Source organism: Methylobacterium amylolyticum (genome assembly GCF_030700245.1).
Classification (GTDB): Bacteria; Pseudomonadota; Alphaproteobacteria; order Rhizobiales; family Beijerinckiaceae; genus Methylobacterium.
The window spans coordinates 1-331548 of record NZ_JAUYZI010000001.1 but is presented as its reverse complement, the minus strand read 5'-3'; the positions used below and the strand labels follow the sequence as shown (position 1 = coordinate 331548).

The 331548-nt window shown below is 71.9% G+C and carries 335 protein-coding genes, 3 tRNA genes, 1 other RNA gene and 6 pseudogenes; 181 read left to right on the top strand and 164 right to left on the bottom strand.

From position 1 onward, the window contains the following. A partial coding sequence (locus tag Q8W71_RS01725) for an OPT family oligopeptide transporter (RefSeq protein ID WP_305523577.1) occupies positions 1-1874 on the top strand: 1874 nt, incomplete at its 5' end. 13 nt (positions 1875-1887) lie between these two features. On the opposite strand, the gene Q8W71_RS01720 is transcribed toward Q8W71_RS01725, so the two are convergent. Beyond that, positions 1888-3030, bottom strand: coding sequence for a ceramide glucosyltransferase (locus Q8W71_RS01720; protein ID WP_305523576.1), 1143 nt, complete (start codon positions 3028-3030; stop codon positions 1888-1890). A 127-nt stretch (positions 3031-3157) separates the two neighbouring features. Here Q8W71_RS01720 and Q8W71_RS01715 point away from each other — a divergent pair, with 127 nt between their 5' ends. The 4 genes from Q8W71_RS01715 (at position 3158) to Q8W71_RS01700 (ending at position 5752) form a co-directional block, all read left to right on the top strand. After that, positions 3158-4105: an NAD(P)/FAD-dependent oxidoreductase gene (locus tag Q8W71_RS01715; RefSeq protein ID WP_305523575.1), complete on the top strand. Its 948-nt coding sequence runs from the start codon at positions 3158-3160 to the stop codon at positions 4103-4105. Beyond that, positions 4102-5010: a histone deacetylase family protein gene (locus Q8W71_RS01710; protein ID WP_305523574.1), complete on the top strand. Its 909-nt coding sequence runs from the start codon at positions 4102-4104 to the stop codon at positions 5008-5010. Before Q8W71_RS01715 ends, Q8W71_RS01710 begins: the two co-directional genes overlap by 4 nt. Positions 5011-5160: 150 nt before the next feature. Next, positions 5161-5346: a hypothetical protein gene (locus tag Q8W71_RS01705; RefSeq protein WP_305523573.1), complete on the top strand. Its 186-nt coding sequence runs from the start codon at positions 5161-5163 to the stop codon at positions 5344-5346. A 166-nt stretch (positions 5347-5512) separates the two neighbouring features. Continuing rightward, positions 5513-5752, top strand: coding sequence for a hypothetical protein (locus Q8W71_RS01700; RefSeq protein WP_305523572.1), 240 nt, complete (start codon positions 5513-5515; stop codon positions 5750-5752). Between the two features lie 9 nt (positions 5753-5761). On the opposite strand, the gene Q8W71_RS01695 is transcribed toward Q8W71_RS01700, so the two are convergent. After that, positions 5762-6907, bottom strand: coding sequence for a DSD1 family PLP-dependent enzyme (locus tag Q8W71_RS01695; protein WP_305523571.1), 1146 nt, complete (start codon positions 6905-6907; stop codon positions 5762-5764). Positions 6908-7106: 199 nt separating this feature from the next. Between Q8W71_RS01695 and Q8W71_RS01690 the strand changes: the two genes are divergently transcribed. The 7 genes from Q8W71_RS01690 (at position 7107) to Q8W71_RS01660 (ending at position 13236) form a co-directional block, all read left to right on the top strand. Then, positions 7107-7865 (top strand): ABC transporter ATP-binding protein, encoded by a 759-nt coding sequence (locus Q8W71_RS01690; RefSeq protein WP_305523570.1) that lies wholly within the window; start codon positions 7107-7109, stop codon positions 7863-7865. Next, positions 7858-8592 carry an ABC transporter ATP-binding protein gene (locus tag Q8W71_RS01685; protein ID WP_305523569.1) on the top strand — a complete coding sequence of 245 codons (735 nt, stop codon included), beginning with the start codon at positions 7858-7860 and terminating at the stop codon, positions 8590-8592. The genes Q8W71_RS01690 and Q8W71_RS01685 overlap by 8 nt, the downstream gene beginning before the upstream one ends. A gap of 103 nt (positions 8593-8695) precedes the next feature. Then, the gene (locus Q8W71_RS01680) at positions 8696-9913 is read left to right on the top strand and encodes an ABC transporter substrate-binding protein (protein WP_370875311.1); all 1218 of its coding nucleotides are present in this window, start codon (positions 8696-8698) and stop codon (positions 9911-9913) included. A gap of 23 nt (positions 9914-9936) precedes the next feature. Then, positions 9937-10824, top strand: a complete 888-nt coding sequence (locus tag Q8W71_RS01675; RefSeq protein ID WP_305523568.1) for a branched-chain amino acid ABC transporter permease — start codon at positions 9937-9939, stop codon at positions 10822-10824. A 23-nt stretch (positions 10825-10847) separates the two neighbouring features. After that, the gene (locus Q8W71_RS01670) at positions 10848-11834 is read left to right on the top strand and encodes a branched-chain amino acid ABC transporter permease (protein WP_305523567.1); all 987 of its coding nucleotides are present in this window, start codon (positions 10848-10850) and stop codon (positions 11832-11834) included. Between the two features lie 74 nt (positions 11835-11908). Then, positions 11909-12613, top strand: a complete 705-nt coding sequence (locus Q8W71_RS01665) for a hypothetical protein (RefSeq protein ID WP_305523566.1) — start codon at positions 11909-11911, stop codon at positions 12611-12613. A 266-nt stretch (positions 12614-12879) separates the two neighbouring features. Continuing rightward, entirely contained in the window at positions 12880-13236 is a 357-nt protein-coding gene (locus Q8W71_RS01660; protein WP_305523565.1) for a hypothetical protein, read from the top strand. A gap of 54 nt (positions 13237-13290) precedes the next feature. Here the strand turns inward: Q8W71_RS01660 and Q8W71_RS01655 are convergent, their stop codons facing one another. The 8 genes from Q8W71_RS01655 to Q8W71_RS01620 form a co-directional block, all read right to left on the bottom strand. Beyond that, the gene (locus Q8W71_RS01655; protein ID WP_305523564.1) at positions 13291-14469 is read right to left on the bottom strand and encodes an ABC transporter permease; all 1179 of its coding nucleotides are present in this window, start codon (positions 14467-14469) and stop codon (positions 13291-13293) included. Continuing rightward, complete coding sequence (locus Q8W71_RS01650; protein WP_305523563.1) at positions 14466-15482, bottom strand: ABC transporter permease; 1017 nt, start codon at positions 15480-15482, stop codon at positions 14466-14468. The genes Q8W71_RS01655 and Q8W71_RS01650 overlap by 4 nt, the downstream gene beginning before the upstream one ends. Further along, entirely contained in the window at positions 15479-17425 is a 1947-nt protein-coding gene (locus Q8W71_RS01645; protein WP_370875313.1) for an ABC transporter substrate-binding protein, read from the bottom strand. Before Q8W71_RS01645 ends, Q8W71_RS01650 begins: the two co-directional genes overlap by 4 nt. Positions 17426-17580: 155 nt before the next feature. Beyond that, complete coding sequence (locus Q8W71_RS01640; protein WP_305523561.1) at positions 17581-18462, bottom strand: hypothetical protein; 882 nt, start codon at positions 18460-18462, stop codon at positions 17581-17583. After that, positions 18462-20303: an ABC transporter ATP-binding protein gene (locus tag Q8W71_RS01635; protein ID WP_305523560.1), complete on the bottom strand. Its 1842-nt coding sequence runs from the start codon at positions 20301-20303 to the stop codon at positions 18462-18464. The genes Q8W71_RS01640 and Q8W71_RS01635 overlap by 1 nt, the downstream gene beginning before the upstream one ends. Next, complete coding sequence (locus Q8W71_RS01630; protein WP_305523559.1) at positions 20300-22345, bottom strand: glycosyltransferase; 2046 nt, start codon at positions 22343-22345, stop codon at positions 20300-20302. Before Q8W71_RS01630 ends, Q8W71_RS01635 begins: the two co-directional genes overlap by 4 nt. After that, on the bottom strand, positions 22333-23604 hold the full coding sequence (locus tag Q8W71_RS01625) for a glycosyltransferase (protein WP_305523558.1): 1272 nt from the start codon (positions 23602-23604) through the stop codon (positions 22333-22335). The genes Q8W71_RS01630 and Q8W71_RS01625 overlap by 13 nt, the downstream gene beginning before the upstream one ends. Continuing rightward, positions 23601-24824, bottom strand: coding sequence for a glycosyltransferase family protein (locus Q8W71_RS01620; protein WP_305523557.1), 1224 nt, complete (start codon positions 24822-24824; stop codon positions 23601-23603). The genes Q8W71_RS01625 and Q8W71_RS01620 overlap by 4 nt, the downstream gene beginning before the upstream one ends. Positions 24825-25143: 319 nt before the next feature. On the opposite strand from Q8W71_RS01620, the gene Q8W71_RS01615 reads away from it, so the two are divergent. Continuing rightward, positions 25144-26106 (top strand): phosphatase PAP2 family protein, encoded by a 963-nt coding sequence (locus Q8W71_RS01615; RefSeq protein WP_305523556.1) that lies wholly within the window; start codon positions 25144-25146, stop codon positions 26104-26106. Between the two features lie 16 nt (positions 26107-26122). On the opposite strand, the gene Q8W71_RS01610 is transcribed toward Q8W71_RS01615, so the two are convergent. Together Q8W71_RS01610 and crtD are read right to left on the bottom strand one after the other, a co-directional pair. Further along, a complete protein-coding gene (locus tag Q8W71_RS01610; RefSeq protein ID WP_305523555.1) occupies positions 26123-26986 on the bottom strand; it encodes a carotenoid 1,2-hydratase in 864 nt (287 codons plus the stop codon). Further along, on the bottom strand, positions 26983-28515 hold the full coding sequence (gene crtD, locus Q8W71_RS01605) for a 1-hydroxycarotenoid 3,4-desaturase CrtD (RefSeq protein WP_305523554.1): 1533 nt from the start codon (positions 28513-28515) through the stop codon (positions 26983-26985). The genes Q8W71_RS01610 and crtD overlap by 4 nt, the downstream gene beginning before the upstream one ends. A gap of 98 nt (positions 28516-28613) precedes the next feature. Here crtD and Q8W71_RS01600 point away from each other — a divergent pair, with 98 nt between their 5' ends. The 15 genes from Q8W71_RS01600 to Q8W71_RS01530 all read left to right on the top strand — a co-directional run bounded on the left by Q8W71_RS01600 (position 28614) and on the right by Q8W71_RS01530 (position 43230). Further along, positions 28614-29483, top strand: coding sequence for a polyprenyl synthetase family protein (locus Q8W71_RS01600; RefSeq protein WP_305523553.1), 870 nt, complete (start codon positions 28614-28616; stop codon positions 29481-29483). An 80-nt stretch (positions 29484-29563) separates the two neighbouring features. Further along, entirely contained in the window at positions 29564-30622 is a 1059-nt protein-coding gene (locus tag Q8W71_RS01595; RefSeq protein ID WP_305523552.1) for a methyltransferase, read from the top strand. 107 nt (positions 30623-30729) lie between these two features. Beyond that, positions 30730-31668, top strand: a complete 939-nt coding sequence (gene bchC, locus Q8W71_RS01590) for a chlorophyll synthesis pathway protein BchC (RefSeq protein ID WP_305523551.1) — start codon at positions 30730-30732, stop codon at positions 31666-31668. Next, the gene (locus Q8W71_RS01585) at positions 31665-32669 is read left to right on the top strand and encodes a chlorophyllide a reductase iron protein subunit X (RefSeq protein WP_305523550.1); all 1005 of its coding nucleotides are present in this window, start codon (positions 31665-31667) and stop codon (positions 32667-32669) included. Before bchC ends, Q8W71_RS01585 begins: the two co-directional genes overlap by 4 nt. A 3-nt stretch (positions 32670-32672) precedes the next feature. Then, on the top strand, positions 32673-34202 hold the full coding sequence (bchY, locus tag Q8W71_RS01580) for a chlorophyllide a reductase subunit Y (RefSeq protein WP_305523549.1): 1530 nt from the start codon (positions 32673-32675) through the stop codon (positions 34200-34202). Beyond that, a complete protein-coding gene (bchZ, locus tag Q8W71_RS01575) occupies positions 34202-35668 on the top strand; it encodes a chlorophyllide a reductase subunit Z (RefSeq protein WP_305523548.1) in 1467 nt (488 codons plus the stop codon). The genes bchY and bchZ overlap by 1 nt, the downstream gene beginning before the upstream one ends. A gap of 32 nt (positions 35669-35700) precedes the next feature. Further along, positions 35701-35922 carry a hypothetical protein gene (locus Q8W71_RS01570; RefSeq protein ID WP_305523547.1) on the top strand — a complete coding sequence of 74 codons (222 nt, stop codon included), beginning with the start codon at positions 35701-35703 and terminating at the stop codon, positions 35920-35922. A gap of 133 nt (positions 35923-36055) precedes the next feature. Further along, positions 36056-36292: a light-harvesting antenna LH1, beta subunit gene (gene pufB / locus Q8W71_RS01565; protein ID WP_305523546.1), complete on the top strand. Its 237-nt coding sequence runs from the start codon at positions 36056-36058 to the stop codon at positions 36290-36292. A 10-nt stretch (positions 36293-36302) separates the two neighbouring features. Further along, positions 36303-36482 (top strand): light-harvesting antenna LH1, alpha subunit, encoded by a 180-nt coding sequence (gene pufA / locus Q8W71_RS01560; protein ID WP_305523545.1) that lies wholly within the window; start codon positions 36303-36305, stop codon positions 36480-36482. Between the two features lie 178 nt (positions 36483-36660). Next, positions 36661-37485: a photosynthetic reaction center subunit L gene (gene pufL / locus Q8W71_RS01555; protein ID WP_305523544.1), complete on the top strand. Its 825-nt coding sequence runs from the start codon at positions 36661-36663 to the stop codon at positions 37483-37485. Between the two features lie 83 nt (positions 37486-37568). Next, the gene (gene pufM / locus Q8W71_RS01550) at positions 37569-38546 is read left to right on the top strand and encodes a photosynthetic reaction center subunit M (protein ID WP_305523542.1); all 978 of its coding nucleotides are present in this window, start codon (positions 37569-37571) and stop codon (positions 38544-38546) included. Between the two features lie 10 nt (positions 38547-38556). Continuing rightward, complete coding sequence (pufC, locus tag Q8W71_RS01545; RefSeq protein ID WP_305523541.1) at positions 38557-39672, top strand: photosynthetic reaction center cytochrome PufC; 1116 nt, start codon at positions 38557-38559, stop codon at positions 39670-39672. A gap of 108 nt (positions 39673-39780) precedes the next feature. After that, positions 39781-39930: a DUF3096 domain-containing protein gene (locus tag Q8W71_RS01540; protein ID WP_305523540.1), complete on the top strand. Its 150-nt coding sequence runs from the start codon at positions 39781-39783 to the stop codon at positions 39928-39930. A 168-nt stretch (positions 39931-40098) separates the two neighbouring features. Beyond that, positions 40099-42795 (top strand): pyruvate, phosphate dikinase, encoded by a 2697-nt coding sequence (gene ppdK, locus Q8W71_RS01535; protein WP_305523539.1) that lies wholly within the window; start codon positions 40099-40101, stop codon positions 42793-42795. Between the two features lie 180 nt (positions 42796-42975). Further along, positions 42976-43230: a hypothetical protein gene (locus Q8W71_RS01530; protein ID WP_305523538.1), complete on the top strand. Its 255-nt coding sequence runs from the start codon at positions 42976-42978 to the stop codon at positions 43228-43230. Between the two features lie 93 nt (positions 43231-43323). Here Q8W71_RS01530 and Q8W71_RS01525 read toward each other — a convergent pair whose 3' ends face one another. From Q8W71_RS01525 to Q8W71_RS01515, 3 genes are all read right to left on the bottom strand, one after another. Then, positions 43324-44844 carry a DUF882 domain-containing protein gene (locus Q8W71_RS01525; protein WP_305523537.1) on the bottom strand — a complete coding sequence of 507 codons (1521 nt, stop codon included), beginning with the start codon at positions 44842-44844 and terminating at the stop codon, positions 43324-43326. 191 nt (positions 44845-45035) lie between these two features. Beyond that, the gene (locus Q8W71_RS01520) at positions 45036-47048 is read right to left on the bottom strand and encodes a L,D-transpeptidase family protein (RefSeq protein WP_305523536.1); all 2013 of its coding nucleotides are present in this window, start codon (positions 47046-47048) and stop codon (positions 45036-45038) included. Between the two features lie 309 nt (positions 47049-47357). Continuing rightward, positions 47358-48842: a sigma-54-dependent transcriptional regulator gene (locus tag Q8W71_RS01515; protein WP_305523535.1), complete on the bottom strand. Its 1485-nt coding sequence runs from the start codon at positions 48840-48842 to the stop codon at positions 47358-47360. A 250-nt stretch (positions 48843-49092) separates the two neighbouring features. Here Q8W71_RS01515 and Q8W71_RS01510 point away from each other — a divergent pair, with 250 nt between their 5' ends. The 12 genes and pseudogenes from Q8W71_RS01510 (at position 49093) to Q8W71_RS01455 (ending at position 61946) form a co-directional block, all read left to right on the top strand. After that, positions 49093-50976: a M3 family oligoendopeptidase gene (locus Q8W71_RS01510; protein ID WP_305523534.1), complete on the top strand. Its 1884-nt coding sequence runs from the start codon at positions 49093-49095 to the stop codon at positions 50974-50976. 27 nt (positions 50977-51003) lie between these two features. Continuing rightward, complete coding sequence (locus tag Q8W71_RS01505) at positions 51004-51228, top strand: AbrB/MazE/SpoVT family DNA-binding domain-containing protein (protein WP_305523533.1); 225 nt, start codon at positions 51004-51006, stop codon at positions 51226-51228. Beyond that, positions 51225-51627: pseudogene (locus tag Q8W71_RS01500) on the top strand (type II toxin-antitoxin system death-on-curing family toxin). Before Q8W71_RS01505 ends, Q8W71_RS01500 begins: the two are co-directional and overlap by 4 nt. An 82-nt stretch (positions 51628-51709) precedes the next feature. Beyond that, a complete protein-coding gene (locus tag Q8W71_RS01495) occupies positions 51710-53071 on the top strand; it encodes an ABC1 kinase family protein (RefSeq protein ID WP_305523532.1) in 1362 nt (453 codons plus the stop codon). Between the two features lie 136 nt (positions 53072-53207). Next, on the top strand, positions 53208-53501 hold the full coding sequence (locus tag Q8W71_RS01490; protein ID WP_305523531.1) for an aa3-type cytochrome c oxidase subunit IV: 294 nt from the start codon (positions 53208-53210) through the stop codon (positions 53499-53501). A 202-nt stretch (positions 53502-53703) separates the two neighbouring features. Further along, positions 53704-54936, top strand: coding sequence for a Re/Si-specific NAD(P)(+) transhydrogenase subunit alpha (locus Q8W71_RS01485; protein WP_305523530.1), 1233 nt, complete (start codon positions 53704-53706; stop codon positions 54934-54936). Positions 54937-54959: 23 nt separating this feature from the next. Further along, positions 54960-55412 (top strand): proton-translocating transhydrogenase family protein, encoded by a 453-nt coding sequence (locus Q8W71_RS01480; RefSeq protein WP_305523529.1) that lies wholly within the window; start codon positions 54960-54962, stop codon positions 55410-55412. Between the two features lie 4 nt (positions 55413-55416). Continuing rightward, positions 55417-56817 carry an NAD(P)(+) transhydrogenase (Re/Si-specific) subunit beta gene (locus Q8W71_RS01475; protein WP_305523528.1) on the top strand — a complete coding sequence of 467 codons (1401 nt, stop codon included), beginning with the start codon at positions 55417-55419 and terminating at the stop codon, positions 56815-56817. A 427-nt stretch (positions 56818-57244) separates the two neighbouring features. Next, on the top strand, positions 57245-58939 hold the full coding sequence (gene recJ / locus Q8W71_RS01470; protein ID WP_305523587.1) for a single-stranded-DNA-specific exonuclease RecJ: 1695 nt from the start codon (positions 57245-57247) through the stop codon (positions 58937-58939). 101 nt (positions 58940-59040) lie between these two features. Next, positions 59041-60012, top strand: a complete 972-nt coding sequence (locus Q8W71_RS01465) for a right-handed parallel beta-helix repeat-containing protein (protein ID WP_305523527.1) — start codon at positions 59041-59043, stop codon at positions 60010-60012. 203 nt (positions 60013-60215) lie between these two features. After that, positions 60216-61031: a DUF805 domain-containing protein gene (locus Q8W71_RS01460; protein WP_305523526.1), complete on the top strand. Its 816-nt coding sequence runs from the start codon at positions 60216-60218 to the stop codon at positions 61029-61031. 24 nt (positions 61032-61055) lie between these two features. After that, positions 61056-61946: an alpha/beta fold hydrolase gene (locus tag Q8W71_RS01455; RefSeq protein ID WP_305523525.1), complete on the top strand. Its 891-nt coding sequence runs from the start codon at positions 61056-61058 to the stop codon at positions 61944-61946. 7 nt (positions 61947-61953) lie between these two features. On the opposite strand, the gene Q8W71_RS01450 is transcribed toward Q8W71_RS01455, so the two are convergent. Together Q8W71_RS01450 and Q8W71_RS01445 are read right to left on the bottom strand one after the other, a co-directional pair. Continuing rightward, positions 61954-62406: a CAP domain-containing protein gene (locus Q8W71_RS01450; protein ID WP_305523586.1), complete on the bottom strand. Its 453-nt coding sequence runs from the start codon at positions 62404-62406 to the stop codon at positions 61954-61956. A 178-nt stretch (positions 62407-62584) separates the two neighbouring features. Beyond that, entirely contained in the window at positions 62585-63658 is a 1074-nt protein-coding gene (locus tag Q8W71_RS01445) for an HD-GYP domain-containing protein (protein WP_370875310.1), read from the bottom strand. Between the two features lie 236 nt (positions 63659-63894). On the opposite strand from Q8W71_RS01445, the gene Q8W71_RS01440 reads away from it, so the two are divergent. After that, positions 63895-64548, top strand: coding sequence for a class II aldolase/adducin family protein (locus Q8W71_RS01440; RefSeq protein WP_305523524.1), 654 nt, complete (start codon positions 63895-63897; stop codon positions 64546-64548). Between the two features lies 1 nt (position 64549). Here the strand turns inward: Q8W71_RS01440 and Q8W71_RS01435 are convergent, their stop codons facing one another. Continuing rightward, positions 64550-65479 (bottom strand): methionyl-tRNA formyltransferase, encoded by a 930-nt coding sequence (locus Q8W71_RS01435; protein WP_305523523.1) that lies wholly within the window; start codon positions 65477-65479, stop codon positions 64550-64552. Positions 65480-65792: 313 nt separating this feature from the next. On the opposite strand from Q8W71_RS01435, the gene Q8W71_RS01430 reads away from it, so the two are divergent. Continuing rightward, positions 65793-66077, top strand: coding sequence for a hypothetical protein (locus Q8W71_RS01430; protein WP_305523522.1), 285 nt, complete (start codon positions 65793-65795; stop codon positions 66075-66077). Between the two features lie 33 nt (positions 66078-66110). Here the strand turns inward: Q8W71_RS01430 and Q8W71_RS01425 are convergent, their stop codons facing one another. From Q8W71_RS01425 to paoA, 3 genes are read right to left on the bottom strand one after another with little or no spacing between them, the layout of a single operon-like run. Further along, complete coding sequence (locus Q8W71_RS01425; protein ID WP_305523521.1) at positions 66111-68336, bottom strand: xanthine dehydrogenase family protein molybdopterin-binding subunit; 2226 nt, start codon at positions 68334-68336, stop codon at positions 66111-66113. 52 nt (positions 68337-68388) lie between these two features. Next, the gene (locus tag Q8W71_RS01420; protein ID WP_305523520.1) at positions 68389-69363 is read right to left on the bottom strand and encodes an FAD binding domain-containing protein; all 975 of its coding nucleotides are present in this window, start codon (positions 69361-69363) and stop codon (positions 68389-68391) included. A gap of 10 nt (positions 69364-69373) precedes the next feature. Continuing rightward, positions 69374-70060 (bottom strand): aldehyde dehydrogenase iron-sulfur subunit PaoA, encoded by a 687-nt coding sequence (gene paoA, locus Q8W71_RS01415; protein ID WP_305523519.1) that lies wholly within the window; start codon positions 70058-70060, stop codon positions 69374-69376. A 199-nt stretch (positions 70061-70259) separates the two neighbouring features. On the opposite strand from paoA, the gene Q8W71_RS01410 reads away from it, so the two are divergent. Then, positions 70260-71087, top strand: coding sequence for an aldo/keto reductase (locus tag Q8W71_RS01410; RefSeq protein ID WP_305523518.1), 828 nt, complete (start codon positions 70260-70262; stop codon positions 71085-71087). Between the two features lie 332 nt (positions 71088-71419). Here the strand turns inward: Q8W71_RS01410 and Q8W71_RS01405 are convergent, their stop codons facing one another. Continuing rightward, the gene (locus Q8W71_RS01405) at positions 71420-72319 is read right to left on the bottom strand and encodes a LysR family transcriptional regulator (protein WP_305523517.1); all 900 of its coding nucleotides are present in this window, start codon (positions 72317-72319) and stop codon (positions 71420-71422) included. Positions 72320-72537: 218 nt separating this feature from the next. On the opposite strand from Q8W71_RS01405, the gene Q8W71_RS01400 reads away from it, so the two are divergent. The 5 genes from Q8W71_RS01400 (at position 72538) to nadC (ending at position 77546) form a co-directional block, all read left to right on the top strand. Continuing rightward, positions 72538-73467 carry an AEC family transporter gene (locus Q8W71_RS01400; RefSeq protein WP_305523516.1) on the top strand — a complete coding sequence of 310 codons (930 nt, stop codon included), beginning with the start codon at positions 72538-72540 and terminating at the stop codon, positions 73465-73467. A gap of 23 nt (positions 73468-73490) precedes the next feature. Then, complete coding sequence (locus Q8W71_RS01395) at positions 73491-73946, top strand: PaaI family thioesterase (RefSeq protein WP_305523515.1); 456 nt, start codon at positions 73491-73493, stop codon at positions 73944-73946. Between the two features lie 164 nt (positions 73947-74110). Next, entirely contained in the window at positions 74111-75136 is a 1026-nt protein-coding gene (gene nadA, locus Q8W71_RS01390; RefSeq protein WP_305523514.1) for a quinolinate synthase NadA, read from the top strand. Then, a complete protein-coding gene (locus Q8W71_RS01385; protein ID WP_305523513.1) occupies positions 75133-76695 on the top strand; it encodes an L-aspartate oxidase in 1563 nt (520 codons plus the stop codon). Before nadA ends, Q8W71_RS01385 begins: the two co-directional genes overlap by 4 nt. Next, positions 76692-77546 carry a carboxylating nicotinate-nucleotide diphosphorylase gene (gene nadC, locus Q8W71_RS01380; RefSeq protein WP_305523512.1) on the top strand — a complete coding sequence of 285 codons (855 nt, stop codon included), beginning with the start codon at positions 76692-76694 and terminating at the stop codon, positions 77544-77546. Before Q8W71_RS01385 ends, nadC begins: the two co-directional genes overlap by 4 nt. Before the next feature lie 302 nt (positions 77547-77848). Here the strand turns inward: nadC and Q8W71_RS01375 are convergent, their stop codons facing one another. Next, the gene (locus Q8W71_RS01375) at positions 77849-78337 is read right to left on the bottom strand and encodes a hypothetical protein (protein ID WP_305523511.1); all 489 of its coding nucleotides are present in this window, start codon (positions 78335-78337) and stop codon (positions 77849-77851) included. 324 nt (positions 78338-78661) lie between these two features. Between Q8W71_RS01375 and htpG the strand changes: the two genes are divergently transcribed. The 4 genes from htpG to lptB all read left to right on the top strand — a co-directional run bounded on the left by htpG (position 78662) and on the right by lptB (position 82897). Then, positions 78662-80494, top strand: coding sequence for a molecular chaperone HtpG (gene htpG / locus Q8W71_RS01370; protein ID WP_305523510.1), 1833 nt, complete (start codon positions 78662-78664; stop codon positions 80492-80494). 164 nt (positions 80495-80658) lie between these two features. Beyond that, complete coding sequence (gene lptC / locus Q8W71_RS01365; protein ID WP_305523509.1) at positions 80659-81360, top strand: LPS export ABC transporter periplasmic protein LptC; 702 nt, start codon at positions 80659-80661, stop codon at positions 81358-81360. Positions 81361-81368: 8 nt separating this feature from the next. Beyond that, complete coding sequence (locus Q8W71_RS01360; protein ID WP_305523584.1) at positions 81369-82043, top strand: LptA/OstA family protein; 675 nt, start codon at positions 81369-81371, stop codon at positions 82041-82043. Further along, the gene (gene lptB, locus Q8W71_RS01355) at positions 82040-82897 is read left to right on the top strand and encodes an LPS export ABC transporter ATP-binding protein (protein ID WP_370875308.1); all 858 of its coding nucleotides are present in this window, start codon (positions 82040-82042) and stop codon (positions 82895-82897) included. The genes Q8W71_RS01360 and lptB overlap by 4 nt, the downstream gene beginning before the upstream one ends. 41 nt (positions 82898-82938) lie before the next feature. Here the strand turns inward: lptB and Q8W71_RS01350 are convergent, their stop codons facing one another. After that, entirely contained in the window at positions 82939-84057 is a 1119-nt protein-coding gene (locus tag Q8W71_RS01350) for a nucleotidyltransferase family protein (RefSeq protein WP_305523507.1), read from the bottom strand. 91 nt (positions 84058-84148) lie between these two features. Beyond that, on the bottom strand, positions 84149-85300 hold the full coding sequence (locus Q8W71_RS01345) for a dimethylmenaquinone methyltransferase (RefSeq protein WP_305523506.1): 1152 nt from the start codon (positions 85298-85300) through the stop codon (positions 84149-84151). Positions 85301-85488: 188 nt separating this feature from the next. Here Q8W71_RS01345 and Q8W71_RS01340 point away from each other — a divergent pair, with 188 nt between their 5' ends. Then, on the top strand, positions 85489-86145 hold the full coding sequence (locus Q8W71_RS01340) for a response regulator (RefSeq protein ID WP_305523505.1): 657 nt from the start codon (positions 85489-85491) through the stop codon (positions 86143-86145). 163 nt (positions 86146-86308) lie between these two features. Next, positions 86309-86968, top strand: coding sequence for a transglutaminase-like cysteine peptidase (locus tag Q8W71_RS01335; RefSeq protein WP_305523504.1), 660 nt, complete (start codon positions 86309-86311; stop codon positions 86966-86968). 173 nt (positions 86969-87141) lie between these two features. Here the strand turns inward: Q8W71_RS01335 and Q8W71_RS01330 are convergent, their stop codons facing one another. Together Q8W71_RS01330 and Q8W71_RS01325 are read right to left on the bottom strand one after the other, a co-directional pair. Then, entirely contained in the window at positions 87142-88014 is an 873-nt protein-coding gene (locus Q8W71_RS01330) for a 4-(cytidine 5'-diphospho)-2-C-methyl-D-erythritol kinase (RefSeq protein ID WP_305523503.1), read from the bottom strand. Between the two features lie 73 nt (positions 88015-88087). After that, entirely contained in the window at positions 88088-89317 is a 1230-nt protein-coding gene (locus Q8W71_RS01325) for a molybdopterin molybdotransferase MoeA (protein WP_305523502.1), read from the bottom strand. Between the two features lie 511 nt (positions 89318-89828). Between Q8W71_RS01325 and Q8W71_RS01320 the strand changes: the two genes are divergently transcribed. The 8 genes and pseudogenes from Q8W71_RS01320 to Q8W71_RS01285 all read left to right on the top strand — a co-directional run bounded on the left by Q8W71_RS01320 (position 89829) and on the right by Q8W71_RS01285 (position 95472). Continuing rightward, positions 89829-90035: a type II toxin-antitoxin system RelE family toxin gene (locus Q8W71_RS01320; RefSeq protein WP_305523501.1), complete on the top strand. Its 207-nt coding sequence runs from the start codon at positions 89829-89831 to the stop codon at positions 90033-90035. Beyond that, on the top strand, positions 90028-90441 hold the full coding sequence (locus Q8W71_RS01315) for a helix-turn-helix domain-containing protein (RefSeq protein ID WP_305523500.1): 414 nt from the start codon (positions 90028-90030) through the stop codon (positions 90439-90441). Before Q8W71_RS01320 ends, Q8W71_RS01315 begins: the two co-directional genes overlap by 8 nt. Positions 90442-90499: 58 nt before the next feature. Further along, positions 90500-91174: pseudogene (locus Q8W71_RS01310) on the top strand (aminotransferase class V-fold PLP-dependent enzyme); the annotation flags it as partial. Between the two features lie 591 nt (positions 91175-91765). Next, positions 91766-91922: non-coding RNA, 6S RNA (ssrS, locus tag Q8W71_RS01305), on the top strand. Continuing rightward, positions 91912-92517 carry a 5-formyltetrahydrofolate cyclo-ligase gene (locus tag Q8W71_RS01300; RefSeq protein ID WP_305523499.1) on the top strand — a complete coding sequence of 202 codons (606 nt, stop codon included), beginning with the start codon at positions 91912-91914 and terminating at the stop codon, positions 92515-92517. Before ssrS ends, Q8W71_RS01300 begins: the two co-directional genes overlap by 11 nt. A gap of 4 nt (positions 92518-92521) precedes the next feature. Next, entirely contained in the window at positions 92522-93340 is an 819-nt protein-coding gene (locus tag Q8W71_RS01295) for a TIGR00282 family metallophosphoesterase (RefSeq protein ID WP_305523498.1), read from the top strand. A 138-nt stretch (positions 93341-93478) separates the two neighbouring features. Beyond that, on the top strand, positions 93479-94459 hold the full coding sequence (locus Q8W71_RS01290) for a MotA/TolQ/ExbB proton channel family protein (RefSeq protein WP_305523496.1): 981 nt from the start codon (positions 93479-93481) through the stop codon (positions 94457-94459). Next, positions 94459-95472 (top strand): peptidoglycan -binding protein, encoded by a 1014-nt coding sequence (locus Q8W71_RS01285; RefSeq protein ID WP_305523495.1) that lies wholly within the window; start codon positions 94459-94461, stop codon positions 95470-95472. The genes Q8W71_RS01290 and Q8W71_RS01285 overlap by 1 nt, the downstream gene beginning before the upstream one ends. Before the next feature lie 180 nt (positions 95473-95652). Here Q8W71_RS01285 and Q8W71_RS01280 read toward each other — a convergent pair whose 3' ends face one another. Then, positions 95653-96669, bottom strand: coding sequence for a D-cysteine desulfhydrase family protein (locus Q8W71_RS01280; RefSeq protein ID WP_305523494.1), 1017 nt, complete (start codon positions 96667-96669; stop codon positions 95653-95655). A gap of 59 nt (positions 96670-96728) precedes the next feature. Next, complete coding sequence (locus tag Q8W71_RS01275; RefSeq protein ID WP_305523583.1) at positions 96729-98573, bottom strand: ABC transporter transmembrane domain-containing protein; 1845 nt, start codon at positions 98571-98573, stop codon at positions 96729-96731. 236 nt (positions 98574-98809) lie between these two features. On the opposite strand from Q8W71_RS01275, the gene rpmE reads away from it, so the two are divergent. Next, the gene (gene rpmE / locus Q8W71_RS01270; RefSeq protein WP_305523493.1) at positions 98810-99058 is read left to right on the top strand and encodes a 50S ribosomal protein L31; all 249 of its coding nucleotides are present in this window, start codon (positions 98810-98812) and stop codon (positions 99056-99058) included. Between the two features lie 119 nt (positions 99059-99177). Here the strand turns inward: rpmE and rcdA are convergent, their stop codons facing one another. Continuing rightward, positions 99178-99708: a protease adaptor protein RcdA gene (rcdA, locus tag Q8W71_RS01265; protein WP_305523492.1), complete on the bottom strand. Its 531-nt coding sequence runs from the start codon at positions 99706-99708 to the stop codon at positions 99178-99180. Between the two features lie 389 nt (positions 99709-100097). Between rcdA and Q8W71_RS01260 the strand changes: the two genes are divergently transcribed. From Q8W71_RS01260 to Q8W71_RS01250, 3 genes are all read left to right on the top strand, one after another. After that, positions 100098-101402: a L,D-transpeptidase family protein gene (locus Q8W71_RS01260; RefSeq protein ID WP_305523490.1), complete on the top strand. Its 1305-nt coding sequence runs from the start codon at positions 100098-100100 to the stop codon at positions 101400-101402. A 161-nt stretch (positions 101403-101563) separates the two neighbouring features. After that, positions 101564-103195, top strand: a complete 1632-nt coding sequence (locus Q8W71_RS01255; protein ID WP_305523489.1) for a calcineurin-like phosphoesterase family protein — start codon at positions 101564-101566, stop codon at positions 103193-103195. Between the two features lie 312 nt (positions 103196-103507). Continuing rightward, positions 103508-103711, top strand: coding sequence for a hypothetical protein (locus Q8W71_RS01250; protein ID WP_305523488.1), 204 nt, complete (start codon positions 103508-103510; stop codon positions 103709-103711). A gap of 7 nt (positions 103712-103718) precedes the next feature. Here Q8W71_RS01250 and Q8W71_RS01245 read toward each other — a convergent pair whose 3' ends face one another. Then, complete coding sequence (locus Q8W71_RS01245; protein ID WP_305523487.1) at positions 103719-104108, bottom strand: hypothetical protein; 390 nt, start codon at positions 104106-104108, stop codon at positions 103719-103721. Positions 104109-104495: 387 nt separating this feature from the next. Between Q8W71_RS01245 and Q8W71_RS01240 the strand changes: the two genes are divergently transcribed. Both Q8W71_RS01240 and Q8W71_RS01235 read left to right on the top strand, forming a co-directional pair. Beyond that, the gene (locus Q8W71_RS01240) at positions 104496-104705 is read left to right on the top strand and encodes a cold-shock protein (protein ID WP_147725959.1); all 210 of its coding nucleotides are present in this window, start codon (positions 104496-104498) and stop codon (positions 104703-104705) included. 210 nt (positions 104706-104915) lie between these two features. Then, entirely contained in the window at positions 104916-105152 is a 237-nt protein-coding gene (locus Q8W71_RS01235; protein ID WP_305523486.1) for an AsnC family transcriptional regulator, read from the top strand. A 63-nt stretch (positions 105153-105215) separates the two neighbouring features. On the opposite strand, the gene Q8W71_RS01230 is transcribed toward Q8W71_RS01235, so the two are convergent. After that, the gene (locus Q8W71_RS01230) at positions 105216-106046 is read right to left on the bottom strand and encodes an inositol monophosphatase family protein (protein WP_305523485.1); all 831 of its coding nucleotides are present in this window, start codon (positions 106044-106046) and stop codon (positions 105216-105218) included. 401 nt (positions 106047-106447) lie between these two features. Between Q8W71_RS01230 and Q8W71_RS01225 the strand changes: the two genes are divergently transcribed. Then, positions 106448-106948, top strand: coding sequence for a DUF6101 family protein (locus Q8W71_RS01225; RefSeq protein WP_305523484.1), 501 nt, complete (start codon positions 106448-106450; stop codon positions 106946-106948). Between the two features lie 39 nt (positions 106949-106987). Here the strand turns inward: Q8W71_RS01225 and ubiA are convergent, their stop codons facing one another. Both ubiA and Q8W71_RS01215 read right to left on the bottom strand, forming a co-directional pair. Further along, positions 106988-107935: a 4-hydroxybenzoate octaprenyltransferase gene (gene ubiA / locus Q8W71_RS01220; protein ID WP_305523483.1), complete on the bottom strand. Its 948-nt coding sequence runs from the start codon at positions 107933-107935 to the stop codon at positions 106988-106990. A 13-nt stretch (positions 107936-107948) separates the two neighbouring features. Next, positions 107949-108416 carry a hypothetical protein gene (locus Q8W71_RS01215; RefSeq protein WP_305523482.1) on the bottom strand — a complete coding sequence of 156 codons (468 nt, stop codon included), beginning with the start codon at positions 108414-108416 and terminating at the stop codon, positions 107949-107951. A gap of 222 nt (positions 108417-108638) precedes the next feature. On the opposite strand from Q8W71_RS01215, the gene Q8W71_RS01210 reads away from it, so the two are divergent. From Q8W71_RS01210 to Q8W71_RS01190, 5 genes are all read left to right on the top strand, one after another. Next, a complete protein-coding gene (locus Q8W71_RS01210) occupies positions 108639-109391 on the top strand; it encodes a 16S rRNA (uracil(1498)-N(3))-methyltransferase (RefSeq protein ID WP_305523481.1) in 753 nt (250 codons plus the stop codon). Positions 109392-109673: 282 nt separating this feature from the next. After that, positions 109674-111041: a glutamate--cysteine ligase gene (locus Q8W71_RS01205; protein ID WP_305523480.1), complete on the top strand. Its 1368-nt coding sequence runs from the start codon at positions 109674-109676 to the stop codon at positions 111039-111041. Positions 111042-111124: 83 nt separating this feature from the next. Continuing rightward, entirely contained in the window at positions 111125-111532 is a 408-nt protein-coding gene (locus tag Q8W71_RS01200; RefSeq protein WP_305523479.1) for a hypothetical protein, read from the top strand. 79 nt (positions 111533-111611) lie between these two features. Further along, on the top strand, positions 111612-111869 hold the full coding sequence (locus tag Q8W71_RS01195) for a sulfurtransferase TusA family protein (protein ID WP_305523478.1): 258 nt from the start codon (positions 111612-111614) through the stop codon (positions 111867-111869). 41 nt (positions 111870-111910) lie between these two features. Then, entirely contained in the window at positions 111911-112483 is a 573-nt protein-coding gene (locus Q8W71_RS01190; protein WP_305523477.1) for an NUDIX domain-containing protein, read from the top strand. Positions 112484-112531: 48 nt separating this feature from the next. On the opposite strand, the gene Q8W71_RS01185 is transcribed toward Q8W71_RS01190, so the two are convergent. From Q8W71_RS01185 to Q8W71_RS01160, 6 genes are all read right to left on the bottom strand, one after another. Further along, complete coding sequence (locus Q8W71_RS01185) at positions 112532-113386, bottom strand: WecB/TagA/CpsF family glycosyltransferase (protein WP_305523476.1); 855 nt, start codon at positions 113384-113386, stop codon at positions 112532-112534. Between the two features lie 22 nt (positions 113387-113408). Further along, entirely contained in the window at positions 113409-114839 is a 1431-nt protein-coding gene (locus Q8W71_RS01180; RefSeq protein ID WP_305523475.1) for a GumC family protein, read from the bottom strand. A gap of 286 nt (positions 114840-115125) precedes the next feature. Beyond that, positions 115126-116211 carry a glycosyltransferase gene (locus tag Q8W71_RS01175; RefSeq protein WP_305523474.1) on the bottom strand — a complete coding sequence of 362 codons (1086 nt, stop codon included), beginning with the start codon at positions 116209-116211 and terminating at the stop codon, positions 115126-115128. Next, positions 116208-118229 carry a glycosyltransferase gene (locus Q8W71_RS01170; protein WP_305523473.1) on the bottom strand — a complete coding sequence of 674 codons (2022 nt, stop codon included), beginning with the start codon at positions 118227-118229 and terminating at the stop codon, positions 116208-116210. The genes Q8W71_RS01175 and Q8W71_RS01170 overlap by 4 nt, the downstream gene beginning before the upstream one ends. Before the next feature lie 82 nt (positions 118230-118311). Beyond that, entirely contained in the window at positions 118312-119358 is a 1047-nt protein-coding gene (gene selD / locus Q8W71_RS01165; protein ID WP_305523472.1) for a selenide, water dikinase SelD, read from the bottom strand. Positions 119359-119483: 125 nt separating this feature from the next. After that, entirely contained in the window at positions 119484-120203 is a 720-nt protein-coding gene (locus Q8W71_RS01160; protein WP_305523582.1) for a cytochrome c biogenesis CcdA family protein, read from the bottom strand. 167 nt (positions 120204-120370) lie between these two features. On the opposite strand from Q8W71_RS01160, the gene Q8W71_RS01155 reads away from it, so the two are divergent. From Q8W71_RS01155 to Q8W71_RS01145, 3 genes are all read left to right on the top strand, one after another. Next, positions 120371-120880, top strand: coding sequence for a metallophosphoesterase (locus Q8W71_RS01155; RefSeq protein ID WP_305523471.1), 510 nt, complete (start codon positions 120371-120373; stop codon positions 120878-120880). A gap of 146 nt (positions 120881-121026) precedes the next feature. Then, positions 121027-121341: a hypothetical protein gene (locus tag Q8W71_RS01150; RefSeq protein WP_305523470.1), complete on the top strand. Its 315-nt coding sequence runs from the start codon at positions 121027-121029 to the stop codon at positions 121339-121341. 88 nt (positions 121342-121429) lie between these two features. Beyond that, positions 121430-121570: a hypothetical protein gene (locus tag Q8W71_RS01145; RefSeq protein WP_305523469.1), complete on the top strand. Its 141-nt coding sequence runs from the start codon at positions 121430-121432 to the stop codon at positions 121568-121570. 120 nt (positions 121571-121690) lie between these two features. On the opposite strand, the gene Q8W71_RS01140 is transcribed toward Q8W71_RS01145, so the two are convergent. Next, entirely contained in the window at positions 121691-121930 is a 240-nt protein-coding gene (locus tag Q8W71_RS01140) for a hypothetical protein (RefSeq protein WP_305523468.1), read from the bottom strand. Between the two features lie 240 nt (positions 121931-122170). Between Q8W71_RS01140 and flaF the strand changes: the two genes are divergently transcribed. The 3 genes from flaF (at position 122171) to Q8W71_RS01125 (ending at position 125780) form a co-directional block, all read left to right on the top strand. Beyond that, on the top strand, positions 122171-122533 hold the full coding sequence (gene flaF, locus Q8W71_RS01135) for a flagellar biosynthesis regulator FlaF (RefSeq protein WP_305523467.1): 363 nt from the start codon (positions 122171-122173) through the stop codon (positions 122531-122533). Between the two features lie 150 nt (positions 122534-122683). After that, positions 122684-123964, top strand: a complete 1281-nt coding sequence (locus Q8W71_RS01130) for an O-acetylhomoserine aminocarboxypropyltransferase (RefSeq protein ID WP_305523466.1) — start codon at positions 122684-122686, stop codon at positions 123962-123964. A 124-nt stretch (positions 123965-124088) separates the two neighbouring features. Beyond that, entirely contained in the window at positions 124089-125780 is a 1692-nt protein-coding gene (locus Q8W71_RS01125) for a methyl-accepting chemotaxis protein (protein ID WP_305523465.1), read from the top strand. A gap of 51 nt (positions 125781-125831) precedes the next feature. Here Q8W71_RS01125 and Q8W71_RS01120 read toward each other — a convergent pair whose 3' ends face one another. After that, the gene (locus Q8W71_RS01120) at positions 125832-127622 is read right to left on the bottom strand and encodes an acyl-CoA dehydrogenase C-terminal domain-containing protein (RefSeq protein WP_305523464.1); all 1791 of its coding nucleotides are present in this window, start codon (positions 127620-127622) and stop codon (positions 125832-125834) included. A gap of 276 nt (positions 127623-127898) precedes the next feature. On the opposite strand from Q8W71_RS01120, the gene Q8W71_RS01115 reads away from it, so the two are divergent. Together Q8W71_RS01115 and Q8W71_RS01110 are read left to right on the top strand one after the other, a co-directional pair. After that, complete coding sequence (locus Q8W71_RS01115) at positions 127899-131237, top strand: hypothetical protein (RefSeq protein ID WP_305523463.1); 3339 nt, start codon at positions 127899-127901, stop codon at positions 131235-131237. A 119-nt stretch (positions 131238-131356) separates the two neighbouring features. Beyond that, positions 131357-131794 carry a DUF3429 domain-containing protein gene (locus Q8W71_RS01110; protein ID WP_305523462.1) on the top strand — a complete coding sequence of 146 codons (438 nt, stop codon included), beginning with the start codon at positions 131357-131359 and terminating at the stop codon, positions 131792-131794. A gap of 55 nt (positions 131795-131849) precedes the next feature. On the opposite strand, the gene Q8W71_RS01105 is transcribed toward Q8W71_RS01110, so the two are convergent. The 3 genes from Q8W71_RS01105 to Q8W71_RS01095 form a co-directional block, all read right to left on the bottom strand. After that, positions 131850-132128 (bottom strand): hypothetical protein, encoded by a 279-nt coding sequence (locus tag Q8W71_RS01105; RefSeq protein WP_305523461.1) that lies wholly within the window; start codon positions 132126-132128, stop codon positions 131850-131852. A 166-nt stretch (positions 132129-132294) separates the two neighbouring features. Further along, positions 132295-134592, bottom strand: coding sequence for a caspase family protein (locus Q8W71_RS01100; protein ID WP_305523460.1), 2298 nt, complete (start codon positions 134590-134592; stop codon positions 132295-132297). Between the two features lie 241 nt (positions 134593-134833). Beyond that, the gene (locus Q8W71_RS01095) at positions 134834-136315 is read right to left on the bottom strand and encodes an HlyD family efflux transporter periplasmic adaptor subunit (protein WP_305523459.1); all 1482 of its coding nucleotides are present in this window, start codon (positions 136313-136315) and stop codon (positions 134834-134836) included. A 306-nt stretch (positions 136316-136621) separates the two neighbouring features. Between Q8W71_RS01095 and Q8W71_RS01090 the strand changes: the two genes are divergently transcribed. The 3 genes from Q8W71_RS01090 to Q8W71_RS01080 all read left to right on the top strand — a co-directional run bounded on the left by Q8W71_RS01090 (position 136622) and on the right by Q8W71_RS01080 (position 138313). Further along, positions 136622-137350: an autoinducer binding domain-containing protein gene (locus Q8W71_RS01090; protein ID WP_305523458.1), complete on the top strand. Its 729-nt coding sequence runs from the start codon at positions 136622-136624 to the stop codon at positions 137348-137350. A 130-nt stretch (positions 137351-137480) separates the two neighbouring features. Continuing rightward, positions 137481-138104, top strand: a complete 624-nt coding sequence (locus Q8W71_RS01085) for an acyl-homoserine-lactone synthase (protein ID WP_305523457.1) — start codon at positions 137481-137483, stop codon at positions 138102-138104. Continuing rightward, a complete protein-coding gene (locus Q8W71_RS01080; protein WP_305523456.1) occupies positions 138104-138313 on the top strand; it encodes a hypothetical protein in 210 nt (69 codons plus the stop codon). Before Q8W71_RS01085 ends, Q8W71_RS01080 begins: the two co-directional genes overlap by 1 nt. Positions 138314-138377: 64 nt before the next feature. On the opposite strand, the gene Q8W71_RS01075 is transcribed toward Q8W71_RS01080, so the two are convergent. The 3 genes from Q8W71_RS01075 to Q8W71_RS01065 all read right to left on the bottom strand — a co-directional run bounded on the left by Q8W71_RS01075 (position 138378) and on the right by Q8W71_RS01065 (position 142048). Then, entirely contained in the window at positions 138378-139307 is a 930-nt protein-coding gene (locus tag Q8W71_RS01075; protein WP_305523455.1) for an ABC transporter substrate-binding protein, read from the bottom strand. A 68-nt stretch (positions 139308-139375) separates the two neighbouring features. Continuing rightward, complete coding sequence (locus Q8W71_RS01070) at positions 139376-140434, bottom strand: ABC transporter permease subunit (protein WP_305523454.1); 1059 nt, start codon at positions 140432-140434, stop codon at positions 139376-139378. Positions 140435-140485: 51 nt separating this feature from the next. After that, the gene (locus Q8W71_RS01065) at positions 140486-142048 is read right to left on the bottom strand and encodes a sugar ABC transporter ATP-binding protein (protein WP_305523453.1); all 1563 of its coding nucleotides are present in this window, start codon (positions 142046-142048) and stop codon (positions 140486-140488) included. A 310-nt stretch (positions 142049-142358) separates the two neighbouring features. On the opposite strand from Q8W71_RS01065, the gene Q8W71_RS01060 reads away from it, so the two are divergent. Beyond that, on the top strand, positions 142359-143834 hold the full coding sequence (locus Q8W71_RS01060; RefSeq protein ID WP_305523452.1) for a carbohydrate porin: 1476 nt from the start codon (positions 142359-142361) through the stop codon (positions 143832-143834). Between the two features lie 16 nt (positions 143835-143850). On the opposite strand, the gene Q8W71_RS01055 is transcribed toward Q8W71_RS01060, so the two are convergent. Together Q8W71_RS01055 and Q8W71_RS01050 are read right to left on the bottom strand one after the other, a co-directional pair. After that, the gene (locus Q8W71_RS01055) at positions 143851-144810 is read right to left on the bottom strand and encodes a carbohydrate kinase family protein (RefSeq protein WP_305523451.1); all 960 of its coding nucleotides are present in this window, start codon (positions 144808-144810) and stop codon (positions 143851-143853) included. A 209-nt stretch (positions 144811-145019) separates the two neighbouring features. Next, positions 145020-146234, bottom strand: coding sequence for an NADP-dependent isocitrate dehydrogenase (locus Q8W71_RS01050; RefSeq protein WP_305523450.1), 1215 nt, complete (start codon positions 146232-146234; stop codon positions 145020-145022). 171 nt (positions 146235-146405) lie between these two features. Here Q8W71_RS01050 and Q8W71_RS01045 point away from each other — a divergent pair, with 171 nt between their 5' ends. Then, positions 146406-147185 carry an RNA methyltransferase gene (locus Q8W71_RS01045; RefSeq protein WP_305523449.1) on the top strand — a complete coding sequence of 260 codons (780 nt, stop codon included), beginning with the start codon at positions 146406-146408 and terminating at the stop codon, positions 147183-147185. Position 147186: 1 nt separating this feature from the next. Here Q8W71_RS01045 and Q8W71_RS01040 read toward each other — a convergent pair whose 3' ends face one another. After that, positions 147187-147348, bottom strand: coding sequence for a hypothetical protein (locus tag Q8W71_RS01040; protein ID WP_305523448.1), 162 nt, complete (start codon positions 147346-147348; stop codon positions 147187-147189). 255 nt (positions 147349-147603) lie between these two features. Between Q8W71_RS01040 and ccmA the strand changes: the two genes are divergently transcribed. The 5 genes from ccmA (at position 147604) to Q8W71_RS01015 (ending at position 153209) form a co-directional block, all read left to right on the top strand. Next, positions 147604-148251: a heme ABC exporter ATP-binding protein CcmA gene (ccmA, locus tag Q8W71_RS01035; protein WP_305523447.1), complete on the top strand. Its 648-nt coding sequence runs from the start codon at positions 147604-147606 to the stop codon at positions 148249-148251. Then, positions 148248-148916, top strand: a complete 669-nt coding sequence (gene ccmB, locus Q8W71_RS01030; RefSeq protein WP_305523446.1) for a heme exporter protein CcmB — start codon at positions 148248-148250, stop codon at positions 148914-148916. The genes ccmA and ccmB overlap by 4 nt, the downstream gene beginning before the upstream one ends. Before the next feature lie 601 nt (positions 148917-149517). Next, a complete protein-coding gene (gene rpsT / locus Q8W71_RS01025; protein WP_305523445.1) occupies positions 149518-149784 on the top strand; it encodes a 30S ribosomal protein S20 in 267 nt (88 codons plus the stop codon). 567 nt (positions 149785-150351) lie between these two features. After that, complete coding sequence (dnaA, locus tag Q8W71_RS01020) at positions 150352-151842, top strand: chromosomal replication initiator protein DnaA (RefSeq protein ID WP_305523581.1); 1491 nt, start codon at positions 150352-150354, stop codon at positions 151840-151842. A 158-nt stretch (positions 151843-152000) separates the two neighbouring features. After that, on the top strand, positions 152001-153209 hold the full coding sequence (locus tag Q8W71_RS01015) for an acetyl-CoA C-acetyltransferase (protein ID WP_305523444.1): 1209 nt from the start codon (positions 152001-152003) through the stop codon (positions 153207-153209). Here Q8W71_RS01015 and Q8W71_RS01010 read toward each other — a convergent pair. Beyond that, positions 153193-153726 (bottom strand): DUF3016 domain-containing protein, encoded by a 534-nt coding sequence (locus Q8W71_RS01010; RefSeq protein ID WP_305523443.1) that lies wholly within the window; start codon positions 153724-153726, stop codon positions 153193-153195. The two genes, Q8W71_RS01015 and Q8W71_RS01010, sit on opposite strands and share 17 nt — an antisense overlap. 241 nt (positions 153727-153967) lie before the next feature. On the opposite strand from Q8W71_RS01010, the gene Q8W71_RS01005 reads away from it, so the two are divergent. After that, on the top strand, positions 153968-154468 hold the full coding sequence (locus tag Q8W71_RS01005; protein ID WP_305523442.1) for a DUF2059 domain-containing protein: 501 nt from the start codon (positions 153968-153970) through the stop codon (positions 154466-154468). 55 nt (positions 154469-154523) lie between these two features. Further along, a complete protein-coding gene (locus tag Q8W71_RS01000; protein WP_305523441.1) occupies positions 154524-156731 on the top strand; it encodes an FAD-dependent oxidoreductase in 2208 nt (735 codons plus the stop codon). A gap of 48 nt (positions 156732-156779) precedes the next feature. On the opposite strand, the gene Q8W71_RS00995 is transcribed toward Q8W71_RS01000, so the two are convergent. After that, a complete protein-coding gene (locus Q8W71_RS00995) occupies positions 156780-157637 on the bottom strand; it encodes a 3'-5' exonuclease (protein WP_305523440.1) in 858 nt (285 codons plus the stop codon). Between the two features lie 148 nt (positions 157638-157785). Between Q8W71_RS00995 and Q8W71_RS00990 the strand changes: the two genes are divergently transcribed. Then, positions 157786-158583: a phytanoyl-CoA dioxygenase family protein gene (locus tag Q8W71_RS00990; RefSeq protein ID WP_305523439.1), complete on the top strand. Its 798-nt coding sequence runs from the start codon at positions 157786-157788 to the stop codon at positions 158581-158583. Positions 158584-158604: 21 nt separating this feature from the next. On the opposite strand, the gene ligA is transcribed toward Q8W71_RS00990, so the two are convergent. Beyond that, on the bottom strand, positions 158605-161034 hold the full coding sequence (ligA, locus tag Q8W71_RS00985) for an NAD-dependent DNA ligase LigA (protein ID WP_305523438.1): 2430 nt from the start codon (positions 161032-161034) through the stop codon (positions 158605-158607). Between the two features lie 66 nt (positions 161035-161100). Continuing rightward, entirely contained in the window at positions 161101-162354 is a 1254-nt protein-coding gene (locus Q8W71_RS00980) for an MFS transporter (protein ID WP_305523437.1), read from the bottom strand. A gap of 182 nt (positions 162355-162536) precedes the next feature. Between Q8W71_RS00980 and Q8W71_RS00975 the strand changes: the two genes are divergently transcribed. Together Q8W71_RS00975 and Q8W71_RS00970 are read left to right on the top strand one after the other, a co-directional pair. Continuing rightward, positions 162537-163295 carry a 4'-phosphopantetheinyl transferase family protein gene (locus Q8W71_RS00975; protein WP_305523436.1) on the top strand — a complete coding sequence of 253 codons (759 nt, stop codon included), beginning with the start codon at positions 162537-162539 and terminating at the stop codon, positions 163293-163295. Positions 163296-163336: 41 nt separating this feature from the next. Next, positions 163337-163413, top strand: a tRNA-Pro gene (locus tag Q8W71_RS00970). Positions 163414-163503: 90 nt separating this feature from the next. Here the strand turns inward: Q8W71_RS00970 and Q8W71_RS00965 are convergent. From Q8W71_RS00965 to Q8W71_RS00940, 6 genes are all read right to left on the bottom strand, one after another. Continuing rightward, on the bottom strand, positions 163504-164967 hold the full coding sequence (locus Q8W71_RS00965) for a site-specific integrase (RefSeq protein WP_305523435.1): 1464 nt from the start codon (positions 164965-164967) through the stop codon (positions 163504-163506). Positions 164968-165331: 364 nt separating this feature from the next. Further along, a complete protein-coding gene (locus tag Q8W71_RS00960) occupies positions 165332-166180 on the bottom strand; it encodes an HIRAN domain-containing protein (RefSeq protein WP_305523434.1) in 849 nt (282 codons plus the stop codon). Between the two features lie 3 nt (positions 166181-166183). After that, positions 166184-166450: a hypothetical protein gene (locus Q8W71_RS00955; protein ID WP_305523433.1), complete on the bottom strand. Its 267-nt coding sequence runs from the start codon at positions 166448-166450 to the stop codon at positions 166184-166186. Continuing rightward, positions 166447-166728 carry a hypothetical protein gene (locus Q8W71_RS00950; protein ID WP_305523432.1) on the bottom strand — a complete coding sequence of 94 codons (282 nt, stop codon included), beginning with the start codon at positions 166726-166728 and terminating at the stop codon, positions 166447-166449. Before Q8W71_RS00950 ends, Q8W71_RS00955 begins: the two co-directional genes overlap by 4 nt. Continuing rightward, positions 166721-167869 carry a hypothetical protein gene (locus Q8W71_RS00945; protein ID WP_305523431.1) on the bottom strand — a complete coding sequence of 383 codons (1149 nt, stop codon included), beginning with the start codon at positions 167867-167869 and terminating at the stop codon, positions 166721-166723. Before Q8W71_RS00945 ends, Q8W71_RS00950 begins: the two co-directional genes overlap by 8 nt. Before the next feature lie 273 nt (positions 167870-168142). Continuing rightward, positions 168143-168361, bottom strand: coding sequence for a hypothetical protein (locus Q8W71_RS00940; protein WP_305523430.1), 219 nt, complete (start codon positions 168359-168361; stop codon positions 168143-168145). A gap of 741 nt (positions 168362-169102) precedes the next feature. On the opposite strand from Q8W71_RS00940, the gene Q8W71_RS00935 reads away from it, so the two are divergent. From Q8W71_RS00935 to Q8W71_RS00905, 7 genes are all read left to right on the top strand, one after another. Beyond that, positions 169103-169552: a hypothetical protein gene (locus Q8W71_RS00935; protein ID WP_305523429.1), complete on the top strand. Its 450-nt coding sequence runs from the start codon at positions 169103-169105 to the stop codon at positions 169550-169552. Further along, a complete protein-coding gene (locus Q8W71_RS00930) occupies positions 169552-170400 on the top strand; it encodes a DNA adenine methylase (protein ID WP_305523428.1) in 849 nt (282 codons plus the stop codon). Before Q8W71_RS00935 ends, Q8W71_RS00930 begins: the two co-directional genes overlap by 1 nt. 13 nt (positions 170401-170413) lie before the next feature. Next, positions 170414-171481, top strand: coding sequence for a hypothetical protein (locus Q8W71_RS00925; protein ID WP_305523427.1), 1068 nt, complete (start codon positions 170414-170416; stop codon positions 171479-171481). 2 nt (positions 171482-171483) lie between these two features. Continuing rightward, a complete protein-coding gene (locus Q8W71_RS00920; RefSeq protein WP_305523426.1) occupies positions 171484-171909 on the top strand; it encodes a hypothetical protein in 426 nt (141 codons plus the stop codon). A 185-nt stretch (positions 171910-172094) separates the two neighbouring features. Continuing rightward, positions 172095-172466, top strand: coding sequence for a hypothetical protein (locus Q8W71_RS00915; protein ID WP_305523425.1), 372 nt, complete (start codon positions 172095-172097; stop codon positions 172464-172466). Between the two features lie 128 nt (positions 172467-172594). Then, on the top strand, positions 172595-173965 hold the full coding sequence (locus tag Q8W71_RS00910) for an efflux RND transporter periplasmic adaptor subunit (RefSeq protein WP_305523424.1): 1371 nt from the start codon (positions 172595-172597) through the stop codon (positions 173963-173965). Positions 173966-173979: 14 nt separating this feature from the next. Next, positions 173980-177234: an efflux RND transporter permease subunit gene (locus tag Q8W71_RS00905; RefSeq protein ID WP_305523423.1), complete on the top strand. Its 3255-nt coding sequence runs from the start codon at positions 173980-173982 to the stop codon at positions 177232-177234. Positions 177235-177288: 54 nt separating this feature from the next. On the opposite strand, the gene Q8W71_RS00900 is transcribed toward Q8W71_RS00905, so the two are convergent. From Q8W71_RS00900 to Q8W71_RS00885, 4 genes are all read right to left on the bottom strand, one after another. Further along, complete coding sequence (locus tag Q8W71_RS00900) at positions 177289-178011, bottom strand: cytochrome c biogenesis CcdA family protein (RefSeq protein WP_305523422.1); 723 nt, start codon at positions 178009-178011, stop codon at positions 177289-177291. Positions 178012-178047: 36 nt separating this feature from the next. Then, a complete protein-coding gene (locus Q8W71_RS00895) occupies positions 178048-179115 on the bottom strand; it encodes a L,D-transpeptidase family protein (RefSeq protein WP_305523421.1) in 1068 nt (355 codons plus the stop codon). Between the two features lie 88 nt (positions 179116-179203). Continuing rightward, entirely contained in the window at positions 179204-179716 is a 513-nt protein-coding gene (gene lspA / locus Q8W71_RS00890; RefSeq protein ID WP_305523420.1) for a signal peptidase II, read from the bottom strand. Next, positions 179716-181911, bottom strand: a complete 2196-nt coding sequence (locus Q8W71_RS00885) for a heavy metal translocating P-type ATPase (RefSeq protein WP_305523419.1) — start codon at positions 181909-181911, stop codon at positions 179716-179718. The genes lspA and Q8W71_RS00885 overlap by 1 nt, the downstream gene beginning before the upstream one ends. A gap of 100 nt (positions 181912-182011) precedes the next feature. On the opposite strand from Q8W71_RS00885, the gene Q8W71_RS00880 reads away from it, so the two are divergent. Beyond that, complete coding sequence (locus Q8W71_RS00880; RefSeq protein ID WP_305523418.1) at positions 182012-182413, top strand: MerR family transcriptional regulator; 402 nt, start codon at positions 182012-182014, stop codon at positions 182411-182413. A gap of 346 nt (positions 182414-182759) precedes the next feature. Here Q8W71_RS00880 and Q8W71_RS00875 read toward each other — a convergent pair whose 3' ends face one another. The 4 genes from Q8W71_RS00875 to Q8W71_RS00860 all read right to left on the bottom strand — a co-directional run bounded on the left by Q8W71_RS00875 (position 182760) and on the right by Q8W71_RS00860 (position 185679). Next, positions 182760-183485, bottom strand: coding sequence for a hypothetical protein (locus Q8W71_RS00875; RefSeq protein WP_305523417.1), 726 nt, complete (start codon positions 183483-183485; stop codon positions 182760-182762). Next, entirely contained in the window at positions 183449-184102 is a 654-nt protein-coding gene (locus Q8W71_RS00870) for a hypothetical protein (protein ID WP_305523416.1), read from the bottom strand. Before Q8W71_RS00870 ends, Q8W71_RS00875 begins: the two co-directional genes overlap by 37 nt. 81 nt (positions 184103-184183) lie before the next feature. Then, positions 184184-184933 (bottom strand): DUF4396 domain-containing protein, encoded by a 750-nt coding sequence (locus Q8W71_RS00865; protein ID WP_305523415.1) that lies wholly within the window; start codon positions 184931-184933, stop codon positions 184184-184186. Further along, positions 184930-185679, bottom strand: coding sequence for a glutaredoxin (locus Q8W71_RS00860; protein ID WP_305523414.1), 750 nt, complete (start codon positions 185677-185679; stop codon positions 184930-184932). The genes Q8W71_RS00865 and Q8W71_RS00860 overlap by 4 nt, the downstream gene beginning before the upstream one ends. A 140-nt stretch (positions 185680-185819) precedes the next feature. Between Q8W71_RS00860 and cueR the strand changes: the two genes are divergently transcribed. Beyond that, positions 185820-186284: a Cu(I)-responsive transcriptional regulator gene (gene cueR / locus Q8W71_RS00855; RefSeq protein WP_305523413.1), complete on the top strand. Its 465-nt coding sequence runs from the start codon at positions 185820-185822 to the stop codon at positions 186282-186284. Between the two features lie 36 nt (positions 186285-186320). Here cueR and Q8W71_RS00850 read toward each other — a convergent pair whose 3' ends face one another. From Q8W71_RS00850 to Q8W71_RS00795, 12 genes and pseudogenes are all read right to left on the bottom strand, one after another. Next, positions 186321-186503, bottom strand: a complete 183-nt coding sequence (locus Q8W71_RS00850; protein ID WP_305523412.1) for a hypothetical protein — start codon at positions 186501-186503, stop codon at positions 186321-186323. Positions 186504-186562: 59 nt separating this feature from the next. Beyond that, a complete protein-coding gene (copM, locus tag Q8W71_RS00845) occupies positions 186563-186955 on the bottom strand; it encodes a CopM family metallochaperone (RefSeq protein WP_305523411.1) in 393 nt (130 codons plus the stop codon). 87 nt (positions 186956-187042) lie between these two features. Continuing rightward, positions 187043-187291 (bottom strand): hypothetical protein, encoded by a 249-nt coding sequence (locus tag Q8W71_RS00840; RefSeq protein ID WP_305523410.1) that lies wholly within the window; start codon positions 187289-187291, stop codon positions 187043-187045. 151 nt (positions 187292-187442) lie between these two features. After that, positions 187443-187808 (bottom strand): hypothetical protein, encoded by a 366-nt coding sequence (locus Q8W71_RS00835; protein WP_305523409.1) that lies wholly within the window; start codon positions 187806-187808, stop codon positions 187443-187445. Positions 187809-187831: 23 nt separating this feature from the next. After that, positions 187832-190981 (bottom strand): efflux RND transporter permease subunit, encoded by a 3150-nt coding sequence (locus tag Q8W71_RS00830; RefSeq protein WP_305523408.1) that lies wholly within the window; start codon positions 190979-190981, stop codon positions 187832-187834. 11 nt (positions 190982-190992) lie between these two features. After that, positions 190993-192732: an efflux RND transporter periplasmic adaptor subunit gene (locus Q8W71_RS00825; RefSeq protein ID WP_305523407.1), complete on the bottom strand. Its 1740-nt coding sequence runs from the start codon at positions 192730-192732 to the stop codon at positions 190993-190995. Between the two features lie 85 nt (positions 192733-192817). Further along, a complete protein-coding gene (locus Q8W71_RS00820; RefSeq protein ID WP_305523406.1) occupies positions 192818-193282 on the bottom strand; it encodes a hypothetical protein in 465 nt (154 codons plus the stop codon). Between the two features lie 92 nt (positions 193283-193374). After that, positions 193375-193587 carry a heavy-metal-associated domain-containing protein gene (locus Q8W71_RS00815; RefSeq protein WP_305523405.1) on the bottom strand — a complete coding sequence of 71 codons (213 nt, stop codon included), beginning with the start codon at positions 193585-193587 and terminating at the stop codon, positions 193375-193377. Positions 193588-193838: 251 nt separating this feature from the next. After that, positions 193839-195473 (bottom strand): Fic family protein, encoded by a 1635-nt coding sequence (locus Q8W71_RS00810; RefSeq protein ID WP_305523404.1) that lies wholly within the window; start codon positions 195471-195473, stop codon positions 193839-193841. Between the two features lie 431 nt (positions 195474-195904). Further along, positions 195905-196381: a DUF411 domain-containing protein gene (locus Q8W71_RS00805; protein WP_305523403.1), complete on the bottom strand. Its 477-nt coding sequence runs from the start codon at positions 196379-196381 to the stop codon at positions 195905-195907. Between the two features lie 19 nt (positions 196382-196400). Next, a pseudogene (locus Q8W71_RS00800) lies at positions 196401-196658 on the bottom strand (efflux RND transporter permease subunit); the annotation flags it as partial. Between the two features lie 541 nt (positions 196659-197199). After that, positions 197200-197922 (bottom strand): annotated as a pseudogene (locus tag Q8W71_RS00795) (N-6 DNA methylase); the annotation flags it as partial. Between the two features lie 1101 nt (positions 197923-199023). On the opposite strand from Q8W71_RS00795, the gene Q8W71_RS00790 reads away from it, so the two are divergent. From Q8W71_RS00790 to Q8W71_RS00760, 7 genes are all read left to right on the top strand, one after another. Next, on the top strand, positions 199024-199194 hold the full coding sequence (locus Q8W71_RS00790) for a hypothetical protein (RefSeq protein WP_305523402.1): 171 nt from the start codon (positions 199024-199026) through the stop codon (positions 199192-199194). Positions 199195-199513: 319 nt separating this feature from the next. After that, complete coding sequence (locus Q8W71_RS00785) at positions 199514-200152, top strand: 2,3-bisphosphoglycerate-dependent phosphoglycerate mutase (protein ID WP_305523401.1); 639 nt, start codon at positions 199514-199516, stop codon at positions 200150-200152. A 183-nt stretch (positions 200153-200335) separates the two neighbouring features. Continuing rightward, positions 200336-201397, top strand: a complete 1062-nt coding sequence (locus Q8W71_RS00780) for a YeiH family protein (RefSeq protein WP_305523400.1) — start codon at positions 200336-200338, stop codon at positions 201395-201397. Between the two features lie 244 nt (positions 201398-201641). Beyond that, positions 201642-202865 (top strand): molybdopterin-dependent oxidoreductase, encoded by a 1224-nt coding sequence (locus tag Q8W71_RS00775; RefSeq protein WP_305523399.1) that lies wholly within the window; start codon positions 201642-201644, stop codon positions 202863-202865. Between the two features lie 11 nt (positions 202866-202876). Then, entirely contained in the window at positions 202877-203215 is a 339-nt protein-coding gene (locus tag Q8W71_RS00770; RefSeq protein ID WP_012752399.1) for a c-type cytochrome, read from the top strand. A gap of 80 nt (positions 203216-203295) precedes the next feature. Beyond that, entirely contained in the window at positions 203296-204384 is a 1089-nt protein-coding gene (locus Q8W71_RS00765; protein WP_305523398.1) for a beta-propeller fold lactonase family protein, read from the top strand. 78 nt (positions 204385-204462) lie between these two features. Next, positions 204463-205548 carry a molybdopterin-dependent oxidoreductase gene (locus Q8W71_RS00760; RefSeq protein ID WP_305523397.1) on the top strand — a complete coding sequence of 362 codons (1086 nt, stop codon included), beginning with the start codon at positions 204463-204465 and terminating at the stop codon, positions 205546-205548. A 3-nt stretch (positions 205549-205551) separates the two neighbouring features. On the opposite strand, the gene Q8W71_RS00755 is transcribed toward Q8W71_RS00760, so the two are convergent. Genes Q8W71_RS00755 through Q8W71_RS00735 form a run of 5 tightly spaced genes read right to left on the bottom strand, consistent with a single transcriptional unit; the run spans position 205552 to position 208519 of the window. Further along, positions 205552-205923, bottom strand: coding sequence for a YidH family protein (locus Q8W71_RS00755; protein WP_238227849.1), 372 nt, complete (start codon positions 205921-205923; stop codon positions 205552-205554). Then, positions 205920-206810 carry a LysR family transcriptional regulator gene (locus Q8W71_RS00750; protein WP_305523396.1) on the bottom strand — a complete coding sequence of 297 codons (891 nt, stop codon included), beginning with the start codon at positions 206808-206810 and terminating at the stop codon, positions 205920-205922. The genes Q8W71_RS00755 and Q8W71_RS00750 overlap by 4 nt, the downstream gene beginning before the upstream one ends. Continuing rightward, the gene (locus Q8W71_RS00745; protein WP_305523395.1) at positions 206807-207616 is read right to left on the bottom strand and encodes an anti-sigma factor family protein; all 810 of its coding nucleotides are present in this window, start codon (positions 207614-207616) and stop codon (positions 206807-206809) included. The genes Q8W71_RS00750 and Q8W71_RS00745 overlap by 4 nt, the downstream gene beginning before the upstream one ends. Continuing rightward, the gene (locus Q8W71_RS00740) at positions 207613-208122 is read right to left on the bottom strand and encodes an RNA polymerase sigma factor (protein WP_305523394.1); all 510 of its coding nucleotides are present in this window, start codon (positions 208120-208122) and stop codon (positions 207613-207615) included. The genes Q8W71_RS00745 and Q8W71_RS00740 overlap by 4 nt, the downstream gene beginning before the upstream one ends. A 13-nt stretch (positions 208123-208135) precedes the next feature. Next, on the bottom strand, positions 208136-208519 hold the full coding sequence (locus Q8W71_RS00735) for a COG4315 family predicted lipoprotein (RefSeq protein WP_055958920.1): 384 nt from the start codon (positions 208517-208519) through the stop codon (positions 208136-208138). 182 nt (positions 208520-208701) lie between these two features. Between Q8W71_RS00735 and copM (Q8W71_RS00730) the strand changes: the two genes are divergently transcribed. From copM (Q8W71_RS00730) to Q8W71_RS00720, 3 genes are all read left to right on the top strand, one after another. Continuing rightward, a complete protein-coding gene (gene copM / locus Q8W71_RS00730; protein WP_305523393.1) occupies positions 208702-209157 on the top strand; it encodes a CopM family metallochaperone in 456 nt (151 codons plus the stop codon). Then, positions 209154-210590, top strand: a complete 1437-nt coding sequence (locus Q8W71_RS00725) for a YncE family protein (protein WP_055958914.1) — start codon at positions 209154-209156, stop codon at positions 210588-210590. Before copM (Q8W71_RS00730) ends, Q8W71_RS00725 begins: the two co-directional genes overlap by 4 nt. A gap of 344 nt (positions 210591-210934) precedes the next feature. Next, positions 210935-212425, top strand: a complete 1491-nt coding sequence (locus Q8W71_RS00720) for a PAS domain S-box protein (RefSeq protein WP_305523392.1) — start codon at positions 210935-210937, stop codon at positions 212423-212425. 10 nt (positions 212426-212435) lie between these two features. Here Q8W71_RS00720 and Q8W71_RS00715 read toward each other — a convergent pair whose 3' ends face one another. The 5 genes and pseudogenes from Q8W71_RS00715 to Q8W71_RS00695 all read right to left on the bottom strand — a co-directional run bounded on the left by Q8W71_RS00715 (position 212436) and on the right by Q8W71_RS00695 (position 217872). Further along, positions 212436-213236: a hypothetical protein gene (locus tag Q8W71_RS00715; RefSeq protein WP_305523391.1), complete on the bottom strand. Its 801-nt coding sequence runs from the start codon at positions 213234-213236 to the stop codon at positions 212436-212438. A gap of 219 nt (positions 213237-213455) precedes the next feature. Then, positions 213456-215468, bottom strand: a pseudogene (locus Q8W71_RS00710) (efflux RND transporter permease subunit); the annotation flags it as partial. Continuing rightward, positions 215465-216982, bottom strand: coding sequence for an efflux RND transporter periplasmic adaptor subunit (locus tag Q8W71_RS00705; RefSeq protein ID WP_305523390.1), 1518 nt, complete (start codon positions 216980-216982; stop codon positions 215465-215467). The gene Q8W71_RS00705 and the pseudogene Q8W71_RS00710, both read right to left, overlap by 4 nt. Continuing rightward, positions 216979-217389, bottom strand: a complete 411-nt coding sequence (locus tag Q8W71_RS00700) for a FixH family protein (RefSeq protein ID WP_305523389.1) — start codon at positions 217387-217389, stop codon at positions 216979-216981. Before Q8W71_RS00700 ends, Q8W71_RS00705 begins: the two co-directional genes overlap by 4 nt. A gap of 81 nt (positions 217390-217470) precedes the next feature. Then, positions 217471-217872: a hypothetical protein gene (locus Q8W71_RS00695; RefSeq protein ID WP_305523388.1), complete on the bottom strand. Its 402-nt coding sequence runs from the start codon at positions 217870-217872 to the stop codon at positions 217471-217473. A gap of 146 nt (positions 217873-218018) precedes the next feature. Here Q8W71_RS00695 and Q8W71_RS00690 point away from each other — a divergent pair, with 146 nt between their 5' ends. Next, positions 218019-218258 carry a hypothetical protein gene (locus Q8W71_RS00690; protein WP_305523387.1) on the top strand — a complete coding sequence of 80 codons (240 nt, stop codon included), beginning with the start codon at positions 218019-218021 and terminating at the stop codon, positions 218256-218258. 61 nt (positions 218259-218319) lie between these two features. Here Q8W71_RS00690 and Q8W71_RS00685 read toward each other — a convergent pair whose 3' ends face one another. From Q8W71_RS00685 to Q8W71_RS00665, 5 genes are read right to left on the bottom strand one after another with little or no spacing between them, the layout of a single operon-like run. After that, on the bottom strand, positions 218320-219522 hold the full coding sequence (locus Q8W71_RS00685; RefSeq protein WP_305523386.1) for an MFS transporter: 1203 nt from the start codon (positions 219520-219522) through the stop codon (positions 218320-218322). Further along, the gene (gene arsB / locus Q8W71_RS00680; protein ID WP_305523385.1) at positions 219512-220579 is read right to left on the bottom strand and encodes an ACR3 family arsenite efflux transporter; all 1068 of its coding nucleotides are present in this window, start codon (positions 220577-220579) and stop codon (positions 219512-219514) included. Before arsB ends, Q8W71_RS00685 begins: the two co-directional genes overlap by 11 nt. Positions 220580-220586: 7 nt before the next feature. Then, positions 220587-221012 (bottom strand): arsenate reductase (glutaredoxin), encoded by a 426-nt coding sequence (gene arsC / locus Q8W71_RS00675; protein WP_305523384.1) that lies wholly within the window; start codon positions 221010-221012, stop codon positions 220587-220589. After that, positions 221012-221539: an arsenate reductase ArsC gene (locus tag Q8W71_RS00670; RefSeq protein WP_305523383.1), complete on the bottom strand. Its 528-nt coding sequence runs from the start codon at positions 221537-221539 to the stop codon at positions 221012-221014. Before Q8W71_RS00670 ends, arsC begins: the two co-directional genes overlap by 1 nt. After that, positions 221532-221891 carry an ArsR/SmtB family transcription factor gene (locus tag Q8W71_RS00665; protein WP_305523382.1) on the bottom strand — a complete coding sequence of 120 codons (360 nt, stop codon included), beginning with the start codon at positions 221889-221891 and terminating at the stop codon, positions 221532-221534. Before Q8W71_RS00665 ends, Q8W71_RS00670 begins: the two co-directional genes overlap by 8 nt. A gap of 50 nt (positions 221892-221941) precedes the next feature. Here Q8W71_RS00665 and arsH point away from each other — a divergent pair, with 50 nt between their 5' ends. The 4 genes from arsH to Q8W71_RS00645 all read left to right on the top strand — a co-directional run bounded on the left by arsH (position 221942) and on the right by Q8W71_RS00645 (position 225966). Next, entirely contained in the window at positions 221942-222688 is a 747-nt protein-coding gene (gene arsH / locus Q8W71_RS00660; RefSeq protein ID WP_305523381.1) for an arsenical resistance protein ArsH, read from the top strand. 307 nt (positions 222689-222995) lie between these two features. Then, positions 222996-223940: an ABC-three component system protein gene (locus tag Q8W71_RS00655; protein ID WP_305523380.1), complete on the top strand. Its 945-nt coding sequence runs from the start codon at positions 222996-222998 to the stop codon at positions 223938-223940. Further along, entirely contained in the window at positions 223937-224191 is a 255-nt protein-coding gene (locus Q8W71_RS00650; RefSeq protein WP_305523379.1) for an ABC-three component system middle component 6, read from the top strand. The genes Q8W71_RS00655 and Q8W71_RS00650 overlap by 4 nt, the downstream gene beginning before the upstream one ends. Next, a complete protein-coding gene (locus Q8W71_RS00645; protein ID WP_305523378.1) occupies positions 224188-225966 on the top strand; it encodes an ABC-three component system protein in 1779 nt (592 codons plus the stop codon). The genes Q8W71_RS00650 and Q8W71_RS00645 overlap by 4 nt, the downstream gene beginning before the upstream one ends. 463 nt (positions 225967-226429) lie before the next feature. On the opposite strand, the gene Q8W71_RS00640 is transcribed toward Q8W71_RS00645, so the two are convergent. Further along, a complete protein-coding gene (locus tag Q8W71_RS00640; RefSeq protein ID WP_305523377.1) occupies positions 226430-228199 on the bottom strand; it encodes a hypothetical protein in 1770 nt (589 codons plus the stop codon). Between the two features lie 514 nt (positions 228200-228713). Here Q8W71_RS00640 and Q8W71_RS00635 point away from each other — a divergent pair. From Q8W71_RS00635 to Q8W71_RS00580, 12 genes are all read left to right on the top strand, one after another. Continuing rightward, positions 228714-228941 carry a hypothetical protein gene (locus tag Q8W71_RS00635; RefSeq protein WP_305523376.1) on the top strand — a complete coding sequence of 76 codons (228 nt, stop codon included), beginning with the start codon at positions 228714-228716 and terminating at the stop codon, positions 228939-228941. 476 nt (positions 228942-229417) lie between these two features. Further along, positions 229418-229882, top strand: coding sequence for a lysozyme (locus Q8W71_RS00630; RefSeq protein WP_370875312.1), 465 nt, complete (start codon positions 229418-229420; stop codon positions 229880-229882). 2 nt (positions 229883-229884) lie between these two features. Beyond that, complete coding sequence (locus tag Q8W71_RS00625; protein ID WP_305523374.1) at positions 229885-230163, top strand: hypothetical protein; 279 nt, start codon at positions 229885-229887, stop codon at positions 230161-230163. After that, positions 230163-230402: a hypothetical protein gene (locus Q8W71_RS00620; protein WP_305523373.1), complete on the top strand. Its 240-nt coding sequence runs from the start codon at positions 230163-230165 to the stop codon at positions 230400-230402. The genes Q8W71_RS00625 and Q8W71_RS00620 overlap by 1 nt, the downstream gene beginning before the upstream one ends. 2 nt (positions 230403-230404) lie before the next feature. Further along, complete coding sequence (locus Q8W71_RS00615; RefSeq protein ID WP_305523372.1) at positions 230405-230899, top strand: hypothetical protein; 495 nt, start codon at positions 230405-230407, stop codon at positions 230897-230899. Position 230900: 1 nt separating this feature from the next. Then, positions 230901-231281, top strand: a complete 381-nt coding sequence (locus tag Q8W71_RS00610; RefSeq protein ID WP_305523371.1) for a hypothetical protein — start codon at positions 230901-230903, stop codon at positions 231279-231281. Then, positions 231278-231514, top strand: coding sequence for a hypothetical protein (locus Q8W71_RS00605; RefSeq protein WP_305523370.1), 237 nt, complete (start codon positions 231278-231280; stop codon positions 231512-231514). The genes Q8W71_RS00610 and Q8W71_RS00605 overlap by 4 nt, the downstream gene beginning before the upstream one ends. Further along, positions 231511-231684 carry a hypothetical protein gene (locus tag Q8W71_RS00600; RefSeq protein ID WP_305523369.1) on the top strand — a complete coding sequence of 58 codons (174 nt, stop codon included), beginning with the start codon at positions 231511-231513 and terminating at the stop codon, positions 231682-231684. The genes Q8W71_RS00605 and Q8W71_RS00600 overlap by 4 nt, the downstream gene beginning before the upstream one ends. A gap of 107 nt (positions 231685-231791) precedes the next feature. Next, entirely contained in the window at positions 231792-232142 is a 351-nt protein-coding gene (locus tag Q8W71_RS00595) for a hypothetical protein (RefSeq protein WP_305523368.1), read from the top strand. Further along, positions 232139-232333, top strand: a complete 195-nt coding sequence (locus tag Q8W71_RS00590) for a hypothetical protein (RefSeq protein WP_305523367.1) — start codon at positions 232139-232141, stop codon at positions 232331-232333. Before Q8W71_RS00595 ends, Q8W71_RS00590 begins: the two co-directional genes overlap by 4 nt. Then, positions 232320-232544 (top strand): hypothetical protein, encoded by a 225-nt coding sequence (locus Q8W71_RS00585; protein WP_305523366.1) that lies wholly within the window; start codon positions 232320-232322, stop codon positions 232542-232544. The genes Q8W71_RS00590 and Q8W71_RS00585 overlap by 14 nt, the downstream gene beginning before the upstream one ends. A gap of 148 nt (positions 232545-232692) precedes the next feature. Further along, positions 232693-233574, top strand: a complete 882-nt coding sequence (locus Q8W71_RS00580) for a phage antirepressor (protein ID WP_305523365.1) — start codon at positions 232693-232695, stop codon at positions 233572-233574. Between the two features lie 208 nt (positions 233575-233782). Here Q8W71_RS00580 and Q8W71_RS00575 read toward each other — a convergent pair whose 3' ends face one another. From Q8W71_RS00575 to Q8W71_RS00550, 6 genes are all read right to left on the bottom strand, one after another. Next, positions 233783-234127 (bottom strand): hypothetical protein, encoded by a 345-nt coding sequence (locus Q8W71_RS00575; RefSeq protein ID WP_305523364.1) that lies wholly within the window; start codon positions 234125-234127, stop codon positions 233783-233785. 40 nt (positions 234128-234167) lie between these two features. Further along, positions 234168-234623, bottom strand: a complete 456-nt coding sequence (locus tag Q8W71_RS00570) for a hypothetical protein (protein ID WP_305523363.1) — start codon at positions 234621-234623, stop codon at positions 234168-234170. A 2-nt stretch (positions 234624-234625) separates the two neighbouring features. Further along, positions 234626-234961: a hypothetical protein gene (locus tag Q8W71_RS00565; RefSeq protein ID WP_305523362.1), complete on the bottom strand. Its 336-nt coding sequence runs from the start codon at positions 234959-234961 to the stop codon at positions 234626-234628. Then, positions 234948-235199: a hypothetical protein gene (locus tag Q8W71_RS00560; RefSeq protein ID WP_305523361.1), complete on the bottom strand. Its 252-nt coding sequence runs from the start codon at positions 235197-235199 to the stop codon at positions 234948-234950. The genes Q8W71_RS00565 and Q8W71_RS00560 overlap by 14 nt, the downstream gene beginning before the upstream one ends. An 8-nt stretch (positions 235200-235207) precedes the next feature. Beyond that, positions 235208-236848, bottom strand: coding sequence for an AAA family ATPase (locus Q8W71_RS00555; RefSeq protein ID WP_305523360.1), 1641 nt, complete (start codon positions 236846-236848; stop codon positions 235208-235210). 102 nt (positions 236849-236950) lie between these two features. Continuing rightward, positions 236951-237475: a hypothetical protein gene (locus tag Q8W71_RS00550; protein WP_305523359.1), complete on the bottom strand. Its 525-nt coding sequence runs from the start codon at positions 237473-237475 to the stop codon at positions 236951-236953. Between the two features lie 139 nt (positions 237476-237614). Here Q8W71_RS00550 and Q8W71_RS00545 point away from each other — a divergent pair, with 139 nt between their 5' ends. The 4 genes from Q8W71_RS00545 to Q8W71_RS00530 all read left to right on the top strand — a co-directional run bounded on the left by Q8W71_RS00545 (position 237615) and on the right by Q8W71_RS00530 (position 240366). Beyond that, a complete protein-coding gene (locus Q8W71_RS00545) occupies positions 237615-237920 on the top strand; it encodes a helix-turn-helix transcriptional regulator (protein ID WP_305523358.1) in 306 nt (101 codons plus the stop codon). Positions 237921-238010: 90 nt separating this feature from the next. Next, positions 238011-239270 (top strand): hypothetical protein, encoded by a 1260-nt coding sequence (locus tag Q8W71_RS00540; RefSeq protein ID WP_305523357.1) that lies wholly within the window; start codon positions 238011-238013, stop codon positions 239268-239270. Continuing rightward, positions 239267-239560 carry a hypothetical protein gene (locus Q8W71_RS00535; RefSeq protein WP_305523356.1) on the top strand — a complete coding sequence of 98 codons (294 nt, stop codon included), beginning with the start codon at positions 239267-239269 and terminating at the stop codon, positions 239558-239560. Before Q8W71_RS00540 ends, Q8W71_RS00535 begins: the two co-directional genes overlap by 4 nt. Positions 239561-239760: 200 nt before the next feature. Then, positions 239761-240366, top strand: a complete 606-nt coding sequence (locus Q8W71_RS00530; RefSeq protein ID WP_305523355.1) for a metallophosphoesterase — start codon at positions 239761-239763, stop codon at positions 240364-240366. Between the two features lie 38 nt (positions 240367-240404). Here Q8W71_RS00530 and Q8W71_RS00525 read toward each other — a convergent pair whose 3' ends face one another. Genes Q8W71_RS00525 through Q8W71_RS00515 form a run of 3 tightly spaced genes read right to left on the bottom strand, consistent with a single transcriptional unit; the run spans position 240405 to position 241388 of the window. Then, the gene (locus Q8W71_RS00525; RefSeq protein WP_305523354.1) at positions 240405-240647 is read right to left on the bottom strand and encodes a helix-turn-helix domain-containing protein; all 243 of its coding nucleotides are present in this window, start codon (positions 240645-240647) and stop codon (positions 240405-240407) included. Then, a complete protein-coding gene (locus tag Q8W71_RS00520; protein WP_305523353.1) occupies positions 240644-240958 on the bottom strand; it encodes a hypothetical protein in 315 nt (104 codons plus the stop codon). Before Q8W71_RS00520 ends, Q8W71_RS00525 begins: the two co-directional genes overlap by 4 nt. Before the next feature lie 13 nt (positions 240959-240971). Then, entirely contained in the window at positions 240972-241388 is a 417-nt protein-coding gene (locus Q8W71_RS00515; RefSeq protein WP_305523352.1) for a hypothetical protein, read from the bottom strand. Between the two features lie 161 nt (positions 241389-241549). On the opposite strand from Q8W71_RS00515, the gene Q8W71_RS00510 reads away from it, so the two are divergent. Beyond that, the gene (locus Q8W71_RS00510) at positions 241550-242131 is read left to right on the top strand and encodes a hypothetical protein (protein ID WP_305523351.1); all 582 of its coding nucleotides are present in this window, start codon (positions 241550-241552) and stop codon (positions 242129-242131) included. 147 nt (positions 242132-242278) lie between these two features. Here Q8W71_RS00510 and Q8W71_RS00505 read toward each other — a convergent pair whose 3' ends face one another. Then, a complete protein-coding gene (locus Q8W71_RS00505) occupies positions 242279-242578 on the bottom strand; it encodes a hypothetical protein (protein WP_305523350.1) in 300 nt (99 codons plus the stop codon). Between the two features lie 167 nt (positions 242579-242745). On the opposite strand from Q8W71_RS00505, the gene Q8W71_RS00500 reads away from it, so the two are divergent. After that, positions 242746-243210: a hypothetical protein gene (locus Q8W71_RS00500; protein ID WP_305523349.1), complete on the top strand. Its 465-nt coding sequence runs from the start codon at positions 242746-242748 to the stop codon at positions 243208-243210. 67 nt (positions 243211-243277) lie between these two features. Here the strand turns inward: Q8W71_RS00500 and Q8W71_RS00495 are convergent, their stop codons facing one another. Both Q8W71_RS00495 and Q8W71_RS00490 read right to left on the bottom strand, forming a co-directional pair. Then, a complete protein-coding gene (locus Q8W71_RS00495) occupies positions 243278-243592 on the bottom strand; it encodes a hypothetical protein (RefSeq protein ID WP_305523348.1) in 315 nt (104 codons plus the stop codon). 9 nt (positions 243593-243601) lie between these two features. Next, entirely contained in the window at positions 243602-244135 is a 534-nt protein-coding gene (locus Q8W71_RS00490; protein WP_305523347.1) for a hypothetical protein, read from the bottom strand. 104 nt (positions 244136-244239) lie between these two features. Here Q8W71_RS00490 and Q8W71_RS00485 point away from each other — a divergent pair, with 104 nt between their 5' ends. Continuing rightward, positions 244240-245004 (top strand): abortive infection family protein, encoded by a 765-nt coding sequence (locus Q8W71_RS00485; RefSeq protein ID WP_305523346.1) that lies wholly within the window; start codon positions 244240-244242, stop codon positions 245002-245004. A gap of 420 nt (positions 245005-245424) precedes the next feature. Next, a complete protein-coding gene (locus tag Q8W71_RS00480; protein ID WP_305523345.1) occupies positions 245425-246060 on the top strand; it encodes a cysteine hydrolase family protein in 636 nt (211 codons plus the stop codon). A gap of 14 nt (positions 246061-246074) precedes the next feature. Here the strand turns inward: Q8W71_RS00480 and Q8W71_RS00475 are convergent, their stop codons facing one another. Further along, the gene (locus tag Q8W71_RS00475; RefSeq protein WP_305523344.1) at positions 246075-246269 is read right to left on the bottom strand and encodes a hypothetical protein; all 195 of its coding nucleotides are present in this window, start codon (positions 246267-246269) and stop codon (positions 246075-246077) included. Positions 246270-246314: 45 nt separating this feature from the next. Then, positions 246315-246500 carry a hypothetical protein gene (locus Q8W71_RS00470; RefSeq protein WP_305523343.1) on the bottom strand — a complete coding sequence of 62 codons (186 nt, stop codon included), beginning with the start codon at positions 246498-246500 and terminating at the stop codon, positions 246315-246317. A gap of 111 nt (positions 246501-246611) precedes the next feature. On the opposite strand from Q8W71_RS00470, the gene Q8W71_RS00465 reads away from it, so the two are divergent. After that, on the top strand, positions 246612-247058 hold the full coding sequence (locus Q8W71_RS00465; RefSeq protein ID WP_305523342.1) for a hypothetical protein: 447 nt from the start codon (positions 246612-246614) through the stop codon (positions 247056-247058). A 6-nt stretch (positions 247059-247064) separates the two neighbouring features. Here the strand turns inward: Q8W71_RS00465 and Q8W71_RS00460 are convergent, their stop codons facing one another. The 3 genes from Q8W71_RS00460 to Q8W71_RS00450 all read right to left on the bottom strand — a co-directional run bounded on the left by Q8W71_RS00460 (position 247065) and on the right by Q8W71_RS00450 (position 251130). After that, positions 247065-247226, bottom strand: coding sequence for a hypothetical protein (locus Q8W71_RS00460; RefSeq protein ID WP_305523341.1), 162 nt, complete (start codon positions 247224-247226; stop codon positions 247065-247067). 80 nt (positions 247227-247306) lie between these two features. Beyond that, positions 247307-249445 (bottom strand): glucans biosynthesis glucosyltransferase MdoH, encoded by a 2139-nt coding sequence (mdoH, locus tag Q8W71_RS00455; RefSeq protein WP_305523579.1) that lies wholly within the window; start codon positions 249443-249445, stop codon positions 247307-247309. A 125-nt stretch (positions 249446-249570) separates the two neighbouring features. Then, the gene (locus Q8W71_RS00450) at positions 249571-251130 is read right to left on the bottom strand and encodes a glucan biosynthesis protein (RefSeq protein ID WP_305523340.1); all 1560 of its coding nucleotides are present in this window, start codon (positions 251128-251130) and stop codon (positions 249571-249573) included. Between the two features lie 176 nt (positions 251131-251306). On the opposite strand from Q8W71_RS00450, the gene hpf reads away from it, so the two are divergent. The 3 genes from hpf to Q8W71_RS00435 all read left to right on the top strand — a co-directional run bounded on the left by hpf (position 251307) and on the right by Q8W71_RS00435 (position 252838). After that, positions 251307-251900: a ribosome hibernation-promoting factor, HPF/YfiA family gene (gene hpf / locus Q8W71_RS00445; protein ID WP_305523339.1), complete on the top strand. Its 594-nt coding sequence runs from the start codon at positions 251307-251309 to the stop codon at positions 251898-251900. 147 nt (positions 251901-252047) lie between these two features. After that, on the top strand, positions 252048-252515 hold the full coding sequence (gene ptsN / locus Q8W71_RS00440) for a PTS IIA-like nitrogen regulatory protein PtsN (RefSeq protein WP_305523338.1): 468 nt from the start codon (positions 252048-252050) through the stop codon (positions 252513-252515). Then, positions 252515-252838 (top strand): hypothetical protein, encoded by a 324-nt coding sequence (locus Q8W71_RS00435; RefSeq protein WP_305523337.1) that lies wholly within the window; start codon positions 252515-252517, stop codon positions 252836-252838. The genes ptsN and Q8W71_RS00435 overlap by 1 nt, the downstream gene beginning before the upstream one ends. A gap of 37 nt (positions 252839-252875) precedes the next feature. Here the strand turns inward: Q8W71_RS00435 and Q8W71_RS00430 are convergent, their stop codons facing one another. From Q8W71_RS00430 to ftsE, 3 genes are all read right to left on the bottom strand, one after another. After that, on the bottom strand, positions 252876-253652 hold the full coding sequence (locus Q8W71_RS00430) for a YdcF family protein (RefSeq protein WP_305523336.1): 777 nt from the start codon (positions 253650-253652) through the stop codon (positions 252876-252878). Positions 253653-253800: 148 nt separating this feature from the next. Continuing rightward, the gene (locus Q8W71_RS00425) at positions 253801-254766 is read right to left on the bottom strand and encodes a cell division protein FtsX (RefSeq protein WP_305523335.1); all 966 of its coding nucleotides are present in this window, start codon (positions 254764-254766) and stop codon (positions 253801-253803) included. Continuing rightward, the gene (ftsE, locus tag Q8W71_RS00420) at positions 254763-255455 is read right to left on the bottom strand and encodes a cell division ATP-binding protein FtsE (RefSeq protein WP_305523578.1); all 693 of its coding nucleotides are present in this window, start codon (positions 255453-255455) and stop codon (positions 254763-254765) included. Before ftsE ends, Q8W71_RS00425 begins: the two co-directional genes overlap by 4 nt. A 192-nt stretch (positions 255456-255647) precedes the next feature. Between ftsE and Q8W71_RS00415 the strand changes: the two genes are divergently transcribed. From Q8W71_RS00415 to Q8W71_RS00385, 7 genes are all read left to right on the top strand, one after another. Continuing rightward, positions 255648-256421: a zinc-ribbon domain-containing protein gene (locus Q8W71_RS00415; protein WP_305523334.1), complete on the top strand. Its 774-nt coding sequence runs from the start codon at positions 255648-255650 to the stop codon at positions 256419-256421. Positions 256422-256573: 152 nt separating this feature from the next. Next, the gene (locus Q8W71_RS00410; protein ID WP_305523333.1) at positions 256574-256759 is read left to right on the top strand and encodes a twin transmembrane helix small protein; all 186 of its coding nucleotides are present in this window, start codon (positions 256574-256576) and stop codon (positions 256757-256759) included. Between the two features lie 177 nt (positions 256760-256936). Next, the gene (locus Q8W71_RS00405; RefSeq protein ID WP_305523332.1) at positions 256937-257617 is read left to right on the top strand and encodes an acyloxyacyl hydrolase; all 681 of its coding nucleotides are present in this window, start codon (positions 256937-256939) and stop codon (positions 257615-257617) included. A 25-nt stretch (positions 257618-257642) separates the two neighbouring features. Beyond that, complete coding sequence (locus tag Q8W71_RS00400; protein ID WP_305523331.1) at positions 257643-258215, top strand: cob(I)yrinic acid a,c-diamide adenosyltransferase; 573 nt, start codon at positions 257643-257645, stop codon at positions 258213-258215. A 207-nt stretch (positions 258216-258422) separates the two neighbouring features. Then, complete coding sequence (locus tag Q8W71_RS00395; protein ID WP_305523330.1) at positions 258423-259172, top strand: electron transfer flavoprotein subunit beta/FixA family protein; 750 nt, start codon at positions 258423-258425, stop codon at positions 259170-259172. Between the two features lie 90 nt (positions 259173-259262). Beyond that, positions 259263-260216 (top strand): electron transfer flavoprotein subunit alpha/FixB family protein, encoded by a 954-nt coding sequence (locus Q8W71_RS00390; protein WP_305523329.1) that lies wholly within the window; start codon positions 259263-259265, stop codon positions 260214-260216. 217 nt (positions 260217-260433) lie between these two features. Further along, positions 260434-261315 (top strand): 3-hydroxybutyryl-CoA dehydrogenase, encoded by an 882-nt coding sequence (locus Q8W71_RS00385; RefSeq protein ID WP_305523328.1) that lies wholly within the window; start codon positions 260434-260436, stop codon positions 261313-261315. 56 nt (positions 261316-261371) lie between these two features. Here Q8W71_RS00385 and Q8W71_RS00380 read toward each other — a convergent pair whose 3' ends face one another. Beyond that, positions 261372-261671 carry a hypothetical protein gene (locus tag Q8W71_RS00380; protein WP_305523327.1) on the bottom strand — a complete coding sequence of 100 codons (300 nt, stop codon included), beginning with the start codon at positions 261669-261671 and terminating at the stop codon, positions 261372-261374. Between the two features lie 173 nt (positions 261672-261844). Next, the gene (locus Q8W71_RS00375; protein ID WP_305523326.1) at positions 261845-262858 is read right to left on the bottom strand and encodes an NAD(P)H-quinone oxidoreductase; all 1014 of its coding nucleotides are present in this window, start codon (positions 262856-262858) and stop codon (positions 261845-261847) included. 259 nt (positions 262859-263117) lie between these two features. On the opposite strand from Q8W71_RS00375, the gene hemB reads away from it, so the two are divergent. From hemB to ldtR, 4 genes are all read left to right on the top strand, one after another. After that, positions 263118-264173: a porphobilinogen synthase gene (gene hemB / locus Q8W71_RS00370; protein ID WP_305523325.1), complete on the top strand. Its 1056-nt coding sequence runs from the start codon at positions 263118-263120 to the stop codon at positions 264171-264173. An 88-nt stretch (positions 264174-264261) separates the two neighbouring features. After that, positions 264262-264630: a hypothetical protein gene (locus Q8W71_RS00365; protein WP_305523324.1), complete on the top strand. Its 369-nt coding sequence runs from the start codon at positions 264262-264264 to the stop codon at positions 264628-264630. 137 nt (positions 264631-264767) lie between these two features. Then, complete coding sequence (locus Q8W71_RS00360; RefSeq protein ID WP_305523323.1) at positions 264768-265223, top strand: DUF6163 family protein; 456 nt, start codon at positions 264768-264770, stop codon at positions 265221-265223. 256 nt (positions 265224-265479) lie between these two features. After that, entirely contained in the window at positions 265480-265992 is a 513-nt protein-coding gene (gene ldtR / locus Q8W71_RS00355; RefSeq protein WP_305523322.1) for a transcriptional regulator LdtR, read from the top strand. A 27-nt stretch (positions 265993-266019) separates the two neighbouring features. Here the strand turns inward: ldtR and Q8W71_RS00350 are convergent, their stop codons facing one another. Further along, the gene (locus tag Q8W71_RS00350) at positions 266020-266622 is read right to left on the bottom strand and encodes an exopolysaccharide biosynthesis protein (protein ID WP_305523320.1); all 603 of its coding nucleotides are present in this window, start codon (positions 266620-266622) and stop codon (positions 266020-266022) included. A gap of 297 nt (positions 266623-266919) precedes the next feature. On the opposite strand from Q8W71_RS00350, the gene bcsS reads away from it, so the two are divergent. Beyond that, positions 266920-267672, top strand: a complete 753-nt coding sequence (gene bcsS / locus Q8W71_RS00345) for a cellulose biosynthesis protein BcsS (RefSeq protein WP_305523319.1) — start codon at positions 266920-266922, stop codon at positions 267670-267672. On the opposite strand, the gene Q8W71_RS00340 is transcribed toward bcsS, so the two are convergent. Next, positions 267639-269252 (bottom strand): cryptochrome/photolyase family protein, encoded by a 1614-nt coding sequence (locus Q8W71_RS00340; RefSeq protein WP_305523318.1) that lies wholly within the window; start codon positions 269250-269252, stop codon positions 267639-267641. The genes bcsS and Q8W71_RS00340 overlap by 34 nt on opposite strands. Positions 269253-269374: 122 nt before the next feature. Here Q8W71_RS00340 and Q8W71_RS00335 point away from each other — a divergent pair, with 122 nt between their 5' ends. Together Q8W71_RS00335 and Q8W71_RS00330 are read left to right on the top strand one after the other, a co-directional pair. Further along, positions 269375-270241 carry a formyltransferase family protein gene (locus Q8W71_RS00335; RefSeq protein WP_305523317.1) on the top strand — a complete coding sequence of 289 codons (867 nt, stop codon included), beginning with the start codon at positions 269375-269377 and terminating at the stop codon, positions 270239-270241. 96 nt (positions 270242-270337) lie between these two features. Beyond that, positions 270338-270679, top strand: coding sequence for a hypothetical protein (locus Q8W71_RS00330; RefSeq protein ID WP_305523316.1), 342 nt, complete (start codon positions 270338-270340; stop codon positions 270677-270679). 394 nt (positions 270680-271073) lie between these two features. On the opposite strand, the gene Q8W71_RS00325 is transcribed toward Q8W71_RS00330, so the two are convergent. The 12 genes from Q8W71_RS00325 to Q8W71_RS00270 all read right to left on the bottom strand — a co-directional run bounded on the left by Q8W71_RS00325 (position 271074) and on the right by Q8W71_RS00270 (position 281878). Continuing rightward, on the bottom strand, positions 271074-271532 hold the full coding sequence (locus tag Q8W71_RS00325) for a helix-turn-helix transcriptional regulator (protein WP_305523315.1): 459 nt from the start codon (positions 271530-271532) through the stop codon (positions 271074-271076). Between the two features lie 52 nt (positions 271533-271584). Continuing rightward, a complete protein-coding gene (locus tag Q8W71_RS00320; protein WP_305523314.1) occupies positions 271585-271818 on the bottom strand; it encodes a hypothetical protein in 234 nt (77 codons plus the stop codon). A gap of 62 nt (positions 271819-271880) precedes the next feature. After that, on the bottom strand, positions 271881-272300 hold the full coding sequence (locus Q8W71_RS00315; protein ID WP_305523313.1) for a hypothetical protein: 420 nt from the start codon (positions 272298-272300) through the stop codon (positions 271881-271883). Positions 272301-272310: 10 nt separating this feature from the next. Next, complete coding sequence (locus Q8W71_RS00310) at positions 272311-275079, bottom strand: phage tail tape measure protein (protein WP_305523312.1); 2769 nt, start codon at positions 275077-275079, stop codon at positions 272311-272313. After that, positions 275076-275330, bottom strand: a complete 255-nt coding sequence (locus Q8W71_RS00305; protein ID WP_305523311.1) for a phage tail assembly protein — start codon at positions 275328-275330, stop codon at positions 275076-275078. The genes Q8W71_RS00310 and Q8W71_RS00305 overlap by 4 nt, the downstream gene beginning before the upstream one ends. Then, a complete protein-coding gene (locus Q8W71_RS00300; protein ID WP_305523310.1) occupies positions 275330-275938 on the bottom strand; it encodes a hypothetical protein in 609 nt (202 codons plus the stop codon). The genes Q8W71_RS00305 and Q8W71_RS00300 overlap by 1 nt, the downstream gene beginning before the upstream one ends. Then, positions 275935-276135 (bottom strand): helix-turn-helix domain-containing protein, encoded by a 201-nt coding sequence (locus Q8W71_RS00295; protein ID WP_305523309.1) that lies wholly within the window; start codon positions 276133-276135, stop codon positions 275935-275937. The genes Q8W71_RS00300 and Q8W71_RS00295 overlap by 4 nt, the downstream gene beginning before the upstream one ends. A 136-nt stretch (positions 276136-276271) precedes the next feature. Beyond that, entirely contained in the window at positions 276272-278329 is a 2058-nt protein-coding gene (locus Q8W71_RS00290) for an AAA family ATPase (protein ID WP_305523308.1), read from the bottom strand. A gap of 224 nt (positions 278330-278553) precedes the next feature. Further along, a complete protein-coding gene (locus Q8W71_RS00285; protein ID WP_305523307.1) occupies positions 278554-280317 on the bottom strand; it encodes an AAA family ATPase in 1764 nt (587 codons plus the stop codon). Between the two features lie 158 nt (positions 280318-280475). Next, on the bottom strand, positions 280476-280655 hold the full coding sequence (locus Q8W71_RS00280; protein WP_305523306.1) for a DNA-binding protein: 180 nt from the start codon (positions 280653-280655) through the stop codon (positions 280476-280478). A gap of 457 nt (positions 280656-281112) precedes the next feature. Beyond that, positions 281113-281334: a helix-turn-helix domain-containing protein gene (locus tag Q8W71_RS00275; RefSeq protein WP_305523305.1), complete on the bottom strand. Its 222-nt coding sequence runs from the start codon at positions 281332-281334 to the stop codon at positions 281113-281115. Between the two features lies 1 nt (position 281335). Continuing rightward, positions 281336-281878: a hypothetical protein gene (locus tag Q8W71_RS00270; RefSeq protein WP_305523304.1), complete on the bottom strand. Its 543-nt coding sequence runs from the start codon at positions 281876-281878 to the stop codon at positions 281336-281338. A gap of 129 nt (positions 281879-282007) precedes the next feature. On the opposite strand from Q8W71_RS00270, the gene Q8W71_RS00265 reads away from it, so the two are divergent. Together Q8W71_RS00265 and Q8W71_RS00260 are read left to right on the top strand one after the other, a co-directional pair. After that, a complete protein-coding gene (locus Q8W71_RS00265) occupies positions 282008-283189 on the top strand; it encodes a tyrosine-type recombinase/integrase (protein WP_305523303.1) in 1182 nt (393 codons plus the stop codon). 22 nt (positions 283190-283211) lie between these two features. Then, positions 283212-283286, top strand: a tRNA-Gly gene (locus Q8W71_RS00260). 67 nt (positions 283287-283353) lie between these two features. Here the strand turns inward: Q8W71_RS00260 and Q8W71_RS00255 are convergent. The 3 genes from Q8W71_RS00255 to Q8W71_RS00245 form a co-directional block, all read right to left on the bottom strand. Continuing rightward, complete coding sequence (locus Q8W71_RS00255) at positions 283354-283767, bottom strand: site-specific integrase (protein WP_305523302.1); 414 nt, start codon at positions 283765-283767, stop codon at positions 283354-283356. A gap of 21 nt (positions 283768-283788) precedes the next feature. Next, positions 283789-284073, bottom strand: coding sequence for a hypothetical protein (locus Q8W71_RS00250; protein WP_305523301.1), 285 nt, complete (start codon positions 284071-284073; stop codon positions 283789-283791). Between the two features lie 296 nt (positions 284074-284369). After that, the gene (locus tag Q8W71_RS00245) at positions 284370-284945 is read right to left on the bottom strand and encodes a hypothetical protein (protein ID WP_305523300.1); all 576 of its coding nucleotides are present in this window, start codon (positions 284943-284945) and stop codon (positions 284370-284372) included. Positions 284946-285873: 928 nt separating this feature from the next. Here Q8W71_RS00245 and Q8W71_RS00240 point away from each other — a divergent pair. The 5 genes from Q8W71_RS00240 to Q8W71_RS00220 are packed head-to-tail and all read left to right on the top strand — an operon-like array spanning position 285874 to position 292016. Continuing rightward, positions 285874-287058: an isovaleryl-CoA dehydrogenase gene (locus Q8W71_RS00240; protein ID WP_305523299.1), complete on the top strand. Its 1185-nt coding sequence runs from the start codon at positions 285874-285876 to the stop codon at positions 287056-287058. A 32-nt stretch (positions 287059-287090) separates the two neighbouring features. Then, positions 287091-288698: a carboxyl transferase domain-containing protein gene (locus Q8W71_RS00235; protein ID WP_305523298.1), complete on the top strand. Its 1608-nt coding sequence runs from the start codon at positions 287091-287093 to the stop codon at positions 288696-288698. Then, positions 288655-290646, top strand: coding sequence for an acetyl/propionyl/methylcrotonyl-CoA carboxylase subunit alpha (locus Q8W71_RS00230; protein WP_305523297.1), 1992 nt, complete (start codon positions 288655-288657; stop codon positions 290644-290646). The genes Q8W71_RS00235 and Q8W71_RS00230 overlap by 44 nt, the downstream gene beginning before the upstream one ends. Then, a complete protein-coding gene (locus tag Q8W71_RS00225; protein WP_305523296.1) occupies positions 290639-291136 on the top strand; it encodes a MaoC family dehydratase in 498 nt (165 codons plus the stop codon). Before Q8W71_RS00230 ends, Q8W71_RS00225 begins: the two co-directional genes overlap by 8 nt. Position 291137: 1 nt before the next feature. After that, entirely contained in the window at positions 291138-292016 is an 879-nt protein-coding gene (locus Q8W71_RS00220) for an HpcH/HpaI aldolase/citrate lyase family protein (RefSeq protein ID WP_305523295.1), read from the top strand. A gap of 315 nt (positions 292017-292331) precedes the next feature. Here Q8W71_RS00220 and Q8W71_RS00215 read toward each other — a convergent pair whose 3' ends face one another. From Q8W71_RS00215 to Q8W71_RS00205, 3 genes are all read right to left on the bottom strand, one after another. Further along, entirely contained in the window at positions 292332-293093 is a 762-nt protein-coding gene (locus Q8W71_RS00215; protein WP_305523294.1) for a helix-turn-helix domain-containing protein, read from the bottom strand. Positions 293094-293183: 90 nt separating this feature from the next. Beyond that, entirely contained in the window at positions 293184-293756 is a 573-nt protein-coding gene (locus tag Q8W71_RS00210; protein WP_305523293.1) for a class GN sortase, read from the bottom strand. Then, complete coding sequence (locus Q8W71_RS00205; RefSeq protein WP_305523292.1) at positions 293753-295924, bottom strand: marine proteobacterial sortase target protein; 2172 nt, start codon at positions 295922-295924, stop codon at positions 293753-293755. Before Q8W71_RS00205 ends, Q8W71_RS00210 begins: the two co-directional genes overlap by 4 nt. Positions 295925-296172: 248 nt before the next feature. Between Q8W71_RS00205 and Q8W71_RS00200 the strand changes: the two genes are divergently transcribed. The 3 genes from Q8W71_RS00200 to Q8W71_RS00190 are packed head-to-tail and all read left to right on the top strand — an operon-like array spanning position 296173 to position 298803. After that, the gene (locus Q8W71_RS00200; protein ID WP_305523291.1) at positions 296173-296895 is read left to right on the top strand and encodes an NUDIX hydrolase; all 723 of its coding nucleotides are present in this window, start codon (positions 296173-296175) and stop codon (positions 296893-296895) included. Between the two features lie 16 nt (positions 296896-296911). Continuing rightward, positions 296912-297898, top strand: a complete 987-nt coding sequence (locus Q8W71_RS00195; protein WP_305523290.1) for an SPFH domain-containing protein — start codon at positions 296912-296914, stop codon at positions 297896-297898. Positions 297899-297909: 11 nt separating this feature from the next. Continuing rightward, complete coding sequence (locus Q8W71_RS00190; protein WP_305523289.1) at positions 297910-298803, top strand: NAD(+)/NADH kinase; 894 nt, start codon at positions 297910-297912, stop codon at positions 298801-298803. 22 nt (positions 298804-298825) lie between these two features. On the opposite strand, the gene Q8W71_RS00185 is transcribed toward Q8W71_RS00190, so the two are convergent. The 5 genes from Q8W71_RS00185 to Q8W71_RS00165 form a co-directional block, all read right to left on the bottom strand. After that, positions 298826-301051, bottom strand: coding sequence for a TonB-dependent hemoglobin/transferrin/lactoferrin family receptor (locus Q8W71_RS00185; protein WP_305523288.1), 2226 nt, complete (start codon positions 301049-301051; stop codon positions 298826-298828). A gap of 128 nt (positions 301052-301179) precedes the next feature. Beyond that, positions 301180-302058, bottom strand: a complete 879-nt coding sequence (locus tag Q8W71_RS00180; protein WP_305523287.1) for a heme ABC transporter ATP-binding protein — start codon at positions 302056-302058, stop codon at positions 301180-301182. Then, positions 302051-303133, bottom strand: a complete 1083-nt coding sequence (locus tag Q8W71_RS00175) for a FecCD family ABC transporter permease (protein WP_305523286.1) — start codon at positions 303131-303133, stop codon at positions 302051-302053. The genes Q8W71_RS00180 and Q8W71_RS00175 overlap by 8 nt, the downstream gene beginning before the upstream one ends. Further along, positions 303126-304016: a heme/hemin ABC transporter substrate-binding protein gene (locus Q8W71_RS00170; RefSeq protein ID WP_305523285.1), complete on the bottom strand. Its 891-nt coding sequence runs from the start codon at positions 304014-304016 to the stop codon at positions 303126-303128. Before Q8W71_RS00170 ends, Q8W71_RS00175 begins: the two co-directional genes overlap by 8 nt. Further along, the gene (locus Q8W71_RS00165; RefSeq protein WP_305523284.1) at positions 304013-304210 is read right to left on the bottom strand and encodes a hemin uptake protein HemP; all 198 of its coding nucleotides are present in this window, start codon (positions 304208-304210) and stop codon (positions 304013-304015) included. The genes Q8W71_RS00170 and Q8W71_RS00165 overlap by 4 nt, the downstream gene beginning before the upstream one ends. Before the next feature lie 196 nt (positions 304211-304406). Here Q8W71_RS00165 and Q8W71_RS00160 point away from each other — a divergent pair, with 196 nt between their 5' ends. Continuing rightward, a complete protein-coding gene (locus Q8W71_RS00160; RefSeq protein WP_305523283.1) occupies positions 304407-305453 on the top strand; it encodes a saccharopine dehydrogenase family protein in 1047 nt (348 codons plus the stop codon). A gap of 121 nt (positions 305454-305574) precedes the next feature. Here the strand turns inward: Q8W71_RS00160 and Q8W71_RS00155 are convergent, their stop codons facing one another. From Q8W71_RS00155 to Q8W71_RS00135, 5 genes are all read right to left on the bottom strand, one after another. Next, a complete protein-coding gene (locus Q8W71_RS00155) occupies positions 305575-305772 on the bottom strand; it encodes a hypothetical protein (protein WP_305523282.1) in 198 nt (65 codons plus the stop codon). 98 nt (positions 305773-305870) lie between these two features. Then, on the bottom strand, positions 305871-306158 hold the full coding sequence (locus Q8W71_RS00150; protein ID WP_305523281.1) for a hypothetical protein: 288 nt from the start codon (positions 306156-306158) through the stop codon (positions 305871-305873). A gap of 323 nt (positions 306159-306481) precedes the next feature. Next, the gene (locus Q8W71_RS00145) at positions 306482-306748 is read right to left on the bottom strand and encodes a hypothetical protein (protein WP_305523280.1); all 267 of its coding nucleotides are present in this window, start codon (positions 306746-306748) and stop codon (positions 306482-306484) included. Positions 306749-306915: 167 nt separating this feature from the next. Continuing rightward, positions 306916-307704 carry a GNAT family N-acetyltransferase gene (locus Q8W71_RS00140; protein WP_305523279.1) on the bottom strand — a complete coding sequence of 263 codons (789 nt, stop codon included), beginning with the start codon at positions 307702-307704 and terminating at the stop codon, positions 306916-306918. A 2-nt stretch (positions 307705-307706) separates the two neighbouring features. Then, complete coding sequence (locus tag Q8W71_RS00135; protein WP_305523278.1) at positions 307707-310520, bottom strand: amino acid adenylation domain-containing protein; 2814 nt, start codon at positions 310518-310520, stop codon at positions 307707-307709. Between the two features lie 183 nt (positions 310521-310703). On the opposite strand from Q8W71_RS00135, the gene Q8W71_RS00130 reads away from it, so the two are divergent. From Q8W71_RS00130 to Q8W71_RS00120, 3 genes are read left to right on the top strand one after another with little or no spacing between them, the layout of a single operon-like run. Next, positions 310704-311693 (top strand): GNAT family N-acetyltransferase, encoded by a 990-nt coding sequence (locus tag Q8W71_RS00130; RefSeq protein WP_305523277.1) that lies wholly within the window; start codon positions 310704-310706, stop codon positions 311691-311693. 58 nt (positions 311694-311751) lie between these two features. Beyond that, complete coding sequence (locus Q8W71_RS00125) at positions 311752-313080, top strand: lysine N(6)-hydroxylase/L-ornithine N(5)-oxygenase family protein (RefSeq protein WP_305523276.1); 1329 nt, start codon at positions 311752-311754, stop codon at positions 313078-313080. Between the two features lie 53 nt (positions 313081-313133). Then, positions 313134-314522, top strand: coding sequence for an MATE family efflux transporter (locus Q8W71_RS00120; protein WP_305523275.1), 1389 nt, complete (start codon positions 313134-313136; stop codon positions 314520-314522). A gap of 27 nt (positions 314523-314549) precedes the next feature. Here the strand turns inward: Q8W71_RS00120 and Q8W71_RS00115 are convergent. After that, positions 314550-315059, bottom strand: a pseudogene (locus Q8W71_RS00115) (sigma-70 family RNA polymerase sigma factor); the annotation flags it as partial. Positions 315060-315319: 260 nt separating this feature from the next. Between Q8W71_RS00115 and Q8W71_RS00110 the strand changes: the two are divergent. Next, the gene (locus Q8W71_RS00110) at positions 315320-315655 is read left to right on the top strand and encodes a hypothetical protein (protein WP_305523274.1); all 336 of its coding nucleotides are present in this window, start codon (positions 315320-315322) and stop codon (positions 315653-315655) included. Positions 315656-315661: 6 nt separating this feature from the next. Beyond that, positions 315662-316723: a hypothetical protein gene (locus Q8W71_RS00105; protein ID WP_305523273.1), complete on the top strand. Its 1062-nt coding sequence runs from the start codon at positions 315662-315664 to the stop codon at positions 316721-316723. Between the two features lie 76 nt (positions 316724-316799). On the opposite strand, the gene Q8W71_RS00100 is transcribed toward Q8W71_RS00105, so the two are convergent. The 3 genes from Q8W71_RS00100 to Q8W71_RS00090 all read right to left on the bottom strand — a co-directional run bounded on the left by Q8W71_RS00100 (position 316800) and on the right by Q8W71_RS00090 (position 318695). Continuing rightward, positions 316800-316874, bottom strand: a tRNA-Thr gene (locus tag Q8W71_RS00100). 103 nt (positions 316875-316977) lie between these two features. Beyond that, positions 316978-318096, bottom strand: coding sequence for a 3-dehydroquinate synthase (aroB, locus tag Q8W71_RS00095; protein WP_305523272.1), 1119 nt, complete (start codon positions 318094-318096; stop codon positions 316978-316980). Positions 318097-318104: 8 nt separating this feature from the next. Continuing rightward, a complete protein-coding gene (locus tag Q8W71_RS00090; RefSeq protein ID WP_305523271.1) occupies positions 318105-318695 on the bottom strand; it encodes a shikimate kinase in 591 nt (196 codons plus the stop codon). Between the two features lie 233 nt (positions 318696-318928). Between Q8W71_RS00090 and Q8W71_RS00085 the strand changes: the two genes are divergently transcribed. The 3 genes from Q8W71_RS00085 to Q8W71_RS00075 all read left to right on the top strand — a co-directional run bounded on the left by Q8W71_RS00085 (position 318929) and on the right by Q8W71_RS00075 (position 320690). Then, a complete protein-coding gene (locus Q8W71_RS00085; RefSeq protein ID WP_305523270.1) occupies positions 318929-319081 on the top strand; it encodes a histidine kinase in 153 nt (50 codons plus the stop codon). Beyond that, positions 319078-320016, top strand: coding sequence for a tyrosine recombinase (locus Q8W71_RS00080; protein WP_305523269.1), 939 nt, complete (start codon positions 319078-319080; stop codon positions 320014-320016). The genes Q8W71_RS00085 and Q8W71_RS00080 overlap by 4 nt, the downstream gene beginning before the upstream one ends. A gap of 152 nt (positions 320017-320168) precedes the next feature. Beyond that, entirely contained in the window at positions 320169-320690 is a 522-nt protein-coding gene (locus Q8W71_RS00075) for a MarR family winged helix-turn-helix transcriptional regulator (protein WP_305523268.1), read from the top strand. A 109-nt stretch (positions 320691-320799) separates the two neighbouring features. Here Q8W71_RS00075 and Q8W71_RS00070 read toward each other — a convergent pair whose 3' ends face one another. Continuing rightward, positions 320800-321165 (bottom strand): c-type cytochrome, encoded by a 366-nt coding sequence (locus tag Q8W71_RS00070; protein WP_305523267.1) that lies wholly within the window; start codon positions 321163-321165, stop codon positions 320800-320802. 293 nt (positions 321166-321458) lie between these two features. Between Q8W71_RS00070 and Q8W71_RS00065 the strand changes: the two genes are divergently transcribed. Further along, entirely contained in the window at positions 321459-321584 is a 126-nt protein-coding gene (locus tag Q8W71_RS00065) for a hypothetical protein (protein WP_305523266.1), read from the top strand. Next, positions 321581-321796 carry a hypothetical protein gene (locus tag Q8W71_RS00060; protein WP_305523265.1) on the top strand — a complete coding sequence of 72 codons (216 nt, stop codon included), beginning with the start codon at positions 321581-321583 and terminating at the stop codon, positions 321794-321796. The genes Q8W71_RS00065 and Q8W71_RS00060 overlap by 4 nt, the downstream gene beginning before the upstream one ends. Before the next feature lie 151 nt (positions 321797-321947). On the opposite strand, the gene Q8W71_RS00055 is transcribed toward Q8W71_RS00060, so the two are convergent. The 4 genes from Q8W71_RS00055 to Q8W71_RS00040 all read right to left on the bottom strand — a co-directional run bounded on the left by Q8W71_RS00055 (position 321948) and on the right by Q8W71_RS00040 (position 324071). Continuing rightward, complete coding sequence (locus Q8W71_RS00055; RefSeq protein WP_305523264.1) at positions 321948-322217, bottom strand: hypothetical protein; 270 nt, start codon at positions 322215-322217, stop codon at positions 321948-321950. Between the two features lie 196 nt (positions 322218-322413). Beyond that, positions 322414-322575: a hypothetical protein gene (locus Q8W71_RS00050; protein ID WP_305523263.1), complete on the bottom strand. Its 162-nt coding sequence runs from the start codon at positions 322573-322575 to the stop codon at positions 322414-322416. 168 nt (positions 322576-322743) lie between these two features. Then, positions 322744-323058 carry a hypothetical protein gene (locus tag Q8W71_RS00045; RefSeq protein WP_305523262.1) on the bottom strand — a complete coding sequence of 105 codons (315 nt, stop codon included), beginning with the start codon at positions 323056-323058 and terminating at the stop codon, positions 322744-322746. A gap of 131 nt (positions 323059-323189) precedes the next feature. After that, positions 323190-324071 carry an aldo/keto reductase family oxidoreductase gene (locus Q8W71_RS00040; protein WP_305523261.1) on the bottom strand — a complete coding sequence of 294 codons (882 nt, stop codon included), beginning with the start codon at positions 324069-324071 and terminating at the stop codon, positions 323190-323192. 111 nt (positions 324072-324182) lie between these two features. On the opposite strand from Q8W71_RS00040, the gene Q8W71_RS00035 reads away from it, so the two are divergent. Beyond that, positions 324183-325088, top strand: a complete 906-nt coding sequence (locus tag Q8W71_RS00035; protein WP_305523260.1) for a LysR family transcriptional regulator — start codon at positions 324183-324185, stop codon at positions 325086-325088. A gap of 36 nt (positions 325089-325124) precedes the next feature. On the opposite strand, the gene ssuD is transcribed toward Q8W71_RS00035, so the two are convergent. The 6 genes from ssuD to msuE form a co-directional block, all read right to left on the bottom strand. After that, complete coding sequence (gene ssuD, locus Q8W71_RS00030; RefSeq protein ID WP_305523259.1) at positions 325125-326300, bottom strand: FMNH2-dependent alkanesulfonate monooxygenase; 1176 nt, start codon at positions 326298-326300, stop codon at positions 325125-325127. A gap of 74 nt (positions 326301-326374) precedes the next feature. Next, positions 326375-327226, bottom strand: coding sequence for an ABC transporter ATP-binding protein (locus tag Q8W71_RS00025; protein ID WP_305523258.1), 852 nt, complete (start codon positions 327224-327226; stop codon positions 326375-326377). Further along, positions 327226-328044 (bottom strand): aliphatic sulfonate ABC transporter permease SsuC, encoded by an 819-nt coding sequence (gene ssuC / locus Q8W71_RS00020; RefSeq protein WP_305523257.1) that lies wholly within the window; start codon positions 328042-328044, stop codon positions 327226-327228. Before ssuC ends, Q8W71_RS00025 begins: the two co-directional genes overlap by 1 nt. A 6-nt stretch (positions 328045-328050) precedes the next feature. Further along, positions 328051-329070 (bottom strand): sulfonate ABC transporter substrate-binding protein, encoded by a 1020-nt coding sequence (locus Q8W71_RS00015; protein ID WP_305523256.1) that lies wholly within the window; start codon positions 329068-329070, stop codon positions 328051-328053. Positions 329071-329086: 16 nt separating this feature from the next. Next, entirely contained in the window at positions 329087-330037 is a 951-nt protein-coding gene (locus tag Q8W71_RS00010; protein ID WP_305523255.1) for an aliphatic sulfonate ABC transporter substrate-binding protein, read from the bottom strand. A gap of 3 nt (positions 330038-330040) precedes the next feature. Continuing rightward, positions 330041-330619, bottom strand: coding sequence for an FMN reductase (gene msuE / locus Q8W71_RS00005; protein ID WP_305523254.1), 579 nt, complete (start codon positions 330617-330619; stop codon positions 330041-330043). Positions 330620-331548: the final 929 nt, after the last annotated feature.

Below are 331548 nucleotides of genomic sequence, written 5' to 3'. Positions count from 1 at the left end.
TCACCGTCGTGTTCATGGCGGCCAACGTCTACATGGGTCTGAAGACGGGGATGACGTTCTCGTCCTCGATCCCGGCGGCTCTGATCGCGATGGGGGCGCTGCGGGCGGTGGGCGGGGCGGGGGTCCTGGAGACCAACATCGTCCAGACCCAGGCCTCGGCGGCGGGCACGCTGTGCAACGTCATCCTGGTGCTGCCCGGCCTCGTGCTGATCGGCCACTGGCACGGTTTCCCGTTCTGGGAGACGAGCCTCGTCTGCCTGATCGGCGGCTGGCTGGGGGTGGCGTTCTCGATCCCCCTGCGCCGCGCGCTGGTCGTCGAGGCCGACCTGCCCTACCCCGAGGGCGTCGCCGCCGCCGAGGTGCTGAAGGCCGGCGAGGGGCAGGGCGGCCTGCGCGCCCTGCTCTCCGCCACCCTGGTCTCGGGGATCCTCGGCTTCGCCACCACCGGGCTGCGGGTGCTGGCCGACGGCATCCAGGGCTCGCTGCACGCCGGCGCGGCGGTGTTCCGGCTAGGCACCGGCTTCTCCCTCGCGCTGGTCGGGGTCGGCTACCTCGTCGGCATCGGCGCCTGCCTCGCGCTGCTGCTCGGCGTGGCGCTGGCCTGGGGGATCGCGGTCCCGGTGCTGACCGGCCTCGGCCACGGCGCGGCGGACGCGGTCTGGTCGGACGAGGTCCGCCTGATCGGGGCGGGCATCATCGCGGTCGGCGGGATCTGGACGGTGGCGAGCCTCGCCGGGCCGATCCTCGGCAGCGTCCGCGCGGCGGTCGCCTCTGCCCGCGGCGGGGGGCGGCTCGCCGACCAGCCGCGCCAGGAGCGGGACCTGCCGATCGGCTGGGTCGCCGGGACCGCGCTCGGGCTGGTGCTGCCGCTCTCCGCCCTGATGGGCTGGTTCGTGTTCCAGGCGGGGGCGGGCTTCCTGCCGCTCCTCGTCGGGACGGCGAGCGTGTTCGCGATCCTCATCGGCTTCCTGATGGCCGCGGCCTGCGGTTACCTCGCGGGGTTGCTCGGCTCGTCGTCGAGCCCGATCTCCGGCATCGGCATCCTCACGACGATGCTCGCCGCCCTGCTGCTGCCGCTGCTGATCGGCCCGGATGCGGGGCCCGAGGGCAGCCGCCTCGTCGTCGGCCTCGCGTTGCTGGTCGCCTCGGTGATCGTCACCACCGCCTCGATCGCCAACGACAACCTCCAGGACCTCAAGACCGGGCGGATCGTCGACGCAACGCCTTGGCGCCAGCAGGTGGCGCTGGGGATCGGCGTCGCGGTGGGCGCCCTGGTGATCGCGCCGCTGCTGGCCCTGCTCTACGAGGCCTACGGCTTCGACGGTGCCCTGCCGCGCGACGGCATGGACGCCGCCAACGCCCTCCCGGCCCCGCAGGCCTCTCTAATGACGCAGATCGCCCGCGGTATCGTCGGGGGCGAATTGCCGTGGCGGATGGTGCTGATCGGCGCGGGGCTCGGGGCCGCCCTCGTCGCCCTCGAAGCGCGCCTGCGCCGCAGTGGCCGCTCGTTCCCGGCGCTGACCGTCGGCATCGGCATGTACCTACCGCTCTCCGTGGTCACCACGATCGCCGCTGGAGGCGTCATTGCGTGGCTCGGGACGCGCGCCCTGCACGGGCGGAGCGCGGAGACGGTCGCGGCGACGCGCCGCCGCGGCGTGCTGCTCGCCTCGGGATTCCTGGTGGGGGAGAGCCTCGTCGGCGTCCTGCTCGCGGGCGCGGACGCCGTCGCCGGCCGCAGCGGCGCCCTGGTGCTCGTCGGGCCGGGCTTCGAGCCGGTCGCGGAAGGCCTCGGCCTGCTGATCTTCGCGGTCGCGCTAGCCGCGACCTACCGCCTCGTATCCGTCCCGCCGGCCGGGGCCGGCCGCGCGCCCTGAGCCGGCACGCCGCTCACGCCGCCCGCACGCGGCCGGGCTTGCCCTCGATCGCCATCGGGTTGCCGCGCCACACCACCATGCCGCGCGTCCAGGCGCGGGCCCAGATCAGCGGGATCAGCGCGTCGCGGGCGAGCATCGCCGCGAGCAGCCGGGGCGATCGGTGCCAGCCGGCCCGGCGGGCGAGTCCGAACTCGGCCGCGTAGGTCAGGGCGAGCAGCCCAGCCATCCCGGCCGCGGCCTCGCCGGTGCCCGCGCAGAGGCCGGCGGCGAGGCAGGGCAGCAGCGCGCCGCTGCCGATCTCGGGGGCGAAGAACAGCGGGAAGGTCACCCGGCGCAGGCGCGCCCAGCGCATCTGCCGTGCCCAGACCTCGCCGAGCGTGCGGGGCCCCAGCGGCTGGGCGAAGGGCAGGGCGACGAGGTTCACGCGCCGCCCCGCCGCCCGCACCAGCTTCGTCGCCGCCGCGTCCTCGGCGATCTCGGCGGCGAGCGCCCGGATGCCGCCGTGCGCTTCGAGGAACGGCCGGTGCCACAGCATGCTTTTGCCCTGCGCGAAGCCGAGGCCCACCGCCTCGCCCGCGTACTGCCAGCGCGCCTGGAGGGTGTTGAGGAAGGCGCATTCCACCTCGGCCCAGAACCCGTGCGGCCGGGTGCCGATCGGCGTCGCGCAGACGAGGCCGGTGTCGGGCCGCCACGCCGCCTGGAGGCGCTGGAGGTAGTCCGGCGGCATCAGGACGTTCGAATCGGCCAGCACGATCCAGTCGTGGTGCGCCGCCTCCCAGCCGCGCACGCAGTTGTTGAGCTTCGGGTTGGCGCTCACCCGCTCCTCGCCGATCACGATCCGCGCCGGGACGCCGGGATGGGCGGCGATCAGCCGGCGCACCAGCGGCAGGACGGGATCGGCAGCATCGGCGACGCAGACGATCAGCTCGTAGCGCGGGTGGGCGAGGCGGAATCCGCTCGCCAGCGTCTCCTCGCTGAACCGCTCCAGCCCGCAGACCGGGCGGACGAGGGAGATCGCGGCCTCCGCCGGGAAGGCGCTCTCCGGCATGCGGCGGCCGATGCGGCGGGCGGCGAGCGCGAGGCTCGCGAGCTGCACGAGGACGAGAATCGCGCCGGCGGCGAGCGCCAGGGCGGGGCCGTCGGGGGCGATCGTCATGCGGGCGAAAAACCCTTGGGCGCCGTCCCGGGCGCGGCGTGGGGGCGCACGGGGCGCCCGTGGCCGGCGCCTAGCAGGCGCGACATATCAGGCGTGTGACGGGTGCCGGTGCGGGGGAAGCGGACGGATGGGCGGCGCGCCGGAGGTGGCGATCCTCGGGGCCGGGATGGCCGGTGCGACGGCCGCCCGCCGTCTCGCCGAGGCCGGGTTCCCGGTTCGGGTCTTCGACAAGGGCCGCGGCGTCGGCGGGCGCATGGCGACCCGGCGGGTGGCCGAGCGCGGGCTGGCGTTCGACCACGGTGCGCAGTTCTTCCGCGCCCGCGGACCAGCCTTCGCCGGGCGCGTCGCCGCCTGGGAGCGGCGGGGCGTCTCAGCCCCGTGGGCGGGGGCGGGGCGTCACGTCGGCGTGCCGGGGATGACCGCGCCGGTGCACGACCTCCTCGCCGGCCTGCCCGTCGCCACGGCGACGACGATCGTGCGGATCGGAGGCGCGGCGGGACGCTGGCACCTCACCGACGCGGCAGGCGCGGAGCATGGGCCCTTCACGGCGCTGGCCGTGACCTGTCCGGCCCCGCAGACCGCCGCGCTCCTCGCGGCGAGCGGCCTCGCCCTGCCGGGCGTCGAGCGGGCGACCTACGCGCCCTGCTGGTCGCTGATGGCCGCGGTCCCTGGCGGTCCGGACACCCTCCTGGAAGGAGGCTCCTCCGGCCCGATCGGGCTGATCGTCCGCGACGCGTCGAAGCCTGGCCGGCCGCCGGGCGGGCGGCTTGTCGTCCACGCGACGCCGGACTGGTCGCGGGACCATCTGGAGGCGGAGCGCGAGACCGTCGCGGCGGAGCTGCTGCGCGCGCTCGCCGGCACGCTGGGGGCGGCGCTTCGCCCGACCTGGGCCGCCGCGCACCGCTGGCGCTACGCGCAGGTCGAGACGGCGCTCGACGAGCCCTGCCTCTACGATCCGCGGCTGCGGCTCGGGGCGGCCGGCGACTGGTGCCTCGGGCCGCGGATCGAGGCCGCGCACGACAGCGGACTGGCGCTCGCCGACAGGTTGATCGACGATCTCGGAGCTGCCCGGTGATCCCGCCGATCTGCTTCCACCCGGCCTACGAGGCGAGCCTCCCGGCCGGGCACCGCTTCCCGATGCGCAAGTACGGGCTGCTGGCCGAGACCCTGCTGGCCCACGGCCTCGCGCCGGCGGGCTTCGTGACCCCCGAGCCGGCCGACGCGGCGATGCTGGCCCGAGCACACGACCCGGCCTACGTGGCGGCGGTGCTCGGTGCCGCGGTGCCGCGGGAGGTCGAGCGGGCGATCGGCCTTCCGGTGGACGCGTCGGTGGTGCGCCGCTCCCGCGCCTCGGTCGGTGGCACCCTGCTCGCCGCGCGCCTCGCCCTGGCGGAGGGGCTCGCCGGCAGCGCCGCGGGCGGCAGCCACCACGCGCGGCGGGCGCAGGGGGCGGGCTTCTGCGTCCTCAACGACGTGGCAGTGGCCGCCCTGACCCTGCGGGACGAGGGGGCGATCCGGCGGGCGCTGGTGGTCGATCTCGACGTCCACCAGGGCGACGGCACCGCCGACTGCCTGGACCGGAGCCCCGACCTGTTCACCCTGTCGATCCACTGCGAGCGCAACTACCCGACCCAGAAGATCCCGGGCGACCTCGACATCGGCCTGCCCGACGGGCTGGAGGACGCGGCCTATCTCGACGTTCTGCGCGCCCGCCTGCCGCCGCTGCTCGACGCGCTGGTCCCGGACCTCGTGTTCTACAACGCCGGCGTCGATCCCCACCGCGACGACCGCCTGGGCCGGCTCTGCCTCAGCGACGACGGGCTGTTCGCCCGCGACCGCTTCGTGGTGGCGCAGGCCCGCGCCCGGGGCATCCCGCTCGTGGTGGTGATCGGCGGGGGCTACGCCCACGATGTCGCGGCGCTGGCCGGCCGGCACGCCCTGGTGTTCGAGGCGCTGGCGGCGGAGGCGTCGGCCGGGTGAGGCCTCGGCGCCACGCCGGCCCGCGCCGTGCGGGGACGGACGATCCGTTAAGGTTTTGGATGGGGTGAAGTCCCGAACATGCGGGGCCGACGGGTCCCCGGGTGGGGATGCCTGCGGCGGGTTCCGGGTCGACGCCGTCTGGGGGCAGGGATGTTCGCGCGGGTCTGGGAGGCTGTGAAGGCGACGGCCGCGGTGGCAGCCCTGATCGCGGCGGCGCTGGTCTCTGCGGACAAGCTCGATCGGCAGAAGGCTGCGCCGTCCTTCGCCGCCCCGCCCGTTGCCGCAACGCTCGCCGAGCCCGCGGCGACAGGCGCGATCACCCCGCGGCCGCGCTGAGCCGGGCACCGTGGGCGTGCAACCACGGGTTCAGCAAAACTTGAACATGAATCTGGAAGCTGGGTCCTCCGCCGGGATCGAAACCGCGGATACAACGGCGACCGGCGACGTTCTCAACTCTCGATCGTGCTGGACCGACCGGCCCAGGCCACCCCGGAAACGTATCATGAAGACCGCCGCCCTGCTCGCGCTCGCCCTCCTCGCGACCCCGGCCCTGGCCGAGACGTCCACGCAGCGCGAGGCCTGCACGCCGGACGTGTGGCGACTCTGCGCCTCCGACATCCCGAACGTCGGCGCGATCACCCAGTGCCTGCGCCGCGAGCGGGCGCGCCTCAGCGACGCCTGCCGTACCGCGATGGGCGGCGATCCGGGGACGGCGCGGCCCGTCGCTGCCAAGGGGCGCTGACGGGCCTCCTCACCAGCCGTTGATGCGCGGCCAGACCGCGCCGGCCCGCCCGTCCGCCCCCACCACGTGGTAGCGTCCGTGCTGAGCGCCGGTGGCACAGGCGTGGTTCGGCAGGATCCGCACGCGCGCCCCTACCGGCAGATCCGGGAGTGCCGCCGCCGAGCCCTTCCGCAGGGCGAGGATGCCGTGCTCCTGGTTGGCGTCGGCGACGATCAGGTCGGGATAGGGACGGCCGGCCCGGTCGCAGACCACGCCGTAGCCCTGGTCCACCGCCTGCCGCGCCGTGCCGCGGTCCCGCGACATCGCCATCCAGCCGGCGTCGGTGATGATCCAGCCGGTGTCCCGGCGGTGGCCGATCACCGTGGCCAGCACGGTGAGTGCGATGTCGTCCACCGCCACCGCGCCGACGCCCGCCTGGAACAGGTCGCCGAACATGAACACCCCGGCCCGCACCTCGGTGACCCCGGTGAGGTCCCTGGCAAAGCGCGCGGTCGGCGTCGAGCCGACGCTGACCACCGGGCAGGGCAGGCCGGCCGCGCGCAGGGTCGTCGCGGCCTCGACCGCCGCCGCCCGCTCGGCCTCGGCCGCCGCGGCGAGCGCTTCCGGATCGCTGAGCGCGTAGCTGTCGCCCGCGTGCAGGAGCACGCCGCGCAGGGCGGCGCCGTCGAGCGCCCGCCCGATCGCGACCAGCGCCTCCGCATCCCCCGGCTTCACCCCCGAGCGGTGCCCATCGGCGTCGACCTCGATCAGCGCCGGAAGGGGATCCCCGTGCCGCCGGCTCCATGCGGACACCGCCTCGGCCTGCTCGACCGAATCGAGGGTCACCGCGAGGTCGGCCCCCCGGCGCCGCACCGCGCCCACCCGGTCGAGCTTGCCCGGCGCGATTCCCACCGCGTAGATCATGTCGCGCACGCCGCCCTCGGCGAAGTATTCCGCCTCGCGCAGGGTGGAGACCGTCGCCGGGCCCTCCGGGCCGGCCATGGCGAGGCGGGCCACGTCGAGGGACTTGGCCGTCTTGAGATGCGGCCGGAAGGCGACGCCGAGCCGGTCGAGATGCGCCCGCATCCGCGCGAGGTTCGCTCGCACCCGGCCCTCGTCGAGGATCAGGCAGGGGGTCTCCAGGGCATCGAGCCCGTCATCCGGTGCGCCCGTCATCGCCGATCTCCGCCGTTCCACCCGTCGCCCCGCTTCTAGGATCTGACGGCGGGACGGGCCAGGGGCGGGGCCGCCGGATGGTCGCGGTAGAGCGAAAACCATATACCAACCGGGGATTGTTGCACCGCGCAACGCGTTTACGGTGGACGCGCGCCGTGCCGATCGGCCATAGAGCAGAAAACGCTGCGGGAGGGTGCCTTTGGCTCGGGACGTGATCCTGGCGACCGAAGGGTTGACCAAGGAGTTCAAGGGCTTCCGGGCCGTCAGCGAGGTCGCGCTCCAGGTCGAGCGCGGCACGATCCACGCGTTGATCGGCCCGAACGGAGCCGGCAAGACCACCTGCTTCAACCTGCTGACCAAGTTCCTCCAGCCGACCGCCGGCTCGATCCGCTACAAGGAGCGGGACATCACCGGCATGAAGCCCGCCGACGTGGCCCGGCTCGGCCTCGTGCGCTCCTTCCAGATCTCGGCGGTGTTCCCGCACTTCTCGGTGATGGAGAACGTCCGCATCGCGCTGCAACGCCGCCACCACGGCGATTCGTTCGATTTCTGGCGGCCCGAGAAGGTGCTGCGGCGCCTGAACGACGAGGCGCTGGCCCTGGTCGAGGCGGTGGGGCTGACCGAGTTCCGCGACACGCTCGCGGTCGAGCTGTCCTACGGGCGCAAGCGGGCGCTGGAGATCGCCACCACGCTCGCGCTCGATCCCGAGATGCTGCTGCTCGACGAGCCGATGGCCGGCATGGGCCACGAGGACGTGGAGCGCACCGCCCAGCTCATCCGCCGGGTCTCGAAGGACCGCACCATCCTGATGGTGGAGCACAACCTGTCGGTGGTCGCCTCGCTGTCCGATCGGATCACCGTGCTGGCCCGGGGGCAGGTGCTCGCCGAGGGCGACTACGCCACCGTCTCGAAGGACCCGCGGGTGGTCGAAGCGTATATCGGAGCCGGGCATGCCTGAGGCGGCGCTGAAGACCCAAGCGGCGACCGACGCGCTGCTGACCGTGCGCGGCCTGGAGGGCTGGTACGGCGAGAGCCACGTGCTGCACGGCATCGACATCGACGTGCGCCGGGGCGAGGTGATCACGCTGCTCGGCCGCAACGGCGCGGGCAAGACCACGACGCTGCGGGCGATCATCGGCATCCTCGGGCGGCGCACCGGCTCGATCGTCTACGACGGCGTCGAGACGGTGCGGATGGCCTCGCGCAACATCGCCCGCCTCGGCATCGGCTACGTGCCCGAGGAGCGCGGCATCTTCGCGAGCCTCACGGTGCACGAGAACCTGATGCTGCCGCCGCGGGTGAAGCCCGGCGGCATGTCGGTGGCCGAGATCCACACCCTGTTCCCGAACCTGAAGGAGCGCTCCGGCAGCCAGGGCACCAAGCTGTCGGGCGGCGAGCAGCAGATGCTAGCCATCGGCCGCATCCTGCGCACCGGCGCCAAGCTGGTCCTGCTCGACGAGCCGACGGAAGGTTTGGCCCCGGTGATCATCCAGCAGATCGGCCGGACGATCCAGCAACTCAAGAGCCAGGGCTACACCATCATCCTGGTGGAGCAGAACTTCCGCTTCGCCCAGACCTTGGCCGACCGGCACTTCGTCATCGAGCAGGGCCGGGTCGTCGACCGGATCCTGAACAGCGAGCTTGACGCCAATATCGACAAGCTTCACGCCTATCTCGGCGTCTGAGCGGCCCGGAAGAGGCCGGGCGGACGCCCCACGCGACTGAAGGCCGGAAACGGCGCGGATCGGCCGGCCCTTCGAGGGTGCGGTTTCGGAGGAGATGGACCTGATGATCGGACGATTCCCGCTGGCCAAGCTCGCCGGCGCCCTGCTGGTGAGCGCGGCGATGATCGGCGGCGCGGCGGCGCAGACGGCCGTCAAGATCGGCGTCCTCGGCGACCGTTCGGGCGCCTATTCCGACATCAGCGGCGAGGGCTCGGTGGTCGCCGCCCGCCTCGCGCTGGAGGACTTCAAGCCCGCCGACAAGGGCCTGAAGGTCGAGCTCATCTCCGCCGACCACCAGAACAAGCCCGACGTCGGCGCGGCGCTTGCGCGCCAGTGGTTCGACCGCGACGGCGTCGACATGATCACCGACGTGGTCACCTCCTCGGTGGCGCTCGCCGTCAACCAGGTGGCCAAGGAGAAGAACAAGGTCTTCGTCGACACCGGCGCCGGCACCGCCGACCTCACCGGCCCGCAATGCACGCCCAACACCATCCACTGGGTCTACGACACGGTGGCGCTGGCCAACGGCACCGGCGGCGCGATGGTCAAGCGCGGCGGCAACACGTGGTACTTCATCACCGCCGACTACGCCTTCGGGCAGGCGCTCCAGCGCGACACGACGAACGTGATCAACAAGAGCGGCGGCAAGGTGATCGGCGCAGTCAAGACGCCGTTCCCGAACTCGGACTTCTCCTCGTCGCTCCTCCAGGCGCAGAGCTCCGGCGCCAAGGTGATCGGGCTCGCCAATGCCGGCACCGACACGATCAACGCCGTCAAGCAGGCGGGCGAGTTCGGCATCACCGAGGGCGGCCAGGCGCTCGCCGGCCTGCTGATCTTCGTCTCCGACGTGCACTCGCTCGGCACCAAGGTCGCGCAGGGCCTCGTGCTGACCGAACCGTTCTACTGGGACCTCAACGACGCGACCCGGGCCTTCTCGGACCGGTTCTCGAAGCAGATGAACGGCAAGAAGCCGACCGCCAACCACGCCGGCGTCTACTCGGCGGTGCTGCACTACCTGAAGGCGGTCGCCGAGAAGAAGTCGGCCACCGACGGCGCCGCGATCGTCGCCCAGATGAAGGCGATGCCGACCGACGACCCGCTGTTCGGCAAGGGCACCGTCCGGATCGACGGCCGCAAGATGCACGACATGTACCTGTTCGAGGTCAAGAAGCCGGCCGAGTCGACCGGCCCGTGGGACCTCTACAAGAAGCTCGAGACGATCCCGGCGAACGAGGTCTTCCGGGCGCTCAACGAGGGCGGCTGCCCGCTCGTGAAGGGCTGAGGCGGTCGTAGGGAGGCACGCTTATGACCACGATCTTCGGCGTGCCGACCCAGGCGCTGTTCGGGCAGCTCCTGCTCGGCCTGATCAACGGCTCGTTCTACGCGATCCTGTCGCTCGGGCTGGCGATCATCTTCGGGCTCCTGAACATCATCAACTTCGCCCACGGCGCGCTCTACATGATGGGCGCGTTCGTGGCCTGGATGCTGCTCACCTATGTCGGGCTGGGCTACTGGTGGGCGTTGGGGCTCGCGCCCCTCGTCGTCGGCGTGTTCGGGGTGGTGCTCGAGCGGGTGCTGATCGCGAGGCTGTACAAGCTCGACCACCTCTACGGCCTGCTCCTGACCTTCGGCATCGCGCTGATCATCCAGGGCCTGTTCCGCAACCAGTACGGCGTGTCGGGCCTGCCCTACGCGATCCCGGCGGAATTGTCGGGCGGCCAGCGGCTGCCGTTCATGTTCCTCCCGAACTACCGGGGCTGGGTGGTCGTCGCCTCGCTGACCGTGTGCCTCGCCACGTGGCTCGTCATCGAGAAGACCAAGCTCGGCGCCTATCTCCGCGCCGCCACCGAGAACCCGACGCTGGTACAGGCCTTCGGCGTCAACGTGCCCCTGTTCCTGACGCTCACCTACGGGTTCGGCGTCGCGCTCGCGGGCTTCGCCGGGGTACTCGCCGCGCCGATCTACTCGGTCAACCCGAACATGGGCGCCGACATCATCATCGTGGTGTTCGCGGTGGTGGTGATCGGCGGCATGGGCTCGATCATCGGCTCGGTGATCACCGGCTTCGCGCTGGGCCTCGTCGAGGGCCTGACCAAGGTGTTCTATCCGGAAGCGTCGGCGACCGTGATCTTCGTGATCATGGTGCTGGTGCTGCTCGTCAAACCCGCCGGCCTGTTCGGCCGCACGGCCTGACGTCAAGCGAAGGTCCGACCGCCATGGCCGACTCCGCCACCCTCGACGCCGCCCCGATCGCCGCCGCCCGGCCGGAGAGCCGGGACGACCGGGCGCTGCATCGCAAGGTCTTCATCGGCATCGCGGTGCTGCTCGTGCTGGCACCGCTGGTGCTCTACCCCGTCTACCTGATGAAGGTGCTGTGCTTCGGGCTGTTCGCGCTCGCGTTCAACCTGCTGCTCGGCTACGGCGGCCTGCTCTCGTTCGGCCACGCCGCCTATTTCGGGATGGCGAGCTACATCTCGGCCTACGGCGCCAAGACGCTGGGCTTCACGCCCGAGGTCGCGATCCTGGCGGGCACCGTGACGGCGGCGATCCTCGGGCTGATCTTCGGCGCGCTGGCGATCCGGCGCCAGGGCATCTACTTCTCGATGATCACGCTGGCCCTCGCCCAGATGGCGTTCTTCTTCTCGTTGCAGGCGAAGTTCACCGGCGGCGAGGACGGCATTCAGGCGGTGCCGCGCGGCGACCTGTTCGGGGTGATCAGCCTTGCCGACGACCGGGTGATGTACGCCCTGGTGGCGGTGGTGTTCTTCGGCGGCCTGCTGCTGATCTACCGCATCATCCACTCGCCGTTCGGGCAGGTGTTGAAGGCGATCCGCGACAACGAGAACCGCGCCGTGTCGCTCGGCTACCGGGTGAACCAGTACAAGCTCGCGGTCTTCGTGCTCTCGGCGACCCTCGCCGGGCTCGCGGGCGCCACCAAGGCGATCGTGTTCCAGCTCGCCTCGCTCACCGACGTGCACTGGTCGATGTCGGGCGAGGTGGTGCTGATGACGCTGGTCGGCGGCATGGGCACGGTGTTCGGCCCGATCGTCGGCGCGCTGGTAATCGTGACGATGGAGACCTACCTCGCCCAGTTCGGCGCCTGGGTGACGATCATCCAGGGCTGCGTGTTCGTGCTCTGCGTCCTGCTGTTCCGCGAGGGCATCGTCGGGCTGGTCGCGCGCCTGATTCGCAAGCCGCTCTGAGGCGGCATCCCGGCCATCGGCCGGGCGATCGGCATCTCCGACAGCGCCGCCGTCGTGCGCCGCGGGGCGCACGCGTGCCTGTCGGAGCGCTCTCCGCTGAAGCGGTCGGAAATTCCGTCCACCTGCTGGACGGGCGCCACATCGTGCTTCCGGCTCGAAGACAGGGCTTCTATAAAGCCTTCGTCTCTGGAGACTTGATCGACATGCCGGACGCTCTCCTGCCCATCAGAAGTTGGATCGACACGAAGCAGAGGCGGCACAACTTCTATTGTACATCAACCAACGACTATGTCCAGGAGACGGCGATATTCTACCTCTGCGTCTCGCAGTTCAAGGTCGACCGGAGGAAGAAGCAGGCCAGCTTCCTGAAGTTGTGGTTTATCGACGGGCAGATTCCGGCGTCGCTGACCGGCAACGGCTATCTGTCCGAAGTGAATGTCGGCTCTTCCACCCGGGAGGCGGGGGCCGCGCGCGTCGACACCGCGATCGGCGCCGTCGGTCGGACGTTCGCGGACAAGGTCGCCAATCACGGAGGCGGCCTGCGCGGCTTCGGAAGCGCCCTGGCGCAGAAGGTCGGCACGTCCACCGCGCTCGACCCGGAGATGTTCGACCCGCTCATCGAGGACACGATGGTCGGCTTCAAGGGGAGCACGGGTTTCAAGGCCTACAATCCCGATCAGGCCAAGCAGCCGAACGGCGCGTTCTCCGCACAGGTCCAGATCCTCGCCAAGAACCTGAAGGAGAACGGTTTCGATCCCGCCAACCTGGGCCTGTACTGAAGCCCGCCTCCCGGTCCGCGGGCCCGGCCCGGCACCCGCTGGGCGCTTCCGGCGTCGGACCGCGCGGCGCGAGACCGGTTTTCGTGTCGACATCCGCGCAAGAAAGCTCCGTCGGCCGTGCTCTCGTACTGCGTAGACTCCCGCAGGTACCGGGGCGGGCGAGCGAGGACAGTCGTCGGACCGTCGTCGGCGGCGGGGCCCGGCCGCGGAGACGGACCGTTAACCATTCCGTCGATACGGTCCGCGGATCCGCCGAAGGTGCCGCCATGTCCCAGGTCCGCTCGCTCAGCGTCGACGACCCGATCCGCGACTGCCCGGTGCCGGCCGAGACCGTCGGCCTGCTGGCCCGGGCGCGGCCCGAGGCGGTGCCCGGCCTCGTCGACGGCATCCCCGAGGCGACGCGGGCGCGGCTCGCGGTCTGGCTGTACGGGCGCAGCCACACCCACGAGATCGGCGTGCGGGTCGCGGCGACCTGCGAGGGCGCCGCCTTGCGCCGGGCCGCGGGCCTCGTCGGCAACGTCCTCTACGACCTCTCCCGCCGGCCCTATGCGGCGCCGAGCCACGGCACCCGCACGGGCAGCGCGGGGCGGATCAGCCTCGGCGGCTCCCGCCGCGCGGTCTGATATCGTCTCCGTCTGAAGCGTTCGGCGATCCGGGCCCGCCACCCGGAACCGGCATCAATGGTACGGGTCGGCGGCGTCGCGCAGCCCGTCGCCCATGAAGTTGAACGCGAGCACGGTGATCAGCACCGGCACCACCGGCAGCAGCAACCACGGATAGAGCTGCACGGCGGCCAGATTCTGCGCCTCGTTGAGCAGCACGCCCCAGCTCGTCACCGGCGGGCGCAGGCCGAGGCCGAGGAAGGACAGGGCGGTCTCGCCGAGGATCATCGTCGGGATCGACAGGGTCGCCGAGGCGATCAGGTGGCTCATGAAGTTGGGGATCAGGTGGCGGCCGATGACCCGGCTGGGCGTGGCCCCCATCAGCTCGGCAGCCTGGACGAAATCCTCCTCGCGCAGGGCGAGAAGCTTGCCGCGCACGGCGCGGGCGAGCCCCGGCCAGTCGAGCAGGCCGAGGATCACGGTGATGCCGAAGAAGACGAGCAGCGGGCTCCAGTTCGGCGGCAGTGCCGCCGACAGGGCGAGCCAGAGGGGCAATTCGGGCAGGGAGCGGACCACCTCGATCAGCCGCTGCACGCCCGCATCGACGAGGCCCCCGAAATAGCCGGCGATGCCGCCGAACAGCAGGCCGAGCGCGAAGGAGATCGCGACCCCGACGAGGCCGATCGTCAGGGAGATCCGCGCCCCGTAGACCATGCGCGAGTGCAGGTCGCGCCCGAGCCGGTCGGTGCCGACGAGGAAGAACGTGCCCCCTTCGGGCGGGCAGACGAGGTGCAGGTCGCTGCGGATCAGCCCGAGCCAGTCGTAGCCGTCGCCGCGGCAGAGGAAGCGCAGGGGTTGCGGCCGGCTCGTGTCCGACACGTAGTCCCGCCGGAAGGTGTCGAGGTCGAGCTTCGCGCTGTAGGGGTAGACGAACGGGCCGAGGAACCGGCCCTCGTGGAACAGGTGCACCCCCTGCGGCGGCGCGTAGAGGAAGTCGCCGTTGCGCCGGGCCTGCCCGTAGGGCGCCAGGAACTCGACGAAGGGCGCCGCCGCGTACAGGGCGAGGAGGATCAGCGCCGAGGCCACCGCCATCCGGTGGCGCAGGAACTTCCGCAGGATGAGCCGCCACGCCGAGGCGTAGGCGATCGGGCTCTCGCCGCCGGCCTCCGGCTCGAACGGCGCCGGATCGACGAAGTGGCGCCGGTCGCGGGGGGGACCGTCCGCGGGGGCCACGGGCGTCGCGGTGCCGGTCATCGCAGGCCCAGCCGGATGCGCGGGTCGAGCCAGACCAGCACGAGGTCGGAGATCAGCATGCCGACGAGCGTCAGCGCCGCCACGAACATCAGGATGAATCCGGCCATGAACTGGTCCTGGCTGCGCAGCGCGTCGAGGAGCAGCGGCCCGACGGTGGGCAGGCTCAGCACCAGCGAGACCAGCACCGAACCGGAGACGACGTGCGGCAGCAGGTTGCCGATATCGGCCACGAACGGGTTCAGCGACATCCGGAACGGGTACTTGAGCAGCGCCCGCAGGGGCGGCAGCCCCTTGGCGCGCGCGGTGACCGTGTAGGGCTTGGCCAGCTCGTCGAGGAGGTTGGCGCGCATCCGCCGGATCATCGCCGCCGTGCCCCCGAGCCCGATCACCAGGGTCGGCACGACGAGATGGGCCAGGAGCGAGCGGACTTTCTCCCCGTCCCAGGGGCGGTTGGTCAGCGCCGCGTCGTAGAGGCCGCCGATAGACAGGCCGAACCAGCGGTTGGCGTAGAACAGCAGGATCAGCGCCAGCAGGAAGCCCGGCACCGCGAGCCCGACATAGCCCAATACCGTCACCACCGCGTCGCCGAAGGTGTGGCGGTGGGTGGCCGAGTAGATCGCTGCCGGGATCGCCACGAGGTGGACGAACACCACCGCCGTGAGGTTCACGAGCAGCGTCAGCCAAAGCGCGTCGCCGACCACGTCGGCCACCGGCTTGTCGTACTCGAACGACCAGCCCCAGTCGCCCTGGAGCAGTCCGGACCAGCCCCCGGGCCCCGGCATCAGCCCGACCCACATCAGGTATTGCTGCCAGACCGGCCGGTCGAGGCCGTACTGCTTGATCAGCAGCTCGGCCTTGGCGATCGAGCCGGCTTCCCCGGTGGCGCGCAGCTCCATGATCCGGTTGGTCAGGTAGTCGCCCGGCGGCAGCTTGATCACCAGGAAGACCAGCGCCGAGATCACGAGCAGCGTCAGCGCCATGGTGACGAGGCGGCGGAGAACCTGGGCGATCACTTGGACTTCGCCCCCTCGACCGCCGCCCGCTTGTCGCCGGCGACGTCCCAGAACACCTCGTCGAGCCGCTGCACACCGATCAGGGCGGTCGGCTCCCACGAGTAGAGGGCGCGGGCCGGGAGGTTGACGAGGCGGTCGGCGGTGACCACCGGCTGGAGCGCGCCGGCCACCGTGCCGATCACCCAGGTGTTGCGGGCGTGGTTCATCAGCATCTCGCGCCAGATCGCGGCCTGCCTGGCCGCATCGTCGGTGTCGCGCCACTGCTGGTCGAGCTCGATCAGCGCCTGCACCTCGGGCACGTCGCAGGGATCGCCGCTCTTGCCGCGGGTCTCCAGGTTGAGGCTCCAGCGCGGCCAGGAATAGTGATCGGGCTGACGCGGGCTGAGCTCGGTCGGCGGCATGATCGCCGTCGGCACCGCGAGGTCGAGGCCTTGCGCGGCGACCATCACCGTGAGCCCGGCGATGGAGCGGCGGCGCAGGTTGGTCCGCTCCTGCGGCTTGGTGACGAGGCGGATGCCGACCTCTCGCCAGAACTCGGTGATCAGGGTCAGCCCGTCGAGGATCTCGCCGGCCTCGCCGTCGCTCTCGACCACGATCTCGATCGGCCGGCCGTCCGGCATCAGCCGGATGCCGGAGCCGTCGCGGCGGTCGAGGCCGGCGTCGTCGAGGAGGCGGGTGGCTTGGGCCGCGTCGTAGCCGGCGTTGAGCGTGCGCATCTCCGGCGCGAACAGCGCGCTCTCCGGCACGATCGTGTCGTTGCCCTCGGTGCCGAGCCCGAACAGCAGAGTGTTGTTGAGGGTGCGGCGGTCGATCGCGAGCGACAGGGCGTGGCGGAACCGAACGTCGCGATTCAGCGCCCGCCAGCCGGGATCGAGGGTGGTGAGGTTCGGATACAGAGCGATCTCGGAGCCGCGGGCGACCGGCCAGAGGTTGGTGCGGTAGCGGTGGGCGCGCTCGCCTTCCTTGAGGCTCGGGATGTCGGGCATGGTCAGGCCGCGGAACATCAGGTCGGCCTCGCCCGCGTTGGTCTTGGCCACCAGCAGGCCGGTGGAGGCCACGTCCATCACGATCCGGTCGATGTAGGGGAGCTGCGTGCCGGCGGTATCGACCCGGTGGTAGCTGCGGTTGCGCTCGAAGCTGAAGCGGGTGGCCGGCGCCCGGGTGCGCGGCACCCAGCCCTGAAGCGTCGGGCAATCCGGGTTGGTCAACTCGTAATTGTCGTCGAGCCGGGTGTGGAGCGCGGCCCAGCTCCGCAGCTTGGCGGCCTTGGCCTTCGCATCGGCGGCCTCTTTGCCGACGTAGCGGGGATTGTAGGCCTTGAGATAATGGGCCGGGCGGTAGATCAGCGGATCGCGCGGGGCGGCGAGCGCCGGCAGGAACATCGGGTTCGGCCGGTCCCAGGTGTAGCGGACGGTCTGGAGATCCAGGAACTCCACCTGAGGCGGCCGGCCGTTGACGAGGAAGAAGGCGGGCGGGCCGTCCGGGTTCAACTCCTTCTGGTTGGCCACATCCTCCCAGTAGTAGCGGAAGTCGTCGGTGGTGAAGGGATGGCCGTCGGACCAGCGGTGACCCTTGCGCAGCGTGAACGTGAAGCGCCCGCCCTCCACGTCGACCCGCTCCAGCACGTCGGGCCGCAGGGTCAGATCGGCGTCGTAGCCGACGAGGCGGGTGTAGCCGTAGACCGAGAGGTAGCGCACGTCCCGCGCCTTGGCGATCAGGGTGCGCACCGTGCCGCCGGCGGCACCGGTCTTCCGGCCGCGGGCGGGCAGATCGACGATGAAGGGGGTCTCGGGGGGGGCGGGGGCGTCGTCGGCGAGAGCGACTTTTGGTCGTAGGACTGCCACGGCACCGAGACCGGCCAGCAGGGCGCGACGGGAGACGCCGCCCTCCCTCCCCCATCCGCGGTGGAGGGTACCCCGCGCAGCGAGAGGGGAGAGGGGCAGAGCGACGGCGGAGGATGCGGCGCGGAGCGCGCCCTCGCCCGGACCCGCGCTCCCCTCTCCCGACCCCTGCCGACGCGGGGGCCATCCTCCCCCGCGGAGGGACGAGGGCGTCGCGTCCGGGAGGCCGGCGTCATGCCGAAAGAAATCGCGCCCGCTCATCGTCCGCCCTCCGCGCCACCGGGATGCAGCGCCACGTAGGTCAGCCGCGCCGGCGAGTAGCCCGTCGCCCGGTGCAGGTCGTCGAAGGCGTGGGACCGGGCGATCAGGCCGGCGGCGCGGGCGACCAGCGCATCGTCGGTGGCCTGCTCGAAGGACCGGCCGGCCCGGGTCCAGCGGATCGGTTCGGGGGTGCGCCCGGGATCGGTGATCATCGCGATGGTCGGGTGCGCGGGGCCGCCGTGGGCGTGGATGCGGTGGCCGGCCGCGTCGTCGTCGAACAGGAGGCGCGTCAGGCCGCGGGCGTGGGCCTCCACCACCCGGCGGCCCTGCGCCACGTGATCGTCGAAGAAGGCGACCGTGTCGGCGGGCTCGACGCCCGACCAGTCCGCCCGCGACCAGTCGGCTCGGCTGTAGACGGCGTCGCGGTCGCGGTACTGCAACCCCGAGAGATCGGGATCGTGGCAGTAGATCCGTGCGTCCGGGCAGGCCTGCCGGATGACCCAGGTGGTCAGGCCGCGGAAGACCCCCGATTCGATGACGTAGCGCGGCCTCAGGGCCCGCATCGCCACGTAGAGCTGGAGCGCGCCGTTGAAGCCGCTGCCGCCCCGCCGCTGCCGCACCGGCGCCTCGGGGATCAGGGTCCAGAACGTCTCCACGAGGGCGCGGACATCCCGGTCCGGCGCGAGGCCGGCGGCCGTGAGATCCCGGTCCAGGATGGCGGCCGCATCGTCCAACAGGACCGAAACCTCGCGCGGCGAGGTGGGGCGGTGCGTCCAGTCGGGGGCGGCCGGGACGAGGTCGTAGCCGAGCCGGTCGAACAGCGGCCCCAGCACCCGGCGGCGCAGGCGTTCCAGCATCACGGGCGGGCGGGCGGGCATCACGCGGCCTCCCGCGCCCGGCCGGCGCCGTGGCGGACCCGGTGGCCGGGCTCCACGTCGTGCATCAGGCCGGCCTCGTCCGGGGCGAGCCGGAACGGCTCCGGCCAGCGGGCGGGCTCCGAATGGTCACCGGTGATCGCCGCGAAGTCGAGGGGGTGGTCGAGGCTCGGGTCCGGCACGGCGGCGAGCAGCGCCCGGGTGTAGGGGTGGACCGGCCGCCGGAACAGGGCGGCGCGGGGCGCCTCCTCCACGATGCGACCGCGGCACATGACGCTGATCGTGTCGGCCATGTAGTCGATCACCGCGAGGTTGTGCGACACGATGAGGTAGGAGAGCCCGAGCGCCGCCTGGAGATCCTTCAGCAGGTTGAGGATCTGCGCCTGGACCGAGACGTCGAGCGCCGAGACCGGCTCGTCGAGCACCAGGAGGCGCGGGTTCGGGGCGAGCGCCCGGGCGATGCCGATGCGCTGGCGCTGGCCGCCGGAGAAGGCGTGCGGGTAGCGCCCGAGGCCGTTCGCGTCGAGGCCGACCATCGCCATCAGCTCGCGGCAGCGCGCGTGCCGCTGCGCCCGCGGCACCCCGTGGATCTCCATCGGCTCGGACAGGATCTGGCGCACGGTCATGCGCGGGTCGAGGGAAGCGTAGGGGTCCTGGAACACGAACTGCACGGTGCGCCGGTAGGCGAACAGGGCTTCGCCCGTGAGCCCGTGCACGTCCCGCGGCCCGTCGCCCGCGTCGAACAGCACCCGGCCGGAATCCGGATCGAGGGCGCGCATCACCATCTTCGACACGGTGGTCTTGCCCGAGCCCGATTCGCCGACGAGCCCGAGGGTGCGCCCCGCCTCCAGGCTCAGCGACACGTCGGAGACGGCGTGGACGGTCCGCGGCTTCTGCCAGAAGCGGCCGGCGCGCAGGGTGAAGGTCTTGCTCACGCCCTCGACCCGAAGCACCGGCCCGGCCGGCCGCTCGACCGCCCGCGCCGCCGGGATCTCGGCCTGGGCCGGGCGGATCGGGGTCAGGCGCTCGCCCGGCGCCATGTCGAAGCGCGGCACGGCGTGGAGCAGGGCGTTGAGGTAGGCATGCCCGGGCGCGCGCATCACCACGTCCCTCGGCCCGGCCTCGACGAGGCGCCCACGGTAGAGCACCGCCACGTCGTGGGCGATGTTGGCCACCACCCCGAGATCGTGGGTGATGAGCAGGATCGCCATGCCGGTCTCCTCCTGGAGCCGGGCGAGCAGGGCGAGGATCTGGGCCTGGGTGGTCACGTCGAGGGCGGTGGTCGGCTCATCGGCGACCAGCAGGGCGGGCTTCAGGATCAGCGCCATGGCGATCATCGCCCGCTGGCGCAGTCCCCCCGACAGCTCGAACGGGTAGGTCTTCAGCGCCCGCTTCGGGTCGGGGAAACCGACCCGGGCCAGCGCCTCCTGCGTGCGGGCATCCGCCTCCTTCCGGTCGGCGCCGGTGTGGACGCGCAGGGCCTCGCCGATCTGGTCGCCCACCGTGTGCAGCGGCGACAGGCAGGTCATCGGCTCCTGGAAGATCATGGCGATGCGCTGACCGCGGATCGCCTGCATCGCCGGCCCATCCGCGGGGAGGCGGGCGATGTCGGTCTCGCGGTCCCCGTCGGCAAACAGGATCCGTCCCCGCGTGATCGCGGCGGAGCGCGGCAGGATCCGGAGGATCGCCTGCGCGGTCACCGATTTGCCCGACCCCGACTCGCCGACCAGCGCCAGGGTGCGGCCCCGGGCCACGTCGAGGGAAAGCCCGTGCAACGCCTCGAACGGGCCGGACTCGGTGCGGAACGCGACCGCGAGGTCGCGGATGGACAGGAGCGGAGTCAACCGGCCCTCGCGCGATCGGGAACGGGAATACTAGGCGGTGCGGCGGCCGCGTCCACGCGGGGTGCGAACAGGTCGCGCGGATCGCACACCGTGACGGCGGGATGGCGCAGCAGCACCGGCAGCAGCGCCTCGACGAAGGCCCAGATTGCCGGATCATGGGCGAGATGGTGCGTCAGCAGGCCGATCGGGCTGCCGGCGTCCCCCGCGATCTGGATCGCGAGGTCGTCGAGGAGCGCCCCGGGGTCGCGCAAGGACCGCGTGCCGCGCCAGTCGATCGGGTCGAAGGTCGCGTCGGCGCGGACGAGGCCGTCGACCGGCGGTCCTCCTGCGGTGGAGAGGCCGCGATAGCCGAGGCTGGGCAGGACGGCGGCGAGATCGCGCGCGAGGCGGTTCCACGGCGGCACGAAGACCGGCAGCAGCCGGTCGGCGGGCAGCCGTGCCCGGGCGAACCGCAGACCGGCGGCCGCGTCGGCCCGGAGCGCGGCCAGCGGCCGGTGCGGGCCGAACTCCGCCGACTTCGCGCCGGGCGGGGCGTGATCCGCGTGGGCGAGGCCGTGGATGGCCGCGCTCACGCCATCCGCGTCCGCGAGGCGCCGGCTCAGAGAGGGCTCGATCCGAGCCGGGATCGCCGCGACCAGCAGCGGCGCGGCATGGGCCGCCGCGAGCGCCAGCAGCCGGTCGAGGGCGGGCGTGGCGGCGACCGCGTCGTCGTCGCGCCACCAGACGGGCACGCGGCGCCCCTCCTCCGCGGCGTGGTCGAGGGCGATGCGCAGGCGGGTGAGATCGAAGGGTTCCGGAGCTGTACGGCGGCGGCGGAGCGCGAGCAGACCTTCGACGATCGCGACGGACCGGGCGGCTCCATTGAGGTCGATCCGGCCGCTCGGGCCAGGATGCGCATCAAGATCAAACGTCATGTCCCGCCCGCTCGGGGGGAGGGGCAGGGATGGTGCCGGATCGAGCGCACCGGTGCCTCCCGGGTCGCCCCCACCTCCTTCCCGCAAGGTGGAGGTGAGCGCAGCCACCGTCGCCAAGAGGGTGTCCTCGCACAACGCAGCCTCGGGCAGCACGTGCGCCAGCCCGCGGGCGGCGAGTCTTTCCGCCCGCAGGCGCTGCTCGGTCTCGCGGCCGGCCTCGAACGGGACGAGCACGGCGGGCGTACCGGTGGCCAGCAAATCGACCGCAGTGTTGTAGCCGCACTGGCTGACCGAGACGGCGCTGGCGGCGAGCAGGGCGCGATAATCGGGCCGGGCGCGCTCGACGGTGCCTTCGGGCAGCCCGTGCGCGATCTCGGACATCTCCGGATCCGGCACCCCGTGCCCGACGAGGATCCGCCAACCGAGATCCGGCCGGCGGCGGGCGGCCCCGGCCGCGGCGCGGAGCAGGGAAAGACCCGCCGCGCTCGATCCCGCCGCGACGAGGATGCCGGACCGGTCACCCGGAGCGATCGCGGCGTCCTCGTCGACGTAGCCGGTGTCGTGGACCTTCTCGCGGGTCTGCGGGTCGAGCGGCCACGAGGCGTCGAGCGGAACCAGGGCGGGATCGCCGTGGACGAGGACGGCGTCGTAGAGGTCCGCGATCAGCGCATGGGCCCGCGCCACCTTCTCGGGCCGATCCGGGGCGACGAGGACGTCGCGCACCGACGCCAGGATCAGCGGGCGCGGGCGCCGGGTGCGGGCGGCCTCGACCAGGGCCAGGAACTCGTCGGCCAGGGCCCGCCGCCCGAAAGGGAACAGCTCCGTCACCACGACGTCGGGGGCGGCCTCGCACAGGGCGTCGAGAAGCACGGCGCGGCGCCGGCCGAGGAGGTCCGCGTCGGCCGACTGGCCGTCCGGCCCGACGAGCCGGGTGAAATCGAATCCGGCCGCGCGCAGCGGCGGGAGCTGCACGAGGCGCACGCCGTCGAGCCGGACCAGCGGCGCGGGTGCCCCGCCCGAGACGAGGGTGACGGCGTGGCCGGCCCCGGCGAAGGCGCGGGCCAGGGCCGCGGCGCGGGTCAGGTGTCCGGCGCCGAGGAGGTGGGTGACGGCGATCAGGACGCGCACGCGGTGCGCTCCCGTTCGGGCATCGGCAGCCCCGCCGAGGCGGCGAGCCGGCCGGCGATGAGATCGATACCGGCCGCCTCGGAGAAGTCCCGCACCAAACAGGCACGGGCGGCGGCGGCGAGGCGCCGGCGCAGGGCGGGTTCGGCCGCGAGCCGGGTCAGCGCCGTGGCGAGGGCGGCGGACTCGCCGGGTGGGACCAGCACGCCGTGCGCGCCGTCGACCAGGAATTCCGGCGTGCCGGCGAAGGCGGTGGCGAGGATCGGAAGCTCCTGGCTCGCGGCCTCCATCAGCACGTTGGGCAGGCCGTCCCGGTCGCCCCCCGGCGCGGGCTTCGTCGGCAGCACGAACAGGTCGGCCTCGCGCATCGCCGCCACCACCGCCGGCTGCGCCAGCGCCCCGCGGAACGTGACCCTGCCGGCGAGCCCCGACGCCCCCGCCCGCGCCTCGAGTTCGGCGCGCAGCTCGCCGCCGCCGATCAGGTCGAGGCGCCAGTGCAGGTCTGGCGGCAGGGCCGCGAGGGCGTCGAGCAGGTCGTCGTGGCCCTTCTTGGCGACGAGGCGTCCGACGCAGAGGAGCCGCAGCGGCGCCCCCGGGTCGCGCCCGTCCCGCGGCGGTCGCGGCGGGGGCGGGGCCGGGAAGCGGGACAGATCGAGGCCGTGATAGGCGAGCGCCGTGCGCCCGGGACCCAGCGCGTCCAGGCGCGCGAGCCCGTCGCGGGTGCAGGTCACCCCCCAGGCGGCCGCGGCGAGCTTCTCCCGCAGCTCCCAGTCCGGCGTCGTCCAGATGTCCTTGGCGTGCGCGGAGAAGCTCCAGCCCCGGCCGGTGAGGAGGCCGGCGTAGCGGGCGACGCTGCCCGGCGTGTGCAGGAAATGCACGTGCAGGTGGGTCACCGTGTCCGGCAGCTCGCGGGCCAGCACCAGGGCCTGCCCCAACCGGCGCAGGCGCGAGGCGGACGGGTCGCGGGCGAGATCGCGGGCGAACTGTCCCAGCAGCGCGGGCAGGCGCGGCCGCCGCAGGGCGGCGGCGAGGCCGCGCAGCACCCGCAGCGGTTCCTGGTAGAGGTATTCCGGCAGGTAGACGGGCCGCGCGCGGATGGCGGCGTGCATCGGGTGGCGGGCCGCGTCGGTGGGGCGGCGCAGCGACCAGATCTCCAGCGCCAGACCGCGCCGCTCCAGCGCCAGCAGTTCCTGGGCGATGAAGGTCTCGGACAGGCGCGGATAGCCCTTCAGCACCACCGCGATCCGGGGCGACGCGCTCATGAATAGGCCCGGCGCGGGACGGGGGCGGTGAGGGCGCGCACCCGGGCGGCCACGACGCCGAGCCCATCGAGCAGGCCCGGCACCACCACCCGCGACGGCTCGGGCTGGTCCGGCAGCGCGCGCAGGGCCGCGGCCATGCGCTCGGGCGCGCGCCCGTCCGCCTCCATCAGCACCCGCGCGAGGCCGAGCCGCTCGGCGGCGCGCGCGCGGATCGCCTGCTCGCGGCGGGGCTCCGTGCGCGGCACCAGCACCGCCGGGCGATCGAAGGACAGGATCTCGCAGAAGGTGTTATAGCCGCCCATCGCCACGACGCCCGCCGCCTTGCGCATCAGGAACTCGATCTCGCTGTCGAAGGTGATCGCCGCGATTTTTTCCGGACGTCTGGCGATGCGGGCGTCGAAGCCGGACCGTGTGGCCTCGTCGAGGAACGGGCCGAAGGCGATCAGGCAGGGCAGGGGGATGCCGGGATCGGCCTCGTAGGCGGCGATCACCCAGTCGATCAGCGCTGCGCCGTCGCCGCCGCCGCCCGGCGTGACCAGCAGGAACGGCCCGGCGGCGATCCCGGGCTCCCGGCGCCCGGGCCGCGCCGCGGGCAGGTCCCGCCGGAGGTAGCCGGTGTAAATCAGCCGGGCCGCGAGCCGGGCCGCCGCGTCGGGGGCGAGCGGCAGCGCGGCGAGCGGCGCGTGGATGCGGCCGAGCCCGTAGACCCAGATCTCGTCGTAGAACCGGTCCATCGTCTCGGCCGCGCCCTTGCGCGCCCACTCGGGCACCAGGAGTTCGGCGTCGTCGAGAACGTCGCGCAGGCCGAGCACGAGGCGGGTGCCGCGGGCGCTCTCCGCCTCCAGCGTCGGCAGCAGCTCGCCGTGGAAGCCCGCCGGCTCCTTGTCGACGAGGAACAGGTGCGGCCGGAACGCCGCCGCGGTCCGCGCGACGGCGGCGGCGCGCCGGGCGACCGTCTCGGCCAGCGGCACGGCCGGGTCGCCGCTCGCGTAGGCGCCGTCCGGCAGCTTCGTCACCGGCGGCAGGCGGACGGTGCGCACGCCCGCGGCGAAGGCGTAGCGGTCCACCACCGGCGAGCCCGAGACGATCGTCACCCGCGCGCCCGGATGCGCCGCGACCACGGCGTGGGCGATCGCCCGCGAGCGGCGCAGGTGGCCGAGCCCGAAGGTGTCGTGGCTGTAGATCAGGACGCGCAGGCCCGCGGCCTCGTCCGCTCGCATCGTCGCTCACGCCTCCGAAGCCCGGACCATCGCAGCCGCAAAGCGGTCGCACAAGCTGGGCCGCCGGACAATTCCCGACCCCGTTCCCGTCGTTGGAACGGCAGACCGTTACAGTCCTGCGACGCACATCCCGGTTCCAGACGCCGACCCTGCCGGCGTCGTCCGCTGCGTCGCCGCTCGGGCTTGCCCGGCCGATCCGCGCCGTCCGCGTCGATGCCGGCCGACGCGGATCGGCTCATGAACCGGTCGTTGACGCGTCCGGCCTAATCTCGACCCGTGCCGCGTGCGTCCGGAGGCGTCGCGATCCCCTGAGCCGTCCATGCTTCGAGACGAATCCGTAGCGCCCCCGCCCTGGGCATGGCCGACGATCGCGGCGACCGCGCTGCTGACTGCCGGCTGCCTGATGGCGGCCGGTTTGCGGTTCGACTGGGCCAGCGCGGTCCCCCTCTGCGCCGCCTGCGTCGCGCTCGGAGGCTTGGCCCGCTTCTACCGGACCCGGCGGTACGAGCCCAATATCGCCGTGACGCTCTCCAGCCTGTCGCAGTTGCTCGCCTTCAGCGCGCTGGCGGCCGTCCTCTCCTACGCCTTGGCGGCACAGGGCGGTCCCCTCTGGGATGCGCGCCTCTACGCCCTCGACCGGCGCCTCGGCCTCGACTGGCGGGCGTATCTTGCCTTCGTCGACGCCCATCCCCGGCTGGGCTTCGTCCTGACGCTGGCCTATCGAAGCCTGATCGTTCAGATGTTCCTGCTGACGGTCGTCCTGGGCTTCAGCGGCCGCTGGCGGGCGCTGCGTGCGTTCGTCACCGCGTTCGGCCTCGCATCGCTGGCGGCCGCCGCGCTCTCCGCGCTCATGCCCGCGATGGCGATGTACGTTCACCTCGGCCTGACGGCCCGGGATTTCGCGCATCTCGATCCGGCCGCCGCCTTCGTCCACGTGGCGCACCTGTCGGAATTGCGGAACGGGACGCTGAAGGCCGTCTCGCTCGACAGCATCGAGGGCATCGTGACCTTCCCGAGCATGCACGCCTCGCTGGGCGTGCTGTTCGGCTACTACGTCTGGACGGTGCGGCTGGTGCGCATTCCGCTCCTGCTGGTGAACGGCCTGCTGATCGCCGCGACGCCGATCGACGGCGGCCACTACTTCGTCGATGTGCTGGCGGGGATCGCCATCGCCGCCGCGGCCATCGCCCTCGCCGCCGCGATCCATCGGCGCGCGCCCTCCGCGGTGGAGACGCATCCTCGCCGCCCCGGCGATCCGGTCCCGGCCGGCGGGCGTCTCTGAGGCAGCGCCCGGGTCTTCAGGCGCCTGCCAGCGGGCGCGGCATCCGGAACGGCAGCATCAGCCGCACCAGCGGGTTGCGGAACCGGTCGAGCGACAGGCTCTCGTGCACCGCCCGGACCGGCTCGCCGGCGAGCGTCGCGGCGAGCAGCGAGCGGCTGTAGAACGGCGTGTCCTCGTAGGTCTTCAGAACTCGCGCGCGGCCGTCGTCGCTGCGGGTCTCGCGCGGCATCCGCCACAGGCCGGTCGATGGCAGCGGCGCGGCGACGGGCGGGCGCAGGTCGCCGCGGGCCCCGTCGAAGCCGAAGCGCAGGGACAGGTTGCGGCCGCCGCCGTCGCGGTGACGCACGTCGTAGAGGATCGCGGCGCCGTCGGGGAGATCCGCCCGGCACCACGTCCAGCGGGAGAAGGCGGCCTCCAGCGGCTCGTCGCCGTCGTTGGTGTCGAAGTAGCCGCTCCCGCTCCAGCGCAGGGCCGGCTCGTCGAGGGCCACCTCCACGCGGGAGGCCGGCGCCATCGGCCACCAGCGGTGCCGCCCGGCCTCGTCGAGGTGGAACGGCCCGGCGGTGATCCCCGACGGGCGCAATCGCACCGTGCCGCGGACCGGGCGGGGGAGCGGAGCCCCGCGCTCGTCGATCCGCACGGTCAGCTCGGTCCCGTCCCAGGTCATCGCGCTCGGCCCGATCGCGATGTGGTCGTGTCCCCGCGCCAAGTCGGCCGCGCGCCGCTCGGTCATCGCGAAGCGGCCGGGACGCCCGTAAAGCACCACGTTCATCGCGCAGTGCGCGAACGGGTCCTGGTCCCGGTCCCAGGCGTAGTAGGGCGAGAACACGCTGCCGATGAAGGCGATGATCGTCAGGCCGTGGGCCCCGTCGTCGCTCACCGCGTCGACGTACCACCACGCGTAGCCGCCGCGCCCGACCGGCCCGTCGAACCGAGGTCGGCGCGGATCGCCGCCGCCGCCAGCCGTCCCGACTGGGCCGCCATCGGCACGCCCGGCCCCGGATGGACCGAGCCCCCCGCGAGGTAGAGCCCCGGCAGCCGGGTCCGCGCCCCCGGACGCTTGAAGGTCGCCTGCCAGCCCTGCGCCGCCCGGCCGTAGAGCGCTCCCGCCGAGCCCGGGAACAGCCCTGCGAAGTCCGCCGGTGTGGTCGTCACCGTCGGCGAGGCCCCCTCCAGGGACAAGCCGCAGGCCGCGAGCCGCGTCCGCATGGTCCTCTCGCATCGGGCGATCTCCGTTGGGGACGAGGTTTGCGCGCCGCCGTCGGCGGGGGCGTTGACGAGGAGGAGCAGGCGTTCGGGGCCGTCCGGAGTCCCGCCTTCGGCGGCGCGATCCTGCGCGCAGACGTAGACCGTGGGATCTTCGGGCAGGCGGCCGCGCCGCAGCGCGTCGAACTCGGCCCGGTAGTCGCGCGAGAAGAAAACCGTGTGGTGCGCCAGCGGAAAATTCCTCGGGCGTGCCGCCGTGCAGAAGGTGATGGCCGACAGCGAACGCTCACCCGGCGCGATGCGGTCGCCGGCCGGGGCCGCGTCGGGTCCGAGGAGCCCGGCGCCCAAGGCGGCGACGTCGGCGTTGCAGACCACGGCATCGGCCGGCACCCGCTCGCCGCCGGCCAGCGCCACGCCCGACACGCGTCCGCTGGAGACCAGGATCCGCTCGGCGTGGGCATCGTAGCGGAATATGGCGCCGCGCTCGGCGGCGAGATCGGCCACTGCCCGGGCGAGCGCGCTGAGGCCGCCCTTCACCGTCCACACCCCCGCCTGCTCGACATGGGCGACGAGCATCAGCGTCGCGGGCGCGGTGAACGGCGAGGCGCCGCAATAGGTAGCGTAGCGCCCGAAGAGCTGGTGCAGCCGCGGATCCCGGAAGAAGTCGCCGAGCGCCGACCACAGGGTGGCGAAGGGCTGGATCCGCCACAGGTCGCCGAGCCCGGACAGGCCGACCCGCTGCGCCAGCCCCGCCGGCCCGGTCCGGTCGGCGCGGATGAACGGTCCTTCCAGCGTCCGGTAGACTTCGGCCGAACGGGCGCAGAACCGGCGGTAGCCCTCCGCCTCCCGCGCGCCGGCGAAGGCCTGGATCGCCTCGGCCGAGGCGTCGATGTCGGCGAACAGGTCGAGGCGCTCGGTCCCGCTCCAGGCGTGGCGGGCGAGGAAGTGTGCCGGCGTCAGCGCCGCGCGCTCGTCGAGCCGGGCACCGCACTCGGCGAACAGCTCCTCCAGCACCCAGCGCATCGTGAAGACGGTCGGCCCCGCCTCCACCGCCCGGCCGTCGACGGCGACGCTGCGCATCTTGCCGCCCGGGACGGAGGCGCGCTCCAGCACGGTCACCGCGTGGCCGTCCTGGGCGAGCCGCAGGGCGGCGGCGAGTCCCGCGATCCCCGCACCGATCACCGCGATCCGCGCCACGACCACTCCGTTCCGCCTGCTCCGGGATTGATCTCGGTCCGCCGAAGTGTCAATAAGAAATGACACCTGACGCTGACTAACCCATGAGACACGGGAGGGGCGCGATGGAGTCCGGTTTGCGGATCGAGGCGGTCCTGGATCGCGCCGTCGCCCACGCCGAGGCACCCGGCGCGCCCCCCGGCCTCGCGGAGGCGATCCGCTACGCGGTCTTCCCCGGCGGCCACCGCATCCGCCCGCGCCTGTGCCTGTCGGTGGCGCGCGCCTGCGGCGACGACGACCCCGCCGGGTCCGATGCCGCCGCGGCGGCGATCGAGCTTCTGCACTGCGCTTCCCTGGTCCACGACGATCTGCCCTGCTTCGACGACTCGCCGATGCGCCGCGGCAAGCCGGCCGTCCACGCCGCCTTCGGCGAGCCGATCGCGGTGCTCACCGGCGACGCGCTGATCGTGCTCGCCTTCGAGACGCTGGCCCGCGGTGCCCGGCGCCGGCCCTCCCGCCTCGCCCGCCTCGTGGCCCTGGTCGGCCGCGCCGCCGGGTCGCCCGCCGGCATCACCGCCGGGCAGGCCTGGGAATCCGAGCCTTATGTCGACCTCGCCGCCTACCAGCAGGCCAAGACCGGCGCGCTGTTCGCCGCCGCCACCGTGGCCGGGGCCGCTTCCGCCGGCGCCGAGCCGGAGCCGTGGCGCCAGCTCGGCGCCTGCCTCGGCGAGGCCTATCAGGTAGCGGACGACCTGCGCGACGTGGCCTGCCGCCAGGAGGAGATCGGCAAGCCCGCGGGCCGCGACGCCACCCTGGGGCGGCCGAACGCGGCGGCGCTGCTCGGAACCGGCGGCGCCCTCGACCGGCTGCACCGGCTGACCCGCGAGGCGGTGGCGGCCATCCCGCCCTGTCCCGGCGCAGCGGCCCTGCGGGCGGAGATCGAGGCGCAGGCGCGGCTGTTCCTGCCGGCGAGCCTGCGGGCGGTCTCGGCCTGAGCACCGGCTCCGCCCTGTCCGCGCCCGGATCGCCGCCGGCGTCCCTCGTCGAGCGCTGGCTGGCATGGCGCAACCGCGTGGTGGCGAGCCCGCGCTTCCAGCGCTGGGCCGCCGGCTTCCCGCCGACCCGGCGCATCGCCCGGCGCAACACCCGTGCCCTGTTCGATCTCTGCGCCGGCTTCGTCTACGCGCAGGTGCTCGCGGCCTGCGTGCGGCTCGACCTGTTCGCGATCCTCGCCGAGGGGCCGGCCGGGCTCGACGCGCTGGCGCGCAGGCTCGGTCTGCCGCCCGAGAACGCGCAGCGCCTCTGCCTCGCCGCGGCCTCGCTGGAGCTGGTGCGCGCCCTGCCGGACGGACGCTTCGCCCTCGCCGATCTCGGCGCGGCGCTGCACGGCAATCCCGGCGTCCAGGCGATGATCGACCACCATGCCCTGCTCTACGCCGACCTCGCAGACCCGGTGGCGCTGCTGCGCGGCGAGGCCGGTCCGACCCGGCTCGCCGGCTACTGGCCCTACGCCGCGGGAACGCCGGTCGGCGGCGAGGCGGCCGCGCCCTACAGCGGCCTGATGGGCGCCTCGCAGGCGATGCTCGCCGACGACATCCTCGACGCCTGCGATCTCCGGTCCGTCCGGCATCTCATGGATGTCGGCGGCGGCGAAGGCGCCTTCCTTCAGGCCGTGGCGGCCCGGCACCCGGGCCTCGCCCTGACCCTGTTCGATCTGCCCGCGGTGGCCGGGCGGGCGGCCGACCGCCTCGTGCGGGCCGGGCTCGATCCGGCGAGGATCGCCTGCCGTGGCGGCAGCTTCCACGACGGGCTGCCCGACGGCGCCGACGCGATCTCCCTGGTCCGGGTCGTCCACGATCACGACGACGAGCCCGCCCTGGCGCTGCTGCGCGCCGCCCACGCCGCCCTGCCGGCGGGCGGGCGGCTGATCCTCGCCGAGCCGATGGCCGGCACGCCGGGCGCCGAGCCGGTCGGGGATGCGTATTTCGGTTTCTACCTGCTGGCGATGGGCTCTGGTCGGCCGCGTCGGTCGGCCGAGCTGCACGCGATGCTGGAGCAGGCCGGCTTTGCAACTTCTGACGAGCGGCGGACCCGCCGCCCTCTGCTGACACGCCTGCTGATCGCCTACAAATAGACCGGATCGCCGACATGCGGTGTTGACGCAGGATAGTGTCTATCTAGAATGACACTCAACGACCACCGGGCATCGGAACGGTCCTGAGTCGGGGCGGAAACCAAGCCATGGACGCTCTCGCCGTCACCCTCGAACGACCCGAGCAACTCGCCCTGCGGCGGCTGTCGCTGACGGAGCCGGCCGAGGCCGACGCCGTGGTCGAGGTGGCTTGGAGCGGCATCAGCACGGGTACGGAGCGGCTGCTGTGGTCGGGCCGGATGCCGCCGTTCCCCGGCATGGGATACCCGCTCGTCCCCGGCTACGAGTCCGTCGGCACCGTCGTCGAGGCGGGGCCGGCCGCGGCGATCCGCGTCGGCCAGCGGGTGTTCGTGCCGGGTGCGCGCTGCTTCGGGCCGGTGCGCGGCCTGTTCGGCGGCGCCGCCTCGCACCTCGTCTCGCCCGCCGCACGACTCGTGCCGGTGGATGCTGCCCTCGACGCGCAGGCCTGCCTGATCGCGCTCGCCGCCACCGCCTACCGGGCGCTCGGCCGCGTCGAGCCGGGCGCGCGGCCGCTCGTCGTCGGCCACGGCGTGCTCGGTCGCCTCATCGCCCGACTTGCGGTGGCGGGCGGCGCCGAGCCGACCGTGTGGGAGACCCAGTCCGCCCGGGTGACGGGGGCGCAGGGCTATCCCGTTCTCGCCCCCGAGGGCGACCCGCGCCGCGACTACGCCGCGATCATCGACGCGAGCGGCGATTCCGCTGGTCTCGACCGTCTGATCGCTCGGCTCGCCCCCGGCGGCGAGATCACGCTCGCCGGCTTCTACGAGGCGCCGCTCGCCTTCCAGTTCCCGCCGGCCTTCCTGCGCGAGGCTCGCATCCGGATCTCGGCCGAATTCCGGCCGGACGACCTCGCCGCCACGGTCGCCCTGATCGAGGCCGGCCGGCTCTCCCTCGACGGCCTGATCACCCACCGCGCCAAGGCCGCGGAGGCGCCCGCCGCCTACCGCACCGCCTTCGCCGATCCGGCCTGCCTGAAGATGGTCCTCGATTGGAGGGACGCCGCGTGAACGTCCAGCTCGACAAGACCGCCCTCGCCCAGGCGGCCCGGCTCCGCGCCGAGGCCGCCCAGGAGCCCGACGCGGTGTCCACCGCGCCGGCGAAGAAAGAAACGCAGATCATCGCGATCTACGGCAAGGGCGGCATCGGCAAATCGTTCACGCTCGCCAACCTCAGCTACATGATGGCCCAGCAGGGCCGGAAGGTGCTGCTGATCGGCTGCGACCCGAAGAGCGACACCACCTCGCTGCTGTTCGGCGGCCGCGCCTGCCCGACGATCATCGAGACCTCGACGAAGAAGAAGCTCGCGGGCGAGCAGGTCGCGATCGGCGACGTGTGCTTCAAGCGCGACGGCGTCTACGCGATGGAGCTCGGCGGGCCGGAGGTCGGCCGCGGCTGCGGCGGCCGCGGCATCATCCACGGCTTCGAGCTGCTGGAGAAGCTCGGCTTCCACGAGTGGGGTTTCGACTTCGTCCTGCTCGACTTCCTCGGCGACGTGGTCTGCGGCGGCTTCGGCCTGCCGATCGCCCGGGACATGTGCCAGAAGGTCATCGTCGTCGGCTCGAACGACCTGCAATCGCTCTACGTTGCCAACAACGTCTGCTCGGCGGTGGAGTATTTCCGCAAGCTCGGCGGCAACGTCGGCGTCGGCGGCCTCGTCATCAACAAGGACGACGGCACCGGCGAGGCGCAGGCCTTCGCGGAGGCCGCCGGCATCCCGGTGCTCGCCTCGATCCCGGCCGACGACGACATCCGGAAGAAGAGCGCGAATTACGAGATCATCGGCCGGCCCGACGGGCGCTGGGGGCCGCTGTTCTCGGATCTCGCCGCCAACGTCGCCGCGGCCGCGCCGCACCGCCCGACGCCCCTCACCCAGGACGGGCTGCTCGGCCTGTTCTCGGGCGAGACGGTGGGCCGCGACGTGGTGCTGGTGCCGGCCACGCACGAGGACATGTGCGGCGCCGCCGCCGTCCAGAAGCCGTCCCTCGAAGTCGTCTACGACGAGGTCTGAGGCATGGGCGTCTCCCTCGACATCGCCGACCTGCGCGCCCGGACGAAGAGCCCGGCCGCCGACATCGCCGCGACGCAGGGCGACGGGCTCGGCTGCCACGCGGGCCGGGACGCGATGCGGGCGGCCGCCGAGGCGGCGGGCATGTCCGAGACGCTGGAACAGTTGCGCGCCGACTATCCGCAGGGCCCGCACGACCAGCCGCAGAGCATGTGCCCGGCCTTCGGGTCGCTGCGGGTCGGCCTGCGCATGCGACGCACGGCGACGATCCTGTCGGGCTCGGCCTGCTGCGTCTACGGGCTGACCTTCACCTCGCACTTCTACGGGGCCAAGCGCAGCGTCGGCTACGTGCCGTTCAACTCAGAGACCCTGGTGACGGGGAAGCTGTTCGAGGACATCCGCGAGGCCGTCCGCGCCACGGCCAAACCCGAAGATTACGACGCGGTCGTCGTGATCAACCTGTGCGTGCCCACCGCCTCCGGCGTGCCGCTGCGCCTCCTGCCGAAGGAGATCGACGGGGTGCGGGTGATCGGCATCGACGTGCCGGGCTTCGGCGTGCCGACGCACGCCGAGGCCAAGGACGTGCTGGCCGGCGCGATGCTGAAGGTCGCCCACGCCGAGGCCGAGCAGGGCCCGGTCCAGGCCCCGCGCGGTGGCCGCTCCGAGCGCCCCGCCGTGGCGCTGCTCGGCGAGATGTTTCCCGCGGACCCGGTTGTCATCGGCGCGCTCCTGGAGCCGCTCGGCCTCGCCGCCGGTCCCGTGGTGCCGACCCGGGAGTGGCGCGAACTCTACGGCGCGCTGGACTGCGCGGCGGTCGCGGCGATCCACCCGTTCTACACGGCCAGCATCCGCGAGTTCGAGGCGGCCGGACGCCCGGTCGTGGGCTCCGCGCCGGTCGGCGTCGACGGCACCGCCGCGTGGCTGGAGCGGATCGGCGAGGCCTGCGGGGTTTCCGCCGCGACGATTGAGGCGGCGAAACAAAAAATTCTGCCCGGGATCCGCGGGGCGCTCGCGGCGCAGCCGATCCGCGGCCGGATCACCCTGTCCGGCTACGAGGGCTCGGAGCTGCTGGTGGCGCGCCTCCTCGTCGAGAGCGGCGCCGAGGTCCCCTATGTCGGCACCGCCTGCCCGCGCACGCCGTGGTCGGAGGTCGATCGCGACTGGCTGGAGGCCCGCGGCACGCAGGTGCGCTACCGGGCCTCGCTGGAGGACGACCTGTTCGCCCTCGACCAGCTCAAGCCGGATCTGGCCATCGGCACCACGCCGGTGGTGCAGCGGGCGAAAGAGGCCGGCACGCCGGCGCTGTACTTCACCAACCTGATCTCGGCGCGGCCCTTGATGGGCGCGGCGGGGGCCGGCTCGCTCGCCACCGTCGTCAACGCGGCCCTGCGCAACAAGCCGCGTTTCGACGCCATGCGCGACTTCTTCGAGGGGGTCGGGGTCGGGCACGCCGCAGGCGTCTGGCAGGAGGTGCCGCGCGTGAAGGTAGCGCCGAAGGCCGAAGTCCCGAAGAAGCCGATCGGGGAGATGGCCTGATGCTGATCCTCGATCACGACAGGGCCGGCGGCTACTGGGGCGCGGTCTACGTCTTCACCGCGATCAAGGGGCTGCAGGTCGTCATCGACGGGCCCGTGGGCTGCGAGAACCTGCCGGTCACCTCGGTCCTGCACTACACCGACGCGCTGCCGCCGCACGAGTTGCCGATCGTCGTCACCGGGCTCGCCGAGGAGGAACTCGGCCGCCACGGGACCGAGGGCGCGATGAAGCGCGCCCACGCGACCCTCGATCCCGGCCAGCCGAGCGTGGTGGTGACCGGCTCGATCGCCGAGATGATCGGCGGCGGGGTGACGCCGGAGGGCACCGGACTCCAGCGCTTCCTGCCGCGCACCATCGACGAGGACCAGTGGCAGGCGGCCGACCGGGCGATGACCTGGCTCTGGCAGGAATACGGGGCCAAGCGATTCGCCAAGAAGGGCATCCCGGCCCGGCCGGAGCGGAAATCCGGCGAACGGCCGCGGGTCAACATCGTCGGTCCGGCCTACGGCACCTTCAACATGGCGAGCGATCTCGCCGAGATCCGCCGTCTCGTCGAGGGGATCGGCGCCGAGGTGAACCTGACCTTCCCGCTCGGCTCGCACCTCGCCGACGTGCCCAAACTCGTCAACGCCGACGCCAACGTCTGTCTCTACCGGGAATTCGGCCGCGGCCTCTGCGAGAGCCTGGAGCGCCCCTACCTCCAGGCCCCGATCGGCGTGCTCTCCACCGTGAAGTTCCTGCGGGCGCTCGGCGCCGTCCTCGGGCTCGACCCCGAGCCGTTCATCGAGCGCGAGCGCCACACCACGATCAAGCCGGTCTGGGATCTCTGGCGCTCGGTCACGCAGGACTTCTTCGGCACGGCGAGCTTCGGGATCGTCGCCACCGAGACCTACGCGCGGGGCGTGCGCCACTTCCTCGAGGAGGAGATGGGCCTGCCCTGCCACTTCGCCTTCGGGCGCTCGGCCGGGTGCAAGCCGGACAACGTGGCGGTCCGCGCGGCGATCCACGAGACGCCGCCGCTGGTGCTGTTTGGCTCGTTCAACGAGCGGATGTACCTCGCCGAGGCGGGCGGTCGGGCGGCCTACGTGCCGGCCTCGTTCCCCGGGGCGATCATCCGGCGGCACACCGGCACGCCGTTCATGGGCTTCTCGGGCGCGACCTACCTCGTGCAGGAGGTCTGCAACGCCCTGTTCGACACGCTCTTCCACATCCTGCCGCTCGCCCGCGACATGGACCGCGTCGAGGCGACGCCGGCCCGGACCCATCGCGAACTGCCCTGGGACGAGCGCGCGCGGGCCGAGTTCGAACGCCTCGTCGAGGCGCAGCCGGTGCTCGCGCGCATCTCCGCCGCCAAGCGCCTGCGCGACGCGGCAGAGCGGGCCGCCCGCGCCGCCGAATCCCCCTCCGTCGCCCAAGCCCACGTGGCGAGGGCACGCGCCGACCTCACCGCCGGAGCGCCGGCATGAGCCTCACCTCGTCCTTCCCAGGAGATCCAGCGATGCGAACGACGGTCCCGAGCGCCCGGCTGCATCAGGATGCACTCCAGTTCCGGCTGATCCTGGCCGCGACCTACCCGTTCTTCCTCGCCGCCGCCGCCCTGGGTCGCGTTCGGCCGGTCCGCGCCGCCGGGCGCCCGGGCCTGCCGGCCGCGCGCCGCTCGGTGTTCGGCGAGGCCCGCGCCATGGCCGTGCAGGCGATTCCCTTCGCGTTCATGGGCTGAACGCGCCTGCCGGATCTCCGGCGGGCGAACGAGACACTTCCGTCCGGTGACGCGGGGGAAGTCGGGCCGCGGGAAACGCGGCAGCACCCGTCGCGCCGGGCCACGGCGCGGCTGACACACGGAGGTTATGACGATGGCCGGTGGACCCGTAACCACAGAAAGACCGAGCAGCCTGTCCGGGCTGACGGAAGCGGAAGCCAAGGAATTCCACGCGATCTTCCTGACGAGCTTCCTGATCTTCACGGCGATCGCCGTGGTGGCGCACATCCTGGTCTGGCTGTGGCGGCCGTGGCTGCCCGGACCGCAGGGCTACGCCTCGCTCGACGGCCTGGGCGATGCCGCCCGCGCCCTCACCACTCTGATCGGCTGAGGAGGATCGGATGCACAAGGTCTGGCTTCTGTTCGATCCGCGTCGGACGCTGGTGGCGCTGTTCACCTTTCTGTTCATCCTGGCGCTGCTGATCCACTTCATCCTGCTCTCGACCGACCGGTTCAACTGGCTGGAAGGCCCGAAGACCACCAAGGCCGCGAGCAACATCACTCTCGTCCTGCCGACCTGACGGGGCGGTGCCGGGGATCGCGGCGCGCGACCGCCGCGATCACCCGGTCCGACGACGGCCCGTCTCGCCGGCGCGGATGCCGGTCCGGCGAGACGCATGTTCGAACGAGAAATCCCGGACGACGCCGCCCGATCGGATCGGGTGCGGTTCCGTGCGCGTGAAGGGGAGGGCCGACGCCGTGGCGATGCTGAGCTTCGAGCGCAAGTACAGGGTCCGCGGCGGCACGCTGCTCGGCGGCGACCTGTTCGATTTCTGGGTGGGTCCGTTCTTCGTCGGCTTCTTCGGCGTCGTCGGCATGTTCTTCGCCGTGCTCGGCACGGCGCTGGTGATCTACGGCGCGGCGATCGGGCCGACGTGGAACATCTGGCAGATCAACATCGCGCCGCCAGACGTCAGCTACGGCCTCAAGCTCGCACCGCTCAAGGAGGGTGGGCTGTGGCAGATCATCACCATGTGCGCGCTCGGAGCCTTCGTCTCTTGGGCGCTGCGCGAGGTCGAGATCTGCCGCAAGCTCGGCATCGGCTACCACGTGCCGGCCGCCTTCGGGATGGCGATCTTCGCCTACTTCACGCTCGTGGTGATCCGCCCGCTGCTGATGGGCGCCTGGGGCTACGGCTTCCCCTACGGCATCCTCAGCCATCTCGATTGGGTGTCCAACACCGGATACCAGTATCTCCACTTCCACTATAACCCGGCTCACATGCTCGCCGTGACGTTCTTCTTCACGACGACGCTGGCGCTGGCCATGCACGGCGGCCTGATCCTGTCCTCGACCAATCCGAAGAAGGGCGAGATCGTCAAGACGCCGGAGCACGAGGACACCTTCTTCCGCGACACGATCGGCTACTCGATCGGCACGCTCGGCGTTCACCGGCTGGGTCTGTTCCTGGCCCTGTCGGCCGGCTTCTGGAGCGCGGTCTGCATCGTGATCAGCGGCCCGTTCTGGACCCAGGGCTGGCCGGAATGGTGGGGCTGGTGGCTCAACCTGCCGGTCTGGCGCTGAGCGACGGGCCCGCGGGAGCGGGCGGGAGACAGGTCTGAGGCATCGAGCCCGGCGACGACGGCCGCGGCTCACGGAGACGGGCGATGGCCTACTACCAGAACCTCTTCACGCAAGTGCAGGTGAGACCGCTGGAGCCGGAGCACGGTATCCCGGTGGCTGTCGACGCCCGCGTCGGCAAGCCGTTCAACAGCTACCTGTTCGGCATCATCGGCAACAGCCAGGTCGGGCCGATCTACATCAACTACATCGCGGCCCTGTCGATCGTCTGCGGGCTGATCGCCTTCGAGATCATCGGGCTCAACATGTGGGCCTCGGTGAACTGGGACCCGGTCCAGTTCGTGCGTCAGCTCCCGTGGCTCGCCCTCGAACCGCCCCTGCCGAAGTACGGGCTGAGGGTCCTGCCGCCGCTCGCCGAGGGCGGCTGGTGGCTGATCGCCGGCTTCTTCCTGACCACCTCGATCCTCCTGTGGTGGGTCCACCTCTACAAGCGGGCGCGGGCGCTCGGTCTCGGCACCCACGTGCCGTGGGCCTTCGCCTCGGCGATCTGGCTCTATCTCGTGCTCGGCTTCATCCGGCCGATCCTGATGGGCTCGTGGTCGGAGGCGGTGCCCTTCGGCATCTTCCCGCACCTCGACTGGACCGCGGCGTTCTCGCTGCGCTACGGCAACCTGTTCTACAACCCGTTCCACATGCTCTCGATCACGTTCCTGTACGGGTCGACGCTGCTGTTCGCGATGCACGGGGGCACGATCCTGGCCTGCTCGCGCTACGGCGCCGAGCGCGAGATCGACCAGATCGTCGACCGCGGCACCGCCACCGAGCGCGCCGCCCTGTTCTGGCGCTGGACGATGGGCTTCAACGCCACGATGGAGTCGATCCACCGCTGGGCGTGGTGGTTCGCGGTCCTCACCACGCTCACCGGCGGCATCGGCATCCTGCTCACCGGCACGGTGGTGGACAACTGGTATCTCTGGGCGGTCAAGCATGGGGTCGCTCCCGCCTATCCGCAGGTCTTCGGCCCGATCACGGACCCCGCCCATCTCGCGCCGATGAAGCCGTGAGGAGACCGTCATGAGAACCGTTCTGGCGGTCGGGGGCGCCGTCATCGCCCTGTTCCTCACCATCGCGATGTTCGGCGGGGCCGGCTGGACCCACCCGCCGATGGCCAACGAGCAGACCGGCTTCCGCGGCACGGGCATGGACCTGATCCGCACCCGCGCCGGCAATGCGGAACTGTCCGCGGCCAACGTCGCCCCGGCCCCTGCCGACCCGGCCGAGGACGGCGGCCAGAAGGCCTCGGAGGTCTACGAGAACGTCCAGGTGCTGGGCGATCTCTCGGCCGAGCAGTTCAACCGGCTGATGGTCTCGATCACCGAGTGGGTCTCGCCGCAGCAGGGCTGCACCTACTGCCACAGCACCGAGAACATGGCCTCGGACGAACTCTACCAGAAGCGCGTCGCCCGGCGCATGCTCCAGATGACCCAGCACATCAACAGCACCTGGAAGGACAAGCACGTCCACGAGGCCGGCGTGACCTGCTACACCTGCCACCGCGGCAACCCGGTGCCGGCCAACATCTGGTTCGATACGCCTCCGCCCGAGGCCGGCCGGTTCATCCCGCGCAACAACGGCCAGAACCTCGCCTCGGCCAATGTCGGGCTGACCTCGCTGCCCTACGGTGTGTTCGACGATTACTACGCGCGCAAGGACACGCCGGAATCGGTGGTGCGGGTGAACGCCACCACGGCGCTGCCGGAGTCGAAGGGCAAGCCGATCCAGGACGCCGAGAAGACCTTCGCGATCATGATCACCATGTCTCAGGCGCTCGGCGTGAACTGCACCTTCTGCCACAACACCCGCTCGATCGCGCAGTGGGACACGAGCACCCCGAACCGCGTGCACGCGTGGTACGGCGTCCAGATGGTCCGCGACGTGAACCAGGACTACATGACGCCGCTGACCTCGGTCTTCCCGCAGGTCCGGCTCGGACCGACGGGCGACGCGCCGAAGGTCAGTTGCGCGACCTGCCACAACGGCGCGAACAAGCCGCTCAACGGCGCCAACGTGATCGGGCCCTACCCGTCGCTCGCCAAGCCGACGGTGGCGATCAACCTTCCGACCGGGGAAGCGAAGAGCCCGATCCCCGGAACCGACAAGCCGAACCCGCAGCCGACGCCCGTCCGGTGAGGGATCGGACCGGCCGCCGGGCGACCGGCGGCCGGTGGCGGCGAACGCGGAACCGGCCGGCGCCTCCCGCGTCATCGCGGTGCGGCCCAGCTCGGCCGGGAGGCGACCATGACGATCACCATCGCGCACCTTCAGCCCATCATCGCGATCCTCGCCGGCGTCCTGATCCTGATCATGCCGCGGCTGCTGAACTACATCGTCGCGATCTACCTGATCGTCGTCGGCGTGCTGGGGCTCGGGCTGTTCCGCGGACTCTGATGCCGCCCGGTCCGATGCCGGCGCCGCGGCTGAGATCAATGCGCGCGCCGGCCTGAGCGCGCGGGCGTCCGCGCTCCCCGGCCACGTTCGGCTTGCGTTGCGCTGCGGGATGGTTCAACCCGCCGCGATTGGCCCGGGATGCCGGGACCTCAGATCGGACGGATCGACATGGCTGGCGACACGGCGGGCGCGAAGTGGGTCTACGCCTTCGGCGACGGCAAGGCGGAGGGCAAGTCGCAGATGCGCGACCTGCTCGGCGGCAAGGGCGCCAACCTCGCCGAGATGTCGAACCTCGGCCTGCCGGTGCCGCCCGGCTTCACCATCACCACCGGGGTCTGCACGTATTACTACGATCACGGCAAGTCCTACCCGCCGGAATTGAAGGATCAGGTCGCCGCGGCGCTCGCCCAGGTCGGCGCGCTCACCGGCCGGCGATTCGGCGATGCCGCGGCACCGCTGCTCGTCTCGGTCCGCTCGGGCGCGCGCGCGTCGATGCCCGGGATGATGGACACGGTGCTCAACCTCGGCCTCAACGACGAGACGGTGGCGGCGCTGGCCCGCGAGGCCGGCGACGAGCGCTTCGCCTACGATTCCTACCGCCGCTTCATCACCATGTACTCAAACGTCGTGCTCGGCGTTGAGCACCACGCCTTCGAGGAGGCGCTGGAGCAGTACAAGGAGAGCAAGGGCTTCGACCTCGACACGGAGCTCGGCGCCGGCGACTGGCAGCACCTGATCCAGCGCTACAAGGGTATCGTGAAGGACGAGCACGGCTCCGACTTCCCGCAGGGCGCCGAGGACCAGCTCTGGGGCGCGATCGGCGCGGTGTTCGATTCTTGGATGATCCCGCGGGCGAAGAAGTACCGCGAGCTGAACAGCATCCCCGAGAGCTGGGGCACGGCGGTGAACGTGCAGGCGATGGTGTTCGGCAACATGGGCGACACTTCGGCCACCGGCGTCGCCTTCACCCGCAACCCCTCCACCGGCGAGAAGGCGCTCTACGGCGAGTTCCTGATCAACGCCCAGGGCGAGGACGTGGTCGCGGGCATCCGCACGCCCCAGAACATCACCGAGGCCGCGCGGGAAGAGGCCGGGAGCGACAAGCCTTCGATGGAGAAGGCCATGCCCGAGAGCTTCGCGGAGCTGACCCGGATCTACGGGATCCTGGAGGGTCACTACCGCGACATGCAGGACATGGAGTTCACCATCGAGAAGGGTAAGCTCTGGATGCTCCAGACCCGCAACGGCAAGCGCACCGCCAAGGCGGCCCTGCGCATCGCCGTGGAGCTGGCCGGCGAGGGGCTGATCTCCCGGGAGGAGGCGATCGGCCGCGTCGAGCCGCAATCGCTCGACCAGCTCCTGCACCCGACCATCGACCCGAACGCCGAGCGCAAGGTGATCGCCACCGGCCTGCCCGCCTCTCCGGGTGCGGCCACGGGCGAGATCGTGTTCAACTCCGAGGACGCGGAGGCCCATCGCAAGGCCGAGCGCAAGTGCATCCTCGTGCGCGTCGAGACGAGCCCGGAGGACATCCACGGCATGCACGCCGCCGAGGGCATCCTCACCACCCGCGGCGGCATGACGAGCCACGCGGCGGTGGTGGCCCGCGGCATGGGCAAGCCCTGCGTGTCGGGCGTCGGCGCGATCCGCATCGACTACAAGGCGCAGACGCTGACCGTCGGCGGCGCGACGCTGAAGGCCGGCGACAAGATCACCGTCGACGGCTCGACGGGTCAGGTGATCCGCGGCGAGGTGCCGATGCTGGAGCCGGAGCTGTCGGGCGACTTCGCCACCCTGATGGAGTGGGCCGACGGACTGCGCACGATGAAGGTGCGCACCAACGCCGACACGCCCACCGACGCCCGCACCGCGCGCAACTTCGGCGCCGAGGGCATCGGCCTGTGTCGCACCGAGCACATGTTCTTCGAGGGCGACCGGATCGTCGCGGTGCGCGAGATGATCCTCGCCGATGACGCCGAGGGCCGCCGCGCCGCGCTCGCCAAGATCCTGCCCTACCAGCGCCAGGACTTCCTCGAGCTGTTCAAGATCATGTCCGGCCTGCCGGTGACGATCCGGCTGCTCGACCCACCGCTGCACGAGTTCCTGCCGCACACCGACGAGGAGGTGCGGGACGTGGTGAAGGCCACCGGCGTCGCCGAGGAGAAGATCCGGCACCGGATGCGCGAGCTGTCCGAGCACAACCCGATGCTCGGCTTCCGCGGCTGCCGGCTGGCCATCGCCTTCCCCGAGATCGCCGAGATGCAGGCCCGGGCGATCTTCGAGGCGGCGGCCCAGGCCGCGCAGGAGACCGGCAGCCCCGTCACCCCGGAGGTGATGGTGCCGCTCGTGTTCACCCGCGCCGAGTTCGACCTCGTGAAGGCCCGCATCGACGCCATGGCCAAGGCGGTGTCGGAGGAGAAGGCGGTCGAGATCGGCTATCAGGTCGGCACGATGATCGAGCTGCCGCGCGCCGCCCTGAAGGCCGGCGAGATCGCCCAGACGGCGGAGTTCTTCTCCTTCGGCACCAACGACCTGACGCAGACCGCGCTCGGCATCTCCCGCGACGACGCGGCGACCTTCCTCGGGCCCTACACCCAGAAGGGCATCCTGCCGGCCGACCCGTTCATCACCATCGACCAGGAGGGCGTGGGCGAGCTGGTGCGGATCGGGTGCGAGCGTGGCCGCAAGACCCGGCCGGAGATCAAGCTCGGCATCTGCGGCGAGCACGGGGGCGACCCGGCCTCGGTCGGGTTCTGCCAGGAGGTCGGCCTCGACTACGTGTCGTGCTCGCCCTACCGCGTGCCGATCGCCCGCCTCGCGGCGGCTCAGGCGGCGCTCGGCCGGGCCCAGGTCGGCGAGGGCTGAGGCACGGCGCGGTTCAGGACGCGTCCCGCGTCAACCGCGCCCGCAGAATCCTCTTGAAAAATCGCTCCGGCCAGGATGAACCTCGGCCTTATGGGCACGTTGAATGCTAGAGGCGGAGGGCAGGCGTGGACGCCTGCCCGGACCGGCCGGGCCTGACGTCTCCCGCGAGAACCGCCCGCCATGATCGACCCCAGCTCCTCACCGCTGTATCTCGGCGAGACCTCGGCCGCCGTGCCGTTCCCGCGCGCCGCCGTGCGCGCGTATCTCGCCCTGGTGGGAGCGGCCGGCGCCGCGGTGACGGCGATCCTGCTGATGATGTCGGTCGCGGCCAACAGCGGCACCGAGGCGGAGCGGATCTCCGACACCCGGAACGAGGGCTACGTCCCGACCTTGGTGGGTGCCCTCGCGGTGAACCTGTCGAAGCCGCTGCGCTGATCCGCAGACGTCGGATCCATCCCCGTCCCGCGACGCGCGGCGACCGCGATTCCCGCGGCGGCCGGCCCGTCCGAGGCCGCGGGGGAATGCCGCCTACCGCGCTCCCGGAACCGGCCGGGTCGCCGAGCCGGTGAACCGGGAGGCGGCGAGGTCGTCGCCCGGGCTGCGGGTCTTGAAGCGCGTCGCGAGCGGGCCGGGCGCGGCGGCCACCACGGCGTCGGGCGCCCCGTCGCGCACCTGCGTCGCGGTGACTCGGACCGGCGCGGCGCGACTCGCGGGAGCGGCATTCGGTCCGGCGCCGACGGACGCGAACAGGGCGCGCAACTGCGCCCTGTCGTCGGCATCGGGGGCGATCAGGGATCCGCGCAGAACGGGCGGGATCGCCGGCGCGGCGGCCGGGGCGAGGTTGGCCATGCCGGGGTCGAGCAGGGCGAGCCGGACCGGGCGCGGCGGCGGCAGCGGCGCCGCCATCGGCGCGGTGACCGGCGCGGAGGCCGCGGCGAGCGCGAGCGCGGCGAACTCGGTCGGCCGGCGCGGCGGCAGCGGTGCCTCGACCGCGGGCTGCGCTGCCGCTTCGGCAGGCGGTGCGGCCTCGCCGGTGAGCAGGGCGCGGGCGTCGGGGCGGGGCGCGGCGACCGGGGCCTTCTCCGCCTGCCGCAGCAGGGCGTTCTCACCGGACGGTGCCGCGTAGGCCAGGGCGGCCCGGGCGCCGGTCATGTCCTGCGGATCGGCGCTCGCCACCGCGACCGCGGCGGGGCGGCCGCGCTTGGCCACGGCGACCGGCGCGGGTGCCGGGGTCGGGGTGGAGCGGCTGCTGAACAGGTTGGCCAGGAACGAGAACAGGCCCGGCCCGTCCTCGTCCTCGCCGCTCGCGACCTGGGTGGTGATGCCGGCGACCGTCCCGCCGCGGGCCAGGATCTCGGCCTTGGCCTCCTCGTAGCGGGCCATCGGGCCGGCGGTCGACAGGTGGACGGTCCGGCCGTCCGGGAACACGCGGGCGAGCTGGTCGGGGCTCATCCGCGGCCAGGAGCGGACCGAGCCGACATCGAGGTGGATGAACGGGTTGCCGGCGTGCGGATACCAGCCGACGCCGCCGCGGGACATCCGGAACCCGACCTCGCGGATCCGGTCGATCGACACGTCCGGCAGGTAGAAATCCATCGCCTTGCCGAGCATGTGCTGGCTGTGCTCGGCCACCGCCTTGGAGCGGCGGCGCAGCATCGCGTTGGTGCCCGGCGAGCGGTAGGCGGAGACGACGTGGATCGGCTGGCTGGCCCCGACCTGCCGGTAGGCCTCCCACACCGTGTCGAACAGGCGGGGATCCATTTTGGTCGGCTCGTCGAGGCGCCAGTCGCGCAGCAGCCAGTTGAGCTGGTCCAGCGCGGCGCGGTCGTAGCGCCCGTCGCGCTTGAAGGTGACCGTCGCGCTTTCCTGGGTGTGCGTGTGGTAGATGCTGAGCGAGCGGGTGTCGCCGTTGGCGACCGCGTTCTCGGTCTCGGCGGTGCCGGCGACCATCGCCACCGCCACGCCGACGAGGGCCAGGGTCAGGCGCCGCAGGCTACGGATGGCGGGAGGGGCGTCGGAGCGCGGGGCGGGCAGACGACTCGACACCACGTTCCGTCTCTCCCACGCGCCGCCCTGACGACAGCGCCTCGATTCGAACGGCTAAGGCTGGACCGTGGCGAAATCGTGCCGTGTGTGCGGGAGCGCACGCGCAACCCCGGGGGCAATCACGTTCGCGTGCGATCCGGGGCCCGCGATGGGGCCCCGGTGCGGCCGGGATCCGGCGGCGCTCGCGTCCGATCCTACCAGTACGAGCGGCTGACCGGTGCCGGCGCGGGCGTCCACAGGCCGGGCTCGCCGAACTCGGCGGGCGCCGCCTCGACGCGCGCGGCGCGGCGCAGCGGGCGCGGCGCGGTGGCCTCGCGCTGGACGGCGGATTCGCGCTGGGTGACCGGGCGCTCGCGCCGGACCTCGCGCGCCGCCCGGTGCGGCCGGGCCGCCTCCGGGCCGGTCGGCCCGGTTCCGGCGACCCGCCGCGGCGGCTCCTTCGGCAGGCGGGCGATGGCCGGGCCGCCGCCGCCCGGCAGGCCCAAGGCCGCGCGGATCGGCGCGTCGTAGCCGTAGAGGTCCGGTGCGGTGCGGAGCGCGCCGCCGTCGTCCACGTAGGCGGTGAAGTAGGCGATGTGGACCGGCAGCTTCTCGGGCAGGCGGATGGTGCGCTCGCCCTTGCCGATCAGCTTCTTCAGCCGCTCCTCGGTCCAGTTGGGCAGCACCGCGTCGGCGAAGCGGAACGGGTCGTCGACGCGCACGCAGCCGTGGCTGAAGGCGCGGGTCCCGGCGGAGAACAGCGAGCGGTTCGGCGTATCGTGCAGGTAGACCGCGTGCTGGTTGGGGAACATGAACTTGATGAAGCCCAGCGCGTTGCGCTCCCCCGGCGGCTGGCGCAGCGAGACGTGGCCGCCCCGACGCACGACCTCGTAGCCGCCCCAGGTCTTGCCGCCGTAGCCGGCGAGCCGCGGCGCCATCGTCTTCAGGATCGAGGGCGGCACGTACCAGGACGGATTGACGACCGCGTACTCCATCATCCCGGAGAAGATCGGCGTCGGCGACTCGGTCTTGCCGACGATCACCCGGGCCTCGTCGCGGGGGGCGCCGCCGCGGAACACCCGCAGGCGGAACTCCGGCACGTTGACGAGCACGTAGTCGGGCCCGAGGTCGCCCGGCAGCCAGCGCCAGCGCTCCATGTTGACGATCAGCTCGGCCTCGTTGCCGGTCGTGCCCCGGGGCCGGCCGGCATCGGCCAGCGCCAGCACGGTCTGGACGTTCAGGGTGCCGTTGCCGGGCAGGCCGCGCTCCCGCTGGAACTTGGCCACCGCCGCGGCGACCGTCGCGTCGTATTCGTCCGGCTCGCCGGGGCCGCGGTCGAGCGTTCCGGGCGCGCGGGCCTCCAGGCCGAAATGGGCGCGCAGCAGCGGCACGCGCGGGTCGCGCATGCCGGTCTTCAGGGCCGGTCCCGGCGGCAGCCGCAGCGGCTTGGTCGCGCCGGGCACCGGGCCGCGCAGGGCGGCGAGCCGGGCCTTCAAGGCGCGGTAGCCGGCGGTGCCGGGATTGTAGGCCTGGAGCGCGTCGCCGGCGCCCGCACCCGCCTCGGCGAGCTTGCCCAGCACCGCGTCGGCGGCGGGCAGGTCGAGGGTCGGGGTGATCAGCCGCGAGATCGCGGCGAGGTTGACCCGGCCGCCGCGGGCGTCGCGGGCGTAGAGCAGGGCGGCGGCCGACAGACGCAGGTCGGCATCCGCCGCCGCCTTGTCGTCGGCCCCGGCGGGCAGGGTCGGCACCGGGTAGGCGCGGGCGTCGAGCCCGTCCTCCGCGGCCGCGCCGAGCCGGGTCGAGACCGACCGGGCCGCCTCGGTCCAGGCGCCGTTGGCGAGCCAGACGGGCCGGTAGCCGCGCGCCTCGTAGACCGCGCGGATCGCCTCGCGCTCCTTCGCGGGCAGCCGCGTCAGCAGGGGCGCCGTGTCGGCGAGCCGCGCGAACACGGCCGCGGGCAGCGGCTCGCTCGGTGCGACCGGGGCGGCGACGACCGGCGCCGGAGCCGGCGTCTCGGCGGGGGCACTCGGGGGCTTGTAGTCCGGCACTGCCGCCGACAGGGGATCGCCCGATGCGGCCGGCGGCGAGACGGCCGGGGCCGCGTCGGCGGGCAGCGGCGGCGCGATGTCGGGGACGGCGGCGGCGCGCGCGGCGCCTGGGGCGCCCAGCGCCAGTGCGCCCGACATCAGGGCGGCCAGCGCGATCTGGCTGGGGCGCGGGACGCGCATCGACATCTCCAACGGCGCGGTGTGGTGGTCGCGCGGGAACCTTAGGATTATCCCGTTAAGCGTGGCTTTAAGCAACCGTACTCCTCGGCATCCCCGGCGTTACTGAACCCTCGGTGGTCCGCCCGGTCGACGCAGTATCCGAAGGGTCACATCCTCCGACTTCATCCCGCAGGGACCGGTCCGAACCCGTCGCTCCAACCGCGAAGACTGGCCGCGGCCGCGCCTCGATCATCGAACCGGGCGGTGCGCTGGCGCACGTCGCGCGCAGCGCGCCGTCCGCGCGATCGGCGCCCCTTGGCCGGAAGCGGCCTATGCCGCGTCCTCGGCCTTGTCGTCGCCTTCGAGGCCGAGGTCCTTGAGCTTGCGGTAGAGGGTGGATCGGCCGATTCCGAGGCGGCGCGACACCTCCGACATCCGGCCGCGATAGAATTGCAGCGCGAAGCGGATGATCTCCGCCTCCAGCCCGTCCATCGTCTTCATCTCCCCGGTCTCCTCGACCACGAGCGAGAGCGCGTGCGGGTCGCGCACCTCGACGCGGACGATCTCGCGCACCGGCTCCGGGACGTAGGCCGGCACCGTGGCCTGGGAGGGCGCGGCGGGGATGCGCACGTCGAAGCCCTCGACCTGCGCCGCGATCTGCGGGAACTCGGACACGGTCAGCTCGTCGCCGTCGGCGAGCACCACGGCCCGGAACAGGGCGTTCTCGAGTTGGCGGACGTTGCCGGGCCAGGGATAGCGGGTGAGCAGCGCCATCGCCTCCGGGCTGATCGCCCGCACCCGCTTGCCCTCCTCCGCCGAGAACCGGGCACAGAACGAGCGCACGAGGTCCGGGATGTCCTCGCGCCGGGCCCGCAGCGGCGGCAGGGTCATCGGGAAGACGTTGAGGCGGTAGTACAGGTCCTCGCGGAACTTGCCCTGCTTCACGAGGTCGAGCAGCGAGCGGTTCGTCGCCGAGACGAGGCGGATGTCGACGCGCACGCTGCGCTTGGCGCCGACCGGATCGACCTCGCCCTCTTGGAGCGCGCGCAGCAGCTTCACCTGCGCGTCGAGGGGCAATTCGCCGATCTCGTCGAGGAACAGGGTCCCGCCCGAGGCCTCGACGAACTTGCCCGCGTGCTTCTCGGTGGCGCCGGTGAACGCCCCCTTCTCGTGGCCGAACAGGGTCGATTCCACGAGGTTCTCGGGGATCGCCCCGCAATTGACGGTGACGAACGGCTTGCCGCGACGCTCGCCCGAGCCCTGGATCGCGCGGGCCAGCACCTCCTTGCCGACGCCGGACTCGCCCTCGATCAGCACCGGGATGTTCGATTTCGCCGCCCGCTCGGCCAAGCGGATCACGCGCTCCATGTCCGGGCTCTTCGAGCCGAGATCCTTGAACGAGAGCGACCCGGAGGCGCGGCGGCGCATGCGGCGCACCTCTTCCTCCAAGTGATCGACGCGCAGGGCGTTCTTGATCGACACCTGGAGGCGCTCGGCGCCCGCCGGCTTGACCACGAAATCGACGGCGCCCGCCCGCATCGCGGCCACCACCGCGTCGATCGAGCCGTTGGAGGTCTGGACGATGACCGGCGTGTCGAGGCCGGAGCGGCGCATCTCGCCCAGCACGCCGAGCCCGTCGAGGCCCGGCATCACGAGGTCGAGGAGCATCACGTCGGCGCCCTCGCCGCGCAGCAGGGCGAGGCCGTCCGCGCCGTTCTCCGCCGTCCGCGCCTCGAAGCCGAACCGGCGCACCGCCGCCTCGGTGAGGCGCCGCTGCACGGGATCGTCGTCGACGATCAGGACGGTGGTCGACATGGCGGCTCCCGGTGCGGCGCGCGTGGCCGTCCGCGGCGCGGGCGCTGCCCGGCGCGTGCGATTCGGCGGCTGTTTCGTTTCGAACCGCAGGGTGGCCGAGAGACGTAAAGTGCCGCTTAACGACGTTTGCCACGGATCGTGACCGGGACCGGGCCGTTGTGACGGGCCGGTCCGTTGAACGCGGGGCCGAGCCGATCGATATCAGACCGACGGCGCCGCCGCGGCGCCGCACGCAGGAAGTTCCCAGACCATGACGCCGAGCCCCGCCGCCCCGCCGACGCCCTCCCGCATGGTCGAGGGCGCGAGCGCCGCGCGCGCCGCCGCCCGGGCCGCCGAACTCGGCCACCAGCTCGGCCACCTGCCGGAATGGGACCTCTCGGACCTCTATTCCGGCCTCGACGCCCCGGAATTCTCCGCCGACCTGACCCGGGCCGAGGAGGAGTGCCGCCGCTTCTCCGAATCCTACGCCGGCCGGATCGCGGCGATCGCGGCGGGGCCCGACGCGGCCGAACGCCTTTCGAACGCCGTGAGCGCCTATGAGGGCATCGAGGACCTGCTCGGCAAGCTGATGTCGTTCGCCGGGCTCGTCTACTCGGGCGACACCACCGACGAGGCGCGGGCCAAGTTCTACGGCGACACCCGCGAGCGCCTGACCAGCGCCTCAGCCGACCTGCTGTTCTTCGCCCTGGAGCTGAACCGGGTCGACGACGCGGTGATGGACGCGATCAAGACCCGCGAGCCGCTCGCCCGCTACGCGCCCTGGATCGACGACCTGCGCCGGGAGAAGCCCCACCAGCTCGACGACCGGATCGAGAAGCTGTTCCTGGAGAAGTCGGTCACCGCCAACGCCGCCTGGGACCGGCTGTTTAACGAGACGATCGCCAGCCTGCGCTTCACCGTCCAGGGCGAGCGCATGCCGCTGGAGCCGACTCTCAACAAGCTCCAGGACCCCGACGGGGCGGTGCGCCGGGAGGCGGCCGGGGCGATCAGCGAGGTGCTGCGGGCCAACCTCCGGGTGTTCACCCTCATCACCAACACCCTGGCCAAGGACAAGGAGATCTCCGACCGCTGGCGCGGATTCAAGGACGTGGCCGATGCCCGCCACCTCGCCAACCGTGTCGAGCCGGAGGTGGTCGGCGCCCTGGTCGATGCGGTCCGCGCCGCCTACCCGCGGCTGTCGCACCGCTACTACCGGCTGAAGGCGAAGTGGTTCGGGGCCGACAGCCTGCCCTACTGGGACCGCAACGCGCCGCTGCCGCGGGTGGAGCAGCGCACCATCCCCTGGGCCGAGGCGCGCGACACGGTGCTCTCGGCCTACGACGCCTTCTCGCCGGAGATGGCGGGGATCGCCCGGAAGTTCTTCGACCGGGGCTGGATCGACGCGCCGACCCGCCCCGGCAAGGCGCCCGGCGCCTTCGCGCACCCGACCGTGCCCTCGGTCCACCCCTACGTGCTGGTGAACTACCAGGGCAAGCCGCGGGACGTGATGACGCTCGCGCACGAACTCGGCCACGGTGTCCACCAGGTGCTCGCCGGCCCGAACGGCGCGCTGATGGCGCCGACGCCGCTGACGCTCGCCGAGACCGCCAGCGTGTTCGGCGAGATGCTGACCTTCCGCAAGCTCCTGGCCGCCACCACCGACACGACCCAGCGCCGGGCGATGCTCGCCGCCAAGGTCGAGGACATGATCAACACGGTGGTGCGCCAGATCGCGTTCTACTCGTTCGAGCGGAAGGTCCACCTCGCCCGCGCCAAGGGCGAGCTGACCACCGAGCAGATCAACGCCCTGTGGCTGTCGGTGCAGGCGGAGTCCCTCGGGCCGGCCATCGCCCTCGACGACGGCTACGAGCCGTACTGGGCCTACATCCCGCACTTCATCCACTCTCCGTTCTACGTCTACGCCTACGCCTTCGGCGACTGCCTCGTGAACTCGCTCTACGGGGTCTACGCGAAGGCCGAGGGCGGCTTCGTGGAGCGCTACTTCGCCCTGCTCGCGGCCGGCGGCTCGAAGCCCTACGGCGAGCTGCTGGCGCCCTTCGGCCTCGACGCCCGCGACCCGGGCTTCTGGCAGATCGGCCTCGGGATGATCGAGGGGATGATCGCCGAGCTGGAGGGGATGGAAGGTCCTGCCTGAATCGGGCCGTCGTCGCGGGATGTGATCATGAAGCTCGAAGTGAAGAAGATCGGCAACTCGACGGGCCTGATCCTCCCCGAGGAGTTCGTCGGGAAGCTCAATCTGGCGCAGGGCGACTGGCTCTACGTCACCGAGCAGGCGGACGGTTCGGTGCGGCTGTCGCCGTACGACCCGACGTTCGAGAAGGGCATGAAGATCGCCGAGAAGGCGATGAGAACCTATCGCAACGCGCTGGCCGAACTCGCAAAATGAGCGAGATCGTCTGGCTCACGAGCGAGCTGGTCCAAGCCATCCATGCACAGCAGCTCCGGCAGTTCGGCAGTTCGGCAGTTCGGCAGTTCGGCGGTCCGACGGGCATCCGGGACGAGGGCGCGCTCGAAGTCGGCCCTCGGCCGCCCGGTCAACCATGCCGCCTACGGCGAGCCGGACTTGGCGGAGCTGGCCGCGGCCTACGCGTTCGGCATCGCCAAGAACAACCCGTTCATCGACGGCAACAAGCGGGCGGCCCTTCTCGCCCTCGTGACGTTCCTCGGGTTGAACGACATCGACTTCGTCGCCGAGGAGGCGGTGGTGATGATCCGCGGCCTCGCAGCCGGCGAGATCGACGAATCCGGGCTCACGCGCTGGATCCGCGACACCTGGCCGGCCTGATCCGCGACGCGGCGATCCGGCGCCCTGGCGCTGCGGCGCGGGCGGCATATCTCGGCTTGAGATGTCGAGAGATCGCAGAGAGATGGCCGGAGCAGACCGCGAAGCCAACCGCTTCACCGCCCGCGCGGGGCGTTACGCCAGCGTCGGCGCCAATGTCGGGGGCGTCGCCGCGCGGATGGCGGTGGCCCGCCTTTTCGGCGGGGAGGGCACCACCAACGCCGCCGCGCTCGCCCAGGCGCTCGGCGGGCTGAAGGGCCCGATCATGAAGGTGGCGCAGCTCCTCGCCACCGTCCCCGACCTGCTGCCGCCGGAATACGCGGCGGAGTTGCAGAAGCTCCAGGCCGACGCGCCGCCGATGGGCGCGGCCTTCGTCAAGCGGCGGATGCAGTCGGAACTCGGCCCCGACTGGCAGTCGTGCTTCGGCAGCTTCGACCTCAAGCCCGCCGCCGCCGCCTCGCTCGGACAGGTGCACCGGGCGACGACGAAGGGCGGCGAGCGCCTCGCCTGCAAGCTCCAGTACCCGGACATGCAGTCGGCGGTCGAGGCCGACCTGAAGCAGCTCGAAGTCGCCTTCGCCCTGCACCGGCGGATGAACACGTGGCTCGACACCCGCGAGATCGCCAAGGAGATCGGCGCGCGCGTCCGCGAGGAGCTGGACTACGCCCGCGAGGCCCGGCACGCGAACCTCTACGGCTCGGTGCTCAAGGACATCGATGCCGTGCGGGTGCCGCGGGTGCACCCCGATCTCTCGACCCGGCGCCTGCTGACGCTGGGCTGGCTCGACGGCGACCGGATCCTCGGCTTCACCGAGGGCCCGGTGGAGGTGCGCAACCGCATCGCCGGCGCGATGTTCAAGGCGTGGTGGCACCCGTTCAGCCGGGCGGCGGTGATCCACGGCGACCCGCATCTCGGCAATTACACGGTGTTCTCGCAAGGAGGCGAGGCAGCGGGCATCAACCTGCTCGACTACGGCTGCGTGCGCATCTTCCACCCGCGCTTCGTCGGCGGCGTGGTCGACCTCTATCGCGGGCTGCTCGAGAACGACACCGCGCGCGTCGTCCACGCCTACGAGTCCTGGGGCTTCAAGGACCTCGACAAGGAGAAGGTCGAGATCCTCAACATCTGGGCGCGGTTCATTTACGGGCCGCTGCTGGAGGACCGGGTCCGCACCGTCGCCGACGGCGTCAAGCCCGGCGAGTACGGGCGGCGGCAGGCCTTCCAGGTCCATCAGGCTCTGAAGGAGCGCGGGCCCGTCACCGTGCCCCAGGAATTCGTGTTCATGGACCGCGCCGCCGTCGGCCTCGGCGCGGTGTTCCTGCACCTGCGTTCCGAGCTGAACTACCACCGCCTGTTCGAGGCCGAGATCGAGCATTTCTCCCTCGACGCCCTGGCGGAACGGCAGGCGGCGGCGCTGGAGACGGCCGGGCTGCCCAAGCCGACCTGACGCGGGCCCTCCGCGGCCGGGGCAGCGTCCACCGTGCCCCGCGCGTCTCCGCCGTAGGTCCGATTGCGGCGGAAAAATGCATGGGCTACACGCGCAAGGAGCCAAAAAAATCGCGCCCAAGGGAAACGAGCATCCGATGGCCCACAGTGAGAGCGTGTCCGGGCACAGCTACAGCCCGGCGATGGACGCCAAGACTCACGAGCAGACCTATCGCGGCTTCGTCCGCTTCGTCGAGATCGCCACCGGCGTGGTGATCTGCTGGGTGCTGGCGCTCGCCGTGGGCGGCCTCCGCGAGGCGTGGCTGCTGGCGATCTTCGGCGTGGTCGTCTCGGGTGCGGCCGGCACCCTCGGCGCCCTGGCCCCGGCCATCGGCTGGCGCGCGCCCTTCGTCGTGGCCGTCCTGCTCGCGCTCTATCTCGCCTTCGGCTGACCGCCACATCCGCCGGATCACCGTTCAATCGGCACGGGGCGTGCATCGGCCGCTCCGTGCCGAAAATCGTTGCGGCGGACGTCCGTCCGCGGTCGGTTACATTCGGCTTCGATCCCTCACCGCAATCCCGCCGACCGTCTCGAAAAGCCGCGACGCTTCGCGCATTCGAGGACCGAGATTGGAAACATAGGGAAGACGCAGAATGCGCATCGCTGTGCTGTCCGAGACGGACTCCGCGGAACCGCGGGTCGCGGCGGTGCCGGAAACGGTGAAGAAGTTCAAGGCACTCGGTGCCGATGTCGTGGTCCAGTCCGGCGCCGGCCTGAAGGCCGGCGTGCCGGACGGCGAGTTCGAGGCCGCGGGCGCCACCGTCGCGGGCAGCGCCGAGGACGCGGCGCGCGACGCCGACCTCGTCCTCAAGGTCCGCCGCCCGGGCGCCGAGGAGCTGAAGCTGCTCAAGCGCGGCACGGTCGTCGTCGCGATCATGGATCCCTACGGCAACGAGCAGGCTCTCCAGGCCATGGCCGAGGCGGGGGTCGACGGCTTCGCCATGGAGCTGATGCCGCGCATCACCCGCGCGCAGGTGATGGACGTGCTCTCCAGCCAGGCGAACCTCGCGGGCTACCGCGCGGTGGTGGACGGGGCCGCCGAGTACGGCCGCGCCATGCCGATGATGATGACCGCCGCGGGCACCGTGCCCGCCGCCCGCGTGTTCGTGATGGGCGTCGGCGTCGCCGGCCTCCAGGCCATCGCCACCGCCCGCCGCCTCGGTGCGGTCGTGACGGCGACGGACGTGCGCCCGGCCACCAAGGAGCAGGTCGAGTCGCTCGGCGCCAAGTTCGTCGCGGTCGAGGACGACGAGTTCAAGCAGGCCGAGACCGCGGGCGGCTACGCCAAGGAGATGTCGGCGGACTACCAGCGCAAGCAGTCCGAGCTGGTGAAGGGCCACATCGCCAAGCAGGACATCGTCATCACCACGGCGCTGATCCCGGGCCGGCCCGCGCCCAAGCTCGTCTCCGAGGAGATGGTCGCCTCGATGAAGCCCGGCTCGGTGCTGATCGACCTCGCGGTGGAGCGCGGCGGCAACGTGGCCGGCGCCAAGGCCGGCGAGATCGTCACCACCGACAAGGGCGTGAAGATCGTCGGGCACCTCAACGTCCCGGGTCGCCTCGCGGCCACCGCGTCGAGCCTCTACGCGCGCAACCTCTACGCCTTCCTGGAGACCCTGATCGACAAGGAATCGAAGGCGCTCGCGATCAAGTGGGACGACGAGTTGGTGAAGGCCACGAACCTCACCCGCGACGGTTCGGTCGTCCACGCCTCGTTCCAGCCCAAGACCGACGGGGCCGCCTCGGAGGCCGCCGCCGTCGGGCTCGCCAGATCGGACGGAGACAAGTCCGAGACGAGCAAGGCCAGCACGGCCGGCGCCGCCTGAACCCGGTCGACAGGAGCATCCGAATGGCGAACGTTATTCCCCCCGATCAGGCGGCCGACCAGACGCGCGTGCTGGCCGACGCCGCCCGCGCGGCGGCGCAGGTGGCGCGCAACGCCGCCGACCAGGCCCAGGCCATCGCCGACGGCATGGGCCACGGCGTGGCCGCGGCCACCCACGGCGCCGTCGATCCCACCGTGTTCCGGCTCGCGATCTTCGTGCTGGCGATCTTCGTCGGCTACTACGTGGTCTGGTCGGTGACCCCGGCGCTGCACACGCCGCTGATGTCGGTCACCAACGCGATCTCCTCTGTGATCATCGTCGGCGCGCTGCTCGCGGTCGGAGTGCCGCTCGTCGAGAAGGGCACGGGCGTCGCCCGGTTCTTCGGCTTCATCGGCATCGTGCTCGCCAGCGTGAACATCTTCGGCGGCTTCCTCGTCACGCAGCGCATGCTCGGCATGTACAAGAAGAAGGGCTGAGCGGATGTCCGAGAACGTCTCCTCCCTTCTCTACATCGTCGCCGGCGTCCTGTTCATCATGGCGCTGCGGGGGCTGTCGCACCCCACCACGTCCCGCCAGGGCAACATGTACGGCATGGTGGGCATGGGGCTCGCCGTGCTCACCACCCTGGTCGGCCACCCGCCGGCGGGGGCCGGGGCGTGGATCCTCGTCCTGCTCGGGCTCGGCATCGGCGGCGGTGCCGGCGCGGTGATCGCCAAGCGCGTGCCGATGACGGCGATGCCGCAGCTCGTGGCGGCTTTCCACTCGCTGGTCGGCCTCGCGGCGGTGGCGGTGGCGGCGGGCGCCCTCTACGCCCCGCAGGCCTTCGGCATCATCGAGAACGGCCACTTCCACAAGCAGTCGCTGTTCGAGATGGGCCTCGGTGTGGCGATCGGCGCCATCACCTTCACCGGCTCGGTCATCGCCTTCGCCAAGCTCGACGGCCGCATGTCCGGCAAGCCGATCATGCTGCCGCAGCGCCACCTGATCAACGCGGCGCTCGCCGCCGGCCTCGTGCTGCTGCTCGCGCTGTTCATCGGCACCGAGTCGAAGGGCCTGTTCTGGCTCATCGTCATCGTCTCGCTGGTGCTCGGCGGCCTGATCATCATCCCGATCGGCGGCGCCGACATGCCCGTCGTCGTGTCGATGCTGAACTCCTACTCGGGCTGGGCCGCGGCCGGCATCGGCTTCACGCTCGGCAACCTCGCGCTGATCATCACCGGCGCGCTGGTCGGCTCGTCGGGCGCGATCCTGTCCTACATCATGTGCCACGCGATGAACCGCTCGTTCATCTCGGTCATCCTCGGCGGCTTCGGCGGCGATTCCGCCGCGGCGGCCGGCGGGGGCCAGGTCGAGACGCGGCCCGTGAAGCAGGGCTCGGCCGACGACGCCGCCTACATCATGAAGAACGCCGAGCGCGTGATCATCGTCCCCGGCTACGGCATGGCGGTCGCCCAGGCGCAGCACAGCCTGCGCGAGATGGCCGACATGCTGAAGAAGGAGGGCGTCGACGTGAAGTACGCCATCCACCCGGTGGCGGGCCGCATGCCGGGCCACATGAACGTGCTCCTGGCCGAGGCCAACGTCCCCTACGACGAGGTGTTCGAGCTGGAGGACATCAACGGCGAGTTCCCGCAGGCGGACGTGGCCTTCGTGATCGGCGCCAACGACGTCACCAACCCGGCCGCCAAGACCGACAAGACCTCGCCGATCTACGGCATGCCGATCCTCGACGTCGAGAAGGCCAAGACCGTGCTGTTCATCAAGCGCGGCATGGGCTCGGGCTACGCCGGCGTCGAGAACGAGGTGTTCTTCCGCGACAACACCATGATGCTGTTCGGCGACGCCAAGAAGGTGGTCGACAGCATCCTCAAGTCCGTCTGATTTTTTTCGGACGTCTGTGGATCCGGGTGGGGCGGGCAGCGATGCCCGCCCCACTTCGTTTGAACTCCGACATCGAGGAAGCTCGCCGTGCTCCCTCCCCCCTCTGCGGGGGAGGGTGGCCCCTGCGTGATCAGGGGTCGGGAGAGGGGAGCCCCGTTTCAGGCGTGGTCGCGTGCGTCGATGCCGCGCGCGCCGTCCCGCACCGTCGCTCCCCTCATCCGACCCGCTGCGCGGGCCACCTTCTCCCGCAGAGGTGAGAAGGAAGGTCGTGGTCGCTCACGCTTCCCACGGACACGCGCTATAGGATGCCCCCGTGTCCGCCGCCTCAGCCCCGACAGCCCCCTTCCTCGGCGTGGCCCGGTCCGTCAGCGGCCGCCGCTGGGCCGAGCGCTGCGGCGGGGCCGAGGTCCAGAACCGCATCGCCCACATGGTCCAGGCCCACGGCCTGCCCGAGCTGCTCGCCCGGGTGCTCGCGGGGCGCGGGGTCGTGCCGGAGGCGGCGGCGGCCCATCTCGCCCCGCGCCTGCGCGACCTGATGCCCGATCCGAGCACGCTGCTCGACATGGACGCCGCCGTGCGCCGGCTGGTGCGCGCCGTGCGGCGGGGCGAGACGGTGGCGATCTTCGGCGACTACGACGTGGACGGGGCGGCGAGCGCGGCGATGCTCGCCGAGTACCTGCGCGGCCTCGGCCTCACCGCGCCGGTCCACATCCCCGACCGGATCACCGAGGGCTACGGCCCGAACGTCGCGGCGATCACCGCGCTCGCCGCCGAGGGGGCGAGCCTGCTGGTCTGCGTCGATTGCGGCACCAGCGGCCACGGCCCCCTGGAGGAGGCGGAGAAATCCGGCCTCGACGTGATCGTCCTCGATCACCACGCCGCCTCGGAGGCGCTGCCGCCGGCGCGCGCCGTGGTGAACCCCAACCGCCTGGACGACCTGTCCGGCCTCGGCCATCTCTGCGCCGCCGGGATCGTCTTCCTGACGCTCGCCGCCCTGAACCGCGCCCTGCGCGCGGAGGGCTGGTTCGGACCTGGGCGGCCCGAACCGCGACTGACCGACGCCCTCGACCTCGTGGCGCTCGCCACCGTCGCCGACGTGGTGCCGCTGGTGGGCCTCAACCGCGCCTTCGTCACGCAGGGGCTGACGGTGATGCGCGGCCGCGGACGCACCGGGCTCGCCGCGCTGCTCGACGCCGCCTCGCTCGCCGAGCCTCCCGAGGCGTGGCACCTCGGCTTCGTGCTCGGGCCCCGCATCAACGCGGGCGGGCGGATCGGCGATTCGAGCCTCGGCGCCCGGCTGCTCACCACGGTCGACGGGATCGAGGCCGCGCGCATCGCCGCCGATCTCGACCGGCTGAACCGCGAGCGTCAGGCGATCGAGGCGCAGGCGGTGGCCGAGGCCGAGGCCGAGATGGACCGGGCGCTCACCGAGGATCCGTCCCGCCCCGTGCTCGTCACCGGCAGCGCCGCGTGGCACCCGGGCGTGGTCGGGCTGGTCGCGGCGCGGCTCAAGGAGCGGTTCGGCCGCCCGAGCTTCGCCTTCGCCCTGCGGCCGGACGGCACCGCCACGGGTTCCGGGCGCTCGATCCCCGGCGCCGATCTCGGGCTGGCGGTGCGGGCCTGCGTCGAGGCCGGGCTCGCCGCCAAGGGCGGCGGCCACGCCATGGCGGCGGGCGTCACCCTGCGGTCCGAGGCGCTGTCCGCGTTCGCCACGCACCTGTCGGAAACGCTCGCGGCGGCGGTGGTGCGGGCGCGGGAGGCGGACGCGCTGCTGATCGACGGCGGCCTCAGCGCCGGCGGCGCCACCGCCGAGACGGTGCGCCTCATCCAGCGGGCCGGCCCGTTCGGGCAGGGGGCGCCGGAGCCGGTCTTCGCCCTGGCCCGGCACCGGATCGTCGACGCGGGCGTCGTCGGCTCGGGACACGTCCGGGCGCGCCTGCGCAGCCGCGACGGGCAGGCGGTCGGCGCGATCTGCTTCCGCGCCGCCGAGCGCCCGCTCGGCCGGGCGATCCTCGGCAATATCGGCCGCGAGATGCACGTGGCCGGCACCCTGTCCTGCGACCGCTGGCGCGGCGCCGAGCGGGCACAGGTGCGGATCGTGGATCTCGCGCCCGCGGATTAGAGCGCCCTGCGCCGACGTGGATGGCGGTTCGGCGAAAGAGAGCCCGTCGGAACACGGCTCCCAGCCTCCAAATCGCCGCGGCGCCCGCGCAGGGCAGGGCGATGCCCGTCCTCGCCCCGCCGCCCGCGCCCCCCGCCCTCGTCCGCACCGTCGCCGCCCCGCCCTGCGACCCGGCGATCCGGGCCCGGGCGCTGGCCCCCGCCCGGCCCGGCGACGACGCGGTGAGCCTGACGTGCAGCCTGCGCCTCGGACCGGGGGACCGCGTCACCCGGCGGATCCTCCTGGAGGGATCGCGGGCCTCGGGCGTCACGCTCGACTGCGACGGGGCGACGATCGGGCCGGGGCCGGGGGCGGGCCTCCTCGCCTTCGCCGTCGAGGTCCGCTCGCGCCCGCCCGCGGGCCGGTCCGGCCGCTGGGACCGTCCCGAGGACGTGACCATCCAGAATTGCACGATCCTGGGCCACGTCCGGGTCTGGGGCATGGGTCTCAACGGCCAGGGCGAGGCGGTGCGCCTGTCCTCCCACGGCCCCGGCCACACCGAGCGCGCCCAAGACGCCGCGCCCGCGCGGGTGACCCTCCGCGATTCGACGATCACCGCCTTCGGCCACATCCCGGTCTATCTCGGCCCCGGCGTCACCGGGTTCACGCTTCGGGACTCGCGGCTCGACGGGCGCTCCGAATCGACCGCGATCTACCTCGACGCCGAGAGCGCCGACAACGCGATCCTCGACAACGACATCGCGACCGCCACGGGCCGGGAGATCGTCGCGGTCGACGGCTCGGCCCGCAACCGCATCACCGGCAACCGCGTCGCGCTGGGCGGCCGGGACGGCGTGCACCTCTACCGCAATTGCGGCGAGGGCGGCACGGTGCGCCACCAGACGCCCTCCGACAACACGGTCACCGGCAACACCTTCCGGGGCGGCGGCTTCCTCGGCCGCCCGGTGGTCGTCAACGCCCGTGGCGGCTGGCGGCTGTATTGCGGGCAGGATGCGGGCTACCCGTTCGGCAGCAGCATCGACGACGCGGACAACGCCACCGGCAACACCGTCGAGCCCAACCGCACCGAGTAGGGCGGCATTCGGGCGGTCCGGAGCCGCGCCCTCTGTCGCCGAACCGCCATTTACTTCGGCGGAGAGCGCTCCGGCCGGACGCCGCAGGCGGTACGCGCCGTCCGATCGTGCTACGCTTCGGCGCGGCGCCGGACGACGATACGGCGCGAGGCGGGGGGCTCTGAGATGCGGGTCGGCTGGCGATCCGGGCGTGGCCGCAGGTCGTGATCTCCGACACTGCCGCGTGGCTGCGGGACGGCTACATCCGGACCATGCGTCGCTACGCCGTGTTTGGCGGCCGCAGCCCGCGCGAGCAGCTCTCGGCCTTCTTCTACGCCTGCCTCCTCCTGTACCTGATCGCCCTCGGCGCCGACCGCCTCGGCGGCCTCGTGTGGCCCGGTTTCAGGGGCGTTCGGCTCACTGTGGGACTGGTCCACGTCCTGCCCTTCCTCGCCCTGGTGGTCCGGCGGCTCCACGACCTCGATCGTTCGGGGTGGACCATCCTCTGGCCGCCCAATTGGGGGCTGGTCTTCCGCGTGCGCGGCGGCACGGAGCCCAACCGCTTCGGACCTGCCGCCCCCGGATCGGCAGGTCTTGGAGCGCTCTCCGCCGAAGTGGATGCCGGTTCGGCGAAAGAGAGCGCGTCAAAACAAGGACTTAGAGCCGTGCACGATTGCAACGCGATCGGGAACGGCTCTAGCCAGGGCGCGACGGCACCGTCCTCCGGTGGCGCCGGATCGCCCCGATCCGCGGACGGCGAGAGCCGGGAAAGGACCGTCGACAAGGTCCAGGTCTGGATCGAAGCGCTTCGGACCCCGACCTGGTTCCTGCTGTTCTGGTTCGGGCTGGTTCTGAGCGGCTTCGGACTGCTCCTGCTGGGCGTCTTCGTGATGACCCTCTCGTCATACGGGAGCGGTGTCGTCGACCGAACGTGGTCGATCGCCGTCGCAGGGGGCATCCTGTCGTTGGCGGTCGGCGCGTTCCTGTTGCGGTGCGCGCGCGCTGCGTACAGGAGACGGCGAGCCGTCACGGCGCGTTGAGCGCACCTTTCATCCGAGGCGACGATGGCGTCTTCTCCATCCCCGGATCCCGCGCGGCGCACGACCTACGGTCGCGTCGCGGTCGCGGGCCTGTCGGTGCTCTACCGAGAGGCCGGTCCGCCGGAGGCGCCGGTCCTGCTGTGCCTGCACGGCTTCCCGTCGTCCTCGCGGATGTGGGAGCCGCTGTTCGCCCGCCTGTCCGACCGCTGGCGGCTGGTCGCCCCGGACTATCCCGGCTTCGGCCACAGCGACTGGCCGGATCCGGCCGCCTTCGCCTACACGTTCGACGGCCTCGCCGAGATCGTCGACGGCTTCACCCGGGCGCTCGGGCTGACGCGCTACGTCCTCGTGATGCAGGATTACGGCGGCCCGGTCGGCTTCCGGCTGGCGCTGGCCCACCCGGAGCGCGTCGCCGCCCTCGTGGTCCAGAACGCGGTGGCGCACGCCGACGGGCTCGGGCCGCTCTGGGACGCGCGCCGGGCGTTCTGGGCCGACCGGGCGGCGCACGAGGCGGCGCTGCGGGCGAACTTCCTGTCGCCGGAGGCGACCCGCCAGCGGCACGTCGGCACCAGCCCGCATCCCGAGCGCTACGATCCCGACCTGTGGACCGACGAGATCCGCTTCCTCGCCCAGCCGGGGCAGGCGGAGATCCAGACCGAGCTGTTCTACGATTACCGCACCAACGTCGCGGCCTACCCGGCGTGGCAGGCGTGGCTGCGGGCGCACCGGCCGCCGACCCAGGTGCTGTGGGGCCGCTACGACCCGTCCTTCCTGGAAGCCGCGGCGGCGGCCTATCTCCGCGACATGCCCGAGGCCGAGGTGCACCGGCTCGATGCCGGGCACTTCCCGCTCGACGAGGCGGCGGACGCGATCGCGGCGCGGATGCGCGCGTTCCTGACGCGGGTCGCGCTCTGAGCGCCGCTCAGGCGCCGGCCATCACCAGGGCCCAGAACCGCTTGTAGCGGGTGCCCGGCGCGTCGACCCGGGCGACGCCGATCCGGCGGATCTGCGGGAGCAGCATGTTGCGGTTGTGCTCGGGCGAGGCCTTCCAGCGGGCGAGCACCTGCTCGAAGCTCTCGGAGCCGGCGCTGAGGTTCTCCGCCGCCCAGGACCTGGCGAGCCCTGCCGCGGCCATGCGCGACGTGAAGCTGCCGCCGACCTCGTGGCTGAGCTGCCCGTGCCGGGCGTTGTTGCCCGCCTGGAAGGCGGCGGCCTTCACCAGCGCCGGATCGACGATCACCGGGCTCAGCCCGTGCTGGACGCGGTACGCCGAGATCGCGGCCGCGGCGGCGACCTCGTCGAGGATCGCGGTGTGGGTCGTCGTCTCCGGCGTCCGCTCGGCGGTGAAGGGCAGGCTGCCGCATCCGGCGAGCATCACAAGGAGGAGGGCGGCGAGGGGCGCGAACGGCTTCGGCACGGGGCAGGAGTTCCGCTGTCCGGGAAGAGAGGGCGCTCCCTCCGGGGCGGTTGCGGCGAAACCGCGGCGGGACGACGGGCGCCGACGCGACGCCCGCGGGCCGTGGCACCCCGGCCACGGCTAAAACCGAAAACAATCAGGCGGCGAGGGCGGCGATGCCCAGGACCGCCGGGGCGAAGGCCCGCAGCAGGTCCGGGTCGAGATGGCCCCGCGCATCGGTCATGATCGCCAGCGCCTCGGCGGCGGTCGCCGGCTGCCGGTAGGCGCGCCGCTCGGTGAGCGCCGAGAACACGTCGCAGATCGCGACGATCCGCACGGCGTCGGACACCGCGGCGCCCGCGAGCCCGTCCGGGTAGCCGGTGCCGTCGAGGCGCTCGTGGTGGTGGCGGACCACGTCGATCACCGCCGGCTCGAAACCGCCCTGCGCCGCGAGGAGTGCGGCGCCGATCTCCGGGTGGCGGCGCATGAGCCGCTGCTCGGCCGGATCGAGGCGGCCGGGCTTGTTCAGGATCTCGGTCGGAATGCGGGCCTTGCCGATATCGTGCAGCAGCGCCGAGCGGGCGAGGCGCGCGAGGTCGGCGCGGGCGAGGCCGATCCGCGCCCCGAAGGCGGAGGCGTAGCCCGCCACGCTGAGCGTGTGCTGGTAGACGCCGGCATCGTGCCGCCAGACCTCCGCGAGCCAGGCGGAGATGCCGACCTCGGACACGGCGGCGAGCACGATGCCGGTGCCGCGGTCGAGGTCGGTCTGCTGGAGGCCGGCGCCGAGCGCGGCGCTGTCGAACAGTTCGGCGACGATCGCCGTGGCGGCGGCGTTGCTCGCGCGCAGGCGCCGGTCCCGCGCCTCGACCGAGCGCGTCTCCGCCTCGATCATCGCGAAGACGTTGGCGAGCACGATCTGGCGCGGGGCCGCGACCGGGAGGACGCGGATGTGCGAGGCCGACGCCCCCGGCGCGCTGCGGGCGAGGACGAGGCGCGGAACGGGCGGGCCGGGCCAGTCCAGCGCCGGTTCGAGCGCTGCGCGCTGCGCATCCGGCAGATCGAGCACGACGAGGTGCGGCCGCTCCGCCGGAAGCCCGGCGCCGGGCGACGGCGCCCGGCACGCCATCACCAGGGCGACGGCCCGCTCCAGGGCCGACCGCTCGGCCGGCCGGTCGGAGAGCATCAGGACGAACGGGCCGTCCGTGTCTCGGGGTTTCTCGCCCGGCGCCAACGCGGACGCTCCCGTTCTCGCAGGATCAACGTTCCGTCAACCATGCCAGGAACGTTTGAGCGAACCGTTAACCCTGCGGCGCGCGATCGGTGACCGACAGGCTCGAACGAACCCGCTTCGACGGACGCCCGAACGGTGCTCCCACGGACGCGTCCGTGCGGGCGGGCCGGGGGGCGGCGTCTTTACGGCGGCGGCCCATCGCGCGTACCGGGACGGGACTGACCGGGAGGCGGGCTATGGACGGGGACGACAGGGTCGCGCGGGAGAGCGTGGTCGCGGCGGCGCGGGCGCTGGACGCGGCGGGGCTCAACCGCGGGACCTCGGGCAACGTCTCGCTGCGGGTGCCCGGCGGCCTGCTGGTCACGCCCTCGGGCGTCCCGACCGAGCGGCTGAGCCCGGAGGGGATCGTCAGGATGGGGCTCGACGGAAGTTACCCGGCCGGCCAGAAGCCGTCCTCGGAATGGCGCTTCCACCGCGACATCCTCGCGGCCCGGCCGGAATTCGGCGCGGTCGTGCACGCGCACCCGGTCCACTGCACCGCCTTCGCCATGTGCGGGCGGGAGATCCCGGCGGTGCACTACATGATCGCGGCGTTCGGCGGCCCGAGCGTGCGCTGCGCGCCCTACGCCCCCTACGGCACCGAGGCCTTGTCGCGGCTGGCGCTGGCGGCGCTCGCCGACCGCTCCGCCTGCCTGCTCGCCAACCACGGGATGATCGCGGCGGGGGCGAGCCTGGAGAAGGCGCTGTGGCTCGCGGTGGAGCTGGAGACGCTCTGCCGGCAATACGCGGTGGCGCTCCAGGTCGGGACGCCGCGCGTGCTCCCCGACGCGGAGATCCGGGCGACGGTGGAGCGCTTCCGGGGCTACGGGCTCAACGCGTCCGGGACCTGACTCAGGTCCCCAGGACGCTGCCGACGGCGATGCCGCCGCCGCGCGCGAACGCGACGGCCGACACGGTCTCGCCGCCCTCCGGCCGGACCGTCTGCACCTCGATGCGTCCGCCCTGCGCGCAGACGCAGAAGCCGTCCCCGTCGATCCCGACCACCTCGCCCGGGCGCCCGCGGACGTGGCCCTGCCGGTGGACGGCATGCAGGCGCACGTCGAGGATCCGCAGCATCCGGCCGTTCAGCGTCGTCCACGCCCCCGGATGCGGGTTGGCGGCGCGGATCAGGTTGTAGATCAGCTCGGCGTGGGACGCCCAGCGGATCTCGGCCTGCTCCCCCCGGAACCAGCCCTCGTAGGTCGCGGCGTCCTCGTCCTGGTCGATCTCCACGTGCTCGTCGGCCAGGATGAGGTCGGCTGCCTCCAGCAGGGCCTCGACCCCGAGCGGCAACAGGGCCCGCTCCAGGTCGCCGCGGGTGTCGTGGGGGCCGATCGGGTAGGTCCGCTGGAGGATCACCGGGCCCTCGTTGTAGCCCTCGGCCGGGCGGCAGACCGTCAGCCCGGTCTCGGCCTCGCCCTTCAGGATCGGCCAGCTCAGCGCCGAGGGGCCGCGGTAGCGCGGCAGCAGCGCCGGGTGGAACTGGATCGTGCCCAGCGTCGGCGCGGCGACGAAGGCCTGCGAGGCGTATTGCAGCGCGTCGGCCATCACCCCGAGGTCGACGTCGAGCGTCCGGATGGCGGCCTCGGCCGCGGCGCTCGCGAGGCTCGGGAACTGGTTGACCGGGACGCCCCGCTCCCGCGCCGCCGCGTGCAGGGCGTCGGCGGGGGCCCCCGGCCGCTCCGGCGCGCAGAACACGCCGGCCACCGTATCCCCCCGCTCCAGGAAGGCCTCCAGCACCGCCCTGCCGAGATCGCGCTGACCGATGAGGGCGATACGCATGAGGAACCTCGCTGCTCCCCCGCCGGGGACGGGCGAGAGCCTACTCAGCCGCGACCGTCTGTACAGCGCCGAACGCCCCGGACGCTGAAAACGCGTCGCGCTCGTCATCGAACCGGCCGGGGATCCCAGGCACCCGAAACCGGTTCTCCGGACAGGGGCTTCGGACCGGCCCGGGACACGATCCGGAGGATACGGCGCCGGATGCCCGGGGCGATGCCCTTGGCTTACGTTTCAGGGCGGTACATCATCCCGATCACGGTCCGGCCTCCGAGCCGGTCACGCAAGAACACGTCTCGCCGAACGGGGAACGCCCATGCTCGCAAGCACAAGCCTGATCAAGTCCTCCTGGATCGCCGTCGACGTCGGTCGCGAGCGCGCCGAGCGCGTGCTCGTGGTCGAGACCTACATCGCGGTGAGCCCGCTCGAACCGAACTTCGACGCCGCCCAGTACGACAAGGTGCTGACCTGCGTGCGCAAGGTGCTGGCGGCGCACCCGGAGATCGACCGAGCCTCGATCCTGAGCATGCACCGCGGATCGGGCTGCACGGCCCTGTTCCGCGAGCCGCCCGCCGATGTGCCGCAGCCCGCCGCGGCGTAAGCGCGCGCCGGGACGACGACGCGCCGCCGCGGGTCAGGTCCGGCGCTGGGCCTGACCCTCCCGCTCCTCGAACCCCTTCAGCACCTTGTCGAGGGTCAGGGGATAGTCGCGGATGCGGATCCCGGTGGCGTTGTAGACGGCGTTGGCCAGCGCCGCGCCGGCCCCGCAGATGCCGAGCTCGCCGAGCCCCTTGCTCTTGAGCGGGTTCGCCTTGTCGTCGAGCTCGGGCAGGAAGACCGCGTCGATCGCCGGCACGTCGGCGTGGACGGGCACGTGGTACTCGGCCAGATCGTGGTTGACGTAGTAGCTGTGGCGCGGGTCGGTCACCGCCTCCTCCATCAGCGCCGCGCCGACGCCGAAGGTCATGCCGCCGATCGCCTGGCTGCGGGCGGTCTTGGCGTTGAGGATGCGCCCGCCGGTGAACACGCCGAGCATCCGGCGCAGGCGGATCTCGCCCGTCTCGGCATCGACGCCGACCTCGGCGAAATGCGCCCCGTAGGAGTATTGCGAGAACTTCGCCTTCATTTCGCCGGGCTTGATCTCGCCCGCCTCCTCCATCCCGGTCCTGCCGGCGAGATTGGCGAGCGATTCCGTGCGGTTGCCCGAGGTGACCGCCCCGTCGCGGAACACCGCGCCGTCCGGGTTGAGGTCGCCGGCCCGGATCAGCGCCTTCCGGAGGTTGTCGCAGGCGACGTAGAGCGCCGAGCCGGCCGAGCCGGCGCCGAACGAGCCGCCGGACCCGGACGCGTAGGGGAGGTCGGTGTCGCCGAGTTCCACCCGCACGCGGTTCGGGGGCAGGCCCAGCATCTCGGCGGCGATCTGGGTGAGGATCGTGTAGGTGCCGGTGCCGATGTCGGTCATCGCCATCCGCACCGTCAGCACGCCGTCCGGCCCCAGCCGCACCTTGGCGGAGGAGGCCATCAGCGGGTTGAGGCGGGCGGCCGCCGACATGCCCATGCCCACGAGCCAGTCGCCCTCGCGCCGGGTGCCCGGCGCCGCGCGCCCGTCCCAGCCGAACAGCCGCGCGCCCTCGCGCATGCACGGCACGAGCTGCCGGACCGAGAACGGCACCTTCTTCTCGGGATCCTCGGCGGGCTCGTTGCGCACGCGCAGCTCGATCGGGTCGAGCTTGAGGCGCTCGGCCAGCTCGTCCATGGCGCACTCGAAGGCGAGCTGGCCCACGGCCTCGCCCGGCGCGCGCATCGCCGAGGCGAGCGGCACGTTGAGGTTGACGAGCCGGTGGCGCGTCACCCGGTTGGCGGCGGCGTAGAGCGAGCGCGTGACGTTGGCCGAGGTCTCGAAGAACCCGTCGCCCTCGGCCGTGTCCGACCACGATTCGTGGGCGATGGCCTGGAGGCGCCCGTCGCGGTCCGCGCCCAGCCGGATCCGCTGGATCGTGTCGGTCCGGTGGGTGCCGACCGAGAATTCCTGCTGGCGGGTCAGCGCCACCTTCACCGGGCGGCGGACCACCCGGGCGGCGAGCGCGGCCAGCGTCGCCTCGGGCAGGGGCTGGAGCTTGGAGCCGAAACCGCCGCCGATGTAGCGGCTCACCAGCCGGACGTTCTCGGGCGGCAGCTTGAGCACCGCGGCCAGGGATTTCTGGCCGCGGTTGAGCATCTGGTTGGCGGTGTGGAGGGTCACCCGGTCGCCGTCCCAGGCGGCGATGGTCGCGTGCGGCTCCATCTGCGCGTGGATCTGGACCGGGGTCGTATACTCGGCATCGATCCGCACGGGCGCGGCGGCGAAGGCCGCGTCGAAATCGCCGAGCGCCGAGTCGGGGGGCGAATTCACGGGCTTCGGCTCGTAGGCCGCCGCCAGATTCTCGCGCAGCAGACCCTTGGGCTTCGACCGGTCGTAGGTGACCGCGACCAGCATCGCCGCGGCGCGCGCCTGCTCGAAGGTCTCGGCCACGACGAAGGCCACCGGCTGGCCGCGGAACCGCACCTGCGTGCCCGCGAGCTGGGGCCAGACCTGCTCCTTCTTCTCGCCCTGCTCCGGCACGTTCTCGTGGGTCATCACGAGGATGACGCCGGGGGCGCGGCGGGCGGCGTCGGCGTCGATCGCGCGGATCGTGCCGGCGCTGACTGTCGCCGGCACGATGAAGCCGTAGGCGGGGTCGGCCAGCTCACGGACCTCGTAGGCGTAGGGCGCGCGGCCCGTCACCTTCAGCGGGCCGTCGACCCGGTCGAGGGGGCGGCCGACGAGCCCGTCCGGCCGGTCGTCGAGCGGCGTGCGGCCGATCGGCTGGTTCATCTCCATGACGACGGTCCTTGTCGTAGGGATCGGGTTCGCGGGATCGAGGTCGCGCGGGTCAGGCCCGGGTCGCCTGCGCCATCACGGCGCGCAGGGTCCGGCGGGTCAGCGGGATCTTGAAGTCGTTGGACCCGTAGCCGCGCGCGCCAGCCAGCACCGCGTCGGCGGCGGCGTCGGCCGAGCCGGTCCGGACGAGGGCCGCCTCCGCCTCGGCCACCCGCCACGGCTTGTGCGCGAGACCGCCGAAGGCGAGGCGCGCGGCCTCGACCCTGCCGCCCTTGTCGGCGCCGATCACGGCGGCCACCGAGACGGTGGCGAAGGCGTAGGAGGCGCGGTCGCGCACCTTCCGGTAGATGTGCGTACCGGGCACCGGCTTCGGCAGCGTCACCGCGGTGATCATCTCGCCGGGCTTCAGGTCCGTCTCGACCTGCGGCGTGTCGCCGGGCAGGCGGTGGAAATCCGCGATCGGGATCGTTCGGGATCCGCCCCGCGCGTCGACGGTCTCCACCGTCGCGTCGAGCGCCCGCAGCGCGACGTTCATGTCGGAGGGGTTGGTGGCGATGCACGCCTCGGAGGTGCCGAGCACTGCCATGATCCGGTTGAACCCGCCGATCGCCGAGCAGCCGGAGCCGGGCTCGCGCTTATTGCAGGGCATGGACGTGTCGTAGAAATAGTAGCAGCGGGTCCGCTGGAGCAGGTTGCCGGCGGTCGTCGCCCGGTTGCGGAGCTGCCCCGAGGCGCCGGCGAGCAGGGCCTTGGCCAGCACCGCGTAGTCCTTGCGCACCCGCGGATGGGCGGCGAGGTCGGCATTGCGCACCAGCGCGCCGACCCGCAGGCCGCCCTCGGACGTGTCCTCGACCCGGTCGAGCGGCAGCCGGTTGACGTCGATCAGGGTGGCGGGGGTCTCGACCTGCAATTTCATCAGGTCGAGGAGGTTGGTGCCGCCGGCGATGAACTTGGCGTTCGGCCGCTCGGCCGCGAGCCGGGCCGCGTCGGCGATGCTGGCGGGGCGCTCGTAGGTGAAAGCCTTCATGTCCGCCCCCTCACAGGTTCGACCCGGCGGTGTCGCGGATCGCCGCGACGATGTTCGGGTAGGCCGAGCAGCGGCAGAGGTTGCCGCTCATCCGCTCGCGGATCTCGTCGTCGCTCAGGGCGGGCGCGGCCGCCACGTCCTCGGTCACGTGGCTCGGCCAGCCGGCCTTGGCCTCGCCCAGCATCCCCACCGCCGAGCAGATCTGGCCGGGCGTGCAGTAGCCGCACTGGAAGCCGTCATGCGCGATGAAGGCGGCCTGCATCGGGTGGAGCGCGTCGCCGTCCGCGAGGCCCTCGATCGTGGTGATCGCGTCGCCCTCGTGCATCGCCGCGAGCGTCAGGCAGGCGTTGATCCGCCGGCCCTCGACCAGCACCGTGCAGGCGCCGCACTGGCCGTGGTCGCAGCCCTTCTTCGTGCCGGTGAGGGCGAGGTGCTCGCGCAGGGCGTCGAGGAGCGTCGTGCGGGTGTCGAGCACGAGGTCGCGCGGAGCCCCGTTCACGGTGAGCCGGACCGGCATCGTCTGCGGGGCGGGATCGCCGGGGGCGGCGGGGATGGCCGGAGCGGCCGGCGCGGCCGCCGCCGGGACGGCCCGGAAGCCGAGACCGGCCATGCCGGCGGCCGCGCCGGCCAGCGCGCAGCCCTCCACCACGGCGCGCCGCGTCGGCGCGAGCGGCCTCTTCGGAGTCTGGTCTGTCATGCTGTCGTCCCGTGAGGGCGAGGCGCGGGGCGCGACGGAGCGCGGGGCCGCTGGAATTCCGCTGGGGAACGCTGCACGCCCAGGTTGGATCCGCTCCAGACTGCGCCCGAGGGACGCGGGGACAGTCGCGCAGCACTGGATCGCGCGGCCCGCCTGCCACAGGTGAGGGGCAGTCCCGACGCCGCGCGAGGAGAGCCGCATGGCCCCCGTCCCGACCCTGACGCTCAACGACGGCCGCGCGATCCCGCAGATCGGCTTCGGCTGCTGGCAGCTCTCGGACGCCCAGGCCCCGGACATCGTCGGCCGGGCGCTCAAGGCCGGCTACCGGCTGATCGACACCGCGGCGATCTACGGCAACGAGGCCGGCGTCGGCCGCGCGGTGCGCGAGGCCGGCGTGCCGCGCGAGGAGATCGTCCTGACCACCAAGCTCTGGAACGACCGCCAGGGCCGGGACGAGACGCGCAAGGCCTTCGACGAGAGCCTGAAGCGGCTCGGGGTCGATTACGTCGATCTCTACCTGATCCACTGGCCGTGCCCGCGCCAGCGCCTGTTCGTCGAGACGTGGAAGGCGATGATCGCGCTGCGCGAATCGGGCCGGGTCAAGTCGATCGGCGTGTCGAACTTCACGCCCGAGAACCTCGCGGTGCTGATCGGCGAGACCGGCGTGACCCCTGCGGTCAACCAGATCGAGCTGCACCCGCACTTCCAGCGCAAGGCGCCGCGGGCGGACGATTCCCGCCTCGGGATCGTCACCGAATCGTGGAGCCCGCTGGGACAGGGCAAGGAGCTGAACGACCCGGCGATCGTCGCCATCGCGCAGGCGCACGGCAGGACGCCGGCCCAGGTGGTGCTGCGCTGGCACGTCCAGCTCGGCTGCGTCGCCATCCCGAAGACCGCCCGCCCCGAGCGCATCGTCGAGAACATTTCGGTGTTCGACTTCAGCCTGAGCGAGGCCGAGATGGCGCGGATCGCCGGGCTCGACCGGCCGGACGGGCGGATCGGGCCGGACCCGGCGACCTTCTGCTGAGCGTCCGGGCCGCGAGAGCCGTTCCCGATCGCGTTGCAACACGGTCCATGACGGTGCGTGCCGGGCGGCGCATCCGACCCTGTTCCTCATCCTGAGGTGCCGCGGAGCGGCCTCGAAGGAGGGCTCCAGGGATCACGGCGCCCTCTGGAGGGCTCCTTCGAGGCCCCTTGCCACGGCAAGGGGCGCCTCAGGATGAGGGGGTCTGATGGGATCCGCGGGGCTGCACTCCGGACTGCCGTGTGCTCTGCGCGTTGCCGTCGGGCACGGCTTCGAGCCTTCGTTTCGACGCGCGCTCTCGCGCCGAGCCGGTGTCCGCCTCGGCGGCGAGCGCTCTAGCGCCCCGGATCGGGCGGCGCGACCCGGCCGGCCTTGATCGTCGTCACGGCCTCGGCGAGGGCGGCGGCGAGCCGGCCGCCGCTCCGGTCCGACCGCTCCAGCAGCACGATGCGCCGGAACAGGTGCGGGTCTCCGAACGGCCGGGCGGTCAGGCGCAGGCCCGCGAGGCTGTCGTCGGACAGCGGGACGATCGCGACCCCGAGACCGCGCTCGACCATCCGCACGATCGCCTCCAGGCTGTCCAGCACCATCTCCTCCCGGACCTCCAGCCGCATCCGCCGCAGCTCCCGGTCGATCACGCGGCCGGCCCAGGTCTGGCTGTCGAAGCGGATGAACGGCAGCTCGGTCAGCAGCGCGCGCGGCTGCTCCCCGCCGTGGCCGGGCGGCGCGAGCAGCCAGAAGCGGTCCTCGTAGAGGGGCGTCCAGGTCAGGTCCGGCGGGTGGGGCCGGACCGGCTCGGTCGTCACGGCGGCGTCGAGCTCCCCGGCGGCGAGCCGCAGGGCGAGCTGCACCGACAGTCCCGCCGAGACGTGGACCCGCACGCGCGGGTGCGAGCGGCTGAGGGCGGCCAGCGCCTCCGGCAGCACGCCGGACAGGGCGGTCTGTACCGCGCCGAGCCGCAGGCGCCCGGCGAGCGCCTGCTCGTCGCCGAGCGCCGCCGCGATCCCGTCGTAGAGGGCCAGCACGTCGCGTGAGCGCTCGACCACGATCGTGCCCGCCGCGGTGAGCCGCGGCAGCCGGCGGGACCGGTCGAACAGGGCCGCGCCGAACTCGTCCTCCAGACCCTTCACCTGAAGGCTGACCGCCGATTGCGTGAGCCCGACGGCCTCGCCCGCCCGGGCGAAGGAGCCGTGCCGGACGATGGCGTGCAGGGTCCGCAGGGCGCGCAGCGACATGACCCGATCCTCTCCCCGACCCGGCGCCGGGTCGACGGCGCGGCGTCATCGATGAGATGATATCATTGGACGGTCGAGAATTCAGAATTTTTCCTCGTGGTTTCTGGGTGGTAGGTCAGCGGCATGACGACAGCCGCCCGAACCACGTCGACCGCCACCGACCGATCGCCCGGCATCGGGGGAGGGCCCGGCATCGGGGCGATCCCGGTCGCCCGGCCGTGACCGGCGCCGTCCTCCTGGCCCTGTTGCCGATCGTGGTGCTGATCGGGCTCGGCGCCCTGCTGCGGCACCGCCGCTTCCTCGACGACCGGTTCTGGCCGCAGGCCGAGCGACTCTGCTACTACGTCCTCGTTCCGTGCCTGTTCTTCCACGGCCTCGCCACCGCGCGGCTGGAGGCACTGCCGGTGGGCGAGCTCGCCCTGACGCTGGTGCTCTCGACGGTCGCCGTGGCCGTGCTCGTCGTCGCCCTGCGGCCGCTCCTGGGGGTAGAGGGCCCGGCCTTCACCTCGGTGTTCCAGGGGAGCGTGCGCTTCAACAACTACGTCGGCGTCACGCTCGCGACCGGACTGTTCGGCGCGAAGGGCCTGGCGCTCGCGGCGATCTGCAACGCCGCGATCGTGCCGACCGTCAACATCCTCTGCGTGCTGGTCTTCGCCCGGCACGGATCGGCGCGGCTGACCGGGCGCGGCATCCTCAGGCAGGTCGCCACCAACCCGCTGGTGCTGGGATCGTTCGGCGGCATCGCCTTCCAGGCGCTCGGGCTCGGCATCCCGGCGGGGCTGGAGCCGGCCCTGCGGGCGCTCGGCGCGGCGGCGCTGCCGCTCGGCCTCCTGTGCATCGGCGCGGCGCTCGAATTCCGGGCGGCGCGGCACTGGGTGCGCCCGGTCGTCTCGTCCTCGGCGATGAAGTTCCTGGCGATGCCCGCCGTCACCGTGCTGGTCGCCGCGCCGCTCGGGCTGGACGGGCCGGCTCTGACCACGGCGCTGCTGTTCCAGGCGCTGCCGACCGCCTCGTCCGCCTACGTCATGGCGCGCCAGCTCGGCGGCGACGCGCCGCTGATGGCCGGCATCACCGCGACGCAGACGGTCCTGGCGATCGCCGTCCTGCCGCTGGTGCTGGTCGGCCTCGACGCGATCGTCCGGCTCTGACGAAGCCCCGCGGAGGAGACCCCATGCGAGCGATCCAGGACCATTACCCGCCGACCTTCGCCCACTGCTACGGCTGCGGGCCGGCCAACCCCGCCGGACTGCACCTCAAGAGCTACCTGCTGGAGGACCGGACCGAGGCCCGGTTCACGCCGGACCGGCGCCACAGCGGCGGCGTGCCGGACAACGTCTACGGCGGCCTGATCGCCTCGCTGCTCGACTGCCACGGCACGGCCTCCGCCGCGGCCTTCGCCAACCGGGCCCGCGGCCGGGCGCTCGGCGACGACGGGCCGCCGATCCGGTTCGTGACCGCCTCGCTGCGCGTCGACTTCCGGCGGCCGACGCCGCTCGGCGCGGAACTGCTCGTCACCGGCCGGCTGGTGTCGCTGGAGGGCCGCAAGGCCGTCGTCGCGCTGGCGCTCGCGGCCGGCGGCGAGACCTGCGCGGAGGGCGAGATGCTCGCCGTCGAGCTTCGCACCTGACCCCTCGCGCGCCGGACGCCTCCCGGAGCCCCGTTCTCGCCGCAGCGCAGCGAAACATCGCACCGCAAAAGATTTATGCTCAGGGCTAGCATATCTGGACAGGCGCCCGCCGGCCCCATAAGTTAGGCGGCACAATGCTCAAAGTGAGCATAAAGGAGGACGCCATGGCGGCGACCGTCGCGCCTGTCTCCCGCCCCCGCGGTTTCGATGCCGGGGCCCTGCCGCTTCCCGACCTGTACGCCCGCGTCAGCCGGCACGTTCCGGCGATCGAGTGGCCGGCGCTCGCCCCCGACATCGAGGCGATCCTGCGGCTCAAGCGCGAGCGGAACGCCGTGATCCTCGCGCACAACTACCAAGCGCCGGAGATCTTCCACACGGTGTCGGACATCGTCGGCGACAGCCTCGCGCTCGCCCGCGAGGCGGTGAACGTCGACGCCGACGTGATCGTGCTGGCCGGCGTCCACTTCATGGCGGAGACGGCCAAGCTCCTCAATCCGGCCAAGACCGTGCTGATCCCGGACATGGGCGCCGGCTGCTCGCTCGCGGACTCGATCACCGCGGAAGACGTGCGCGGGCTTCGGCGGAAATACCCGGGCGTGCCGGTGGTGACCTACGTCAACACCTCCGCGGCGGTGAAGGCCGAATCGGACCTGTGCTGCACCAGCGGCAACGCGGTGGCGGTGGTGCGCTCGCTGAACGCGCCCCGGGTGCTGATGATCCCCGACGAGTTCCTGGCCCAGAACGTCCAGGCCGAGGTGCCGGAGGTCGAGATCCTGACCTGGGCCGGGCACTGCGAGGTGCACGAGCGCTTCACCCCCGCCGACATCCGCGACGTGCGCGACAGCTACCCCGGCGTCACCGTCATCGCCCACCCGGAATGCCCGCCGGACGTGGTCGCCGAATCGGATTTCTCCGGCTCGACCGCGATGATGATGGACTTCGTCGTCCAGAAGCGGCCGTCGCAGGTGGTGCTCGTCACCGAGTGCTCGATGGCCGACAACATCGCCGCCCAGAACCCGGACATCGAGTTCATCAAGCCCTGCAACATGTGCCCGCACATGAAGCGGATGAGCTTGGCCAACATCCGCCGCGCCCTGGAGACGATGACCCACGAGGTCACCGTCGACCCCGCGCTCGCCGACCGCGCCCGCGCCGCGGTGGAGCGCATGCTCGCCGTGAGGACGCGATGAACGCGCCGATCCGGGCACTTCTGCGCGACCCGGCCGACCGCGTCGTGGTGGTCGGCGGCGGCGTCGCCGGCCTCAGCGTCGCGCTGCGGTTGGCGCCCCGCCCGGTGACCCTGGTCACCGCCGCGCCCATCGGGCTCGGCACCGCCACGGGCTGGGCGCAGGGCGGCATCGCCGCCGCGGTCGGCGCCGACGACGCCGCCGACCTCCACGCCGCCGACACCGGGGCGGCGGGTGCCGGGCTGACCGAGCCCGACGTGGCGCTCCGGGTCGCGGCCGAGGGGCCGCGGCTGATCGACTGGCTGGTGCGGATCGGCGTGCCGTTCGATCGGCGCGACGACGGCGCCCTGGCGCTTGGCCTGGAGGCCGCGCACGGCCGTCGGCGCATCGTCCGCTCGGGCGGCGACGCCACCGGGGCGCGGGTGCTCGAAGGGCTGGTGCGCGCGGTGCTCGCCGCCCCCTCCGTCGAGGTCGTGACGGCGGACGTGCGCGACCTGCTGCGCGACGCCTCCGGGGCGGTGGCCGGCGTGGTCGCCGAGCGCGACGGCGCCCGGTTCCGCATCCCGGCTCGGGCCGTGGTGCTCGCCACCGGCGGCGTCGGCGCGCTCTACGCGGCGACCACCAACCCGCCGGGCGCCACCGGCCGCGGCCTCGCGCTGGCCGCCCGGGCCGGCGCCGTGCTGCGCGACATGGAGTTCGTGCAGTTCCACCCCACCGCCATCGCGGCGGGCGCCGACCCGATGCCGCTCGCCACCGAGGCCCTGCGCGGCGAGGGCGCGCGGCTGATCGACGAGCGCGGCGAGGCGGTGATGGCCGGCATCAGCGGCGGCGACCTCGCCCCCCGCGACGTGGTCGCCCGCGGCATCTTCGGGGCGCTCCAGCGCGGCCGGACCGTCTATCTCGACGCCCGCGGAGCGCTCGGCGCGGCGATGCCGACCCGTTTCCCCACGGTGGCCGGCCTCTGCCGCGCGGCCGGCATCGACCCGGCGACGCAGCCGATCCCGGTGCGGCCGGCGGCCCACTACCACATGGGCGGGATTCGCGTGGACGGGGGTGGCGCCACCAGCGTGCCCGGCCTCTACGCCTGCGGCGAGGTCTCCTCCACCGGACTGCACGGGGCGAACCGGCTCGCCAGCAACTCCCTGCTCGAAGGGCTCGCCTACGCGGGCTTCATCGCCGACGCCCTCGACGCGCCGGTCCCCGGCCGGCTGCTACCGGAGACGGACGCCGTCCGCGGGACCCCGGACCTGCCGGCCCTGCGCGCGCTGATGGAGTCCAATGTCGGCGTGGTGCGCGACGCCGCCGGCCTCGCCGCCGCGGCGGAGACCTTCGCTCGCGACGCGCGGACCTGCGACGCCGCCCTCGTCGCCCTGCTGATCGCCCGCGGGGCGCTCACGCGCACCGAGAGCCGCGGCGCCCACTGGCGCAGCGACTTCCCGCACGCCGCGCCGCCGCGCCACACCGAGACGACGCTGGCGCAGGCGCTTGCCGGGGCGCCGGCCGCCGATGCGGTCGTCGGAGAGTCTGTCGAACAGAGCGTCGAAGAGATTTTGGCCCGATGACCGACATCCTTCCCCTGCCGCGGCTCCTCGTGGAGCCGATCGTGCGCGCCGCGCTCGTCGAGGATCTCGGCCGGGCCGGCGACATCACCACCGACGCGATCGTCCCGCCGGGCGCGCGGATGGCGGGCGTCATCGCCGCCCGCCAGGACGGCGTCATCTCCGGCACCGACGCCGCGGCGATCGCCTTCGCCCTGGTCGATCCCGAGGTGCGGGTCGGCGTCGCGCTTGGCGACGGCGCCCGGGTGCGCCCCGGCGACGTGGTCTTGCGGCTGGAGGGCCCGGCGCGGGCGATCCTCACCGCCGAGCGCGTCGCCCTCAACCTGCTGTGCCGGATGTCGGGGGTCGCCACGGCGACCAACGGCCTCGTCGAGGCGGCCCGGCCGCACGGCAAGGCGTCGATCGTCTGCACCCGCAAGACCACGCCGGGCCTGCGCGCCCTGGAGAAGCACGCGGTGCGGGCCGGTGGCGGCTCGAATCACCGCTTCGGCCTCGACGACGCGGTCCTGATCAAGGACAACCACGTGGCGGTGGCCGGCGGCATCGTGCCGGCGATCGAGCGGGCCCGCGCCCGGGCCGGGCACCTCGTGAAGATCGAGTGCGAGGTCGACGACCTCGACCAGCTCGCCGAAGCCCTCTCGGTCGGCGTCGACGCGGTGCTCCTCGACAACATGAACCCGGAGCAGCTCGCCCGCGCGGTCGGGATGATCGACGGCCGCGCCCTCTCGGAAGCCTCCGGCCGCATCACGGCCGCCACGGTCGGCGCGGTCGCGGCGTCCGGGGTCGACCTGATCTCCTGCGGCTGGATCACCCACAGCGCCGCGATCATCGATCTCGGGCTCGACGCCGCCTGAAGCGAGTGCTCTGGTCCTTCGGGAGGCTCAGGGAGCCTGTTTGAACAAGCGAACCGATCGCAGGTCCGCGCTGAACCTTCGATCCTACCCTCTCACCTCATCCTGAGGTGCCGGAGCGCAGCGGAGGCCTCGAAGGAGCCCTCCAGCCGGCCGCGCGATCCCTGGAACCCTCCTTCGAGGCCGCTTCGCGGCACCTCAGGATGAGGGAGGAGCTGGGAGAAGCTCCCCGAACAGGCTCGAGGTTCTGTCGGCGACCGAGAGGGCCGGTTCGCCGATCGGTCTCTTCCCCATCGCGTCCCGCCTCAGCAGGACCGGTCGAGCCGGTAGCCGTTCGGACCGGCGGAGCCGCGGAAGTGGCAGCCGCCGAAGCTGCCGGCGAAGCCGTGGCTGTCCCGGCCCGTCCTCCAGGTCGCGCCGCTGCCGCCCTGGTAGCGCGCCGAGCGGACCTCGCGGCGCCGCTCGGCGCGGGGGCGGGCCTCGGCCCGGGGGCGCGCCGCCGGCGTCGTCTCCCGCGCGGCCGGAGCCTGCGCGTCCCGAGAGGCTGGCGCCCGCACCTCGGCCGGCGCCCGCGCCTCGGCCGGCGACGGGTCGCGCGGCGGCAGGGCCTGGGCCTCCCGGGTCCGGGCCGGCGCGGCGGTCTCGGCCCGTGGAGCGGTCTCGACGGCCTGCGCGGGTTGGCCGCCCGCCGGGCGCCGCTCGGGCTCCTGCCACGTGCTGCGCGCCTGGGCCTGGGCGAGGCCGGTCAGGCCGAGCACGAGGGCGGTCGCGAGGGCGAAGCTGCGCGGGGTCATGTCGGTCTCCGGTGGCTCGGGGGTGCGGATCTTGGGGCGGATACTGTCTTGCCGGCCGTCTGCCTGCCGGATCGACACTATCACGCTTGGCCGGTGCCGTGGTGCGCCCGCGCACGGAGTGGGCCGACAGTATTCGCGCGGCGGAACGCGGGACTGGGGCCCGATCGGGCGGGCGTCGCCGCCGGGCGGCCGCGGCGGGCGCGTTCGGCGGGGCATCTCGCCGGTGCACCTCTGCGGGGCACACCGGCAGGGCATCTCGGATTGAAAACCGCCGGAGCCGGGGGCATATCGCCCGCGCATTTCCAGGCAACGGAGACATCACCCGTGAGCGAGACGATCGAGCGGCACGCGTTCGGGGCGGAGGTGGGTCGGCTCCTCGACCTCGTCGTGCACGCGCTCTATTCCGACCGCGAGATCTTCCTGCGCGAGCTGGTCGCCAACGCCGCCGACGCGATGGACCGGCGCCGCTTCGAGGCGCTGACCTCGGCGGCGAGCGCCCTGCCGGCGGACGCCAAGGTCCGCATCGCCCCCGACAAGGCGGCGCGCACGCTGACCGTGTCGGACGCGGGCATCGGCATGGCCAAGGAGGATCTGGCGCAGAACCTCGGCACCATCGCCCGCTCGGGCACCCGCGCCTTCTCGCAGACGCTCGAATCGGCCAACGCCGAGGATCGCCCGAGCCTGATCGGCCAGTTCGGCGTCGGCTTCTACTCGGCCTTCATGGTGGCCGACCGGGTGACCGTCACCTCGCGGCGGGCCGGCTCGGACGAGGCGTGGACCTGGGCCTCCGAGGGCCAGGGCAGCTACACGCTGGAGAAGGCCGAGCGCGCCGAGCCCGGCACCGACATCGTCCTCCACCTCAAGGAGGACGCCGACGAGTACCTGGAGCCCTACCGGCTCGACCACCTCGTGCGGAAATGGGCCGACTTCATCACCGTGCCGGTGGCGATCGTCCGCGAGGGCAAGGACGAGGCGGCCAACCAGGGCTCCGCCCTTTGGCGCAAGCCCAAGTCCGAGGTCACCGAGGAGCAGTACGCGGAGTTCTACCGCTCGGTCGGCATGAACTTCGACAAGCCGTGGGCGACCCTGCACTGGCGGGCGGAGGGGCAGCTCGAATTCTCGGCGCTGCTGTTCGTGCCGGGCATGAAGCCGTTCCAGGCGCTCGACAACGACCGGCAGAGCAAGGTGCGGCTGCACGTGCGCCGGATGTTCATCACCGACGAGGCCGAGCTGCTGCCCGCGTGGCTGCGCTTCGTCCAGGGCGTGGTCGACACCGAGGACCTGCCGCTCAACGTCTCTCGGGAGATGCTGCAATCGACGCCCGCGCTCGCGCGGATCCGCCGGGCGGTCACCGGCCGCGTCGTCTCCGAGCTGACGAGCCGCGCCAAGAAGGGCGAGGATTACGAGACGTTCTGGGAGAATTTCGGCCCCGTCCTCAAGGAGGGCATCTACGAGGACCACGAGCGCCGGGGCGAGATCGCGCCGCTCCTGCGCTTCCGCTCCTCGGCGGTCGAGGGCTGGACCTCGCTGCCGGACTACGTCTCGCGGATGAAGGACGGGCAGGAGGCGATCTACTACCTCGTCGCCGACGATGCCGAGGCGCTGAAATCCTCCGCCCAGCTCGAAGGCTTCCGCGCCCGCGGGCTGGAGGTGCTGCTGCTCTCCGACCACGTCGACGCCTTCTGGCCCGAGCAGCTCGGCACATTCGAGGAGAAGCCGCTGCGCTCGATCACGCAGGGCGGCCTCGACCTGTCGAAGTTCGCCCCCGAGGGCGGCGAGGCCGAGGCGGTCGAGGGCATCGATGCCTTCGTGGCCGCGGTGAAGGCCGCGCTCGGCGCCGAGGTCTCGGACGTGCGCGTCACCGACCGCCTCGTCGACAGCGCCGTGGTGCTCTCGGCCGGCACAGGCGGGCCGGATCTCCAGATGCAGCGGCTGATGCGCCGGGCCGGCCGCGGCGGCGCCGCCCAGCCGGTGCTGGAGATCAACCCGCGGCACCCGCTGATTCGGGCGCTCGCCGGGGCTCCCGAATCGGACCTGCCCGCATCGGCCGGCACGCTGCTCGATCTCGCCCGGATCCAGGACGGCGACAGCCCGCGCGACCCCGCCGCCTTCGCGCGGACCGTCGCCGCGGCGCTCGCCGCCGCCCGCGGCGCCTGACCACCGCGGAGATTGCGGGTTCGGTTGATCATTCGGAAACGGCCGAGCCATAACTTCGCCACCGGTCGGGGGCATTCCCCGGCCGGAGGCGCGGGCGCGGTGGGGGCCGCGCGCGCCTGATTCCCCCCTGGCGCGGCGTTCGGGCCGCGCCGTTCGGACACCGCATGAACCCGGTCGAGGACGCCAGCAACGGAGGGGCCGCGGCCCGCACGCGGGCGCATGCCCGCGCCACCCGCCACAGCGACCGGGTGCGGCGCCTGCGCCGGCTGATCCCGCTCGCGGCCGGCGGGTCGGTCGCCGCGCTGCTCGCCTACCTGTTCAACCCCTTCGCGGCGAGCCTGCCCGGCGTCACGGTCGGCCCCGTCACGCTGGCCGGCAGCAAGGTGCGGATGGAGAGCCCCAAACTCTCGGGCTTCCGCAAGGGCTCGCGCGGTTACGAGGTCACCGCCGACGCCGCGTTGCAGGACGTGCGCAAGCCCAGCCTGATCGAGCTGGAGCGGATGCGCGGCCACATCGCCACGGACGACAACGGCGGGCAGGCGCGGCTCTCGGCGGCCTCGGGCCTGTTCGACACCGGCCGCGAGACGCTGGACCTGAAGACCGACATCCGCATCGACACCGACCGCGGCGAGGCGGCGCGGCTGCGCTCGGCCGCCGTGGCGTTCAAGACCGGCTCGATCACCTCGCGCGAGCCGGTCTCGGTCTCGACGCCGCGGGGGATGGTGGAGGCCGACGGTCTCGACGTGGTCGAGAACGGCCGGGTGATCTCCTTCGTCGGCAACGTCCGCGTCGTGATCGGCCCCGAGCCCGCGGCCGCACCGCGGATCCTGACCTCGGACGCCGCGCCCGCGGGAGACCGGCCGTGACCGCGCCGCTGTCCCGCATCCTCGGCGCCGCGCTCGCCGTTTCCCTCGCCTGCGCCGTCCCGGCGGCGGCGCAGACGGCCGCGCCGAAGAAAGACGCCGCCTCGCCCTTCGGCAATCTCGGCGGCGGCGGCAAGGAGCCGATCAAGATCGACGCGGACCGGCTCGACGTGTTCGACCGCGAGAACCGGGCGGTGTTCGCGGGCAACGTGGTGGCCGTCCAGGGCGAGAGCACGATCCGCTGCTCGACGATGACCGTGCACTACAAGCGCGGCAAGGATTCTTCCGCCGGCAAGGGGAAGGCGGACGCCGACGCTTCGGATGCCCAGGCCGCCCCGTCCCAAAGAAACCCGGCGGAGAACGGGATCCAGAAGGTCGAGTGCGCCGGACCGGTCACCGTGGTGCAGAAGGATCAGGTCGCCACCGGCGACCACGCGGTGTTCGACCAGGATGCCAAGCGCATCGTGCTCACCGGCAACGTCGTGCTGAGCCAGTGCCAGAACGTCACCCGCGGGCAGCGCCTCGTCTACGACATGAACAGCGGCCGGGCGAACATGGACCCGGTGGCGGGCGGGCGCGTCTCGGCCCTGTTCGTGCCGGGCGAGAAGGCCGAGGCCCGGGACGGCAAGGCGAAGGGCTGCGCGCAAGGGCCCGCACCGGGCAGGCCGCGCGTCCAGGCGCAGTGAGCGGCGCCGTGGCGCTCCGCGACCGGGCCCCGGCGCGGGCCGGACGGCCCTCCCTGCTCGGCCGCCTCCTCGGGCGCGGCGCCGCGCGCCCGGCGGAGGCCGAGATGCCCGTGGCGGCCGAGGCGGGCGGGCCCGGCATCCTCGCCGTGCACGGCCTGCGCAAGAGCTACGGCGCCCGCACGGTGGTCCACGAGGCCGGGCTCACGGTGCGCACCGGCGAGGCGGTGGGGCTGCTCGGGCCGAACGGCGCCGGCAAGACCACGATCTTCTACATGATCACCGGGCTGGTGGCGGCCGACCGCGGCCATATCAGCCTCGACGGCCTGACGATCACCCACCTGCCGATGTACCAGCGGGCGCGGCTGGGCATCGGCTACCTGCCGCAGGAGGCCTCGATCTTCCGCGGCCTGTCGGTCGAGGACAACATCCGCGCCGTGCTGGAGGTGGCCGAGCCCGACCGCAAGGCGCGCGCGAAGAAGCTCGACGCGCTGCTGGAGGAGTTCGACATCGCCCGCCTGCGCAAGGCGCCCTCGATCGCCCTGTCGGGCGGCGAGCGCCGCCGCTGCGAGATCGCCCGGGCGCTCGCCTCCTCGCCGACCTTCATGCTGCTCGACGAGCCGTTCGCGGGCATCGATCCGATCGCGGTGGGCGACATCCAGGATCTGGTGAAGCACCTCAAGCAGCGCGGCATCGGCGTGCTGATCACCGACCACAACGTGCGCGAGACGCTGGGCCTGATCGACCGCGCCTACATCGCCCATTCCGGCCGGATCCTCACCGAGGGCACGCCGGAGGAGATCGTGGCCAACCCCGAGGCGCGGCGGCTGTATCTGGGCGAGGATTTCCGGCTCTGACGCACCGGCGGTCCGTCGACGCGCGCCGCGCGGCAGGCAAGTCACGCGATGTCTGACGAAGCAGGATACCCATCCAACCGGTAGGCAGCGGGATCTTCTCCGACGCGCTGCAAGCCTTCCGCCAACCCGCTCACCACGGCGGTTCGCATCCGGGTCGGCAGACCGGCCAAGCCGCCGCGCAGGGCGTGCCGCCACGCCGGTCCCCGGTCCCATGCCTCCGCGAAGGCGCCGGCGAGTTCGTCCGCTCGTCGGGTCTCGATCAGGGCCGTGCTCAGCACGGCTGCCTGGAGGGCGTCCTTGTCACGCTTGAGCCGCCCAGCCGCGTCGTCTCGGCGGCGGTGCGCGACGATGAGCTTGTGCACGGCGTACCGCTCCGGGGCGGGCACGACCACGCCGACGCCGTTCCGGTGGAGCAGGACCGACCGCACCGGCTGGTAGATCAGGAAGTCGAAGAACCGCAGAGGCTCGGCGGAGGCCCCGCCGAGGGCCGGCATGTCCGCCGGCCTGCCGGCGTAATCCGCGCTGCCGCGATTGGGGGTGAGGAACTCGACTTCGTATCGGCGCGCGTTACGGAACTTCGTCGTCCGCCGGCCATCGGCCGTATGCGGGATCTCGCGAAACGTCGCGTCGACGCGTCTCAGGGTCTCCAACACCGGCGGCATCGCGTCGCCGACAGCGGCGGAGATCGAATGGAACTGCGCGAAGTCCGCGTCGCCGGTCTGCAAGGCGGATCCTGGAAAGCGCATGCCCAGGACGCCCGGGTAGCATTGAAAGGCGACGGTCCCGACCAGAACCCCGCGCAGACGGAACAGTCCGGCCTCGGCGAGGGACTGCACGACATCGCCGGTAAACCGTTCCGCGGCCGGAAGGCCGGCCTCGCGGGTGAGGGTGGCGACCAGCTTCCGGCGGGCCCGCAGGTCGTCCTTGATCTCCCGGAACGTGGCGACGCGCCGGGCGATCTCCGGATCGTCCTGCGGTCCGACGTAGCTTCGTCGAACGCGCCCCCCGGTCGGACGGTCGAAGTACCAGTAGGCCCGCCCCTTGACGGGCACCGTCACGAAGCGGCCGTCGAGCGGACAGTCGGTCTCGAAAGCTCCGTCCAGGCATCGCTGAGCCAGCTCGGCGAACAGCGTGCGATAGGCGAGATCGATCTCCCTCACGGGACCTCGGTTATAATCTTTTCGCGAAAAGATTATAACCACCGCCGCCGCACCGCAATCCGGCCGAGGTCCGCGCGGAGAGCCGCCCGCCTCACCCCTTCCAGTTCTTCAGCGCCGCGAACGGGCTGTCCGAGCCGGCCGGCTTGTCCGGATTGAGGATCGGCTCGACCTGCGCCACCGCGTCGGCCTGCGAGAAGGCCGAGCCGCCCGGCAGCCGGCCGCCCGCCGCATCGCGGTGGCCGCCGCCGCGGAACAGGCGGGCGCCGTCCAGCGCCGTGCCGTCGATCGAGCGGAACGACAGGGTGCCCATCCGCTGCACGTTGACGACGCGCTTGGCCCGGCCCGCCTCCATGATCCGGTCCGAGACCCGCTGGAAGGTGCCGGAATCGAGCCCGAAGGACAGGAGCGTGCCGTCCTTGAGCGGGCGGAACAGGGTCTCGGAGCGCGCGAGCGCCCGGGCGATCCGGCTGCGGGTGGTCAGCGCCGGATCGTCCTCGGGCTCGTCGCGCAGCAGGGCGTCGGTCAACGCCGCGCGGATCGTCACCGCCGCCCGCTCCAGCTCGGCCGGGCTCGCCCCCGCGGCGAGCCGCGCCGCGGCCGCGAGCAGCAGGTCCGAGACGAAGCGGTCGTGCCAGGGATGGCCGACCGGCACGAGGTTCGACACGTTGTCCCAGAAGATCTCGTCCAGCGCCGTGCCGCCGGGGAAGGCCGGGCTGTCCTTGCGCCACAGGTCGAGGGCGTCGACCGCCGCGATCAGCGCGGACAGGTCGCCGTCGCCTTCGCGCGTCGCGTAGAGGGCGCGGTGGTCGTGCGCCATCCGCGAGGCGCAGACCCGCTCGTCGATCAGCACCGTCGCGTCCGGGTCGCCGAGGTCGGCCCGGGCGAGGCCGGGCGCGTCGGGGTCGGGCTGCGGCTCGAAGCCCTGGCGCCGGAGCTGGTCGAGGGAGGAGGCGTGGTGGTCGAGCACCACGAGCCGGTGCTTCGCGCCGGCCTCGCGGCGGCGGTTCATGGCCACGAACTTCCGGAAGCCCGCGATGGTCTGCTCCTCCAGGCCGAGATCGGTCATCAGCAGCATCTCGGGTTCGGCCGCGCGGCCGAGGCGCTTCACCTCCTCCTCGAAGACCGGGCCGACATCGCTGTAGCGCGGCACGTGCACCACGCGCGCCACGTCGGCGAAGCGGGCGGCGACGGTGGAGGCGCCGTAGCCGTCGAGGTCGTGATGGGTGATCTGGGTCAGGCGCACGCGCTGGGGTCTCGCTGGTGGCAGTGGGGCCGGTCTACGCCAGCGCGGCGGCGCAGGCGAGGGCGCCGCCTCCGCCCAATGTCCGGTTGCGCCCCCCGGGCGCATCGATCAATCCTCATCGCGGCGACAGGCCTTTCCGCGCACGCGTGCCCCCGGGAAGGCGCGCCGAGCACTCCGGAGGCGCGGCCGTGCACCTGCTGATCGTCGACGACCACCCGCTGTTCCGCGACGCGCTGGCGGCCACGATCCGCCTCGCCCACCCGGACGCGACCCTGCACGAGGCCGACGGCATCGAGCCGGCCTGCACCCTGCTCGCCGCCCATCGCGGCATCGACCTCACCCTCCTCGACCTGTCGATGCGGGGCGTCACCGGCTTCGACGGGCTGGTCACGATCCGGGCCCGTTTCCCGCGGACGCCGATCCTGGTGGTGTCCGGCCACGAGGACCCGCGGATCGCCCGGGAGGCGCTCCAGCACGGGGCGGCGGGCTTCGTCCCGAAGGCGATGGACAAGGCGACGCTGACCCGGGCGATCAGCGAGGTGCTGAGCGGCGCCCTGTTCGTCCCGCCGGGCCTCGACGCACCCGCCCCGGCGGCGCGCGCCAAGAAGGCGCCGCTGCCCGAGCGCGTGGCCCGGCTGACGCCGCAGCAGCTCCGGGTGCTGACGATGATCCGCCAGGGCAAGCTCAACAAGCAGATCGCGCACGAACTCCAGGTCGGCGACTCCACCGTCAAGGCGCACGTCTCCGAGATCCTGCGCAAGCTCGAAGTCATCAGCCGCACGCAGATCGTGATCGACACGGCGGCGCTCGATTTCGAGCAGATCCACAACGCGCAGCCGGCGTGATCGACGGTCGCGCGGTCGACGTGCCCGCCCCGGCCCGGCATTCCGTGTGGAGGGGACTCGGGCCGCCGCCCACAGCATTAACCTTTCGTTAAGGACCCGATTGCCGCCGAGCCCCCGGCGTGAGACGTTCCGTTAACGAGAGCTTAACGGTCGGGTCACGGCGATGCGGTTCGCGGCTTCCACGGAGCGGGGTGCGGTGTCGTCCGCGGTGCGGTGCGCGCTGGCCGTGCTGGGCTTCGGCGCGATGATGGCGGTGCTGCCCGCGGCGGGGCAGACGCTGGCCTCCCTGCCGGCCGGCGGCAGCGGCCCGCAGGTCCAGGGCGACGCGCGGCCGATCGCGGCGTGGGTGACGTTCTGCCAGGGCTACGCCGCCGAGTGCGCCGTGAACCGCTCGGAGCCGGCGCGGATCACCCTGACGCCCACGGTCTGGAACACGATCGTGGCGGTCAACCGCCGGGTCAACAAGACCGTCCGGGCGATGACCGACATGGACCACCTGCACGTGGCCGACCGCTGGGACCTGGCCGAGGACGGCATCGGCGATTGCGAGGACTTCCAGCTCCTCAAGCGCCGCCTGCTCGCCGAGGCCGGCCTGCCGCGCCGGGCCATGCGCATGACCGTGGTCATCGACGAGAAGGGCGAGGGCCACGCCGTGCTCACCCTGATCACCGACCGCGGCGACCTCGTGCTCGACAACAAGACCGGCGCCATCCTGCCCTGGCACCGCACCGGCTACGTGTTCGTCAAGCGCGAGAGCCAGGACGCCGTCGCCTGGGTGTCGCTGGGCGGCGTCACCTCGCCGGTCACCACCGCCAACCGCTGACACCGCTCCCGGCCGTCGGGGCCGTCATGGCCGCCGTCCGTCTTCGCGAGCGGAGCGAAGCGATCCAGCGGCGCCACGCTTGCCGATCGCGCGCAGCCCTGGGTGGCTTCGCTCGCGATGGCGATGCAGGCGCGCCGAGACGATCAGCCCCAGAAGGCCCAATTCAAAAGAAATCAGCGCAGGTAGGTCGGCGCCACCCACCAGCCGGGCTGGGCGGCGCGCACCGCCCGCGCCGCGTCCACGGCGGCGCGCCGACCGGGGAAGAGCGCGAACACCGTCGCCCCCGAGCCGGACATGCGCGCGAGCCGGCAGCCGTTGGACCGCAGGGCGGCGAGCGCCGCGCCGATCACCGGGGCCACCGTGAGGGCGGGCCCCTCCAGGTCGTTGCGGGCCGGCGCCAGCAGGGCCAGCAGCGCCTCCCGGTCGAGCCCGGCCGGGACCGCCGGGTGGGCGGCGCCCGGCAGGGTCTGGCCGACCCTCAGCCCGAGCGCCCGGAACACCGGGGCGGTCGGCACCGGCACGCCGGGGTTGATGAGCACCGCGGGCAGCGGCGCCAGGCCCAGCGCCGGCCCGATCTCCTCGCCGGCCCCGCGCATCATCCGCGCCCGCGGCTCCAGGCAGACCGGCACGTCCGCCCCGGTCTCCCGGGCGGCGGCGACCACCCCCGGATGGTCGAGGGACAGGCCGTTGAGGCGCGCGAGCAGACGCAGCGCCGCGGCCGCGTCCGACGAGCCGCCGCCGATCCCCGCCGCCACCGGCAGGCGCTTGACGAGGTGGAAGGTTCCGAGCCGCAGGCCCGGCACCCGCGCGGCCAGCGACCGGGCGGCGCGCAGGACGAGGTTGTCGGCGTTCGGTCCCGCCGGGCCGGCGGTGGGGCCGCTCACCGTCAGGTCGAGGGCGCCGCCGGGATCGAGGGTCAGCCGGTCGCCGGTGCCGGCGAAGGCGACGAGGCTCTCCAGCACGTGGTAGCCGTCGCCGTCGCGGCGACCGAGGACGTGCAGGGTGAGGTTGACCTTGGCGGGCGCGCGGTCGGTGAGTGGGGGCACGGGACGTCCGCGGGCTGGAAGGGGATCGGCCCGGGCCTACAGGCCCGGTCTCGCACCGGCAAGGCGCCGGCCCTCAGAACGGATGGGGGCGGTAGGGCAGGGGCTCGCCGGGCCGGAGCTCGGTCAGATCCTCGGCGAGTTCGACCAGCCCGTCGCTGGCGGCGAGGCCGGAGAGCGCGCCGCCCGGCGCCGGCACCGCCTCCGCCGCACCGTCCGGGCCGGCGCGCAGGCAGACCCGCAGATACTCCCGGCGGCCGGCCCGCTTGGTCCGCGCGAAGCCGCTGCGGACGCTGAGCGGGGCCGGCGCGTCCGCCGCGCCGGAGAGGTGCAGGATCAAGGGCGCCAGGACGATCTGCGCCGTCACGTAGGCCGCGCCGGGATTGCCCGGCAGGCCGACGAAGGGCGTCCCGGCGACGATGCCGAGCGCGACCGGCCGGCCGGGCTTGATCGCCAGCCGCCAGATTGTCAGGGCGCCCGCGGCCTCGACCGCGGCGCGGACGTGGTCCTCCTCGCCGACCGAGACGCCGCCCGAGGTGAGGATCACGTCGTGGTCGGCGGCCGCGGCCGCGAGGCGGGCGCGCAGGGCCCCGGGCTCGTCGCGCAGGATCCCGAGATCGGTCGGGACGGCGCCGAGCCGGGCCAGGATCGCCGCCAGCATCGGGCGGTTGGCGTCGTGGATGCCGGCGGGGCCGGGGGCGTCGCCCGCCCCGGTCAACTCGTCGCCGGTGGAGAACAGCGCCACCCGCAGGCGCGCGCGCACCGGCAGCGCGGGGATCCCGAGCGCGGCGGCCAGCGCGAGGTCCCGGGGCGCGAGCCGCCGGCCCGCGGGGAGGGCGCGCGCGCCGCGGGCGACATCCTCCCCCGCCCGGCGCCGGTTGGCGCCCGGGGCGAGGCCGGGGGGCAGGGCGACCCCGTCGCCCGCCACCCGCACGTCCTCCTGCATGGCCACCGTGTCGGTGCCGGGCGGCATCGGCGCGCCGGTGAAGATCCGCACCGCCGCGCCGGGATCGGTCGCCGCCGGCGCGGTGCCGGCCGGGACGCGGCCGCGCACCGGCAGCACGGTCTCGCCGGGTCCCAGGGCGCTCGCGGCCACGGCGTAGCCGTCGACGGCGGCGTTGTCGAAGGGCGGCAGGTCGATCGGCGCGGCGAGGTCCGCCGCGAGGATCCGGCCGTCCGCCGCGGCGACCGGCACCGTCTCGATCCCCGCCAGGACCGGGAGGCGCGCGCGGATCAGCGCCAGCGCCTCGGCCACGCGCATCGGGACCGGCGCGGCGTCGAAGCAGTCGCGGCCTAGACGGCCCATCGCGGCCGCTGCGGGGTGTCGGGATCGCGGGAGGTCCAGGGCACCATCGGTCCGTGGGCTGTCTCGATGGAATCCGGCTTGGGGCAAGGCGGGCGGCGGATCAAGGGCCGCCCGTTGGATCGTCAGGGCTCCGAACTCGGGTCAACGCAGGCTTGGCAGCGGTGTTTGCGAGAGGCCCCGTCATTCCGGGACTGCGCAGCAGGGCCCGGAATCCAGAACCGCCCCGGCATGCCGGGCATGGCGCAAGACTCGGCGCGCAAGACTCGGCACTGTCAGCGGTTCTGGATTCCGGGCTCGCCTGCGGCGCCCCGGAATGACGGACTGCGTGTGAGAGAGGCGGCTGCATCTCTCACAGGTTGCTGGTCGTTACCCGAGTTCGGAGCCCTGGTTGGATCGTGCCGGTGGCGGCACCCGGGACAGCGATCCGTCTTGCCATGTCTTAGCGTTATGCTATTTCAGGCGCGTGAAGCGCATCGCTTTCAGCAAAGGCGCGCTCCGGACGCTGAGCCGGATGCCGACCAACGTCTCGCGGCCCATCCTGGACAAGCTTGCGCTCTACGCCGCCGATCCCGCCTCGCTCGCCCGGAACGTCAAGGCGCTGACGGGTGAACCCGGCGTGCTACGCCTGCGGGTCGGGGATTGGCGGGTCCTGTTCACGGAGGACGGCACCGTGATCGCCGTCATCCGCATCGCACCGCGCGGGCACGCCTATGATTGACGACGGAACGCCGCATCGCGCGGGCGACGAGACGCTGCTCCAGACGATCACGACGCGGGCCGGCGAGCGCCTCGTCGTCCTGCCCGAGCCCGATTTCAAGGCTCTCGTCGAGGCCGCCGAGGACGGGGCCGATCGCGCCGCGCTCGCCGAGTTCCGGCGGCGCTTCGCGGCGGGCGATGAGGAGCTGATCCCCGCCGCGATCGTCGAGCGCCTCCTCGCGGGCGAGAATCGCGTCCGGGTCTGGCGGGAGCATCGCGGCCTCACCGCCTCCCTGCTCGCCGAGCGGGCCGGGATCGCGCAGGCCTACCTGTCGCAGATCGAGACCGGCCGCCGGGACGGCACGGTCGAGACCTGTCGCAGGCTTGCCGACGCCCTGGGGATCGGCCTCGACGACCTGCTCGGGTGATGCGGTCCGCCGCCCGCCCGTTTGCGCAGGTTCATCCCGTGGGCGAGTGTGCCCGGCGATGACCGCGACCCCGCTCCCCTGCCAGCGCAGCCTGTTCGAGCTGCCCGCCCGCGTGAGCTACCTCGACGCGGCGGCGTGGTCGCCGCTGCCGCGAGCGGTGCGGGCCGCGGGCGAGGCCGGGATCCTGGTCAAGGCCCGCCCCTGGGAGCACCCGCGCGAAGCGATCCCCGCCGGGACCGAGCGGGCGCGCCGCGCCGCCGCCGGGCTGATCGGCGCGGAGCCGGACGACGTGGCGGTGGTGGGCTCGGTCGCCCACGCGGTCGCGATCGCCGCCCGCACCCTGGCGCTCCCGCCGTGCGGGCGCGTGCTGCGGGTGGCCGACGAGTTCCCCTCCCTGTGCCGCCCGTTCGACCGGCTGGCGGCGGAGGCCGGTCTCGTCGTCGAGGCCGTGCCGCGGCCCGCGGACGGCGACTGGACCGCGGCCCTGCTCGCGGCGATCGACCGGCCCGGCGCGCCGCCGCTGTCCGTCGCCACCCTCACGCCGCTGCACTGGAGCGACGGCACGGGGATCGACCTCGACCGGCTGGCGCCCGCGATCCGGGCGGCCGGCGCGGCGCTGGTCGTCGACGCCACCCAGGCGGCGGGCGCCGTCCCGGTGGACGTGGCGCGCTGGCGGCCCGACTTCCTCGCGTTCCCGACCTACAAGTGGGCGCTCGGCCCCTACGGCGTCGCCTTCCTCTACGCGGCGCCGGACCGGCAGGGCGGCCGTCCCCTGGAGGAGCGCGGCGGCGAGGCGGCGGCCCCCGGCGCCCGGCGCTACGACCGGGGCGAGGTGCACGATCCGGTCGCCCTGCCGATGGCCGCCGCGGGGCTGGAGCTGATCGCCGGCTGGGGTGTGCCCGCGGTGACGGCCCGGCTCGCGGCCCTGGTCGACCGCCTCGCCGAGGGCGCGGCCGGACTCGGGCTCCCGGTGACGCCGCGGACCCTGCGCGCGCCGCACATCCTCGGGCTGCGGCCCCCGGGCGGCGCGTCGCGGACCTCGTCGCCCGGCTCCGGGCCGAAGACGTCTTCGTCAGCGAGCGCCTCGGGGCGCTGCGCCTCAGCCCGCATGTCTGGGCCGACGAGGACGACATCGACCGCTGCCTCGCGGTTCTGGGCCGGGCGCTGCGGGGCTGACCGAGGGAATCCCGGCGCTCGCCCGCGTTCACCGCGCTCGTCCGCGTTCGGCCGGCCGGCGCTCACGGGGCGCTCACGGCGCCGATCGCCGCAGATTTCGTGCCCCGCCGCCCTGGCGGGCGGGCCCCGGCACGGTTACATAGGGCGGGCGGGGCTGCAGGGTTCGTCAGGAGCACTATCCCCGGGGCCTTATCGACTCCCTCGGGAGCTGTCCCTGGCCTCGTCCCTGGACTTGGCCAACACGGCGCCCACCTACGCTGTAGGTTTCCCGGGATCGATCCTCCAACGGCTCACGTGGCTCCGCACCCCATCTCTTCCGAACCCGGCGCGGCGACGGCCCGCAAGGCCGAGCTGCGCCGCGCCGCCCTGGCGGCCCGCGACGCCCTCGATCCGGAGGCGCGCCGCGCCGCCTCGGCCGCGATCACCCGCATCCTGATCGACCTGCCGGAGTTGAAGGCCGCCCGGCTGGTCTCCGCCTACTGGCCGATCCGCAGCGAGGTCGATCCGCGCGCGGCGGTGGAGGCGATGCTGGCCCGCGGCCAGCGCGCCGCCCTGCCGCAGGTGACGCCGGACGGGCTCGTGTTCCGCGCATGGCAGGCGGGCGACGCGCTGGTGGCCGGCCGGTTCGGCCTGAGCGAGCCCGATCCCGGCCTGCCCGAGGTCGAGCCCGACGCGATGATCGTCCCGCTCGCCGCCTTCGACCGCCTGGGCCAGCGCATCGGCTACGGCGCCGGCTACTACGACGGCGCCATCGCCCGGCTGTCGCGGGACCGCCCGGTCGTCACCGTCGGGGTCGGCTTCGCCGCACAGGAGGTCGAGCGGGTGCCGGCCGAGGCGCACGACCGCGCGCTCCGGCACGTCGTCACCGAGGCCGGCCCCGTGGTCCTGAGGACCGCGTAGGGCCATGCGGCTGCTGTTCCTCGGCGACGTCATCGGCCGCCCGGGCCGCGCGGTGGTCGGCGCGCACCTGCCGAAGCTGCGCGAGCGCTGGCGGCTCGACTGCGTGGTGGTCAACGGCGAGAACGCCGCGGGCGGCTTCGGCATCACCGAGGCGATCTGCGAGGAGCTGATCCTGGCCGGCGCCGACGCCGTGACGCTCGGCAACCACAGCTTCGACCAGCGCGAGGCGCTGGTGTTCATCGGCCGGCAGCCGCGCCTCGTGCGCCCGGCGAACTACCCGCCCGGCACCCCGGGCCGCGGCGCCACCGTGGTCGAGACGCAGGCCGGCGCCCGGGTGCTCGTCGTCAACGTGATGGGCCGCGTGTTCCTCGACCCGATGGACGATCCCTTCGCCGCGGTGGACCGGGAGCTGGACGCCTGCCCGCTCGGCGCCGCCGCCGACGCGGTGATCGTCGACGTGCACGCGGAGGCCACCAGCGAGAAGCAGGCGTTCGGCCACTTCCTCGACGGGCGGGCGAGCCTCGTGGTGGGCACCCACACCCACGTGCCGACCGCCGACCACCGGATCCTGCCCGGCGGCACCGCCTACCTGACCGATTCCGGCATGTGCGGCGATTACGACTCGGTGATCGGCATGCAGAAGGACGAGCCCCTGCGCCGGATGATCCAGAAGACCCCGGGCTCGCGCTGGGAGGTGGCCGGCGGCGAGGCGACCCTGTGCGGGCTGGCCGTCGAGACCGACGCGAACGGGCTCGCGACCCGCGTCGCCGCCCTGCGGCTCGGGCCGCACCTGGAGGAGAGCTGGCCGCGCTTCTGGGATTGAGGCCGGCCGGTCGCCGGTCCCGATCCGGGTGTGGCGCGGCGCGACTTGATCGCGCTGGGCCCTGCCGCCACAGTGCCGCCCGCCCAAGAACCCCCCGGCAGCCGGCTTCGCCTGCCCGATCCGAGGTGAGCGACCCCGATGGCCGCCCGCGCCGACACCGCCCGAACCCCGGAGAAGCCGCTGGCCAAGCCCGGCATCTACCTCGCGCGGATGGTCGTGTTCCTGATCCTCGTCGGGTTCCTCGCCTTCATCCTGTTCCGGCAGATCACTCCGGCCTTCCTGGCCAATCCCGGCCTCAACGGGCTGATCCTCGGCGTCCTGCTCATCGCGGTGCTCATCGCCTTCGGGCAGGTGATCCGGCTGTTCCGCGAGGCCGCCTACGTCAACGCGGTCGCCACCGGCGCCGCCGCCAAGCGCCCGCCGCGCCTGCTGCGGCCGATGACCGACGTGATCGCCGCGCGTGCCGAGGGCGCGATCCTGCCGGGCACGGCGGGGTTCCTCGACACCATCGCCGCCCGGCTCGACGAGGGCCGCGAGATCCTGCGCTACATCGCCGGCATCCTGATCCTGCTCGGCCTGCTCGGCACCTTCTGGGGCCTGATCGACACGCTCTCGGCGGTGGGCGGGGTGATCCGGGGCATGCGCGGCGGCGGCGACGCGGCGGTGATGTTCGACGAGCTGAAATCCGGCCTCGCGGTGCCGCTCTCCGGCATCGGCCTCGCCTTCTCGGCCTCGCTGTTCGGGCTCGCCTCCTCGCTGATCACCGGCTTCCTGGAGTTGCAGGCGGGGCAGGCCCATGCCCGCTTCCACAACGAGTTGCAGGACTGGCTGATGTCCGGCGCGGCGGTCGAGGCGCCGGCCGGGGCGGCCGCGATCCGCCCGGCCGCCGGGGCGCAGGAGCTGCGGGAGGCGATCGACCGCCTGAGCGCGCTGGTCGCCGAGGGCGGCGGCGGGCGGGCCGCGACGCTCGCCATGACCAACCTCGCCGAGGGCATCCAGGGCCTCGTCCAGCACATGCGCGCCGAGCAGCAGATGATCCGCGACTGGGTCGAGGCCCAGGCGAGCCGCGAGCGCGAGCTGAAGCAGGCCCTCGACCGTCTCGGGCGGGAGCGGGTCTGATGGCCTCGCTGGCGGGCCGGTCCCGGCGCGGCCTGAACGTCTGGCCGGGCTACGTCGACGCGCTGGCGACGCTGCTCCTCGCCGTGGTGTTCCTGATGACCGTGTTCGTCGTCGGTCAGTTCTTCCTGTCGCAGGAGCTGACCGGGCGCGACGCCACCCTGGCCAAGCTCAACCGCCAGATCGCCGACCTCACCGACCTGCTGGCGCTGGAGCGCTCGACCCGCCGCAGCCGCGACGACGAGGTGCAGGCGCTGCGCACCACGCTGGCCGGGGTCGAGGCGGACCGCGACCGGGCGAAGATGCAGGCGGAGGCCGCCACCGTCAGCCAGGGGGCTGCGGGCACCCTCGACAGGCAGCTCGAGACCGAGCGCAACGCCACGAAGCGCGCCCAGTCGCAGGTCGACCTGCTGAACGAGCAGATCGCCGCCATGCGCCGCCAGCTCGCGGCCCTGGAGGACGCGCTCGCGGCATCCGAGACCCGCGATCGGGAGAGCCAGGCGCGGATCGCCGAGCTCGGCAGCCGCCTCAACGTCGCGCTCGCCCAGAAGGTGCAGGAACTCGCGCGCTACCGCTCCGACTTCTTCGGCCGGCTGCGGCAGATCCTCGGCAACCGCCCCGACATCCGCGTGGTCGGCGACCGGTTCGTGCTGCAATCCGAGGTGCTGTTCCCGGCGGGCTCGGCCGCCCTCAAGCCTGAGGCCGGGCCGGAACTCGACCGGATCGCCGGGGCGATCCAGGAGCTGGCCAAGCAGATCCCGGCCGACCTGCCCTGGGTGCTGCGGGTGGACGGCCACACCGACGCGCGGCCGATCAGCACCGGGCAGTTCCCCTCGAACTGGGCGCTCTCGGCCGCCCGCGCCATCGCCGTGGTCCAGTACCTCGCGGGCAAGGGCATCCCGCCGCAGCACCTGCTGGCCGGCGCTTTCGGCGAGTTCCAGCCGCTCGACGGCGGCACCACGGAGGAGGCCTACGCGCGCAACCGCCGGATCGAGATGAAGCTGACGGAGCGGTAGGCCGCCTCGTAGCGTTTTCGGGTGAAGGGTTCGGGTCGACGCCCTCCGTCTTTGCGAGCGGAGCGAAGCAACCCAGCGGCGCCAACCTCCGAGAGCGCGCGCTGCCCTGGATCGCTTCGCTGGCGCTCACGATGACGGCGTGGGCCCGGATCCCGAAAAGCCCGTCAGCCGGACGCCGCATCACTCCGCCAGCGCCTCCTTGTAGGCGAACAGGCCGGGCGTGCCGCCGGTCATCACGAACAGCACGGCCGAGCCCGCCGGGTAGCGCCCCGCCCGCACGTCGTGCAGCAGCCCTGAGAACGCCTTGCCGCTGTAGACGGGGTCGAGGAGCTTGCCCTCGGTCCGCGCCATCAGCCGCACGGCCTCCAGCATGCCCGCGGTGGGGATGCCGTAGCCGGGGCCGCGGTGGGCGCCGTCGAGGTTCACGTCCGCCTCCGTCAGCCGGGCCTCGGCGCCGATCAGGGCGAGCGTGGCGTTGGCCTTCTCCAGCACCTCGGCTCGGGCGCGCGGCTCCTCGGCGAGCACGGCGTAGGACTTGGCGAGGCGGGGGTCGCGGCCCATCGCGGCGAGGCCGGCCGCCAGCCCGGCATGCGTGCCGGCGCTGCCGTTGGCGGTGACGATCTGCGCGAACGCGACGTCCATGTCCGCCGATTGCGAAAAAATCTCGGCGGCGCAGGCCGCGTAGCCGAGGCAGCCGGTCGGGCTCGACCCGCCGGAGGGGAACACGTAGACGCCGCGGCCCGCCCCCCGCAGGTCGGCGGCCCGGGCCTCGGCATGGGCCAGCGAGTCGGCATCCCCCGGCAACTCGTGCACGGTGGCGCCGAACAGGTCGTCGAGCAGGCGGTTGCCGCTGCCGGTGTAGTCCGGGTCCTGGCGCGGCACGCTGCGTGTCAGGAACAGCTCGCAGGCGAGGCCCGCCCGCGCCGCCGCGGCGGCGGTGAGCCGGGCGTGGTTCGATTGCAGAGCGCCCACCGTCACCACGGTGTCGGCGCCCTCGGCGCGGGCGGCGCCGAGCAGGAATTCGAGCTTGCGCAGCTTGTTGCCGCCGAGCCCGATCCCGGCCACGTCGTCGCGCTTCGCGTAGAGGCGCACGCCGTTCAGCGCGTCGCCCAGCGCCCGGCCGAGGCCGTCGAGCGGCTCGATCGGGGTCGGCAGGGTCAGGAGCGGCAGGCGCGGGAAGCGGGCGAGGTCGAGCATGCCCCCCGCTTACGCCTTCGCCCGGCCGGGATGAACCCGCGCCGAGCGGCGGCAAAGAACTATTCCGCGGCGGTGATCGGGGCGGGCCGCGCCTTGGCGCCCTTGCCGCGGGCGGTCTCGTCCAGGGCGTCGGTGAATTGCAGGTTCGCGAGCTGCGCGTAGAGCGCGCCCTGCGCCAGCAGGCTCTCGTGGGTGCCGGTCTCGACGATGCGGCCGTCGTCGAGCACCAGGATGCGGTCGGCGGCGCGGATGGTGGCGAGGCGGTGGGCGATCACCAGCGTGGTCCGCCCGCGCATCAGCGTGTCGAGGGCCGCCTGCACCGCCCGCTCCGATTCGGCGTCGAGCGCCGAGGTCGCCTCGTCCAGCAGCAGGATCGGCGCGTCCTTGAGGATGGCGCGGGCGATGGCGATGCGCTGGCGCTGGCCGCCGGAGAGCGTCACGCCGCGCTCGCCCACCTGCGTGGCGTAGCCCTGGGGCAGGGCCGAGACGAAGCCGTGGGCGTTGGCGAGCTCGGCCGCGCGGCGCACGTCGGCCTCGCTGGCGTCGGGGCGGCCGTAGCGGATGTTGTCGAGGACGGAGCCGGAGAAGACCGTCGGGTCCTGCGGCACCAGGGCGATGCGGGCCCGAAGCGCCTCCGGATCGACCGTCGCGACGTCGACCCCGTCGACCAGCACCCGGCCGCCCTGCGGATCGTAGAAGCGCAGCAGCAGTTGCAGCACGGTCGACTTGCCGGCCCCCGAGGGCCCGACCACGGCGATGCGCTCGCCGGGCGCCGCCGCGAAGCTCAGGCCGTCGAGGGCCATGTAGCCGGGCCGGGTCGGGTAGGCGAAGCGCACGTCCTCGAAGGCCACCGCGCCGCGGGCGGGCTCCGGCAGCGGCAGGGCCGGGCTCGGCGCGCGGATGGCGGGCTCGGCCGCGAGGATCTCGGTCAGCCGCTCGGCCGCGCCCGCCGACATGGCGAGGTCGCCGTAGACCTCGGAGAGCTGGCCGAGCGCGCCCGCGCCGAACACCGCGTAGAGCACGAACTGCGAGAGCTGGCCCCCGGTCATCGCGTGGGAGAGCACGCCTTGCGCCCCGTACCACATCACCCCGACCACCGAGGCCGAGATCAGGAGGATGGCGACGCCGGTGAGCAGCGCCCGCGCCCGCGTCGAATCGCGCGAGGCGGCGTAGGCCTCCTCGGAGGCGGCCCGGAACCGCTCGGCGGTGGCCGCCGAGCGGCCGAAGGCCTGCATGGTGCGCACCGCGCCCACCGCCTCGGCGGCGTAGGCGGAGGCGTCGGCGAGCCGGTCCTGCGCGGCGCGGGAGCGGCGGCGCACGCCGCGGCCGGAGACGATCAGCGGGAAGACGATGAGGGGGATCGCCGCGAGCACCAGCACCGACAGCCTGGGGCTCGTGACCACCATCATCGCGGTGGCGCCGATGAACAGGAACAGGTTGCGCAGCAGAATCGAGACCGAGACCCCGAAGGCGGCCTTGATCTGGGTGGCGTCGGCGGTGAGGCGCGACACGATCTCGCCGGCCTGCGCCCGATCGAAGAAGGCGGGATCGAGGGTGGTCAGCCGCGCGAACACGGCGGAGCGGAGATCGGCCACCACCCGCTCGCCGAGGGTGACCACCGTGTAGACCCGCGCCGCGCTCGACAGGGCGAAGGCCACCACGACCCCGAGCAGCGCCAGGAAGTAGGCGTCGATGACCTCCGACCCGTCGGCGGTGAAGCCGTGGTCGATCACCCGGCGCAGGGCGATCGGCACCACGAGGGTCGAGGCGGAGGCGCAGGCGAGCGCCACGAGGCCGGCCAGGATCCGGCCGCGGTAGCGGAGGGCGAACGGGATCAGCGGCTTCAGCGCGCCGAGCGGTGCCTTCGGCCTGCCCCCCGCGGCGGCGTTCTTCCGTCTGGCCATCATGCCTCTTCGTGCACGTTCGTCGCGGCGCTTGTTCCGGCCGGGCGCCTGCGATATACGCCGGCCCTCATCCGATTGCGCGTGTTCAATGGCCGCGGGCCGCCACCACGGTCGGCTTGCCCGTGCCGTTGACACGAACCCACCGTTCGGCGCAACCGCGCGACATCTTCCGCATTCCGGGCCGGGCGGCGCCTCCTGCGCCTCCCGCCGGCGTGCCAGCTCAGGGACGACAGGTCATGGCGAAGGACGCGGCCGCGAAGGCCAAGGGGACCGAGCACCCCGACTACCACTTCATCAAGGTCGTGATGACCGACGGTACCGAGTACCGGACCCGCTCGACCTACGGCAAGGAGGGCGACACCCTCAACCTCGACATCGACCCGCTCACCCACCCGGCCTGGACCGGCGGCGAGCAGAAGATGCTCGACCGCGCCGGCCGCGTCTCGCGCTTCACCTCGCGCTTCGGCAACCTCGGCCGCCGCTGATTCTGTCTCGGGACGTTCGGCGCGGTCCCTCGGGGGCCGCGCCGGGATGGCGGGCGGTCGGGATGGCGGGCGGTCCTGCGGGGCCGCCCGTTCGCGTTCGCGCGGCCGGATCGTCCGCCTCAGGCCTGCCGCGCCAGGAAGGCCGAGCGCAGCAGCCCCTGCTGGGCGGCGACGGGGCTCTCCACCGGCCGGGGCGTCGGCCGGTCGTCGGCGATCAGCGCGTCGAGGTGGAGGATGCGGGCGTGCAGCCGGCGGGCCCGCAGCACGAGCTGCTGGAGGCGGACCGGCAGCAGGGTGAAGGCGTCGGCCTTCGGCGGCTCGGTGGCGCCGAGCTTCACCCGGTGCTTCTCCAGGAGCGCCTGGGCCGGCGTCATCTCGCCCTCGGCCACCGCGCGCTGGACCAGCAGCCACGAGGCGATCTGCATCAGGAGGGTGGTGAGCCGCATGCTCTCGGCGGCGTAGCTCAGCGTCGCGTCGCGGGAGACGAGCCGCGACTCGTCGCGGCCGTCGCCGTCGAGATAGGCCGCCGTCTCCTCGACCAGCGTCATCCCGTCCCGGAACAGCGTCCGGAACGCGTCGGACGCCACGTAGGTCCGGCCGAAATCGACCCAGTCGCGCTCGTCCCGGAACGTGACGTCGAACCCGTTCATCGTGCCTCCTGTGCCGCTTCGCGGCCCTGACCGTCCCGAACCGGAACAGGCCGGCCGGGCTTCGCGGACGACGGCGCAATCCTAGCGCCGAACGCCGGGTCGCGCAGGGTTCATCGGTCCTTAACCTTAACGTGCCGGGATCGCGACAGGTCCGGCGCGACCGCGTCGCCGGTGCCCGCCGCGCGGGCGGCGCGCCTCTCCGGGCCGCTTGGACGTTGCCGCCGAGCCACAGTGCCGCGCCCGCTGCGCGCCGGGTGCGCCGGCGCACGCCCGCGCCACATTCCGGCCCCTTCATTAGAGAACCTTAACGGCAACCCGACAGGGTGCGGCCACCCGTTCTTCCCGACGCCGCACGTCCCCCCGAACACCCGGAACAGAGCCAGCGACCGATGCGCAGACAGGCACCCGCCCGGTACACCACGCTCCTCGGCCTCGCCGCCCTGGGCACGCTCGGCCTCGCGCCGGCGGAGGCCCGCGAGCCGGCCGGCTACGCCCAGGCCGAATGGGCCCAGGACTACGCCGTCCCGGCCACGATGCAGGTGCAGCGCGCGACGGTGCCGATCCTCTCGGCGCAGACGGTGGCGGCCACCGAGCAGATGGCCGAGCGCTACAAGGGCATCGTCGCCCGCGGCGGCTGGCGCCCGGTCTCCGGCGCCGAGAGCCTGCGCATCGGCGCCCGGGGCCCGGCGGTGGCGGCGGTGCGCCAGCGCCTGATCGTGACCGGCGACCTCGACCCGGCGGCCGGCGGCTCCGGCGTCTACGATTCCTACGTCGCCGCCGGCGTGAAGCGCTTCCAGGCGCGCCACGGCCTCAGCCAGACCGGCGCGATGAGCGCGGCCACCCAGCAGGCGATGAACGTGCCCGCCGACGTGCGCCTGCGCCAGCTCGAGATCAACGTGGTGCGCCTGCGCTCCTACTCGGGCGATCTCGGCCGGCGCTTCGTGATCACCAACATCCCCGCCGCGCTGGTCGAGACGGTCGAGAACGGCCAGGTCGTGACGCTGCACGCCGCCGGCGTCGGCAAGATCGACCGCCAGTCGCCGATCATGAACACCAAGGCGACCCAGATCAACTTCAACCCGACCTGGACGGTCCCGGCTTCCATCGTGAAGAAGGACCTCATCCCGAAGATGCAGAAGGATCCGAACTACCTCTCGGACAACAAGATCCGCATCCTGTCGGGCGGCGGCGAGATCTCGCCGAAGTCGGTCAACTGGTTCTCGGACGAGGGCACCCGCTACACCTACCGGCAGGATTCGGGCGCCGACTTCAACTCGATGGGGATCGTGCGCATCAACATCCCGAACCCGTACGGCGTGTTCATGCACGACACCAACACGAAGGGCGTGTTCGGCGACGACTTCCGGTTCATCTCCTCGGGCTGCGTGCGCGTGCAGAACGTGCGCGAGTACATCACGTGGCTCCTGAAGGACACGCCCGGCTGGGGCCGCCAGCAGGTCGAGGAGGCGATCGAGAGCGGCAAGCGCATCGACGCGACGCTGACGCAGCCGGTGCCGGTCTACTGGACCTACATCACCGCGTGGTCGACCCCGGACGGCCTCGTCCAGTTCCGCGACGACATCTACAAGCGCGACGGCGTGAACGTGCCCTCGACGATCAGCGCCCCGACTCCGGTCGCCAGCGCCGAGTCGACCATGCCGCAGACCTTCGATCCGGACGATCAGGACAACTGATTTTTTCGAGACTTGGCGTCGTCGCCCCGGCGGCGGCGCGCGCTCCGCACAATCGACCCTACACAGGCCCGCCCCCGCCGAGGCGGGCCTTTTTCATGCCAGCGTCACGCGGCGGTCGCCTGAGCCTGCTTCACCGTCCAGACCGACCCGAGGAGCCGCCGATGCCGCCCGCCAGCCTCACCCGCCGCGAGACCGTCGCGGGCGCCGCCGCCCTCGCCCTGGTCGCGGGCCGGGCCGCGGCGCAGACGCCGCCCGAGGCCACCGGCACCGTCTCCGTCGCCGACCCGTCCGGCGCCCGCGCGCCGTTGCCCGGCGCGCTGGTCTCCAACGGCCGCGAGGTGGTGCGCACCGACGCCGGGGGCCGCTACCGGCTGCCGATGCCCGGCGACGGCGCGGTGTTCGTGATCAAGCCGCGCGGCTACGCCCTGCCGCGGGACGCCGACAACCTGCCGCGCTACGGCTACATCCACCAGCCGGAGGGCACGCCGGCCGCCCTCGGCCTGCGCTACCGCGGCCTCGCCCCGACCGGGCCGCTGCCCGCCGCCATCGACTTCACCCTGACGCGCTCGGAGGAGCCGGACGATTTCGACGTCCTGCTGTTCACCGATCCGCAGCCCGAGAGCCGGCACGAGCTCGGCCACGTCCGCGACACCGCAGTCGCCCGGGCGATGGCGATCCCCGCCGCGTTCGGCATCACCACCGGCGACGTGCTGTTCGACGACCTGTCGCTCTACGGGCGCTCGAACCGGATCGTCGGGCGGATCGGCGTGCCGTGGTACAACCTGCCCGGCAATCACGACCTCAACATGCAGGCGCCGGACGCCCGCTACAGCCGCGAGACCTGGAAGCGGGTGTTCGGGCCGCCGAGCTACGCCTTCCACCACGGCCGCGCGCTGTTCATCCTGCTCGACAATGTCGAGTGGTTTGGGCCGCCGGTGCCGGTGGGTTCGAACAGCTATCGCGGCCGGATCGGCGAGGCGAACCTCGCCTTCGTGCGCAACCTGCTGGCGGAGACGCCGCCCGAGACGCTGATCGTGCTCGCCACCCACATCCCGCTCTGGACCGACGCGGATCCGGACGCGCGCAACACCACCGCCGACCGCGACGCGCTGCTCGACCTGCTGCGCGGACGCCGGGTGCTGAGTCTGGCCGGCCACACCCACACCACCGAGCATCATTATCCGGCCGAGGATCACCACCACCACGTGCTCACCGCGGTCTCCGGCTCGTGGTGGAGCGGCCCGGACACGCGCACCGGCATCCCCTGCGCCGACAGCCGCGACGGGACGCCGAACGGCTTCCACGTGCTGTCGGTTCGCGGCACCGCCTTCACGACCCGCTACGTCAGCGCGCAGGGCGAGCCGGATCCGGCGATGCGGATCCTGTTCGAGAGCGAGCCGCGGGCGGGGGCGCCCGAGATGGTGCGGGCCAGCCTGCCCCTGCACGCCCTGCGCCCGCCGGTGCCCCAGGACGCGCTCGCGGACACCGAGATGGTCGTCAACGTGTTCGACGGCGGCCCGCGCACCCGCCTGACCTGCCGGATCGGCGACGGCCCGCCCCTGGCGCTGACCCGCACGCGCCGGCCCGATCCGTTCGTCACCGAACTCTACGCCCGCTATCCGGACGCGAAGAAGAGCTGGGTGAAGGCGCTCCCGTCGAGCCACATCTGGACCGCACGGCTCCCCGCCGACCTCGCCCCGGGGGCGCACCGGGTGATCGTGGAGGGCTCCGACGAGTACGGCCGGCCGCTGCGGTCGGCGGTGGTGCTGGAGGTGACGGGCGCGCGCGGCTAGAGCGCTCTCCGCCGAGGGGGACACCGGCTCGGCGCGAGAGAGCGCGTCAGAACGAAGGCTTGGAGCCGTGCACGTTGGCAACGCGCACGGTCCACGACGCGGCGAGCCGAGGGGCGTTTCCGACCCTCCACCTCAGGATGAGGGGGCTGGTGGGATCGGCCGATCCAAACGCCGAACTGTCGTGGACCGTGGGCAACGCGATCGGGAACGGCTCCAGCGCCGCGGTCCCTTCGGCCGCGGAACCGCCCGTGCGGCGACCCGTTGGTCACCGAACCCCACAACCTCAGGCACCAGCATCCCAGGAGCAGCCTCATGGCCAATCCCGGCATTCCCGATCCCGTCCCGGGCGACCTGCCGCCGCCGCCGGCACCGCCCGACGAGGAGCCGGACATCGGTCCGACCGGGCCGCGCACCCCCTATCCTGTGAACGATCCCGGCGTCGGCGAGCCCGGCGGTCCCGGCTCCGAGCCCGACGTGTTCCCGGGCAACCCGACCGACCCCGGCACGCGGATGTAGGCGGGGTTCAGTGCCCCCCGTGCGAGGCGCGCACGTCGCGGGGCGCGTTGAGGATCTCGGAGAGGCTCGTCGCGACGTGGCGGGCCTCCTCGTCCGTCAGGCGCAACTGGAACGGCGGCAGGGCCCCGGCCTGGAGCGCGACCACCGCCTGCCCCTGCTCGTCGGTGCCGACCTCGATCGCCGAGGAGGTCACGTCGAGCATGGCCATGTCCTCCTCGGTCAGCGGTTCGGCCATGTCCGGATCGTCGGTGTCGTCGATGGCCGTGAGGAGCTGGCCCACGGCCCGCACCAGGGCGCGGGCGGCGCGGGCGTCCATCACCACCGCCGTGGCCTGATCGTCCTTCTGGAACGAGAGCTGGATGTTCGCGCCATCCAGCGAGACCGAGATGCCTGCCATGTACCGTCCGAAGCCGCGTGCCCTGCGAGTTATTTGCGGGACGTCGCCCGGCGGCGTCTGCCCGCCCGGCGCTGGCTCCCGCGGAGGCTCTAACTGCCTGTCCGTGCTCCGTATATGCATCGGTCGGCCCCGGAATCACAGGGGCGCGCGCGCGTCCGGCCGTCCCATCCCGCCCCGATGCGACGGAGTCGGCGGGCCGGGCCGCCTTGTTGCGGCCGCAGGGAACGCCTAAATAGGGGCTCGGGGGGCGTACCCACGAAAGACCGACGCGGGCTCAAGGTCCTGCGTCTCACGCCCCACCGCTCTGGCCAACACCCAGAAAGTCGGTCGTGCTCACCGCGGCGATTTCGCTGCGCGCTCGACCTATGGACGAACGAGGTACACTACGTGAATACCGGTACTGTTAAGTGGTTCAACGAGACCAAGGGCTACGGCTTCATTCAGCCCGACGATGGCGGCAAGGACGTGTTCGTCCACATCTCGGCCGTCGAGCGCGCCGGCATGCGCAACCTGATCGAGGGCCAGAAGGTCTCCTACGAGATCCTGACGGACAAGCGCAGCGGCAAGGACGCTGCGGGCAACCTTCAGGCGGCCTGACCGCCTAGGTTCCCAGCCGGACCGCTCGCAGCGGTCCGCACCGCGCTCTGCCGTCCCGGACGCGCGTCGCCCGGGACAGCCCAGGAATTGCCGAGACCTTCATCGCGGGGATCGTCAAGCGGACCGCCAATCCCGACGCATCGCCGACCCAACAACCAGAAACGACGCCGCGCGCTCCGATGCGCCGGTCCAGACAAGAAAAGACACACCATGTTGTTCGAGTACACGCGGCGCCGCGGCGCCCGCTCCCCCGTCACCGACGCGCCGACCTTCCGGGTCGGCCGGCTGGCCAAGGCCGCGACCGCCGACCGGGCGGGCACGGACCTGAGCCACCTCATCGATCGGTCCTACAACTACCATTCGCCCCGCGAGCTGCACTGGCATCTCGCCGACCGCCTCGGCCTCGCGCCGGGCGCCGTGACGCTGCGCGAGACCGCCGCGGCCTGACCGGGCACGGCGGCCGGGCGCCTTGGGCGGCCCGCGCGGCGCGCTTGCAGGCCGGAGCGCCGCTCAGACGGTCCGGCCGCGGCCGCCCCAGGCGGCGAGCACCGGATCGCGCAGGGACGACGGTGCGGCGAGCAGTTCGCCGTGGACCGGCACCGCCTTGTTGTAGATCGTGGGCTGCCCGGCGAGGTCGCAGACCGTGCCGCCGGCCTCCCGCAGCACGAGATCGGCCGCCGCGAGATCCCAGTCGCGGGCGTCCGAGGACACCAGACCGACATCGACCGAGCCGTCCGCCACGCGCACCAAGCGCAGGGCGAGCGACGGGATCCGCTCGATCCGGGTGAAGTCCGGGTCCGGCCCGGCCCCCCGGGTGAGCCGGTCGAGCATCGGCTTCGGCCCGGTGATCCGGGCCCCCCGGAGCGCCGAAGGCTCGGACGCGGCGATCGGCGCCCCGTCCCGGGTCGCGCCGCGGCCCCGCACCGCCTCGTAGGCGGTGCCCAGCGCCGGCGCGTGGACGAAGCCGATCAGCGGCTCGCCTTGCGACAGCAGCGCCACGGCGATCGACCAGTCCGGGTGGCCCGACAGGAAGGCGCGGGTGCCGTCGATCGGGTCGACGATCCACACCAGATCGCGGCCGATCCGGGCCGGATCGTCGGCCGTCTCCTCGGAGAGCCACGCCGCCCGCGGCACGAGTTCGCTCAGCCGGATCTTCAGGAAGGTGTCGACCGCCACGTCCGCCTCGGTCACCGGCGAGCCGCCGGCCTTCGACCAGATCCGGGCCGTGGTCTGGCCGCCCTCGCGGAAGTACGGGCGCGCGATGTCGGCGGCCTCGCGCATCACCGCGCGGAGTTCCGGCATCAGGGCGGAGATCGCCGCCTCGTCGATGGGTTCGGGCATCGCGCTCCGGTCGGGCTCGTCGGGCGGCACGGCTCCGTCCGCGCCGCGCGGACGACCGGGACGGCGGACTCGCGAGCGGGTGGCGGGGGCTGGGGCCGCGCCCCGGGGAAGGCCCCGTTCTAGGCCGCGGACCGGGGCGCCACAAGGACGATGGCCGCCCGCGACCACTCGGGATTGTCGCGCCTCCGACGCGCGGTCGCGCCTCGACCCCACGACTTTGCGCGGTCCGGGCAAGGAAATGTTGAGCATTCAAGGAAGCATTGAGCATTCCCCAAATGACGGCCCTGTCCAGAATCGCTTAACGACGGCTCTTAAGCCGCGCGGAGGGGTTCGGATGCGATCTTGCTCGGCATAACGGACGGTCCGTCAGAGACCGCCACTTGCGACAGGGATGCGGACAGATGAAAACGTCGATCTTCTCGGAGCAACTGTCGGGCGCCCAGCCGGTGCAGAATGCGCAGACGTCGTTCAGCTTCACGCCCTCCGCCCTGCCGGTGATCGGCCGGTGCCCGGGCGCGCGCTGCGCGGCGGGCGTCGCGCTGGCCTACGCCACCGACGAGGCGGAGAGCTGCGGCGAGGACCGGTTCAGCCTGCTCCTCGTCGACGGCGAGGGCGACGTGCTGCAGCGTCTCGGGGTGTTCCACGAGGACGAGGTGGTGGCGGTGTGGCGCGACCTCGCGGCCCAGGCCGGGCTCGTGCGGATGATCGTGCGCGAGGACGGGATGCTGACCCCGGTGTCGCAGCAGATCGGCCGGCTGGTCCTCGGGCGCACGCGGACCCGCCGCCGCCACGCCGGCCTCGGGCAGCGCCGCCCGCGCTTCCTCGCCCGCCGCAAGACCGGCCGCCTCCCGGCCCGCCCTCTGATCTTCCGCGGCGAGCACGAGATCATCGCCCGCTCGTGAGCCGCCCGCCGGCCCGGGGCCGGATGCGGGGCCCGCGCCTCAGGACAGATTGCGGACCAGCGCGTCGGCGGCGAGGCCCGCGAACAGGATCAGCCCGGCGTCCCGGTTCGAGCGGAACAGCCGCAGCGCCCCGCGCCCGTCGCGCTCGCGCAGCCGCAGGATCTGCCAGCCGAGATGCGCGGCGAAGGCCGCCACCCCGAGATACCCGATCCAGCCCGCCCCGGCGCCCCGCGCGGCCAGCGCGACGAGGAGCGCGGCGAGGCCGTAGCACAGGCCGATCGCGGGCTTGAGCCGCCGCCCGAACAGCCGGGCCGAGGAGCGGATCCCGACGACCTCGTCGTCCTCGATGTCCTGCACCGCGTAGATCGTGTCGTAGCCGATCGTCCAGGCGATGGTCGCGGCGTAGAGCAGCAGCGCCGGCGGGTCGAGCCGGGCGAAGACCGCGGCCCAGCCCATCAGCGCGCCCCAGGCGAAGGCCAGCCCGAGCACGAGCTGCGGCAGCGGCATCACCCGCTTCATGAACGGGTAGATCGCCACCGGCACCAGCGAGCACAGCCCGATGCCGATCGCCGCCTCGTTGAACTGGAGCAGCACGGCGAGGCCGACCAGCGCCTGCGCCACGAGGAACAGCGCCGCGTGGCGCGGCCGGACCTGGCCGGAGGGGAGGGGGCGTCCGCGGGTGCGCTCGACCTGCGCGTCGAGATCCCGGTCGGCGATGTCGTTGTAGGTCGAGCCCGCCCCGCGCATCGCCACTGCGCCGACTAGGAACAGCAGGCAGTGCCAGGGATCGGGGAAGGGCTGGTCCGCCCGGATCGCGGCGAGCGCCGCCGACCACCAGCAGGGCAGGAGCAGCAGCCACCAGCCGATCGGCCGGTCGATCCGGGCGAGCCGCAGGTAGGGCCGCCACGCCCGCGGGGCGCGCCGGTCGACCCAGTGCCCGGCCACCGCGTCGGCGGGGCGTCCGTCCACGGCGGCCCCGCCGCTCACGGGACGGCCGGGCTCAGAGGGCGCCCTGGGGAAGCTTGAAGCTGCCGGTGAGGCCGGGGCCGCCGAGCAGGCCGCCGCCGCCGCCGTTCTGGGCCTGGGCGCGGGCCTGCGCCTCCATCTTGGTCGCCTGGGCCGCGACGCCGCAGATCTTGGTGCGGATGCCAGCGACCTTCTGGTGGTCGGCCTTGAACCCCTCGGCGAACGAATCCGGGATCGAGCACCACTCCTTGTTGGCGGCGATCCACTTCATGCCCTCGGTGCCGTTGGTGACGAGCCGGCCGAACAGCGAGCAGGCCTCCTGCGGCGTCATCTTCTTCTTCGACTGCGAGGCGGTGTTGGCCTTGGAGATGAGCTCCTTGCGCTCCGCCAGGGTCTTCTGGATGCCGCCGCACTCCGCCGCCGCCTGCGCGAGGGCGTGGCCCGAGACCAGCATCCCGCCCGCGAGGGCCGCCGCCCCCAGCACCAAGCTCCTGTTCACCATGCCCTCGACTCCCCCGACGCCGCGCTCGAGGCCGCACGCGGCGGTCTCCGAATCCGTCCCCCGGGTTCTCCATAGGAATGTGGCGTCAATCGAGCGGTAGTCCCCCTGGCCGGCGGCCCTGTGCGCGGCCGGCCGAAATGCCGCGCGCGTAACCCTTTCGCAACACATTCCGGGGCAGCGCCCCGCGTTGACAGGCAAGGGGCGAGGCGCGACCACCCCGCCATGCCGGCCTACGACTTCAAAGCCCCGCGCCTCCACGTCGCCGCCGACCTCGGAGCGGGCACGGTGCTGCCCCTCGACCGGGCGCAGGCCAATTACCTGCTCAACGTCCTGCGCCGCGGGCCGGACGACCCGGTGCTGGTGTTCAACGGCCGCGACGGCGAGTGGCGCGCCGGCCTCGTGCAGACCGGTCGCAAGGCCGCGGCGCTCCGCGTCGTCGGGCAGACCCGTCCCCAGACCCGGGCGCCCGACCTGCACTACCTGTTCGCGCCGCTGAAGACGGCCCGGCTCGACTACCTCGCGCAGAAGGCGGTGGAGATGGGGGCCGGGGTGATCCGCCCGGTGATCACCCGCTACACGCAAGGGGAGCGGATCAACGTGGAGCGCCTGCGCGCCAACGCCCTGGAGGCGGCCGAGCAGTGCGGCGTGCTGGCGCTGCCGGCCATCTCGGAGCCGGTGCGGCTGGCCGCCGCGCTGGCCGACCTCGCGAGCGACCGCCTGCTGGTGTTCTGCGACGAGGACGCGCCGGTCGCCGATCCGGTCCGCGCCCTGCGTGCGGCCGCCGATCCCGCCGCGGCACCGCCGCTCGCGGTGCTGGTCGGTCCCGAGGGCGGCTTCTCCGAGGAGGAGCGCGGGCTGATCCGGGCGCGGGCCAACACCGTCGCCCTGTCGCTCGGCCCGCGGATCCTGCGGGCGGACACCGCCGCCGTGGCGGTGCTCGCCCTCGTCCAGGCCGTCCTCGGCGACGGACGCTGAGGCCGGGGCGATGTGCGCCCGCGCACATCGGGCGCCGGACGCGGGACGCTAGGGCCCGGTTCGGCCGTGCAGGGGGGCGGCCGGCCCCGGGGTTCGCGTTGTCGGTTCCCGACGGCTCGATTATGTCCGGTGCTCGGACGCCCTCGGCGCCGCGTTCGCGCGGCCCGGTGGCCTCCCGTCCGGACCCCGGTTCGCGGGACGGGGTTGAACCGGACGGAACCGTCGGATCTTCCGGCGCGCCTCCATCCGAGCACGGTTTCGAACGCACGGGCAGGCAAGCGCATGGCGCGCGACTCCGACGACACCACGCCGCTGACCTCGCGGACGGAACTGATCGACTGGTTCGCGGCCGGCGAGAAGCCGCGCGCGCGCTTCGCGATCGGCACCGAGCACGAGAAGATCCCGTTCTACCGCGAAACCCGCAAGCCGGTGCCCTACGCGGGCGAGGCCGGCATCCGGGCGCTCCTCGAAGGGCTCGCGCGCGAGACCGGCTGGGAGCCGATCACCGATCTCGGCAACATCATCGGTCTCCACGGCGCCGAGGGCGGCGCGATCTCGATCGAGCCCGGCGGGCAGTTCGAGCTGTCGGGGGCGGCGCTGCCCGACGTGCACGCCACCGCGCGCGAGTTGGACGCGCACCTCGCCGCCACGAAGCGCGCCGCCGCCCCCCTCGGTATCGGCTTCCTGACGCTGGGCATGAGCCCGAAATGGCGGCGCGACGAGACGCCGGTGATGCCCAAGAGCCGCTACCGGATCATGGCCGGCTACATGCCGAAGGTCGGGACGCTGGGCCTCGACATGATGCTGCGCACCGCCACGGTGCAGGTGAACCTCGATTTCGCCTCGGAAGCCGACATGGTGCGCAAGACCCGCGCCTCGCTCGCGCTGCAACCGGTGGCGACCGCGCTGTTCGCGAACTCGCCTTTCACCGACGGGCGGCCGAACGGCTTCCTGTCCCGCCGCTCGGAGATCTGGCGCGACACCGACGGCGACCGCACCGGCATGCTGCCCTTCGCGTTCGAATCGGGCTTCGGCTACGAGGCCTACGTCGACTGGCTGCTCGACGTGCCGATGTACTTCGTCAAGCGCGGCGACACCTACCACGACGTGTCGGGGGCCTCGTTCCGCGACCTGATGGACGGCCGGCTGGCGCAGCTCCCGGGCGAGCGCGCCACGGTCTCGGACTGGGCCAACCACGCCTCGACTGCTTTCCCCGAGGTGCGCCTCAAGCGCTTCCTTGAGATGCGCGGCGCCGATGTCGGCGGTCCCGGGATGATCGCCGCGCAGGCCGCGTTCTGGACCGGGCTGCTCTACGACGAGGGGTCCCTGGACGCCGCCCTCGACCTCGTGAAGGGCTGGACGCCGGCCAACCGCGAGGCCGCCCGCGCCACCGCGCCCCGGCTCGGGCTGGCGGCCCCGGTGGCCAACACGACCCTCGGCACGGTGGCCGCCGAGGCCCTGGCGATCGCCCGTTCGGGCCTGCGCGCCCGCGCCCGTCGCGACGGCGAGGGCCGCGACGAGACCGTCTACCTCCAGCCGCTGGAGGCGATCGTCGCCGCCGGCCGCACGCTCGCCCAGGACCGGCTCGCCGATTACGAGGGCCGCTGGGGCTCGTGCGTGAACCCGGCTTTCGCCGAGTGCGTCTTCTGACGCGGTGAACCGGGCGCCGCGGGAACGGAATGGCGAGCGCAGCCGTTCTTAACGCTCATCCGATCCCGTGAGGAGAGCGAACGATGTCCCGCATCAAGACCCTCGCCGTCGGCGGCCTCGCGGCCGCGGCCATGACTGCCGGGTCCTTCACCACCGCCGAGGCGGCGCCGCTGCCGGCGCAGAGTGCGGTCCAGGTGGCCGGTCAGAACGCGACGGTCGATTCGGTCGGCTGGCGTCGCGGCTATTACGGCGGCTACGGCTATCGCCGCGGCTACGGCGGCCGCGCCGCGGGCGCCCTGGCGGCCGGCGCGGCCCTCGGCCTGATCGGCGGCGCCATCGCCGCCAGCGCCGCGCCGCGCTACGGTTACGGCGGCTACGGCTACGGCGGCGGCTACGGGTACGGCTATCCCGCCTACGGCTACGGCTACGCCCCGGTTCGCAGCTACGGCTACGGATACCCGGCCTACGGCTACTACGATTACGGCTGGTAGGCCGGAGCGGCTGGCGCCGAAGCCGGCCTCCACCTATGAGGCTCCCGGCCCGGGTCTTCCCGGCCGGGAGTCTTTTCGCGTGGACGACGGCGAGCCGGGCTACCAGAGCCTCGACCTCAGCGGCCTCAAATGCCCGCTGCCGGTGCTGCGCACCCGCAAGGCCCTGCGCGCCCTGCCCGCGGGACGCGGGCTCCTGGTGACCTGCACCGATCCGATGGCGGTGATCGACATCCCCAACCTCCTGCGCGAGGAGGGCGCGCGGCTCGACGCGGTCGAGCGCCGCGGCGACCGCACCCGGTTCCGGATCACCGCCTCCGCGAAGCCGCCGCATTCCTGAACGATCCCGGGACCTCCCCGCGGAATCGAGACGGAGACGGCATGGCACCGCAGATCGGGGGCCTGCGCCTCGTGCACGAGGGCTGGGCCCGCTTCCTCGTCGCCGAGGTGCTGCAAGCGGACGGCACCCGGCTCACCCGCGAGATCGAGGATCACGGGCGCGCGGTGGCGGTGCTGCCCTACGACCCCGAACGGCGCGTCGCGATCCTGGTCTCGCAGTTCCGCGCGCCCGTGCTCTACGCGGGTGGCCCGCCCTCCCACATGGAAGTGCCGGCTGGGCTCCTCGACGAGGGCGCGCCGGAGGACGAGGCGCGCCGCGAGGTCCGCGAGGAGACCGGCCTCCGGCTCGGGCGCCTGGACGCGGTGGCGAGCGCGTGGACGATGCCCGGCCTCTCGACCGAGCGGATGGATCTCTTCCTCGCCGCCTACGGCGCGAGCGACCGGGTGGAGACCGGCGGCGGGCTGGCAACCGAGGGCGAGGTGCTGGCGGTGCACGAGATCCCGCTGGCCGAACTCGCGGCGATGGCCGAGCGGGGCGCGCTCGTCGACATGAAGACGCTGCTGCTGTTCTTCGCCCTCCAGCTCCGCCGGCCCGACCTGTTCGCCGGGCCGTGAACAGCCCCGTCGCGCGACCGATCTCGCTTCGCGGAGACGGCGGGCGGCTCAGGGCCGCCGCGCGCCGCCCGCGGCGCGGTCCCGGGCGGCGAGCCCGAGGAACCGCCACGACTTGACGAAGTAGCGCCGGAACAGCCGACGGGGGGCCAGCAGGAACCGGAACGCCCATTCCAGCCCGAGCCGCTGCATGAGACGGGGCGCCCGCGGCATGCAGCCCGCGGCGACTGCCAGGGCGTCGCCGACGCAGAACACCATCGGCGCGCCGAGCGCCGCGCCCTGGCGATCCACCCACACCTCCGATTTCGGCGCCCCCACGCCCATCACCAGCAAGCCGGTGCCGTGGGAGCGGATCCGGGCGGCCAGCGCGAAGCTGTAGACCGGGTCCTCCTCGAAACCGAACGGAGGAACCGCGGAGGCGATGGCCTCCCCGGGCAGGCCCGCGGCCCGCAGCCGCGCGCCGATCGCCTCCGCCACCTCCTGGCCCGAGCAGACGAGGAAGATCCGCGCGGCGAAGGCCGGCGGCTCGGCGAGCACGCAGGCGAGGAGGTCGTGCCCGGTGACGCGCGTCACGGTCCCGCCGCGGCGCGCCCGGGCCATCCACACCAGCGGCATCCCGTCGAGGGTCCGCGCCGCGGCGCGGTCGTAGGCCCCGCGGAACGGGGCGTTCTCGGCGAGCTGGACGATGTGGTCGACGTTGGCGGTGACGATCATCCGCGGCCGGTCGGCCGGACGCGCGGCAACGGCGGCGATGATCTCACCCGCGCTGCCCGTGCAGAAGTCGCGGCCGAACAGGCGGATCGTGGCGGGCTGGACCTCGGCCGGGCCGCGCGCGGCCGCAGCGTAGGGCACCCGGCGTTCGCGGTCTTCGAGGAGGTCGATGCTCTCCCAGGTCAGGTCGGTCATGGACGCGCCCTCTGCGCCGGCATCACGCATCGGCGGCCCGGTAGCTCGAACCGAGCCCGGCGGCGGCGCGCCGGTCGCGGCGGCGGTCGGAATCGGCGCCGAGCATCAGGGCGATGGCGCCGCCGAGGATCATGCCGAGCACCAGGGCGACCGGCAGGACGATCTTGGGCGAGGGCGGGAAGCTGCGCTGGCGGGCGGGCGTCGCCACCGAGATCACCCGGACGTTGGTGGTGTTGAGCCGCTCCTGCTCGTTCGCCTCGCGGGCGCGGCGCAGGAACGCCTCGTAGACGCCCTTGCGCGCCTCCAGCGTCCGCTCCAGCTCGCGCAGGCCCACATAGGCCCGGTCGCTCGTGGTGGTCTCGGTCTTCACCCGGTCGAGGTTGCTCCGGATCGCCCCCTCGCTCGCGGCGGCGCGGTCGTAATCCTTCTGGGTGGTCTCGATGATGCGCTCCTTCTCGCGCTGGATCAGGCGCTGGAGGTCGCGCTGCTGGGCGTACTGCTCGGCCATCGCCGGGTGGCGCTCGCCGAGCCGGGTCGCGAGCTCGGCGGTGTTGCGCGAGAGCGTGGCGTATTGCTGCCGCAGCGCCTGCATCTCCAGCGACTGGAGCATCTCCGGCAGCGCCGTACTGGCATCGCCCGCCTTCATCCGGCGGGCCTGCTCCAGCCGGGACTTCGCCTCCGCGGTCTTGATCGAGGCGGTGACGAGCTGCTGGTTCAGGTCGCCGAGCTGCTGGTCGGTCAGCAGGCGCCCGTCCGACGAGATCAGCTTGTGGTCCTCGCGGTAGCGGACCACCTGGCCCTCGGCCTGCTCCACGTCGCGCTTGAGGTTGTTGAGGCGCCCGGCGAGCGCGTCGGAGGCGCGCTTGGCGGATTCGGTGCGGGCGTTGGCCTCCTCGGAGAAGTAGGCCTCGCCGATCGCGTTGGCGATGCGCGCCGCCTTCTCGGGGTCGCGGGACTTCACCGCCACGTCGATCACGAAGGTGCGCTCCGCCCGCCGCACGGTCAGGTTCTGCTGGAGGGTGTCGAGGGCGATGTTGACCGGGTCGCGGCTCGCGGGGGGCGGCAGCATGCCGAGCGCGCCCTTGATCCAGGCGAGCGTCGGGTTCGCCGCCTCGGGCTTCACGAATTCCTCGTCCTGTTCGAGATGCAGCTTCAGGACCACGCGCCGGAGCACGTTGTCCGACTGGATCACCCGGACCTGGCTCTCGGCGATCGACACGCCGCTGTCGGCCTGCGGGGCGCGGGCGTTCACGTCGTTCTCGACGACGCGCAGGTCGGTCGGATCGACGAGCACCTGGATGCTCGACGTGTAGCTCGGCGGGATCAGCCCGAGCAGTGCCACCGCCGCCGCCACCATGAACAGGCCGCCGAGCACGATGAAGCCGGCGCCCCGCCACAGCCGGCGCAGGACCACCCGTGCCCCCGTGCGCGGCTGGACCTCGGGCAGCACCATGCGAACGGGCTCTCCGCTGATCCGTGTCGAGAAGTCGAACATACGCCTCGCTCCCTGACCTCCCGCTCCCGGTCCCATCGTCTCGCCCTGCGCCGGCTCCGTGCCGGTTCGGGACAGTCGAAAGGCCGCGGCGGCCATCTCGACGACACCCGAGCAATCAACATACCGCCGCGGGATGTTGTTACACCGGGTACACCGGGAAAGATTCCATCGTTAATTGTCGCATGAACGATTCGCCGCCTCTGTCACCTTTGTGTGGCACCGGCGGCGCTCTACTCGATGAGAACTACGCACATCGCCCGGCGAGCGGCACCGTCGCGCCCGGCTCGGCGTAGGCCCCGGGATCGTCGGCGAGGAAGCGGCGCAGGCGCTCGGCGTCGCCCGCCGCCAGCGCGTTCCAGCGCGCCACGTTCCGGGGGCCGGCGTCGGCCGCCCGTTCGAGCCCGCCCGCGGCGATCCAGCCGGACACGGCGGCGGCGGCCGCATTCGGATCCTCGGGGCGGACGAGCAGCCCCGAGCCGGCGAGCACCTCGTCGAACACCGGCCCCTCGGGCGCGATCACCGGCAGGCCGCCGTGCTGCACTTCGAGCAGCGGCAGGCCGAGCCCCTCCGCCTTGGAGGTCGAGAGCAGGGCGTGGCAGCGGCCGGCCAGGGCGCGCAGGTCGCCGTCGGAGACGTAGCCGTGCAGGTGCAGGAAGGGCGGCGGATCGTCGAGGAAGGCGTGGCGGCCCCAGCCGACCCGCCCGACGATGTGCAGCTCCGTCGGCACGCCGGCGCGGTTGAGCGCCGCCGTCAGGGCGATCGCGGCCGGGTAGTCCTTGCGCGGCTCGACCGTGCCGATCGCCAGGAGGCGCAGGGCCACGCCGGGCGCCAGGGGCGCCGGACGGGCGCGGCCCGCGAGCCCGAACACGTCGCGCACCGGCGGCCGGAGCAGGGCGACCCGGGCCTCGGGCGCGCAGTGCCCCCGCACCGCCTCGCCCGTGGTGCGGCTGTTGACGAACAGGTTGCGGCACCAGCGCAGGGCGAGGGCGAAGCCCGGGCTCATGTAGAGCCGGCTGCGCAGGCTCAGATCCTCCGGCCGGCTCAGGAGGAAGGTGTCGTGGACGTAGAGCAGGCAGCGCGACGCCGCGAGCGCGCACAGGGGCCCGGGCGGGAAGCCGGGAAACAGGGCCAGGGCCCCGGGATCGGCGAGCAGGCGCAGCGGCAGGCCGACCTGCTGCCGGGCGATCATCCCGGCAAGGCCGCGGCTCGTGACGGGACGGGTCTCGTGGGGCGCGAGACGGTCCGGCGCGAACAGGTCGAGGGTGACTCGTTCCAGGCCGGTGACGTGGCCGCGCAGGTGCGTCCGGTCGAGGTAGATCCGCCGGCTCACCGGGCGCTCCGGAGCCGGTCGGCGAGGTAGAGGCACCGGCGCAGGACGAGCGGCAGGGTCCGCCCCAGCACCATCTGCTTGGCCCGCCGCAACCGCCGCACGATCCGCGGCGAGGCGGCCGCGACCGTCCCGCGCAGGCCCGGCAGGCGCTCCGCCGCGAACGGGAAGTGCCCGAGCATGGCCGGCGCGAAGGACGGCCGCCCGGCGCCGTCCGGGATCAGGCCGCGGGCCCGGAGCAGGTCGTCGAGCCGGAGCGCGGCGGCGGCCGGGCTGAAGCGGCTCTCCAGTACGATCCGGGCGAAGGCGCCGAGCCGGGCGCGCGCCTCGGCATCGGCGACGAGCGCGGCGAGCGCCTCGGCGAGCGCCCCGGGCACCGGCGGCACGAGCCGGCCCGACACCCCGTCGATCACCGCGGAGGTCAGGCCGGCGGTCCGGTAGGCCAGGGTCGGCACGCCGCACAGGCCGGCCTCGATCGGCGTCTGGCCCAGGGTCTCGTGGCGGCTCGCCGTGACGTGCAGGTCGCAGGCGCCGTACCACGCGGCCAGCTCCGCCTCGTCGCCGACGAGGCCCGGGGCGAACAGCGTCTCGACCCCGAGTTTGGCCGGGTCGTCGAGCCGGCCGACGGCGACGACGCCGACCCCCGGCCGGTCGACGGCCCGCAGCGCCGCGCGCAGATCCGGAAACCCCTTGTCGGGGCCGTCGACGATCACCGAGGACACGAGGATCAGCACGTCGTCCGCGGGCAGGCCGAGCCGGCGGCGCAGGGCGGCCCGGTCGTCCGGCGGCCGGAACACGCCGGTCGGGAAGGCGAGCCCGATCCGGTCGGGGCTCGCGGCGCCGGGAGGCGCCAGCGCCCGCGCGCGGGCGAGCGTCCAGTCGGAATTGGCGAGCAGCCAGGGCGGCCGCGGGCCGGCCAGAACCGCGCGCTTGCGCGCGTGCATCCCGGCGATCCGCCGGGGGGCGAGCTGCGGGTACTCGTCGGGGCCGGGGCAGGCGGCGTCGCATCCGGTCTCGGCGCGGTCGCAGCCCCGCGGATGGCAGCAGCGGCCGGTCAGCGGGAACAGGTCGTGCAGGACGAGGGCGACCGGGCATATCCCGGCGAGGCGGCCCACCGCGTCGAGGCTGCGCGTCGCCCCGTGCAGGTTGCCCGCCAGGACGAGGTCCGGCTCCAGCGCGGCGATCGCGGTCTCGGCCGGCGGGAAGGCGTCGGTCCACTCGGCGGCGGCCGGCCGCCGGCCGAGGGAGACCTGCGCGACCCGGTGCCCGGACAGCGCCAGGGCGTCGGCGAGGCGGCCCTGCGCCACCCCCGCGCCGCCGACCGTCCCGAGGCCGGTGAGCGAGACGATCGACAGGCCGGCGGGCGGCTCCGGGACGGCGTCGGGCGCGCGCTGGAGCAGGGTCGGCCGGCCGATCCGCCCGCGGGTTCCGGGCGGCAGGGTCGCCCAGGCCGCGGCGGCGTCGAGGCGGCCGTCGGCGTCCAGGGTGGCGGCACCGGCGAGGGCGGCGCGGGACCACAGCACCTCGCCGCCGGTGAAGGGCAGGGGGCCGACCTCGGCGCCGGTGCGCGAGGGAACGTCGAGGAACAAGGGAGCTTCGAGGAGCGAGGGGGCGTCGAGGCGCAGCACCCTGTCCCGGAACAGGACGCGCAGGCCGCCGACCGCGGCGAGCCCGGTCAGCGCGCGTTCGAGGGCGAGGGCCGCGAGCGCCCCGGGCGCCAGCAGGTCGCCCGCGCGCAGCCACAGGACGGCGTCTGTGTCCGCGTCGTCCAGGAGCCGCGCCGCGATCCCGCCGCCGCCCCGGGGCAGCAGGTCGTGGCGAAGGTCCGGGTAGCCCTGGCGGAGGACGGAGGCGACGGTCTGCGCCGCCGCGGCCTCGGGCCCGGCCGGGGTGACGATCCGGATGCGTGGCCAGGGGCGCCCGTCCGGCAGCCTGTCGGGTCGCCCCGGACCCGCCGGGACCGGGCCGTGCGGCCAACCGGCGATGCCGTGTGCCGGGGACTGGGCGGATACGTCGGTCAAGCGGGGCTCGGCGGCGGGAACGGGCGGCGATCCTGACCGGGAAGGGTGAAGATTGCCTCCCCGGCGGGCCGCGCCCGAATACTCAGCCCGCGACCCGGATCCGCCCCGGCCCCGATTCCATCCGCCCGACGATCGCGGCGGCCGGGTAGCCGGCCTCGCGGATGCGGGCGAGGATCGCCTCGGCCCGGTCTCCGGCGCAAGTCACGAGCAGGCCGCCCGAGGTCTGCGGGTCGGTGAGCAGGTGGCGGCGCCAGTCGGGGAAGCCTGCGGGCAGGTCGACCTCGGCGCCGAACGCGCCCCAGTTGCGGTGCGACGCGCCGGTGACGAAGCCCTCCCGGGCCAGCGCCACGGCCCGCGGCAGCAGCGGCAGGGCGCCCGCGTCGAGGGCGAAGGTCAGGCCGGCGCCGCGGGCGAGTTCCAGCCCGTGCCCGAGCACGCCGAACCCGGTCACGTCGGTGAGCGCGTGCACGGCCGGCTCGGCGGCCAGTTCCGTGCCGATCCGGTTGAGCAGCGTCGTGGTGGCGACGAAGTCGCGGTAGCCCGCCTCGTCCAGCGCCTCCCGCTTGATCGCGGCGGAGTAGACCCCGACGCCCACGGGCTTCGTCAGGATCACCGCGTCGCCCGCCAGCGCGTCGGCGTTGCGGCGGACCGCCTCGCGGCGGCAGGTGCCGATGACGGCGAGGCCGTAGATCGGCTCGGGCGTGTCGATCGAGTGGCCGCCGGCCACCGGGATCCCGGCCTCGGCGCATGTCTCGGCGCCGCCGCGCAGGATCCTGGCGACGGTCTCCGGCGCGATCTTGCCCACCGGCATGCCGAGGATGGCGAGGGCCAGGAGCGGCCGGCCGCCCATCGCGTAGACGTCGGAGATCGCGTTGGTCGCGGCGATGCGCCCGAAATCGGTCGGGTCGTCGACCATCGGCGTGAAGAAGTCCGTGGTGGCGATCAGGCAGGTGCCGTCCTCCAACTCCCACACCGCGGCGTCGTCGGCGGTCTCGTTGCCGACCAGCAGGCGCTCGAACGGCCCGACCGCCGGCTGCTCGGCGAGCAGTTGCCGCAGCACCGCCGGGTCGAGCTTGCAGCCGCAGCCGCCGCCGTGGGCGAGGCTCGTCAGGCGTGGGGCTTCGGTCATCGCGCATCTCCCTCCGATGGGGATCCAGCGCATCGTCCTGGATATCGGATCCAGGACGATGCGCTAGTCCTCTGTTTTTGCATCGTCTTTTCCGAAAGCCGGTGACCACCTTTCGGGACGATGCTCTAGTACCGCGTCGTCAGCGCGTTGAGCCAGTCCGGCGTCGCGGCGACCGCGGCGGCCTCGACCCGCTTGTCGAGGCCGGTGAGGACCAGGAGGCCGAGCGCCACCAGCAGCGCCCCCATCGCCGCCTTCAGTCCGCGGCCCGCCGCGCCGAGCCCGCCGCGCCAGCGCAGCAGCGCCTCGCGGGAGGCGAGCCCGAGGAGCGCCAGCGGCGCGGCCGCGCCGAGCCCGAAGGCGAGCATGGTCAGGGCCACCGCCGTCAGGTGCTCGCCCCGCGCGGCCATCAGCGCGGCGGCGCCGAGCGTCGGCCCCACGCACGGGCTCCAGGCGGCGCCGAGCAGCAGGCCGACCGCGAACTGCCCGGACAGGCCGCCGGTGCCGATCCCGCCGAACCGCTCCTCCGCCCAGGCGCCGACCGGCCCGGCCGCGGTGGCCACCCGCGCCTGGAGCCGCGGCACCATCAGCACCACGCCCAGGATCACCAGCAGGATCGCCCCCGCGCTGCGGAACACGTCGCCGTCGAGGCCGACGGCGAAACCGATGGTCGCCACGAAGAGGCCGATGGCGGTGAAGGCGAGGGCGAGGCCCGCGGCGAGGGCGACCGGCCCCAGCCGGTGCTCGGAGGCCGCGGTGCCGAGGACGATCGGCACCAGCGGCAGCACGCAGGGCGAGAGCACCGACAGGATTCCGGCCAGGAAAGCGAACCCGACCGTCCCGATCATGGCCTTGGGCCTGTCATGGACCTTCCCGACATCCTCGATCCGCACGGCCTGCGCGTCGGCGGCGGCTCGCGTCAAGACGCCCGCAAGACCCCCGATGGAACCGGCGCCCCGTCCCCGCGCTTCGGCCGCAGCCGGGACATGCGGGCGGGTGAGGCGGGGGCGGCACGGTGGCGGTGTTTTTCACGGGCGACACGCATTTCGGCGACCCGCGCGCCCTGCGCTTCGACCACCGGCCGTTCCCGGACCTCGACGCGCACGATGCCGGGCTGATCGCCGCCTGGAACGCGACGGTGGCCCCGGGCGACACGGTCTGGCACCTCGGCGACTTCGCCCTGGGGCCGAGCGCGGCGCGCGTGCACGAGATCCTCGCCGGCCTCAACGGCGAGAAGCACCTGATCGTCGGCAACAACGACGGCCCCGGCACCCTGGAAGCGCCGGGCTGGGCATCGGTGCGGTCCTACGCGGAGATCGTCGTGGAGGAGCGGCCGCTGGTGCTCTGCCACTACGCGTTCCGGACCTGGAACGGGATCGGCCGGGGCGCCCTGAACCTGCACGGGCACTCGCACGGCAAGCTCACGCCGATCCCCAAGCAGTACGATGTCGGCGTCGACGCGATGGGCTTCGCCCCGGTCGGGCTCGCGGCGGTCCTCGCCTCGCGTCGCCGCCGGAAACGGTGATTCGCGGGACAGCGGAGCGCCGGAACCATCACCCGAGCTTTACCGTTTCAGCCGCAGAAGGGGAGGGATCAGCAGATCATCGCCCCCAACCTCCGCAACCGCCCGCATCAGGGCCTTCGACCGTAATCGTATCCGCGAGTGTTCCCGTGAGTGCCCGTTCGGCCTCCCTGCCCCTCGGCCTCGTCGCCGGCCTCCTCCTGACCTCCTCGGCGCTGGCCCTGCCCGCGTGCCTGGAAGCCCAGCGGAAGGTCGACGAGGCCGGCGCCCTGCGCTTCCAGGCTCGCCAGGAAGCGCGCTTGGGCAACCACGACCGCGTCTGCGACACCCTCGACGAGGTCGGGGATCGCTACGAGGACGCCCGCGACGCCTTCGAGGCGTGCGGGGAGGGGGTGGTGGCGATCGACCTGCGCAGTGAATTGCGGGCCCTCCGGATCGCCAAGAAAATCAACCGCTGCGACTGAGCGGGTGCGCCGCCGCACGGCCGCGATCCGTTTTCTCCCCCATCAACAGGACACAGGCGACGCCGGTCGCCCGGGAAGGCCTACGACCATGACCACCGCCACGCTGCCCTCCGACACCTCCGCCGCGGCCCCGGCCTCCACTGCGCCGTCCTTCGCGGCGGCCCTGTGCGGCTTCCTGAGCACCACCGTCGCCACCACCGCCCTGCTGGTTCTGATCGGGACGTTCTGAGGCGCGCGCGAACCGGGCGCCCCGGCCGCGGGGCGTGCCCGCGCTGCGCGGATGGCATGAGCGATGTCGGGCATCGGGGACGCGTCCCCGGGCCCCGGGCCGGGTGCCGTGAGGCCGGCCCTAAGGCGCCACCGACCAGAAGCGGTGGCGGTTGAACAGCATCTCCTGGGTCCCGACCGACGGGCCGGGTCCGGTCTTCCGGCACGCGGCGTCGGACGGGCGCGTCGCGGCAGCCAGCGTCATGACCGGCGGCGGAACCAGCCCCAGGCGGGTCTGCACTTCCGGATGCCGCACCGCCACGATGGTGAGCACGCAGGCGATCAGGCCCCCCGCCACTGTACCGAAGACGAAGTTGAGCATCCGCGACGCGATCCGGCGGTCCGTGGAGTGCGGGCCCCGCGCCGTGCTCGCCCGGCAACCCGGCGGGATCAAGGCGGAACCTGCGCGCTTGCCGGGCCACTCTCGGCCGGCGCCCGTCAAGATTCCGTGACGCCGCGGCCCGGGCGTTTGAGGGGCCCGGCACACGCGACATTAACCGAATCGCGGCAAAAGGATCCTCGCCTGTCGGTACGGCAGGCCGCGGAACCTGGGTCCTCGTCGATGAGCTACGCCGCCAACGCCTATGCCAGAATCTCGCGCAGCGCGATGTCGCCGCGCGAGACCGAAGCCGCCGTGCTGATCAAGGCCGCCCAGCAACTCCAGTCGGTGCGCGACAACTGGGTGGAGCAGGCCGGCGCCCTGCCGCACGCGATCCAGTTCAACCAGAAGCTCTGGACCATCCTGGCCACCGCCGCCACCGACCCGGCGAGCCCGCTGCCGGCCGACGTGCGGCAGGGCGTGGCCAACCTCGCGGTCTTCGTGTTCCGCCGCATGGTCGACACGCTGGCGGAGCCCGCCGCGGAGAAGCTCACGGCCTTGATCTCGATCAACCACAACCTCGCCGCGGGTCTCGGCGGCCGCTGATCCCGCCGGGGATCGCCGCACCGTCGTCGCCGTACCGTCGTCACGACGCCGTCGGGCTCGCCATCCCGCGCCCGTCCCGGGCCGCCGCCTTGCGCCGCGCTCCCGGGCGGGCGTACAGGCTGCCGCGAGAGCCCGCGGAGACTGCTTGCGATGACCGACCGCCTGCCCGGCTTCAACACCCTGGCGATCCACGCGGGCGCGGCCCCCGACCCGGCCACCGGCGCCCGCGCGACGCCGATCTACCAGACCACCAGCTTCGTGTTCGACGACGTCGATCACGCCGCCTCGCTGTTCGGCCTCCAGGCGTTCGGCAACATCTACACCCGCATCACCAACCCGACCAACGCGGTGCTGGAGGAGCGGATCGCCGCGCTCGAAGGCGGAACCGCGGCGCTGGCGGTCGCCTCCGGCCACGCCGCCGAGTTCCTGACGATGCACGCCCTGATGCAGCCGGGCGACGAGTTCGTGGCGGCCAACAAGCTCTACGGCGGCTCGATCAACCAGTTCAACCACTCCTACAAGAACTTCGGCTGGTCGGTGGCCTGGGCCGACACGGACGATCCGGCCTCGTTCGAGGCGGCGATCACCCCGCGCACCAAGGCGATCTTCTGCGAATCGATCGCGAACCCGGGCGGCGTCATCACCGACATCGCCGCGCTGTCCCAGGTCGCGAAGCGGCACAACATCCCGCTGATCGTCGACAACACCATGGCGACGCCGTACCTGATCCGGCCGTTCGAGCACGGGGCCGACATCGTCGTGCACTCGGCCACCAAGTTCCTCGGCGGCCACGGCAACTCGATCGGCGGCCTGATCGTCGACGGCGGCACGTTCCAGTGGGCGGGCGACGCGCGCTACCCGATGCTGAGCCAGCCGCGGCCGGAATATTCCGGCATGGTGCTCGCCGAGACCTTCGGCAATTTCGGCTTCGCCATCGCTTGCCGGGTGCTCGGCCTGCGCGACCTCGGGCCGGCGCTCTCGCCGTTCAACGCGTTCCTGATCCTCAACGGCATCGAGACCCTGCCGCTGCGGATGCAGCGCCACTCGGACAACGCGCTCGCCGTGGCAACCCACCTCGCCTCCCACGAGGCCGTGGCCTGGGTGAGCTACCCGGGCCTGGAGAGCGACCGCTATCACCAGCTCGCCCGGCGCTACACGCCGAACGGGGCGGGCGCGGTGTTCACCTTCGGGCTGAAGGGCGGCTACGAGGCCGGCGTGAAGCTCGTCTCCAACCTTCAGCTCTTCTCGCATCTGGCCAATATCGGCGACACCCGCTCGCTGATCATCCACCCGGCCTCGACCACCCACCGCCAGCTCACCGACGCGCAGAAGACGGCCGCCGGCGCCGGCCCCGAGGTGGTGCGGCTGTCGGTCGGCCTGGAGGATCCGGCGGATTTGATCGAGGATCTGGACGGAGCGCTGGGGGCGTGAGTGCGTTCCGCCGCCCGGATACAACCTGTGACCGGTGCGCACGCGTGTGACGAGCAAATCTTAACCGGCTCCGCTCTACCGTCCCGAGGCGGGCGGCGGTTCGTTCCCGCGCGGAGCGAATCGGATGTCCGTCATCTCCAAGGCGTCGATACGGGCGCAGCTCGCCGTCGCGTTCGGCCTCGCCCTGACCTGCCTCGTCGCCGTGGGCTTGGCGGGCTACTGGGGCCTCAGCGACCTGACGCGCATCAACGGTGAGCTGGGCCGGAGCACGCTGCCGAGCGTCCGCCTCGCGAGCGAGCTGAAGGCGGGCGCCATCGACGTGCGCGTCAGCGTCGTCAACCATCTCCTCCACACCGAGCTGTCGCAGATGCTCTCCGAGGAGAACCTCCTCGCGGGCAAGCTGGAGCGCGTCCGCGCGGGCCTGGACGCCTACGAGCCGCTGATCCGCCTGCCCGAGGAGCGGGCGCTGTACGAGAAGTTCAAGACCGCGTGGACCGCCTTCCTCGAGGCGCTGCCCGGCCTGCTGGCGCAGTCCCGCGACGGCCAGAAGGACGCGGCGGTGGCCGAGAACGCCCGGACCGTCTGGCCGCGGATCAAGGCCGCCACCACGGCGGCGCAGGGCATCGTCACGCTGAACAACAGTGCGGGGGACGCGGTCGTCGGCGAGGGCGAGCGCTCGGCCGGGACCACGCAGACCGTGCTGGTCGGGATCGGCGCGGCGGCGCTGGTCCTCACAATCGCCCTGGCGCTCCTCATCGTCCGGAGCATCGGGCAGGGCATCCGCTCGGTCGTCACCCCCATGACCGCGCTCGCCGGCGGCGACCTCTCGGTCGCGATCCCGCATCAGGGCGAACGCACCGAGATCGGGACGATCGCCGACGCCGTCCAGGTTTTCAAGGGCGGCCTCCTGCGGATGCGCGACCTGGAGGCGGAGACGGCGCAGGCGCGGCTGGCTGCCGAGGAGCAGCGCCGGGCCGGCATGCGCCAGATGGCCGACGGCTTCGAGGCGGCGGTCGGCGGGATCGTCGCCACGGTCACCGCCGCCGCCACCGAGTTGCAGGCGACCGCGGGGGCGATGAGCGGCACGGCGAGCGACGCGGCGGCGCGGTCCGGCGCCGTGGCGGCGGCCGCCGGGGAGGCCGCCGCGAACGTCGGCACGGTCGCGGCCGCGGCCGAGCAGTTGGGATCGTCGGTCGCCGAGATCGGGCGGCAGGTCGACGGTTCGGCGGACCTCGCGCGCGCGGCGGTGGCCGACACCGACCGGAGCGCGGCGCTCGTGCAGGAATTGAGCGGGGCGGTCGCGCGCATCGGCGACGTCGTGGGGCTGATCTCCGGCATCGCGGGCCAGACCAACCTGCTGGCGCTCAACGCCACGATCGAGGCGGCCCGCGCGGGCGAGGCGGGGCGCGGCTTCGCGGTGGTCGCCGGCGAGGTCAAGGAACTCGCCGGGCAGACTGCCCGGGCGACCGACGAGATCGCCGGACAGATCGGGCGGATCCAGGCCTCGACCGCCCAGGCGGTGGCGGCGATCGACGGGATCGGCCGGCGCATCCGGGACCTCGATGCGGTCTCGACCTCGATTGCCGCGGCGGTGGAGCAGCAGGGCGCGGCGACGCAGGAGATCGCGCGCAACGTCGCCCAGGCCGCCGCGGGCACCGGCGCGGTGACGGGCAACATCGCGGGCGTGGCGCGGGCGTCCCAGGAGGCCGGCGCGGCCGCGAGCGAGGTGCTCGCCTCGGCATCCGAGCTGTCGCGGCAGGCGGCGTATCTCTCGACCGAGGTCGACCGGTTCATCTCCGGCGTGCGCGCCGCGTGACGAAGCGGACGGCGCACGCCCGGGACGCGATGCGTTCCGGGCGAAGCGCGCTCAGAACGCCTCCGCCGCCAGCGCCATCGTCGTGTCGGCCCCGGCCTTGATCCGCGCGAGGCGAAGGCCGGTCTCCGGCAGCGACCGGTCCATGAAGAAGCGGCCGGTGACGAGCTTGGCGTCCCAGCGCGCGGGTTCCTCGCCCGCGGCCTTGCGGGCCAGCGCCGCCTTGGCGATCCGCGCCCACATGTAGCCGAGCGCCACGAGCCCGAGCAGGTGCATGTAGTCGGTGGCGCCCGCCCCGGCGTTGTCGGGCTTGGCCATGGCGTTCTGCATAAACCACATGGTCGCGCCCTGGAGGTCGTTCACGGCGGCCCCGAGCGGCTTGACGAAGGCGGCCATGTCCGCGTCCTCGCCGTGGTCCTTCAGGAAGGTCTGGACCTCGCCGAGGAAGGCCATCATCGCCCGGCCGCCGTCCTTGGGCAGCTTGCGGCCGACGAGGTCCATCGCCTGGATGCCGTTGGCGCCCTCGTAGATCATGGCGATGCGGGCATCGCGCACGAATTGCGACATGCCCCATTCCTCGACGTAGCCGTGGCCGCCGAACATCTGCTGCGCCTCCACCGCGTTGGCGAAGCCGCGGTCGGTGAGCACGCCCTTCACCACCGGGGTCATCAGGCCCATGTGGTCGTCGGCGGTCCGCCGCTCGCCCGCATCCTCCGAACGGTGCAGGATGTCGGACTGGAGCGCCGTCCACAGCACCAGGGCGCGGGCCGCCTCGTTGAAGGCGCGGATCTGCATCAGGGTGCGGCGCACGTCCGGGTGGACGAGGATCGGGTCGGCGGGCTTGTCCGGCGCCTTGGCCCCCGTCAGCGCCCGGCCCTGGAGCCGGTCGCGGGCGTAGGCCACCGCGTTCTGGTAGGCGACCTCGGACTGGCCGAGCCCCTGGACGCCGACCGCCAGCCGCGCCTCGTTCATCATCACGAACATGGCGTTGAGGCCGCGATTGGCCTCGCCGACGAGCCAGCCGGTGGCGCCGTCGTAGTTCATCACGCAGGTCGCGTTGCCGTGGATGCCCATCTTGTGCTCGAGCGAGCCGCAGGACACGCCGTTGCGGGGCCCAAGCGCGCCGTCCTCGCCCACGAGGAACTTCGGGACGACGAACAGCGAGATGCCCTTGGTGCCCGCGGGCGCGCCCTCGATGCGGGCGATCACGAGGTGGACGATGTTCTCGGCCAGATCGTGCTCGCCGGCCGAGATGAAGATCTTGGTGCCGGTGATCGCGTAGGAGCCGTCGCCGTTCGGCACCGCCTTGGTCTTCAGGAGGCCGAGATCCGTGCCGCAATGCGGCTCGGTGAGGTTCATCGTGCCGGTCCAGGTGCCCGCGACCATCTTGGGGATGAACCGGGCCTTCTGCTCCGCCGAGCCGTGGACGAGGAGCGCGGCGATCGCCCCCTGCGTCAGGCCGGGATACATGCCGAGCGCGAGGTTGGCGCCCGAGGCGAATTCCTGGATCGCGGTGTTGAGGGTCTGCGGCAGGCCCTGGCCGCCGAATTCTTCCGGCACGGACAGGCCCATCCAGCCCCCCTGCGCGTAGGCGTCGTAGGCGGCCTTGAAGCCCGCGGGCGTCGTCACCGAGCCGTCCGGGTTGCGCCGGCAGCCCTCGCGGTCGCCTGTCTGGTTGACGGGGGCCAGCACCTCCTCGGCGAGCTTGGCGCCCTCGCGCAGCACCGCCTCGACCACGTCGGGCGCGGCGTCGCTGAACCCGGCGAGGTTGTCCCGGGCGTGGAAGCCGAGCACGTCGCCGAGCAGGAACAGCGTGTCCTCGACCGGAGCGCGATAGTGCGGCATGCTCAGCGTGTCCTGCCTGTCCCGGCCGACCGTCGCCGCGGTCGTGCCACCCGGCGCCGAGCCTAACCGGGCGGGCGGACCGGCGGCAACGGCAAAGCTCCGGCCCGTGCGCGAAGGTCACGGGAAAGCGCGGCGCTCCCCGGCGGCAACCTTAACCGGGTGTTTACCAAGAAACTTAAAAGGTTGTCCCCGACCGATCCGCGACCGGTCCGGGCGAAGCGAACCGGCCCGGACCGGCGCGCGGATCCGACGCAGGCTGCCGACGACAGGCCGACGATGACCCGCAACGCCATGCCGCACTTCGACAGCTTCGATCCCGAGGTGCTGGAGGCGGCCCGCGACGTCGCCGCCCGCGCGGGCGTGCCGCTGGAGACCTGGATCGCCTCGGTCGTGCCGGAGCAGGCCACTGCCGGCGGCCGACGCGGGCGCCGCAGGCCCCGCCAGGACCATGCGCCCCGCCAGGACCATGCGCCCCGCCAGGACCCTGCGCTCCGTCAGGACTCTGCGCCGCGCCAGGACCCTGCGCCGAGGCCGGAGCCGCGCCGCGCCGACGGCGAGGCCGCCCGCCATCTCCTGTCCGAACCGCACCCTGCATCGCACGCGGCGCCGCGCGCCGATCTGCGGCACGGGGACAACCGCGACGACCGGGGCGGGCCGCGCGGGCCCGGATCCCGGGAGGCCGACAGCTACCCGCCGGGCTTCGCGGCGCTGATGGACCGGCTCGAAGGCCTCGACCGGGCGATGGAGGCGGACCGCCGCGCGGCCCTGGTCGCCGAGGGACGCCGGCTGGAGGAGATCGAGGCGCGGATCGACCACGCCCTCAAGGCGGGTCCGGCGCAGCAGATGACCGAGCGCCTGGGCGAGATCGAGCGCCGCATGTCGCAGCTCGGCGACCAGTTCGCCGCCTCGCGCCCGCCGGGCCGCCGGGGCCGCCCGGCCGCCGAGGAGGTCCGCGACGCGGTGCAGGAGATCCGCCAGCGCCGCCGTGAACTCGCCGGGGAGCAGCCGGAGGGCGGCGTGGTGGCGAGCATGCGCCGCGACCTCGCCCGCCGCCTGGAAGGCGGGGAGGAGGCCGCCCTCGCCACCGTGGCCGAGCTTCAGGGCGAGACCGCGCGGCTGCGCGAGGCGATCGACCGGCTCGCCACGAGCCGCGACATCGTGGCTCTGGAGACGGCGGTCGTCTCGCTGGCCACCGGCGTCGAGCGGGCGCAGGCCGGCACCGACCTCAGCGCCATCGCCGGCCCGATCGAGAGCATCCGCGCCCAGGTCGAGCGCTTGGCCGAGGAGGTGGCCGAGAACGTCCACGCCCGCGTCGCGGCCGACGTGCAGCGGCTCGCGGGACGCCTGGACAGCGTCGCCGCCTCCGGGACCGCGGATCCGGACCGGCCGATCCTGTCGAGCCTATTCGGCGAACTCGACGAGATCCGGCGCCTGATCGCCGGCCTCGCCGGGCCGGAGCGCATCCAGGGCCTCGCGCAGGGCCTCCAGGCGGTGAGCGCCCAGATCGCCCAGGTCCAGATCGCCCAGGTCCAGTCCGGTGCGGAGACGGGCCTGCGCCCGATCCTGGAGGAGATCCGCAGCGACGTGAAGGGCGCGGGGCCGGTCGTGCTGGCCGAGCAGATCCAGGCGCTCGCGGGCAAGGTCGACGCCCTGCACGCCCGCGCCGACCGGATCGACCGGTCGGGGCAGCCCGATGCCGGCTCGGCCGACATGGCCTCGATCCAGGGGATGCTGGCGAGCCTCGCCGAGAAGGTCGACCGGGTCGGCACCCGCGGCGGCGGGCTCGACGCGCTGGAGCGGCAGGTCCTCACGCTGGCCGACCGGATCGAGGCCCCGCGCGGCGCCGACCCGGCGCTCGCCGGCCTGGAGCGGACCATGGACGACCTGCTGGAGCAGGTGGCGGCCCTGCGCGCGTCCACGCCCGACGAGGCGGCGCTGGAGCGCGCGGCCCGCAACGCCGTCGCGCAGACCCTCAAGGGCACCGGCGTCTCGGCCGCCGATCTGGGCGAGATCGGCCTGCTGCGCGCCAGCCTCGCCGACATGCAGAGCCGGCAGGCGGCCGCCGACCACCGGCTCGGCGCCACCCTCGAAGGCGTTCAATCCGCGCTCGACCGGCTCGTGGCCCGGCTCGGCCCCGCCGACGGTCCGGCGCCGCGCGGCCCCTCCCTCGACGAGCGCCTGATGGCCTCGACGAGCGCCGACGCGTCCAGCGCCGGCCGCCGGGCGCTCCGCGAGCCGGCGGGCGAGCTGCCGCGCCTCGGCGACGCCCTGCTGGAGCCCGGCGCGGCGCGCCCCGCCCGCGAGCCGACGGCGGAGCCGGCGCAGCGGGAGCTGACCGCCCGGCGCCCGACCCGGGAGCGCCCGCGCGAGCCCGGCACGGATTCCGCGCGGGCCCGGCCGGACGGCGCCCCCGAGAGCGACATCAAGACGAGCTTCATCGCTGCCGCGCGCCGGGCCGCTCAGGCCGCCCAGGCGGAACTGGCGGCCGAGGCTCCCGCCGAGCGCCGCGAGGGCCGCGCCCGCATGGTCCTGCCGAGCCTGTCGGCGGGCGAGGGGCGGCTCGGCCGGCTGCGCGCCGAGATCGACCGGCGCCGGCGCCCGCTGCTTCTCGGGCTCGCCGCCATTGTCCTGGCGCTGGGCGCCCTGCAAGCGATCAGCATGCGCGGCGCCGACGAAGCGCCGCGCCCGGCCCCCGTCGTCCAAGCCCCTGCCCGGGAGGCACCTCCGGCCCAGGCGCGGAGCGAGGCTCCCAAGGAGGAGGCGGCGCCCGCCAAGCAGGCGGTGGCCGATCCCACGACGACGCAAGCTCTGCCGACGCCCCTCCCGGCCGAGGCGCGGCCGGCCCCGGCCAAGGGCGGGATGCCGCACGTGGCGGGCATGAGCGCGGTGTCGGCCGAACTCGGCAACATCCCGCCGGGCCTCGCCAAGGTGAAGCAGGCCGCCCTGGACGGCGACGGCGCGGCGGTGTGGGAACTCGCCGCGCGCGAGGCCGACGGCCGGGGCATGCCGCGCGACCTCGCGGTGGCGGCCAAGCTCTACGAGAAGCTCGCCGCGGCCGGCTACGCCCCCGCCCAGTACAAGCTCGCCGGCCACTACGAGAAGGGCTCCGGCGTGGTCCGCGACCTCGCCCAGGCCAAGCTCTGGTACGGCCGCGCCGCCGAGCAGGGCCACGCCCGCGCCATGCACAATCTCGCGGTGCTCTACGCCGAGAACCCGGCCGCCAACGGCAAGCCGGACTTCGCCTCGGCCGCCTCGTGGTTCCGGCAGGGCGCCGAGTATGGCATCCGCGACAGCCAGTACAACCTCGCGGTGCTCTACGCCCGCGGCCTCGGCCTGACGCAGGACCTCGTGCAGTCCTACGCGTGGTTCTCCGCCGCCGCCGCCCAGGGCGATGAGGATGCCGGCAAGAAGCGCGACGACGTGGCGAACAAGCTCGGCCCGGATGATCTCGCCAACGCCAAGACCGTCGCCGCGACCTTCAAGCCGCGCAAGGCCGAGCCCGCGGTGAACGAGCCGCCGGCGATCCGCGACGCGACGCCCGCGCCGATGTCCCTGCTCGGGGCGCCGGCACCGGCGCCGAAGGGCTTCACGCCCCCGGGCACGAAGACACTGTGAGCGGTGCAGTGCGGCACGAAGCTTGACCGGCGTGCCGCGATGCGGAACCCTCGGCCCCCGCACTCGTATTCCCGGCGGGGCGCGCGGAGAACCGCCCGCTCCGCCGGCGCGGAGGTTGAATGGCGCGCGTGAACCCGGTGCCGATGGGCGCCCTCGTCCTCGGCGTGGCGGGCCTGATCCCGTTCCTGGGCTTCGCCGCCCTGGCGGTCTCCGGCAGCGACGGCGGCCTCAGCAGCATCGGGCTGGCGCCGCGCACCATCCTCTCCGCCTACGGTGCGGTGATCGCCTCGTTCCTCGGGGGCATCCGTTGGGGTGCGGCGGCCGCGCGCAACGCCGGCAACGGCGACTACGTGGTGGCGATCGTCCCGTCGCTGATCGCCTGGGCGGCGATGGCGGCGCCGGCCCCCTGGGACCTGCGCATCCTCGGCGTCCTGGTCCTGGCCTGGGGCCTCATCGACCAGGATCTCCCCCGCCGCGGCCTCGTGCCGCTCTGGCTCGGCCGGCTGCGGCTGGTGCTCTCCGGGGTCGCCGGCGCGGCGCTGCTGATCGCCGCGTGAGGTGCGCCCGCCGGACGGAGCGCGCCGCGCGGCCGAACCCGGCGGCGCGAGCCGTTCAGTAGCCGACGCCGAGGATCAGGAGACCGTAGGCCGGGATTGGTCCGTAGAGCGCGGCGTCCGGCAGGGGAACGCCGGCGGCGGCGAGCGCGCGCTCGGTCTGAACCCGGCGATGGGCGTGGCGCGCCGGGCGGCAAGCCGACCGGTCGAGGGCCCAGGCCGGTCCGGCGCAGGCCAGGCCGGGGGCGCGGGGCGCGTCGGCGCGGGCGCCACCGCAGGCCAGCAGGGCGCCGGCCAGACCCGCGGCGAGGGCCGCCCGCTGAACGATCCGCGTCATCTCACGTCACCTCCGATTGCGACCGCCGCGGGGTCCCGCGGGTCCGGTTCGCGCCTCGTCCCTGTCCCGCGCGGATGCGCGGGGGCCTCATCGCACGCCCGGCCAGCCCGGCCCGGCGCGCTTCGCGTCCAGCGGCCGGTTCCCCGACCTCAGAAGCCGATGCCCATCATCGGCGCACCACCGCCACCACCGCCGCCGCCGCTGGCGCGGGGCGCGGGGGCGCGGGCCTCGGCGCGCATCCGCGGCGCCGGGGCGGGCCGCGGCCGGGCGGCCTCGGCGGCGCGGGCGCGGGCCGATTCCTTGGCGGCGGCCGCGGCGCGGCGGCGCTGGTCGGCAGGGCGGCGGCCTGCTCGGCCTGCCGCTCGGCGGCGCGGCGCGCGGCCGTCTCGGCCTTGCGGCGATTGGCGGCGGCGGCCTCCTCGGCCTCGCGACGGCGCTCCTCGGCCGCCTCGCGGCGGCGGGCGGCGGCGGCCCGCTCCGCCTTCTGCTCGGCGGCGGCCTCCGCGGCCGCCTCGGCCTTGCGCCGCTCCGCCTCGGCGGCGGCCTTGGCCTTGCGGCGCTCGGCCTCGGCGACCTTGGCCGCCTCGGCGGCGGCCTTGTCCTCGGCGCTCACGGCCGCCTCGGCCTTGGCGCGCTCGGCCTCCGCCGCCTTCCTGCGGTCCTCGGCCTCCTTCTGGCGGGCCGCGGTCTCGGCCGCCTTGACCCGCTCGCGCTCCGCCGCCTCGCGGGCGGCCGAAGCCGCCGCCGCGGCTGCGGCCGCCGTGGCGGTCTCGGCGTCCTGGCGCTGCTGGTCCTTGAGGGCCTGCTGGCGCGCCTTCTCCTCTGCCTCGCGGGCCGCCTTCGCCACCGCGGCGGCGCGGGCCGCCTCCTCGGCCTCCCGCTTGCGCACCGCGATCTCGGCCTCGATCTTCGCGCGCTCGGCGGCGAGCGCCGCGGCCCGCTCCTCGGCCTCCTTCCGGCGCCGGGCCATCTCCGCGAGCCGGGCGGTCTCCTCCTCCTCGCGCTTGCGCGCGGCGGCCTCGGCGGCGCGGGCGCGCTCCTCCGCCTCCCGCTGCCGGGCGGCCGCCTGGGCCTCGGCCTTCTGGCGCGCGGCCTCGGCCGCCTTGGCCTTCTCGGCCTCCTCGCGCTGGCGGGCCGCCTCCTTCTCCAGCAGCTTGCGCTCCGCCTCGGCCGCTTTCTTCTGGCGCTCGTCCTCCTCGCGCAGGCGGGCGACGTCGCGCTCCTGGCGCACGCGCTCCTCTTTCTCGCGGGCGAGGCGCTCGACGGTCGCGAGCCGGTCCTGAGCCTCCGGGATCAGCGGCGAGGACGCGTGGGTGTCGATGAACTTGCGGATCGCCGCGGCGTCCGTCGAGGTCTTCAGCTTGTCCCAGGCGCGGATCTCCGCGGCGGTGGGCTTCGGCGCGGGCAGCACCGCCGGCACGTCGGTCCGCGGCGAGACCTGGGTGCCGCCCTCGCTCGGGAATCCCGGCTCGGTGCGGGCGGCGACGCGGGTGACGCCCTCGGGCGCGACGCTCGCGAACTTGGCGATCTGCACGCGGGCGAGATCGGCGTAGAGGCCGGCCTTGTGGGTGTTGAGGTAGACCTCCCAGGCGGCCTTCGTGCCGACCCGCTCGACGATCTCGTAGTCGGACTTCGCCAGATCCTCGGCGGTGCGGGTGTTGGCCATCGGCGTCAGCGCCGCGGTCTGGACCCGGGCGGGGACCAGGGCGACGGTGCCGCCGCCGAGCGAGCCGTAGACGAACGGCTCCTGCTGCCGGTTGGTGGCCTTGAGCACGTCGTCGCGCACCCGGCCGAAGGCGAGGCGGATGTCGAGCCCCGGCACCGCGAGGTTGGCGAGGAGCGCGGTGGTGAACGGGCTGTGGGCGCCCTCGCCGTCGTTGGCCACGGCCTGCGCCTTGGCGGCGTAGGCGATCAGCGTGTCGGTCTGCTGCGGCTCGACCTTGCCCAGCCCGGCGGTGATCGCCCGGGTGGCCACGCGCCGCTTCATCTTGCCCGCGAACGGGTTGTCCCGGCAGGCGTCGAGGATCACGAGCCGCAGGCGCTTGGCCGGCTCCAGGGCGTTGAGGATGCGGTCGAGGGAGATCGCCTCGTCCTCGGCATCGCGCTCGTTGATCAGCTTGGCGTCGGTCGGGATCAGGTAGTTCGTCTCGCGGATCTCGATGCCGTGGCCGGCATAGTAGACCACCGCGATGTCGGACTCGTTGGCCGCGTCCTCGAACTCGCGGATCGCGCGCTTGAATTCCAGGTTGCTGACATCGTTGCGCGCGGTGACCACCTCGAACCCCGACGCGCGGAACAGCTCGGCCATCGCGTTGGCGTCGTTGACGGCGTTGGGCAGCTTCGGCACCGACTGGTAGGCGCCGACGCCGACCACTAGGGCGACCCGGCGGCCCTCGGCCGAGGCCTGCTCGGCGAACAGCGTCAGCAGCGCGCTGACGAGCATGGCAATCGCGAACCGGGTCACGGCAGTCGCCTTCGAGTGCGGGACCGGGCCGGGTCTGCTGACCGCGCCGTCGCCTCGGCCGCGAAACTAGGCCCTGTGCCCCGCCCACGCAACGCGAAAGTAGCTTATCCGGCCGGTCCCGGCTCGGCGAATGCCGCGCGACGTGCGCTTCTTCACATCGAATGCGGCCGGATACTGCCGAACCGCCGGACATCGAGGCTCCCGTGCGCGGAGCGGGCGCCGCGCGTGCGGACCCGCCCGCTCACGGGGCCGCGGCCACCGGCCGGACCGCGTCGCCCTCGCGCAGGAAGGCGCCGGCCCGAGCGACGACCGTGTCGCGCTCGTCGAGCCCCGACCGGATCTCGACGTCGCGTCCCGACCCGAGCCCCACGGTCACCGGGCGCGCCTCGACGCGACCGTTGCTGGCGACGTAGACCACCGGCCCCTCGGCCTCTCGGCTGACCGCCGAGAACGGGACGGCCACGCCGCAGCGCTCGCCGAGACTCACCACGGCGCTGGCGAACCCGCCGGCCCGGGGCGCGGCCGCGGACGCATCGTCCGCCACGAGGGCGAGGCGCACGCGACCGAGCTGGGTGGCGGGATCGACGTCCCGGGCGACGAATCGGACCCGGGCGCGGCCCGGCGGCCCGCCGAGCGGCGTCACCGTCGCGTCCTGGCCGGCGGCGAGGCGGTCGAGGGCCGCCAGCGGCGCCTGCGCCTCCAGCTCGAACGTCGCGCCCTCGGCGATCTGGAACAGCGGTGCGGCGGCGGCTGCGGCCGGGGCGCCGGGGCGGGCCTCCGCCCGCAGGACGAGGCCCGCGACCGGGCTGCGCAGATCGACGCGCCGTCCGTCCGCCTCGCCGGGCCGGCGCAGTTCGGCGAGCACCTGTCCCTCGCGCACGGATTCGAGCGCGGCGGTGGTCACGCGGGCGACGTTCAGACCCTCGACCTCCGGCCGCACGTCGACCGCGCGACGCGGCACCACGACCCCGGTCAGGCGGATCTCGTCGGGAAAGCACGCGCGCCGGGCGCGCACGACGCTCACGGCGATCAGGTCGTCGCGCACGCCCTCGGCGACCGCCGCGGTCTCGCCGCCTCCGGTGAGGTAGCCGGCCCGCCAGAGCCCGCCGAGCCCGAGCGCGATCAGCAGCGCCGCCGCGAGCGTTCCCCAGCGCGCGGCCCGCGCGCGGGCGGAGCGGCCCGGCTCGCGGGCGGCCGCGCCGGCCGGATCGCCCGGCATCACCACGCGGAAGACGTGGACCGGGCGCGGGATGTTCTTGAGCCTCCGGGCCCCGGCATCGCGGAAGGTCACGCGCACTTTGCCGGAGACCGCCTCGTGCAGGCTGCGCGACAGGCAGATGCCGCCGGGATCGGCGATGCCCTCCAGCCGGGCGGCGATGTTGACGCCGTCGCCCAGGAGGTCGCCGTCGACCTCCACCACGTCGCCGAGGTTGAGGCCCATGCGGAAGCGGACCCGCCGCTCCGGGGGCGCGCCCTGGTCCTGGTCGCCGAGCGTGCCCTGGATCGCGAGGGCGGCGCGCAGGGCCTCGACCGCGCTCGGGAACTCGGCGAGAATCGCGTCGCCGGCGGTGTTGAACACGCGGCCGCCGAATCGGTCCACCGCCTCGCGGAACACGGCCTTCGCGGCGGCGAGGCGGGCGAGGGCGTCTTCCTCGTCCTCGGCCACCAGCCGAGAGTAGCCGGCCACGTCGGCGGCGAGAATGGCGGCGATGGTGCGCTTCACCGGCCGCGCCCCCGCCGGGCGCGGGGCCCGTGATCGGGCCGCCCGCCGTCGCACGACCGTTCCGGAACGCCGGATCCCACTGTTCCGCATCTCCGGAGCCGCCGCGACGTTCGGCCGCCGCGGACGGACCGGGATCAGCTTCGAATCCCCGGTCTCTGTCAAGCGCGCGTCGGACGCGCCGTTCCGCGGCGCTGGGATCCGGGCCGGATCGCATCCCGCGCGGCTATCGCTCCGATGCCCGGGATGCCATCTTTAGGTTGTTATACGGAATCCAACTCGCCATAAGCGGGTGCCTGCGGGGGCGACATGGCGCGGCACAGGCATTTCGACCGGACGTTCAGCGTGCTGCGCGACCTCGACCGCGCCGGCTCGCCCGACGCGATCGCGCAACTCCTGGTGGGGGCGCTCTCCGGGTACGGCGTCGCCTACGTCATGGCCGGCACGGTGCCGGCGCCGAATCTGCCCGCCCGGCGCCACGCCGGCTTCGTCCTCACCAGCACCATGCCCGAGGCCTGGAGCCGCCGATACGTGGCGCGGGGCTACGCCTACCACGACCCGACCGTGCGGCGGCTGTGCACCAGCGCCGACCCGTTCGCCTGGAACGCCGCCGAGCCTCACACCCCGGAGGCCGAGCTGGTGATGCGCGAGGCGTCGGAGTTCGGCATCCGCGCCGGCCTCACGATCCCGTTCGTCACCCTCGACGGCGAGCCCGGCGGCATCAGCCTCTCGGGCGAGCGCATGGAGATCGCGCCCGCCGACCGGGTCGGCGTGAACCTGATCGCCACCTACGCGGTCGGGCAGCTCCTGCTCATGAGCAGCCGGCCCGCCAAGCCGGACCCGGTCCGGCTCGCTCCGCGCGAGCGCGAGGCGCTGCAATGGGCGGCCGAAGGCAAGACCGACGCCGAGATCGGGATGGTGATGGGCATCACCGCCTCGGGCGTCGACTACCACCTGAGATCGGCGCGTGCGAAGCTCGACACCGTGAACAAGGCCCACACGGTGGCGCGCGCCCTGCGCGCCGGGCTGATCACCTAGTGGCGGACTTCCGAGGCGTCTTCAGGACGTTATGGGCCAGACTCAGCGCTCCGCCTCCCTACGGTTTTCCGTAGTACCGCGGCGCGCACGATCACGGAACACTCACGGCACACCAACGTGAGGTTCAGCCGTGATCCACATCGTCACCCCCGCCAACGCCGACCGTTACGCCGCGGAGATGGAGCAGGTCTGGCGCCTGCGCCACGCGATCTTCGTCGAGGAGAAGGGCTGGTCCGACCTCGCCCGGCCCGACCGCCGCGAGATCGACCAGTTCGACACGCCGCACGCCGTGCACTTCCTGGCGATGGAGGGGGAGACGGTGATCGGCTACAGCCGCCTCCTGCCGACCACGCGCCCGCACCTCCTGTCGGACGTGTACCCGCACCTCTGCGAGGGCGAGCGGCCGGTCGGGCCCCACCTGTGGGAATGGACCCGGCAGGGGGTGGCGCGCTCGCACCGCGCCCGCGGCCGGGTGGTCAACCCGGTGTCGATCGCCCTGCTCACCGGCATCGTCGAGTGGGGGATGGCGAGCGGCGTCTCGGCGCTGCTGCTGCAGATGCCGACCCTGTACATGATCCACGTCATCCAGTTGCACTTCCGCGCCCAGCCGCTCGGCCTGCCGCAGCCGATCGGCGGCGAGGACATCATGGCCGCGACCGCCGCCTTCGACGACCGGACGCTCGCCAAGCTGCGCGCGGTGCACGGCGACGCCCGCTCCGTGCTGGCCCCCACCTACACCCACATGGCCGCGTGATGGTCGCGTTCGACACGGGCCGCGCCGGGCCGCAGCCCGACTCCCTCGAAGCGCTGGCGGAGCACTGCCTCGCCGCCAGCGACCTGATCGACGGGCTCGCCGATCCCGTCATGCGCGCCGCCATCGACGTGCTGCTCGCCGAGATCGGCCGGGCCCTGGCGCGCAACCTGCCGCCGCCGGACCGCGCCGGCGCGAGAGGTAGCGGATGAGGCGGTGCGTGAGGCCGCAGGGATGGCGAACCCCGCTCCGGCGGGGCGCCCGCCGCCGACGGGCTCACGGCCCCGAGGCCCAGCCCCTGTAGGATCCGACGGTCTCCGGGGTGACGAGCACCGAGGGAATCAGCACCATCGGGTCGGCTGGCTTCTGCCCGTTCAGGATGCCGTAGCCGATCTTCACCGCCTGGGCCGAGATGGCGAACGGGTTCTGGCTCGCCGAGGCCTTGATCAACGTGTTGCCCTTGAGCGCCGTCTCGATGTCCGGCGCCCCATCGACCGACGTGATGACGATGTTCTTGCGGCCGAGCTGCCGCGCCGCGAGGTCCGAGCCGATCGCCTGCGGGTCGTTGATGGTGAACACGCCGGCGATCTCGGGAAAGCGCGTCAGGTAGCCCTGCATCGCCGCGAGCCCCCCCTCGCGGCTGCCCTTGCCGTCCTGGTCGTCCGACAGGATCTTGATCTCGGGACGCTTGGCGAGGCTCTCCTTGCAGCCCTTCACGCGGTCGATCACCGCCGAGACCTGCGGACCGTTCTCGATGATCACGTTGCCCCGGCCGCCGATCTTCTCGGCGAGGTAGGCGCAGGAGATCGCGCCGGCCTGGGTGTTGTCGGTCTGCACCGTCGCGTCGGCCCCGGACGCGGCCACGTCGACGCCGATCACCACGATGCCGGCCGCCCGCGCCCGGCGCACGGCGGCGAGCACCGCGCGGGGATCGGCGGCGTTGATCAGGATCAGGTCGACGCCCAGTGCGATGAAGTTGTCGATCTGCGTGAACTGCTTGAACAGGTCGTACTCGGCGCTCGCCACCGTCACGCGCACGTTCGGGTTGATCGCCCGCGCGGCCGCCTCGCCGCCCTTGGCGAGCGCCACGAAGAACGGGTTGCCGAGCGAGCCCAGGGTGATGCCCACCGCCTTCAGTTCCCGGGCGGGGGCGGGTCCGCAGAGCGCCGCGAGCGCGAGGCCGGCGAGGGCGAGCCGTCTCAGCATGGATGCATGACCTTCCTGGCGTAGGTGCCCCGGCCCGAGGAACCGCCGAGGCGAAGTCCCGAAAAGAATCAGGTGCGGGCGCCGGGCTGGCGGAAGCGGTCGAGGGCCACGGCGCCGACGATGACGAGGCCCTTGATGATGAACTGCCAGATGTCGGAGACGCCGAGCAGGATCAGACCGTTCGAGAGCACGGCGATGATCAGCGCGCCGATCAGCGTGCCCCAGATGGTGCCGACGCCGCCGACGAAGCTGGTGCCGCCGAGGATCACCGCGGTGATGGCGTCGAGCTCGTAGGTCTGACCGACCTGGAGACCGTTGGCGGCGTAGAGCCGCGACAGGGCCATGATGCCGCCGAGCCCGGCGAGGAAGCCCGAGGCGCAGTAGGCGAACAGCAGCACCGCCCAGACCTTGATGCCCGATAGCCGCGCCGCGTTCGGGTTGCCGCCGACCGCGTAGATGCGCACGCCGAGCACCGTGCGGCGCAGGATGAACCACGACACCACGATCACCAGGAGGGCGATGATCGCCAGGATCGGCACGCCGAACACCGCGTCGTTGCCGATGAAGGCGAAGGGCAGGTCGGGATTGAACACCGTGGTGTCGTGGCCGATCAGCCGGGCGAAGCCGCGCAGGTAGGTGAGCGAGCCGAGCGTCACGATGAAGGGCGGCAGGCGCAGGCCGGCGATGAGGACGCCGTTGATCAGCCCGACGAAGGTGCCCATGCCGAGGCCGGCCAGGATCCCGAGCACGCCGCCGCCGGGCACGAACGAGACGAGCGCCCCGCACATCGCCGAGATCGCGACGATCGAGCCCACCGAGAGGTCGATGCCGCCGGTGAGGATGACGAAGGTCATGCCGGCGGCGAGCACGGTGTTGATCGAGGCCTGCTGCGCCACGATCGACAGGTTCTGGCCGGTGAAGAACCGCCCCTCCGTCAGCAGGTGGAAGCCGATGCACAGGATCAGCAGCACCGGCAGCATGCCGATCGCCTGGACGATCGAGCGGATCTGAACTTGGCGCGCCGAGAGGCCGGCGCCTCCCGAGCCGCGCGGGGCCGGTTCCGGCGCTCCGGACGCGCCGGGCGCCTTGGCGGGCACGACGACGAAGCCGGACGTGTTCTCGCTCATCGCCTGCTCCCGACGGGGCTCACCGCCCGGCTGCGCTCCGGCGGCACGGCCTCACGCGGCCTGCGCCGCGGTGCCCGAGGCCAGCCGCATCATGTTCTCCTGCGTGATCGCCACGCCGGTCCGGCCGCCGACCTCGCCCTCGATGCGGCCCTCGCGCATCACCAGCACCCGGTCGCAGGTGCCGATGATCTCCGGCATCTCGCTGGAGATGACGATCAGGCCGATGCCGGACTGCGCCAGCGCGTCGATGATCCGGTAGATCTCGGACTTGGCGCCGATGTCGACGCCCCGGGTCGGCTCGTCGAGGATCAGCAGCTTGGGGCCGATCTCCAGCCAGCGGGAGAGGAGCACCTTCTGCTGGTTGCCGCCGGACAGGGAGCCCACCGGCACCAGCGGGCTCGCCGCCCGGACCCGCAGCGCCTCGAAGGCGGCGAGCGCCCGCTTCCAGCCCCGGGCCCGGTCTAGGACCCCGCCGGGGCGGGCATCGCGGTCGATCACGCCCACGTTGATGTTGTCGCCGCAGGACATGTCGAGGAACAGGCCCAGCGCCTTGCGGTCCTCGGTCAGGTAGGCGATGCCGCGGTCGATCGCGGCCTTGGGACTGTCGATCGTCACGGGCGTGCCGTCGAGGCGGATCTCGCCGCCGGCCTTCCGGTCGGCGCCGAAGATCAGGCGGGCGAGTTCGGTGCGGCCCGACCCGACGAGGCCGGCGATGCCGAGCACCTCGCCGCGATGCACGGCGAAGCTGCACGGGTGGACCCGGCGGCCGCCGTCTGTGAGACCGACCGCCTCGAACACGGCCGGCGGGGACGCGTCACTTGGCGCCGCGCCGGCCGCCGGGTCCGTGTGCGCCTTCTTGTAGAAGGTCGAGAGGTCGCGCCCGACCATCATCTTGACGAGCGACTCGGCCGAGAGACCGTCCCGATCGAGGGTGCCGACGTAGCCGCCGTCGCGCAGCACCGAGACCCGGTCGGACAGCTCGTAGATCTCCGCCATCCGGTGGCTGATGTAGATCAGGGCGATCCCCTCGGACCGGAGCTGCCGCACCAGGGCGAACAGGCGCTCGGTCTCGCGGGCCGAGAGCGCGGTGGTCGGCTCGTCGAGGACGAGGATGCGCGAGTCGGCGTGCAGCGCCCGGGCGATCTCGACGAGCTGCTGCTCGGCGATCGACAGGGTGCCCACCACCGTCCGGGGCCCGAACGGCGCGCCGAGCCGGTCGAGCACCGCCCGGCAGCCGCGGGCCATCGCCGCCCGGTCGACGATGCCGCCGCGGCGGATCTCGTCGCCGAGATAGATGTTCTCGGCCACCGTTAGGTTCGGAGCGAGCGCCAGCTCCTGGTAGATGATGGCGATGCCGGCGCGCTTGGCGGCGATCGGCCCGGTGATCGAGACGGGCGTGCCGTCGATCAGGATCTCCGCGCCCGCGTCCGGCTGGTGGGCGCCGGAGAGGATCTTCATCAGCGTCGACTTGCCGGCGCCGTTCTCGCCCATCAGGGCCAGTACCTCGCCGCCCCAGGCCTTGAGCGAGACGCCGTTCAGCGCCTTCACGCCGGGGAAGGTCTTGGAGACGTTGCGCATCTCCAGGCGCGGGACGCGCCCGTCCGCCTCGGCCATCGAGCCTCCCCGACGTTTCCCCCGGCCCGCTCTGCGTCGGCCCGCGTCCCGCACTATCGGGGCAGCGGCCGAACCTGCGCAATATGGTCCGCGACTTTCCCCGGGCCGAATCCTGACAAACAGCCCCCCTCTTCTGCGTCATCCCGCCGCGTTGGCAGGAGAGACAACACGGGCGCTTCGTCAGAAGAAGTATACTGCCGGCAGTATCGGCGCGCTGTCTGGCCTCCGCGGGCGGTGCGAGGATCGTCCCCGCGTCGCACGGCCCGGCTCAAGACCGGGCGCGGCGCGGGCGCAGGCGGGGGCGGGCATCATGTGGCGGGGGGGCTTTGCGGCCGCGCTCCTGTGCGCGGCGACGGCGGCACACGGGCAGGCGCCGCCGCCCACCCGGGGCGCGGCGGTCGGCCCGGCCCTGCGCAGCCTCGATGTCCGACCCGGTCGCCCGGCGCCGGAGGACGCGGCCGAGGGTTTCGCGGGCGCCGACTCGGCTGCGGGCGTGGCCGACGTCCAGGGGCAGACGGCGACGCCGCCGACCGTGCCCGCCGGCACCCTCGACCTCGGCAACGGCCTCAGCCTGCTCCTGAACTACACCAGCGAATCGGCCGCCAACCCGGTCGGCGGCATCCGCCGCGGCACGGCATACGCGGGCCAGGGCTTCTTCGGCATCGACGCCGATCTCGGCCGCCTCGCCGGCCTCGACGGGGCGAGCCTGCACGCGGTGGTCACGCAGCGCCACGGCCGCAGCCTGTCGCAGGACTTCATCGGCAACAACACCAGCGTGCAGGAGATCTTCGGCGGCGGCCAGACCGCGCGGCTGACCATCCTGAGCTACCAGCAGAAGCTGCTCGACAACCGGCTCGACATCGAGGTCGGCCGGCTGGTCGCCAACGTCGCCTTCCTGGCGTCGCCGATCTACTGCAACTTCCAGAACAATGCCACCTGCGGCAACCCGACCTTCGCGTTCAAGACCACGAACTTCACGTTCTTCCCGGTCGCGACCTGGGGCGCGCACGCGAAGTACTTCTTCACCGATGCGGTGTTCCTGCACGTCGGCGCCTACGAGGTGAACCCGCGCACGCAACGCGGCACCGACAACGGCGTGGACTGGTCGACCCGCGGCGCCACCGGCGCGGTGATCCCGTTCGAGCTCGGCTACACCACGAATTTCGCCACCGACCGCCTGCCGCGCAACTACGGCATCGGCGGCATCGTCGACCGCTCGGACTATCCCGACCCGGTCTACAACCGCCTCGGCGGCCCCCTGGTCTTCGCGGGCGGCGACCCGCTCACCCGCTTCGGCCGCTCGCTGATCTACGCCCGCTTCGACCAGATGATCTGGCGCCCCGACCCGATGGCCCTGCGGGGGCTGACGGTGTTCGGGGTGGCGATGAAAGGCACGTCCGGCCGGCAGATCGAGGATTACTACCTCGAAGGCGGCCTGCTGATGACCGGCCCGAGCGCGAGCCGGCCGTTCGACACGGTAGGCTTCGTGGTCTCGACCCAGACGTTCTCGGCGCTCGGCCTCGCGGGCGTGCGCGCCGCTCGCGCGTCGCTCGGCCTGAACCCGCGGGACGTGGCGACCCAGCAGGTGATGTTCGAGCTGAACTACGGGATCCAGATGACGCCCGCGATCCGCTTCACCCCGCAGATCCAGTACGTCCTCGACCCCGACAACACCCGCTTCCCGTTCCGGGCGCGGCCGATCCCCGACGCACTGGTGTTCGGCGGAAAGCTCTCGGTCGACCTGTTCACGCTCTACGGACTGGCGCGGGGTCCGGGCAGTCTCTGACCTGCCCGCAGACCCGTCACGCCGCCCGCAGCGCAGCGCGCAGCTCCTCCAGCGTCGGCAGGTCGGCGCCGCGGCGCGAGCAGGTGATGGCGGCGGCGACCGCCGCCTCGGTGAGGAGGCCGCGCAGATCGTCCTGGCCGAACCCTGCGATGGCCTCGCGCGACAGGCGGCCGCCGCGCTCCAGGCTCGCGAGCAGGGCCGCGTGGAAGGTGTCGCCCGCCCCCACCGTGTCGATCACCGTCACCGGCCGGCCCGGGACCTTGACGGTGCCACAGGCGTGGTAGGCGGTGGCCCCGTGCGGGCCGTCGGTGACGACCACGAGCTGCGCGCCCGCCTCCAGCCAGCGCGCCGCGACCGCGGCCTCGTCGGCATCAAGGCCGTAGGCCGCGTCGATGTCCTCGACGCTGACCTTGACGATCGAGGCGTGGCGGACGAGCCCGTCGAAGCGGGTGTGCCAGTGGTCGAGGTCCGGCACGAGGCTGAGCCGCAGGTTCGGGTCGATGCTGATCACGCAGCGGGCGGCGGCGCGGCGGGCGAGCCCGACCAGCGTGGTGCCGATCGGCTCCATGATCAGCGGGAAGGAGCCGATGGCGATCGCCGAGACGCCGTCGAGGTCGTAGGGCACGTCCTCGGCGGCGAGGTCGCAGACGGCGCAGTTCTCCGCGTGGAAGGTGTAGCTCGGGTGACCGTCCGCGCCGGTCGCGACGATCGCCATCGGGGTCGGGCGCCGGCTGACCTTGGCGAGGCTGATATCGACGCCCTCCGCTTCGAGCCGCGCCGACAGGAGCCGCCCGAACCCGTCCTCCGACAGGCCGCCGAGGAAGCCGGAGCGCGCCCCGAGCCGGCTGATGCCGAAGGCGAGATTGAACGGCGAGCCCCCCGCCACCGCCAGCGCCGGCAGGCCGCCCCGGAACCCCCGCGGATCGCTCGTGTCCACGAACAGGTCGATCAGGGCTTCGCCGGAGACGAGGATCATCGGGACCTGCTTCGAGGCGGCGTCGGGTCGTCGCTGCGAGGCTAGGCCGGATCGGCCGGGGCGGGGAAGCGCCCGGATCGGCGCGGGCGTGACGGTGGGGCCCCGGGTGTCGTCGCGCGCATGGCTCACCCCCGCTCCGGGAGCGATTCAGACAACGAAAAAGGCGGCGGGCTCGGGGCTCGCCGCCTGAGATTGAACCGAAGCGCCTTTTACGCGCCCATCGCCGCCTTGAGGTTCTGGTCGACCTTGTCGAGGAAGCCCGTGGTCGAGAGCCACCGCTGGTCGGGGCCGACGAGGAGGGCGAGGTCCTTGGTCATGTGGCCGGCCTCGACCGTGTCGACGCAGACCTTCTCCAGCGTCGCCGAGAACTTCGCCAGGTCGTCGTTGCCGTCGAGCTTGGCCCGGTGGCTGAGGCCGCGGGTCCAGGCGAAGATCGAGGCGATCGAGTTGGTCGAGGTCTCGCGGCCCTTCTGGTGCTCGCGGAAGTGGCGGGTGACGGTGCCGTGGGCGGCCTCGGCCTCGACGGTCTGGCCGTCCGGGGTCATCAGCACCGAGGTCATCAGGCCGAGCGAGCCGAACCCTTGCGCGGCCGTATCCGACTGCACGTCGCCGTCGTAGTTCTTGCACGCCCACACGTAGCCGCCCGACCACTTCAGGCACGAGGCCACCATGTCGTCGATCAGCCGATGCTCGTAGGTGATTCCCAGCGGCTTGAACTTCGCCTCGAACTCCTCCTCGTAGACCTTCTGGAACAGGTCCTTGAAGCGCCCGTCATAGGCCTTGAGGATGGTGTTCTTGGTCGACAGGTAGACCGGGTACTTGCGCGCCAGCCCGTAGTTCATCGAGGCGCGGGCGAAGTCGATGATCGACTGGTCGAGGTTGTACATCGACATCGCGACGCCGGCCTCGGGGAACTTGAACACCTCCTTCTCGATGACGGTGCCGTCGTCGCCCTCGAACTTGATGGTCAGGCGGCCCTTGCCGGGCACCTTGAAGTCGGTGGCGCGGTACTGGTCGCCGTAGGCGTGGCGGCCGATGACGAAGGGCTGGGTCCAGCCGGGCACGAGGCGCGGCACGTTCTTGCAGATGATCGGCTCGCGGAAGATCACGCCGCCGAGGATGTTGCGGATCGTGCCGTTGGGCGAGCGCCACATCTCCTTGAGGCCGAACTCCTTCACCCGCGCCTCGTCGGGGGTGATGGTGGCGCACTTCACGCCGACGCCGTGGCGCTTGATCGCCTCGGCCGCGTCGACCGTCACCTTGTCGCCCGTGGCGTCCCGGTGCTCGACCCCGAGGTCGTAGTATTCCAGGTCGACGTCGAGATAGGGGTGGATGAGCTTGTTCTTGATCTCGGCCCAGATGATCCGGGTCATCTCGTCGCCGTCGAGCTCGACGACGGGGTTCGCTACCTTGATCTTCGCCATGGGGCCGGTGCCTTCTCGCGCGCTGTCCCCGGCCACGGCATGCAAGGGCCGTGCGGGCGCGAGCGGCGACATAGCAAGGGGGGCCTGACAGCGGAAGGCTCGGGCTGTCATCCGGCCCGCGTCGTAACGCGGCCCTCGACGGGCGCCCCGCCCCCGTGCCACAGGGCGGCTATGACGCGGACCGGGAGCAGGGGCGAGACGGCGACGGAGATTCCGGCGGGCGAGGCGCCCGCGGTGATCCTCGTGGAACCGCAACTCGCCGAGAACATCGGCATGACCGCCCGCGCGATGGCGAATTTCGGCCTGTCGGAGCTGCGCCTCGTCAACCCGAAGAACGGCTGGCCGAAGAAGGGCGTGCGCGAGGCGGCCTCCGGCGCCACGCACGTCCTCGACTGCGCCACCGTCTATACCAGCCTGCCCGAGGCGCTCGGCGACCTCACCTACGTGCTGGCCACCACCGCCCGCGAGCGCGGGCAGATGAAGCGCGTGTTCGACCCCGAGGCCGGCATGGCCGAGATGTTGTCGCGCGCGGGTCAGCGCACGGGGGTGATGTTCGGCCGCGAGCGGGTGGGGCTGGAGAACGACGAGGTATCGCTGGCCGACGCCATCGTCACCTTCCCGGTCTCGCCGGACTTCCCCTCCCTCAACCTCGCGCAGGCCGTGCTGCTCGTCGGGTATGAATGGCGGCGGGCGAGCGGGCGGGCGCGGCTGCCGTTCTCCGGGGAGATGCTGTCGCCGCCGGCCACCCGCGCGGCGCTGTTGACGCTGTTCGGCAACCTCGAGACGGCGCTGGACGCCGCCGGCTTCTACCCGCCGGAGAAGCGCGCGGTCATCGCGCGCAACATGCGCGACATGCTCCACCGCATGGCGATGACCGAGCAGGACGTGCGCACCTTCCAGGGCGCGTTGCGCGCGCTCAATCGATCCCGGAAGGCGGACGGGGCGCCCTGATTCAGGCGGTCCCGGGGGCGGGCGCGCCCATCTCGGGCGGCTTGCCGCCGCCGAAGCAGCGGCCGACCGCCTCCCAGAAGGCCGCCTGCTCCTCCGCGGTGCACTGCGCGACGCGGGTCTCGACCAGCGCGAGGCCGGCCACCGCGTCGGCGCTTGCGGCCACATCCGCCTCGCTGGGCGACGGCGATCGATGCTCTGGGATCATGGGCCCTCCCGGATGCGCTCCCGGGCCGGAAGCGCACGGATCAAAGTCGCGAGACCGGTTCCCGATCCCGATGCGCCGTGCGGACGCGGTGCCAGCGGCAGTGCATTGTGCGCCGGCGCGGTTCCGTCCGCCACCGCAATCGGGCATGGAACGGGGCCGGGTGAGGACATCGGAGCCGGTCGCGGGCGCCGGATCGGCGGAGACGGAGACATTGTGCGGCTGAGCGTCGACGATCTGGCCTGCCGCCGCTCCGGGCGCCGCGTCTTCGCCGGCCTGACCTTCGCCCTCGGGCCGGGGGAGGCGCTGGCCGTGACCGGGCGGAACGGCGCCGGCAAGTCGAGCCTGCTCGCGATCCTCTCCGGGCGGCTGCGGCCGGATGCCGGGCGGATCGCCGTGGACGGGGTCGGCGAGCTGACCCTGCCCGAGTGCCTGCACGCGGTGGGTCACCGCGACGGACTCAAGAGCGCCCTCACCGCGGGCGAGAACCTCGCCTTCGCGCAAAGAATGCTCGGGGCGCCGCGCCTCGCCCCGCGGGACGCGCTGGACCGGCTCGGCCTCGGCCACGCCCACGACCTGCCGGTGGCCTACCTCTCGGCCGGGCAGCGGCGGCGGGTGGCGCTGGCGCGCCTCCTCGTCTGCCACCGGCCCCTCTGGCTCCTCGACGAGCCGACCGCTGCCCTCGACACCGCCTCGCAGGCCGTGCTCGCCGCGCTGATGGCCGTGCACCGGGCCGGGGGCGGCCTCGTGATCGCCGCGACCCACCAGGCACTCGGCCTCGACGGGGCGCTCGAACTGCGCATCGGGCAGGACGCCGCCGAGCCCGCGGTCGAGGACGCGGCCGAGGCGGAGGATTGGCTGTGATCCGCGCCGGCCTCGCCCTGATCGCTCGCGACCTCCGTCTCGCCGCCCGGGTCGGCGGCTCGGGGGCCCTGTCGCTGGTGTTCTTCCTGATGATCGTGGCGCTGGTGCCCTTCGCGCTCGGGCCCGACCTCAACCTGCTGTCGCGGATCGGCCCCGCGATCCTGTGGCTGTCGGCCGTGCTCGCGACGCTGATCGGGCTCGACCGGCTGTTCCAGGCCGACGAGGAGGACGGCTCGCTGGACCTGATGACCGCCGCGCCGGTGCCGCTGGAGGGCGTGGTGCTCGCCAAGGTGATCGCCCACTGGATCACCACCGGCCTGCCGCTGGCGCTCGCCGCCCCGCTCTTCGGCCTGCTGGTGGCCCTCGACGGGACGAGCATGGCCGCCACCGCGCTGACGCTCGCGGTCGGCACCCCGGCGCTCAGCTTCATCGGCGCGGTCGGCGCCGCGCTCACCGCCTCGATCCGCCGCGGCGGCCTGATCCTGGCGGTGCTCGTCCTTCCGTTGATGATCCCGACCCTGATCTTCGGCGTCTCGGCCGCGCAGGCGGCGGCCGGCGGCACCGTGCCGTTCCTCGTGCCGCTGGCGGTGCTCGGCGCGCTCAGCCTGATCGCCGCCGTGGTCGGCACGCTCGCCGCGGCGGCGGCCCTGCGCTGGCCGGAGTGACGCTGACGGCCCTGCGCCAGCGGTCGCCGCCGTCGCGCCTCAAGGGGTAATTTCCGATTGAAATCGTCTTATTCCATCGGATTCTCAGACAATATCTTCAGAAGAAAATCGTATTCTCCTTCGATATCTTCATCGCCTTTGAATGTCGATACTTCGACGTGGTTGTCGTCGAAGCATTCTATTTCGAGGCGGAGCCCGTACAATGTGGCATCGATCCTGATCGTGTCGGGTCGGTCGCGGGCGAGACGAAATTTTACATGTGACCGTTCGAGGATTTTCAAGATATTGAAGATGTTCGCCGGTTCCATGTTGGTCGCCATATATCTGGATGCATATTGGAAGGTGGGCCGTATATTGTCTAGCGTCCGGCCCCCTCGTATCGGAGCGATGGTGGCGCTCGCTCGTCCGGCCGCCGCGGCAGCGGTCCGCCCCACCCAATCCATTGACGTAACACCGGACCGTGTCTATACGGCCCGCTTCGCCGGAACGCCGCGCGTCTGCGTGCGACGCCACTCGGCCATTGCCTGACAACCAGACGCGTTGACCGATCCCCGGCCCGGCCGGCCCGTCGGCATCGCCCGACGAAGCACAGAGGACACAGATGGCCAATACCGCGTCGGCCAGGAAGATGACCCGCAAGATCGAGAAGCGCACGGCGGTCAACCGCTCGCGCCGCTCGCGCATGCGCACCTTCGTCCGCAAGGTCGAGGAGGCGATCGCCTCCGGCAACCAGGGCGATGCGCTGGCCGCCCTCCAGGCCGCCGAGCCGGAGATCATGCGCGCCGCCCAGAAGGGCATCGTTCACAAGAACAACGCCTCGCGGAAGGTCTCGCGCCTCGCCGCCCGGGTGAAGGCGCTCGCCGCCTGACGCCATCCGCCCCGTCCCGGAACGGCATCGAGCCCGGCCCGCGCGCCGGGCTTTTTCGTGCCCGCAATCCCGGCCTAGAGCGCTCTACGCCGAGGTGGACACCGGCTCGGCGTAAGAGAGCGCGTCAAAACAAAGGCTCAGAGCCGTGCACGATTGCAACGCGATCGGGAGCGGCTCTAGCGGCAACGCCGCGTTAACCGTGAGCGCGACTCTCGCGCGTTGCGCGGTCCGGCCGCCGCGTGTAGCTTAACAGACGATCACCACACACAAGCAAAACCGACCGGTTTCGGGACTCAGCCGAATCATCAGCCCGGCCAAGACTCTAGCTCTTGCCCGGCGCCGACTTCGGAACACTTGGCGATGGGAATCCGCGCCGTCCCCGCAAGTCCCACTGTTAAAGGAACCGTAGGTCTTTGTTGATAGGCTCCTCTCATCGGCAAAATGTCCTGGCCAGGGGCTTGACTCCCGTCCCAGGATCGGTCCCGCGGCCATCGGCGGGACGCTGAGCGTGCAGCGTGTGTACGTGCGGCCGGCGGTCCCCCGCCCGCGGCGCGGGGAGAGCCAATGATGCGTGTCGAGGAAACGGCGGCGAGCGGCGACGGCGACGGCCGCGGCAACGGCGGTCCGGATTTCGGGAGCGCCTGGGCGCGGGTGAAGCGCCGCCTGCGGGCGGAACTCGGCGAGGACGTGTACGCGAGCTGGTTCGCCCGGCTGGAACTGGAGACCGTGAGCGCGGGAACCGCCCGGCTCACCGTGCCGACCCGCTTCCTGAAGAGCTGGATCGAGTCGCACTATCTCGACCGCGTGCTCGGGATCTTCCGGGCCGAGGCCGAGGAGATCGCCCGGATCGAGGTCGGGGTGCGCGGCACCGCCGCTCCGGTCCGGCCCGCCGCCCCCGGCGCCGCCAAGCCCAGCCCGGTCAGCGGCCCGCTCGCCCGCCTCCACGCGGTCGGAGCGCCGACGCCGGTCGCGGCGATCGCCCCCGTCGCCGAGGCCCGCTCGGCCGAGGCCGGCGACCTCAGCGGCACGCCGCTCGATGCCCGCCTCACCTTCGCGAGCTTCGTGGTCGGGCGCTCCAACAACCTCGCCCACGCCGCCGCCGAGCGGGTGTCCCGCCACCAGGGGGAGGGCGCGCTCTACAACCCGCTCTACCTCCACGCCGGGGTGGGCCTGGGCAAGACCCACCTCCTGCACGGCATCGGCCACGCCGCGCGCGAGTCCGGGCGCCGGGTGATCTACCTCACCGCCGACCGCTTCATGTACGGCTTCGTCAACGCCCTGAAGACCCAGTCGGCGCTCGCCTACAAGGAGCGGCTGCGCGGCATCGACCTGCTGATCCTCGACGACGTGCAGTTCATCCAGGGCAAGTCGATCCAGGCCGAGTTCGGCCACACCATCAACGCCCTGATCGATGCCGGCCGCCAGGTGGTGGTCGCCTCCGACCGGCCGCCGACCGAGCTGGAAGCGCTGGACGAGCGGGTGCGCTCGCGGCTGGCCGGCGGCCTCGTGGTCGAGATCGGCACGCTCGACGAGCAGCTCCGCGTCTCGATCCTCTCCGCCCGGCTCGCCGCCGTGCGGGTCGCGCACCCGACCTTCGAGGTGACGCCGCAGGTCGCCACCTACGTCGCCCGGGCCATCACCGCCAACGGTCGAGACCTGGAGGGCGCCGTCAACCGGCTCTTGGCCCACGCCACCCTCACCGGCACCGCGGTGACGATGGAGACCGCCGAGAACGCGATCCGCGACCTCGTGAAGAACCGCGAGCCCAAGCGCATCAAGATCGAGGACATCCAGAAGCTGGTGGCCTCGCGCTACAACGTCTCGCGCTCGGACATCCTGTCGGAGCGGCGCACCGCCGCCGTGGTCAAGCCGCGCCAGATCGCGATGTACCTCTCGAAGGTGCTGACCCTGCGCTCGCTCCCCGAGATCGGCCGCCGCTTCGGCGGGCGCGACCACACCACCGTGCTCCACGCCGTGCGCAAGATCGAGAAGCAGATCGGCGAGGACGCGGTGCTCGGCGACGAGGTCGAGCTCTTGAAGCGCATGCTCCAGGACTGATTCTTCGCGACTGGGCGGCGCGCCTCGGACACGGGGCGCGCCGGTCTCCGCCCCGGACCGCCCGTCACCGGCGTGACGGGCCGGCGCACTGGCGAAGCTCCCCACCGCCCTGTATGGCCGTAGCCATCACGGGCGGGAACAGCCGGAGAGGGACGCCGATGCCGGAAGCCTTCATCTACGATCACGTCCGCACGCCGCGCGGGCGCGGCAAGGCGGACGGCGCGCTCCACGAGGTCACCGCCCTGCGGCTGGCCGAGACGGCGCTCCGGGCGCTCAAGGACCGCAACGGCCTCGACACCCGCCTCGTGGACGACGTGGTGCTCGGCTGCGTCGATCCGGTCGGCGAGGCCGGCGGCGACATCGCCCGCGCCGCGGCGCTGGTGGCCGATTACGGCATCCACGTCCCCGGCATGCAGATCAACCGCTTCTGCGCCTCCGGCCTCGACGCGGTGAACACCGCCGCCGCGCAGGTGATGAGCGGCCAGCACGAGATGGCGGTGGGCGGCGGCGTCGAATCGATGAGCCGCATCGGCATCGGCGCCTCCGGCGGCGCCTGGCCGGTCGATCCGGCCATCGCCATCAAGTCCTACTTCATGCCGCAGGGCATCTCCGCCGACCTGATCGCGACCAAGTACGGCTTCTCCCGGGACGCCTGCGACGCCTACGCCGTGCGCTCGCAGGCGCGGGCCGCCGCCTCCTGGGAGGCCGGGCATTTCACGCAGGCGGTGGTGCCGGTGCGCGACGTGAACGGCATCACCCTGCTCGACCGCGACGAGCACATGCGGCCCGGCACCGACATGCAGTCGCTGGCCAGCCTCAAGCCGTCCTTCGTGCAGATGGGCCAGATGGGCGGCTTCGACGCGGTCGCCACCGACGCGCACCCGGACGTCGAATTCGTCGAGCACGTCCACCACGCCGGCAACTCGTCGGGCATCGTCGACGGGGCCGCCGCCGTGCTGATCGGATCCCGGGAAGCGGGCGAAGCCGCCGGCCTGAAGCCCCGGGCCCGCATCCGCGCCTTCGCCAATATCGGCTCCGACCCGGCGCTGATGCTCACCGGCCCGGTCGACGTGACGAAGAAGGTGCTGGCGCGGGCGGGCATGAGCCTCGCCGACATCGACCTGTTCGAGGTCAACGAGGCGTTCGCGGCCGTGGTGCTGCGCTTCTGCCAAGCCTTCGACATCGACCCCGAGGCGGTCAACGTCAACGGCGGCGCCATCGCGCTCGGCCACCCGCTCGGCGCGACGGGCGCGATGATCCTCGGCACCGCCCTCGACGAGCTGGAGCGCACGGGCAAGGAGCGGGCGCTGGTGACGCTGTGCATCGGCGCCGGCATGGGCACCGCCACGATCATCGAGCGCGTCTGATCGTTTGCGCACGCTCCGGCGTCCGGGGAAAGCGCCGCGCGAACCAGTCCCGCAGCACCGCGCGCTCGTAGTACAGGCCGCCGGTCGAGAAGCGCGGGTTGGCGGTGAGCAGGAAATTGATGTCGGTGACCGTGTCCTCGCCCCGCGCCACCGCGCGCCCGCCCCGTTTCAGGGTGTAGGCGAGGCGGATCCGCGGCGGCGTCGCGTCGGTGACGACGCGCAGGCCGCTCGGCGGGATCGCGGTCGGCCGCTCGAAGCCGGCGAGGTCGATGTCGAGGACGCTGAGGTCGAGCGTGTCGCCCGCGCCGAGGTAGCGCTGCCCGAGTTCTTCGAGGATGCGGGTCATTTCCGCGAGCGTCACCCGCAGCGACTGGCCGGAGCCCCACCGGTTCTCCGCGTCGGTGAACCGCTCGGGCGCGACGTAGCGCACCCGGACATCGGCGAGGGCCGGCCCGGCGAGCAGCAGCGTCGCCAGCGCCGCCAACCCGATCCGCCGTCCGTGGAACGCCCCGCCCATCGCTCTGCCCTCCGTACCGCCTCCCGGGGACAAGTCGCGCCGCGGGCCGCCGGTTCGCGGCGGGCGTGCGCCCCGACGCCGCGTCGTCGCGCGCCCGTGAACCCGCACGCAGGCCGACGGGATCGGCATCGACGGCGGCATCGGACGTTCTGGCCGCTCCCCAAAGGCGCGGAACGCTGCTAGAGCGCGGGGGAAACCCGGCCGGAACAGGCCGATACGAACATCTCCGGGAGGACCGCCCTTGAACCGCCTTATCGCCACCCTGTGCCTCGGCGCCGCCCTGAGCCTGCCGCTGGCCGCGCGGGCCGACGACATGGCCGACCGGGTCACGCAGGCGACCCAGCTCGTCAACAAGACCCTGATCAAGAACCTCCAGACCGGCTTCAACGTCGCCCTCGAGAAGACCACCGCCCCGATGCCCGAGGCGCGGGCCGAGGCCGTGCGCAAGGAACTCAACGCCGAATTCGACAAGCAGCGCACCGTGATGGTCGAGGGCCTGTCGAAGGAGTACGCGCAGAAGTTCACCCTCGACGAGCTGAAGCACCTCGACGCGATCTACTCCGACCCGATCTACCTCAAGTTCCAGAACATGAACGCCGACCCGAACTCGGCGGTGACGGCCATCTCGCAGAACTCGGTGACCAAGCTCCTCAACATGCTGGCCGTGGCCGCCGCCACCGACAACCAGCCGCAGCTCGGCACGCCGACGCCGCCCGCGCCGACGGCCCCGGCCCCGAAGTAGGCCGCCTCTTCCGACCCGAGCAGCCCGTTCCGTCCCACCCGCGAGGACGTCCAGCATGACCGATCCGCAGAAGAATTTCCGCTTCGAGACCGACGCGGACGGCATCGCCCTGGCTGTCTGGGACATGCCGGGCCGCTCGATGAACGTCATCACCGAGGGGGTGATGGAGGAACTGGCGGCGATCGTGGAGACCGTCGCCACCGATCCTGCGATCAAGGGCTGCGTGATCGCCACCGGCAAGGAGCACTTCTCCGGCGGCGCCGACCTCACCATGCTCCAGGGCCTCGGCCGCGCCTACGAGGCGCTCAAGGCCGAGCGCGGCGAGGAGGCGGCCATGCGCCACTTCCTCGACGAATCGCGCCGCCTGTCGCTGCTGTTCCGGCGGCTGGAGACCTGCGGCAAGCCGTTCGCGGCGGCGATCACCGGCCTGTGCCTCGGCGGCGCCTTCGAACTGGCGCTCGCCTGCCACCACCGGGTCGCCTCGGACGATCCGAAGACCCGGGTCGGGCTGCCGGAGATCAAGGTCGGGCTGTTCCCGGGCGGCGGCGGCACCCAGCGCGTCGCCCGGCTGATGCAGACCGGCGACGCGCTTCAGATGCTGTTCAAGGGCGAGCAGATCCGCCCGGCCATGGCCAAGGGCATGGGGCTGATCCACGCGGTGGCGCCCACGGCCGAGATCGTCGAGCGGGCCAAGGCCTGGATCCGCGAGGGCGGCTCGGCGGTCGCCCCCTGGGACGTGCCGAAGTTCAAGGCGCCGTCCGGCAAGGTCTACTCGCCCGCCGGCATGATGATCTGGCCGCCGGCCAACGCGATCTACCGGCGCGAGACCCACGACAACTACCCCGCCGCCAAGGCGATCCTGGCCTCGGTCTACGAGGGCCTGCAACTGCCGATGGACCTCGCGCTCAAGGTCGAGAGCCGCTACTTCGCGCATATCCTGCGCTCGAAGGAGGCGGCGGCGATGATCCGCACGCTGTTCATCTCGATGGGCGAGCTGAACAAGGGCGCGCGCCGGCCCAAGGACGCCCCGGCGAGCGAACTCCGGACCGTCGGCGTCGTCGGCGCCGGCTTCATGGGCGCGGGCGTGGCCTACGTCACCGCCCAGGCCGGGCTCGACGTGGTGCTCGTCGACCAGTCGCAGGAGGCCGCCGATAAGGGCAAGGCCCACGCTCACGCGCTGATCACCGGCCAGATCAACCGGGGCCGGGCCAAGACCGCCGACCGCGACGCGCTGCTCGCCCGCATCACCGCGACCAGCGACTACGACGCCCTTAAGACCTGCGACCTCGTGATCGAGGCGGTGTTCGAGGACCCGAAGGTCAAGGCCGAGGTGATCGGCCGGGTCGAGGCGGTGATCGGCGAGGGCGCGATCTTCGCCTCCAACACCTCGACGCTGCCGATCTCCGGGCTCGCGCGCGCCTCGCGGCGGCCGGAGCAGTTCGTGGGCATCCACTTCTTCTCGCCGGTCGAGAAGATGCTGCTCGTCGAGATCATCCGCGGCGAGGCGACCGGCGACCGGGCGCTCGCGGTCGCCCTCGACTACGTGCGGCTGATCAAGAAGACGCCGATCGTGGTGAACGATTCCCGCGGCTTCTTCGCCAACCGCTGCGTCGGCGCCTACATCCTCGAAGGCCACCGGATGCTGGCCGAGGGCGTGCCCCCGGCGATGATCGAGAGCGCCGGCCGGCAGGCGGGCATGCCGGTGGGCCCGCTCTCCCTCAACGACGAGGTGGCGCTGGACCTCGTCTTCAAGATCCTCAAGGCGACCGAGGCGCAGGTGGGGGCGGACGCCGTCGACCCGGCGCAGAAGGCGATCCTCGCCGAGATGGTCGAGGGCCGGGGCCGGCTCGGGCGCAAGAACCGCAAGGGCTTCTACGACTATCCCGAGGGCGCAGCGAAGCGCCTGTGGCCGGGGCTCGCCGAGATCCAGCCGAACCGGCTCGACCCGGAGGCGGTCGACTTCGCCGAACTGAAGCACCGGCTCCTCGTGGTGCAGGCGCTGGAGGCGGCGCGCACGGTGGGGGAGGGCGTGGTCACCGACCCGCGCGAGGCCGATGTCGGCTCGATCCTCGGCTTCGGCTTCGCGCCGTTCACCGGCGGCGCCCTGTCCTACATCGACTTCATGGGGCCGGCCGCCTTCGTTGCCCTCGCCCGGGATCTGGAGGCCAAGCACGGGCCGCGCTTCGCGGTGCCGGACAGCCTGGCCGTGATGGCCGAGCGCGGGGGCACCTTCTACGGTACTGCGGACAAGCGGGCGGCGTAGAGCGCCGCCCGTTTCCCGTCACCCTTGCGGGGCGGGACCGCCGAGCCCCTACGACGCCGCGCGCAGGCCCAGCATCCGCGCCAGCATCGCCACGTCGGAGAGATTGTCGGAGAGCAGGTCGGTCACGTCGCCGACCTCCAGCGCCTTCATGTGGCGGCAGCGCATGCCGTAGCGCCCGGCGGTGCAGGTGCAGCGCAGAACGGGACCGCCGACGCGCTCCTCCAGCGTCACCGCGTAGCGGTTGCCGGTGGAGCCGCGCATCGCGAAGGTCAGCACCGCCGAGGTCGGCGCGAAGGCGGCCATCGCCCGGCCGCTGATCGCCCCGGCGCCCGGCCGAGCCGGCGAGGAACCGCCGGTCGCCCGCGTCACCGGCACGCCGATCGCCGCGGCGAGCCCGGGCGCGTCGGCGGTGCCGGTCTCGCGCATCGCCGCCACCGCGATGGCCGCGCACGCATAGGCGTCCTCGCCCGCGTCGTGGTGCTCGAACGCGATGCCGAGGCGGCGGGCCACCTTGCCGAGCCCGCAGCCCTCCGGGGCCGGGAAGACGCGGCGGGCGATCTGCACGGTGCAGAGGTAGCTCAGGTCCGGCACCGGCAGCCCGGCCCGGGCGAGGCCGGCGCGCAGCACGCCGATATCGAAGCTCGCGTTGTGCGCGAGGATCAGCCCGCCCGCGAGGTCGGCCATGTAGGGCGCCAGCACCGTGCCGAAGTCGGGCTCGCCCGCCACGTCGGCCGGCAGGATGCCGTGGACGCGGATGTTGCCGGGGGAGAAGCGCATCTCCGGCGGCCGGATGAAGTGGCTCGCGCGGCGCACCACGCGGCCCTCCGCGATCCAGGCGAGGCCGACCGCGCAGGCGCTGTCGCGCCGCTCGTTGGCCGTCTCGAAATCGATCGCCAGGGTGATCATGCCGCCCCCAACGGCCGCAGCCGTCCCGCCCGTCTAGAACGGGCCCGCGCGGAGGAAAAGCCGGCCCGGCGCGGCGGGTCGCCACGCGGGTGCAAGGGGGTTAGGCTGCCCGCGAGAGCCGGATCACCGGCCGAACGAGGAAACCGCCATGAAGCTCACGCAGGATCAGGTCGAGCAGTTCCACCGCGAAGGCTACATCTTCATGCCCGAGGCGTTCACACCGGAGGAGGTGACGCTGATGCGCGAGGCGGCGCTCGACATCTTCCGCACCCCGCGCCCCGAGATCTGGATGGAGAAGTCCGGGGTGCCGCGCACGGCGTTCGCCTGCCACACCTACAACCCGGTGTTCCGGACGCTCGCCGCCCACCCCCGCCTCGTCGAGCCGGTCGAGCAGATCTTCGGCGAGCGCTGCTACGTCCACCAGTTCAAGGTCAACGCGAAGTCCGCCTTTTCCGGCGACGTCTGGCAGTGGCACCAGGACTTCGTGACGTGGCACAACGACGACGGCATGCCCGAGCCGCGGGCGATGAACATCTCGGTGTTCCTCGACGACGTGCTGCCGATCAACGGCCCGCTGATGCTGGTGCCGCGCTCGCAGGGCTCCGGCGCGATCGAGGCCGGGCACGACACCACCACCACCGCCTACCCGCTGTGGACGCTGGACGACCGCACGGTCGCGGAGCTGGTGGAGCAGGGCGGCATCGTCGCGCCCACCGGCAAGGCCGGCGGGCTGCTGATGTTCCACGGCAACCTCGTCCACGGCTCGGCCGGCAACATCACGCCCTACCCGCGCAAGATCGTCTACCTGACGCTCTCGGCGGTCTCGAACGCCATCACCCGGCCGACCCGGCCGGAGTGGATCGCGCACCGGGACTTCACGCCGCTCCAGGCGCTCGCCGACGACGCGCTGCTGGCCCACCGCGCTGCGCCGGTCGCGGCGGAGTAGGGCACCGGTCGCGCGGGTGCGTCACGCCCGTGCGACCAGATCGAGCCAGTCCGCCTCCGAGATCACCTTCACCCCGTGCTTCTCGGCGTCCTTCAGCTTGGATCCGGCGCCCGGGCCCGCCACCACGAGGTCGGTCTTGGCCGAGACCGAGCCCGAGACCTTGGCGCCGAGCCGCTCGGCCACCGCCTTGGCCTCGTTGCGGGTCATCTTCTCGAGCGTGCCCGTGAACACCACCGTCTGGCCGGCGAAGGTCGAGGCCGCGGCCGCCCGCTCCATCGGCTCGGGCCGCACCTCGGTCAGGAGCTCGGCCACGGCGTCGGCGTTGTGCGGCTCGGAGAAGAACAGGATCAGCGCGTCGGTCGCCACCGGGCCGATCTCGCCGTCGTCGGCGAAGACGCGGTAGGCGTCGCCGGGGCGCTGCGCCGCCGCCCGCGCCAGGGCGGCGCGCAACGCGTCCGCGTCGCCGTAATGGGCGAGCAGGTTCTCCCGCTGCGGCGCGCTGAGCCGCGGCCGCTCCGCCTCGGTCGGCGCGTCGTCGGGGAAGCCGAGGTCGAGCAGGCGGTCGCGGGTGGTGCCGCCGACCCGCGGCACCGCGGTCAGCTCCACCCAGTCCGGGCCGGGCTGCACCGCCGCGGCCTCAGCGATCGCGGCGATCAGCGCCTGCATGTCCGCGAACCGCTTGGCGAGCGCCTTGGCCGTCGCCTCGCCGATCTGCGGGATGCCCAGCGCGAACAGCAGCCGGTTCATCGGGATGGCGCGGCGCGCCTCGACGCCGGCGAGCAGGTTCTTGATCGCCTTGTCTTCCTCCTCGCCCTTCTTCCTGGCCTGCTTCTTCGGCGCTTCGGCCTGCCCGGCCTCCGCCCGCCGCTCGGCGGACAGCGCCTCGCGCCGGGCGACGACGGCGGCCTTCAGCTCGGAAAAGTCGAGGCGGAACAGGTCGGCGGGCTGGTGCACGAGGCCGGCCTCGAACAGCACCTCGATGTAGGTCTCGCCGAAGCCCTCGATGTCGAAGCCGTTGCGCGAGACGAAGTGCTTCAGGCGCTCCACGCCCTGCGCCGGGCAGATCAGCCCGCCGGTGCAGCGGCGCACGGCGTCGAGCTTGCCCGTGCGCGGGTTGACCGCCCGCACCGCCCTGCTGCCGCAGGCGGGGCAGGCCTCGGGGAAGGCGTAGGGCTGCGAATCGGCCGGGCGCTTGGCGAGGTCGACGTCCATGACCTTCGGGATGACGTCGCCCGCCCGCACCACCGTCACCGTGTCGCCGACGCGGATGTCGCGGCCCTCGCGGATCGGCTCGCCGTCGGCGCCGACGCCCTTCACGTAGCCCTCGTTGTGGAGCGTCGCATTCGACACCACCACGCCGCCGACCGTGACCGGCCGCAGCTTGGCGAGCGGGTTGAGCGAGCCGGTGCGGCCGACGTTGATGACGATGTCCTCGACCACCGTCGTCGCCTCCTGGGCGGCGAACTTGTGGGCGAGCGCCCAGCGCGGCGAGCGCGAGACGAAGCCGAGGCGCTTCTGGAGGGCGAGGTCGTCGACCTTGTAGACGACGCCGTCGATGTCGTAGCCGAGCCCGGCCCGGTCGGCCTCGATCCGGCGGTAATGCGCGATCATCGCCGCGGTCTCGGTGAAGGTCGCGGTGAGCGGGTTCACCGCCAGGCCCCAGCTCGCGAATCGCCGCAGCGCCTCGGTCTGCGTGTCGGCGATCGGCTCGGAGATCTCGCCCCAGGTGTAGGCGAAGAAGCGCAGCGGCCGCGAGGCGGTGATGCTCGCGTCGAGCTGGCGGAGCGATCCGGCGGCGGCGTTGCGCGGGTTGGCGAAGAGCGGCTTGCCCGCCGCCTCCTGCCGGGCGTTGATCCCCGCGAAATCCGCGTGCGACAGGTAGACTTCGCCCCGCACCTCGCAGACCGCCGGCCAGCCGGTCCCTGCGAGCCGTTTCGGGATGTCGCCCACGGTCAGCGCGTTGGCGGTGACGTTCTCGCCGACCTCGCCGTCGCCGCGGGTGGCGGCGGTGACGAGGCGCCCGTCCTCGTAGCGCAGCGACAGCGAAAGCCCGTCGATCTTCGGCTCGGCGGTGAAGGCGAGCGGCGTCTCCTCCGGCCACGCCAGGAAGCGGCGCACCCGGGCCACGAACTCGGCCACCTCCGCCTCGTCGAAGGCGTTGCCGAGGGAGAGCATCGGCACCGCGTGCCGGACCTTGGCGAACTTCTCCGAGGGCTTGGCGCCCACCGAGGCGCTGGCGGCCCCGGTGCCGGCGAGGTCGGGAAAGCGCGCCTCGATCGCCTCCAGGCGGCGGCGCAGCCGGTCGTAGGCCGCGTCCGAGATCTCGGGCGCGTCCTCCTGGTGGTAGAGCCGGTCGGCCTCGGCGATCTCCTCGGACAGGCGCGCGTGCTCGGCGCGCGCCTCCTCGGCGGTGAGGTCGGTCTCGGGGGCGGCGGGTGTCTGGGCGGCCATGCCGGGCTTCTAGCGCATCCGGGCTCGCGCGTGACGAGGCGGCGGCGCCGCGTCCACGGATTCCCCTTACCCGCGCGGCGCCAGCAGGCCGGCCCGGCCGGTCAGGCGGTGGGCGGCCCAGAACACGGCGACGGCGATGCACGCGGCCGCGGCCGAGGGCAGGACGGGCGCGAGCAGCCCGGCCGCCGCATGGCCGGCCACCGAGCCGAGATTCATCGCCGCCATGTAGACCTCGAACTCGGTGGCCGCGCCCGGGCGCCCGCGGCTCGCGAGCAGCAGGGCGGGCATCAGCGCGACGATCAGCAGGCCCGGCAGCGCGCCGGTGAGCGCCAGGATCAGCGGCCCCGCCGGGCCGGCGAGCCCCGCGGCGATCAGCCCGGCCGCGAGCAGGAATCCCGCCGCGCTCGCGGCGAGCAGCGCCCGCAGCGGTTGGAGGGGCCCGGCCCGGTCCGACCACAGCCCGACGACCAGTGCGCCGACCGTCCCGCCCACCAGGCCGAGTCCGGCCTGGAGGCGCGACAGGGCCGCGGGCTCCCAGCCGAGCGTCTGGACGAGGTCGACGGAGAAGGGCAGCTCGAACAGGCCGAGCGCCGCGTCGAGGCCGAAGCACAGGGCCAGCAGCCGCAGGGCGCGCGGGCGCCGCAGGGAGACGACCAGCCGCCGCAGGAACCTCCGCAGGGGGAAGCGGCGCCCGGCCGCCGCCGGGTCGGACCGCTCGGCCCGCTCGCGCACGAGCAGCATCGGCAGGGTGGCCGCGAGCCCGGCCAGGAGCAGCCCGAGCGCGCTCGCCACGAAGCCGTCATCGCCGAGCGTCCACGCGAAGCCCGCGGCGCCGAGGCTCGATCCGACCACGAACCCGGCGCGGGTACAGGCGCTGACCCGGCCGAGTTCGCCCGGCGGCACGCGGTCGATGATCATCCGGTCGCAGGCGGTGTCGAGGAGCGACGCGCACAGGCTGTGGCAGAAGAAAGCGAGGCCGAGCCACCCGAGCGCGGTCGCGTCCGGCACCAGCAGCAGGCCGAGGGTGGCGGCGTGGCAGCCGAGGATCGCGGCCACCGCGAAGGGCCGGCGGCGGCCGGCGCCTGCCCGGTCGATCAGCGGTCCCCAGAGCAGCGGCTGCACCGTCCAGGGCAGGCCGGCGAGGGCGAAGTGGAACCCGACCTCGGCGGCCGTGACGCCGCGCGCCGCGAGGTGGTTGGCGAGCGCGGTGAGGGAGAAGCCGGCGACCAGCCCCTGGTAGAGGTAGGTGGCGGCGAACACGGCGTAGCGGGCGCCCCGCCCGTCGAGGCTCGGACGGAGCGCGGCGACCCCGCCGCTCACCGGGGACGGCCCGCGCCGCGGCCCTTGTTCCCGCGCCGCTTGCCCCCGCGGCTCTCGTCCCGGCGCCCCTTGCCCCCGCGCCCGTCGGGCCCGATCCTCGCCATCCCGCCCCCCCGGACCGGTCCCGTGCCCCGTCAGTCCCGCCACGCTATCCCGCCGCGCCCCGCACCGCGAGGCCGCCCGTGAGCAGCAGTGAGCTGTCCGTCGCCGACGTGGTCGTCGTCGACCTCGCGCTGACGGCGCAGGACCTGGCGCGCTGCGCCGCGATCCTCGATCCGGGGGAACGGGCGCGGGCCGCGCGGTTCCTGCGCCCGGAGGACCGCGACCGGTTCGTCGCGAGCCACGCCGCCCTGCGGCTGCTGCTCGGGCAGGCGCTCGGCACGGATCCCGCGGCGGTCGCCTTCACGGCCGGGCCGGCGGGCAAGCCGGAACTCGCCGGCGCCGCGCGGGGCGCTCTGCACTTCAACCTGTCCCATTCGGGGAGGTTCGCGCTGGTCGGCCTCGCGCGGGCGGCGATCGGGGTCGATGTCGAGGCCGTGCGTCCCCTGCCCGATGCCCTGCGGATCGCCCGCGGCCAGTTCGCGCCGGACGAGGCCGCGGCGCTGGCGGCCCTCCCGCGGGGGCAGGTTGAGGCGGTGTTCTTCGGCCTGTGGACGCGCAAGGAAGCGGTGGTGAAGGCGCTCGGCGCCGGGCTGTCGCTGCCGCTCGCCCGCTTCAGCGTCAGCCTGCCCCCCGCTGAGCCGCGCCTGCTGCGGATGCCGGGCGGCGCCGCGGCCTGGAGCCTCGCCGCGGTCGAGGTCGGCCCCGGCGCAGCCGCCACGGTCGCGGTCGCCGCGCCGGACGCCGTGATCGCCGTGCGGACGCTGCCGCCGGGCTGGACGGAGAATCTCGGCCGCGACGCGCACCATCACGCTTGCGGCCCGCCGAGGGCGCAGCTATAAGCCCGCTCGCCGGTCGGGACGCGGTGGCGCCCGCCGGCCTTCGGAGTGTAGCGCAGTCTGGTAGCGCACCACGTTCGGGACGTGGGGGTCGCAGGTTCAAATCCTGCCACTCCGACCAGTTTTCCCTCTGCAAAGTGCCTTCCCGAGGCGCAGAGGTTTCCGCCGACCAAACATTCGACCAAACATCGGTCGAAACTCTGGTCGCGGCTTAGGCCGCCTTCCGCTTCCCGCCGCGCCGTCCCAGGGCCTCGCGCGCACCTTCCATGTGCTTCGCTGAGTGGTGCCCGTAGCGGCGCTCGATCATCTCGACCGACATGCCGACGTACCCGGCGAGCTCCCAGATGGGCACGCCGGCCTGCATGCCCCAGGTGACCGCCGTGTGCCGGAGGCTGTGCCGCACGACGTCGTCGCCCAGGCCCTCCTCCCAGACCAAGTTGGCGAACGACTTCTTCGTCGACCCAACCGGCTTGCCCTCGAACTCGACGACGTACGTCTGCCCGAGGATGTGGTGCCAGCGCCACAGGTGGCCAACGAGCGAATCGGGCATCCGGACCGTCGGCGCGCGCTTGTTGTCTCGCTCCTGCGTCCCAAGTGCCTTCCGATGGAAGATGGCGACGCGCTTGATCGTGGGCACCTGCACCCGGCGCTCGAACGTCGCACCGTCGATGACCCGGGTCTCGACGCGCTCCTCGACCGTCGTCTCAGTCGTGAGTTCCATCCACGGCTTGCCCGGCGTCTTGACGAAGCTCGCCCCGCAGATCGAGCCCGACCTCGTGCCGGTCCGGAGCGCCACCACGATGAAGCGCGCGAGGTGCCACGCCGGTCGCCGAGGCATGACGTAGGTCTCACCCTTCCGGGGACCGGACGCGATGGTCTGGACCTCCCTCTTCTTCCAGGCGCGCCAAAGGAGGCGGGCCGCCTCGCCCCGCCGCAGCCAGCGGTCGCGCTCCTGGCCCTTCGGCGGCAGCGTGACGCTGACGGTGTCCCGCGTCAGGCTGTCCTTCACGGCCAGATTGACCGCGGCCCGGAGGTCCTCCAGTTCGCGCCGGGCGCCGCCGGTCGTGACGACGCGCTGCTGCGTCGGCTTGGAGTGGCCCCGGCGGGCGGGCACGCCGTCCTTGCCGGTTCCCAGCCTCGCGTGCGTCTTCCACGGCGTGCCGACACGCGACGCGGTGTATGTGGCGCACGTGACGCTGTCGACGTCGGCCAGGGTGCGCTCGCCCCACCATTCCAGGAGGGTGAACACCCGCTGGGCGAGCTCCTCGTGGCGCGCGACGCCTCCCCGGTACTCGCCCGTCGCCGGATCGAGCGTGCCGCGCTTCGCGTCGAGGTACCGGCTGAGGACCTCGGCGACCGTGACCTCGCGCGCCGGACGGCCCTTCCGGACCTCGACGTTCGCCGTCGCCGCGATGGCGACGCTGTCCTTGTAGTCCTGGAGGACCGCTAGGACGCGGGCTTCGTTCGCTTTGCGCTCCGGGCCTTCGCCAAGGCCGATGCCAGTGCTAGCGACCTGCTTCCGGTTGTGCATGATGACCCAGACGCCGCCGCGCTCGATCCCGTCAGTTCCGACGCGGCCCTCGCGGTACCAAGCGTAGGGTTCGCCCCGATGCCCGACGCCGAGCTTCCTGGGCGTCTTTCGTCGCTTGGCTGTTGTCCCTGGTCGTCGTGCCATCCCTCTCCCTCTCCCTGCCTCCACGTGCGCAACTGCCGGCGCGTCACAAGCAGCAGACGACCGCGCCTCACGCATCCGAGCTCGCCCCGGCCGATGGCGCCCCGGAGCATTGGCACGGAGTAGCCGGGCGCTCCGAAAAGGCCCCGGCACTCCGGCGCCCACTGCGCGCTCGCTAGCGAGAGCGGCATGTCCATGTCGGCGCCCTCCAGGGCCCAACTCAGGCCCCCGGAGAGGTCCCGCCAGACATCGGCGGAGACGATAATCTCGTAAGTCGCGGTCATCGCAGGCAGAGTCCCCCAATGTTTGGTCGCAAACAAGCCGGTTCGATTGCCATGGTTAAGGTCGTGGCCGTGCCGGTCCCGGCTTAGACGAGCTCCGCGACGGTCACCCGCCGCCGCGGCCGGGAGGCCCACTCGGCCAGGACGGTCCGGAGCTCGTCGGTGACGACGACTGTCGAGCTCGCCGCGTACCAGCCCCTCATCGAGACCTCGACGCGGGCGCCGGCCCGCTCGGCGAGGCGCCGGGCTGTCGACCGCGAGCAACCGACCGCGTGGGCGATGTCGAAGAGCTCGATGCACTTGCCGGCCGGCGGCAGGCGGGCTTCGTCGATAGGTTCGGGCGGCAGCTTGGCGGAGAAGGTGTTGACCGCCTGCGCGAGCCTAGACGCCCGGGCGAGTTCCAGCCGCTTCTCGAACCGTGCGGCCCGGGCGCGGCTGTCGCCCTCGCGGCGCATCTCGGCGAGGCGCTCGCCCCACTTCCATTCGTCCAGCGCCTGGGCGGTGGCGTGCGCGATCAGCTTCCCGTGCAGGTCGCCGACGGCAGGGCCGACGAGAAGCGCCCGGGCCGACCACGCTTCCCCGGTGCCGGGGTCGCTGACGTAGGCCCGGATCGGTACCCCGGCATCCATGTGCGGGGCGACCTCGCGGGCCACGCCCCGGGGCAGATGCCCGAGGCGCACGTCGTTGCGCCACCACACCTCGACGGCCCTCGGATCGTGCTCGTTGTCCGGCGCCCGGACGAGAACCAGGCGGTCGCCGGCGCGGGGGCGGACGGGCTCGCCGTCCAGGTCCTCCGTCGAGTAGTCGTAGAACTGCAAGCCGGCGATCTCGGTGCCGGCCCAGGGCTCGCCAGCGCGGATGCCGTCGGCCTCGATGGCGGCGTCCGTGCCATCGAGGCCGACGACGCCCGGGAGCTCGAAGGGGTTCTCGACCATGGCCTACTCCTCTATGGCGCGTTGAATGCCGGCGATGTGGCGGCGCGCCTCTTCGCGAGCCCATGCGAGCGTCCGCGGTGATGGCTCACCGATGCCGGCGCGCCAGCGCCGGAGCTCGCGTTCGTTCTCGCCGATGTCCCCAGCGAGCTTGCCCTGCCAACGGGGGCCGTGCATGGCGCGCCCGATCCGCTCCAGGATCGCGTAAGGCCGCTCGTCCAGGGGCGGACCGTTGTTCCCGCCGGCGGCAGGCGCATCGAGGTTGCTCGTCATGGCGTCTCATCCCCGGCTGCGCGCAGCACACGGGCGGCGTGTTCCCTTGCAATGAGCTTCACGAGCCTGAAGTCGAAGGGAGTGGGGCTGCCCTGGCCTGCCAGCCACCGACGGATGCTTTGGTGCGACAGGCCGTTGTCAGCGGCCAATTTGCCAATCCAGAGTGGGCCGTACATCGCCCGTCCGATGCGGGCGATGACGTCGATTGGGCGCTCGGCGGGAGCCTCGGCGGCGGGGGCCGGCTCCTGCCGGGCGGTGGCGAGGCCTGTCTCAGACATCGAAATCCTCCATCTCCAATTCGGGCAGGTCGTGACCGGCGGCCAAGGCGTCGAACCAAGCGGCCAAGCCCGGCGACATGCGCGGCGCCGGGAATCCGGCAAGGTCCGGGTCGGGCGCCACGGGCCGGGTCCGGGCCTGGTCGACGTCGGCGCGGACGAACTCCACCGCCGCCGCCGGCGTGATCCCCTCGCGCCGTGCCAGGGCCACCGCTCTGGCGAGGTCCTCGACGGATAGGCGCCCGGGAGGCGGGGCCGCCAGGTGTTGGGCTGGTTCCGAGTGCGTCGCCGACAGCGGCTTGGGCGGGGGCGCCTGGACCTGGGAAGCCAGCGCGGCCTGGTCGATGCGGCGCAGCGCGGCGCGGATGGCGGCGGGCTTCACTTCCCAGTCGGACGCCATCTGATCGACCGAGCGGCCCTGAGCGCGCTCGGCAGTTAGGACGTTGTCAGTCGGCATACGGCTCATGCGACGCATCGGGGCGGTCTCCGGAGTGGGGGGTGGGACGATGACGGGGGGCTCGGGCTCGGCCTGCGAGATCTCGGCGAGCCCCGGGAAGACCAGCGCGACGGCGGCCGGGTCCTCGTCCCGGAGCGCCTCCGCCAGGGCCGCGTCCGCCGGCGGCAGGGCGTAGCGGCCGCTGACCGTTTGCTCGGCAACCAGGGCGAGCGCCTTGCGGATGACGAAACCGACGGAAGCCTCGAACGCGAGCCTCGCCTCCCAGGCCTCGGCCGCCTCAGCATCGCCGCGACGGGCGGCACCGGCTAGCGCTGACGCAATGCCGCGCTCCTCCGGGGAGATCATGGGGGGCGTCAGGCCGCGGCGGCTGTACAGCCCCTGATAGGAGACGGTGACGCCGGCGGCGCGGATGCCACGCGAGGCGCTCCCGAGGATGAAACCGGCCTCGACGGCAACGGCGGCGTCGATTTCCGAGCATGCCATCGGGCGACCGCCAGTGCGGCGAGGCGCGACGTCGCCGGCCTGTGCGCGGCCGCGCTGGGCAAGCGTCGAGATCGTGCGCTCGCCCAGCCAGGCCCAGCGCTCCGCCGCGGCGTCGGCGCCGTACGAATCCACGATCCGCGCGACGAGCGCCGGCGACGGCGTGGCGCGGACCGCGATGTCGATGCTGTAGACCCCGTCGCTCATAGGAGTGACCCCTGCGAGGGGCGGCGGGGATCGGCCGAGGGCATGCGGACGGGGCGCCGGGGCGGGACCGGCGGCGCCGTCGGAACCGTGCGGACCTGGGCGACGGGGCGGGCGTCGACCGGGGCTGCCGGGGGCATCTCCGACGGGACGTCGACGACCGGGGGGCGGGCGGCGTGCCGGTTGAAGGCAGGGCCAGATGCTTGGCGCTCGTCGGCAAGGAGGTAGCGTAGGAAGTCCGGGAGCCCGATCAGGTCATCGTCGTCGAGGTGGGGGTTACGCACGGGCGGCCTCCATGGGGATGATGGCCTGCTCCAGCCCGAGGCCAGCGAGGAGCCGCGCGCCCGGCGGGCGACGCCGTTCGCGCACGTCGATCAAGTACGAGGGGCTGACGCCCAGCGAACGGGCGGCCGCGGACGCCGAGCCTGCGGCCTCCACCCGCGCACGGAGCAGGTCGAGGACCTGCTCTCGGGAGAATCTGGCAATCGGTCCCATCGAAGTTATCATTTCCTCAGTAGTTGCCCGCAGGGCGCTATTGCGACCCGCTTTGCCAAGGATGGTATGAAAGTCGCGGCCTAGCGCAAGAGGAAATCGGCGGTCCCGAATTAAATGCGATCTGCAATTAATTCTGTATGCCAATCCTTCGACTTTCGAAGCATTTTTGACATCCACAAAAGCTTGCGAATCCTTGTCGAGGCTGGCACGTTACCCTCATTGCCAACTCGTGAAGGGTCTCCGCCGTGCTCTCCCTCCTCCTCCTTGCTCTCGCCTTCGCCGGGGTCGTCCTCCCGGTCCTGGCCGCCGCCGTCGCCGCCTCTCGGGGCGCTCCCGAAACCGTTCCGGCGGTCCCCGCTCGCCGGCCTCGGCCTTTCATGGCGCCGCCTCCGCACTGTCCGGACCGGCCGGGGCGAGCGCGGCTTTTGGGTCGGCGACGGCGACCCGACGCGATATTCCCGCGCCTGGAGGCTGGCGAAGTCGCCCCTCCATGAGGCGGGCTACTCCTGGGGCACCGCAGAGCGGAGCGGCGGTCAGGTCCAGCCCGTCTGCTGGGAAGACCCCGCGCAAGGCGACCAGGCTTCGCTAGACGCCATCGCCGCGGCCGAGGCCGCCCTCGCCGCCGACGACGTCCGAGTCGCCGAGGCCGAGACGCGCCGCGCCCGGGAGGCCGAGCTCGAAGCCCAGCTAAACGGCGCGGCTCGCGTCGCCGACATGGAGGCCCTGCGGGAGTCCCTCCGTATGAAGGCTTGGGCCTGGAGCCGGCGGAAGCGCGACGTCGCCGCGGCCCTTCTCGCCGAGAAGCCCGGCCCCGGCGGGGCGCCCCGAGCGGCGGCGGCCAAGCTGGCTCGCGAGATGGTCGCTGAGGTCGACGCGGCCATCGAAGCCGTCAAGGCCCGCGTCGCGACCGATCAGTCGCACTCGGACTGGCTGGCGCGGGCCGCGGACGAGGACGTTCGCGGGGCGGTCCACTACGCGACGCAGATCCTATCCGACCTCGACCGCGACATGGCGACGGTCGAAAACAACATCGGGTGGAGCAAGGCCCACTCGCACACGGGCCACGTCCTGGCCGCCCTGCCGGAGCTCTCGATCATCGAGGCGTGCCACGCGCTAGCCGCCGTCTGGCGCCACCGCCGGCAAGTTCGGCCGGAGCTCCTGCGTCGCATCTACGGGACGGAGAAGGCGTGATGGCCGCTCCGGGAGCCGTTCGCCCCCTGGTCCGCTGGTACGGCGGCAAGGCCATGATGTCCGCCTGGATCATCGCCCACCTGCCCCCGCACCGCGTCTACGTCGAGCCCTTCGGCGGCTCGGCCGCGGTGCTGCTTCGGAAGCCCCGGTCCGAGGTCGAGGTACTCAACGACCTCGATGCCGAACTCGCGAACCTGTACCGCGTCGCCCGCGACCCGGCGCTCTGCGGGCAACTCGGGATGCTCTGCGCCCTGACGCCGTTCAGCGCCGCCGAGTTCCGATTGGCCTGCGAGCCGGTCGAGGGGGACCGTCCGGTCGAGCGCGCCCGGCGGCTGCTGGTGCGCCACTACATGGGCCGGGCAAGCGACGCCCGCCGGCCGGCGAGCCGCACCGGGTTCCGGTCCTACTCGGGCGATGCCAGGTCGGTCCCGGCGCGCGACTGGTTCACCTACTCGGACGGCATCGGGCAGATCGGGGCTCGGCTCCGGGACGTCGTCGTCGAGAGCGCGGACGCCGTCGGCGTGATGCGCCGGCACGACCGGCCGGACGCCCTGCACTACGTCGATCCGCCGTACCTGCCGAGCACCCGGAAGGACCCGTCGTCGGGCTACCGGGTCGAGCTCGACGAGGCTGGGCACTTCCGGCTACTCGAATCCCTCCTCGGCCTGAAGGGGGCCGTCGTCCTCTCGGGCTACGCCTCGCCCCTTTACGACGAAGCCCTCTCCGGGTGGCGGCGCGTCACCCGGGTGGTTCGCGACCAGGCCATGGGGGTCCGCGAGGAAGTCCTTTGGATCTCGCCCCGGGCGACGGCGGCCACCCGCCCACCCGACCTTTTCAACGCCGCCTGAGGAGAGCCCCACCATGGCCAAGCGCAAACCCAACTACTTCCAGGGCGACCTCTTCGAGGCCGTCGCGCTCGAATACGAAGCGCCGCTGGACGCCCTCGCGGGGGAGCTCCTCCAGCATCTTCAGGACGCCCTGCCGCCGGGCGTGCCCATGGCCGTGACGGAGGTCGTCTCGGTCGTCCGTGACCCGCACGGTGCCCTGGTCGGGCGCGTGCACGTCTTCGACGGCCAACTCCACACCGTCCGAGTCCGGGGCAACCCGCACTCGGTGCGGGAATACTCGTGGCCAGACCTGAAGGTGCCCTTCGGATGGGACGAGGAAGCCCGATCATGGCGCCGGTACCCGAAGGACGCCGATCAGCCCAAGCCCGACGTTGCCCCGTCCCCCGGCGAGCGCCTCGTCGCGGCGGGTCTTGTCGATGAAACGTGGCTCCGGCTCGGCGGCGACCTGCGTGACCCTGATGCTCCGGAGAAGCCGCGGTCCCTGGCCACGCCCCTGTTCGCCAAAGTCCTCGGGTCGGGCGAAGTGCGCCTCTTCCTGAATTTCCCATCGGCCAGCGGCTTGGCGTTTGTTCAGCGGGTCGAGGCCATAAGTGGCTTGAAGGCGGCTTGGGACACCGAGGAGATTGACAGCCCCTTCCGGTACCGCGGGCACCACGCCGAGGATCTAACGACCGACGCGGGCTGGGAGTCCCTCGCGGCAACCCTGGAGCACACCACCTCAGACTACGTCGCCATGTACGCCGCCCGGGCGGCCATCGAAGGCAGGCTCGCCATCGCGAACGCACGATCCCTCATGGACGCCGCGGGGGTCCCGGAACCCGAGTCCCCCGGCCGGGAAGCTGCGATAGCGAGGCTCCAAGTGCAAGCGTCCGGGCAGGTCATGCCGGTCGTCGAGGACGCCTGGGCCGTCATCCACGCGGCGGAGGATGGCTTGATCAAGCCGGGCGGCTGGGCGAACGGGTACCAAATACCGGCCACGCTGATGGAGGCGGGCCGGGTGCGGTTCGGGCTCGCGCCGAGGCGGCAATTGAAGGCGTTGCAAAACAGCAGCGCATCACGGGTGCGGCCGAATGCACGTTAATCATGGAGCTAGTGCTTGATTGCCGCTCGTCCGTGCAAGCAGTAGATTTTTACACACGCTTGCCGCACCTGTTGACAAGCAAGTCGAGCCTAGCTGTGTCGCGGCTTGTTTTGAAATCTACGACAAAAATTGAGGCATATATGAGCGATAAACTAAAGTTTTTCGTGAAAATCAATGGGATTGGCCGCATCGAGACAGTTATTGCCGACAGCCATGAGCATGCGGCCCAGCGCTTCCTTCTCAGAGTCGCTCGACGCGACTTAGGGTCGAGAGCCTATAAACCTCACGTTATTCGCGAGGGGGTTACAGATACTGGCGCGAATTGGTGGAGAGGAGAGTTGTGGCGTCGAGCGCGCGACGGTAACGGTTGGGTAACCGATGATTACCGCGCCATATTCACCACGCGAGAAATACCTCTTGAATCGTGAGGCGATAGGCAACCAGCGGTCTCATCATGGCGTTGAGATTGGGGCGAATTCCTCGGAAGTCGTGTACAGGCTGAGATCTCGCTAGCCTGCTCTCTCTGAGCTTCGCCCTATCGACATCCGCGCAGGCTTCGTCCCGCGTGGGAGCACCTTGTGCGAACCCGGGGAAATCGCACATAAGGCCGGAGATGGTCTCGCGAGACGGGCATAGCCGCCGACGGGCGGCACGGAGATGGTGGGCGCTCGCCGCCCGCCTGCTCGCGCTCGCCCTCGCCCTGTCGCTGGTCGCGCCCGTCATGGGCTACGCGGACGACCTCGCCTATCACGGGGGCCACCGGCAGGCCGCGCAAGTGACGCTGTCGGCCTCCGCGCCGGACGCGGGCGCGAACGACCCCGGCCTGGCCTGCCACATCCATTGCGGCTGCCACCAAGTCACCCCGGCGGCGGCCACCGGTCCCGTCATGCCCCGCATCGAAGCCGTGCCCCCGGTCTACGCCAGCTTGACCGAGACGGCCTCGTCAATCGACCCCGACCGCCTGCCAAGACCCCCTCGCGCGTGAGGTGACGGCGCCGTCGCGGCGCGTCCCCGCCCTGCGCCGTCCGCGGTGCCGGGTCCCTCACGTGAACATACGGGTCCGACCGCGCACGCCTCCCCGCGTCGAACGGAAGCCCGTCCGAGCAGGCCCCCATGCGTATCCTCCTCTCCGCGGTCCTCCTGGCCGCCGGCGTCGCCATCGGTGCCGCCGTCCCCGCCGTCACCGGCTTCGTCCAAGGCAGCCTATCCGCCGCCGGCCTGCCGAAAGACCTGTTCGCGTTCGCGGCGGGCCCGGCTCCCGCCAAGCCCGAGCCCGCAAGGGTCGGGGCCGGGCAGGACGACGATGACGACAAGGGCGCCTCGTCCCCCGAAAAGGCCCACGGCCAGGTTCCCGGAGGGCACGGGCACGAGGCGGCCGAGGGGCACGCCGAGGCCGAGGCGGGCGTGATCAAGATGGCCCCCGAGCAGGTCTCGGGGCAGGACATCTCGGTCGTGAAGGTCGAGGGCGGCACCCTCGCCCGGCACCTCCTGGTGCCCGGCACCATCACCCCCGACACCGACAGGATCGCCCGTGTCCCGGCCCGGGTCGTTGGTACCGTCGCGGAGATGCGCAAGCGTCTCGGCGACCGGGTCGCCAAGGACGAGGTCGTCGCCGTCCTCGAAAGCCGGGAGGTCGCCGACGCCAAGAGCGAGTATCTCACCGCCTCCGTGCGGGCCGAGCTGGAGAAGACCAACTACGACCGGCAGCAGGCGCTCTGGGACAAGCGCATCTCGTCGGAGCAGGTCTACCTGCAGGCCAAGGCGACCTATACGGAAGCCACCCTGCGCGTCGACCTCTCCCGCCAGAAGCTCTCCGCCCTGGGGCTGAGCGCGACCGAGGTCGCGGCCGCGCAGAAGCGGGACGAGGCGACGCCGAACCAGTCCCCCCTGCGCCGGTATGAGCTCCGCTCGTCGCTCGCCGGCCGCATCGTCGAGCGCAAGGTCGACGTCGGGACGAAGGTCGGCGGAGAGGGGGACCCGGCCGACGTCTACACCGTTGCCGACCTCTCGACCGTCTGGATCGAACTCTCGGTGCCGACCACCGAGCTTGCCAAGGTACGGGAGGGCGCACCGGTCGCGGTCACCCCGGCCCAGGAAGGCGGCGACCGCCATGCCGACGGCAAGGTCGTTTTCGTCAGCCCGTTCCTGAACCCGGACACCCGCTCGGCCCGGGTCATCGTCGCCCTGCCGAACCCGGACCTCGCCTGGCGCCCCGGCACCTTCGTCACCGCCGAGGTCGAGATCGCGCACGACGCGGTCGAGGTGCGCGTCCCGAAGTCTGCCCTGCAGTCGGTCGGGGGTGAGCGCGTCGTCTTCGTGCGCACGGAGGAAGGCTTCGAGAAGCGCGAGGTCGAGCTCGGGCGCTCGGACGACGATTCCTACGAGGTCGTCTCCGGCCTGAAGCCGGGCGACCCCATCGCGGTCGCCAACTCCTTCCTCCTCAAGGCCGAGCTCGGAAAGTCCGAAGCCGGCGACGACGACTGAGCAGGAGACCGGACATGATCTCCCGCATCCTCGACTTCTCCGTCCGTCAGCGCTGGCTCGTCGTGCTCCTGTCGCTGCTGGCCGCCGGCTTCGGCGTCCACGCCCTGACGAAGCTGCCCATCGACGCAGTGCCCGACATCACCAACAACCAGGTGCAAATCAACACCGTCGCGCCCGCGCTCTCGCCCTTCGACATTGAGAAGCAGGTCACCTACCCGGTCGAGACCGCGCTCGCCGGCATCAAGGGCCTCGAATACACCCGCTCCCTCTCGCGCAACGGCTTTTCCCAGGTCACGGCGGTCTTCGCCGACGACGTCAACGTCTACTTCGCACGCCAACAGGTGGTGGAGCGCCTGAGCGAGGCGCGCGAAGGGCTGCCGTCGGAGATCGAGCCGCACATGGGGCCGATCACGACCGGCCTCGGCGAAATCTACATGTGGACCGTGCGCTACGCGGCGCCCGGCGAGCGGAAGGCGTCGCGCCCGGGCAAGCCCGGCTGGCAGGCGGACGGCAGCTATCTGACGCCCGAGGGGCAGCGGCTCGCGACCGAGCTGGAGCGCGCGGCCTACCTGCGGACGGTTCAGGACTGGGTGATCCGGCCGCAGGTCAGGACCGTGAGGGGCGTCGCCGGCGTCGACAGCATCGGCGGCTACGAGAAGCAGTACCATGTCCAGCCGGACCCGACGAAGCTGACCGCGCTAGACCTGTCCTTCGGCGACGTCGCCCGGGCGCTCCAGGCGAACAACGCGAACCAAGGCGCCCGCTACCTGGAGGACAACGGCGAGGGCTACGTCGTCCGCTCCTCCGGCCGCCTGGAGAGCATGGACGAGATCGGCAACGTCGTGGTCACGACCCGCGGCGGCGTCCCGGTCCGGGTGAAGGACATCGCCGAGGTGCGGATCGGACGCGACCTGCGCACCGGCTCGGCCAGCGAGAACGGCCAGGAAGCCGTGGTCGGAACCGCCCTGATGCTCATCGGCGAGAACAGCCGCACGGTCGCGGCCGCCGTCGACGCCATGATGCGCGAGATCCGGCGCTCGCTCCCGCCGGGCATCGAGGTCCAGACGGTCCTCGACCGGACCCGTCTCGTCGAGGCGACCATCCGGACCGTGGCGACGAACCTCACCGAGGGAGCGGCCCTCGTCGCCGTCATCCTGTTCCTGCTGCTTGGCAACATCCGCGCCGCCGTCATCACTGCCCTGGTGATCCCGGTCGCGATGCTGATGACGACGACCGGCATGGTCGAGGCCGGCATCTCGGCCAACCTGATGAGCCTCGGGGCGCTCGACTTCGGCCTCATCGTGGACGGGGCGGTGATCATCACCGAGAACGCCCTGCGCCACCTCGCCGAGCGGCAGCACGCCCTCGGGCGGGTCCTCACCCTGGAGGAGCGCCTAACCACGGTGCGGGCCTCGGCCGAGGAGATGATCAAGCCCTCCCTCTATGGGCAGGCCATCATCATCCTGGTCTACGTGCCGCTCCTGACCTTCACCGGCGTCGAGGGCAAGATGTTCGAGCCTATGGCGCTCACCGTCATCATCGCCCTCGCGGCGGCCTTCGTCCTCTCCCTCACCTTCGTCCCGGCGATGGTAGCCATCGTGGTCACCGGCAAGGTCACCGAGAAGGACAACCTCATCATCCGCGCCCTCAAGGCGGTCTACCGCCCGATGCTCGGTGCCGCGGTTCGCGCCCCGCTGGCCTTCGTGGCGCTGGCCCTGCTGCTGCTCGCCGGGAGCGGCGCGCTACTGGCCCGGCTCGGCACGGAGTTCATCCCCACCCTCGACGAGAAGAGCATCGCGCTGAACGCGCTGCGCATCCCGTCAACCTCGCTGTCGCAGTCCCAGACGATGCAGCTCAAGGTGGAGGAGGCCATCGGACGCTTCCCCCAGGTCGCCTACGTCTTCTCGAAGACCGGCACGGCGGAGGTGGCCACCGACCCGATGCCGCAGAACTCCTCGGACACCTTCGTCATCCTCAAGCCCCAGGAGGAGTGGCCCGACCCGGGCCTGTCGAAGGCGGAGCTGCAAGAGGAGATCGAGAAGGCGGTGGGCCGGCTCGCCGGCAACGTCTACGAGTTCTCCCAGCCTATCCAGCTCCGCTTCAACGAACTCCTGGCCGGGGCCCGCGGCGACCTTGCCGTCAAGGTCTTCGGCGACGAGTTCGAGCCGATGACGCGGGCGGCCGACCGCATCGCCGACATTCTGCGGGGCACGCAGGGTGCGGAGGACGTCAAGGTCGAGCAGACGGCCGGCCTTCCGATCCTGGAGATCAAGGTCAACAAGACCGAGGCCGCGCGCCTCGGGCTCAGCACCGGCGCCATTCAGGAGGTGATCGGCGCGGCCATCGGAGGCCGGCAGGCGGGCCTCCTGTTCGAGGGCGACCGGCGCTTCCCCATCGTGGTGCGGCTCACCGACAAGGTGCGCGAGGACCGCGAGGCGCTGGAGAACATCCCGGTGCCGCTGCCGCCCGGGCCCAACGGGCGCTCGACCTCCGTCCTCCTGAAGCAGGTGGCGAGCTTCTCGGTCTCGGAGGGCCCGAACCAGATCAGTCGCGAGAACGGCAAGCGGCGCGTCGTCGTCACTGCGAACGTTCGCGGACGCGACATCGGCTCGCTCGTGGCCGAGGTTCAGGGGAAGGTCGCCGAGCAGGTCCGGATGCCGCCCGGGTACTACGTGACCTGGGGCGGTCAGTTCGAGAACCTCGCCTCGGCCAAGCGGCGGCTGACGGTGGTGGTGCCGGCGTGCTTCTTCCTGATCTTCCTCCTGCTCTACTCCGCCCTGGGCTCGGTCCGGGACGCGCTCCTCGTGTTCAGTGCGGTGCCGCTCGCCCTGACCGGAGGCATCGCGGCCCTGTGGCTGCGCGGCATGCCGTTCTCGGTGCCGGCCGCCGTCGGCTTCATCGCCCTGTCCGGTGTGGCGGTCCTCAACGGCCTCGTGATGCTGACGTTCATCAAGCAGCTCGTCGCCGAGGGACGCCCCCGCCGGGAGGCGATCCTGGAGGGCGCCATGACCCGGCTGCGGCCCGTCGCCATGACTGCCCTCGTCGCCTCGCTCGGGTTCGTTCCGATGGCGTTGGCGACTGGGACAGGCGCGGAGGTCCAGAAGCCGCTCGCGACCGTGGTCATCGGCGGCCTGATCAGCGCCACCCTGCTGACCCTGGTCGTCCTGCCGGCCCTCTATGCGCGCTTCGGCGGCGCCCGCGCCACGCCGCCGGTCAGCCATGACGAGGTCGCCGATGGCGCCGCGCCGTTCCGGCAGGCCGCCGAATAGCCCGCCTGCCGCAGGCATCGAGGGGCAGCCCGAGCCCCTCGATGTCTTCTCCGTTCAGCCGATCCGACCTAGTGCCGGAAAGGTCTCCATGATGAGGGAGGCCACATCGGTCATGCGGTCGGTGACCATCAGCAGCCCCATCGCCACCATCACGCCCCCGCCGACGAGCTGAAGCGCACGGCCGAACCAGCGTAGGGTCCGGAGGCGCGCGACGAAGCCGGACAGGAACAGGGCCGCCGCCACGAACGGCACGCCGAGCCCGAGCGAGTAGACGGTGAGCAGGGCGACGCCCTTGCCCGAGGCCGAGGAGGCCGTGACCGCCAGGATGGCACCGAGGACGGGACCGATGCATGGGGTCCATCCGAAGGCGAAAGCCGTTCCGAGGAGATAGGCGGCGACGGGTCCCCGACCCGGCGGATCGCCGTGCCAGCGCAGCTCGCGCTGCAGCCAAGCGGGCCGCAGCAGACCGGCAGTGAACAGGCCGAACAGGATCACCAGCAAGCCGGAGGCGAGGTTCAGCGTCTCGCGATGAGCGAGCAGGGCGAAGCCGAGCGCGCTCGCCCCCGCGCCGAACGCGACGAAGACGGTCGTGAACCCGAGCACGAAGCAAAGGCTCAGGCCGAGCGTGCGAAGGATGTCGCGCTCGCCGGCGGCCGACTGCCCGGCGACGTAAGACACGTAGCCCGGAACGAGAGGCAGCACGCAGGGCGATAGGAACGATACGGCGCCGGCCGCGAAGGCCGCGAGGAAGCCCACGCTTGAGGCGTCGATGGCCATCGGTTCAGCCCCGGCGGAGTGATGGACGCAGGATCGTCACTCCTGATCGGCCCCGGCCGCGGCGAAGATCTTGAGAAGGCGTTGGCGCTCCGCCACGGTCCCGCCGGGCCCCGTCGCCTTGAGCGCCGCCGCGCCCCGGACCGGATCGCGCTTGCCGGCGAGAGCAACCGGGCCCGCGGCCGGCACAGCGACCTCACGCGGCCCTGCGGCCAGGGCCTCGGGGCGGCTCACCTCGCCGAGACCGCCTCCGGCCGCGACCATGGTCTCTCGGAACGACCGGTGCTGGCCGCCGTCCTCGTACACCAGCCGGACGGCGGGCGTCCCGCTCGCCACGAGGGCGGCGACCTGCCGCTCGTCATCCGCCTGCTTCCGCGCGACCGCGCCAGCCGTGGCCTCGTCGCCGGCATCGAACACGTATCGGCCATCGGCGACGCCGACGCCCGGCTCAGCCCTCGTGACCTCGAACCGGTCGGACCCCTCCTTGAGGTTCCTCCAGAACGCGATGTTCGGGTCCTGCCGGTGCCGGGCCATGTTTTCCGGCGTCATACGGAACGGGTAGGACTGGAACTGGACGGCGCGCTGGCCGCCCGCGAAGGCCTCCCGCACCACGGCATAGAGTTCCGAGATCGCCTTGTCCGTCATCGCGAAGCAGCCCCGCGACGAGCACGAGCCGTGCACCATGAGGTGCGCACCGGTGCGTCCCAGGGAGCGGTCGTACTCGTTCGGGTACCCGAGATTGAACGAGAGGTAGAGGCTCGAATTCGGGTTCATGGACGCGGGCGTCACCGCGTAGAAGCCCTCCGGCGCCTGCCGGTCTCCCTCCCGGGTCTTGGGCCCCAGCTGACCCGACCAGCGGCACATCGGGTAGGTCTTCAGGAGGGCGTAGTTGCCGTCCGCGCCGCGCTTCCAGAGCTCGATCTCGGACTCCTTCTTGTGCGCCCGCATCAGGATCGGGTCCGCCGGCGAGACACCCTTGGCCAACATCAGGGCCAGGGTCGCCGGCGGGATTGGCGCGAGGTGGCGCGTCGAGGCCGCGTACTGGCCGTCCTGGCAGGCGGACAGCGCCAGGAGGAGGGCCAGACCGAGCGTTGTCGTCTTCAGCATGTCGGTCTCGCCGAGGTCGGCCTCCGAGCCTGGGCTCGAAGGGTTGATGACAGGTTGCCGTGGCTGCGGTTCGGCGGAATCGGGCCCCTCACGGGATTGGCTCCCCGGCGCTGCGATGCCTCCGCCGCAGAGGAAGTCCGTCGAGGAGCAGCATCACCACACCCGCCGAGATCCAGACGTCCGCCAGGTTGAAGGTCAACCAGCGGATGCCGCCGGTGTGCAGGTCGAGGTAGTCCGTGACGACGCCGTCCATGAGCCGGTCGACGAAGTTGCCGGCGGCCCCGCCCACTATCGCGGCGAGCCCGAGGCGTTCGAGCCCGCCGCCCGCGGCCAGAGCCCAGCCGGCCACAAGGCATGTGAGCGTGCCCTGTATGGCGAGGAGCAGCGCCAGGGAGGACTGGTCGTGCGCCGGGAACAGGCTGAAGCTGATGCCGTGGTTGAACGACAGGCTTAGGTCGACGAAGGGCAGTGCGCCCTTGACGGCGCCCTCCTCCAGCCACGCCTCGGCTACCGCCTTCGCGACGAGGTCTATGGCCGCGGCGGCCCCCGCCACCCCGGCCACGGTCGCCGCCCGGCCGGCCCAGCCTAACAGGGAGAACATCAGGCCCTCAGGAGACGGAGCGCGTTGGCCGTCACCAGGACGGTCGCGCCGGTGTCGGCCAGGATGGCTGGCCAGAGGCCGGTGATGCCTGCGATGGTCGTCACCAGGAACACGGCCTTCAGGCCGAGGGCGATCGCGACGTTCTGGCGGATATTGCCCAGGGTCGCCCGAGAGAGGGAGACCAGCGCGGCCACGTCGCCCACCCGGTCGTTCAGCACCGCCGCGTCCGCCGTTTCCAGGGCCGCGTCGGTGCCGCCGCCCATCGCGATGCCGACGCTGGCGGCGGCGAGCGCCGGCGCGTCGTTGATGCCGTCGCCGACCATTGCCACCGGAGCCGCCGCCTTCAGGGCCGCGATCTCGGCGAGCTTGTCCTGAGGCAGGAGCTCGGCCTTCACGTCGAGCCCGAGTTCGGACGCGACCGCCTGGCCCGTGCGCCGGTTGTCGCCGGTCAGCATCACACTGCGGACGCCGAGCCTCCGCAGGGCCGAGATGCCGGCCGCCGCGTCGGCGCGGGGCTCGTCCCGGACCGCGATGGCGCCCAAGGCCTCGGCGCCACGGACGACGATGACCACCGTCTTGCCGCCGGCTTCCAGGTCCGCGACCGCGCGCTCGGCCTCGGGGCCGAGCCGCGCGCTCTCGGCGGCGTAGCGTGGGGAGGCGACGAGCACCGTCTGACCCATCACCGTGGCCGACACCGCCTTGCCGGGGATGGCGCGGGCGTCCCGCGTCGGGCGCAGCGGCACCCCGTCCGCGCTCGCCCGGTCGAGGATGGCCCGGGCGATGGGGTGGCTGCTTCCGCTCTCGACCGCGGCGGCCAACCCGAGAAGCGAGCGCTCCGACGCGTCCGGGGCAAAGACCAGGATGTCCGAGACCCGCGGCCGTCCGGCGGTCAGCGTCCCGGTCTTGTCGAACGCGACCGTGCGCACCCGCCCGATGACCTCCAGTGCGGCGCCGCCCTTCACGAGCAGCCCGCGTCGCGCACCGGCGGCCAGTCCGGAGGCGATGGCCGCCGGGGTCGAGAGCACCAGCGCGCAGGGGCAGGCGATGAGGAGGAGCGCCAAGCCCCGGTAGATCCAGGTGCCCCAGTCGGCGCCGAGCAGCGGCGGCACGACCGCGACCGCGGCCGCGAACGCGAACGCGATGGGCGTGTAGACCGCGCTGAACCGGTCGATGAAGCGCGCCGTGGGCGACTTCGACGCTTGCGCCTCCTCGACAAGGTGCAGGATGCGGGCGACCGTGTTGTCGGCCGCCGTCTTTGTGACCCGGACCTGGAGCGCACCTTCGGCGTTGACGCTGCCGGCGTAGACCGGGTCGCCGACCTCCTTGGGCTTCGGGACCGACTCGCCGGTGATGGGAGACTCGTCGAGGCTCGACGCGCCGTCGGTGATCACCCCGTCGGCGGGTACGCGGTCGCCCGGCCGCACGACCACGACCTGACCGATGGCCAGCGACGCGGCGGCCACCTCGCGGATGGTGCCATCGGCCTCGTCGACGAGGCGGGCGGTCTTCGGGACCAGAGCGGCGAGCGCCTTGATGCCGGCCCGCGCCTGCCCCGCCGCCACGACCTCCAGCATCTCGCCGACCGTGAAGAGCAGCACGACGATGGCGGCCTCCTCGGCGGCGTGGATGGCGAGCGCCCCCGCGGTCGCGACTGACATCAGCATCTCGATGGAGAAGGGCGTGCCGGCGAACGCCGCCATAGCCGCGCGGCGGCCGTAATAGGCGAGGCCGACGAGCGCCCCTGGCCAGTAGGCATACTCGCCCGCCACCCCCAGCGCGATCTGCTCGACCAGGAAGCCGGCGGCGAACAGGGCGCCGATCAAGATGCCCAGCAGCGCCTTCCGGGTCCGCCAGAGCGGCGGCTCGGGCTCCTCCGCGGTCCCGGCGCGCGCGGCGCCGCCCGAGGCTTGGGCCATGGCTAGGTCCGAGGCCGTGGGGAGCGGCGCGAGGCCGTAGCCCAGGCGCTCGATCCGCCCCTCCAATTCGTTCCTCGGCGTCGCAGCCTCATCGAGCGCGAGGTCGAGGACTTGGCTGCCGTAGTTCACGCGCACGTCCGCGACGCCCGGCAGTCGGGAGACGGCGGTCTCGATCTTCCCGGCGCAGGTCGGGCAGTCCATGCCCTTGACCCTGTAGCGCAGGGCCTGCGGACCGTTCGTGGGGAAGGATGTGCGGTCCGCGCCGGCGGCCTGGTTCATGATGCGCTCCGTTCGCCGGGCTCCTGGTCCGGACTGGGAAGGCCCCCTACATGCACCCTGTAGTCACTACAGGGTCAAGGCCGTGCGGACCGCCTCTTCCATGACCATCGGCAGCCTCGCGGAGGCCACGCAGACCCGTGTCGAGACGGTCCGGTGGTACGAGAAGGTCGGGTTGCTGCCCCCGCCGGCGCGGTCGAGCGGGAACTACCGGCTCTACGGGCCCGAGCACCTGCGCCGGCTGAGCTTCATCCGCCGCGGTCGCGCCCTGGGGTTCACCGTGGAGCAGATCCGGGACCTGCTCGCCCTGGCGGACGACCGTGAGCGCTCCTGCGGCGAGGTCGACATCATAGCCCGCGCCCATCTCGCCGACGTGGAGCGCAAGCTGGCCGACTTGACCCGGCTCGCCTCGGAACTCCGCGAAGTCATCGGCCAGTGCGGCTGCGGGTCGGTCGCCGACTGCCGCATCATCGAGGCCCTGTCGCCATTGGGTGAACCCGCGTGAGCGACCTGGGCCCGGAGGTCAGCGAGCGACGTAGGGGGCATCAGCACACGACTCTCGAACAGCCCCTTGGTCACGAACCCGCAGCACGCGACGGCGAGGACAGCGACCGTGATCGCGACGAAGGCTCGGCGCGCAGCGGTCCGGAAATGCGGCCTGACGCCACGGCGACGTCCCGCGTTCCTCTAGCACCAGGAATGGCGTTCCTTCATCACAAGCTCGGCCTTTTCTAAAGTGGAGGCTTGTCACGATTGCGCCGTCACGACGCTCGCTAGGCACTAGCTCCGCCTTAAAAACCGAGAGGCGGATTTGCGGTGAGATGCAAGCCCGACCTGCCACCGCGAAGTAATTACGAAGGCTGGCAGATGTACACCAAAAATCCGACGCTTCGTCCAGGCGTGACTAGAAAAAAGGGGATCCGCGGCGCCCGCATAAGCGTAATCCGAGCGATACCTTCGACCCAATCGGTATGGAGGCGAAATTCCTCTGTGATTGAACCGCGACGCCAGCGTTTAGGCCAGGAATGCGCGACCAACCCTGCGAACCGGGGAAGCTGAGCGCCCTGGTTACCTCCTCGAACCGGGCTCGCGTCCGACCAGCCCTGCGCTAACCCGAACAGCTCGCGCAGGGCTGGCGAAATCTCCTTGTAGGCCGCGAGTGTGGCAACCAGCGCCCCGAGCGAGAGCCGGCCCTGGATGAGAAGGTAGCCGCCGACCGAGAAGAAGAAGAACGGCGTCAGGTTGGCCGTATAGTTGTAGAGGCCCTTGAGCCGGCCCTTCAGATCGGCGATTTCGATGCGCACCCGCTCCAGCGCCTCGGCCTGGCGCATCTGCTGGAGGAGGACCGGGGGATGTTCCGCGGTCCCCGCTTCAGGCGCGGTCAGAAGGCCGCCGAGCGTCCGGGTCGCGTGCACCCGCTCGCGCACCTTGGCGTTCAGGCGCCGCCGCAGCCGCGGCAGGAGCGTGAGCTGCACCGGCAGCATCACCAACGCGGCCAGCGCCAGGGCGGCATCCTGGAAGAGTAAGAAGGCCACGCTGGTCAGGAGCGTGCCGCCCTGGACGAAGGGCACGGCCACCAGGCCTGCGCGGCGTAGCCGATGGGCTCGACCTCCTGCACGGCGACGGCGGCCAACGCGGCGCGGCGCTCGGGCGACCGCTCCCCACGGGCACGCCGGAAGACGGCGAGGCGCAACCGGCGCACGAGGCGCTCGTTGAGGCCGCCGCGCGTCCGGTTGACCACGTACTTGGCGAGGCCGCCCAGCGTGAGCACGGCGAGGTAGCTCGCGCACAGCGCGAACTGGGGTTCGACACGTCCCAGTTCGAGCCCGAGGAAGGCCATCCCGGGATGGCCGTCGCCCTCCGCGTCCAAGAGGGCGTGGTTGATGATATGCTTGGGGATCTCCAGGAGGAGCCACGCGGCCGGCAGCGTCAGGAGCGAGAGCAGCAGCAGCCGCAACTGCGGGCGCAGCGTCGCCCGCAGGACGTAGCGCTCAAGGCGCCACTCTTCCGGATTTCCCGCGCCGCGCCGGCGCCGTTCGCGCAGCGTGCGCCAGGCGAGGCGGAGCGCCAGCCCTCCCGTCCAGGCCGGCGCGACGACGAGGACCGACACGAGCTCCATCCACCAATGGCCGTGGGGGCCGTCGAGGCCGGCGACCCGGTGGATCAGGTCGTGGACGAAGACGGGCGTGAACACCGGTGGCACCCCGACGGGAAGGTGGAAGCAGGCGGAACGGGTCCCGCCGCGCAACGAAGCCGGATGGAAGGGCGGTCCGACTTACATCCGCTCCTTGATGCTGGCACCCACGAGCCACCAGTTCACCGGGTAGCTGGTCAGGAATCCCGAAACCATGGCGACCTGCATGGCGAACCAGAACTCGACGGTGTTCACCGGGGCCGCCTGCCCGGCAAGGTGCGGGTAGAGCCGGAACTGAACCAGCGCCATGAGGCCGTACATGCCGACCTGCCAGGCGATCAGCGAGACGGTGTCCGCCTTGATCGCAGCGACCAGCCCCTTGCCGGGCGACAGCCCCCGCATCGGCACGATGGCGTAATACTGGAACACGATGCCGAGCGTATAGGCGAACACGAAGTCCAGCACCCACACCGCGTACATCTTCTCCTCGAACAGCGAGTACCAGCCGAACCAAACCGCCACCGCCGGCACCAGGAACGCCAACCACTCGGCGGCGACGTCGCCCAGCATGCAGCCGCTGCCGCAGTGAAGCGCGCCCGTCCCGACCATCACCGGGAACGGCGTGCCGGTCGTGTTCGGGGGCTTCTCGCCCCGCCGCATCGCGTGATGGTGCGCCTCCATCGTGGCGAGCCGCCCGTAGCGGAAGTACGCCCAGGCCACGGCGAGCGTGCCGAACAGGGCGCAGACCGGCCAGACGACGTTCATCACCGTCATGTGCTGCGGGTGCCGGACCACCTGCACCGACAGCAGGAGCGAGCAGGCGGCCCCGAACAGGAGGGAGGCGACGGACAGAGCGTGGAGCCAGCCCGGGGCGGCGAAGGCGGCGCTCAATGGTGCACCGCCAGCATCCAGACGGCCATGGCGACCATCATCACGTTCTCGGTCAGCGAGACGAAGCCGAGCGGCACCTTGCTCGACCCGCCGACGCAGGCGCACTTGATGTCCCGCTTGTCGACGTAGACCGCCTTGAAGACCGAGACCGCCCCGACCGTGCCGATGAACAGCGCCACCGGGATCGAGACCCAGTCCAGGGCGCCGGCCACCATCAGCACGCCGGCGATGCCCTCTAGGAACGGGTAGGCGTAGGCGTAGCGCACCCAGCGCTTCGCCAGCAGGTCGTAGCCGAGGAACATCGACGAGAACGTCTCGACGTCCTGCAGCTTGAGCAGGGCGAGCACGCACATGCTGAAGGCGATGAACCACTCCGCCGCGCGCATCGTCAGCGGCGTGCCGTACACGGCATGGCTCGCCGCCAGCGCCATCAGCGCCGTCATCGAGAACACCGTGATGACGGGCGTATAGGTCGTGGCGTTCGGGTCGTCGGCGGGCTTGCCGAAGTGCCGTTGCAGGTCGTCGAAACCGCCTACCCGCTCGCCGTCGATGAAGGTCTGCGGCGTGCTCTTGACCCCGTGCTGGGCCTTGAAGGCGTCGGTCTGCTCACGGGTGGTGAGCCAACGGTCCTCGACCGAGAACCCCTGGCGTTTCAGCAGGTCCTTGGCCTTGAGGCCGTAGGGGCAGACATGCTGGGGCATGACCATTCGGTAGAGGGTTGCCTTGCGGCCGGCGGTGGCTTGCATCGGAAGCTCTGGAGAGGGGTTGGACCGGTTCCGCCCTGCCGGCGCCTGGTTCGGGGCGGCGGACGGGTTCGGTAGGCGGGGATTGCGGAGTGTCGTGAACCTTCCCATTATAGTAAGGTCAACACGGGGATGGCGCCGTCATGAATATCGGCCAGGCCGCCCGGGCCTCGGCCAAGATGATCCGCCACTACGAGAGCATCGGCCTCGTGCCTCCGGCCGACCGGCGGGACAGCGGCTACCGGGACTACGGCGCCGCCGACCTGCACCGGCTCGGCTTCATCCGGCACGCCCGCGATCTCGGCTTCTCCCTGGAGCGCATCAGGGTGCTGCTCGGTCTGTGGAGCAACCCCGGCCGGAGCAACGCCGACGTGAAGGCCATCGCCAGGGCGCACGTCCGCGAACTGGAGGAGCGCGCCCGCCAACTCAACGAGATGGCCGACGCCCTGCGCACCCTAGCCGACGCCTGTGACGGGGACGGGCGACCGGACTGCCCGATCATTGCCAGCCTTGAGACCGGAGCGGACGTTGCGGCCTGCCACCCGAACCTCGCCTCGACGGCGCAGGCCCCCCCTGGGCCGCGCAGGAGGGCCCGCACCGGGCGTTGAGGGCGGGACGGACCCCGCCCCCGACGCCCGGCCGCGTCACATCCTCATCGACTTGCCCATTCCCTCGCAGCAGCAGCCCTTCTTGCCGCTCTTCATGGACATCGACGCCGCCGGCTTGGCGCACATCCCCTTTCCGGACTTGCCGCAGCAACCGGCCGCCATGGCCGGGGTCAGCGAGAGGACGAGGAGGGCGGCGATAGCAACTACGAGACGCTTCATGTCCGTTCTCCTTGGATGTTTCGATTGCGACCCGGCGTCCCGGGAGGTCGGTCCGGGGCCTACTTGCCGTTCTTCTTGAGCCAGGCCTCCATCTCGGAAATCTCCTTCTCCTGGTCGTCGACGATCTTCTGGGCCATCGCCTTGGTGGCCGGGTCCTTGGCGTGCTTCAGGGCCACCTTGGCCATGGCGACCGCGCCCTTGTGGTGCGGGATCATGTGGGTGCGGAAATCGACGTCGGCGTTGCCGGTGTAGGGGACGTCCATGTCCTTCATCATCGCCATGTCGGCGGCCTTGAACTCCTTGGTCGAGGCGTTGTCCTTCGGGTCCGGCTTCATCGAGCCCATGTCCATGCCTGGCTTGGAGCCGTGGTCGTGCGTGGCCTGAGCGGAGGCCGACCCGGCCATGCCGAGGCCGAGGACGGTGGCGAGTGCGATCTTACCGATGGTGTTCATGATCGTTCCATTGTCCGTGACATCGTTTCGTCGGGGCGCCCGACGGCGGGGTGCCGGCGGGCGCCCAAGCGGATCGCCCGCAGCGGGTCAGCGGCTGCTTGCGCCGGCCGACGAACCGTCCTTGCGATGTCCGGCGTCGTGACCGGCATGGCCTTCGGAGCGTGCCGTGGCGGCATCGCCCGGGCGGGTGTCGTGGGCAGGACCGCCCGAGGTATTGCCGCGGCTCGGCGTAGGCTGCGTCTGCTGCTCGGCGTTCGCGTTGCCCTGGTCGTCCGCGAAGGCCGGCGCCGCCGTCCCGAGGGCGATCAGCATGGCGGCGAGGGTCATGGTCTTCATGGGTCTGGCTCCTTGGTATCTCGGGTTCGGTCGGTCCGGCGAAGCGTCGCGCTTCGTCACCGATGGCTTCGGCAGGGGGCGTTCCCCTGCATCCCTGGTCGGGATTCCGTCGTCCCCTCGCGTCCGTGACGGAGGCGAGCGGGGAAAGGTCTCAGTTGAACTTGCCGCTGGCGGTGGCGCCGTCCGGGCCGGTGAGCTGCACGGCGCCATTCGGGCTCGCGCCGAGGGTAGTCGCGGCCTTGCCGGTGAGGCGGTTGCCATCAGCCGGCTCAAGCGGCACGCGGGCCGGCCTGCCGTCGACGACGAGGATGGCCGTTCCCTTGAAGCCCGCGGCCGGGACTGCCTTCTGGCCCTCATCGGACAGGAACACGTCGACGGTGTCGCCCTTGGCGACGAGCTCGACGTGGAACTTGCCGGCGTCCGTCACCCGGCCGCCGTGCTGGCCGGCGGTCTCGTGGGCGCACACGGTCGTCGCGGCGAGCAGGCCGGCGACCAGGGTCACTCTGGGTAGGATCACGCTCTCGTCTCCTTTGGTGGGGGTCAGTAGGCCTCGGCCGGGCGCGGGCGCGCGCCGTCCGGGGATGGGTGGGCCGGCGCCTCGGCGTGGAGGGCGCGCAGCCGCTCCAGTGGCTTGGCGCCGAAGCGCAGGAACAGGACGGGGGTCAGGAAGGTGTCGAGCAGCGTCGCGCTGACGAGGCCGCCGAAGATCGTCACCGCCACCGGGTGCAGGATCTCCTTGCCCGGGCTCGCCGCGTCGTAGAGCAGCGGCACCAGGGCGACGCCGGCCGAGAGCGCCGTCATCAGCACCGGGGTCAACCGCTCCAGGCTGCCGCGCACGACAAGGTCGGGCCCGAACGGCACGCCCTCGTGCAGCGACAGGTTCAGGTAGTGGCTGATCTTGAGGATGCCGTTGCGCGCGGCGATGCCGGTCAGCGTGATGAACCCGATCATCGACGCCACGGATAGCGGCTGCCCGACCAGCCACAGGGCGGCGACCGAGCCGATGAGCGCCAAGGGCACGTTGCCCATGATGATGAGGGCGAGCGCGGCCGAGCGGTAGCGGCTGTAGAGGATGGCGAAGACCAGGGCGAGGGACAGCGCCGAGAGCGCCGCGATGGTCCGGCTCGCCTCCTCCTGCGCCTGGAAGGTACCCTCCAGGCTGGAGAAGAAACCGGGCGGCAGCGGCTCCTTCGCCACGGCCTCGCGGATGGCCGCCACGATGGTGGCCATGTCGCTCTCGCCGTTGGTGTTGGCCTGGACGACGATGCGGCGCCGGGCGTTCTCGCGCAGGATCTGGTTCGGCCCGTCGGTCTCGCGGATGTCGGCGACCTGCCGCGCCGGCACCCAGCCCGAGGGCGTCTCCAGCAACAGGTCGCCGAGGCCCGTGGTCGTCCGGCGGTTCTCGGAGAGGCGCAGGACCACGTCGAAGCGGCGCACGCCGTCGACCACGGTCGAGACGACCCGGCCGTTCGAGAGGCGGCTGATCTGCTCGACGACGGCGGCCGGCTGCACGCCGTAGAGGGCCGCCCGGGTGTAATCGACCCGCACCTCAAGCTGCGGAATGCGGACCTGCCGCTCGACCTGCAGGTCGACGAGCCCCGGGATCGCGGCCATCCGGTCGCGCAGGGAGTTGGCGACCCGGCGCAGGGCGTCGAGGTCCTCGCCGAACACCTTGAGGGCGATCTCGGCGCGCACGCCCGAGAGCATGTGGTCGAGCCGGTGCGAGATCGGCTGGCCGACGTTGACGGCCACCGGCAAGGCCGCGAGGCGCCCGCGGATGTCGGCGACGAGGGACTCCTTCGGACGCTTGGCGCCCTCGTCGAGCGCCACCTCGATCTCGGACGAGTGGACGCCCTCGGCGTGCTCGTCGAGCTCGGCCCGCCCGGTCCGGCGGCCGACCGCCTTCACGCCTGGGATGTCCAGCAGCAGCCGCTCTGCGATCAGCCCGACCCGGTTGCTCTCGGCCAGCGAGATCCCCGGGTTGAAGGTCATGTTGACGGTGAACGAGCCCTCGTTGAAGGGCGGCAGGAAGGCCCGCGGCAGGTTCCAGGCGGCCACGCCGGCGCCGACCACGGCCACGGCAACGCTGCCGACCAGCAGGCCCTTGTGGCGGAAGGCGACCCGCAGCAGGGCGGCATTGCCGCGCTTGAGCAGCTTCAGGAAGCGGCTGTCGTGCTCCTCCAGGTTCTTCAAGCCGGGCAGCAGCAGGGAGGCCAGCACCGGCGTCAGGGTGATGGAGGTGAGCAGGCTCGCCAGGATCGAGATGATGTACGCCTGCCCCAGGGGGGCGAAGAGCCGGCCCTCGATGCCCGAGAGGGCGAAGAGCGGCACGAACACCAGGATGATGATCAGCGTCGCGTAGACGATGCCGGAGCGCACCTCGTTGGAGGCCTCGACCACCACCTGAAACACGCTCTTCGGGTTGCCGGCCCGCCGGTTCTCGCCGAGCCGCCGGTAGATGTTCTCGACGTCGACCACCGCGTCGTCGACGAGCTCGCCGATGGCGATGGCCAAGCCCCCGAGCGTCATCGTGTTGATGGACAGCCCGAACAGGTGGAACACCACCGCGGTCGTCAGCACTGAGACCGGGATGGCGAGCAGCGAGATGGCCGTGGTGCGCACGTTCAGCAGGAAGGCGAACAGCACCACCGCCACCACCAGCACGGCCTCCACGAGGACGCGCTCGACGTTGCGGATCGAGGTCTCGATGAAGTCGGCTTGCCGGAACAGGACCTGGTCGGCCCGGATGCCGGCCGGCAGGGTCGGCGACATCTCCTTCAGGGCGGTCTCGATGCTGCGGGTCAGCCGCACGGTATCGACGTCGGGCTGCTTCTCGACCGAGACGATGACCGAGGGCTTGGCCATGTAGCCGGCGTCGCCCCGCTTCGTCCGTGCGGCGAAGGAGACCTCGGCCACCTGGCGCAAGTGGACCGGCGTCTCGGCGACCGTGGCGACCACCAGGTTGCGCAGGTCGTCGAGGCTCATGGTCCGGCCGATGTTCCGGATGAGGTACTCGCGGGAATGCTGGTCGGTGAAGCCGCCGCCGGCATTGGTGCCGAACTGCGCCAGCGCCGTCTCAAGCTGGGCGTTCGTCACCCCGAGCGAGCGCATGGCGGCCGGGGTCGGGCTGACGCGGAACTGGCGCACCTCGCCCCCGATGGGGATGACCTGCGCCACGCCCGGGATGGTGAGGAGCCGCGGGCGGATGGTGAAGTCGGCGACCTCGCGCACCTGCATCGGGGTCGCGGTCTCGCTCGTGACCGCCACCAAGAGGATCTGGCCCATGATGGAGGAGATGGGGCCCATCACCGGGGTCACGCCCCGGGGCAGCTGGTCCTGCACCAGGGCGAGCCGCTCGGCGACCTGCTGGCGGTTGCGGTAGATGTCGGTGCCCCAGTCGAACTCGACGTAGGTGATGGACAGGCCCACGCCCGAGACCGAGCGCACCCGGGTCACGCCCGGCAGACCGTTCATCCGGGTCTCGATGGGGTAGGTGACGAGCTGCTCGACCTCCTGGGGCGCGTACCCTTCGGCCTCCGTCATGATGGTGACGGTCGGCTTGTTGAGGTCGGGGAAGACGTCGACCGGCAGCTTGGTCGCGGTGAAGGCGCCGAAGAGCACCAGCACCGTGGCCATGGCGAGGACGAGCAGGCGGTTGCGGACCGACTGGCTGACGAGGAAGGTGAACATCGGCGGCCTCTTCAGCGGACCTGGTCGAGAAGCTCGGCGCCCTGGGTCACGACCCGCTTGCCCGGACCGATCCCCTCGGCGACCAGCACGCGGTCGCCGTCGAGCGGCTCGACCCGCACGGGCCGGGCCTCGAAGCGCTCGGCGGTCGTGTGCTCGTAGACGACGTCCTGCCCGTTGCCGGTGCGCACGACCGCCGCGCGCGGCAGCGCCAGGCCGGACTGCTCGGTGTCGGTCCCGGCCAGCACGGTGACGAACTGGCCGACGCGCAGGCCGGAGGCGTCGCCCTGCACCGCGAACTGCACCGGGATGGCCTGGTTGCGATCCGCGAGGCCCGTGCCCTGGTAGGCGAGCTTCAGGGTGCGTCCGTCCGCGAGCCGAGCCGTGGCGTTCTGGGCCGCCGCCAGGGCGTCGAAGCTGAGGGCCTCGACCCAAAGGCGGTTCGGGTCGACGATCTGAAACACCATGGCCCCGGGTGCCGCCATCTGGCCTGCCACCGCGGTCGCCTGCGCCACCACGCCGTCGACGGGGGCGACCAGGGTCTCGGGCTGCTGCCGGATCTTATCGAGCGCGGCGCGGCGGTCGTGCAGGCCGTTGAGCTCGGCGACTGCGTCGTCGAGTTGGGTCTGGGCCACGGCGCCGGTGGTGGCGAGTTTCCTGAAACGCTCGACCCTGCGCTCGACGATGGCGATCTGCTGATCGAGCTCGCCCTGGCGCTGGCGCATGTCCGAGACGTCGACGGCCTGGACCGGCGGCGTCACGGTCGCGAGCACGTCGCCCTTGCGCACCTTGGTGCCGAGGCGCGGAAACAGGCCGGACGGCGGCGGCGAGAGCCGGCCGCCGACCGAGGACTGCACGACGCCGCTGGCGTTCGGGTCCGGGATGATGCGGCCGGGCAGCTCGACCGAGCGGTGAAAGCTGCCCTGCTCGGTCATGGTGGTGCGCAGGACCAGCAGGCGCTGGGTCGGCTTCGGCACGAAGACGGAGCCGTCGGGCAGGCGCTGCGCGAGGTCCGACGAGGCCGGCGTGGTCTGGCGCGGCTCGATCAGGGCGGCGCCCTGCACGGGCGCGCCGTGGTCCTCGTCGCCATGCGCGAAGGCGGCGGTGCCGAGGACGAGGGTGATGCCGATGGCGACCAGCGCCACCGCCGGCGCGCCACGGCGCCCGCGTGCGAGCGCCGTCACGAGCACGCCGAGCAGGAAGGCGACGGCGACCGCGGCCACCAGGGCCGGGTCCTTGGCCGTGATCCGCTCCCGGACGTCGTGGGCGACCTCGGAGACGCGCGCCAGGGCAGCCTGAGCCGGGGCCGGCTTGGCAGGCGCCGCGGCCGCGGCGACCTTCGGGTCGAGCACGGTGACCGCCACGGTCAGCACATCGACCGCGTCCCCGGCCGTGACGGTCGCCACGAGATCGTGCCGGCCGGGCTTCGACAGCCACGGCACCGGAAGCGCGTAGCCGCCGTCGGTCGTGGCGGTCGCGACCTTGGGACCGTCCGGCGTCTCGACCTCGATGGTCGCGCCGGGCACCGGCTCGTTCGTCCGGAAGCGGTCGAGGAACAGCGTCAAGGTCCCGTCGCGCGGGATGGCGACGAGCTCGAAGGCGTCCGAGAGCGCCTCGCCGCGCGGGGCGATGGTCTTCGAGACAGGGGGCTGGGCGGCGCCGTGGTCGTGGCCCTCGTGGGCGAGCGCCGGCCCCGCCAGGACGGCGGCAAGCAGCGCCACCGCGCGCAGGGCGGCGGCAAAACGGGTCAACATGAACAGGAATCCTCGCGTCGGGAAGTCCGGACGGCGCCGTTCTCGGGCGCACTCCGGGCGTCGCGCGCCTCAGGCGCGCCCTACTTCACGCGAGGGTTCGTGGGGGCTTGGGCAGGGCCTCGGGGCCGGGGCCCGAACGTCCGGCGACGTCGCGCGGGATCAGCGTGACGGTTCGGAACAGGGACGGCGACAGGGCGAAGGGGCCGGACAGGATGCCGGTGGCGCAGCAGGCCATCGGTCCGCAACAGCGGGTCTTGCAGGGCCCGGGGCAGCAGCCGCCGTCCCGGTCTGCCTCGATGCGCACCGGCTCGACGGCTGCGGCCGGGAGCGCGACCTTGAGCGAGGCGGACGCCTCGGAGCGGACCGCCGGCTTGGGGGGCGTGGTCACGACGGCCGAAGCCGGCGCAGGGGCTGCCTTCGGCTGCGCCGCGGCGTGGTGGCCGTGGTGGGCGTGCCCCTCGTGGGCCTGGACGGCGGACGGCGCGACGTAGGCGATGATCGCGAGGATCATCGCCGCCATCAGGCGCGCGATTTGCCGGTCGAGGCTCATGAGTTCTGGCTTACACCGATTCCGGTGGCGGGACTATGTCCGCCGTTGAGACGTGAATGCCTGCAGGCGAATTTGGTTGCCGTCGCGGCGTTTCAAGCCGCCGCGAGCAGCGGCTCTGCCGGGAAGCCCGCCGCGGCGATGGCCTGAGCGATCCGGCCCGCCGGGCCGGCGGCATCCGACACGGTCACGAGCTTGGCTCCGAACTCGACCTCGACCCGGGCGTTCGGCTGGATGCCCAGGACCGCGCGGGTCACCGACTTGGCGCAGCCGCCGCAGCCCATCTTCTCGACCTTGAAGCGATGCATGACGCACTCCCTTGGATGGCGTCACACCCAGATGGGGCTTCCCATCATGGGAAGGTCAATAGCGTGCAGGCCTCGCCCTCATCGGTCGGCGGACACCGGCATGCAGCGGGAACGCCGGAGATGCGAGATCGGGTCCGCAGCCCTTGACGATGTGCCGTTCAACGCGTCGGCGAGCGGCACTGGGAGCACATAACGGCAGGCCAGCCAGGAGGGCTGTCGTTTAAAATCACATATTTGGATGGGTTGTCGTTTTAAAACCCATTGCGCTCCAGAGATACCAAGTCGGATGCATCGTCTTGGAGCTGGGCCGCCAAGTCGACGTCCGCCCAATAGGATGATGGGGCTGGGATGCCGCGCCTCCACACGATGTCCACGTCCGGGCTCGGCTCGCTGAACCGCGCGTTCTTCTCGTCCTCCAAGAAGGCATGTGTCGATGCCCAGAGGCGCAACGTCTCGTCCAGGTTCGCCGAGGCGATGCGCGCCGTGACGGACTGGCACCGCAACATCGCGCGTACGAGGGGCGCGGCCTGCGGGGTCCCGGGAGCGGTGAGCGCCCGCAGCCCGCCTATGTAGTCCGAACGGTATATGGTCGGCACCACGATCCGCGACTGGCCGCCCCCGACCAATTCCTTCGTCATCATGATGCGCGCAGTCCGCCCGTTGCCATCGTTGAAGGGATGGACCAGCACGATCAGCGTGTGGGCGAACAGGCCCCGGGCGAAGGGGGCCTGCAGGTCGCGCAGCATGGCGAAACCTTCGCGCAGGGTCCCCCTGACTAGGTCAGGCAACACGAAGACGGTGTTGCCCGCGCTGTTGGCATCTTCCTTGAACTCGCCAGGCTTCTTGTCGGGACGAGCGTCGAGGAGCCGCGCGTTCCGCTCACGGATCTCCGCGACGAACTCGTCCGCGGACGACGCGCGCCCTTCGCCCGGCACGATGCTCGCGACTTGGGCGAAGGTCTGGGTCACGTCCCGGCCGTCCTGCGGTCGCCCGTCCGCCGGCTCATGCTCGAACACGATGCGCCTAGCCTTGTCGACGAGGAAGCGGGTCCCCTCGATGTAGTTGGTGAAGTACGCCTCGACGAAAGACGTGCAGTCCCGCACGCCGGAATCGACATGCGGATCGGGCAGGTTCGGCGTGACGCGCCCGAGCGTCGTCGCGAGAGCCTTGAGGCGCTCCATGCACTCGGGGTCATATGGGTCATCCGGCCGCCTCCGCGCGGCCACGTCCTTGGCGGAGAGGTCGGCCTTGCGGGTTCCGACGACGGCCCCGATGATGTCGAAGAGAACCTGCAGCTCCTGCTCCGCACCGAGCGGTCCCGCGATGCGCTCGGCCCGCTGCCGGATCTCCCGGAGCCCCTCCTCCCGCGCGGTCTTGAGGAGACGTTCCACCTCCCGTTCGACGCCCTCTCGGCCGACCGTACGGCTAGGACCGCTTCGCGCGCGCGAGGCCTTCAGGTTCTCCAGCAGGGTGCGGGCATCGCTCGGCAAGTGAACGCCGAGGAAGGACATATCCCCTTCCAGGGGACCAGGACCCGGGAAGGTTCGGATCTCAAGACCCGGCAAGGATAGACGCTTGCGGTCCTTTCCGGACAGGTCGGTCGCGAACACCCAGCCCGGGAAGACCACGCGCCCATCCGGGCCGCGCTCGCGCCAGGGATTTCGCTGCAGGGCCGTCCTGCCCATGAGCACGGCCCCTGGAGCGTACCGAGCCAGGATGGGGGCCCATCCGCCACAGACGATCTCCTCGACAGGACGGCCGTTGGCCAACGCGTATATGCCGTCGCCAACACGCCGGATCTTACCGGCCGAGGCCTGCCGCTGAAGGGAGCGGTCGCGTTGCGGGCCACCTCCCGTAAGGATCAGGTCGCCATGAGTGGTGGCCACTTAAGAACTCCTGGCGACACTCGAAACGTCGCTCTGGCCAACATAATATCCTGATTTGTCGTTTTAAACAACATAAGCAGTGGCCAGTGTTCCTGGCAGGGGGGCTCGGCCAGGAGTCGTGCTCGACGGCCTGGGCGGTTCGGATCACGGCGTTGGCGTAGCCGCTGTACCCCATCTACTTGACCTTAAGCGGAAGGGGGCTTTTCCTTGCAGGAATGGTCGAGGCCCCGGCGTCGTTCGTAAGCGGGACGGCCGGGGAACGGAACGGTGGCAAAAAAAGCCCACAGGTGGAAACCTACAGGCTTCAAACGGGCCGGAGCCCATGGGTTGCTGAAGGCGCACCGTTCAGCGTCGATGGGTCATCGTGTGGGTCCAAAGGTCTTGAGGGTCAAGCGGGGGACCAACGGCCGGGCCGCACCCACGCCGCCGGTTCAGGCAAGCTCCGCCCCCCTGTATCGGGCAAAGGTATTCCGACCTTCCGGCCCGAACAGGACCACGTCGTATGTGTCCGGCTCCATGCCATCGACCTCCATGCCGGGCGAGCCGACCGGCATGCCCGGTACGGCCAGCCCGGTTCCCCGGGGTCTCTCCGCCAGGAGCCGCTTGATCGCTCCGGCCGGCACGTGGCCCTCGACCACGTAGCCGTCGACCTGGGCGGTGTGGCAGGAGGCGAGGTCGCGCGGCACGCCGAGGCGCGCCTTCACCGGGTTCACGGGCCCCTCGGTCACGGTGACGGTGAAGCCGGCCTCGCGCAGGTGGGTCACCCACTTCTCGCAGCAGCCGCAATTGGGGTCCTTGGTCACCGCGACCGTCGGCAGGCCCTGCGCCAGGGCGCCCCGCCCGAGAGCCAACCCCGCCGCCAACCCCGCGAGCATCGCACGTCGTGACGGCATCATATCGCTTCCCATCGCCTTCTCCCGTTCGCTCTCACTCGGCCGCCTCGGGCAGCCGCACGTCCTCTTCCACCGCCTCCGACGCGACGGCATCGGCCGGCGGCAGGCCCCACCCCTTCACCAGGGCGTAGACCGCCGGGATCACCACCAGGGTCAGCACCATCGAGGAGACCATCCCGCCGATCATGGGCACTGCGATCCGCTGCATGACCTCGGAGCCCGATCCGGTGCTCCAGAGGATGGGTAGAAGGCCCGCCATGATGGCGACCACCGTCATCATCTTGGGCCGGACTGTAGATGTGCAGGTCGCGGACGCGCCATAGCTCGGTCAGCTTCCGCTCGGCGAGCGTCGGGAGGGGGAGGCCGTCGAGCCTCCCTGGCCGGTATTCCGGCGTCTTCCAGAGCGCCGGCATTTCCGCCATGTCCTTCGGAACCGGGGTCTTCCTGCCGCCCTCCACCTGGAAGCCCCGCCCCGAACGGACGCCCATCTTGTCCAGCAGCGTTCCAAGCGGGATCCCGTCCCGCTCGATACGCTCCATCAGCAACGCGTCGCGGGGGGTGCCGACCATCGCTGCCTTAAGGAACGAGGGCGTCGCCAGGACACGTGCCTTCTCGACCACGCTCACGTCGGCTGAAGACAGGGCGAGGGCGCCGCTCTTGGAGTAGTCCGGGGTCCACGGGAAGGTGCCAACGAGCACCCTGTCGCCGTCGGGAAGGTTGCCGCAGTTCGCGCACAGCAGCAGGCCGGGCGACTGCGCGTCGGCGAACAGGCGGTCATGCCGGAGCGGCGACATGTTCAGCATGGCGAGCCGATCCAGGCGCCGCAGAAGCGCTTCACGGAAGCTGGTGGCCTCGGGAGACCGCGCGAGCAGCGGGGCCGCCTTCACGTACATCGCGATCCGGCCCGAGCGGCCCATCACGTCGATCGCGCGCGACAGGAACCGCTGGTCCGGGCTCCGACGCGCGAAGAGTTCGGCGTCTAGGTCGGCCGGTCCCTTCCCACGCCTCGGCAGGTCCACCACGCCGTGCGTCCACGGCGGGTTGCCGACGATGGCGTCGGGTTTCAGGGCCTTGCTGAGCTCGAACGCCTCGGCCGACAGGAAGTCGAGGCGGTGCAGAGTCAGGCCGACCAGATGCCGGAACCCTATCGCCTCGCCCGGCCGGGCTTCCGTCTCCAGCTCAAGCGCCGCCAGATACAGGCTGAACGCGGCGATCCTCAGCGCCGCCGTCTGCACGTCGATGCCGTGGACCTGACCGTAGAGGATCTCGCGGACCAGGGAGCGGGGCCTCGGCCCGTCGCCGCATCGCTTCCAGACGAGGCGACGGAGCGACTGAACGAGGAACAGGCCGGAGCCACAGGTGGGATCCAGAACCGTCGCGCCGTCCGGCAGGCCTTCGAAAACTGGATCGAGCGCCATGTGGACGAGCTCGACCCGGGTGTAATGGACGCCCAGGTCCCTCGACATGTCCGAGGCCGCGCGCTGCGCGAAGGATTCGTAGACCGAGCTGATCAGCTCGATGGGCACCGTGTCGAAGCGGAACCTGAAGAGCCGCATCTGGCCCTCCTGCCACCCGTGGAGGTGGGTTCCGTTGGCGAAGTCCTCCAGCAGGCCGAGGTGGCCGTCGAGGAGGCCTTGCCCGATATCGGCCGGGAACACGTCGCCGTTGAAGGTGTCGTGCAGCCACGCCAGCAGGCGCAGCGTTCCTTCCCGGGACCGGAGGATGGAGGCCAGATCGTCGCCCAGGTCGGGCGGGAGCATCGGGCCGGCCAGTCCCCGGTCAAACAGGTAGCTGGCGAACAGCGTGCAGGTGATGAGCTCCTGGCAGCGCTCGCGGGCGTCCGCCAGGCCCACGTTGGGCGTCTCCCGGGCCGATACGGCGACCAGCCTCTGCTCAAGCGCCCGGATCTCGCCCAGGAGGACGTTATCGACCTTGCCGTCGCGGCTGATGTCTCGCGCCAGTGCCGAGGACCAGAACGCGCCGGTGTCGAGCGAGAAGCGGCCGCAGAATGCGTCGAGCTCGGCCATCTGCGCCTCGACGTCGAGCCCGTACACTGCGAGGGGACCGCGATCCTCCTCCATGCCGACCCCGCGGTAGGCGTCGTAGACCCTGACCTCGACCGGGGTGACGATCCACAGGAGGGGGGCCAAGCCAAGGTTCCAGGCGCGCTCGTGCAGCGCGTCCAAGGCATCCGCGTCCGCGGCGTGGCGACCGCCCACGGCCTTCACGATTAGCTTGGGCCCGTCCTCGCTCTCGTAGACGGCATCCGCCGCCAGGCCGCCGCGCTCGGCGAACGCCGCCTCCAAGCGAACGTTCAGGGGATCGCCGGCACGCCGGAGACCCACGGCGTCGCCTTCCGGGCCGCCCGTGAAGCCGGTACGCGCCAGCACGCGTTCAAGGGCCGAGCTCACGCGGCCGGCCCCCACCCTTTGCAATCGGCGTCGCTCCTGGTCATCGTCGAGGCCGGCGGTCCGGGTTCGAGGGCATAAGCAGTCGGTTCCTCCCGATCCTGACGCGGAGTGATTGAGCCCGCGTCAACGAATCGGAAGACGGGGCCATTATGGGGCCAATCCCTGCAATCGAGATGCATGCAGGCCGTGGCCGGGCCTAGCTGCCTATCGCAAGGGCCTCAGACCCTCGACGGCTAAGCCGTTCGGGTGAGCGGTTCAGCCGTCGAGGACCGTACGGACCTTCTTGGCAAGCTGGTCGATCCCGAACGTCTTCGGCAGCAGGTGCGTCCCGGGATCGAGGACCCCGTGGTGGACGACCGCATTACGCGTGTAGCCTGCGCGATGGCCTCGACCGCCGTCGTGGCCGTGATGATCTGAGCGCGCAGGGTGAGACCGACCGTCCCGTGCGATGGGGCACGGCGCGATAGAGGTAGTCCAGCAGGCGCGCCCCGTTCGCCCGCCGAGCGGTCAAAAGCCTTGCCTCGGACCTATGGTAACCACACCGGAACGACCGAGAGGGGTGGCAAGCAGCTTGGCTGCTTTCAGTCGCAAGACGTTCTAAAGCGGACCAAGGATGAATCGCCGTCTCCGGACAGTCGGTCCAACTCATCTCAGGGTCGAATTTCGTTGAAGCCGGATGCCGACTTCATCAGAGGCGATGCAACCGGCGCGAAAGTGCTCTGCCTCGGGAGACAGCGTGATTCACGATTGCAAAGCCCCGGTCACGAGACGTCTCGTGCTTGTCCGGCATGGCCAGAGTGTAGCCAACCGATCCGGCCTGTTCACGGGATTGCTGGACTCGCCCTTGACCGAGCAGGGCCGGATGGAAGCGGAGGCAGCCGGCCGGCGTTTGGCCGAGCGCCGCTGGCGCTTTTCTGTTGCCTTCACCTCTACGCTGACGCGGGCCGTCGTGAGCGGCCGGCTTATCCTCGATGCGCTCGGGCAACCCGGATTAATTCCCCAACGCTTCGCCGCGCTCGACGAGCGAGACTACGGCGACCTCAGCGGGCTCGACAAGACTACCGCCGATGCGCGCTGGGGGGCGGTGCGGATCGAGACCTGGCGCCGCTCCTACGCCGAGGCGCCGCCGAATGGCGAGAGCCTGCGCGATACCGTCGCCCGCATCGTGCCCTGCTACCTCCGATCCATCCTACCGGTGGTCATGGGCGGGGACGTTCTGGTCGTCGCCCACGGCAATTGCCTGCGGGCGCTTGTGATGGCGCTCGAAGACCTCAGCCCGGCGGAGGTCGAGGACCTCGAACTCACAACGGGCTCCGTCAGGATCTATGAGTTTGCCGCGGACACGACGATCAAGGCCCGCTGGATCGACGCGTGAATCCACCTGTCGACCTCGCAGCATGGGGCTCCGCAAGCTGCGAAGGGGCCATCTTTTCATCTATTTCGTTGATGGAAAACATCTGATCATTCCGTTGGAGTGAATGAAAGGGACATGGGATTCTCTGGCATCACATTGGAGCCATCCATGTCCGTGCCCAGACTTTTCTCTCACCCTCGATCGATGGGCGCCTTGGCCGGCACGAGAGCCATCCTTCCGGGACTGGGCCTCTGCGTGGCGGTCACCGCCGCAGCGGTCGGCTTCGAGGCCGTCGAGGCGCATCTGTTCGGTCGCGCCTGGCTCGAAGCCCTGGTGCTGGCGATCCTGCTCGGCAGCGCGATCCGCACGGCCTGGACCCCGTCGCAACGTTTCTTTCCCGGCATCGCCTTCGGGGCCAAGACCGTACTGGAGATCGCGGTTGTTCTTCTCGGGGCCTCGCTCAGCCTTGCGACGATCCTCGCCGCCGGTCCGGGTCTGCTCTTCGGCATCGCGGGCGTCGTCGCGGTCGCGATCCTGTCGAGCTACGGCATCGGCCGGGCGCTCGGGCTGCACCCGCGCATGGCGATCCTCGTCGCCTGCGGCAACTCGATCTGCGGCAACTCGGCGATCGCCGCCACGGCCCCGGTGATCGGCGCCGACGGCGAGGACGTCGCCGCCTCCATCGCCTTCACCGCGGTGCTGGGCGTGCTGGTGGTGCTCGGCCTGCCCCTGCTGGTGCCGCTGCTCGGCCTGTCGCCGATGCAGTACGGGGTGCTCGCCGGACTGACCGTCTACGCCGTGCCGCAGGTGCTCGCCGCCACCGCGCCGGTCGCGGCGCTCAGCGTCCAAGTGGGAACTTTGGTGAAGCTCGTCCGGGTGCTGATGCTCGGCCCGGTCGTCCTGGTGCTCTCCCTCGGCGCGAGCCGGCTGCGCGCGGAGACCGACGAGGCCGCGCCCGGCGTCACAGCCGGCGACCGCCCGGCCCGCGCCGGCCTCGCGATCCACCGCCTGGTGCCGTGGTTCATCCTCGCATTCCTCGCGCTCGCCGGACTTCGCTCGGCCGGGCTGATCCCGCAGGTCGCGCTCGCGCCGATGTCGGAGACCGCCAATGTGCTGACCGTGGTCTCGATGGCGGCGCTCGGCCTCGGGGTCGACGTGCGCAGCGTCGCCAAGGCCGGGGCGCGGGTGACGCTGGCGGTAGTCGCCTCGCTCCTCGCGCTCGGCGCCGTCAGCCTCGGCCTGATCCACGTGCTCGGCCTAGTCTGATCCGGGTGAGGATCCGGCTCCACCACCGATCCAGGTTTTCATCCGGCGCGATGCCCCGAAGAATTCCGGACCAAGCGAGAGATTGAAAATTCTCGAATCATCGCACCGGGAGATCGTTCGCATCGCGAAAGACCGTTGGAGGGAATAAATCGCTTTCCGTAGCATCTCCCTTGTCGCGAGGAATCGCCACGGGGCTCGATGCCCTCGAACGCATCGATGCCGACATTCTTCAAGGGGAGAGACCATGCACGGATTGGACAGACCGACGAACCGCCGCCTCGTCCTGGGTGGACTCGGGCTCGGCAGCCTCGGCGCCGCACTGCCGGCCTGGGCCGCGGGCTCGGTGAAGCTGCCTCTGCCGGGCGGCCCGGACGAGCGGGCGCTGACCACCGCCTTTCCGGGCAAGGGCGAGATGATCCTGCAGCGTACTCATCCTCCGCTGCTGGAGACGCCGTTTTCGGTGTTCGACGAGGGCGTGTTCACCCCCAACGACCGCTTCTACGTGCGCTGGCACTGGGCCTCGATCCCGACCGAGGTGGATGCCGGCACCTTCCGGCTCAAGGTCCACGGCCATGTGGAGAAGGAACTCTCACTCTCCCTCGACGCCATCGCCGGCCTGCCGCGCTTCGAGATCGCCGCGGTCAACCAGTGCTCGGGCAATTCGCGCGGGCTGTTCGAGCCGCGAGTGCCCGGCGCGCAATGGGCTAACGGCTCGATGGGCAACGCCAAATGGACCGGCGTACGCCTCAAGGATGTGCTCGAACAGGCCGGGGTGAAGGCCGGTGCCGTGCAGGTGCGCTTCGACGGCCTCGACGCGCCGGTGGTCGACGACGCGCCCGACTTCAAGAAATCGCTCGATCTCGATCACGCAAGCAATGGCGAGGTGATGATCGCCTACGCGATGAATGGCGAGCAATTGCCGCTGCTTAACGGCTTCCCGCTCCGGCTCGTGGTGCCGGGCTGGTACTCGACTTATTGGGTGAAGATGCTGTCCGACATCGAGGTCCTGGACAAGCCCGACGAACAATATTGGATGAAGACCGCCTATCGCATCCCCGATGTGCCGGGCGCTAACATCAAGCCCGGCCAGACCGGCTTCAAGACAGTGCCGATCAACAGGATGGTGCCGCGCTCGTTCGTCACCAATCTGCAGGACGGCGCCAGGGTGGCGGCCGGAACGCCGGTGGCCATCCGCGGCATCGCCTTCGGCGGCGATTGTGGGGTGAAGACGGTCGAGGTCTCTGGAGACGGCGGAGCGACGTGGGTCCCGGCGCAACTCGGGGCGGACGAGGGCCCCTACAGCTTCCGCCGCTTCGACGGCAGCCTGCCGGCGCTTGCTGCCGGGACCCATACGGTCAAGGTCCGCTGCACAAACACCAAGGGCGTCGCGCAAGGCATGGACCGGGTCTGGAACGCCAACGGCTTCATGCAGAACGGCATCGAGACCGTGTCCTTCCAGGCCGCTTGAGGAGAACAGCCATGAACACGATCCGCCCTGCGGCCCTCATCACCGCGCTCATCCTGTCTCCCCTGGTGGCGCTCGCGGCGCCTGCTCCCGAGCCGATGCGCTTCAGCTCGCAATCGATCGAATTTCCGACGTCCGACCGGATCTTTCCGGACGGGCCGGGAGCCGAGGCGGTCAATAACAATTGCCTCGCCTGCCACTCGGCCGGGATGGTGCTGACCCAGCCCAAGCTCACGAAGGCGCAGTGGACCGAGACCGTGAACAAGATGGTCCACGTCTACAAAGCGCCGGTCGATCAGGCCGATGTGCAGACCATCGTCGACTACCTCACGGCGTTGAAGCCCACGCCCTGAACCCTCGAATCCCGAGGCCGCCGTGCTTTTTTCGTCGGCCTCGGGGAATAGACCGCCCTCGGTGGCATCTCCTTAAGGCGATGCACGGCCTGACCGGTCCCGCACGACGCAATCCGATTTCGAACTCGCCCGCACGGCCGGCCCCAGGCCGCCGAACGAGGGCGCATGCCCGAGAGACACGCTTCATGACTGACGTCCGCACCAGCCTCCGCGCCCTCCTCGCCGGAGCTGCCTTGCTCCTCACCCAGAACCAACCTGGATTCGCCGCCGGCTTCGACGGCGCAATCAAGAACAACGCGCTCGCCCTGAACGCCGCCGGCACGGTCGCCGCGGTGTCGAACAGCGAGGAGAGCGCCGTCATCGTCTACGACGTCGCCAAGGGCACGGTGCTGCGCCGCCTCGACGGCTTCGTCACGCCGCGCAACATCGTGTTCGCGCCGGACGGCGCCCGCTTCTACGTCTCCGACAGCGGCACGGGCCGGATCACGGTCTACGAGACCGGCACCGGCAAAGAAGCCGGCGTTCTTGCCGCGGGCCCCGGTGCGTTCGGCACGGTGCTCTCGGCCGACGGGACAAAGCTCTACGTCAACAACGAGGCCGCGAGCACGCTGACCGTGTTCGACACCAAGACCATGCTCGCAGACGCCGTGATCCCCGGCTTCGCTCAGCCGCGCCAGGGCGTGAAGCTGTCGCCGGACGGCAAGACCGTGTTCGTGACGAACTTCCTCGGCGACAAGATCACGTTGGTCGACACCGCCACCAACAAGATCACCGGCGAGATCGTCGGGTTCGAAAAGCTGCGCGCCATCTCGATCACCAAGGACGGCAAGACGCTGTTTGCCGCCAACAGCGGCCGCAACACCATCGGCGTGGTCGATGTCGCCGCCCGCAAGGTCACCTCTGAAGTCGCGGTGGGCAAGGACCCCTACGGGGCCGCGCTGACCCCGGACGGGCGCTTCGTCTATTCGGGCAACCTCAAGGACGACTCCTTGTCGGTGATCGACACCGGCAGCCTCAAGGTCGTCGCCACGGTGACCGGGCTGAACGAGCCGCGCCAGGCGATCGCGTTCTCGGCCGACAACGCCCACGCGTACGTCCTCAATCGCGACCTCAGCGTGGCCGTGGTCGACCGCGCGAAGAACGCGGTGGTTTCGACGATGAAGCCGTGAAGCGTCGCGCGCCGGGTGCCTTTCGGCGCCCGGCGCGTTTTCGATCTCGACACGTCGCGAACGCAGGACAAAGACCCCATGCTCGGCCTGTTCCAGCGCAAGGACCGCCTCATCGTCCACGGAAAGGCGCCCTACAACGCCGAGCCGCCGCTCGATCGCCTGCGGGCCGCCTTCCTGACTGATCAAGCCGACTTCTACGTCCGCAGCCACGGCGACATCCCGGACCTCGACGCCAACGGCTACCGCCTGACCGTCGACGGAATGGTCGCGACGCCCCTCGACCTCTCCCTCGCCGATCTCAAAGAACGCTTCGCGCCCGTCACCGTCACGGCGGTGATGCAATGCGCCGGCAACCGCCGGGCCGACATGCTGGCCGTGGCGCCGGTCTCCGGCGACCCGTGGGCGCCCGGTGCCATCGGTAATGCGGAATGGACCGGCGTGCGGCTCGCCGACGTGCTGCGCGAGGCCGGCATCGATGCGGATGATGAGCGCCACGTCGCCTTCGAGAGCCACGACCGGATCGCGGACACGGACACGCGCTTCGGTGCCTCGATCCCGCTCGCCAAGGCGCTGGCCCCCGAGACGCTGCTCGCTTTCGCGATGAACGGCGAGCCTCTCGCCCCCGAGCACGGCCATCCGTTGCGCGTGGTCGTTCCAGGATTTGCCGGTATCCGCAGCCCGAAGTGGCTCGCCCGCATCTCGGTTCAGGACCGGCCTTCCGACAACCCGATGCAGGCCGACGACTACAAGCTGTTTCCGCCCAACGTGACGGCCGAGACCGCCGACCCGGCCCACGGCATCACCATCGAGGCGATGCCGTTGAACAGCGCGATCTGCGAGCCCGCCCGCGGCGCGGCGTTGAAGGCCGGCCGGCACGCGATCCGCGGCTACGCCATCGCCAGCGACCGCGCGGTCGCCCGCGTCGACGTTTCGACGGATGGCGGCCGCAGCTGGGCGCAGGCCCGGATCGAGCGCGACGCCGACGCGCCCTACGCCTGGACGTTCTGGGAGATTGAACGCGAGCTGACCGCCGGCGAGCACGAGCTCGCGGTGCGGGCCTGGGATTCCGCCGGCCAGACCCAGCCGGCCGCCCCCGACGACACCTGGAACTACAAGGGCTACCTCAGCGCCGCCTGGCACCGGGTGCGAGTGACGGTGGCCTGACCCTCACGCCCAGAGCAGGGCGGTGGCCGCGAGGCCGGAGATCGCGATCAGCAGGGCCGCAATCCCGACGGTGAGGAGGCGCGGCATCATCGGGATCTCGGAATGGGCGAGCCGTGCCCGGATCGCCCGGTCACGCCACACGGCGCCGGCGAATGAGGCGAGTGCACAGGCGATCAGGGTCAGCGACAGCACCTTCAGCGGCCAAACCGCCAGAACCTCCCGCAGGAAGCGCTGCGCGGCGAGGCCGACGCCGAGGAACGCGAGCCCGGTGCGAAGCCACGCCACGAAGGTGCGTTCGGCCGCCAGAACCGTCCGATCCTCGGCGAGCCTCACCCGGGGATCGTCGGGGGGCACGGGTTTCGCGGGCTCGCTCATCCGGCATTCGCTGCCGCGATCAGGTCGAGAAGCGCGTCGGCGGCCCGGCTGCGGTAGCGCTCCTTGTGGCGCAGCACCCGGAACGGCCGGCTCGGTAAGTCGAACGCCGCCCGCACCAGGGTCCCGGCCCGAAGTGCTGCGGCGACCACGGTCTCGGACAGTACGGCGGCCCCGCCCCCGGCCTCGACGGCAGCGCGGACCGCCTCGTTCGAGGGCAGTTCGAGCGTGACCCGAAGCTGGGCGGCTGCGAGGCCGGCCGCACCCAGGGCCGCCTCGAAGGCCGAGCGGGTTCCCGATCCAGCCTCGCGCAGCACCCAATCGACCCCGGCGAGGTTTTCGGGTTCGAGGTCGGTCGCCCCGGCGAAGGCATGGCCAGGGGCGACCACGAGGACCAGTTGGTCCTGCGCGATGGTCGTACTCGCGAGCGTCGGGTCGTCCAGCGCCCCCTCGACAAAGCCGAGTTCGGCCTGCCCCGCGCGCACCGCGTCGGCGGCGTCGGTGGTGTTGCCCACCGCCAACCGGATGGCGATCTCAGGGTAGGCCCGGCGGAAGGCGACGAGGTGGCGCGGCAGCCAGTCGCTGGCGATGGTCTGGCTGGCATAGAGGGCCAGCGTCCCGCGTCGCATGCCACTGAGGTCGGCGAGCACCAGTTCGGCGGCCTCGGCCCGGGCGAGCACGGCGCGGGCCTCGACGAGGAACACGCGTCCCGCCTCGGTCAGCTCGATCCCGCGGCCGACCCGGTGAAACAGCTTGGTGGCGTGCCGCCCCTCGATGTTGGCGATCGCCGTGCTGACCGCCGACTGGACGAGGTTCAGCGCCTCGGCGGCTCGGGTCACGTGCTGCCGCTCCGCCACGGCCACGAAGATGCGGAGTTGGTCGAGGGTCATGGTTGCCGCGGCGGAACCGGCAATCCACGGATCTGCGCATCAACCGCCTGCGCGACGGTCAATAGCCGCGCCTCGTCGGTGCGACCCGTGACGACGTAGGACATGCCGCCATCGACCCAGGAGAAGGCAGCGACATCGCCCTCGCGGGCGAAGCGGAACACCGTGCGGCCATCCGCATCGCCCACGCGGCTGTAGAGCGTCAGCCGGGTGCCGTGATCGTCATCGTACATCAGCATCGCGGCGGCTTCGGAACCCGCCGGCAGCAGCCGGCCGCCCATCAGGCGGAAGCCGTAGGCCGTGAGGTCGGGGGTGGTCACCGCCCGGCCGAGGCGCTTTGAGAGCCACGTCACGAGGTGTGGCTTCTCGTCGGCGCGCACCTCCACCGGATGCAGCGCCTCGACCACGTAGGTGCGGAAGGCCGCCACCGCGTCGTCGGTCGCCGGCTCGGTTCGCGCGAGCGTGACCGTGGGTACCTGCCGCGCGGCATGGCCGAACCAGCCGGCGGCACCGCCGACCGCGAGGCAGAGCACGGCAGCCGCCGCGACCGGAAGCCAGCGCCCAGTTATCGGGCGATGTCGCGAGCGGATATTGGCCACCCGGAGCCGCGCCGGGATCGCCTCCTCGGCGATCGGCGCGAGGCGGGCACGCAAGCGCTCACGCAGGGCGCGATCCGCCGAGACCTCGGCCGCCCGCGCGGGGTTTCCCCTGAGCCATGCCTCGACCAGCGCCTGCCGCTCCGGTTCGAGACGACCGTCGATCAGGCCGTGCAGGTCGTCCTCGCCGACCGGGCGCGGATCCCCGCTCATTTCACCCTCCTCAACAAGCCGGTTCGGCCCGTGTCCAGAAAACTTCGCATCCGCTCCCGGGCTCGGCTCAACCGCGACATCACCGTGCCGAGCGGCACTCCGAGCACTTTCGCGGCTTCGGCATAGGACAGATCCTCCACCGCGACGAGCAGCAGCACCGAGCGCTGCTCCTCGGGCAGGGCGTCGAGCCCGGCGAGCACGTCGCGTGCCCCCATAGCGGTCTCGGGGTCGGCACCCGGATCAGGCACCTGCTCCAAAGCCTCCGCGCCGAGATCGACGCCGCGCCGGCCCCGGCGTCGAACAGTGCCGAGGAACAGGTTGCGCTCGATCGTGAACAGCCAGGCCCGCAGGTCGCCGTCGCGGCGGCGTCCGGACCAGCCGGACAACGCCCGCTCCAAAGTGTCCTGGACGAGGTCGTCCGCCGCTTCGCGGTCCCGTAACAGCGCGACGGCGTAGCGCCGCAACGCTGGGATCTGCGGTTCGATGAGGGCAGCGATCTCGTCCACGAGGCTTTACCGATCAGGGCTTGGCGATGTGCCATGCACCGTTGAGGAATCCGTCGCCGGTGATGTCGCCGGGCTTCGTATCCTTGGCGAAGGTGTAGAGCGGCTTGCCCTTATAGGCCCACTGCATCGTGCCGTCGTCCCGCGTCACCATCGTCCAGTCGCCACTAGCAGCCGAGCCGGGCGCCGCCATCAGGGCGGGCCAGTTGGCGGCGCAGGGGCCGTTGCACATCGACTTGCCGCCCATGTCCTTGTCGAAGGTGTAGAGGGTCATGCTCTTGGCATCGACGAGCGCCGGCCCCTTGGCAGTCTCGGCCGTCATCGCAGGCGCAGCGGCCTGGGCGGCGACGGCGGAGAAGGCGAAGGCCGCAAAGGCGGCGCGGATCAGCATGGTGCGCATGAGTGAGGTCCCCGGCGGTCGACCATGACCGCATTGGGAGAGATGCCGAACGGGCGCGTCTATTCCACTGACATTTGGAAAAGATCGATCACATCGGCAGGGCCGCGAATTCGTCCCCGGCCAGGGAATAAAACCGTTTCCCCGGCATCTCTCCCCTCGACAACGAACAGGGAGGACGGCTCATGCGCGGAGCATTGGGATTTGCGCTCACGGCCGCCGTGATGGCCGGCGGCCTCGTCGGCGGCCGGATGATGATGCCCCCGACGCTGGCCGCTGCCGAGCCGCCGGCCGTCGTCTCCGCGTCCTTCGACGCGATGATGGCGCAGTCGATGACGCGGATGCATGCCGACATGATGGTCCCGCCCTCGGGCGATCCGGACCGCGACTTCGCCGCGATGATGATCCCGCACCACGAGGGCGCGATCGCGATGGCCCAGGCGGAGCTGCTCTACGGCAAGGATCCGGTCCTGCGCCGCCTCGCGCAGGGGATCATCGTCGAACAGGGCCAGGAGATCGCGGTGATGCGCCGGGCGCTCGCCGATCTCCCTCCCGCGCCGGATTCGTCCGCCGCAGCCGCCCACCTTCACCACCATGGCACGGCCCCTGCCGCCGAGATGCCTTCGGAGATCTGCCGATGAAGACCGCCCTCACCCTCCTCGCGCTCGCGCTGCTCTCCGGCTCGGCTCTCGCCGGGCAGGCCCCGGGCGCAGCCTCCGCACCGGACGTGCCGGTCAGCGGCAGGGATCGGTTCTACACCTCGGACCAGTTCTCCAACACGGTCTCGGTGGTCGATCCCGCCGCCAACGTCCTGCTCGGCGTGATCCGGCTCGGCGACCCGACGCCGATGAACCTGAGCCCGCTCTATCGCGGCCAGCTCCTCGTCCACGGCATGGGCTTCTCGCCCGACCACAGGACGCTGCTCGCGGTCTCGATCGGTTCGAACTCCGTGAGCTTCATCGACACGGCGACCAACACGGTCCGCCACACGGCCTATGTCGGCCGCGCGCCGCACGAGGCCTTCTTCACGCCGGACGGCCGGGAGGCCTGGGTGAGCGTGCGCGGCGAGGACTACATCGCCGTACTCGATGCCGCGACCGCCAAGGAGACGCGCCGGATCACCGTGCCGAACGGGCCCGGCATGACGATCTTCTCGCCGGACGGCGCCTACGGCTATGTCTGCTCCAGCTTCAGCCCCGAGACGGTAGTGATCGACACGAAGACCCACACCATCGTCGGGCGCGTGAAGCAGGAGAGCCCGTTCTGCCCCGACATCGCCGCGACACCGGACGGCAAGCAGGTGTGGTTGACCCTCAAGGATGTCGGCCGGACCCAGGTGTTCTCTGCGACGCCGCCCTTCGCGCCGCTGAAGACCATCGAGACCGGGCCGATCACCAACCACGTCAACATCGTCTCGACCAAGGCCGGCCAGTTCGCCTACGTGACGATCGGCGGCCTGAACCAGGTCAAGGTGTTCCGCACCGACGACTTCACCCAGGTCGCCACCATCCCGACCGGCGCCCTGCCGCACGGGCTCTGGCCCTCGGGCGACGGCAGCCGCGTCTATGTCGGCCTAGAGAACGCCGACAAGGCGGCGGTGATCGACACCGCATCGAACACCGTGATCGCCGAGGTTCCGATCGGCCAGGGGCCGCAGGGCGTGGCCTACGTCCCGAACGCCGTGCCGGAGGGGGACGGAAAGCAGAACCTCCAGCCGCTGGGCGCAGCCGGCAAGACCAGCGCGCTGACGCTCGCAGGCACCGATGGCAAGCCGGCGACGCAGGTGACCCTGTTCGACCAGGGCGTGCTGCAGACCCTGCAGGCCGCGGTCACGGGACTGGCGCCGAAGACGCCGTTCGTCCTGGCGCTCGCCGCCGATCCGAAGGGGGCCGCCGGCCTGGAGCCGCTCGCCGCCTTCATGACCAACCCGGCCGGCGCGGCCATCGTCAACGCCATCGGCCCGATCCGCCAGATCACCCGCACGGATGCCGGAGCGAGCCGGCGCTACCTCGTGGTGGTCTCGGGCAAGCCCGGTGAACTCGGCGGCGTCGTCCAGATGCAGACTGTGGATTGAACGGGCGGCCTCACGAGCGCGGGAAGCGGGAATCCGAGAGCATGCGTTCGCAGCGCGCGTCCGGCTGCAACGTCTGCTTTCGAGGCCGCCGTTAGATTGCTCCTATGACCTAGTTGGGTCGACACCCGACACAAAGTATCGCTTTCCTCTGTCGTAATCCGACCGTCGGCCGGGGAGACCGGCGTGAGCAGGGCTTTCCTGCACGTCATCTGGTGGGGCCGGCTTCGCACCATGGTGGCTCCGCACGGAGCGCGACGTGCCAGTCAACCTTCACCCATGTTATGGTCACGCCTTATCAGCTGGCGGGCTCGCACAGCCGCGGTCGCAAGGAAGGCGACAGAGACGTGACGGACCTCAAGGAACGCAATCGCTTCGAGACGGAGTTCTCGCGCACTGACGCGAGCAACGACCCGTTCGTATCCGCCGTCCGGGCGACGCGGATGCCGATGCTGATCACTGATCCGCACCAGCACGACAACCCCATCGTCTTCGTCAACGCCGCGTTCTCAAGGCTGACAGGGTATTCCCGCGACGAGATCATCGGGAGGAACTGCCGGTTCCTTCAGGGTCCGGACACCGACATGGCCGACGTCGCGAAAGTCGGCGCAGCCATCGCGCGGCGGGAGGCCATCGAGATCGACCTCGTAAACTACAAGAAGGACGGGGAGAGGTTCTGGAACCGGCTGCTGGTCTCGCCGGTGTTCGACCGAGACGGCGACCTCATGTACTTTTTCGCGTCCCAGTTCGACGTGACCATGGAGCGCGAGCGCTTGGTCCGCCTGCAGCGGGACCGGGACGCGCTGGAGGCTGCCTTCGAGCGCCGCACCGCCGCGCTGAGCGACAGCGAGCAACGGCTGAGGTTCGTCCTCAAAGCAGGGCGGATGGGCACCTGCACCGTCGACCTGCAGAGCGGCTATACGGTCGCCTCGGACGGTTGCAAGGCGATCTTCGGGCGGCGGGCCGAAGAGGATTTTCAGTATGCCGACCTGCTCGCGATGATCCACCCGGACGACATCGAGCGCATGAAGGCGACCCTGGCCGCCTCCGTTGCGGACAAGGCGGACTACGAGATCGAGTACCGGGTGAATATGCCTACCGGCGAGGTGCGCTGGGTCGAGGTGCGTGGCCAGCCCTTCTATGCGGTCGACGGCACGCCGCTCAGCATGGTGTGCGTCTCCCTCGACATCACCGAGCGCAAGCGGCTGGAGGAGCATCGGGCGCTGCTGGCCGAGGAGCTCAAGCACCGGGTCAAGAACACGATGGCGACGATGCAGTCCATCGCACACCAGACCCTGCGCGGCGCCTCCTCCCTCGACGAGGCGTACCGGACGCTCGACGCCCGGCTGCAGTCCCTCTCGACCGCGCACGACATGCTGACCCGGGAAAGCTGGGCGGGGGCACCGCTCGGCGAGGTGGCCGAGAACGCCCTGGGCGCGTTCGGGGGCGGGAGCGGGCGATTCCTGATCGACGGCCCGGAGGTATGGCTGCCTCCGCGCCTGGCGTTGGCGCTGACCATGGCGCTGCACGAACTCGCGACGAACGCGGTGAAGTACGGCGCCCTTTCGGTAGACGGCGGCCGCGTCGAGCTGACTTGGGAGGTGGCGGTCCGCTCAGGGCCTGCCCTGCTAAGATTGTCCTGGGAGGAGTCGGGGGGCCCGACCGTCACCCCTCCGACGCGGGGCGGGTTCGGCTCAAAGCTGATCGAGCGGGCGCTCGCGGCCGAGATGGGCGGAAAGGCCGGGATCGACTACCGACCGGCAGGCGTGCGGTTCTCGCTGGAGGCGCCGTTACCCGAACGGCTCGCCGTCGTTCCCGAGGTCGAGTTCGAAATCTGATCGGCAGCGGTCACGCCGCCGGCTGCTCGCGTGCCGGCCTTTTCGGTAGCTTGCCCTTGATCAGATCGTAGCGATTGTCCGGCAGCCTGCAGAGGCAGTGATCGGGATTCTTGACCCGGTAATCCAGCTTCTCTTCCAGCTTCTCGGCGTCGATCTTCTGGAACGAGCGCGCCGCCAAGGCTCTCGTGTCGGCATCGATGGCTGCGAACATTTGCTCAAGCGTCAGGGGGCCTTTGTGCCTGATCTCGACGCATAGCTCCCGCACCACCCGGTCCCAGAAAAAGCGTGAGGTGGCCGCGGGGACACCCCGCTTCCTGCCCCCCTCCTCCGGCCTGGGCGGACCCGGAGCGGTGGCCTCGGCGACCACCGCCGGCGCCGGCCGCAACGCGGCGATCTCCTCGCGCAAGGAGCGGTTCTCCGCGGCGAGCCCCGCCATCTGCTCCTCAAGCCGACCGACAAGCCTCTCCATCTGGGCCATGACGGCCAGGGCATCCGGCGTCGCCGGCGCCGCTTCCAGCTTGGCCGCGGCCAAGTCTTCGGCGGCCCTCATCGCGCGGGCGGCGAAGACTGCGAGCGCCTTCTCCATCTTCTCCGGCATTTTGAGCGCCGCGAGATGCCCCTTGTATCGGCGTCGTTCGCGCCAGTTGCTGATCAGAGTCTTCAGGTCCCGGTACGAGGCACCTTTGCCCTCGTCCTCGCCCGGCTTCGAGTTGTGCGTTTGGAGTGCCGCCTGGATCGATGAGTACGAGACCAGCTCGCCCTTCGCGACGAGCTTGTCGGCCAGGGTGTCGATGAGGGTTTGGTCGTTCATCGCGGGCGGCTCGTCGGGTGGCGCCCATCCTGGACCCGACCCGATGAACAAGCCGTCTACCAGGGTGTCACGCTGCCGCATCGGGCGCACCGCACAGGGTGCGGTTAGCACCTGGGCGGGCACTGGGGCGCCGACGACCGCCGGGTACCCTGCGCCACATATGCCTTCGTTTCCTCGTCAGGCTCGCTCGCCCTACGCCAATTTCACGTTCGCTTTGCACACCGGCGTGCGGATGCCGGTCGAGAGCATGTCGATGCGCGCGCGGATCGGCTGCGTCCAGGCATTCGACACGCCAGGGAACTGCAGGGCCTTGTCCATCTCGGCCTTGAGGCTCGCGAGCGTCACGCCGGGGCGCCACTCCGCCTTCGGCTTCAGGGTGATGACCGTCTCGAACATCTCCATCGGCGCGGCGTCGGTGGCCGTGTTGGCGCGCCCGGCTTTGCCGTAGACTGAGGCGACCTCCGGGAACGACGACTTGAGGATGCGGTCCTGGGTGGCAAGGAGCTCGCCGGCCTTGGTCACCGAGATGCCCGGAAGAGTGGTCGGCATGTAGAGCAGCGTGCCCTCGTCGAGTTCCGGCATGAACTCCGAGCCGAGTTGCCGGGCGGGCCAGGCGGTCGCCGCCAGCACGCCCACGGCGAGCAGGATGGTGAGGAGCCGGGCCCGAAGCACGCCGGCAATGAGTGGCCGGTACAGCCAGATGAGCAGGCGGTTGAGCGGGTTGCGGTGCTCCGGGACGATGCGCCCGCGCACGAACAGCACCATGAGGGCCGGGACCAGCGTCACCGACAGCAGCGCCGCCGCGGCCATGGCGAAGGTCTTGGTGAAGGCGAGCGGCCCGAACAGCCGTCCCTCCTGGCTCTCCAGGGTGAAGATCGGCAGGAAGCTCACCGTGATGACGAGGAGCGAGAAGAACAGGGACGGCCCGACCTCCGCGGCGGCCTCGACGAGGACCTCGACCTGGGGTTTCTCCGGCGGCGCCCGCTCCAGGTGCTTGTGGGCGTTCTCGATCATCACGATGGCGGCGTCGACCATGGCGCCGACCGCGATGGCGATGCCGCCCAGGCTCATGATGTTGGCGCCGATTCCGAGCGCCCTCATGCCGGCGAAGGCCATCAGGATGCCGACCGGCAGCATCAGGATGGCGACCAGCGCGCTGCGCACGTGCAGCAGGAAGACGACGCAGACCAGGGAGACGACGACGCTTTCCTCGACCAGCGTCCCCCGCAGGGTGTCGATGGCCGCGTCGATGAGGTGCGAGCGGTCGTAGACCGGCAGGATCTCGGTGCCCGCCGGCAGGCTTTTCGCGACCTCGGCGAGCTTCGCCTTCACGCCCTCGATGACGTTGAGCGCGTTGGCGCCGAAGCGCTGCAGGACGATGCCGCCGGCGACCTCGCCCTCGCCGTTCATCTCGGTGATGCCGCGGCGCTCGTCCGGCCCGAGCTCGACCCTGGCGACGTCCCGCACCCGCAGCGGCGTGCCGCCGGAGGTCTTCAACACGACGTTCTCGATGTCGGCGACGCTACGGATGTAGCCCCGACCGCGCACCATGAACTCGAACTCGGAGAGCTCGACCGTGCGGCCGCCGACGTCGGCGTTGCTCGACCGGATCGCGTCCCGGAGCTTGGACAGGGGGATGCCCTGGGCGCGCAGGCGGTTCGGGTCGACGACGACGTTGTACTGCTTCACGAAGCCGCCGACGCCCGCGACCTCGGCCACGCCCTCGGCCCGCGAGGCGCCGAAGCGGATCACCCAGTCCTGCAGCGACCGGAGCTCGGCGAGCGTCCGTTCCTTGGCGACGACCACGTACTGGTAGACCCAGCCCACCCCCGTCGCGTCGGGCCCGAGGGTCGGCGTCACCCCGGTGGGCAACCGGCTCGCGGCTCCGCTGAGGAACTCAAGCACGCGCGACCTGGCCCAGTAGGGGTCGGTGCCGTCCTCGAAGATCACGTAGACGAAGGACACCCCGAAAAAGGAGAAGCCCCGAACGACCTTCGCCTTCGGCACCGTCAACATCGCGGTCGTGAGGGGGAATGTCACGACGTCCTCGACGGTCGTCGGATTTTGGCCTGGATACTCGGTGTAGACAATGGCCTGGACGTCCGAGAGGTCGGGGATGGCATCGAGCGGCAGGGTCCGTAGCGCCAGGACGCCGGTCGCCACCGCGAACACGGTCCCGACCAGCACCAGCACGAGGTTGCGGGCCGACCAGCCGATAAGACGCGCGATCACGGCGTGCCTCCCGCGCTCGCCGCCTGCCGGTCGTCCTTCGGGGCGGCCAGGGACTGCAGCGCCGCCTTCAGGTTGCTCTCGGCGTCGATCAGGAAATTTGCCGCCGTGACCACCCGGTCGCCGGGGGTCACGCCCTCGCGGATCTCGACGTAGCCCCGGCCGCGCAGGCCGACCTTCACCGCCTTGGGCTCGAAGCGTCCCTCGCCGCGGTCGAGCAGCACGACCTGGCGCTCGCCGGTGTCGATGACCGCGTCGTCGGGCACCGCCAACATCGGCTTGGCGTCGCCCGTCGCGATCTCGACGTCCGCGTACATCGACGGGCGCAGTGCGCCGTCGGGGTTGGGCAACTCGATGCGCAGCCGGGCGGTGCGGGTCTCCATGTTGAGGTGCGGGTAGATCCGGGTCACCGTCCCGGCGAAGATCCGGTCCGGGAAGGCCCGCGCCCGGACCGTAGCCTTCTGACCCTCCGCCACCCCGGCGAGGTCGCGCTCGGTCACGTCGGCCAGCACCCAGACGCGGGTGTGGTCGGCGATGCGGAAAAGGACGTCGCCGGACTTGGCCTTCATCCCGTCCGAGACGTTGCGCTCGACCACGACGCCGTCCCGGGGCGCGGACCACGTGATGGAGGGTGGCACCTTATGGGTGCGCTCGATCTCGTCGATGACTTCCGGCGGGATGGCGAGGTTCTCCAGACGCCGGCGGCCGCCCTCGTAGCCGATGGAGGTGAGGTACTGGGCCGCGACCGCGTTGATCTCGGGTGCGAATAGGCGCAGCAGCGGCTGGCCCTTGCGGACGTGGTCGCCCGTGGTGACCGGCTCGACCTTCTCGATGAAGGCGTCCGTGCGCATGGCGATGACGGAGATGCGGCGCTCGTCCTCCTCGACGCTGCCCGGCGCCCGCACCGGCACCGACAGGACGCGGCGCTCCGCGACCTCGGTCCGCACGCCGGTTCGCTGGACCTTTCCGGGGGAGACGGTCACGACGCCGGCCTCGTCCTCGCCCGCGTGGACGGGGATATAGTCCATCCCCATCGAGTCCTTCTTGGGCACCGGCGAGGTGTCGGCCAGGCCCATCGGGTTCCGGTAGTAGAGGACGCGCCGGGCGTCGCCGCCGGGCTTGGCCGCCTCGCCCGGCTCCGCGTCGTGCCCGGCCATGTCCGCGGGCATGGCCTCGCCGTCCCCGTCGTCGAAGCGCACGTCCTCGCTGACGCGGACGGCCCGGAACTCCCGTCCGTCCGCCGTCACCATCGGGGACGCCGAGTAGACGGGCTTCCCGTCCGGGTCCCGGTAGTAGACCACCGGTCCGGACGCGGGCTTGGAAGGGGCCGGCGCCTGCGCGGCGGGCAGCAAGCGGGCGACGCCGTGCCGGGCCTGCTCGACCAGCGCCGGCACGTACTCGGACCTCGCCCGCTCGACGAGCGCCGGGACGGGACCATCCTGCCGTCCGGCCCAATAGCCGAGGACCCCCGCCGCGAGCGCGGCGAGGGTGCCGGCGAACCATGCCGGGCGGGTCACTTCGCGGCCTGTAGGACCAGCTTGTCCTCGACCGTGCCGGTCTCGCCTTGGACCTTGGCGGCCAGCGACAGGCGCCAGCGGCCCTGCATCGAGAGCTTGGCCTTGAAGCGGTAGACGCCGGGCTCGGTCGAGGGGACCTGCTCGACCTTGGTGGCCATCTCCTCCATGGCGTCGGGGGCCATGTCGAGGCGCTTGGCGAAGACCACGGCGTCGGTCACCGGCTTGCCGCTCCGCCGGTCGACGAGCCGGACGGCGATGACGGCCTCGCCGACCTTCGCCTCCTGCTGCACGAGTTCGAAGCGGTAGTCCTTGACGTCCGCCAGGGCGGGGACGGTCATCGCCGACGCCGACAGGACGGCGCCGAGCAGCGCGGCCGGCACGGCGCGCGCGAAGGGGTTCTTGGTCACGGGTGTCTTCTCCTGAACGCGATGGAAGGCCACGCGCGGGCGCGCGTCACCGTGCCGGCGCGGGCGCCGGCGGCATCGGGTTCAGGCTCGGGGAGGCTCGGGTAGCGGGGGCCCGTGCAGGCTGGCGAAGGAGGTCGCGTCGGGCCACGCACGGCTCGTCCGCGTCGCGACCGGCGCCGGGACGGGGACCGCGGCCGGCACGAGCGAGGCGACGCTGGCGAGGCAGAGCGCCAGCAGCGGGCAACCGGCCTTGGCGCAATCGGGCTTCTCCGGTGGGCAACAGGGCATGTCGTCCATGTCCATCCCGGCCATGTCCATGCCGGCATGGTCCATGGCCGGCATCGCCCCGTGCGAACCGTGGGCCTGAGCCGTCATGGAGGCATGCATGCCCGCAGCGGCCGCGGAGGCGGTCACCGGCGTCAGGGCGAGGCTGAGAACCGCCAGGAGCGGGAGCAGCCGCCGGAGGGCGAGCCAGAACGTCACGAATCGACGATGCCAGTTTTCCGGGTCGCGCGGAAGGTCGATGGACTTCAGGATGCCCCTTCCCGCCGTGGGAAGGTCAAGTGCACACTACCGCCGGGACCCCGTCGGATGGTCCCGGCGGTCGAACGCGGCCGTCAGTACCCGTGATGGTGATGGTGGTGGCCTCGGTCGAATTGGACAGGGCGGTCATAGCCGTGATGGTGATGCCGCTCGTAGCCGTGGCGGTGGCCGTAGCCATGGTGATGATGGTGATCCCAGTGGTGATGGTGATGATGGCGCGGCCCGCGCTCGTACCACTGCGCGGAGGCGGCGCCAGGGAGCAGCACCAGGGCAGCCGCAACCAGACCTGCAATGCGAAGCTTCATGGGACGACCCTCCTCGGTTGAGATGTCTCCAGACTGGGCAAGTCGCGTTGAACCGGTTCTGAAGCCTGCACGCAGCCTCCGTTCAGCGAACGGCGCAGCTTCCCTCGACGACGTCCGGCCGCGCCCCCCACAAGGCTATCGCCAGGCCGAGGTTCGCCAGCGCGAGCGCCACCAGCAGGCCGTAGGCGGCGTCGGCGCCGCCGTAAGTGAGCGCCACCGCCCCGAGCGAGGGGGCCAGCGCCTGTGCGGCGAGACCAGGTCGCGCCAAGCGTCCCACGAGCACTGGGTAGCGCGCCGGCCCGAAAAGGGCGAGCGGCACCGTGCCCCGGGCAATGGAGTAGATCCCGTTGCCCGCCCCGTAGAGCACCAGGGCAAGGCCGACCGTCGGCACGCCCGCCGCCAGGATGGCGAGCCCTACGACAACCAGCGCCATGGCCACGGTCAGGGTCCATAGCGGGTGGTGCCGGCCCTTGTTCGCCATCTCGACGATGCGGGCCCCGACCTGGGCCGGCCCGATCAGCGCGCCGTAGGAGACGGCCGCGGCCAGCGCGACGCCACGGGCCTGCAGCAGGGCGATGAGGTGCACCGAGACCAGCGTCATAACGGTGCCGCCCAGTACGAGCACGCCGGCGATCAGCCGGTAGGCTCGGCGCTCGCGAGGCGTCAACGGAACGTCCGCGTGGTGTTCCTCACCTCTTGCGGGCTTCCGGGCAGGCGCCTTCGGGATCAGGCTCAATACCAGTGGCAGGGTCACGACGAGGTGCAGCCCGGCATAGGCAAGGCAGGCGTGGCGCCAGCCGACCTGCTCGACGAGGAAGGCCGAGAGCGGCCAGCAGACGGTGCTGGCGAAACCGCCCCAGAGGGTCAGCGTGGTGATGGCCGGGCGCGCCTCGGCGCCGTAGAGCCGGCCGAGGGTCGCGAAGGCGGGGTCGTAGAGGCCGCAGCCCATGCCGAGCCCGATGACCAGCCAGCCGGACAGGAACAAGGGCAGGTTCGGCGCCAGCCCGATCACGACGTGGCCGGCCGCCAGCAGCAGGGCGGCCAGCGCCAGGACCGGGCGTCCCCCGTGCCGGTGGATGGCGATTCCCACGCGGGGCGAGGCGATGGCCGCGACCAGGAGCCCGACGGACAGGCCGCTGACCACCCAGGCTAGCGGCCAGCCGGTGTCGACGGCGATGGGACCGGCGAGCACCGCCGGCAGGTAGAACGACGAGCCCCAGGCGAGGATCTCCACCACGCCCAGGGCCGAGATGACGGCGAGGCGGCCGCGGGCCTCAGACCTCACGGGAGGCAGGCTTCAGGGCCGCTCCCTTGCCCGCCGCGCCGCGCTCGTACCAGCCTTGGCTGCGGTTCACGATCCACACGACCGACAGCATGACCGGCACCTCGATGAGCACGCCGACCACGGTGGCGAGCGCCGCGCCCGAGTTGAAGCCGAACAGGCTGATCGCTGCCGCGACCGCCAGCTCGAAGAAGTTCGAGGCGCCGATCAGCGCCGACGGGCCGGCGACGCAGTGCTGCTCGCCCGCGACGCGGTTCAGGAGGTAGGCCAACCCCGAGTTCAGGTAGACCTGGATGAGGATGGGGACCGCGAGCAGGCCGATCACCGCCGGCTGCGCCAGGATCTGCTCGCCCTGGAAGCCGAACAGCAGCACCAGGGTCGCGAGAAGCGCCACGAGCGAGGCCGGCCCCAGCCTGGCGAGGAGCCGGTCCAGCGCCGCCTGCCCGCCCGAGGCGAGGAGGGCGCGGCGCACGACCTGGGCGATGATCACCGGGATGACGATGTAGAGCACGACCGACAGCACCAGCGTGCCCCAGGGCACGGTGATGGCCGACAGGCCCAGCAGCAGGCCGACGATGGGCGCGAAGGCCACCACCATGATGGTGTCGTTGAGAGCCACCTGGCTTAGGGTGAAGTGCGGCTCGCCCTTCGTCAGGTTCGACCAGACGAACACCATGGCGGTGCAGGGCGCCGCCGCCAGGATGATGAGCCCGGCGATGTAGCTGTCGACTTGGTCGGCCGGCAGGTAGGGCCGAAACAGGGTGCCGATGAACAACCAGCCGAGCGCGGCCATCGAGAACGGCTTCACCGCCCAGTTGATGAACAGCGTCACGCCGATGCCGCGCCAGTGCCGCCCGACGTGGCGCAGCGAGGCGAAGTCGATCTTGAGCAGCATGGGGATGACCATGAGCCAGATCAGGACGGCGACCGGCAGGTTCACCTTGGCGACCTCGGCGTTGCCGACGGCGTGGAAGAAGCCCGGCATGACGTGGCCGAGCGCGATGCCGGCCACGATGCAGAGGGCGACCCAGAGGGTCAGGTAGCGTTCGAAGGTGCTCATAGTGTCCTCAGGCGGTGGCGACGCGGCGGCCGCGCTCGTCGACGACGCGCTCGCCGTCCTCCTTCACGAACTCCCCCTGCTGGTCCGGGAGGAGGTCGAGCACCGCCTCGGAGGGCCGGCACAGGCGCACGCCCTTCGGGCTGACCACGAGCGGGCGGTTCAGCAGGACCGGGTGCGCCTCGACCGCGTCGAGGAGCTGCTCGTCGCCCAGCGCCGGGTCGCCGAGGCCGAGCTCGGCGTAGGGGGTACCCTTCTCGCGCAGGGCGTCCCGCACCGAGAGGCCTGCGCGGGCGAGCAGTTGCTTGAGAAGCGCCCGGTTCGGCGGCGACTTCAGGTACTCGACCACGTGCGCCTCGATGCCGGCATTGCGGATCATCGCCAGGGTGTTGCGGGACGTGCCGCAGGCGGGGTTGTGGTAGATGACGACGTCCATCACGCGACCTCCGGGCGGGCCGAGGTCGCGCCGGCCATCTGGCCGATCTCGCGGACCTTCGACGACAGGGCGACCTGGTCGAGGCTGCCGAGCGGCAGGGCGACGAAGGCCGCGATCCGATTCTTGAGGTAGCGCTGGGCGGTGACGAAGGCGCGCTTGCGCTCCATCTCCGAGCTCTCCGCCGCGGCGGGGTCCTCGATGCCCCAGTGGGCCGTCACCGGCTGGCCCGGCCAGTACGGGCACGCCTCGCCGGCGGCGTTGTCGCAGACGGTGAAGACGAAATCCATGACGGGGGCGTCGGGACCGGCGAACTCTTCCCACGACTTCGAGCGCAGGCCCTCGGTCGGGTAGTCGCTCTCCCGCAGGACCTGCAGCGCCATCGGGTGCGGCTCGCCCTTGGGTCGGCTGCCGGCGGAGAAGGCGCGGAAGCGACCGCCGCCCTCCTTGTTTAGCATGGCCTCGGCCAGGATCGAGCGGGCCGAGTTGCCGGTGCAGAGAAATAGGACGTTGTAGGCGGGCTCAGGCATGGAGGGTGTCCCCGGTGGTGCAGTCGCAGGCGGCGAGCGCGGCGACGGCCGGGGCACAGACCTCCGGGTGGCCCTGGCAGCAGTCGCGCATGAGGAACTGGACGAGGTCGGACAGGCCGCCGTAGGCGGCGCTGTAGATGACCGACTTTCCCTCGCGCCGGGAGGTGATCAGCCCGGCGTGCGAGAGCTCCTTCAGGTGGAAGGACAGGTTGTTGCCGGCGACTTTCACCGTCTCGGCGAGGACGCCGGCGGCGAGCCCGTCCGGGCCGGCGGTGACCAGAGCGCGCACGACCCGGAGCCGGTGCTCCTGGCCGAGGGCCGCGAAGGCCGCGAGGGCTTGCCGCTCGTCCATCGAATGACCTATATATCAACTCTCGTTGAAACGTAGATAAAAGAAGCGCCTTGGACAAGCCCCAGCAGCCGTTCGCCGACGGGATGCCGAACCTCTCCGAGGTGCATTTCGAGGTGCCGACCGAGGAGCGGATGGCGGCTCCGACGCCGCTCGACCATGCGCCTCGGTTCCTCGTTCTCTACGGGTCGCTCCGGGCGCGGTCTTTCAGCCGCTTCCTGGCCTACGAGGCGGCGCGATTGCTGGAGGCGATGGGCGGCGAGGTCCGCATCTTCCACGCGGACGGGCTGCCGCTGCCGGACGACGCCACCGCCGACCATCCGAAGGTGCAGGAGCTACGGCAGCTCTCGATCTGGTCGGAGGGACAGGTCTGGGTCAGCCCCGAGCGGCACGGCAATCTGACCGGGGTGATGAAGAGCCAGGTCGACTGGCTGCCCCTCAGCGAGGGCTCGGTTCGCCCGACCCAGGGCCGCACCCTGGCCGTCATGCAGGTCTCGGGCGGATCGCAGAGCTTCAACGCCGTGAACAGCCTGCGGGTGCTGGGGCGCTGGATGCGGATGGTGACGATCCCGAACCAGTCGTCGGTGCCGATGGCCTACAAGGAGTTCGACGACGCGGGCCGCATGAGGCCAGGGCCGCTCTACGACCGGGTCGTGGACGTCTGCGAGGAGCTGATGAAGTTCACCCTCCTGACCCGCGGGCGGGCCGATTACCTCGTCGACCGCTACTCCGAGCGCAAGGAACGCGAACCAGAGCGCCTGAAGGCCGTCGCCGACGATATCGGCTTCGCCAAACGGTAGGCATCGCCGATGGGGCACCGTGGTGCTTCCTCGTGCCGCCAGAACCTCGCGGGCGAGAGGAGCAGGATCGCGGCGGGGGTCGGCGGAAGTACGAGGCTCTGCACCAAGCGGAGTGACTGGCCGCCGGTGACGTCCCGGTCCAAAAACCCCAGGCCCGCAGCCTGTCGGTGCCTGCGAGCTGGCCCGCGAACGTGCGCCAACTCGCCTGTTACCGACAGGGCTGCGCCAGGTGTCGGTTGCTCGGAGTGCTGCTAGGCTTCCCATTGCGCGTTAGCGCGATTCCATCAGCCAGAAGCACCGCCGGCACATGCCTATCCCCGCAGACAAGCAAGGCGACTGGCACGACGCCCTCGAACTGAAGCTCTACCGGACCCACGGCGAGGAGTTCGAGAATTTTTTCGCGACGATGATGGAGATGCGTCACGGCGAGGAGTTCGAGCGCGTGGCTGCCTCCGGACGCGCCGGCGACCGCAAGTGCGACGGGTTCCTGCACACCACGGCAGAGGTGTTCCAGTGCTACGGGGCGGCGAAGGGTGGGGAGAACCGCAAGGCGGTCAACAAGACCCTCACGAAGAAGATGGAGACCGACTACCGGGGGGCTGCGCGCCATTGGACGCGGATGACCCGCTGGCACATGGTCCACAACTTCGTGGACGGCCCCACCGCGGAACCCCTGGCCAAGATCGAGGAGCTGCGGTTGGCGAACCCGCAGCACCAGCTGCACCTCTTCGGGAAGATGAGCTTCAAGAAGGTGATCTTCGCCCTTGAGGAGCCCGATGTCGTCCGCCTCATCGGGCGTGCCGCGACGCTGGCCGATTTCGAGAACCTTCAGCCGCCCGAGGTCGTGGCCGTCCTGCATGCCGTCGTGAAGGCCATCTCGGACGACCTGCCGGAGGACGACGATGCCGCGTCGGTGCCCCGGGACAAGCTGCGCTACAACGCCATCACCGGGGCCGTGGCCCGCAAGATCGCGATGGGGCAGACGAACGCGGACATCGTCCGGGCTCACATCCTCAACGACCCGAACCCGCTCCTCGGCATCACCCTCGCGAACGAGTTCCGCCGCCGCTACAAGGACCTCGACCTGCAGGACCTCACCTCCAACGAGGTCATGCTCGGGCTGTACGACGGCATCGTCGGGACCGGGAACCCGACACAGGAGCGCGACGTCGCCGCCTGGAGCCTCCTGGCCTACCTCTTCGACGCCTGCACGGTCTTCAAGGACCGGCCGCCCATCGAGGTGGCCGCGTGATCCTGCCGGCCAAGCACCTGCGCCACGACCGGGCGCTGATCGGCGTCGGGGCCGACATCCTGGCCGTGCTCGATGGCCCGAGCAGCGTCTCCGCCATCTGGGACGCGGTCCGCGCGGCCCGCTCCCGGCGACCTGACGCCTCGCCACTGTCGTTCGACTGGTTCGTCCTGGCGCTCTGCTTCCTGAATGCGGTCTCCGCCATCGAGCTCGTCGAAGGGGGGCTCATCGCCCCATGCGGTGGGCTGCGATGATCCTCGGCATCTCCAGCGACCTCCCGAGCTTCAAGGCGCTCACCTTCCACGAGGGGCTCAACGTCCTCGTGGCGGACAGGACCGAGGACTCGACCGAGAGGCAGACCCGCAACAGCGCGGGGAAGACCAGCGCCATCGAGGTCATCCACTTCCTGCTGGGCTCGGATGCCGGTAAGGGCTCCATGTTCCAGGTCCGTGAACTGGCGGCCTACGCCTTCCACGGCACGTTCCGGCTAGGCGGTCACGAGGTATCCGTCTCCCGTCGGGGGGACAACGCGAACCAGATCCTGCTCGACCCGGACGCCGCCGCCCTCCTCGGCGTCGACCTGTCGCACGACAAGAAGGCCAGCCGACCCTACCTGCCGGTCAAGCGGTGGCGGGAGCTACTCGGCCACTATTGGTTCGGGCTCCCGCAGGAACCCAAGGGCACCAAGTTTGGCGCGTCGTTCAGCCCGAGCTTCCGCTCGATGGTCAGCTACTTCGCCCGCCGCAACAAGGTCGGCGGCTTCCAGTCGCCCGAGCGCCACGGCGACAAGCAGCAGCCCAGCGACTGGCAGATCAACCTCTCGTACCTCATCGGGCTCGACTGGCGCGTGCCGCGCGACATCGAGGAGCTCCGGCTTCGCGAGGCGAGCCTACGCGAGCTGAAGAAGGCCATCCGCGAGGGCGCGTTCGGCCGGATGTTCGGGTCCGTGGCCGAGATCCGGCCGGAGCTCAACCGGATCGAGGACAGGATGACCCGCCTGCGCGAGCAGACGGCGAACTTCGAGGTGTTGGAGGAGTATCGTACCTTCGCCCGCGAGGCCGCCGACGCCCGCCGTCGCATCAAGGCCATCGGACACGAGCTCGTGCAGGCGCGGCAGACCATCGAACACCTGCAGCGCGTCTCCGAGGTCGAGCGGCCCCCGGAATACGCGGTGCTGGAGCGGATCTACAGGTCGGCGGGCGTCGAGCTGCCCGGCGTCGTCCTGCGCCGGTTCGACGACGTCAAGTCGTTCCAGCACTCGGTGGTCGAGAACCGCAAGGCGCACCTGGCCGAGCAGGTCGCGGAGACCCATTCCAGGGTCGCGGCGCTCGAAGCTGAGATGGAGGTCCTCGACGGCCGGCAATCGCAGATCATGCAGGTCCTGGCCGGGAAGGGCGCGCTCGACGACTTCACGCGGATGGGCGAGGAACTCGCCACCCTTGAAATGCAGGCCACCCTGCTCCGGGAGAAGCTGCGTAACGCGGAGATCCTGGAAGGCAAGAAGAACCAGGCGCAGATCGAGCGGCTGACCCTCCACGAGCGGCTTCAGGCCGACCACCGGCAGCGCGAGGATGTCCTCCGTGTCGCCATGCGGCGAATCGATGCCGCGATCTCGGGGCTCTACGACGACCGCCGGGGCAACCTGATAGTCGATGCGACGAGCAAGGGACCGGAGTTCCGCATCACCATCCAGGGTGACGGCAACCGCGGCGGCATCGACCACATGGAGATCTTCTGCTTCGACTTGATGCTCTATCAGGCGGCGCGGGAACGCTTTGCCGGCGGCCCCGGCTTCGTGGTCCACGACAGCCACCTCTTCGACGGTGTCGATCCGCGGCAAGTCCGCTCGGCCCTGCTCCTGGGCAAGACCGTCATCGGCGACTTCGGTGGGCAATACATCGTCACCCTGAACTCCGAGACCCTCCCGTTGCTCGGACTGGACGTCGAGATCGCAGATGACATCTTGGACCCGCGTCTGTCCGACGACGAGGGAGGAGGCTTGTTCGGCATCCGCTTCGAGCTCAAGTGAGCCTAATCAGCGCCTGGGACCTTGCCCTTTCGACAGCGAGCTGCGGCATCGTTCGCGAGGCCGCGACTGTGCGCCGCTTCAAGCGCCCCGGAAACGTCCGCTGCCCGGCATCGGACCTTTGGACCGGGGCGGCCCGCCACTTACCAGCCACCTCCGGCCAGGCGATCACGCCGATCTTCAAGGAAGCCTTCGTTATGAAACGCACGGCTAGGCGCCTGTACTTAATCGCGCTCTCGGCCCACGACGTATTCGTCTGGAGGTACTTGTAGAACTCCTTTTGGATGTCGAGGACGGTGCGCTTGGCAACCTCGTCGACCGCCTAGTCGGCGGTACAGCGGTACTTGGCTTCGCCGACGGTGGAGACGAACCGCTCACGCCATGCCTCAATTTAAGGCATGAAGTCGGTGGCGAGTTGGACATGGAAGCGGGCGCTCGTGCCCGGCAGGGCGTGCCCCGTTCCAGGCTACGCGGGAACCGGACAAGGCAACGCCCGCCGGGCCGGTAGGCGCGCAGCGGGCGTCGGTCCTAGAAGAGTGCTGCCCTTCGTCGTGACGCCTCGACAATAGGTCAGGTCGAGGCGAGCTACAACATCACCACCTTCACGCGGTCCAATATCCCGTAACACTTCGTGCACAACGGGGGGCTCGGTGGGGATGTCGAGGGTGTCGGCGACATCGGCGACGACGATTGGCTCGGGTGCCGGATTTCCGGCGGGACGCGCGGCGGTGATGCCAGCGACCGCTCGCGCATCGCGCAGGGCGTTGTCGAGCCATCTCTTCGACGCGCCGTAGAGCTCGGCGACGGCCTGCACGGTCATCCCCTCCGACACCATCTCCATCGCCTGCTTCCCGACCTCCAGGCGATGGGCCTGCTGCGCGTCGCGCGCCTTGACGCCCTTGGCGCGCCGGCTGGCGACGACCCGCCCGACGGCGTTCTCGGCCCGGCGCGCCGCGTCCACCAGGATGCGCAGGTTCGCCCGGCGCATCTCCATAGGCGTGATGTTGAGGAGCTCGACGAACGACGCAGGGCTGCACTTATAGCGCGGGTCGACGACGAAGCCCTTCCACGTCTTCCGCTTCCCTCGGGCGGCCTCCCGGGCGCGAGACGTCACGGAGCAGACCTTGCCAGGCGCCTCGGCGCGGTCGATGCCGAGGCGGTCGGCGGTATCAAGGACGAAGGCGTCGAGCTCGTCGGGGCTGAGTACCCACGCCGCCGCGTAGGTCATGGCCAGGAGCCAGGTATGGCGGCCGGCCCCGTAGTCGCCGCGCGCCTTGCCGTCGACGATGCCCTTCCGTCCGTGCCGGTGGAGGAAGAGGCGTTCGAGATCGGCGCGGATCGTGTCCCAGAATGTCGAGCCGGTCAGGAGCGCCCCATAGTGCCCTACGCGAGGCTTGCGCGCGGCGAGGGCCTCACGGGCCGCTTCCCGCTTGGCCTTGGCCTCGGCCGCGTCAGCCTGGCGTTGGGCCTTGGTCCGGCGGGCGAAGGGTAGGACGGTGCGGCACATCTCGTCGAAGTCGACGCGCTCGATCTCGCGGATCAGGTCCGGATAGACGATGCTGACCGCGACGCCAGATTTCTCATTGTAGGTCCTCGGCATCCGGAAGACCTTGGTGAGCGGCCGGGCGGACGGGTCGCTTCCCATGGCCCTGAACTCCTCGTGCAGCACCTGCTGAACCGCGCGGTGCCGATCCATCACGAGTTGGGCGGCCTGGGGCTGGAACAGCCACACGACCAAGGCTCCGCGGCCCGAGTGCGTCGCGTAGGACGGGCGCGGCCAACCGCGTTCGGCGCAGATGTTGCGGACGGCCTCGACGACCGTCACCGGCGAGGCGTTCTTCCATTCGTCGACGTCGTGGAAATCGATGTCGACCCAGAAAGCGGTGACGGACACCGCGTTCTCTAAGGTCTTTTTCAGGGGCCGCTCGCCGGCCTTCATGATGGGCCAGGTCGCGAAGCTCATGAACTTGAACCGCGCGAGGTCGACCTGGCGGTTGGCGAGGGCTCCAGGGCTCCAGCGCCGGTCCTGCCAGATGATGTCCGGTGAGCCGTCGGCCTTCTTGCCCTTCGCGGATGGGAAGCGACCACTGAAGATCACGGCGCCGGGGCAGAGCTTGTGTACGAGGCGTGCGTAGTCGAGGGGTTGGAGCTCGAAGCAGAACTCGGGAGCGCGGAGCACGAACATAGGTGCGTACGATGCCGCATGCGCGGCTCCGGCGATGTTGGGAAGCGTCACGACGTATCCTCATCTGTGGGGCATCGCGGGGCAGCACGTCCGCGACGACCGATGTCGATCTACACAGGCTAGAACGGAGCTTCGAATACGTCAAATTGCACGTCAACACATGCGAATACTAGTTTGGAGCTTCGCGCGGTTTGGGGTGGAGAGCGAGGTTGGCGCGCGTCAGAGCGGGCAGCGGATGGGGCTGGGCGGGCGAAATGGGGGTTGGGCGGGTAGGGATACGCCGGGCACGTCAAGGCTGCGCAGGGTGCCTCTTTGTGCCTCGTTAGTTCGGCGGGTAGGACGCACGATCCGGTCCTTGGTCAGGCGCGCATGGTTTCGCGCACACGGTTCGAAGTGTGCACGGAACGTTACGGGGTATGGGGGCTTGGCTTTAGCCAAGGTGTGAGCCGGTTATCCTGCCCCTCCCACCAGCCCCCACCCGGGGACCGCCGCACCTACGACATCGCCTCCGACGGCTAGCCGAATACCGGCACCGGGGGGACGCGCCGAGCACAAGGAGCGTCTCGTGCAGCCATCCCCTGCGACCGTCACCACTGCCCAGCGCGGTAATCCCGACGGCGTCCGCGCCCGTGCCACCGACCATGCCGTCCACCGGTACGCCGAGCGGCCGCTGGGCATCGCGGTCGACGGCGACGACGCCGAGGCCGTGAAGGCGTTGCAGACCCGCCGGGTCAACGTCGCGGCCATCCGCCGGCGCCTTAGCATCGTGGGCGGCCTCGGGGCACCGACCTGACGCGCGCCCTCCACGACCACGGCGAGATCCTGCGCCGGTTCGGGCGGGACGACGACGACGGTGACGGATCACCGCCCCGGCTGCCACGGCCGCCCCGCTCAAACCGCCGGAGGTCCTGACCGTGCGCAAGCCCAAGCTCAAGCCCGTCCAGAACGCCAAGGCCGTGGCCCGACATAGCTGGTCGTTCCAGCTCAACGCCGTCGCCGCGGTCGCCTCGGCGGTGGGCATCGGCATGTCGGTCCTCGCCGGCCCCCCCGGTCAATCCGGTCTGGTTCGCGGTCGCCTACGGTGCCGTGAACCTCATCGCCGCCGGGGCGCGCCTGATCGCGCAGCCCGAGGTTTCGGGGGAGGCCGCCTGATGCTCGGCTTCTTCCGCAAGCTCGGCGTCGCGGTCGCCATCGGCACCGCCAACGCCGCCCCCCGGGCGGTTGCCGGAAATTCGGCAACGGTCGCCGTGTCCCGGTCGACCCCCAAGCCTGGGATCCCGGCTCAAGCGGTCCGCCGCCGCGGCCGCTCTCTGCACCGGCCTCGTCGGTGGGTTCGAGGGCCTCCGGACCACGGCCTACCCCGACCCGGCGACGGGACGCGAACCCTGGACGGTGTGCTACGGCGAGACCGACGGCGTGCGGCCGGGCGACCGCTACACGGTGGCCGAGTGCAAGGCGATGCTCGCCCGCAGCCTGGAGGGGTACGCCCTGAAGCTGGAGGCGTGCGTCACCCGGCCGATGGCCGACGAGACCTACGCCGCCTTCCTGAGCCTCTCCTACAACATCGGCTCGGGCGGCTTCTGCATGTCGAGCGTCGCGCGCCTCTGGAACGCCGGCGACACCCGCGCCGCCTGCAACGCGATGCTGAAGTTCAACCGCGCCGCCGGCGTCACGATGCCGGGCCTGACCCGGCGCCGGACGCACGAACGCGCCCTCTGCCTGAAGGGAATCTGACCATGAAGCCGCTCGACTTTTTCGTGCTCCTGCTCGCCCTCTCGTGGGTCTGGGACATCATCACCGACCGGCCTGCGTTCGCCGCCGAGATCGGGCGCAACCGGCTCAAGGCGCTTACCCTCGCCGCCACCATCTGGCTCCTGGCGGTGATGGTGGTGTCTGGGTCGCCCCTCCTGCTGGTGCCGTGCCTGATCGTGTTCGCCCTGGCCGTATGGCAGGCGGCGCGGCGCGTCTGGGCCGCCGGGCAGGCGCTGTTCGGCCGGAAGCGGAAGGTCGCCTGATGTCGACCTTCGCGATCCTGGCCGTCTCGGCCTGCGCCCTCATCAGCTGGTGCGTCCTGGTACAGGCCGCCCGCGAGGTCCTCGTCGCGCGGGCGCAGCCCCCGGCCTGCCCGTGCCGGGACCTCGTCTCCATCACCGTCGGTCAATCGCCCGTGACGACCCAGTTCTCGACCCACGGTGTCGAGGCGCTCAAGGCCGATCTCACCCGCATGGCGCGCGGCGCCGGAGAGGTTCACTGACCATGGACATCCATGACGCCAAGGTAGCTGGTCACCTCGCGGCCACCTTAACGAAGAACGAGGATAACATCCGCGCGCTGCGCGAGCGGCCGCTCGACGTCATCGACGTCTCCGGCCTGACCGTGTTCGGCAAGGAGCTTGCCGAGGACCTCAAGCATGGCGTGGTGGATGCCATCCGGAACCACCTCGACATGCGGTTCGTCAGGCGCTGCCAGTTCAACGCGCGAGCCCTGCGCGATCTGGGCGTCGAGATGGGCCAGTACCCGACCGAGACGGACCCTTCCCTCGGTGACCAGTCGGAAATGTCCGACCGGAAGTTCCGCGAGACCACGGGTCAGGATGACCCGTTCCAGGAGGCCCGCGATGCCCATGACATCGTGAAGGCGAAGGGATGGCTCGCCTCAGAAACGTTGCTCGGCACCATGCGGGGCGAGAACATCATGCTGAAGGTCAACCTCCGCCGGGTCCAGCGCGGCCTGCCGGCTCTGGCGTTCTGACGTGCTCGACTTGGCGCTCGCCCTGGCCCTGACGCCTGCCGGAATTGCGGCGCTGGCCGCCGCGGTGGGCGCCGTCCTGGCCGCGGTCTACGTGCCCCGGCTCGCCATCCCGGTCGCCCTGGTGGCGGTGATCCTCGCCGGCGTCGCCTACGTCACCCGGCTCCGGGACGAGGTCGCCTCGACCCGCCGGGACCTCGCCGAGGCCCGCGAGCTCGCCGAGGTCCGCGGTCGCGTCGTCGAGACCTTGCAGCGCGAGCACCAGGCCAGCGCCAAGCGGACCCGCGCGGCGGCGACCGCCCATGAACGCATCCGACGGGCCCCGGCGTCCGACGACGGTCCCGTCGCACCGGTTCTTCGCGACGCCCTGGAGGCCGGACGATGAAGCCGATCCTCGTCGTCGCCCTGTTAGCACTCGCCCTCGGCGGCTGCCAAAGCCGCGGCGGCTCCCTCGCCGAGATCCCGGACGAGCTCCTGACCTGCCAGGGCGCGCCGGCCTGGCGCCGCGGCGGCACCCAGCGCGACGTCGCAGTCCACGTCACCGACCTGCGGGCGGCTCATGGCGACTGCTACGGCAAGCTCGGCGCGGTCCGGTCCATCGCGAGGCCTGGCCAATGACCCCGGTCGCCCTCGTCGCCCTGTACTGCCTCGCGGCCGCGCCGACGCCCCTCGTCACGTCCGACGTCCATCGGGCGCTCCGGGGCGAACCCGTCGCCGCGGCCCCCGCCCGGGGCGACGTCGCCGGAGCCGCCCGGGAGGCCGCCCGCCATCGCCGGAGGCACCCGTGAGCATTACCGTCGCCTTCATCGTCGGGTTCCTGATCGGAGCCTGCCTATACGACCCGCCCCGCTGGCCCCCTCGGGCGGCCTGACCCAACGCCTCCGGAGCCCCCCCCGTGCGCGCCATCGGCACCCCCGTCCCCTACGCCATCTGCACGCTGGCCCGCGTCGAGCGCGCTTCTGAGTTCGCCCGCATCGAGGACCTGGCGCCCGACGTCGCCGCGTTCCTGCCCGGGGCGCTCGCCCGAACCATTCCGGCCGAGGCCGTCGCGCGCGTGTCCGGCTGGTTCGCTTCGATGGATCACCCCGGCGCCGGCGCCCCCGGCTACCTGCTCGCCTTGGATGAGCGCGACGCCTACGTGGTTGCCCGCCGCGGCCGGCCCGCAACGCCTCGGGACGGGGTAACCATTCAGGGCATCGGCTGGGAGCGGGATGCGGCCGCCCTGCGCGCCCCGAGGGCGGCGTGAGGGCCTACGTCCCCGACGTCGTCACCCCGGCCGCGCGGGCCGTCGTCGACGCCGCCCGGGAGCTTGTCCGGTCGAGGCGCTGGTTCCTCGACCTCCCGGCCGAGCGCGATCTCCCCGACACCCTGCAGGCCGCCCTCGACCGGGCGGTGCGAGCCCTCGACGCCGCGGAGGCCGACTGTGGCCGAGGCTGACCCCTGCCGCCGGGTCCTGACGCCGGTCGAGGAGGCCAAGCTGTTCGCCCGGGACGCGCTGCGGGCGGCTCGGGGCGTCCTTGCCGGAAATCCGGCAAGCGAGGCGGGAAGCGCCTACCTCGCGGTGTTCGCGGTGCTCGCCGTCGACGCGCTGTTCCCCGAGCTCGGGCAGGATGCCGGGCAGGCCCACGGGGCGTCCCGGGAGGCCTGAAAGGGCGTCCACCTCAACCGGCGCCCCGAGGGCCTGTGGCGGCTTGCAACCCGAATCGGTAGGGTAAGGGGCACCCCGCCGCCGGCGAGGCGGCCCCGGGAGCGCGTCCAACGCTCCGCGGGGCCTGAACCCGACCACGGAGTGCACCGTGAATCAGGCCGTTTCCCTTTCTACCACGTCGACCCTGCCCGCCGTCACCCTGGGCGAGGCCACATCCACCTTCAGTTTCGACGGCAAGCCCGTCCGCGTCGTCAACCGCGGCGGCAACGCCCTCTTCGTCGCCCGCGACCTCTGCCGCGCGCTCGACCTCGACAACGTGACCGCCGCCCTGCGCCCCCTCGACGAAGACGAGAAGGGTACGGTCATGCTCGACGACGACGAGTTCCGCACCCTTAGCTCAAGTAAAGGTGCCCGCGCCCGGGCCGTCGTCACCGAGGGCGGCATGTACACGGTCGTGCTCCGGTCCCGGAAGGCGATGGAACCGGGCTCCATCGCCTACCGCTTCAGGCGTTGGGTCACCGATACCGTCCTCCCGTCCGTTCGCCAGACGGGGACCCACGTCGTGCCCGCCGCGCCGCAGCCCGCCCCGATGGTCATCGATGTCCGGGACCCGGGTCAGCTATCGGTCATCGCCCTGCAGCTCATCCAGGTGACGCAGGAGATGGCGGCGAAGCTCGCGGTGACCGAGGCCGCCGTCGAGGCTGCCCGGCCGGCTGTCGAGTTCGTCGAGGCCCTCGCGGACAGCGACGGGACCTGGGGCCTTCAGGCCGCCGGGAAGGCCCTCGGGCAAGGGCCGAACAAGTTCATCGCCTGGCTCAAGGACCGCGGCGACGTGTTCGAGCTCAACAAGGGTAACGTGGCCAAGCAACGCCTCATCGACCAGGGCCTGTTCACCGTCCGATGGGAGCCGTTCGGCGGCAAGCCCAGGCCGACGACCAAGGTCACCGGCAAGGGCATCGTCCACTACGCCAAGGCCCTCGGCGTCCGCCCCCCGCAGCAGCCCCCGCAGGCCCTGCTCCCCGGCTTCTGACCCGATGCAGGGAATGCGTAGCGAATTCAGGTTCGCTACCGCTACGGCCCGGTTCCCGAGAGGGGCTCGGGCCGTTCCGCGTTTGGGGCAGACGTTGCGAGAACGGGCGCAGCCGGCGTCGGCCGGGGCTCCCGGGGCGCGGCCCACCAGGCGACGGCCAGCCCGGCCGCGCACAGCACCAGCGTCACCGCGAGCGTCCGATCCACGGTCAGTCCCCGGGCGCCGGCAGCGCCTCGTCGTCGAGCTCGGCCGGGGCCGGCGGGGGCGCCTCGGCGGCGCGGCGCAGGGCCGTCATCAGGTCGAGGCCGAGCGCCTCCGCCACCAGCACGGCATCCCCGAGGTCGACTTCGCGCCCGGCTTCCAGGTCGCGGATGGCGCGCTCGGGGACGCCAGCCTCGACGGACATGCGCCGCACCGGCATGCGCCGGGCCGCCCGACAGCGGGCGATGACCTCCCCGATGTCGCGGCGGCGCCGGGCGGCCTCGGCAGCCGCATGCTCCTCGGCCGAGAGCTCGGGTTCGTCTACTGTCGGGTCGTCGGCGGCGAGGCGCATGGCGGGCTCCGGGGTTGCGACAGCGTAGGCGGCGGGGTGGCTAGTCACCAGAGCTCAGGTCGCCCCGGCCGCGAGAGGGGCACGGCCCGCTCATCGACACCGTCACGTCGAGGCCGTCCCGGGCGTCGACGCTCCAAACCCTCATCTGCGCCTGGCCGTACCCGCTGACGCCTGCGGGGGACCAAGTGCCGGTGAGCTTGCCCCCGTCGAGAGATGCGGAACCGCCCCCCTGGAGCTCGATCCGCTCGCGGCCCGTCTTCGTGTCCACGGTCCCGCAAACGATTGTCGTCGTCCAGTATCGCGCATCCGTCCGGTCCGCGGCGGCGTAGATGCGCGCGAACCGTTCGCGGCCGGGCACGTCGGGCGCGCGAACGGAGAGGAGGAAGCGGTCGCCCTTGGCGGGAAACGACGGCTCCTCGACCGGGACCGCGCCGCCGGTCTTGGCGGCGGCCGGGACGGCGGCGAGCAGGATGGCGGCAAGGGCATAGGTTCGCATCGTCAATCCTCCGAGATCCAGGCTGAGCCGTCGGCCTCGAACCAGGCGAGCGCCGCGGCGGTGATGGGTTGGCCGTCGGCGAGGAAGGTGCCGGCGCCGTAGACGTCGAATCGGAGCCGGCGGGCGCCGGGCGGTCGGGGCGCGGCGGTCGGTGTCCCCCGCGCGAGGGCACAGACCTCCCGGACGTGGCGGTCCCGGACGCGGGCCAGTGCCCCGGGGCGGACGACGAGGGCGACGCCAGCCAGAGCGACCGCCTCGACGTGTCCGACGACGCGGCCACCGACTTTCAGGGACCAGCGGCGCCGCCTTGTGTGGCGGTACACATCACAGGGAGGCACGCCGCCGTTCCTGCATCGGGCCGCGCCGCCTCCGGTACGGCGCGGCCATGGCGTTCGCCTCGACCGAGAGCGCCTCGGCGAGGAGAAGCGCCTCCGGCTCCACGCCGTCATCCCGGCGGGCGAGGAGCTCGTCGACGTGCAGAGCGGCGCCGACGAGCACGGGGCCGCTCGCCAAGCGGTGCTGCCAAGCCAGCCGGAGGCGTTCCCGGACGGCGCCCAGGAGGTCGTTCTCGCGCATGGTGCCCCTCAGTTCGGCATCAGGCGCGCGAAAGCTTCGCGGCTCGCGACAACGGTCTCGACCATGCGGCGGAGCGGGCGCAGGGAGCCACCGCGCCAAGCCGTCAGGGCGTCGATCTCGTTGCCGTCCAAGGCGGGACACCAAGCCTCGGACAAGCCCCGTTCACGCCGGAGCTCGTCCAAGATGGCCGCCGCGGCGACGGGCAGGTCCTCGCGGCGCGGCATCGGCCACGCGACCGGCGGGACGCGGTCGAGGAGCGGGCCGGACATTCCGTCCAGGGTGTTTGCCGTCAGGATGTAGCTGATCCCCGACAGGTCGAGGGGCACCTCCAGCGCCGGGTCGAAGATCGCCTTCGCGGTCGTGCCACGTTCCACGAACGGGAGCAGCGTCTCGTCGAGACGGCCCCAGCGCCTGCTCGGACCTGCCTTATCCGCCTCGTCGATGACGCAGCCTAGAGACGCCAGCAGGAACCGAAGCACGCCCTGCGCCGGAACTGACAGGCGCCACGTGCTCCACGTCCGGCTGGCCCCAGCGAAGTTGCCGCCATCCATGACGCCGCCCGCCGAGTAGAAGATTTCAGGCAGACCGAACGCCTTTAGAACGGCCCGGGCATACGCGGTCTTGCCACCACCCATGCCGCCGACCAGGGTACGCGGGCGCAGCATCGAGTAAGGGGCGCCGACGAGATCCCCGGCGTACTGCTCCGTCACCTCGGCAGCCCAGGGAAACGCGGCGTTCAACGTCGCGGCGACCGTGGCCGGGTCCGGCGCTGCCACCAGCGGCAGCGCCTTCTCGGCGACGGCCTCGCATAGCGCCCGCGGGCTGTCGCCACGGTCGCGTGCCATCAGGCTGGGCATCGGCAGGTGGCGGAGCGAGGGAAATACGCGCAGCGAGAGCGCCGGGGCAGCTTCCGGTGTAGGCGCGGGCTTCACCGGCTCCGGCGCAGCCGGCTGGTGGCGCGCGATGCCCGCCCGGTCGTCTTCCATCTCGTCGGCATGCGTCAGGCGCGCCGGCAGAGCCGCCGTGCCGGTTGAATTCAGGTACGCCCGGGCGTGGATCTCCGCGATGCCGAGCGGGTCCGATGGGTCCCAGTAAGGCATCACGTCCGGGTGGTCCTCGTCGTCGCCGTCGTCGAGCAACGCCACTCCGGCAGCGCGTAGGACGTACGCCTCGGCATACGGGCTCCTGCCCCTTGCGCACGACCACAGCACCTTGACGAGTGCCGGCGTCGCTTCGGGGTGGCCGAGCATATGCAGGTACAGCGCCAAGGTGTCGTGCATGAGAGACCGCACCTCGGGATCGAGTCCCTCGGTGAATTCCGACCCGATGAAGCGCCACTGGGGCTCAGTGCGACGGAGCGGCTCCCAGGCGTGCGCCATGGCATCCCGCATGGCCTCGTCCCCAGCGCCAGGGCGTTGAGCCAGCCAGTCCTTGCAGATCGCGCGGAGGGATAGGTACGTCTCGGCGAGGAGGGGGTCGCCCAGGCTCTGGCGATAGACCGTCGGCCGGTCGCCTGTCGCCACGGAGGGCACGAGGACGTTGATGCGGTCGAGAAGGTCGTGGGCGATTGTGCCGCGAAACAGCCCGGCCTTACCGGCCAGGACAAGCGCGAGCGGCGACGCGCCCTTCAGAGAGGGGGTCTTCTTCATCTCGGGACACTCCGACTGCCCCAGTGACGGCACATGCCGAGCCGGAGCGAGAGTCCACCCTAATGCCTGCCCGTTAACGAATCTTTACCGGTCGAAGGATTGTCATCCGTGTCCTTCGCGATTGAGCAGGGTCTTGCCGCGCCGGACCCGGCGCAGGATGTCGAGGGCGTTGGCCGCAGCTCTCTCCGCGTCGTCGAGTGCCCTGCGCGGGTCGGTGCCGCCTTCGCCGTGCTGGTCGGCGTAAGACGCTAGGGCGACGAGGAGCACACCGATGCCGTCCGCGTCCGGGGACGAGGCCGCGCTGCCGAGGGCCTGAAGGACTGCCGGGTGGAGGCCCTGCCGCTCGATGCGGTCGCGTTGCGTCGTTCTCTTGTTCAGGCCGAAGGCCGCCGGAAGCGCATGCGTCCAGCCGCCTGGCCACACGGTCATCCCGGCCCGATCCACCGCGGCGACCAGGGCCTGGTTGACCGCAGCCGGGTCGAGGGGGCGGGGCTCGCCTTCGCCGACGAGGTAGGGCTGGCGCGCCGGGTCGTAGGCCAGCGCGAGGCGCCCGACGAGGCCGACGGCGGTCCAGCCTTTGGGGCGGGGCCAGTGCTCCGGGTCGACGTATTGAAGCGAGATCTCCATGCCGCCTGGGATACCACGCCCGGCGGGCGAAGATGGTTAACGGCGGTGGTCCCTTTCGGGGCGCGGAGGCATCCTGCAGACATGCCCGAAGTCGCGATAACGCGACCTGAAGGCCCATCCAGCCGGAAATGTCGCGTTTATGAGTCGGATCGACATCCAGGAGCTCGGCCAAGCCATTAAGGAAGCTCGCCGCGCCAAAGGGCTGACGCAGGGCCAGGTAGCCGTGGCCATCGGGAGCTCCCGCACGAGGATCATCGCCTTCGAGAACGGGTACAACCCCGACATGAGCTTCGCCACCGTGCTGCGCATGATGAACATGGTCGGACTCGATCTGGCGCTGACCACGTTCAACTACGGGTGCCCCACGCTCGACGACCTCCAGCGGGAACAGGCCGAGGAGGACGAGCGCAACGCCCGCCGGGGGTTGCCCCGGCCGCGTTGGTAGCGCGTCCCTGTTCGAATCGACGCGCGTGCGTACCATCGGGGGTGGGCCTAGCCCGCGAGGTCACCGTCGTGGCCGCCCCCAGGACCCCCCATGGCGAACAACACCACACTGCGTCTGACGCTCGCCGGTCCGCCCGAGGACATCGCCGCGTTCAAGGCCGCCCACATCGTCGAGAACACCAACCGCGGCTACGATGGCTGCCCGGTCCGTTTGAGCTTCGAGACCTTCGCCGAATACCCGTCCGGCGAGGGCCGGAACTGGGCTTACAAGAACTGGGGTAGCGCCTACAACGCGGGCGATTTCAAGTTCATCCGCGACGAGCCCGGCGAGATCGAGGTCCGCTTCGACGCCTACAACGGCGACGCCGAGCCCATCTTCCAGCAGATCGCGCACCGGTTCCCAGAGTTCTACGGCCGGGTGCTCGGCATCGAGGATGGTGGCTTCTACTCCTGCTCCGGTGAGTTCACGCTGGGCTTGTTCACGTACCGCCGCGCCGAGTGGTCGAAGGACGCCTACGAGCAGGTTCACGGCCGCCCCTACGAGGAGCCAGAGGACGAGGAGCCGGACGCGGACGACGCCGCCGGAAATCCGGCAACAGGCTCGGGCGCCATCTTGGACACCCTTGCGAGCTTTCAGGCGGCCGCAAGCCAGACCTGGTTCCACAGCATGGCCATGTCGATTGCCATGGGCATCACGACCGTCGAGGCAATGGAGGGCGAGTGGAAGGCCGACCAGGAGCGCAGGGACGCCCTGATCGCCGCTGGCAAGATGGACGCCTACGGCAACCGGTTCTTCGAGGTCGGCGACCTGGTGACCCGGGACGGGACGGACATCCACCGCGTCGTCGAGCACAACGGGAGCCCCGGGCGCGCCCCGGACGGGTTCACCGTCGTCTGCGTCAGCCCGCCGGAAGACGGCTGGTGCGAGGTCGGCGACGTGGAGTTCAACATCTGCCGCCGGTACGAGTGGGTCACGGACCCGGTTGCCGGAAATCCGGCAAGCCCGAACCTCGACCCGGGCGCCGGCCCGCCCAGCGAGGCCGTGGACCTGCACCGCGGGGAGTCCCTCTACGCCAGCATCATCGTCGCGGAACGCGAGCGCCACCGACGCGAGATGGAGGCATGGCGCGCCGAGTTCGAGCGCGGCTACCTCCGTCCGACCCGGAACGCATGGGTCGACGTGCTGGTCGACGTCGAGGCGGCCAAGGCGGCCCGGCTGGCAATCGGCAAGCCCCTGTCCCGCCGGGCCCGGCGCCGGAACCGGGGGCGCGTCACCACGGCGAAAGTCGCCCTGGCGCGGGTGTACCACGAGCCTGTCACTTGGGCGTGGCCGGCGCAGGAGGCGGCATGACGACCGACCCGACCGCCCTGGCGAAGATCGGCGAGTGGACCGGCATCTGCGGCGACAAGCCGGAGGTCCTCGTTGGGGAGCTCGCCGAGCTCGGGTTCGTGGTCACGCCTCGGCTGGTCGCCGAGCGCGCGTCCGCACTGGAGGATCTCCGGCACCTGGAGGCGATGTCGGAGCGCGGCCGCGAGGAACCTCACCAGGACGCCGACGGCATCCTCTGCGACCTGCTCGTCAGGCTCGGGTTCGAGGACGTCGTCGTGGCGTGGCGACGGGTGGAGAAATGGTACTCGTGACCGCCCAGGCGACCCGGCCAGGGAATACGTAACCACACCCCCATCTCGCGCTTGCCGCCCCCGGCGCGAGCTGCGATCCCTCGCTCATCGACGCCCCCCACGAGGCCCGCCGTGAAACGCATACGCCATCCCCGAACCAGCGAGACCACCCCCGGGGCGTGACGCCGTGCGCGCAGCCCCTTCGACAGGAGGCTGCCTTCATGAAGACCAAGCGCGACCACTTCGCCGGTTCGACCACCTGGTTCACCGCCGACACCCATTTCGGGCACCGCGGGATCCTCAAGATGGAGGGTCGCCCCTGGGACGACATCGCCCGCCACGACGACGATCTGATCCACGCCTGGAACTCGCGGGTCAGGCCGTCGCACGACGTCTTCCACTTGGGCGACTTCGCCATGAACTCCAGCGCCGCCAGGTGCCAGGACGTGTTTTCGCGGCTCAACGGCCGAAAGCATCTCGTCATCGGCAACCACGATGGCGACCGCCACCTGGAGCTCCCTTGGGCGTCCCCGCCGGCGGACCTGCGGACCATCCATGTTGACCAGGTTCGCCTCGTCCTTTGCCACTACGCCCTCCGGACCTGGAACGGCGCGTGGCGGGGCGCGCTCCACCTCTACGGGCACTCGCACGGCAAGTTGCCGGGCACGAACCGCAGCCTCGACGTCGGCGTCGACGCCTGGGGGTACCGGCCGGTGTCCATCGCCGAGATCCAGGAACGGATGTCGGAGACGCCGATGTCCGACGAGGAGCGCCTGATCGCGGAGGAGCGCGAGACCCGGGCGAAGCGGGAGGCCGAGGGGGCCTGAAACGAAACGGGCCCCGGGGAGCGTCCCGGGGCCCTTCGCTATTCGGCTTCCTCGATGGCGGCTGCCGCCCGGCGCAGGGCCAGGGCCTGCCCCTCCAGCCCCAACGCCTCCCGCCTGAGCAGCGCGAGCAGCGCCGGGGCGACCGTGCCCGGGATCTCCCTCTGCCCGCTGGCCCACCGTTGGACGAGACGCGGATCGACGCCGAGAGCGGCCGCCAGGGCCCGGCGCCACTCGGAACCGAAAAGCGCCTCGCCGGCGGCCGCGAGCAGGGCTGGGGTCACGCCTCGGCCCTCCAGACGCACGAGCCCGACCACTCCGTGATCCAGGCGATCAGCTCCAAGGGCTCGTCGGGCGTGCCGCAGGCCCATGCCAGGACCTCGCCGCTGCCGAGCGTTCCCAGGTAGCAGTCCCCGGGGCGGTCCTCGCGGTACCACGCCGGCCGCGGCCGGGTGCAGGCAGCGGCGATGGAGGCCGCGGCGCGCCTGGCATCGGCCTCGGTTCGGGCGGACCGCAGGACCTGGATGGCCGGCAGGGCGCCCAGGGACGCGCGGCGGGCTGCGAGGTCGTGGATGATGGGGTTGTTGTCGTTCATGTCCGTGCCCCCGTCAGATGGTCAGGCCGAGGGCGCGGTCGTCGGCGTCGAGGGCCGCGAGGTCGCGCTCCAGCAGGACCTGCGCGAGGTCGACCCGGATGGCCGTCACGCTCTCCCTCTGGCGGCGGACGCGGCCGGCCGGCAAGGCGTGCGTGTAGCGGAGCTCGACGTAGATCTCCCCGTCCAGGTCGAGGTCGTTCTCCAAGGCCCAGTCGATCCACGCCCGATGGATCGACTTGGTGCGGCGCCAGTCGGCCTGGATGACGAGATCCAGGTCGGGACGCGGGTACTCCTCGTAAGGGGCCGCGATGCGGGCGTAGACGACCGGCGTGGCGCCGGCGGCGGCGAGGCTGTCGGCGAGGCGCTCGCGGTCAGCCTGATCGAGGCTGTGGGCGGGGCGCGAAAGGCGAATCGAGGAATCGGTCGTCATGGTGCCGAGGTCTCCCGTACGGCGTGGCGCGGGACGGCAGGGCCGACCTCGCATAAGGGGATGCTACGGGTGGCGTCGAAAGCTGCAAGGCCCCCGCGGGCGGGATGTGGCTTTCGTGGTTCGCGCGCAGGCTACTGGGGTTACCCCTCAGGAGGTCCCCCATGCGTTCCGTCGTCCGTTTCGTCGCCGCCATCATGAAGGCCGCCCTTGCGGCCATGGCGACCGCCCCCCGCCTGGTTTGGGACGGCGTCAGATGGGTCGCCCGCTCGATGTCCGGCGGCGCGCCCGGGCAGGCGGCCGCCGCGCAGGCCGAAGCAGTCGCCGAGCTCCAAGCCGCCGCCGACGAGGCTGCGCAGAACCTCGCCGCCCCGGCCGCGTCCGCCCCCGCCGCGCCGTCGGCGGACGCGTCCGTGGAGTGGGGGCAGGCCGCGCTCCGTTTCCTCGCCGGGCAGCGCCGCGGCGTCGAGGGGACGCTGGACGAACCGGCGCTGGCGTATCTCGGGGCGCTGTCGCCCGAGCAGCAGGCGCGCCTGGCCGCGCACCCGGCCCGGCGGATCGGCGAACACCTCCTTCGCGAGCGCCGCATCGCGAGCCTGCCCGAGCCGGAGGACATGGCCACATGGCGCAGAGCCGAGATCAACCGGCTCTGCCGTCAGCCCGTGGCCGAGCCGGTCCTGCGCGTCGACCCATGGGCTGGGCTGCTGAAGGAGGCCCGCTCCCGGCCGGCACCCGCCTTCGCCTGACGCGCCATCCCGAACGAAAGAGGCCCGCCCGGTACACCCGGGCGGGCCTCTTTCGTTTCGATCACATTCGCGTGACTTGCTTATACCCGGTTGACTCTTTCTGCGCGCACACACCCTGACCCCCCGTGAGCACGTCGTGGCATCAACTCATGCCGCGGTGACACGCGCGCGGGCCATGATGAGGCGCCGGAGTTCGTCCTCCTCCGCCGCCCTGGCGGTCTCGGCGCGTGCGGCGGTCGCCCGTCGGACATGTCCGGCGGCAAGGCGGGCGGACCGGACACGGGCGGCGACGGCGCGGTACGCGTCCGCGAGCTCGGCGTCCTGCTCGGCACGGGCGGCCTGGCGGGCGAGGCGCCCGGCGACGAGGGCAGACCCAAGGGCGCCGGCGATGGAGTAGGCCGCGGTCTCGAACGACTGGCCAACCTGGTGGGCGTTCGTATGGTACATCAGGGCGGCCTCCCTCGGTGCGTGTGAACCAGAGATCGCAGCTCCCCGAATCGGTGCCAAGAGTCCGCCGTCGCCTTCCTGTTGGCAGGGTAAAGGAAGCCCTGGCCGGGGCGCCTGGTGGCTTGCCGGCCGACGCAGCATGATCCCCTCCAGACCCGGAGGCCTCCATGCTCTACGACGACGATGCCGGCGACGAGTTCCTGGAAGGGGTGCTGGCCGAGGCGCGGGCCGATCAGGACCTCGACACGCCCGGGCCCGGGCCGCTGCCGGTTCCCAGGCCTGCGGGTGTCCGACGGGCAGGCTCGTCCGCGGCCGCCGAGCGCAGGCGCGACGACGCCGAGCGCAAGCGCATCGAGCGCCTCAAGCGGAGGGAAGCAGGCCTGCTGGAGACGCCATCCATCGACGCCGTCATCGTGGCGGCACTGGCTGCCCATCTCGCTCGGATGGGAGTGAAAGACACCGTCGCGCTCGCTGGCGCCATCGGCGGGCTGCGCGTCCCGCTTCTGCCCGTCTTCGGCGAGGCGAAGGTCGTCCTGATGGAGAAGGGGGCGAGCGCGGAAAGCGCCGCCCTGATGCTCGCCGGGCGGCTGCTGGGCACCCCGCAGACCTCGAAATCGGACGCGGCGGCCTGAGCTTTCCGGACGCATCCCGGGGGCGAGTGCTGAGGTAACGGGGCGCCCCCTTAGTAGAGAGCGATTTTCACTGGCCGCGTCCGAAATCCGGGGCCTTGGGGGGCTCCCCGCCCATCCCCCAGGCGAACCATCGCGCGCGGGGGTCCTCCTCGACGTAGGCCTGGCGTTCCGCGACCTCGCGCAGGATGGCCGCGCCCTCGGGCGTCTCGACGCCGGGGGAACCGAGGCTCGCGTCGGGGGCGACGGTCGACGTCCAGGCCTGGATCTCCGCCACGCGCGCCCGCCGGTCCGCGGGGACGTCGGGCTGGCGGAGGGCCGCCGAGCAAAGCGTGTCGAGTGTGCTCAGGGCCGGCGCGATGCCGTACTTCTTCTTGGGATACATGGGCGGGCCTCAAGGTGTCGCGGGCAGGTCGGCGAACGCGTCGGCGTCTTCGGCCAGGCGTCCCGCAGCCACTTGAGCGGCGCGCTCATCCTCCAGCAGCCGTTTCGCCCTCGCACGCATCGCCCGGCGCGGGCGCTGGGCCAGGAGCTCCGCGGCCGACTGGAGGGTCGAGATCCAGATCTCGCGATGGCGAGGTAGACGTCCGTCGGGGGCGATAGCGAGCCACTCCCCCTCCCGTACCCAGCCCGTCCGCCCCCCCATCTGCCCCGGCCGGACGCACAGGCCCAGCAGATGCTCGTCGGCGTCCCGTATCTCGTACGCGCTGACGCGAAGACCCGTTGAGCGGTGGTGCGGGAAGTCCCGCCGACGGGCCTGATCCAGCGTGATCTCGTGCGCGACCTCCGAGGCGAAGGCCCCGTTTGGCTTGGCCGCCATCGCCGCCAACATGACGTCGTGCTCGGCCGGATGGCGGACAGGCGTCGCGGTGAGCGTGGCGTAGCTGGGCTCGGGCCAGCCGGTGTGGATGCGGATCGTGCGCGGCATGGCGGGACCGTAGGAGGCAGGCCCTACCGGCCCCCTAAGCCGCGTGGTCAAGGAAGGGCGAACGAAACCGCGCTACTCCTAGGCATCGTGGGAGGGCAGGACGCGTGGACGACATTCCAGAAACCCGTATCGAGCAGATCGCGATGATGGAGGGCATCCTCATCGAGCGAGCGACGGGCCCCTCTGGTGACGGGCACGCCTACGAGATCCTCCGACGCGAGCTCCTTCAGGACGACGAGGTCAAGGCGCTCCTGCCGGCGTTCGTCAGGACCTCCCGCACGCTCGACGCGTTCTGGCCCTTCATCAAGGACAAGTTCGGCCGGTACCAGGAACGGCGGGCCTTCATCCGCGAGGCGTTCACTCCGCTGGTGGACCACCTCGAAGGCCGCAACCGCGCCCCCGGCGACGCGGTGGTCGGGGACACGCTCGCTTCGTTCGACGCCGAGGGCGTCCACGCCGTCTGGACCAAGGCCCTCGCGCGCCGAACCTCAGACCCCGAGGGGGCTATCACGGTCGCGCGGACCTTGCTGGAGGCCGTGTGCAAGCACATCCTCGACGGGCTCGGCATCGCCTACGCTCCGAAGGACGACCTGCCCAAGCTCTACGGCGCCGTCGCCACCGGGCTGAGGCTGGCCCCGGACCAGCACCGAGACGTGCCGATCAAGGCTATCCTCGGCGGGGCCATGAACCTGGTGAACGGGCTCGGGACCCTGCGGAACCGGTTCTCCGACGCGCACGCCGACGACCCGCCAACGGGCGAGCGGCCCCGCGTCCGTCCTTCGCCGCGGCACGCCAGCCTCGCGGTCAACGCGGCCGGGGCCGTCGCCACCTTCCTCGTCGAGACCTACCAAGAGCGCGGCAAGGGCTGACGCCCCGCGCCGGGAGCGTGGCCTGGAACGGGCCACGGGGTCGGTGGGACAAAGGCCGAACCGACCAAACATCGACCAAACATGTTGCCGTTAGGGGAGGTGATTTGGGGTGACGAGAGATGACGAGAGAAACCCCCTTGCGCTGCCAACGGCGGCGTCGTAGAGACACCGCCGTCGGCACACGCCCCCGTTCGGGACGTGGGGGTCGCAGGTTCAAATCCTGCCACTCCGACCATCACTGGTCGGACCCGTTTTGCCGGCACGCCGGCCTCCCGACAGCGACCAATTCATCTCATATACGTCGCGATCGTGCACTTGCTCGGGCAATCCGCAGCGCGGGGCGCTCGGGATCAGCGTCGCGCTCCGGTGAGGGCGCATGTCGCACCCGGAACCCAGCCGGATGCCCGTGATTACGCGGGCATGGCCGATCCCGCGTCCGTCGACACCGATCCCGCATGCGCCTCCACCGAGCATCCCCTGTCCCACACCTGCGTCCACCTGTGCGTGGACATGCAGCGCATGTTCGCCGAGGCGACCGACTGGCGCACGCCGTGGATGCCGCGGGTGCTGCCGCGCGTGGAGCGCCTCGTCGCCGCGCACCCTGACCGGACGATCTTCACCCGCTTCGTGCCGCCCGATCATCCGGGCGAGGGGCGGGGTGCCTGGGGCCGGTACTTCGAGCGCTGGGCCTCGATGACCGGCGACAACCTCGCTCCGGGCATGGTCGACCTCGTGCCGAGCCTCGCCCGCTACGTCCCGCCCGCGCAGGTGGTGGACAAGCGCGTGTACTCCCCCTGGATCGGGACCGACCTCGACGCGCGCTTGCAGGCGCGGGGCATCGACACGCTGGTGGTGACGGGGGCCGAGACCGACGTGTGCGTCCTCGCCGCGGTCCTCGGCGGCGTCGATCTCGGCTACCGCATCGTGCTCGTCACCGACGGGCTGTGCAGTTCCTGCGACGAGGCGCACGACGCGCTGATGGTGATGTACCGCATGCGCTACGGCTGCCAAGTCGAGACCCAGACCGCCGACGCGGTGCTCGCGCGCTGGCGGTGAGCGGCGGGGTCCGGCTACCGGTCCGGCGTCGCGGCCGGCGGCGGCGCGCCCTGCGGCCCCGGCAGCAGGCCGGCCTGGTTGAGCCAGAGGGCGGTGAGCAGCCCGGCGAGCAGGGTCGCCAGCGAGGTCAGGCGGCCGATCCACTGCCGCCGGACGAACATCAGGATGATCGTGACCACGAGGGCGATCAGCAGCGCGAGCATCAGCATCCGCCGTCCTTGCCACGGGCGGACGGCGGCGTCACGGCCCCGCGTTCACAGGCTGCGCGTCGTCACCCCGAGCGCGAGCAGGACGTAGGCGCCGATGAAGAACCACTGGCGGTGCGCCACCACGGTGCGGCCGATCATCGGGATCTTGGTGTAGAGGCTGGCGACCGCGAGGCCGATCAGCGCCGCGGAGACGACGAAGGTGAGCAGGCGCGGGGCCGACAGGCTGGGCATGCGCGCATCCTCGCCCCGGCGCGGTTGAGGAAATCTTACCGGCTCTGACCTCCCCGACCGGGGCGTACCCGCGCTCGGTTCGCCGCCCGGCTTGGCTGTGAGGATGGCGGCGTGCTAGCGCCGTCCGACCCGGTCGCCGGCCGGGCCGATCGACGCGCCAGCGCCCCCGCCATGCCAGACGCCGCGAAGTCCGATGTCGCGAAGCTCGCGAGCGCCCTGTTGGCCGGCTGGCTCGCCTGCGTCGCCGTCCCGGCCCGCGCGCAGAATGCCGGGCTGCCCGCCAGCGCCCTGAACGCGGACGACAGTGCCGGGCCGGTCAAGGTCTGCGCCCAGGCGGCGCCCCCGCGCTGGCGCTCGCTCATCCCCGTGCCGAAGACCTGGACCTTCCTCGACTGCATGAGCTTTTCCGGGGACATGGGCGCCACCCATTTCCAACTCGGCTGCCTGTTCACCAACGTCACCCCCTACGCCCAGAAATACGCCTGGGGGGCGCTGGTGAAGATCGAGAAGGACGCCCTGGCCAAGGCCCAGGCCCCGCTCCCCAATTGCGGCTGGTAGGGGGCCTCAGGCCCGCGGCCGCAGCAGCCCGACGAGGCTGTAGCAAGCGATCACGCAGCCCACGCCCATCGCGCCGAGGCAACTGATGGTGCGGACCGGCTCGCCGCGGGCCAGCACGATGGCGACGACGAGGGGCAGGAGGACCAGCGCGAGCAGCAGCGTCATCATCGGCTCCGTGAAGGACGGGGCGGACGGTAGGCGCGGGTTGGTTAACGCTTCCTGCCCCAGGCCGGCCCCGGGACCCGCGCTCAGCCGAGGCGGACCAGCCGGTCGAGGAGCGCGCGGTCGTGGAGCAGCGCCATGCGCTCCTTGGCCGAGAGCCACGCCCGCGCCTCGGCGACCGTCTCGGCCTCGCAGATCTTGGCGGCGGCGAGCGTGTGGTCCGGATCGACGGCGCCGCGCGGCCGCGCCGGCCGCTCGGGCAGCATCCGGGCGTGGGCCTCGGCCAGGGCTGGATCGCCGTTGAGCGCGGCCAGGGCGTCCCCCTCGTCGAGGCCGCGCGCGGCGTTGCGGGCGGTGAGCGCGGCGGCCCGCACCGCGATCTCCGGGGCGGCGGCCTCCTCCGGCGTGGCGAGCAGGCCGCGCCGCTTGAGGGCGAGGCCGAAGGCGAGCTGGCCGCTCGCCCACGAGATCGGGATGGCGAGCACGAGGCCGAGGATCGTCGGGCTCATCCAGAGGAACAGCGAGGTCGAGATGGCGAAGGCGGCCACACCCGCGACGAGGCCGAGCGCCGTGTGCCAGCGGTGGCGGGCGACGATGGCGCGCAGCGGGATCGAGCCGTCGTCGCGCCGCTGCGGGTTCCAGCCGGTGTCGCGGCCGAGCAGGATGCCGGCGACCGAGCCCGACTGGATCACCATCGCCACCGGCGCCACCAGCGCCGAGAGCAGGATCTCGACGAGGCAGGAGAGGGTGAGCCGGCCCGCACCCCCGCAGGCCCGCCGCACCGGGCCGTCGAGCAGCGCGAGGATCAGCCCCAGGAGCTTGGGGGCGAGCAGCACGGCCATGGTCAGGCCGAAGAGCTGGAGGGCGCGCACGGGGTCGAAGCGCGGGAAGACCGGCGAGAAGCCGGCGCCCCCGAAATAGTCGGGCCGGGTGGTGACCGTCTGGAGGACGAGCAGGATGCCGACCACGAGTTGCAGCAGCCACAAGGGCGAGGCGACGTAGCCCATGATGCCGGTGGCGAAGTGCTGCCGGGTCGCCGGGTGCAGGCCGGCCGCGCCGATCACCCGCGCGTGCTGGAGGTTGCCCTGCGCCCAGCGGCGGTCGCGCACCGCCACGTCGATCAGCGAGGGCGGGCTCTCCTCGTAGGAGCCCGGCAGGCGCGGCAGCATGTACACCGCCCAGCCGGCCCGCCGGATCAGCGCCGCCTCGACGAAGTCGTGGGACAGGATGTGGCCGCCGAACGGCGGTCGGCCCGGCAGGTCGGGCAGGCCGCAGGCGGCAGCGAAGGCGCGGGTGCGGATGATCGCGTTGTGGCCCCAGTAATTGCCGTCGCGGCCCGACCACGCCGACAGGCCGGCGGCGATCACCGGCCCGTAGACCCGGGCGGCGAATTGCTGGAGGCGTGCGAACAGGGTGTTGCGGTTGATGATCAGCGGCAGGCTCTGGACGATGCCGGCGTCCGGATCCGCCTCCATGGCGGCGGCGAGCGCCACCATCGTGCCGCCGCTCATCAGGCTGTCGGCATCGAGCACCAGCATGTGGTCGTAGGCGCCGCCCCAGCGGGTCACGAAGTCGCCGATGTTGCCGGCCTTGCGGTGGTGGTTCTTCGGGCGGTGGCGGTAGTAGACGCGCGCTTCCGGCCCGAGCCGGCCGCGCAGGTCGAGGAAGGCGCGCTCCTCGGCGATCCAGGCGTCGGCCTGGGTCGAGTCGGACAGGATGAACCAGTCGAAATGCGCCCCGAGGCCGGTGGCCTCGACCGCCTCGCGCATCGCCTCGACCCCGGCGAACACCCGCGCGGTCGCCTCGTTGTAGACCGGCATCAGCACGGCGGTGCGGGTCGCGAGCGCCGCCGGGGCGGGGCGCGCGGGCGGGCGCCGCACCAGCGTCGCGAAGCCGAGCAGGGCGCTGGTGAAGGCCAGGGCGATCCACGAGAAGGTCAGGACGAACAGCGCGACGAGGGCGAGCTGGAGCGCGGTCGGGCTGCCGGAGACCGACACGGTCTCGACCATCTGCCACGCGCCGTAGACGCTGAGCGCGAGCGCGCCGCCGAAGACGAAGGCCCGGGCGCCCCAAGGGCTGCGGCTCGCCAGCGCCGGCCTGCGGGCCCCGGCGCCGTCCCAGGCCGCGAGGTCCTGCACCGGCATGGCCAGCGGCGCCTCGGGCGGCATCGCTGGGGCGGGCGCGCGCGGGTCCGGTCCGGCGGCGGCGTTCTGCGGCGGGGAGATGGTCTCGTCCAGGCACACGGCGGGCGGGCTTCCTGTGGTTGTAGCCTCGGAACGCGGCAGGACGGCAAATGGTCGAACCGGCCCCGGCCCGCGGGGCGGGACGATCGTCCGCGCCCCGTGGCCGCTCACGGCGTCCAGCGGTAGAGCCAGATCTCGCTGGCCCGCGCCTCGCCCCGCCGCAGCTCCAGGCGCAGCTCGCTCGCGCGCTCGCTGCCGGGATCGAGCTCGAACAGCACGCGCAGGGTCTTGCGCTCCGGATAGCTGTACACGCTGCGGCGGGTGATCGTCCCGGCCGAGGCGGACAGCGCGGGTTCGAGCGGGCCCGGCAGAGCCAAGGCGTCCCCGGAGAAGTCCACCGCGAACAGGCGGCGGTTGCCGCCCGACCCGCGCCCGCCGCGGCTGCCGGTGACCCGCGCGAGATCCGGCGGCAGCGGGTCCGGCCAGCCCCAGTCCCAGCGCTGGCGACAGGCGAAGCGCAGCTCGCCGCCCTTCGCCAGCGGCGCCTTCGGGCGCCAGTAGGCCAGCACGTTCTCGTTGCGCGCGGCGTCGCTCGGGATCTCCAGCAGCGTCACCGCGCCCTCGCCCCAGTCGCCGGCCGGCTCCAGCCACAGGGTGGGGCGCCACTCCCAGTGGTTCACGTCGTCCTCGAAGTCGGCGTAGGCGCGGGCGCGCTGCATCAGCCCGAAGCCCTTCGGGCCGCGGTCGACGAAGGCGGAGACCTGGAGCGTGTCGGGGTTGTGCACCGGCCGCCAGATCGGCTCACCGGCGCCGTTGCGGATGGCCAGCCCCTCGGTGGACCGGGCGGCCACGCGCAGGTCGTCGACGCCGCGCCGGTCGAGGGTGCCGAACAGGTAGCTGCCCTGCATGCCGCCGAGCCCGAGGTGGTCGATGTCGGTGCGGGCGAAGACGGTGGCCTCGATCTCCGCCCGCGACGCGTCGCGGCCCGGCGCCAGGGTGAGGCGCAGGGCCGCCGCGGCCGACTCGGACTCGACCAGGGCGTGGACCACGATCGGCCTGCCCGGCGTCGGGCGCTCGACGAACAGGGCGCGGAACAGGGGGAACTCCTCGCCGCGCGCGTCGGCCGGGCGCAGCGCCAGGGCCCGCGCCGTGACCCCGTAGCCCTGTCCCCGGGCCACGAGGCGGAAGAACGAGCCCCCCTGGAACAGGGCGAACTCGGACAGTTCGGCCCCGTCGTCGAACCGGGCGCGCAGGCGGAAGCCCGAGAAGGCGGCCTCGGCCGGCAGCTCGGGCAGGGCCGCGCCGTCCATCGTGAAGCGGGCGCGGTCGTAGGCGAGGGGCCGCACCAGCCCGCCCTCCACGAGGTACAGGGCGACGGGCCGGGCGAAGATCGAGCCGCGCAGCAGCGGCTCCAGCTCGTAGCCGAGGCCGTCCCCCGCCCAGGCGATCGCCTCCGGCGCGGCGCGGATCGCCTCGTAGCGCTCCTGCGGCAGGTCCTTGAGCGCGCCGGGCAGGTCGTCGAAGCGCGGCGGCGCGTAGGGTGCGGCGGCGCGGGCGCGGGCCAGCGCGGCGAGCGTGTTGGGCTCGAACGCCTCGCCGGCCCCGGGGAGGGCCGGAGCCTTCTCGTCGGCCGCGCGGGCGGCGGACGGCAGGACGGACGCCAGGGCGCCCCCGGCGGCTGCGGCCAGCACGGCGCGGCGCGTCGCGCCGGTCTCGCGGCCCTCCATGGGATCTCCGTGCTGCGGCGGCATCATGCGGGGCGTGGTCTCCGGCGGGTCGCGTCCCCTATACCGGAAGGGCGGCTGAACCCCAGCTTAAGCCGGGCCCGGCCTCGGCCCGGCGTCCGTTGACTTCCGGAAAGTCGGCTCTCTAATTCGACCCACGGCATCGAAAGGGAGGCAGCATGCGGTCGTTGCGTGTCACGGGCCACGGCGTGGATCTCGGGGAGAGCCTGCGCAGCCGCGTCGAGGAGCGGATGTCCGCGACGCTGGCGAAGTACATGGACACGCACATGAAGGATTCCTGCGCCGGCCACGTCACCCTGCGCCGGGACGGCACGGCCTTCCGCACCGACTGCGTCCTGCATCTCGTCTCGGGGCTGACCATCGAGGCGGCCAGCTCGGCGCACGATCCGCGGGCGAGCTTCGAGCAGACCGCCGACCGGCTGGAGACGCGGCTGCGCCGCTACAAGCACCGGCTGAAGGAGCACGCGACCGGTCCGGGCGACGCGGCGGTCGAGGCCGCCTACGCGGTGTTCGCCGCGCCCGAGGACGACGACCCGGAGCCGGAGGTCGACGGCGACGCGCATCCGCCGATCGTGGCGGAGAGCACCCGCACCCTGGAGCGCCGCACGGTCGGCGAGGCGGTGACCGCCCTGGACATGACCGGATCGCCCGTCGTCGTGTTCGTCCACGCTGGCACGGGCCGCGTCAACGTCGTATACCGGCGCAGCGACGGGGCGATCGGTTGGGTCGACCCGCCGACATCCGGCGCCTGATCCCGCATCCGCGCGGAACGGAGCCGGAACCGGCGCTTCGCCGGGCCATTGACCCGCGGGGGCGGCTCCTCACCGAGAGGGAGAGCCGGGTCCCCGCGAGCAAACCGGTTCCGCGGTGATCCCGGTCGACGGGGCGACGGACGTTCGATGCCAGTTCTCGAGTTTCTCGACCCCGAATCGGTGGTGCCCTCCCTGCGTGCCCGCGCGAAGAAGCAGGTGTTGCAGGATCTGGCCGCCCAGGCGGTGCGCCGTCTGCCGGTGCTGGGGGAGCGGCCGGTGTTCGACACCCTGCTCCAGCGCGAGCGGCTCGGCTCGACCGGGGTGGGCGACGGCGTGGCGATCCCGCACGGCAAGCTGCCGGGGCTCGACCGGCTGTTCGGACTGTTCGCGCGGTTCGACCGCCCGGTGGATTTCGAGGCGCTCGACGGCCAGCCGGTGGACATCGCCTTCCTGCTGCTGGCGCCGGAAGGGGCCGGCGCCGACCACCTGAAGGCGCTGGCGCAGGTGGCCCGCATCCTGCGCGAGCCGGGGATGCTCGCGAGCATCCGCGCGGCCCGGGACGCGAGCGCGCTCTACGCGCTGCTCACGCGCTCCACCGCGCCCCAGGCCGCCTGATGCGCGCGGCCCTCCCGGCGGCCCTGCTGGCCCTCGCCCTGTCCGGACAAGCCCGCGCCCAGGGGGGCGACGCCACCTGCGCGCGCGACCTGCTGGTGGCGCAATCGATGCAGCGGCAGGCGATCGACCAGCTCGAACAGGCCGACGGCGACGACGCGAAGAGCTGCCGCATCTGGCGGCGCCACGTGGAGACGATGCGGCGGGTGGCCGGCGTCTACGCCCGCTGCCTGTCCGGCTCGGAGCGCACGAGCCGTCTCGCGCAGGTCCAGGGTTCGGAGAAGGAGTTCGCCACCGCCGTCCGGACCCGCTGCCCGAAATCCTGAGGGGTCGGTCGCCGGGGCCGGCCGCGGCCGGGGCGCGTCAGTTCGCGGTCCGGATCAGCGGCTCGGCCACCATCTTCACCGGCTTGCCGCGCCCGATCAGGATCGCGGCCCGCGAGCGCTCGGGATCGTCCTCGAACCGGGTCCGCACCCAGCTCACCAGGAACTTCACGTATTCCGAGGCGAGCAGCCGTGCCGCGGGCAGGCTCTGCCACCAGCGGTCGGGATCGAAGCTCTCCGCGACCACGGCGTGCGGCACCACCCGCTCGCTGTCCTGAAGGGCGTGGTCCAGCTCAATCAGGGTGCGCGGCATGTGGTAGTTCGAGGTCACCACCGTGACCGTGCTGAAGCGGTGCGCGCGCATCCAGCGGCGGGTCTCAATGGCGTTGCCGATCGTGTTGCGCGCCCGGTAGTCGAGATCGACGCAGCAGGCGATCAGCGTGCGCTGCGTCGGGTTGAGCCGGGCGATCTCGTCGCGGCTCGTGCGCTCGTTCACCCCGGTGATCAGCAGGCGCCGGCCGTAGCCGCCGGCCAGGAGGTCGATCGCGTCGCCGATGCGCTGGGCGCCCCCCGTCAGGGCGACGATCCCGTCGGCGCGCCCCTCCGGCAGGCGCTCGACCCGCTGGAGGGCGTCCACGAAGGCGAGGAACCCGCCGAGGAAGCCGAGGATGCCGAGGGTCGAGGCCGCGAGACCGAGCCGGGCGGCGACCCGGGTGCGCCCCGGCGCCGGGGCGGGGACCCGCCGCGCCGGCACCGCGCGCTGGTGCCAAGCCCAGCCGAGGACCTCGATCGCGTTCGGTGCGGGCGCGCGCGTCATACGCGGGTTCATCCTCCGGAAGACTAGCGCCGATTGCGGCGACCGAGTGGCGGCCCCCGTCCGATCGACCCGCGCATCAACCGCCTCCAGAGGTTTCCGGATGGTTAACGCGCCGGGATCGCGCTTCGTCCGCCGCGCCTCGCAAACCTCACGCGAGGAAACGCCGCACGGTCAGGCGGGAGACCACGCCCGTGACCAGGGAGGCGATGACCCCGATCAGGATGACGCTGGCGTAGCCGCGCCACCCGACGCTGAACGTCCCGAACAGCGCCTCGATCTCCTGGCCCGCCGGGCCGGACCGGGCGGCCCGGGCCAGCAGGCCGGCCAGCGCGAAGGCGAGGATGGCGAGCCCGGCGCCGATCGCGCCGCCGCGCAGGCCCAGGCCGAAGAAGCGGCGCTGGAAGGAGCGGGCGATGAAGTCGTCGTCGGCGCCGACGAAGTGCAGCACCTCGACCACCTCGCGGTTGCCGGCCATCGCCCCGCGGGTCGCGAAGGTCACGGCGAGCCCGGTCGCCACCAGCACCAGCACCACGACGCCGATGCCGAGCCCGACGAAGGCCCCGGCCGCGGTGGAGAGGCGCTGGAGCCAGAGGGCGTGGTCGTCGAGGCTCGCCACTCCCGGCAGCGCCTCGGTCAGCCGGGTGCGCAGCCGCTTCAGGTCGGCGGTCTGGCCGCCGCCGAGCCGGAGCGCGATCAGGCGGGGGACCGGAAGGTCGGACAGGTCGAGGCCGCTGCCGAGCCACGGCTCCAGCAGACGCTCGGCCTCGGACTTGGAGAACACCCGCGCCTCGCCGATGCCGGGCTCCGAGCGGGCGATCGACTCGGCGCGGGCGAGGTCGGCGTCGACGTCGCGGCCCGGCCCGGGCCGGACCTGGATCGTCACCTCCTGCGCGACGCTGCCCTGCCACTGGGCGGCGTTCGAGGCGACGATCTCCGCCGCCCCCGCGCACAGGCCGGCGAGGAAGGTGAGGATGGCGATGACCGCGGCGAGCGAGCGGCCCGCGGAGGTGTCGGTGGGCACCAGCGGGGCGTTGCGCCGCAAGTTGGCCGGCAGGCCCGGGTCGGCCGGCGCGGCGGCCGCGGCCCGGGGCCGCGTCTCGGTTTCGGTGCTCATTCCTCGACCCGCAGCCGGCCTTCGCCCAGCACCATGCGGCGGGCGTCGACGGCGTCCATGATGCCGAAATCGTGGGTGGCGATGATCACCGAGGTCCCGAGCTTGTTCAGTTCCAGGAACAGGCGCAGCAGCCGCCGGCCCAGCCCGGGATCGACGTTGCCGGTGGGCTCGTCGGCGAGCAGCAGGTCGGGCCGGGCGATCAGCGCGCGGGCGATGGCCGCGCGCTGCTTCTCGCCGCCCGACAGGAGCGGGGGCAGGGCGTGCATGCGCTCGCCGAGGCCCACCCAGCGCAGCAATTCGACCACCTCGGCCCGGTAGCTCGTCTCCTGCCGGCCCTGGACGCGCAGGGGCAGCGCCACGTTCTCGTAGGTGGTGAGGTGGTCGAGCAGGCGGAAATCCTGGAACACCACGCCCATCCGCCGCCGCAGGCCGGTGAGCTTCTGGCTGGAGATGCCCGCGACCTCCTCGCCGAACACCGAGACGAGGCCGCGCGTCGGCCGGACCGAGAGCAGGATCAGCCGCAGCAGCGTGGTCTTGCCGGCGCCGGAGGGGCCGGTGAGGAACTGGAACGAGCGCGGGGCGATGCGGAAGCTCACGTCCGACAGCACCTCCGGCCCGAGCCCGTAGCGCATGCCGACGTTCTCGAACTGCACCACGGGTCGTTCCGCGCCGGGCAGCAGGCTCTTCATGCTCGCCTGTATGTTCAAGGCCGCCCCACCGGACATCCGATCGTCCCGCCCGCCATCGCCGCACCGGCCGGCGTTTTCAAGGCCGCCCGCGCGGCGGCCGCTTCACGCGAGGTTAACCCTGTTCGGGCACGGTTTCTCAAGGGGTTTGCCGGTGCCCTCCGGTGCGGACCCTCCGCCGCGAGCGTTCCGCGTATGCTGATCACCTGCCCGACCTGCGCCAGCGAGTACCGGATCGACGCCGCCCGGGTCGGCCTGGAGGGCCGCTCGGTGCGCTGCGCGGCCTGCCGCGAGACGTGGTTCATCACCCCGGGCGAGGCGCTCGCCGCCCACGCGGCCGAACTCGAGGTTGCGGCCGAGCCCGACCCGGTCGCGGACGCGGCCTGGACGGAGGCCTCCGCCGCGGTCCGCGCGGCCGCCGGGCCGGAGGCCGAGACGCCCGCCGAGCCGGCACCGCGCGCGGCGCGGCGATCCAAGCCCGCGGCGCGGCGGCGCGCGTGGCGCGGCCCGTCGCCGGCGCTCGCGGCGGGCCTCGTCGTGCTGGCGGCCCTGCCGCTCGCCTGCCTCGCCCGCGAGAGCGTGGTGCGCGCGGTGCCCCAGGCGGCCGGGCTCTACGCCCGGATCGGGCTGCCGGTGAACCTGCGCGGCATCGAGATCCGCGACGTGGTGGCGTTCGCCAACCCGGCCGAGGGCGCGCGGCCGGCCGAGCTGGTGGTCGAGGGCGATCTCGTCGGCGTCGGGCGCGCCGACGTGCCGGTGCCCCCCCTCTCGGTCGAGATCCGCAACGCGGCGGGGCGCGCCGTCCGGACCTTCGCCGCCCCCGCGCCGCGCGCCGTGCTGGGCAGCGGCGAGACCGCGCGCTTCCGCGCCCACCTCGTCGATCCGCCCGAGGCGGGCCGCGCCGTCGAGCTGCACTTCGCCGAGGCCGGCCCGGCCCCCGCCCGGCAGCAGGAGGTGGCGCGCCACTGAGCGGTCCGGCGGGCGGCCTGCGCCTCGAATCGCGTCCGAACCGTCGCGCGCGCCGGGCGCGCGGATGGCCGCGGGACGACGCGGCGCGCCCGCGCTATACCGCGCGCCGTCGCCGGGCCGCGTCGCTGCCGCCCGCCACCGGAACGGTCCCGATGTCCTCCAACTCCCTCGTCCTCGTCGCCTGCCTCGCGGTGGCCGTGGTCCTCGTCCTCGGCCTCGCCAACATGATGCGCGGCGGCAGCGCCAACCTCTCGCAGAAGCTGATGCGCCTGCGCGTCCTGCTGCAATTCGTGGCGATCCTGGTCATCATGGGCGTCGTCTGGTGGCGGACCGCCTGATCCCGCGTGTGTGACCCGGCATGTGTGACCCCCCATGTGCGACCTCTGCGGGTGTGACCCCGGCGCCGCACCGCGCGCCTTTCCGGCCGCGGGCCGGATGATCGGCCGCCGACCCCGGCGGAGCGCGTGCTAGGCTCGGCCGACGCCACTTGAGCCACGCCGCACGGCCGAGCCCGCATGACCGCCCCTCACCGCGCGCCCCTGAACCGCGCGCCCCTGTGCAGCGCCCCCCTGCGCATCCTCGCCGCCGGCCTCGCGGCCGCCGCGGCCGCGCTGCCCGCCGCGGCGGCCGATGTGCCGGCCCATGCACCGTCTCTCCCGGCGGCCTACGCCGCGCCGGTGCAGCCGCTCAGCATCGTCTCGGAGCTGCGCATCGGCGGGTCGGTGCAGGATCCGGGCAGCGCCGAGGGCAAGGTGCCGGGCTTCAGCAAGGCGAACGTCAACGGCGAGATCCTGTTCGCCAAGCCGGTCGTCAGCGCCGACCCGTTCTGGCAGGCCTTCGTCCCGCGCCCGACGGTCGGCGGCAGCTACAACACCGGCGGCCGCACCAGCTACGCCTATCTCGGCGCCACCTGGACGATCGAGATCTTTCCCGAGACCTTCGGCCGGCGCCTGTTCCTCGACGGCTTCTTCGGCGGCGCGGCCCACAACGGCTATACCGGCCCGAAGGCGGGCACGCCCTACGGCTTCAACACGCTGGGCTGCTCGCCCCTGTTCCGCGAGGCCGCGGCGCTCGGCTTCCGGATCACCGAGCGCTGGAGCGTGATGGCCACCGTCGAGCACATGTCGAATGCCGGCCTCTGCGCGAACAACCGCGGGCTGACCAATTTCGGCGGCAAGATCGGCTACACGTTCTGATACAGGCTCTCGCCGGGACGGACCCTTGGTCAAGCTCAACCGCATCTACACGCGCACCGGCGACAAGGGCACGACCGCGCTGGCCGACGGGCAGCGCCGCTCGAAGGCCGACCTGCGGGTCGAGACCTACGGCACCGTCGACGAGACCAACGCCTGCATCGGCCTCGCCCGCCTCCATACGGAGGGGCCGCTCGACGCGATGCTCGGCGCGATCCAGAACGACCTGTTCGACCTCGGCGCCGACCTCGCGACGCCCCCCACCCCCGAGCCGCTGCCCTACGAGCCGCTGCGGATCGTCGCGAGCCAGGTGGAGCGGGTCGAGCGCGACATCGACGCGCTGAACGCCCCGATCCCGGCGCTGAAATCCTTCGTCCTGCCCGGCGGCTCGCCGGCCGCCGCCGCCCTGCACCTCGCGCGCACGGTCTGCCGCCGCGCCGAGCGGCTCGCGGTGCGGTTGGCCGACAGCGACGGCGAGACCGTGTCGCCGGAGGCGCTGCGCTACCTCAACCGCCTGTCGGACTTCCTGTTCGTCGCGAGCCGGGCCGCCAACCGCGACGGGGCCGACGACGTGCTCTGGGTGCCCGGCGCCAACCGGTAGGCCCGCCCCGAACGGCGCGCGGACCGGCGCCGCCCGAGCCCGCCGGGGCTTTTGCACGGCCGCCTCCGGACCCGCGTTGACAAGGCGGAAATGTGGCCGCTACGGTCCGCCGCCTTTGGGCAGGCCCGGACCGTCGCGCGCGCGGCGCTGTCTGTCGGGCCGGCTCCTCGTAGACCAAGAAAATCCGCGGGAAGGATCGAGACCGCCATGAAGGTTCTGGTGCCCGTCAAGCGGGTCGTCGACTACAACGTGAAGATCCGCGTCAAGGCGGACGGCTCGGGCGTCGAACTCGCCAACGTCAAGATGTCGATGAACCCGTTCGACGAGATCGCCGTCGAGGAGGCGATCCGCCTGAAGGAGAAGGGCACGGTCACCGAGATCGTCGCCGTCTCGATCGGCCCGCAGCAGGCCCAGGAGACCCTGCGCACCGCGCTGGCCATGGGCGCCGACCGTGCCATCCTCGTGAAGACCGACGTGAACTGCGAACCGCTGGCGGTGGCCAAGCTCCTCAAGGCGGTGGTCGAGAAGGAGGGCCCGCAGCTCGTCATCCTCGGGAAGCAGGCGATCGACGACGATTCGAACCAGACCGGCCAGATGCTCGGCGCCCTGCTCGGCTGGCCGCAGGGCACCTTCGCCTACAAGATCGAGGCGGGCGAGGGCGCCCTCGACGTGACCCGCGAGGTCGACGGCGGCCTCCAGACCGTCGCCCTGAAGCTCCCGGCGATCGTCACCACGGACCTGCGCCTCAACGAGCCGCGCTACGCCTCGCTCCCGAACATCATGAAGGCCAAGAAGAAGCCGCTCGACGAGCTGAACCCCGAGGGTCTCGGCGTCGACGTGACCCCGAAGCTCAAGGTGCTCAAGACCGCCGAGCCGCCGGGCCGTCAGGCCGGCGTCAAGGTCGGCTCGGCCGCCGAGCTGGTCCAGAAGCTCAAGGTCGAGGCGGGGGTCATCTGATTTCTCGCGTCATCTGATTTTTTCGGACTCGGCGGCGCTCCCTGACGACAGGTCGAGTGCCGCGATCCGCAACTTTAAGGATCACCGCACATGACCACGCTTCTCTTCGTCGAGCACGGCGACGGCCGGATCAAGGACGGCACGCTCAAGGCGCTCACCGCCGCCAAGGCACTCGGCGCGCCGGTCCACGCCCTGGTGCTGGGCTCCGGCTCGAAGGGGGCGGCCGAGGCCGCGGCCAAGCTCGACGGCGTCGAGAAGGTGCTGAGCAGCGAGGACGCCGCCTACGACCACGACCTCGCCGAGCCGGTGGCGGCGCTGATCGCGGCGGTCGCCGAGCCCTACGAGACGATCATCGCCTCGGCCTCGACCACGGGCAAGAACGTGCTGCCGCGGGTGGCCGCGCTGCTCGACGTGGCGCAGGTGTCCGACATCATCAAGGTCGTGTCGCCCGACACGTTCGAGCGGCCGATCTACGCCGGCAACGCCATCCAGACGGTGCAGGCGCCGGGCCCGAAGCGGGTCATCACCGTCCGCACCGCCGCGTTCAAGGCGGCGGAAGAGGGCGGGGCGGGTGCCCCGGTCGAGGCCGTGTCGGCGGCGGCCCCCGAGGCCGGCGGCTCGACCTTCAAGGGCGAGGAGATCGCCAAGTCCGACCGGCCGGAGCTGGCCTCGGCGCGGATCATCGTGTCGGGCGGCCGCTCGCTCGGCTCGTCGGAAAAATTCCACGAACTGATCGAGCCGCTGGCCGACTCACTGGGTGCTGCGGTCGGCGCCTCGCGCGCGGCGGTGGACGCCGGCTACGCCCCGAACGACTGGCAGGTCGGCCAAACCGGCAAGGTGGTGGCGCCGGACCTCTACGTCGCGGTCGGCATCTCGGGGGCGATCCAGCATCTCGCCGGGATGAAGGATTCGAAGACCATCGTGGCGATCAACAAGGACGAGGACGCGCCGATCTTCCAAGTGGCCGATTACGGCCTCGTCGGCGACCTGTTCCAGATCGTGCCCGAGCTGAAGACAGAGATCGCGAAGGCCAAGGGCCAGTAGCGGGGTCGGTCGACCGGCGGGAGCGGGCGGGACCGCGTCGCCCACCGGTCACGGCGGGCGGCCTTTGTCGCACTGCACGCGTCGGCGGGTTCCGTCTTGGCGCCGGATTGGTCTAGAAGGCTGCGACGGCACGGTTTCGGCGCGCCGGGGCGCGGACTGCATCCGCCCACCGGGCAGGCGGGTTCGGGCGTCCGCTATCGGGGGCACAGGTCGACAGATGGGCATGGAGATCAAGCGGGTCGGCATCATCGGCGCGGGCCAGATGGGCAGCGGCATCGCGCAGGTCTGCGCCGCGGCCGGCATCGACGTGGTGCTCAACGACCGCGACCCCGACCGGCTCCGCAACGGCCTGTCGGTGATCGAGGGCGGCTATGCCCGGCTCGTCTCCAAGGGCAGCCTCGACGAGGCCGTCAGCCGCGAGGCCCGCGAGCGCATCGTGACGGGCAGCGGCTTCGGCGATCTCGGGACCTGCGACCTCGTGATCGAGGCCGCCACCGAGAACGAGGCGACGAAGCGCGAGATCTTCTCGACCCTGTGCGCGTCGCTGAAATCCGACGCGATCGTGGCCACCAACACCTCGTCGATCTCGATCACCCGCCTCGCCGCGGCGACCGACCGGCCCGAGCGGTTCATCGGCATCCACTTCATGAACCCGGTGCCCGTGATGCAGCTCGTCGAGCTGATCCGCGGCATCGCCACCGAGGACGCGACCTACGAATCGGCCAAGGTGTTCATCGCCAAGCTCGGCAAGATCTCGACGATGTCGGAGGATTTCCCGGCCTTCATCGTCAACCGGATCCTGCTGCCGATGATCAACGAGGCGATCTACACCCTGTACGAGGGCGTGGGTTCGGTCGAGTCGATCGACACGGCGATGAAGCTCGGCGCCAACCACCCGATGGGGCCGCTCCAGCTCGCCGACTTCATCGGCCTCGACACCTGCCTGTCGGTGATGCAGGTGCTCTACGAGGGGCTCGCCGACTCCAAGTACCGGCCCTGCCCGCTGCTGGTGAAGTACGTCGAGGCGGGCTGGCTCGGCCGGAAGGCCAAGCGCGGCTTCTACGATTACCGCGGCCCGACCCCGATCCCGACCCGCTGATTGTTCTCAGATTCGGCCGCCCGGGCTTGGCTCGGACGGCCCTCGGAGAGGACGGCTTACTTCGCCGTGCCGTTCGCGCCCGGCTGGGCCGGCTGCGGGTAGCTCGGGTTGCCGCCGGGGACCGCGGTCGAGTTCGACGACGACGTGCCGGAGCCGCCGTTGACCGAGCCCGTGACCTCGCGGCGCGACGCGTCCTGGCTCTGGCTGGCGTAGTCCTTCGGCGAGTTGGCGCCGTTCCAGGTCAGCAGCCCCACGGTCGCCACCGCGAGCAGCACGAGGCTCGCCACCAGCACCCACAGCACCGGCTTGCCGCGCTCGCCCTGGCGGCTCTCCTGCGGGTTCAGTTTCTCGACCATGTGAAAACCCTCGTCGGCGGGACGCGACGCGCTGGAACGCGGTCTGCGACACGATTGCGTTACCGGCCGCCAACGCGGCGCCGCCGAACGGGGTTCCTCCCGCCGGAGCGCTCTCCGCCGAAGCGGGTGCCGGTTCGGCGAAAGAGAGCGCGTCAAAACAAGGACTTGAGCCGCTACCGCCCCGTCACCAGCAGGATCTTGCCGAGATGGGCACTCGACTCCATCAGCTCGTGCGCCTCGCGCGCCCGCTCCAGCGGGAAGGTCGCGTGCGTCACCGTGCGGATCGTCCCGGCGTCGAGCGCCGGCCAGACGTCGCGGCGCAGCCCTTCCGCGATCCCTGCCTTGTCGGCCTTGGAGCGCGGCCGCAGGGTCGAGCCGGTGAAGGTCAGGCGGTTCCGCATGATCGGCGTGATGTTGAGCCCATCGACCTTGAAGCCGCCCATCAGCGCGATCAGCACCAGCCGGCCGTCGGGGGCGAGCGACTTGATGTTGCGGGGCAGGTAGCTCGCGCCGATCATGTCGAGGATCACGTCGACGCCGCGCCCGTCCGTGAGCCGCTTGATCGCCTCGGCGAAGTCCGCCTGCTTGTAGTCGATCGCCGCGTCGGCCCCGAGATCCTCGCAGAACCGGCACTTCTCCGCCGAGCCCGCCGTGGCGAACACCCGGGCGCCGACGAGCTTGGCCATCTGGATCGCGGTGGCGCCGATGCCGCTCGACCCGCCGTGCACCAGGAACGTCTCGCCGCGGGCGAGGCGGCCGCGCTGCACCACGTTGGTGTAGACGGTGAAGAAGGTCTCCGGCAGGCCGGCCGCGTCGACGAGGGAGATGGGGGCCGGCCGCGGCAGGCAATGATCGGACTCGGCCACCGCGAACTCGGCGTAGCCGCCGCTGATCACCAGCGCGCAGACCTCGTCGCCCACGGACAGGCCGGAGACGCCGTCCCCGAGGGCGGCGACCCGGCCGGCCACCTCCAGGCCCGGGATCTCGGTCGCCCCGGGCGGCGGCGGGTAGAGGCCGGCCCGCTGCATCACGTCCGGCCGGTTCACCCCCGCGGCGGTCACGGCGATCAGAACCTGACCGGGCCCCGGGCTCGGCACCGGCGCCGTCTCGACGGCGAGCACTTCCGGGCCCCCCGATCCGTCGAAGCGGATCCGGCGCATCGTCTCGGGCAGGGTCGTGTCGGCCATCGCAGCCTCCTCGGCACGGTCCGACCCGGGACAACGGATCGGCGCGGTCGCCCCTACTCCTACCCGGCGGGGCGCTTGGCAAGCCGGGCCGGCCGCTGGACGAGGCCCCGAGAGGCACCGGCGCCCCGTGCGGGGGAGGGGGCGGCCCCGAGCGCTTGGCATGCGGGGCGGGCTTTGGTCCCGCGGCCCTGCATGCTAGTCCGATCCGGTCCGGCGTCGGGACGCCGGGCATGCCCAGCCCTCCTCGAAGCGCCGCCCCATGTCAGACACCCTTCCGGAACCGCGCCCGCTCGCCCTCGACGCCGCGCGCGAGGGCGCCCGCACGGACGGGCTGAAGATCACCCAGCGCCCGCGGCGCAACCGCAAGGCGGCGTGGTCGCGCCGCCTCGTCCGCGAGCACACGCTGACCGTCGACGACCTGATCTGGCCGATGTTCGTGATCGAGGGCGAGGGCCGGCGCGAGCCGATCGCCTCGATGCCCGGCGTCGAGCGCCTGTCGGTGGACGAGATCGTCCGCGACGCCGAGCGCGCGGCCAAGCTCGGCATCCCGGCGATCGCCTTCTTCCCCTTCACCGAGGTGTCCCTGCGCGATCCGACCGGCTCGGAGGCGCTCAACGCCAACAACCTCGTCTGCCGCGCGGTGCGGGCGGTGAAGCGGGCGGTGCCCGAGGTCGGGCTGATGACCGATGTCGCCCTCGACCCCTACACCAGCCACGGCCACGACGGCCTGCTGCGGGACGGGGCGATCCTCAACGACGAGACGGTGGCGCTGCTCGTCGAGCAGAGCCTGATCCAGGCCGAGGCCGGCTCCGACATCATCGCCCCCTCCGACATGATGGACGGGCGGGTCGGCGCGATCCGCACCGGGCTCGACCGGGCGGGCTTCCTCGACGTGCAGATCATGGCCTACGCGGCCAAGTACGCCAGCGCCTTCTACGGGCCGTTCCGCGACGCGATCGGCACCAGCGCGGCGCTGATCGGCGACAAGCGCACCTACCAGATGGACCCCGGCAACTCGGCCGAGGCGCTGCGCGAGGTGCGCCTCGACCTCGACGAGGGCGCCGACTCCGTGATGGTCAAGCCCGGGCTGCCCTATCTCGACGTGATCCGCCGGGTCCGCGACACGTTCCAGGTGCCGACCTTCGCCTATCAGGTGTCGGGCGAGTACGCGATGATCGAGGCCGCGGCCCGCAACGGCTGGCTCGACGGCGACCGGGCGATGCTGGAGGCGCTGCTGGCCTTCAAGCGCGCGGGCGCCGACGGGGTGCTGACCTACCACGCCCCGCGGGTCGCCGAGCGCCTGCGCGCGGCGTGAGCGGTGCCGGGCGGCGCTCGAACGCGCGCGCGCCGCAGCGCGCGTCGCCCGTGAGCGCCCGAGCCCCCGGCGTTCGACGGCGGCACCGTTGAGGCCGACGCATCGCCGGCTGATCGCCGCGGGGCTGATCGCGGGATTCCTCGGCGGCCTGGCGACCTGCCAGGACACGCTCGGGCGCGAGCGGGTCGCGGTGTGCCGGCGGGCCCTTCCGGCGGTGGCGCAGCCCGCGGAGGTGCGCCTGCTGCGGGCCGGCCCGGGACCGGCGCCCGGCACGGTGCGGGTCGATTACGAGGCGGGGAGCCGGCGCCACTGGCTGCTCTGCCGCTTCGGGTCCGGCACGGACCTCGTGGCGCTCACCACCGAGGCCGCCGCCTTGTCGGATGCGGCGCTGTACATGCTCAAGCGCTTCTACCTCGACACCCCCGACGCCGCGGCCGCCGATCCCGGGACGCGCTGACGGCCCGCCGTCCAGCGCCGTTGACGCGCGGCGCCGGAACGGGTTCAACCCGCCCGACCCGGGCCCGGACGGCCCGCTTCCGGAGACGCGCGACAGCCCACGATGGACCGGCGCCCGCACACCCATCGCGTGCTTCCGTGCGCGGCCTGACCTCGGCGCGGCGAGCCCCGCGGCCCGGCGACCTCTCCGGCGACCGGATCGAGGGCGGTTCCGGCCCGCCGCCGAGCACCTGGGACACCGCCCTCGTGTGGTTCATGCGGCTGACCGCGCTCGCGTGGCTGTGCAAGAGCCTGTACGCGTGGGCGACGATCCTCGACGTCCTCCCGGGTGCGCGGCCGTTCGAGGTCGAGCCGTTCGGGCGGCAGGCGGCGATCGTCTACTTCGCGGTGGTCGATGCCGCGGCGGCGATCGGGCTGTGGCTGACCGGGGCCTGGGGCGGGGTGATCTGGCTGCTCGCGGTGACCTCGGCGCTGACGCTGGCGGTGCTGACCCCGCAACTGGTTCCGATGCCGGTGCCGCTGATGCTGTTCGGCGTGAGCGTGGTGGCGATCTACTTCCTCCTGTCGTGGCTCGCCGCCCAGGAAGCCCGATAGGCTTCAGCCCGATAGGCTTCAGCCCGATAGGTTCAGCCCGATGAGTTCGGAGCCGCGCGTGCGGCGGGGCGTGTGCCCGCCGAGCGAGGGTGAACGAAGTCTTCCGAATTCCGCTTCAGTTTGTCTTTACCGAGAGAAGTAAATCGCGAATTCATCGTGTCGCTTAAAGCGCCTTTCATCCGCGGCGCATAGCTTTGCCACCATAAGCGGCGCCGCATCGCACGGTCGCTGCAAGATCAGTCGGGCGAGGCCTACGATGAAGTCCCAGAGCGTCAGGACCGCGAACACCCACACCGCCGAGGAGACCGCGCCGGCGGGCGGCTCCTACCTGGAGGCGCTGCACCTCGTCGAGCGGCTGCACCGCCGCCTGCTCGACGTGATCAAGGACGAGTTCGAGCGCCGCGACCGCGAGGACGTCAACAGCGTCCAGGCGCTGCTGCTCTACAACATCGGCGACAAGGAGCTGACCGCCAGCGAGCTGCGCACCAAGGGCTACTACCTGGGCTCGAACGTCTCCTACAACGTCAAGAAGCTGGTCGAGGCGGGCTACCTCCACCACGCCCGGTCGAAGACCGACCGCCGCTCGGTGCGCATCAGCCTCACCGACAAGGGGCGCCAGGTCCACGAGATCGTGCGGCAGCTCTACGACAAGCACGCCCGCACCATCGCCCCGATCGGCGGCATCTCGGACGAGGATTTCGGCCGCCTCAACGTCGCGCTCGCCCGGCTCGAGCGCTTCTGGACCGATCAGATCCGCTACCGGCTCTGAGGCCCGGGCCGGGGCGGGGTGCCCCGGCTACAGGTTCAGCAGGCCGGCGATGCCGGCGATCACCGCGTAGGCGAAACCGGCGTTGATCACGACGCCGAACAGGCCGACCGTCAGGCCGGCCATCACCACCACGCCGTCCCGCTCGACGAGGCCGAGCCCGACGAGGCAGACGGCGAGGCCGAGGGGGATCTGGCCGACGACCGGCGCGGCGACGATCAGCGCCAGCGCGAGTGCCAGCAGCGCCACCCCCATGCCGCGCATGCCGAGCGCCGTCTCGAACACCGAGAGCCGCGGCCGCGACCAGCGCTCCAGCCGGCGCAGGATCGGCACGGCCCGGGTGACGGCCCGCTTGACGTCGGCCAGCGCGATCGACCGGACGAGGAGGCTGCGCGGCAGCCACGGCGCCGACATGCCGGCGGCGATCTGAATCGCCACGAGCAGGAGCAGCAGGCCGCAGATCAGCGGGATCGGGGGCGGCATCGGCAGGCAGTTCGGCAGGCCGAGCAGCACGACGAGCAGCGCGAAGGCGCGGTCGCGCAGCACCGCCACGATGTCCGCCACCGTCAGCCGCTCGCCTTCCTGGCTCGCCAGCACGGTGAGGACGTCCGACGTTCGTGCACCGGAAGACAAATGCCCGCCAACCTTCACTGACCCGCGCGGGCTCTATCCGAGATCGCGCGCCGCGCCAAGCGCGACGGCGTTCCGGTCGCCCGCCCCGACCGTCACCCCCACGCGTCTTTAACTTCAGGTATGAAAATTGGCGAATAAATCAATCTCACATCAGAAATGGCGCGAGAGCACCAGCTCTCAATACATCCGCAGGATGTACAACGAAAAATCAGTGTTGAAGATCAAATTTGCTGGTTTAGGATCTGAAAATTCGATATAGATTGGAGAAAGTTCTGTCGCAACCATCGGACTGTGCAGGTGCGCGATCCGAGAAGCCTGTTCGGCGGCGCGCGTCCACTGCCGGCGGGGGGCGCGGCGCTGCTCGCCGCTTTGGCCGGCAGCCCCGCCGCGCTCGGCGGGGAGCTCGACGCGCTCCTGTTCGGCAGTCTCGACGCCGGGGCCGCGACCTTCGTCACGGCGGGCGCCAAGATCGCCCCGGGGCCACTCGACCGCGCGGGCTTCGCGATGCTGGCGAGCGTCGGCGGCGGCCGGCGGACCGAGCGCGGCGGCTGCGATTGCGCGCCCGGTCGCGGCTACGACCTCGCGCTCACCCGCTACACCGTCGCCGGCGCGGCGGTGCTGGGCTACCAGTGGTTCTTCGACTGGGGCGTGGTCGCGGCCTTCGCCGGTCCCGAGGGCACGATGGAGCTGCTGACGGACGGCCGGGCGGTCGCCGCCCTGCCGGCGCGCTTCGGCCTGCGGCTGCACGGGGAGGTCTGGGCCCGCCCGACGGAAGAGACCCTGCTCCAGGCCACGGGCATCGCCGGCTCCGCGCGCGACAGCGTCTGGGCGCGGCTCGCCTGGGGCTACCGGCTGTGGGAGACCTATCTCGGGCCCGAGGCGAGCCTCTACACCGACGCCACCGGCTACCGGAAATGGAACCTCGGCCTGCACGGCACAGACTTCGCGCTGGGCCGCTACAGCGTCCGGGTCTCGGCCGGCGCGCAGATCGAGACCGGCGCGCGCCGGATCAGCCCCTACGTGGCGCTCTCGGTCTGGGCACCCTGGTGAGCCTCCGGCGCGGCCGACAGGGACGCGAGGAACCGCGCGGCGTCCCGCCGGATCTCGGCGCGGCGCTCCGGACCGAACCCGTCGAGGGTCCGGTAGGGCATCGTCAGGCGCGGGTTGTCGGCGAGCCGCGCCGCATGCTCCAGCAGAAAATTCCAGTAGAGGTAATTGAACGGGCAGGCGCGCGGGCCGGACTTCGCCCGCACGTCGTAGGCGCAGGCGCCGCAATAGTCGGACATCCGGTCGATGTAGGCGCCCGAGGCCGCGTAGGGTTTCGAGCCCATCACGCCGCCGTCGGCCCACAGCACCATCCCGTGGACGTTCGGCAATTCCACCCACTCGTAGGCGTCGGCGAAGACGACGAGATACCACGCCTCGACCTGGGCCGGGTCGATCCCGGCGAGCAGCGCGAAGTTGCCCGTCACCATCAGGCGCTGGATGTGGTGGGCGTAGGCGCGGGCGCGGGTCTCGGCCACCACCTCCCGCACGCAGTTCAGCGCCGTGTCGCCGGACCAGTAGAACCACGGCAGGTCGCGCCCGGCCCCCAGCGCGTTCGAGGCGCGGTACTCCGGCATCCGCGCCCAGTAGAGGCCGCGCACGTATTCCCGCCAGCCCAGGATCTGGCGCACGAAGCCCTCGGCGCAGTGGAGCGGCGCGCGGCCCGCCCGGTAGGCGGCCTCGGCGGCCCGGCACACCTCCGCGGCGGTCAGCAGGCCGGCGTTGAGGGCGGGCGAGATCAGGGCGTGGTAGAGGTGGGGCTCGCCCGCCTTCATCGCGTCCTGGAAGTCGCCGAAGCGCGGCAGGCAGGCCTCGACGAAGTGCGCGAGCGCCGCCAGCGCGTCGACGCGCGTCACCGGCCAGGCGAAGGCGGCCGTGTCGCCGAAATGGTCGCCGAACTCGGCCTCCACGAGGTCGATGGCCGCGCGGGTGATCGCGTCGGGCTGGAAGCCGAGCCGGTCCGGCGGCCGGTGCCCCTTCGGCAGGCGCTTGCGGTTCTCCGCGTCGAAGTTCCAGCGCCCGCCCGCCGGCTCCGGACCGTCCATCAGCAGCCCGGTCCGGCGGCGCATCCCGCGGTAGAAGGTCTCCATGCGCAGGTGGTGGCGCCCCGCCGCCCAGCGCTCGAAATCCGCGCGCGGGCAGAGGAAGCGGTCGTCGGCGCGGATCTCGACCGGCGTGCCCAGCGTCTCGCGCCAGTCCTGCATCATCTCCCAGACCCGCCACTCGCCGGGCTCGGTGACGACCACCCGGTCCGGCCGGTGCCGCGCGAGCGCCCGCTCCAGCTCGCCGGTGAAGGTGCCGGCGTTGCCGGGATCGGTCAGCCGCACGTAGTCGACCGCGACGCCCTCCTCCGCCAGGGCGGCCGCGAAGTGCCGCATCGCCGCGAACAGGAAGGCGATCTTCTGCTTGTGGTGCCGGACGTAGGTGGCCTCGGCCCGCACCTCGACCATCAGCACCACGTCGCGGGCGGGGTCGAGGTCGGCGAGGCTCGACACGGACCGGGTGAGCTGGTCGCCGAGCACGAAGCGCAGGCTTCGGCCCGCGCGCCGCCCGCCATCGCCACCCGCCTCCGGTCTCAGCCCCAAGCCCGACTCCTCGCTTCCGACGCGGCGCTCGCGCCCGCTCGGCGTTCACGGTAAAGCAGGCCGGGAGCCCGGGGAGCCGGCCTGATGCCGCCCTCCCGCACCACGAGGTCGCAGGCGGCAGCATGAAGTTCGCGTTCGCCGGCATCGACTTCCTCGGCGGCGTGTTCGAGGCGCTGATCCAGGCCGGCTGGACGCCGATCAAGCTGTTCACCCGCCCCTGCGACGGGATCTACGACCACAACGAGACCGTGGTCGCCCGGGCGCGGGCCGCCCGCGTGCCGATCCAGCTCTCGCGCATCCGTCAGGCCGATCTCGACGCGCTCCAGGCCGAGCACGGGCGCGACTGGGCCCTGGTCGTGGCCGGCTATCCCTGGCTGGTGCGGGGGTGGCGGGGCCGCGCGGCCTACGCCCTCAACCTCCACCCCTCGCCCCTGCCGATCGGGCGCGGGCCCTACCCGCTGTTCCGGGCGATCCTCGACCGCTACGAGACCTGGGGCGTCACCGCCCACGTGCTGGCCGAGGAGGGGTTCGACACCGGCGACATCCTCGCCCAGGAGATCTTCCCCGTCTCGGCCGCCGAGACGCACGAGAGCCTGCTCGCCAAGTGCCAGATGGCCGCGCGCCGCATCGCCGCCGGGCCGCTGGCCGCGGACCTGCCCGCCCGCTGGCGCCGGCCCGAGCCGCAGGGCGACGGGTCCTACTGGCGGCGGGCCACCGACGCCGACCGGACCCTCGACTTCCGCCAGGACGTGGAGGCGATCCTGCGCCGGGTCCGGGCCTTCGGCGGCGTCGAGACGATCGCCCGGCTGGGCGAGGCGCGGGCCTACGTCGCCGACGCGCAGGGGTGGCGCGAGGCGCACACGCACGCGCCCGGCGCGATCGTCCACCGCCACCGCCGCCACGTCGTGGTCGCGGCGCAGGACGGCTACGTGCAGGTGACCCGCTGGTCGCCCATCGCCCTGGCCGAGGCGGGCCAGACCGGCCGCTGAGGCCGCGTCCGTCCCCGGACCGTGCGGGGCCAGGGGCGGTTGCGCGGAACCGTCGCGGGACCGGCCCGTTCCTCCCCCGATCTGGAGGTGACCGCCATGCCGAACGTCGCAACGCTCGCCGCCTGCGGGATCGCGGCCCTGCTCACCGGGCCCGCCCTGGCCCAGGCCGTGATCGTCGCGCCCGACGACTTCTCGCCCGACGACGAGGTCGTGGTGCGCGAGTATGTGGTGCGCCGGCCCGTCCTCGCCCCGGATCCGATCGTGGGATCGATCCCGCTCCGCCCCGGCAGCATCGTGCCGGCCGACGTGGCGCTCGCGCCGTTCACCGACGCGCCGAACCCGAGCCTGCGCCGCTACGGCTACTTCGTCGCCCCCGGCAACAAGGTCGTGGTGGTCGATCCCGCCACCCGGGCGGTGGTGCGCATCCTCGATCGCTGAGGCTGCGCCCGGCGGACGGCATCTCGCGGTCGGCTTGGCTCGACAGCCGCCGACGCCCGACCGGGGCCGCCACCGGCGGCACCCCGCCCGGAATCCGCTGCGCGGTCGTCGCGAAAGCCGGGCAGGCCGTTGACGGAGGCCCCCGGGCCGTTCAAAAGACATCGCGTTGCGGGCGTAGTTCAGTGGTAGAACGTCAGCTTCCCAAGCTGGCCAATACCGGCCTGCGAACACGAATTTCGTCAACAACCTGAATACGTTAGCGAATTTTGGCTTACGTTACGAGCAGGTTTCTTCGCCTACGAAGAAAAACAACTTAATTCAACGGGTTGCGAGCTTTTCCGGCGTTTCATTCGATCCGTTCCGGCTGCTCCGCGGCACACGGTTGGCACAGGCTCTAGCCGCGTCGTTTGGGACGCGAGCCCATTTCCTTTGCTTTTCCAGCAGCCTCTGCCGCCATCCGCGCCTTATGCCGCCGCTGCGCTGCCGGGTTGACACTTACCCGATCGGCCTCAGCTTGCCGCGCTGCTTCAGCAGCCTTCCGAGCCTTCCGCTTCTCGATGTAGGCGGCGAGACCGCCGGATTCGCCAGCCTGCCGAGCCGCATCCTGCTCAAGCCATGCCGCCAATGCGCTCGGCTTGGGCGGCGCATCCCGAGATACGCCGGACAGACGATCGATTGCCTGATCGAGAGCGACGATGTCCCAGCGGCGCGTCCCCTTCATCGCCTTTGGGAGCTTGCCGGTCTTCACCCACGTATCGAATCCGGGCTCGGTCAGGCCGCAATAGGCCGCCGCGTCGGCTTTCGCCAGGATGCGCGGAAGATGCTTCGGAGCGGAATCGTTGAGGTCGGGCATGCGGCCGACGATAGGGCGATTCTCGTCGGCCCGGGAAGCTAGGCCTGCGGCGCTACTCGTCGACCGGCATTACCGTCGGCGCGATCCGCCGAAGCTTGTCGAGGACGGCGATGCCAGCATCATCGGCGGCAGTTCCGCCTTCGACGTACCGCGCCCGGAGCGTCGCGAGGTTGGCCTTCACCCGTTCGCGCTGTTCCGGAGTCTCGATCATCGATCCAAGCACGGCGCCAATCACCTCGACGATGGCAACTTCTGCATCACTCATAGTCACAACCGAAACAGACACGTTTTGTTCTCCTGCCTGGAAACCCACTTAACGCGGTAATCGCCAAACCGTTCACGACGATGTTACCCGCCCCGCGCTAGCCGCGCGGCGGCCAGGATCGCCTGCGCGGCGACTTCATCCTGATCGACGACCTGCGCAGGCTTCGTGGGCGTGTTGCGGAGCGAGGGGAACACGGGCTCGACCGGACCGGCCCTGTCCATCAGTTCCATCAGCAGTGCCGTGGCCGAAGGTTTCGGCGCGGTCTGCGGCTTCACCCGCGCCGGAGTAGGCTTCGGCGCGGGCTTAGGCGTGACGGGAGCCGCCATCGCCGTAGCGGCCTTCGAGGCTATGCGCGCCGCCTCAAGCTCCCGGAGAAGGTCACTGCGCGTGACGGCACGAAGCGCGTCGACGCTCACCGGCGGCGGAAGCCCATTCCTGGCCCGATCGTCACACGCCTTCTGAAGGCGGCGCTCGACCTCGATCCTGATCTCGCTCTCAAACATCACGTCCCCCTCAATCGCTCAACATTCCGCTTTGTTCGGACTCGTACTTTTCGAGCACGCGGCGCACGGCGCGCTCGATCTCGCGGTTCAGGTCGGCCGAGCCGCTGCCGCCCGCCTGAACCTGCATCGTCACGGTCAGGTCGCCCCGCTTGACGTGCGTCACATTGGTCGTGCCGCCGCTCCCCCCGGCCGCACCGATATCGGCGGCCGACGGCGCGCGCGGGCCGCCGCCCGACGTGCTCCCCGCCGCCGCGAGGCGCCGGTAAGATCCATTCGTCTCGATCCGCCCCGCGCTGCTCGGCACGAAGATTTCAGGGCCGCGCTCGCCGACGAGGTACGGGGTGCCGGAGAGAACGGGTCCGCCAAGAGCACGAGCCTGCATCGGAGCCGGGCTTGCGGGCGAGGCAGATGCGACCCCCCCGCCACCGCCAAACATCGACTTCGCCTTCGCCCACGCGGCCGACGCGGCGTCGCCGACGGCGCTCGCAAGCCGGCCGGCGGCGCTCGTGACGCCGCTCACGATCCCGTCGATCAGCGCCGAGCCGAGACCCGCCCAATCGACCGCCTTGAACGCGGCCCATCCCTGCTGTGCGAGGGCGGTCATCGCGGCGGCGAACTGGCCGCCGATGGCCGCGACCTGACCCGGCAGGGCCGTGATCGCGTTGACGACGGCCGCCGCAGCCTGTCCGGCGCCCTCGCCCCAGGTCTTCCACTTCGTGCCGACCTCGTCGATCGGCCCGAGGATCTTGTTGACCGCGTCCCAAACGCTCGTGAGGCCGGACACGACGGCCGTCACGGCACCGGCCGCGCCAGGGCCGAGCGCCTTCGTGAACGCCTCGCCGAACGATGAGAAGAACGTCTTGATCCCGGTCCAGTTGTTCTTCACCCACAGCCCGAGCGCCGCGAGGCCGGCGACGATCGCCGTGAGCGCGATGCCGACCGGGTTGGCGGCAAGGCCCCACATGGCGACGCCGATCGCGCGGAGCGCCACGACCGGGAACATGAGCACGGCGCGGCCGAGGCTCGCGATCGAGGCGCCGATCGTCGCCAGGATGGCGCCACGGCCGCCGACGGCGCCGAGGGCGATCATCCCCGCCGCGAGCGCACGAAGCCGCCCCACCGCCCCCGCAGAGGCCGCCAGGGACACGGCGACGATGCCCTTCGCCACGGCGACGAGCTGGGTCGCAAGGCCGAGGGTCGCGGCGCTCCCGAGCAAGAGCAGGCCCCGCGCGAGCAGCGCCACGCCGCGCACACCCGCCCCGCCGAGCATCATCAGGGGTCCAAGGGCGACAAGCCCGACGCCGATCGCGCCGAGGGCGCCGGTCACACGCGGGCTGGCGGTCGCGAGCGCTGTGACCGCATCCGAGACAGCCGTGATGCCCTTCGCCGCCGCCGGGAACACGGCACGGCCAAGCGACACGGCCAGGGCTTCCAGCGCTGCGCTTAGGTCGTAGACGGGCGCGACGATGCCCTTCAGCGCTATCCCATAGCGGGACTGCGTGAAGCCGGGCGATTCCATCTCGACCTTCTTGATTAGATCAGGAAGAACCGACTGAAGGATCGCCATATATCGGGAGGCGTGGCGGCCTTCGAGGATCGTCGCCACGTCGCCGAGGCCGACTTCGCCCTTGTCTAATTTCGTTTTTAGGTCGTTGAAGAACTTGACGACATCGATCTTCGAGCCGGCGGCGACGATCGAGGCTTGCACGTTCTCGGCGAGCGCCTTCGAGTCGATCGCGCTCTTCCCGGCCCCTGCGACCCCGTCCTGAAGCACCTTCGTAATGGCTGCCGAGAGCGCAACCGGCGACCCGGCGAGCTTGGGATTCTTCAGGAGCTTGTCGATCTGGCCCTGTACGGGCTTGGCGTCGATACCGTCCGCCGAGAGCCCGGCGATGATGTTGCCCGACGTGAGTTGTCGCTTGCCGCCCTGGTAGTCGGACAGCCTCATCCCGACGCGTTCCATCGCGGCGAGACCCTTCGCGGGCATCTTCACCAGCCGGACGATCGCGGAGCGCAGCGCGACACCCGCGTCGGAACCGACCGACCCGTTCTTCGCCATCGCCATCGTGAGGGCGGTCGCCTGCTCAAGGGGGATTCCCGCTGCCGAGGCGGCGCCGCCGATGTAGCGATACGCCTCGCCCATATCGCGCAGGCTGGCCGTCGTCTTCACGGCGGCATAGGTCATCTGATCGGCGACGCGGTTCGAAGACTCCATCGCGTCTTGATAGGTCTTCATCGGAAGCTGAAACGAGTTGATCGTCCGGCTCATCATGTTGCCGACCTCGGCCGGCGTCATCTCGCCGAGAACAGCGGTGGCGAGTGTCTGATCGAGCGCGCCTTTCATCGCGTCGAACTCGAAGCCGCCTTTCAGCATTTCGTTGCCAGCCTTGATGATGCCGGTCAGCGATTGCGGATACTTCTTATTGAGTTCGTTCGCGTACTTTTCGAGTTCGGTGCGCTGCTCGGCGGTCGCGTCGCCGAGGGCTTCGAGCATGTTGCCCGCCTTCTCGAACTCGAAGGCTGTCTTCGCAGCGCCGATGCCGAGCAGGCCGAGCGGTGCCGACACGCTGGCGGTCACGCTCCGGCCGGTGTCCTGAATCCGCTTACCGACCGCGGCCACGCCCCGGCCCGCCGCGTCGATCGTCGACGAAACGCCCGCGTTGACCCTAGACAGGCCCCGCCCGAGGGCGGCGACCTGACTCTGAGCGCCCTTGACGGCACCGGCAAGGCTCGGGTCGAGACGGCCACCGATATCGACCGCGACGCTGAACGCCTTCATTTGAGCACCCGGTCGACCATGGCGCTAACGACGCCGCCAACACGCTCGGCGTCGAACTCGGACAGGCCGTGAATCACAGCGACCGGAACGCTCGCGAGATGAGCCGCAATCGCGATGCCGACCTCGCCGTCGAAGCCGGCGCTGAGCGCCTTCAGGTCGCGCCTCTTCATCGGCCGGATGTGAAGCGCTCCGTAGCGCACCCCGTCATAGTGGACAGGATTGCCGAGCAGGACGGTGATGGGTGCGGCCATTACCGGAACCCGTTCAGGCGGATCGAGTCGTCGCCAGCGTGCAGGCCGGGGAGATGGTCGATCGCGTCGATCAGGTCGGAGTATCCGAGACCCGGATACGACTTGCCGGGGCGCGGGGTACGCCGGAACGCCTCGACATCGCCGATCTCGACGGCCTCGCCGAGTTCCTTCCCGCGTGCCGCCAAGCGCCGTTTGGCGGAGTTGTGGTCTTCGATGGCGGCGAGCAGGCCCGCAAGTTCGGCGGCAAGCCGGGGGTATTCGGCACGGATGCGGTCGGTCAGCGCGACGCCGGCCCGCCGAACGTCGTCGACTTCGGCACGGAAGGCGTCGCGGGTCTCAGCCTCGCGGGCCTCGGCAAGCGCCGTTTCGAGGCCGTTGATCGCGTGCTCGGCGATCTCTGCATCGCGGCGCGCCGTGTCGCGCGCCTCGTCGGCGCCCCGCAGGCCGGCGTTGTTGCCCTCGTCGAGCGCTTGACGCCGAGCCTCGGCGGCGGCCGCCGCGCGGGCCTGAGCATCCGCCAGGGCGGCGCGTTGCGAATCGATCTGGCTGGTCAGGTTTGAAGAGGTCGGCTTCCGACGGCCGAGTAGGCGGGAGATGAGGCTGCTCACGCGCGACCCCCGACGGTCCGGGCCTTCAGGAACTTGACGAGATCGACGTTCGGGTAGAGCGCCTTGCGCGGCGAGAAGCGAACGACGGGGGGGCCTTCGCCCTTCCGCTCCATTTCGCGAAGCGTCTCGGCACTGACGCTGAGGATCTGTGCGACTTCTGAGCGGGTCGCGTATCCTTTAGGGGTGATCTCAGTCATATTAAGCCTTCGCACGGTTGTTTGCGATAGGCTGACTTAACCGCACTTAGCCGCCGTCGTCGGGACTATTTTGGTCGCGCTCAGCAACCTACAAAAATCTCACTCCTTCCCATGTAGATTGGCCACCAAATGCATACTAGATACTGACTATATTCTCAAAATTGCTTACAATTATCTTCGGTATGTAATCCACCCTTTCCGGCAACACTGTGCTAACGATCCATTTCATAAGCTCTCCGGACCTTCCGCGAGAAATGACATTAAGCTCCGGATACGTCTTCATGATCAGATCATCTAAAGCATGATCGTCCATTAGTAGGTATTCCTGATCAACTTCGAGTGAAAAACCGCCCAAATAATCGACCGAAATCGATACAGAACGACTACGACCCAAAACTTGAGTTTGCAAGACGTCGATCGCCCCTTGCAAAAAAGCTGTATCTAGATCTGTAAATTTAGTATAGTTAAATCCCTGAGGCCAATTCGCAGGAATTTTTGCATAGCCTATGTGCCTAACTACGGCGCTGAGTAAAATCAGAGGATCATAGATTAAAGACTCTAGGCCATTTCTGTTATTTTCGGCTAAAATAAATATACCATCTTGCGGAGTGTTTCGCCCATCCCAGTCCAATAAGCCCACCGTGTGTTTTGCCCCGGCCGCGCGCAAATCGGAAACAATGCGCTTCACCACATCACACCCATTATTTATATGAAGTCCTCCCTTATCAATCCCAGTCGCAATGAAATTTGGCGTGATTTCCGAGCCTATATACGTCTTAACCGTATTATAGAGCGACTGATAAATTTCCACGTCCTTCGGGCTTTCGACGAATATCTGCCTTCTGCCATCGTAAGACAGTGATAGCGTTGGAACACCTGCTGTTAAATCTTTGAGGGCCGCATCTTTGCCGACCTTGAACAACCCCGATGCGCCCGGCTTCATAACATAAATCGCATCTTCGGGCGTCAAGGCCACAGTAGAAGGAGAGTGTGTTACCATAATAACACTCAAATTTAGTTGCTTGACAAGAACGTTCTCAATGGTCGCAATGAGACTTTTGCACATCGAAGGATGAAGCGGCGCATCAACTTCATCTAAGAGCAACAGTTTTGGCTTATTTACTACTTGGCGCGAATCTTGTGCATAATATACCGCAAAAGCGAACGACATCAATACTCTTTCACCAGACGACAATCCGTCGAAATTAATTTCCACTTCACTGCTACGTTTATGAAGTCGGGGTCTATATGGACCGAAGCTGAGAACGTTCGGGCCATCAATTTTGAAATCCATCCCTGCGGCTTGAAGCGATGCATTCACAAAATCCCATGGCGCCGGACCATACGTATCAACAAATTCTTGTTGCGAAAGCGCAGGAGTGTTTGGATCAACCTCAGCCTTTTCCATTTGAGCTAGCCGGTTTACTTGATATATTTCTCTATATGCGACAAATAATCTTGCAAAAGACTGTTGAAATAAATCAGTTTGTCCCCAAGATGGCTTTGTTACTCTGATAAAGTCATCGTAGCGTAGGGAAATCAGGCTACGACCTGTCGAATCAATAATTTCATCTATAGTTGCACGTTGTGCGGGCGCGAGATTTGAATATAAGTTGTTTTTAATAATCATTAAATGTTGATCGAGCTGACTGCGAAGATTCTGCATATTTAAACTTGGATTTATTGCAATTGAATTGAGCTCTTCGGCAGAGGCACTTGCTAAGAATGCAGGATCTGAAGCTTTTGACCCAGTCAATCCAGAATTTCTAGCAATGGTAAATAAATGAGGTAAATTGTGATTCTGATCTATGTTTGATTTTAGATGATTATACAAATTTACTTGCTCATTCCTCAACGTTGAAGCATCAAAATCTGGCTCGTTTTGTGGTGCCAGATTGCTCAAATCAAATAATCTTATGTCCTGTTGGAGATTTGGAGCAATATCGGTGGTTACGGCTCCATTCATTAGTGCTTTCAATAAATGCGATTTACCTGCCCCATTTATACCGGTTACAACCGTGAAGCTTGGCAGTGTTGTTTGCGGTAAGTCAATCAAAGATAGAAACGGTCGGTTGATATTTAATTTCACTAATATCTCCATCGAATAATATTGAAATGAGATTCTATAATTGGTCGCCCCGATTTCGATCGAGTCATAATAAAGCAAAAATTTGTTGGCGCCTAGCAGAGGCACGAGCCTCGTGCGTTACCCGCAGGCGGGGGGTTGGGGGAAGGACCCGTGATGTATTTTTGCATCATGGTTACGGGCAACACTGTTGTAATTTAGATACGAACAGACCGAACAGTTCGAGCAGTTCGCACCATCGTTCGCCTGTCAGGGGAGCGAACAACCGAACAGCGAACACACGCCCCTTTAGGGGCGTGTTCGCGTGTTCGGTGTTCGCCCGACCGGCGGGCCTAATGGGGGAGCGCATTAGCCGGGGCCATCATCCATTCCCCAATTCTCTCAGCATCCCCTTTGGCGACGAGCGCCTTCAACTCGCGACGTTCAATCGCCGCTAGCGACTCCGGCTTCACGTTCGGTCCCCCAAACGCCTCCCGCAGGCATTTGCGCAGGGCGTCAACGGCAACAGCGCGTCGGCCGCAGGGATGGTCCTGCCCGGCCTCAGCAAGGGCTTTGCGGAAAGCTACAACGGCCTTCCTGGGGCCCTTGTTAGTGCCGAGCACGATCCGCGTGCCGTCCGTCGCCTCGAAGTCGACGATCGTCGTAGTGTCGGGAACAGCGATCGGCGCCGTCGTCACCTTGCCCCGGCGGTCGCGACTGAGTTCCACGGCTTCCATACGGAAGCGGATCGAGCCGCGATCCGGTGCGTCGTTCTCTTTGTCGACGCCGAGGGTGTGGAGATTGCCGCTCTTATGGACCTTGAACGTCGCGTCGACCGCGCCTTCGAGCGCGATCGAGCCCCGCGGCTTCTCGCCGGCCCGCGAGCAATGGTGAATCAGGCTGACGTGCGCGGCCAGTTCCTCGCGGATCAGGTCGCACGCCTGGACGTAAGCCCCCATATCAGACTGCTTATTCTCGTCGCCAGCACCGAAGGTCCGCGCGATCGTGTCGATCACGATCCACACGCACTGCTCGCCGGTACGTTCTTCGAGGCCGCGTACCGCCGCGACTATATCCTTCGCATCCTCGACGCTCGACGTGAGGTCGAGCCTGCCCTTCACGACCGCCAGCGGCGCGTCAGCCTCGCCGTAGGTTTTACGCAGGGCGGTGAAGCGGCGCTTCGTGAGATCGGCACGCTCGGCCGCCACGAAGACGACGAGACCGCGTCGCACGGACTTTCCATGCCAGGGGCGCCCCGCGGCGACGTGGAAGGCGGCATCGCCGACGGCGACGCTCTTCCCGCACCCGGGCATGCCCCAGAAACAAGAGAACTCACCCGCGCCAAGTAGGTCGTCGATTAGCCAGTCTTTGACCGGCTCTTCGTCGAGGTCGCCGAACATGGTGATCTCGAAGCGACTCCGCTTGGCGATCACTGCCAGGGGATTTTCGAGCAACCTCGGCGGCTTCCGCCCCTCGATCGATAGATGCTCACGCCGGATGGCCGGCTTGTCCCTGGCATGCGCCATCTCCCGAAGGACGCGCTTCCACCACCGCGTGCGGCCATCATGAGCGGATCGCATCTCAGCAGCACTGAGCCGGGCATGCCGCGTCAGTTCGCTTAAGATGCCGACGAGGGGGAGGTCGGTATCACGCGCGCAGGTGACTGCGCAGCGGGCAACCCTGTCTCGAAAGTTGAAGCGATCAGTCGGCTCGCCGCCGAAATCATGCCCCCTGAGCGCGAGGCTTATCTCGGTTCTGGCAGCCGCAAGGTGCGGGGCCGCAAGCACGTTTACCTGTGATTGGTGGCCGCGTTGAATCGCGGGGCCGAGCGCGGCAAGCAGTCGATCGTGCTTGTACCCTGCGCCGTAGCCGTTCCGAGAACCGGCCTGCTTAAGGGCATGGAAGTTCAGTAGCGAACCTGCCCGACGATCAGCTTGTACCATGCCGAGGCGCTGCGCGGCCTTCCTGAAGAGGTTGAGCGCCCGGCGACCACGAGCATGCTGCGCCTCACTCAGAAGCCAATCAGCTTGATCGTCACCCACGAAGAAGTCGACCAAGCGTCGCTCGACGCCTTCTGCACGGTCAGTTAGGCCGAACTGATTCAAGGCTATGGTCACGACACGCCTCCGCAAAGAGGCGGACGGCAATCGAGCCTGCTATCGCACTTTCTTACTTGCGTCTGCGCGCGATCTTGGCTATTCATCTTCTCACCTAGCGGACTTGCAATTGATTCCTGAAGGCCCCGGCGTTGGCGCGCTGGGGCCTTTGCTTTGAATTACGCCGCCGAAGCCCGCGGGATGCCTTCGAGATATTTCCGCCAATCGTCGGCTAAGATCACGGTCGACCGACCGACCTTCCTGGCGACGAGACGGCCTGCCGCGATATCGGCAAACAACTTCGTCCTGCCGAAAGGACCGTTGGGTTTGGCAATATCTCGGATGCGAAGGGCAATCATTAGAGCCTCGTGCGTTCGGTTTTGACCGGATTAGTTCACACGATCCGAGTTATTTACGTCAACTGGCCGAGAATCATTTTTTGATCGAAGTAATAAAAAACCCGAACGATCCGCTCGCTCGGGTTTTCTTCGGCAGACCGATCACCGTGCGCTGAAACTGCCGTCTGCTATTTTCGGCGCCGGCGAGAACGCGAACGCCGCGATCGGCCTGCCAGTGCGCGCAGGGCTTTCACCGCAAGAGCAGCATCGGTTGGAGGAAAATGCAGCCCGTCTTCGTCCGATCCGAAGCGAGCGCGTTCGATGTAATTGATGAGAGCGACGACGTGTTGAGCTTCGGTCATAGGGTCTCCTTCGCCGCGGATGTGCGCGGTCGTGAAACTCCGGCATGTCGCTCGGAATATTGAAAATGCTGTCTTGGGTCAGTGACGGCGCGCTTCAGAACGCGCCCGCTCGAACATTACGCGGCGCGCTTTTCTTTCGCAGCTAGCCACGCCAAGATCGAAGATCGACGTGCATAGATTTTACCGCCGATCTTGAAAGAAGGAAAATCGTGCTGCTCGATGATGTGGTAGATCTTGCGCCTTGCCTTAGTGTCTTCAGAGCCGAAAAGAAACTTTGCAATCGGGCCAGCGCCCTCGATCATGTCTTCGGCTAACGACCGCGCCTGAGAATCTTGCATGTCACCCTCTCAACGTTTCGCCAACTTGCCACAAGGTTACGCTTGAGAAGCGGACGATGACCCGTAGATCACCGCTACTCGGTGGGTCATGAGCTTGCCCCGCGGCTGGCCGGTATTCGACCTCTGGACCTGTCTCCCCAATCTGTCCGGAAATTTTTGCTTCTAGAATCGGTCGATGCATCTCAACATCCCAATATATTTCGCCTGCCCGCCTAAAATCTCCATCCCGAAAGGCCTCAATTATTCCAGCTAATGCATCGGAGAAAGTGTGATGCGCAGAGAGTTTTGGTAGTGGCACCCCTGATCGAGGGCCTATTGCTACAAGGTTCCCAAAATTTTTCACGGTCTCGACGCTTCCACGAACCTGCTCGGAGCTAGCCACGGCAATCAAAAGATTTGCTGCGTCTATCGCTGTCATCTTCGCAGCCGACTTTCCGCGCCCTCCTTTAGATCTCATGCCAGCGGCGACGAGGTTGCGGTCGTGCGTGACGACCGTCGCCACGTCGACGCCGAGAGCGTCGGCCACGGCCTCGATCAGTTGCATCGGGCTCGCCATCGTCCAAAAAGCTCCGTCCGCTCCGCCCATTCTGAATAAATCCGAATGGGGTTGCGAGTCAACTCCCATTCGGACATATTCCGAATGCGCTCTGTGGCGCATATCGGAGAAGCAAGCATGGCGAGTGTCAGAAAACGAGCGTGGACGACCACAAAGGGGGAGAGGCGCTCGGCATGGGCCGTCGACTTCGCGGACGCGGCGGGCGCACGTCAGCGGCGGCAGTTCGATACGAAGCGGGAGGCTGACGCTTTCCGCGTCGACGCCGAAGGACAGATTCGGGCCGGCACGTTCAGGTCCGAGGCCGACAGGGTTACGATCGGGGCGGTCGTCGATCAGTATCTAGCCGAATGCCGCGGCCGAATGGAGCGCGGCGAGAAGATGACACGGCATCACTTCGAGACGGTCGAAGGCCTGATCCGCAACCACGTCCTAAACGCCGAGTACGGCGTCGGCGGCATGAAGCTCGCCCATCTCACCGCGTCCAAGGTGCGGGCCTTCCGTGACCGTTTGCGGGGGGGCGGTGTTTCCGTGCCCCTGACCCGGAAAGTGCTCGGCGCGCTCTCGCGTGTCCTGGGGCATGCCGTGGCGAACGATCTGATCGCGATTAACGCCGCGCAGCGAGTCGAAGTGATCGCCCGGCGCGATCAGGGGTCGACGAAAGTCGTTCCGCCTTCGAAAGACGACCTGCAACGCTTGCTCGCCCTGGCGGACGACGATTTTCGGACCGTCATCCTCTTCGCTGCGGCGAGCGGTTTGCGGGCCGGGGAGTTATGGGCGCTCCGCTGGCGCCATATCGACTTCACCGCGAGCGAGATCGTCGTCGAGACAAGGGTCGATCGCTTCAAGACGGAAGGCACGACGAAGAGTGACGCGGGCGTTCGAAAAGTCCCGCTCGGGGCAGTGATCGCTCCGGTCCTCAAAGAGTGGCGGCTGAGGTCTCGCTTCTCAAAGGCCGCCGACCTCGTGTTTCCCAACCGACGCGGCGGGTACGTCAACCACGACAATCGGATGCATCGGTCATTTCGCCCGCTGTGCCTCGCGGCCGGCGTCTCGTCGCTCCGGTGGCATTCACTGCGGCACTTCGCGATTTCAACCTGGATCGAAGCCGGTCTCTCGCCGAAGGCCGTTCAGACTTTCGCGGGACACGCCTCCCTCGAAATGACGATGGACCGCTACGGGCACCTGTTTCCGAGCGACACCCACAAAAATGCCTTTGACGCCATCGCGGCGAGCCTGCTAAATCCCGCTGGCACACAAACGGCACATGGCGGTGCCGAGAGCGCTGCTCTCGCTCGCTAAGTTGTTGTCGTCGTTCGTGTTCGCGGGCGTAGTTCAGTGGTAGAACGTCAGCTTCCCAAGCTGAATGTCGTCGGTTCGATCCCGATCGCCCGCTCCACCCAACACCTTGGTAGAACACGCTTTCCGACGTTCTGCCGCTGATCTCGCGTCCCCCATCGCGTCCCCTATGCCTGTTCGGCGCCCGTTCCGGCCTTCCGGTAGGCGGCCTGCAGCGTCGCGACCGCGTGGGATTTCCCGACCGCGCCGCGCGAGTAGTGCAGCGTCCTGGCGAGCTGCGCGTGCGCGGCCGACGAGCGGATCGCGTCGAGGTCGGCGCCCGCGTCCTCGGCCTCGGTGATGGCGCCGGCCCGGGCGTCCATGTTCCACACCGCGTCCGGGACGCCCGCGGCGCGCGCCACGATCCGCCACTCCTGCCCGTAGGCCGATTCGGCGTAGGGGCCGCCCGCGGTCTCATCGACGATCAGGGGCCCGATCCGCCGCGCCGCCGGCACCTTCGCGAGCAACGCGGTCACGAGGGCCGAGAGCTTCAGGTCGTGCGCGGCGAACGCGCCCGTTTTCGTCGTGGCCTTGCGCAGCACGAGGTCGGAGGCGAGGTCGGCTCAGGTGAGACCACTCTTCCAGCGCCGGCCGTTGAGGACGATGCCGGTGGCCGGCTCAGTCTCGGGGATCGGCTCCCATTCGCCGATCACGTCCTTTTGACGCGGCTCCGCCTCGAACTGGATGGCGGTGCCAAGCGCGAGGGACAGGCGGTCCAGCTCCAAGGCATTGGCGACGAATGCCTCGACGTGGACGAGTTCCATCGCGACCCGGCGCCGCGCCGGTTGCCTGAAGCGGGCGCGCGCCAGGATCTTGTAGAGCCGCGCGCACTCGGGCAGCTCGGCCATGATCCCGAACGCGAACAGCTCGTGTAGCTTCGGGGGATGGGGGCGGGCCACTGAACGCACGCGGAACAGGTAACTCAGACTCAGTGTCGGCGGATGACCCTCCACCTATTCGGCGGCCCCCGGGCGAGAGCTGATGCGTACCGAGGGGGCGGGCGGCCTCAAACAGGTAGGGCCCGTGCGCAGAGGTCGCCGAGGACGGCATCTGCGCGTTCAAGGATTACCCACGTGTCAGCCGGAGATGTCAGTCCTCCATCTTTTCGGCAAAGTCAGTGAACGCCTCGCCCAACTGACGCTGGCTATACCGGAATAAGTCCTCCGTTTTTATCTAAGATATCGCCGGCAGCCTTCAAGGATAGAGGTTGTCCTTTCGCCTCCGCAACGAGGTTCTGCTGAGCGGCATCGATAAATTGATTTAAGCCAAAAATGCCTATGAGCCGCCAGACTATTCGATCGCCATCTTGGATCTGAAACGTTGTACTAGCTTTGCTCACGGGCACTATTGTCCTGTCGCCGCTTTTCTGTTTACCGGCGGAGTCGAAAATGTAATACTGCCAAGCCAACAGACCAGGTATGTTTCCAGAATTGCTGATCCGATTAGATTGACTAAAAACGTCGTCTGTGTAGCTGTAGATTCCAACCGGCCTATTCGGGCCAAATGGCGAATTGTTTTGTCTGGACTTCGGACTAGATTGCCCATCATACTCAACTGTCAAACTAGAGACAAAACCCTTATCCAATCTGAAGCTTAATACTCCGCCGTTAGGAGATCGTATTCCATTGGCACGGTTTAGAACATCTAATACCGTTGTTACTCCTGAGCTGTCTACATCAATGCTGTAGTAGAAGCCAGTGATATCTAATTTGATAGGCATGGTGCTCCTCACTCGTTTGCCGATTGTTGAAAGCGATGGTTGATCAAAATCATTACCTTGTCATCGATCAATTCGATACAAAATTGATTTGGTCAACTCGGGCAGAAGTAGTTTGAATTTTGTATTCGTATGAATTTCATGGCAATCTCTAAGCATAAATTAGTAACAGTGTGATATTTATTGGCAAAATCGCAAATATCGATAGTAATGTTGCGGAAAAGAATTGACACGTAATTATACGATAAGTAATGACAAGCTTCAAGGTTATTTTATATTCTGAAAATCCATAATTCTACGATGAGTGTTTCTTGTTTATCGCGATATCACTATGCGCAAGTACATCTGACGCCCGAAACAACTATGAGACGCGCGATCCGACGCATTCCGCTGCCCGTCCGCTCGTCTAAAAAAATTGGGTGCGGCAGCTCGACGCGGTTGAGGCTTAAACTTCAGATTTTCAAGATGTCGGCATTTCCATACGGGATCCTGCTTCTGAGGCGAGACAGGCGTAGAACTACCGCGGCCCGGCCCATGTACGTTGACCTCAAGATCGGAAAGGACCCGAGGGACGAAAGCGAACAAGGACCTGCCAGGGCTTCCCAAGCTGAATGTCGTCGGTTCGATCCCGATCGCCCGCTCCACCTGACGCCCCGCCGGCACGCGCTCCGACCTTCCGCCGCCGATCTCGCGTCCGCTCGAAGCGGGCGCGTCGGTGCGTTCGACGCCGAGATGTCGCGACCGGCCTCCCGGACCGGGTCACGATCCAGCGATCACCCGCGCCATCCCCGTCCGGACCGGTGCAGGTCCGGTGCGTCACCCCGTACACAGGGGCGGCGCGCGCCGTCTCCGGCGCGTATGGTGCGCTTCGGGAACCTGAAGCGCGATGGGGGCCCGAGGCTCTCACGCGCCCGACGGGACGGGGGACGACATGCTCGGCAACGCAAGGGGCTTCGGCGCAAGGGGCTTCGACTTCGGTCTCGGCGAGACGGCGGACGCGATCCGCGAGACGGTCCGCGCCTTCGCGCAGAGCGAGATCGCCCACCGGGCCGAGGAGATCGACCGGACGAACCGGTTCCCGCGCGATCTCTGGCCGCGGATGGGCGCGCTCGGGCTGCACGGCATCACCGTCGAGGAGGCGTTCGGCGGCACCGGGCTCGGCTACCTCGAGCACGTGATCGCGGTCGAGGAGGTGTCGCGCGCCTCCGCCTCGGTCGGCCTCTCCTACGGGGCGCACTCGAACCTCTGCGTCAACCAGTTGCGCCGCAACGGGTCGGAGGACCAGAAGCGCAGGTATCTGCCGAAGCTCATCTCCGGCGAGCACGTCGGCGCGCTCGCCATGTCCGAGCCGGGGGCCGGCTCGGACGTGGTCTCGATGAAGACGCGCGCCGACCGGCGCGGCGACCGCTACGTGCTCAACGGCAGCAAGATGTGGATCACCAACGGGCCGGAAGCCGAGACGCTGGTGGTCTACGCCAAGACCGACCCCGCCGCCGGCCCGCGCGGCATCACCGCCTTCATCGTCGAGAAGGGCATGGCGGGGTTCCGCACGGCGCAGAAGCTCGACAAGCTCGGCATGCGCGGGTCGGACACCTGCGAACTCGTGTTCGAGGCGTGCGAGGTGCCGGAGGAGAACGTGCTGGGCGCGGCCGGGCGCGGCGTGAACGTCCTGATGTCGGGGCTCGACTACGAGCGCGCCGTGCTGGCGGCCGGGCCGCTGGGGATCATGCAGGCCTGCCTCGACGTGGTCCTGCCCTACGTGCACGACCGCGAGCAGTTCGGCCGGCCGATCGGCGAGTTCCAGCTCGTCCAGGGCAAGGTCGCCGACATGTACGTGACCCTGAACGCCTGCAGGGCCTACGTCTACGCCGTGGCCAAGGCCTGCGACCGCGGCGAGACGACCCGCGAGGACGCGGCCGGCGCCATCCTGATCGCCGCCGAGAAGGCGACGCAGTGCGCGCTCGACGCCATCCAGTTGCTCGGCGGCAACGGCTACATCAACGAGTACCCGACCGGCCGCCTGCTCCGCGACGCCAAGCTCTACGAGATCGGGGCCGGGACCAGTGAGATCCGCCGCATGCTGATCGGCCGCGAGCTGTTCGCGAAGACGGCCTGAGAGCCGGACCCGGACGGGACAGGGAGAACGCCGTGCCGATCATCCCCTCGTCGCCCGACCTCGGGTCGGAGGCCGCCCGGGCGAACGCCGCCGCCTGGGCGGCCTTGCGCGAGGAATTGCGGGCGCGCCGCGCGGAGGCCGCGGCCGGCGGCCCGGACCGGGCGCGCGAGCGCCACCTCGCCCGCGGCAAGCTCCTGCCGCGCGACCGCGTCACCCGCCTGCTCGACCCGGGGGCGCCGTTCCTGGAGATCGGCGCGCTCGCCGCCTACGGCCTGTACGGCGGCGAGATCCACGCAGCGGGGGTCATCGCGGGCATCGGCCGCGTGGCGGGCCGCGAGGTCATGATCGTGTGCAACGACGCGACCATCAAGGGCGGCACCTACTACCCGCTGACCGTGAAGAAGCACCTGCGCGCGCAGGAGATCGCCCGCGAGAACCGCCTGCCCTGCCTCTACCTCGTCGATTCCGGCGGCGCGAACCTGCCGAACCAGCAGGACGTCTTCCCCGATCGCGACCATTTCGGGCGCATCTTCTACAATCAGGCTCAGCTCTCGGCCGCCGGCATCCCGCAGATCGCCTGCGTGATGGGGTCGTGCACGGCCGGCGGCGCCTACGTGCCGGCGATGTCGGACGAGAGCGTCATCGTGCGGCGGCAGGGCACGATCTTCCTCGGCGGACCCCCGCTGGTGAAGGCCGCGACCGGCGAGGTCGTCAGCGCCGAGGATCTGGGGGGCGCCGACGTGCACGCGCGCCTGTCCGGGGTCGTCGACCACTACGCCACCGACGACGTCCACGCGCTGTCCATCCTGCGCCGCATCGTCGGGACCCTAAACACGGTCAAGCGCCCGGACATCGACATCGCCGCACCGGTCGAGCCCCGCTATCCGGTCGCGGACCTCGACGGCCTCGTGCCGGTCGATCTCAAGAAGAGCTACGACATCCGCGAGGTGATCGCCCGCCTCGTCGACGGGTCGGAGTTCGACGAGTTCAAGCGCCTCTACGGCACGACCCTTGTCACCGGCTTCGCGCGCCTGCACGGGATCCCGGTCGGCATCCTGGCCAACAACGGCATCCTGTACTCGGAGAGCGCGCTGAAGGGGGCGCACTTCGTCGAGCTGTGCTGCCAGCGGCGCGTGCCGCTGCTGTTCCTCCAAAACATCACCGGCTTCATGATCGGCCGGGACTACGAGGCCGGCGGCATCGCCCGGAACGGCGCCAAGCTGGTGACCGCGGTCGCGACCGCCGCCGTGCCGAAGATCACGGTCCTGGTCGGCGGGTCCTACGGGGCCGGGAATTACGGCATGTGCGGGCGCGCCTACGGTCCGCGCTTCCTGTTCACATGGCCGAACGCGCGCATCTCGGTGATGGGCGCCGAGCAGGCGGCCTCCGTGCTGGCCACCGTCCGGCGGGACAACGTCGAGGCCGGCGGCGGCGCCTGGAGCGCGGAGGAGGAGGCGGCGTTCAAGGCGCCGATCCGGGAGCAGTTCGAGGCCGAGGGCTCCCCCTACCACGCCACCGCCCGGCTGTGGGACGACGGCATCATCCTGCCCTGCGAGACGCGCCGGGTGCTGGCGCTCGCCTTCTCGGCGGCGCTCAATGCGCCGATCCCGGAAACCCGCTTCGGCCTGTTCCGGATGTGAGGACGCCGTGACGACCCGACCCTTCGCCGCCGTCCTCGTCGCCAACCGCGGCGAGATCGCCTGCCGCATCGTCCGCACCGCCCGGGCGCGCGGCATGCGCACCATCGCGGTCTACTCCGAGGCCGACCGCGACGCGCTCCACGTCCGCCTCGCGGACGAGGCGCACCCGATCGGCCCGGCGCCCGCCGCCGAGAGCTACCTCGTGGCGGAGCGGATCCTGGCGGCCGCCCGGGCGAGCGGCGCGGACTGCATCCATCCCGGCTACGGCTTCCTGTCCGAGCGGCCGGACTTCGCCGAGGCCTGCGCGGCGGCCGGCCTCGTGTTCGTAGGCCCGCCGGCCTTGGCGATCCGCGCGATGGGGCTGAAGGACGCCGCCAAGCGGCTGGTGGAGGGCGCCGGTGTGCCGGTCGTGCCCGGCTATCACGGCGACCGGCAGGAGCCGGACTTCCTGCGCGAGCGGGCCGGGGAGATCGGCTACCCGGTGCTCATCAAGGCGGTCGCGGGCGGCGGCGGCAAGGGCATGCGCCGGGTCGACGCCCCCGCCGACTTCGCGGCCGCCCTGGAGAGCGCCCGGCGCGAGGCGCAGGGCGCGTTCGGCGATCCGCGCGTGCTCGTCGAGAAGTACGTGCTGGCCCCCCGCCACGTCGAGATCCAGGTCTTCGCGGACCGGCACGGCAACGCGGTGTCGCTGTTCGAGCGCGACTGCTCGCTCCAGCGCCGCCACCAGAAGGTGATCGAGGAGGCGCCCGCGCCCGGCATGCCGCCGGAGATGCGCGCCCGCATGGGCCGGGCCGCGACGGACGCCGCGAAGGCGGTCGGCTACGTCGGGGCCGGCACGGTCGAGTTCATCGCCGACGGGCGCGACGGGCTGCGGCCCGACCGGTTCTACTTCATGGAGATGAATACGCGGCTCCAGGTCGAGCACCCGGTCACCGAGGCGATCACCGGGCTCGACCTCGTGGATCTCCAGTTCCGGGTGGCCTCGGGCGAGCCGCTGCCGTTCGGCGAGGGCGACCTCGCGATCGACGGCCACGCCGTCGAGGCGCGCCTCTACGCCGAGGACCCGGCCAACGGCTTCCTGCCCTCCACGGGCCGATTGTGGGCCTTCCGGCCGCCGTCCGGCGACGGCGTGCGGGTCGATACCGGCGTGCGTGAGGGCGACGCGGTCACGCCGTTCTACGATCCGATGATCGCCAAGGTGATCGCGCACGGTGCGACCCGCGACGAGGCGCTCGACCGGCTCTCGGCCGCCCTCGGCGACACGCTGGTCGCGGGGCCGAGGACCAACACGGCCTTCCTGCGCGCCCTGTGCGACGCGCCGGGCTTCCGCGCGGGGGCGTTCGACACGGGCTTCATCGAGCGGACGTTCGGACCCGCGCCGAAGCCGGATCGCGATGCGGGCGCGCTCGCTGCGGCCGTCCTGCGCCTCACCGGGCTCGACGCGGGCCCGAGCGACGCCTCGCCCTGGGCCGCGGGCGACGCGTTTCAGCTCGGGGACGCGCGCACGCAGATCGTCCCCGTCACCGTGGACGGTGTGCGGGAGGCGGTGCGCCTGTCCTGGGATGCGGAGGGCCGCCCCGCCGTGGACGGGCTCGCGGCGCCCGCGGGCGTCACCCTGGTGGCCGCGCCGGACGGGGTGTTCGCCCTGGCCGGCGGCGGGCAGACGCACGTCGCCCTGTTCGACCCGTTCGACGTCGATCTCGAACACCTGGACGGTGGCGACGTCGTCAAGGCGCCGATGCACGGCAAGGTCGTCGCCCTGTTCGCGGGCCCCGGTGACCGGGTCGCCAAGGGCCAGCGGCTGGCGATCGTCGAGGCGATGAAGATGGAGCACCAGCTCCTCGCGCCCGCGGACGGGACCGTCGGCGCGGTGCTGGTCGAGGCGGGCGCCCAGGTTGCGGAAGGTGCCAAGCTCATCACCCTCGTCACGGAGGCCGCCGATGCCTGATCTCCCGCCCCGGTCGACCCACCCGCGCGGCGGCCTTTGGTTCGAGGACTTCGCGGTCGGGACGCTGATGCGTCATCGGCTCACCCGGACGGTGACGCAGATGGACAACATGCTGTTCTCCAACATGACGCTGAACCCGCAGCCGCTCCACATCGACGCGCATTTCTGCGCGACGCAGACCGAGTGGGGCCGCCCGATCGTCAACTCGCTGTTCACGCTGGGCCTGATGATCGGCATCTCGGTCAACGACACCACGGTCGGCACCACGATCGCCAATCTCGGCATGACCGACGTGCGCTTCCCCGCGCCGGTCTTCGAGGGCGACACGATCGCCTGCACCACGGAGATCGCCGCCGCGCGGCCCTCGAAGTCGCGGCCGGACGCCGGCGTCGTCGAGTTCCTGCACCGCGCCTACAACCAGAGCGACGTGCTCGTCGCGGAGTGCCGGCGCCAGGCGTTCATGCGTCGCCGCCCGGCCGGGGACGCCTGACATGCGCTCGCTGCTGTTCGTCCCCGGGGACAGCCGGTCGAAGCTCGACAAGGCGCTGGGCAGCGGCGCCGACGCGCTGATCGTCGACCTGGAGGACTCGGTCTCGTCGGGTTCGAAGGAGGCGGCGCGCTCGATCTCGGCGGCCTTCCTCGCCGAGGCGGCGATGCGGGATGTCCGGCCGCTCCTGTTCGTGCGCGTGAACGATCTCGCGACCGGCCTGACCGACGAGGACCTTGAGGCGGTGATGCGGTCGGCGCCGGACGGGATCGTGCTGCCGAAGGCGGTCGGCGGCCGGGACATCCGGGATCTCGCGGGCAGGCTCGACCGGGCCGAGGCGCGGAACGGCATCGCGCCCGGGCGGACCCGCATCCTGCCGATCGCGACCGAGACGGCGCGCGGCGTGCTGGCGATCGGCACCATCCCCGACGCGAGCCCGCGCCTGTGCGGCGTGACCTGGGGCGGCGAGGACCTGTCGGCCGACATCGGTGCGGAGGCCAACCGCGACGGGGCGGGGCGCTACACCGACCCCTACCGCCACGCGCGGCTGATGACGCTCCTGACCGCCGCGGCCGCCGAGGTCGACGCGGTCGATGCCGTGTTCACGGCCTTCCGCGACGCCGACGGCCTCGCCGGCGAGTGCCGCGCGGCGCGCCGGGACGGGTTCGTGGCCAAGATGGCGATCCATCCGGGCCAGGTCCCGGTCATCAACGCGGCGTTCGGCGCGAGCCCCGAGGCGTTGCAGGAGGCGCGCGAGATCGTGGCCCTGTTCGCGGCAGACCCGCAGGCGGGCGTCCTCGGCCTGAACGGCCGGATGATCGACCGGCCCCACCTGCGGCGGGCCCAGCGCCTGCTCGCCCGGAACGCGACGGCGCGATCCTAGAGCGCGCGCCGCCGAAGTGGATGCCGGTTCGGCGAAAGAGAGCGCGTCGAAACAAGGAGTTAGAGGCGTTCTCGATCGCAGCGCCACGGTACACGACAGTTCGGCGTTAGGGTCGGCCGATCCCACCAACCCCCCTCATCCTGAGGCGCCGGAGCGCAGCGGAGGCCTCGAAGGAGCCCTCCAGCCGGCCGCGCGATCCCTGGAGGTCTCCTTCGAGGCCCGCTCTCGCGGGCACCTCAGGATGAGGTCGAATGTTGGAAACGCCCCTCGGCTCGCCGCGTCGTGGACCGTGTCGCAGCGCGGTCGGGAACGGCTCTAACGGGCCGTCGTGAAGAACGTCGCGTAGCCGTCCCCCAGGACCCGGTCGAGGTGCGCCCGGTAGCGCGCGTGGTGCGGCTCGTCGGCGGCGACGCGTCCGTAGGCGGTCGCGGCGGCCGCACGCTCCGGGATCAGCGCGAGCGGCGCCGCGGCCGGCGTGAGCTGCGTGCCGCGTCCCGCGTGCAGGGTGGTCAGGACGCCGTACATCTCACCCTGGATGTTCGGGCGGCACAGGATGGCGAGGCGGTGCTGCCCGTGCCAGTTGGTCACGAGGTAGATCATGCCCGACTGGTTCGGCACCGCGACGCTGCCGGACTGGGCGAACGGCGCGTCGACCCGTTCCGCCTCGCGGAACACGAGGCGCTCGCTGTCCGGGTCCCAGGCGATCTCGGTGCGGTAGGCGAAGATCGCGTCCGCGGCCCCGAACGACGGGCGCAGGGTGAGGTAGCGGCCCTCCAGCCAGGACACGCCCTCCCGCGAGTACGAGCCCAGCGCGTCGGGCGCGTGGCGCGGCGGCTCCGGGACCGGATCGACGCGGCCGGCGTCCTGGCGCAGGGACTGGCCCAGCGCCTCCTCCAGCCGGATCGTGGTCGCCAGCGTGAACGGCCGGCGCCCGGCGAGCGCCTTCTCCAGGGTCGAGATGCTGATCCGGGCCTCGTCGGCCAGCGCCTGCCGGGAGATGCGCCGCCGAGCCAGCGCCTCGCGCACGGTCCGGGCGATGGCGCGGCTCTGCGCCTCCGACAGCTCGATCTCGTTCACCGCGCGGCTCGTCCAGGGCTCGATCCGCACAGATCCGCACGAAACCGCACAGGTGCGCAAGGGCGGCCGTGCGAAGGCTGTCCAGAACCGTCAGAGCATCTCCGCCTCGACCACGAGCCGCAGCGGCCCGGCGCGCAGCGCCGTCAGCGGCCAGCAGGTGACGAGGGCGAGGTGCCGGCCGGGCGCTCCGGGATCGATCCCGGACGCGTCCCAGCGCGCCACCCGCGCGCCGGTGACGCGGAAGCGCACCGTGCGGCCGTCGCGGCGCGCGACTTCGACGCGGTCGCCCGGCTTGACGCGCCCGAGCAGCGCGAACTGGGTGTCCCGGTGCGCGGCGATGATTGCGGTGCCGGGCTCGCCCGCCTCGGGCGTGCCGTCGAGATGGCCGGGGCCGAACGCCAGGGCCTGCCCGCTGCCGCCGCGCAGCACCACGAAGGTCTGGCCGGCGACGGTGAGCCGCGCGACCGCCTCCGTGTCGGCCCAGGGCCAGGGCCGGGCCGGACGGCCGTCGGCCAGGGCGCGGGCGAAGGCCCGCTCCAGCAGCGCCTGCGCTGCAACGGCCTTGGCCGGGATCCAGGCGGCGTGCGCCGCCAGCCCGAGCCCCCCCGCGGCGAGGAGGCCCGCCAGGAGCCTCCTCGCGCCGATCCGGCGCGCGCGGCTCACCGCGCGTCCCCGAAGCGCCGGCCGCCGTGCCGGTGCAGGCAGAGGCCCAGGAGCGCGAGCAGCAGGCCGAGACCGAGTTGCAGCAGGTATCCCGCGCCGGTCGCCGGCAGGGCCACCTCCGCGCCGGTCGCGCTGATCGGCACGGCGCGGGCCTCGGTCTCGCGGTCGGGGTCCGGCGCGGCGCGGCGGTGGTCCGTGCCGAACACCTTGGCGAAGTCCCAGCCCGCCGGCAGGTTCAGGGGCAGGTCGGCGGCCACCAGCGGCGTACCCGCTGCCCGGCGCGGGGTGGCGTCGACCGCCACGAGGCTGGTCAGGCGCGTGGTCAGGCCGTGCTCCAGCGCGAGGGCGAGGATCGCGGCGTCGGCCGCCTCGGGGCTCAGGCGGCGGGTGATGCGCGCCGTCTCGGTCTCCCCGACCCGGGCGCGCGCCCACGCCTTCGAGATTCCGGAGCCCGCGGCGGCCTCGGCCAGGGGCAGCGTGCGGGTCCACGCCCGGCCGCCGACCCGGCCCGAGACCGTTACGGTCCCCTCCAGGTCGGGGAGCCGGGCGGCGAACACCAGCGGCTCGCCGCGGTAGAGGTCGGGCAGCGCCCCGGGCGTGACCTCGGCGCCGGGCACCGAGAAGGTCGCGGTGAGGTCGGTCACCGCCGGGGCTTCGAGCTTCGCGTAGAGGGCGCGGGTCCGCTCGCCGACCTGGGCGAGGTCGCGGATCTCCGTGAAGCTGCCGCGGCCGATCTCGGCGGCGTGGCGCATCAGGTGGCCGTTGGGTGCCGAGCCGATGCCGACCATGAACAGGCGCGAGCGCCCGAGCCCGGCATGGATCGCCGCGAAGATCCGCTCCTCGTCGCCGACCGCGCCGTCGGTGAGGAACACGACCTGCCGCACCCGCCCGTCCTCGGGTCGCGAGTCGGCCAGCGCCGCCTTGAGGGGCGCCAGTATCTCGGTGCCGCCCCGCGCCTCCAGGGCGGCGACGAAGTCCGCGGCGGCGGCGAGCGCCTCCGGCGTCGCAGCGACCGGCCCGGAGTGGAGCGCGTCCCAGGTGTCGTCGAAGCGGATCACGTTGAAGCGGTCGCGCGGGGTCAGGCGGGCGAGGCCCGCGAGCAGCCCGGCCTTGGCCTGCCGCAGCGACGGACCGGCCATCGAGCCGGAATTGTCGATCACGAAGGTGACGTCGCGCGCCGGCCTCTCAGCGGCTTCAGTCGCGATCTCGGGCGGGTTCAGCGCGGCGAGCAGATAGGTCTGGCCCGCGACCGATTCGCGGAACAGGCCGAGGCCGGGCACCGGGCTCGAAGCGGCCTCCCAGGTCAGCTCGAAGTCGCGGTCGGCCGGGACCACGCCCTCGGCGAGGGTGACCCGGCGCGCTTCCGGGCCGGTCTCCTCCACGCGGATCGCGTGGGTGGCGCTGCGCACGGCGCCGAGCGCGAACCCCGCCTGGAGCCGCACGGTGACGCCGACCGGGTTGACCGGCGACGCCGAGGCCGGATCGAGCACCGGCGGGCTGATCCGGGCGCGGTCCGGCAACAGATCGCGCCCGGACTCGGCCGCGCCGTCCAGCGCGACCGTGTCCGCCGCGGCCGCGGCCGAGTTGTAGCGCGGCGCGACCACCAGCGGCAGGCGCAGGGTCCGCGTGCCCCCGGAGACGGGGATCGTCTGCTGGTAGGTGATCCGGACCAGCACCGTCTCGCCGGGGGCGATGTTGGCCACCGCGTTGGTGAAGACGTTGGGCCGCTGCTGCTCGGTCAGGGCGGCGGACTGCCCGGCCGCCCTCGCGGCCGCGTAGACGCGCTTGGCCTCGGCGCGCTCGCGGATGTCGGCCACGATCACCCGCCCACCGACGACGAGCGTCATCCCGTCGACGGCCGCGTCCTCCGGCAGGGGATAGACGTAGGTGCCCTCGACCCAGTCCGCGGTGGTGTTGCGGAACGCCTGGGTGACGACGGCGCGGGCGGTGGGCCCGCTGACCTCGACGGCGACGTCGGTGGCCAGCCGGACGGCCTCGACCGGGCCGGCACCGGCCGGTCCGCGCAGGATCAGGCCGCCCCGCTCGGTCCCCGGCGTCGCACGCGCCGAGGCGAGCATGACGAGGAGCGCCAGCAGGGCGAGGAACAGCGGCGACAGCGCCGCCGGGCGCGGCGGCTCGACCGCGGATCGGGATGGGAAGCGGAGCATCGGGGAACCTCCTGCGCCGGCGGTTGGTGGCCGGCTCGATGCACAGGCTCCGCCGCCGGCCGAGGCGCCGCCACGGGAAGCTTCGCCCTTTTCCGGGCCGGGGCCGCACCGCCCGGACGCGCCGCGGCGGATCGGTGCGCGGGCGGTGCGGCCCTGTGCGCTCCACGGCGGAGCGTGACCGTTCCGCGCTCCTTGACATATGCGCAAAGTGCGTCTTAGTTATGCTCACAATGAGCAGAAGGCGAGCGATGAGCGAGTCCGAGTTCCTGGCCGGCTACGATCCCGCCGCCTACGAGCGGCCGGCCCTGGCGGTGGATCTCGTCCTCCTGGGCCTGCGGAGCGGCCGCCTGACCGTCCTGCTGACCCGGCGGAGCGACCCTCCGCAGGCCGGCCGGTGGGCGCTGCCAGGGGGCTTCGTGGGGATCGCCGAGACCCTCGACGCGGCGGCGGAGCGCGTCCTGCGCGACAAGGCGCGGATCGCCCGGGCCCGGCTCGAGCAGCTCTACACCTTCGGTGCCGTGGGGCGCGATCCCCGCATGCGGATCGTGTCGGTGGCCTACCTCGCGCTCCTGCCGGAGCGGGATCTCGCCGGGCTCGGCGCGGGCAGCGACCTGACGGCGGCGTCCGTCGCGGTGCCGTGGGCCGGCGAGGCGGGCGGCCCGGTCTCGGCGGTGACGGAGCGCGGCGAGGCGCTCGCCCTCGCCTTCGACCACGCCGACATCCTCGCGCTCGCCGTGCTGCGGCTGCGGGGCAAGCTCGACTACTCGGACGTCGCCTTCGCGCTCCTGCCGGAGCACTTCACCCTCCGGCAGCTCCAGGACGTGCACGAGGCGATCCTCGGCGCGCCCCTCAACAAGTCGGCCTTCCGCCGCCGCACGCTCGACCGCGGCCGGATCGCGCCCACCGGCGCCCGCGAGGCCGGCACGGCCTTCCGCCCGGCCGAGCTCTACCGGTTCGACAGATCACGTTAGTCCTGAGGAGGACATCATGGCAACCGTCCGCAACATCGGTGTGATCGCCCAGCTCCGGAGCGAGGCGAGCAGCCACATCATCCGCTTCCGCAACGGCCGCATCCGCCAGAGCGGGCGGGGCCTCGTGTTCTGGTTCCGGCCGGAGACCGCGAGCATCAGCGAGGTGCCGGTGGACGATCGCGAGATGACGCTATTCGTCCGCGGGCGCAGCCGGGACTTCCAGACCGTCGTGGTCCAGGGGACGATCGGCTGGCACGTCGTCGATCCCGAGCTGCTGGCGAGCCGGGTCGATTTCTCCATCGACCTCGCCACCGGGCGCCTTCAGGGCGAGCCGATCGAGCGGATCGAGGCGCGGCTGAGCGGCATCGCCGGGCAGGCGGCCCTCCAGTATCTCGGGGCGAGCCCGATCGGCGCGCTCCTCGACGCGGGCCCGGAACCGCTGCGCGGCGTCCTCGAATCGGTCCTCGCCGCCGCCCCGGCGCTCGCCGAGATCGGCGTCGCGGCGGTGTCGGTGCGCCTCACCAACCTCGCGCCGGCCAGCGAGCTGGAGCGCGCCCTCCAGACGCCGACCTTCGAGGCCCTGCAACAGAAGGCCGACGAGGCGACCTTCGCCCGGCGCGCGCTCGCGGTCGAGAAGGAGCGCGCCATCGCCGAGAACGAGCTCGCCACGCGGACCGAGCTGGCCCGGCGCGAGACGGAGCTGATCGCCCAGGAGGCGGAGAACGCCCGCGAGCGCGCCGCCGGCCTCGCGGAGGCGCAGCGCCTGGAGGCGGCGGCGGAGGCCGAGCGCATCCGCCTCATCGAGGGCGCCCGCGCCGAGGCCGAGCAGCGGCGCGCCGCGGTCTACCGCGACATGCCGCCCGCCGTCCTGCTGGGACTCGCCGCGCGGGAATTCGCGGGCAAGCTCGACACGATCGAGCACCTCAACGTCTCGCCCGACCTGCTCGCCGCCGTGCTGGGCGAGGTCCGCCGGGGGCTCCCGGCGCCCGCCGCGGCGCGCTGAGGAGGCGACCCGTGCCGGCCCTCACGCCCCGGGCGGTGTTCGTGATCCGCGACACCGACTACGAGCTGCTGCTCGCCCGCCACGCCACCCGCGGCCAGGTCCGGTTCTTCTTGGAGAGCCGCGGGCAGTCGGTCGCCGAGGCCGAGGCGCGCCACGGCCGGTTCCACGCGGTGCTCGCCGCGGCGCGCGCGGCGGTTCCCCCGGACTGGCGGCAGGCGCTGGTCCGGCGCCCCGATCTCGACCGCTTCCTTTTCGCCCCCGAGGACGTGGTGGTGGCGGTCGGGCAGGACGGCCTCGTGGCGAACGTCGCCAAGTACCTCGACGGCCAGCCGGTGGTCGGCGTCAACCCGGCCCCGGACCTGTTCGACGGCGTGCTGGCCCGCCTGCGGGTGGAGCACTTGGCGGCGCTGCTCCCGGCGAGCGCGGCCGGGGCCGCCCCCCTGGAACGGCGCACCATGGTCCAGGCGGTGCTGGACGGGGGCGAGCGGCTGCTCGCCCTCAACGAGATCTTCGTCGGCCACCGCAGCCACCAGTCGGCGCGGTACCGGATCGAGGCGGGCGGCCGGGCCGAGGACCAGTCGTCGAGCGGCCTGATCGTGGCCTCGGGGACCGGCCTGACAGGCTGGGCCCGCTCGATCAGCGACGCCACGCACCTCACCCTCGACGTGGGCGTCGAGGAGCTGGCGGTCGGCTACTGGGTGCGCGAGCCGTTCCGGAGCGTCGCCACGGGTACGGACCTGCGCGCGGGCAAGTTCGCCGAGGCGCCGCTCGCCGTGACCTCACGGATGAACGAGGGCGGCGTGGTGTTCGCGGACGGGATCGAGCAGGATTTCGTCGCGTTCGACTGGGGACGGCGGGTGACCCTCTCGCCCGCCGCCCGGCGCCTCAACCTCGTGGTCGCGTAGGCGGTCCGGGCGCGTCCCGGCCTCACCGCGTCGCGAACTTGATGCTGATCGCCGCCTTCGCGGTCAGGCCCGGGCTCGGCAGCAGGTTGAGGTACTGGGTGTAGCGCTTGTCGAAGGCGTTCTGGAGGATGAAGTCGGCGCGGACCCTGTCGTTGGCTTGGTAGGTCGCGAACAGGTCGACGATCCCGTAGCCCTTGGTCGCCAGGATCGTCGTGCCCGCCGGCACGTCGCGGCGGCTGTCCACGAGGGTGAGGCGGGTGCCGACCGTCAGCGCGCCCTCCAGGAAGCGCAGGCCGAGCGTGGTGCTGATCCGGTCCGGCGGCACCGTCAGCAGCGTCTCGCGCGTCGCGCGGTTGCGCCCCTCGATATGCGTGGCCGCCAGCGACACGAAGCCGCCGCCCCAGTCGTAGGCGCCCTCCAGCTCGACGCCCGACAGCTCGGCCCGGGCGACGTTGAGATACTGGAACGACCGCACCGGGATGACGCAGGGGAAGCGCCCCGGCCGGGCGGCGCAGATCGAGGCGGGGATCCCGGCGATCGCCGGGACGAAGTAGGTCGGGCCCACCGGCGCGATGTTGATGTAGTTGTCGATCTCGTTCTGGAACACGTTGGCCTTGGCGCGGAACGCGTCGCCCGCGGCCAGCACGTCGTTGTACTTGAGGTTGACGCCGCCCTCGATGTTGTGGGCGACCTCCGGCTTGAGGGTCGGGTTCGGCAGGATGTTGAAGGCCGGGAACGGGTGGATGCCCTGGACGAGGGTCTCGGTGATCGAGGGAGCCCGGTAGCCCTCGGCGTAGGTGCCGTAGAACTCGATGCCGGGCAACGGCGAGACGCCGACGGTGATCTTGGGCGAGAGGCGGTCGCCACCGGATTGGTAGTTGCCCCCGGCGAGGTCGTACTGGTCGTAGCGCAGCGCGCCGATCACGCGCAGCCACGCCGCGTAGCGCACCTCGTCCTGGATGAACGCGCCGGCCAGCGTGCGCCGGCCGGACGGGGTGAAGGCGGATCCGAAGCCGCCGGCCTCGTCCGTGGTCCGCACCCGGTCGAACACGGCGTCGCCGCCGATCGTCAGGGCGTGGCCGAGCACCCCGGTGTCGAACCGCGCGGTGTTGTGGATGTCGAAGCCGGTGGTCTCGATGTCGTAGCTGATCCGGTTCCCGGCGCGCACGCCGAGGTTGCCGTAGAGGCCGCTCGCGGTGTCGTTGAGGAACGTCAGCGTGTTGTGGGTGGTCGTGAGATAGCCCTTCGCGCTGAAATCCATCAGCGGCACGTCCGGCCGGGCGAAGCGGTAGCCCAGCGTGTAGGTGTCGGCCTGCACGGCGTTGCGGAAGCGCGCACCCGCGTTGCTGGTGCCGTTGTTGGCGAAGTCGAAGTCCTGGACGAGCGCGGTGCCGCTGATCTCGTGGCCGTCCGCCGGCCGGACGTTGAACTTGGCGAGCCCGGCGGTCAGCTCGTTGCCGGTGTCGCGCACGAGGTTGCCGAGGCCGTCGCGGTAGGGCGCGTTGTCCCGGTAGACGAACTGGCCGAACACGTCGGCGCCGGTGCCGATGCGGGCGCCGAGGGCCGTGGAGTTCAGGAACTTCTGGCCGTTGGTGCCGAAGCCCCATTTCTGGACCGCGCCCGCGCGCTCGTCCGGCGCCAGGATGTCGTCGATCGAGCGGGTGCGGAAGCTGACGACGCCGCCGATCGCCCCGGACCCGTAGATGGTCGAGGCGGGACCGCGGGTGATGTCGATGCCGCCGACGAGCTCGGGATCGAGGTAGAACACCCCGTTCGCGCTGTGGCCGGAGGTCTGGAAGTTCTGGCGCGCGCCGTCGACCAGCACGTTGACGCGCCCGAAATCCTGGAGGCCGCGGATGTTGATGGCCTGGGCCGGGTCGTTCTGGTTCTCCTGGGTCGTCACGCCGGGCACGTCGCGCAGCACCTCCGACAGGCGGCTCGGCTGGAGGCGGCTGATCTGCTCGCGGGTGACGACGCTGGTGGCCGACAGGGCGTCGATCGCCGGCTCCTCCGTCTTGGTGGAGGTCACCGTCAGGGCGTCGAGGCTGATGGCGGCGTCGGCCGTCGACGGGGCCGGCGGCGTGGCCGCGTCCTGGGCCTGCGCGGTCAGCAGGGACAGCAGCGAGACGCCGGCCACGAGGCCGAGCCGGCATGCGTGGGCACGACAGGAGACCTGGGCGCGACAGGAGACCTGGGCGCGACAGGAGACCTGGGCGCGAGGCGAGACGTGGGCGCGACGGGAGAGCATGACACTTCCGCGAGGACGGGAGACAGCGTGTGTGGCTGGCTGGCGGAAGGCGGGCTGGCTGGACCCGTGATGCGATCCGTATCGCCGCGCGGTCAACGCCGCGCGGACGGCGTCAGTCTGGCGCCGGTCTAAGGTGCTCCTGCCCCAGGCTGAAACGGTTCCAGCCCGGCGTCACGATCCTGGGGGTTGTGGCCCGCCGGCAACATCCGGTGCGGCAGGATGAACGGCTGGCCGCCCGCGGGGACCCGCCCGACCGGCCACGGCACCCGGAACACCGCGCCGATCAGCGCGTCGCGCAGGATCGCGGCCGGCGCCCCCCGCGCGACGAGGCGGCCGCCGTCGAGCACGAGCAGCGTGTCGGCGTAGGCGGCCGCGAGGTTGAGATCGTGCAGGATCGCCACCACGCCGACGCCCCGGTGCCGCAGCCGGTCGACCGCGTCGAGGATGGCGCACTGGTGGCGCAGGTCGAGGCTCGCCGTGGGCTCGTCGAGGAACAGCACCTGCTCGGCGGCCAGCGTGCGGCCGGCGGCGAGCTGGCACAGCACCCGGGCGAACTGGACGCGGGCCTGCTCGCCCCCCGACAGGGTCTGGTAGGGGCGCTCGGCGAGCGCCAGGACGTCGGCCTGCCGCAGGGCGTCGGCGAGGATGGCCGCCCGGTCCCGGCGCGTGAGGCCGCGGCCGATCCCGTCGAGGCCGATGCGCGCCACCTCCGCGGCGGCGAACGGGAAGGCCAGCCGCGCGCTCTGCGGCAGCACCGCGCGCAGGGCCGCGAGCCGCCAGGGCGGGATCGACGCGACCGGCACCCCGCCGTAGGCGACCGCGCCATGGCTCGGGCGCAGCTCTCCGCTGAGGAGGCGCAGGAGCGTCGACTTGCCGGCACCGTTCGGCCCGACGATCACCTGGAGCGTGCCCGGCGCGACCGTCAGCGAGACCCCCGACACGAGGTCGCGACCGCCCGCGCGATAGGCGAGGTCGGTCCCCGCGACGAGGGCGGCGGCGTCAGGCATCCAGCGTCCGGGCCCGGCCGAGCAGCATCCACAGGAACACCGGCGCGCCGACCAGAGCGGTGACGATCCCGATCGGCAGCTCGGCCGGCGCCACCGCGAGGCGGGCGGCGATGTCGGCGAGCACGAGCAGCGCGCCGCCGAGCAGCGCGCAGGCCGGCAGCAGCCGGCGATGCTCCGGGCCGATCGCGAGGCGCAGCATGTGCGGCACCACCAGCCCGAGGAAGCCGATCACCCCCGCCGCCGCCACGCTCGCGCCCACCGATACGGCCACCAGCAGGATCACCGCGCGCTTCAGCCGCTCGACCGGGACGCCGAGATGGAAGGCCTCCGCCTCGCCGAGCACCAGGGCGTTGAGGCCGCGGCCGAGGAACGGGACGGCGACGAGGACGGGCAGGATCAGGGGGGCGGTCGCCGCGACCTTCGCCCAGCTCGCGCCGCCGAGGCTGCCGAGCGTCCAGAACGTCAGGTCGCGCAACTGCCGGTCGTCGCTGGCGAAGACGAGGAGCCCCGTCAGCGCCCCGCCCAGCGCGCCGAGCGCGATCCCGGCGAGCAGCATCGTCGCGACGGAGGTGCGCCCGGCGCGGGTCGCGACCGCGTAGAGGCCGAGGGTCGCGGTCAGGCCGCCGAGGAAGGCCCCGGCCGGCAGCACCGCGTAGGGCAGGGGGCCGGGCAGGCCGAGGGCGTGCAGCAGCCGGTCGCCCAGCACGATGACCGACGCGGCCGCGAGCCCAGCCCCTGCCGAGACGCCGACCAGGGCGGGATCGGCGAGCGGGTTGCGGAACAGCCCCTGCATCAGCGCCCCCGAGACGGCGAGACCCGCCCCGACCAGCAGCCCGAGCAGGGTCCGGGGCAGGCGGATGTTGAGGACGACGAGGGCGTCGCGCGCCGCCAGCGGGTCCGATCCGCCCCCGGTCATCACCTCGACGATCCGGCCGGGGGAGATCCGGATCGCGCCCAGGCCGACCGAGAGCAGCCCGGCGGCGGCGACGAGGGCGAGGAGGGCGGCGAGGACGAGGAGGCCGCGCGCGCGGGCCGTGCCACCCCGCCCCGTGACCGGGCGATCGGCATCAGCCACGGAACAGGTCGGGATAGATCGCCCGCATCAGGTCCGTGGCCGCCTCCGGGGTGCGCGGGCCGAAGCCGAGGAGGTAGAGCCCGTCCATCGTCACCAGGGCGCGCTTGGCGGCGGCCGGCGTCTGCCCGAGGGCGGTGCCCGGCGCGAACACGGCGTCGGCGCCCGGCCCGTCGGGTCCGTTGCGCATCATCACCACCGTGTCCGGCGCGGCGGCCACCAGGGCCTCGTCGGTCATCGGCTTGAACCCGCTGATCCCCGCGGCGGCGTTCTCGGCCCCGGCGAGCGCCAGGATGCCGTCGGCGGTGCTGCCGCGGCCGCCGACCAGGATGCGGCCGCCCGCCAGCGACAGGATCACCAGGGCCCGGGCGGGATGCGCGATGCGCGCCCGCCGCCGCGCCAGCTCGGCGAAGTGCGCGTCAACGTCGCGCGCGAGGCTCGCGGCGGCCCCGTCGAGGCCGGCGAGGCGGCCGACCGTCGCGATCTTGTCGCGGACGCCCTCCGGCGTCGGCGGTTCCTTGACGAGCGCGACCGGCACGCCCGCCTCCCGCAGGAGGACGAGCACGTCCGGCGGCCCCGCATCCTCGGCGGCGATCACGAGATCCGGCCGGGCCGAGAGCAGCCCCTCCGCCGACAGGGCGCGCAGGTAGCCGACGTTCGGCTTCTCGCGCAGGGCCTCGGGCGGGAACAGGCTCGTCGTGTCGACCGCGACGATCCGGTCGGCCGCGCCGAGCCGGTAGAGCGTCTCGGTCACGGCGCCCCCGAGCGAGGCGATGCGCCCGGGCGGCGTCGCCGCGCGGAGCGCCGCGGGGGCGCAGGCGAGCCCGAGGACGCCGGCCAACACGGCGCGGCGGGTCCGGAGCGGGAGGGTGGGGGCGCCGGTCATTTCGTCAGGATCAGCTTGTTGTTGGCGGTGATGCGGAGCCGGTAGCGCTCCTGCGCATGGACAATGGTCAACTCCCGCCGGCCGTTCATCAGCACCGCCGTGTCGACCTCGACGGCCCGGCCCGCGGCCGGCGTCGCGGGCGGGCTCGGGGCATCCCGGTCCGGGTGCTCAGGTCGTCGATCGATGTCGGGCATGGCAGATAGTCTTGTTCTGTCGTAAATTCGAATTGTTCTATTGCAAATCTAAAGACTCGCCGTGCACTCTCATGCAATGCCCCGACGTTCGGAGCAAGGTAAGCCGGCGCCGCGACGGCCCGGCACGGGACGGCGGTCGTCCCGGCCTTGCGCCGGACCGCTTTGTCGGGCGCTCGCGCGATGGCACAAGCGGGCGATGAGCGAGATCCTGATCTACGGCGCGAACGGCTACACCGGCGCGCTCGCGGCCGAGCACGCCCTGACCCTCGGCCTGCGCCCGGTGCTCGCCGGGCGCGATCCGGAGCGGCTGCGCCCGCTGGGCGAGCGCCTCGGTCTCCCCTGGCGCGCCTTCCCGCTCGACGCGCCGGCGCGGTTGCGGGAGGGCCTGTCGGGGATCGCGGCGGTGCTGCATGCGGCCGGGCCGTTCTCGGCGACCTCGCGGCCGATGGCCGATGCCTGCCTCGCGGCCGGCGCCCACTACGTCGACATCACCGGCGAGATCGCGGTGCTGGAAGCGCTGGCCGCGCGCGACGCCGAGGCGCGGTCGGCGGGCGTCGCGCTCCTGCCGGCGGCCGGGTTCGACGTGGTGCCGAGCGACTGCCTCGCCGCCCACGTCGCCGGGCGGCTGCCCGGGGCCACGCACCTGCGGATCTCGATCGGCGGGTTCGGCGGCTTCAGCCGCGGCACGGCGCGCACCATGGCCGAGGGCATCGCCTGGGGCACCCGGGTCCGCCGGGACGGCCGGATCGTCGAGCTGCCGCAGCCGCCCCGCGGCAGCGCCGATTTCGGCCAGGGCCCGCGCCGGACGGTCGGGCTCGGCTGGGGCGACGTGTCGACCGCGTGGTACGCGACGGGCGTGCCGAACATCGACGTCTACTTCGAGGCGTTCCCGGCCATGGCCGCGGCCGCCGGCCTGCCCGCCGGGATCCGGCGGGTGATCGCGGGCGGCACCGCCCAGCGCCTGATCGGGCGGGTGATCGACCGGCTGCCGCGCGGGCCGACGGCGCCGCAGCGGGCGGCGGCCCGCGCCTACTTCCTCGCCGAGGCGTGGGACGGGTCGGGCAACCGCGCCGCCTCCCGCCTCACCACCGCCGAGGGCTACACCCTCACCGTGTGGACGGCGCTCGAGACCGCGCGGCGCGCGGCCGCCGGGACGGTGGCGCCGGGCTTCCACACGCCGGCCACGGCCTTCGGGCCGGACTTCATCCTCGGCTTCCCGGGGGTGACGCGGACGGATCTCTGACGCATCCGCACCCCCGGACCGGTCGGGTCGGATCCCGGCCGGCGCCGTCAAGCCCCGCGAACGCCGGCTCGCCGCGCAGGACGGCGCGCCGGCGACCGGGCGGTCCAGCGGGAACCGGGGATCAGCCGGCCCGGGCCCCGCCGCGGTCGGCGTCGAGCTGGCGCATCAGCTCGGCGAGGCGCGGGTCGAGGGACTCGTCGATCACCGGGTCGTACAGCGCCTGGAGCTGCCGCCCGAGGCGCCTGCGCGTCGCGGCGTCGAGGACCGGTGCGGTGGCGGGGATCGGAAAGGTGCGCAGGGCGCGCTTGGGCTCAGGCATGGATCCTACATCGGTGGGGCCGTTCCCGGGGCGACCGTCCGGCGCCTCGAAGACCGCCGGCGCCTCGGAGACCGGCCGATCGCCGGTGGGGGCAACGTTCAGGCGTCGTCCTCGATCCCGAAGACCTCGCCCTCGGCGGCGAGCTTGGCGTCGGCCTCGTCGCGCGCCAGCTCCCCGCCGTCGGGTCGCCCGGCCTGGCGGGCGAGCTCCGCCGCCCAGTCGGGCGGGACCGTCCCCCGGGCCGCCATGGTGTCGCCGGCGGCGGCGCTGACCTGCGCCCAGCGCTCCGGGGACAACCCGGCGAGATCGGTCCCGAAGCCGAGGTCGCGCGCCGCGGAGCGGGCGGCTTCGAGCCAAGCGGGCGGCAGGGAGGACGGTTCGGCCATGATCGGGATCGGCTGCGTTGCGCGAGACCCGGTGTACGGGCTCGGGCGCCGACGGCAAGCCGCAGCACTTGATGCGGGGCGGCCGGATGTCACGCGGAATCGGGGCCGCAGGTCGCGGACGACCGGCCGTTGACGCTCCGTTAGGCATCGTCCGGCAGATTGGACCTGCGACAGGGCCCTCGGGCCCGCGGCCCCCGGGGCGCCACGGCTGACAGGAAACGGCTCCAGCGCCTCCGCGACGGACGATCGCCGGAGAGGCCCGCCCCCGGATTCCGGGCGGCGGGCCTTTTCATGTCCGCGCCTTCCCCGGCGCGGCCGCCGCGTCAGGCGTTCGCCGCCCGGGGCGTGGACGCCACCGGCGTCGGCACGGCGCGCAGGGGCCGGACGGAGCCGGGCGCGCCGCCGGCGCGGTGGATCTGCTCGACGGTCATCAGCGGCCGCATCGCCGGCTCGGCGAAATCCATCAGCCGGGCGTCCCGCCAGCGCAGCTTGCCGCCGCCGCCGAAGCGGCGCGGACGCTCCTCCTCGACCAGCAGGACCAGCCGCCCCATCCAGGTCTTCCGGAACCAGAACCGCCCCGTCAACGCCATGATCGCACCGCCCGTTCGAATGACGGGCACCGGTATGACGCGGAAGATTTGACCGGAGGCGTATGGAATCCGGTCATCAACAGCGGGCCGGCGCGTTGGTTACCGGTCGGCCCGCCGGCGGTCCGGAGTCACGGTCCAGAGTCACGGTCCAGAGTCACCGCCCGGAATCACGGGGAGGCCGTGCAGATCAGGCTCGGCGCGCAGCAGCGGCGGAACCCGGCCCGGCGGTACAGCGCCTCGACCGGGCCGTCGGCGGGGCATTGCAGGAAGACGTGCTTGGCCCCGCGCGCCCGCGCCTCGCGGAGCGCGGCGGCGGTGACGCGCCCGCCGTGGCCGCGGCCCTGCCGGTCGTGCAGCGTGCTGACGTTGTAGAGGCCGGCGATCTCGCCGCGCAGGTAGAGGCTCGCGCAGGACACCGGGCCGACCGCGTCGCGGCCGACGAGGTGGATCGCCGCGGTGCCCGCCCGCAGCCGGGCCCCGCGCAGGGCCGGCAGGTAGTGGCGGCGCAGGTGCGTGCGCACCACCCGGTCTCCGGACAGGTTCGCGAACACCGCCTCGAATTCCGGCGGCGGCACCGCGCCGACGTGGACGGCGACCCGCTCGGCCTCGGACGATGCGGCGACCCGGGGCAGGGCGGCCACCATCCAGCTCGCGGGGTAGACAGCCGCCGGCTCGAACAGGCGGCGCAGGGCCGCTTCCTCGTCCGCGTCCCGCGCCAGGAAGGCGGGGTCCCGCGCCCGGCCGAGCGCCATCGCCCCGGCCCAGGCGAACTGCTCGGGCGTGCGGACGCCGTAGGCGAAGTTCAGGGTCGGGTCCGGGATCATGCGCGTGTGGACGTAGCCCGCGCCGCCCGGCCCGTGCTCGACGCCGTCGATCAGGCTGCCGGTCAGCGCCGCCACGTGGGCGTCGCGCAGGATCTCGAAGGGGAAGCCGGGGAGGGGGTCGAGGTCGGACATGCTCAGGCCGCCGTCGAGGTGGCGGGGCCGGCCGCGACCAGTTCGGCGAGCCGGGCGTGGAGATGCGGCGAGAGCACGATGTCGAGGTGGTCCGTCTCCGGCACCGTCTCCACGCCGAGGAGCCGGTCGGTCAGCGGGCGCCAATCGATCACCGGCAGGCCGCGCGCCAGCGAGTCCGCCGCCACGAAGGCGCGGATCGGGACCGCGCCGGGCGCGAGCGCGAGGCCGCGGAACTGGAGCGCATGATCGACCAGGGTCCACAGGATGCGCTCGCGGCTGCCGACCTCCGGCCCGTCCGCGGGCAGGGGCTGCGGCTCGGCGGCGAGGAAGCGCAGGAACTGAACCTCGGCCTCCGGGTCCATCCGGGCGCGCAGGGCCTGCCAGAGCGGCCGCATCGGCGAGCGGTCGAGCCAGTCCGCGAGCATCGCCTCGTGCGCCGCCCGCTCCTGCGGCCCGATCGGCCGGCCGGCGCCGACCGCGAAGTTCTCCTCCAGGCCGCAGGCGTCGAGCATGCCAACGAAGTCCAGCGGGAAGGCCGGCCCGAGGCGGCGCGCCGTCTCGTAGGCCAGCACCCCGCCCCAGGACCAGCCGAGGAACACGCAGGCGCCGGCCCGCCCGGGCATCAGCCGGCGCACCCGCGCGGCGTAGGCCTCGGCCAGCTCGGCGACCGCGGGCAGGGGGCGCGGCTCCTCGACGAGGGACGCGCAGAGGAACCCGAACGCGGCCTGATCCGGCCCGAGATGGGCCACCAGCGGCTCGTACTCGCGGGTGCTGACGAGGAGGCCCGGGAACAGGACGAGCAGCGGCCGGTCCGCGCCGTCGCGGCCCGGGGCGAGCCGCACCAGGGACGCCGGCCCGTCCTCGGCCTCGGGACGGCCGGCGTCGATGCGGGCGGCGAGCTGCGCGATCGTCGGGTCGCGCAGCAGGTCTGCGACGCGGATGCCCCCCTGCGGGGCGATGAGGCGCAGGCGCCCGACGAGCCGCAGCGCCGAGAGCGAATCGCCCCCGAGTTCGAAGAACGGCCGGTCGACGGCGTGGACGGGGTAGCCCAGCACCTCCGACCAGATGCCGGTAAGCCGCCGCTCCGTGGCCGTGGCGGGGGGGCGCCCGCGCCGGTCGTCGGCGGCCGGGTCGGGCAGGGCGGCGCGGTCGACCTTGCCGTTGGCGTTGACCGGAAACTGGTCGAGCACCGTCAGGCTCGCGGGCACCATGTGGTCCGGGAGCGTTCGGGCGAGGCCGGCCCGCAGGCGCCCGGCCTCGGGGCGGCGCCCGCGCGCCGCGGCGGCGTAGCCCGCGAGGTAGGCGCCGGCCGGCCCGTCGCGGCGCAGCACGACGGCCTCGGCGACGCCGGGCAGGGCGGCGAGCGCCGCCTCGACCTCGCCGATCTCGATCCGGTGGCCGCGGATCTTCACCTGGGCGTCGGCGCGGCCGGCGAAGGCCAGCGCCCCGTCGGGCCGCCGCCGCACACGGTCGCCGGTGCGGTACATCCGCCCGCCCTCGGGGCCGAACGGGTCCGGCAGGAAGCGCAGGGCGGTCTCGGCCGGGCGCCCGAGGTAGCCGCGGGCGAGGCCGCCGCCGATGTACAGCTCGCCGGTCTCCCCGTCCGTCACCGGCTCGAGGTCGGGCCCGAGCACGTGCGCCCGGCGCGCGCCGACGGGGCCGCCGATCGGCGCGTAGGGATCGTCGAACGCCGCCTCCGGCGGCACCTTCCAGACGAGCGGCGAGATCACGCACTCGGTCGGGCCGTAGCCGTTGATCAGCAGGCGCGGCCGCAGCGCCCGGCCGAGGCGCGCGAACGTCTCCCGCGGCATGCCCTCGCCGCCGAAGGAGTAGACCTGCACCGGCGGCGCCTCGCCCAGGCTCTCGGCCCACTCGGCGAGCTGGCCGACGAAGCTCGTCGGGAAGCCCGCATGGGTGACGCGGTGGCGGCGGATCGCGGCGAGCGTCTCGGCGGCGGTCCACAGCTCGGGTCCGCGCAGAACGATGCAGCCGCCGGCCGTGAGCGGCGTCATCCAGCGCTCGTGCGCCCCGTCGAAGGCGAAGGACAGGACGTGCAGCTCGCGCGACTCCGGGCCCATCTCGTAGGCCTCGGCGGTGGTGCGGACGTGCATGGCCAGCGGTCCGTGCTCGACGAGCACGCCCTTCGGCCGGCCGGTCGAGCCGGAGGTGAAGATCAGGTAGGCGGGATCGGCCGGGCCGGGCGCGGGCCGATCCGGTGCCTCGCCGTCGAGCGCTTCAGGATCGAGCGCTTCAGGATCGAAGGCATCCACCGCCTCGGGCAGGGCGAGGCGTTCGGCGATGTCGGGCGTCGCGAGGGCGTGCGCCGCGCCCGCATCCGCCAGCATCATCCGCACCCGCGCCGCCGGGTAGGCGGGATCGAGGGGCAGGAACGCGGCGCCGGCCCGGAGCACGCCGAGCAGGGCGGCGATCAGCGCCGGGCCGCGGTCGAGCGCCACCGCCACGAGGGCGCCGCGGCCGATGCCCCGCGCGCGCAGGGCCGCCGCGATCCGCGCCGCCTCCGCGTCGAGTTCGCCGCGGGTGACGACCCGATCGGCGAACAGGATTGCCGGCCGGTCCGGCGCCTCCGCCGCGAGCCGGGCGAGGCGGGCGGGCACGCTGTCGGCGTCCGAGCCCTCCGCCGGCTCCGCGTTGCGCACGGGGGGGTGGGCCTCGATCCAGGCGCGGGCGTCGGCCGCCTCGCAGGGGCCGTGCACGGCCTGCCAGCCCGGCGGCAGCGCCCGGTCGGCGGGCCAGAACGCGCCGTGCCCGAGGCGGTCGAACGCCACGACCAGCGCGCCCCCGGTCCAATCGTCCATGCGCCCCGAATCCATACGTCCCGCGTCCATGCGCCCCGAATCCATACGCCCCGTCCTCGCCCGCAGCCCTCGACCGTCCAGACGAATCAGGCCGGCCCCGGTTCACGGCGCGCGTGAACCGGCCCGGCCCTCGTTCGTCCAGGAGATGCAGCGGGCTGAGCGCCGCGCGGGAGAGGGCCGATCGTGGCGGGTGGTGAGACGAATAGCGGCGCGCGCCTCGCGCTCGACGGGACGGAGGCGGAGCCGCGCATCCGGGTGGAGGCGGCCGACGACGCCGCGGCGGCGGCCGAGGCGGTGTTGGCCCGCGCCGAGGCGCTGACGGCGGAGGATACCCGCGCCCACCGCGTCCTGGCGAAGTTCGGCGCCCATCCGGCGGCGGCCGACCGCCTCGTCGCCCTCGGCGCCGCGCGGCGGACCGGGGAGGGGGCCGAGATCCTGCCGGGCCTGCTCTGGCAATGCGCCGGGCGCTGGCTGCCCGCCCCGCGCCCGCCGTTTCCGGAACTCTACACCGTCACCGGCGGGCGGCGGCACCCGCTGCGGCCGGAGACCGCCCCCGGCACCGTCTACGCGCGGGCGATCCCCTGGCTCGGCCGAACCTTGAGCTTCCGCACGATGACCGAGCCCGGCGACGTCGCCCTGTTCTCGGGATGGATGAACGACCCGCGCGTCGCCGCGATCTGGGAGGAGGCGGGCAGCCTGGAGGCGCACGGCGCCTACATCGCCGGCCTCCAGGCCGACCCGGCGACGCTGCCGCTGTTCGGCTGCCTCGACGGCGCGCCGTTCGGCTATTTCGAGCTGTACTGGGCGCGCGAGAGCCGGCTCGGGCCGCTCTACGAGGCCGGCCCCTACGACCGCGGCTGGCACGTGGCGATCGGCGACGCGGCGGTGCGCGGGCGCGCCCACCTCTCGGCGTGGCTGCCGGCGCTGATGCACTACCTGTTCCTCGACGATCCGCGCACGGCCCGCATCGTCGGCGAGCCGCGCTCCGACCACGCCCAGCAGATCCGCAACCTGCACGGCTCCGGCTTCGGCACGGTCGCAACGATCGACTTCCCCCACAAGCGCGCGACGCTGGTCAGCCTCACGCGCGAGCACTTCTTCCGGGACCGCCTGTGGGTGCCGGGCGCCGCCGCCGCGGATGCGACGCCGCGCCCGCCCGCGATCCCCGCCTGACCCTTCCCCCGCCTGACCCTTCGCCCTCCTGACCCTTCCCCCGAACGATACGGCAGCGATGACGGATCAGCCCCACACCGACGACATCATCGGCATCGGCTTCGGCCCGGCCAACCTCTCGCTCGCCATCGCGCTCACGGATGCCCTGCGCGGCGCCGCCGTGCGCCCGAGCCTGCGCTTCCTGGAGCGGCAGGAGAGCTTCGGCTGGCACCGGGCGATGATGCTGCCGGGCGCCGACATGCAGATCAGCTTCGTCAAGGACCTCGTGTCCCTGCGCGACCCGACCAGCCCGTTCAGCTTCATCAACTACCTGCACGGGAAGGGCCGGCTCAACGCCTTCCTCAACCTCAAGACGTTCAACCCGTCGCGGGTCGAGTACAACGACTATCTGGCCTGGGCCGCCGAGCATTTCTCCGACGTGGCCACCTACGGTGAGACCGTCGAGGCGGTGCGCCCCGAGACCCGCGACGGGCGGCTCGCCGCCTTCGTGCTCACGGGGCGGGACGCGGCCGGCCGCCCCCGCCTGCGCCGCTGCCGCCACCTCGTGCTCGCCGCGGGCGGCGACCCGGCGATCCCGGAGCCCTTCGCCCGGCTCGCGGGCGACCGCCGGCTGATGCACGCGTCGTGGTACCTGCCGGGCATCGCCGCCGCGCTCGGTGCCCCGCGACTCGACGGGCCGCAGCCGCGGATCCTCGTGGTCGGCGCCGGGCAGAGCGCGGTCGAGATCGCGGTCGACGCGGGCGCGCGCTACCCGCGGGCGCTGGTCGACCTCGCGATCCGCGGCCCCGCCCTGAAGCCCGCCGACGACAGCCCGTTCGTCAACGAGATCTTCGACCCCGAGGCGGTCGACCGGGTCCACGACGCCCCCGAGCCGGTCCGGGCCGAGCTGATCGCCGCCCACCGCGCCACCAACTACGCGGTCGTCGACGCGGACCTGATCCAGTCCTTCTACGCCACGCTCTACGAGCAGGAGGTGAGCGGGCAGACCCGCTACCGCCTACGCCGGAGCACCCGGGTCGTGGCGATCGAGCCGGCGGGGAGCGGTCTGCGCGCGGAGCTGCGCGACGACGTCGCCGGCACGCAGGAGCACCAGACCTACGACGCGGTGATCTGCGCCACCGGCTACCACCGCGCCGCCGTGCCGGCGATGCTGGAGCCGCTGCGCCCGTTCATGGCGGCCGACACCGTGGACCGCCGCTACCGGCTGCACCTGGAGCCGGCCGAGCCGCGGGTCAGCCTCCATCTCCAGGGCGTGTCGGAGCCGAGCCACGGCCTGACCGAGACCCTGCTGTCGATCCTGCCGGTGCGGGCCGGCGAGATCGCCGGGACGATCCTCGACGCGGAGCGGGCGGCCCGCGCCGCGATCCGCCCCGCCGCGGCGCCGTGAGGCGGCCCCGGCCCGCGCGGCGGCCCGCGGAACCCGATCTCGGATCGGACGGGGTGGTCGCGCTGGTGCTGCGGCTCTCGGGACCGGCGATCCTCGGCATCTCGGCGCACGCCCTCCAGATGCTCGCGAACGCGTGGTTCGTGGCCGATCTCGGCGCGGAGGCGATCGCGACGATCGCGGTGGCCTACCCCGTCACGCTGGTGGTCGCCGCACTCGGCTACGGCGCGGGCATCGCCGCGGCCTCCGAGGTGTCGCGGGCGCTCGGCCGCGGCGACCCGGACGGAGCGGCCGCCGCGGCCGGCCTCGGCTTAGGGCTGGCCCTGCCCCCCGGCCTCCTGCTCACCGCCCTCGTGGTGCTCGATCCGGCCTTCTGGCTGACGCGGCTCGGGGCCGACGCGGCGCTCGCGGCGGCGGCCTCCCCCTACACCGCCCTCTCGACGGTCGGCACCGCGCTGATGCTGGTGATGATCGTCGGCGGCTTCGTGGTGCGCGCGCAGGGCCGCGCCGCCCTCAGCGGCGCGGTGATGATCGGCAGCTTCGGCCTCAACATCGTCCTCGACTGGGTGCTGATCCGGCTCATGGGGCTCGGCACCGCCGGCGCTGGCTGGGCGGCGATCGGCGCGCAGGGCGCGGCCGCGCTCGTCTACGCCGCGCACTTCGCGGGCGCCCGGCCCCGCCTGCGCCTGCCGCCGTGGGACGCCCGCGCGACCCGCGCCCTGGCGCGGCGGATGCTCGGCCTCGGCCTGCCCGCCACCGGATCGAGCCTGCTCGCGGCCTTCGCGATGGCGTTGTTCGTGCAGGCGGCCGCCCCGTTCGGAGACCCGGCGGTGGCCGCGCTCGGCCTCGCCCTGCGGATCGCCACCGTCGCGGCTTTGCCGGTCCTCGGGCTGATGGCCGGGGCGCAGGCGGTGCTCGGCCACAGCCTGGGCGCCGGCCGGCCCGACCGGCTGCGCCGGGCGCTCGGCTTCGTGACCGCGGCCTCCCTCGGCTACGGGATCCTCGTCGGCGCGTTGATGATCGCCCTGGCCGACCCGCTCGCCGGCCTGTTCGCGGCGGATGCGGCCACCCGCGCCGCGGGCGCCCGCGCCGTGGCGGCCTTCGCCGTGGCGTTCCTACCGCTCGGCCTGCAACTGACGGCCGCGACCCTGTTCCAGGCGATCGGCGCGGCCCGGCGCGCGGCGGCGGTCTCGCTCGCCGCGCAGGGGCTCGCGCTGATCCCGCCGCTGCTCGTCCTGCCGCACCTCCTCGGCTACGAGGGCGTGCTGGCGAGCCGGATCGCCGCGGAGTTCCTCGCCGACGTCCTCGGCGCCGTCCTGCTGCTCGCGTGGCTCCGCGAGGGCCCGCTCGGGGCCGGTGCAGGCCCGCCGGTCGCAGCGCCCGTCGAGGGCGGCGAGGCAGGAGAGGTGGCCCCGCCGCACCAGCCCGCACACGAGGGCGCGTGACACGCCGAGCTGCGCCGCGACCACGTTCTGGGGCACGCCCTCGACCCGGTGCAGCCGGAACGCCGTGCGCATCGGCTCGGGCAGGGCGTCGACCGCCGCGGAGACCCGGGCCAGCGCCTCGCGGGCCTCCGTCTCCGCCTCCGGCGTCCCCGCCGCGCCCGGCGCCTCGGGCAGGTCGTCGAGGTCGGCGAACAGGCGGCGCTCCAGGCTGCGGCGCCGCGCGCGGTCGATGGCGAGGTTGCGCACCATCCGCGCCACGTAGGGCGCCCGCAGGTCGGCGCGCGCGGAGGCCGGCAGGCCGGCGAGGCGCACCATCACGTCCTGCACCACGTCCTCGGACAGGGCGGGACACCGCAGGATCCGGCGCGCGGCCGCGAGGTAGGCCGCCCGGTCGCGATGCAGGCGCGCCAGGGACCGGAGATCCCCGTCGCGGGCTCCGGTCCCGCGCCGATCGTCCGCTGACACGCTCTGCTCCGCCGCCACAGCACCGCCCACCCGGACCGCACGATCGCGGCGCCAACGGCCTGAGCTTGACATTGATCCGCGTCGAATGCCAATTTTTACTTTTTAAATATTCAAATTCACAACACTCGCCGCGAAGATGCGCCGCTCAGGTCCAGTATTGAGGCAGGTCCGGCGGACGGTCGCGCCCGGCCGCGGGGCGGCCGATCGGGGCGACAGCGCGATCGGTTCGCGCGACGAGCGTCTTTCTACCGATCGGCGGCCTCGCTATCAGAAGCGGGCCTTCGAACGCGCCGCCGGAACTCTTCCGATGAGCAGGGCAACAGGATTCGCGCATGACGCTTATTGACATGGCCCCGCCAACCCTGGTCGGTATCATTGCGCAAGAGGTTTTGCAGTGGTACAAGCTGAGTTCCACATCCGATAATCCGGATGTCATGAAGCATCTCAAGAACATTAAGTATTGGATCTGCTTCGGTTTGGTCTGCGTGCTGGGTACCCTGTTCATGTACTACTATATCGATCAGGGATCGGCGTACAAGACAAAGGACTTTGTTTTGTTCGGCGCCGCCTTTCCGACGATCATGCGCCAGGCCGTGGCGGGTGCGAACGGCAAGAGCGAGCAGAAGCTCGGATCCAAGAATTCCCTGTTCTCCGACTACTTTCGATAGCGGGCCATGTACAGCTACATAACGATCCCCGTGATGGTGGCCTCGATCGCCTCGGGGGTCGCCAAGTGCAGCGCTGAGTCGACCGTCAAGGGGGCGGCGCGTAAGGCGGAGGTGATCGTCGTCGAGAAGGCCGCCGTCGCCGGCGAGAAGACCGGGGTGACCCATCTCGCCACCGCGGCGCGCGAGTTCGCGGACACGGCGCCGCATCACCCGACCGCCCCGAAGGCCGCGCCCGAGATCGGGAAGACGACGGGTGCCGTCGAGGACAGCCTGGCCAGACACCTGCCGGCCGCGGCCCTGAACGGGCAGGACATCAAGTACCGGAATGCCCTGGAGGCGTCGCAGAAGCGGTTCAACGATACGGGTGCGGTCGGCGCCCTCGGGAAACTCACCGACATCCAGTCGGCGGCCCTCGGCTGGAGGATCCAGCCCCCGCCGATCGCCGGCCTCGCGGTGGTTCCGACCGACCGGCTCGCCTGGACCCAGACCTTCTCGCCCCTCGACCGCGAAGCCACCCGCGTGGCCAGCGCCAACGCCTCGGAGACCGACCTGCGGAACGCGGTGGCGTCGAAGAAATCGTTCGACGCCAACCGGATCGACACCGCCCTCGAGAGCATGCCGAGGACGATCGGCGAGTTCCGCCAGCGGCTCCTCGACAACGGCTCGCCGATCTACGTGGTCATCGGCCACAACGAGAATGGCCGGTTCGTCGTGCCGCCGGGCCGTACCCTGCCGCTCACGGATATGGCGGATGCCTGCGGCGCCGTCGGCAAGATCTGCGTGTTCTTCTCGTGCGAGTCGGACAAGGTCGTGAAGAACGGCGTCCGGCGGGAGATCACCTTCCTCGAAGCCGGCGAGCTTCTCGCGGAGGTGCGGAACCTGTCGGAGGCGGCCATGGCCGGGAAATTCACGCTCCGGGACTTCGCGGGCGCCCTGCCGGACGTGATCCGGGCCACCGAGACGCGGCAGGAGCGGCGCAGGGCCGTCCGGTTCGGCGTCCGCGTCCTTCCGCCGATCGGACTGACGGGCGGCGGTCTGGCCCTGCTGATCGGCACCGACAAGAAGTAGCGCGGCGCCGTCGCTGCCGCGACGGGCGGGTGCTACGGCTGGTGACGGGTGGCGCGCCCCGATCGCGGGGGATCCGTGGTGCCGGAGGAGGGATTTGAACCCCCGACCTTCGCTTTACGAAAGCGCTGCTCTACCACTGAGCTACACCGGCGGCGGGCGCCGGGCCTGTGGGCCCGGGCCGCGGCTGGCTCATAGCCGTCCGCCCCGCGCAAGGCAAGACCGGCGTAAGGCCGGCGCAAGGCGAGACCGGCGCGTCAGCCGGCGGCGAGCTCGTCCTGGAGGAAGGCGCGCACCGCGTCCCGGTCGATGCCCGGTGCGATGAAGCTCTGCCCGATCCCGCGGGCGAGGATGAAGGTCAGCGCGCCGTCGCGCACCTTCTTGTCCTGCGCCATGGCGTCGAGCAGCGCGTCGGCGTCGCCGGGGCCGCCGGGGACCGCCTGGAGGCGGGTCGGCAGCCCGGCGAGCGCGAGGTGGTTGGCCACGCGCCCGGCATCCTGGCCGGCGCAGAGCCCGAGCCGGGCCGAGAACCGGAAGGCCAGCGCCGTGCCGATCGCCACCCCTTCCCCGTGCACCAGCCGGGCCGGGTCGTAGCCGACGATCCGCTCCAGGGCGTGGCCGAAGGTGTGGCCGAGGTTCAGCAGCGCCCGCTCGCCGTCCTCGCGCTCGTCGCGGGTGACGACCCCCGCCTTGGCCCGGCAGCAGGCGGCGACCGCCTCCTCGCGCTCCGGGCCGCCGGAGAAGATCCCGCGCCAGTTGGCCTCGCACCAGCCGAAGAAGTCCGCGTCGCCGATCAGCCCGTACTTGGCGACCTCGGCGTAGCCCGCGCGCATCTCCCGCTCCGACAGGGTGTCGAGGGCGGCGGTGTCGGCGAGCACGAGGCGGGGCTGGTGGAAGGCGCCGATCAGGTTCTTGCCGTGGGGGGAGTTGATCCCGGTCTTGCCGCCCACCGACGAATCGACCTGGGCGAGCAGGCTGGTCGGGACCTGCACGAAGCGCACCCCGCGCCGGAGCGTGGCCGCCGCGAACCCGGCCAGGTCGCCGACCACGCCGCCGCCGAGCGCCACCACGAGGTCGCCCCGCTCGATCCGCATGCCGAGCAGCGCGTCGCAGACCCGGGCGTAGTGCGCGTAGGACTTGGAGCCCTCGCCGGGCTCGACCGCCACGACGCTCGTGCGCAGTCCGTGGCGTTCGAGCGCCGCGCGAAACCGCTCGGCGTAGAGCGGGGCCACCGTCTCGTCCGTGACGATGCCCGCCGCCCGGCCCCCGAGCGCGGCGAGGTGGGGGCCGGCGGCGTCGATCAGGCCGCGGCCGATCAGGATGTCGTAGGCGCGCGCCCCGTCGAGGGGGACGCGGACGGTCAGGGGATCGGTCACGGCGGGGCTCACTGGGCGGCGACGGCGGGCGGCGGGTCGAAGTAGAGGTCCAGGGCCTCCATCACGTCCTGCACGACGCGGTCGTGGGAGACGTCGCGCGAGAGCACGACCACGTCGGCGTCGGCGTAGACGGGATGGCGCAGCGCCATCAGGGCGCGCATCGTCTCCTCGGGATCCTCGGTCTGGAGGAGCGGCCGGTTGGCGCGCTTGCGCACCCGCCGCATCAGCACGTCGAGCTCGGCCTTCAGCCACACCGAGACGCCGGATTCGGCGATGCGCGCGCGGGTCGCGTCCCGCATGAAGGCGCCGCCCCCGGTGGCGAGCACCAGCGGGCCGGCGCGCAGCAGCCGCGCGATCACCCGCTCCTCGCCGTCGCGAAAACTCGGCTCGCCGTAGATCGCGAAGATGTCGGGGATGGTCAGGCCCGCCGCCGCCTCGATCTCGTGGTCGGCATCCTTGAAGATCAGGCCGAGCCGGCTCGCGAGGCGGCGGCCGACGGTGCTCTTGCCCGCGCCCATCAGGCCGACGAGCACGATCGACCGCGGTCCCAGCGCCCGGCGCAGGCGCGCCTCGACCGGCTCGTCCTCCGCTCCGATCATCGCCCCCCGCACCCCATGACCGCGGCAACCTTCCCTCCGCCGCGGGCTCCGGCGCCCCTCGCGCCCCGCGGCCATCCATCCGCAGGCTCTTAGCGCGTTTCCGGGCGGGCGCGAAACGCGGCGGACGGGGGCGCACCGTGGCCCGCCGGGCCTTGCCAGCGCCTTGATCGCGTGATGGAAACCGGTGCGACCGCCTTCCCCACGCCCGTGCCCGTCCCCGAGGTTCGACCGACGTGCCGACCCTGTTCCGTTTCTTCGCCACCCTCGCGATCCTCGCGGGCCTCGTCTTCGCGGGCATGTTCGCGCTCGCGACCTTCGTCGAGCCGACGCCGCGGGAGATGAGCGTCTCGATCCCCGCCTCGAAGCTTCAGCCGGGGGGGCGGTGAGCGCCACCGCGGCGCCGGAGGTCGCGGGCTATCTCGACATGCTGGCGGCCGAGCGCGGCGCGGGGCCCAACACGCTCGGCGCCTACCGGCGCGACCTCGACGACTACCTCGCCTATCTCGACCGGGCCGGCACCGCCCTCGACGCCGTCGACACCGGCACCCTGCGCGCCTTCGTCGCCGATCTCGACACCCGCGGGCTCAAGGCCTCGACCGCGGCGCGGCGGCTGTCCTGCGTGCGCGGCTTCCACAGGTTTCTCTACGCGGAGGGTCTGGCCGAGGCCGATCCGAGCAGCCCCGTCGCCGGCCCGCGCCGCGGCCGGGCCCTGCCCAAGGTCCTGTCGGTGGCCGAGGTCGATCGCCTTCTGGCGGCGGCCCATGCTGCCGCGGATCCCGCCGCCGCGGATCCGGCCGCCGGGGCGGAGCCCGGCGCGGCGCGGCGCGCCCGCCGGATGGTCTGCCTGCTCGAACTCCTCTACGCGACCGGCCTGCGCGTCTCCGAGCTGGTGTCGCTGCCCCGGGCCGCGGGCACGGCGCGGGAGCGCTTCCTGCTGGTGCGCGGCAAGGGCGGCCGCGAGCGCCTCGTGCCCCTGACCGAGGCCGCCCGCGCCGCGGTGGCCGCCCACCTCCCCGCCGTGCCGGAGGACGCGGCCTGGCTGTTCCCGGCCGACAGCGAGAGCGGGCACCTCACCCGGCAGGCCTTCGCGCGCGACCTCAAGGCCGCCGCGGCCGCCGCAGGGCTGCGCGCCGATCGGGTCAGCCCGCACGTGCTGCGCCACGCCTTCGCCAGCCACCTGCTCCAGAACGGCGCCGACCTGCGCATCGTCCAGGAACTGCTCGGCCACGCCGACATCGCCACGACGCAGATCTACACCCACGTCCTCGACGAGCGGCTCAAGGCGATGGTCCGGGATCTGCATCCGCTCATGGATGCCTGAGCCGAGCCTGTCGTTCCCGCGAATCGTCGGATCCGAGGGCGTCGTCCCACAGCTCAGCGATCGCATTCATTGTGCAAAAACGCGAATGTGAATAAGATCGACGCAGGATGGGCCGTCACCGGCCGATTTAACCTATGTTAGAGGTCAATCGTATGTCGGGCCCGGCCGTTGCGCGGAGAAACGCCCAGACGCGTCAGGCCGCTGGTGACGCCGCGGGACGGTCGCCCGTCGCGCTGGACGATCCGCAGCGGCTCGACAACCAGCTCTGCTTCGCGGTCTACGCCGCCGCGCACGCGTTCGGCCGCACCTACCGCGCCCTGCTCGGCCAGCACGAGCTGACCTATCCGCAGTATCTCGTCCTGCTGGTGCTGTGGGAGGAGGACGGGCTGACGGTGAAGGAGATCGGCGACCGCCTGTTCCTCGATTCCGGCACGCTGACGCCGCTGCTCAAGCGCCTGGAGACGGCGGGGCGGGTGCGGCGCGCCCGCGACCGGACCGACGAGCGGCAGGTCAGCATCTTCCTCACCGAGGCGGGGCAGGAGCTGCGGGGCAAGCTCGCCTGCATCCCGGACGATGCGGGCGGCATGACCGGCCTCGACATGGACAGCCGCCGGTCGCTGCTCGACGACCTCGTCACCCTGCGCCGCGGTTTGCAGGACGCCGCCTCGGCCTGATCGCGGACCGCCCGGTCGGCAGGCCCCTGAAAGCGCGTCGGCCCGCCGCTGGCGCGGCGGGCCGATCCGTGCCGGCTCCGGTGGAGCCGGCCGCGCCGACGGCGATGCCTCAGGACTGGGTCTTGAGGTAGGCGATCACGTCGTTGATCTTCTTGTCGTCCTTGATGCCCGGGAAGACCATCTTGTTGCCGGGGATCTTCGCCTTCGGGTCCTTCAGCCACTCGTGGAGGTTGGCCTCGTCCCAGGTGATGCCGGAGTTCTTCACCGCCGCCGAGTAGTTGTAGCCCTCGTAGGTGCCGGCCTTGCGGCCGACGACGCCCTTGAGATCCGGGCCGACGCCGTTCTTCACGAAGTTGTGGCAGGCCTTGCAGGGCGCGAACGCCTTCTCGCCGGCCGCCGCGTCTCCGGCCTCCTGGGCCTGCGCCGAGAGCGGAATCAGGGCGGCGAGGACGGCGCCGAGTACGAGTGGACGCATGGATTTCCTCCTTATTGCGGCGATGGCCGCGGCGCTTATGGCAAAGCCCTCGCGACTGGAACAGCTCTAAACGGATTTCTGCAACGCTTGCAACGGCTGGTGGATCCGGGTGCGCGGGCCCGGATCGCCGCGCCGCCGGCGTCGCCGCGATCCGTCCACCCGCCCGTCCCGCCGGTCTCCGTCTCCAGTTTCCGTCTCGCGGTTCAACGCGCGGCCGCGCGCGACCCGTCCTGCGACGGATCGAAGCCGCGCCGGCCTCACCCGGCGGGGCCCGGCCGTGCTATCCTGTCCGCATGCCCCGCTGGCTCTTCGTCCTGTTCTGCGCGGCGCTCGCCCTGTCGGTGCTGGGCAGCGTCCTCATCGTGCTGCGGAGTCCGGGCTCGCTGCCCGAGGCGACGCGGCGGGAGCGGGCGCCGTGACCGTCCGGGCGCTCGCGGCCGCTCTCACCCTCGTCGTCGGCCTGCTGGCGGCCGGGCTGATCGTCGAGGATCCCGGCATCCTCGCGACGCTCGCCGGGAAGGTCGCCGAGGGCGGGATGTGGACGGCGCTCGCGGTCTTCATCGTCCTCGCGGCGGTGCTCGGCTATCGCCGCCGCGACGGGGCCGGACGCGCGCCGCCGGACCCGCGATAGGGTTTTTCCCGCCGGTCTGGAAAGCAGGGCGGCGCGAGGGTGACGAGCCGCGGATCGGGATCGGTCCCATCGGTCCCCGCGGCGGAGAGCGCTCGCGCCGCGGCCTGCGTCGCCCGAGCCCGTCGACGCGATCGCCGGGCACGCTGCGCCCTCAGCGGCGGCGCGGGCGCGTGCCGCGATGTCGGCGGTGGCCGGCCGGGGGCGGCGCGGCCTGCGGGGGCGCGGCCGGCACCCCGTCATGGGACGCGACGATGCGCCGGGCCTCCGCGACGCTCATGTCGCAGGCGCTGGTCATGCCCTGGAGGGCGCCGAGCGCGCGGTTGTAGGCGGGGAGGTTGGCGCATCCCGGAACGCCCCAGCCCCAAACCACGGCGGGGAACGCGACCAGCATCGGGGCGAGCACGGCATAGGTTCTGATCATCGCGTCGCTCCGCGCCCGTTCCGTGCCGCCCCGCCCGACGCCGGGGTCGGCGAAGGTGTCTCCGCGCCCGCTGGAGCCGTTCCCGATCGCGTTGCAATCGTGCTCGACTCCAAGTCCTTGTTTTGACGCGCTCTCTTTCGCCGAACCGGCATCCACTTCGGCGGTGAGCGCTCCAAGGCAGCCCGGCCGGGGGCCGTCAGCCCCTGCGGTCGCGACGCTCGTCGAGGACGACCGTCCAGACCAGCCAGCCGAGCAGCCCGACCGAGGCGGCGATCAGCCCCCCGGGCACCCAAGCGGCCCAGGGCGGAAACGGATCCGCCGCCAGGGAATGGAACGCGAGCCAAGCCGATCCCGGCATGTGAGCCCCTGTCCGCTTCGGCGGGCCGCGCGGTCCGCCGCGCGCCCGGGTGTCGAGAGGCGTGCGGTATGGATCCAGCGTGGGCGGGGCTCGGTGCGCCGGTGCACGCGCCGCTCAGCCGGCCGCGCGGGACCCCGGGGGGCGCCATCCCGAGGCGGCGGGGCGTTCCTAACCGCCGATCCGCCGGATGATCGCCCAGCCGAGTGCGGCGCAGGTCGCGAGGCAGACCGCGACCATCGCGCCGTTGACCCAGATGCGGGTGGGCAGGCCGGGGCGCTGGATCGCGCCGGCCCGCAGCCGGACCCACGGGACGTAGAAGAACAGCGCGAGCGTCGCGAGCAGGAGCAGCAGCAGCAGGGCGAAGCGCCCGGAGAACGCGGTGAGGCCGGCCAGGACGAGCCAGCCGGCCATGAAGGCGAACATCGTGAACAGCGCGACGGGGTTCACCTCGGTCTCGTCTCCAACCGTCTCGGCGCCGCCCATGCGCGGCCCTCCGCCACCGCCTGCGCCGGACCGGCGCGGGGTGCAACCCCCGCACGCGGCGGAGCGGGGTCCCGCCGGGCACCCGCACGGCAGGATCCCCGGATCCTGTCATCCTGGGATCCCGGGACGGCTCAGGCGTCGCGGTCCGCGCCGACGCCGTCGAGGGCCGCGCGCGCCGCCTCCGGCAGAACGAGGTCGGCGGCGGCGAGGTTCTCACGGAGATGGGCGGCCGAGGACGTGCCGGGGATCAGCAGGATGTTGGGCGACCGCGCCAGCAGCCACGCCAGCGCCACCTGCATCGGCGCGGCGCCGAGGCCGGCGGCGACCTCCGAGAGGGTCTTCGATTGCAGCGGCGAGAAGCCGCCCAGCGGGAAGAACGGCACGTAGGCGATGCCGGCCCGGGCGAGGTCGTCGACCAGGGCGTCGTCGCCCCGCTGCGCGAGGTTGTAGGCGTTCTGCACGCAGGCGATCGGGCACAGGCCCTGGCCCTCGGCGACCTGCGCGGCCGTGACGTTGCTGAGGCCGATGTGGCGGATCAGCCCGCGCTCCCGCAATCCGACCAGGGCGGAGAGCGGCTCGGCGATCGACCCCTCGTGCGGGCCGTGGCCGTCGCCGAGCATCGCGCGGAAATTCACCACCTCCAGCGCGTCGAGGCCGAGATGGCGCAGGTTGTCCTCCACCGCCCGGGCGAGGTCGTCGGCCGAGAAGGCCGGGTCCCAGGAGCCGTCCGGCCCGCGCTTGGCGCCGACCTTGGTCACGATCACGAGGTCGGCAGGGTAGGGGTGCAGCGCCTCGCGGATGATCCGGTTGGTCACGTGCGGGCCGTAGAAGTCGCTGGTGTCGATGTGGTTCACGCCCGCCGCCACCGCCGCGCGCAGCACCGCCAGCGCCGCGTCGCGGTCCTTCGGCGGCCCGAACACGCCGGGCCCGGCGAGCTGCATGGCGCCGTAGCCGAGGCGGCGCACGGTGCGGTCGCCGAGGGTGAAGGTGCCGGCCTGATCGATCGTGGTCATCGCGCGTCTCCGTGTCGGGTGGGCACCAGATGGACCGGGACGGCCGCGGCGATAATCGTGCACAGTCCGGACAGGCCGTGCGGAATTTCGAACAGAGGATGCGGGACGGCGATGGGGGCGGATCTCGGGGACCTCAGCGCCCTCGCGGCGGTGGCGCGGGCCGGGGGCTTCCGCGAGGCCGCCCGCGCCGGCGGGGTCAGCGCCTCGGGCCTGAGCGAGGCGGTGCGCCGCCTGGAGGCGGGGCTCGGGGTGCGCCTGCTGCACCGGACGACCCGCAGCGTCGCGCCCACGGAGGCCGGCGCCCGCCTGCTCGACCGGCTCGGGCCCGCGCTCGCCGAGGTCGAGGCGGCCGTCGACGAGGTGTCCGGCTCGCGCGACCGGCCGGCCGGGACGCTGCGGCTCACCGTGCCGGTGGTGGCGGCGCGCCTCATCCTGCCCGCGCTGGTGCCGCCCTTCCTCGCCGCCCATCCCGGGATCCGGCTGGAGATCGCCGCCGAGGACAGCCTCGTGGACCTGCTCGCCGCCGGCTACGACGCCGGCATCCGCTACGGCGAGCGGCTGGAGGGCGACATGATCGCCGTGCCGATCGGGCCGCGAATCGACCGCTTCGCCACCGCGGCCGCCCCCGCCTATCTCGACGGCCGCGGCCGGCCGGAGCACCCGCGCGATCTCCTGGGTCACGCCTGCCTGCGCGGGCGCTTCAGCACCGGCGCCGCCGCGCCGTGGGAGTTCGAGCGCGACGGCGCGGTGGTGCGGGTGGACGTGTCCGGGCCGCTCACGGTGCGGATCGGCGCGGGCACCGACCTCGCCGTGGCGGCGGCGCTCGCGGGCGGCGGGGTCATCCACCTGTTCGAGGGCTGGCTGCGGCCGCACCTCGACAGCGGCGCCCTCGAACCGGTGCTGGAGCCGTGGTGGCAGCCGTTCCCGGGGCCGTTCCTGTACTATCCCGGGCGGCGGCTGGTGCCGGCGCCGCTGCGGGCCTTCATCGACTTCGTGAAGGCCCGCGGGGCGTCCTAAGTCCGTTCTCAGGCGTGCTCTGTCACGGGAGCGAGGCTAGCCCCCCGCCGCGCGCCGCTCCGGCACGAGGTCGTTGGCGATGATCTCGCCGAACGGGCCGTCGTTGCGGGCGGTGCCGCCGGCCCGGCCGGTGGTGGCGCGAAGCGGCAGCTTCGGGAAGACCAGCTCGGCGAAGCGGTAGGCCTCCTCCAGGTGCGGGTAGCCCGAGAGGATGAAGCGGTCGATGCCGAGATCGATGTAGGCCTTCATCCGGTCGGCCACCTGATCGGCCGAGCCGACCAGCGCCGTGCCCGCCCCGCCGCGCACGAGGCCGACGCCGGCCCACAGGTTCGGCGCCACCACGAGGTTGTCGCGCTTGCCGCCGTGCAGGGCCATCATCCGGCTCTGGCCGACCGAATCCTGCCGCTTCAGCGTCTCCTGGGCCCGGGCGATGGTGGCGTCGTCGAGCCGCGAGATCAGGCTCTCGGCGGCGTCCCAGGCCGCAGCCTCGGTCTCGCGCACGATGACGTGGAGGCGGATCCCGTAGGAGAAGGTCTTTCCCTTTCTCTCCGCGGCGGCGCGGGCGGCGGCGATCTTCTCGGCCACCTGCTCCGGGGGCTCGCCCCAGGTGAGGTAGACGTCGCAGTGCTCGGCGGCGACCGCCATGCCGGCGGGCGACGAGCCGCCGAAGTAGAGCGGCGGGTAGGGCTTCTGCACCGGCGGGAACAGCGCCCGGCCGTCCCGCGTGCGCAGGTGCCGGCCCTCGAAGGTCACGGTCTCGCCCGAGAGCAGCCGGCGCCAGATGTGCAGGAACTCGTGCGTGACGGCGTAGCGCTCGTCGTGGGACAGGAACACGCCGTCGCCCGCGAGCTCCACCGGATCGCCGCCGGTGACGACGTTGATCAGGAGCCGCCCGTCCGAGATCCGGTCGAGCGTCGCGGCCATGCGCGCGGCGGCCGACGGCTCCTGAAGGCCGGGGCGGACGGCGACGAGGAAGCGCAGGTTGCGGGTCAGCGGCGCCAGCGCCGAGGCGATCACCCAGGAATCCTCGCAGGAGCGCCCGGTCGGCAGCAGCACGCCGTAATAGCCGAGGTCGTCCGCGCCCTGCGCGATCTGCCGGAGGTAACTGAGGGACACTTCGCGGGCCCCGTCTGCGGCGCCGAGATAGCGCCCGTCGCCGTGCGTGGGCAGGAACCAGAGGACGTCGGTGCGGCCGTCGGTCGATGCGGTCATGGGATTGCTCCTGAACGGGACGACCCGCCGGGGCGAAGGCCGTCCGGGCGGGCGCGCGATGAGGTCCGAAAAAGTCAGGCGGGCTGCGGCGTCCCGAGCAGGTGATCGAGGATCCGGCCTTCGAGAGCGGCGAGTTCGGGATCGCCGCGTCGGCGCGGGCGCGGCACGTCCACCCGCAGGTCGAGGGCGATGCGGCCCGCGTCGACGACGAGGATGCGGTCGGCCAGCGCCACCGCCTCGGCGACGTCGTGGGTGACGAGCACGGCGGTGAACCCTTGCGCCCGCCAGATCCGCTCGATCAGGTCCTGCATGCCGATCCGGGTCAGGGCGTCCAGCGCCCCCAGCGGCTCGTCGAGCGCCAGCAGGCCCGGCCCGCTGACGAGGGCGCGGGCCAGCGCGACCCGCTGGCGCTGGCCGCCGGAGAGGGTGGCGGGCCACTGCCCGGCCTTGTCGGACAGGCCGACCTCGTCCAGCGCCGCCAGCGCGCGCTGCCGCCGCTCGGCCCGGGAGCCCTGGCCGGCGAGCCCGACCGCGACGTTGTCGACCACCCGGGCCCAGGGCAGCAGGCGCGGCTCCTGGAACATGATGCGCTTCGGCGGCGCCGACCGGCGCACGGCGCCCTCCGGTCCCTGGAGCTCGATCCGGCCGCCGGTCGGCGTCTCCAGCCCGAGGATCAGGCGCAGCAGGGTGCTCTTGCCGCAGCCGGAACGGCCGACCACCGCCGTGAAGCCGCCGGCCGGCAGGAACAGGTCGATCCCTTCGAGGACCGGGTTGCCGTCGAAGCCCTTGTGCAGGCCGCGGGCGGTGACGGCGATGCCGCGGGCGGACGCGGCCGGCGCCGGCCGGCGGACGGGTGCGTCGGCGGGGGACCGGAGCGCGGGGGCGGTGTCCGCGGCGGTCTCGCGGCGGACGGCGTCGAGCAGCATCAGGCGCTCCTGTAGGCGGGGTTCCAGGACAGGCAGCGGCGCTCCAACTGCCGGGTCAGCGCGTCGGCGAGCTTGCCGAGCGCCGCGTAGATGAGGATCGCCAGCACGACGACGTCGACGAGCATGAACTCGCGCGCCTGCATCGCCATGTAGCCGAGCCCTGAGGAGGCGGAGATCGTCTCGGCGACGATCAGCGTCAGCCACATGATGCCCAGCGCGTAGCGCAGGCCCACGAAGATCGAGGGCAGGGCGCCCGGCAGCACCACGCGCCGGAACAGCTCGGCCCGGGACATGCCGTAGACGCGGCCCATCTCGACGAGGCCGGGATCGACCGAGCGGATGCCGTGCAGGGTGTTGGCGTAGATCGGGAAGAACACGCCGAGCGCCACGAGGAACAGCTTGGCCTCCTCGCCGATGCCGAACCACAGGATCACCAGCGGGATCAGCGACAGGTGGGGCACGTTGCGCACCATCTGCACGCTGGTGTCGGTCAGCCGCTCGGACAGGCGCGACAGGCCGTTGGCGAGCCCCAGCGCGAGGCCGATGCCGCCGCCGATCGCGAAGCCGGCGAGCGCCCGCAGGGTGCTGACCCCGAGGTTGGTCCACAATTCGCCGGTGCGCGCCGCCTCGATGCCCGCGCGGGCCACGTCGAGGGGTGCCGGCATGAACCGGTTCGAGACGAGGCCGGCGGAGACCGCGGCCTGCCACCCGGCGAGGATCGCCACCGGCAGGAGCCACGGGATCGCCGCCTCGCGCAGGCGGAGGACGGGGCGGAAGAGGGGAGGGGGGCCGGAGCGGGTGGAGAGCGCGACGCGCATCGGGGGTCAGGCCTTGTCGGGATGGGTCCAGACCGCGTCGGCGACCCGGAGGGGCTTCGGGATCAGGCCGAGGCCGTGGAAGGTGTCGGCGATCCGCTGCTGGTCGGCGATCGCCGCGGCGTCGAGCGGCGCGACCCCGTAGGAGAGGCGGTCGATGGCGACCTTCAGCACCGGGGCGGGGATGCCGACCGCGGGGGCGAACTCCGCGGCCACCGCGGCGGCGTTGCCGGCTGCCCAGCCGTTGACCTCGCCGATGCCGGCGAGCACCTGCTTGACGAGTCCCGGCTGGGCCTCGGCGAAGGCCCGCCGCGACAGGTAGAACTGCCGGTTCGGCGCCAGCCCCTCGCCGTCGGCGACCACCCGGGCGCCGGTCGCGCGCTCGGCCGCGGCGAGGTAGGGGTCCCAGATCACCCAGGCGTCGACGGAGCCGCGCACGAAGGCGGCGTTGGCGTCGGCCGGTCCGAGGAACGCGAGCTTGACCGCGTCGTAGGGGACGCCCGCATTCTCCAGGGCGCGCACCAGCAGGTAGTGGACGTTCGAGCCCTTGTTGAGGGCGATCGTCCTACCGCGCAGGTCCGCCACGGTCCTGGCCGGGCTGTCCTTCGGCACGAGGATCGCCTCGCCCCGGGGCGCGGGCGGCTCGTTGGCGACGTAGCGCAGGTCCGGGCTCGCGGCCTGGGCGAAGATCGGCGGCGCCTCGCCGGCGGTGCCGAAGTCGATCGCGCCGGCGTTGAGCGCCTCCAGCAGCGGCGGCCCCGACGGGAACTCGGCCCAGGCGACGTCCCAGCCCAGGGGCTTCAGCGCCCGCTCCAGCGTGCCGCGGCCCTTCAGCAGGACCAGGGAGCCGTATTTCTGGTAGCCGACGCGCAGGGTGCCGGCGGCGGCGCGGGCCGGGCGCAGGGCGAGCCCGGCGGCGAGGCCGGCACCGCCGGCGAGCAGCGTCCGGCGGCTGAGGCCGGCGGATTCGGCGCCCGAGGCGGCGGTTCTGGCGGCCGTTCGGGCGTCGGTGTCGTGGGGCGCGGTCATGGTCGGTCCGGTTCGGTCAGCCGTTGCGGGCGGGGGGCGTCCACAGCGCGTCGGCGATGCGGATCGGCTTGGGGATCAGCTTGAGGGCGTGGAAGCGGTGGGCCACCGCCTGCTGCGCGGCCACCACCCGCGGGCTCACCGGGCCCAGCACGTAGTCGGTGCGGTCGACCGCGCGGCGGGTCGCCGCCAGCGGCACGCCGGTGCCCTGGGACAGGATGGCGGCGACGTCGCCGCGGTTCTCGGTGCACCAGCGGGCAACGCCCGCCAGCGCATCGATCGCCGCCGCCAGCGCGGGGCCGTGGCCCTCGGCGAAGCCGCGGTTGGCCAGGAAGAAGTTGTTCTGCCGGGCGATGTCCGAGGCGGTCACGAGCACGCGCACGCCGTCGCTGGCCTCGGCCACCGCGAGGTAGGGGTCCCAGATCGTCCAGGCGTCGACGCTGCCGCGGGCGAACGCCGCCGCGGCGTCGGCGGGCGCGAGCGTCACCGGCTCGATGTCCGCGTAGCCGAGGCCGGCCTTCTCCAGGGCGGCGACGGTGAGGTTGTGGGCGCTCGACGCCTTGGCGAAGGCGACCCGCCTGCCCTTGAGGTCGGCGAGCGTCCGGATCGGCGAGCCCTTCGGCAGCAGGATCGCGATGCCCGAGCCCCCGGCCTCCTGCGCCGCCGCGTAGACGAGGTTCGCCCGCGCGGCCTGGGCGAAGATCGGCGGCGCGTCGCCGGTCTGGCCGAGATCGATCCCGTCGAGGGCGAGCGCTTCGAGGAGCGGCGGCCCGAACGAGAACTCGGTCCAGCGCACCCGGTAGCCGAGCTTGTCCAGGGCCGCCTCGATCACGCCCTGCTGCTTGGCGACCACGAGGATGCCGTTGCGCTGGTAGCCGATGCGCAGCGATCCGGGCACGGCGGCGCGGGCGCCGCGCAGGGCCGGCACGGCGGCGAGCGCCGCGGCGAGGAAGGATCGGCGGGCGAGCACGCGTCAGCGCCCCGCCGCCAGCGCGACCGGCTCCCCGGTGGCGGCCGCCGTGTGCGCCAGCAACCCGGCGAGCTGCTCGCCCGCCTGGACGACCCGGCCGCGCACCCCCGGGTCGGTCAGCGCGCCGTCGGTGAACTCGGCGTCCGAGGCGTAGACGGCGGTGGGGATCTGAAGCGCGCCGAAGAAGCCGAACAGCGGCCGGAAGGCGTGTTCGACCACGAGCGCGTGGCGGGCGCCCCCGCCCGTGGCGACGATCGCCACCGGCTTGTGGGCGAGCGCGCCCGGATCGACGAGGTCGAACAGGTGCTTGAACAGGCCGGTATAGGCGCCCTTGTAGACCGGCGAGCCGACGATCAGCCCGTCCGCACCCTCGATCGCCTCGACGATCCGCCGGGCGGGCAGCGGGAGCTGGTCGCGGGTCCAGGCGGCGCCGAGGCCGGTGCCGGCATCGACGAAGTCGAACACGCGGCCCTCGACCTGCGTCCGCGCCGCGGTCTCCCGCAGCACCGCCTCCACCAGGGTGCGGGTCTTCGAGGGGCGCTGCACGTTGGCGCTCAGGCCGACGAGTCTCGGTCGTGTCATGGAGAGGGCTTTCCGGGGTGGAGGCCGGGGCGGCGGGTTCGTGGCCCGCTCGTCGTCCGGGTGGGCGGTTCGATGCCCCCGAGAATGGCGATCGGCGCCCGTTCCGGTCAATGAAACCGTCTTTTAAATGCGGCGCCGTTTCGAGAGGATCGTGCCGATCCGGACGTGATCCGAAGAAGAGCGATCCGGGCTTCACGCATTATGCGAAACAGACGTCGCGCGGCGGACCGGCGATAGACGACGAGGTTCGAGCGAGATGCCGCACCGATACGCTGGCGACCGGATCGATCTTCTTCCGATCAGCCGTGTCCTGGGACGAAACACCTGCGCGCGATGCGGGAAAGGCGATAATCGCCTCCCGATGCATGGTCGCCGAACCTCTGCCGTAGCCTCTCCGACCCCGAATTCCCCGATGCGGCTCCGGTCGATCGCGCAGGCACGCGCTGGCCGTTCAGCGAACGCGCGCAGCCGCGGCGGCCATAGACCCCGAGCGCGTGGTCCGTGGCCATCGCCTCCCTCCGAAGCCGCCCGTCACGCGGGCGTCATCGAAGCGGGGCAGGAAAATCGGCCCGGCCCGGAAAAGGCGCTTGACGGCTCCGGATCGCGTCCGTATACCCCGCTCATCGGCGCCGGCCGCGGGAGTGGACCGGGCGCTGGATTGTCTGTCTCCGGTATCTGGCTGCGGTCGGGATTGGCGAGGCGGGCGTCTCTACCGACAATGGACTGGGGCGTGCCTGGCGGTGGTTTTGCCGGGTGTGGGTCGGTCCGTGGCGTGTGGGGTGGGTGCCGGTTCGACCGATGCCCCGATCTTTGACATTGTTGGAAAGAGGAAGGGAGACGCGGGCGGCGTTTTGTCCTTGCGGCCCTGGCTGAGGCTGGGGCGTGTGAGACGATATGGCTGTCGCGATCTCTTTAGATGAGCTCACTGG

Bases quoted from the DNA above. Each gene is read 5' to 3' on its own strand.
- Q8W71_RS01720 (WP_305523576.1), bottom strand. From the start codon at position 3,030: ATGACGATCGCCCCCGACGGCCCCGCCCTGGCGCTCGCCGCCGGCGCG.
- Q8W71_RS01715 (WP_305523575.1), top strand. From the start codon at position 3,158: ATGGGCGGCGCGCCGGAGGTGGCGATCCTCGGGGCCGGGATGGCCGGT.
- Q8W71_RS01705 (WP_305523573.1), top strand. From the start codon at position 5,161: ATGTTCGCGCGGGTCTGGGAGGCTGTGAAGGCGACGGCCGCGGTGGCA.
- Q8W71_RS01700 (WP_305523572.1), top strand. From the start codon at position 5,513: ATGAAGACCGCCGCCCTGCTCGCGCTCGCCCTCCTCGCGACCCCGGCC.
- Q8W71_RS01695 (WP_305523571.1), bottom strand. From the start codon at position 6,907: ATGACGGGCGCACCGGATGACGGGCTCGATGCCCTGGAGACCCCCTGC.
- Q8W71_RS01685 (WP_305523569.1), top strand. From the start codon at position 7,858: ATGCCTGAGGCGGCGCTGAAGACCCAAGCGGCGACCGACGCGCTGCTG.
- Q8W71_RS01680 (WP_370875311.1), top strand. From the start codon at position 8,696: ATGATCGGACGATTCCCGCTGGCCAAGCTCGCCGGCGCCCTGCTGGTG.
- Q8W71_RS01675 (WP_305523568.1), top strand. From the start codon at position 9,937: ATGACCACGATCTTCGGCGTGCCGACCCAGGCGCTGTTCGGGCAGCTC.
- Q8W71_RS01670 (WP_305523567.1), top strand. From the start codon at position 10,848: ATGGCCGACTCCGCCACCCTCGACGCCGCCCCGATCGCCGCCGCCCGG.
- Q8W71_RS01660 (WP_305523565.1), top strand. From the start codon at position 12,880: ATGTCCCAGGTCCGCTCGCTCAGCGTCGACGACCCGATCCGCGACTGC.
- Q8W71_RS01655 (WP_305523564.1), bottom strand. From the start codon at position 14,469: ATGACCGGCACCGCGACGCCCGTGGCCCCCGCGGACGGTCCCCCCCGC.
- Q8W71_RS01640 (WP_305523561.1), bottom strand. From the start codon at position 18,462: ATGCCCGCCCGCCCGCCCGTGATGCTGGAACGCCTGCGCCGCCGGGTG.
- Q8W71_RS01625 (WP_305523558.1), bottom strand. From the start codon at position 23,604: ATGAGCGCGTCGCCCCGGATCGCGGTGGTGCTGAAGGGCTATCCGCGC.
- Q8W71_RS01620 (WP_305523557.1), bottom strand. From the start codon at position 24,824: ATGCGAGCGGACGAGGCCGCGGGCCTGCGCGTCCTGATCTACAGCCAC.
- Q8W71_RS01615 (WP_305523556.1), top strand. From the start codon at position 25,144: ATGCTTCGAGACGAATCCGTAGCGCCCCCGCCCTGGGCATGGCCGACG.
- Q8W71_RS01600 (WP_305523553.1), top strand. From the start codon at position 28,614: ATGGAGTCCGGTTTGCGGATCGAGGCGGTCCTGGATCGCGCCGTCGCC.
- bchC (WP_305523551.1), top strand. From the start codon at position 30,730: ATGGACGCTCTCGCCGTCACCCTCGAACGACCCGAGCAACTCGCCCTG.
- bchY (WP_305523549.1), top strand. From the start codon at position 32,673: ATGGGCGTCTCCCTCGACATCGCCGACCTGCGCGCCCGGACGAAGAGC.
- bchZ (WP_305523548.1), top strand. From the start codon at position 34,202: ATGCTGATCCTCGATCACGACAGGGCCGGCGGCTACTGGGGCGCGGTC.
- Q8W71_RS01570 (WP_305523547.1), top strand. From the start codon at position 35,701: ATGCGAACGACGGTCCCGAGCGCCCGGCTGCATCAGGATGCACTCCAG.
- pufB (WP_305523546.1), top strand. From the start codon at position 36,056: ATGGCCGGTGGACCCGTAACCACAGAAAGACCGAGCAGCCTGTCCGGG.
- pufA (WP_305523545.1), top strand. From the start codon at position 36,303: ATGCACAAGGTCTGGCTTCTGTTCGATCCGCGTCGGACGCTGGTGGCG.
- pufM (WP_305523542.1), top strand. From the start codon at position 37,569: ATGGCCTACTACCAGAACCTCTTCACGCAAGTGCAGGTGAGACCGCTG.
- pufC (WP_305523541.1), top strand. From the start codon at position 38,557: ATGAGAACCGTTCTGGCGGTCGGGGGCGCCGTCATCGCCCTGTTCCTC.
- Q8W71_RS01540 (WP_305523540.1), top strand. From the start codon at position 39,781: ATGACGATCACCATCGCGCACCTTCAGCCCATCATCGCGATCCTCGCC.
- ppdK (WP_305523539.1), top strand. From the start codon at position 40,099: ATGGCTGGCGACACGGCGGGCGCGAAGTGGGTCTACGCCTTCGGCGAC.
- Q8W71_RS01530 (WP_305523538.1), top strand. From the start codon at position 42,976: ATGATCGACCCCAGCTCCTCACCGCTGTATCTCGGCGAGACCTCGGCC.
- Q8W71_RS01520 (WP_305523536.1), bottom strand. From the start codon at position 47,048: ATGCGCGTCCCGCGCCCCAGCCAGATCGCGCTGGCCGCCCTGATGTCG.
- Q8W71_RS01515 (WP_305523535.1), bottom strand. From the start codon at position 48,842: ATGTCGACCACCGTCCTGATCGTCGACGACGATCCCGTGCAGCGGCGC.
- Q8W71_RS01510 (WP_305523534.1), top strand. From the start codon at position 49,093: ATGACGCCGAGCCCCGCCGCCCCGCCGACGCCCTCCCGCATGGTCGAG.
- Q8W71_RS01505 (WP_305523533.1), top strand. From the start codon at position 51,004: ATGAAGCTCGAAGTGAAGAAGATCGGCAACTCGACGGGCCTGATCCTC.
- Q8W71_RS01495 (WP_305523532.1), top strand. From the start codon at position 51,710: ATGGCCGGAGCAGACCGCGAAGCCAACCGCTTCACCGCCCGCGCGGGG.
- Q8W71_RS01490 (WP_305523531.1), top strand. From the start codon at position 53,208: ATGGCCCACAGTGAGAGCGTGTCCGGGCACAGCTACAGCCCGGCGATG.
- Q8W71_RS01485 (WP_305523530.1), top strand. From the start codon at position 53,704: ATGCGCATCGCTGTGCTGTCCGAGACGGACTCCGCGGAACCGCGGGTC.
- Q8W71_RS01480 (WP_305523529.1), top strand. From the start codon at position 54,960: ATGGCGAACGTTATTCCCCCCGATCAGGCGGCCGACCAGACGCGCGTG.
- Q8W71_RS01475 (WP_305523528.1), top strand. From the start codon at position 55,417: ATGTCCGAGAACGTCTCCTCCCTTCTCTACATCGTCGCCGGCGTCCTG.
- recJ (WP_305523587.1), top strand. From the start codon at position 57,245: ATGGTCCAGGCCCACGGCCTGCCCGAGCTGCTCGCCCGGGTGCTCGCG.
- Q8W71_RS01465 (WP_305523527.1), top strand. From the start codon at position 59,041: ATGCCCGTCCTCGCCCCGCCGCCCGCGCCCCCCGCCCTCGTCCGCACC.
- Q8W71_RS01455 (WP_305523525.1), top strand. From the start codon at position 61,056: ATGGCGTCTTCTCCATCCCCGGATCCCGCGCGGCGCACGACCTACGGT.
- Q8W71_RS01450 (WP_305523586.1), bottom strand. From the start codon at position 62,406: ATGCTCGCCGGATGCGGCAGCCTGCCCTTCACCGCCGAGCGGACGCCG.
- Q8W71_RS01440 (WP_305523524.1), top strand. From the start codon at position 63,895: ATGGACGGGGACGACAGGGTCGCGCGGGAGAGCGTGGTCGCGGCGGCG.
- Q8W71_RS01435 (WP_305523523.1), bottom strand. From the start codon at position 65,479: ATGCGTATCGCCCTCATCGGTCAGCGCGATCTCGGCAGGGCGGTGCTG.
- Q8W71_RS01430 (WP_305523522.1), top strand. From the start codon at position 65,793: ATGCTCGCAAGCACAAGCCTGATCAAGTCCTCCTGGATCGCCGTCGAC.
- Q8W71_RS01425 (WP_305523521.1), bottom strand. From the start codon at position 68,336: ATGGAGATGAACCAGCCGATCGGCCGCACGCCGCTCGACGACCGGCCG.
- Q8W71_RS01420 (WP_305523520.1), bottom strand. From the start codon at position 69,363: ATGAAGGCTTTCACCTACGAGCGCCCCGCCAGCATCGCCGACGCGGCC.
- paoA (WP_305523519.1), bottom strand. From the start codon at position 70,060: ATGACAGACCAGACTCCGAAGAGGCCGCTCGCGCCGACGCGGCGCGCC.
- Q8W71_RS01410 (WP_305523518.1), top strand. From the start codon at position 70,260: ATGGCCCCCGTCCCGACCCTGACGCTCAACGACGGCCGCGCGATCCCG.
- Q8W71_RS01405 (WP_305523517.1), bottom strand. From the start codon at position 72,319: ATGTCGCTGCGCGCCCTGCGGACCCTGCACGCCATCGTCCGGCACGGC.
- Q8W71_RS01395 (WP_305523515.1), top strand. From the start codon at position 73,491: ATGCGAGCGATCCAGGACCATTACCCGCCGACCTTCGCCCACTGCTAC.
- nadA (WP_305523514.1), top strand. From the start codon at position 74,111: ATGGCGGCGACCGTCGCGCCTGTCTCCCGCCCCCGCGGTTTCGATGCC.
- Q8W71_RS01385 (WP_305523513.1), top strand. From the start codon at position 75,133: ATGAACGCGCCGATCCGGGCACTTCTGCGCGACCCGGCCGACCGCGTC.
- nadC (WP_305523512.1), top strand. From the start codon at position 76,692: ATGACCGACATCCTTCCCCTGCCGCGGCTCCTCGTGGAGCCGATCGTG.
- Q8W71_RS01375 (WP_305523511.1), bottom strand. From the start codon at position 78,337: ATGACCCCGCGCAGCTTCGCCCTCGCGACCGCCCTCGTGCTCGGCCTG.
- lptC (WP_305523509.1), top strand. From the start codon at position 80,659: ATGAACCCGGTCGAGGACGCCAGCAACGGAGGGGCCGCGGCCCGCACG.
- Q8W71_RS01335 (WP_305523504.1), top strand. From the start codon at position 86,309: ATGCGGTTCGCGGCTTCCACGGAGCGGGGTGCGGTGTCGTCCGCGGTG.
- Q8W71_RS01325 (WP_305523502.1), bottom strand. From the start codon at position 89,317: ATGGGCCGTCTAGGCCGCGACTGCTTCGACGCCGCGCCGGTCCCGATG.
- Q8W71_RS01320 (WP_305523501.1), top strand. From the start codon at position 89,829: ATGCCGACCAACGTCTCGCGGCCCATCCTGGACAAGCTTGCGCTCTAC.
- Q8W71_RS01315 (WP_305523500.1), top strand. From the start codon at position 90,028: ATGATTGACGACGGAACGCCGCATCGCGCGGGCGACGAGACGCTGCTC.
- Q8W71_RS01295 (WP_305523498.1), top strand. From the start codon at position 92,522: ATGCGGCTGCTGTTCCTCGGCGACGTCATCGGCCGCCCGGGCCGCGCG.
- Q8W71_RS01290 (WP_305523496.1), top strand. From the start codon at position 93,479: ATGGCCGCCCGCGCCGACACCGCCCGAACCCCGGAGAAGCCGCTGGCC.
- Q8W71_RS01285 (WP_305523495.1), top strand. From the start codon at position 94,459: ATGGCCTCGCTGGCGGGCCGGTCCCGGCGCGGCCTGAACGTCTGGCCG.
- Q8W71_RS01280 (WP_305523494.1), bottom strand. From the start codon at position 96,669: ATGCTCGACCTCGCCCGCTTCCCGCGCCTGCCGCTCCTGACCCTGCCG.
- Q8W71_RS01275 (WP_305523583.1), bottom strand. From the start codon at position 98,573: ATGGCCAGACGGAAGAACGCCGCCGCGGGGGGCAGGCCGAAGGCACCG.
- rpmE (WP_305523493.1), top strand. From the start codon at position 98,810: ATGGCGAAGGACGCGGCCGCGAAGGCCAAGGGGACCGAGCACCCCGAC.
- rcdA (WP_305523492.1), bottom strand. From the start codon at position 99,708: ATGAACGGGTTCGACGTCACGTTCCGGGACGAGCGCGACTGGGTCGAT.
- Q8W71_RS01260 (WP_305523490.1), top strand. From the start codon at position 100,098: ATGCGCAGACAGGCACCCGCCCGGTACACCACGCTCCTCGGCCTCGCC.
- Q8W71_RS01255 (WP_305523489.1), top strand. From the start codon at position 101,564: ATGCCGCCCGCCAGCCTCACCCGCCGCGAGACCGTCGCGGGCGCCGCC.
- Q8W71_RS01250 (WP_305523488.1), top strand. From the start codon at position 103,508: ATGGCCAATCCCGGCATTCCCGATCCCGTCCCGGGCGACCTGCCGCCG.
- Q8W71_RS01245 (WP_305523487.1), bottom strand. From the start codon at position 104,108: ATGGCAGGCATCTCGGTCTCGCTGGATGGCGCGAACATCCAGCTCTCG.
- Q8W71_RS01235 (WP_305523486.1), top strand. From the start codon at position 104,916: ATGTTGTTCGAGTACACGCGGCGCCGCGGCGCCCGCTCCCCCGTCACC.
- Q8W71_RS01230 (WP_305523485.1), bottom strand. From the start codon at position 106,046: ATGCCCGAACCCATCGACGAGGCGGCGATCTCCGCCCTGATGCCGGAA.
- Q8W71_RS01225 (WP_305523484.1), top strand. From the start codon at position 106,448: ATGAAAACGTCGATCTTCTCGGAGCAACTGTCGGGCGCCCAGCCGGTG.
- Q8W71_RS01215 (WP_305523482.1), bottom strand. From the start codon at position 108,416: ATGGTGAACAGGAGCTTGGTGCTGGGGGCGGCGGCCCTCGCGGGCGGG.
- Q8W71_RS01210 (WP_305523481.1), top strand. From the start codon at position 108,639: ATGCCGGCCTACGACTTCAAAGCCCCGCGCCTCCACGTCGCCGCCGAC.
- Q8W71_RS01205 (WP_305523480.1), top strand. From the start codon at position 109,674: ATGGCGCGCGACTCCGACGACACCACGCCGCTGACCTCGCGGACGGAA.
- Q8W71_RS01200 (WP_305523479.1), top strand. From the start codon at position 111,125: ATGTCCCGCATCAAGACCCTCGCCGTCGGCGGCCTCGCGGCCGCGGCC.
- Q8W71_RS01190 (WP_305523477.1), top strand. From the start codon at position 111,911: ATGGCACCGCAGATCGGGGGCCTGCGCCTCGTGCACGAGGGCTGGGCC.
- Q8W71_RS01185 (WP_305523476.1), bottom strand. From the start codon at position 113,386: ATGACCGACCTGACCTGGGAGAGCATCGACCTCCTCGAAGACCGCGAA.
- Q8W71_RS01180 (WP_305523475.1), bottom strand. From the start codon at position 114,839: ATGGTGCTGCCCGAGGTCCAGCCGCGCACGGGGGCACGGGTGGTCCTG.
- selD (WP_305523472.1), bottom strand. From the start codon at position 119,358: ATGACCGAAGCCCCACGCCTGACGAGCCTCGCCCACGGCGGCGGCTGC.
- Q8W71_RS01160 (WP_305523582.1), bottom strand. From the start codon at position 120,203: ATGATCGGGACGGTCGGGTTCGCTTTCCTGGCCGGAATCCTGTCGGTG.
- Q8W71_RS01145 (WP_305523469.1), top strand. From the start codon at position 121,430: ATGACCACCGCCACGCTGCCCTCCGACACCTCCGCCGCGGCCCCGGCC.
- Q8W71_RS01140 (WP_305523468.1), bottom strand. From the start codon at position 121,930: ATGCTCAACTTCGTCTTCGGTACAGTGGCGGGGGGCCTGATCGCCTGC.
- flaF (WP_305523467.1), top strand. From the start codon at position 122,171: ATGAGCTACGCCGCCAACGCCTATGCCAGAATCTCGCGCAGCGCGATG.
- Q8W71_RS01130 (WP_305523466.1), top strand. From the start codon at position 122,684: ATGACCGACCGCCTGCCCGGCTTCAACACCCTGGCGATCCACGCGGGC.
- Q8W71_RS01125 (WP_305523465.1), top strand. From the start codon at position 124,089: ATGTCCGTCATCTCCAAGGCGTCGATACGGGCGCAGCTCGCCGTCGCG.
- Q8W71_RS01120 (WP_305523464.1), bottom strand. From the start codon at position 127,622: ATGCCGCACTATCGCGCTCCGGTCGAGGACACGCTGTTCCTGCTCGGC.
- Q8W71_RS01115 (WP_305523463.1), top strand. From the start codon at position 127,899: ATGACCCGCAACGCCATGCCGCACTTCGACAGCTTCGATCCCGAGGTG.
- Q8W71_RS01110 (WP_305523462.1), top strand. From the start codon at position 131,357: ATGGCGCGCGTGAACCCGGTGCCGATGGGCGCCCTCGTCCTCGGCGTG.
- Q8W71_RS01105 (WP_305523461.1), bottom strand. From the start codon at position 132,128: ATGACGCGGATCGTTCAGCGGGCGGCCCTCGCCGCGGGTCTGGCCGGC.
- Q8W71_RS01090 (WP_305523458.1), top strand. From the start codon at position 136,622: ATGGCGCGGCACAGGCATTTCGACCGGACGTTCAGCGTGCTGCGCGAC.
- Q8W71_RS01080 (WP_305523456.1), top strand. From the start codon at position 138,104: ATGGTCGCGTTCGACACGGGCCGCGCCGGGCCGCAGCCCGACTCCCTC.
- Q8W71_RS01075 (WP_305523455.1), bottom strand. From the start codon at position 139,307: ATGCTGAGACGGCTCGCCCTCGCCGGCCTCGCGCTCGCGGCGCTCTGC.
- Q8W71_RS01070 (WP_305523454.1), bottom strand. From the start codon at position 140,434: ATGAGCGAGAACACGTCCGGCTTCGTCGTCGTGCCCGCCAAGGCGCCC.
- Q8W71_RS01065 (WP_305523453.1), bottom strand. From the start codon at position 142,048: ATGGCCGAGGCGGACGGGCGCGTCCCGCGCCTGGAGATGCGCAACGTC.
- Q8W71_RS01060 (WP_305523452.1), top strand. From the start codon at position 142,359: ATGTGGCGGGGGGGCTTTGCGGCCGCGCTCCTGTGCGCGGCGACGGCG.
- Q8W71_RS01055 (WP_305523451.1), bottom strand. From the start codon at position 144,810: ATGATCCTCGTCTCCGGCGAAGCCCTGATCGACCTGTTCGTGGACACG.
- Q8W71_RS01050 (WP_305523450.1), bottom strand. From the start codon at position 146,234: ATGGCGAAGATCAAGGTAGCGAACCCCGTCGTCGAGCTCGACGGCGAC.
- Q8W71_RS01045 (WP_305523449.1), top strand. From the start codon at position 146,406: ATGACGCGGACCGGGAGCAGGGGCGAGACGGCGACGGAGATTCCGGCG.
- rpsT (WP_305523445.1), top strand. From the start codon at position 149,518: ATGGCCAATACCGCGTCGGCCAGGAAGATGACCCGCAAGATCGAGAAG.
- dnaA (WP_305523581.1), top strand. From the start codon at position 150,352: ATGCGTGTCGAGGAAACGGCGGCGAGCGGCGACGGCGACGGCCGCGGC.
- Q8W71_RS01015 (WP_305523444.1), top strand. From the start codon at position 152,001: ATGCCGGAAGCCTTCATCTACGATCACGTCCGCACGCCGCGCGGGCGC.
- Q8W71_RS01010 (WP_305523443.1), bottom strand. From the start codon at position 153,726: ATGGGCGGGGCGTTCCACGGACGGCGGATCGGGTTGGCGGCGCTGGCG.
- Q8W71_RS01000 (WP_305523441.1), top strand. From the start codon at position 154,524: ATGACCGATCCGCAGAAGAATTTCCGCTTCGAGACCGACGCGGACGGC.
- Q8W71_RS00995 (WP_305523440.1), bottom strand. From the start codon at position 157,637: ATGATCACCCTGGCGATCGATTTCGAGACGGCCAACGAGCGGCGCGAC.
- Q8W71_RS00990 (WP_305523439.1), top strand. From the start codon at position 157,786: ATGAAGCTCACGCAGGATCAGGTCGAGCAGTTCCACCGCGAAGGCTAC.
- ligA (WP_305523438.1), bottom strand. From the start codon at position 161,034: ATGGCCGCCCAGACACCCGCCGCCCCCGAGACCGACCTCACCGCCGAG.
- Q8W71_RS00965 (WP_305523435.1), bottom strand. From the start codon at position 164,967: ATGGCACGACGACCAGGGACAACAGCCAAGCGACGAAAGACGCCCAGG.
- Q8W71_RS00960 (WP_305523434.1), bottom strand. From the start codon at position 166,180: ATGGTCGAGAACCCCTTCGAGCTCCCGGGCGTCGTCGGCCTCGATGGC.
- Q8W71_RS00955 (WP_305523433.1), bottom strand. From the start codon at position 166,450: ATGACGAGCAACCTCGATGCGCCTGCCGCCGGCGGGAACAACGGTCCG.
- Q8W71_RS00950 (WP_305523432.1), bottom strand. From the start codon at position 166,728: ATGTCTGAGACAGGCCTCGCCACCGCCCGGCAGGAGCCGGCCCCCGCC.
- Q8W71_RS00945 (WP_305523431.1), bottom strand. From the start codon at position 167,869: ATGAGCGACGGGGTCTACAGCATCGACATCGCGGTCCGCGCCACGCCG.
- Q8W71_RS00940 (WP_305523430.1), bottom strand. From the start codon at position 168,361: ATGGGACCGATTGCCAGATTCTCCCGAGAGCAGGTCCTCGACCTGCTC.
- Q8W71_RS00935 (WP_305523429.1), top strand. From the start codon at position 169,103: ATGAAGGCTTGGGCCTGGAGCCGGCGGAAGCGCGACGTCGCCGCGGCC.
- Q8W71_RS00930 (WP_305523428.1), top strand. From the start codon at position 169,552: ATGGCCGCTCCGGGAGCCGTTCGCCCCCTGGTCCGCTGGTACGGCGGC.
- Q8W71_RS00925 (WP_305523427.1), top strand. From the start codon at position 170,414: ATGGCCAAGCGCAAACCCAACTACTTCCAGGGCGACCTCTTCGAGGCC.
- Q8W71_RS00920 (WP_305523426.1), top strand. From the start codon at position 171,484: ATGGAGCTAGTGCTTGATTGCCGCTCGTCCGTGCAAGCAGTAGATTTT.
- Q8W71_RS00915 (WP_305523425.1), top strand. From the start codon at position 172,095: ATGGTCTCGCGAGACGGGCATAGCCGCCGACGGGCGGCACGGAGATGG.
- Q8W71_RS00910 (WP_305523424.1), top strand. From the start codon at position 172,595: ATGCGTATCCTCCTCTCCGCGGTCCTCCTGGCCGCCGGCGTCGCCATC.
- Q8W71_RS00905 (WP_305523423.1), top strand. From the start codon at position 173,980: ATGATCTCCCGCATCCTCGACTTCTCCGTCCGTCAGCGCTGGCTCGTC.
- Q8W71_RS00900 (WP_305523422.1), bottom strand. From the start codon at position 178,011: ATGGCCATCGACGCCTCAAGCGTGGGCTTCCTCGCGGCCTTCGCGGCC.
- Q8W71_RS00895 (WP_305523421.1), bottom strand. From the start codon at position 179,115: ATGCTGAAGACGACAACGCTCGGTCTGGCCCTCCTCCTGGCGCTGTCC.
- lspA (WP_305523420.1), bottom strand. From the start codon at position 179,716: ATGTTCTCCCTGTTAGGCTGGGCCGGCCGGGCGGCGACCGTGGCCGGG.
- Q8W71_RS00885 (WP_305523419.1), bottom strand. From the start codon at position 181,911: ATGAACCAGGCCGCCGGCGCGGACCGCACATCCTTCCCCACGAACGGT.
- Q8W71_RS00880 (WP_305523418.1), top strand. From the start codon at position 182,012: ATGACCATCGGCAGCCTCGCGGAGGCCACGCAGACCCGTGTCGAGACG.
- Q8W71_RS00860 (WP_305523414.1), bottom strand. From the start codon at position 185,679: ATGCAAGCCACCGCCGGCCGCAAGGCAACCCTCTACCGAATGGTCATG.
- cueR (WP_305523413.1), top strand. From the start codon at position 185,820: ATGAATATCGGCCAGGCCGCCCGGGCCTCGGCCAAGATGATCCGCCAC.
- Q8W71_RS00850 (WP_305523412.1), bottom strand. From the start codon at position 186,503: ATGAAGCGTCTCGTAGTTGCTATCGCCGCCCTCCTCGTCCTCTCGCTG.
- copM (WP_305523411.1), bottom strand. From the start codon at position 186,955: ATGAACACCATCGGTAAGATCGCACTCGCCACCGTCCTCGGCCTCGGC.
- Q8W71_RS00840 (WP_305523410.1), bottom strand. From the start codon at position 187,291: ATGAAGACCATGACCCTCGCCGCCATGCTGATCGCCCTCGGGACGGCG.
- Q8W71_RS00830 (WP_305523408.1), bottom strand. From the start codon at position 190,981: ATGTTCACCTTCCTCGTCAGCCAGTCGGTCCGCAACCGCCTGCTCGTC.
- Q8W71_RS00825 (WP_305523407.1), bottom strand. From the start codon at position 192,732: ATGTTGACCCGTTTTGCCGCCGCCCTGCGCGCGGTGGCGCTGCTTGCC.
- Q8W71_RS00820 (WP_305523406.1), bottom strand. From the start codon at position 193,282: ATGAGCCTCGACCGGCAAATCGCGCGCCTGATGGCGGCGATGATCCTC.
- Q8W71_RS00815 (WP_305523405.1), bottom strand. From the start codon at position 193,587: ATGCATCGCTTCAAGGTCGAGAAGATGGGCTGCGGCGGCTGCGCCAAG.
- Q8W71_RS00805 (WP_305523403.1), bottom strand. From the start codon at position 196,381: ATGGGAAGCGATATGATGCCGTCACGACGTGCGATGCTCGCGGGGTTG.
- Q8W71_RS00780 (WP_305523400.1), top strand. From the start codon at position 200,336: ATGGGCGCCTTGGCCGGCACGAGAGCCATCCTTCCGGGACTGGGCCTC.
- Q8W71_RS00775 (WP_305523399.1), top strand. From the start codon at position 201,642: ATGCACGGATTGGACAGACCGACGAACCGCCGCCTCGTCCTGGGTGGA.
- Q8W71_RS00770 (WP_012752399.1), top strand. From the start codon at position 202,877: ATGAACACGATCCGCCCTGCGGCCCTCATCACCGCGCTCATCCTGTCT.
- Q8W71_RS00765 (WP_305523398.1), top strand. From the start codon at position 203,296: ATGCACGGCCTGACCGGTCCCGCACGACGCAATCCGATTTCGAACTCG.
- Q8W71_RS00760 (WP_305523397.1), top strand. From the start codon at position 204,463: ATGCTCGGCCTGTTCCAGCGCAAGGACCGCCTCATCGTCCACGGAAAG.
- Q8W71_RS00755 (WP_238227849.1), bottom strand. From the start codon at position 205,923: ATGAGCGAGCCCGCGAAACCCGTGCCCCCCGACGATCCCCGGGTGAGG.
- Q8W71_RS00750 (WP_305523396.1), bottom strand. From the start codon at position 206,810: ATGACCCTCGACCAACTCCGCATCTTCGTGGCCGTGGCGGAGCGGCAG.
- Q8W71_RS00745 (WP_305523395.1), bottom strand. From the start codon at position 207,616: ATGAGCGGGGATCCGCGCCCGGTCGGCGAGGACGACCTGCACGGCCTG.
- Q8W71_RS00735 (WP_055958920.1), bottom strand. From the start codon at position 208,519: ATGCGCACCATGCTGATCCGCGCCGCCTTTGCGGCCTTCGCCTTCTCC.
- copM (WP_305523393.1), top strand. From the start codon at position 208,702: ATGCGCGGAGCATTGGGATTTGCGCTCACGGCCGCCGTGATGGCCGGC.
- Q8W71_RS00725 (WP_055958914.1), top strand. From the start codon at position 209,154: ATGAAGACCGCCCTCACCCTCCTCGCGCTCGCGCTGCTCTCCGGCTCG.
- Q8W71_RS00715 (WP_305523391.1), bottom strand. From the start codon at position 213,236: ATGAACGACCAAACCCTCATCGACACCCTGGCCGACAAGCTCGTCGCG.
- Q8W71_RS00690 (WP_305523387.1), top strand. From the start codon at position 218,019: ATGGTGATGGTGGTGGCCTCGGTCGAATTGGACAGGGCGGTCATAGCC.
- arsB (WP_305523385.1), bottom strand. From the start codon at position 220,579: ATGAGCACCTTCGAACGCTACCTGACCCTCTGGGTCGCCCTCTGCATC.
- arsC (WP_305523384.1), bottom strand. From the start codon at position 221,012: ATGGACGTCGTCATCTACCACAACCCCGCCTGCGGCACGTCCCGCAAC.
- Q8W71_RS00670 (WP_305523383.1), bottom strand. From the start codon at position 221,539: ATGCCTGAGCCCGCCTACAACGTCCTATTTCTCTGCACCGGCAACTCG.
- Q8W71_RS00665 (WP_305523382.1), bottom strand. From the start codon at position 221,891: ATGGACGAGCGGCAAGCCCTCGCGGCCTTCGCGGCCCTCGGCCAGGAG.
- Q8W71_RS00655 (WP_305523380.1), top strand. From the start codon at position 222,996: ATGCCTATCCCCGCAGACAAGCAAGGCGACTGGCACGACGCCCTCGAA.
- Q8W71_RS00645 (WP_305523378.1), top strand. From the start codon at position 224,188: ATGATCCTCGGCATCTCCAGCGACCTCCCGAGCTTCAAGGCGCTCACC.
- Q8W71_RS00625 (WP_305523374.1), top strand. From the start codon at position 229,885: ATGAAGCCGCTCGACTTTTTCGTGCTCCTGCTCGCCCTCTCGTGGGTC.
- Q8W71_RS00620 (WP_305523373.1), top strand. From the start codon at position 230,163: ATGTCGACCTTCGCGATCCTGGCCGTCTCGGCCTGCGCCCTCATCAGC.
- Q8W71_RS00615 (WP_305523372.1), top strand. From the start codon at position 230,405: ATGGACATCCATGACGCCAAGGTAGCTGGTCACCTCGCGGCCACCTTA.
- Q8W71_RS00605 (WP_305523370.1), top strand. From the start codon at position 231,278: ATGAAGCCGATCCTCGTCGTCGCCCTGTTAGCACTCGCCCTCGGCGGC.
- Q8W71_RS00600 (WP_305523369.1), top strand. From the start codon at position 231,511: ATGACCCCGGTCGCCCTCGTCGCCCTGTACTGCCTCGCGGCCGCGCCG.
- Q8W71_RS00575 (WP_305523364.1), bottom strand. From the start codon at position 234,127: ATGCGCCTCGCCGCCGACGACCCGACAGTAGACGAACCCGAGCTCTCG.
- Q8W71_RS00570 (WP_305523363.1), bottom strand. From the start codon at position 234,623: ATGCGAACCTATGCCCTTGCCGCCATCCTGCTCGCCGCCGTCCCGGCC.
- Q8W71_RS00560 (WP_305523361.1), bottom strand. From the start codon at position 235,199: ATGCGCGAGAACGACCTCCTGGGCGCCGTCCGGGAACGCCTCCGGCTG.
- Q8W71_RS00555 (WP_305523360.1), bottom strand. From the start codon at position 236,848: ATGAAGAAGACCCCCTCTCTGAAGGGCGCGTCGCCGCTCGCGCTTGTC.
- Q8W71_RS00550 (WP_305523359.1), bottom strand. From the start codon at position 237,475: ATGGAGATCTCGCTTCAATACGTCGACCCGGAGCACTGGCCCCGCCCC.
- Q8W71_RS00545 (WP_305523358.1), top strand. From the start codon at position 237,615: ATGAGTCGGATCGACATCCAGGAGCTCGGCCAAGCCATTAAGGAAGCT.
- Q8W71_RS00540 (WP_305523357.1), top strand. From the start codon at position 238,011: ATGGCGAACAACACCACACTGCGTCTGACGCTCGCCGGTCCGCCCGAG.
- Q8W71_RS00535 (WP_305523356.1), top strand. From the start codon at position 239,267: ATGACGACCGACCCGACCGCCCTGGCGAAGATCGGCGAGTGGACCGGC.
- Q8W71_RS00530 (WP_305523355.1), top strand. From the start codon at position 239,761: ATGAAGACCAAGCGCGACCACTTCGCCGGTTCGACCACCTGGTTCACC.
- Q8W71_RS00520 (WP_305523353.1), bottom strand. From the start codon at position 240,958: ATGAACGACAACAACCCCATCATCCACGACCTCGCAGCCCGCCGCGCG.
- Q8W71_RS00515 (WP_305523352.1), bottom strand. From the start codon at position 241,388: ATGACGACCGATTCCTCGATTCGCCTTTCGCGCCCCGCCCACAGCCTC.
- Q8W71_RS00510 (WP_305523351.1), top strand. From the start codon at position 241,550: ATGCGTTCCGTCGTCCGTTTCGTCGCCGCCATCATGAAGGCCGCCCTT.
- Q8W71_RS00505 (WP_305523350.1), bottom strand. From the start codon at position 242,578: ATGTACCATACGAACGCCCACCAGGTTGGCCAGTCGTTCGAGACCGCG.
- Q8W71_RS00500 (WP_305523349.1), top strand. From the start codon at position 242,746: ATGCTCTACGACGACGATGCCGGCGACGAGTTCCTGGAAGGGGTGCTG.
- Q8W71_RS00495 (WP_305523348.1), bottom strand. From the start codon at position 243,592: ATGTATCCCAAGAAGAAGTACGGCATCGCGCCGGCCCTGAGCACACTC.
- Q8W71_RS00490 (WP_305523347.1), bottom strand. From the start codon at position 244,135: ATGCCGCGCACGATCCGCATCCACACCGGCTGGCCCGAGCCCAGCTAC.
- Q8W71_RS00480 (WP_305523345.1), top strand. From the start codon at position 245,425: ATGGCCGATCCCGCGTCCGTCGACACCGATCCCGCATGCGCCTCCACC.
- Q8W71_RS00475 (WP_305523344.1), bottom strand. From the start codon at position 246,269: ATGCTGATGCTCGCGCTGCTGATCGCCCTCGTGGTCACGATCATCCTG.
- Q8W71_RS00470 (WP_305523343.1), bottom strand. From the start codon at position 246,500: ATGCCCAGCCTGTCGGCCCCGCGCCTGCTCACCTTCGTCGTCTCCGCG.
- Q8W71_RS00460 (WP_305523341.1), bottom strand. From the start codon at position 247,226: ATGATGACGCTGCTGCTCGCGCTGGTCCTCCTGCCCCTCGTCGTCGCC.
- Q8W71_RS00450 (WP_305523340.1), bottom strand. From the start codon at position 251,130: ATGGAGGGCCGCGAGACCGGCGCGACGCGCCGCGCCGTGCTGGCCGCA.
- hpf (WP_305523339.1), top strand. From the start codon at position 251,307: ATGCGGTCGTTGCGTGTCACGGGCCACGGCGTGGATCTCGGGGAGAGC.
- ptsN (WP_305523338.1), top strand. From the start codon at position 252,048: ATGCCAGTTCTCGAGTTTCTCGACCCCGAATCGGTGGTGCCCTCCCTG.
- Q8W71_RS00435 (WP_305523337.1), top strand. From the start codon at position 252,515: ATGCGCGCGGCCCTCCCGGCGGCCCTGCTGGCCCTCGCCCTGTCCGGA.
- Q8W71_RS00430 (WP_305523336.1), bottom strand. From the start codon at position 253,652: ATGACGCGCGCGCCCGCACCGAACGCGATCGAGGTCCTCGGCTGGGCT.
- Q8W71_RS00425 (WP_305523335.1), bottom strand. From the start codon at position 254,766: ATGAGCACCGAAACCGAGACGCGGCCCCGGGCCGCGGCCGCCGCGCCG.
- ftsE (WP_305523578.1), bottom strand. From the start codon at position 255,455: ATGAAGAGCCTGCTGCCCGGCGCGGAACGACCCGTGGTGCAGTTCGAG.
- Q8W71_RS00415 (WP_305523334.1), top strand. From the start codon at position 255,648: ATGCTGATCACCTGCCCGACCTGCGCCAGCGAGTACCGGATCGACGCC.
- Q8W71_RS00410 (WP_305523333.1), top strand. From the start codon at position 256,574: ATGTCCTCCAACTCCCTCGTCCTCGTCGCCTGCCTCGCGGTGGCCGTG.
- Q8W71_RS00405 (WP_305523332.1), top strand. From the start codon at position 256,937: ATGACCGCCCCTCACCGCGCGCCCCTGAACCGCGCGCCCCTGTGCAGC.
- Q8W71_RS00395 (WP_305523330.1), top strand. From the start codon at position 258,423: ATGAAGGTTCTGGTGCCCGTCAAGCGGGTCGTCGACTACAACGTGAAG.
- Q8W71_RS00390 (WP_305523329.1), top strand. From the start codon at position 259,263: ATGACCACGCTTCTCTTCGTCGAGCACGGCGACGGCCGGATCAAGGAC.
- Q8W71_RS00385 (WP_305523328.1), top strand. From the start codon at position 260,434: ATGGGCATGGAGATCAAGCGGGTCGGCATCATCGGCGCGGGCCAGATG.
- Q8W71_RS00380 (WP_305523327.1), bottom strand. From the start codon at position 261,671: ATGGTCGAGAAACTGAACCCGCAGGAGAGCCGCCAGGGCGAGCGCGGC.
- Q8W71_RS00375 (WP_305523326.1), bottom strand. From the start codon at position 262,858: ATGGCCGACACGACCCTGCCCGAGACGATGCGCCGGATCCGCTTCGAC.
- hemB (WP_305523325.1), top strand. From the start codon at position 263,118: ATGTCAGACACCCTTCCGGAACCGCGCCCGCTCGCCCTCGACGCCGCG.
- ldtR (WP_305523322.1), top strand. From the start codon at position 265,480: ATGAAGTCCCAGAGCGTCAGGACCGCGAACACCCACACCGCCGAGGAG.
- Q8W71_RS00335 (WP_305523317.1), top strand. From the start codon at position 269,375: ATGAAGTTCGCGTTCGCCGGCATCGACTTCCTCGGCGGCGTGTTCGAG.
- Q8W71_RS00330 (WP_305523316.1), top strand. From the start codon at position 270,338: ATGCCGAACGTCGCAACGCTCGCCGCCTGCGGGATCGCGGCCCTGCTC.
- Q8W71_RS00325 (WP_305523315.1), bottom strand. From the start codon at position 271,532: ATGCCCGACCTCAACGATTCCGCTCCGAAGCATCTTCCGCGCATCCTG.
- Q8W71_RS00315 (WP_305523313.1), bottom strand. From the start codon at position 272,300: ATGTTTGAGAGCGAGATCAGGATCGAGGTCGAGCGCCGCCTTCAGAAG.
- Q8W71_RS00310 (WP_305523312.1), bottom strand. From the start codon at position 275,079: ATGAAGGCGTTCAGCGTCGCGGTCGATATCGGTGGCCGTCTCGACCCG.
- Q8W71_RS00305 (WP_305523311.1), bottom strand. From the start codon at position 275,330: ATGGCCGCACCCATCACCGTCCTGCTCGGCAATCCTGTCCACTATGAC.
- Q8W71_RS00295 (WP_305523309.1), bottom strand. From the start codon at position 276,135: ATGACTGAGATCACCCCTAAAGGATACGCGACCCGCTCAGAAGTCGCA.
- Q8W71_RS00280 (WP_305523306.1), bottom strand. From the start codon at position 280,655: ATGATTGCCCTTCGCATCCGAGATATTGCCAAACCCAACGGTCCTTTC.
- Q8W71_RS00275 (WP_305523305.1), bottom strand. From the start codon at position 281,334: ATGCAAGATTCTCAGGCGCGGTCGTTAGCCGAAGACATGATCGAGGGC.
- Q8W71_RS00270 (WP_305523304.1), bottom strand. From the start codon at position 281,878: ATGCAACTGATCGAGGCCGTGGCCGACGCTCTCGGCGTCGACGTGGCG.
- Q8W71_RS00265 (WP_305523303.1), top strand. From the start codon at position 282,008: ATGGCGAGTGTCAGAAAACGAGCGTGGACGACCACAAAGGGGGAGAGG.
- Q8W71_RS00250 (WP_305523301.1), bottom strand. From the start codon at position 284,073: ATGGCCGAGCTGCCCGAGTGCGCGCGGCTCTACAAGATCCTGGCGCGC.
- Q8W71_RS00245 (WP_305523300.1), bottom strand. From the start codon at position 284,945: ATGCCTATCAAATTAGATATCACTGGCTTCTACTACAGCATTGATGTA.
- Q8W71_RS00240 (WP_305523299.1), top strand. From the start codon at position 285,874: ATGCTCGGCAACGCAAGGGGCTTCGGCGCAAGGGGCTTCGACTTCGGT.
- Q8W71_RS00230 (WP_305523297.1), top strand. From the start codon at position 288,655: ATGCGCCGATCCCGGAAACCCGCTTCGGCCTGTTCCGGATGTGAGGAC.
- Q8W71_RS00225 (WP_305523296.1), top strand. From the start codon at position 290,639: ATGCCTGATCTCCCGCCCCGGTCGACCCACCCGCGCGGCGGCCTTTGG.
- Q8W71_RS00220 (WP_305523295.1), top strand. From the start codon at position 291,138: ATGCGCTCGCTGCTGTTCGTCCCCGGGGACAGCCGGTCGAAGCTCGAC.
- Q8W71_RS00205 (WP_305523292.1), bottom strand. From the start codon at position 295,924: ATGCTCCGCTTCCCATCCCGATCCGCGGTCGAGCCGCCGCGCCCGGCG.
- Q8W71_RS00200 (WP_305523291.1), top strand. From the start codon at position 296,173: ATGAGCGAGTCCGAGTTCCTGGCCGGCTACGATCCCGCCGCCTACGAG.
- Q8W71_RS00195 (WP_305523290.1), top strand. From the start codon at position 296,912: ATGGCAACCGTCCGCAACATCGGTGTGATCGCCCAGCTCCGGAGCGAG.
- Q8W71_RS00185 (WP_305523288.1), bottom strand. From the start codon at position 301,051: ATGCTCTCCCGTCGCGCCCACGTCTCGCCTCGCGCCCAGGTCTCCTGT.
- Q8W71_RS00180 (WP_305523287.1), bottom strand. From the start codon at position 302,058: ATGCCTGACGCCGCCGCCCTCGTCGCGGGGACCGACCTCGCCTATCGC.
- Q8W71_RS00170 (WP_305523285.1), bottom strand. From the start codon at position 304,016: ATGACCGGCGCCCCCACCCTCCCGCTCCGGACCCGCCGCGCCGTGTTG.
- Q8W71_RS00165 (WP_305523284.1), bottom strand. From the start codon at position 304,210: ATGCCCGACATCGATCGACGACCTGAGCACCCGGACCGGGATGCCCCG.
- Q8W71_RS00160 (WP_305523283.1), top strand. From the start codon at position 304,407: ATGAGCGAGATCCTGATCTACGGCGCGAACGGCTACACCGGCGCGCTC.
- Q8W71_RS00155 (WP_305523282.1), bottom strand. From the start codon at position 305,772: ATGCCTGAGCCCAAGCGCGCCCTGCGCACCTTTCCGATCCCCGCCACC.
- Q8W71_RS00150 (WP_305523281.1), bottom strand. From the start codon at position 306,158: ATGGCCGAACCGTCCTCCCTGCCGCCCGCTTGGCTCGAAGCCGCCCGC.
- Q8W71_RS00145 (WP_305523280.1), bottom strand. From the start codon at position 306,748: ATGGCGTTGACGGGGCGGTTCTGGTTCCGGAAGACCTGGATGGGGCGG.
- Q8W71_RS00140 (WP_305523279.1), bottom strand. From the start codon at position 307,704: ATGTCCGACCTCGACCCCCTCCCCGGCTTCCCCTTCGAGATCCTGCGC.
- Q8W71_RS00135 (WP_305523278.1), bottom strand. From the start codon at position 310,520: ATGGACGATTGGACCGGGGGCGCGCTGGTCGTGGCGTTCGACCGCCTC.
- Q8W71_RS00125 (WP_305523276.1), top strand. From the start codon at position 311,752: ATGACGGATCAGCCCCACACCGACGACATCATCGGCATCGGCTTCGGC.
- Q8W71_RS00110 (WP_305523274.1), top strand. From the start codon at position 315,320: ATGACGCTTATTGACATGGCCCCGCCAACCCTGGTCGGTATCATTGCG.
- Q8W71_RS00105 (WP_305523273.1), top strand. From the start codon at position 315,662: ATGTACAGCTACATAACGATCCCCGTGATGGTGGCCTCGATCGCCTCG.
- Q8W71_RS00090 (WP_305523271.1), bottom strand. From the start codon at position 318,695: ATGATCGGAGCGGAGGACGAGCCGGTCGAGGCGCGCCTGCGCCGGGCG.
- Q8W71_RS00075 (WP_305523268.1), top strand. From the start codon at position 320,169: ATGTCGGGCCCGGCCGTTGCGCGGAGAAACGCCCAGACGCGTCAGGCC.
- Q8W71_RS00070 (WP_305523267.1), bottom strand. From the start codon at position 321,165: ATGCGTCCACTCGTACTCGGCGCCGTCCTCGCCGCCCTGATTCCGCTC.
- Q8W71_RS00065 (WP_305523266.1), top strand. From the start codon at position 321,459: ATGCCCCGCTGGCTCTTCGTCCTGTTCTGCGCGGCGCTCGCCCTGTCG.
- Q8W71_RS00055 (WP_305523264.1), bottom strand. From the start codon at position 322,217: ATGATCAGAACCTATGCCGTGCTCGCCCCGATGCTGGTCGCGTTCCCC.
- Q8W71_RS00050 (WP_305523263.1), bottom strand. From the start codon at position 322,575: ATGCCGGGATCGGCTTGGCTCGCGTTCCATTCCCTGGCGGCGGATCCG.
- Q8W71_RS00045 (WP_305523262.1), bottom strand. From the start codon at position 323,058: ATGGGCGGCGCCGAGACGGTTGGAGACGAGACCGAGGTGAACCCCGTC.
- Q8W71_RS00040 (WP_305523261.1), bottom strand. From the start codon at position 324,071: ATGACCACGATCGATCAGGCCGGCACCTTCACCCTCGGCGACCGCACC.
- Q8W71_RS00035 (WP_305523260.1), top strand. From the start codon at position 324,183: ATGGGGGCGGATCTCGGGGACCTCAGCGCCCTCGCGGCGGTGGCGCGG.
- ssuD (WP_305523259.1), bottom strand. From the start codon at position 326,300: ATGACCGCATCGACCGACGGCCGCACCGACGTCCTCTGGTTCCTGCCC.
- Q8W71_RS00025 (WP_305523258.1), bottom strand. From the start codon at position 327,226: ATGCTGCTCGACGCCGTCCGCCGCGAGACCGCCGCGGACACCGCCCCC.
- ssuC (WP_305523257.1), bottom strand. From the start codon at position 328,044: ATGCGCGTCGCGCTCTCCACCCGCTCCGGCCCCCCTCCCCTCTTCCGC.
- Q8W71_RS00015 (WP_305523256.1), bottom strand. From the start codon at position 329,070: ATGACCGCGCCCCACGACACCGACGCCCGAACGGCCGCCAGAACCGCC.
- msuE (WP_305523254.1), bottom strand. From the start codon at position 330,619: ATGACACGACCGAGACTCGTCGGCCTGAGCGCCAACGTGCAGCGCCCC.